The sequence below is a fragment of the Spirosoma liriopis genome (assembly GCF_023196085.1).
Lineage (GTDB): Bacteria > Bacteroidota > Bacteroidia > Cytophagales > Spirosomataceae > Spirosoma > Spirosoma oryzicola.
The window spans coordinates 1,151,386-1,612,758 of record NZ_JALPRF010000002.1; the positions used below are offsets into that span (position 1 = coordinate 1,151,386).

At 50.1% G+C, this 461,373-nt stretch carries 365 protein-coding genes, 3 tRNA genes, 1 pseudogene and 1 riboswitch (2 of these 370 cut by a window edge); of the genes and pseudogenes, 172 read left to right on the forward strand and 197 right to left on the reverse strand.

Features of this window, described 5'->3' with window-relative positions:
- From M0L20_RS13835 to M0L20_RS13845, 3 genes are all read right to left on the reverse strand, one after another.
- A protein-coding gene (locus tag M0L20_RS13835; protein ID WP_248477539.1) for a TolC family protein crosses the window boundary here: on the reverse strand, positions 1-597 show its start. It extends 612 nt beyond the left edge of the window; only the first 597 of its 1,209 coding nucleotides appear in the window; it begins with the start codon at positions 595-597; its stop codon lies beyond the left edge, outside the window.
- Positions 594-3,779, reverse strand: a complete 3,186-nt coding sequence (locus M0L20_RS13840; RefSeq protein ID WP_248477540.1) for an efflux RND transporter permease subunit — start codon at positions 3,777-3,779, stop codon at positions 594-596. Before M0L20_RS13840 ends, M0L20_RS13835 begins: the two co-directional genes overlap by 4 nt.
- Before the next feature lie 340 nt (positions 3,780-4,119).
- Entirely contained in the window at positions 4,120-5,046 is a 927-nt protein-coding gene (locus tag M0L20_RS13845) for a DUF8428 domain-containing protein (RefSeq protein WP_248477541.1), read from the reverse strand.
- A 153-nt stretch (positions 5,047-5,199) separates the two neighbouring features.
- On the opposite strand from M0L20_RS13845, the gene M0L20_RS13850 reads away from it, so the two are divergent.
- Together M0L20_RS13850 and M0L20_RS13855 are read left to right on the forward strand one after the other, a co-directional pair.
- Complete coding sequence (locus M0L20_RS13850; RefSeq protein WP_248477542.1) at positions 5,200-6,600, forward strand: chloride channel protein; 1,401 nt, start codon at positions 5,200-5,202, stop codon at positions 6,598-6,600.
- Positions 6,601-6,713: 113 nt separating this feature from the next.
- Positions 6,714-8,108 (forward strand): DUF389 domain-containing protein, encoded by a 1,395-nt coding sequence (locus M0L20_RS13855; protein ID WP_232562803.1) that lies wholly within the window; start codon positions 6,714-6,716, stop codon positions 8,106-8,108.
- A 337-nt stretch (positions 8,109-8,445) separates the two neighbouring features.
- Here M0L20_RS13855 and M0L20_RS13860 read toward each other — a convergent pair whose 3' ends face one another.
- The 3 genes from M0L20_RS13860 to M0L20_RS13870 form a co-directional block, all read right to left on the reverse strand.
- On the reverse strand, positions 8,446-9,813 hold the full coding sequence (locus tag M0L20_RS13860) for a sensor histidine kinase (RefSeq protein ID WP_248477543.1): 1,368 nt from the start codon (positions 9,811-9,813) through the stop codon (positions 8,446-8,448).
- A gap of 34 nt (positions 9,814-9,847) precedes the next feature.
- A complete protein-coding gene (locus tag M0L20_RS13865; protein WP_232561510.1) occupies positions 9,848-10,525 on the reverse strand; it encodes a response regulator transcription factor in 678 nt (225 codons plus the stop codon).
- 138 nt (positions 10,526-10,663) lie between these two features.
- Positions 10,664-12,898 (reverse strand): bifunctional alpha,alpha-trehalose-phosphate synthase (UDP-forming)/trehalose-phosphatase, encoded by a 2,235-nt coding sequence (locus M0L20_RS13870; protein ID WP_248477544.1) that lies wholly within the window; start codon positions 12,896-12,898, stop codon positions 10,664-10,666.
- A 268-nt stretch (positions 12,899-13,166) separates the two neighbouring features.
- Between M0L20_RS13870 and M0L20_RS13875 the strand changes: the two genes are divergently transcribed.
- Entirely contained in the window at positions 13,167-14,624 is a 1,458-nt protein-coding gene (locus M0L20_RS13875; RefSeq protein WP_248478086.1) for an arginine deiminase family protein, read from the forward strand.
- A gap of 102 nt (positions 14,625-14,726) precedes the next feature.
- On the forward strand, positions 14,727-15,656 hold the full coding sequence (gene ctlX, locus M0L20_RS13880; RefSeq protein ID WP_354004176.1) for a citrulline utilization hydrolase CtlX: 930 nt from the start codon (positions 14,727-14,729) through the stop codon (positions 15,654-15,656).
- Between the two features lie 69 nt (positions 15,657-15,725).
- On the opposite strand, the gene M0L20_RS13885 is transcribed toward ctlX, so the two are convergent.
- The gene (locus M0L20_RS13885) at positions 15,726-16,757 is read right to left on the reverse strand and encodes a Gfo/Idh/MocA family protein (RefSeq protein WP_248477545.1); all 1,032 of its coding nucleotides are present in this window, start codon (positions 16,755-16,757) and stop codon (positions 15,726-15,728) included.
- A 140-nt stretch (positions 16,758-16,897) separates the two neighbouring features.
- On the opposite strand from M0L20_RS13885, the gene M0L20_RS13890 reads away from it, so the two are divergent.
- The 4 genes from M0L20_RS13890 (at position 16,898) to M0L20_RS13905 (ending at position 19,547) form a co-directional block, all read left to right on the forward strand.
- On the forward strand, positions 16,898-17,359 hold the full coding sequence (locus M0L20_RS13890) for a MarR family winged helix-turn-helix transcriptional regulator (RefSeq protein ID WP_248477547.1): 462 nt from the start codon (positions 16,898-16,900) through the stop codon (positions 17,357-17,359).
- 54 nt (positions 17,360-17,413) lie between these two features.
- Positions 17,414-17,623 carry a hypothetical protein gene (locus M0L20_RS13895; RefSeq protein WP_232561515.1) on the forward strand — a complete coding sequence of 70 codons (210 nt, stop codon included), beginning with the start codon at positions 17,414-17,416 and terminating at the stop codon, positions 17,621-17,623.
- 273 nt (positions 17,624-17,896) lie between these two features.
- Positions 17,897-18,619 (forward strand): head GIN domain-containing protein, encoded by a 723-nt coding sequence (locus M0L20_RS13900; protein ID WP_232561516.1) that lies wholly within the window; start codon positions 17,897-17,899, stop codon positions 18,617-18,619.
- A gap of 79 nt (positions 18,620-18,698) precedes the next feature.
- Entirely contained in the window at positions 18,699-19,547 is an 849-nt protein-coding gene (locus tag M0L20_RS13905; RefSeq protein WP_232561517.1) for an SDR family oxidoreductase, read from the forward strand.
- A 124-nt stretch (positions 19,548-19,671) separates the two neighbouring features.
- On the opposite strand, the gene M0L20_RS13910 is transcribed toward M0L20_RS13905, so the two are convergent.
- Positions 19,672-20,523 (reverse strand): porin family protein, encoded by an 852-nt coding sequence (locus tag M0L20_RS13910; RefSeq protein ID WP_248477548.1) that lies wholly within the window; start codon positions 20,521-20,523, stop codon positions 19,672-19,674.
- 209 nt (positions 20,524-20,732) lie between these two features.
- Between M0L20_RS13910 and M0L20_RS13915 the strand changes: the two genes are divergently transcribed.
- Positions 20,733-21,446: an SDR family oxidoreductase gene (locus M0L20_RS13915; protein WP_248477549.1), complete on the forward strand. Its 714-nt coding sequence runs from the start codon at positions 20,733-20,735 to the stop codon at positions 21,444-21,446.
- Positions 21,447-21,538: 92 nt separating this feature from the next.
- Here M0L20_RS13915 and M0L20_RS13920 read toward each other — a convergent pair whose 3' ends face one another.
- The 7 genes from M0L20_RS13920 to M0L20_RS13950 form a co-directional block, all read right to left on the reverse strand.
- Positions 21,539-23,185, reverse strand: coding sequence for a S8 family peptidase (locus tag M0L20_RS13920; RefSeq protein WP_248477550.1), 1,647 nt, complete (start codon positions 23,183-23,185; stop codon positions 21,539-21,541).
- A 91-nt stretch (positions 23,186-23,276) separates the two neighbouring features.
- Positions 23,277-23,681, reverse strand: coding sequence for a MaoC family dehydratase (locus tag M0L20_RS13925; protein WP_232561521.1), 405 nt, complete (start codon positions 23,679-23,681; stop codon positions 23,277-23,279).
- A gap of 137 nt (positions 23,682-23,818) precedes the next feature.
- Complete coding sequence (locus M0L20_RS13930) at positions 23,819-25,426, reverse strand: RagB/SusD family nutrient uptake outer membrane protein (RefSeq protein WP_248477551.1); 1,608 nt, start codon at positions 25,424-25,426, stop codon at positions 23,819-23,821.
- A gap of 17 nt (positions 25,427-25,443) precedes the next feature.
- Positions 25,444-28,614, reverse strand: a complete 3,171-nt coding sequence (locus M0L20_RS13935) for a SusC/RagA family TonB-linked outer membrane protein (RefSeq protein WP_232561523.1) — start codon at positions 28,612-28,614, stop codon at positions 25,444-25,446.
- Positions 28,615-29,405: 791 nt separating this feature from the next.
- Positions 29,406-29,888, reverse strand: a complete 483-nt coding sequence (locus M0L20_RS13940; protein WP_248477552.1) for a hypothetical protein — start codon at positions 29,886-29,888, stop codon at positions 29,406-29,408.
- A gap of 53 nt (positions 29,889-29,941) precedes the next feature.
- A complete protein-coding gene (locus M0L20_RS13945; RefSeq protein ID WP_248477553.1) occupies positions 29,942-31,435 on the reverse strand; it encodes a RagB/SusD family nutrient uptake outer membrane protein in 1,494 nt (497 codons plus the stop codon).
- A 27-nt stretch (positions 31,436-31,462) separates the two neighbouring features.
- A complete protein-coding gene (locus M0L20_RS13950; RefSeq protein ID WP_248477554.1) occupies positions 31,463-34,564 on the reverse strand; it encodes a SusC/RagA family TonB-linked outer membrane protein in 3,102 nt (1,033 codons plus the stop codon).
- A gap of 178 nt (positions 34,565-34,742) precedes the next feature.
- Here M0L20_RS13950 and M0L20_RS13955 point away from each other — a divergent pair, with 178 nt between their 5' ends.
- A complete protein-coding gene (locus M0L20_RS13955; RefSeq protein ID WP_232562805.1) occupies positions 34,743-36,050 on the forward strand; it encodes an amidohydrolase in 1,308 nt (435 codons plus the stop codon).
- A 61-nt stretch (positions 36,051-36,111) separates the two neighbouring features.
- Here M0L20_RS13955 and M0L20_RS13960 read toward each other — a convergent pair whose 3' ends face one another.
- A complete protein-coding gene (locus M0L20_RS13960; RefSeq protein WP_248477555.1) occupies positions 36,112-36,909 on the reverse strand; it encodes an SDR family oxidoreductase in 798 nt (265 codons plus the stop codon).
- Between the two features lie 146 nt (positions 36,910-37,055).
- Between M0L20_RS13960 and M0L20_RS13965 the strand changes: the two genes are divergently transcribed.
- Positions 37,056-38,351 (forward strand): DUF2851 family protein, encoded by a 1,296-nt coding sequence (locus M0L20_RS13965; RefSeq protein ID WP_248477556.1) that lies wholly within the window; start codon positions 37,056-37,058, stop codon positions 38,349-38,351.
- Between the two features lie 86 nt (positions 38,352-38,437).
- Here the strand turns inward: M0L20_RS13965 and M0L20_RS13970 are convergent, their stop codons facing one another.
- From M0L20_RS13970 to M0L20_RS13995, 6 genes are all read right to left on the reverse strand, one after another.
- Complete coding sequence (locus tag M0L20_RS13970; RefSeq protein WP_232561529.1) at positions 38,438-39,763, reverse strand: Gfo/Idh/MocA family protein; 1,326 nt, start codon at positions 39,761-39,763, stop codon at positions 38,438-38,440.
- A 94-nt stretch (positions 39,764-39,857) separates the two neighbouring features.
- Positions 39,858-40,601, reverse strand: a complete 744-nt coding sequence (locus M0L20_RS13975) for a 3-keto-disaccharide hydrolase (protein WP_232561530.1) — start codon at positions 40,599-40,601, stop codon at positions 39,858-39,860.
- Positions 40,602-40,663: 62 nt separating this feature from the next.
- A complete protein-coding gene (locus M0L20_RS13980) occupies positions 40,664-41,605 on the reverse strand; it encodes a sugar phosphate isomerase/epimerase family protein (protein ID WP_232561531.1) in 942 nt (313 codons plus the stop codon).
- A 164-nt stretch (positions 41,606-41,769) separates the two neighbouring features.
- Positions 41,770-43,479, reverse strand: coding sequence for a RagB/SusD family nutrient uptake outer membrane protein (locus tag M0L20_RS13985; RefSeq protein WP_232561532.1), 1,710 nt, complete (start codon positions 43,477-43,479; stop codon positions 41,770-41,772).
- Positions 43,480-43,558: 79 nt separating this feature from the next.
- Positions 43,559-46,726 carry a SusC/RagA family TonB-linked outer membrane protein gene (locus M0L20_RS13990; protein WP_232561533.1) on the reverse strand — a complete coding sequence of 1,056 codons (3,168 nt, stop codon included), beginning with the start codon at positions 46,724-46,726 and terminating at the stop codon, positions 43,559-43,561.
- A 61-nt stretch (positions 46,727-46,787) separates the two neighbouring features.
- Positions 46,788-47,591 carry a FecR family protein gene (locus M0L20_RS13995; RefSeq protein WP_232561534.1) on the reverse strand — a complete coding sequence of 268 codons (804 nt, stop codon included), beginning with the start codon at positions 47,589-47,591 and terminating at the stop codon, positions 46,788-46,790.
- 428 nt (positions 47,592-48,019) lie between these two features.
- Between M0L20_RS13995 and M0L20_RS14000 the strand changes: the two genes are divergently transcribed.
- From M0L20_RS14000 to M0L20_RS14045, 11 genes are all read left to right on the forward strand, one after another.
- Positions 48,020-48,763: a hypothetical protein gene (locus M0L20_RS14000; RefSeq protein ID WP_232561535.1), complete on the forward strand. Its 744-nt coding sequence runs from the start codon at positions 48,020-48,022 to the stop codon at positions 48,761-48,763.
- Positions 48,764-48,875: 112 nt separating this feature from the next.
- Positions 48,876-50,081 carry an ROK family protein gene (locus tag M0L20_RS14005; protein ID WP_232561536.1) on the forward strand — a complete coding sequence of 402 codons (1,206 nt, stop codon included), beginning with the start codon at positions 48,876-48,878 and terminating at the stop codon, positions 50,079-50,081.
- A 292-nt stretch (positions 50,082-50,373) separates the two neighbouring features.
- Complete coding sequence (locus M0L20_RS14010; RefSeq protein ID WP_248477557.1) at positions 50,374-51,567, forward strand: n-acyl-d-glucosamine 2-epimerase; 1,194 nt, start codon at positions 50,374-50,376, stop codon at positions 51,565-51,567.
- A gap of 5 nt (positions 51,568-51,572) precedes the next feature.
- Positions 51,573-52,829, forward strand: coding sequence for a sugar MFS transporter (locus M0L20_RS14015; RefSeq protein WP_248477558.1), 1,257 nt, complete (start codon positions 51,573-51,575; stop codon positions 52,827-52,829).
- Positions 52,830-52,834: 5 nt separating this feature from the next.
- Positions 52,835-54,454 (forward strand): DUF4127 family protein, encoded by a 1,620-nt coding sequence (locus M0L20_RS14020; RefSeq protein ID WP_248477559.1) that lies wholly within the window; start codon positions 52,835-52,837, stop codon positions 54,452-54,454.
- Between the two features lie 164 nt (positions 54,455-54,618).
- Complete coding sequence (locus M0L20_RS14025) at positions 54,619-57,699, forward strand: SusC/RagA family TonB-linked outer membrane protein (protein ID WP_248477560.1); 3,081 nt, start codon at positions 54,619-54,621, stop codon at positions 57,697-57,699.
- A 4-nt stretch (positions 57,700-57,703) separates the two neighbouring features.
- Positions 57,704-59,398: a RagB/SusD family nutrient uptake outer membrane protein gene (locus M0L20_RS14030; protein ID WP_248477561.1), complete on the forward strand. Its 1,695-nt coding sequence runs from the start codon at positions 57,704-57,706 to the stop codon at positions 59,396-59,398.
- A 46-nt stretch (positions 59,399-59,444) separates the two neighbouring features.
- The gene (locus M0L20_RS14035) at positions 59,445-61,169 is read left to right on the forward strand and encodes an FAD-dependent oxidoreductase (RefSeq protein WP_248477562.1); all 1,725 of its coding nucleotides are present in this window, start codon (positions 59,445-59,447) and stop codon (positions 61,167-61,169) included.
- 145 nt (positions 61,170-61,314) lie between these two features.
- Entirely contained in the window at positions 61,315-63,147 is a 1,833-nt protein-coding gene (locus tag M0L20_RS14040) for a beta-N-acetylhexosaminidase (RefSeq protein WP_248477564.1), read from the forward strand.
- A gap of 7 nt (positions 63,148-63,154) precedes the next feature.
- Positions 63,155-63,277, forward strand: coding sequence for a hypothetical protein (locus M0L20_RS30130; protein WP_262923909.1), 123 nt, complete (start codon positions 63,155-63,157; stop codon positions 63,275-63,277).
- 36 nt (positions 63,278-63,313) lie between these two features.
- Positions 63,314-66,019 (forward strand): PQQ-dependent sugar dehydrogenase, encoded by a 2,706-nt coding sequence (locus M0L20_RS14045; RefSeq protein ID WP_248477566.1) that lies wholly within the window; start codon positions 63,314-63,316, stop codon positions 66,017-66,019.
- A 59-nt stretch (positions 66,020-66,078) separates the two neighbouring features.
- Here the strand turns inward: M0L20_RS14045 and M0L20_RS14050 are convergent, their stop codons facing one another.
- The 6 genes from M0L20_RS14050 to M0L20_RS14075 form a co-directional block, all read right to left on the reverse strand.
- Entirely contained in the window at positions 66,079-67,203 is a 1,125-nt protein-coding gene (locus M0L20_RS14050; RefSeq protein ID WP_248477568.1) for a glycerate kinase, read from the reverse strand.
- A gap of 224 nt (positions 67,204-67,427) precedes the next feature.
- Entirely contained in the window at positions 67,428-68,387 is a 960-nt protein-coding gene (locus M0L20_RS14055; protein ID WP_248477570.1) for a D-2-hydroxyacid dehydrogenase, read from the reverse strand.
- A gap of 59 nt (positions 68,388-68,446) precedes the next feature.
- Entirely contained in the window at positions 68,447-70,216 is a 1,770-nt protein-coding gene (locus M0L20_RS14060) for an L-lactate permease (RefSeq protein WP_248477572.1), read from the reverse strand.
- A gap of 115 nt (positions 70,217-70,331) precedes the next feature.
- Positions 70,332-72,515, reverse strand: a complete 2,184-nt coding sequence (locus M0L20_RS14065) for an alpha-amylase family protein (protein ID WP_248477574.1) — start codon at positions 72,513-72,515, stop codon at positions 70,332-70,334.
- A 396-nt stretch (positions 72,516-72,911) separates the two neighbouring features.
- A complete protein-coding gene (locus tag M0L20_RS14070) occupies positions 72,912-74,621 on the reverse strand; it encodes a GMC oxidoreductase (RefSeq protein ID WP_248477576.1) in 1,710 nt (569 codons plus the stop codon).
- Between the two features lie 57 nt (positions 74,622-74,678).
- Positions 74,679-75,263 (reverse strand): gluconate 2-dehydrogenase subunit 3 family protein, encoded by a 585-nt coding sequence (locus M0L20_RS14075; RefSeq protein ID WP_248477578.1) that lies wholly within the window; start codon positions 75,261-75,263, stop codon positions 74,679-74,681.
- A gap of 445 nt (positions 75,264-75,708) precedes the next feature.
- Between M0L20_RS14075 and M0L20_RS14080 the strand changes: the two genes are divergently transcribed.
- A complete protein-coding gene (locus M0L20_RS14080; RefSeq protein WP_248477580.1) occupies positions 75,709-76,746 on the forward strand; it encodes an NAD(P)H-binding protein in 1,038 nt (345 codons plus the stop codon).
- 23 nt (positions 76,747-76,769) lie between these two features.
- Positions 76,770-77,114 carry a DUF4260 domain-containing protein gene (locus M0L20_RS14085; RefSeq protein ID WP_248477581.1) on the forward strand — a complete coding sequence of 115 codons (345 nt, stop codon included), beginning with the start codon at positions 76,770-76,772 and terminating at the stop codon, positions 77,112-77,114.
- Positions 77,115-77,119: 5 nt separating this feature from the next.
- Here the strand turns inward: M0L20_RS14085 and M0L20_RS14090 are convergent, their stop codons facing one another.
- Entirely contained in the window at positions 77,120-78,157 is a 1,038-nt protein-coding gene (locus M0L20_RS14090; RefSeq protein ID WP_248477582.1) for an AraC family transcriptional regulator, read from the reverse strand.
- A gap of 354 nt (positions 78,158-78,511) precedes the next feature.
- Here M0L20_RS14090 and M0L20_RS14095 point away from each other — a divergent pair, with 354 nt between their 5' ends.
- The 3 genes from M0L20_RS14095 (at position 78,512) to M0L20_RS14105 (ending at position 83,319) form a co-directional block, all read left to right on the forward strand.
- Positions 78,512-79,351, forward strand: a complete 840-nt coding sequence (locus tag M0L20_RS14095) for a GLPGLI family protein (RefSeq protein WP_248477583.1) — start codon at positions 78,512-78,514, stop codon at positions 79,349-79,351.
- Positions 79,352-79,478: 127 nt separating this feature from the next.
- Complete coding sequence (locus tag M0L20_RS14100; RefSeq protein WP_248477584.1) at positions 79,479-82,457, forward strand: outer membrane beta-barrel family protein; 2,979 nt, start codon at positions 79,479-79,481, stop codon at positions 82,455-82,457.
- Positions 82,458-82,743: 286 nt separating this feature from the next.
- On the forward strand, positions 82,744-83,319 hold the full coding sequence (locus tag M0L20_RS14105; RefSeq protein ID WP_248477585.1) for a C40 family peptidase: 576 nt from the start codon (positions 82,744-82,746) through the stop codon (positions 83,317-83,319).
- Between the two features lie 70 nt (positions 83,320-83,389).
- Here M0L20_RS14105 and argB read toward each other — a convergent pair whose 3' ends face one another.
- The 9 genes from argB to M0L20_RS14150 all read right to left on the reverse strand — a co-directional run bounded on the left by argB (position 83,390) and on the right by M0L20_RS14150 (position 91,930).
- Positions 83,390-84,175: an acetylglutamate kinase gene (gene argB, locus M0L20_RS14110; RefSeq protein WP_232561557.1), complete on the reverse strand. Its 786-nt coding sequence runs from the start codon at positions 84,173-84,175 to the stop codon at positions 83,390-83,392.
- A 30-nt stretch (positions 84,176-84,205) separates the two neighbouring features.
- Positions 84,206-85,165, reverse strand: coding sequence for an N-acetylornithine carbamoyltransferase (locus M0L20_RS14115; RefSeq protein ID WP_232561558.1), 960 nt, complete (start codon positions 85,163-85,165; stop codon positions 84,206-84,208).
- Between the two features lie 132 nt (positions 85,166-85,297).
- The gene (locus M0L20_RS14120) at positions 85,298-86,440 is read right to left on the reverse strand and encodes an aspartate aminotransferase family protein (protein ID WP_232561559.1); all 1,143 of its coding nucleotides are present in this window, start codon (positions 86,438-86,440) and stop codon (positions 85,298-85,300) included.
- Positions 86,441-86,606: 166 nt separating this feature from the next.
- Positions 86,607-87,326, reverse strand: a complete 720-nt coding sequence (locus tag M0L20_RS14125; RefSeq protein WP_248477586.1) for an alpha/beta fold hydrolase — start codon at positions 87,324-87,326, stop codon at positions 86,607-86,609.
- Positions 87,327-87,343: 17 nt separating this feature from the next.
- Complete coding sequence (locus tag M0L20_RS14130) at positions 87,344-87,964, reverse strand: hypothetical protein (protein ID WP_248477588.1); 621 nt, start codon at positions 87,962-87,964, stop codon at positions 87,344-87,346.
- 195 nt (positions 87,965-88,159) lie between these two features.
- Complete coding sequence (locus M0L20_RS14135; protein WP_248477590.1) at positions 88,160-88,771, reverse strand: hypothetical protein; 612 nt, start codon at positions 88,769-88,771, stop codon at positions 88,160-88,162.
- Between the two features lie 189 nt (positions 88,772-88,960).
- Positions 88,961-89,584, reverse strand: coding sequence for a hypothetical protein (locus tag M0L20_RS14140; protein ID WP_248477592.1), 624 nt, complete (start codon positions 89,582-89,584; stop codon positions 88,961-88,963).
- Between the two features lie 169 nt (positions 89,585-89,753).
- Entirely contained in the window at positions 89,754-90,986 is a 1,233-nt protein-coding gene (gene clpX / locus M0L20_RS14145; RefSeq protein WP_232561564.1) for an ATP-dependent Clp protease ATP-binding subunit ClpX, read from the reverse strand.
- A gap of 269 nt (positions 90,987-91,255) precedes the next feature.
- Complete coding sequence (locus tag M0L20_RS14150; protein WP_232561565.1) at positions 91,256-91,930, reverse strand: ClpP family protease; 675 nt, start codon at positions 91,928-91,930, stop codon at positions 91,256-91,258.
- Between the two features lie 181 nt (positions 91,931-92,111).
- On the opposite strand from M0L20_RS14150, the gene M0L20_RS14155 reads away from it, so the two are divergent.
- Positions 92,112-92,525, forward strand: a complete 414-nt coding sequence (locus M0L20_RS14155; protein WP_232561566.1) for a helix-turn-helix transcriptional regulator — start codon at positions 92,112-92,114, stop codon at positions 92,523-92,525.
- A gap of 79 nt (positions 92,526-92,604) precedes the next feature.
- Here M0L20_RS14155 and M0L20_RS14160 read toward each other — a convergent pair whose 3' ends face one another.
- The gene (locus M0L20_RS14160) at positions 92,605-95,703 is read right to left on the reverse strand and encodes an efflux RND transporter permease subunit (protein ID WP_232561567.1); all 3,099 of its coding nucleotides are present in this window, start codon (positions 95,701-95,703) and stop codon (positions 92,605-92,607) included.
- Between the two features lie 218 nt (positions 95,704-95,921).
- Here M0L20_RS14160 and M0L20_RS14165 point away from each other — a divergent pair, with 218 nt between their 5' ends.
- The gene (locus tag M0L20_RS14165) at positions 95,922-96,749 is read left to right on the forward strand and encodes a LytTR family transcriptional regulator DNA-binding domain-containing protein (RefSeq protein WP_232561568.1); all 828 of its coding nucleotides are present in this window, start codon (positions 95,922-95,924) and stop codon (positions 96,747-96,749) included.
- 23 nt (positions 96,750-96,772) lie between these two features.
- Here M0L20_RS14165 and M0L20_RS14170 read toward each other — a convergent pair whose 3' ends face one another.
- Positions 96,773-97,258, reverse strand: coding sequence for a response regulator (locus M0L20_RS14170; RefSeq protein ID WP_232561569.1), 486 nt, complete (start codon positions 97,256-97,258; stop codon positions 96,773-96,775).
- A gap of 335 nt (positions 97,259-97,593) precedes the next feature.
- On the opposite strand from M0L20_RS14170, the gene M0L20_RS14175 reads away from it, so the two are divergent.
- Complete coding sequence (locus M0L20_RS14175) at positions 97,594-98,871, forward strand: sensor histidine kinase (protein ID WP_248477594.1); 1,278 nt, start codon at positions 97,594-97,596, stop codon at positions 98,869-98,871.
- 14 nt (positions 98,872-98,885) lie between these two features.
- On the opposite strand, the gene M0L20_RS14180 is transcribed toward M0L20_RS14175, so the two are convergent.
- Positions 98,886-100,067 (reverse strand): NAD(P)/FAD-dependent oxidoreductase, encoded by a 1,182-nt coding sequence (locus M0L20_RS14180; RefSeq protein WP_248477595.1) that lies wholly within the window; start codon positions 100,065-100,067, stop codon positions 98,886-98,888.
- 60 nt (positions 100,068-100,127) lie between these two features.
- Between M0L20_RS14180 and M0L20_RS14185 the strand changes: the two genes are divergently transcribed.
- From M0L20_RS14185 to M0L20_RS14230, 10 genes are all read left to right on the forward strand, one after another.
- Positions 100,128-102,095 (forward strand): alpha-amylase family protein, encoded by a 1,968-nt coding sequence (locus tag M0L20_RS14185; protein WP_248477596.1) that lies wholly within the window; start codon positions 100,128-100,130, stop codon positions 102,093-102,095.
- A 215-nt stretch (positions 102,096-102,310) separates the two neighbouring features.
- Positions 102,311-103,309: a hypothetical protein gene (locus tag M0L20_RS14190; protein WP_248477597.1), complete on the forward strand. Its 999-nt coding sequence runs from the start codon at positions 102,311-102,313 to the stop codon at positions 103,307-103,309.
- 103 nt (positions 103,310-103,412) lie between these two features.
- A complete protein-coding gene (locus M0L20_RS14195; RefSeq protein WP_248477598.1) occupies positions 103,413-104,450 on the forward strand; it encodes an SPASM domain-containing protein in 1,038 nt (345 codons plus the stop codon).
- Between the two features lie 169 nt (positions 104,451-104,619).
- Positions 104,620-105,402 (forward strand): ParA family protein, encoded by a 783-nt coding sequence (locus tag M0L20_RS14200; protein WP_232561575.1) that lies wholly within the window; start codon positions 104,620-104,622, stop codon positions 105,400-105,402.
- Positions 105,403-105,489: 87 nt separating this feature from the next.
- The gene (locus M0L20_RS14205; RefSeq protein WP_232561576.1) at positions 105,490-106,410 is read left to right on the forward strand and encodes a ParB/RepB/Spo0J family partition protein; all 921 of its coding nucleotides are present in this window, start codon (positions 105,490-105,492) and stop codon (positions 106,408-106,410) included.
- 182 nt (positions 106,411-106,592) lie between these two features.
- Positions 106,593-107,003, forward strand: a complete 411-nt coding sequence (locus tag M0L20_RS14210; protein WP_248477599.1) for a hypothetical protein — start codon at positions 106,593-106,595, stop codon at positions 107,001-107,003.
- A 304-nt stretch (positions 107,004-107,307) separates the two neighbouring features.
- Positions 107,308-108,099 (forward strand): DUF5683 domain-containing protein, encoded by a 792-nt coding sequence (locus tag M0L20_RS14215; protein WP_232561578.1) that lies wholly within the window; start codon positions 107,308-107,310, stop codon positions 108,097-108,099.
- A 77-nt stretch (positions 108,100-108,176) separates the two neighbouring features.
- Positions 108,177-108,923 (forward strand): 4-hydroxy-tetrahydrodipicolinate reductase, encoded by a 747-nt coding sequence (gene dapB, locus M0L20_RS14220; protein WP_248477600.1) that lies wholly within the window; start codon positions 108,177-108,179, stop codon positions 108,921-108,923.
- A gap of 112 nt (positions 108,924-109,035) precedes the next feature.
- Positions 109,036-110,208 (forward strand): signal peptidase I, encoded by a 1,173-nt coding sequence (lepB, locus tag M0L20_RS14225; protein ID WP_232561580.1) that lies wholly within the window; start codon positions 109,036-109,038, stop codon positions 110,206-110,208.
- Between the two features lie 152 nt (positions 110,209-110,360).
- Positions 110,361-111,356, forward strand: a complete 996-nt coding sequence (locus M0L20_RS14230) for an N-acetylmuramoyl-L-alanine amidase family protein (RefSeq protein ID WP_248477601.1) — start codon at positions 110,361-110,363, stop codon at positions 111,354-111,356.
- Between the two features lie 12 nt (positions 111,357-111,368).
- On the opposite strand, the gene ung is transcribed toward M0L20_RS14230, so the two are convergent.
- Positions 111,369-112,034, reverse strand: coding sequence for a uracil-DNA glycosylase (ung, locus tag M0L20_RS14235; protein WP_248477602.1), 666 nt, complete (start codon positions 112,032-112,034; stop codon positions 111,369-111,371).
- Positions 112,035-112,177: 143 nt separating this feature from the next.
- Between ung and apaG the strand changes: the two genes are divergently transcribed.
- The 3 genes from apaG to M0L20_RS14250 all read left to right on the forward strand — a co-directional run bounded on the left by apaG (position 112,178) and on the right by M0L20_RS14250 (position 114,857).
- Positions 112,178-112,564: a Co2+/Mg2+ efflux facilitator ApaG/CorD gene (gene apaG / locus M0L20_RS14240; protein WP_232561583.1), complete on the forward strand. Its 387-nt coding sequence runs from the start codon at positions 112,178-112,180 to the stop codon at positions 112,562-112,564.
- Positions 112,565-112,621: 57 nt separating this feature from the next.
- Complete coding sequence (locus M0L20_RS14245; protein ID WP_248477604.1) at positions 112,622-113,395, forward strand: O-methyltransferase; 774 nt, start codon at positions 112,622-112,624, stop codon at positions 113,393-113,395.
- Between the two features lie 100 nt (positions 113,396-113,495).
- A complete protein-coding gene (locus M0L20_RS14250) occupies positions 113,496-114,857 on the forward strand; it encodes a monooxygenase (protein WP_248477605.1) in 1,362 nt (453 codons plus the stop codon).
- Between the two features lie 61 nt (positions 114,858-114,918).
- Here M0L20_RS14250 and topA read toward each other — a convergent pair whose 3' ends face one another.
- From topA to M0L20_RS14280, 6 genes are all read right to left on the reverse strand, one after another.
- Positions 114,919-117,591: a type I DNA topoisomerase gene (gene topA, locus M0L20_RS14255; RefSeq protein ID WP_248477606.1), complete on the reverse strand. Its 2,673-nt coding sequence runs from the start codon at positions 117,589-117,591 to the stop codon at positions 114,919-114,921.
- 364 nt (positions 117,592-117,955) lie between these two features.
- The gene (locus M0L20_RS14260) at positions 117,956-120,355 is read right to left on the reverse strand and encodes a hypothetical protein (RefSeq protein ID WP_248477607.1); all 2,400 of its coding nucleotides are present in this window, start codon (positions 120,353-120,355) and stop codon (positions 117,956-117,958) included.
- A gap of 20 nt (positions 120,356-120,375) precedes the next feature.
- Entirely contained in the window at positions 120,376-121,497 is a 1,122-nt protein-coding gene (locus M0L20_RS14265; RefSeq protein WP_248477608.1) for a DUF4249 domain-containing protein, read from the reverse strand.
- Between the two features lie 37 nt (positions 121,498-121,534).
- A complete protein-coding gene (locus M0L20_RS14270; RefSeq protein WP_248477609.1) occupies positions 121,535-124,300 on the reverse strand; it encodes a TonB-dependent receptor in 2,766 nt (921 codons plus the stop codon).
- Positions 124,301-124,302: 2 nt separating this feature from the next.
- The gene (locus tag M0L20_RS14275; RefSeq protein ID WP_248477610.1) at positions 124,303-125,025 is read right to left on the reverse strand and encodes a hypothetical protein; all 723 of its coding nucleotides are present in this window, start codon (positions 125,023-125,025) and stop codon (positions 124,303-124,305) included.
- Positions 125,026-125,194: 169 nt separating this feature from the next.
- Positions 125,195-127,804: a hybrid sensor histidine kinase/response regulator gene (locus tag M0L20_RS14280; protein ID WP_248477612.1), complete on the reverse strand. Its 2,610-nt coding sequence runs from the start codon at positions 127,802-127,804 to the stop codon at positions 125,195-125,197.
- Between the two features lie 312 nt (positions 127,805-128,116).
- Here M0L20_RS14280 and M0L20_RS14285 point away from each other — a divergent pair, with 312 nt between their 5' ends.
- On the forward strand, positions 128,117-128,911 hold the full coding sequence (locus M0L20_RS14285) for a thymidylate synthase (protein WP_232561592.1): 795 nt from the start codon (positions 128,117-128,119) through the stop codon (positions 128,909-128,911).
- An 11-nt stretch (positions 128,912-128,922) separates the two neighbouring features.
- A complete protein-coding gene (locus M0L20_RS14290) occupies positions 128,923-129,489 on the forward strand; it encodes a pentapeptide repeat-containing protein (RefSeq protein WP_248477613.1) in 567 nt (188 codons plus the stop codon).
- A 75-nt stretch (positions 129,490-129,564) separates the two neighbouring features.
- Here the strand turns inward: M0L20_RS14290 and M0L20_RS14295 are convergent, their stop codons facing one another.
- Together M0L20_RS14295 and M0L20_RS14300 are read right to left on the reverse strand one after the other, a co-directional pair.
- On the reverse strand, positions 129,565-129,852 hold the full coding sequence (locus tag M0L20_RS14295; protein WP_232561594.1) for a 2TM domain-containing protein: 288 nt from the start codon (positions 129,850-129,852) through the stop codon (positions 129,565-129,567).
- Between the two features lie 99 nt (positions 129,853-129,951).
- The gene (locus tag M0L20_RS14300; protein WP_248477614.1) at positions 129,952-130,524 is read right to left on the reverse strand and encodes a DUF2306 domain-containing protein; all 573 of its coding nucleotides are present in this window, start codon (positions 130,522-130,524) and stop codon (positions 129,952-129,954) included.
- Between the two features lie 141 nt (positions 130,525-130,665).
- On the opposite strand from M0L20_RS14300, the gene M0L20_RS14305 reads away from it, so the two are divergent.
- The 4 genes from M0L20_RS14305 to M0L20_RS14320 all read left to right on the forward strand — a co-directional run bounded on the left by M0L20_RS14305 (position 130,666) and on the right by M0L20_RS14320 (position 137,064).
- Positions 130,666-132,399: a helix-hairpin-helix domain-containing protein gene (locus M0L20_RS14305; protein ID WP_248477615.1), complete on the forward strand. Its 1,734-nt coding sequence runs from the start codon at positions 130,666-130,668 to the stop codon at positions 132,397-132,399.
- 146 nt (positions 132,400-132,545) lie between these two features.
- The gene (locus tag M0L20_RS14310) at positions 132,546-134,957 is read left to right on the forward strand and encodes a TonB-dependent receptor (RefSeq protein ID WP_248477616.1); all 2,412 of its coding nucleotides are present in this window, start codon (positions 132,546-132,548) and stop codon (positions 134,955-134,957) included.
- Positions 134,957-136,015: a DUF4249 domain-containing protein gene (locus M0L20_RS14315; protein ID WP_232561598.1), complete on the forward strand. Its 1,059-nt coding sequence runs from the start codon at positions 134,957-134,959 to the stop codon at positions 136,013-136,015. Before M0L20_RS14310 ends, M0L20_RS14315 begins: the two co-directional genes overlap by 1 nt.
- 53 nt (positions 136,016-136,068) lie before the next feature.
- Positions 136,069-137,064: a glycosyltransferase family 9 protein gene (locus tag M0L20_RS14320; RefSeq protein ID WP_232561599.1), complete on the forward strand. Its 996-nt coding sequence runs from the start codon at positions 136,069-136,071 to the stop codon at positions 137,062-137,064.
- Here the strand turns inward: M0L20_RS14320 and M0L20_RS14325 are convergent, their stop codons facing one another.
- The 4 genes from M0L20_RS14325 to M0L20_RS14340 all read right to left on the reverse strand — a co-directional run bounded on the left by M0L20_RS14325 (position 137,065) and on the right by M0L20_RS14340 (position 141,122).
- Complete coding sequence (locus tag M0L20_RS14325) at positions 137,065-138,066, reverse strand: nitrilase family protein (RefSeq protein WP_248477617.1); 1,002 nt, start codon at positions 138,064-138,066, stop codon at positions 137,065-137,067.
- A 75-nt stretch (positions 138,067-138,141) separates the two neighbouring features.
- On the reverse strand, positions 138,142-138,957 hold the full coding sequence (locus M0L20_RS14330) for a helix-turn-helix transcriptional regulator (protein WP_248477618.1): 816 nt from the start codon (positions 138,955-138,957) through the stop codon (positions 138,142-138,144).
- A 28-nt stretch (positions 138,958-138,985) separates the two neighbouring features.
- Positions 138,986-139,918 carry a carbon-nitrogen hydrolase family protein gene (locus tag M0L20_RS14335; RefSeq protein WP_248477619.1) on the reverse strand — a complete coding sequence of 311 codons (933 nt, stop codon included), beginning with the start codon at positions 139,916-139,918 and terminating at the stop codon, positions 138,986-138,988.
- 13 nt (positions 139,919-139,931) lie between these two features.
- Entirely contained in the window at positions 139,932-141,122 is a 1,191-nt protein-coding gene (locus M0L20_RS14340) for a molybdopterin molybdotransferase MoeA (protein WP_248477621.1), read from the reverse strand.
- Positions 141,123-141,283: 161 nt separating this feature from the next.
- Between M0L20_RS14340 and M0L20_RS14345 the strand changes: the two genes are divergently transcribed.
- The 12 genes from M0L20_RS14345 (at position 141,284) to M0L20_RS14400 (ending at position 151,754) form a co-directional block, all read left to right on the forward strand.
- Positions 141,284-142,933 (forward strand): amidohydrolase family protein, encoded by a 1,650-nt coding sequence (locus M0L20_RS14345; RefSeq protein WP_248477623.1) that lies wholly within the window; start codon positions 141,284-141,286, stop codon positions 142,931-142,933.
- Between the two features lie 3 nt (positions 142,934-142,936).
- On the forward strand, positions 142,937-143,440 hold the full coding sequence (gene moaC, locus M0L20_RS14350) for a cyclic pyranopterin monophosphate synthase MoaC (protein WP_248477625.1): 504 nt from the start codon (positions 142,937-142,939) through the stop codon (positions 143,438-143,440).
- Complete coding sequence (locus M0L20_RS14355) at positions 143,412-144,023, forward strand: NTP transferase domain-containing protein (RefSeq protein WP_248477627.1); 612 nt, start codon at positions 143,412-143,414, stop codon at positions 144,021-144,023. Before moaC ends, M0L20_RS14355 begins: the two co-directional genes overlap by 29 nt.
- A 30-nt stretch (positions 144,024-144,053) precedes the next feature.
- Positions 144,054-144,662 (forward strand): DUF6992 family protein, encoded by a 609-nt coding sequence (locus M0L20_RS14360; RefSeq protein WP_232561607.1) that lies wholly within the window; start codon positions 144,054-144,056, stop codon positions 144,660-144,662.
- 69 nt (positions 144,663-144,731) lie between these two features.
- Positions 144,732-145,517 (forward strand): aminoglycoside 6-adenylyltransferase, encoded by a 786-nt coding sequence (locus M0L20_RS14365; RefSeq protein WP_248477629.1) that lies wholly within the window; start codon positions 144,732-144,734, stop codon positions 145,515-145,517.
- A gap of 3 nt (positions 145,518-145,520) precedes the next feature.
- Positions 145,521-146,027, forward strand: a complete 507-nt coding sequence (locus M0L20_RS14370; protein ID WP_232561609.1) for a nucleoside deaminase — start codon at positions 145,521-145,523, stop codon at positions 146,025-146,027.
- Positions 146,028-146,221: 194 nt separating this feature from the next.
- Positions 146,222-147,427, forward strand: coding sequence for a DegT/DnrJ/EryC1/StrS family aminotransferase (locus M0L20_RS14375; protein WP_248477631.1), 1,206 nt, complete (start codon positions 146,222-146,224; stop codon positions 147,425-147,427).
- Between the two features lie 25 nt (positions 147,428-147,452).
- Positions 147,453-148,556 carry an iron-containing alcohol dehydrogenase family protein gene (locus M0L20_RS14380; RefSeq protein ID WP_248477633.1) on the forward strand — a complete coding sequence of 368 codons (1,104 nt, stop codon included), beginning with the start codon at positions 147,453-147,455 and terminating at the stop codon, positions 148,554-148,556.
- Between the two features lie 23 nt (positions 148,557-148,579).
- Positions 148,580-149,431 (forward strand): 3-deoxy-8-phosphooctulonate synthase, encoded by an 852-nt coding sequence (kdsA, locus tag M0L20_RS14385; RefSeq protein ID WP_232561612.1) that lies wholly within the window; start codon positions 148,580-148,582, stop codon positions 149,429-149,431.
- Between the two features lie 89 nt (positions 149,432-149,520).
- Complete coding sequence (locus tag M0L20_RS14390; protein WP_248477635.1) at positions 149,521-150,228, forward strand: phosphatase; 708 nt, start codon at positions 149,521-149,523, stop codon at positions 150,226-150,228.
- Between the two features lie 79 nt (positions 150,229-150,307).
- Positions 150,308-151,063: a 3-deoxy-manno-octulosonate cytidylyltransferase gene (gene kdsB / locus M0L20_RS14395; RefSeq protein WP_248478087.1), complete on the forward strand. Its 756-nt coding sequence runs from the start codon at positions 150,308-150,310 to the stop codon at positions 151,061-151,063.
- A gap of 28 nt (positions 151,064-151,091) precedes the next feature.
- The gene (locus M0L20_RS14400) at positions 151,092-151,754 is read left to right on the forward strand and encodes a thiamine diphosphokinase (RefSeq protein WP_232561614.1); all 663 of its coding nucleotides are present in this window, start codon (positions 151,092-151,094) and stop codon (positions 151,752-151,754) included.
- Here M0L20_RS14400 and M0L20_RS14405 read toward each other — a convergent pair.
- Positions 151,735-152,856, reverse strand: a complete 1,122-nt coding sequence (locus M0L20_RS14405) for an acyltransferase family protein (RefSeq protein WP_248477637.1) — start codon at positions 152,854-152,856, stop codon at positions 151,735-151,737. The genes M0L20_RS14400 and M0L20_RS14405 overlap by 20 nt on opposite strands.
- Entirely contained in the window at positions 152,853-155,861 is a 3,009-nt protein-coding gene (gene porU2, locus M0L20_RS14410; protein WP_248477638.1) for a putative type IX secretion system sortase PorU2, read from the reverse strand. The genes M0L20_RS14405 and porU2 overlap by 4 nt, the downstream gene beginning before the upstream one ends.
- A gap of 278 nt (positions 155,862-156,139) precedes the next feature.
- Here porU2 and M0L20_RS14415 point away from each other — a divergent pair, with 278 nt between their 5' ends.
- The 3 genes from M0L20_RS14415 to lepB (M0L20_RS14425) all read left to right on the forward strand — a co-directional run bounded on the left by M0L20_RS14415 (position 156,140) and on the right by lepB (M0L20_RS14425) (position 160,458).
- The gene (locus tag M0L20_RS14415) at positions 156,140-156,541 is read left to right on the forward strand and encodes a PadR family transcriptional regulator (protein WP_232561617.1); all 402 of its coding nucleotides are present in this window, start codon (positions 156,140-156,142) and stop codon (positions 156,539-156,541) included.
- A gap of 16 nt (positions 156,542-156,557) precedes the next feature.
- Entirely contained in the window at positions 156,558-159,086 is a 2,529-nt protein-coding gene (locus M0L20_RS14420) for a PspC domain-containing protein (RefSeq protein ID WP_248477640.1), read from the forward strand.
- Between the two features lie 202 nt (positions 159,087-159,288).
- Entirely contained in the window at positions 159,289-160,458 is a 1,170-nt protein-coding gene (gene lepB, locus M0L20_RS14425) for a signal peptidase I (protein ID WP_248477641.1), read from the forward strand.
- 30 nt (positions 160,459-160,488) lie between these two features.
- Here the strand turns inward: lepB (M0L20_RS14425) and M0L20_RS14430 are convergent, their stop codons facing one another.
- The 6 genes from M0L20_RS14430 to M0L20_RS14455 all read right to left on the reverse strand — a co-directional run bounded on the left by M0L20_RS14430 (position 160,489) and on the right by M0L20_RS14455 (position 167,480).
- Positions 160,489-161,568, reverse strand: a complete 1,080-nt coding sequence (locus M0L20_RS14430; protein WP_232561620.1) for an AI-2E family transporter — start codon at positions 161,566-161,568, stop codon at positions 160,489-160,491.
- Positions 161,569-161,636: 68 nt separating this feature from the next.
- Positions 161,637-163,019 carry an L-serine ammonia-lyase gene (locus tag M0L20_RS14435; RefSeq protein ID WP_248477643.1) on the reverse strand — a complete coding sequence of 461 codons (1,383 nt, stop codon included), beginning with the start codon at positions 163,017-163,019 and terminating at the stop codon, positions 161,637-161,639.
- A gap of 82 nt (positions 163,020-163,101) precedes the next feature.
- The gene (locus tag M0L20_RS14440) at positions 163,102-163,914 is read right to left on the reverse strand and encodes an oxygenase MpaB family protein (protein ID WP_248477644.1); all 813 of its coding nucleotides are present in this window, start codon (positions 163,912-163,914) and stop codon (positions 163,102-163,104) included.
- A 206-nt stretch (positions 163,915-164,120) separates the two neighbouring features.
- Positions 164,121-165,926 carry an SGNH/GDSL hydrolase family protein gene (locus tag M0L20_RS14445; protein WP_248477645.1) on the reverse strand — a complete coding sequence of 602 codons (1,806 nt, stop codon included), beginning with the start codon at positions 165,924-165,926 and terminating at the stop codon, positions 164,121-164,123.
- A gap of 56 nt (positions 165,927-165,982) precedes the next feature.
- The gene (locus M0L20_RS14450; RefSeq protein WP_248477646.1) at positions 165,983-166,420 is read right to left on the reverse strand and encodes a nuclear transport factor 2 family protein; all 438 of its coding nucleotides are present in this window, start codon (positions 166,418-166,420) and stop codon (positions 165,983-165,985) included.
- Positions 166,421-166,532: 112 nt separating this feature from the next.
- Complete coding sequence (locus tag M0L20_RS14455) at positions 166,533-167,480, reverse strand: bestrophin family protein (protein WP_248477647.1); 948 nt, start codon at positions 167,478-167,480, stop codon at positions 166,533-166,535.
- Positions 167,481-167,731: 251 nt separating this feature from the next.
- Between M0L20_RS14455 and M0L20_RS14460 the strand changes: the two genes are divergently transcribed.
- A complete protein-coding gene (locus tag M0L20_RS14460) occupies positions 167,732-169,027 on the forward strand; it encodes a type IX secretion system plug protein (RefSeq protein ID WP_248477648.1) in 1,296 nt (431 codons plus the stop codon).
- A 151-nt stretch (positions 169,028-169,178) separates the two neighbouring features.
- On the opposite strand, the gene ychF is transcribed toward M0L20_RS14460, so the two are convergent.
- Together ychF and M0L20_RS14470 are read right to left on the reverse strand one after the other, a co-directional pair.
- Positions 169,179-170,279, reverse strand: coding sequence for a redox-regulated ATPase YchF (gene ychF, locus M0L20_RS14465; RefSeq protein ID WP_232561627.1), 1,101 nt, complete (start codon positions 170,277-170,279; stop codon positions 169,179-169,181).
- 246 nt (positions 170,280-170,525) lie between these two features.
- The gene (locus tag M0L20_RS14470) at positions 170,526-170,846 is read right to left on the reverse strand and encodes a DUF3276 family protein (RefSeq protein ID WP_232561628.1); all 321 of its coding nucleotides are present in this window, start codon (positions 170,844-170,846) and stop codon (positions 170,526-170,528) included.
- Between the two features lie 271 nt (positions 170,847-171,117).
- Between M0L20_RS14470 and M0L20_RS14475 the strand changes: the two genes are divergently transcribed.
- Entirely contained in the window at positions 171,118-171,558 is a 441-nt protein-coding gene (locus M0L20_RS14475; protein WP_232561629.1) for a septal ring lytic transglycosylase RlpA family protein, read from the forward strand.
- A 184-nt stretch (positions 171,559-171,742) separates the two neighbouring features.
- Positions 171,743-172,654 (forward strand): DUF58 domain-containing protein, encoded by a 912-nt coding sequence (locus M0L20_RS14480; protein WP_248477649.1) that lies wholly within the window; start codon positions 171,743-171,745, stop codon positions 172,652-172,654.
- 87 nt (positions 172,655-172,741) lie between these two features.
- Here the strand turns inward: M0L20_RS14480 and M0L20_RS14485 are convergent, their stop codons facing one another.
- Entirely contained in the window at positions 172,742-174,223 is a 1,482-nt protein-coding gene (locus M0L20_RS14485) for a DUF5106 domain-containing protein (RefSeq protein WP_248477651.1), read from the reverse strand.
- Between the two features lie 100 nt (positions 174,224-174,323).
- Here M0L20_RS14485 and M0L20_RS14490 point away from each other — a divergent pair, with 100 nt between their 5' ends.
- The gene (locus M0L20_RS14490; protein ID WP_248477653.1) at positions 174,324-175,103 is read left to right on the forward strand and encodes a YdcF family protein; all 780 of its coding nucleotides are present in this window, start codon (positions 174,324-174,326) and stop codon (positions 175,101-175,103) included.
- 45 nt (positions 175,104-175,148) lie between these two features.
- On the opposite strand, the gene pfkA is transcribed toward M0L20_RS14490, so the two are convergent.
- From pfkA to pseB, 13 genes are all read right to left on the reverse strand, one after another.
- Positions 175,149-176,123 (reverse strand): 6-phosphofructokinase, encoded by a 975-nt coding sequence (pfkA, locus tag M0L20_RS14495; RefSeq protein ID WP_232561633.1) that lies wholly within the window; start codon positions 176,121-176,123, stop codon positions 175,149-175,151.
- Between the two features lie 190 nt (positions 176,124-176,313).
- Positions 176,314-177,081 carry a glycosyltransferase family 2 protein gene (locus M0L20_RS14500; RefSeq protein ID WP_248477655.1) on the reverse strand — a complete coding sequence of 256 codons (768 nt, stop codon included), beginning with the start codon at positions 177,079-177,081 and terminating at the stop codon, positions 176,314-176,316.
- A 44-nt stretch (positions 177,082-177,125) separates the two neighbouring features.
- Positions 177,126-178,442 carry a glycosyltransferase family 4 protein gene (locus M0L20_RS14505; protein ID WP_248477657.1) on the reverse strand — a complete coding sequence of 439 codons (1,317 nt, stop codon included), beginning with the start codon at positions 178,440-178,442 and terminating at the stop codon, positions 177,126-177,128.
- Positions 178,439-179,245: an FkbM family methyltransferase gene (locus M0L20_RS14510; protein WP_248477659.1), complete on the reverse strand. Its 807-nt coding sequence runs from the start codon at positions 179,243-179,245 to the stop codon at positions 178,439-178,441. The genes M0L20_RS14505 and M0L20_RS14510 overlap by 4 nt, the downstream gene beginning before the upstream one ends.
- Before the next feature lie 6 nt (positions 179,246-179,251).
- Positions 179,252-180,097 carry a class I SAM-dependent methyltransferase gene (locus M0L20_RS14515; protein ID WP_248477661.1) on the reverse strand — a complete coding sequence of 282 codons (846 nt, stop codon included), beginning with the start codon at positions 180,095-180,097 and terminating at the stop codon, positions 179,252-179,254.
- Positions 180,098-180,133: 36 nt separating this feature from the next.
- Positions 180,134-181,375 carry a lipopolysaccharide biosynthesis protein gene (locus tag M0L20_RS14520; RefSeq protein WP_354004177.1) on the reverse strand — a complete coding sequence of 414 codons (1,242 nt, stop codon included), beginning with the start codon at positions 181,373-181,375 and terminating at the stop codon, positions 180,134-180,136.
- Positions 181,376-181,723: 348 nt separating this feature from the next.
- Positions 181,724-182,779 (reverse strand): pseudaminic acid synthase, encoded by a 1,056-nt coding sequence (pseI, locus tag M0L20_RS14525; RefSeq protein WP_232561639.1) that lies wholly within the window; start codon positions 182,777-182,779, stop codon positions 181,724-181,726.
- A gap of 138 nt (positions 182,780-182,917) precedes the next feature.
- Positions 182,918-183,856, reverse strand: coding sequence for a LamG domain-containing protein (locus M0L20_RS14530; RefSeq protein ID WP_232561640.1), 939 nt, complete (start codon positions 183,854-183,856; stop codon positions 182,918-182,920).
- A gap of 55 nt (positions 183,857-183,911) precedes the next feature.
- Complete coding sequence (gene pseH / locus M0L20_RS14535; RefSeq protein WP_248477665.1) at positions 183,912-184,454, reverse strand: UDP-4-amino-4,6-dideoxy-N-acetyl-beta-L-altrosamine N-acetyltransferase; 543 nt, start codon at positions 184,452-184,454, stop codon at positions 183,912-183,914.
- A 7-nt stretch (positions 184,455-184,461) separates the two neighbouring features.
- Complete coding sequence (pseG, locus tag M0L20_RS14540; protein WP_262923910.1) at positions 184,462-185,496, reverse strand: UDP-2,4-diacetamido-2,4,6-trideoxy-beta-L-altropyranose hydrolase; 1,035 nt, start codon at positions 185,494-185,496, stop codon at positions 184,462-184,464.
- Positions 185,489-186,190, reverse strand: a complete 702-nt coding sequence (gene pseF / locus M0L20_RS14545) for a pseudaminic acid cytidylyltransferase (protein WP_248477666.1) — start codon at positions 186,188-186,190, stop codon at positions 185,489-185,491. The genes pseG and pseF overlap by 8 nt, the downstream gene beginning before the upstream one ends.
- Positions 186,187-187,362, reverse strand: coding sequence for a UDP-4-amino-4,6-dideoxy-N-acetyl-beta-L-altrosamine transaminase (pseC, locus tag M0L20_RS14550; RefSeq protein ID WP_248477667.1), 1,176 nt, complete (start codon positions 187,360-187,362; stop codon positions 186,187-186,189). Before pseC ends, pseF begins: the two co-directional genes overlap by 4 nt.
- Before the next feature lie 59 nt (positions 187,363-187,421).
- Entirely contained in the window at positions 187,422-188,462 is a 1,041-nt protein-coding gene (gene pseB / locus M0L20_RS14555) for a UDP-N-acetylglucosamine 4,6-dehydratase (inverting) (protein WP_232561645.1), read from the reverse strand.
- 363 nt (positions 188,463-188,825) lie between these two features.
- Between pseB and M0L20_RS14560 the strand changes: the two genes are divergently transcribed.
- Positions 188,826-189,584, forward strand: a complete 759-nt coding sequence (locus tag M0L20_RS14560; protein WP_248477668.1) for a DUF8692 domain-containing protein — start codon at positions 188,826-188,828, stop codon at positions 189,582-189,584.
- A 201-nt stretch (positions 189,585-189,785) separates the two neighbouring features.
- On the opposite strand, the gene M0L20_RS14565 is transcribed toward M0L20_RS14560, so the two are convergent.
- The 3 genes from M0L20_RS14565 to M0L20_RS14575 all read right to left on the reverse strand — a co-directional run bounded on the left by M0L20_RS14565 (position 189,786) and on the right by M0L20_RS14575 (position 193,093).
- Positions 189,786-190,691 carry a hypothetical protein gene (locus M0L20_RS14565; protein WP_248477669.1) on the reverse strand — a complete coding sequence of 302 codons (906 nt, stop codon included), beginning with the start codon at positions 190,689-190,691 and terminating at the stop codon, positions 189,786-189,788.
- A 130-nt stretch (positions 190,692-190,821) separates the two neighbouring features.
- Positions 190,822-191,772, reverse strand: coding sequence for a GNAT family N-acetyltransferase (locus tag M0L20_RS14570; RefSeq protein ID WP_248477670.1), 951 nt, complete (start codon positions 191,770-191,772; stop codon positions 190,822-190,824).
- Positions 191,773-192,205: 433 nt separating this feature from the next.
- On the reverse strand, positions 192,206-193,093 hold the full coding sequence (locus tag M0L20_RS14575; RefSeq protein WP_248477671.1) for a Ppx/GppA phosphatase family protein: 888 nt from the start codon (positions 193,091-193,093) through the stop codon (positions 192,206-192,208).
- A gap of 166 nt (positions 193,094-193,259) precedes the next feature.
- Positions 193,260-193,375: riboswitch (SAM riboswitch) on the forward strand.
- Positions 193,376-193,527: 152 nt separating this feature from the next.
- Between M0L20_RS14575 and metH the strand changes: the two genes are divergently transcribed.
- The 3 genes from metH to M0L20_RS14590 all read left to right on the forward strand — a co-directional run bounded on the left by metH (position 193,528) and on the right by M0L20_RS14590 (position 200,108).
- Positions 193,528-197,259 carry a methionine synthase gene (gene metH, locus M0L20_RS14580; protein ID WP_435531835.1) on the forward strand — a complete coding sequence of 1,244 codons (3,732 nt, stop codon included), beginning with the start codon at positions 193,528-193,530 and terminating at the stop codon, positions 197,257-197,259.
- 1,385 nt (positions 197,260-198,644) lie between these two features.
- Positions 198,645-199,358, forward strand: coding sequence for a sensor histidine kinase (locus M0L20_RS14585; protein ID WP_248477673.1), 714 nt, complete (start codon positions 198,645-198,647; stop codon positions 199,356-199,358).
- 102 nt (positions 199,359-199,460) lie between these two features.
- Complete coding sequence (locus tag M0L20_RS14590; protein WP_248477675.1) at positions 199,461-200,108, forward strand: response regulator transcription factor; 648 nt, start codon at positions 199,461-199,463, stop codon at positions 200,106-200,108.
- Between the two features lie 79 nt (positions 200,109-200,187).
- On the opposite strand, the gene M0L20_RS14595 is transcribed toward M0L20_RS14590, so the two are convergent.
- Positions 200,188-200,808 (reverse strand): type II toxin-antitoxin system HicA family toxin, encoded by a 621-nt coding sequence (locus M0L20_RS14595; protein ID WP_232561654.1) that lies wholly within the window; start codon positions 200,806-200,808, stop codon positions 200,188-200,190.
- 607 nt (positions 200,809-201,415) lie between these two features.
- Positions 201,416-202,372 carry a GDP-mannose 4,6-dehydratase gene (locus tag M0L20_RS14600; protein WP_248477677.1) on the reverse strand — a complete coding sequence of 319 codons (957 nt, stop codon included), beginning with the start codon at positions 202,370-202,372 and terminating at the stop codon, positions 201,416-201,418.
- Positions 202,373-203,335: 963 nt separating this feature from the next.
- Here M0L20_RS14600 and M0L20_RS14605 point away from each other — a divergent pair.
- Positions 203,336-206,800 (forward strand): putative Ig domain-containing protein, encoded by a 3,465-nt coding sequence (locus M0L20_RS14605; protein WP_248477678.1) that lies wholly within the window; start codon positions 203,336-203,338, stop codon positions 206,798-206,800.
- Positions 206,801-206,891: 91 nt separating this feature from the next.
- Here the strand turns inward: M0L20_RS14605 and M0L20_RS14610 are convergent, their stop codons facing one another.
- Positions 206,892-207,770, reverse strand: a complete 879-nt coding sequence (locus M0L20_RS14610; RefSeq protein ID WP_232561657.1) for an HAD-IIA family hydrolase — start codon at positions 207,768-207,770, stop codon at positions 206,892-206,894.
- A 305-nt stretch (positions 207,771-208,075) separates the two neighbouring features.
- Between M0L20_RS14610 and M0L20_RS14615 the strand changes: the two genes are divergently transcribed.
- Entirely contained in the window at positions 208,076-209,635 is a 1,560-nt protein-coding gene (locus M0L20_RS14615) for a serine hydrolase domain-containing protein (RefSeq protein WP_248477679.1), read from the forward strand.
- A gap of 19 nt (positions 209,636-209,654) precedes the next feature.
- Here the strand turns inward: M0L20_RS14615 and M0L20_RS14620 are convergent, their stop codons facing one another.
- Both M0L20_RS14620 and M0L20_RS14625 read right to left on the reverse strand, forming a co-directional pair.
- Entirely contained in the window at positions 209,655-211,457 is a 1,803-nt protein-coding gene (locus M0L20_RS14620; RefSeq protein WP_248477680.1) for a cytochrome c peroxidase, read from the reverse strand.
- A 186-nt stretch (positions 211,458-211,643) separates the two neighbouring features.
- On the reverse strand, positions 211,644-212,480 hold the full coding sequence (locus M0L20_RS14625; protein WP_232561660.1) for a fumarylacetoacetate hydrolase family protein: 837 nt from the start codon (positions 212,478-212,480) through the stop codon (positions 211,644-211,646).
- A 173-nt stretch (positions 212,481-212,653) separates the two neighbouring features.
- On the opposite strand from M0L20_RS14625, the gene recO reads away from it, so the two are divergent.
- On the forward strand, positions 212,654-213,346 hold the full coding sequence (gene recO, locus M0L20_RS14630; protein ID WP_232561661.1) for a DNA repair protein RecO: 693 nt from the start codon (positions 212,654-212,656) through the stop codon (positions 213,344-213,346).
- 83 nt (positions 213,347-213,429) lie between these two features.
- Here the strand turns inward: recO and lptB are convergent, their stop codons facing one another.
- Positions 213,430-214,161 carry an LPS export ABC transporter ATP-binding protein gene (gene lptB / locus M0L20_RS14635; RefSeq protein ID WP_232561662.1) on the reverse strand — a complete coding sequence of 244 codons (732 nt, stop codon included), beginning with the start codon at positions 214,159-214,161 and terminating at the stop codon, positions 213,430-213,432.
- A 246-nt stretch (positions 214,162-214,407) separates the two neighbouring features.
- On the opposite strand from lptB, the gene M0L20_RS14640 reads away from it, so the two are divergent.
- From M0L20_RS14640 to M0L20_RS14650, 3 genes are all read left to right on the forward strand, one after another.
- Entirely contained in the window at positions 214,408-215,508 is a 1,101-nt protein-coding gene (locus tag M0L20_RS14640; RefSeq protein WP_248477681.1) for a Nif3-like dinuclear metal center hexameric protein, read from the forward strand.
- Between the two features lie 17 nt (positions 215,509-215,525).
- Complete coding sequence (locus tag M0L20_RS14645) at positions 215,526-216,281, forward strand: zinc ribbon domain-containing protein (protein ID WP_232561664.1); 756 nt, start codon at positions 215,526-215,528, stop codon at positions 216,279-216,281.
- Positions 216,282-216,348: 67 nt separating this feature from the next.
- On the forward strand, positions 216,349-217,854 hold the full coding sequence (locus M0L20_RS14650) for a tetratricopeptide repeat protein (RefSeq protein ID WP_248477682.1): 1,506 nt from the start codon (positions 216,349-216,351) through the stop codon (positions 217,852-217,854).
- A 60-nt stretch (positions 217,855-217,914) separates the two neighbouring features.
- On the opposite strand, the gene M0L20_RS14655 is transcribed toward M0L20_RS14650, so the two are convergent.
- From M0L20_RS14655 to M0L20_RS14670, 4 genes are all read right to left on the reverse strand, one after another.
- Positions 217,915-218,553 (reverse strand): hypothetical protein, encoded by a 639-nt coding sequence (locus tag M0L20_RS14655; RefSeq protein WP_248477683.1) that lies wholly within the window; start codon positions 218,551-218,553, stop codon positions 217,915-217,917.
- Between the two features lie 96 nt (positions 218,554-218,649).
- The gene (locus M0L20_RS14660; protein ID WP_248477684.1) at positions 218,650-219,837 is read right to left on the reverse strand and encodes a phosphoglycerate kinase; all 1,188 of its coding nucleotides are present in this window, start codon (positions 219,835-219,837) and stop codon (positions 218,650-218,652) included.
- Between the two features lie 70 nt (positions 219,838-219,907).
- Complete coding sequence (locus M0L20_RS14665; RefSeq protein WP_248477685.1) at positions 219,908-221,095, reverse strand: hypothetical protein; 1,188 nt, start codon at positions 221,093-221,095, stop codon at positions 219,908-219,910.
- The gene (locus tag M0L20_RS14670; RefSeq protein WP_248477686.1) at positions 221,092-222,063 is read right to left on the reverse strand and encodes a DUF2157 domain-containing protein; all 972 of its coding nucleotides are present in this window, start codon (positions 222,061-222,063) and stop codon (positions 221,092-221,094) included. The genes M0L20_RS14665 and M0L20_RS14670 overlap by 4 nt, the downstream gene beginning before the upstream one ends.
- A gap of 83 nt (positions 222,064-222,146) precedes the next feature.
- Here M0L20_RS14670 and M0L20_RS14675 point away from each other — a divergent pair, with 83 nt between their 5' ends.
- From M0L20_RS14675 to M0L20_RS14685, 3 genes are all read left to right on the forward strand, one after another.
- Positions 222,147-223,835, forward strand: coding sequence for a VRR-NUC domain-containing protein (locus M0L20_RS14675; RefSeq protein WP_248477687.1), 1,689 nt, complete (start codon positions 222,147-222,149; stop codon positions 223,833-223,835).
- 99 nt (positions 223,836-223,934) lie between these two features.
- Complete coding sequence (locus M0L20_RS14680) at positions 223,935-224,804, forward strand: sugar phosphate isomerase/epimerase family protein (protein WP_248477688.1); 870 nt, start codon at positions 223,935-223,937, stop codon at positions 224,802-224,804.
- A gap of 314 nt (positions 224,805-225,118) precedes the next feature.
- Complete coding sequence (locus M0L20_RS14685; RefSeq protein WP_248477689.1) at positions 225,119-225,919, forward strand: SDR family oxidoreductase; 801 nt, start codon at positions 225,119-225,121, stop codon at positions 225,917-225,919.
- A gap of 135 nt (positions 225,920-226,054) precedes the next feature.
- Here M0L20_RS14685 and M0L20_RS14690 read toward each other — a convergent pair whose 3' ends face one another.
- The 5 genes from M0L20_RS14690 to M0L20_RS14710 all read right to left on the reverse strand — a co-directional run bounded on the left by M0L20_RS14690 (position 226,055) and on the right by M0L20_RS14710 (position 234,001).
- Entirely contained in the window at positions 226,055-227,131 is a 1,077-nt protein-coding gene (locus tag M0L20_RS14690; protein ID WP_248477690.1) for a phytase, read from the reverse strand.
- 76 nt (positions 227,132-227,207) lie between these two features.
- Positions 227,208-228,482 (reverse strand): right-handed parallel beta-helix repeat-containing protein, encoded by a 1,275-nt coding sequence (locus M0L20_RS14695; protein ID WP_248477691.1) that lies wholly within the window; start codon positions 228,480-228,482, stop codon positions 227,208-227,210.
- A 62-nt stretch (positions 228,483-228,544) separates the two neighbouring features.
- Entirely contained in the window at positions 228,545-231,382 is a 2,838-nt protein-coding gene (locus tag M0L20_RS14700) for a TonB-dependent receptor (RefSeq protein ID WP_248477692.1), read from the reverse strand.
- Between the two features lie 264 nt (positions 231,383-231,646).
- Positions 231,647-233,323, reverse strand: a complete 1,677-nt coding sequence (locus tag M0L20_RS14705; protein WP_248477693.1) for a tetratricopeptide repeat protein — start codon at positions 233,321-233,323, stop codon at positions 231,647-231,649.
- A 198-nt stretch (positions 233,324-233,521) separates the two neighbouring features.
- Entirely contained in the window at positions 233,522-234,001 is a 480-nt protein-coding gene (locus M0L20_RS14710; protein ID WP_232561677.1) for a hypothetical protein, read from the reverse strand.
- A gap of 110 nt (positions 234,002-234,111) precedes the next feature.
- Here M0L20_RS14710 and M0L20_RS14715 point away from each other — a divergent pair, with 110 nt between their 5' ends.
- The 4 genes from M0L20_RS14715 (at position 234,112) to M0L20_RS14730 (ending at position 237,836) form a co-directional block, all read left to right on the forward strand.
- Positions 234,112-234,669 carry a DUF3575 domain-containing protein gene (locus tag M0L20_RS14715; protein WP_248477694.1) on the forward strand — a complete coding sequence of 186 codons (558 nt, stop codon included), beginning with the start codon at positions 234,112-234,114 and terminating at the stop codon, positions 234,667-234,669.
- Positions 234,670-234,720: 51 nt separating this feature from the next.
- A complete protein-coding gene (locus M0L20_RS14720; protein WP_248477695.1) occupies positions 234,721-235,581 on the forward strand; it encodes an AraC family transcriptional regulator in 861 nt (286 codons plus the stop codon).
- Positions 235,582-235,652: 71 nt separating this feature from the next.
- Entirely contained in the window at positions 235,653-236,483 is an 831-nt protein-coding gene (locus M0L20_RS14725; RefSeq protein ID WP_248477696.1) for an NAD-dependent epimerase/dehydratase family protein, read from the forward strand.
- 711 nt (positions 236,484-237,194) lie between these two features.
- Positions 237,195-237,836, forward strand: a complete 642-nt coding sequence (locus tag M0L20_RS14730) for a DNA/RNA non-specific endonuclease (protein WP_248478089.1) — start codon at positions 237,195-237,197, stop codon at positions 237,834-237,836.
- Between the two features lie 43 nt (positions 237,837-237,879).
- Here M0L20_RS14730 and M0L20_RS14735 read toward each other — a convergent pair whose 3' ends face one another.
- From M0L20_RS14735 to M0L20_RS14760, 6 genes are read right to left on the reverse strand one after another with little or no spacing between them, the layout of a single operon-like run.
- Complete coding sequence (locus tag M0L20_RS14735; protein WP_248477697.1) at positions 237,880-238,053, reverse strand: hypothetical protein; 174 nt, start codon at positions 238,051-238,053, stop codon at positions 237,880-237,882.
- A gap of 32 nt (positions 238,054-238,085) precedes the next feature.
- Entirely contained in the window at positions 238,086-238,475 is a 390-nt protein-coding gene (locus tag M0L20_RS14740) for a DUF4238 domain-containing protein (RefSeq protein WP_354004197.1), read from the reverse strand.
- 31 nt (positions 238,476-238,506) lie between these two features.
- Positions 238,507-239,730, reverse strand: coding sequence for a hypothetical protein (locus M0L20_RS14745; RefSeq protein ID WP_248477699.1), 1,224 nt, complete (start codon positions 239,728-239,730; stop codon positions 238,507-238,509).
- Positions 239,731-239,759: 29 nt separating this feature from the next.
- The gene (locus M0L20_RS14750; protein ID WP_248477700.1) at positions 239,760-240,461 is read right to left on the reverse strand and encodes a TIGR02391 family protein; all 702 of its coding nucleotides are present in this window, start codon (positions 240,459-240,461) and stop codon (positions 239,760-239,762) included.
- Between the two features lie 36 nt (positions 240,462-240,497).
- The gene (locus tag M0L20_RS14755; RefSeq protein ID WP_248477701.1) at positions 240,498-240,857 is read right to left on the reverse strand and encodes a helix-turn-helix domain-containing protein; all 360 of its coding nucleotides are present in this window, start codon (positions 240,855-240,857) and stop codon (positions 240,498-240,500) included.
- Positions 240,841-241,152, reverse strand: coding sequence for a type II toxin-antitoxin system HigB family toxin (locus M0L20_RS14760; RefSeq protein WP_248477703.1), 312 nt, complete (start codon positions 241,150-241,152; stop codon positions 240,841-240,843). The genes M0L20_RS14755 and M0L20_RS14760 overlap by 17 nt, the downstream gene beginning before the upstream one ends.
- A gap of 590 nt (positions 241,153-241,742) precedes the next feature.
- Between M0L20_RS14760 and M0L20_RS14765 the strand changes: the two genes are divergently transcribed.
- Positions 241,743-242,567 (forward strand): hypothetical protein, encoded by an 825-nt coding sequence (locus M0L20_RS14765; RefSeq protein ID WP_248477705.1) that lies wholly within the window; start codon positions 241,743-241,745, stop codon positions 242,565-242,567.
- 100 nt (positions 242,568-242,667) lie between these two features.
- Here the strand turns inward: M0L20_RS14765 and M0L20_RS14770 are convergent, their stop codons facing one another.
- Together M0L20_RS14770 and M0L20_RS14775 are read right to left on the reverse strand one after the other, a co-directional pair.
- Entirely contained in the window at positions 242,668-243,048 is a 381-nt protein-coding gene (locus M0L20_RS14770) for a hypothetical protein (protein ID WP_248477707.1), read from the reverse strand.
- A gap of 73 nt (positions 243,049-243,121) precedes the next feature.
- Entirely contained in the window at positions 243,122-243,766 is a 645-nt protein-coding gene (locus M0L20_RS14775) for a hypothetical protein (protein ID WP_248477708.1), read from the reverse strand.
- A gap of 547 nt (positions 243,767-244,313) precedes the next feature.
- Between M0L20_RS14775 and M0L20_RS14780 the strand changes: the two genes are divergently transcribed.
- The 6 genes from M0L20_RS14780 (at position 244,314) to M0L20_RS14805 (ending at position 247,818) form a co-directional block, all read left to right on the forward strand.
- Positions 244,314-244,523, forward strand: coding sequence for a helix-turn-helix domain-containing protein (locus M0L20_RS14780; RefSeq protein ID WP_248477709.1), 210 nt, complete (start codon positions 244,314-244,316; stop codon positions 244,521-244,523).
- A gap of 202 nt (positions 244,524-244,725) precedes the next feature.
- Positions 244,726-245,157: a hypothetical protein gene (locus tag M0L20_RS14785; RefSeq protein ID WP_248477710.1), complete on the forward strand. Its 432-nt coding sequence runs from the start codon at positions 244,726-244,728 to the stop codon at positions 245,155-245,157.
- Between the two features lie 2 nt (positions 245,158-245,159).
- On the forward strand, positions 245,160-245,864 hold the full coding sequence (locus M0L20_RS14790) for an antA/AntB antirepressor family protein (protein WP_248477711.1): 705 nt from the start codon (positions 245,160-245,162) through the stop codon (positions 245,862-245,864).
- Complete coding sequence (locus tag M0L20_RS14795) at positions 245,861-246,223, forward strand: LytTR family DNA-binding domain-containing protein (RefSeq protein ID WP_248477712.1); 363 nt, start codon at positions 245,861-245,863, stop codon at positions 246,221-246,223. Before M0L20_RS14790 ends, M0L20_RS14795 begins: the two co-directional genes overlap by 4 nt.
- Positions 246,224-246,293: 70 nt before the next feature.
- Positions 246,294-246,584, forward strand: a complete 291-nt coding sequence (locus tag M0L20_RS14800; RefSeq protein WP_248477713.1) for a hypothetical protein — start codon at positions 246,294-246,296, stop codon at positions 246,582-246,584.
- Positions 246,577-247,818, forward strand: coding sequence for a phage integrase SAM-like domain-containing protein (locus M0L20_RS14805; protein ID WP_248477714.1), 1,242 nt, complete (start codon positions 246,577-246,579; stop codon positions 247,816-247,818). Before M0L20_RS14800 ends, M0L20_RS14805 begins: the two co-directional genes overlap by 8 nt.
- Before the next feature lie 115 nt (positions 247,819-247,933).
- On the opposite strand, the gene M0L20_RS14810 is transcribed toward M0L20_RS14805, so the two are convergent.
- Positions 247,934-252,454 (reverse strand): DUF7619 domain-containing protein, encoded by a 4,521-nt coding sequence (locus tag M0L20_RS14810; protein ID WP_248477715.1) that lies wholly within the window; start codon positions 252,452-252,454, stop codon positions 247,934-247,936.
- A gap of 595 nt (positions 252,455-253,049) precedes the next feature.
- Here M0L20_RS14810 and M0L20_RS14815 point away from each other — a divergent pair.
- Positions 253,050-253,316, forward strand: coding sequence for a hypothetical protein (locus M0L20_RS14815; RefSeq protein WP_248477716.1), 267 nt, complete (start codon positions 253,050-253,052; stop codon positions 253,314-253,316).
- A gap of 381 nt (positions 253,317-253,697) precedes the next feature.
- Positions 253,698-254,675, forward strand: a complete 978-nt coding sequence (locus M0L20_RS14820; protein ID WP_248477718.1) for a hypothetical protein — start codon at positions 253,698-253,700, stop codon at positions 254,673-254,675.
- Positions 254,676-255,447: 772 nt separating this feature from the next.
- Here M0L20_RS14820 and M0L20_RS14825 read toward each other — a convergent pair.
- The 10 genes from M0L20_RS14825 to M0L20_RS14870 form a co-directional block, all read right to left on the reverse strand.
- Positions 255,448-255,993: a hypothetical protein gene (locus tag M0L20_RS14825; RefSeq protein ID WP_248477719.1), complete on the reverse strand. Its 546-nt coding sequence runs from the start codon at positions 255,991-255,993 to the stop codon at positions 255,448-255,450.
- 1,734 nt (positions 255,994-257,727) lie between these two features.
- Positions 257,728-257,883: a hypothetical protein gene (locus M0L20_RS14830; protein WP_248477720.1), complete on the reverse strand. Its 156-nt coding sequence runs from the start codon at positions 257,881-257,883 to the stop codon at positions 257,728-257,730.
- 30 nt (positions 257,884-257,913) lie between these two features.
- The gene (locus M0L20_RS14835) at positions 257,914-258,216 is read right to left on the reverse strand and encodes a hypothetical protein (protein ID WP_248477721.1); all 303 of its coding nucleotides are present in this window, start codon (positions 258,214-258,216) and stop codon (positions 257,914-257,916) included.
- Positions 258,217-258,252: 36 nt separating this feature from the next.
- A complete protein-coding gene (locus tag M0L20_RS14840) occupies positions 258,253-258,525 on the reverse strand; it encodes a hypothetical protein (protein WP_248477722.1) in 273 nt (90 codons plus the stop codon).
- A gap of 128 nt (positions 258,526-258,653) precedes the next feature.
- A complete protein-coding gene (locus M0L20_RS14845; protein ID WP_248477723.1) occupies positions 258,654-260,051 on the reverse strand; it encodes a replicative DNA helicase in 1,398 nt (465 codons plus the stop codon).
- Positions 260,048-260,875, reverse strand: a complete 828-nt coding sequence (locus M0L20_RS14850; RefSeq protein ID WP_248477724.1) for an LvrA C-terminal domain-related protein — start codon at positions 260,873-260,875, stop codon at positions 260,048-260,050. The genes M0L20_RS14845 and M0L20_RS14850 overlap by 4 nt, the downstream gene beginning before the upstream one ends.
- A gap of 72 nt (positions 260,876-260,947) precedes the next feature.
- The gene (locus M0L20_RS14855) at positions 260,948-261,259 is read right to left on the reverse strand and encodes a helix-turn-helix domain-containing protein (protein ID WP_248477725.1); all 312 of its coding nucleotides are present in this window, start codon (positions 261,257-261,259) and stop codon (positions 260,948-260,950) included.
- Positions 261,260-261,355: 96 nt separating this feature from the next.
- Positions 261,356-262,702: a hypothetical protein gene (locus tag M0L20_RS14860; RefSeq protein WP_248477726.1), complete on the reverse strand. Its 1,347-nt coding sequence runs from the start codon at positions 262,700-262,702 to the stop codon at positions 261,356-261,358.
- Between the two features lie 44 nt (positions 262,703-262,746).
- The gene (locus M0L20_RS14865) at positions 262,747-264,054 is read right to left on the reverse strand and encodes a site-specific integrase (RefSeq protein WP_248477728.1); all 1,308 of its coding nucleotides are present in this window, start codon (positions 264,052-264,054) and stop codon (positions 262,747-262,749) included.
- Between the two features lie 181 nt (positions 264,055-264,235).
- A tRNA-Thr gene (locus tag M0L20_RS14870) sits at positions 264,236-264,308 on the reverse strand.
- A gap of 84 nt (positions 264,309-264,392) precedes the next feature.
- Here M0L20_RS14870 and M0L20_RS14875 point away from each other — a divergent pair.
- From M0L20_RS14875 to M0L20_RS14895, 5 genes are all read left to right on the forward strand, one after another.
- Entirely contained in the window at positions 264,393-266,336 is a 1,944-nt protein-coding gene (locus M0L20_RS14875; protein WP_232561681.1) for an ABC-F family ATP-binding cassette domain-containing protein, read from the forward strand.
- Between the two features lie 422 nt (positions 266,337-266,758).
- Positions 266,759-267,241, forward strand: a complete 483-nt coding sequence (locus M0L20_RS14880; protein WP_232561682.1) for a response regulator — start codon at positions 266,759-266,761, stop codon at positions 267,239-267,241.
- Between the two features lie 1,261 nt (positions 267,242-268,502).
- The gene (locus M0L20_RS14885) at positions 268,503-269,042 is read left to right on the forward strand and encodes a hypothetical protein (RefSeq protein WP_248477730.1); all 540 of its coding nucleotides are present in this window, start codon (positions 268,503-268,505) and stop codon (positions 269,040-269,042) included.
- A gap of 1,124 nt (positions 269,043-270,166) precedes the next feature.
- Positions 270,167-270,622: a hypothetical protein gene (locus M0L20_RS14890; RefSeq protein ID WP_248477731.1), complete on the forward strand. Its 456-nt coding sequence runs from the start codon at positions 270,167-270,169 to the stop codon at positions 270,620-270,622.
- The gene (locus M0L20_RS14895) at positions 270,622-271,644 is read left to right on the forward strand and encodes a patatin-like phospholipase family protein (protein WP_248477733.1); all 1,023 of its coding nucleotides are present in this window, start codon (positions 270,622-270,624) and stop codon (positions 271,642-271,644) included. The genes M0L20_RS14890 and M0L20_RS14895 overlap by 1 nt, the downstream gene beginning before the upstream one ends.
- Positions 271,645-271,706: 62 nt before the next feature.
- Here the strand turns inward: M0L20_RS14895 and M0L20_RS14900 are convergent, their stop codons facing one another.
- Positions 271,707-272,375 (reverse strand): helix-turn-helix domain-containing protein, encoded by a 669-nt coding sequence (locus M0L20_RS14900; RefSeq protein WP_248477735.1) that lies wholly within the window; start codon positions 272,373-272,375, stop codon positions 271,707-271,709.
- Positions 272,376-272,514: 139 nt separating this feature from the next.
- On the opposite strand from M0L20_RS14900, the gene M0L20_RS14905 reads away from it, so the two are divergent.
- The 4 genes from M0L20_RS14905 to M0L20_RS14920 all read left to right on the forward strand — a co-directional run bounded on the left by M0L20_RS14905 (position 272,515) and on the right by M0L20_RS14920 (position 276,405).
- Complete coding sequence (locus tag M0L20_RS14905) at positions 272,515-272,721, forward strand: hypothetical protein (protein WP_248477737.1); 207 nt, start codon at positions 272,515-272,517, stop codon at positions 272,719-272,721.
- Between the two features lie 62 nt (positions 272,722-272,783).
- A complete protein-coding gene (locus M0L20_RS14910; protein ID WP_248477739.1) occupies positions 272,784-274,040 on the forward strand; it encodes a site-specific integrase in 1,257 nt (418 codons plus the stop codon).
- 63 nt (positions 274,041-274,103) lie between these two features.
- The gene (locus tag M0L20_RS14915; protein ID WP_248477741.1) at positions 274,104-275,297 is read left to right on the forward strand and encodes a virulence-associated E family protein; all 1,194 of its coding nucleotides are present in this window, start codon (positions 274,104-274,106) and stop codon (positions 275,295-275,297) included.
- Positions 275,298-275,532: 235 nt separating this feature from the next.
- On the forward strand, positions 275,533-276,405 hold the full coding sequence (locus M0L20_RS14920) for a DUF8464 domain-containing protein (protein ID WP_248477743.1): 873 nt from the start codon (positions 275,533-275,535) through the stop codon (positions 276,403-276,405).
- 446 nt (positions 276,406-276,851) lie between these two features.
- Here M0L20_RS14920 and M0L20_RS14925 read toward each other — a convergent pair whose 3' ends face one another.
- The 5 genes from M0L20_RS14925 to M0L20_RS14945 all read right to left on the reverse strand — a co-directional run bounded on the left by M0L20_RS14925 (position 276,852) and on the right by M0L20_RS14945 (position 282,223).
- A complete protein-coding gene (locus tag M0L20_RS14925) occupies positions 276,852-279,503 on the reverse strand; it encodes an HD domain-containing protein (protein ID WP_248477744.1) in 2,652 nt (883 codons plus the stop codon).
- Between the two features lie 81 nt (positions 279,504-279,584).
- Positions 279,585-279,658, reverse strand: a tRNA-Asn gene (locus tag M0L20_RS14930).
- A 135-nt stretch (positions 279,659-279,793) separates the two neighbouring features.
- Complete coding sequence (locus tag M0L20_RS14935) at positions 279,794-280,123, reverse strand: hypothetical protein (RefSeq protein ID WP_232561717.1); 330 nt, start codon at positions 280,121-280,123, stop codon at positions 279,794-279,796.
- Between the two features lie 65 nt (positions 280,124-280,188).
- Entirely contained in the window at positions 280,189-280,818 is a 630-nt protein-coding gene (rsmG, locus tag M0L20_RS14940) for a 16S rRNA (guanine(527)-N(7))-methyltransferase RsmG (protein ID WP_248477746.1), read from the reverse strand.
- Positions 280,819-280,888: 70 nt separating this feature from the next.
- Positions 280,889-282,223, reverse strand: coding sequence for a glycosyltransferase (locus tag M0L20_RS14945; protein WP_248477747.1), 1,335 nt, complete (start codon positions 282,221-282,223; stop codon positions 280,889-280,891).
- Between the two features lie 73 nt (positions 282,224-282,296).
- On the opposite strand from M0L20_RS14945, the gene tgt reads away from it, so the two are divergent.
- From tgt to M0L20_RS14975, 6 genes are all read left to right on the forward strand, one after another.
- The gene (gene tgt / locus M0L20_RS14950) at positions 282,297-283,427 is read left to right on the forward strand and encodes a tRNA guanosine(34) transglycosylase Tgt (RefSeq protein ID WP_248477748.1); all 1,131 of its coding nucleotides are present in this window, start codon (positions 282,297-282,299) and stop codon (positions 283,425-283,427) included.
- Between the two features lie 152 nt (positions 283,428-283,579).
- A complete protein-coding gene (locus tag M0L20_RS14955; protein ID WP_248477749.1) occupies positions 283,580-285,925 on the forward strand; it encodes an SLBB domain-containing protein in 2,346 nt (781 codons plus the stop codon).
- Between the two features lie 3 nt (positions 285,926-285,928).
- Positions 285,929-287,023, forward strand: a complete 1,095-nt coding sequence (locus M0L20_RS14960; RefSeq protein WP_232561722.1) for a GNVR domain-containing protein — start codon at positions 285,929-285,931, stop codon at positions 287,021-287,023.
- Between the two features lie 65 nt (positions 287,024-287,088).
- Complete coding sequence (locus tag M0L20_RS14965) at positions 287,089-288,393, forward strand: nucleotide sugar dehydrogenase (protein ID WP_248477750.1); 1,305 nt, start codon at positions 287,089-287,091, stop codon at positions 288,391-288,393.
- A gap of 18 nt (positions 288,394-288,411) precedes the next feature.
- Positions 288,412-289,647: a lipopolysaccharide biosynthesis protein gene (locus M0L20_RS14970; RefSeq protein WP_248477751.1), complete on the forward strand. Its 1,236-nt coding sequence runs from the start codon at positions 288,412-288,414 to the stop codon at positions 289,645-289,647.
- The gene (locus M0L20_RS14975; RefSeq protein ID WP_248477752.1) at positions 289,644-290,861 is read left to right on the forward strand and encodes a glycosyltransferase; all 1,218 of its coding nucleotides are present in this window, start codon (positions 289,644-289,646) and stop codon (positions 290,859-290,861) included. The genes M0L20_RS14970 and M0L20_RS14975 overlap by 4 nt, the downstream gene beginning before the upstream one ends.
- A 12-nt stretch (positions 290,862-290,873) precedes the next feature.
- On the opposite strand, the gene M0L20_RS14980 is transcribed toward M0L20_RS14975, so the two are convergent.
- Positions 290,874-291,752: a glycosyltransferase family 2 protein gene (locus M0L20_RS14980; RefSeq protein ID WP_248477753.1), complete on the reverse strand. Its 879-nt coding sequence runs from the start codon at positions 291,750-291,752 to the stop codon at positions 290,874-290,876.
- A 25-nt stretch (positions 291,753-291,777) separates the two neighbouring features.
- Entirely contained in the window at positions 291,778-293,244 is a 1,467-nt protein-coding gene (locus tag M0L20_RS14985; RefSeq protein WP_248477754.1) for a hypothetical protein, read from the reverse strand.
- Between the two features lie 201 nt (positions 293,245-293,445).
- Between M0L20_RS14985 and M0L20_RS14990 the strand changes: the two genes are divergently transcribed.
- The 9 genes from M0L20_RS14990 to M0L20_RS15030 are packed head-to-tail and all read left to right on the forward strand — an operon-like array spanning position 293,446 to position 304,801.
- Positions 293,446-294,474: a glycosyltransferase family 4 protein gene (locus M0L20_RS14990; RefSeq protein ID WP_248477755.1), complete on the forward strand. Its 1,029-nt coding sequence runs from the start codon at positions 293,446-293,448 to the stop codon at positions 294,472-294,474.
- Positions 294,465-295,574: a glycosyltransferase gene (locus M0L20_RS14995; protein WP_248477756.1), complete on the forward strand. Its 1,110-nt coding sequence runs from the start codon at positions 294,465-294,467 to the stop codon at positions 295,572-295,574. Before M0L20_RS14990 ends, M0L20_RS14995 begins: the two co-directional genes overlap by 10 nt.
- Positions 295,571-296,749 (forward strand): Gfo/Idh/MocA family protein, encoded by a 1,179-nt coding sequence (locus tag M0L20_RS15000; protein WP_248477757.1) that lies wholly within the window; start codon positions 295,571-295,573, stop codon positions 296,747-296,749. Before M0L20_RS14995 ends, M0L20_RS15000 begins: the two co-directional genes overlap by 4 nt.
- Before the next feature lie 2 nt (positions 296,750-296,751).
- Entirely contained in the window at positions 296,752-297,855 is a 1,104-nt protein-coding gene (gene wecB / locus M0L20_RS15005; RefSeq protein WP_248477758.1) for a non-hydrolyzing UDP-N-acetylglucosamine 2-epimerase, read from the forward strand.
- 39 nt (positions 297,856-297,894) lie between these two features.
- The gene (locus tag M0L20_RS15010; RefSeq protein WP_248477759.1) at positions 297,895-300,090 is read left to right on the forward strand and encodes a bi-domain-containing oxidoreductase; all 2,196 of its coding nucleotides are present in this window, start codon (positions 297,895-297,897) and stop codon (positions 300,088-300,090) included.
- Positions 300,083-301,690 carry an alginate lyase family protein gene (locus M0L20_RS15015; RefSeq protein WP_248477761.1) on the forward strand — a complete coding sequence of 536 codons (1,608 nt, stop codon included), beginning with the start codon at positions 300,083-300,085 and terminating at the stop codon, positions 301,688-301,690. Before M0L20_RS15010 ends, M0L20_RS15015 begins: the two co-directional genes overlap by 8 nt.
- Entirely contained in the window at positions 301,687-302,895 is a 1,209-nt protein-coding gene (locus M0L20_RS15020; protein ID WP_248477763.1) for a glycosyltransferase family 4 protein, read from the forward strand. Before M0L20_RS15015 ends, M0L20_RS15020 begins: the two co-directional genes overlap by 4 nt.
- Positions 302,892-303,806 (forward strand): NAD-dependent epimerase/dehydratase family protein, encoded by a 915-nt coding sequence (locus tag M0L20_RS15025; RefSeq protein WP_248477765.1) that lies wholly within the window; start codon positions 302,892-302,894, stop codon positions 303,804-303,806. Before M0L20_RS15020 ends, M0L20_RS15025 begins: the two co-directional genes overlap by 4 nt.
- Complete coding sequence (locus tag M0L20_RS15030) at positions 303,803-304,801, forward strand: MraY family glycosyltransferase (RefSeq protein ID WP_248477767.1); 999 nt, start codon at positions 303,803-303,805, stop codon at positions 304,799-304,801. The genes M0L20_RS15025 and M0L20_RS15030 overlap by 4 nt, the downstream gene beginning before the upstream one ends.
- Positions 304,802-304,822: 21 nt before the next feature.
- Here M0L20_RS15030 and M0L20_RS15035 read toward each other — a convergent pair whose 3' ends face one another.
- Positions 304,823-305,275: a thioredoxin family protein gene (locus tag M0L20_RS15035; protein ID WP_232561737.1), complete on the reverse strand. Its 453-nt coding sequence runs from the start codon at positions 305,273-305,275 to the stop codon at positions 304,823-304,825.
- Positions 305,276-305,453: 178 nt separating this feature from the next.
- Between M0L20_RS15035 and yihA the strand changes: the two genes are divergently transcribed.
- Both yihA and M0L20_RS15045 read left to right on the forward strand, forming a co-directional pair.
- Positions 305,454-306,056 (forward strand): ribosome biogenesis GTP-binding protein YihA/YsxC, encoded by a 603-nt coding sequence (gene yihA / locus M0L20_RS15040; RefSeq protein ID WP_232561738.1) that lies wholly within the window; start codon positions 305,454-305,456, stop codon positions 306,054-306,056.
- 126 nt (positions 306,057-306,182) lie between these two features.
- The gene (locus tag M0L20_RS15045) at positions 306,183-306,662 is read left to right on the forward strand and encodes a DUF5606 family protein (protein ID WP_232561739.1); all 480 of its coding nucleotides are present in this window, start codon (positions 306,183-306,185) and stop codon (positions 306,660-306,662) included.
- Positions 306,663-306,759: 97 nt separating this feature from the next.
- Here M0L20_RS15045 and pyk read toward each other — a convergent pair whose 3' ends face one another.
- Positions 306,760-308,196: a pyruvate kinase gene (pyk, locus tag M0L20_RS15050; protein WP_248477769.1), complete on the reverse strand. Its 1,437-nt coding sequence runs from the start codon at positions 308,194-308,196 to the stop codon at positions 306,760-306,762.
- A 349-nt stretch (positions 308,197-308,545) separates the two neighbouring features.
- On the opposite strand from pyk, the gene tkt reads away from it, so the two are divergent.
- Positions 308,546-310,597: a transketolase gene (tkt, locus tag M0L20_RS15055; RefSeq protein WP_248477771.1), complete on the forward strand. Its 2,052-nt coding sequence runs from the start codon at positions 308,546-308,548 to the stop codon at positions 310,595-310,597.
- Between the two features lie 90 nt (positions 310,598-310,687).
- Here the strand turns inward: tkt and M0L20_RS15060 are convergent, their stop codons facing one another.
- Together M0L20_RS15060 and M0L20_RS15065 are read right to left on the reverse strand one after the other, a co-directional pair.
- Positions 310,688-311,116, reverse strand: coding sequence for an RrF2 family transcriptional regulator (locus M0L20_RS15060; RefSeq protein ID WP_232561742.1), 429 nt, complete (start codon positions 311,114-311,116; stop codon positions 310,688-310,690).
- 576 nt (positions 311,117-311,692) lie between these two features.
- Complete coding sequence (locus M0L20_RS15065) at positions 311,693-312,079, reverse strand: LytTR family transcriptional regulator DNA-binding domain-containing protein (RefSeq protein ID WP_248477773.1); 387 nt, start codon at positions 312,077-312,079, stop codon at positions 311,693-311,695.
- A 560-nt stretch (positions 312,080-312,639) separates the two neighbouring features.
- Between M0L20_RS15065 and M0L20_RS15070 the strand changes: the two genes are divergently transcribed.
- On the forward strand, positions 312,640-313,455 hold the full coding sequence (locus tag M0L20_RS15070; protein ID WP_248477774.1) for an ion transporter: 816 nt from the start codon (positions 312,640-312,642) through the stop codon (positions 313,453-313,455).
- A gap of 285 nt (positions 313,456-313,740) precedes the next feature.
- Entirely contained in the window at positions 313,741-314,409 is a 669-nt protein-coding gene (locus M0L20_RS15075) for a porin family protein (RefSeq protein WP_232561745.1), read from the forward strand.
- Between the two features lie 132 nt (positions 314,410-314,541).
- Here the strand turns inward: M0L20_RS15075 and M0L20_RS15080 are convergent, their stop codons facing one another.
- Positions 314,542-315,156, reverse strand: coding sequence for an HPP family protein (locus M0L20_RS15080; protein ID WP_248477775.1), 615 nt, complete (start codon positions 315,154-315,156; stop codon positions 314,542-314,544).
- A 215-nt stretch (positions 315,157-315,371) separates the two neighbouring features.
- A tRNA-Ile gene (locus M0L20_RS15085) sits at positions 315,372-315,445 on the reverse strand.
- Positions 315,446-315,572: 127 nt separating this feature from the next.
- Here M0L20_RS15085 and M0L20_RS15090 point away from each other — a divergent pair.
- The 5 genes from M0L20_RS15090 (at position 315,573) to M0L20_RS15110 (ending at position 321,164) form a co-directional block, all read left to right on the forward strand.
- Positions 315,573-316,826: an HD domain-containing protein gene (locus M0L20_RS15090; protein WP_248477776.1), complete on the forward strand. Its 1,254-nt coding sequence runs from the start codon at positions 315,573-315,575 to the stop codon at positions 316,824-316,826.
- 188 nt (positions 316,827-317,014) lie between these two features.
- Positions 317,015-318,043: a UDP-3-O-(3-hydroxymyristoyl)glucosamine N-acyltransferase gene (lpxD, locus tag M0L20_RS15095; RefSeq protein ID WP_232561748.1), complete on the forward strand. Its 1,029-nt coding sequence runs from the start codon at positions 317,015-317,017 to the stop codon at positions 318,041-318,043.
- A gap of 71 nt (positions 318,044-318,114) precedes the next feature.
- A complete protein-coding gene (locus M0L20_RS15100; RefSeq protein WP_232561749.1) occupies positions 318,115-319,509 on the forward strand; it encodes a bifunctional UDP-3-O-[3-hydroxymyristoyl] N-acetylglucosamine deacetylase/3-hydroxyacyl-ACP dehydratase in 1,395 nt (464 codons plus the stop codon).
- 109 nt (positions 319,510-319,618) lie between these two features.
- The gene (lpxA, locus tag M0L20_RS15105; RefSeq protein WP_232561750.1) at positions 319,619-320,413 is read left to right on the forward strand and encodes an acyl-ACP--UDP-N-acetylglucosamine O-acyltransferase; all 795 of its coding nucleotides are present in this window, start codon (positions 319,619-319,621) and stop codon (positions 320,411-320,413) included.
- Positions 320,414-320,543: 130 nt separating this feature from the next.
- Positions 320,544-321,164, forward strand: coding sequence for an ABC transporter ATP-binding protein (locus tag M0L20_RS15110; protein ID WP_232561751.1), 621 nt, complete (start codon positions 320,544-320,546; stop codon positions 321,162-321,164).
- Between the two features lie 9 nt (positions 321,165-321,173).
- Here M0L20_RS15110 and M0L20_RS15115 read toward each other — a convergent pair whose 3' ends face one another.
- The 25 genes and pseudogenes from M0L20_RS15115 to M0L20_RS15235 all read right to left on the reverse strand — a co-directional run bounded on the left by M0L20_RS15115 (position 321,174) and on the right by M0L20_RS15235 (position 345,588).
- Positions 321,174-322,724, reverse strand: coding sequence for an NADH-quinone oxidoreductase subunit N (locus M0L20_RS15115; RefSeq protein WP_248477777.1), 1,551 nt, complete (start codon positions 322,722-322,724; stop codon positions 321,174-321,176).
- Between the two features lie 73 nt (positions 322,725-322,797).
- The gene (locus M0L20_RS15120) at positions 322,798-323,610 is read right to left on the reverse strand and encodes a TerC family protein (protein ID WP_232561753.1); all 813 of its coding nucleotides are present in this window, start codon (positions 323,608-323,610) and stop codon (positions 322,798-322,800) included.
- Between the two features lie 126 nt (positions 323,611-323,736).
- Positions 323,737-325,278 carry a C1 family peptidase gene (locus tag M0L20_RS15125; protein ID WP_248477778.1) on the reverse strand — a complete coding sequence of 514 codons (1,542 nt, stop codon included), beginning with the start codon at positions 325,276-325,278 and terminating at the stop codon, positions 323,737-323,739.
- An 87-nt stretch (positions 325,279-325,365) separates the two neighbouring features.
- On the reverse strand, positions 325,366-326,322 hold the full coding sequence (locus tag M0L20_RS15130; RefSeq protein ID WP_248477779.1) for a hypothetical protein: 957 nt from the start codon (positions 326,320-326,322) through the stop codon (positions 325,366-325,368).
- Positions 326,323-326,390: 68 nt separating this feature from the next.
- Positions 326,391-326,891 (reverse strand): hypothetical protein, encoded by a 501-nt coding sequence (locus tag M0L20_RS15135; RefSeq protein ID WP_248477782.1) that lies wholly within the window; start codon positions 326,889-326,891, stop codon positions 326,391-326,393.
- A 57-nt stretch (positions 326,892-326,948) separates the two neighbouring features.
- The gene (locus M0L20_RS15140) at positions 326,949-328,091 is read right to left on the reverse strand and encodes a hypothetical protein (RefSeq protein WP_248477783.1); all 1,143 of its coding nucleotides are present in this window, start codon (positions 328,089-328,091) and stop codon (positions 326,949-326,951) included.
- Between the two features lie 67 nt (positions 328,092-328,158).
- Positions 328,159-329,007 (reverse strand): TssN family type VI secretion system protein, encoded by an 849-nt coding sequence (locus M0L20_RS15145; protein ID WP_248477784.1) that lies wholly within the window; start codon positions 329,005-329,007, stop codon positions 328,159-328,161.
- A 76-nt stretch (positions 329,008-329,083) separates the two neighbouring features.
- Positions 329,084-330,016, reverse strand: coding sequence for a type VI secretion system baseplate subunit TssG (locus tag M0L20_RS15150; RefSeq protein ID WP_248477785.1), 933 nt, complete (start codon positions 330,014-330,016; stop codon positions 329,084-329,086).
- A 6-nt stretch (positions 330,017-330,022) separates the two neighbouring features.
- The gene (locus M0L20_RS15155) at positions 330,023-331,831 is read right to left on the reverse strand and encodes a hypothetical protein (protein WP_248477786.1); all 1,809 of its coding nucleotides are present in this window, start codon (positions 331,829-331,831) and stop codon (positions 330,023-330,025) included.
- A 40-nt stretch (positions 331,832-331,871) separates the two neighbouring features.
- Positions 331,872-332,348 (reverse strand): hypothetical protein, encoded by a 477-nt coding sequence (locus tag M0L20_RS15160; RefSeq protein WP_248477787.1) that lies wholly within the window; start codon positions 332,346-332,348, stop codon positions 331,872-331,874.
- A gap of 24 nt (positions 332,349-332,372) precedes the next feature.
- Positions 332,373-332,810 carry a GPW/gp25 family protein gene (locus M0L20_RS15165; RefSeq protein WP_232561762.1) on the reverse strand — a complete coding sequence of 146 codons (438 nt, stop codon included), beginning with the start codon at positions 332,808-332,810 and terminating at the stop codon, positions 332,373-332,375.
- Between the two features lie 29 nt (positions 332,811-332,839).
- Positions 332,840-333,205 (reverse strand): YrhB domain-containing protein, encoded by a 366-nt coding sequence (locus M0L20_RS15170; protein ID WP_248477788.1) that lies wholly within the window; start codon positions 333,203-333,205, stop codon positions 332,840-332,842.
- Positions 333,206-333,218: 13 nt separating this feature from the next.
- On the reverse strand, positions 333,219-333,659 hold the full coding sequence (locus M0L20_RS15175) for a toxin glutamine deamidase domain-containing protein (protein WP_232562807.1): 441 nt from the start codon (positions 333,657-333,659) through the stop codon (positions 333,219-333,221).
- A 21-nt stretch (positions 333,660-333,680) separates the two neighbouring features.
- Positions 333,681-333,977: pseudogene (locus M0L20_RS15180) on the reverse strand (PAAR domain-containing protein); the annotation flags it as partial.
- Between the two features lie 12 nt (positions 333,978-333,989).
- Positions 333,990-335,837: a type VI secretion system Vgr family protein gene (locus M0L20_RS15185; RefSeq protein WP_248477789.1), complete on the reverse strand. Its 1,848-nt coding sequence runs from the start codon at positions 335,835-335,837 to the stop codon at positions 333,990-333,992.
- Positions 335,838-335,873: 36 nt separating this feature from the next.
- Positions 335,874-336,299, reverse strand: a complete 426-nt coding sequence (locus M0L20_RS15190; protein WP_248477790.1) for a hypothetical protein — start codon at positions 336,297-336,299, stop codon at positions 335,874-335,876.
- Positions 336,300-336,379: 80 nt separating this feature from the next.
- Entirely contained in the window at positions 336,380-336,775 is a 396-nt protein-coding gene (gene tssD / locus M0L20_RS15195; protein WP_232561766.1) for a type VI secretion system tube protein TssD, read from the reverse strand.
- An 80-nt stretch (positions 336,776-336,855) separates the two neighbouring features.
- Positions 336,856-338,226 (reverse strand): DUF5458 family protein, encoded by a 1,371-nt coding sequence (locus M0L20_RS15200; RefSeq protein WP_248477791.1) that lies wholly within the window; start codon positions 338,224-338,226, stop codon positions 336,856-336,858.
- 48 nt (positions 338,227-338,274) lie between these two features.
- Complete coding sequence (locus M0L20_RS15205) at positions 338,275-338,724, reverse strand: hypothetical protein (RefSeq protein WP_248477792.1); 450 nt, start codon at positions 338,722-338,724, stop codon at positions 338,275-338,277.
- Between the two features lie 104 nt (positions 338,725-338,828).
- Entirely contained in the window at positions 338,829-339,221 is a 393-nt protein-coding gene (locus M0L20_RS15210) for a hypothetical protein (protein ID WP_248477793.1), read from the reverse strand.
- 15 nt (positions 339,222-339,236) lie between these two features.
- Entirely contained in the window at positions 339,237-341,753 is a 2,517-nt protein-coding gene (locus M0L20_RS15215) for an ATP-dependent Clp protease ATP-binding subunit (RefSeq protein ID WP_248477794.1), read from the reverse strand.
- 145 nt (positions 341,754-341,898) lie between these two features.
- On the reverse strand, positions 341,899-342,408 hold the full coding sequence (locus M0L20_RS15220; RefSeq protein ID WP_232561771.1) for a hypothetical protein: 510 nt from the start codon (positions 342,406-342,408) through the stop codon (positions 341,899-341,901).
- A gap of 17 nt (positions 342,409-342,425) precedes the next feature.
- The gene (locus M0L20_RS15225) at positions 342,426-343,580 is read right to left on the reverse strand and encodes a caspase family protein (RefSeq protein WP_248477795.1); all 1,155 of its coding nucleotides are present in this window, start codon (positions 343,578-343,580) and stop codon (positions 342,426-342,428) included.
- Between the two features lie 53 nt (positions 343,581-343,633).
- Entirely contained in the window at positions 343,634-344,428 is a 795-nt protein-coding gene (locus tag M0L20_RS15230) for a hypothetical protein (protein WP_248477796.1), read from the reverse strand.
- A gap of 11 nt (positions 344,429-344,439) precedes the next feature.
- A complete protein-coding gene (locus M0L20_RS15235) occupies positions 344,440-345,588 on the reverse strand; it encodes an outer membrane protein assembly factor BamB family protein (protein ID WP_232561774.1) in 1,149 nt (382 codons plus the stop codon).
- A 464-nt stretch (positions 345,589-346,052) separates the two neighbouring features.
- Here M0L20_RS15235 and M0L20_RS15240 point away from each other — a divergent pair, with 464 nt between their 5' ends.
- Both M0L20_RS15240 and tamL read left to right on the forward strand, forming a co-directional pair.
- The gene (locus M0L20_RS15240; RefSeq protein WP_248477797.1) at positions 346,053-351,140 is read left to right on the forward strand and encodes a translocation/assembly module TamB domain-containing protein; all 5,088 of its coding nucleotides are present in this window, start codon (positions 346,053-346,055) and stop codon (positions 351,138-351,140) included.
- 141 nt (positions 351,141-351,281) lie between these two features.
- Positions 351,282-353,624: a translocation and assembly module lipoprotein TamL gene (gene tamL, locus M0L20_RS15245; RefSeq protein WP_248477799.1), complete on the forward strand. Its 2,343-nt coding sequence runs from the start codon at positions 351,282-351,284 to the stop codon at positions 353,622-353,624.
- A 29-nt stretch (positions 353,625-353,653) separates the two neighbouring features.
- Here the strand turns inward: tamL and M0L20_RS15250 are convergent, their stop codons facing one another.
- Entirely contained in the window at positions 353,654-354,367 is a 714-nt protein-coding gene (locus M0L20_RS15250) for an arylesterase (protein ID WP_248477800.1), read from the reverse strand.
- Between the two features lie 97 nt (positions 354,368-354,464).
- Between M0L20_RS15250 and M0L20_RS15255 the strand changes: the two genes are divergently transcribed.
- Both M0L20_RS15255 and M0L20_RS15260 read left to right on the forward strand, forming a co-directional pair.
- Complete coding sequence (locus M0L20_RS15255; protein WP_232561778.1) at positions 354,465-355,166, forward strand: ABC transporter ATP-binding protein; 702 nt, start codon at positions 354,465-354,467, stop codon at positions 355,164-355,166.
- A gap of 50 nt (positions 355,167-355,216) precedes the next feature.
- On the forward strand, positions 355,217-357,718 hold the full coding sequence (locus M0L20_RS15260) for an ABC transporter permease (RefSeq protein ID WP_248478090.1): 2,502 nt from the start codon (positions 355,217-355,219) through the stop codon (positions 357,716-357,718).
- Positions 357,719-357,760: 42 nt separating this feature from the next.
- On the opposite strand, the gene M0L20_RS15265 is transcribed toward M0L20_RS15260, so the two are convergent.
- Positions 357,761-358,513: an SDR family NAD(P)-dependent oxidoreductase gene (locus M0L20_RS15265; RefSeq protein WP_248477801.1), complete on the reverse strand. Its 753-nt coding sequence runs from the start codon at positions 358,511-358,513 to the stop codon at positions 357,761-357,763.
- A gap of 255 nt (positions 358,514-358,768) precedes the next feature.
- Between M0L20_RS15265 and M0L20_RS15270 the strand changes: the two genes are divergently transcribed.
- The 3 genes from M0L20_RS15270 (at position 358,769) to M0L20_RS15280 (ending at position 361,088) form a co-directional block, all read left to right on the forward strand.
- Positions 358,769-359,455 (forward strand): class I SAM-dependent methyltransferase, encoded by a 687-nt coding sequence (locus M0L20_RS15270; RefSeq protein ID WP_232561780.1) that lies wholly within the window; start codon positions 358,769-358,771, stop codon positions 359,453-359,455.
- 172 nt (positions 359,456-359,627) lie between these two features.
- On the forward strand, positions 359,628-359,897 hold the full coding sequence (locus tag M0L20_RS15275) for an ArsR/SmtB family transcription factor (RefSeq protein WP_232561781.1): 270 nt from the start codon (positions 359,628-359,630) through the stop codon (positions 359,895-359,897).
- 96 nt (positions 359,898-359,993) lie between these two features.
- Positions 359,994-361,088, forward strand: coding sequence for an alkene reductase (locus tag M0L20_RS15280; RefSeq protein ID WP_248477802.1), 1,095 nt, complete (start codon positions 359,994-359,996; stop codon positions 361,086-361,088).
- Positions 361,089-361,164: 76 nt separating this feature from the next.
- Here the strand turns inward: M0L20_RS15280 and purQ are convergent, their stop codons facing one another.
- The 6 genes from purQ to M0L20_RS15310 all read right to left on the reverse strand — a co-directional run bounded on the left by purQ (position 361,165) and on the right by M0L20_RS15310 (position 368,375).
- Complete coding sequence (gene purQ, locus M0L20_RS15285) at positions 361,165-361,854, reverse strand: phosphoribosylformylglycinamidine synthase subunit PurQ (RefSeq protein ID WP_248477803.1); 690 nt, start codon at positions 361,852-361,854, stop codon at positions 361,165-361,167.
- An 89-nt stretch (positions 361,855-361,943) separates the two neighbouring features.
- On the reverse strand, positions 361,944-362,867 hold the full coding sequence (locus tag M0L20_RS15290; protein WP_248477804.1) for a bifunctional metallophosphatase/5'-nucleotidase: 924 nt from the start codon (positions 362,865-362,867) through the stop codon (positions 361,944-361,946).
- Entirely contained in the window at positions 362,845-363,588 is a 744-nt protein-coding gene (locus M0L20_RS15295) for a 5'-nucleotidase C-terminal domain-containing protein (RefSeq protein WP_232561785.1), read from the reverse strand. The genes M0L20_RS15290 and M0L20_RS15295 overlap by 23 nt, the downstream gene beginning before the upstream one ends.
- 90 nt (positions 363,589-363,678) lie before the next feature.
- Positions 363,679-364,824, reverse strand: a complete 1,146-nt coding sequence (locus tag M0L20_RS15300) for a hypothetical protein (protein ID WP_248477805.1) — start codon at positions 364,822-364,824, stop codon at positions 363,679-363,681.
- A 182-nt stretch (positions 364,825-365,006) separates the two neighbouring features.
- On the reverse strand, positions 365,007-366,317 hold the full coding sequence (gene ahcY / locus M0L20_RS15305) for an adenosylhomocysteinase (RefSeq protein WP_248477806.1): 1,311 nt from the start codon (positions 366,315-366,317) through the stop codon (positions 365,007-365,009).
- A gap of 192 nt (positions 366,318-366,509) precedes the next feature.
- Positions 366,510-368,375 (reverse strand): outer membrane protein assembly factor BamB family protein, encoded by a 1,866-nt coding sequence (locus M0L20_RS15310; RefSeq protein ID WP_248477807.1) that lies wholly within the window; start codon positions 368,373-368,375, stop codon positions 366,510-366,512.
- A 191-nt stretch (positions 368,376-368,566) separates the two neighbouring features.
- Here M0L20_RS15310 and M0L20_RS15315 point away from each other — a divergent pair, with 191 nt between their 5' ends.
- Positions 368,567-369,058 carry a MarR family winged helix-turn-helix transcriptional regulator gene (locus M0L20_RS15315; protein ID WP_248477808.1) on the forward strand — a complete coding sequence of 164 codons (492 nt, stop codon included), beginning with the start codon at positions 368,567-368,569 and terminating at the stop codon, positions 369,056-369,058.
- 6 nt (positions 369,059-369,064) lie between these two features.
- Positions 369,065-369,544 carry a GNAT family N-acetyltransferase gene (locus M0L20_RS15320; RefSeq protein ID WP_248477809.1) on the forward strand — a complete coding sequence of 160 codons (480 nt, stop codon included), beginning with the start codon at positions 369,065-369,067 and terminating at the stop codon, positions 369,542-369,544.
- Here M0L20_RS15320 and M0L20_RS15325 read toward each other — a convergent pair.
- Both M0L20_RS15325 and M0L20_RS15330 read right to left on the reverse strand, forming a co-directional pair.
- Positions 369,536-370,180, reverse strand: coding sequence for a GDSL-type esterase/lipase family protein (locus M0L20_RS15325; RefSeq protein ID WP_232561791.1), 645 nt, complete (start codon positions 370,178-370,180; stop codon positions 369,536-369,538). The two genes, M0L20_RS15320 and M0L20_RS15325, sit on opposite strands and share 9 nt — an antisense overlap.
- A 15-nt stretch (positions 370,181-370,195) precedes the next feature.
- The gene (locus tag M0L20_RS15330) at positions 370,196-371,515 is read right to left on the reverse strand and encodes a UDP-N-acetylmuramoyl-tripeptide--D-alanyl-D-alanine ligase (protein WP_248477810.1); all 1,320 of its coding nucleotides are present in this window, start codon (positions 371,513-371,515) and stop codon (positions 370,196-370,198) included.
- Positions 371,516-371,629: 114 nt separating this feature from the next.
- On the opposite strand from M0L20_RS15330, the gene M0L20_RS15335 reads away from it, so the two are divergent.
- The 8 genes from M0L20_RS15335 (at position 371,630) to M0L20_RS15370 (ending at position 383,475) form a co-directional block, all read left to right on the forward strand.
- Positions 371,630-373,891 (forward strand): FG-GAP-like repeat-containing protein, encoded by a 2,262-nt coding sequence (locus tag M0L20_RS15335; protein ID WP_248477811.1) that lies wholly within the window; start codon positions 371,630-371,632, stop codon positions 373,889-373,891.
- A gap of 100 nt (positions 373,892-373,991) precedes the next feature.
- On the forward strand, positions 373,992-374,354 hold the full coding sequence (locus tag M0L20_RS15340; RefSeq protein ID WP_232561794.1) for a hypothetical protein: 363 nt from the start codon (positions 373,992-373,994) through the stop codon (positions 374,352-374,354).
- 240 nt (positions 374,355-374,594) lie between these two features.
- On the forward strand, positions 374,595-374,807 hold the full coding sequence (locus M0L20_RS15345) for a heavy-metal-associated domain-containing protein (protein ID WP_232561795.1): 213 nt from the start codon (positions 374,595-374,597) through the stop codon (positions 374,805-374,807).
- A 148-nt stretch (positions 374,808-374,955) separates the two neighbouring features.
- Complete coding sequence (locus M0L20_RS15350) at positions 374,956-377,139, forward strand: heavy metal translocating P-type ATPase (RefSeq protein WP_248478091.1); 2,184 nt, start codon at positions 374,956-374,958, stop codon at positions 377,137-377,139.
- 136 nt (positions 377,140-377,275) lie between these two features.
- On the forward strand, positions 377,276-379,213 hold the full coding sequence (locus M0L20_RS15355) for a CocE/NonD family hydrolase (protein ID WP_354004179.1): 1,938 nt from the start codon (positions 377,276-377,278) through the stop codon (positions 379,211-379,213).
- Between the two features lie 287 nt (positions 379,214-379,500).
- Positions 379,501-379,845, forward strand: coding sequence for a hypothetical protein (locus M0L20_RS15360; protein ID WP_232561796.1), 345 nt, complete (start codon positions 379,501-379,503; stop codon positions 379,843-379,845).
- A 302-nt stretch (positions 379,846-380,147) separates the two neighbouring features.
- Positions 380,148-382,448: a TonB-dependent receptor gene (locus tag M0L20_RS15365; protein ID WP_248477812.1), complete on the forward strand. Its 2,301-nt coding sequence runs from the start codon at positions 380,148-380,150 to the stop codon at positions 382,446-382,448.
- 1 nt (position 382,449) lies between these two features.
- The gene (locus M0L20_RS15370) at positions 382,450-383,475 is read left to right on the forward strand and encodes a DUF4249 domain-containing protein (RefSeq protein WP_248477813.1); all 1,026 of its coding nucleotides are present in this window, start codon (positions 382,450-382,452) and stop codon (positions 383,473-383,475) included.
- On the opposite strand, the gene M0L20_RS15375 is transcribed toward M0L20_RS15370, so the two are convergent.
- From M0L20_RS15375 to recQ, 4 genes are all read right to left on the reverse strand, one after another.
- Entirely contained in the window at positions 383,476-384,693 is a 1,218-nt protein-coding gene (locus M0L20_RS15375) for a lytic transglycosylase domain-containing protein (RefSeq protein ID WP_248477814.1), read from the reverse strand.
- A 130-nt stretch (positions 384,694-384,823) separates the two neighbouring features.
- Positions 384,824-386,080, reverse strand: a complete 1,257-nt coding sequence (locus tag M0L20_RS15380) for a lytic transglycosylase domain-containing protein (protein ID WP_232561800.1) — start codon at positions 386,078-386,080, stop codon at positions 384,824-384,826.
- A 159-nt stretch (positions 386,081-386,239) separates the two neighbouring features.
- On the reverse strand, positions 386,240-387,334 hold the full coding sequence (locus tag M0L20_RS15385; RefSeq protein ID WP_232561801.1) for a lytic transglycosylase domain-containing protein: 1,095 nt from the start codon (positions 387,332-387,334) through the stop codon (positions 386,240-386,242).
- A gap of 153 nt (positions 387,335-387,487) precedes the next feature.
- On the reverse strand, positions 387,488-389,620 hold the full coding sequence (gene recQ / locus M0L20_RS15390; RefSeq protein WP_248477815.1) for a DNA helicase RecQ: 2,133 nt from the start codon (positions 389,618-389,620) through the stop codon (positions 387,488-387,490).
- A gap of 210 nt (positions 389,621-389,830) precedes the next feature.
- On the opposite strand from recQ, the gene M0L20_RS15395 reads away from it, so the two are divergent.
- A complete protein-coding gene (locus M0L20_RS15395) occupies positions 389,831-390,280 on the forward strand; it encodes a hypothetical protein (protein WP_248477816.1) in 450 nt (149 codons plus the stop codon).
- Between the two features lie 188 nt (positions 390,281-390,468).
- Complete coding sequence (locus M0L20_RS15400) at positions 390,469-391,206, forward strand: class I SAM-dependent methyltransferase (protein WP_248477817.1); 738 nt, start codon at positions 390,469-390,471, stop codon at positions 391,204-391,206.
- Between the two features lie 88 nt (positions 391,207-391,294).
- On the opposite strand, the gene M0L20_RS15405 is transcribed toward M0L20_RS15400, so the two are convergent.
- The 5 genes from M0L20_RS15405 to accC form a co-directional block, all read right to left on the reverse strand.
- Positions 391,295-392,569, reverse strand: a complete 1,275-nt coding sequence (locus M0L20_RS15405) for a hypothetical protein (protein ID WP_248477818.1) — start codon at positions 392,567-392,569, stop codon at positions 391,295-391,297.
- A 433-nt stretch (positions 392,570-393,002) separates the two neighbouring features.
- A complete protein-coding gene (locus tag M0L20_RS15410) occupies positions 393,003-396,425 on the reverse strand; it encodes a ThuA domain-containing protein (RefSeq protein ID WP_248477819.1) in 3,423 nt (1,140 codons plus the stop codon).
- A 161-nt stretch (positions 396,426-396,586) separates the two neighbouring features.
- The gene (locus M0L20_RS15415; RefSeq protein WP_248477820.1) at positions 396,587-397,363 is read right to left on the reverse strand and encodes an META domain-containing protein; all 777 of its coding nucleotides are present in this window, start codon (positions 397,361-397,363) and stop codon (positions 396,587-396,589) included.
- 217 nt (positions 397,364-397,580) lie between these two features.
- Entirely contained in the window at positions 397,581-397,910 is a 330-nt protein-coding gene (locus M0L20_RS15420) for a hypothetical protein (protein WP_248477821.1), read from the reverse strand.
- A gap of 127 nt (positions 397,911-398,037) precedes the next feature.
- Positions 398,038-399,546: an acetyl-CoA carboxylase biotin carboxylase subunit gene (accC, locus tag M0L20_RS15425; protein ID WP_248477823.1), complete on the reverse strand. Its 1,509-nt coding sequence runs from the start codon at positions 399,544-399,546 to the stop codon at positions 398,038-398,040.
- A 266-nt stretch (positions 399,547-399,812) separates the two neighbouring features.
- Here accC and M0L20_RS15430 point away from each other — a divergent pair, with 266 nt between their 5' ends.
- Complete coding sequence (locus M0L20_RS15430; RefSeq protein WP_232561810.1) at positions 399,813-401,117, forward strand: aminotransferase class I/II-fold pyridoxal phosphate-dependent enzyme; 1,305 nt, start codon at positions 399,813-399,815, stop codon at positions 401,115-401,117.
- Between the two features lie 143 nt (positions 401,118-401,260).
- Entirely contained in the window at positions 401,261-401,446 is a 186-nt protein-coding gene (locus M0L20_RS15435; protein WP_232561811.1) for a BF3379 family histone-like protein, read from the forward strand.
- Positions 401,447-401,538: 92 nt separating this feature from the next.
- On the opposite strand, the gene M0L20_RS15440 is transcribed toward M0L20_RS15435, so the two are convergent.
- Positions 401,539-401,946 carry a MaoC family dehydratase gene (locus tag M0L20_RS15440; protein ID WP_232561812.1) on the reverse strand — a complete coding sequence of 136 codons (408 nt, stop codon included), beginning with the start codon at positions 401,944-401,946 and terminating at the stop codon, positions 401,539-401,541.
- 115 nt (positions 401,947-402,061) lie between these two features.
- On the opposite strand from M0L20_RS15440, the gene M0L20_RS15445 reads away from it, so the two are divergent.
- Positions 402,062-403,303, forward strand: coding sequence for an acyltransferase family protein (locus M0L20_RS15445; protein ID WP_248477824.1), 1,242 nt, complete (start codon positions 402,062-402,064; stop codon positions 403,301-403,303).
- A gap of 16 nt (positions 403,304-403,319) precedes the next feature.
- Here M0L20_RS15445 and M0L20_RS15450 read toward each other — a convergent pair whose 3' ends face one another.
- Positions 403,320-403,751, reverse strand: a complete 432-nt coding sequence (locus M0L20_RS15450; protein ID WP_435531836.1) for a YybH family protein — start codon at positions 403,749-403,751, stop codon at positions 403,320-403,322.
- 366 nt (positions 403,752-404,117) lie between these two features.
- Between M0L20_RS15450 and M0L20_RS15455 the strand changes: the two genes are divergently transcribed.
- The 5 genes from M0L20_RS15455 to M0L20_RS15475 all read left to right on the forward strand — a co-directional run bounded on the left by M0L20_RS15455 (position 404,118) and on the right by M0L20_RS15475 (position 409,697).
- The gene (locus M0L20_RS15455) at positions 404,118-404,996 is read left to right on the forward strand and encodes a diacylglycerol/lipid kinase family protein (protein ID WP_248477828.1); all 879 of its coding nucleotides are present in this window, start codon (positions 404,118-404,120) and stop codon (positions 404,994-404,996) included.
- A gap of 232 nt (positions 404,997-405,228) precedes the next feature.
- Positions 405,229-406,443, forward strand: a complete 1,215-nt coding sequence (locus tag M0L20_RS15460) for an argininosuccinate synthase (protein ID WP_232561816.1) — start codon at positions 405,229-405,231, stop codon at positions 406,441-406,443.
- The gene (locus M0L20_RS15465) at positions 406,427-407,683 is read left to right on the forward strand and encodes a glycosyltransferase family 4 protein (RefSeq protein WP_248477829.1); all 1,257 of its coding nucleotides are present in this window, start codon (positions 406,427-406,429) and stop codon (positions 407,681-407,683) included. Before M0L20_RS15460 ends, M0L20_RS15465 begins: the two co-directional genes overlap by 17 nt.
- A 66-nt stretch (positions 407,684-407,749) precedes the next feature.
- The gene (argC, locus tag M0L20_RS15470) at positions 407,750-408,730 is read left to right on the forward strand and encodes an N-acetyl-gamma-glutamyl-phosphate reductase (protein WP_248477830.1); all 981 of its coding nucleotides are present in this window, start codon (positions 407,750-407,752) and stop codon (positions 408,728-408,730) included.
- 22 nt (positions 408,731-408,752) lie between these two features.
- Positions 408,753-409,697: a hypothetical protein gene (locus M0L20_RS15475; protein WP_248477831.1), complete on the forward strand. Its 945-nt coding sequence runs from the start codon at positions 408,753-408,755 to the stop codon at positions 409,695-409,697.
- Between the two features lie 8 nt (positions 409,698-409,705).
- Here M0L20_RS15475 and M0L20_RS15480 read toward each other — a convergent pair whose 3' ends face one another.
- The 4 genes from M0L20_RS15480 to M0L20_RS15495 all read right to left on the reverse strand — a co-directional run bounded on the left by M0L20_RS15480 (position 409,706) and on the right by M0L20_RS15495 (position 414,625).
- Positions 409,706-410,977: a replication-associated recombination protein A gene (locus tag M0L20_RS15480; RefSeq protein ID WP_248477832.1), complete on the reverse strand. Its 1,272-nt coding sequence runs from the start codon at positions 410,975-410,977 to the stop codon at positions 409,706-409,708.
- A 93-nt stretch (positions 410,978-411,070) separates the two neighbouring features.
- Positions 411,071-411,670: an RNA polymerase sigma factor gene (locus M0L20_RS15485; protein WP_232561821.1), complete on the reverse strand. Its 600-nt coding sequence runs from the start codon at positions 411,668-411,670 to the stop codon at positions 411,071-411,073.
- Between the two features lie 102 nt (positions 411,671-411,772).
- Positions 411,773-413,473 (reverse strand): adenine deaminase, encoded by a 1,701-nt coding sequence (gene ade, locus M0L20_RS15490; RefSeq protein WP_248477833.1) that lies wholly within the window; start codon positions 413,471-413,473, stop codon positions 411,773-411,775.
- 3 nt (positions 413,474-413,476) lie between these two features.
- Positions 413,477-414,625, reverse strand: coding sequence for an acyltransferase family protein (locus M0L20_RS15495; RefSeq protein ID WP_248478093.1), 1,149 nt, complete (start codon positions 414,623-414,625; stop codon positions 413,477-413,479).
- A 189-nt stretch (positions 414,626-414,814) separates the two neighbouring features.
- On the opposite strand from M0L20_RS15495, the gene M0L20_RS15500 reads away from it, so the two are divergent.
- Together M0L20_RS15500 and M0L20_RS15505 are read left to right on the forward strand one after the other, a co-directional pair.
- Positions 414,815-416,488 carry a UxaA family hydrolase gene (locus M0L20_RS15500; protein WP_248477834.1) on the forward strand — a complete coding sequence of 558 codons (1,674 nt, stop codon included), beginning with the start codon at positions 414,815-414,817 and terminating at the stop codon, positions 416,486-416,488.
- Between the two features lie 72 nt (positions 416,489-416,560).
- Complete coding sequence (locus M0L20_RS15505) at positions 416,561-417,334, forward strand: SDR family NAD(P)-dependent oxidoreductase (protein WP_248477835.1); 774 nt, start codon at positions 416,561-416,563, stop codon at positions 417,332-417,334.
- Between the two features lie 122 nt (positions 417,335-417,456).
- On the opposite strand, the gene M0L20_RS15510 is transcribed toward M0L20_RS15505, so the two are convergent.
- The 3 genes from M0L20_RS15510 to M0L20_RS15520 form a co-directional block, all read right to left on the reverse strand.
- Positions 417,457-420,093, reverse strand: coding sequence for a glycoside hydrolase family 2 protein (locus M0L20_RS15510; RefSeq protein ID WP_248477837.1), 2,637 nt, complete (start codon positions 420,091-420,093; stop codon positions 417,457-417,459).
- Positions 420,094-420,122: 29 nt separating this feature from the next.
- Complete coding sequence (locus M0L20_RS15515) at positions 420,123-422,396, reverse strand: GH92 family glycosyl hydrolase (protein ID WP_248477839.1); 2,274 nt, start codon at positions 422,394-422,396, stop codon at positions 420,123-420,125.
- Positions 422,397-422,488: 92 nt separating this feature from the next.
- Positions 422,489-425,719 carry an Ig-like domain-containing protein gene (locus tag M0L20_RS15520; RefSeq protein ID WP_248477841.1) on the reverse strand — a complete coding sequence of 1,077 codons (3,231 nt, stop codon included), beginning with the start codon at positions 425,717-425,719 and terminating at the stop codon, positions 422,489-422,491.
- A 182-nt stretch (positions 425,720-425,901) separates the two neighbouring features.
- Between M0L20_RS15520 and M0L20_RS15525 the strand changes: the two genes are divergently transcribed.
- The 5 genes from M0L20_RS15525 (at position 425,902) to M0L20_RS15545 (ending at position 430,234) form a co-directional block, all read left to right on the forward strand.
- Positions 425,902-426,756, forward strand: coding sequence for a fumarylacetoacetate hydrolase family protein (locus M0L20_RS15525; protein ID WP_248477843.1), 855 nt, complete (start codon positions 425,902-425,904; stop codon positions 426,754-426,756).
- A gap of 87 nt (positions 426,757-426,843) precedes the next feature.
- Complete coding sequence (locus tag M0L20_RS15530; protein ID WP_248477845.1) at positions 426,844-427,671, forward strand: amidohydrolase family protein; 828 nt, start codon at positions 426,844-426,846, stop codon at positions 427,669-427,671.
- Positions 427,672-427,686: 15 nt separating this feature from the next.
- Complete coding sequence (locus tag M0L20_RS15535; protein ID WP_232561830.1) at positions 427,687-428,472, forward strand: L-fucose dehydrogenase; 786 nt, start codon at positions 427,687-427,689, stop codon at positions 428,470-428,472.
- A 41-nt stretch (positions 428,473-428,513) separates the two neighbouring features.
- Positions 428,514-429,905, forward strand: coding sequence for an L-fucose:H+ symporter permease (gene fucP, locus M0L20_RS15540; RefSeq protein WP_248477846.1), 1,392 nt, complete (start codon positions 428,514-428,516; stop codon positions 429,903-429,905).
- Positions 429,906-429,907: 2 nt separating this feature from the next.
- Positions 429,908-430,234, forward strand: coding sequence for an L-rhamnose mutarotase (locus M0L20_RS15545; protein WP_248477847.1), 327 nt, complete (start codon positions 429,908-429,910; stop codon positions 430,232-430,234).
- Positions 430,235-430,357: 123 nt separating this feature from the next.
- Here M0L20_RS15545 and M0L20_RS15550 read toward each other — a convergent pair whose 3' ends face one another.
- On the reverse strand, positions 430,358-430,984 hold the full coding sequence (locus M0L20_RS15550) for a hypothetical protein (protein WP_248477848.1): 627 nt from the start codon (positions 430,982-430,984) through the stop codon (positions 430,358-430,360).
- A 75-nt stretch (positions 430,985-431,059) separates the two neighbouring features.
- On the opposite strand from M0L20_RS15550, the gene M0L20_RS15555 reads away from it, so the two are divergent.
- The 6 genes from M0L20_RS15555 (at position 431,060) to M0L20_RS15580 (ending at position 438,079) form a co-directional block, all read left to right on the forward strand.
- Positions 431,060-431,740 (forward strand): hypothetical protein, encoded by a 681-nt coding sequence (locus tag M0L20_RS15555; RefSeq protein ID WP_248477849.1) that lies wholly within the window; start codon positions 431,060-431,062, stop codon positions 431,738-431,740.
- A gap of 261 nt (positions 431,741-432,001) precedes the next feature.
- On the forward strand, positions 432,002-433,921 hold the full coding sequence (locus tag M0L20_RS15560) for a CocE/NonD family hydrolase (protein WP_248477850.1): 1,920 nt from the start codon (positions 432,002-432,004) through the stop codon (positions 433,919-433,921).
- Positions 433,922-434,109: 188 nt separating this feature from the next.
- Positions 434,110-434,391: a DUF427 domain-containing protein gene (locus tag M0L20_RS15565; protein ID WP_232561837.1), complete on the forward strand. Its 282-nt coding sequence runs from the start codon at positions 434,110-434,112 to the stop codon at positions 434,389-434,391.
- Between the two features lie 2 nt (positions 434,392-434,393).
- Positions 434,394-435,107, forward strand: a complete 714-nt coding sequence (locus M0L20_RS15570) for an ABC transporter ATP-binding protein (RefSeq protein WP_248477851.1) — start codon at positions 434,394-434,396, stop codon at positions 435,105-435,107.
- Between the two features lie 66 nt (positions 435,108-435,173).
- Positions 435,174-436,727, forward strand: a complete 1,554-nt coding sequence (locus M0L20_RS15575) for an ABC transporter permease/substrate-binding protein (RefSeq protein WP_248477852.1) — start codon at positions 435,174-435,176, stop codon at positions 436,725-436,727.
- An 83-nt stretch (positions 436,728-436,810) separates the two neighbouring features.
- Complete coding sequence (locus M0L20_RS15580; RefSeq protein ID WP_248477854.1) at positions 436,811-438,079, forward strand: hypothetical protein; 1,269 nt, start codon at positions 436,811-436,813, stop codon at positions 438,077-438,079.
- 21 nt (positions 438,080-438,100) lie between these two features.
- Here M0L20_RS15580 and M0L20_RS15585 read toward each other — a convergent pair whose 3' ends face one another.
- The 3 genes from M0L20_RS15585 to pdxA form a co-directional block, all read right to left on the reverse strand.
- Positions 438,101-438,736, reverse strand: a complete 636-nt coding sequence (locus M0L20_RS15585; RefSeq protein ID WP_248477855.1) for a DNA-3-methyladenine glycosylase — start codon at positions 438,734-438,736, stop codon at positions 438,101-438,103.
- Between the two features lie 6 nt (positions 438,737-438,742).
- Entirely contained in the window at positions 438,743-439,630 is an 888-nt protein-coding gene (locus M0L20_RS15590; protein WP_232561842.1) for a YicC/YloC family endoribonuclease, read from the reverse strand.
- Positions 439,631-439,720: 90 nt separating this feature from the next.
- On the reverse strand, positions 439,721-441,337 hold the full coding sequence (gene pdxA / locus M0L20_RS15595) for a 4-hydroxythreonine-4-phosphate dehydrogenase PdxA (RefSeq protein ID WP_232561843.1): 1,617 nt from the start codon (positions 441,335-441,337) through the stop codon (positions 439,721-439,723).
- A 134-nt stretch (positions 441,338-441,471) separates the two neighbouring features.
- On the opposite strand from pdxA, the gene M0L20_RS15600 reads away from it, so the two are divergent.
- Positions 441,472-442,410, forward strand: coding sequence for a 2-hydroxyacid dehydrogenase (locus tag M0L20_RS15600; protein ID WP_248477856.1), 939 nt, complete (start codon positions 441,472-441,474; stop codon positions 442,408-442,410).
- A 104-nt stretch (positions 442,411-442,514) separates the two neighbouring features.
- On the opposite strand, the gene M0L20_RS15605 is transcribed toward M0L20_RS15600, so the two are convergent.
- Complete coding sequence (locus tag M0L20_RS15605) at positions 442,515-444,311, reverse strand: IPT/TIG domain-containing protein (protein ID WP_248477857.1); 1,797 nt, start codon at positions 444,309-444,311, stop codon at positions 442,515-442,517.
- A 201-nt stretch (positions 444,312-444,512) separates the two neighbouring features.
- Between M0L20_RS15605 and M0L20_RS15610 the strand changes: the two genes are divergently transcribed.
- Positions 444,513-446,051 (forward strand): P-loop NTPase family protein, encoded by a 1,539-nt coding sequence (locus M0L20_RS15610; RefSeq protein WP_248477858.1) that lies wholly within the window; start codon positions 444,513-444,515, stop codon positions 446,049-446,051.
- A gap of 107 nt (positions 446,052-446,158) precedes the next feature.
- Here the strand turns inward: M0L20_RS15610 and M0L20_RS15615 are convergent, their stop codons facing one another.
- The 8 genes from M0L20_RS15615 to M0L20_RS15650 form a co-directional block, all read right to left on the reverse strand.
- Positions 446,159-448,561, reverse strand: a complete 2,403-nt coding sequence (locus M0L20_RS15615) for a T9SS type B sorting domain-containing protein (RefSeq protein ID WP_248477859.1) — start codon at positions 448,559-448,561, stop codon at positions 446,159-446,161.
- A gap of 498 nt (positions 448,562-449,059) precedes the next feature.
- Positions 449,060-449,470, reverse strand: coding sequence for a SpoIIAA family protein (locus M0L20_RS15620; RefSeq protein WP_248477860.1), 411 nt, complete (start codon positions 449,468-449,470; stop codon positions 449,060-449,062).
- A gap of 20 nt (positions 449,471-449,490) precedes the next feature.
- Positions 449,491-449,751, reverse strand: coding sequence for a hypothetical protein (locus M0L20_RS15625; RefSeq protein ID WP_232561849.1), 261 nt, complete (start codon positions 449,749-449,751; stop codon positions 449,491-449,493).
- 285 nt (positions 449,752-450,036) lie between these two features.
- Positions 450,037-452,640, reverse strand: a complete 2,604-nt coding sequence (locus tag M0L20_RS15630; RefSeq protein ID WP_248477861.1) for a TonB-dependent receptor — start codon at positions 452,638-452,640, stop codon at positions 450,037-450,039.
- A 177-nt stretch (positions 452,641-452,817) separates the two neighbouring features.
- Positions 452,818-454,164, reverse strand: a complete 1,347-nt coding sequence (locus M0L20_RS15635) for a DUF4270 family protein (RefSeq protein WP_248477863.1) — start codon at positions 454,162-454,164, stop codon at positions 452,818-452,820.
- 5 nt (positions 454,165-454,169) lie between these two features.
- A complete protein-coding gene (locus M0L20_RS15640) occupies positions 454,170-454,535 on the reverse strand; it encodes a DUF4907 domain-containing protein (RefSeq protein WP_232561851.1) in 366 nt (121 codons plus the stop codon).
- 3 nt (positions 454,536-454,538) lie between these two features.
- The gene (locus M0L20_RS15645; protein WP_248477865.1) at positions 454,539-455,630 is read right to left on the reverse strand and encodes a Kelch repeat-containing protein; all 1,092 of its coding nucleotides are present in this window, start codon (positions 455,628-455,630) and stop codon (positions 454,539-454,541) included.
- Positions 455,631-455,974: 344 nt separating this feature from the next.
- Positions 455,975-457,429 carry a S41 family peptidase gene (locus M0L20_RS15650; protein WP_248477866.1) on the reverse strand — a complete coding sequence of 485 codons (1,455 nt, stop codon included), beginning with the start codon at positions 457,427-457,429 and terminating at the stop codon, positions 455,975-455,977.
- Positions 457,430-457,702: 273 nt separating this feature from the next.
- On the opposite strand from M0L20_RS15650, the gene M0L20_RS15655 reads away from it, so the two are divergent.
- On the forward strand, positions 457,703-458,800 hold the full coding sequence (locus M0L20_RS15655; RefSeq protein WP_248477868.1) for a sensor histidine kinase: 1,098 nt from the start codon (positions 457,703-457,705) through the stop codon (positions 458,798-458,800).
- Positions 458,772-459,557: a LytR/AlgR family response regulator transcription factor gene (locus tag M0L20_RS15660; RefSeq protein ID WP_248477870.1), complete on the forward strand. Its 786-nt coding sequence runs from the start codon at positions 458,772-458,774 to the stop codon at positions 459,555-459,557. The genes M0L20_RS15655 and M0L20_RS15660 overlap by 29 nt, the downstream gene beginning before the upstream one ends.
- Positions 459,558-459,659: 102 nt before the next feature.
- Here M0L20_RS15660 and M0L20_RS15665 read toward each other — a convergent pair whose 3' ends face one another.
- Positions 459,660-461,300 carry a M1 family metallopeptidase gene (locus M0L20_RS15665; protein ID WP_248477872.1) on the reverse strand — a complete coding sequence of 547 codons (1,641 nt, stop codon included), beginning with the start codon at positions 461,298-461,300 and terminating at the stop codon, positions 459,660-459,662.
- Positions 461,301-461,310: 10 nt separating this feature from the next.
- Positions 461,311-461,373: the 3' portion of a S9 family peptidase gene (locus M0L20_RS15670; protein WP_435531831.1), read on the reverse strand. 2,157 nt of this gene lie beyond the right edge of the window; 63 of the gene's 2,220 nt are visible here — the last part of the coding sequence; its start codon lies off the right edge, out of view — the gene reads right to left on this strand; the stop codon is at positions 461,311-461,313.

Below are 461,373 nucleotides of genomic sequence, written 5' to 3' on the forward strand. Positions count from 1 at the left end.
GGGCGTCCCGATGAGCAAGCCCAACTGAATCCGGCTACTACGGACGCGGGCGCGGGTCTGATCCAGTTGATAATTCAGCTCCTGCTGCTGCGAACGCGCGTTGAGTACCTCGATGCGCGAAATCTGACCAACACGCTGGCGGGTCTCGGTTACTTTGGTGAATACCAGCAACAAACTATCCTGACGTCGGTAATTGGTGATGCTTTCGCGCAGATAAAGCAAATTGTTGTAGACGGTCCGCACGTTATAGCGCAACGTGTTCGTCGTGATGCCTTTCTCCCGCTGGCTCAGCTTGACCTGCTGCTCCTGCACGATCCGCTGATTTTTATACACCGTTGGCAGCGACACGGGCAGCAAAACACCGGGCTGGAATCGGGTCGTGGTTGGTGCTTCGAAAATCAGTTCGGGGCCCGACAGGCTCAGCGCGCCCGGAATCAGCGCTCGTTGTTTATCGATCCGAAGGTTTGCCACGTTTACCTGCGGGTTATCGCTGTTAGCGCGGGCGAGCGCTTCGGGCAGTGTAATAACATGGTACGATTGAGCCGAAGCCGATATCGCTCCGAAAGTTACACCCAGTAGTGTCAATAGGTATCTCATGCTACGTTCACCTCCTTTTCTGTTTCTTTCGGTTGTTGCGTTTTTGGTGAAAACAAGGCGTACAAAACGGGTAATACAATCAGTGTCAGTACGGTTGCGGTTAGTAGTCCGCCGATTACGACCGTTGCCAGTGGCTTCTGAACTTCGGCTCCTACGCTGGTAGACAAGGCCATCGGCATGAAACCAAGGGCTGCTACGAAGGATGTCATGAGCACGGGACGCAGGCGCTCCTGTAGTCCTCGCAACACCCGCTCGTTGGGGTCGGTGACGCCTTCATCGGCTAGCGCATTGAAGTGACTGACCAGCAGAATACCGTTCAATACGGCTACGCCGAACAAGGCAATAAAGCCGACACCCGCTGAGATACTGAAGTTCATACTTCGCAGGAGCAGGGAGAAAATGCCGCCTACTGCCGACAAAGGAACCACGGCGTAGATAAGCAGACTATCCCGGAAGTTGCCGAACGTCAGGTAAAGCAAGCCGAAGATGACCAGCAGCGATACAGGCAGTACCAGGGCCAGCCGATCTTTAGCGCGGCTGAAGTTTTCGAATTCGCCCCCGTAGGTGATCGAGTAATCATCCGGCAGTTTAACCCGCTGGCCGACGGCTTTCATCACGTCGTTGACTACTGATTCCAGATCACGCTCCCGAACGTTAAACCCGATGTTGACAACCCGTTTCATATCGACGTGTGTAATTTCGGAGGGGCCAACATTTTCGCTGATTTCGGCCAGCTCGCGCAGCGGAATCGGATTGTTATTCTGATCGTTGACGAGCAGGTTTTCGATGGCTTCGGGACGTACCCGGTCAGCACCCGCCAGGCGGAACGTCAGATCAAAGCGTTTGTCACCTTCGTACACGACACCCGCCGTGGCCCCGCCAAAGGCCATCTGAATGGCCCGGTTGATTTGCTCGACTTTGATACCGTGGACCGCCAGTCGTTGGCGGTCGTATTTGATATTGAGCTGGGGCAAACCAAACACTTTGCTCGCCTTCACATCAACGGCACCCGGAACCTGCCGAATCACCTGAATGATGGAACGCATCTTGGCAACCAGTGTATCCAGGTTGTCGCCGTAAAGCTGAGCTACTACGTCGGTACGGGCGCCGTTCATCATGTCGTTTACGCGGCTTTCAATGGGCTGCGTGATGGCGTAAATGGGTCCCGGAAACTGAGCCATGAATTTATTGACCTCAACGGCTAAGTCTTCCTGCGTAGCGGCTTTCTTCCAGGTGTGCTTGTCCGTCAGGGACAGGTAAAGCTCCTGCGATTCGAGCGGAAGTGGATCGACTTTTACTTCGGAGGTGCCGATCTTGGAAACGACGCCTTTGATTTCGTCAGGAAACGCTTTGAGCAGGGATTCCTGAAAAGTGCGGCTTAGTCGGATGGATTCGGTCAGGGGGGTACCGGTCGGTAAATCCATGTCGATCATCATATCGCCTTCCTGCAACTTGGGAATGAACTCGCCACCAATGCGGGTAAAGCCGACAATGCCCGCTACAAGAATACCGGCGGCTACGCCAACCACGACCAGCTTGGCGCGCAATCCAGCCACGAGTACCGGGCGAAGTAACCGATAAAAAAACTGGACAATTTTTTCGGAGAAACCGTGATCATGGAGCGACTTGGGCGGGCGTAACAACAGCGCGCTCATCATTGGCACATAGGTAATAGACAGGAGCAGCGCGCCCAGAATGGCGAAACCAACCGTTTTGGCCATTGGCGAAAACATCTTTCCTTCAACACCTTCCAGCGTCAGAATGGGGAAATACACGATCAGGATAATCAGTCCGCCAAAGACTACCGACCGTTTAACGTCGGAGGTAGAGGCAATGACTACCTCCTGGCGGTCTTTGTACGTCAGCCTGCTGGCTGTCCCATCCGCTCTTGTTTTTTCTTCCTGCCGACGGGCCATGGCAACCGCCAGAAACAAGACCGCCGACTCGACAACGATGATAGCCGGATCGACCAGCAGACCAAAGTCGATCGCACCCAGACTCATGATGTTGCCGACCAGATCGAACTGACGCATCCAGATAAAGGCAAACAGCATCGCCAGTGGAATGACCGATGCCGCCAGCAAACTCGCCCGCCAGTTGCCGAGTAAAACTAGGATTACAATGACGACAATAGCCGCTCCTTCGATGAGGTTATGCGCTACTGTTTCGATGGCCGCACTCACGATTTTGGAACGATCCAGGAACGGTTCGATGATTAAACCGTCGGGTAGTCCGGCCTGAATCTCGGCGAATTTGTCTTTTAGCCGTCCAATCACCTCATTGCCGTTGGCCCCTTTCATCATCAGGATGGAACCGCCCGCTACTTCACCCGTTCCATTCTGACTCAGCGCCCCGAAACGAAGTGCGTGACCCATTTCTACGTCGGCCACATCGCGGACCAGCACGGGCGCATTGCCGTTTTTACGGACCACTGTCTGAGCAATTTCGTCGAGGTTATTGACCAGCCCGATGCCGCGAATGGTGTAAGCTTTATTATCTTTTTCAATGTAGGCCCCGCCCGTGTTGCCATTTCCCTGCGAAAGAGCTGCGTACAGATCATCGACCGTCACGCCGAGCGCCCGCATCCGGTCCGGTTTGAGCTTGGCCTGGTATTCTTTGCTGTAGCCGCCGTACCCACTTACGTCCGCAACGCCCGGCATTCCCAGTAGTTTGCGCCGGATGTACCAGTCCTGTAAGGTGCGTATTTCGGTCAGCGTATACCGTGGATGATCAGGGTCTTGGGGGCGAATGACGTACTGGTAAATTTCGCCCAGACCCGTAGAAACGGGACCTAGTACGGGTGTACCTGCCCCCTCTGGGATGTCGGCTTTTACCCCTTCGAGCCGTTCGAACACCTGCTGACGAGCCCAGTAGATGTCAGTCTCGTCGGTAAAGATCAGTTTGAGAACCGACGAGCCGAATTTTGACACCGACCGGGCTTCGATCAGGCCGGGAATGTTAGCCATCGCCATTTCGAGGGGCGTAGTAATGAATTTCTCGATTTCGAGCGACGACAGGTTTGGCGAGTTCGTAATCACGTCTACCTGCTGATTCGTCACATCGGGAACGGCATCAATGGGCAGATTTTTCAGTGAATACGTACCATAACCGATCAGGCCAAGCAGTAGCAGGCCTAGTGTCCAGGGGCTCCGGACGCTGTAGGCAATCAAGCGATCAATCATGTATGTATAAGGTAGATAAGTACTGTCGAATCAGCCTCCGTTACGAGATTAATTCGTTGGCAAATTGGCGCGTAGGAATAAAGAGGAGCTTAGAAAATTCTTAGAATTCGCTTAGAAGATTTTGGGAGGAATCCGATCCGCTGAAAGCACAAAAACGCTACCGAAGATCAGGGCTTCAGTAGCGTTATCTCTCGCTAATACTATGAAAAAAGGTACTCTTGGGTAAACCAGGACGGTACGAACCGGATACCAACGGTAATCGAACAAACCAGATTTATAAACGCATTGGCAAATAGCAGGGAAAAACTGAGAGCCGCCTTAGACTCTGCTTAGAATTCGCTTAGAAAAAAAGGAAACTATCGCGGAATAGAAATTCGACGGAGCCTAAATACGCGTCTTTTGTAAACACGGACGCTCGGTATTTGCCCGGTTTGATAGGTCCGTTGGGGGTAAGGGTAAAGGAGATTCGTTGCGGATTACGGCTGAAGTTCACCGTTTGGGTAGCGTGAACGGGAATCACTTCATTGACATCGGACAGCACAACGGTGGTGCTTCGCAAAGGAGCCATCATCGCATTGTGCTGACTGTCGGTCAGGCTTAGAAACAAATCATGCGTACCCGCTATCTGGAGCTCGGCAGGTATATCAAGCGAAACCGTCAAGTCGTGGACTTTTTTGGCTTTGGCCGTTTGCTTATGGTTTGACTTGGTTGCTTCAACCAGAAAAGCATCGCCCGTAATGGTTGAGATGGGAACCTTGGTTGACAGGCTTGTGGTCAGATTTTCTACCTTTTTCTGTAAGTCTTTGTTCTGGCTGAGTAGCAACTGGTTCGAATTGCTTAACCAGCCGATTTTATCCCGCATGGCTTCAAGTTGATTTTCCAGACTGTCGCGGTTGGTGGTAAGGGTGGTAAGCTGGTCGTTGAGTTGTCGAATCGTACGGCCTTGACGACTCGACTGTTGACGGTATCGCCCAATTTCAGCCGTGCGTTTATTCACCACATGGTGTAAATCCGTTATGTGATTGTCGAGCGATGCGCTGTTGTCTGTTGCGGTTTCGAGCTGACTTTCCATACTACGAATATCGCCTTCCAGTCGAAGCTTGACCGATAAGAGCGAGTCGGCTCTCAGTTCGTTAAAATCATTCAGTTTTGTTAAGCGCCAGCTTTTTGTCCAGTAATAAGCGCCCGTAGCCAATAAGAAAAGCATCAGCGCTGTTACCAGGCTTGTGGTCAGTTTGGTTTGCTGTTCAGTAGTTTCCGTTGCCATAGCGATTTGTCTGTTTATTGATAGTACAAACCTGCTAGTTAGCTGTTACAGTGGGCTTAAAGACTGCTTAGAATTTGCTTAGAATCCAATGTACGGTCAACTAGATGACCAATTCGGGCGTTAATTGCGGAAACGATTGTAGTTCACGAACAAATGGCCGATAAACCTTCCCGATACGCGCAGGTGCTGGCCTGGCTGGATCAACACATTATTAAACGGCTGTACACCGAACGTGTCCGGCGAGTCATTTTACAAAGTTTACCTTTTTGGGTAGCATCCTTACTAACGGGCCTGGTGGCCGTAGGGTACGAAGAGTTGTTCGTTTGGGCTGAGGAAACCAGCTTTACCTGGATGCACCGGCAACCACTCCTGGTTTTTGCGGTGACGCCCATTGCCTTCGTCATTGCCTGGTTGCTTGTTGCTAAACTGGCTCCTGCGGCACGGGGCAGCGGTATTCCGCAGGTAATGGCAGGCATTGAACTGTCGAAGCCAACAGCCTACGGTCATACGGGCTATCTGCTGAGCTTACGCGTTGCCGTTGTAAAAGTCCTGAGCAGTGCCGTCCTGCTGATTGGTGGTGGAGTCATTGGCCGTGAAGGACCAACTATCCAGATTTCGGCGGCTATTTTTCGGGCCATCAATCGACTGCAACCCGCTGGCTGGCCACAGTTGTCACGGCAGATTGCACTCGTTACGGGCGGGGCCGCTGGTCTGGCCGCTGCGTTCAATACGCCACTGGGCGGTATTGTTTTCGTTGTAGAAGAACTAACGCAGACGCACATCACCCGCTTCCGAACGGCAGTTTTCACGGCGGTTATCATCGCCGGTATGACAGCGCAGGCAATTCAGGGGCCGTATTTGTACCTAGGATTTCCCCGAGTCAGCGCTTCGACGGGGTGGTTTCTGGGTATTGTGGTGTTCGTCGCTATGTTTTGCGGATTGGCGGGCGCTCTCTTTGCGAAAACGTTGCTGTGGGTGAATGGGTACCGTCGGCGGTTTAAGACGATGCCTCAGCAGGCGGCCTGGGTTGCTGGGTGCGGTCTGGTTCTGGCGGGTCTGGCTTTTTGGGTGGGTACCGATGCCATCGGAACGGGAAAGCCCATTATCAATCGGCTCTTATTTCAGAATGATCACCTGACACCGTGGTACCTTTTTCCGGTACGCTTTGCTGGTATGGCGCTGAGCTACAGTGGGGGAGCCGCAGGCGGTGTGTTTGCCACCTCGCTGAGTGCGGGAGCTATTCTGGGCGATGCCCTGTCGCGGCTGGTAAACGTAACACCCAGCGATACAAATCTGGTGATCCTGGTTAGCATGGTCAGTTTTCTGACGGGGGTGGTGCGTTCACCGTTTACGGCGGCCATTCTGGTGCTTGAAATGACAGATCGCCATTCGGCTATTTTTCAGCTCTTACTCGGTGGTCTGATGGCCCAGGGTGCTGCCTCATTGATTGACCCGGTTTCGTTCTACGAGCACCTGAAAGAAGGCTTTGTCCGGGAAGCAATGGCGCAGCCGGTTACAAAAGAAAACCGCTCAGGATCTTTAAGGACAGAGTAAACTATTATTAAAGGCTCTGTCTATCAATTGAATGCGCTGGTTAACGGGTGATTTTTATACCTTCACGGGTGCATTCGAAATACTTGATTACTATTCCGGAACCTGCTTACGATATGATTGCTGATGATAAAAAGACACCGAAAGAGAAGCGACCTGATTTGTTGTCCCAGTTTAAGGTATTCCTGAAAGAACGCTTTAGCCTGGATGAAGACAAAGATGACGAAGTCGAGGTGATTCAGTCGATTAGCCGGGGCATCGAGTTTCGGGGCATTAATTTGTGGACCTTGATCTTTGCCATCTTTATTGCCTCCATCGGTCTAAACATCAACTCACCGGCGGTCATTACGGGAGCCTTCCTGATCTCACCGCTCATGGGGCCGATTATGGGTATCGGTATGGGCGTCGGTATCAACGATCTGGCGATGATCCAGCGGGCGCTGAAAAACCTGGGGATCGCCGTGTTTATCAGTTTGTTGACGTCAACGGTGTATTTTGTGCTGAGCCCGCTTCATCTCGCTCAGTCTGAACTACTAGCGCGCACATCGCCCACCGTTTGGGATGCGCTCGTCGCCTTTTTTGGGGGGTTAGCGGGTATCGTTGCCGGGTCGCGTCGGGAAAAGGTAACGAACGTTATTCCGGGGGTTGCCATTGCTACGGCCTTGATGCCGCCCCTCTGCACAGCCGGTTATGGCATTGCTACCGGAAATTTGTATTACTTCGCCGGAGCCTTTTACCTGTTTCTGATCAATGGAATCTGTATCAGTTTAGCTACTTTCCTGATCGTACGGTTTTTACGGTATCACCAAAAAGAGTACCCGTCGCCAGCTACCGAACGGCGCGTGCGGCAAACGATCTGGCTGGCCGTTCTTATCGTAATCATTCCCAGCACGTACCTGGGCTATCAGATCGTTCGCAAGACGATTTTTGAGCAGTCAGCCAAGCGATTTGTGGCTAACGAATGCGACTTTCAGTACCGACAGGTGATCAAATACGATGCTCATTTTAATCGAAAACAAAGTCGAATTGAGCTTACGCTGGTGGGAGAACCGTTGCCCGCCGACTCGATTAATCTGCTGACGGCAAAATTACCAATGTATGGGCTGACCGATGCGGAGCTGGTTGTTCGACAGGGCACATTCAAAGACGCGCCGGTTGATGTTGACGCCATTGCCAACACGGTCACCGAGCAGGTTTTTCGTTACAATCAGGCGTCGATTGCGATCAAGGATCAAACGATTGATTCATTACGTCGCTATATCGAACTCAACCAGACCTCACACCTACCGGTTGCCGATTTACGCAATGAATTGAAAACGCTCATGCCCGACGTTCAGACGTTTACGGCTGCGCGCTCGCTGGTGTTGAATTCAAACAGTGCGAAGCCCGATACGGTGACGCTGGTCTACGCCAAATTTTCCCGTAGTCACACAGCCGCTGAGCGTCGGCGTATTGAGAGTTGGTTACGGACGCGCACAAAAAGTAAACGAATCAAGCTGCTAATCGAATAGCGACAGCTACAAAATAAGAGGGCGTAGCAGTTACCGTAGTAAGCTAGGCAAGTCGACCAGCCAAACAATTAACAGCGAAAGAAGAAATAAAATACCCATAAAAATCAGCAACCAGTCTGGTTTTCGGGGTTGATCGTCGTCGAATAGAGGCACGTTTTTGCGTTTGTTTGGAAATGATTAGGCGAAACAAATCGAAGTAGGCGAGTACCGCAAGATTCGATCATTAGTAAACGATGTCGCGAATAGCCTTACAAATACGGCTGTTACAGTAGTACCAAAAATCGGTTATGAGACTTAAGATTGCCTGAAAATTTCCTTAGAATCTGCTTAGAGATACTTACTGTCGAGTTAGTAATATGGTAAAGGCAGTAGGCTGTCCTGGAGCAGATGATACGGTTAGTTGCCCACCGTGCAGGCGCACAATCCGTTCGACTAATGACAAGCCTACGCCGTACCCGCTAACATCGGCGGTTTGACGGCTGCGGTAGAACGGCTCGAAAATATAAGGAATATCAGGGGCCGGAATAGGAGGCCCTTCGTTTAAAACCTGGATTCGGAGCTGATCGTTTCCAGCGTTGATGGCGATAACGGCCTGTCCGTCGTCGGAAAATTTACAAGCGTTTTCGGTGAGATTTTTTAAGGCGGTGCACAGCAGCGTTTTATTGCCCCGAACCGTCAACTGGTCTGGATCGTCGGGTAGTTCGCCGAGATCGATACGTACCTGATAGCGAGGATTGATAGCGTTTACTTCGGAACGGATGTCCCAGGCGGTTTCATCGATGCGTACCACATCGGTCAGCAGACTACCAGCATCGTCCATATTGATCTGCGACAGTTGCAGCAGTTCATGGGTTAGGCTAGCTAAGTTCGTGACATCGTCAAGAACAGACCGCATGGTTTGCTGGTAAGCTTCCGGGTCGCGCTGGTTCAGCAGGCTGACTTCGAGTTGCGAGCTGATCTGAGTGAGCGGATTTTTTAATTCGTGCGATACATTGGCCACGAACATGCGCTGTAGTCGAAACGATTCGGCAACCCGGTCGAGTAGTTGGTTAATGGTTGCCGATAGCCTCCCGATTTCGTCATTATCCTGGCGGATGGGTAGCCGTTCGTCCCGGTTGTTCGGAAAGATGGCATTGAGGGTCTGGTCAATCCGCTGCATGGGCCGAAGCGCATCCCCGGCAAAAAACCATCCCGAGAAGATCGTGATACCAATAGCCAGAAAAAACAAACCGACCATTGCCCAGATCAGTTGCCGCAGAAAAGCGTCACCGTATACGTTTTCGGCGCTTGCTAGCACGACATACATACCCGATGCGGTCATAAATCGAATACCAGAGACGTAGTAAAGACCTTGCCGAAAATCTTTTCTTTTTTTCTGCCGGATGGATTCGATCTGACTGGCCGAAACGTCAAGCGAAATGGCGTCGTTGGTTTCGTATATGACCGAATCGCGATTGTCGAATACTTTAATCTTTTGATTTGGAAGCTGATCTTTCCGGATGCGGCTCAGCTGGTGGATTAGTTGTGCATCCAACCGATGAAGAATAAGCATCTCGCCCAGCGTATTGGCTTTCCGGTCGAGTCGGCGGTAAAAGTCAGAAGCGATGAAGTACCAGCAAAAGGCATAGATGCTCACAAAGGCCAATAGCAAAATGGCCGATACGAGTCCCGTAAAACGAATTGCTAGGCGATTCCGAATAGTCATGAGCAGGTATCAGCCAGCCGCAATCTTTGGCTGGTTATTCTTCTTTAAAAACATAACCCATACCGAACTGGGTATGAATAAGCTTTTTAGGGAAATCCTTATCAATTTTTTTGCGCAGGTAATTGATATAAACCTCAACCACGTTAGTCCCCGTATCGAAGTTGAGATCCCAGACGTGTTCGGCAATGTCTGGCTTCGACAAAACCCGTCCCTGATTGCGCATCAGAAATTCCAGCAGCGCAAATTCGCGGGCAGTCAGGTCGATAAGCAGGCCGTCGCGTCGCACGGTTTTGGCGTCCAGGTTCATCTCAATGCCACCGTACCGCAACGTTTGGGCCGTCATCGAGACCTGCGTGCCGCGCTTTGTCAGGGAGCGGACACGGGCCAGCAGTTCGGCAAATTGAAACGGTTTGGTTAGGTATTGATCCGCCCCGGAATCGAAACCCGATATGCGATCATCGACTTCACCCAGCGCGGTCAGCAACAAAATAGGCGTCGTCAGGCCCTCGGCCCGTAGCTGACGGCACAGTTCAAAACCGTTCAGGCCAGGTAAGATAACGTCGGAGATGATGGCTGCGTAATTGTTTTTTAGGGCCAGCCGCTTGGCGATCAGCCCGTCGTAGGCGATGTCTACCTCAAACTGACTTTCCTCAAGCCCCTGCCGAATTGCTTGCAGCATTTTAGGTTCATCTTCGATCACTAAGAGTTTCATGGTGGGGTAGAGAAGTTAAACGTAAACAAGCGACTCCGCGTCAACGACTGTAGCTGATTATAGAGAATAAGTCAGAACGCGAGGTCATCGCTGGATAGGTCTAAGCAGCTATGACCTCGCTCCTGGAAATAGTTGCTGTCAGTGGTTGATGGCTACTTCGTCGAGTTGTTGCAGCAGCATCTCCACGTCACGCTGGCGGGCTAACCGGTAGCGGGCATTAGTGATTCCAGCCCCAACTTTCAGGGTGTATGCCCAGTTGGGCAACTGACGAAACATATCCTCATCGGTCGTGTCGTCGCCCATGCTGACAATGAAATCGTAGTCCGTCTGTTCAAAAAGTTTCTGGGCAATGGTGCCTTTGCTGTGCTGCGCTGTTCGCACTTCAATAACCTTGCTGCCCTGCATAACCGTTAATTTGACTGCCGACGGCGTACTGAGCAATCGTGTCGCCAGTTCAACGGCTTTTGTCTCGATGTCTTCGGCTTTGGCATTCCGGTAATGCCAGACAATGGTCGTTTCTTTTTCTTCGATAAAAGACTCCGGATAGGCGTCAACGTATTCGTTCATCGTTGCCCGAACCGGCTCGATCCAGTCGCTGGCAGGCATATCCAGTAGTTGCCAATCCTGATCCGGTTTTTTGATAAATGAACCGTGTTCGGCGACCAGCGTTACCGGAAAGCCCCGAAAAGCATTTTCCAGAAATGCCCGGTTGCGGCCGCTGATAATCGCCAGATCGTTCTGCTCGGCCAATCGGTGTAATACCGGTTGCATCGTTGGCGATAGCTGCGCTTTCGCGGGGTCGTTGACAATGGGAGCGAGCGTTCCGTCGAAATCGACCAGCAATAGCCGGTGCTGTGCTTTCTGATACGCATCGATAAAGGATTGAATCGGCAAGTTTGTTGCCAGTTCTGATTGCCAGGATTCGTCACTCATAAAGGCAGATAAAAAATTATGACTCCATCGGAAAACGTTGTGATTCTGAAGATGTTGCCGCATTTTTTGCATGCGGTCCTGTTGCTCGGCGGGTTGCATCTCCAGGGCTTCTTTTATGGCCGCCGTTACCTCCTGGGTATCTGTTGGGTTAATAATGAGGGCGTCGGGCAATTCCTGAGCAGCGCCCGCCAGCTCACTTAAGATCAACACCCCCTGATTGTCGCGACGGCTGGCGATGAACTCCTTACAGACCAGATTCATGCCGTCGCGGATTGGTGTAATGAGGGCCACGTCGCAGCAGGTGTAGAGGGCGAGCAATTCTGTAAACGTCAGCGACAGGTACGAGTACACGATAGGCCGCCAGCCAATGGTACCAAACAGGCCGTTGATACGTCCGACGGTTTCTTCGATCTCTCGTTTTATTTCCTGGTAATGACCGATTTTGTCCCGGGAGGGGACAACCGTCATAACGAACGTTACGTTGTTGTGCCAATCGGGGTTTTGGGTCAGGAAACGTTCGTAGCCTTGCAAGCGGTAGGTAATGCCCTTTGCGTAATCGAGCCGGTCAACCGAGAAAATGATTTTGTTACCGTTCAATAACTGCTGATAATGCTGCCGCATCTCTGCAACGGCTTCGAGCTGGCTACCTTCATCAAACTTGGTGAAGTCGATACTAATCGGAAAATCGCCGACGAAAACCGACCGATCGTCCAGCACGACGCGTTGCTCAATGATGGGTAATCCGACCACTTCCGACACATTGTGCATAAAATGCTTGACGTAATCGGCTGTATGAAAGCCCACTACGTCAGCGCCCAGGAGCCCGTTCATCAACGCCTGCCGCCAGGTGCGGGGCAGTAGTTTGATGATCTCGAAGGTAGGAAAAGGAATGTGGAAAAAATAACCGATTGTGGCTTCCGGAACCGCTTTTCGCAGCAGATCGGGCAGTAACATCAACTGAAAATCATGAATCCAGACCAGATCGCCGGGTTCGATGATGGAGGTCAATTCCTCCAGGAAGCGGTTATTTACCTGTTGATAAGCGTCAAAATAATTTTCCTGAAACGAAGCGAAGGTCGGGAAGTAGTGGAAAAGTGGCCAGATCAGATCGTTACAGAATCCTTCGTAAAACGCCTGATGAACATCTTCGTCCACAAAAACCGGGTGGGCGACAAAGTGCTCATCCTCAAACGCCGACTGCTGAATGTCTTTCAGACTGTTATCGCAATGACCGATCCAGTGAATTTTGGGTCCGCTGTCGCCAGCCGATTGCCCCATCTGTTCGGCCATGGAAAGGACTGCCGAAACCAGTCCGCCTGAGTTCTGGAAAAGACTAACTCCTTCTTTGGTTTGTTTGATGCTAAAAGGTAATCGATAGGCTACAATAATTAGTCGTTTGTACGTTCCATTGAGATTGCTCATGTAGTTTTTGCGCTCCATAACTAGAGCTTGGTACCAGTACAAAAAACGGTCGGTTAACTTAAAATGTTCTTAGTCAACTATTAGAAAATCCTTAGAATCTGGTCGGATTGGCTTTTAAATACGCTTTCGACAAAGTGCGTACGAGTTTGCCACTGTTGTTGGCAACGGGGCGGACCATTTCTTTTACTCGGCTAAACATGTACCTTGCGACCCCGAATCCGATACTAAACGGACCTCGGATCTGCGTATGGAAACTGGACATACTACTGCTGCTGTTGGCCTTACGATGGCAGATCATACAATTTCACCGCAACGTATTCATGTTTCTTCTGAAGTTGGTACCCTAAAACGCTTACTGATTCACAGCCCTGATCGGGGTTTAGGAAAAGTGGTGCCGTCCAAAGCGCAGGACTGGCTCTTTGAAGATATTGTGCACCTCGACATGATGCGTCGGGATGAGTACGATTACTATGTTAAGCTTCTTTTATATTTTTTAGATCCTGATAAAGTACAGGGGAGAATAAAGGAACTGGGACCCGACAGCGACCGGTCCTTTTTCAAACCCGATCATGCGGATTACTTCCAGTCGGATAAGGTAATTGATATTCAGCGGCTACTGGCCGATATCCTGGCCGACGAATCGATTCGGATTCGGTTAATTGCCGCTATCTGCGGTATCGAGCGGACATCGTTCCGAACGCAGCAACAGCTCAACGAGTACGAGCCGGCAGAATTGGCCAAGATTATGATCTCGGGTTCGCTGCCGGACCTGACGATGCTGTTTGCGCCACTGCCTAACTTTATCTTTACTCGCGATATTGGTATTGTCATCAACGATCATATTCTGCTCAATAAGCCCGCCAAGCTTGCCCGCACGCGCGAAGCGTTGTTGACCCAATACATCTTTTTTAATCATCCGCTGTTTGCCGATTATCAGGATAAGATCATCGAAATACCGGATAACGAACACGCTTTTTTGCTGCCCGATGTGGACGTAAATCGGGATGTGACGCGCTCAACGCTCGAAGGGGGTGATGTGATGATGATCGCCAAACGCCATCTGATGATTGGCGTTAGTGAACGAACAACGCTGTATGCCGCCCAGCAGGTTATGCGGCTGGTATTCGATAAAAATCTGGTCGATACGGTTACGGTTCTGAAGATTCCTAAAAAGCGGGATTACATGCACATCGATACAATTTTCACGCAGGTGAAGCGTAACGTTTGGGTACTGCTGGGAGCGCTGGCCCGCACGGGAGACGACGTAAAACAACGGGACGTCATTCATTTTTTTGCGCCTAAAGACGTATCGGAAGACCTTAAAATTCTTCAATTTATCAAAGGACTGGAGCACAAGCCCATTGAGATTGAGAACCTTGAAGATCTGTTGGCCGACATCAGCAAGAACGATCTGGGAGCCACCGAACCTGCCCGGTTTATCTACTCCGGTAACAACGAATTTCCATTTGGAGCCAGAGAGCAATGGACCGATTCCTGTAACTTGCTGGCCCTGAAAGATGGCGTTGTGATCGGGTATGACCGGAACGAAAAAACGGCGGAGGCATTCCGACAAGCCGGTTTCGATGTAGTAGGAGCCGCTGTTTTACTGGACCGTTTTGAGCGTGGAGAATCGTCGCCGGAAACGATTGAAAATACGTTTATCATGCTGCCCTCGGCGGAGCTAAGCCGCGCTCGTGGCGGTTCTCATTGCATGAGCCTGCCCCTGCTGAGAGAAGAATTATAAGAATGGCGCGTGTCCTGGCCGGATGCCTGTGGGTAGATGGTCAGGACACTTTTGCGTTGATTTATGTAACTTGCTTTCTAATTCTGACTAACCAAGTAATCCATGCAATCACAGGCTACTTCGAGAATTCTCATGATTCGTCCGGTTAATTTCGGATTCAACACCGAAACCGCCGATTCCAATGCGTTTCAGAATCGTGATCTGGCTGCGCAGGCGAAGGATGTAGCTCAGGAAGATGCACAGCGCGAATTCAACGAAATGGCGCGCCAGCTTCAGGCTATGGGCGTTGAGGTAATGATCTATGACGACACGACTGATCCGTACACACCTGACTCGATTTTTCCCAATAACTGGGTGTCGTTTCATGCCAGCGGCAAGGTAGTTCTTTATCCGATGCAGGCTGCAAACCGTCGGCTCGAACGACGTCCGGATATCATCAACGATCTGGCCGAACGGTTCGACGTGGCTAACATCATCGATCTGACCTATTTTGAGCAGGAAGGTAAATTTCTGGAAGGAACGGGTAGCCTGGTGCTGGATCGGATGAACCGGGTTGCTTTTGCTGGTCTGTCGCCCCGCACGCATCCTGATGTGCTGGCGGAGTTTGCGCGCCGGACGGGTTATCGGACGGTATCCTTTCAAGCGGCTGATGCAAACGGAAATGCCGTTTATCATACCAACGTGCTCATGTGCATTGGCGATACGTTTGCGGTCGTTTGTCTGTCAGCAATCACCGATCCCGACGAGCGACTGATGGTTCGGCAGGAACTGGAACGATTGCAAAAACGAGTGATTGATATTTCGCTGGAACAGATGGCCAATTTTGCCGGAAACATGCTGATGGTTCAGACGCAGAAAGGGCAAAAACTACTTGTGATGTCAACCCGTGCTTACCAGTCGTTGACGCCTAAGCAAATTGACCTGCTGGACGATTACGTAACGCTGTTACATTTCGACCTTTCTACAATCGAAGGCAATGGTGGTGGTTCGGCCCGATGTATGATGGCTGAGGTACACCTGCCGATAAAGTAATAGGCAATCGGTATGGCTTATGCTGGCAGACGTTGAACGACGGGCGTACCGATCACCATAAGCCATACATTACAGCGTTGTCCCCTCCGCAGACTGGTAAATGCGTTCGACGATTTCCTGCAAAATCGCGCCCTGGGCTCCCGTGCACACCGTAGAGGGCTTTCCCTGGCAGGCATCCAGAAAAGCAGCTGTATTTTTCAATTGAATATCGACTTCTTCCAGATACGGAAATTGAACATCAGCCAGCTCACCGGCCAGTTCGGTATGAAGCGTAAACGGAAATAAGTTGACTCCGCCTTTACTGCCGAAAATCTCCAGATTTCGGTTTCGGTCGGACTGGGCATTCAGCGCAAACGATGCGGACAGCATAATCGACGCTTTATTCGGAAACGAAAGGTAAGCGGTGCCCGCATCTTCAACGCCAAACTTTGCAGGGTCCCAGCTGCCCATAAGCCCTTTTCCTCCGGCCTTTCCAATGAGATCGTACGTATTGCCTAGGACCTGATCGGGGGTTGGGTAGTCCAGCGCACAGAGCGCCAAGTCGAGTACGTGTACACCAAGATCCATGAGTGCACCACCGCCCTGCATCGATTTGTCGGTAAAATGTCCCCAGCCCGGAATACCGCGCCGACGTAGGAAATTGGCTTTGATGTGATAAATATCGCCCAACAACCCATCCGCCTTGCAGCGCATCAACAACGCCCATTCGCTCGTTTGTCGGAGCTGGAGGTTGTAAGCCAGTGTCAGTCCTTTTTCTACGGCCAGATCAGCCATCTCACGGGCGTTCTGGGCGGTTATAGCGGGCGGCTTCTCACAGAAAACATGGCAGTTGTGCGCCAGTGCTTCCATCGTCTGTGGATAATGCAGGTAGTTGGGCGTACAGATCACGACCACATCGGGGGCACATTGACGGTACAGTTCCGCCGTATGGGCAAAAGCGTGCTGAATATCGTGTTTATCGGCCAGGGCGCGGGCTTTACCAAGATCGCGGCTGCAAACCGCCACAACGGCTACCTGATCGGACAACTGCTTCAGCGCAGGAATATGGTTTTTATCGGCAATGTTTCCACCACCGATGATGGCTGCTTTCAGAATCGACATGCCGTAAAGAAACGAAAGACGACTGATTTACCGACATGTTCACCAGAGGTAGGCAACGAACTTTTACTCTTTTTTTAAATTTTGTTTGCACATACAAATATTAGCTTGTACTTTTGATCCACCAATCTGAAAGAAGAGTTATGAACGTAACAAACGAAGTAGTAGAAGGGGAGAAAACCGAAACCCGGTTTAGTGCCTGTCTACTGTTTTCTGCCAATGCGCTGGCTCGGGCCATCACGGCGATTGGTGACGAGGAGTTCGGAAAGTTTGGGATGTGCTATTCACACGCGTATCTGTTGTGTGAAGTTGTCGGACAGCCGGGTATAACTCCATCGCAGCTAAGCGAAACGCTTTACCTGACGCCATCGACAATCACTCGGTTGGTGGAAAAGTTAGAGCAAAAGCAGTTGGTTCGGCGCGAATCGGAGGGCAAAAAAACCCTGATCTATCCGACCACCGAAGGAGAAGCGCTGCAACCTGCCATTTCCCAGGCTTGGGATAAAGTAGGCGAACGCTACTCAAAAGCAATTGGCGAAACAAACGTCTGCCAGTTGACGCAGCAGGTTTTTAAGGCTACCCAGGCATTGGGCGAAGGCCTGTAAGACCTATTTTTACGAAATTTGTTGTATGTGCAAACAAGATAACTACTAACCGCTATGAAAAACGATAAAGAAGCCATCGGATTGATGATTGGCGAAGGAAATACCGCCACCAAAGATATTTGCCGGTTATTAGCGAAAGAAGGTATAACGGCGCTTGTAAAACAAAAGGAGGCAAGTACTCCGGAGGTTGATGATATGCCAAAACAGTGGTCTGGACAGCCTGGAAAAGATCTTTTCTTTAACGGCTGGAAACTGCTCTTTTAAGAGCCTGACGCTGACATAGGCTTTATTCCCTGGTTCGTAATTTTGATCTAAAATATACGTCTAAGCTATTCCTGGCTTGATCAGGCGTAGGTGGGCAAATCCACCTGAATCTGATCGCTATGATTTGTTAACAGAGCCTCTAACGAGGCTCTTTTTTGTTTATGACTTGAGTGGTTGATTGTATCGCTCTGGTTACGTAGAAAATTATATTTTTGATAGGGGCAACGTTTTCATGACGGGCTGCATCTTTGATAAAAATCAACTTATTTACCGATGAAGACCCTTATCACTACTTTCTTACTGGGCAGTATTTTCTTTATCAGTCAACCGACGAACGCTCAGGACGGCGTTGTTGGGAATGGCCAGATTGTCAAGCAGCAACGAAACCTCACTGCCTTTTCTAAATTAGCGGTCCGCGTGGGAATGCGGGTACGTATCGCCACTGGAAACGCGGGTCAGGCCGAACTCGAAGGCGAAAGCAACGTACTCGAACACGTAGTCACTGATGTGAAAAATGGAGAGTTGACGATCATGTTTGATCCAGATACCCATATCAAGAACACGAAAGGTGTTACGGTTACGGTTCATGTTCCTAAACTCAGTCAGGTGCTGGTCAGTACGGGCTGCTCCGTTACGTCCGATCTACCGATTCAGTCCGATAACCTGGCCGTAACGGTAGAAACGGGTAGCCGATTGAATACGCCAGTCAACACGCAAAAACTGACGCTGACCGTTCGGGATGGATCGCAGGCTACAGTACAGGGAACGGCAGCCAGCGCCAATATCCGACTGAGCAGCGCAGGTAAACTCGATGCCGCCAAACTGACAATCGAACGTGCCGATGTAAGGCTGGATGCCGCCAGCCAGGCGACTATTCACGTTACCGAAACACTGGCGGCTTCGGCTGATGGCGTTAGTACGATTCGCTACTCGGGAAATCCAACCGTAACAGCACAGGAGGCAACAGGCTTGTCGAAAATCCGTAGGCAGGAATAAACAAATTGGCTGATTTGCGGATTAAACGAGGAGCTGCTTCTTAATGAAGTGGCTCTACCGTATTTCGTAAATTGTTCATATGGGAATCAAAACTGCCCTGATAACAGGAGCCAATGCGGGTATAGGATTGGCCACTGCCAGAGCGTTGGCACAACGTTCGTTTGATCTTGTCTTGCTCTGCCGGAACGAGCAGAAAGGAAAAGAAGCACAGGCCGAAGTTCGTAAAGCGAATCCGGCGGTGCGCGTTGATTTGCTTACGGTCGATCTGGCGAATGCAGAATCGGTACGTCAGACAGCCGAAAAGATCAAACAGGATTACAAGCGGCTCGATGTACTGATCAATAATGCCGGTTACACACCCGCTACCATTGAGTTTACGCCCGATGGTATTGAAAAGTCATTCTACGCCAGCCACATCGGCCATTTCGTTCTGACGTATCATCTGCTGGACCTGCTCAAACAAACAGCGTCCGAGACCGGCGACGTGCGCATTATTAGCCTGTCTTCCGGAGCGCATGTGATGGGTCAGAAAGCACGCTTTTTCCGGCATATCGACAATCTGTCAACCTGGAAAGCGTACGGCGACGATAAGCTGGCGAACCTGCTGTTTGCCAGAGCCGCAGCCAAACAATTGACCGGCACGGGTATCACGTCGTATTCGGTCCATCCGGGTGCCGTGCGAACCAACTTTGGCAGTGATACTTCTGGCGTTATCGGGCAGGTATTTCGACTGGCCAGACCGCTTATGCGTACGCCTGAAGAAGGTGCGCAAACGTCCGTTTTTCTAGCGTCGGCACCGCTCAAATTGATCGGAGAGCAAAACAACGGTGCATATTTTGTCGACAGCCAGCCAAAGAAACCAGCTAACCGCGACGTAAACGACCAAAACGCGGATTGGCTGTGGGAGCGTAGTCTGGCATATGTCTAGTGTAAAGTTGATATAGTGGTGTCGGTTTTGAGAAACCGACACCACTATATCAACTTTACAAAAATGGCTGCAACCAGAGGCTGTAGCCATTTCAAAAACCCACTCTATGAGAAAGTAAAGGCGATTAACGACCACCTAGCGGAATTATATAACCGACGGTGGTTTCGGTGAAAATCGTTTTATAATCGGTGTAAAAGCCTCGCGCGTTGTCCCCCAGTTGATACATACCCCGCACCTCAACCGTTACGTGACCGGGGCCCGCCTTGAGCATCGCGCCAACACCAGCAGCACCACCGTACGAAAAACGCCCGACGTTGCTGGGAATCTGCCGCTTAAGACCATTCCAACTAACGCTGGCTAGATAAGCTCCATAAGGACCAACATTGACAAAGAAACGGTTGCCGTCAAACGTTCCCGATGCGATCTTTAAAAACAACGGTACGATGACCTGATCCGACGAGGCTTTGACAATACCAAAGCCCGGATCAACCTTGGCCGTAGAGCGGCTATAATTAATCTCTGGCTGGAAAGACAGTCGGCCTCGTCCAAATTGAAATACCGCACCGCCCACGAAATCGACGGAAGGGTCTGCACCCGTTACGTTGTCCAGGAAAACAGGATACGTGACACCACCACGCACGCCAATCCGGGCGCGTGAATCCTGACTGATCGCTTGTGTTCTGGCGGGTACGCTGCCTGCTGTTTCAGTTGGTCTTGCTATTGGCTCCGATCTCGTTGGACGAACCGGCTCATTGACCGAAGGAGTTGGCGTTGATTCCGTCGCTTTTTTATTGTAACCGTGGTACTGATCGTATAACTCCTGCTGCCGGTTGGGTTTCTTTCCGGGCTGAGTCGCTGTATTGAACGTATTGGATCTAGGGACAGTAGTTGATGGGCTTTGTTGAGCCCAGGACATACCCGACGATAGTATTCCAACACTCAGCAGAATCAGCGATTTCATTAGGGGGGTAGTCATTTAAATAAGTTTGTAAGATTAGTCGGTAAGGTACTAAATCCGATAACAACAATGAGGAAACGGTAGGGAGCTTGAGTCTACGGTTGATTTTCTACAAACATTTTCCTGATTCCAGAGTAAGTGAACGTATGGTGGGTGTATAGACGTACGTCGATTGGTATCGGTCACCAGTATAACATGAATCGTCTCACCCGATTATTTGTCCGATTATGAAAACTGAACATCAGCGCACGGCTCTTATTACGGGAGCCAACAAAGGCATTGGAAAAGAGATCGCCCGCCAATTAGGGCAACGTGGTTTTGCCGTTTTTATTGGCGCCCGCGACATAACAAAAGGTCGGGAAGCTGCCGAAGAGTTATGTCAGCAAGGCTACGAAGCTACGTTTATCCAACTCGATGTAACAGACCCGGTAAGCATCAAAAATGCCTACGGAACCTTTTCTCAGAAAGCGGAACATCTGGACGTACTGATCAACAATGCCGGTATTCTGGAAGATCACGGCGAAGATATTTTAAAGCTGAATCCTGAATTGCTGGATCGTACGCTCAAGTCGAATGTCACCGGACCAATTATCGTAACGCAGGATTTTCTGCCCTTTCTGAAAAAGAGTCCTACTGGTGGACGCATCATTAACGTGTCGAGCGGGGCGGGAGCGTTAAACGACATGAGTACCTATGCCCCTGCTTACAGCATATCGAAAACGGCACTGAATGCCGTAACGCGACAATTTGCGGGCGCACTCCGAAGCGAAAATATTGCTGTTAACTGTGTCGATCCGGGTTGGGTACGTACCGACATGGGAGGATCAGGCGCATCGCGACCCGTCGAGAAGGGTGCTGAAACCATCGTGTGGCTGGCTACTGAAGCCTCGCAGTCAGAAACGGGTAAGTTCTGGCACGACAAGCAGGAATGCGCGTGGTAGTGTACATTTCTCAGGGTAGGGAATCGAACCCATCGTCAGATTTCTTATCCTGAGAAATGCCTGGAAATCTAGTAATTCAGCGTAATAGTAGTTTAGAAATTCTTCGATACGGCCATTTTTACGGCTTCGTAGGCGTTCAGCAAACCGCCCGTCTTGCTAAGACTGCCGAAGGGAACCGGACGACCTGATCGTCCCGGTTTGCGAACGTCTATGTTTGGTTTATAGCTGCTTCTCAGCATGATGTCTTTTACCTGGACAGCTGTCAGCTTCGGAAAGTAGGAGCGCAGCAGCGCAGCTACCCCGGCGACATGCGGTGCCGCCATGCTGGTTCCTGAAAAGCTGGCGTATTGATTGTTGGGAACGGTGGAAAGAATATCGGTACCGGGAGCAAACAAATCGACCGTTTGTAGACCGTAATTGGATGAGTAGGCAGCCAGTCCTTCGTTCAGCCGCCATGTGCTATTACCAACAACCAGGACATTCTGGGCGATCTGCCCGTTTTCGTACCGGGCGGATGGATAAGCCGGGACCGAATCATAATTTTCGCCGTTGTTCCCCGCAGCGTGGACAATCAGAACGTCGTGCTCCTCGGCGTATCGAATAGCCGCATCGACCTGCTCTTTGAACGGTGACAGTCGTTTCCCGAAACTCATGTTAATTACTTTAGCCCCGTTCTCGACGGCGTAGCGGATGCCGTTGGCAACATCCTTATCGCGTTCGTCACCGTTGGCCGGAACAACCGCAACGGTCATAATGCGTGCGTTGTCGGCAATCCCATCTATTCCAAGGCCATTATCGCGTTTGGCCGCGATAATACCCGCCACATGGCTCCCATGAACGGCTAATTGCTGTGACTGGCCTATCTGCAACGTCGGACCGCCATAATAACGCTCAGTAGGATCAGCCGGGTTATCGCCGACCGCCTGACGGGGGTTGTAATCAGAATTGTACGCTATATCGGCATCGCTCGCAATTATCCGCCGAAACCGTGTCCAGTTTTTACGAATGAGTTCCGTGTAGGTAGCAAACGAACCATACGTTGAACGGTAAGCACTCGCCAGCACATCGCGCACAGCAATAGACACGGAGTCCTGACCGGGATCAACGCGTCGAATCGCTTGCGGAGTCAGGGCACTGTCGGGTAGGAGGGACCCAATTTGCGTCGCTGCCTTCCAGAATTGTGTCGTGTCGGAAAACGCCAGTCGCTTAGAGCGGACTGCCTCGTAGCGTTGTAAAAACTGTTTCTTCGCCGTTTGGTAGGTGTCGTATTGTCGTTGTTCGGTAGGGGAAAGCGTGGCTCGGTTGGCTTGGTCGTACTTGTTTTTCAGAAGTACATACGTCTGCGTGATTTCGGGCTGGTCGTACTCGTAGGTCGTTCCGTCCTTGGCACCCATAAAATTCCAGCCGTTCAGATCGTCGGTGTACCCATTTTTGTCATCGTCAATGCTGTTATTAGGCGTCTCTTTCGGGTTTTGCCAGATAACATCCCGTAAATCTTCGTGTGCGATATCGACTCCTGAGTCAATCACACCAACCACCACCGGAACCGATGGCCGACCTTTCAACAGTTCGTAGGCTTTGTACAAACTGATTCCGGCTATTGAATCTGTCGTTGGATCGCGATAAGGCCAATCGTTGGGAGGCTGACGCTGAGCCCGGAGGTCAACCAGATTCAGGATTAGGGCGAAATAGCTAAAACAGGTAACTTTTATAAATAGCGGAGAGCGAAGCGTCTTCATGCATTGAGGCTAGTGGTCCTCTAAAATACGGAAAGACGACCGCTTTTCCTGCGATCAACGATGATTATGACGCGCGCATTTGCCCTGAATACTACGAAAACATGTCTTTGTGGAAAACAAGGCCGACACCGCGCAGTGTAGTTTTGTTCGTAGCCGGATCAATGACAGTACAGGTAATTTCGGCGGTGTGCCGCTTTGTGTCAATGGCTTTGCATTCGAAACGAGCTTCGTATTCAACGTCAGGATACATCGGTCTGACGAACTCAAGCATCTGTGACAAGTGAACACCCCCCGAGCCACCGAAGTCCCGACCAAAGACCTTGGCGAAAACGCTGGCACTTAACATACCGTGCATGATTGGTCGCTTAAAAGGCGTAGTAGCCGCAAACTCAGCGTCAATATGCAACGGGTTATCATCGCCGGTTAGTGTGGCAAAGACCTGAACTTGCTGTTGGGTGAACAAATACCGATGGTGATGTGTATCGCCAATTTTCATGCGGAAAGGAACTGGGTTAGATAACGCGTTTGCCAACGTATCGGTAGACTACGGACGAACTGGTAACGCTTCTCTCTTGTAACAAAAAGGCTCTCCAAACGTTTGGAGAGCCTTTTGAAAATTAGCAATCGTTGAAATTAATAACCCGGATTCTGTTGCTGAGCCAGCGTTGGGTTTGTTGAGACCTCAGAAGTCGGGATTGGCCATAGGAAACGGTAATCGTTATACGGAATAGCCGCAACAATTCCCGTAATCATGGGCCGTGTGGTCAGATCATAGCTGGTTGCTTTTACTTGCGAAACCTCAACTTTGGTAGGAATGCCATTTGTCGAGTATTTGGTATCCAGCGATAAGCGGTGAATATCACCCCAGCGACGACCTTCGCCCGTAAATTCGATGCGCCGTTCGTTCAGAATAGCCTGAACCAGATCGGCGGGTGCTGCTGTAAACCGTTCAGCTGTTGGAACCGAGCGATTACGAACGGCATTCAGCAACAGGAAGCCCTGATTCGCATTCGTACCCTGACGAGCGTATGCTTCAGCTACGTTCAATAGTACTTCGGCATACCGCAGAACAGGAGCCCAGTCGGCGCGGGTCGTGTACTGGCGGTATTTGTAGTTAAAGTAGAACGGATAGCTACCAGTTGACTGCTTGATTTGCAACAGCGTCCGGCGTGTGTCGCCCGTCACCCAGAAGGGAGCGTTGTACAGGTTTGGGCTCGTCGCTACCAGATCACGGCCACCCAACGAGGTAGGACCAAACATGCCAGGCAACGCACCATTGGTACCACCGTTCGAAAGCGCGCTGTTGGCAACCGAAAACACGGACTCTGCATTGTTGCTGTAGCTGGTGAAAGGAACATCCGGGCTTGCTTCAAGCTTGTAGCTGCCAATAGGGCTGGTAAACGTTCCGCTCGTAGCTGCTGTGCCTAACTTGGCTCCCTCGCTGATCACACCCGCCCAATCCTGCATGTGCAGTTTGATACGCGTTTTGAGCGCAATAGCCGCGCCCGACGTTGCCCGAGAAATGGACGTAGCAACAGCCGCACGCGATGCGGGCAGGTTTGTTTCAGCAAAATCAAGGTCAGCCAGGATTTTAGCGTACGTTTCTGCTACGGTACCCCGTCCCAACGCAATGCCTTGCTGCACTGATGGAATCGAGTTGATCGGATTCTCCCGGTAAGGTACACCCGGTTTCGAACCGTTACCATCCGCGTAAGGGCGGCAGAAATGAAGCAGCAGCTCGTGGTGAGACAGTGCGCGTAAGAAGCGTCCTTCTGCTTCGTACTGGAGGGCCGCCGTTGGCGTAAGCACTCCGCCGGTTCCAGCCCGCTTAACCCCGTCGATCAACACGTTCGTTTGGTTGATCAACGCGTACAGCTGTTCCCACATGTTCACGTTGTTGGCCGATGTGGTCGTGTACGTCGCCCGGTACGTGATATCGTAGAACGCTTGCAGGTTGACCATGTCTTCGCCACGCATCTCGCCCTGTTGAATGGCCGCTGAGCCAAACGGGTAACCCCGGCCTGCCGCTCCATTGTAAAGACCGACGGCAGCCGCCTGGTACACGCCGTTCGCTACCAGCTCAATACTGTTTGTTGACGTGAACGCCGTCGTTTCCGACAACGAAGCCAGCGGATTAAGCTCGGTAAAGTTTTTGCAGGAAGAAACCAGCAGCAGTGTACCCATAAGCGTACCGGCCGTTAATTTCCCCAGTTTCAAAGGTGTTGTTATGAATTTCTTCATTGATTGATAGCTGTCAATTAAAAGTTCAGATTGAGACCAACCGTGTACGTACGAGGAACCGGGTTTGTACGGTTGTCTAAGCCTGGTTGAGCGTTAGCGGCCAGGTTCGTCGTTGTAATGCCGTTCAGCTCAGGGTCGAGGCCTTTGTATTTGGTGAACACGTGGGCGTTCTGAATCTGTGCGTAAATCCGGAATGTGTTCGCTCTGATCTTGTTACGAATACCAGTTGGCAGGGTGTATCCTACGCTGATGTTTTGTACCCGAAGGAACGAGCCATCTTCCAGGAAGCGGCTGTTCAGGTTACCGGTTTGCAGAACGTTGGCATCCGAGTTGAAGTACAGACGAGGAACATCCGTAACCTGACCTTCACCAGTCCAGCGGTTCAGCAGTTCGCGACCCGCGTTAGCAAAAACCTGGTTGTTCAACTGCTCCTGCCGGGTGATGTTGTAAATTTTGTTGCCACCCGCAAACGTCAGGAACAGTGTTGCATCGAAATTCTTGTAGTTGAAGCTGTTGTTAAAGCCACCATACCACGTTGGGTTACCAACGCCCAAAATTTTCTTGTCACTCGCTGTCAGCGCATTTGCTGCGGTTGCTACGTTGCTTGGGTTTGCCGGATCGTAAGTAGCCCACAGGAAGTTGTTGGTCGCCGTAGTTGTCTTACCGATCAGGTATTGCACCTGAGAACCGTCTGCTTTTTCAAAGATTGGGTTACCGTTCGATGCGTTTACACCGCGGCTAACATAACCCCAGAACGCACCAATCGACTCGCCTTCACGCAGAATGTTGTACGGAGACGTTGGCGATGGAATGATATCGGTGCCGTTGACCAGTTGCAAAATCTTGTTTTTCACGAACGTCAGGTTGAAGTTCGTGCGCCACGAGAAATTGTTTTTCTGGAAGTTAACCGTGCTCAACGAAAACTCAACCCCCTGGTTGTACATCTTACCGATGTTCTGGGCAATCGAGTTAATGTTGGCCCCTGGTCCTGGAACACCCAGCGACGGAGCCGTTGGCGCTTGAAGAATCAGGTTATCGATGTTATTACGGAAATACTCAGCCGTAAAGCTAATCCGGTTCGAGAAGAACGAAGCGTCTACGCCAAGGTTCAGCTTGTTACTCGTTTCGAATTTCAGGTTGTTGTTACCCACCTGATTGAAGCGAATACCACTTACATCACCGTATTGGGTTGCTGCGAAGATACCGGCGTAAGGATAGTTACCGATTTCAACGTTACCAACCTGCGCATAACCACCACGCAGTTTCAATTCGCTCAGGAAGGTAGCCGATTTCAGGAAGCTTTCTTCCGACAAACGCCAGCCGACCGATACACCCGGTAGCAGGGCACCCTGGTTACCGATTGGAAGCGACGAAATCTTATCCTGACGAAGCGTAGCGGTAATCAGATACCGGTCGCCGTACGAGTAGTTGGCCCGACCGAAAACCGATTCGAAGGCGCGCTGACTCGCTGAACCATAAATCTGTTGATTTGTTAATGAGCCGGTAATGATGTTGCCATTAACACCGAAGTACTTGTCTGATATACTGTAGCCGTACGACTCAAACCACCGGAAGTTCGTCTTCTGCAATTCGAAACCGACTACGGCACCAATCTTGTGCTGGCCCATTGTACGGTTGTAGCTCAACGTATTCTGCCAGTTGTACCGGAACTGCGGCTGGTACGTTTGGTCTACTGACCCTTTGATCGAAAAGCCATCGCCATGATCGGGGTTGAGGTAAACAAAATCTTCGTTGCTCAGGTAGTTGATCCCGATTTGCGACCGGGCGTTCAGGCCTTTAACAATCTCGACATCAATGTACGCATTACCCGTCAAGTTCAGGTTCTGGTTTCTATAGATGTTGTTGTCCAGAATGAACTGCTGGTTGGTGTAGTTACCGTAAAGCGCACGGGTGTTAGCACCACGACCCAGGCTTTGACCTTCGATGTTGTAGGTACCATCTGGATACTTAACCGGAACGTTCGGGAACGCGTAAATGGCACCCGCTACGTTACCCGACAAGGCGTTTGTACCTTGGTTTAGGCCCGTGTTCGTCGTGTGCGTAGCAAAAATGTTGGTACCAAACGTGACCTTGTCGTTGAACGCTTTCTGATCAAGCCGGGCACGAGCGCTGTATTTTTTCTGATTGTTACCAACAATGTTACCTTCCAGATTGGCGTATCCGAGCGAGAAGTAGTAGTTGGTTTGATCCGTACCACCGCTAAACGACAGAGAGTGGTTTTGCTGGAAACCGCTCCGCAGAATGACATCCTGCCAATCCGTGTTGTAATTCTGGCCCGTTGCGGTGTTAGACGTTGGGAACGCATTAGCGGCCAGGCCAGCGTTCGTCAGTTTTTCGTTCGCAATCGTAACAAACTCATCGGCGTTCAGCAGATCGAACCGTTTTGCTGGCTGCGCAACGGCAAACCAACCGTCGTACGAAACCCGTGGTGCTCCTTTTTTACCCCGCTTGGTTGTAATCAGGATAACCCCGTTGGCTGCCCGCGAACCATAGATAGCCGTTGCCGATCCATCTTTCAACACTTCAACGCTTTCAATATCGTTTGGGTTGATATCGCCAAGTGGGTTATACGGGTTGCTGGTCGATGCGCCCTGGTTACCCGTGATGTACGGAACACCATCAACTACATACAAAGGATCTGCTCCGTTCGAGATCGAGTTTGTGCCGCGAATACGAACCGTAGCCGCCTGACCCAATACACCACCCGGTACAGATGCCTGAACACCCGCCACCTGACCTTGCAAGTACTTGTCAAAGCTAGGTACGGCAATGTTTTTAACACCATCACCTTTAATCGTACCGACCGACCCTGTTACGTCACGGCGTTGCTGCGTACCATACCCTGTTACGACAACTTCGCTTAATTGCTGTGAGTCGCCCGAAAGCTTTACGTTAATCGTTGAGCGGCTACCAATGGCCGTTTCCTGAGAAGTGTAACCGATGAAACTAAACACCAGGGTTCCGTTGGCAGAAGCGTTCAGGCGGTAATTACCTTGAGCATCCGTCGTTGTACCGCGTTGCGTACCTTTTAACTGTACTGTCACACCTGGTAGAGGAGAGTCATCATCTGATGAAGTGACGCGACCGCTAACCGCTACATCCTGTGCCAATACTGGCAAACAGAAAAGTAGTGAAAGCAGCCAGCTTCCCAATAAAATTTTGCGCATAAAATAGTGTGAGTTAAAAACTTATTAAATTCCCGAAAACGGGAATACAAAGTTAGTATATGGAGAACTAAGTTGGTTATCTAGAATAAATATTTTTGTAATATTCCAATAAAGCGCGCTTGAAGCTATCTTCCTACAGACTGAAACGAAAAAAATGGCTGGTAATTAGCTAGATGAGTAGAAAAACAAACCAAAGTGCATTTAACGCGATTATGCGCAGTTGCGTTACGCTGACAAGGCTTCTAACATTGTTGCCTAGAAAGCGTAGAGATAACAGCGATGAATAACGCACGTATAGTAAAGAATTAAAATTACCGCTGATAAGGTGTTATAAGTCAGTTTGTTAATTTGTAACGTGACTATCAGAAGTTATTACTTAGAAAGCCATTTGGCGATAATTAGCCAATGTCTAATCAAAAACAATATTGACCTTTGAGTATATATAGCTATGTCACATATTAAATTTCTATAAAATTTAATCAAATATTTATTTTGAATATATTGTGAAAAGCAAAATATAATATGTGTAATAACAGATAATACGTATAATATTTTAAAAGTATTTAATATGCATGCATAACAACTGTTGCTGGGTTGAATTGTATTTTTCCTATGTATGACTCTTTTGGTAAGGTATTTATAACTACTCCTTTTGCTCGTTTTTGTTTGATCGAATGAGTAGTGCAACTAAACAATATGGCGTCAAATTTATCGTGATACCATTATTCCGGAAGTAAAAAAGCAGCCTGATTGATCAGGCTGCTTTTTTACTTCCAGGACGACGAGGCTAGTTATTGTCTGAACGAGAAACCAAGCCGTTTGTAATTTTGGCTAGGCTTGAAATCGGTGCTCGTGCTGTCGATCACGAAAACAACGTTGCCTACAGGTGCCGTCGTGCTAGTCGCTCGGCCTACCGTTATTGTCAATGAACCGAAGCTGTCTCCTTTGGGGATGGTCACATTACCACCGTTAGCGATTGTGTAACTGCTTGCCGAGGCTGTTGTACCATTGGGATCGACAAACACCCGTACCGTCATATCGGCTGAACGCTGAGCGCCAACCAGGTTCAACTGTGCCACTCGGGTAGCGCCACCCGTAACGCTGTTTGGCAGGCTGATGATCGGATATGTTCTGCCGACTGCGTTTGTCGTGAGTACTGCGTCGTTGAATTCAATCAAGGTTTGACTATCAAAAACCTTGTCAAGACTATTGTCACAAGCGGCTATTCCTAACGTTAGTAGCAAAGCCGGAAAGACATATTTTAGTTTTTTCATGAATCTAGATGTTAAGTGAACCCGTACCAGTAAGCTGGTACCGGTTGTGACGACTAGTATCCGAAATTCTGCCGAATGTTTCTGTTCGTCGATACTTCATTGACCGGAATGTTGGCCAGAATACGGTAATCGTTATACGGAAGACCACCACCTTGTGCTGTCGCCTTAACAACATCCTGCCCACGACGCTTCAGATCGAACCAGCGGTGTCCTTCAAACGCGTATTCTAACCGCCGTTGACGTAGAATCTCGCTTAGGAGAGCATCTCCGGTCAAGCCCGTGCGAGCCGATAGACCCCGGTTCGTACGCATTGTGTTTAAATCCGTTAAGGCGTCGGCGGTGTTACCCAGCATGAAATTGGCTTCCGCGCGGTTCAGATAGGCTTCCGAAATTCGAAGGATAGGGACGTTGTCCAGGTTGATTGTCCCGTTTTTCCCCAAGAATTTAGTGCATTCGACGAACGCTGTGCCGCGACCGGTTGTGCCAAGTTCGTAAAGCTGCGAGCGTACATCAGCTGGCTGACCGCTGGTAGCTGTTTCAGAGCGAAGATCCGTCAGAAACGCCGTTGTTGGAACAAGGTCACCAAAGCCACCCGTTGTGCTCCGGTCGCCAGAGCGCACCAGCGTAGTATAGGTGGTCTGTAGTGATAGGTTTACCCCGATGTTTTCCGAAAGAGCAGTAAACTGCAATTCGAAGACTGACTCAGGGTTCCTGGGGGCGCGCCATCCAGCAACGTAGCTCGTTGCATCAAGCAGCTTTACGGAACCGCCAATAGCATCGGTGGCGTACTTGACCGCGTTCGCATAATCTTTGTTATACAGCGCAACACGGGACAGCAATTCCTGAGCAGCCGCTAAGTTGCCGTAAGCAGGAACGCTGGCGCTATTCGACGCATTGCGGCCAAACAGGTTGATCGCCGTTTGCAGATCGCTATAAATCTGTTTGTATACGTCGGCGATTGAGGCACGGGCCGGAAAAGCAATCTGGTCCTGGTTGTTGACACCGGTAAGAACGATGGGTACGCCACCCCGGCTTTGCTGCGCGATCTCAACGCCCGGATCATACGCGTAGATCCGCATCAAATCGTGGTACAGCAGGCCACGTAAAAAATAGCACTGGCCCATGATCGAGTTCCGACGGTTGGTGTCGGTCAGCGTCGTTACTTTGGGCGACGCTTCCAGTAACAGATTCGCCTGGTTAATGGCAAAATAAGCCGATTGCCAGGTGCCTGTCGTCTGAGCGGTTCCGAATGTGTTTTGAGCTACGTTTCTAGCCTCACTGTTCAGACGTCCTGATTTGTTTGTTGCCTGTGCGTTGTCGGCCAGTGCTTCCGCTACAGCCAGCATGTCTCTACCGTAAAGAGATACGTTCTGCATCCGGTCGTAGATGCCGTTCAGTGTAGCGTCGATACCTTCAACCGTTGTGAGTGCAGTCGATAAATCGGCATTCGACCGGGGTTCTACTTCGAGCAGACTGTTACACGACGCTAGTGCCAAAACAGCGCCAACGAACAAGCCACCAGTCAGCGTATTTATGGAAATTCGCATGGATTACTAAGTCCTTTGATTGATGAATTAAAATGTCAGATTGATACCGGCTGTGTAAGACCGCGAGTTGGGTACTACTCCGCTGCTACCAGCACCTAGATCGATGAACTCAGGATCGTAGCTGGTCCACCGGGTCCACGTGATCAGGTTCTGCGCTTGTAGATAGATACGGGCATTCGAGGTGCCGATTTTCTTGCCAAGCACCGATGGAATGTTGTAGCTGAGCGTCAACTGCTTCAAACGCAGGTAAGAAGCGTCTTCAATCGTGCGCGAGCCACTCAGACCATTGGTTCCCCGTGTTTCGACGTTGCCATTGATGGGACGTGGGACATCGGTAATATCACCCGCTTTCTGCCAGCGACGTTCGTAAACCGACCGGAGTGCGTTGAAATCGCGTCCCGCCAATTCAGCCAAGAATGACGTTTGGCCGTTAGGCGACCGCCGACCGTAGTCGTACTGGAAGAATACGTCCAACGACAACCCTTTATAAGTGAACGTATTGATAAATCCTCCGTAAAATTTAGGCAGCTGAGTTCCTAAATAGCGCTGATCGCGTGGGCTAACCGGGGTATACGTAATGTTTCCGGCGTAGTCGTAGAACATCGCCCGGCCCGTTGCTGGGTTTACACCCGCATACTCAAATGTGTACTGTGGCAGCAAGGGGCGTCCCTGGATAGCCGTGCGGGTTACACCGTAGTAATCCACGTAGTTGATCGTAATCGCACTATCCGGATTTTGTAGCGGAGTGATGCCATCGATCAGCTTCGTCACTTTGTTGTTAATGAACGTAATGTTGAACGATGTTTTCCACTTAAGGTCACCGGCTTGCAGGTTTACGGTGTTCAGTTCTATCTCAAGACCCCGGTTTTGTACAGATCCAGCGTTCCGTGAAATGCTTGAATAACCCGTTGTGTAAGGCAGGTTCACGGCCAGCAGCAGATCACGGCTGGTGCGGTTGAACACGTCGACCGATCCGTTGATCCGGTTGTTGAAGAATCCAAAGTCAACGCCAAGGTTGGTCGTCACGTTTGTTTCCCATTTCAAGCCGGGGTTGCTCAGTTGTGTTGGGGCAAAACCAGCCGATCCGTTGTAATCATACCCTGGGCTTACCAAACCCAGCGATGGGAAGTTGCTCAGGCCAAAAAGCGTTCCGATCTGGTCGTTTCCGGTTGTACCGTACGACGCACGAAGCTTTAGCTCGCTCAATACGCGGTTTCCTTTCAGGAAGGCTTCTTCAGAAACTAGCCAGGCTCCCGATACCGACGGGAAAAAGCCGTATCGGTTGTCGGCTCCAAAGCGGCTCGAACCATCGATCCGGGCGATCAGGCTAAGGTCGTATTTTTTGTTGTAGTTGTATTTGAGGTTACCAAATGCCGAGGCTTTGGTGTAACCCGTCCAGCCACCACCAATCGATTGCGGTAAAGCCGCTGCACTACCGTACCGGAAGTCGGGAGTTGGTACGTTCGTGATGTTTGAAGCGGTAAAGTCGTTTACATCCGAACGGTACTCGACGCCTAACAGGCCACTCACATCATGCGCCCCCCCAAAGGTTTTTGCGTAGTTAACCGTTAAGTTGGTCAGGAAGTTGACGTTCTGGTTGAACTGGTCCTGTAACCGTCCCCGAACGACGTAAGCATCTCCAGTACGCGGATCAGCGAAGTACCGTCCTTTGATGGCCCGGTAGTCCAGGCTGACAAAGGGACGGATGCTCAGACCGTCGAGAGGTTTGTAATTAAGCGACAAGCCCCCAACGAACTGGTTGATCACCGACCGAATGTCGTTCAGGGTAGACACCTGAATGATGTTCTGGTTCAGCGCACCGGGCGTACCACCCTGGTCTGGCGTACCGTAGAATGAACCGTCAGGGTTATAAATGGGGACACTTGGAATCATCAGCGACGAAGAGAAGGCCGACGAACCGAGGAAGGTACCACCGTTAGGCGAACCTTGCTGGCCATGCGCCGTGATCGTACTAAGTTTCAGCGACTCTTCGAGGCTTAGTTTGCTGCTGATGCTGTGCGTTAAGGTTGTATTGAGCGTGCCCCGCTTAAAATCGACGTTAAGCAAGTTGGCATTCTGCGTATAATACGAACCCGATATAAAGAATTTCGTTTTATCATTGCCTCCGTTCAGGCTCAACTCATAGTTGTTGGTGTTCCCTGTCCGGTAAGCCTCTTTCTGCCAGTCGTACGTGGGTAAAGCCGCAATCTCGGCATCCGTAAGGGTTGTCGGCTGACGAATGGTGTTCAGTACCGACGTGCGGGCTGCTTCGGCCGTCTGACCACCGTTGATGCGGGCCTGCGTCCGTAACGCGATCCACTCCTGCGTGTTGAGAACGTCGAGCCGTTTTACCGGCTCATTGATACCCGTGTAATAGTTGAGCGAGATCTGCGTTTTGCCCGATTTTCCGCGCTTGGTCGTTACCAGTACGACGCCGTTTGCCGCCTGCGACCCATAGATAGAAGCCGCAGCCGCATCTTTCAGGATTTCGATGCTCTCGATATCGTTTGGATTCAGGAACGCCAGTGGGTTCGATGAGGTAAAGCTCGCGTTGTTGGTTGCGTTCAACTGAACACCATCGACCACGTAGAGCGGATCTGAACCCGCCGAAATCGACCCTACTCCCCGGACCCGTACCTGGATGGCACCACCCGGTACACCATTGGCGGAGGTAATCTGTACACCAGCGGCACGTCCGGCCAGAGCTTTGTCAAAACTACCTACGGGCAAGTTCTGGATCGCACTCCCGTTTACCTTTGAACTGGCACCCGTAAACTCGCGCCGATTGACGGTTCCACCGTAGCCAGTTACGACCACTTCTGTCAGTTCATTCGAGCTATTTTCCAGTTGAACGTTCACCGTCGAGCGGTTGCCTATGGCTACTTCCTGGCTGGTGAAGCCAATGAAACTAAATACCAGTCGGCCATTGGCGGGTGCACTCAACCGATAGTTGCCCTTTGCGTCGGTTGTTGTGCCTCGTGAAGTTCCTTTTACCTGAACGCTTACACCGGGTAGGGCAGCGCCGTCGTCTGATGAAGTGATACGACCACTCACTGCTATATCTTGCGCCAAAACCGGCAAACAGGATAATAGCAAGAGCAGCAAACTTCCCGTTAGAAGTCCTCTCATAAAAGTTGAAAAGCTGAAATGTTTTATAAAGATTAAAACAGGGTTACAAAAATAACTGGTAAATGTTTTAGTACAATATATTCTATGGAAATAGTGTAACTTGCTTTTTAAGTATGAACAATCGTTAAAATTGTATAATTTGATGAGCAACTATAAACTGTATGGGGCTGTGCTGGTCATGGCGGGTTTGGCAACGCAATCAACATTCGGTCAGGGATCGACGCTGACCGCCCGAATGGACAAAACGGCTGAAGGACTCGAAAAAAAAGTAGTCGCCTGGCGTCGGGACTTCCACCAGCACCCTGAACTGGGCAACCGCGAATTTCAGACGGCTTCCAAAATTGCCGCTCATCTCCAATCGCTTGGCATCGAAGTAAAGACTGGCGTTGGTAAAACGGGGGTGGTTGGTTTGCTCAAAGGAGGAAAGCCCGGTCCGGTTGTTGCCCTGCGTGCTGACATGGATGGGTTACCCGTAACTGAGCGGGTAGATTTACCGTTCAAATCCGAGGCCCATACTGAGTATAATGGACAGCAAACCGGTATCATGCACGCCTGCGGACACGACACGCACGTGGCTATGCTGATGGGGGCCGCCGAGGTATTGGCGTCCGTTAAAAACGAGCTGAAGGGTACGGTCAAATTTATCTTTCAACCGGCCGAAGAAGGAGCACCAACCGGCGAAGAAGGCGGGGCTTACCTGATGGTGAAAGAAGGCGTACTCGAAAACCCAAAAGTGGATGCCATTTTTGGATTACACATTAACTCGCAAACCGAAGTTGGCACGATCAAGTACCGGCCAGGAGCGACGATGGCCGCTGTCGATTCGTACGCGATCAAGATTAAGGGTAAACAAACCCACGGCGCATCACCCTGGTCGGGCGTTGACCCAATTGTTACATCGGCGCAGGTTGTCATGGGCCTGCAAACCATCGTCAGCCGAAATTTACCGTTAACCGAAAATGCCGCTGTCGTGACGGTCGGAGCTATTCACGGCGGTATTCGTCAGAATATCATTCCGGAAGAGGTAAACATGATTGGTACGATTCGGTCGCTGGACAACGAAATGCAGAAAACGATCCATCGCCGGATCAATGAAATTGCTACTAATATTGCCGAGAGCGCTGGTGCTAAAGCCGACGTGAAGATCGACGTAATGTACCCCGTAACGTATAACGACCCCAAGCTGACCGATCAGATGGTGCCAACGCTCGAAGCCCTGGCCGGTAAAAACAACATTAAGCTGACTCCCGCTCAGACCGGGGCCGAAGATTTTTCGTTTTACCAGCAGAAGATACCCGGTTTCTTTTACTTCCTGGGCGGCATGACGAAAGGTAAAAAAGTTGAAGAAGCGGCCCCGCACCATACCCCCGATTTTCAAATTGATGAAAATTGCTTTGTACTGGGTATGAAATCACTTTGCCACCTGACCGTCGATTACATGGAACAGTCAGGCAAGGGCAAAGGCATTGCCGTTAGCGGTAAATAAAGATTCTTAGATTCAGAAGCCCAATGTACACGGAAGCGCGCACCCTGTGCATTGGGCTTTTTCAGGCACCTTCCCGCTTGCGCAGTATCCGGGAAAGCAGGTTGGGTAGAAACCGTTTCAGGTAAATGCCGTAAATCTCCGTACTGCCAATGTAAACTTCCTCTTTCGCGTTGGCAACGGCCTTCAATAAACGTTGGGCAAAGACACCGACAGCCATGCCCTGTTCCTGATTCGTATCCATCTTGTTGTGTACCTGTCCGTCGGCACCCAGCGCATGAAGTGAGATGGGGGTCCTTATATAACCCGGACAGACCAGCGTTACACGCAAACCGGCATCGTAGGTCTCGGCCCGAAGCGCATCAAAGAAGCCGTGCAAGGCGTGTTTACTGGCACAATAGCCCGAACGTTGCTTTGTGCCCAGTTTTCCTGCCACACTGCTGGTAACCACAAAATGGCCGCTTCCCTGAGCGAGCATCAGAGGCAACACCGCTTTCGTCAGCGCAACAACGCCAAAGAAGTTCACGTCCATCAGCCGCTGATAAACGGAAAAATCGGTGTCTACTACCGTGCTGCGCTGGGTAATTCCCGCATTCTGAAAAACGTAATCGATCCGGCCAAAGCGTTGACGCACCGCTTCGACATGCGTGGGCAAGCTCTTCACATCCGTCATATCCATCGGCAGCACCAGTACGTCCGTTTCAGGAAGGTTTAGCTGAGCGGCTACCCGCTGTAGTTCGTCCATGCGCCTAGCCGACAGGATTAGCTTGGGGTTCTGTTTGGCTAATTCAATAGCAACCGCTTCGCCGATGCCTGACGACGCGCCGGTAATCCAAATCACTTTCTGAGAAAATACAGCCATAGCATTACAAGGAGAGACCGGACGGGCGCAGTATTCCGGTAATTTATCAATTAGTAAACGTTATTTTGTTAAATGTTTCTTTATTTTTGGTTTCCTCCAAACCAAAGACGACACAGGCTAATGCGTACCGTCAATTTGCTTTATCGGTGTCTGAATCCCTTTTATATTTTCTCTGGCAATATCAGTATTTTACGACAAAGGACCTGATAACGACCGATGGTGAACCGGTGCAGGTAGTACACCCCGGCTTCCGTAATCTGGATTCGGGTCCTGATTTTTTCAACGCGCGGCTATTGATCAATCACGTTGAATGGGTCGGAACGGTTGAGATGCATGTCCGTACATCGGATTGGCTCGCTCATCGGCATCAGGACGACCGGGCATACGATAACGTTATTCTACACGTGGTTTGGCAGGATGATCAGATCTCAACGGGGCGTCGCGTTGACCGCGCTAACGGAACCCCGCTGCCTACGCTTGAGTTTGCCCCCCTTATCGACGCGACCTACCTTGATCGGTATAAACTGCTAACGGAATCGGTTGATGTCATCCCCTGCGCCGGGCAGTTTCGGTCCGTGCAACCGCTACGCATTACATCCATGCTGGACAAAACGATGCTGCAACGGCTGGAACGAAAAGCGGCTGGTGTTCGGGCTGTGTTCGAGCAAACGAACGGGGATTGGGAAGAAACGGCCTACCGCTTACTGACAATCAACATGGGCTTTAAAATCAACGCGGAGCCGATGGCTCAACTCAGCCGGGCCGTACCGTTGAAAGCGTTGCTGAAACACCGTGATGTGTTGGTTCAGGCCGAAGCCATGCTGTTTGGTACGGCGGGATTGCTCGACGACGCTGATACACCAGACGACTATCAAACGATGCTTCAGCGGGAATACCGTTTTCTGGCCGCCAAATACAACCTTGCTGATAAACAGGTCGCTACCCACGCCTGGAAGTGGGGACGATTGCGACCAGCTAATTTTCCTACGTTACGATTGGCGCAGCTGGCTCGTCTGGTGACGCATCACGCCAGTTTATTTTCCTTATTTGCCGGTACCAGCGATGCGTCGCTTTTGATGAAGTCGCTTCAACTTACACCGTCCGACTACTGGCATTCGCATTATCGCTTCGGGAAGGCAACGGAGAAAACCGTACCAGCAATAGGGGTGACCTCCGCCACAACGATTGTGATCAATACCGTGGTGCCGTTGCTGGCGGCTTATGCGCATCATCGTGGTCAATCGACTTTCTTGGATCGGGCCATTGACCTATTGGAGCAGTTACCGGCAGAAAAAAACCGTCTGACCGACGGCTGGGAGGAATTGGGACTTAGTATGCGCACGGCTTTTGACTCACAAGCGGCTATTGAACTGCACAATGACAGCTGTACCACCAAAAAGTGCCTCAGCTGTCAGATCGGCGCATGGCTGGTACGCGGTTAAGGTTTTTTTGACAGGATTAACAAGATTAACAGGATGATCTGTAAAGAAAATATCTTGTCAATTCTGTTAATCCTGTCAAAAAGAATCTACGTGACGATCATGTCCTGTTTGGTCGAATCCCAAGTTACGCGTTTACCCGTATGCAGCGCCGTGGTAGCCATGATGTTCGCTACTGAGTGATTGAAGCCGACGCGTGCGGGTGCATTTGGCTCTTTGCGACTCCGTACACATTCCATCCAGTTCAGCATGTGCAACGAGGTCATCGGATCGCCACCTGTATTCGCCGATGTTTCCATCTTGGCGGCATTGCCAAGTGACATTTCGGGCAGCAGATTCGCCTGCATGTTCATATCTTTGGCGTATTTGGCTTCGAGACCACCGTCCGGCGAAATCTTGTTCGTGTCGAGGTTGATCATACCACCGTTCGAGTAGTAGTACTCCTTAACACCGCCCGCTTCGTTGTTCATTCGGGATGAATAAAGCACCTGAAATCCTTTGGTTTTGTCGTTGTCTGGGCCGTAATCGAACACAGCCGTGAACGTATCGGCGTTGGTGCGGCCATCTTTCCACGAATAAATGCCACCATTGGCGACTACCGACCGGGGATGATCTAATCCGCTGAACCAGTGTACTGTATCAATCTGGTGCGACATCCACTGTCCCGGAATCCCCGACGAGTAAGGGTAGAACAAGCGGAACTCAAGGTATTTGCGCGGGTCCCAGGCCGTTTTGGGACGATTCAACTGGAAGCGGTCCCAGTCGGTGTCTTCCTTCCGGATCTCGGAGACCAGTTTAGGCCGACGCCAGCGACCCGGCTGGTTTACGTTCCAGGTCATTTCAACCATAGTTATGTCGCCAAACTTGCCGGATCTGATAAAGTCGTTGGCAGAGTGGTAGTTCGGCGCTGAACGACGCTGTGAGCCGACCTGGACAATTTTCTTCGTGCTTTCAACGGCTTTCAGCGCTTTACGCGCATCTTCCAACGATTCGGCAAAGGGCTTTTCACAATAAACGTCGCGACCTGCTTCGACGGCGGCTGCACAATGCAGAGCGTGCTGAAAATCGGCGGTTGAAATAATAACCGCATCGACATCTTTGCGGTCAAGGAGTTCGTCGTTGTTGCGGGCTTTGAAAAACGTACTATCATTTAAGCCTTTGCCTTTCAGGTATTGTTCCGCTTCGTCGCGACGGCGGTTCCAGATATCCGATACACCAACAAAGGCAAAATTCTGTTTTTGCGCGTGTTCGGCAAAGGCGGGAGCGAGCGATTGCCGAAAGCGATCGGAGAAACCGATAATACCAACCCGAACGCGGTCGTTTGAACCAAGAATACGGGCGTAACTACCCGCCGAGAAACTCATACCGAGTCCGGCCAGGGCAGATTTTTTGATGAACTCACGACGGTTTTCCATATTATGGAGGAGGTAAGGGGCTGATAAATAGACGGTAGATAACAAACAAAGACAAAAGACGGGTTTGTCTAATGGCTATTGTTGCGGGTCTTTTTTAAAGAGTCTTGATTTTAATGTTGCGGTAAGAAACCTTATTGCCGTGATCCTGCAATAGGATATGGCCTTTCGGTGCTTCACCAAACCGACCATTGGTATTGTAGTCCGGTGCTTTGTACTTACTCATCGCTACCAGTTCGCGGAATTGTTCGCTGCCGCGCTCATACTCAACAACTTTCTTGCCATTGAGCCAATGCTCCACGTGCTTGCCTTTGGCGATAACCCGTCCCGTGTTCCAGTCACCGATTGGGTTTGCCTGTTTGTCTTTGGCCGGAATCAAATCGTACAACGAACCAACCGTGCGGTTCCCATTGCGTCCGAGTTTCGCATCCGGGTGTTTGTCATCGTCGAGCACCTGAAACTCCAGGCCAAACGCCGACCCTTTCGGCTTCGGATAATTCTCGACCACGTAATACTTGACACCACTGTTGGCTCCTTCAGTTAGTTTGAAGTCGAACATTAAGTCGAAATCGCCGTACTCGCCGGTTGATACAATGTCGCCAAAGCTTTGTGATTCGGAGCCGTCGGATTGCTGAATCGTTAACAAGCCATCCGAAACGTTCCAGCCTTTTTCGGGAAACTTGTCTTTGTAAACACCACGCCAGCCGTTCGTCGTTTTACCGTCGAAAAGCAGTTTCCAGCCTTCCTTCTTTTCTTTGTCGGTCAGCGTGTTCGGCGTTTGGGGCTTCTCGGCGGCCATCAGGCTAACGAGCAGTAAAGCAGAAATAAGGAATTGTTTCATGCTGTTTTAGAATCAGTACTTTTTCGCGTCGGTTGTATAAAAAAACACTACACTTCCCGTCGTTACAACGGATAGTGTAGTGTTTTCGTGATGTACTCCTTGTTAATACTAGCGCACTGAGCGGGCGTTTTGTCAGTTTCCGGAACACCGTCCAGTTCAATGACTCCCCAGCCTTTGAAGTTAATCTCGTCCAGCGCTTTGAATACCGCCGGTACATCGACGTTACCACGGCCCAACTCAACGAATTTGTAGGCTTTCGGATCGTCGGGCTTATCGGGACGGGGCGACAGCGTGTCTTTGAGGTGCAGAGCGTGAATAATGTCTTTGTACTGTTTAACCGCTTTTTCGGGTTGTCCACCGCCTTGTTTGTAGTGGGCAATGTCGAGCAGCAGTTTACAGTATTTCGGATTCATCGCCTGCACGATCACATCGACTTCTTCGGGTGTTTCCCCGAGTTGGTGCATGTGGTTGTGGTACGTCGCCTGAACGCCCATGTCGGCGGTTTGCTTGCCAATCTCGTTCATGACAGCCGCGAGTCGCTTAAGTTCTTCCGTCGTCGGCTGGCGGTCCTTCGGGCGAAGGGTATTGGTCATCTGAAACGCAGAGCCGCCGAGTGCTTTGACAAAGCTGGCGTGAGCCACGTGCATATCAATGGTACTTTGTTCCTTGGCCGGATCGATCTCAACGTTACCGCTCGAAAACATCGCCAGCGTCAGCCGATTCTTGTCGAGCAGCGCTTTCAGTTCGGAAGGCTTGGCGCGGTACGTGCCAAAAACATTGGCCCGCAGCTGAATGCCTTTATAACCAAGCGCCGACAGATCCTGAATGGCCTGAAGCGTCTGCGCGTCGGTGTTGCCCCAGGTGATGGCGGAGTAAGCAATCTTGAGCCCTAGCTTTTCAGGATGTGCTGATTGCGCGAAAAGCCGGGTTGTACCCGTGGCAAGTGCCATTGCCGATAGGCCGGCGGTGGTGAGAAACTGCCGTCTGTTTACAGTCTCCTGCATACGTAGAAAGGATAGTCCGTATTGACCGGTGCGTGAAATTAAATCGTTTTCTGTTCCTGAATAAGGGCAGTCGCGCGTTGTTCTACTGATAAAATCAGCTAAAAGCGCGAAAAGGCGGGTGATAGAGCTGCTTTTTCGCGCTTTTAGCTGATTCGTTTTGCCGATTAATAACCAGGATTCTGTGCGAAGCCCGGACTGCCATCCGCATTCTTTTCGGTACGGTCAATCTGCGTCTGTGGAATAGGTCGCAGGTTGTGGATGTCCCGGACGTTAGGAGCTGCCTGAGGATTGTACAGTTTAACCCGCTCAACCAGATTGCCCCAGCGTTTTAGATCCATCCACCGCGTTTGCTCGCCGAGCAATTCCCGGCCTCGCTCCTGATAGATCATTTCCATGTCCATTTGCGCCGATGTTATTTCCATGGCCGTCTCTTTGCCCGGCCAGGCCGCCCGGCGACGAACCACGTTGATAGCCGTAGTAGCCTCCGTGGTTTTGCCCTGCTTCAATTGCGCTTCGGCCAGGATCAGATACGTTTCCGCGAGTCGGAACGCCAGATAATCGCGGCTGCCTTGTTCGTAGGTCCGGTCGGGGCGGAGGGGATCAAAGAATTTTTGCAGTGTTGGGAACAAGGCTTCGTTGTAAGCACTCGGTACGAGTACCTGATAAGGTTTTGCGGCCCGCTGTGCCAACGTCCATTCAACACCCGGAATGTAAATAGCCGTGTCACCGGCTTTAAACGTAACGGTCTTTTTCGAGTTGTCAAAGGCCGTGTTGTAGGTACCGGGATTGTTACTCAACCAGGTATCTCTAAACGTTTTCTTGTAGCGGGAATCATTGACCCGATCTTTGAAAACCGTCTCTAAGCAGTAAGCAGTCGGGCGCAGGCGTTTGAATGGGCGTCCGTAAAAAATATCCCGAACCATACCGGCCTGCACGTCGTACTGCATCCCGAAAAACAAGTGCAGGTTATTACCGCCGGTGTTACCTCCCGAATTGGCGACCGGAGGAGTGGAGGCATTGGTCAGCGGGTCCGACGTGTATTGAACGGCGAAGATGACCTCGTCGCTAATCTCCCCGGCACCCTGCGCAAATACGTTGGCAAAGTCAGACACTAATTTAAACCCGTAGTTATTGATCACATTGGTGGCATACGTAGCTGCTTTCGCGTAATCATCAGCTGCTTTGGCCGACGAGGTCGCTTTGGTCAGGTACACACGAGCCAGCAGGTGTTCGGCAGCTGCTTTGGTAGCACGACCGTAATCCGCCGATCTGATCTTGGGGTCTAAATCCGGGGCTGCCGATTCGAGATCAGACAGGATCGCCTTGTAAACATCGGCTTCGGTAGCCCGGCTGGTTTTTTTGGTAGGGGCCAGGGTTTCCGTTAAGCGCAGGTCAACACCACCCCACTGCTGTAAAAGAATAAAGTAGTAGTGCGCGCGCAGAAATTTTGCTTCGGCCACCCGGAGTTTCTTCACTGCGTCCGAAACGGTAGCTGTCGGAGCCCGTTCGATCACCGAATTGCAGGTATTGATACCCCGGTACAATTCCTCCCAAACGTTTTGCAGAAAATCCACGAAGCTGTTGAGCTGGGTATCGTAGAAATGAAACCCTTTGTAACCCCCGTCGGCCCCCGTAGCGTACAGATCGGTACCGTACTCGGTCATAGTCAGGCCCTGCTGCGTACCGTAAAAGCTCCGTAAAGGCGCGTAGGATGCCCTGACGGCATCTTCAAAGCCCTTCGGGGTATTCACGTAATCGTTACCAATACTGGAAATTACTTTTTCATCCAGTATATCCTTGCAGGCCTGACCACTCAGCAGGAGTGTTGCCAGCCCGAGGATACGGAATGATTTTGCGGAAAGTATCGACTTCATTATTGTAGAATCTAAAGGTTTTATGAGCCTATAAAGCGTTGTTCCGGCTGTAGACCTGAACCCGCAGTCAGGCAAGGGTTTAGAATTTAACGTTCAAACCGAAGGTGGTAATCCGGGTAGCTGGTACAACGTCGTTGTTAATGGTACCATCCGCTGTCTCGGGATCAACGCCGTTGTACTTCGACCGATAAGTCGAGAAGATAAAGGGCTGCTGGATACTGGTAAACAACCGGAGCGACTGTATACCCAGCCGTTGGGTGAACTGAGAGGAGAACGTATACCCGAAATTGATGTTACGAACTTTCACGAACGTGCCGTCGAAGTAAAACAGAGCCGAGTTATAGACGGGAAACTCCTGGTTCGACTTAGGCTGCGGAAACTCGTTGGTCGGGTTGTTGGGCGTCCAATAGTCCACTTTGATCTGCTGATAGCGACCCGCCAGCTGGTTATTGTCCCGGTGGAAACCGCTCAAGATGGTTTGTCCAAAACGGCCATAGACGAAGAACGACAAATCAAAACCTTTGTAGCTGAACCGGTTGGTTATCCCAGCGCTGAAGTTGGGGATGTCCGAACCCAGAAATACGCGGTCATCGGCTGTCGTTTTGCCGTCGTTGTTGGTATCCTGAACTTTAATCTGCCCAACGGAGCTTTGGTACGATTTAGCCGCGTCGGCTTCGCTGGTTTGCCAGATACCCGCCTTTTTGTAGTCGAAGAAAGCGGTCAACGGCTTGCCGATAAACCACTTGTTTCCCAGGTCATCAACCGCACCGTTGTACAGCGAGATAATGGCTTCGTTGTTTTTGGTGAAGACCAGATCAGATGTCCACTTAAAGCCGCTTTTCGAATTAACGTTTACGGTCGAAACACTGATTTCTACCCCCCGGTTGCGCGTTTCGCCAACGTTTTTCGTCACCGCGTTGAAACCAATAGAGGTTGGCAGCTGGTCAGAGAGCAGTAAGTCGGTGGTGTTGGTCTGGTAGAATTCAATCGAACCCGCTACCCGGCCCCGCCAGAGGCTGAAGTCCACCCCGATGTTGGATGAAGTCGATGTTTCCCACTTCAGGTCAGGGTTACCAATCGTACTGGGGCGGTAGCCATACGCGCCAACGTTACCAAAGGCGTACACGGTACGACCCAGCAAGCCCTGCGTCTGGTACGGTACAACACCCTGATTACCCACCGAACCCCGGCTAACCCGTAGCTTCAACTGATCGAGCCAGGAGACGTTTTTCAGGAAATCTTCATTATTGATATTCCAGGCCAGGGCGATACCCGGAAAGTTACCGTATTTGCTGTTTTCACCGAAACGGCTCGAGCCATCCCGCCGAAGAGTAGCGGTCACCAGGTATTTGTCCTTGTAATCGTAATTGACACGACCCATAAACGAGTTGAGCGTCCACTGGATCAGGTTACTGCCTACGCCCAACACCAAAGCGGCATTGCCCGTATTGTAAAACTCCTGCGATTCAGCCGGAACCCCTTGTACGGACTGGTTATTGTATTCAAAATTATCGCGCTGAATGGATTGGAGCGCCGTTATACCCAGATTGTGATCGCCGAACGTTTTGTTGTAGGTCAGGATGTTTTCCAGGGTGTAATTGAATCCGTACTGGCTATTATTGGCAGCCGTCGGGTCACCGCCTTTCCGGTCGTTGGTTAGCGATCCCACGAAGCGGCCCGCCCGCGAAACCGAAAAATCAGGCCCAAAGTTGACGCGGTATTTTAAGCCGTCAATGATATTGGCTTCGGCATAAACACTATTGAAAATCCGATACTTCTTCGTATTATCGATTTGGGCTCCCGGTATGATTTCATACAGTGGATTCGTCAGCAAGGCATCGTTTGTCGGGGCGAAAATCAGGTTCCCGTTATCGTCGTAGGGTCTGCCCAACGGGTTCTGCTGGAGCGTAAAGCGGTACGGGTTCAGGTTGGCTCCGTTCCGGGTACTATACATCATGTACGACGAAATGCCCACTTTGAGCACCTTGTTGATGCGGTGGTCGACATTGGCGCGCAGCGAATACCGTGAGTAATCCTGGCCCGGAACAATGCCTTTGTCCATAAAATAGCCGGCGGAGATGTAGAACTGCGTCTTTTCGGTTCCGCCCTGAATACCAATGGAATGGTTTTGCTGAACGCCCTGGCGGAGAATCAACGACTGGTAATCGGTGTTCCGGTTGGCCGCAATGCCGGCAGCTACAGCCGGATCACCTCCTAAGACGGCTACTTTCGAGTCCGCAAAAGCATCGCCCACGCCGGTCGGTACCGGTTTTCCATTCGCGTCATTGTACAGATTCGTGGCGCGGTAGGCTTCCCGTACGTACTCCGTAAATTCAGGGCCGCTAAACAAATGGACTTTATCCAGAGGATCGGTAACGCCCCCGTAGGCATCATAGCTAATGGTTGTTTTTCCGTTGCTGTTACCCCGTTTGGTCGATATGAGAACAACACCGTTTGCTCCTCTGGCCCCGTAAATGGCGGTCGATGTCGCATCTTTCAGGATTTCCATCGAGGCAACGTCGTTCGGGTCGAAATCTTCGTAACCACCCGATACAAAACCGAACGGACGGTTGGCTAACAGCTCATTCCGGTCGCCGGTGAGCGGAATCCCATCGACTACGTACAGCGGATTATTACCCGCATTGAACGAACGGCGACCCCGAATTCGGATGGTTGGTGTCGATCCGGGTCTGCTTCCCGATTGCGCCACGTCAACACCCGCTACCCGGCCCTGCATCGCCTGACCGATGTTGGTAATGGGCATTTCGGTGATTTGCTTCGCTGAGACTGATGAAATCGCGCCGGTCAACTGGCTTTTTTTCTGCGTACCATACCCTACGACAACGACCTCATTCAGAGCGCGGCTGTCACTGGTCAGCGTGATGTCCACTGATGCGCGGTTGCCAACCGTAATCTCCTGTGAGATAAAGCCTACGGACGAAAATACGAGGACTGCTTTTTCATTGGGGATACTAATCCGGTAGGTGCCCTGCGCGTCGGTCGTTGTGCCGCGCGTGGTGCCTTTTACGGCCACGTTGACACCCGGTAGCGGATTGTTGTCATCGCCCGACAGGATCCGTCCGGTGACGGTGCGCTCCTGCATGGGGTTATCCGTTGCCGGATGGGTTGGCCTGGGAGCGCTGAACGCTGGCTGGCTAATCAGGGTAATTGCTGTCAGACCGAGTAGAGGAAGCCAGACTCGCCCAGGTGAAGGCAGCCTGGACTGATTGGTAATTGTGTTACACATTAGAATAGGAATTAAGGGTTTACTAACTCAGGAATAGGAACTAGGCAAAAAAGGCAAGCAACTAAGGCAATGTCTGTATTGACCCAGCGGCAACCTCTACGGAATCGCCGGGGTTGAGCTGGATAGGTTTCTGCTGGTTGAGTAGTAAGTTGACACGCCCGGAGGTTAAGGCCACGCGTGTACATTCCGGTCCTTGCTGAACCCGAAAGGTTGTTCCGAGCGCTTCTACCGTGAGATCGGGCGTATGAACCCGGAAAAGTCGGGACGACGATGTATCGGCCCGGTGCATAACTGAAAAATCGGCTTCCCCTTCCAGCCAAACGGCTCGGGGCGTTTCTTCGGATAACTGACGCGAAAACCCCCGGCGGTCGTAGCGCAACTGACTGTTGGCATGAAGTCGCACGGTAGAACCGTCGGGTAAATCAATGATGCGGGGCGGGCCAGCCGTAGTTCGGATCGTTTTGATCGATTGGTCCGGACCGTACTGAATCCACAGCGCCCAGCCAATGAGCAACACAACCCCCAGCGTAGCGGCCGCTGTTCGTATAAAATACCACCAACCGATTACCGCACGGACATCCGGTTGGAGGGGCCGTACCTCTTCCATCGTCTGAAACGATTCGCGAATACGTCCCCATACCGACGACACTTCATCGGCACTGAGTGAGCTACTATCAGCGCGTGAAGCGGTTTGTATCAGTTCGCGCGCTACCTCAACCGTTTCGGCACAATGCGGGTTATGCGCTAACCAAACCTGCCAATAAGCCACCACCTCTTCGTCGTTGGGGTGTTGCACCCAGCGGACGAACAGATCGTCGAGAGCAAATTCCTCGGCGGTGTAGGCTGAATAAGGCTTGTGAGACACGGTTTATATGGCTGCTAAGTGCCCACTAAAGAAAATACATTAGGGGTTTCTACTTATTGTTTTCTATAGAACAGCGGGGTGTTTGGTTCGTTCCGAAAAAATAGCGTTCGGTAATTAGTTGACGATCAGTATGTTTGTCATACGTATCGTAAGCGTGCACGATGATCTGGCTACGTAAGCTGCGTTTAATGAGCGTTTTACACTTTTTATTTTTCGGCTCGGTAGATCAACTTATTCGCCAATAATCGTCGTTAGAACCTTTAAGGCGCTAGCCAGTTATGTTTTTTGATTTGTTTGCTCAATCGTACAGCCTCTGTTCTAACGAAAGATTTGAGCGAACGGGTGTTTCTACAGACATGATGAACGCTACATGCCGAAACCGGCAGATGAGTCCACGCAATTCTATATGGATAATCTGTTTGCTTTTTTTGTTAACGCATACTCCTCCGCTGGTAGTTTCCAGTGTTGCCCAAACGCGCATCGAATTCAACGATTCTACCCGCGCGAAAACCACCAAACCGAACCCGCTGACGTTCACCGCTTCGACTGATCAGCGTTTTTTCTTTTTCAGTGATACCCGAAACGACAACGGTCGGCGGGTACCCGTGAGTGTTTATGGCATACGGGCTGGCTTTCTGTTCCCGCCAAATCATGAACGACCGGCACTTCAGGGGGGAAGATCAGCCAGTTTCAAAGCGGGAGCAGGGTTTTATTTTATCAACCAGCATATCGACCGGCCTGGTCTGTTGCCGAATACCTCCGAGTCGGTCACGCGCCATCTGCGCATTGCTACCGTATATTATGAGCGTTACTGGCTTCGACGGAAAGCGTTTGAGATAAGTACGCCGATCGAATTTGGCTACGGCCATTCTCGCTACGAGCGTAATGACGAACAGGCGCAGGATTCCGAAGTAGCGCGGGGTATTTTCCTGCCGCTTGGTGTGGGCGTATCAGCCGCTTACCAGTTTCCCAACATCCGTTGGCTACGACCGTTTCACTGGTTTGGCTTGAATATACTGACGGGATATCGGTTTATCCTCAAGAAAGACATACCAGCCAGCCAGATCAATTATACTGGTTTTTACATATCCGTTGGCCCGTCCTTTTTCCTCGAAAACCTGACCGCCGATGTCAAACAGTGGCGACAACGGCGCAAGCAAAAAAAGAAGTGATTGGTCGCTATTGACTGGTTCCGGCAAGCGTCTACCGCTTACGCAAACCATAAATTAACCGTAAGCTATTCTCAGATCTTAGTAAGTTTGGGAAAAAGAAGTATTGGTTCTAATGAGTAAGTCTTCGGCTGGTTCGAGAGTCAGCAGCAAAAGCATACATTTCAAACGAGCAATCCTCAGCTATTTTGCCAACGCAGGCAACGCCATCATTCCTGAGGTAAGCAAAGCATTAACCATTAGCGTTCCGAAAGTAACGACGGTTGTTAATGAACTGATGCGCGATGGCCTGGTTCAGGACTACGGCAAGATCGAATCGACCGGTGGACGGAAGCCTAATCTGTACGGCGTTGTTCCAAACTCAGCCTTTTTTATCGGCGTAGACGTCAAGCAGAGCCACATCAACCTCGGTCTGCTGGATTTGCAGAAGAACCTGGTCAACGTAACCGAAAATTTGGCCTACCAACTCGACAATACGGAAGAGTCGCTTGAGTTGTTGTGTCAGCATATCAACCGTTTCATCACGGACTTAGCCGTTCCTCGGGAAAAGATTCTGGGAATCGGACTGAATCTGTCGGGGCGAATCAACTATGCAACCGGTTACAGTTACAGCTTTTTCTTTTTCGACGAACAACCGCTGAGCGAGATCATCGAAAAAAAGGTAGGCATCCGGGTTTTTCTGGAAAATGACACGCGGGCGATGGCTTACGGCGAGTTTTGCGCGGGTGTCGTCGCGAAGGAAAAAGACGTTCTATTCCTGAATCTTGATTACGGCATTGGCGTGGGCATTCTAATCAATGGCCAGTTGTATTACGGTAAATCGGGTTATGCCGGGGAGTTGGGGCACATTCCTATATTCGACAATGAACTCATTTGTCATTGCGGCAAAAAAGGGTGCCTCGAAACCGAAGCGTCGGGGTGGGCGCTCACGCGGATGTTCCGCGAAAAATTGCAGGAAGGGTCAACATCAGTGCTATCACTGCATGATAGGAACCCCGAAACAATAACGATGGAGGATATTATTCAGGCGGCCAAACACGATGATGTGCTGGCTATTGAATTAATTGCCAAAGTCGGCGAAAGCCTGGGCCGGGGAATTGCTTTCCTGATCAATGTATTCAACCCTGAACTGGTCATTCTGGGCGGTAGTCTTGCTTCGACCAAGGATTATATCGAACTACCGATCAAGACTGCTATCAATAAATATTCGCTAAGTCTGGTCAATAATGATACCCGGCTTACTCTGTCCCAGTTAGGTGAACATGCGGGAATCATCGGTGCCTGTCTTCTCGTTCGCGACCGATCCCTTGCTGTACTCTAAGAAGATTTCCTACTTTTTTTCGCTCCTGCGCCCTTCCGGAGAATATTTCGTCCGTTCTTCTATCCGGTTATTTTATGAGTAGTGTACGGTTCAACGGCGAAACTATATGGATGAATAAGCTTTTTTGGCTTATTCGTTAAAAAATAAGCTCATTGATTTGTTGAAATCGGATATAATGCTGTAATTCGCTCAACTTAATAATTTTAATTATTAAGTTGAGCGAACTTTAATAAAAAGTAATCAAAGCTAATAGTATAAACTAAAGAAGATTACTTTATTACTTTATATGACTATGCAGCTTGACGACTACCAGCAGCTATACAAGAATAATCTCCTGGATGATGTGATCCCGTTTTGGCTCAAGCACTCAGGCGACAACGAATTTGGCGGCTTTTTTACCTGTCTCGACCGGGAGGGTTCAGTTTATGATACCGATAAGTTCGTGTGGCTACAGGGGCGTCAGGTGTGGTGTTTTTCGATGCTCTACAACCGGGTCGAGAAAAAGCAGGAATGGCTTGATTTCGCCATCCAGGGAGCCGAGTTTTTGAAGAAGCACGGTCGGGATGCCGAGGGTAACTGGTATTTTTCGCTGACTCGCGAGGGCTTGCCGTTGACTCAGCCGTTCAATATTTTTTCGGACTGTTTTGCTGCGATGGCCTTCGGGCAATTGTACAAGGCAACGGGCAACAGCGAATACGGCGACATTGCGGTCAGTACGTTTCACGCCATTCTGCGTCGGCAGGAGAATCCGAAAGGTCCTTACAACAAAGCATATCCCGGAACGCGACCGCTCAAAAGTTTTGCGTTGCCCATGATCCTGTGCAATCTGGTGCTGGAAATGGAATCGCTGCTGCCTCCCGAACTGGTGGAACAGACCATTGCGTCGGGTATTCACGCGGTGATGGACGAGTTTTACCGACCCGATCTGGGCTTGATTCTGGAGAATATTGCGCCTGATGGTTCATTCTCCGATTCCTTCGAGGGGCGGCTTATCAATCCCGGTCATGGCCTGGAAGCGATGTGGTTTATTATGGACCTGGCCGAGCGCTCCAACGATCAGCAGCTCATCCAAAAAGCGGTCGACCGGACGCTTGCTATCCTGGAATACGGCTGGGATAATCAATACGGCGGCATTTTTTACTTCCTCGACGTAAAAGGAACGCCACCCCAACAGCTGGAATGGGACCAGAAGCTGTGGTGGGTACACATTGAAACGATTATTAGTTTGCTGAAAGGGTACCTGCATACGGGCGATGAGCGGTGCTGGACGTGGTTCGAGAAAGTACACGCCTACACCTGGGCGCATTTTGTCGATACCGAATATGGCGAATGGTTCGGCTACCTCGACCGCCGGGGCGACGTACTTTTGCCTTTAAAAGGTGGTAAATGGAAGGGGTGTTTTCACATTCCGCGTGGCTTGTACCAGTGCTGGAAAACGCTGGACGCCATTGCTCACAAAAAGGCTAACCCGCTTTTACAGGACTAGATTCTATGGCAAACATCCCCCTGCAAACCGTATCGGTTGACGAACCTGTCGGGCAAACAAAGCAATCCTATACGCCCGCGCTGCTGTCGCTGGCTGTGCTGTACTTCATGATGGGGTTCATCACGTGCCTGAACGATACGCTGGTGCCGTTTTTCAAGAAAGGGTTCAACCTGACCTATTCGCAGTCGTCGCTGGTTCAGTTCTACTTTTTTCTTACCTACGGCATCATGTCTATTCCAGCCGGAAAAATCGTGGAAAAAGTCGGCTATAAGACGGGTATGGTGCTAGGATTTGCAATTGCTGCGGTAGGGGCGCTACTATTTTTTCCGGCATCGGCACTGCATCTGTACGCCTTGTTTCTGGGAGCTTTGTTTGTTATTGCCATCGGTATTGTTTTGTTGCAGGTAGCGGCCAATCCGTACATTACGGTATTGGGACCGGCTCAAACAGCGTCGTCTCGCCTGACCCTTATTCAGGGTGTTGGGTCGATGGGGACAACCGTAGCACCTTTGTTCGGTGCTTACTTTATCCTGGCTCCTTTAGCCAATGCGTCGAGTGATGCGGTCCGGTATCCGTATCTGGGCATTGCGGGGTTGCTAGCTTGCATCGCGCTGGTGCTCTGGCGGTTGAAGCTGCCGGTGATCCGGGCCAGTGCCGACTTGAATACCCATGTTGAAGAACCGGGCAAAAGCGTGTTTGCTTTTCGGAATCTGCGGTTTGGCATCGGGGGACTGTTCTGCTATGTCGGGGCCGAAGTATCCATCGGTACATTTCTGACGAATTACATTGCCGATACCCTGCGCATCTCCGAAAACGAAGCGAACAGTTTTGTGGCGTTCTATTGGGGTAGTATGCTGGTAGGGCGGTTCGTGGGGGCGGGGCTGCTGAAAACGATCCGGCCCGCGTCGATCCTGACGGTTTGTGCCGTACTCGCCATTGCGCTGGTGCTGTTCTCGGTCAACACAACGGGTTACGTCGCCGTCTGGAGTATGATTGCCGTTGGCTTGTGCAACTCCATCATGTTCGCCATTATCTTTTCGCTGTCGGTCGATGGGCTGGGTAAATTTACCACCCAGGCATCGGGCTTGCTTTCAACGGCCATTGCCGGTGGCGCGATCGTCTCGTTTTGTCAGGGCTTGCTCATCGATCACTTTACCTGGCCGATCGCCTTTATGCTGCCTGTTGTCTGCTACGGGTACATCCTGTTTTACGGCATCAACGGCTACAAAGCCAACGCGTACACAAACCCACCACTCCACTAAAGCCAATGCCTCGTCTCCTAATTCTCACCGTACTTGTACTTTTTGCGGGCTTATGGCTACCGGCTTCGGCCGGTACCGCGCCCGCATTTCACGCCCGTATTCTGCTCATTCCGCTCGATGATCGTCCGCCCTGCCTTCAGTTTACGCAGCGTATGGGCCGCATTGGGGATGCCGAAGTTGTTACGCCACCGATGGAACTGCTCGGTCGATTTACCACACCCGGCCAATCCGAAAAAATAATAAACTGGGTACAGCAGCAGGATCTAAAGTCATTCGATGCCGCCATCATAGCGCTCGATATGCTAGCCTACGGTGGCCTGGTTGGTTCGCGGGTGCACAATGTGTCGTTTGACGAAGCCATCAAGCGGTTGACTATTATGGCTGAACTGCACAAACGCGCACCGGCTTTAAAAATTTACGCGCAAAGTGTGGTGATGCGTCTGGCTCCGACTGCCGACCAGAAAAACGGGGCTTACCGCGAAAAACTAGCTCATTGGGCCGAAATTTCGGTAGCGACCGACGCCAAATCGAAAACAGAAACGGCCACACTAGAGCGCGAGATTCCCGCCGAAGGGTTAGCCGATTACAAACGGGCCCGATCGCGTAATCTGCGCATCAACAAACAGGCGATTGACCTGGTACGTCGCGGTGTTATCGATTACTTGTTGCTGACCCAGGACGATGCCAAACCGCAGGGCGTTCACATTGCCGACCGCGAAACGCTGATTGCCGAAACGAAGCGATTAAAATTGACCGACAAAATTGCTATCCAACCCGGTGCCGACGAGGTGTCGATGCTGCTGCTGGCGCGGGCGCTGAACAAACACGCGAATTTCTCCCCAAGAGTTAAAGCGGTGTATTCGTCTGAGAAGGTAGGCAACACCGTCATGCCATTCGAAGATCGTCCGTTGCGCCAAACGGTGAGTTACCACATCAACGCAACCGGTTCGCAGGAGGTTGATCGTGAGCAGGATGCGGATGTGTTGTATTACGTGTACGCATCGCGTTTTGAAAAAGATCGGGCCGAAAGCTTTGCCGACGAAATTGCCCAAAAAATTGGGTCGGGTAAGCACGTCATTGTCGCCGATGTCGATCCGAAAGGCGATGTGCAGGGGGGCGATACAGCCTTCACGATGGCGCTCGAAAAACGTCATATACTGCCCGAACTAAGTGGTTATGCGTCCTGGAACACGGCGGGCAACACCATCGGGACCGCTTTGCCGCAGGGCGTCATCTTTACGCTGGCTCAGGCAAAACTTCTGAAACAGCCGGCGGTGGCGGAGCGCATCTGGTCGGCGCAGAACTGGTTTCTGATTCATCGGGTGCTGGACGACTATTGTTTTCATAATCTGATCCGGGCGAAAGCCAATCAGTTTGCCCGGCAGGTGGGCCGGAGTTCGACGTTGATGAGTGACGAAACAACTCGGCAGGTCGAGGAATACAGCCTGAACCTGCTGCGTCAATCGTTCGATGAACTGGCGACTAACTTCGAGCAGAAGCGCCCTGGGAGCTACCAGCAAGTGGTTCGCTGTACCAAACCGACGAATCTACGCTTCAACCTACCGTGGAACCGCACCTTTGAAGCCCTGATCGACTTCGACCTGTCTTGCTCTGTGACGCCCTGACGCATCAGTTATTGGGCTTACCGATCTAGCTGCGACGGTCTCATTCAGTGAGATCGACCACTAGGGTACGTCCTTTATCTACCGTTGATTGTGCTGTTAGTCAACCAAAAACGATTGTCGTAGTCTACTTTCTTATTTCTTTTTAACGCCTAATCGATTCCTATATGCAAAACCTATTTACGCAGAAATGGCGCTTAAGCTGGCTACTGGCTTTGCTGATCACGTTGTGCCAACAGGCTTATGTGTCTGCCCAGAGCCAGGTAATTCGGGGAAAAGTTACGGATGGTAACGGAGCCGTTTTGCCGGGGGTGACCGTGGTGGTGAAGAACACAACGATGGGTACAACGACCGATGCCGATGGGCGCTATACCCTTCGCTTGAACGAGCAGAGCGGTACGCTGGTGTTCTCGTTCATGGGTACCGTGGGCAAGGAGGTTCCGTTCAACGGAGCCGGTGAGTACGACGTTTCGCTGGCGGAGGATACCAAAACGCTGAACGAAGTAGTCGTTGTCGGGTACGGCACGCAGAAAAAAGTGAATCTGACGGGCTCGGTGGCCGTCATCGAAAGCAAATCACTGACCAATCGGCAGGTCGGCTCTACTTCGCTGGCGTTGCAGGGAGCCGCACCCGGCGTAACGATCACCCAGCAATCCGGCGCACCGGGTGGCGATGCCGGATCAATTCGGATTCGGGGTGTCGGGTCGATCAATGCCGGGCAAAACCCGTTGATTCTGGTCGATAACGTAGAGATGAGCTTGGATGCCATCGACCCAAATAACATTGCCAGTATTTCGATCCTGAAAGATGCCGCAGCCGCAGCCGTGTACGGATCTCGGGCGGCCAACGGGGTGGTGCTGGTGACGACTAAACGGGGCGCGAAAGGGGTCAACGTGAGCTACAACGCCTACGCGCTCAAACAGACGCCAACCGATCTGCCCCAGAAAGTGAACGGCCTGGAGCACATGAAATACTGGGATGTTGCCCAGGCAAATAGTGGTTTGCCCGCTGCGTTTACCCAGCAGATAGCCGCCTACGAAGCAAGCGGTCCTAATAACCTGACGCTTTTCAATACCGACTGGAAAAAGCTGGTGCTGACCAACAACGGCCTGATGCAGAACCATAACCTGAACGTGTCGGTCGGTGGGGAGCGGGTAAAACTGTTTGCATCGGGTAGTTTTCTGGATCAGAACGGCTTGACCGCCAACACGAAATACAAGCGGATGGACCTGCGCTTCAACACGGACGTAGCCATTACCAATAAGCTGTCGGCGTCGATGGATTTAGTGCTGAACAAGTCGAACCGGTTATGGCCAGGGCAGAACACTCCGCAGTATATCATCCGGGAAATGCTCGGCTTTCCGGCCATTACACCCGGTCGGTACGATACGGGGCAATGGGGCGAAGGCTGGTCCAATGCCAACCCCGCAGCGCAGGCCCAGGACGGTGGTTTCAGCCGGAACCTGACGGATTCGCAGATCATCAAAGGCACGCTGACCTATACCCCAATTCCGGGTCTGGAGTTGCTCGCCACCTACAGTTCAAATTACTACACGACCCGCAACCGGCAATTCACCGACCAGTATGACATTTATAACGCCGATGTAGCCAACAACACAATGGTGTTTGCGCGTCCCTGGCCAGCGTTGAATTCCCTGAGCGACAACTACTCGCAGAACTTCCAGAACCTGTTCCGGGCGCAGGCTACCTATAACAAAGCGTATGGCAAACACGGCTTTACGCTGCTGGGTGGTTTCAGTACGGAAGATTTTAAAACCTCGTTCGTTAACACGTTTCGCCAGAACCTGCTATCGCCCGACAGACCGTATCTGGACAGTGGCGATCAACTGGGCCAGACGCTAAGCGGTGGCGAAAGCCGGTTCTCGATGGTATCGGTCTACGGTCGATTGAATTACAACTACGATGAAAAATACCTGCTGGAAGTAAACGGTCGCTGGGACGCTTCATCGCGGTTCCGGGAAAGCAACTGGTGGCAGCTATTCCCGTCGGTGTCGGCGGGCTGGCGGCTTTCGCAGGAGAAATTCTGGTCGGGGCTCAACAACGTCGTCAACGAAGCCAAGATTCGGGCGTCGTATGGGTCGCTGGGTAACCAGAACCTCATCCGAAACAGCGTGGCTGATTATTACCCGACGTATTCGCTGTTCAATTCGGGTACGGCTTACAACTATTACTTCAACAATACCGTCAATCCCGGCTACGCGCTTACAACGGCGGCTAACCCGAATATCCGCTGGGAAACGTCGAAGATTCTGGACATTGGCGGAGACTTTAGCTTTCTGCGCAATCGCTTGAACGTGACCGCTGATTTCTTCCAGCGCGACATTGTGGATATGCTACAACTTGTGCCGGTACCTTCATACGTCGGGCTAACGGCTCCGTTCGTCAACTCGGGTTCGATGCGTAACATGGGTTGGGAATTGGGAATCGGCTGGCGCGACAAGATTAGTGATTTCAGCTATCAGGTGCAATTGAATGCGTCGGATGTGAAAAACACGCTGCTAAATAACGGCGGTAAAGCGATTATCAACGGGGCTACGATTCAGCAGGAAGGTTACGCGCTCGATTCGTACTACGGCTACATCGCGGATGGGTTGTTTCAAAGTGCCGAAGAGGTGAAAAATGCGCCGTTTCAGTACGGTAACTCGGCTGCGGGTGATATCCGTTACCGCGACATCAGCGGTCCAAACGGCGTTCCCGATAACAAAATCGACAGCTACGACCGGACGATTCTGGGCAATTATTTTCCGCGCTACGAATACAGCCTGAACCTGTCGGCGCAGTACAAAGGGTTCGATTTTACGGCGTTCTTCCAGGGGGTTGGTAAGAAAGACAACTACCTGTCGGGCACTGCGGCTCAACCGTTTTATTCGTCTAATTTCCAGGGAACTATGTTCGAGTACCAGAAAGATTACTGGTCGCCCGACAACACGGGAGCGGCTTATCCCCGGCTGACGGTCAACAGTATTCCGAACAATTACGTGGCGTCGTCTTTCTGGGTACGGTCAGCGGCTTACCTGCGCCTGAAAAATGTGGTAGTCGGTTACACGCTGCCTACCGCCCTGACCAACAAAGCGAAAATTAAGTCGGCGCGCGTGTACGTGAGCGGTCAGAACCTGCTTACGTGGACGAATTTCTTTCCCGGCTTCGATCCCGAACAACGCGATACGGGTGGCGAATTTTACCCGATCATGAAAACGTACACCGTTGGTCTGAACATCAATTTCTAAAGACATGAAAAAAAGATTCCTGTATATAGCGAGCTTATGCCTGTCGATGACCTTGTTTTCGGGCTGTAAAGAGTACCTGGAACAGGCTCCCCTCGACGCGCCGGCTACTGGTCAGTTTTTTAACAGCCAGACCGAAATGAACGCGGCCCTCAACGCGGTCTATAAATCGGCGTACTGGAACACCGGCAACACGCCCTACCAGTCGATCATGGATGGCTGGACGGACATTGCGCTGCTGCGGGCCGTAGACCTGGGCGAAGGTAATTTCGACGTCTATAACGCGCATCCGAAAAACATCTGGACGCTGGCGTACACCACCGTTCAACGGGCCAATACCATGCTGGATGGGATGACCGTCGGCAAAAGCACCGTTCCGTCGGCTACCTACAATCGACTTGAAGCCGAAGCGCGGGTCCTGCGGGCGTACGCCTATTTTTACCTGACGTTTATGTTTGGCGATGTGCCGCTGATCACGAAACCGTTGTTGCCCGCTGAGTTTTATTCGCAGACGCGCGCTCCGCAGGCAGACGTGATTAAGTTCATCTACAGCGAATTGGATGCGACTATTCCGGTACTAGCCTGGGCTCCTGCCGATCAGGGACGGATGAGCAAGGCGGTGGCGCTGGGTTTCAAAGCCCGCACGGCCCTCTACAACAAAGAGTATCAGGTAGCCGCCGATGCCGCCAAGCAAATCATCGACGGCGCTGGTTTGGGACTGAATCCGAATTTCGGCGATCTGTTCACCCGCACCGGGCAGACAACCAACGCCGGGAAAGAAATCATGTACCAGATCCTATACTCCGACGCGGATGCCAGTGCGATCAACTACGTACCGTTGGGTAGTATATCGCGGGCGGCAGGTGGGCAGTCGGGGCGGTTTCCGCAGCAACGGCTGGTCGATATGTTCGAAGCAAAAGACGGCAAACGGATCGACGAATCTGCCGTGTACAACCCAGCGACGCCGAGCAAAAACCGCGATCTTCGGTTAAAATACACCGTAGCGCTTCCCGGCGACACCATTTCGATGAACCTGAGAACGCTGGTTTATGACATCTACAAAAACACAACGTCGTTCAGAAATGCCAGCGGAGTATGGGCAACCAGCACCAACGCCGATTTCGACAACGCATTCGGACCCGCCAAAAGTGGTGTTGGCTTGCTCCACGCCAAATACACGATGACCGCCGAAGACGCGTTTACGGCGCGGGTTGGTTTTATCATGATGCGCTACGCCGAAATTCTGCTGATGTACGCCGAAGCTAAAATTGAACTAAATCAGATCGACGATTCGGTTATCAATGCGCTGAACCTGGTTCGGCGACGGGCGGGGCAACCAGTCGTAGAAACAACGATTCAGAAAGATCAGAACAAACTTCGGCAGTTGGTGCGCCGGGAGCGCGTGGCTGAGCTGGCGATGGAAGGCTTTCGCTGGTTCGATATTCGCCGGTGGGGGATTGCAGAGGTCGTGATGCCGCAGCAGGTGATGGGTATTGCCAAAGATCCAAGCAAAGTACCGGCAATCCCTTCGTTCAAAACCAGCGCGGTCCACGATCTGAACAACATTCCGGTGTATACGGGTAGTGAAAGTCTGCGGTTGGTTCGCGAGAATCGTTTCTGGTACGCAAAGCTTACCTTACTGCCGGTTCCGCAGGCCGAGCGCGACATCAATAACCTGCTGACTCAAAACCCCGGCTGGTAAGCGATGCGTTACTTAGCCGCGCTGTATTACATTGAATGAATGACGAATGAATCGACGGAATTTTATTGAACGTTTATCGGTCGGTGGTGGGGTTGCTTTGGCGGCTCCATTGCCGACTTTTGCGGCAACTGCTCAACCGCTTGCGGGGCCGACGTTTTTTCAGAACGGTCAGTCCGAGCGCAAGGCTGATCTGGTTATTGCCGGGGGCGGACTGGGGGGGTGTGCGGCTGCTTTAGCCGCTTTGCGGAACAACTTAACCGTTATCTTGACCGAAGAAACGGACTGGATTGGCGGGCAACTAACGCAGCAGGGCGTCCCCCCCGACGAACACCCCTGGATTGAAACCCACGGCGCGACCCGGCTCTACCGAGATTTTCGAACCGCCGTTCGGAGCTACTATCGCCAACATTACCCACTGACCGAAGCCGCCAAAAACCAGCCATACCTGAATCCGGGCGACGGAACGGTGTCTAAACTCTGCCACGAACCGCGCGTGGCGCTGGCCGTTCTGGAACAATTGCTGGCTCCGTACCGTAGTTCGGGGCGGTTGACGGTGCTGCTCGATCATAAAATTGCCGGGGCCGATGTACATGGCGATACGGTTCGTGCCCTGAAAGCCGTCAGCCAGCGCAGTGGGAATGAAATCATCTTATCGGCTCCGTATTTCGTCGATGCTACGGAACTGGGCGATTTGCTTCCGATGACGGGTACGGAGTTTGTAACCGGAGCCGAATCGCGCCGGGAAACACGCGAATTGCATGCACCCGAAAAAGCCGACCCAGATAACTGTCAGGCGTTTACGATGTGCTTCGCGATGGATTATGTGCCGGGTGCTAATCACGTGATCGATAAGCCAAAAGAGTACGATTTCTGGCGCAGCTATTCGCCCAAGGTCACGCCCGCCTGGTCGGGTAAACTACTCGATCTGGCGTATTCGAACCCCAAAACGCTGGAACCGAAAGCGTTGGGTTTTCATCCCGAAGGCATCAGCATGGGTGATAAGCTGAATCTGTGGAACTACCGCCGAATCATCAGCAAAGCCAACTTTAAACCAGGAACCTACGCGGGAGACATTACAAATGTTAACTGGCCTCAGAACGATTATTCGTTGGGCAACCTGATCGGTGCCAGCGACAAAGATTTCAAAAAGCACGTCGAGCGGGCGAAACAACTAAGCCTGTCGCTGCTCTACTGGCTACAAACCGAAGCACCCCGCCCCGATGGTAGGCAGGGATGGGCTGGCCTGCGACTGCGGGGCGACCTGATGGGTACCGAAGATGGGCTGGCCAAGTACCCGTACATCCGTGAATCCCGGCGGATCAAGGCCGTATTTACGGTCTTAGAAGAGCATGTCGGAGCCGAAAACCGGGCGCTGGTGACGGGTAAACAGTCGGGTAATACAGCTGCCGATTTTCACGATAGCGTCGGTGTTGGGTACTACCACATTGATTTACACCCAAGTACGGGCGGCAACAATTACATCGATTTCGGGTCGTTGCCGTTCCAGATTCCGCTGGGTGCGCTGTTGCCCAAACGAATCAACAACCTGCTTCCGGCTAACAAAAATATTGGTACCACGCATATTACTAACGGCTGTTATCGACTGCACCCGGTTGAGTGGAGCATCGGCGAAGCGGTTGGTCTGCTGGTCGCTTATTCCCTCGACAAAAAAGTGATGCCGCGTGCCGTTCGGGAGAAAGAAACGCTTCTCAGTGGCTTTCAACAACTGATCCGCTCGCAGGGAATTGAAACGCACTGGCCTAAACCGTAAGGCTCGTTTATTGTCTGAGTTTCGACAGGATTTACAGGATTGACAGGATTTATTTTTCTGTATTAGTTACGGTGGATACCCCGGAAAAAATAAATCATTTTCATCCTGTCAATCCTGTGAATCCTGTCGAAAAACGTAATTGAACATGCACAAAATCATTGCTTTGTTTTTATTGGCGTTTACGGCGGCTGCTCAGTCGTCGATTCCGGCGCTTATTCCGGCACCCCAAACGCTCGAACCCGGTACCGGTGCTTTTGCCATCACCGCCCAGACCCGACTGTCTATTCTAACGCCCGCTGCCGACGTGCGCAAAATGGTTATCGACAATCTGCCCGGCATTCCGGCCTCCGACGCGCCCAAACTGACCAAAGCCATTACGGTTCGCGTCGCTCCGGTAACTGGTGTGGGGCCAGAAGGGTACGACCTGCTCGTGACGCCGATCGGCATTACGCTTACCGCGCCGGAACCCGCCGGGATTTTTTACGGTCTGCAAACCATGCGGCAATTGTTGCCCGTCAATAAATCGTTTCGCGATCAGTCGGTTCCGGCACTGCACATCCGCGACCAGCCCCGGTTTGGCTGGCGGGGGCTGATGCTCGATGTGAGCCGCCACTTCTTCGACAAAGTGTTTGTCAAGCGGTTCATCGATCAGATGGCGCAGTATAAATTCAACATTTTTCACTGGCATCTAACCGACGACCAGGGCTGGCGAATCCAGATCAACAGCCTGCCCAAACTCACCGAGGTGGGCGCCTGGCGCGTACCCCGAACCGGTCGCTGGTGGGATATTGAAAATCCGCAGGCGGGTGAAATACCGTCGTACGGTGGCTTTTATACGCAGGACGACATTCGCGAAATTGTTCGCTATGCGCAGGAGCGGCACATCACCATCGTACCGGAAATCGACATGCCGGGGCATATCATGTCGGCCATTGCCGCGTACCCAAATCTAACCTGTGGGAAGAAACAAGTCGTCGTGCCTCCCAATGGTAAGTTTTACAAGCTGGAAGACAACACGCTGAACCCCTGCGACGACAGTACATATCTGTTTATCGACAAGGTGTTTACGGAAATCGCTCAGTTGTTTCCGGGGCCTTACATCCACGTCGGGGGTGATGAAGCGTACAAAGGATTCTGGGAGAAATGCGATGCCTGCAAAGCGACAATGGCGGCTAATAATCTAAAGAACGTCGATGAGTTGCAAAGCTATTTCATTAAACGGGTCGAGAAAATCGTACAGTCGAAAGGCAAAAAGCTGATCGGCTGGGACGAAATCCTGGAAGGCGGCTTGGCTCCTGACGCGACGGTGATGAGCTGGCGGGGTATGAAAGGCGGCATCGAAGCGGCCAGGCAGGGGCATCCGGTGATCATGACCCCGTACCAGTTTTGCTACCTCGATCTGTATCAGGGCGAAGCGTCGGCGGAACCCAGCACGTATGGCATCAGTCGGTTAAGCACAGCCTACTCCTTTGACCCCATTCCTGATAGCGCAACAGCACCCGGTATCAACGCTAAATTGATTCTGGGGGGACAGGGAAATCTCTGGGCGGAGAACGTACCGAACGTGCGTCATGCCGAGTACATGGTTTGGCCGCGCGCGTTTGCCTTGTCCGAAGTGCTGTGGTCGCCGAAAGCCCAACGAAGCTGGCCCAACTTCGTCAATCGGATGGAAGCACATTTTAAGCGGTTCGATGCGCAGGACGTGAATTATTCCCGCAGCGTTTACAACCCCATCATTACGCTGAAAAAGCACCCGATGGGGATGATGGAAATTATGCTTAGCCACGAGTTGCCCGACACGTATTTGTATTACTCGACGGACAATACCGTTCCCGATGATCATTTCCCGCTCTACACCCAGCCTTTCCTGATGCCGAAAGGTGCTGATCGGGTGAAGGTGGTGGCGTATCGAAACGGTAAACCCATCGGGCGTATGGTTGAACTGACGTTGCCCGACATGGAAAAGCGCGTTCAGTAATCCGAAAATGAGTGTTGTGGTGTCGGCGGGGCCGCCCGCGCGGTTCTCAAAACCGACCCTTGGCGTCAGCAATCTATGTCGGTTTCTCAAAACCGACATCACACGGGCGGCTCAATCACCACAACTCTAGAACTCGTCACCACATACTCCTTTGAACCTTCCTCTTATGAAACCCCTACCTATCGTTTTGCTGCTGGCTACGTTGTGGTTTTCCTTGACCTCACAACGTTCTGCACCATACCGCGCCAACCAATGGGCGGAAGCGCCGGATAGCAGTCGCTTTACGGCTATGCAGCTTGTACAGGGACTAGACGAACCGATGGGTATGGGTATTTTGCCCAACAATAACGTCTTGATCATCGAGCGGAAAGGCGCTGTCCGGCTGTACGACGCGGAGTTGAAACAGGTCAAAACGATTGCGCATATCAACGTTTTCAGTGGGATTGAAGACGGGTTGCTGGGCATTGCTGTCGATCCAGATTACAGCAAAAACAACTGGATTTACCTGTATTACGGTGTTGGTGGCGATGCCTGGGTAAGCCATCTAGCGCGTTACGAGCTGAAAGGCGATCAGCTGATTCAAGCGTCGAAGAAAGTTTTGCTGGAAATTCCGACGCAGCGAAAATACTGCTGTCATTCGGCGGGTTACCTGACGTTCTCGAACGGGCTGCTGTATCTGTCAACGGGTGATAATACGAACGCCGAAGAAATCGAAGGTCACAATCCCACCGACGAACGGCCCGGTCGTGAACTGTCCGATGATCAGGCATCGACTGCCAACAGTAGCGACTTGCGCGGAAAAATTCTGCGTATCAAACCAGAACCGAACGGAACTGGAGATGCGCCCGCTTATACCATTCCTGACGGCAACCTATTTCCCAAAGACGGTTCCAAAGGGCGTCCGGAGATCTACGTGATGGGCTGCCGCAACCCGTTTCGGATGTCGGTCGATCCCAAGAACGGGTTTGTCTACTGGGGCGATGTTGGCCCCGACACGCACGTGCCCGCCGAAGAAGGAACGTTGAGCTACGACGAGATCAATCAGGCGCGTCGGCCCGGTTTTTTTGGTTATCCGTACTTTTTAGGGAACAACGAAGCGTTTCCGAAATACGATTTTGCTACCAAGCAGGAGGGGCCTAAACAGGACCCGCAGCATCCCGTCAACAACTCGCCCCACAACACCGGTCTTCGGGAACTTCCCCCGGCCCAACCCGCTCTAATCTGGTACGGCAAACAGGCATCCAGACGTTTCCCGCTGGTCGGTAAAGGCGGGGCCAGCGCGATGGCCGGACCTGTTTATTACCGTGATCAATTTGCTGGAGCTAAGTACCGCTTGCCCGATTATTACGACGGAAAACTTTTGATCTACGATTGGATTCGGCGGTGGATGATGGCGGTTACGCTCGACAAAGAAGGCAATTACGTCAGTATGGAGCCTTTTTTAAGTCATCTGAAACCGGTAGCACCCATGGACATGCAGTTCAATCGCGATGGGTCGCTGTATATTCTGGCGTATGGGACCAACTGGTTTGCCAACAATACCGATGCCGGATTGATCCGGGTGGAGTATTCGGAAGGAAACCGCAATCCCGTTGCCGACATTCGGGTGGATAAGCGGTACGGTGCTGCACCAATGGCCGTCGCGTTATCGGCGGCTGGCTCGAAAGATTACGATCCAGGTGATCAACTCACCTATACCTGGCAAATTGGTACCAAAAAATGGACCGGTCAGACCGTGTCAACGAGCTTTGCGAAGCCGGGCGTGTATCCGGTAACGCTGACCGTCACGGATGGACACGGTGGTCAGGGAAGCGCCACCACAACGATCCACGTAGGGAATACGCCCCCGCGCGTGCAGATCAGCACAACCGCTAACCGAAGCTTTTACTGGGACAATACGAAACTTGATTACCGCATCACCATCCGCGACCCGGAAGATAAAACGATCGACCCCGCCCGGACAACGGTTTCGTTTACCTACCTACCCTACGGAAAAGACATTGCCAGCGTTCTGTCGGGCGGGCATACTACAACGGCGCATTGGCAGGGTGAAAAGCTGATTGCCGCATCCGACTGCAAATCCTGTCACGCGATTGAAAAAGCGTCCATCGGTCCCAGCTTCAGGGCTATCTCGGCGCGATATCTACGTAAACCGGAATCGGTCGAACCGCTAGCGCAGAAGATAATTAAGGGCGGGAGTGGCGTTTGGGGCAACTATGCCATGTCTGCTCACCCGGATTTGTCGGCGCAGGATGCCCAGGAAATGGTTCGCTATATCCTGGCCCTGAACGAGCAGCCGAAGCCGTTGCCCCGGCAGGGAACACTGACCCTAAAGGATCATATGGGTAAAGGAAACGAAGGCGCTTATGTACTATTGGCGAGCTACCAAGACAAAGGCGCTCAGGGTATCGAACCGCTATCATCCCGAGACTACATTGCGCTTCGTAATCCACTCATACAGCTGGAAGATAACGATCGGGGCAACGTGGGTGTCGTGATTGCTACGGCCAGTACCGGTTTTATTTCGTACATCCGTAAGATTTATAACAACAGTTTCGTGGTGTTCAACCAGCTGGATCTGGCGCAGGTTGATCAGATTCGGTTTCGGGTGCAGTCGCAGGGGGCGGGTGGTCGTATCGCGGTGCATCTGGACAGTCTACAAGGGCCGGTTGTGAGCGAAGTGGCGGTGCCCGGCGGTAAAATCAACGATCTGAAAACAGGCTGGACGGACTTGATTGCCCCGGTGAAGCCCACCGTGGGTCTGCACGATCTATATTTCGTGTTCACTAATCCTGATGCGGTTCGGAAAGAACTGTTTCACGTCGATTACCTGTATTTTGAGCCAAAAGCGAATCGTGCCCCGACCAAATAGAGCAGAAGCAGGTAGAGCCGGATCAATGATCAGTCCCGGTGTCAACGCTGAACAATCATTCACTGGGTGAGTAGGTTACCTAGTTGGTGGGCGGTGCGGATCAGATTTTGCCGGGTCTGGCTGAGGGCCGATACCAGGTCAGCAGGACCGTTGCCGATTGCCAGTAGCACGTCGAAAAACTGATCGAGCTTTTCATTTTGTTCCAGCGGAATTTTTCCCGCCAGACCGATTACGGGTAGATTCAACTGCTTTGCTCGGTAAGCGACACCGAAGGGGCCTTTGCCGTGTAAGGTTTGTTCATCGATACTACCCTCGCCGGTAATAACCAGATTGGCAGTGGCTACGGCTTCGTCGAAACGGGTGAAATGGAGGAAAAAATCAATGCCATTGACAAGTTGCGCGTTTATAAACGTGTGAAGCCCGGCGGCAACACCACCGGCGGCACCACCGTGTTTGACAGCCGACATGTCGATACCGGTTTGCTGCAATGCTACCGCTGAGAACGTAGCCAGACCCGCATCGAGTTTTTTCACGCTGTCGGGTGTTGCGCCTTTTTGCGGACCAAAAACAGCCGCTGACCCTTCTGCTCCCAGAAGCTTGTTTTCGACATCGCAGAGGACCGTGATAGCACAGGTCAGGATTCGTTGGTCGAGGGTCGAGATATCGATTCTTGTCAGTTCGGTCAGCTGTTCGGGAGCCGTTAGCTCTTCACCTTGAGCATTCAAAAAACGGACGCCCAACGCCCGTAAAATACCGGTACCACCGTCAACGGTAGCCGAACCGCCAATCGCCAGTACCAGGTTGCGGACGCCTTTGTCCAGCGCTGCTATGATCAGTTGTCCAGTGCCAAACGAAGTAGCCTGTAACGGGTTTAGCGCTGACGGTTTGACAAGGTGAATCCCCGACGCATTCGCCATTTCGATAATCGCTGTTTCTCCGTTGTTAACCAGCCCAAAGGACGATTGAATTAGGCGGCCAAACGGGTCGGCTACGTCTACCGAAACGAGCAACCCGTTGTGTTTCCTGATCATTAAATCACCTGTGCCGTCGCCACCATCGCCGACTGGAAAGCATTCGCATACACAGTCGAGCTTGCTTTGTTGTAAGCCTTCTTTGATGGCAAGGGCCGCGCCAGTGGCATTCAGACTGTGTTTAAAGGCATTGGGGGCAATGAGAACACGCATAGGTTTTCGGGGGTAATTGCGAGGTGTTGAGCAGTACACCTCGATGGATAGTTATCGCTGACCGGATGGGTTTTGCTGACGCGAATTAGACGCAATCCCTTACGTCTCTATGTGGTTTGATGCGTTTGTGAAAACAGGCTAGAATCCAGCAAAACAGCTGAACTAGGCGTTTGCCTGATGGTAGAGAGCGCCTAATTCAGCCTAATCTATAGAAGCAAGTCGGATTACTTGTTCACTACGTTGACCGGGTTGCCGTTGATAAACGCGGATAAATTATCGACCGTGATCGCCATCAGGCGGGTGCGTGCTTCTTTCGTTGCCCAGGCGATGTGGGGCGTAATCAAACAGTTTTTGGCTTTGAACAACGGGTTATCAGCGGCTGGTGGTTCTTTGGATAACACGTCGATACCCGCTCCGGCAATAATGTCGTTGTTGAGCGCATCGGCTAAATCCTGATCCACGACCAGTGGTCCCCGCGAGGTGTTCAACAGGAACGCCGTTGGTTTCATCAACGCCAAGGTATCTTTGTTCATGAGTCCCTGCGTTTCGGGCGTCAGCGGGGTGTGAATACTCACCACATCCGATTGCGCTAGTAGCTCAGGAACGTCGGCCCACCGGAAATTGGACCGGTGCGACTGGTCCGTATGATGTCGTTTCGAGCCAATGACCTTCATACCAAAGGCCGTCGCCACGTCGGCCACTTTTTCGCCGATGCTGCCAAAGCCGATGATACCTATCGTTTTGTCGGCAAGTTCAATGAGCGGGTAGTCCCAAAACGAGAAATCAGCCGAGCGCGCCCATTTGCCGTCCATGACCGAATCGCTGTGGCGTTGTACGTGCAGCGTCAGTTCGAGCAGCATCGCAAACGTCAGTTGCACGACCGACATGGTGCTGTAGCCGGGTACGTTGCTGACTATAATCCCGTTTTTCTTAGCTACGTCAGTGTTAACAATGTTGTAGCCGGTGGCTAGTATACCGATGAACTTGAGCGCGGGAAGCTGAACCAGAATGTCCTCACCCAGCGGGGTTTTGTTGGTGAAAATAATTTCGGCGTCTTTGGCCCGTTCCACAACCTGACCGGCTGGGGTGCGGTCGTACACCGTCAATTCACCCAGTTTCTCCAGTCCCTCCCAGGACAAATCGCCCGGATTCAGCGTATACCCGTCTAATACGACAATTTTCATTCCTTACGTTTCGATTGTTTGCACTAATAACACGCTGTTTGGTCAATGGGATAAAGCCGTCAATTAACGAAGTCCGGCGTTTGCGCTTTCTTTTTAGCCGTTCGCAGAATAAGCACGGCCAATGTAGCCAATAAGACTGCCAGCAGTGCAAGGTAGGTATAGCCCGTCGATACGTTCGGTAGCATTGTCGCTTTTTTTGTTCCAATCATCTCATAAGCCGGAATCAGCCACTTCAACGCATACGCCTGCGCCAACACGATAAGGCAAATCACAAAGAGCATGATAAAGCTGTGCTTTACCGTAAAGCGGAACAACTCCGATTCTTTCCCGACCAGGTTACCTGCTGCGGCAGCTACGGCGATGGATTGCGGTGAAATCATTTTGCCGACAACACCGCCTGATATATTAGCCGATACCGTTACGACCGGATCGACACCAATGGACTGCGCGGTAGCATATTGGAGCTTACTGAACAACGCATTAGCCGATGTGTCGGAGCCGGTGATAAACACGCCCAGCCAGCCCAGTACAGGCGCAAAAAACGGGAACAGAAAACCCGTGTTTGCCAGTACTTCGGCCAGTGTCAGCGTAATACCGGAATCGTTGAGAATGTACGCGAATCCCAACACGGCAGCAATCGTCAGAATCGGGAACTTGAGCTGGTCCAGCGTTGCGCCGAATACGTTGGCACCTTCACTGTATGTCAGCCCGACCAAAGGAATGGCGATGAGTGCCGCGATCAGAATTGCCGTTCCAGCTGCCGACAAGTAATTCAGCTTGAATAATTTAGGTAGTAGCGTTCCGTCTTCACCCTGAATGGCATTGTGCAGACCCGGAAATTCGAACTGCGCCATCCCCGCCGAATTAAGCGCGTCCTTGATCGGTTGAACGCCCCAGGCAATCACCATAATGGTCAGCACGATGAACGGCGACCAAGCCCGGATCAACTGCCCATTGGTGTAGTTCAGATCAGTGACGATCGTTGCCGCCGGTTCGTTGGCAAAGCGCCAGATGGTTTTTGGTTTCCAGAAGCGCAGGAAGATCATCAGGCAAATGATGGAGCCAAGTCCGGCAATAACGTCGGGTAGGGCAGGGCCTAAAAAGTTGGCCGAGAAGTACTGGAGAAAGGCAAACGAAATACCAGATACCAGAACAGCGGGCATGATTTCCTGCGCCTTTCGGAAACCCGCAATAATCGTTACCAGATAAAAAGGCAGCATGACCGACAGGATAGGCAGCGTCCGGCCAACCATCTGCGAAATGGGTAATTCGGGAATGCCCGACACCTGCGACGCGACCGTAATGGGAATGCCGATGGAGCCAAACGCAACCGGTGCGGTGTTGGCAATCAGACAGATACCCGATGCGTAGAGCGGATTGAAACCAAGTCCCACCAGCATGGCCGCCGTAATGGCCACGGGGGCACCAAATCCGGCGGTGCCTTCCAGAAACGACCCAAACGAGAAAGCAATCAGCAACGCCTGCAACCGCCGGTCGGCGGTGATCGACGCCATGAACTGTTTGATAATTTCGAACTGACCGCTTTTTACCGTGATGTTGAACAGGAAAACGGCCGTGGTGATCAGCCAGCAAATCGGGAATAAACCGTATACCGCGCCGTGAGCCGCCGACAGCAACGCCAGTTTGACAGGCATACCGTAGACAGCAGTGGCGATAATCATCGCTAAGCCGGTAGCGATCAGACTGGCCTGATAGCCTTTCATTTTTTTGATGATCAGCGCCCAGAAGATAAACAGAATGGGCACTGACGCCACCAGCACGGATAAAGCGATATTGGTAAATGGGTCAACAACTTGTTTCCAGACCATAGGTTGTATTCAGTTAGTTTCCTGATTCAGAGGTAAAAACAAAACGAGTGTCACTGCGGTATCGGCGGGATGTGGTATCGGTTTTGAGAAACCGACACCACATCCCGAAAAACGGTCAGGCTAAATCGAGCGCGACAATCTCATGGTCCAGCACTTTAGGGACCGCTACCGTTACTTTGCCGTTCTTTAGCTCAAATTTTGGTTTCTGATCGCTCATGAGCAGTTTGACACCCGTTACTTTTGCCCCCGATGGAACCTGAACGGTTACCTGCGCGTCAACCGGAATCAACTCCCGGAATGGGCCTTTCATCATCATCGGATTGGTTAGGTTAACCAGATGAACCGTCATTGATTTTTGCTGCCGCCACACGTTGACATCAATTACGCCCGGACCCGCTATCGATACAACCGGTTCTTCGTCGAGCGCCCAGTTGATTACATTGCTGAGCAATTGCCCGTGATCGATGCTGAGCATCTGCCAGAACGACCGGTCCAAGTCGCCGGGAATATAGGCCACGCGTCCCTTGCCAACCTGCCGCAGGTAAAGCTCCCGCGTATCGGTCTGGGCCACGCGCGGGTACACATCTTCCATCGGCAAATCGGGATAGGTCGGAATAAGTGTAATCGGACTGGGAAACGTGTCCGTTGGTTTGACGTTGACCTTGTAAACAGAATTTATAATGCGGGGCGTGTCGTCCAGCCCTTTCAGAATCTGCTGCGTCTGGCTGTTCTTGGCATCCTGCCGTAGTTGTAGGTAACTGTTCCGCATTGGCCCTTCAACCTTCTGATCGTACGAAACGCCGAGCAGACTGGCTAGTCCGAAGTCGGGCCGTTGTTTGCCTTCTTCGTCGTACAGCGATGTTTCAAACGTAGCCACCAAACTCCCGCCATTGTCCACGAAGGCCTGTAACTGCTTGCACTGGGCGTCGGAAAGAGCCGCAATGTTAGGCAGAATCAACAGCTTGAACCGCTTGAGGTCATCGGGTGTCAGCAAACGGTCGTTTACCATGTCGAACGGAACGCGGCTTTCAACCAGCGTGTGGTAGATTCCGTCGAGATGATCACCACTTTTCTGCTGCCAGGGTTTACCGCCGTAATTCCGATCCGTCTGTTCGGAATAGACAACGCCGACGCGGGCCAGCGATGCCGTGTTACGCAGGTACGATTCGTTCTTGTGGTAGCCTTCGTACAGGTTGGCTACGGCTTCCACCCACCGCTTATCGTAAATGTCGCCCCCAAACTTCACGAAGCAGGGCCGCATCCCGTTGGCGGTTCCTTCGGCGGCCCAAATCCGGATTTCGGCATCGCTTTGTACCGAATCTTTCCAGCGGAATTCTTCTTCGATACCAACGCTGAAAATACCGATTAAGGGTTTCAGGCCCAGCGTCGAGCGCAATTCTTTCGCCCCTTTGCCGTTGGCCCAGGGTGGCGTCAAACCCCGGCGGGCCTGCTGATCGGCAAAGAACAGATCGGCTTCTTTACCCGTCATAATTTTATCCGGGAATCCGTTCGGGATAAAGCGAGCGGTTGGTTTCTTTTTGCGAATATCCGCGTCCCAAACCGTCCACAGTTCCCGCAATCGTTTCATGCGCCATTCCGCCCATTTGCGGTAGGTCGGGTCTAGCTTCTCGGTTTTCTGGGGCAGCTCTAACCCCGAATACGTTTTGAAATTTGTTTTGCAGTGTTCGCAGTAGCAGACATCATGCCCGTGCCAGCGATTTGAGAAGATGCCTTCGGGGGAGAAGTTGTCCATGATTTCCGCATTCACCCGCGTCATAAACTCAAAGTTGTAAGGCCCCAGCGCGCAGGTTACCCATAAATCGGGATTCGCCCAGTGGCGACGTTTTTTTCCGTCGGCGGTTACCGCAATCCAGTCGGGGTGCGCGTCGTAAACGTCCTGACGAGCCGCGTGAGGGTCGGTACGGAGCATGATCTTCATACCCTGTTTTCTACAACCTTCCACCAGATAGCCCAGCGTATTCGTATTGCCCATGAAGTCGCTGCGGTGGTGCAGCGGAATTTTGGTTGGGTAGAACGCGACAATGCCACCCGCGCTCAGCAAAGCGCCATCGGCATGAATACGCTTGAAGTAAGCCAGCCAGAAATCGGGATCATAGTGGCCGGGGTCCCGTTCGACAAAGGCTAACTGTGCCCACCGCATGGGGCCGTCGAGCCAGTAGGGTTCAGGGGGGGCTACATGATTCGTCAACAAAGGCGAACCCGCCCACACGGACGCTCCCGAGAAGGCGTAGGTACCTCCCAACAGACCGGCTGTCTTTATGAAATTTCTTCTTTCCATACAGAATCGTGAGGCTGAGTCCTCACGTTAGAATTGGGGTATAGGAATCGTCTGGTTGAAAACGGTGGGGCTGGATGGGTAAAACAGATCGATATGGGAAAATATCTGAACGTCTGCTGGTTTAATAGTGTAGGGTAGGGGGAGTCAGGTAATGACAAGCAAAAGGTTTTCGCGTGGTGTCGCCCGCGCGGTTTGAGAGTCTGTAAAACGCGTGATGTCCTTCTAGGGTGGTGTCGGTTTCTTAAAACCGACCCTTGGCGTCAGCAACTCGTGTCGGTTTTAAGAAACCGACACCACCTTAGAAGGACATCAGATTAGGGCAAATCCAATAGTTCAGACAATACTGGTTCTCAAACCGCACGGGAGGCCCCGCTGACTCCATCGTCAATCGACTTTTCAGAGATTCCGCGCTTTCAACTGCTCAACGGCGTAGCTGGCGGCCCGCGCTGTCAGTGCCATGTAGGTCAGCGATGGATTGACGTTAGAAGCCGAAGCCATGGCTGATCCGTCGGTTACAAACACGTTTTTGCAGGCATGTACCTGATTGAATTTGTTCAGGACTGACGTTTTGGGGTCTTTACCCATGCGTGCCGTTCCCATTTCGTGAATGCCCAATCCCATGTGTGCAACGGGGTTATCGTAAGCAACCACGTTTTTGAAACCGGCTGCTTCAAGCATTTCGGCTCCGTCGTTCATGATGTCCTTCCGCATTGCCCGTTCGTTTTCGCCGAAATCGGCATCGAACACAACCTGCGGTAAACCCCATTTATCGGTCTGGTCGTTGCTCAGGGTAAAACGGTTGTTCGGATCAGGTAAGACTTCGCCAAAGCCGCTGAGGTTGATTTTCCAGGGACCGGGCTGCGTCATCTTTTTCTTGAAATCAGCGCCAAAGCCCGTTTCTGCTGCCCCCCGCGACCAGTCGGCTCGTGTCGCTCCGCCCTGGTAGCCAAAGCCGCGCAGGTAGCTGCGTTTGTCGGTGCCCCAGTTGCGGAAGCGCGGGATGTACAGACTACCCGGACGAGCCCCAAAAAAGTAATCGTCTTCAAAACCATCGATGTCTCCACGCGCGCCAATAGCCAGGTGGTGGTCCATCAGGTTGCGGCCTAGCTGATCGCTGTCATTACCGAGCCCGGTCGGGAAGCGGGCCGACTTGGAGTTCATCAAAATGGAGGTAGAGCCAATAGTTCCGGCATTCAGGAATAGCACTTTGGCGTAAAAGTCCCGCACTTCCATTGTGTTCTGATCGATTACCCGTACGCCTTTGGCTTTCTGAGCTTTATCGTCCAGTATAATTTCTTTGACAATCGCGTTGTGGACAATGGTTACCCGGTTGGTTCGACGAGCCGCCGGAAGCGTAGCGGCCAGCGAACTGAAATACGCGCCGAACGGACAACCCCGCGTACACCGGTTGCGGAACTGGCAGGTAGCCCGGCCCACCGCCGAATGCACCGGCTGCGGCTTGGTCAGGTGAGCGACCCGGCCAATGGTGATCGGGCGATTGAGTTTCTGGGCTACCGACTTTTTCAAATGAAGTTCGGGAGCCGTCATCGCCATCGGGGGCAGAAAATTACTGTCCGGCAACACCGCCAGCCCTTCGGCCTGCCCGCTGATGCCGACGAATTTTTCGACGTAATTGTACCAGGGAACAAGGTCCGCGTAGCGAATGGGCCAGTCGACGCCAAGGCCCTGTTTGGCGTTTGCCAGAAAATCTTCTTCATTCCAGCGGTAGGTGTGCTTACCCCACAGCAGCGATTTACCACCCGTATGGTAGGCCCGAATCCAGTTGAATGGCCGCTTCTGCACGTACGGATTTTCTTTATCGTTGGTGAAGAAGAATTGCGAACCTTCTTTGGCTGAGAAGTACATGGTCGCGTAATGTTCTTCGGCGGCTACAATGGGTATTTTGCCGCGATGTTCAAATTCCCAAGGGTCGCTGAACGCTGTTTTATAATCTTCGACGTGCTTCAGTTCGTAGCCCCGTTCGAGTACCAGCACCTTCAACCCTTTTTCAGCGAGTTCCTTAGCGGCCCAGCCGCCGGTCATGCCCGACCCGACAACAATGGCATCGTAGGTCTGGTCTTTGTCTGCTTTGAGATTCAGGTTCATAAAAATCGTACAAGAGTATGTGTTTCCCGCAGCGTGGACCAGTGGTCCACATTACTGTTAAGCTTGATTGCCGTACATGAAATCTTTCTGACCCGGTTTGATCTTGATCGCTTCGAACTTCCCCGGAATGGGTTGATAATCAAACGACGCTTTTACGCCTACTTCGGAGGTGAAATAACCGAGCAGGGTCAACTCTTTGGTGATAAGCCAGAAGGTCGGGTTCGTGCTTCTCTGGGCGTCGGCTTCGATTTGCTTTAATAATGCGGTCTGTTGGTCGGCGGGAAGCGTGACGAAATTTTTACGTTCCAGGTCGCTGACACCCGCCAGAAAAATGTCCTGCGCGGGTTTTGTGTAGCAGTCGCGGAGCATTACGTCCATGAAGTCGGGCACGCCCGCGTCGAGCGCACCAGGCGATTCCACGCGGGGCGACTCCACGCCGGGAGACACGGTTCGGGGGATGATCAATTCGGCGACTCGGCCCATAAGTTCATGTTGCGTTTCGCTCAAAAACTTGCCTGTTGGCGTACCTGCTGATGTGGTTTTTGCAGTCTGCTCCCACCGATTCATCGCCTGTAGAGTCGGGGCCGAAAAGACTCCGCCCAGCATCCAGGCTACCTGCGTTACTGCTTGCCGTCTGTTCATTCGTTATAGGCTTGTTAACTAAATATCGTTGGTTGTCTTTTAGTATTCGTTGGTGTCCGATTTCCAAACCAGTGTTGTCCGAAATCCGTAAAACGCGTGATAGGATGCTGGGTGAGTGGTGTCGGCGGGGCCGCCCGCGCGGTTCTTAAAACCGACACCACCCTAGAAGGACATCGAATTGGGGCAAATCCAACAGTTCGGGCAATATTGATTCTCAAATCAGACTCCACTGAAAGCTAAAAGGCAGATCTATCCAATTCATACCCAGAATTTTGCTTAACCTTTCTTCTTTATTGCTTACGGCCTGGCTGGCCCAACGGATACGGGGAAAGGCAGTCGAACGGTAAACATTTTCGCAATCGGTCAGTCGATTTGCGCGGTTTGTCAGCGACTACCCCCGGTGTTTGCAGGACCTTTGTGATGTACTAATTAATCGGCAAAGGCCATGAATACGACCCCTAAACAGCTACCTTCCATACTCGTCCTTGGCGCAACCGGTAGCATCGGCTACGCTGTAACCGTCAACCTGCTTGCCCGTCGGCTTCCCGTTACGATCTTGGTTCGAAACCGCGCCAAAGCGGATGCATTGTTTCCCCATCAGCCAACGCTTACCGTCATTGAAGGGGACGCTCAGGATGCCGATCTGCTGAACCGGGTGGCGCTGGACAAGGATTTTATTTTTCACGGCATCAACTACCGGTACGATCAGTGGTTTGGTAATATGGACACCGTGACCCAAAAGGTCATCGACGCGGCTGCTCAGAACCAGGCGACTATCGTGTTTCCGGGAAATGTTTACAACTTCGGGAACACGAAAACACCCATTCGGGAAGATAGTCAACCCAATCCCTGTTCGCGAAAAGGCCAGTTGCGCGTTGACATCGAAACACAACTGGAACAAGCCGCTGCTGCCGGTCGGTGTCGGGTGATCAATGTCAGACTGCCGGATTTCTGGGGACCTAATGTCCTAAACGATGGGGTCGCCCCGATCTTTAACAACGCCTTGCGCGGAAAGGCACTTCCCTGGCTGGTAAACGTTGATATTCCGCACCAATCGGTTTTTACCCCGGATGCTGCCGAAATCATTGCCCGGCTTATGCTGCGTGATTGGACGCTGGAGCGGTCATCGACGACACCTTATCAAGTCTGGAATTACGGGGGCGCAACACTGCCGTCGATTCGTGGCTGGTTCGGCCAAATCAGCGGTCTGGTCGGGAAGCCATTGGGGGTGCAGGTCTACAGTCGGTTGTTTATCCGCCTAATGGGACTATTCATGCCCGTGTTGCGGGAAGTACGCGAGATGCTGTACCTCTACGAAAATACCGTTGTGCTCGATGACCAGAACGTGCTTGCTCTCTTTCCCGATTTTCAGCCTGCCCCCATGCAACAGGCGTTGACCGAAACACTGACGTGGTTCGCCGAACACCAACAGCATCGCGCATTTACACCCGCAACCGGGAGCGTAGTCACAGTTTTAGCCTGATTAAACCTTAATCGAAAAACTTCATGAAAACGTTACTGAAGTCCGAAGAATTGATTCAGTTTTTAGGGGCTATATACCTGTTCTCCCAGCTGAATTTTGCCTGGTGGTGGTTACCCGCGCTGCTGTTAGCGCCCGATTTAAGTATGATCGGCTACGCAGTAAATCCCGCTGTGGGGGCGGTTGTGTACAACATCGTTCACCACAAAGGGCTAGGAATTAGTATTGGGCTACTGGGATTAATGCTGGGTAACCAGAACCTGATGCTCGCGGGTATTATCTTATTTGCCCATTCGAGTATGGATCGGGCACTGGGCTATGGTCTGAAGTATACCGATAGTTTCAAGCACACCAGTCTGGAGAATCTGTAGCTACCCTACGCGGCCTGAGCCAGTCGGTAAGCCCCCGGCGTCACACCCATCCATTTTTTGAACGACCGGAAGAAAACGCTTGGTTCGGCAAACCCCAGCAGATAGGCAATGTCCGTTGTGCTGAGGTTTTGCTCGCGCAGATGTTGAACGGCCAGCTCTTTCCGAACGTCGTCCAGCAGTTGTTGGTACGTTGTGCCTTCGTCTTTGAGGTGAAGCTGTAGCGTCCGAACACCCATTGCCAGTCGGTCGGCAACGGTCGTTAGCGTTGGTTCTTCTCCTTTCATTAACCGGACGATCTGGGCTTTGACCCGGCTGCTCAGCGAAGGGGCTTTAAGCTGATTAAGCAAAGCGGTTGCGTGCTGCTCAAACATCGCCGACAAGCTTGGATTTGCGTTAAGCACTGGTGTGTCGAGCAGGGACGCGTCCAAGACCATTGCCGTTACATCCGCATCAAAGACCAGGCGGGCTGGGGCAAAAATGCGTTTATGCTCGCTCGTGTCAAGCGGACGCGGGTAGGCGAACCGAATCTCGCGAGCGTTCGTAGGAAGGCCCGTCAACGCACGAATCGCCGACAGGTAGATGGATAGCTCGGAGTTCAGTGTGTGTTCGGGATAAATAATATCGGGACTGGTAATGCGCAGCGACAAAACGAACTGATCGTTCGCGTCGTCGGTATGGATCAGCGTACCGCTCGTCTGAACACCTTCACAAGCAATGTCCTGGTACTGGCAGAGTTTCTCGAACGCTTTCCCCAGCGTGGGACTGTGCATCATCACGTAGGCCAGCACACCTACGGAAACCGGATTGATCATTTCCCCTAATTTAAGCGCAATAGTCGTGTCACCGGTCACATCTATTACGGCGCGCCAGAGCGCCTGCACCTGCCGAATCTGAACGCGTCCATCCGGATTACGCAGTTCATCGGAGCTGATCCCTACGGCCTGCGCCAGCGCATGGGTATCGGCTCCGCGTTGCTGGGCGGCAAACAGGATTAAATTGATCGAGGCTACGGAGAGCGTATGATTCGTAGAGGACGTAGACACAGGCGTTTGTTGAAAAAGTCTTTCGTAGGGAACAAGCAAGTCAGCGTAAGGCACTATTCGGATCAAGCAATGACTTGTCAATAACCAGGATACTAACCTAAGCTATCTAGCGCTGCAAGTTCTTAAAATACAACACGAACCGCAACAGCCGACCCATCTTATTCGGTAACGTTATGCAATAAGTGTCTGATTTGCATAAGACCAGTCTGTGGTCCGTTTTTTGGAAGAACACGTCAGGCATTCGGTAGACAAAAATAGGAGTTTAACGCCTATTTAGCGCCTTTTAACAAATCCTAACAGGTACGTCAATAGATTTTGTGCAACTTTTATGCACTAGTTTAACTCCTTGTCGTGATGAAAACGTACTTAATCACCTTGTTAACCACTGGTTGGCTGGCTGCACTGTCTGCAACCGCTCAGACGACCCAATCGGGCAGCCCGATTTCGGGTAAAATCACCTACGAAGGCATGCGCCGGATTGATCGTTCGCAGATGCGGATGGTTGTCAACGGGCAGGAAGTTCGGCCGGGCAGCGCCGGAGCACCGGAAGCACCCGAAGGAATGCCTGAAGTCATTTCTTTTACGCAAAAACTGGTCTTCGCCGGAACGATGGCGAAAGAAGAACGGGACCGTCCGCAAAACATGATGTTCCGTCAGAACAGGGGCGGAGATAATGCTGATAATGCCGGTGGCCCTCCACGCGGAATGCGAATGTCGCCCCCCTTCGAGCAGAATACGTATCTGGACCTGGCGAACAGAAAACGAATCGATGTTATGACCGTCAAGCGCGATTCAACTAGCCAGATATACCGGTCAGAAAAGCCAATGCCAACGGCCAGCGATTGGCAGACGAGCGATAAGACCAAGAAAATAGCGGGTTTCACCTGCCACAAAGCGACGGCGACGCACCGCAAGGAAACGTACACCATTTGGTACACGACCGATTTGCCGTTCACGTATTCACCCGTTGCCGATCTGACGCCACCAGCGGGCGTTGTGCTTCAGATCGAATCGGACAATCAGTCGTTTAAAGCTACGGGTATCTCGAAAGAAGCCATAGACGCTGTGGCTGTAGAGCCTCCTGCTAGTGCCAAAGTCATCTCGGCGGAAGAAATGGAGCAGGTTCGCCGAAAATCAATGGCCGATTTTCGCCAGCGCATGATGTCGTCAATGCCGGGTATGGAACGTAACTAAAACGCAGCGGTGTAACGCGGACAAGATGTCCGCACCACTGTGCTACACCAGCACATGATACCATCAATGCCCACATAACGTGGCGATGCGGCATACCGACATCCTGCGTTACCATCACACTACAAACATGAACCATTCTTTTCGTTCGCGTCTGTTTTTCGTCTGTTTTCTGGTCGGGAGCCTATTGAGCTTGACCGCTGGTTGGGCGCAGGCGCAATCGGGTACTGTTAAAGGTGCCGTCGTGGATTCCGTCTCTCGAAAACCGTTGCTCGAAGCGTCCGTTTCGCTGTTGTTAGCCCGTGACTCGTCGCTGGTTACGTTTGCGATTACGGATGGCGAGGGACAATTTGTCTTTAAAAATATTGCGGAAGGGCAGTACCGCGTTCTGGTTACCTATGTCGGTTATCGGGGTGCTTCCCGGCGCGTTTCGGTGACGAAGGCAGAACCTGTTGGCAATGCCGGAACGCTTGAATTACTGGCGCAGTCGCAAACGTTGACGGAGGTATCAGTACAGGGCGAAAAAGCTCCGATGGCGGTCAAAGGCGACACGTTGGAGTTCAACGCGGGCTCGTTCAAAACGCAGCCGAATGCGCAGGTTGAGGATTTGCTCAAAAAACTACCGGGCATTCAGGTTGACCGCGATGGGACCATTACGGCGCAGGGACAGACGGTTAAAAAAGTGCTCGTTGATGGAAAACCGTTTTTTGGCGATGACCCAAAGATGGCGACCCGTAACCTTCCCGCCGATATTATCGATAAAGTACAGTTGATGGATCAGTTATCGGAACAGTCCGCGTTTTCGGGCGTTGATGACGGCGACCGGTCGAAGACAATCAACATTACCACGAAGAAAGACAAACGAAAAGGCACGTTTGGACAACAGTCACTGGCGGTTGGTCCCAAACCGGGCGACGATCCGCGTTATTCGGCAAAAGCAACGCTCAACCGGTTCAGCAATGGGCAGCAGATGTCGATTCTGGGCATGGCGAACAACATCAACCAGCAGGGCTTTACGGCGCAGGATTTAGGTCTCGGCAATAATTTTGGGGGGAGCGGGCAAGGATCGGGTGGTAATTCGGGCTCAGGTAGCTTTGTACGCAACGGTGGGGGCGGAGGTTCGGGCAACGGCAATGGCCAGGTCGGTAACAACGCGATTACAAAGTCATGGGCGGGCGGGATGAATTACCGGAACAGTATCGGCAAAAAGATCGATCTGGCGGGTAGCTACAACATCTCGAATACAAACACGCTGACCAATCAGAGCAGCCGTCGGGAAAACGTTTTACCCAGTCTGGGCACGTCCGGCACGACAACTCGTACCGACTCGACGTTTGTTCGCAATCAGACCAATGGTTCCGAGAACAGCAATACCAACAACCGCGTCAACCTACGGCTCGATTATCGGTTGGACTCGCTTACAACCATCCGGGTTATTCCTAATCTGTCGTGGCTAGGATCGAGCTACATGAACGAAAGCCAGGCGCGGACCGTCAACAGCGCAGGTAGAACGACCAACACTAGCAATACCAACTACAATTCGACGGGCGACGGCTTCAACGGCAACAACTCGTTGTTTCTGTTCCGTAAATTTCGCAAGGTTGGCCGGACATTTTCGGTAAACTGGAACGTGGCGATGAACAATCAGGATAATGAAGGCATCAACAAGTCATTCACACAATCCACAACACCCCTGTCTACTACAACCGGTGCATCATCGACCCCGACGACCAGCGACAGTCTGTATTCGCAAACCATTAATCAGCAGAACAACCAGCGGACACGTTCGATGACCAACACCATCAACGTGTCTTACACGGAACCGCTGTCAATGCGGCAGACCCTTGAGTTTCACTACAACCTGTCGAACAACCACAACGAGTCGAACCGAGCGGTGACGGATTTTAACGAAACGACCGGGCAGTACGACCGTGTCAATGCGTTGTTGAGCAACAATTTTATTAACACCTACATGACGAACCGGGGTGGGCTGACCTGGCAAACGAAGCGACTAAAATACACCTACGCCCTTGGTCTTGATGGCCAGCAGGCTAGCTTGCAATCGGACAACCTTAGCCGGGAGACGAATCTGAACCGCACGTTTACCAACTTGCTCCCGAACGCGCTGTTTACGTATAACTTCGCCAAAAACACGACGTTCCGGTTCAACTACCGCACGCGGGTCAATGCGCCTTCGGTAAACCAGTTGCAGCCCGTATCGATCAATACGAATCCATTGAACATTCAGTTAGGAAATGAGGCACTGCAACCAGAGTACAGTCACAACCTGTCGTTCAATTTTAACCGGTTCGACCCGACAACGTTCCGTAACTTATTTGCGTCGATCAACGCCAGCCGAACGGATAACAAAATTGTCAATTCAACTGCATTCGGTCCGTCCGGTGAGCAAACAACCCGGCCTGTCAATACCGATGGGTATTATACAGTAAGCAGTTTTCTGGTACTGGGCCGGGCACTTCGCTTCCAGGAGCAACGGGTCAATCTGAACCTGAATACCAACCTGACTTACAACCGAGGAACGAGCTTTGTGAACGAGCGACCGAACCTCGCGCAAAACTGGCTGATCGGACAGGGCCTGAGTTTGAATACGAACCTTGACGATAAGCTGGACTTGAATCTGTCGGGCAATATCAGTTTGCAGTCGGCGAAGTATTCGTTGCAGCCACAACAAAACACGACCTACCTAAACCAGACGGGTACGCTGGATTTGTATTATCAGCTTCCGCTCCGGTTCACGTTTACCACCAACGTAACATTCAATCACTACGGTGGCGCGTCGGGAAGCTACAACCAGTCGTTTACACTGTTAAATATGGCCTTGTCTCGTCAGTTATTCAAGCAGAAGCAGGGCGAGTTGCGCTTGCAGGCGTTTGACCTGCTCAACCAGAATCGGAGCGTGGTTCGTAACGTCACAGATACGTACGTTGAAGAAGTGCAAAGCCGGGTGCTGAATCGCTATTTTACGCTAAGCTTTGTGTACAACCTGCGCAACTTCGGGGCAGGTGTTACGCCACCGTCAAATAATCGCTTTATGCGTCCGGGCGGTCGCGACGGACAGGGCGATCGTGGCTTCCGGCGAAACGGCTAAATTCACGTAAGTAGTACACAAGCGCATCATCGTGAGTAGTTCGTGAAAGGCTGCTCTGATGATGCGCTTTTTAGTATTCGGTTACTCGATCGTTGTTATCACAACATTAAAATCCAGCTAACTGAATTAGTAAATCTGATTGTATCCAACTGAAAATCAGTATCGTAAAAAATCTGGTATAAAAATTTTCCATTAAAAGTGTGGAAATTGCTCCCCATTTATTTGGCATTTATTCCACAATGCCATACTTTTATATAACCGAACTTGGTTTTGACCTATATCTCTAATGAAGAAAATGCTCCTGACGGCGTTTGGCGTCGTCTCGTTTGGCATCGTTCAGGCCCAAACCGTACCGACCGTAACTAAAGATTTTCTCACCGTAGCGAATCAAGTACCCTCCGTAACTCAAGAAGTATCCACTGTAACTAGTACCAAAAAGGCATTATACGAACAGATCCCATTAGTCGGTGATCTGATTGGTTTTGCGAAAGAACATCTCTCGATCCGTTACCGCTCCGGTGGAAGCAGCAAACGAGGCTTCGATTGCTCCGGTTTCACTCGGTTTTGCTTCAATCAATTCGGCATTACGCTGCCGCATTCAAGTGCCGCTCAGGGAAATGTTGGTCGTGCCATCGATAAGGCCGACGCGCAACCCGGCGACTTGATTCTCTTTAAAGGACACAGTTCAGGCGGAAGCCGAATCGGACATGTAGGGCTAATCACCGAAGTTGTTGGCGACCAGATTAAATTCATTCACTCAGCCTGGAACGGAGGTGTCCGTTACGATTACCTCCATGCTTCGTATTATGATCGCCGGTTTGTTGGCGTTCGGCGCGTGGTTGAGCTTTTAGCGAATCAATAAAAATCTACATACAAAAGAAAGCGGGTTAACAGTCGAACTGTTAACCCGCTTTCTTTTGCTGGCGTACGTATCAATCTAGCCGCAAAGTCGTACCTGCTCCCTGTTGGACTGCTGCGGCTACTTCATCGGCGTGGCAGATAACAACCTTCGACACGCCATTGGTAAGCGCCTTAAACGCATTGTCCAGTTTCGGAATCATGCCTTTGTTGATAGTTCCGGCTGCTTTGTGTTCGGCGTAAATCGAAGGCGTCAACTCGTTGATAACGCTGTTGTCATCGTTCGGGTCGGCGAGAACGCCTTTCTTTTCGAAGCAGTAAACCAGCGTAACCGTGTTATGCTTTACCATATCCACGGCAATGGCCGAAGCCATGGTGTCGGCATTGGTATTTAATAGCTCACCAGCTTCACTGTAGGTAAGTGGGGCAAAAACGGGCGTCAGATCCTGATGCAGAAAAAACTGGATCTGTCCGGAATTTACTTCGTCAATATCGCCGACCATCCCGTAGTCAATATCGTTGACCGGACGTTTTTTTGCCAGAACGGTACCCGCGTCAGCACCAGTCAGCCCAATTGCGTTGACATCGAGTGCTTGTAGTTTGGCTACGATCTGTTTGTTCACGAGGCCGCCGTACACCATCGTCACAACGTCGAGCATTGGCTGGTCGGTTATCCGGCGACCTTCGACCATCGTGGTTTGGATACCGAGTTTGTCGGCGACCTGGGTGGCTACTTTTCCTCCTCCGTGAATAAGAACTTTAGCACTGGGCAGCCCGGCAAAGGCGGTCAGAAAACGGGTTAGTGCGGCTGGATCGTCAATTACGTTTCCGCCTATTTTGATAACTGTAAGCGTATTCATTATCCGGTTAATCGTAAATGAGCAGCAGGTCTAGCTGTTTTTGATAATTTCTTTTAACACTGCCTGTGCTGACCATTCACGATTCGCGGCTTGTTCGATAACCAGCGATTGCGGACTGTCCAGGACTTCATCTGACACCTTCAGATTCCGACGGACGGGCAGACAGTGCATGAACTTGCCGTTGTTGCTCCGGCGAATGTCATCCATCGTGACCGCCCAGGATGGGTCCTGAGTAAGCACCTGACCGTACTGCGTGTAGGACGACCAGTTTTTACCGTAAATAAAGTCGGCCCCTTCGAAGGCTTCGTCCTGGTTGTAGATAACGCGGGCGTTGCCAACAAATTCAGGAGCTAGTTCGTAGCCTTCCGGATGGGTCACCACAAAGTCGACATCACCCGAATTGGCGCGGGCGTTCATCCATTCGCAGAACGAATTAGCGACGGCCTGCGGTAAGGGTTTGAAGTGCGGAAGCCAGGTCAGCACCACTTTCGGGCGGGCGGTGGTTTTGGCTTCTTCGATGGTGATGCAGTCGGCGAGTGATTGCAGTGGGTGGCGCGTAGCCGATTCCAGATTGACAATCGGGACCTTCGCGTACTTGGCGAACTGGTGCATCACCTGCTCTTTATAATCTTTATCGCGATCTTTCAGTTCGGCAAATGCGCGAATACCGATGATGTCGCAATATCGTCCGATTACGGCGGCTGCCTCCCGAACGTGTTCGGCCTTGTCACCGTTCATCAGGACGCCTTCTTCCATCTCCAGTCCCCAGCTATCCTGCCCGACGTTCATGGTCATCACATTCAGGCCAAGGTTCTGAGCCGCTTTCTGCGTACTCAAGCGAGTGCGCAGACTGGAATTAAAGAAGATCAGGCCAATGGTTTTGTTTTTACCAAGTTGCTGGTCAGCAAATGGATTGGCTTTGGCATCACGGCCAGCTTGTATCAGAGCGTCGAGGTCAGTGACGTCGGCGAGGGAAAGAAAATTAGTCATTTAATTTTACCGTAAAAGGCAAGTGCAGCTTATAACGCTTCTTGTGTCAAGTGGTCGGAAGACTCACCGAATTGGATGCATTAAGAATATGTGGAGTCGAGTTTTCACACCCAACTCCATGAGAAAAATTGGTTAAGCCTCGGTTCTTTCCGTTTTTAAGCATGTATTCAGCGCTTCCAGGAACATATCCGCTTCATCGATACCGATGGCTAGCGAGGGAAGCAGACGAATGATGTTCTTGCCAGCTACACCCGTAAACTGCTTGTGTTCGAACAGCAAATTTTTGCGTAGCGCTTCAACCGGGAAGTCGTACTCGATACCGATCATCAATCCCCGACCGCGCAGCTCTTTGTAACCGCCGATCTGTTGAATACCCTTCGTGAAGTAATCACCCATGCGAACGGCGTTTTCGATCAAACCTTCGTCGTTCATAATGTCGAGTACGGCGATAGCGGCAGTACAGGCCAGATGGTTTCCGCCAAACGTGGTTCCGAGCAAACCGTAGCTGGCTTTGAACTTAGGCGAAATCAGAATGCCACCAATCGGGAAGCCGTTCCCCATGCCTTTCGCCATCGAGATAATATCGGCCTGAATACCGCTAAACTGGTGCGAAAAGAATTGGCCCGAACGACCGTAGCCACACTGCACACCGTCCAGAATCAGTACGGTTCCAGTTTCGTCGCAGCGTTTGCGGAGCGTTTGCAGAAAATCATCACTCGCGACGTGAATGCCGCCAACACCCTGAATGCCTTCCACGATCACGGCGCAGGTTTCGGTTGTGATGGCTTCGCGAGCGGCCTCTGCATCATTGTAGGGTAGAAAGGTAACGTGTTTGTTATAATTGACCGGAGCAACGATGGCCGAATTATCCGTAGCGGCAACGGCACCGGCAGTACGTCCGTGAAATCCTTTTTTAAACGCGATTACCTGGGTCCGATTGTTATGGAAAGAAGCCAGTTTCAGGGCGTTTTCGTTTGCTTCGGCACCCGAGTTGCACAGGAACAGCGCATAGTCGGTTTGGCCCGAAAGACTTTCCAGCTTTTCGGCTAATTCCTGCTGTTGCGGAATCCGGACCGAGTTCGAATAGAACGAAATTTTATGCAGTTGGTCGGTCAGCGCCTGCACGTACCGTGGATGCGTGTGTCCAACCGAAATGACAGCATGACCGCCATATAGATCCAGGTAGCGGGTACCGTTGTTGTCCCACAAATAGCTACCCTGCGCCCGAACAGGTTCGATGTCGTAGAGCGGGTAAACGTTAAAAAGTTCAGCCATTGCCAAACCGGATAACTTATGCATCCGGTATTTACGATGATAGTGATGACCAGGTTCGTGAAAACCAGTGCAAGTTTACGGAGAATCAGGGGGAAAACGGCGATTAAACGTAAAAAGGAAGCCCACGGGCTTCCTCGAAAACACGGCGAATGACAAGAAGCGTCGTTTAAACTTGCTTTCTAAAGTCTTCCAGGATTTGTCGTGCTGCGTCCGGCTGCTCAACCATGCTCAGATGCCCCGCGCGCTCGACCGGAGCAACGGTAATCCGCTCGGATAGATCTGCCAGTTTTTCCGTCTTCTCGAACGAAATAATCTGGTCTTCTTTTCCTAAGACGAGCAACACCGGAAACGTTGCTTCACGTAAGACGTGCGTTCGGTCCGGACGACTGGCGATAGCTTCCATACCTGCAACCAGCGCATCGGTTGGCAAACTGCGAAAACGGTCTACCAGCGTTTGAACCTGCTCAGCGGGATAGCTGGGAGCAACTGTTTTGGGCAGTTGCTTTTCAATAAACTGCGCTCCACCCTGATCCCGTATGGTTTCGATAAGCTGCTTGCGCTGGGCTTTACGGTCTTCATCGTCAGCGTAGGCCGTAGAGTGGAAAAGGACCAGTCCACGCACCTGTTCCGGGTAACGCTCGGCAAAGGCAAGAGCGATGTAGCCGCCCATCGAATGCCCGACCAGCACAACCTCGTCGATGGCTGCATCCTGCAAGCGGGCCGCTAGTTCTTCAGCGTAGGCTTCAATGGACGAATGAGACGTTAGCCGGGAAAAGTCTGGTTTCAGAACGGGGCCCGTTGATGCCAGATCGGCGTAGATGCTATCCCAGATGGATGCATCTACGCCGTGGCCATGTATCAGTACGAATGACACTGGATTTTGCATGCTTTGCGCAACTAGCTCTACGAGCGTACGAGGTCCAGAACGATCAGGATCAAACCAACTACAAGGGCTATTCCACCCAGTGTTGCACCAAATCCATTACCAATCAGCAGCAGCAGTAAACCAGCTGCGGCAACAATAATCCCAATCGTGAACATAGATTTAACCATGGTTCGCTCGGGAGACAGTTGTTTCTTGATTTTCTTGTCGATGTTTTTGAGCGTCATCCGTTCCAGGAAGCTCATCTTCTTGGTTGCTACGTTCGTATTCGTAGCCGACGCTGTTTGGGCAGGTGTAGCGTTGAGCAGTGATTTTACCCGCGCGATTCGCTTCGTTAACTTGTTGCTCGAAGCTAACTTGGAATCATTGTGCACGTAGGCTTCAATCTGATTGACGGCTTGCTTCGCCTGAGCGACCTGCTCAGTAGGAGCGGCTACGGGCGTAGCTACCTCCGTAACGGTTGCGGGCGCTTCGACAGACAGCGCTGGCGTAGCTACGGCAACGTTTGCTGCAACTTCTGTTTTTGGAGTGTGGTAATTCTCTACCGGTCCACGTTGAAAATAAGCTACCGGACGGCTGCACGACGATAGAACGGCAGCTCCGATGAATGCTGCGTAGATGTGTTTGGTCATTGTTTTCATAGAGTTGTTTTGTTTAATGACTACCTGTCGATTATCAATCCCAACAACCACGCATCTACTACTTTGTTATCCAAACTGGGCGAAGGAAAGAAATCTCTTGAAAAAATCGCGTAAATGGTCGTCTATTCCCATAAAAAATCGCCGTAAGCATCCGGACGGAGCGTTACGGCGATTTTTATTTCAGGGATGATGCGACTAGGATTCGAGAACGCCCAGTAGAATCAGTACGATACCGACAACCAGCAGAACCAGACCGATTACGCCGATTACGCCGGTGAATATAAGCGACAAGAGAAGACCGATAGCACCGATGATAATACCGTTTTTGGTATTGCGGTTTAACGCTTTCGTATCTTCGGGAGCTACGTGATTTTTGATTTTTTTGTCAATCTTCTTAAGCATAGCCCGCTCAACCAGCGACATTTTCTTGGTCGATGCAACGTTGGTCGACACAGCAGCTTTATCACTAGCCGTAGCCAGCAATTCGTTTACTTTCGCCATGCGCTTCGTCAGCTTCTTGTTCGACGCCAGTTTGCTGTCGTTGCGAACGTACGCTTCAATTTGGCTGATGGCCTGTTTCGCCTGTGCTACCTGTTCGGCAGGAGCAGAAACTACTTCCGCGGCTGGCGCAGCAATTGCTGTTGGCTCGGCGGCTGCTTCAGCCGGCGTTACAGGCGCAACAGGCGCGGTTTTAGCCGTAAAATGCTCGCGTTGAGTCGGCTGAAAATAAGCAACTGGGCGGCTGCATGAAGAAAGAATAGATGCACCAATTAAGGCAACAAAAAGGTGTTTGGAGATCGTGCTCATAGAGTACGTTTTTTTAGTGGGACGATAAAATTATCAACCTCAACAACTGAACTCCTATCGGTTTGTTACGAGATCATATTATAATCTTAGAAAAAAACTGAAAATCGAGTGAATGAACCGGCCCAAAAACAAGGTCTCCCTGGCTTACGATAAGCCAGGGAGACCTTGTTTTTGGTAGCTGTGCGTTCTTTACAATAAGCCGAACAGCAGGACAACAGCACCCAGGAGCAGGGCGATAAGACCGATGGTTGCACCGGTACCGCTCGCCAGCAGGAGTAGCAATAAACCAACGATGACCAGAACGGCACCGGTTGCCAGTGTTCCGGTGCTTACCATTGTCTTGTTGGGGTTAGAAGGAGCCAGTTGTTTGCTGATCTTTTTGTTCATTTTCTTCAGCATCAACCGTTCCATCAGGCTTGCTTTTTTGGGAGTCGCTGTTTCCGACGGTGCCAGTGATGATTTGGCAGACGTAGCGGTCGCCAGTGCGCGGATGCGGTTCAGGCGTTTCTGAACGGTTTTGTCAGATGATAGCTTGCTGTCATTACGGACCAGCGCATCTACCTGATCCAGGGCTTCGTTAACTTGAGTAGCCTGAACAGCCTGAGCCGTTGGCTGAGGAGTTGTTTCGGCTGTAGTAACCGCAACGGCGGGTTGAGCAGGTGTCGTTGCTTCGGTTACTGGTGCTGGTGTTGAAGGAGCTACCGCGAAATGTTCGCGTTGACTTGGTTGAAAATAAGCAACCGGACGGCTACAGGCAGTGAATAGTGAGGCCATCATCAAAGCGGCCATAAGACGTTGTGTACCGATTTTCATTGTGTTTAACTGATTAGTGTGTGTAAGAACATAAACTAATTATCAGGGGGTAAACTGGCTCTTCCTTTATTTGTTGAGGCCATTGTTTTATTCCGAGTTAATGGTTGATAAAAAATAAACCCCGATTCTGCGCAGAATCGGGGTTTTGTAAGGGGAGTTGCTCCGTTTATCAGGCGACTGAACGGAGCTGGTACGTGCTCGATTTGCCGAATTTTTCACGGGCGTATTCCAGACTAATCGTCAAGTCATTAACGCCGGTTTGCGATGGCATTTCAAACATGGCATCGGTAATGATGGATTCGCAGATGGAACGAAGTCCCCGTGCGCCAAGCCCGTATTGTAAGGCTTGATCCACGATGTAATGCAACGCGTTGGTATCCCAGTGAAGGGTGATGCCTTCCATCTGGAAAAGCTTGCTGTACTGTTTGGTGATCGCGTTTTTAGGCTCCGTCAGAATCTGCATCAGCGCTTCGCGGTCCAGCGGTTCGAGGTGCGTCATCACGGGAAGCCGACCGATGAGTTCCGGAATCAAGCCGAACGACTTCAGATCAAGCGCCGAGATATAACGCATTAGGTGACCTTTCTCGAAGGTTTCATTCAGGCGTCGGTCGCCCGAAAAACCGATGGGTCGGGTGTTGATCCGCTTGGCAATGTGCCGGTCAATACCGTCGAAAGCACCCCCGCATATAAACAGGATATTTTCGGTATTCAGCGCAATCAGACGCTGATCAGGGTGTTTGCGTCCCCCCTGGGGAGGAACATTCACGACTGATCCTTCGAGGAGTTTGAGAAGAGCCTGCTGAACGCCTTCTCCGCTTACGTCGCGGGTAATGCTTGGATTATCGGATTTACGGGCGATTTTATCGATCTCATCAATGTACACGATTCCCCGCTCGGCTGCGTCAACGTTGTAATCGGCGGCTTGAAGGAGACGAGTCAGGATCGTTTCTACGTCTTCGCCGACGTAGCCCGCTTCGGTGATGACCGTTGCATCGGCGATGCAGAACGGTACTTCCAGTATTTTTGCAATCGAGCGGGCGAGATAGGTTTTGCCCGTTCCCGTTTCACCAACCATGATGATGTTTGATTTTTCAATCGTCACGTCATCATCGGTCTTGGGCTGCATCAATCGTTTGTAGTGGTTATAGACAGCGACTGTAATCGCTTTTTTGGCTTCATCCTGACCAATAACGTATTGATCGAGGTGACGCTTCATATCGACCGGCTTGATGAGATTGATATTCACCTCAACCGGTTCGCTCCGCTTGGGGCGCATCTCTTCCAGTACCACCTGATGGCCTTGCTCAATGCAATGGTTGCAGATGTGGGCGTCGATTCCCGACAGCAGCAGCATTACTTCATTTTTGCGCCGTCCGCAGAACGAGCAACTGATTTGTGGCATGTACGTATAGAATGCAGTAGTTATAGAAATGGATAGCCGCTAACTAAGCCCTGATCCGAGTGAATGAGTTCCTCCTGCCGGGGGAGATCGATCAAACCGGGTAAAAAAAAGACCTGGTTTACCCAAGGTCAGTTGTTACTAACAAAGTTATCATTCGGGCCTGACAAGGACAAGCCGGAATGTAACTGATGTCGTGATTTTTTGGTGTAAAACAAGAGCGCAGATCGCCGGAAGCAATCTGCGCTCGTTCAGATCCTACGCTATATCGACTATTTCTCCCGACGTAATACTTCGTCGATCAAGCCGTATTCCTTGGCTTCGTCGGCCCGCATCCATTTGTCACGGTCCGAATCTTTTTCGATTTCTTCAACCGTTTTACCCGAATGGTGCGCCAGAATCTGGTACAACTCTTCGCGGAGTTTAACGATTTCGCGAGCCGTGATCTCAATATCAACCGACTGACCCTGCGCACCACCCGAAGGCTGGTGAATCATAACGCGGGCATGGGGAAGGGCCGACCGTTTTCCAGCGGCACCGCCAGCCAGCAGCACCGCACCCATCGATGCGGCCAGGCTCGTGCAGACCGTGGCTACGTCGGGCCGTACGTATTGCATTGTATCGTAAATACCCAGACCAGCATATACAGAACCGCCGGGGCTGTTCAGGTACATCAAAATATCTTTCTTAGGATCGGCTGATTCGAGGAACAGCAGCTGAGCCACGATAATGTTGGCGATGTTATCGTCTACGGGCAGACCCATGAAAATAATCCGGTCGGCCATCAGTCGCGAGAATACGTCCACTTCACGGAAATTCATTGGACGCTCTTCGATAACCGAGCGGGTCATGTTTTCGACAGTGTGGTTCATGTAACCATCTACAGTCAGGCCGTTAAGACCCATGTGGTGTACCGCAAACTTGCGGAATTCTTTTTCGTAATTCATAATTGGGTTTACTCCTTTAGTTAAAGAACGAATAACGGGCGTTTCCGGTTCGAGAATTTTAGAGCTTGGCCATCCGTGGGCCAGCCACTAGCGTTCATCCGAATTCTTTCTTTGCAAATTTGCGTTATCCTCCCGAAAAGTAATGTCAGTTTAGGTTTAGAATTTATCGTAGTTACTTGATATGAAGACATCCATTGAAGAAAAAATACGTCTGCACCGTCTTCAGCGGGGGTTGTCGCAGGAAAATATGGCCGATCTGCTCAGTTTATCGACAACCGCTTACGGCGATATTGAGCGCGGCAAAACCGATCTGACGCTTTCCCGCCTGAACCAGATTGCTCAGGTGCTGGATATGTCGCCACTTGCTTTACTTTCCGACGAAGCCGTTCAGGTACAGGTCGTCGAGCAAAAAAGTAATGCAGATACCGAGCACGAACTGGAGACATTGCACCTGATCGTTGAAAAGCAGCAAGTTGAAGTAGATAAATTACGTCTCGAAGTGGATCACTGGCGACGGAAATACGAAGACCGGATTGCGCTCGAATTAGCCCGGACGCTGGGCCTCCAGCAGACCCGCGAGCGGATTGGCTTTTAATTGCCAACGGCAGGATCACTGTGTGGGGTTAGGTATTCGTACCTGACCCCACACAGTGATCCTGCCGTTGTTTCGTTTTCTACAGTGACGCAAACTTATGGCGGTAGAACGCGTAGAAAATGAGCGGGAAAATAAACAGTGTCAGCAGCGTTGCCGTAATTAAGCCACCGATTACTACGATAGCCAGGGGCTTGGCCGTTTCGGAGCCGATGCCGTGCGAGATAGCCGCCGGAATCAGTCCGATGCCCGCCATCATGGCCGTCATGACAACGGGCCGGATGCGCGACACCACACCCTGATGAATCGAGTCGTTGAGCGTCATCTTGTTGTGCAGGTTCTTCTTGAAGACCGAGATCAGAATGACGCCGTTCTGAATGCAGATACCGAACAGGGCGATGAAGCCGATGCCCGCCGAAATGCTGAAGTTGACGTGCGTAATGAGCAGCGCAGCAATCCCACCGATGATCGCAAACGGGACGTTGAACAATACCAGCCCGGCATCTTTCACGTTGCCAAACAGCACAAACAGAATAAAGAAAATTCCCAGTAAGCTGATCGGTACCACCTGTTCGAGCCGAAGTGTCGCCCGTTGCTGGTTCTCGAAATCACCCGCCCATTTTACCGTATAGCCCGCTGGTAACTTCACGTTGGACGCTACTTTTTGCTGCGCTTCGGCAACGGCACTACCCATATCACGACCCCGAACGGAAAACTTCACGGCCCCGTAGCGTTGTCCGGCTTCCCGAAAGATAAGCACCGGTCCGGTTTGGGTGTATACCTTGGCAATTTCCTTGATCGGAATCATCGAGCCGTTTTCGGTAGGTACCATCAACCGGCTGATCTGCTGCTCGTTGGAGCGGAAAGGCAGGTCGTAACGAATCCGTAAGTCAAATTTTCGCTCCCCTTCGTAGATCTGCGTAGCGGCTTTCCCACCAATCGCCATTTCAATGACGGCTTCGGCATCGGCTTTGTTGACGCCGTAGACGGCCAGTTTGCGTTCGTCCAGTTCGACGCGCATCTCAGGCTGCCCCGTCGTACGGATCAGGCCGAGGTCTTCGATGCCCTGTACAGTAGCTAACTGCTTCTGAATTTCGGCGCCTTTTTCTTCCAGAATGTTTTGGTCAGGACCGTAGATTTTAACGGCAATGGAGCCCTTGACGCCCGATACCGCTTCTTCGACGTTGTCCATGATCGGTTGCGAGAAGTTGAAATTGACGCCGGGAAAGACGCGAAACCGTTCCTGCATTTTATCGACCAGTTCTTCTTTCGTCAACCCACTTTTCCACTCGTCCTGTGGATAAATGTCAACCAGAAATTCAATATTGTAAAAACCCGTCGGGTCAGTGCCGTCGTTCGGACGACCCGTCTGGGAGATAACGCCCTTTACTTCGGGGAAATCTTCGAAGATACGGCGCATCTGAACCGTTTGCTTGACCGACTCCGGCAGCGAAATACTCATCGGCATCGTTGCCCGCACATAGATCGATCCTTCGTTCAGTTCGGGTAAGAACTCGGTACCCAGCAGCGTAAAACCCGATAGACCGATGGCAACGATAACGAAGGTCACCAGCAGGCTCATTCGTTTGTGGGCGAAGGTAAAACCAAATGCTTTGGTTGAATATTTCGTTACTACGTTCACGAACGGATTGTGTTTTTCGCGGACGTTCTTCTTCAACAAAATGCTGGCCAAAACGGGCACGAGCGTTAGCGTAAAAATCAGTGCACCCAGCAAGGCAAAGCCGAGGGTCCAGGCCAGGGGCGAAAACATTTTACCTTCCACTTTCTGGAACGAGAAAATCGGAACGAGGCAGGTAATGATGATCAGCTTGGAGAAGAAAATGGCTTTTCCCATTTCGGTGCCGGTCTTACGCAGAACACCTAGTTTCGCCAGTTTATTGAATTTGGTCATGCCCCGTTCGTGCGCCAGTTCATCGAGGGTTACAAAGATGCCTTCTACCATCACAACGGCTCCGTCCACGATAATCCCGAAATCGATGGCACCCATCGAGAGCAGATTCGCCGACATACCTTTGAGCCGCAGACAAATAAAGGCAAACAGTAAGGCCAGCGGAATGACGATAGACACCGTTACGGTTGTGCGCCAGTCGGCCATGAACAGAAACACGATGACCGTTACGAATACGATGCCTTCAATGAGGTTGTGCGTAACGGTATGCGTCGAAAAATTGATCAGCGTTTCGCGGTTGTAAAACGTATTGATCTGTACGTCGGAAGGCAGGATGCTGTTGTTCAGTTCATTGATCTTGTTTTTTACCCGCTCAATGACCGCGCTGGGATTTTCGCCCTTGCGCATAACCACAATACACTCAACCACGTCGTCCTGCTTATCGCGGCCCGCCTGACCAAGCCGGGGCAAAGCTGCCTCGGATACCTGCGCCACGTTGCGAACCATGATTGGTGTTCCGTTGGCGTTTTTGATAACGATGTCCTGAATATCCTGCTGATTTTTGAGCAGGCCAATACCGCGAACAACGTACGCTTCTGAATTTTTCTCAATCACGTCGCCCCCCACGTTGACGTTGGAGTTGGCCACCGCCTGGTAGAGTTGTAAGGGCGTAATGTTGTAATCGGTCAGGCGACGCGGATCGACCGAAATCTCGTACGTCTTTACTTCGCCCCCAAAACTGACCACGTCGGCTACGCCCGGTACACTTTTCAGCTGCCGTTCGATTACCCAGTCCTGGAGGGTTTTTAACTCGCGGGCGGTGCGGGTCGATGACTGAAGTGTATAGCGAAATATTTCGCCGGTTGGACCGTACGGCGGCTGAACGTCGGGTTTGACACCTTCGGGCAGCTCGACACCGTTGAGGAGGTTGTTGACCTGCTGGCGGGCAAACGCATCGTCCACGCCGTCTTCAAAGAGGATCTTGACAACCGAGAGTCCAAAGAGCGAAGTTGACCGGATATCGGTACGTTTCTGAACCGCGTTCAGCCCAATCTCGACAGGAATTGTCACAAACTTCTCGACCTCTTCTGCCGAGCGACCCGGCCATTGAGTAATGAGCGTAATCTGAGTATTTGTTACATCCGGAAAAGCCTCGATTGGCGTGTTCTGATAGCTGATAACGCCGACAACAACGGCCAATACCGTCAGAAAAAATATAAAAAACTTGTTCTTAAGCGAGAAGGAAAGAATGCCCTTGATGAATTTATTCATGGATTGGCGGTGTACTAAGTAGCCTGTACAAAGGTGTTCGTACCAGCTTAAATTGGGCTTAAGGCGCGGTTAAAAGCTCGTTAAATCGATAAATGGTGTGATGTGTATCAAGAGTCGAATTTGATGTATATTTTTTAGTAGTAACTTTAGTAAGACCTGTCCGGTGGTGGGTCGGAATTATCTGAAAACAAAAGACTTAATCAATTCCTTGGTACCTTATGAAGCAGATAGAGGAGATCATAAGTAACATAGCGGTAATTACTCACCTTGCCGGTGCCAGCAACTACACTTGGGTGCACTTTACAGACCGGCCTCGATTACTCGTGTCAAAGCCATTAACGTATTTTGAAGGATTGCTTCCGGCCTGCATCCGAATTCATAAAACCGTTATTATAAATCCGACTTACGTCAAATACTCGACGGCACCCTTACGCGCCAAGGCTCCTGGCTCGGTAACGATGACCAACGGTGATGAGCTGCCCGTCAGCCGTCGGCGGTGGCTGGAAGTGGCAGAGATGCTACAGTGTCCCGAGCCGCTGGGTGACTCGGTGATGCTGGGAGGGCTGACGGGTCAATCGGTGAAAAAAGTAGGTAACTCTTTTGCGGGGCAGCCAACGTGGGGGGAAAGCCTGCGCGAGCGGTTTATGTTTGCTTATATGCAGGACGAGCGACGGAGCCACTTGTTTGCCGAAGTCGTGAACGAGCAGAACCCGGCTATGCAAATCAAATATTTCGATACGAGTGCCTCGCTCACCGGGCAGATGACTCAGGTGAAAAACCTTAGCTTACCGACAATGATTGTGCTGGAAGTGCGCAATGTCGGCTGGTCATTGCTCAACACACTGGAGTTTATCAAGAAAAACAACCGCTTCCGGCACATTCCAACGGTCATTTTCATTCGGGAGCCGTCGGGCAGTGACGTTGAAGTATGCTATGCTGCCGGAGCTAATTCCGTTGTTTGCCAATCGGGCTTCATGGGCTTTGGAGAGGCCGCTAAACAAATCTGCCAATACTGGCTAACATTTGCCAGCCTGCCTCTCGATTGAAAAGAAGTACGACAGAGACCTAATTAAAGTACCAGCCGGTCATTGGGAAGTGTAACCGTTTCCCACCAGTAAACACGGAGCGTCTGGATGTATTTTTCCCACTGTTTTACATCAGTCGGCTTGGTGATGTATGATGTGCTGCCGTAGAAGTAGGACTCAGTGATATCCTCCCGATTGTTCGAATAGCTTAAGATAACGACCGGTACCTGTTTGTAGGACGAACTGTCATGCTTAAGCTGTTTCAGTAAGTTCCACCCCTGTTCACGTCCGGGTAAGTACAGATCCAGCAAAATCAGTTTGGGGAGGTCTTCTCCAGTCAGGAAGCAGCTATCCAGATAGGCAATAGCCTCTTCGCTATTTGTTACCCGTACCTCTTTAACCTCCGGTAAAGATCGTCGAATTGCCAGCTGAATCAAATGCCAGTGGTCATCATTATCTTCAATGACAAGCAAACTGGCGTGCTTAAAATTAGCGTTGCTAATCGGTAAACCTTGACGAGTTATGTTCATTTTTATGTCGAAGAGAAAAGTCAAACTGGTATGCAATATAAGCAATATAGTCAAGAATATTGACGAATGACGCTGTTTAAAAAGCAGTATACTGATAGGTATATACGTCAGCTTGGCCGTTGCCTCATTTTAATGAACATTAATCGAATTCACTCTACAGGTTAGTAAGTGTTGTCTAGCTATTTAACGGATTGAAAATCCACTACTTAAGATAGTCTGTTCAAACGATAGTAGGGAGAAAAAGTAGGCTGAACATGGTTCGTGAAAACCACAAGTGTCTGTTGCAGTTACTGATTCAAACCACAATTCCAATGGTATCAAATCCCGCTAACGCTATGACAAACGAGCCATCTCCGTCGGCTCCGCTGAAACCGGACTTAGCTACCTTCTTATTTGCCCGACGTGAAGCCATCTTGAACGAGTGGCGTACCAACTGCGAACGGGACTCAAGTTTACAAACGGTTTCTGCACTCAGCCGCGAAGAATTTAATGACATGGTCCCAACCCTCCTGAATATACTGGGACAACGATTACGGGGCGAACGAATTGATTTAGATCCCGTGCAGACTGCTAATGAGCATGGGCTGCATCGCTGGCAAAAAGGCTACGCGCTCCGAGAACTTTTACAGGAAATCGGGCATCTCTTTAGCGGAATTTCTGACGAGCTAGGGGCTTATGCTAAACTGTATCCAGACGCGAATGCTCTATTGCTGATGCAGGCTCACCGCGAAGTGATGGGACTCTACGAAGACACGATTGTTGGAAGTGCAGCCCGCTACGACGAACTAGAACGGACTGCCGCAGCAAGCCGGGCCACCACACTTCAGTTGGCACTCGATCAATTAAACGAACTGGTTCGTCAGCGGTACGACATGTTGCGAACGTCCAGTCACGATTTGCGAAGTAGTGTCGGTCTTGTGCAGGGAGCAGCCTTTATGCTTGATCTGGATACGATCAGCGCCGAAGATCGTAGCCGCCTGATGGACACGCTTAACCGGAACCTGGCCAATCTGGAAAAGATGCTACAGAGTCTGATGAGTCTGGCGCGGCTGGAAGCCGGACAGGACGTTGCTGAGGTAAGCGAGTTCGACGTGGCAAAACTAGTACGGGAGCTAGCGGAGAGCACACAGCCGTTGGCCGATCAGCAGGAATTAACACTGTTAACCAGTGGACCGGAGCAACTCATTGTCGAGAGTGACTCCGGTAAAGTACACCGGATCGTCCAAAACCTGTTAGTAAATGCGTTGACCTACACCGCGTCGGGGGTAGTGTCGGTTTCCTGGGCGATAGAAGATGATCATCGGTGGATGGTCAGCGTTCAGGATACCGGTCCGGGCCTTCCCGATAATGGACTGGGAACGTTGGTCGGAGCGCTACGCCCAACGCAGGATAGTACTTCCGTGTTTGACAGCCGGGTGCCTGCCGAAGAGCCGATCAGCGGTGCGCCAGGTCCTCCGCGCAAACCCAATGCGATTCGACCGAATGGGGAAGGGGTGGGCTTGCATATTGTCAAACGGTTGTGTGAACTGTTAGAGGCAAGTATTGATATTGAGACAGGGCCTGGAAAAGGTACGCTCATTCGCATTCGTTTTCCTCGTTTTTTCCGACGCTGACAAGCGTTTGTAGTTTACACGGCAATCGGGGTTCCGTGCGTTTGCTGCATAATGCCTCGCAGAGCAGGTGTACAAACGCCCAGCGCCTGCACCGTTATTTCGGATAGCCACGCTTTACCAAAAAGTCGCTGGACGGTCCGGCCGATCCAGAGTCGGCGGGCAAACTGGGCGGACCATTCGCGCTGATACCGCTGTTCGAGTTCCAAACGGGTTAATTGGTTTTTCAGGAAACGGCTGGCCAGACCACTGGCCAGCTTGGCTCCATGAATGGCCATCGCCATACCATTGCCGCAGAACGGGGTAATGAGCCCTGCCGAATCGCCCGTCATCAAGATGTGGTTTTCGACCGCCTGCTTTGGGGAAAACGAAATTTCATTGATCACTTCGGGCTTTTCGTACAGAAACTCAGAATTCTCAAAGACGGCTTTCAACTGCGGATTCTGGCATAATACTGCTCGTTCCATCGCTGGAATCGTGCCGTACTGCCGTAGATTGGACCGGGTTGTCAGGTAACATAGGCAGTATTTGTCGTCTTCGATTGCCGACATCCCGCAGTAGCCATCCGCAAAATTATGCAGGGCAATCAGATCTGTTGGGAAGTCGGTTTTGATGTGGTATTTAACACCGATGTAAGGCGACGGTTGCCGCATGAAAGCCCGGTCGAGTGTTTTATCAAGCTTCGTTCGTTTGCCAAACGCGCCAAGTACGATCCGGCTATTTACCGTCTGAGTCTCTCCCGTTGATCGGTCGCTGGTCGAAACGATAAACAGATCTTTTGTAACCAATACGTCGTCTACCTGTTTATTAAGCAAAAACTGTACGCCAGCCGCTTTTCCCAACTGATACAGCTCATGGTCAAGTGTATACCGACTGATACCAAACCCACCCAAGTCCAGCGGAGCGTACAGCGACCGTCCGGAAGGAGCCGATACCTGAAACCGGTTGATGGTAGCCGCCCGGAGCGCCGTAGGGTCAATGCCCAAGGTCTGAAGATACGGTCTGACTTCATTCGAAACGTATTCGCCACAAACTTTATGGAAGGGGTACGTTTTTCGCTCGACAAGGGTAACGGCATGACCGGCCCTTGCCAGTTCAAGCGCGCTGATCAGCCCAGCCAGTCCGCCACCAATGATGACAACATCGGTGTTCAGCTCACTGCTTGTTGCGGTCCGTACCGCATTCGGAATACGTTGCATGATCGGATAGACAACAAACGGGGCTATTTGGTTTTATAAAAAGCATTTTACATTTGCGCTATGTCCATTCTGTCCAACGATCTGAAAGCCGATTGGCAACTCAACCATTCTGTTTACACAGAAGCGTATCAATCCGGAAATTCATCCTTTATTCCTAATCTACTGCCGCCCTATGCGCTGCAATTTTCGGTTTATCAAACGCTGGAAATACTGCACAAGCGCCTGGGTAATGAGACGCTTCGGCTGGCCTTGAATCCCTTGGAGACAATTCCTAGTCCGGTCAAAGGAAAGCCGGATGGCGAATGGTTGAAGCGCAGCAATATGGTTGGCGTGAATGTCCGCACGGTTGGTTCGTTCTGGAAGGTTGTCAATTACGCGCTGACGCTGCCTGCCAGTCACGACAGCATTCATTTGCTGCCGATTTGGGAGCCAGGTGTGGTTGGAAGCCTGTACGGTATGGTAAGCTGGCAGATCAACCCTGAGTTTTTTGATGTAGAACTGGCCCGCTACGTGCCAGCGCTGGACACTGTTGAAAAGCAATTAAAAGTAGTAATGAACCTGCTCCATGCGATGGGGCGCACCGTTGGTATGGATGTCATTCCCCATACGGACCGGTTTTCGGAGATGGTGCTGGCCTGTCCGTCGCTGTTTGAATGGGTACGGCGCGACATAGACGTAATCGCCGATCATTCGAGCATGGTGTACAAATACGCCGAAGAGGCTATCTGGCAGCATCTAAAGTACGTGGGCGCTGCCGATGGTTCACCGATAACGTACGCTAAAGACGTTTTCTTCTCGACCGACTTGTCGGTCCTGACCGATGATCAGCGGCTGCGCGTTCTGTTCGGTCACCCGAGTGATTACGCGGGACGGCTTCAACGACGAATTAGCCTGATTCGGCACCTGACTGCACAAGGAATTGAAACGGTTTCCATGACGATGGCTCCGCCTTACCGGGGCCTACACATCGATCCAACTGATTTTGTGCTGGATGAATACGGCCAGACCTGGTATCAATACGAGTTTGACGAGCCGCAACTCATGTCGCGGGTGTTCGGTCCACTCGCCCGCTACCGGTTTTATGAGTCAAAGGACAACAACCAGCGCTGGGAGCTTGACTTTGACCGGCCCAACTACCCGGCCTGGGCTTACATTTGTCAGAAAGTACAGGAGTGTCAGCAAACGTATAATTTCGACTTTATGCGGGGCGACATGGCGCACGTGCAGATGCGGCCAGAAGGTGTTCCCGAAATGGTCGGCCATTATTACGATCCCCTGCGGTCGATAAAACGGTACGTTCGGGGTAACGGAGCACCTCACTTTGCTTTTTTTGCCGAAACGTTTCTGGCTCCGCCTGATGTGATGGGCTACGGCGACGAACTGGACCATCTGGAAGCCATTGACGCCGATTCAACACTCGGTGACCTGCAATCGTTGGTAGTCGGATCGGTTGATTTTAAGCAGAAGTTCGCGACCTATTACGAGTACTTAAAGACGCGCCGGTTTGCTCCCAACTTTACGGTGATGACCGCCGATAAAGACGACCCGCGTTTCGATGAGTTTTACCGGACGGGTAATCTATTTCGCTACTTCACGGCGCTGTTTCTCACCGATATGCCTAGTTACGTTGGGTTAGGATTCGAACTGCGGAACCTTCACGGCGAACGGGCAATAAACGAAGAATACTCGAAGCTGTACGTCTTCCAGATTGGCGATGATCGTCAGCCCGACAAAGTTACGCATGGGCCTTACGTGTGGGGGCATAACGTAGAGCAGTTCAAAAGTATCCTGCGTATGCGGACGTTCGCCGAGCGCATCTGGCCAGCCATTGCCGGGCAGGAAACCCGCTGGCTAGTGCAGCCGGACAACAACAGCAACTACGTAGTCTGGACACATACCGAACCTACCGGATACGTTTTCGCGGCTTCCTATTCGGGAAATCTGCCCGAGTCGATACCCGGCGTGGATTCAGTCAATGCCGAACTGCTTTTCTCGGACAGCGGCTGCCGTATCTGGAAGATCGTTTAACCATATCTACGCTTTCGTGTACATTTTTGACCCGATAAGGGGCCGGCTGGTGCTGGCGTCTTTATCGGGTTGTTTTTTAGGTAGAAGGGTGTGTCATTGTACCTGTTGGATGCAATTTAACCGGGCGAAATAGTGATTATACGGTAGTTTTTAGTTAAGTTTACCGTATTCTATGACGTTCAGCGTGTCTTATTCTGGATCCTAACTGCGTACCAATGGCAAGACTTTTTTTGCAGAAAGTAAGTCGAGTAGTTGTCTGGCTGTTTTGTATCGGGCTGACCGCTATTTTGTTGGGGTATCAAACGGTTCTCTTAAATGATCTGACGCCGAGTGCTACCGAAAAGCTGATGATCTGGCTCACTACCCGCACGATGCTGGTGATGGCGTTAGGTTACGGCTACTACATGGCCTGGCGGTATGGGCAAGGAAACAAATGGTCGGCCTGGCAGGCCGTCTTGTCGGGTGCTGCTCTGTTTGCTGGCGGTCTGGCGGCTTTCCTGATCGCGGGCGATAGTACGCTGGTTTGGCTGGCAATAGCGGGTATACTACTTGTATTGGTACGGCACATTGGTGAACGCTGGTTACTCCTGGGGGCGCTTGTACTGCTGTTAAACATACCCGTTCAGGTTTATCGATGGTACCGGGCGAACTGCGATGTGCCGTTTCCCACCTCCGACCAGATCGTTACCTTTGAGAAAGAGCAGCACGAAATTCGTCAGCGGTGGGCAGCTAAGAACCGATACTGGATTGACCAGGATTACGAGCAGCTGGTGCGTCACCACGCTACGTACTGGCCGGGTCGAATCTGGCGCGATCTGAAAACAGGACGCTGGTCATTATTGATCGGCATGGTGTTGCTGGGCGGATTGGCCCAACGTCGGCGTACCTCTCTTCCGGCGACGGTCACTACCTCGTTAATTGCTGTCGTGGGCATCTGGTTCCTGTCGACGCTACTCGGCCTAACGTCAGTCTACACGTACGCAACGGCTGTGCGTCTGTACCTGAATAGCCTGTTATTTCCCGGATACTATGTGTTCGACGGACCTGCCGCCCTGTATTTAACCGTAGCGGAGATTTCGTGGGTTAGTGGGGCATTGCTGATCGGTACAGTCATCTGGTTTCTGGCTGGCTGGACAGCGCCAAGATGGATCGTTATCGGTCAACGGGTGTTACGGAGGAGACTTACCTTTTTAAAAATTCGATCAGCCGCTTAATTGGTGAATTTGTCCATTTCTACCGGGCAAGTTGCGCGACGACGCCGTGTAGGCTCATGCCCACGTGGTATGTTGCTACCAATTTCGGGCTTACCTTTATCGCATGAATCGCCATCAAACGGTTGGGCGTTACCGCGACGGACTCAACTTTGCTTCGAAACTGACGCCCAAGCGCGTAGCCAATGCGTTGAAGGTACTGTCCAGTTACTACCGATCTCGTCAATTAGGTCAGTCCGTTCATCGCGGTTTGCCTATGTCGGTCTCATTCGAGCCAACCACCTCCTGTAACCTGCGTTGCCCTGAATGCCCAAGTGGGTTGCGGTCCTTTACGCGGCCAACCGGCATGTTGGGTGAAGATCTGTACAAACGCACGATCGACGAACTGCACGAAACGCTGCTTTACCTGATTTTCTACTTTCAGGGAGAGCCGTATCTGCATCCGCAGTTTCTGGAACTGGTACGCTACGCTACCGACCGTAATATCTACACGGCCACGAGTACCAACGCGCATTACCTGACCGACGCCAATGCGCGAAAAACCGTTGAATCGGGCCTGGACCGGCTGATTATTTCCATCGACGGTACGACGCAGGAAGTGTACCAGCAGTACCGGGTGGGAGGTAAGCTCGAAAAAGTCCTTGAAGGAACGAAAAACATTATCCGCTGGAAAAAAGAACTGAAATCCCGGACGCCCCACGTCCTGTTTCAGTTTCTGGTTGTAAAACCCAATCAACACCAGATCAATGAAGTCAGGAAGCTGGCTCGCGAACTAGGTGTGGACGAAGTAGGACTAAAAACCGCCCAGATTTATGATTACGAACACGGTTCAGACCTGATTCCAACGCTGGACCAGTATAGTCGCTACGCGGCTCAGGCCGACGGGACTTACACCATCAAAAACGGCTTCGGTGATCACTGCTGGAAAATGTGGCATTCCTGCGTCATTACCTGGGATGGTCTGGTTGTACCCTGTTGTTTTGACAAAGACGCTCATCATCGGTTGGGCGATCTTCAGAATCAGTCATTTGCCGATCTATGGCAGGGCCCGGCTTACCAGGATTTCCGTCAAACCCTGCTACGCTCCCGCTCCGAGATTGAGATGTGCCGAAACTGTACCGAAGGAACGAAGGTATGGGCCTGAACAGATTTGTGCCTGAGCGAACGAGCAATTGAGTGAATAAAGTCTGTGCTGACTGTTCATTCGATCACCCGTTCAATTTTCACTCAATAAGTTTGTGGAACATTCCGTGGAACATTTCTTGGATTCGTGAAAACTATCCGGCATATTTGGAACTGCAACGCACAGACCGATGGGTAAAGTCATTGCTATCGCCAACCAAAAGGGGGGCGTCGGTAAAACTACAACAACAATTAATTTGGCCGCCAGCTTGGCCGCCCTCGAATTTCAGACGCTTATTGTTGATGCAGATCCGCAGGCCAACTCGACCTCAGGACTGGGTTACAATCCAAAAGAAATCGAGACTAGTATTTACGAGTGCATGGTCGAAGGAATTCGTCCTCAGGATGCCATTATTCAGACGGATTTTCCGAACCTGAATTTGCTGCCTTCGCACATTGATCTTGTCGGCGCTGAGATCGAGATGATCAATCTCCAGAACCGGGAAGACAAGATGAAGGAAGCGCTCGATAGCATTCGCGACGAGTACGATTTCGTTATCATCGATTGCTCACCGTCGCTGGGGCTGATTACGATCAATAGTCTGACAGCCGCCGATTCGGTGATCATTCCGGTCCAGTGCGAATATTTTGCGTTGGAAGGGCTGGGCAAACTGCTTAATACAATCAAGATCATTCAGTCGCGATTGAATACGCAGTTGGCTATCGAAGGTATTCTGCTGACTATGTACGACTTGCGGGTTCGGCTTTCGAACCAGGTGGTTGGCGAGGTGACGAGCCATTTCCAGCAAATGGTTTTCAACACCATCATTCCGCGAAACATCCGGCTTAGCGAATCGCCGAGCTTTGGTGTACCGGCGCTGGCGCAGGATGCCGACAGTAAAGGTGCCGTCAGCTATTTGAATCTGGCCCGCGAAATTCTGGCTAAGAATGGCCTGATGCCGCATGAAGTTTAAACCATGTATGATGCCGTACTGATGATGCACGACTGCTGAAAGCGGGTCTCTCATCATACGTTCTGCATCCTATAGCATACCTTTCGTATGGACAACGCGAACACCAAAGCACCGAATAAAAAGATGATAGGGTTGGGCCGTGGCTTAGGTGCCCTGTTGCATGACAGCGACGCGGTCAACCGGCAGACAAAACCGTCGCCGTTTGAGTCCATCAGTACGATGACTGAAATCAGTCTGGCGCAGATTGAAACAAACCCGTTTCAACCCCGGACTCGCTTCGACGAAGAAGCGCTTCAGGACCTCGCTGACTCGATTCGGGTTCAGGGCATCATTCAGCCGATCACAGTGCGGCAAATGGGCAAGGATCGGTATCAGCTGATCGCGGGTGAGCGACGCCTTCAGGCATCGAAACTAATCGGGATGACGCACATTCCGGCCTATGTCCGAACCGCGAATGACCAGCAGATGCTGGAAATGGCGCTGATCGAGAACATTCAGCGCGAAAACCTGAACTCAATTGAAATTGCCCTCAGCTACCAGCGGTTGATCACCGAGTGTAGTCTGAAGCAGGAAGAATTAGGCGAACGGGTTGGTAAGAACCGCACAACGGTCAATAACTACATCCGGCTTCTGAAACTTCCCCCCGTGATCCAGGCGGCTTTACGGGATAACAAGATCTCGATGGGCCACGCGCGGGCGATTATTAATATCGAAAATCCTGACTCTCAAATTCGGCTGTTCAACCGGACTGTTGACGAAGAATGGTCGGTTCGTAAGGTTGAAGAAGCCGTTCGGAACTTGTCGGATGATACGCTGGAGCCTGCTGCTACTCGCCGTGTAACGCTACCCAAGCAGGAAATGCGCAGTTTGCAATTCAAGCTGTCATCGATGTTCGGTACGAAAGTATCCATTAAAGCTGACGAAAAACACAAGGGCGAAATCAAGATACCCTTTACCTCGCAGGAGGAGCTAACGAAAATTCTGGAAGTACTAAACTCACAGGCATAGTTGGACTAGCGTACTTTCGCGTTAGTATGCGTTTAACGGTCAGAATAGCCTGTTTTCAAGAATAAAATTAGTGATACGATTGAATTAGCCCGGTTTCTCCGGGCTTTTTTATTGACCCTTAGTACAGTAGTTTCGGCAACTGGCTGCGTTATGCGTACTCTTACAGAATCTTTTACCTCCGTATGAAAAAACCATTACTCTATTCACTGTTCATTCTGTCGTTTTGCGGTTGCGGCAAGAAGGAGCAGGAGTTGAATCCTGATTTCACAGTCGGATTAACCGGTGATTACCCAGTCATTGCCTATAATGACGCGGCTACAGACACAAAGATCCCAGGCACAAAATACACAGCGTCGCTCGGTGTTACTAAAGTAGATATGACGCATATCCACGTCAAAATGACGAGTAATTTTTCGGGAACAACGCGAACCGATGATATCGCTGATTTTGAGCTGATGCGTGACGCATCCAATCCGAGTCTGTACGCAATCTATTACAGGAGCAGTGATATCGGCACAATCACAACCAGTGAGATTACTATTGTTGATAACACAGCGCCTAGAAATGTGACAACAATCAAAGCGAAACGATAGAAAGAAGAAAGGGCTGCAAATGGCACGCGTACGACCGCTGTGGTTTGAATCGACGCTTCTCCTGCGAACACCAGTTAGTCAGAAACGCTGCCCGTGTAGAGTGCTTCTGGAAGCGTACTCGAAACAACGTCAAGCCGCCAGTGACCATATTCACCAACTTTCTGTAACTTGCAGACTAAATAAATAATACCGTTTAGTGAAAGCGGAACGTTGCGGAGAAGGGATTTCTACGATCTATATCTTAAATTACCTTAAAAGGGTGGCAGACCGGTCGAAAAGAGGAACGGTTAGTCGTTGTTTGTTCATGAAACAACAACTATTTCTATGGATGGCCGTTCTGCTGTTTACGACGCCCTTGTTGGCTCAGCGCCCGGCCATTGCACCCGCGCAAACCCCCGCAGCGGTTGATTCTACTCGGCAGGGTGCTTCGGCAACCGATACAATTCCAGCAGCCGTTCGGCGCAATGGTATCCGGGTTGGTAACTCAGTATTGACACCTGAAAGTGACTCAGCTTCGTTGGCTACCGATACGGTTCAGGTAACCGCGAAGCAAGAGGCTCAGATTCGAAAAATTGTTCCGCGCAAAGCGACAATTCGTTCCTTGGTCCTGCCTGGCCTTGGCCAAGCGTATAATCGTCAGTATTATAAAATCCCATTCATCTACGCTGGTTTTGGCGTAATGGGTTATTTGTTCTTTAAGTATCGGGGGCTAGCTAACCAAGCCGAGGAGGGGTATCGTCTCTTGTTATATGGGCGAACTTTATATATTACACTACCTGATAATATGGTTCCGGCTTCAATTGAAAAACCAGCTGAGATTCAGGAAAAAGTAGATCAGGTCGTAATTGGTAGTCAAATTATCCAGTCAACGACAGGAGCCAAGGGCGGGTACGATTTGTACCGGCGCTACCGGGACATGAACATTCTGCTGTCAGTTGCGCTTTGGGGCCTAAACATTGTTGAAGCGAACGTCGCGGCTCACCTGAAAACCTTCGATTTGTCCGACGATATTTCTATGCGCGTCGAACCTAGGGTGTTGCCTGTTCCTGGAGCAGGCTTTGTACCGGGTGTTCGGGTCGCTTTCACGTTCAAATAAGTACGGATGCGGAAAACTCAGCCAGTCAGCGTCGATAGGTAGAGAACCACAGCCATAAACCTAAAAAATACATTCAAGTGAATATCCTTCTTCTTGGCTACGGAAAAATGGGTAAAGCCATCGAGCAGATCGCGCTCGAACGAGGCCATCAGATTGCCGCTCGTGTTGATGCGCATAATCGTGCTGACCTGGAAACGATTCCGGCGGATGCGGTTGATGTTGTCATTGAATTTAGCGCACCGGAGTCAGCCGTTGACAATATCAAGAGCTGTCTTCAACGCGGCTGGCCGGTTGTTTGTGGCACAACGGGCTGGTTGAGTCACCGGACGGAAATCGAGCAGCTTTGCCAGGAAAAAGAAGGAGCCTTTTTCTACGCGTCGAACTACAGCATTGGTGTCAACCTGTTTTTTCGCCTAAACAAAACGCTCGCGCGATTCATGCGCAATTATCCGTCGTACCATGTGTCGATGACGGAAATCCACCATACCGAAAAGAAAGACGCACCCAGCGGAACGGCGATTACGTTAGCCGAAGGCGTTCTGGAAGGCCTGCCAAATAAACAAGGTTGGGTTACGAAAGAGGCTGGTGATGATAAGGGTTCGCGCATCAATTCGACCGATGCCGTCGAGATCGAATCCTTGCGGGAAGGAACCGTACCGGGTACGCACACCGTCCGTTATGATTCTGAAGTTGACCGAATCGAAATCACGCACATTGCGCACAGTCGTCAGGGATTTGCCCTTGGCGCCGTAATAGCGGCTGAGTGGCTTATCGGTCGTCAGGGCGTTTTCGGTATGGACGATTTGTTAGGATCGATTGAATAACGATTGCACGATCAGGCGATTATAAATGACGGGCGGTTAGGGTAAAACGACTCAGTATTTGTAATTTCGCAAAAAGGCATCATTAATACCTCATATAAGTAATTGAATTAACGTGTCGATAACCAAAACACAGACCGAAACAAGGTCGGTTAAACCCCAAAAATCACCCATTCGGGAGTGGTTCGATTCTGTACTGTTCGCTGTTGTAGCCGCTACGCTTATCCGGTGGCTGTTCATGGAAGCGTTTACGATTCCAACGCCCTCGATGGAAAATAGCCTGATGGTGGGTGATTTTCTGTTTGTAAGTAAACTTCACTACGGCACGCGTACCCCACGTACCCCTTTGCAGGTACCACTGACGCACCAGAAAATATGGGGAACGGATATTCCTTCGTACAGCACGGCTATCCAATTGCCATCGTATCGGCTGCCGGGCTTCACGCACGTCAAAAATGGCGATGTGGTCGTGTTTAATGTGCCGCCTAAATACCTCAATGACAATATCGATTATCCCGTTGATTTGAAAACGAACTACATCAAGCGGTGCATCGGCATTCCGGGTGATGTGCTTGAAGTTCGGCAGCGGGCGGTATTTGTCAACGGGAAGCCTTTTCCAACGCCACCCCGTTCCGAGCAGAAGTACTTTATCAAAACCAACGAAACGCTGGACGCTACCTTTTTCCGGAAATATGACATCGTGAATGATTACCGCGATCCAAGTCAGCCAACCGAAAACTGGAAGCCGCTGGAGCAGTACAACGACTCGACCAAAACATCAGCGATGGTTGGGTACATGGTGAACACCACCGAAGACGTGATTGCTAAATTCAAAGGGTTTGACTGGGTAAAAGGAATCGAACCGATGACCGACAAGCCCGGTGAAATGTCGCCTGGCATTTACGGAACGCCGACGTTTAAATGGAATCACGACAATTTCGGTCCGATCACCATTCCGAAGAAAGGTGCTTCGACGCCGATCAATGCCCAAACGATTGCGCTTTACGGGCCAGTGATCGAGCTGTACGAAGGCAACGAGAACGTAGAAGTAACACCAACCAGCATCAAAATCGGCGGTCAGCCCATTTCGTCGTACACCTTCAAACAAGACTACTACTTTATGATGGGTGATAACCGCGATAACTCGCTCGATTCGCGGTTTTGGGGCTTTGTTCCCGAAGATCACATCGTGGGTAAAGCCGTATTTGTCTGGATGTCGCTGGACCCTAATCCGGCCAACGTCTGGAATAAAATCCGCTGGAATCGATTGTTCAGAACAATCGATTAATAAAAGAAAAACCGGGCTCAACGCGAGACCCCAAAACTGTACAGGACCGTTTTCGCCGTCGGTCCAGTGCAGTTTTGGGGTTTTTCTCTACAAACAGCCAGTCATTGATCGATACCGGTTTATCAATACCTCAAAAGACCAATCCTCAACGTATGAAGCACACGATAAAGCCAGTGAAAAGACTGAGCAATTTCGCGGTTAATTATTTTTTCGTTTCGTTTTTCATCCTTGCTTTCCTGGGTCAAGGTCTGTACCAACGCGCACAGGCTGGCGAAACGGACAGCCAGGCGGTCCGTGGTCCCGGTAAGAAACGGCGTGCCGAAGCAACACGCAAGCGGGCGAAAGCGAAAACCGTTACGCGCAAGCTGGTAAAAGGAAAAACGATGAAGCGGAGTGTTAAAACAGACGCTATTGCTTCAGTGGCGACCCTACCTGGCCTGGGCGGTACGCGCGTAGCCGCAAAAAGCCAGCGCTTGAAAGGAGCCGTGTATTATCTGGCATCCGGGCACGGCGGTCCCGATCCGGGAGCGATTGGACATTACGGCAAAGCCTTACTTCCTGAAGATGAATACGCCTACGATGTTACAATCCGACTGGCACGCGCGCTGATGGAGTACGGCGCGACGGTGTACATGATTATTCGCGACCCTAACGACGGTATACGAAACGAAAAGTTGCTGAAGCTGGATCACGACGAAGTTACCTATCCCAACCAACCCATTCCGCTGAATCAGTTAGCGCGTTTGCGCCAGTGTACGGACGCCATCAATCGATTACATCGCAAGCATAAGGGTGCTTATCAGCGGATGATCACTATTCATGTCGATAGCCGCAGCGCCGGTCAGAACATTGACGTGTTTTTCTACCACCATCAGAACAGCGCAGTGGGTAAACGACTCGCGCAAAGTATCCACCGCAGCTTTACGGCTGGCTACAAGCGCAGCCAGCCGGGTCGTAATTATTTGGGAACGGTATCGGACCGGAGCGCGTTGTATGTCGTTCGAAACAGCCAGGCGCCTACCGTATTTATTGAGTTAGGAAACATTCGGAACGAGAAAGACCAACGGCGTTTTTTGCTCGCCGACAACCGACAGGCATTGGCCAACTGGATATGCGAAGGCGTACGAGCCGACTATTCGTCCCGATGATTGCAACGTAGTCTACCAGTCGATAGGAGGGAGTCCTTTGCTTTCCAGATAAGCGTTGGCCTGGCTAAAATGCTTGTTGCCAAACCAGCCACCCCATTGAGCCGCCATCGGCGATGGGTGTTTGGACTTGAGAACCAAATGCTTTTTTGAGTCAATTACCGCTCCTTTTTTCTGTGCGTAAGCGCCCCAGAGCATAAACACGACATGCTCCTTTTCGTCGGAGATTAGTTTAATAACTGCGTCGGTAAACGTTTCCCAGCCTTTGCCCTGGTGCGATCCTGCCTGCCCTGCCCGAACGGTGAGTGTCGAGTTGAGGAGCATGACGCCCTGATGCGCCCACCGCTCGAGGTTTCCCGATTTGGGAACGGGTTTGCCCAGGTCATCCTGAATTTCCTTGAAGATATTGACTAGGGAAGGCGGTTTGGTAATACCATCGGCTACCGAGAAGGCCAGACCATTGGCTTGCCCCTCGCCGTGGTAAGGGTCCTGGCCGAGAATGACCACCCGTGCATCGTCGAAACTGCACGCGTTGAAAGCGTTGAACATAAGCCGACCGGGGGGGTACACGCGTTGAGTGCTGTATTCCTGCCGCAAAAATTCAGCTAGTTGAACAAAATAAGGCTTATCAAATTCGGGCTGTAACCGCGTTTGCCAGGATTCTGCAATTGATACATTCATGTAGGGAACTGATAAGAGTGATTCGGCATTATAGGCCTACAAACGCCAGAAACCACTCCCTAAAAATTTTTTTGAGACTGTTCTTGCGTAACAAAACTAATCAACTTAATTTTCGTTTTAAGGTTGCAAACGACACTAAATTTATGGTATCGTCAGTCACAGAAGGCGTAAAGGTAAGCGTGAAGACCGAGTATCAATCAGATTACTCAAGTCCGCTGCAAGCACACTACGTGTTTACTTACCGGATTACAATCGAGAATGCCAGCGACTACACCATACAGTTGCTCCGCCGGCATTGGACTATTTTTGATTCCAACGGGACTGTCCGGGAAGTGGAAGGAGAGGGTGTTGTTGGACTACAACCCGTGCTTGAACCGGGCGAAGTACATCAGTACGTGTCCGGCTGCAACCTGCGCTCAAGCATGGGCAAAATGGCTGGTACGTACCTTGTCGAACGAATCATTGATGGGAAACAGGTTCGCGTAGCGATTCCAGAATTCACCATGATCGTCCCTTACAAATTGAATTAATTCTCACCGTGCCGCGCTGGTCAGACTGCGCCGGAGCGGTCTTCAGTCTTCACGTTTTTGATTCGCGCTTACATTCGTTATCTCGCTCGCGCTCGCGACGAACATTCACTACACTCGCCTTTTTTATTCGCGCTTTACACCCGAATTGTTCGGGCCGATAATCGCTCAGACGCTGTTTTCAAGCCCCTCAAGGCGCTACAGAAAAAACTGCGTGCCAATCGACAGTCGATTACCGTCACGGATTTTGGGGCAGGCTCCAAAGTAAACGCATCCCGCCAACGAACGATTGGCGACATTGCCCGCAATTCGCAGAAGTCGGCCCGTTTTGGGAGGTTGCTGTTTCGGCTTATTCGTCGGTTTGAGGCTAAAAATATCCTTGACCTGGGAACATCGCTTGGCATCACAACGGCCTACATGGCGCAGGCTGCTCAAGCCGGTCGTGTGCTGACGTTTGAAGGATGTCCGCAGACAGCGGCTGTTGCCCGGCAAAACTTCGACGAGTTAGGGATTCCGAATGTCGAGATTGTTGTCGGTAATCTTGAAGAAACACTGGCTGCGCAGATAACCCAGTTTCCGTCGATCGACTTCGTGTTTTTTGATGCCAATCATCGCTACGAACCTACGATTCGGTATTTCGAAATCTGCCTGACGAAGATTTATAACGATACGGTGTTTGTGTTTGATGATATTCACTGGTCGGCTGAAATGGAACAGGCCTGGGAGTACATAAAAGCGCATCCGTCGGTAAGCGTAACGGTCGATCTGTTCTGGATTGGGCTTGTGTTTTTTCGGCAGGAGCAACCCCGGCAGGATTTTATTCTCCGCTTCTGAGACGATTACCCCGTAATTCTACTTAGCTTTTGCGCGGAACAGGTAAGAAAAGATGCTAACTTGTCGTTGTGTTTCTGCATAATTCCGAGCCTGTCTTTATATGAAATCGTTAACCTTTACCCGCTTAACTTTCGGCATTTTTGCCGGGTGGTTGTTGCTCAATGGAAGTGCTTGTACCAAGTCGGGTAACGAATCCACAGACCCAACTGTCACTGCTTCATTCGATCTCATTCAGCAAAAAATCCTTACGCCTTCCTGTGCGTCGTCCGGTTGTCACGCGTCCGAAAAAGATGCTAGTTTTGCACAGCATGGCCTGGTATTAGCCGAGGGGTTTGCTTATCAGAATCTGGTCGGTGTTGATCCCAAAAACAGTGCGGCCAAAGCGGATGGGCTGAAACGGGTAAAAGCGTTTGCTTCTCTGGAAAGTCTACTCTACCATAAGTTGACCGTTACGGCCAGCCACCACACGGGCAAACAGTACGGCAATCCGATGCCATTGGGCGGACAACTGCTTCCTGACGGGCAGATTGAATTTATCCGTCGCTGGATTGATGCTGGTGCTCCCAAAACGGGTAGCGTAGCGGATGCGGCCCTGCTGGACGATAAAACCACGGCGATAACGACGTACGAGCCGTTGTCCGTACCCGCTGCCGGAACAGGCTTTCAACTGGCGATTCCTGCGTTTGCTATTCAGTCGAACGTCGAGCGGGAATTGTTTATGCGTCGATCCGTGGGTAATACCGAGGCTATTTATGTCAACCGGTATGAAACCAAAATGCGCAGTGGCAGCCACCACTTTGTAGCTTATTCTTTTCGGGATACCAACTTCCTGCCTAACCTGAACGACGTCCGGGATTTGCACAACGCCGACAAGTCGCTTAACCTGACAACAGCGCTTGCAATGGCGAACCACGTTTATCTGGCCGGATCGCAGGCGCAATACCAGGATTACACATTTCCGGAAGGAACCGCTTTGCTGATCCCGGCTGGTACGTCGCTGGATTTAAACTCGCACTACGTTAATAAGACGAACGGGGTGATGCAAGGAGAGGCACAGATTAATCTCTACACTGTCGATAAATCGAAGGTGCAACAGGTTGTCAAGACGCTCGACCTGAACAACTCAAACCTAGCGATTCCGGCCAATAAACGAGTGACGCTGACGAAATCGTTTGTTTTCGATAAGCCACGCAAGGTGCTGACTTTAACGTCGCACATGCACAAATTGGGCGAAAAATTCGTCATCAAGATTAAAGGAGGGAGCCGGGATGGGGAGATTGTCTACACATCTACTGATTGGGAACACCCTGACATTGTAACGTTTCGATCGCCGATTCTTTTGCAGAAGGGAGAAGGACTGACTTCAGAAATAACGTACAACAATACGACCAGCAAAACCGTCAACTTTGGTTTGACCAGTGAGGACGAAATGGGGATAATCTTCGGCTATTACTACGAGTAAGAAGTAAGCAAAACCCATTAACAAGACAAATCCCGTAGCCACCTGACTACGGGATTTGCTTTTACTTTTTCGACGGTGTCTTTTTTGCCGTTGTCGTCGTCTTTTTGGCTGCTGGCTTCTTCGCTGTTGTTTCGGTCGCTTTAGCCTTGGTTCCAGCCGCTTTTTTTGCTGGTGCCTTAGCCGCTGCCGGATCGTCGCCTGCCAGTGCTAAACAATCTTCCAGCGTGAGCGTAGCGGGGTCAACATCCTTGGGAATCTTGACGTTCCGCTTCCCTACTGCCAGATACGGACCGTATTGCCCGTTGACTACTTTTATCGCCGGATTTTCGGGAAACTCTTTGATGTATTTGTTGGCTTCGGCTTGCCGCTTCGCCTGAATCAGTTCAATCGCCCGCTCCAGTGTCAAGCCCGCCAGCGACTCGTTACGTGGTAAGGAAACGTACTTATCTTCATACTTAACGTAAGGACCAAAACGACCTTTGCCGGTTGTGACGAGTTTGCCTTCAAATTCGCCCAGCGCTTCGCTGACCGATTCCGCACGTTTCGCCTGAATCAGCTCAATAGCCCGATTTTCATCAATCGAATACGGATCGTCTTCCTTCGTCAATGACACGTACTTATCGTCGTGCTTCACGTACGGGCCGAACTTGCCAATGCCAATCGTCATTGGTTTGTCCTCGAAGAAACCGACTTCGCGCGGTAAGGCAAATAAGTCAAGCGCTTCCTGCAACGTAATCGTTTCGATCAGCTGACCGTCGCGCAGATTCGCGTACTGTGGTTTTTCGTCGTCGGTCGATTCGCCGATCTGTGCGTAGGCTCCGTAGCGTCCTAAGCGGGCCGAAACTTTCTTGCCCGTTCGTGGATCGATGCCCAGTTCACGCGCTCCCGTTTTGAACGATACAACCGATGACCCCTGAATCTCTTCGATATTTTTATGAAAATCGCCGTAGAAACCTTCCAGCATTTTCTGCCAGTTCATGCGTCCGTCGGCAATCTCATCGAAATCTTTCTCCACCGTCGCCGTGAACTTGTAATCTACGATGTCAGGGAAATACTCGACCAGGAAATCATTGACCACAATCCCCGTATTCGTTGGGAACAGTTTAGCCTTTTCGGAACCGTAAGTTTCTTTGCCACTGGTTTCGCTGATCTGGTTTTTCTGAAGCGTATATTCGAGGTACTTGCGCTCCTGACCGGGTTTATCCTGCTTGATAACGTAGCCCCGGTTGATGATTGTCGAGATGGTTGGCGCGTAGGTCGATGGCCGCCCAATACCCATTTCTTCGAGCTTTTTAACCAGCGAGGCTTCTGCGTAGCGTGGTTGCGGACGCGAAAACTTCTCGGTAGCTTTCATCTGGCCGAGGTCCAGCGTCTGCCCAACCCGAAGCGGAGGAAGCATTCCTTTCGCATCTTCGTCATCCTCATCATCTTTCGATTCGAGGTAAACGCGCAAAAAGCCGTCAAACTTAATTACTTCACCCTGTGCAACGAGTTCGCTGGGGAAGGTTCGGGCTGGTGCCTTTTGCTCGGTATCGGCAAATGGACTATCATCAACGTGGGTTGTGATCGTTGTCGTTGCGCCGTTCGCAAACCGGATACTAATGGTAACCGTCGTCCGTTCGAGCTGTGCGTCAGCCATCTGGGAAGCAATCGCCCGCTTCCAGATCAGTTCATACAGACGTTTCTGGTCGCGGTCGGCACCCGCGTCACGGTCATTAAAGTTCGTCGGACGAATGGCTTCGTGGGCTTCCTGCGCCGATTCGTTTTTCGTCTTGAACTGGCGGGTTTGCACGTAGTTTTGGCCAAACTCCGTTTCGATCTCTGTTTTTGCCTTTTCGATGGCTTCCTGCGAAAGGTTGGTCGAGTCCGTCCGCATGTACGAAATCTTACCGGCTTCGTACAGATTCTGTGCAATACGCATCGTACGGTCAACCGCGTAGCCGAGCTTACGGGAAGCTTCCTGTTGCAGCGTTGACGTTGTAAACGGTGGAGCAGGGGATTTCTTGGCGGGTTTTACCTCCAGGTTTTTGATGGAGAACGTTGCGCCAAGGCAGGCTTCCAGAAAAGACCGGGCTTCTGCCGCCGTCGCAAAGTTTTTGGGCAGTTCGGCATTGAGCACTTTGCTGCCGTCCACAATAAACTGCGACGTTACTTTAAACGACGATTTCGACTGGTGTTTGTCGATTTCCCGTTCGCGCTCAACCACGAGCCGGAGAGCAACCGATTGCACCCGGCCAGCCGATAAGCCAGCGCTGCCGCCTTTGATTTTGCGCCACAATACCGGCGATAACTCGTAACCCACCAGCCGGTCGAGTACACGACGAGCCTGCTGCGCATTTACTAAGTCAACATCAATGGTGCGGGGCGATTTGATGGCATTCTGGATAGCGTTCTTCGTGATTTCGCGGAAAACAATGCGCTTGGTATTGTCGCGCAGGCCGAGTGCTTCTTTGAGGTGCCACGAAATGGCTTCTCCTTCGCGGTCATCATCTGTCGCGAGCCACACTTCTTCGGCCGATTTAGCCAGCGACTTTAATTCACTAACTAACTTCTTTTTGTCGGGCGAAATTTCGTAAGACGGTTGAAAGCCGTTTGTCACGTCCACGGCCAGCCCATCTTTAGGCAGATCCCGCACGTGACCAAAGCTAGACTTCACCGTAAAGTCCTTACCCAGATAGCCTTCTATGGTTTTCGCCTTCGCCGGCGACTCCACAATGACTAAGTTTTTCGACATAGTTGGTGTTCAGGTTGATGGTATCTCCACAATCCTTTCCTCATCGACCGCGCCAAATATAGACGCAAAAGTTCTGACTTGTGCAACCAAGCAAGTTATGTAAGCCGAAATAGGAACGGGAGATTGTATGTAGTTTATTAACAATATGTAGCAACGCAACGTTCGAATCGGGTGTTCGTAGCGCTTAAAAAATGAGCGATTGATCTGTTCTATTTTGCTTTTACTTAACGGTTTAGTTATCCAGAATTCGGTACGTTGTACGATGCGATGTGACTTGATTGCTTACTTTATTATAAAAAATAACGAGCGAGCGGAGTCTAAGCCGGACGCATTAATTTTATTTTAGTGGACAATTTACCGGCTGTTACTCCGTTTTCTTTACCTCAAAAAGTAGCCGCTGGAAGCCCGCATTACCATTGCCCGAAAGGCCATTCACCTCAATCAGGTACGAACCCGCCAGATCGGAGGTGTAAAAGTCAACCTGGCTTTTGCCTTGTTCATTGGGGCGAAGCGCTGGATTCCAGTACAGCAGCGTTCGCCCATCGGGTAAGCGACTTTCCTGTTGTTTGGGAGTTGAGTAGCGAGGGGCGTAGAATTCCCGTTGCAGTTGCAGACCGTCGTAATCGAGTTTAAGCAGGCGAGTGTCGAGGGGAAAACCCGCCAGATCGCCTTTGTAAGTCATAAAGCTGATGATGCCATGAAATGTGGCAGGACCCATAAAATAGCGGTTCGTGACGACATCCAGCTTCTGCACTTTGAGCGGGCTAAAAGCCATTACCTTATCCATGTCGAAGACCGGCACGCCATCGATTAGAACCAGTGGACTTTCTTCGAAAAACTCCCGGTAAGGGGCATTCGGAACGATCAGCCGAAAATGGCCCTGCCGCTTTCGAGGTTGGACACCCAGCACGTATTCGCGTAGAATATCTTCCATCGTCGGGAAACGGGTGTAAGCGTCCAGCAGGTACGATTCCCGACCTTCGCTATAGAAAGCGGTACTATCGACCGTTGGGTACCGATACCGCAACGACTGATCGCCCCAGAAGGTGTTCTGCACTTGCATGGCCACGCTTCGATTCTGTATGGATTCGCCCTTTTGTTCGTCGAGAAGCAGATCGGGCAGGGGGGTAGTCGATGGTTGGTCTGCGAATGGACTGTCAATCGTCAGGTGGTATAGGCTATCCGTTGGGTTCGTTTGGACGATGAGCTGCTTCTGTCCGTAAAAGTCCCGCATCTCAAAGCGAATCCGTCCGGCTGAATCACTCTTGGACACAAACAACCGAACGGGTTTGCCCGGTATTGACAGATACGTCAGTACATTAGGGACTGGTGCGTTTGAGGAAGGGTCCGTAACGCGTCCCTGAACCAATAAGCTGTTGTAGTCAGGAACGAACGGGAAGCGCACCGACTGACTCTTGGCGGCTAAAACGGTTTCCCATTTAAAGCGACGCCAGCCGTGGGTAAGCATCAGGTTATCCGCTGCCAGTCGGACATCTGCGGTTTCGGGCTGGAAGTAATAATCCGGTGATTCGACCGAGCCCTGCAAATCGGAGGAAAGCCACAGATAACTTAAAATATCCGGCGCTTTAAACGCGGCTAATGAGTCAACCCGGTAAACGGCTACGGACAAATCAGCCTGATTCTGAACATTCGCCGAAGCCTGAACCGTCGCGTCCAGCGTTACTTTGGTCCGGTAGGCATACTGACGCTGATCGGTTTTGAGGTCGATGGCCAGCGGGTGAGCGGGTCGTTTGAAATACAGCCGTTCGCACACGGGTTTGTGCGCTGCATCAAAGACAGTAAGATGCGAAATGCCTTCACCCAACGCGTTTTTGTCGAGCGTAAAAGTGGTTTCGCGCTGAAGAGAACGCATCTCGGCGGCCTTGATTTGCTGTCGGGTATGGGCGAATAAATACACCGCCGAGGCCGCAGAAACAGTGCTATAAACGGTTACGTTCAGGCGATTGCCGTCCGCTTCGGCCACCCGCATGGTATAACCCCGCTCCTGAATGGCGGGTAAGGCTTGCGTCATGAATTTACCCTTGCTGTCGCTGATCACAACGCGGTACGTGGTGGTGCCCGACGGGGTGAATGAGAAACTACCGATCCCAAATTTGTGCGTACTGAACCGGGTGATGGTATCATTCTGCGCAGTCAGGAGCCAGCCGTTGGCTGTTAGACCATGTCCAGTTGCATCGGTTACACTAAACGCCACTTTGCTGGGCAGGTCCTGCACGAGATGACCGCCTTCGGGAAACAGTTGAACGATGTGTTTAGGCGTCTCTTTAAGCGTTGGTGGTTCCAGGGGTCGGAACGGATTGATGATCGTCAGGGGTTGCTCAAAGAAATAAGCGGGGCTGAAATTGCGCATCCAGCTCGTATAAGCCCGAAGTACGTAGTTTCCTGACAGAACTGACGACGGGAGAAACAGACTACCGTTACGGGTTCCTGCTGATAAGTCAACTTTGGTTTGTAATACCGGCTTCTGGTCTTTATCCAGCAATTCGACGTAAGCGACCTTGCTGATGGCAAGTGATTTATGAAAACTGCCATCGACGTAAAAAAGCTTGAACCATACGGTCTCCCCCGTGAAGTGTACCGCCTGATCGACGTGCAGGAATAACTTTTCCTGGAGCGTCTGCTGACGGTATGTATCAAAAGATTGTGTAATGGTACTCACGCCGGCTGCCGACTGCGCTGACGCATGGAAGCCGTTGAGCAAAAGCAGCGCAGGAAGAAGCAGCCGTTTCCGAATAAAATACATCGAATGATTCGCTTAAAAGTCTATTGATCCCAGAAATCCGGTTTTTTGATGACGCCACCCCGTAACCGACAATCAACGCAGTCGAAGGAGGTTGTCAGGTAAGTGCTCGCATCAAATTCGTTGATAATCGCTGGCTGACGCTCAATGATTTTAGACGGCGTCAATGTGTCAACCAGGCAGGTATAAACGCCGGTTTGCGTCAGCCAGTAAGGAAGTTGCGTTTTGGCGATATAAATCCGGCGCGTCTGTACCGTACCAACCCGAAAGAACCCCATAACCAGCTCGCTGGTATTTGTCGTTGAGCGAATGTTACCCGTAATCTGGGAGGGTTGGGGGTCGAAAATAGAGCCGACATTCTGGGTTATACGGGCTAGCTGATCGTAGTAATTGTACGCGTCCTGCGTCAGGGCGTATTGCTTGACCTGAATACTGTACCGCAGACCAAGTTTAAGGGATGTACCCGTAATAAAGGTGAGAGGCCGCTGGCTGATAACGTCCTGGCTCAGCCGCGCCGATGACCCTAGCTGAATGGTTTTGTCAACGGAGCTACCCCAGCACCGATAGACGTCTTCGGCGCGTGAAACGATACGGTTATTTTTAAGCTCATAGGCCGAATAGTAAGGTGAGGTGTATTCCCAGGTTTCGTCAAATTCCCAGCGGTAGTAACGCGTGTTGTTCGTCGGGTCGTGGGTATTCACGTTGATCTGCACGCCTTCGTTCTCGATTCGCCAGCTCAGGCTGTCTACGGGCGGAGTGACGTTGACAGGGACAAAATCAGAGACGTATTCTTTTCCCTGTGCTGTGCGAATGCGTAGTCGATACGTTTCGTTGGCCTGCGGAACCACGCCCGACAAGGTGTACACGCCACCGCTACCTTCCTTTAGCGAATAACTGACCTTACTGCCGCTTTCGATGGTAACCTGCGCTTTGGTTTCGGCGGGTGGGGTCTTGGAATCGGTCAGGTTTTGCGTGCGCGAGAGCTGAATGGTTGTGGTTGTTCCCGGCGCACTATTAAAGAAGCCATTGACGACCAGATAGCTGTCGGGGGCCGTCACTTCGGGTGGACGGTACGGATCGACGCAGCTTCCGAGCGCTAAAAGCATCAACCAACCGAGCCGTTTAGGATAACATCTATTTTTCATACGAGTAACGTCTTGCTGTAGTCTGTCATATCTTCCGTTAGAACCGGAAGTTATACGTAACAGACGGGATGGGTTGCCCAAAGATGGATAGCTTGTACCCATTGATAAAGCCATTTTCCGACTTGAAATAAACCGAATAGACATTGCGCCGACCGGTCAAGTTATAGATGGCGATGGTCCAGAAACTATGCGCCAGTTTCTTTACCTTATGATTGCCTTCGATGTTCATGGCAAAGTCGGCGCGGTAATAATCGGGTATCCGGTACTGGTTTCGTTCAGAGTAAAGCAGCCGCTGGGCACCGTCGAGGGTGTATTTCGATACGGGCAGTGTGATCGGACGTCCGGTGCTGTAGGTAAAGTTCAGCGACAAACTGAATCGACGGTTGATTTTGTAGTTGCCAATCATCGTAAAGTCATGCGGCTTATCGTAATTGCTGGGGTAATAAGCGCCCTGATTGATGATTTCGGTGTTGTTTAATCCGTTGGTACGCAGAAGCGTCCGGGCGTAGGTGTAGCTGAGCCAGCCGTTTAATTTTCCCGTCGTTTTTTTGACCAGAAACTCAATGCCGTAGGCTTTACCCTGCGCGTTGACCACGTCTGTTTCGATGTGTTGATTAAGAAACAATACGGCACCGCTGCGGTAATCCAGCAGATTTTGCATCGTTTTGTAATACACTTCAACGGACGTTTCAATGGTATTCGTCCGGTTGTTTCGGTAAAAGCCCAGCGCGTATTGGTCGCCAATCTGCGGTTTAATGTTTGGATCGCTTAATTTCCAGATGTCGGTTGGGGCGATAACCGTCGTGTTGGACAGCATCTGAATGTACTGCCGCATCCGGTTGAAGCTCGCTTTGATCGATGCCGTACGCGACAAGGCGTAGCGCAGCGATAGCCGGTATTCAGGGCCGTGGTACGTTTGAATAGCCTGATTATTCCCGTAAGTCAGCGTATCCGTGATGGTATTTACCGTTCTGGGTAAGCCCGGCGCGTACTGAAAAACGGACTTCGCTCCCAGGTAGGTGTACGCCGAATACCGTAGCCCACCGCTAATGGACAGCTGGTCGGTAATGTCAAATTTGTCACCGATGTACACGGCATTTTCGATTCCCTGTTCGCTCGGAACCACATCCGGAAGAATCAGCGATTCGCGGCCACGCGGCTGGAAATTACCAGGCGAAAGTTTATAGTACGTTGAGCTGATGCCGAAATCAACCGCGTGCTGGTTGCTGGGAAAGTAATTGAAATCCGCTTTGACTTGGGACTGACTTAGTGCAAAATTCAACTGGTAGGCATTAACCGGATTTTTCTCGCTGGACACGCTGTATTTGTAACCACTATAGCTGCCCGTAAAAACGCTGTACAGCTTATTATTGACGATGTGTTTCCATTTCAGCGTAGCCGTCTGGTTCTGGTACTGGTAAGTCGTATCGCTGTTAAGTCGGAAGTTGTCCTTGCTGAGATAGCCGGTTAAATAAAGCGTATTTTTTTCATTGACGTCGTGCGTGACGTGCAGATTCAGGTCATAAAACGAGGCCCGGCTGTTGTTGAACGATGAGTTGGGTAGTTGCTTCAGCAACCAGTCGGAGTACGTCGAACGGCCACCGATGATGAACGACGTTTTTTCTTTGATCAGGGGACCTTCCAGCGTTAGCCGTCCCGTCAGTAGACCGATACCACCCGAACCGACCAGTTTTTTCTTGTTGCCGTCACGGGTTTGTACGTCCAGAACCGACGATAACCGGCCCCCAAACCGGGACGGAATGCCGCTTTTGTACAACTCGGCGCTTTTGATGACATCGGGGTTGAAGGCCGAAAAAAAGCCAAACAGGTGCGACGTATTGTAAATGGGTGCGTCGTTGTACAAAATAAGGTTCTGATCGGTAGCGCCCCCGCGTACGTTCAGCCCCGTTGAGCTTTCACCCACCGATTTTACGCCTGGTAGCGTCAGGATAACCCGCAGCAGATCCGCTTCGCCCAGGGCTGTCGGAACCTGACGGATGGTTTTGATGTCGACCCGTTGCTGGCCCATCTGCATCCCCGATACGTTGACGTCTTTTTCGGCTTCGATCACGACCTCTTTCAGGGCAATGACGTCGTCCTCCATTTCCACATCCAGCTTACCATCGGCGTAAAGAATCACCCGGCGTCGGGTATCTTTCATCCCGATACTACGAAGTTTTAGATCATGCCGACCGCGTGGCAGCGTGATCGAATAATAGCCAAACTGGTCGGTTACGGTTCCAACGCGGGGATTCTCGATGTAAACAGCCGCCCCAACAATCGGCTCTCCCGACGAAACGTTTCGCACTGAACCCGCAATGGTCGATCGACCGGGCCGGATTGGGTTTGTTCGCTTGCCAACCTCGTAAATCTTACTTTCGGATTCAGCGCGTTTCTTCGTGCCCAGCGTTAAGTAAGCGTTCGCTGTTGAGTCGTTATCGGAAGAACCCCCGCGAAAGTAGCCGATGGGTAACTCCGTTTGTATGGGTCGGTCAAGCGTGATGTAAACGCGCTGGTTGGGATCAATAGCGAAAAAAAGCCGACTGCCTTCGAACAGCTGACGCAGTATAACCCGTAGCGGCTGGTTCGTAACTTGCAGATTAACCGTCAGGCTATCCACATCACCAGGATTGTAGAAGAACCGGTACGGCGTGTTACTTTCGATCTGTTTGACGAATTGCTCAAAGCGATTATTCGTAAAGTTGCCGCTAAGCAGAGGCTCTGTTTTTTGCTGTCCCGACACCTTACCGGCGAAGCCAATCAGGATAAGAACGGGCAGGATGACACGGTAGAGTTGCTGCATAGTCAATGCGTTAATGTTTCGTACTGTTGGACAATCGCTGTTATTGCCTGTTCGCGTTGCTCGTTGAATTTTATCTGGTTGGCACGCAGGTATTTTTTCAGCGGAGCCGTTTGCCCTGGAAACAAAGCCAGCACAGACCGTTTCTTTTTGACTTCATGATATACGCCGTCTTTCACGATAAAATAGCGGTCTTTGACCAGGTAGTTCGCTTTGTAAAAACCACCGCTGATGTCTTCATGAACCGTCTTGATTCGCTTCGCCAGCACCTGAATCCGGCCACCGTGCAGCACCTGATAAAAGCCGGTACGAACGCCTGCGGCACTATCGCCCACAATACGGGCAAACTGGTACGGACCAAACGAAAACGTGCTGATTTGCTGGCTATGGGGACGTATCCGAAAAATGGTTTCGGGCATTTTGATGGCCAGTTCATCGCGGACGACATCATAGAGCATCAGCACATCGTGATAAGCGATTCCATTGTAGGTAATCGACCCTGACTGCAAGCTATCCGTTGCAAAGAAAGGATGAACTTTTACGCGGTAGTCATGCTGAATGTATTCGTGGCCATTGTACAAATGACTTCGGTCGATCAAGGCATTTTCGTAAGCATGAACGGCCTGATTCTGAGCCATAGCCAAAAAAGAACTATCTGAGCTGGCCGTTTGACCGAATACACTCCTGGCAAGAAATAGCAAAAGAAAAGCGATCGCTCTGTAGGGCATGGTAGCTTGGTGGTGACTTACCGACAGGTAAAATTCTGGCTAAATAAGCCATTTTTTAGATTAACCGAGCACTAGAGTTTTTATACGGAAACATAAAAAAAGTCTCTTCTTAAAAACGGGGCGCTTTTAAGAAGAGACAAATGCGGTTGTTTTATAACCCGTCTGGTCGTTATCCCTGATCTACACCCTTTTGCAAAACGTCACGGATTCCCGGCAACTCGGCTTCTACAGCCGTGATATACTGCTCTAACAACGGAGCAACCTCGGTAATATCTTTTCCGCCTTTCACCAGGGCTTCAATGCGTAAGTTTAGTTCCGTGACTTTACGGAGTCCCATCATCATGGCGGGCGCTTTCTGCGTGTGGAGCGTGCGACCAATGGCCGGAACATCCTTCTCGCTCAGACCCTGTTGTAACTGCTTGAGTTCCTCAGGCGTTTTGTCGAGATAGATTTCGAGCAGTTCCAGCGCCAGTTCCGGATCGTTGCCAACCGAATTCAGCAAGGGCTCGATTGAAAAAGACGTGGGATTAGTCGGCGGGGCTGGTGCTGGTGGCGCTGGCTGGGTAGCTCCAGCGAGCGTTGGCTGACTGCCTTCGCTGAACCCGTAATGAAGGATCATCCGTTTCAAATCCTCCATCTGGAAGGGTTTGGGCAGAAAATCGTTCATGCCAGCCTGGAGGCACTGCTCACGTTCGCTGGCTAGCGCATGGGCAGTCATTGCGATGATCGGAATGGTGCTGCGCAGGGTTGTCCGGATATGCCGGGTCGTCTGGTAGCCATCCATCACCGGCATCTGAATATCCATCAGCACCAGATCGAAAGATTTCTTTTGCAGCATATCCAGTGCCTGCTGCCCATTTTCGGCCAAATCGGCTTCGTAACCCAGGCGTTTGATTACTTGCAGAACCAACTTCTGGTTCATTGGATTGTCTTCCACCGCCAGAATCGTCAACGATTTTTTGGCGGTTTCTGCTTTTGCCAGCGATGGGTCAATGGTCTGGAGAATCGATTCCGGAGCTACTGGATAGGTAAGTTCAAGCGTAAATTCCGATCCTTTGCCGAGGGCGCTGTCTACCTTGATCCAGCCACCCTGCATCTGCGTGAGCGACTTTACAATGTTGAGGCCAAGGCCCGTACCGCCGTAGTAGCGAGTCGTAAAGTCGCTGGCTTGCCGGAAACGCTCAAAGATGTGCGGTAAGGCATCGGTGTCGATACCGATACCTGTGTCTTTCACCGTAAACTGGACACGCACCGACTGGTTGGTTTCTTCCTGTTTGGTAATGCGGGCGGTTACCGAACCTTGTTTGGTAAATTTGATCGCGTTACTGAGCAGGTTAAGCAGAATCTGCGTGAGTCGGGTCGGATCGCCTAGAACCAGCGCGGGTAGGGTCGGATCAATGTCAAATACCAGCCGTAGGTTTTTATCGCTCGCTGTTGGCTGAAGCATGGTCTGCAACGAAGCCGCTAGCGACCGAATACTAAACGGTATCGACTCCATCTGAATCATCCCCGCTTCGATCTTGGAGATATCCAGAATATCGTTGACAATCGTCAGTAAGTTCTTACCCGCCGTCTGAACAAGCTTCACAAATTCGGCCTGCTCTTCGTTCAGGGGTGTCACTTCCAGCAGGTTCGAAAAACCGATGATGGCGTTCAGCGGAGTACGAATTTCATGGCTCATGTTGGCCAGAAAATTCTCTTTGAGCCGGGCGGCCTGTTCCGCCATTTCCTTGGCTTCCTGAAGCCGGACCTGCGACTGCACCCGATCGCTGATGTCGATGCTGGACGAAACGACATACTGCAACTGGCCGTCTGCGTCGTAAACCGGACTGGATGAACTTAACAACTGGATGACTTTGTCGCCAACCTGTAGCTGCATATCATCGACCTGCGATGTTTCGCCCCGCATGGCCCGAAAGATAGGACGCTGTTCGAGAGGGTACGTATTTCCGTCCGGAAACTGACTGATGGCTACCTGACTCAGCATGTCAGAATAGGAAGTCAGTCTGGTCGCGCTTCCAAACATACTGGTAGCGGCCTGATTGGCGTAATACAGTTTGCCATCTTTGTTGACGACTGCGATGGAAACGGGTACCGCTTCGAGAAACCGTTTGAGTTGCTGCTCGCTCAGGGCGAGTTGCTGGTTGAGTTTATTCGCATTCTTGAGCGTCTTGAAAAGCAGGTAAATCGCCCACAGAATCATCGCGAGCGCGGCTACTGCACCGACGATACTGCTGTTGGTGGCGTAATCGGCGGATTGCTTACTGGCAGCCGCGCGAACATTGAGTAGCTCGTTTTCAATCGCTTCTACTTGCTTAAGCTGATTAAACAACTGATCGCTGAAGCTCATGAACGTCTGTACCGAATCCAGTCGCGCCAGCCCCTTCGCCGAGTTGGCCTGTAAAAACAACTGCTTGCCGTGAGCCAGTTTCTGATCGAGAAGCCGGGAGATCGTTTGCAGCCGCTCTTGCTGAAACCGCTGATCGGTGGTGAGGTTAGTGATTTCCTCAACCCGCTCTTTCATACGCCGAGCGTTTCGGTCATAATCGGCCCGGAAGAAAGGGTTGTTTTTGCTCAGTAAGTACCCGCGCAGGTCATTGTCCAGGCTCGTCAGATAAGCCTGAATCTGTTGGGTTTTTTGAAGGACAAGGTGCGTATGAATGAGCCAGTTATTCTGTTCAACGAGCCGTTGGGTGGTACGCTGAGCATTGATACCGATCAGGATTGGGATTAACAGGCCAACGGCCAGAATCCAGCCAATTCGCTTTGTAGACTTCATACGTTGGTAGCTGGCTGGTCGATCATACGTAGCATAAAATTGTTAGGTAGCAGTACTATCATGGTAAGTCAGTGGGTCAATAACCGAGTAGGCAACGAATGTAGAACAATTCTTAAACAAATGGTATAGAATATATGAATGTAAAATTAAGTAAATAATAAGTTAAAGTTTTACGCCAAAACAGAATAGTTGTTTTGAACAGATTCGAATAGGTAATTTTACGTTAGCTGATCAGCTGGCTTTCGTGTATTCCCGCAAAATTGCCGTTGCCTATCCGGGGTACGCCGTCCCTTTTTTTCGTTTCTTTGCTGTATGCAACAATACCACGACTTATTACGCCATATTCTGGCTACTGGTACCCGCAAAACTGACCGTACTGGTACAGGTACGATTAGTGTGTTTGGTTACCAGATGCGCTTCAATTTGCAGGATGGCTTTCCTCTGTTAACGACAAAAAAGGTTCATACAAAGTCAATTATCCACGAATTGCTTTGGTTCATTAAGGGCGATACGAATATTAAGTACCTGAAAGACAATGGCGTTTCGATCTGGGACGACTGGGCTGATGAAAATGGTGATTTAGGTCCGGTGTACGGGCGGCAATGGCGGAGCTGGGCTACCACTGATGGCCGAACGATTGACCAATTGAGCGATGTACTAAAGCAACTCAAAAATTCGCCCGATTCGCGCCGGATGATCGTGTCGGCCTGGAATCCGGCTGATGTACCGGGGATGGCGCTACCGCCCTGCCATGCTTTATTTCAGTTTTACGTAGCCGATGGTAAGTTGTCATGCCAGCTGTACCAGCGTAGCGCGGACGTATTTCTGGGCGTTCCGTTCAATATTGCTTCGTACGCCTTACTGACCATGATGATTGCGCAGGAATGTGGACTGGAGCCTCACGAATTTATCTGGACCGGTGGCGATACGCATTTGTACCTGAATCACCTGGAGCAGGTTGAAACGCAGCTATCCCGCGAGCCGCGCCCGTTGCCGACCATGCGTCTGAATCCAGCCGTTCGGTCAATTTTCGATTTTGCCTACGAGGATTTCACGCTGGAAAACTACAATCCGTACCCAGCCATCAAAGCGCCGGTCGCTGTTTAAGTAAGAGGGGAATGGAGTACTACAACCAGGTGTTTGAGCCGGCGGACGAAGCTGTCGAGCGGTGGACTGACCAGGAATTTGAACAGTGCGTATTTAAAAAACTGGATTTCTCGCGGGGTTCATTTGCCGGATCGAGCTTTGTCAACTGTCGCTTCGAACACTGCACGCTGACGGGCGTAGAGCTAAAAAATGCAAAACTTTACGACGTTCGCTTCGCCAACTGCAAGCTGACACACGTGGACTTTGGGAGTTGTAATCCGTTCGGGTTTCACGTCGATTTTAAGGACTGTCAACTCGATTACACGGTTTTCCTGAATCGGAAGCTCAAGAAAGCTCAATTTATCGAGTGTTCACTAAAGGAAGCGTATTTCCTTAAATGCGACCTGACCGGAACGGCCTTTAAGCACTGCAATCTTGAACTAACCAAGTTTGAAGACAACAACCTAAGTCAGGTCGATTTTTCCAGTTCGTACAACCTTGAAATCAATCCAGATACCAACAAGCTCAAGAAAGCCCGGTTCTCGTTGCAAAGTCTGCCCGGTCTGCTGACCAAACACGATCTCATTATCAGTCACTAAGCTAAGTTGCCCGGCAGTGCAAACATTTCGTGCTGCCGGGCAACTTAGCTTAGGGGTGTGGTATAGGCTATTTTGTTAGTAGTGACGGGCTAGTTTCTGATACTCCTCTTCAATCATATCGCGTTCGCTACCCCGGCGAAAAACGGTAAAGTAATGCGAAGCCAGACCAATGCCCCAGCCAAGCATGGGAAAGATAGGCCAGGGAAAGAAAAAGTTGGCGCGTATCGGATGAAAGGTGAACGTACTCACCGCCCAGATCAGCCAAAGACCAGCGTTAACGATTAAGTAAGAACGTAGGTGCATCCGAAAGCCGACGCGGGCTTTTGCTTGTTTCCAAAGAATAGGGTCGTGTTGCGTTTCCATGATCGGATAAGTATGTAAGGTTAAACTGAGTTGCTTCGTTGCGATTGTGTGTCAAAGGTAGATCGGCTCCTTACAGATCAGAATTACTTTCCGACGAACCTACCTGTCAGCGGTGCTAACGACCTGATTAACCCGATGAAATACCGTATCCCCGGATGAATGTTCGGCTGGTTTTATCCAGTTAGGGTAATGACGATACAGCAGTAAGCCACCCAGAATAAACACACCGTTAGCCGCTCCCATCGTAACCCACCAGAAATACGAAGGTGGAAACAGACGATAGGTGCTTTCGACAACGAAGGCTGCGTACAGACCCGTAACGGAAGCACCCATACCGAGGTAGTGCCACCGGAGCCACGATGGTAGGGTTGATCGCAGACTAATTGATCCGAGTCCAATCAGTAGTGCAACTACACTGCCAACGGCACCCCAGTGAATAACGCCGAATCGTCCGAAGAGGTAATAAATCTGAAAAGCCGTTAGCAGGAGCACAACCATACCCGTCACATAAAGCCAGCCCGCAAGCCGATGCACTGCCGTTCCTTTCGGTTTGAAAAGAATGTAGGTACCTGTGCTCATGGCTAGCAAAGCCGCAGTCAAATGAACGATACTAACAGAAGAATGCAGGACTGTATTCATCCACTCCAGCGCGATAAATAATAGTATGTACACTGTTTACTTTTTTGCCGCAGAAGTGTTGTAATAAAACAAGCCAACAGTCCGCTTAATGGCCGGTTCGGTAGATTGGCGCTAGGCGCAAGAAGACTAGATCCGGTCAAATGCCTAACTTGCAGCGTGAATTCTTTTATTACTATGACCAATTCCGAAATCGTTGATCTGCTCGAATTGACGGGCCGATTGATGGAACTTCATGATCGTGACGCTTTCCGGACGCGCGCTTTTCAAACGGCTGCGTTCAACCTGGATAAATCCACCGCCGATTTAAGTAATCTGTCCGCCGATGAACTGGTTAAGCTACCGGGTGTTGGCAAAGCGGTAGCGGGTAAAATTCGGGAAATCGCGGAAACGGGTCATTTGGCTGAGCTGGATGCTTTATTGGCTGAAACACCCTCCGGCGTGCTGGATATGTTTCGGATCAAAGGGCTAGGCGTCAAGAAAGTGCGGACCTTGTGGCAGGAGTTGGGCATCGACAATCTGCGCGACCTGCAACTGGCGGGAGAAAACGGGCAGATCGCAAAAATCAAAGGATTTGGTGCCAACACGCAGGAAAAGATTTTAGCCGCGCTGGAGTTCTTGCAGGAGCAACAAGGGAAAGTCCGCATGGACAAGGCCGCCATGATTGCCAACATGCTCCGGGACGAACTGGTCAAGCATTTTGAACGGGTGGAAATTAGCGGTCAGGTACGCCGGAAAGCGCAGGAAGTCGACGCGGTGCAGCTACTCATTCAAACCAGCGATCCCATTTCGGCCATGCAGATTCTGGCCGGTCTACCCAATCTGCAACAAAACGAACTTGTCTCATCGCCGTTCACCTGGCGGGGGCAGCTTCAGGGTTTTGATGTGCAGGTTGAGTTGTTGTTGTATCCCGCCGAACAACTAGATCGACAGTTGTTTATTCAAACAGCAGCTGATCCGCATTTACAACAGGTTGGCAATGGTGGGTTTTCGCTCTTGCAAACCGCACAAACGAATGTCAATGTTGCTGCCGAAGCCGAATTGGAATTGGAGGAGGTAGAGAAAAGCATTTACGCGCGGGCTGGATTGCCGTACATCGTTCCCGAAATGCGCGAAGATGATTTTGCCTTTCGCTGGGCCCGGAGTCATCGGAACGACGAACTGGTGACCTGGGAAGACCTGCGCGGAACGCTGCACAACCATAGTACCTGGTCGGATGGCAAGCAGTCGGTGGCTGGTATGGCCGCTTATTGCCGGGAATTGGGCCTGACGTATTTTGGTATCGCTGACCACTCCAAAACGGCCAGCTATGCCAATGGACTCGACAGCGACCGTGTTCGACAGCAGCAACAGGAAATCGACCAGCTCAATGCCAGTTTTGGGTTAGACTTCCGCATCTTCAAAGGCATCGAATCGGATATTTTAGGCGACGGCTCGCTGGACTACGACGATGCAATACTGGCTACGTTCGATTATGTGGTCGCTTCGGTACACCAGACCCTAACCATGTCGCTCGAAAAAGCAACGACACGCTTATTGAAGGCCATCGAAAACCCCTACACGACGATATTAGGTCATCCAACGGGCCGCTTGCTGCTGGCTCGCGAAGGGTATCCCATCGACCATCGGGCAATCATCGACGCTTGTGCCGAGCATCAGGTCGTCATTGAAATTAACGCGAGTCCTTACCGGCTCGATATCGATTGGCGGTGGATTGAATATGCTATGCAGCAAGGCGTACTGTTAAGCATAAATCCCGATGCGCACGACCTGGCCGGACTGCTCGATATGCACTACGGCGTAGCCGTTGGTCGAAAAGGTGGCTTAACCCGAGACATGACCTTTAACGCGCTGACATTAGCCGAAATGAGCGATTACCTACAAAAACGTCGGGAGCGCATACGTGCGTGAAAGAATTGCAGAGCGTCAGGGTATTAATAATGGATTAATGACTAGAAACAATGGGTAAATTGGGCAATTTATCTCTTTGTTTCATTGATATGTCATAGTTGTAGTGACGTGAGCCAATCCGCTCTGCGCTTCCTAAATCCGGCTCTATGCGTTTTTTACATGTACTGGTACTCTCGGTCTGTTTGATCAACGGGGCACTTGCTCAGCTACGGACGCCCCCGAAGGGACAAAACGCCACATTTTCTGCTACGGGCTACGTGCGGGACGCTAAAACCGGCAAGCCGATCCAAGGGGTCAACATTGTGGTTTTGGACGTATCCAAAGGCTACGTGACCGAAAAAGACGGTTTTTACATTGTGCCGTTGCCCCCTGGCAAATACATCTTGCGCTTTTCGCACGTGGGGTACCGAACCAAAGAGGATACCATCGTTCTCAATAAAATGCTTTTTCGCGAGATAACGATGGAGGACGATGCCAAAGATCTGGATGAGGTTATCGTAACCAGCGAAGCGCCCGACCGAAATGTGCGTAAGGTTGAAATTGGCGTCTCGCAGCTATCCATCCGCAGCATTCGGCGTATTCCACCCCTGCTGGGCGAAATCGACATTGTGCGTAGCCTGCTTTTGCTGCCCGGCGTAACCACCGTAGGCGAAGGGGCTCCCGGCTTCAATGTGCGGGGCGGTAGTGCCGATCAGAACCTGGTTTTGTTCGATGATGCCCCGATCTTCAATTCGAGCCACCTGATGGGCTTTTTTTCGGTGTTCAACCCGGATGTGGTTCGTGACGTAACCTTGAATCGGGGTGGGGTAGCCGCTGCCTACGGTGGTCGGGCTTCGTCGGTGCTGGATGTGAAAATCAAAGAGCCCAGTGGCGATAAGTGGGGAATCAATGGCGGTATCGGCGTCATTTCCAGCCGGTTGGGTGTCGAAGGGCCAATCGTTAAAAACAAACTATCGTTGCTGGCCGCCGGGCGCGTTTCGTTCAACGATTTTCTGTTTAAGCTGGCACCGCCTAATCTAAAAGATACAAAAGCCAATTTTTACGACCTGACCACAAAGCTCAAATACCAGCCCAGCGAACAACACACGCTGACGCTGACGGGGTATGTTAGCACCGATGTGTTCAAACTGGCGTCGGATTCGTTGTCGGGACAGGAGATCAACGCATCGTCAACTCAGTTTGACTACCAGACACTGACAGGCTCGCTGCGCTGGAACTACTTCATCAATAAGCAACTGAACCTGACAACATCGGCTATCTTTAGCCAGTACAAAGCGAATCTGTCGTCGCCCGATTCGTCGAATGCTTTCCAGCTCAAATCAGGTATCTGGCACCGGCAACTCAAATCGGACCTGACTTATACGCCCGACGAAAGGCACCAATGGCAGGCTGGGGTTAGCGCGATCGATTACCTGATTCAGCCGAACAGCCGGATTCCCGGTCCCATCTCGAACGTGCTCCCGATCGACCTCGCTCGCGAACGAGCGTATGAACTAGCGGCTTACATACAGGATGAATGGAAATTGAACGCCAATCTGGCCGTAGTAGCCGGGTTACGCTATTCGGCTTTGCTCAATCGAGGGCCGGAAACGGTGCGGGTGTATGAAGAAAACGGCCCCCGTCAGGACGAAACCGTCTCGTCGGAGACGACCTACGGAGCGGGTCGTATTTACCACTCGGCGGGTGGGCTGGAACCCCGGCTGGCTGTTCGCTGGTCGGTGGGTGAGGGAAAGGCCATCAAAGCGGGGTACAGTCGGCTCCGGCAATACATTCAGCAAATTACCAATACGACGGCTGCCTTGCCGACCTCACGCTGGCACCTGAGCGATAACTACACCAAGCCACAAATTGCCGATCAGTGGGCGCTGGGGTATTTTCACAATACCACCGATAATGTAATCGAAGCATCGGGAGAGGTGTATTATAAAACCTTAACCAACGCCATCGACTACCGCGACGGAGCCGAACTGCAACTGGCCCCGGCGGTCGAAACGCAGATTGTGCAGGGGAATGGCCGGGCTTACGGATTTGAAGGGTTGCTGCGCAAAAATAAAGGGCTCTGGAGTGGATTTGTCAGCTATACCTATGCCCGCACGTTGCTGACCATGAATAGCCCGTACGCTGAAGAACGGGTTAACAACGGTCAGGCTTATCCGGCCAACTACGATAAACCGCATACGCTCAACGCACTGGCTGTTTACCGGCCCTCCACCTGGTTTAGCCTTTCCCTGAATTTCACGTACAGCACGGGCCGACCCACCACGCAGCCGTCGGCGCTGGCGCGGGTGGGTGGCATTATCGTTCCTATTTATCTCGACCGAAATCAGCAGCGCGTTCCGGATTATCACCGGCTCGATTTTTCGATGACTTTTGACCAGAACCCGCTCAAGAAAAAACGCAACCAGAGCAGTTGGGTTTTCGCGATTTACAACGTGTACGCTCACAAAAATGCGTACTCTATCTTCTACAAGCTACGACCTACCTCCTTCGCCGATGCGTACAAGCTAGCCATTTTTGGAACAGCCTTTCCATCGTTGACGTATAACTTCAAGTTCTGATGAATCACTTTCGACTATTTCTATACGGGCTTGGCGTTCTGATGCTGGTTATATCCTGCGTCACCGAGTTTCAGCCTGATACAGTCAGTATACCACCCTCGTTGATTGTTGAAGGACAAATCACGGATCAGCCGGGACCGTACACGGTGAAACTGACGCGGACCGCTGACTATTCGTACAAAAGCCTGAATTTACTCGAAACAGGGGCTGTCGTAACGATTGAGGATAATCAGGGTAATCGCGAAACATTGTCTGAACAGCAACCGGGCGGAGTATATCTCACGAAAGTAAATGGAATTCGGGGTGTAGCGGGCCGAAGCTACAAACTGACGATTGCGACCCGAAACGGAAAACGCTACGAATCAGACCTAGAACTACTGCGAGCGGCTCCCCCGATCCAGAAGTTGTACTATGAGTATACCGTTGAGGGTAACTCGGTGGTGAGTGCCAAAAATCAGGGCTGGAATGTGTACCTGGATATGAAAGACCCCGAAACTACCGGTGATTACTACCGCTGGGATTGGGTTCATTACGAGCCGATTACAATTTGTCAGAAAAATCAATTTTCGGATGGTACGGTCCTGGGGGTGGCCTGTTGCTCGGAATGCTGGGATATTGTTCGTTGCTACAACTGCATCAACATAAATTCCGATGCCAACATCAACGGTAAATCGATTAGTCGGCAGTTTATCATGCGCGTTCCTTACAAGTCAGCCCTTAGTTATTACCTGGAAGTGCAGCAGCAGGCCATCAGTAAAGGAGCCTATACGTTCTGGAAACGGGTTGGGCAGTTGACCGCTAATACGGGCGGCCTGTTCGACGCGGCCCCGGCGAGCGTAGCGGGCAATATACGGTGCGTAAGCGACCCGGCTACCCTGGTTTTTGGCTACTTTGGCGCAACGGGTATTTCGGAACAATCGATTTATGTAGACCGGAAAGCGGGGCAGGGCGTACCCGACCTTGATTCGCCGATACCTGTGCCCGATCCGCTGGCCTGTGCAGCCTGTGAAAACAACCAGTTTCGAACACCGAACAAACCGCGCTGGTGGGTCTATTAAATGGTTTTGTTGCCTATTGGAAAAAGGCTATTTTTGTAGAAATATAGCGGATTATGACCCCCCCGGTAAAAATTCTCGTCTTACGCTTCTCGTCTATCGGCGACATCGTGCTGACGACACCTGTTGTGCGTTGCCTCAAATTGCAACTGCCGGGTGCCGAAGTGCATTTCTGCACGAAACGGTCCTATCAATCCATTATTGAGCATAATCCCTATATTGATAAACGCTTTTTTCTGGAGGATAGCCTGAACGACCTTGTTCGTCAGTTGCGGGCCGAGCAGTACGATTACGTCATCGATCTGCACAACAACCTGCGGACCCGAATCATTAAGCTACGGCTGGGCGTGCGTTCCTATAGCTTCGACAAGCTGAACCTGCGCAAATGGGTTTACGTTCGCTGGAAAGTGAATGCAATGCCCAACATGCACATTGTCGATCGCTACATGGCAACGGTGCAGCCGCTGGGTGTTCAAAACGACGGCATTGGCCTCGACTACTTTATTCCCTACAAAGACCAGGTCGAAAGCGATTGGCTACCTGAAACGCACCGTCATGATTATGTGGCCTATGCCATCGGTGGGCAACACGCTACGAAGAAACTGCCTGTAGCGCGGATGATTGAACTGTGCTGGAAAATCAACCATCCGATTGTGCTGCTGGGTGGTAAAGAAGACCGTGAAGCGGGTGATGAAATCGTGCAGGCAGTCGGCAGCCGGATGATTTACAACGCCTGCGGCCAATACAACCTCAACCAGTCAGCGTCGTTGCTTCAGGGCGCGCGGATTGTCTTTAGCCACGACACGGGCCTGATGCACATTGCCGCTGCGCTCAAGAAAAAAGTGTACTCGATTTGGGGCAATACCACACCCCAACTGGGCATGTATCCGTACAAGACACCCTACGTCGTGCTCGAAAAAACCGGGCTTGAGTGCCGCCCCTGCTCCAAAATCGGTTTCGAGCAATGCCCGCTCAAGCATTTTAAGTGCATGAACGAGCTTCCCTTCGAATTCGAAATTAAGGAGTTGCGCAAAAAGAAGAATTTCGAGTAGCTACTGTTGACCCGCCTTTTCTAAGCCTGCATCTCCGTCCTGATTCGCCGACGGCTCTTCATTCAACCAGACGACTTTCTGTTCGGGCGTATGCGTTTGCCCAAGAATGTCGCGGTATAGATCGGGACGTCGGGCATTGCGGTAGCGGTGACCACCGGCTTGCTGAAGCTTTTCGGGGGTACAAGTGGCCGTAACTACGTCATTGCCTAATTGCCGACACTCGGCAATGATGTCGCCGAACGGGTCCAGAATCATCGAACAGCCATTTTTCAACTGATCGTCGTCCATACCGATCGGATTCGCGAAAACGGTGTACACTCCATTGTCATAGGCGCGGGCGGGAAGCCATTTCATCAGCCAGGCCCGCCCTTTTAGCCCGTCAAACTCCATGCGAAGGGAAGTCGGGTCCGCTTCCCGGTTTTCCCACAACGCTGGGTCAACGAAGCCCGCACCGGGTCGGGGCGACGGGGTACACATGGTCACGTGGGGCATGAAAAGAATGTCGGCTCCCAACAAAGCCGTTGCCCGCACATTCTCGATGACGTTATTATCGTAACAGATCAATATACCGCATTTCCAGCCGAACAGATCGAAAACCACGTACTGATCGCCGGGCAGCAGATGCGAGTTGATGAACGGATGGAGTTTGCGGTATTTGGCAATGAGCCCATCTTTCCCGACGCACACGTACGCTTTAAACAACCGGTCCTGCTCATCCTTCTCGAACAAACCCGCCAGCACTACAATATTGTTATCGCGGGCGATGTTCGTCAATTCGCTAATGCTGTCTCCGTCAGGAATGCGTTCGGCCAGATCAAGCATCTGCTCCCTGGAGAGTTGTCGGGCGAAGGTATATCCCGTTATCGAACACTCGTGAAACGCGACGACCTGAGCGCCCTGGGCGGCTGCTTTGGCCGAGAGATCGCGGATAACGCCTAAATTGTACGCTTTGTCGCCACTTGCGTTTTCAAACTGGGCTGTTGCAATGCGAAGATTTTCCATGTTTACTGATTGTTGTTCGAGGCAAAGGTCAGTAACGGAGAAATCGGATAATTGTAAAAATCCGACAAATCATCATCAGCCCGAATATGTCGTTAACGGCATCAGATTGACTGCCAACCGTTGTGTATTCGCGCTATACTGTTTGGGTGTAATACCAACCAGGTGGGTAAACTCACGGATAAAATGAGCCTGATCGTAGTAGCCTGCGGAGTAAGCGAGTTGGGTCAGGCTAAACGCAGTGTTCGTCCGGTGCATCTTGAGGCAGCTTTGCAACCGGACTATTCGTGAAAATTGCTTTGGCTTAAGGCCCACGATCTTGTCAAACCGCCGTTCCAGACTCCGTTCGGTCATATTCAGATGCTGGGTCAAAGCCTGTACCGTGGCCGCTCCCTGTGACTGGCAAACGAATTGAATAGCGGCCTGAACGGAGGCCAGTTCGTGGGTAGCCGTTTGCCAGCGTGAGAGCAAAAATCGCTCGATTTGTCTGATGCGGTCGATGCTGTTGGTTTTCGTTCGTACCTGATCTTCCAGCTGTTTTCCTTCGTTGCCGAATACATCCGATACATCAACCAAAAAATTCGTCGTTGCTACGCCGGGCACGCCCGAAAGCGCATACAGTCCCCAGGGCTGTAACACAACGATCAGCATACCAATCTTTTTTCCTGAGATCAGATTATGGTATCGATCTATCTGGCCGTAAACAAAGCTGCTGGGTAACGTCGTATCCGGCTGATTGGTATTCGATTGCGTAAACGAATCCGCGTACGAGAAGACTAGGCCCGGATGCCCGTCGGGGAAAAAACGGTGATTACCCCCAATCGCTGCCTGATTCTCTATAACCAGATAGTGCTTGACGAGTCCACTAAGCGCAGGTGATGGCGACAGTTGCATACGAATCTCGGACGGGTTCAACGCGTTTCTAAAGCTTCACAGTCGGTGGTTGATTAACCGCGTCGAATGTAAAAACATCCGGTCGGGAATAATGCCCCACACAATCAAAATCCAGCTTGCTCTTCGCCAGCGTCGCGAAATCAAGTTCGGCGGTGAGCAGTCCTTCCCCATTCCAGAGCGGTCCCGCCAGGATTTCGCCCATCGGCGAGATAATCACGCTACCACCCCGACTCATCAGTTCCGGTTCGTCCGCTAACTCAGCCTGATACCGCTCGGGGTAATCTGATTTCTGGACAACCTGATTACTTGCCAGCACGAAGCACCGACCTTCCAGCGCAATGTGCTGCATGGTAGCCTGCCACGAGTCGCGGGCGTCAGCAGTTGGAGCCAGGTAAATGTCGACGCCTTTTTGGTACATCGCCATGCGGGCCAACGGCATGTAATTTTCCCAGCAGATCAGACCGCCGATCGTTCCTAGATCCGTGTTGAAGCTGACCAGCGAACTACCGTCGCTTTCGCCCCAGATGTATCGCTCCAGACCCGTTGGTTTCAGTTTACGATGTTTGCCCAGCAGCGAGCCATCCGGCCCAAAATACAACAACGAACAGTGAAGCGTACCGCCAATCGGGTCCCGCTCGGTTACACCGAGTGCCGTGAACAAGCCGGCTTCTCGAACGGCTTCGCTGATCCGGTGGGTATGAACAGAAGGCGCTTCAAGGCTGTTAGACCAGTAATCCAGCCACATGTCGCGGCCTTTGTCGGTTCGTCGCCCGACAATCGCGTCAAACGTCAGTCCTCGGGGATAGCAGGGAATAAACGATTCGGGAAACAAGAGCAACTGGCAGTGTTCCTGAGCGGCTCGCTCGATCCAGGAAATGGTTAATTCTACACTTTTTTCCAGATCGAACAAAGCGGGCGTAGCCTGCACCACGCCCACTTTTACAGTTTTGAAGGATGCCATCGATGGGAAAATTCTATTTAGTCCACACAGGAAAGGCTTCGCCCGCGCCAAACTCCAACTGATCGGCGGGTAACTCCATAAATGCATCGGCGTCCAGCAGATTCGCAAAATCGGCGGAACCCGAGCCGGGGAGGGGATGCGCTACGGTGCGCCCGTCGGGTTCGGAAGTAAGTCGGACCGGCAGAAAATAGGTAATGCTGGGCTTGAACGCAATCGATTTAGCCAATTGAGCATAACGCGCCGGAGATGCCGGTAACCCGAGCGACGACCGCAGGTAAGGAAGCACGTAGCGGTAACAGCACAAGACCGTTGAAACCGGATTGCCGGGTAAGCCAAAGACCGTTTTATCGGCGGTTGTGCCAAACCAAATCGGTTTTCCGGGTCGCTGCTCGATCTTATGAAATCGCTTCTGAACACCCAGGCGGGTTAGGACATCCGGAACAAAATCGGCTTTGCCCGCCGAAACGCCACCGCTCAAAATCAGTACATCGTTTTCGGCCAGCAGACGGTCTAATTGGTTTTTTAGTACCGTTTCGTCGTCAACAATATGATGCAACGTAGCGGTGATGCCCAGCGCCTGCAACGAGGCACGGAGCATGTATGTATTGGATCGCCGGATCTGGTAAGGCAGCGGTGTTTCGTCAACATCAACCAACTCGTCGCCTGTCGAAATAAGTGCTACGCGGGGCAATGCTGTAACGGATAGGGTAGCTCGCCCGACCGAAGCGGCTACGGCAATGGCCGATGGACCAAGCAACGTTCCTACCGCCAGGAGTTCGTCTCCCGCCCGGCGGTCGGTAGCGCGGGGGTGAATATGCTGCCCTTGTTCAATCGCATCAATCGTTATCGTTGCCTGATCGTCGGTAAGAGTTACGTCCTCGTAGCGAATCACGGTATCAACGCCGGCAGGAAGCATCGCACCAGTCATTATTTCAAGGCAAGCGGTGGTGTCGGTCAGTGTTTGCTGCGGTTGTCCGGCAAACTGTCGTCCTTGAACCGCAAACGTTCGCTGGCCGGATGCGTAAGCCGCAAACTGAATCCCGATGCCGTCCATAGCGACCCGGTCGAAGGGCGGAAAGTCACGGTCGGCATGAACGGCTGCCCGCAAAACGCGTCCCGTGGCTTCGGTGAGCGGAACGGTCTCTACGGGTAAGGACAGACTATGTTGTTGCGTAATGGCAAAAGCGTCGGAAACGGAAAGCATAGAAGACGATAAAATGAATCACAAGGTATAAGGAAAAATAGCGAGCTACAAACCCGATGACTGGTTACGAGCCGCCGGGGTGGCCCACGACTTGGCAATGCGTAGTCTGCTGCGTAAGTTTACCGGACGCGTCGCGATGTACGTATCAAGTTCCTTTCTCTATGCTTAGTTCTTCTGGCCGACCGTTGTGCATCATGGGTCATGTTGTGGATGATCAGGGTCGTCAGTCTGTAAAAACGATACTTGTCCAAAATGGGCGAATTATCGATGTTCGGAACGGTAAAGTACCCATTTCGCGACCGGATGCGATCCTGCTGGATTTGGCCGATCATGAGGTTGTGTTTCCGGGTCTGATCAATCTGCACGTTCATTCCGAATACAACATTTTTCCACTCTGGCAAAGCCCCGCGCTTTGGGGAAATCGCTTTCAGTGGCGAAACAATGAGCAGTACCTACGTGATATAAAACGGTTCAAGGATTTTCTGGACGCAAGCTGGCGGCAGGAGTCATTCGATTTTATTCAGCCCATTCTGCAATCGCTGGCTACCGAAAAGCATCTGGCCTTACGCAACCTCACGTGGCCCGTTGCGATGCGCGAAATTCAGAAAATGTACGGCGTCATTACCGAGTTGCAGGCTGTAGCCGGGGGAACCACGCTCATGCAGCAGACCATCCGGCTGGAAGCCGACGAAAACCTGCCGACATTTGTGATTCGTAATACAGGGCAACCCAGCCAATTAGGTATTGCCGCCACGCAGAAGGTGCTTTCCGTCGTTGATTTTGTTCGACCGGGACCTAACTTCGATGTGCCTGGTAGTCCAGCAAATGCGGCTGACGACACGTCGGACTGGCCGATGATGCAACACCCAAGTCTCGACGATTTTTTGAACTCCGTTCGGCAGGGTAATCATCGTTATTACGCCACTATCGCGCATCTGGCCGAAGGCCGGTCGGGGTATCTTCAGCGGGGTAAAGTGGACGGATTTAGTCGTCGGGAGTTCGCCGAATTACGCCGAATGCTGGCGCAGATCCCAGACAAAACGGCGCTGGCGAAAGCGAATCTGACCCTGACCCATGCGTGCGGACTGGATTACGCTGATCCTGGTACGCTTGATTTTCTGCGGGAAAACGGGATCAGTATCGTTTGGTCGCCGGTATCCAATCTGCTTTTATACGGCGATACCCTTACGATAAAAACGTTGCTTGATCAGGGCGTTAACGTTTGTCTTGGCTCGGACTGGGCTCCCAGCGGCAGTAAACACGTGTGGGATGAACTGAAGTTTGCCCGGTACTTCTGCGACACGTTATCCTTGAAGGTTGGTAATGATCAATTGTTGGCGATGGTCACTCAAAATCCGGCCAGGGCGTTGGGCGGAGTAAAATCCGGCTTGATCAAACCCGGCTATAACGCCGATTTTTTTGTATTGCGGAAGTCTTCGGCTGCTCAAACCGCACTGGACGCTTTGGTTTCACAGGATGATAGCGCCGTTCGATGCACGATTGTCAACGGACGGGTTGTGTACGGCGAGGAAGGGTTATTCGTTGATTCCCTGCCGGTTGATTACCAGCGGTTACCGGCGGGTGAAGGAAATGCAGCGGCCCGAAAGGTCGTTAGTATCAATTCGGCGCTTAACTTTAACCTGACAATGGCGTTATTACAGGTCAATGCGCTCATGATTCGGTACGCAACGGAAACGCTACAGCAACCTGCCTTTCAACGAACTCGCCTGCTGGCTGCCGACGACTTGCCTTATCAGGAACGCATCAACGCGTTAAAGACTTACGTAGCCGATCTGGCTAAACGCAACTAATTCATGGATTCATTATCTCATCTCGACGCGAACGGAAACCCTGCTATGGTAGATGTGGGGGGCAAAGCCGTCAGCCGTCGAACAGCCCGCGCTCGGAGCATCGTGGCGCTTGGCCCGGATATTATGCAGCACATAACCCAGTCTGGATTGACCCAGTCTGGATTGGCTGGCGTTGACATTCAAACGCGGAAAGGTCCGGTATTTCAAACGGCTATCATCGCCGGAACGATGGCCGCCAAACGCACTGACGACCTGATTCCGCTTTGCCACTCGTTAGGGCTCGACAATTGCCAGATCACCATTACAACCGATGGACCCGACGCTATTGTCGATTGCCTCGTATCGACCGAAGGAAAAACTGGCGTCGAAATGGAGGCTTTAGTCGGCGCATCGGTAGCTGCTCTGACCATCTACGATATGTGCAAAGCGCTGTCGCACGACATTGTGATCAGGGAAACCAAATTGATGGAGAAAACAGGTGGAAAGCGAGACTTCAAACGTACGTAATGCGGTGGTGCTTAACGGTCTGGTGCTGATCGGCGGGCGTAGTACGCGCATGGGCCGCGATAAGTCGCTTCTGACGTATCACGAAAAAAACCAGCGTGAGCACATGACCGATTTACTGAGTCCGTACTGCGACACGGTTTTCTGGTCGGTGAACAAACAGCAGGCACTTGAACTGGCTGACTCCGGGCAACCGCTGATTGTCGATGCGATTGATAATCTGGTTGGTCCGCTCAATGGGATCATGTCGGCGTTCAAGACGCAGCCCGGTGCCGCCTGGCTGGTGGTTGCCTGCGATATGCCCTTGCTGACCTCCCGAACGTTTGACGCCTTGCTGGCGGGCCGTAACTCGGCGAAACCCGCTACCGCTTTCTACGATTCAGACGGGCGGTTCCCGGAGCCCTTGCTGGCCCTTTGGGAGCCATCGGTATGGCCACTTTTGCAGGAAGCCGTGGCCGCAGGGCGTTATTCGCCAAGACAAATGTTGATGCTTACGGACGCTCATCTACTGACCCCTCCCGACGTTCAGGAACTGCTCAATATAAACGACCCGGTGGCGCAGGTGGCTCTGAAACATCAGGGTTAACAGCGGGGTTCTTCCTAAAAACAGACTAGGATGAATCCCTTTAAACACCTACTGCTGGCGGCAGGATCGATGTGGCTCGGTACGACAGCACAGGCGCAACGCGCTACGCCTTCTCCTGAACTGCGCGACTTCAGCGAGCAGCGCATCCGGCATCAGAAAACGCTTGGCCTGACCTTGGGCGGTTACGCGCTGGCGAACATTGCCGTTGGTAGTCTGGCGGCTGGGCAAGCCTCCGGCGAGGATAAATATTTTCATCGGATGAACGTCTACTGGAATCTGGTCAATCTGGGTATTGCCGGAGTGGGATTACTCGGTTCACTAAAAGCGAAAGCAGGCGACGAGACACTGGCGCAGGCTGTTCAGCGTCACGAATCCATGAAGCAGATTCTTCTGTTGAACGCTGGATTAGACGTTGCTTACGTGATTGGCGGGGCGTATTTACGCGAACGTAGTCACGCGCATCCCGACAAACGCGATCAACTGCTGGGCTACGGCAAGTCGGTTATGCTACAGGGCGGCTTTCTCCTCGCCTTTGATCTGGTCAACTATTTCGTTTTCAAAAGCCGGGGCGACAAGCAGGAAATGCGATTGATTTCAAATGGGCCGTTGGGGGTAGGGTTAGCCATACCGCTCAAGTAAGGCGAGCGTTAGCATGAACTTATCTTCATTGGCTGCGGTTCTGCGATAATTTACTAATCGCAACGCATCATGCAAGCCGTTCTACCGCCTTTTCAATTGTTTATCGATCAAGCCATCGATCGTATTCGCGAAGACCCGGACGTTACTGGACTAGCCGTGGGCGGTTCCTGGATATCGGGCAACATGGATTCCTATTCTGACCTTGATCTGGTGTTGGTTACAACCCACGCCATTGCGCCTGATCTTGAGCAGATGCGAGCCTGGGCCGCCCGGTTTGGAACGGTGTTGGGGTCGTTTCGGGGGGATCACGTCGGCGAACCGCGTTTGCTGATTGCTCTCTATGAATCGCCCCTGTTGCACGTCGATATAAAGTTTCTGACCATCGACGAGTTTTATCAGCGGGTCGAAGATCCAGTTGTTGTCTGGGAGCGAGACGGGGCATTGACGGCGGTTATTAGACAATCACAATCCCAGTATCCACCGTTTGATTTCCAGTGGACCGAAGATCGTTTCTGGATTTGGGTGCATTACGCTGCGTTGAAAATTGGCCGGGGCGAGTATTTTGAAGCCATGGATTTTCTTTCGTTCATGCGTAACGTTGTGCTTGGGCCAATGCTGCATCTGAACAAGAAAGGGTTGCCCAGAGGAGTACGGCGACTGGAAACCATCGCCGAACCGGACGATCTGGAAAAGCTACGAAAAACCGTTGCCACACCTGATCGAAGCACATTGCTTGCTAGTGTACAGGCTAGTGTTCAGTTGTATACTGAATTGCGTGATGCGTTGGCTCCAGCGACATTGCATAAAAACGATGCGGCCCGAATCGCCGTCATGAATTATTTGACTACAGTATAAGGAATGCAAAATCAGGATATACAAACCAATTCGTTGCCACAAAGTGACGACGATTTCTTGCGCGAAGCGATTCAGTTAGCGCGGGAAGGGATGCTGTCGGGGCAGGGCGGCCCGTTTGGATCGGTGATTGTGCGCAACGGCGAAATCATCGGGCGCGGCTGCAACCAGGTTACCTCGACCAATGACCCCACGGCCCATGCCGAAGTGGTGGCCATTCGTGATGCCTGCCGGAATCTGGGGACCTTTCAACTGGAAGGCTGTACGCTTTACGCGTCCTGCGAACCTTGCCCGATGTGCTTAGGCGCTATCTACTGGGCGCGACCAAGTCGTATCGTTTACGGCGCGTTTCACTACGATGCCGCGCGGGCTGGTTTTGATGATCACTTCATTTACAATGAATTAGAAAAGCCGCGCGAAGAACGCCATATTCCCATGCAGCAGGTACTCCGTGATGAAGCCAACACCGTTTTTGACGAGTGGATTGCTTTGGAAACCAGAACGTCATACTAGTGGATAGACTGCTCTTCAATGAGAGTAAGAGGATCACCAGAACAGTGATTCTCGATTTATGCGGTCCTGCTAATCCTGTAAATCCTGTCGAAAGAAAACCGTATCGCATCCCATTGAAAAGCCGTACTTTTGTAAAAAAACGGGTCGCTTACAGAACAGATTCCTAAAAGCGACCTACTAAAACGGTATTCGTTATGCCAGGAATGGAATTTTTTGGAGCGGCCGAGCGCAAGGAGATCAACGACGTGCTTGAGACCGGTATCCTTTTTCGGTACAATCACGAAGCACAGCGCAACGACATCTATAAAGCTCGCGAGTTCGAAGCTGAGGTTGCCAAATTGGTAGGAGCCAAGTATGCTCACGCCGTATCGAGTGGTTCAACGGCTGTTTTATGCGCGTTGGCGGCTGCCGGTATCGGTGCGGGCGACGAGGTTATCGTTCCGCCATTCACTTACATCGCTACGGTCGAAGCAGTCCTGATGGCAGGCGCGTTGCCTGTTTTTGCCGATATCGACGATACGCTTTGCCTCAGTGCAGAAGGTATCCGTAAGGTCGTAACAGCAAACACGAAAGCCATTTGTCTCGTGCACATGTGCGGTCAGATGGCCGACATGGATGCTATCATGGACGTTGTCAACGAACACAAACTGGTGCTGGTTGAGGATGCCGGGCAGGCAATGGGTGCGAGCTATAAAGGAACGTCAACCGGCCTGTGGGGTAAGACCGGCGCTTACTCGTTCGACTTTTTTAAGATTGCGACGGCGGGCGAGGGCGGCATCATGGTTACCAACGATGAAACGGCGTACAAGCACGCGGATTCGTATTCCGATCATGGTCACGATCACATCGGTACGAACCGGGGCATGGAGAAGCACCCCATTATGGGTTTCAATTACCGGATCAGCGAGTTGCACGCAGCCGTTGGACTGGTACAGACGCGCCGGGTACCCGAAATCATTCAGAAAAATAACGAGCACAAAACACGGCTGATGACCGCATTGGGTCAGGTGCCAGGAGTCTCGTTTGCACGCATTCCCGACGCAGATGGCGATTCGGCTACGTTCATGAATCTGCTGATGCCGGACACCGAAACCGCCGGACGCGTGGTAATTGCGCTGAACGAAGCGGGCGTCGGTGGTTTTAACTACTGGTTCACCAACATGTACCACTTCATCAACCAGTGGAATCACGTGAAAGAAATGCGTACGGCAGCGGCTCTGCCTATCGAAAAATTCGGCGCTCCGCAAGACTACAGTAACCTCGACATTCCAAACGCACAGGACGTAATCGGACGGTTGATTTCGTTCGGTATCCGGGCTGGCTGGACCGCTGACGAAGTTGATGCGTTGGCTGCGAAAATCGAAGCCGCCGTTCGGAAGGTAAGTCCCGTAGAAGCGTAAGTTTTAGAGTTAGCTTAACGACACAATGGTAGCAGCGCAAACACAAACGACGCATAAAAATTTTAAGGGCATCGAGAAAACCGTTTACGGACGGGGTAGCTTTTCTCAACTCGATGAAATTCTGGCTCCGCGTCGGGCCGATAACGAAGGCTATTTTGTCTTCATCGTCGATAATTATTTTAAAGGAAAACCGCTTGAAGGACGGGTTCCAGCCCACGACGAAGACCTGACCTATTACATCAGCGTAGAAGAACACGAACCAACTACCGATCAGATCGACCAGCTTCGCGACGAGATTCTGGCGAAAAAAGGCCTGCCATCGGGTGTAGTTGGGATCGGGGGCGGTAGCATTATGGACATCGCCAAGGCGCTGTCGCTGATGCTCACCAACGAAGGTTCTTCGACGCTTTATCAGGGTCTGAACCTGATCAAAAAACCGGGTGTCTATCACGTTGGCGTACCAACCATCTCGGGAACTGGTGCCGAGGTGTCGATGACGGCGGTATTAACCGGCCCCGTGAAAAAGTTAGGACTCAAATGCGAGTGGACGGTCTTCAACCAGGTGGTGCTCGACCCCGAACTGATTGCCAGCGTGCCCCGCAACTGGTGGTTCTACACGGGTATGGATACGTACATTCACTGCGTTGAGTCGGAGAACGGGCGCATGAACAACGCCTACTCGCACGCGTACGCCGAACAGTCCATGAAGTTGTGTCGGGATATTTATCTGGGCGAAAACTCCGGTCAGACTCCCGAAAACGACGATAAGCTCATGGTCGCTTCGCTGATGGGCGGGCTGAGTCTGACGTATTCGGAAGTGGGTGTTTGCCACGCGCTTAGCTACGGTCTGTCGAAGATTTTAGGAACCCGGCACTGCTACGCCAACTGCCTGATCATGAACCACCTCGAAGACTATTACCCCGAAGGCGTGGCAGAGTTTAAGCAGATGGTAGCCTATCACCAGATTGATTTGCCGCAGGGCCTGTCAAAAGACTGGGACGACGAAACCATCACCAAGATGGCGCACGTATCCTACAATCTGCCCCACATGTGGCTGCACGCCATCGGTGACAACTGGCAGGCGGTAATCACCATCGACTTATTGAAAGATTTATTCCGGCGGCTATAAATCCATCTTAACTACTGACTAGTATGTCTCAAAAAATTGTTCGCGTTGGCGACATCGAATGCGGGTCGGATGAGTTGTTTCTCATTTCGGGACCTTGCGTGATCGAAGACGAAAAAATCATGATGACCGTGGCTGAGCAGCTTCGGGAAATTCAGGAGCGCGTCGGTATCAAGATCATCTATAAATCATCATTTCAGAAGGACAACCGCTCCAGCCTGAACTACTACAACGGTCCGGGCCTCGAAAAAGGAATTGCGATTCTGGCGAAGGTAAAGGAGCAGTTCGGTTTTCCACTGCTCACCGACGTACATTACCCCGACCAGTGCGCACCCGTTGCCGAAGTTGTCGATGTGATTCAGATTCCGGCTTACCTGTGTATGCAGACGATGCTGGTAACGGCAGCGGCCAAAACGGGTCGGGTTGTAAACATCAAACACGGTCAGTTCCTGGCTCCGGAAAACATGAAACACCCGGTCAAGAAAGTCGAAGATTCGGGTAACGATCAGATCATCCTGACCGAGCGGGGCTACACCTTTGGCTACAATGACCTGGTAGTCGATCCGCGTAGCTTCTACCACATGGCTCGTACCAACTATCCGGTTGTGTTCGACGTAACGCACGCGATTCGCAAATACGGGATTCCGTCGGCGGATGCGAAAGGCGGAGCGCGTGAATACCTGCCGGTACTGGCGCGCGCGGGCGTGGCTGCTGGCGTTGATGGTCTGTTCGTCGAAACGCATACCTGCCCATCGGAAGCGCTTTGCGATGCGGCCAGCCAACTCGACATTCGGTACCTGGAAGAGTTTTTGAAGCCGTTGCTCGAACTGCACGCGGTCGAAGTGAAATACCGGAATACACTGCCAGAACTAGCGTAGTTAGCAAGCAAAAATCGTGGTGTCAGGTTCTTAAACCTGACACCACGATTTTTGATAGGTAGTCAGGTTCTCAACCCTGATAGCACCAAATGAATGATATAGAACAAATTTTTACCGGACTGGGTGGGCATTTTGTAACGCCAGTCGACGCGCTGACCGAGAAACTACAGGCGGTTCGGGCCATTGTCTTTGATTGGGACGGTGTTTTCAACGACGGTGTTAAGACCGGAAGCGGCAGCAGTTCCTTTAGCGAAGTCGATTCGATGGGTACCAACCTGTTGCGCTTTGGGTTCTGGCAGCATCAGAATGGTCAACTGCCCGTCGTTGCGATTATAACGGGCGTCATTAACGAACTGGCCGATGCGCTCGTGCGTCGCGAACATTTTCACGCGTGTTATTCGCAGGCGAAAAACAAAGTAGAGGTGCTCGCGCATTTGCTTGATCAGCACAACCTACAACCGCATGAAGTTGCTTTCTTCTTCGACGACGCGCTCGATTTGTCCGTTGCTGAAGTAGCGGGCGTGCGCATTATGATTCATCGCAAGTCCAACCCGTTGTTCACGCGTTACGTCGTTCAAAATGGATACGCCGACTACATCACTGGTAGCGAAAGCGGCCATTTTGCGGTACGGGAAGGCTGCGAACTAATGCTGGGCTTACTAGGACAATTCGATTCGGTCATGCTCGAGCGTCTACGTTACCGACCCGTCTACGACCGGTACTACCAGCAGCGTCAGGCTATCGAACCCAGCTACTGGCTTGTCGGACCGAACGGCCCAGAACCTAAGAATCAATAAATCGGCAAAACGATGCAGGAGGATGGTCGTTCCACGAACGGGAGCCATCGACTCGCACGAATTAGTTTACAGTTCAATTATGATAATCGGTATCATTCCCGCCCGCTACGGGTCAACACGTTTTCCGGGTAAGCCACTAGCTGACATCGGTGGAAAGACGATGATTCAGCGCGTGATGGAACAGGCTGGGCAAGCGCAGTCTCTGGATAAAATCATTGTCGCAACAGATGACGAGCGGATCGCGGAAGTTGTGTTACGACTTGGTGGCGAAGCCGTTATGACTCGAACCGATCATCCAAGCGGAACGGATCGCTGCTGGGAAGCGTACAACCGATTTGTTACGGATGGGCAAAAAGCAGCCAGTTCGACGGATTACATCATTAATATTCAGGGTGATGAGCCGTTTATTGACCCGGAGCAAATTGACGAGCTAGCCGCTATCTTGGACGGAACCGTTGAGTTAGCAACGCAGATGGCATCCGTCGATTCCGCCGAAATGCTTCATGATCCGAAAGAAGCCAAGATTGTCGTCAACACGCGGAATGAAGTAGTGTATTTCAGTCGGTCGGCTATTCCGTATCTGTGGGGGATAGACCCGGTGGTCTGGCACCAACACCACGCTTACCGTCGCCACGTAGGTTTATACGCGTACCGGGCCGATATTCTGGAACAGATTACGCGGCTGCCACCCTCACCCCTCGAACAGGCGGAGTCGCTGGAACAACTCCGTTGGCTCGAAGCTGGTTATCGCATCAAACTGGTCGAAACGCGCTATCAAACGCCAAGTATAGATAGCCCCGGCGATATTGAAAAGGCGTTGCGGGCTGTTCAGTAGTACCTAGTTTATTTGTCGTTAACTAATCATGTCGTCCCATCACGTTGTCCGCGAAAAGCAGGAACCTGCTTTGTTGATTGCCAATGGTGAAGCCTGTCAGCCTGAGTTGCTGGGGCAGTTGTTGGAATGGAGCCCGACGGTAGTTGTGCTCGACAGCGCGATCTGGCGGGTGCTTGAGCTGGGCATCAAAGTGGATGTGTTGCTCGGTGACTTCGACCGGGACCTTGATCTGGATGCCATTCGGGCGCAGCAGTACCCGCTCGACATCGTTCATACGCCCAACCAGGACAAAACCGATCTCGACAAAGGCATTGAGTATTTGATCGAACGAGGTTATCCGGCAGTCAACATTGTTTGGGCAACGGGTCGTCGGGCGGATCACAGCCTGACGAACATGACCAACATTGTTCGGTACAAGGATCAGATTCGTATCGTGATGATTGACGATCATTCCAAGATTTTTCCGTTGGTGGGTCGGTTCGAAAAATGGTACGAGGCAGGTACGCCGATTTCGTTGATACCGGTCGGTACGGTCACGGGTTTTACGTCGGAGGGGTTGAAATACAACCTTCAGGATGATACCCTAACGCTTGGTTATCGGACGAGTAGCAGCAATGAAGCCGCTGAAGATGGCTTTGTACGGATCGAAGCAAAAACCGGTGATCTGCTCATTATGGAATGCTGGGATTAGTAACAGATTCGTCTCTTGAACGAAATCGTTGCTGCAAAGGCTTCTCCACCCATCGGTACAAACTCTGCGACACCAATACCAATACTACGAATAGTGGTCCAATGCCTATTCCGGGTAGGACATGCCCAATGAACTTGCTGACAACGCCGATGTGGATCAGGTAAAACGCATAGGAACTACGGCCCAGCGTTTGGACGATGGGGTAGGCGAGTAGCCGTTGCAATCCTGATTGCTCTCGCAATAAACCGAGTAAGAGAAAGGCCAGACTGATCGGAAGAATGAAGTTGTAGCTTATGACTTCGCTCCATAGCAATAAATTCGCGTTTGTCGTCCAGCCCGATATACAAGTTTGGCTGACCACACAGAAAGCCAGCAAAAGTAAACTCTTCGCTGTAAGGTGACGAGCGTGCAGTAGCTGTCCTCCTTGCCACTGCTGCGCAGCCCACATGCCCGCTACAAATTCGAATGATCGTCCGGGAAACGTGTAAAACAGCATAAAGGGAAGATTGCCAAAAAGGCCGTGCCAGTTTAAGCTACCAATGGTCAAACAGAGCAACATGCCAGTACTCAGCAAAAGAAATGTAAGTTTCAGCGGTCCCCAGCGCCGAAGTGCCGAGAATAGGAATGGTGCTGCCAGATAAAAACATAGTTCAACCGTCAAGCTCCAGCTTTGGGCGATACCGCTGAATTTATAGTCATCAAAAAAGCCTTTGAGCAGCGTCAAATTGAGCAGCAAGTCAAGCCAATGATTTGGTCTTCCCTGAGCGATTGTAACCCCGACGGTTACGAGAAAGATTAATCCATACAGCGGTACGATCCGGGCAAAACGGTTTTGGTAATACGTTTTCCATGACCACTTTTTTGGGTTAGCATACAACTCGGCGTATCGATGGTAGATCAGAAAACCGCTCAGTGTAAAGAAAATACTGACGCCAATGTATCCCTGATCAAACAGACGGTGCCACCATCCGGTTGGCCCGGTGCTAGAAATGGGGTTGTAATGGTGCAGAAAAACCAGATAGGCCGCCCCTGCCCGCAATCCTGTTAGTGCCGGTAAATGGTAGGTTGTCGGAGTCGTTTTAGTCGGATCGGAAAGCATCATCGGACCAGGATCAATCGACCGCGTCGTTTCTTAGTGGCATCTGCGGTGGCGGGCCATTCCTGTCCGTTTTCACGGATCATCAATCGGTACAGATATAGACCGGAGGGCAGGGCGTCGCCCCCGTCAGTGCGTCCATCCCACACCCATTCGTTCTGGCCGATCGTACATGCTAGTCCTTGGCCCGATTTTAACCGACGAACTTCGCGTCCGTTTAGGTCGGTGATGGTTAGCTCAATCGTATCCGGCGCTTTCTCACCCGTCAGTTGAAAGGCAAACGTTACCTGATCGCGGAAGGAGTTCGGATACGCGGTAAAATTAGTTAGCGCAGATTCCTGAATGATCACTTCAGCCGTGGCGCTGTTATTTTCCCGGTTGCGTTCACGAATTGAACCCGTTGGGTTAAGCGTAAGTGCAAATTGATTTTGCCCGGTTGCTCCGCGAATGCTCGGTATGCTCAGCGTGAACGTATCGCGAAAAGCGACCGCACGTGGCAGCCACACATCGTAAACGCCTGATTCCTGTCCATTGACGATTCGACGGATGCGGAGGGATAGTCGCTCGTTTCGAAATTGCCCGTAGTTGTCAATTACTATCGTTACCCGTACGGAATCGCTGAACGGCGTAAGCGGCTGGTTGTCTATTCCTCGAATAAGGACTTCACTTTCTACAAAGGCGTAATCGGGCGTGTCCATTGGAAACAGACGTATCGCCGGATCACCCTGTAAGACCATCTGCTGAGCGTTCGCCAAATCCCAGCCACCGGGGTTTTGTGCTAGTGTACGACGGATCGTTTCCTGCTGAAGCTGACCAATGGATTTACCGAGTTGCGTGCTGTCGGCAAGTAGTTCGTAAAAATAGCTGCTGTATCGGTCCAGCACGTGGGTATAGCCCAAATGACTGTTTGCCAGGGCAGCAATGGCTCCCCGGTCGGGTGTCAGCACCCAATCGGAGCTAAGCGTTGGGCGACTGTAGAAGATGTTGCCGGTAGCGCAACCGTTGATCAGCATGAACGGGTATTTGCCTTTGTTTCGGTAGCCTAACGCATCGTTGGAGCAGAAGCCAATGTCCAGATCGGTTACGTCCAGACTCGAATGGCCGAAGAACGTTACGATACCAACGCCTTCGTTGACCTGCCGGGCAATGCTAACCGGCTCGGTAGCCTTATACGTTGACTTGGTCAGCGCTGTCACCTGCGCTCCTAACGAACCTGCTGACGCGGATTGGCCGTAATTTCCCAGCAAGGCCTGAAACAAGGCGATCTCATTGGGCGTGTGCCCACCACTCAAATGCAGTAGTTTCTTCCGCCAAAGCTGGATTGTTGGTACGGATTCGAACTCTTTCACTTTGTTCAAATAGTCTATTACCTGCTGGGGAGTAACGGCGTTAATGCGCCCCGTTGGCAAAGCCGGTACATCCAGTGGCTGTCCGTCCAGACCTGCCGTAAACAGCATATCCGAACCGGGAAAACCTGCTGTGGGTACCAGATCAATAACGGCCTGATTAGGATCATGCCGAACGCCGGGTGTGCTGCGGCTGCGCCCGATCAGAAGTAAATAAAGCGGTCGATCAATAATGGCCTTTCGTTGCCGAAGCATCTGGTCGGCAAACCGTCTGATCGCGAGTGGGTGCCGTTCGCCATAACTGAAATGATCGAAAAGTTGCCCGATTTCTGCCGTTAGCGTGTCGTGTTGGCCACCGGTTGGCGAAGCGCGGTAAGCGGCATAGGCTTGTACGGCATTTGGATAGCCTGCCGCTGGCTTCATCAAGTTTCCGTGGCTAATAATCAAGTAAGTTGGCTTACGCTTGGCCCAATCCGTGAACGTGACCGGTGCCATTTCTAAAACAGCTTGTGGCTGGCTCGTACTGAAAAGTGTCCGCTGGGTTTGGGTATTTCGGACGACTAGCTGTACGGAGCCGTTCGGACCAGGAACACTACCGGCTAGAAGTGGAGTCGTCGGGTCGGTGATGTCCCAGAAGCGGGTGCCTGCCGATACACTGTCAAATCGGATAAGCGACTGGCCAGCCGCATTCGGCGTAAGCTGGTAGACGCGCGACGATACGCTATTACCGGTAAATCGTTGCGGATAGCGCAGTTTGATAAACGATATAGAGTAGGCATCTAAAGCGGAGGTATTATCCCGCGAAACGGTTGAGATTAGCAAGCGCCCATCCGAGCCAACATCTGTCCAACGTAGATTCTGTTCGGTGTAGGCATTGTTGTAAAACTGAAAACGCAGGGAGTCAATCAATCGTCGGGATTCGGTAGTAGGGCCAGCGTAGCATTCGACCCGATGCGAACCATAATCACGACCAACTACCAGTAATGCTACCTGCGGGGCTGGACCCGTTCGGAAGGCGTTACGAAGCACAAAGACGTTGTCGTAAAGTTTACCTTTTTGTTGAACGGAGCCCGTGTAGCCTTCGCCCGCTTCGAAATAACTGTATTCGATTTTAGGTGGAATGCCAGCCGCCCAGCCCGGATACGTATCGGAAAACACGCGGATCTCTTCTGCCCAATGATACGCTTCGGGTGATAGATTCAAAACGTCTGCATCGGCATAAGTGACCATTCGCTTGCCGGGTTTGCCATCGAGTCGCCAGGTTAAGAAATAGGCCGTCGTGTCGTTGAAAAGACTGTAATACGTGTGCGGTTGCGCGTTGACAGGCCGGTAAAGAAGCGAGTCCTGAGCCCCGTCGTTACCACGCCCGTAGAACTCGATAAAATCATCGGTGTCGAACCGTTTGTCGGCTTCTCCCGCTACGTAAATGGCCTGTTCGACACCTCGGTGGAAAAGCTGAATCGTTGTCGGATCAATGGTGTCAAGGGGAATACCCGCCTTTTGCAACGTAGCCGTCGTGATTCTGTACAGGTTGTTTTGAGCGACTAAAATTTTAAAATAGGACTGTTTATAACAGATCCATTCGTTGCCGAGTAGCCTGTTCTGAGCCAGGGTGTAACCTTGTAAAAACAGGATAAAGGTCAGCAGGAATAAGCTACGGTGCATGTCTCCTTGTATTCACCTGAAATAATACAAATATGATGCCCCCGGCTATACAGGCGAGACGCCACTCAACCCTTTTTTTAGCCGTTAATCAGGCAAGATTAAATTTTTTAAAAAGGTACCTTGCATCGCATAGTACCTTATGCTACCTTTGATGTAAGAATTTCGGATACCGATTACCGTCGGTGGTCAACCCGCTCTACTCTAGTCACTGTAAGCCGGAATTCATAATCGCCAGGCCGGGTAGCCAGAGCTTGACAAATACTAAAAGCTATACACCGATGAATATTGAAAATGCTCAGGTGCAGATGCGAAAAGGAATTCTGGAATTCTGCATTTTGCACATTATATCGCGGGGCGAGGTTTACGCTTCCGATATGCTTGACGAACTGACCTCGGCCCGTATCATGGTCGTGGAGGGAACCTTATACCCATTGCTGACGCGGCTTAAAAACGCGGGATTACTCGATTACAAATGGGTTGAATCCACATCCGGGCCGCCACGAAAATACTATATCCTGACTGAGCTTGGCCGTAATTCGCTCGGTTCACTCAATGAAACCTGGCAGGAACTGGCCGAATCGGTAAACGCCATCATCAGTAAGACCGATCAGCACAAAAAACCTGCAAACGGTAGTACGCCTATAATCGTCGATCCAGCTAATCCTTCAACCAACGCTTAACCTACTCTCCATCGCCATGAAAAAGACCATAAGTATTAATATAAGCGGGGTCATCTTCCATATCGAAGAGGATGGCTACGACAAATTAAAAAGTTACCTGACATCGGTTCAACAGTACTTTTCGAGCTACGAAGACAGCCAGGAGATTGTTACGGACATCGAGAACCGGATTGCGGAGAAACTGCTCGCCAAGCTGAAAGTCGCCGACAAACAGGCTGTCTCGCTCGAAGATGTCAACGAACTCGTTGCGGCTATGGGTACCGTTGCCGATTTTGAGGCCGTTGAGGAAGAAGAAATACTGGTGACTAGCGGTGGGCGTAATTCGGCAACTGCTGCGGGTAGTTCACAACCCACCAGTAATCCGGTTGGTGGACAGAACACGGGAGCCTACAGTTCCGCACAACCTGCGGGTAATGCGTACGCCGAACCACGTCGGCTAGTTCGCGACATGCGCCGGAAAACACTCGGTGGCGTGGCGGCTGGTCTGGCCCATTATTTCAACATGGACGTTGTGTGGGTACGCCTGATTTTTGTCCTGCTGGTGATTGGTTTGCCGGCCCTGGGTGGCGCATCGCATGGTGACTTCTTCGGTAGTTTGAGCGGCTTTACGGTGATCGTATACATTGCCATGTGGATCGCTTTGCCGGGTGTGACGACGATCGAAGATGACAAAACCGTCAAGAAATTCTTTCGCAATCCAGAAGATAAAGTGCTGGGTGGTGTGGCCTCGGGAATTGCTGCTTACTTCGGCGTCGATCGGGGTGTTATCCGGCTGTTGTTCGTGCTGGGCATTATGTTCTTCGGTGTAGGGTTTCTGCTGTATCTGGTGTTGTGGATCATTGCCCCACAGGCCAATACATTGACGGAAAAAATGGAAATGCAGGGCCAGCCCATTACGTTGTCGAACATTGAGCACAGTATTAAACAGAACCTGAATATCAACGAATCGCCCAATAACGAAAGTACGCTGACGCGCGTATTACTCTTTCCCTTCCGGGCAATTGCGACCGTCATTGGTGGATTGGGTAGTGCGCTGGGGCCGCTTCTGGCCGGTACGCTGACAATTATTCGCGTCTTTGCCGGGTTACTCATGCTGGTCGTTGCGTTTGCGCTGATGGTTGCCTGTCTGGCCATTCTGGGTGCAGGAATTGGCATTCAAACAAGTTTTGGACCGGGTAGTGGCTTTGAGCAGATTGAATTATTTCGCAACGACATTACGCTTCCTATGATTCTGTCCGCATTCCTGGTTGGCTTTCTTCCCGCGTTCGGATTGGCCATCTTGGGGGTTATGCTCATCACTACCCGCAATGTACTGAGCAGCCGTACCGCCCTAACGATAGCAGGTGTGTGGCTCGTTAGCCTGGTTATCTTCGGTGGAACGGCAGCTCCGTTGATCAACAGCTTCCAGCGTCGGGGAACCGTAACGGAAACGCTGGTGCTGACTGTCCCGACCGCTGTCCCAACGTTTGCCATCAATGAAATAGACAACGATAACTGGCGTCCATCCGTTGAACTGCAAGGCTACGACGGTGCCGCCTGGAATCTGGTGCAGCACTTCAAAGCCCAGGGGTCAAGCCGGGCTGATGCACAGGCCAATGCCCGTCAGATCAAGTATGCGTATGTGATTAACGATTCGACGGTGACCTTTGATAACGCAATCGAACTAAAGCCGGGTGCTCGTTTCCGGGCGCAGGATCTGGATATGGAGCTGATGATTCCGTACGAGAAACCATTCCGCATGACCAAAGATTTTGCCCTTTTTGTTCGGAATGAGTTTGGCGGAAAAGAAATTGACCGGATGTCATCGAGCCTCTGGAAGTTTACAAAAAATGATGGACTCGTTTGCATAACCTATCCCCGTGAAAAAGACCGCAGCTTTGATAGCGAAGACAATGATGTGACCGACATCACCGATGATGTGCAGAACGCCGTAACTGACGAATTGGGCGACGACTTTGATAATGTTGGCGACCATACCCGTCAGTTCAACGTCAGCAATTTTTCGAAGGTCGATGTGGGTGGCGCGTTCGTCGTTCGTTTCCGCAAAGGCACTACCTACAAAGTCGTCGCCGATGGTCGGGAAGAAGACCTGGAGGATATCAACGTAAAAGTAAACGGCAACACGCTGGACGTATCCATCGAGCGTAACGGTGTATTCGATTGGAGTAACCGCAAGCGCATCGGTCTGACGATTACCGTTCCGTCAATCAATGAGCTTAAGTTGTCGGGGGCGTCGAAAGCCAGCCTGACCGGTTTCGACAAGTATAACACTCTGAGTATCGACATGAGCGGTGCCTGCCGAACGGTGTTCGATGGCGATGCCGAAAAGCTGACAATCAACCTGTCGGGGGCGTCGAATGCCGTCTTACGTGGTCGGGCAAAAGAGCTGGAAGCTGACTTAAGCGGAGCCAGCAAGATCGAGGCAACCGGCATGAATATCGACAAAGCAGCCGTTGACGCTAGTGGGGCCAGCCACGCGACGTTAGGTCAGGTCGTTTCACTGGACTCTGAAACATCGGGGGCCAGTAAGGTAACACGGCAGTAGCGTCAAGCTAACCAATCAACAGTAAAAACAGGCTCCAGTGCACTAGCGCGCTGGAGCCTGTTTTTTTATACGACTCGACATTTATCTGCTTATCGCGCCGTCGGTGTAAAAGAAAAGATTCGTTGATAGGGAATGGTTTACCTTTTGGCTATCAAGCGAAATCGCTATTTGGCGTACAGACAACCAGTAACCTCACTACAGTATGTTTTGGAACAAAACGAAAACCGTTGATCGAACAGCTAAACCTAAAAAATCAGCACTTCGGGAATGGGCTGACTCGGTTCTATTCGCTGTTATAGCCGCCACGCTGATTCGCTTCTTAACGTTTGAGGCTTTTGCGATTCCCACCCCGTCGATGGAAAATAGCCTGATGGTTGGCGATTATCTGTTTGTGAGCAAGCTGCATTACGGCGCTCGCACGCCCAAAACGCCGTTGCAAATTCCCCTCACGCACCAGAAAATATGGGGTACTAATATTCCATCCTACAGCACGGCTATCCAACTGCCTTCGTATCGGTTACCCGGTTTTTCGCGGGTCAAGAATGGGGATGTAGTCGTTTTCAACTATCCACCGCGTAAAGCGGGTGATCCCGACTATCCAACCGACCTGAAAACCAATTACATCAAGCGCTGTATCGGTATTCCGGGCGATGTTGTGACCATCCAGTCAGGCAACGTGTATGTTAATAACAAACTGTTTCCTGTTCCGGATCAGGCAGAAACCTCGTACTTCATCAAAACCACCGAGGTACTCGACGAACGGTTTTTTCGCAAATACGATATTGTCAACGATTTTAAATCGGCAGAAGGGCCCTTTATTAACTGGCAACCGCTCGAATCATACAACGATTCGACCAAGCTAGCAACCCTCGTTGGCTATCGCGTCAACGCAACGAAGGCTACTATCGACAAGTTTAAAGCATTCGACTGGGTGAAGGGTATCGAACCTGTCTTGGAGCAACCGAATCAGGCCCAGCCCGGCATTTACGCTAGTTCTGCCAATCCGTGGAATCTGGATAATTTCGGACCGTTTACCGTTCCTAAAAAGGGGATGACGATTCCCCTGAACAAGCAAACCATCGCGGTTTACGGCCCTGTCATCGAACGGTATGAAGGCAACTCGACGGTTGAAGTAACGCCAGAGCGGATCACCGTTGGCGATCAGCCGATTTCGTCGTACACCTTCAAACAGGATTATTACTTTATGGTGGGCGATAACCGACACAATTCTGAGGATTCACGCGTGTGGGGATTCGTGCCCGAAGACCATATCGTTGGCAAAGCCGTCTTTGTCTGGATGTCTATTGATCCGGTTCCAGCGGATATCTGGCACACAATCCGCTGGAATCATTTGTTCAGCTTGATCAATTAAGCTGGTTGCGAGTACTGACCGAGATTTCGGTTAGGTGTTTTTTTCGACGTGGCGTTCTGCTTCGACTTCCACCCGTTCTTTTTCTCTGGCAATCTCTTCCTCTTGCTTTTTGTTTTCCCGTTCGAATACTTGAATGAGAACAATGAAATACGAGAGGAGGAGAGGGCCAATAACCAGACCTAAAATGCCAAAGATAGGGACGCCTAGGACAATCCCTGTCAACGTGATGAGTGGATGAATATCACCCATGCGTTTGGCGAGCATGATACGAAGCAGGTTATCGATGTTGATGATCACGATAACGCCGACCAGCAGAATGCCAACCCCGTCGCCCGTGTCACCCTGTGATAACTTGATCAGTCCAGCCGGCCCCCAGACCAGAGGTGTTCCTAACAGCGGAATGAAAGCGAGAAAAAAGCCAACAACGCCCCAGAAAGGCGCATCCGGCACGTTGAAGAACCACAGCGTCAGGCCCGTCAGTATACCCTGCACCAAGGACACCAGTGCCTGACCCAAAACGTTGGCATTCACATTGTTTTTAAGGGATTCGCCCAGTTCCCGTTGGGTATCGCGTTTGAAAGGCAAGTATTTCTGCAAGCCTTTCTGAAAGGATTCCTGTTCCACATACATGAAGTACATGGTGAAGAACATCAGACCTAGAACAACGATAAAGTCCAAAGCTCCACCCGCGATAGATGGCAATAGTCGGCTCGCGTAACCGGCTCCCTGTTGGGCAATGGTACGGATATTCTGCTGGCTCGTGATTTTGTAGCCCGTCATATCCTCCGCTTTTTTCACCAGATTCAGAATGTCGTCGGTGTGTTGACTGTAGTACTGAATTCGCCCGATGAGCATGAGGCTCAGGGTCAGAAAGGGCAGAATGATAACGACCAGCGAAAAAATGATCAGCAGTGTAGCCACCAGAGGGCGGTTCCACTTGCGTTTGATGGCCAGTGCCGTAAACCAGGGGCGTAGGACAACGTAAAGAATGCCGGCACCCAGAAAAGCCGATGCGTAGCCACTGAGTCCTACGATAATAAAGCCGGCAATAATTAGCAGACTCGTTATCAGCAGAACCCGTTGTTGCTGGGAAGTGTATATGTTTGTCATGGAGATAAAGCGTGTTCAAATTCACACTGAGAGAGAAACACGTTATATCCCCTGAATTGTTTTGCTTTTCAGCATTCGGTGGCGCTGAGTGCCAGACCCGCTTCGGAAGTCTCTTTGTATTTGGTAGACATATCGCGTCCGGTTGCTTTCATTACCTTGACGACCGCGTCGAGAGAAATCTTCTGAAAAGAAGCGGCCCCGGACGTAGCCAGCAGAAAGGCGTTGTACGCTTTGACCGCTCCCATCGCGTTGCGTTCGATACACGGAATTTGAACGTAACCGCCAATCGGATCGCAGGTCATGCCCAGGTGGTGCTCGATGGCTATTTCGGCGGCTGCTTCAATGGCACCAATCGGACCGTTGGTTTGCGCACAGCGCGTCAGGAAAGCGGCACCCATCGCGGAGGCCGTTCCAATTTCGCCCATACAGCCCATCTCGGCCCCGGAAATACTGGCATTGTGTTTGACCAGAAAACCAATCGCTGCTGCTGCGAGCATTCCGGAGCGAAGTGTCGCTTTGTCGTAGTGGAAATGGTGCTTGGCCAGGAACGTTAGCCCCGGAATAACCCCCGACGCGCCCGATGTTGGGGCCGTTACGACGATACCACCAGCGGCATTTTCCTCCGAAGCTGCCAGGCAGTAGGCATTGAGGAAAATCAAAAAGCTATCCGATGAATGGCTCATGCCCTTTGCCTGCTGAAAAAGAATGGGCGCTTTGCGCGTCAGTTTGATCGAACCGGGTAGTGTACCTTTTTGGCGCAGCCCACGCCGGACGGCTTTGTGCATAAAGTCCAGAATCTGGTCAATTCGCTGATTGATCTCCGCCCGGCTGCGACCCGTTAGAGCCGATTCGTTTGTCAGCATCAGTTCATCGAGCGAAATATTATGTTTGTCCAACTGCGCTTTCAGCTCGCCCATCGTGCTATAGGGATACGGCACCGACAGCTCGTCAGCGGGAACTTCCGGTTCGCCTTTGCGGATGATAAAGCCACCCCCAACCGAATAGTATTCTTCCTGCTGCAACACCTGTTCGCCCGCTCGTAGCTGAAGCACCATCGTATTGGCATACGGCGAATCGTACCGCTTCCGCTCAAAGTGAATATGCTGTGGGCCTACCTCAATTGGTTGAGTGCCTACCGAAATGGGGTAGGAGACGCTCGGGTCACGGAGCAGACTGAGCAGCGCCGTAGGGTCAGTCGTTTCGGGTTGCCAGCCGAGTAATCCGGCGACTACAGCGCGATCGGTTCCGTGTCCTTTGCCGGTAGCGCTGAGTGAGCCGTACAAAAGAACGTGGATCGAATCGCTTTGCGTCTGGCTATCGGCTGGTAAGCTGGCTATACGCTGGCGAAAGTCGAATGCGGCCTTCATAGGACCGATGGTGTGCGAACTCGACGGTCCAGGCCCTACTTTGAACAAATCAAAAACAGATGTCGTAATTGGCGTAGTAGCCATGTTGATGCGTGTTAATAAAGCAATTTAGCGAATCATGCGCTTGAATCGCAACGGATCGCCCGTAGCTTCAATGTACTAGTGGCTACTTGTGAACGTCTAAGCTTCGGATCTGATCCAGATACTCGGTTGGTAGTAAGATTTGCTGAGTTACGGATCGTAGCCCAAACGCGTTCAGTACTTTGTACAGGCCAATGGAATAACCGAGCCACGGCTTTTGGGGCAACTTTAGTTCTGAACGTACCTGTTCGGGTACAAGAACGGCCTGCGCCTGCCGGAGCAGATCGTACCGCCATCCCCCCAACTGCTCCCGGTAACGCCGGAACAGTTTATCCGTGTATTCGCTGTAGACCAGATCGCGGCTGAGATGTGCCTCTCGGTCGATTTGCCAGTCGGCGTAGGTAGTAGGTAGATCAGGAACGTGCATGCCCGCACCCACTTCCCGGAACGTCCGAAATACTTCCTCCCGTTCGGGGTTAGTAAGGGGGCGGTGGAGCGTTTCGAAAGCCCGCATGGAGTAATCGATGAGCATGTACAGCACATCGCGGTAAGCCCAGTCGGGAATCTGATATCCTCGTTTTCGCTCGACACCGCCGTGAATAGCGCCCATGCGCGTAATGGCCTGTCGTGCTTGCTGCTCGGGCGCAAATACAATTTCCTGCGCGTAACGCACGGTCGAGAACAGCCGCGCGATAGGGTCGGCGGGAAGCTTACCCGTAAAGAACAGCCAGTCTACGGCTCGGTTGAGCGCAAACTCAGCGGCTGATCCGGCAAAGACAAGCAGGATAACGTCAGCGTCGCCCCAAATCCGGCGCACGATGGAATCGGATTGAACAAAAAAAGTACCCGACTCGTAGGGGTGTGAGTATTCGGTGGAAGGCCGGTTTCTGTGGCTCATGCCTGTAACGCTCTGAGTTGATGATGTCGCTGTAGGTAGAGTTTTTGCTTCGCAGACGAGTCGTTAAGAATTCGTAATGGGTATCAATAGAATAAGTCAATTTGCGGCCAGATGGTTCATTCCAAACACCGTGTCTATCCGTGGCCTGGCAAAGTTTGGCCGTTGTGTCGGTTGGGGGTTGAACTCGTAAGCATCCTGGGCCAGGACTACCGCTTTAGCTTGCGGCTTTGGTCAATGGGTTTCAGGTAGGGGGCCAGTTTACTGACTAGTTTCTGGTAACCGATGGCGTTGGGATGCAATCCGTCGGTGAACAACGACTCATCAATTTTGCCGTCACTAGTCAGAAAAACGGTTCCTGGGTCAGCGAAGGTTACGTTTAATTGTGCCGATGCCTGAGCAATACTTTTGTTAAGCTCCCGAATGCGCGGCTCTCCTTCACGACGGGGGAGGATACCCAGCAGCAGAATGGCTGCACTCGGTTGACGGACTTTGACGGCATTGACCAGAAACTTTAGTCCTTCGATAAGTTCGGTATCGGTGTTTAGTTGCAGATTGTTGGTGCCAATCATAAGAACAACCTGCGCGGCTGCGTACCCATCAAGCTCGTCGTGGTAAACGCGCCAGAGGACGTTTTCTATCCGGTCCCATCCATAGCCAAAATTCTGCGTACCCAGCGGTTCGAGTACGGCATTCCAGGAGTCGCTGCCCCGGCTGATGGGCGCTTGCGGCTGACCACCCCAAAAGTGCGTAATGGAGTTGCCCATGAAAACGATGCGGGGAGGCTTCACTTTGGTCAGCGCAATCATATCGCGGTGGCGGGTTTCCCAATCATAAATGGCGGCATCCCGAAATTGCGTGCAAGGCTTGGTTGTCGAATACCATCCGATGGGTTCGTTCAGAATAGGGCGAATGCTTTTTTCGTACGCATCGGCGTAGTGTTGCATACCCAGATCGGTAGGGTGAGTACCGTCTACGGTGTCGTCCATGTCCAGATGAAGAGTCGTATTAGGCAGCAGATAAATCTGATCGACGCCCTCGCTCTGCAACTGGCTGAAAGCCTGCCGCATGGTTTCATTCACATCGGTGTACAGCTTTCGTCGGGAGGGGTTGAGGCTGCCATCGGTATAACCCGCGTGTTCGACCAACAACACCGGAACGGCGGGACGTTTTTGCCGTAAGGTCTTGACGGACTCCATAATGCGGGTTTTTATTTCGTCTGGGCTAATGCCAACGGTAGCGACCAGATTAGGCAGACAATCCAGAACGTAAAGCTTGGCGTCGATGTCGGGAAGCAACTGCACGATTTCTTTTTCCAGTCGGCCATTACCCGAGAAGCCTAAGTTGATCACTGGACGGTCGAGTTTACGGCCTAGGATGGCGGGCCAGGCCATACCGGGCCGCGACGCACAAGCTCCCTGCGCAATCGATGTTCCATAAACGACAATAGGTTTTTCAACGCGGGTGGGCAAGGGCGTAAACGAAGCGCCTTTGGGAACACCAATCTCCAGCCATTTGACGGAGTTGTAGAGCGGCAAATACAATCGATATTCGCGGCCTTTCTGGTGGTAGGAATCGTTTGGCTCCAGATTGGCAAACCGGTATTCAATCGTGTCTTTAAACGCGTATTTGCCGGTGCACCAGCGCCAGTCGCCATCGCTGGTCAGCGCATACAAATCAACCCCGCTAACGCCGGTGGCGGGCATATGGGGCAGACCGTGCGTACCCGTTACCGCGTACCGGACCACTAGCTGATCGGTGCTGGCCTTGAACCGGATCAATAAACCGGCGGCATTGTGCGACAAATTCCAGACGATATTTCTAACCTTCTTTTCAGCCTGCGCTGGGAGCCGGTCGTATGGACTCTGCACGTCCTTGGGCCAGGCTTGTCCTTCAACGGTAGGGAATTGACTCTGCGCTGGATTCCACCAAGTGTAATCTGTCGTGGCTTGGGCACGTACCAGCAATTGCTGACACCAAAGCAGCAGGGAAAGAAAAAGTAGTTTTCGAGTCATGGTGCGTCTGTCGCGCAGGAGAGGGAGCACTAACCGTTCCGCAAACGGTGGGTTAACTACTGAACTTTTACGGCTTGTCGGGCCAGTAATTTCCAGTCGTTCTTTTGTTTGACCCAAACGAGCAGGACCCCTATTTTGACTTGCCCCGTATTGCCTTTATCAATGGTTTCGCCCGTCAGCTTATGCCGTACCAAAGCGGTATTGTCTACTACGGTAATGGTCTGGTCGGTAAGTTCGATGCTTTTGAAATCGGATGCACCGCTGGTCAGCGCTTCCACGAAAGCCGCTTTATCTTCAATCTTCCCGCTTGAGTGGCCGTAACTCAGCCGGTCGGACGCAATCGCTTCAAGCCCCGCTTTGTCGGGGTCGATCATCAGCTTTCGTAGTTTTTCCACGGCCTGTGCAACACCTTGATCCCCATTTTGAGCAAGGCTGTCAACGGTGGTTAGCAGGCCTAGTGCGAGGAGAAAGAAAAGTAACTTTTTAGCGATCATTGTTCTTAGTAGGAAATGTTCTAAATCCCGGTCGGCGGGTTTATCTACGCAAAGTCAATGAGGCCTTGTTGTTTACTTACGGTTGTCGCATTTCGCACCCTCCAGATCGTGCTTATTTTTCGTAGGTGAAGCCTTTTCGGGGTTTTTCGCTCGTCTCTGCCATCTGAGCCCGGAGGGTCGTATGGTCAAACGATTGGTTAACGGTTTTGTGGATGTTGGCGCAGATGGTTTCCAGCGGTAAATCGTTGTCGTCGGTTCCAAACGGGTTTTCGATTTCTTCGGCAATAATTTCCAAGCTAGCCAACACGTAAAAAACGAATACCACCAGTGGAATAACCAGGTAGTGCAGCGCGTGGACGTAGCCAAGCGGTAGGCTCAGGCAGTAGACGACGATAAACTTTTTGATAAAAGAACTGTACGAAAATGGAATCGGTGTGTTTTTGATCCGTTCACAAGCGCCACAGATATCCATCAGGGATTGAACCTCTGGATTGAGCACCAGCATGTGTTCCGCTAACAAGACACCCTGCCGTTGCAGTTCGTTGATTCGACCGAAAATAGCCAGGGCTATCTGCTGGGGTACGTGCTCGTCCAGATGGAGCTTGCTAATCGGGAAGGATGAACTTTCGGTAAACTCCTGTTCGAAGGAATTCTGGCGCAGGTGATTTTTCAGGGCGAAGGCAAAATTTGAAATCATCGCCTTGAAAAAAAGACGGTTTTCGGTCTGGTCTGTTTCCAGCAATTGATCCAGCTTGAGCGCCATGTTGCGGCAGTTGTTGACCAGGCTCCCCCATAGCTTCCGACCTTCCCACCAGCGGTCGTAAGCCGAGTTGGTTCGAAAAACCAGCAGCATCGAGATCACAAAGCTCAGCAAGGTGTGCATGAGCGAAAAATTCTTTAAATGCGCGTTCTCGCTAAAGCCAAGCTGCTCGATAAAATGAACGATGATGAACGCGTAAACGCTCACACCAACCAAAGCCGGAAACAGCTTACGGGCGGTATCGGCCCGGTTGAAGGTGAAAAGAAAACGAAACCAATCTTTTGAATTATACCGAATCATATCCGAATGGGTTGAGAAACCGAAGTTGTTTTAACTTCTATATTTAATAGAAGCTGGTCTGTTTTTGTCATCCCGACGCAGGAGGGATGACAAAAACACTCATTGTACAAAAGTTTAAATAGCTTTACCGTTATGCCTGTGTGGTTTTTACAAAGCTATCAACTTTTAAAATCAGCTAGTGGTTAATACGAGTGTGCAATCCCGGCCACGTAGTTTTGTTCGTATACCTAATTTTCTGAAAAATCGTTTACATGACTGTTTACCAAAAGCTGTTTTCTGTTTTGCTGATCGGGCTTTGTTGCACGACGGTGGTAGCGCAGCAACTCCAGACCATTGACCGGATTTACGATTCCAAGATTCAAACGGTGTTGCTGTTCCCGCAGGTGGGAACCAATCCCAACGATCCGGCTCTGACGTTGAATCCGCCCGTTATTTCGCTGGATGAGCAAGTACCGCTGCAACTCGAATTTGATGATCTAACGGCCGATTATCGGTCATTCCGCGCCCGGCTTGTTCATTGCAACGCCGATTGGCAACGCTCTGTTTTGAACGACATCGAGTTTACGTACGAATACAACGATAACCCGATTACTGACTATCAGGTATCCCTAAATACGAAAATTCCGTACTATCACTACCGCTTTACGATACCGCGCGTGAAGTTGCCGGGCAATTACGTGCTGGTTGTCTACGACGAGCGCAATCGGAACAACATCCTTTTTACCCGGCGGTTCAGCACTTACCAGAATCGCGTCACGGTAGCGGCCAGTGTTCGTTTCTCGACTGATCCGGCTCGGCAGTTTTCGGATCAGCAAATCGACCTGGCGCTCAACTACAAAGGCTACCAGGTCATTTCTCCACAGGATGATTTTAAAGTCGTTATCCGCCAGAACTACCGCGACGACCGCGAAATTCGTGGCCTTCGTCCGACCAATGTTCTCGCGTTTGATCAGGTGCTGGAATACCGGCTGATCGATTTGAGCAACACCATGCCGGGGGGAAATGAATTTCGTTTTTTTGACACGCGAACCGTACTGTCCCGCGCTAATTACATCGACCGTATCGACCGGAACGCCGACCGGAACATCGCTTACGTACAGGTCGATCAGCCACGCAGCCGGGGTGCTTATATCCAGAGCGACGATTTCAACGGCTTGTTTGTAATCGATCACCGCGAAACGGGCAACGGAGCCACGAATGCCGATTACATTGAAACAATCTTTACGCTGCGTATACCCGAAGTGCCCAATGTGGATGTGTTTGTCAATGGAGCCTTTAACTTCTGGCAGTTGAACGACCGAAATCGCATGTCGTTTGATTCGATTCTGGGCGCTTACCGGGCTTCTATCTTGCTTAAGCAAGGCGTGTACAACTACGATTACGTAGTGCAGACCACAAATCCGCCGAAGGTCGATGAAGCTTACATCGAGGGTAGTTACTCCTCGACTGAAAACGACTACGAAGTTTTCGTGTATCACCGCCCACCAGCCGCCCGCGCCGACCAACTCATTGCTTACCAGAAACTAGGCGTAAACAAACGTCGGTAATGCGGTGATGTGGCATACATACATCCTGGGTGCTGAAGACAAACAATGAGCCCAACAGCTTTGACCGTAGCTGTTGGGCTTTTCTAAAATCGATTCGTGCAAATAAAAAAGGCGGGCCAGATGGTGGTATACTGCACTACCGCCCTACTGGTTAGGCGCTGTGAAGGAACTCCATGATGTCGCCGTCCTGCACGATGTATTCTTTACCTTCGACAGATAGCTTACCCGCTTCGCGAACACCGGCTTCTGTTTTGAACTGCTCAAAGTCGGCTAGTTTCATCACCTGCGCCCGAATGAATTTTCGTTCGAAATCCGAGTGGATAACGCCTGCAGCCTGTGGCGCTTTCCAGCCACGGTGAATTGTCCAGGCGCGTACCTCTTTGACGCCCGCCGTGAAATACGTGATCAGACCGAGCAATTTATACGAAGCTTTGATCAGTTTGCTCAGACCTGATTCGGTAAGGCCGTATTCACTCAGGAACAGTTCGCGCTCTTCGGGGTCTTCCATTTCGGCAATCTGCGATTCGATACCCGCGCTGATGATGATGACTTCGGCACCCTCGTCTTTTACTGCTTCCCGAAGCGTGTCCGAGTACGCGTTGCCGTTTGGTAGCGAACCTTCATCTACGTTTGCTACGTAAATAACCGGCTTCACAGTCAGCAGTGAAATGTCGCCGATGGCCGCTTCCCGATCTTCGGGCGATACCTGTACGGTACGGGCACTTTTGCCCGCTTCGAGCGCTGCTTTGAACTGCTTCAGAATTTCCAGCTCCGCTTTCGCTTTGGCGTCACCCACGCGCGCAGCCTTGTCAATGCGCTGTATTTTTTTGTCTACCGATTCCAGGTCTTTCAACTGAAGCTCGGCATCAATGATTTCTTTGTCCGATACAGGATTCACTTTACCCTCGACGTGAACGATGTTGTCGTCTTCGAAGCAGCGAATCACGTGAACAATAGCGTCTACCTCACGGATGTTCGCCAGGAATTTGTTGCCCAGGCCCGCACCCTGACTAGCTCCTTTCACCAGTCCGGCGATGTCGACAAACTCAATGATGGTTGGCACCACTTTCTGGGGTTTCACCAGTCCTTCGAGGGTGTCTAGTCGTTCGTCGGGTACGGTTACCACCCCAACGTTGGGTTCTATTGTGCAGAATGGATAGTTAGCGGCTTCCGCCTTTCCACTCGAAATTGCGTTAAAAAGCGTCGATTTACCCACATTTGGCAAACCTACGATACCACATTGTAAGCCCATAGTAAAGGATATATGAGTGAATGGCTGAACGAGTGAATAAGCGAGTGTCCAGTAATAGCCAGTGCTCGTTTATTCATGAGTTCGTTCACTCGTCATGTTTGTGCAAAATTACAACCGCAGCAGCGGACCGCAAAAAAAGCCTTCGGCACGGAGCAAAGGCTTGATGACTTGGGAAAACCCGGTCTCAGTCAAGAATTAGCATGTATAGTTAAATCATGAACCGTAATTTATGCATTGAAAATTCAGTTAATCCCACTTTAGTTCACTGGCAAAGTCGTCCTGTTCGTCGCGTTGGGAGAATTGGGCAAAATCGACATCGGGCATAAGATCGGTTTTCACATGTTCCACCGTTTCCTGAAGGGCTTCGATAAATTTGTCGAAGTCTTCTTTGTAGAGAAATAGTTTGTGCTTCTCATACACAAACCCGTCTCCCTGCGGGTGTCGGCGGCTCTCGGTAATGGTGAGGTAATAATCGTTGGCGCGGGTTGATTTTACGTCAAAAAAATACGTTCGTTTCCCCGCCCTAACCCGTTTGGAATAGATCTTTTCCCGTTCTTTTTCGTCCACAATCAGTGAGGTTTAGTGTATTCGTAAATGCTAAAGATACAGGCAATTGGAGCAGAACAAAAATATTGGTACTAAATATATTTTGGGGTGAGATAACCCCGAAGTCTGATAGAGTTGTGGAGGCCGTTCCACAGTTTTTTCGCTAAATGCTTGGTAGATAGGTCTGTTTGTCCTATCTTTGTTTAATAGGAATTGCACTTTTTGGAGACGAAGGGAGTCGGAAGATACAACTGATTTGCCTTCGTTTATTTTTCACGTAACCAAAAGCTGTATGAGTTATATCATGTCCCTTATGTTGTTTTTTAACAGCATAAAACCGGCGGAGGCTCTCCCGAGCCTCATACAGAAAGGCAAAGCGTCTTTTTATTCCAAGAAGTTCAATGGTCGGAAGACCGCTTACGGCGAACGCGTCAGCGCGGAAGCCCTCGAAGGTGCCCATCGTTCATTACCAAAGAATACACTGGTTGAAGTAACAAACCTAGACAACAACCGCTCGGTAATTGTACGAATCAATGATAAGGGTCCATTTTCAAAAAGTCGCGTGATCGATCTGACGCACGCGGCTGCTCAGGCACTTGGCATGGTTTCTAAAGGAGTAGCCAATGTGTCTCTTCGGGTTGTTAGCAAAGGCCGTGAACTGGCGGCTGCTACCCCGGCTCCTCTTTTTGATACACCCGATGCTTTTCAGCCGTTGCTGGAGCCGGTGTTATAACCAAATACGGTTCTTTCCGTATTCGCTGTCGAACCGTTCAATGCTCATCCGTGCAATTCCTGACGCGGGCGTTGAACGGTTCCTTTTTGTTATCCGGCATATGATTTGTAGCTTGTCGGTACGCTGGCCGTTTTCCTTTCGTTAACTACACAACGATACATTATTCTTCTGTCCGGCATACACTATGAAACAAGCTCTTAACCTGGGGCAGGTGCGCTCGTTCGGCAACGTCGAGTTTCTGGCCCGTCAGTTGGTTGAAGGATTTATAACCGGTCTGCATAAATCACCTTTTCATGGTTTCTCCGTCGAATTTGCCGAACATCGGCTTTACAATACGGGTGAAACTACGCGTCACATTGACTGGAAGGTGTACGGGAAGACCGAAAAATTGTTTGTCAAACGCTACGAAGAAGAAACGAATCTACGCTGTCATCTGCTGATCGATACGTCATCGTCGATGTTTTATCCCGAGCCTGACTACGGTAAAGTGACCTTTAGCGTGATGGCAGCTGCGTGTCTGGCGTATATGTTGCAGCGGCAGAAAGATGCCGTCAGCCTGACTACTTTCGCTGATACGATTGACCTGCAAACGCCCGTAAAATCGACGCCTTCGCACGTGCATAAGCTGTTTACGCAGCTCGATCAGGTGATGCAGCAACCGAAGCCCCTGCGCAAAACATCGGCGGCTGATGTGATTCATCAGGTTGCCGAGAAAATCAACAAGCGGTCACTGGTGATTATCTTCAGTGATATGTTTGAAAACGCTGATAAGTCCGACGCGCTGTTTTCGGCCTTGCAGCACCTGCGCCACAATCTCCACGAAGTGCTGTTGTTTCACGTTACGGATAAGAAAACGGAGGAAGAGTTTGCCTTTGACGAACGCCCGTACGAATTCATTGATCTGGAAACGGGCGAGAAAGTCAAACTTCAGCCTGGACAAGTTCGGGAAACGTATCAGCAGGCGGTGAAGTCTTATTTTCAGGATCTGAAAATGCGGTGCGGCCAGTACAAAATTGATTTTATCGAGGCCGACATCGCTCAGGGATTTGATCAGATATTAACGTCGTATCTGGTGAAGAGAACGAAGATGAAATAACCTAACGTAGCAGTGCGGCCTACCAATCTCTGATGTGCCGTGTTCGTGAAAACTACGAACCAGAGATTGATAAGCCGCACCACCACGTTACTTTTTCGCGCTTGCTTTGGCATTGGCGGGAGCAACGGCTGGCTTTTGGGATGCTTGCTGCCGTTTGTGGAAAAGCACAAAATCTTCGATTTGCTCAACAGGAAGTTTGCGGGCCAAGATTTTCTTGTTCTTGTCGAGCACGTATACCGTTGGCGTTGTCCACACGTCGAACTGACGACGGAAATCGGTGCGTGATGCAAAATCGTAGCCGTTGATCGCGTTCCCTAACTTAAACTCCCGAATAAATTTCTTCCACTCTTCCGGCGTCTGGTCGATGGCGATGGCTACCACTTCTATGCCTTTGCCTTTGTAGGTATCAACGAATTTTTTGAGCTTCGGTGCGCTTTCCCGGCAATGGCCGCAATGAGGATCGTAGAAGTAAACGACGGTGTAATCCGACTTGATGTTCTGGAACGCGATCGGTCGGCGAAGCGTGTCGCTGACAGCCGGAGCCGGTAGCGTTTTACCAACCAACAAGGGCTTAAGCGTCTTGACCCGCTCGCCAATGTTCTTGATTGTCGACGAATCCGTAACGGGCATGATGCCGGTGGCGTAGTACTTCTCGAACATGTGGACAAACAACCCATCGGTTCCCATCACTTTGGGTTGTTCGTACTGGCTGGTGGTGTACCAGACGATGTACGACAGTACTTCTTTATTTTTGCCCGCCTGCGCCTTGCCAACCATGTAATCGGCGGATTTGATAAGCGAATCAGGTGTCTGAACGGTTAGTTCTTTCAGATAGCGATCAATCTTCCGTTGTAAGATCGGCGTGCGAACAAACCGTTCATCGGCAAAATCGTAATCGTCCCAGAAATGACCTTTAAAGTAATTGAACACCCATACGGAATCAGGCCGACCGTTAGCCAGCTTCGGAGCAGGCGGTACGTCAGGTTCCGCCGACGCTTTGATGAGCTTAACGGCAAACGTGCCTTTATTTTCGGTAAAGAACTGGTCGCGGTAGACCTGCGCCTTTTTTTGTAACGCATTCATCTTCTGGGACACAAGCGCTACCGATGCGGCATCAGTATGGGCCTTTTTCTCGGCTTCCAACGCTTTCGCTTCATCGTAAAAACTGCCCAAACCCTGCTGGTACGTATAGAACAGCTCGTTATCCTTCGAGCCGCTTACTTTCATGTTTTTGATGAGGTTAGCCGTATCAGTCTTGAACGAAAAGTCCTGATCGGCAGTCATCAGAAATTCGATGTAGCCGTTCTTGGGCGTTACAGCGAGGTACAAGCCTTCCGGAAGGTGATTTTTTCCTTCAAAAACAAGGTTGCCGGTGGCATCAACGCGAGCGGTATCTTTAGGAATGTACTGACCCGAGCCGAAGTAGTGAGCCAGTACGCAGGTTGTGTCTTTGACACCCTGAATTTGACCCGTGATTTTAAAGCCCTCGGATCGGGGCGTTGTCGATTGAGCCCGCAAACACGGGGTCAGCAACAAGCCAAAGAGGGTGGAGAGAAGGAGATTTTTCATACAAGCAGATGTGTATCTTCGCGGCAGAATAGAGACAAATTTACATATTTAGTCTAAGAAAATACCCTTTACAAAACGCTCATTGCGCTTCCTGTAGTCTATGTTTTATTTCTTTTCTAAGACGCTCTATTATTTGCTGACACCAGCGGGCTGGCTCTTAGGTGCCTTGTTTGTTGCCCTCTTTACCCGAAAGACCATCCTACGGCGTCGAATGATTATCGTTGCTCTCATTATCTTTTACGTTTTTGGCAACGCGTTCCTGATGAATGAGTTGGCTTTGTGGTGGGAGTATCCACCAACGAGCTTGGCCGCTGATTCAACAAAGCGGGTGGCGATTGTACTGACCGGTGGCATGATCAATGGGAGCAAGGAAACGCCGGATCATCGGTTTCTGCTAAATCGGGAAGCCGACCGGGCTGCGCAGGCACTGTATTTGTACAAGACGGGCGCCGTGCAAACAATCCTGATTAGCGGAGGATCGGGTGATCTGCCTTTTCAGGTAAAACAACTGAGTGACGAAGGCGAAATGACCGCGCGTTTTTTAACGACAGCCGGTGTCAGACCGACGGATATTGTGCTTGAGCGTAAATCACGCAACACCCACGAAAACGCGCTGTTCACGGCTAAACTTCTTCGGGCGCGTTTTCCCGCCAGTCAATACGTGCTCGTAACGTCAGCCTTTCACATGCGCCGGGCAGTGGCTTGTTTTCGAAAAGAAAACGTTTCCGTACTGCCTTATCCGGCTGCTTTCAGAAGTAGCCGTCGATCATTTGCGCCGACCGAATGGCTACTCCCCAACGAAGAATCGTTTGCCGATGCCTATTACCTCGTGAAAGAGTTGGTCGGCTACACGATGTACTCGGTGATGGGCTACAGTTAGCCATCGAGTGAGCGAATGGACTCGCTCACTCGATTAGTACGTCTATTAAACGCTCAAGATTTTTACCATCCGAAGCAGATCTTCGCTGATGGGCTTAGGCAAGCGAATCGTATCACGAAAAGGGGTGTAAACCAATTCATTGTTAACAACACCCGCCATCACGTTCTTCTCGCCGTTCATTAATCCTTCCAGAGCACCAAGGCCCAGTCGGCTGGCCAGGATACGGTCGTAAGCGGTTGGGATACCCCCGCGCTGGATGTGTCCCAGCGTGGTAACCCGCATATCGATGTCGGATGACACCTGAGCGCGTATTTTCTCCGAAATTTCGGTTGCGTTGCCTTCTTCTTCGCCTTCTGCAATAACAACAATCGACGAAGACTTCTGACGGCTCCAGCCCGACTTCAGCGTTTCGACAACCTCCGATATGGGAGTTAGTACTTCGGGAACCATCACCAGTTCAGCACCACCCGCAATACCCGACTGAATGGCAATATAGCCCGAGTCGCGACCCATTACTTCAATAAAGAAAATGCGGTCGTGCGAATCAGCGGTGTCACGAATTTTGTCGATGGCTTCCAAAGCCGTGTTTACGGCAGTATCGAAACCAATCGTATGGTCTGTTCCGTAAAGATCGTTGTCAATCGTTCCGGGCGCGCCTACGGTTGGGATTCCGTATTCATCGTAGAAAATAGTGGCTCCGGTGAAGGTACCATTTCCGCCAATAGCAACCAGACCTTCAATACCAAACTTCTGGAGTTGCTCGTACGCTTTTGCCCGACCTTCGGGCGTCATGAATTCTTTACTACGGGCCGATTTCAGGACAGTACCGCCCCGCTGAACAATATTGCTCACCGAGTGGGAGGACATCTGAAAAATATCACCATTTATCATCCCGCTGTACCCCCGGCGGATACCAAATACTTCGAGACCGTGATAGACCGCTCCCCGGACCACTGCCCGGATACAGGCGTTCATACCAGGCGCATCACCACCAGAGGTAAAAACAGCAATTCTTTTCATTGATCAAGTCTATTTTTTATCAGGAAAGGACAAGAACTTGGGGTCTTCTCGTTTTCAACCCCGCAAATTTATCCGCATTTCACAATCTAAAGGCATGATTCTGGCAATTATCCCTTCTGATTCATGCAAATTTCATAAAAAGCACGAATCAGCGTACAAAAAAACAAGAATTACGCCGTAATGCTGACGCTCAAGACGAGCCAATCGCCTTATGCACTGCCGCCCGCCCAATAATGTAACCATGATTCAGCAGGGTTGGCAACAAGCCAAAATGGGCACGTAATACTCTGAACCGGTCGATCAGTGACCGGCGATGATGCTGCACCGACAAACCACCCGTGAGGTATTTACACAAAACAAACGGCAGGAACTCAATTTTTCGGGCGGCTTTCAGACACTTAATTTCCCAGTCCAGGTCCGCGCTCAGGTTATCGGTTAAATAGTCCGGAGCTATCGAACGGCGGACGACAAAAGCCTGATGACAAACTTTCATGCCCAGTTTCATGTCCTGCCAGGTTAGGTTTTTGGGCAAGGCGTGCGGTGTCACTTCGCTTCGTAAACCAATGGCCGAGCCAGACTGCCGACTTCCATCATCGCGTACAAATAAAGCATCACTGTAGTACACATCCGCCCAACTCGTCTGAATGGCTTTCAATAGATTGGGCAACGTCTGGCTGTCGTACAGTTCGTCGCCTGCGTTCATAAACCAAACGTAATCACCCGTGGCGAGGTGCATCCCTTTGTTCATCGCATCGTACAGACCGTTGTCGGGTTCCGATAGCCAACGGGTGACGTGGCTTTCATGTTGTTTAATAATTGCCAGCGTTCCGTCCGTTGACGCTCCGTCGATTACGAGGTATTCGTAATCCGAAGCTTGCTGGGCAACAAGGCTATCCAGTGTGCGCTCCAGAAATCGCTCGGCGTTGTAGGTGATGGTGATGATGGAAACGCTAGGCATTGGCAAAAAGCAAAAGAGTTAACCGGTGAGCAAACGATCTGTTACTAGCTCCTTCGTTCGCTCATTAATTGATGGTACAAATGGATATACTGGCCGGCAACGACTTCTTCCGAGAAGCGCTTTTCGGCTGACAGCCGCGCATCATACCGAAGTTGTTGCGGCTGAGCGTGATTCAGAATAAACGCGAGCCCGTCGGCTAGTTGCTGCGTCGAACCGACGTCTGCTAAATAGCCATTCTGCCCGTGGTCGATCATTTCGGGAATGCCACCGGTTCGGAAAGCAACGACAGGTGTTCCGCAAGCCAGCGACTCGATTACCGTGTTGGGCAGGTTATCTTCCAGCGAAGGGACAACCATGGCATCGGCTGCGTTGTAGGCGGCTACAATGGCTTCTTCGGTTGTCAGGATGCCCAGGTGCCGAACCGTAAACGGCAATTCGTTGAACAAATACGAGCGACCTTTCCCGAATACCAGCACTTCTACATTCAGGTTTGGCTGTTGCTGATGGAGAAGCGTCAGGGCCTCCGCAAAATACCGAAATCCTTTACGCGAGTCAGTCACGTTGGCGCTACCGAACAGCAGCCGAACCGGGGTCGCTCCCGACGAATCTGTATCGGGAATGCCGATGTGGGTATTGGCCTCTGTACGATCTATTGGCCGAAATATAGCCTGATCGATGGCATACGGAATCACTGAAAACGGAAAAGAACGAAGTAATTTCGAACGGATTCCTTCGTCCGACAGCCAGCGGCTCGGTGGCGTAAAATGGATGTTGGCGTTTTCAAAAATCGATATCTTCTTTTCGAAAGTCCTGTACGACAAATCCTGATCGCCCGGTCTTTTGAGGTACGGGCATTGGCGACAATGCGTCAAAAAATTGTCGCAGCCGCGTGAGTAGTGGCACCCACCCGTGAAAGCCCACTGATCGTGAAGCGTCCAGACGATTGGTTTTTCCAACGCAAATAACGCCCGCAGTCCGTCGATGGACAGAAATCCGAAATTAATCCAGTGCAGGTGCAGAATATCCGCCTGCTGAATCGCTTCGTGAAAGTCTACATTCGCGCCAACTACCGCCGGTGAAAACTGAAACCGAACGGAGGAGTCGCGCTCGAAGGGTAAAAAATACAATCGTTCGGCCACGAAGCGCCCGAAGGCCGTTTGCTCCGCCAGAAAATTGTTGGCCAGATACCGCACACCCGGAGCCGGACGGTGTTTTTCCTGCCGGTTTGAGGTGCCTACCAGCAACGTGCTTTCGACCGCGCCCGTGTACTGCCCGACTTTCAGGAGAGCCTGATGCAGCCGGGTAGCCGCTACAGCCGCTCCGCCAAACAGGTGGTACGTGCTCAGGTGTGTAACTCTCACGGGCGGTAAGCGAAAATATTAAGTTGCAGATCCATCACATCGTTGCCCCGGTAGCGGTGATTTACCAGTGGGCGTACGCGGGCCTGGTTGCTGTCGATGTAATACCGAAACCCACTTTCTTCCAAAATCTGCACGACCGTACCCAGGGTTTGCGGGTGGCCAATGTAAGCGTGGTATTCGATGAATAGATTGCGAACGTGTCGCAGTGCGTCGCGGCAGTCGATCAGCACATCGGTTTCGGCTCCTTCGATGTCAATCTTCAGCATATCGACGCGAGTTTCCCGCAACAGATAATCGCGCAGACGAACCGACGGAACGTGCCGACGGTTGGTTTCCGAGAACAACGAAGCAGAGTCGGCTTCGCCACTGCCAAAATCGATACCGTCGTCGTCTATCCAAACGGCTTTGTTCACAACGTCTACGCCGTCAATCCGGTTATTGGCCAGGTTCTGTTTCAGGATAGCGCCAATGTCGGGATCAGCTTCAAAGGCAATAATCCGGGCTTTGGGGTACTGCTGCCGGAAATACGCCAGACTAGAGCCAATGTTGGCCCCGCAGTCCAGAATAACCGGTTCGTTGATGTCGGTCTGGAACCGGTACGATTCGTCAGCAAAAATCTCTTTAAACTGCCATACAAACGAAAGCGCGTCCGGCACCTGAAAGCGATACTGTAAAAACGGAATGATACCGCTCTGGTGACGTGGGCGACCGGCATAGCGAAAAAACAACCACAGCAGTCGTCGCCCGTTAGCGGTTTGAATGGCCCGGTACAGATTAGTAAAAAGATAGCGAAACAGCCACATAACAGCTTACTTATACGAAAAACCGATACCCGCTCCCGGATACCAGTGATCTTTCGGAACTTCCTGATAATACACAAATTTACGGCCTACTTCCAGCGACAGACGGGCCAATACGCCCGTTTCATGCGCATTGTCGCTCAGCAGAATACCCGTTGGGCTTAGCTTGGGCAATACCACCCGGTACTCATCATGCTCGTACTGCGACGAGTGATCACTGTCGTTGATAAAGAGATCAATCGGATCGCTGAACGCTTTCAGGCTGGTCAGCGAGTCGCCGTACAGCACCTGGCCTACTTCCCGGTAAACGCCGTCGAGCAGATAACCCGCTTTGGGCGCAATGTCAGTGCCGTAGTACCGGCCTGGCTTTCCTTCGGCCCGGTTGCGCAGGAGTGCCGAACAAAGCAGAACGGCCCCTAAGCCTTTGTCAACGCCCGTCTCGATAACAACGCTAGGTTTGCGAAGTCGTACCAGCGCGTACCAGCCCAGCCGCCGGCCAAATTCAACCCGCAAATCGGCCACGCGACGGTACGACGAGGTTTTCGTTTTCTCCAGAATGTACTGCCGGAGTGTCTCATCGGACTGTGCTTCACGGATGTAAGTCAATACTGCTTCGGGCTTGACATCGGCTACTACGGCTACCGTGTGCGCCAGATACAGTATGTTGTCTTCCGTTAGCTCGTACGTGAAATTGGTGTCCTCGCGCGAGTTGACACCCCAGCGCAGAATCTGACCATAGCGGTGGTTATAGCTTCGGCTAGCTTGCCGGAGCCGGGGCAAAAAATTGACGGCGCGCGATTTGCGGACTTTATACAGCGTATCGAGACCGAAGATTTGAATGAGCAGTTTACGCATGAGTTAGGGTAGACAAGTGGGTACGAATGAGGTGTGTTAAGACACGATTTTTTTAATACGAGACCATCCCCCGTTCAATAATTCAGTGGCATCCGGCGATAAATTGAATACATAAATACCGCCTAAAAACAAACCACCTATAGCTGCCGACCGGAGTGCAACGTCGATGCCAAGAATCCACCAGGAACCGGCATGGTGAGGTACCAGTTCGGCCACAAACCAGATCAGGGCAGCCAGCACAAGAACGGCTGCGTTACGCCAGGTAAAGGGTTGAAGACCAAATTTAAGGCCAACCAGCACCGTACGGGCAAAGTTATACAAGAATGTCGCCAGCACCGCACCGATCGCGGCCCCATTCATGCCATATAAGGGAATCAACAGTTTATTCGCCAGTATGGTCACGAAGATGAGCAACACGAAAAAGACGGAATCATAGGCGTAATACCGGGATGTGCTCAAAATAACACCGTTGACCCCCGTTGCCATGTCGATTAGTTTACTTAATCCCAGCCACAGAATGACGTAATAACCGGATTCGTAACCAGCCGGAAGAATGGCAAAAACGGTTGGTAAGTTGGCAGCCACACCGACAAAGACCAGACAGCCCGCAATCAACTGGTTGAGGCAGCTTTTGCGGTAGATGGTCATAATATTATTCATGTCGTTGGCCTTCCACGATTCGGCAATGAGCGTTCCCGAAACTTTGTACAGTGCCGTAGCAGGCAAGGCAATCACGCTGGCGAAGTAAGAAGCCGTGCTGTAGACACCCGTATCGTCCAGACCTTTGCTGGTGCTGAGCATTGCTTTGTCGATGGTCCAGATGATCTGCGTCGATAGGGCAGTAGTCAGCGTAAGCGCCGAGTAACGGAAAATATTTCGGCGCAATTCGGGACTGACGGATATAAAGCGTCGGTTGAAAAAAAGCGATTTGTCCTGCGCTACGCTGTAAACCATCAGGACCAACGGGAGCAGGAAGGCCAGCAGCCAGAGCCCTACAAATTGCGGAAATGTGACCCAGCCGAGCCAGTACACAACGCCTGTAAGCAAGATTAATATTCGCTGCACCAGTTGTTGAAGCAGCGTTCCTGTAACGGGATCATACAGTAGTCGGGCGTAAGTGTCAAAGACGGCAAAAAAGACCGTGAACACCATCAGCGGAATCAATACATAATAATAATCGACAAATAAAGCCGATTGAGCCTGATAGAGCCCAACTACCCACGGACGCGCCAGCCATAAAGCCAAGATAGACAAGCTAGAACCCGCAAGAGTAGTCATTGTTGCAATGAGCAAATAGCCATTGTGTTGGCGATCGGTATCACGAAAGAAAGGGAAGAAGCGGCCTCCAGCGCTGTTTAGACCAAGATTAGATGCTTGGGCTAAAATCAGAGAAACTGAAATTAACAACGACAGTAAACCGATTTGTTCCTTGCTGAATAGGTGAGGAAAGAAAAGACCTTGTGTAAGAAAACCAACTCCTACGCCTGCGTAAGCGTAAATAGAACTTTGAATAGTTTGCCGTTTAATTATACCCATTTGTGCGAAGGAGTGATTGAGTGAATAAATGGTTGAGTGAATAAAACGTACATAAGTAACTCACTCAATCACCCAATCACTCAATCACAATTAATTGATCAAACCCCATTCCAGGGCGGTGCCGGCGGCAATATCGGCTGCGGCAGTTTTACCAAGTATGGTGTTGTAGTAGCGGGTGTGCAGACCATACGCCGGGCGAATGCTGCGCACATTGTCAGTGGTAAACGGTTCGCCCGCTTTTACGTCACGCACGACGTAGAGCGACCGTTTAAATTGCAGACTCTTCTGCTCTTTAGCCGTCATTTCGTAGCTGACGTGACCCATAGCCAGATGCGCGCGCTCAGTTTCGATGACGAGGTTTTTGAGTTCGTCAGGTTCCAGCGAAAAAGCTGAATCAACGCCCCCGTCGGCCCGTCGTAAGGTAACGTGTTTTTCGAGGACAACGGCCCCCAATGCTACCGCAGCGACTGCCGCGCCAATGCCCATCGTATGGTCAGAAAGACCAACATGTACATTGAACAACTGCTGCATGTGCGGAATGGTAAGCAGGTTAGTCGTTTCGGGCGTGGCTGGGTAGGTACTCGTACACTTAAGCAGAATCAGGTCTTGGCATCCGTTCGCCCGGAGCACCTTCACCGACTCGTCTAAATCGGCCACCGTTGCTACGCCGGTGCTCATAATGACTGGTTTTCCCGTCTGCGCGATCTTTTTCAGAAGAATATGATCGGTATTTTCAAACGATGCAATCTTGTACAGCGGCACGTCGAGCGATTCTAAAAAATCGACGGCGGTGGTGTCGAACGGAGAACTGAAGGCGATCATGCCCCGTTTCTTGGCGTGTTCGAAAATAGGCTTGTGCCATTCCCAGGGCGTGTAGGCTTCAGCGTACAGTTTGTACAGATTTTTGTCGGCCCAAAGCGACTTGGTATCCCGAATGTAAAACTCCTCCGATGCCCCATTGAACGTGATGGTGTCGGGCGTGTAGGTTTGAAGTTTGAGTGCGTGAGCCCCCGCGTCGGCTACGGCATCAACGATTTCAAGTGCCCGGTCGAGCGACTGATTGTGATTGCCCGACATTTCAGCGATAACAAATGGCCTATGGATTGGGCTAATAACATGATGGGCAACCTGAATCGGATGATTCATTATTTGTTTACTGTTTATATTCTGTTGATTAGGCGTACATATATTTTAGTACAAAATTGGAACCTAAACGCCCTGATTTTTGCCTATTTTCATATACCCGCACCCTCAAATTTACCGCTTTTGAACGAGAATAGCCAATCAATGAGTAAGGACTAGCCGCCCACCAAGTCCGTAGGTTAATCGAGCAGCTCCATTAATATATACTCGAAATGCATTAGCTTGATAAGCTGTAGGGACTGTAATGATATGTCTTATCTGAACAGCATCAGTAGCAGTTGGAATACAACCACACGACCATACAGTTGGATCATTCCAGTTGCCATCTCGAAGAGAAACATACGGCTGAGCGGTAATAGGATTGAGCGTAAAATCAGTTTGGCAGTTCGTTGCATAATACAAAGCTCGTACCTCAGCATCAGACAATACTCCACGGTACACCCGAACATCATCGATAGCTCCATGGAATGGTTGAATAAGTGTATTCTGAGTTGGTCGGATACCTATGCAGGCTTGTAGCGGGCAGGTATACGTAAGTGGACCATTAGGGTAGATGGGTACGGTCTGAACTTTCTCCCCATTTATGTAAAAAATTAATGCGTTAGCTGCTCTGATAGCTGTTAAGTGCGTCCAAGTATCGAGACTAACCAACCGGGTTGTAATAATCGATCCCGTTGTATTGTAAGAAAAGAAATTCCATACATTTCCTCCGTAAATAGGCCGGTTTGTTAAAGTAAGACACTGGTTTGGCTCACTAAATGAGAAAATCGTGTAAGCGCCGTCCTCGACGGGAAATGAAGCGAGTTTTACCCATGCCGATAGGGTGTAAGTTGGATTAGTGAACGGTGCCGCTGGTAAATCTATATAGGCGTTACGATCAAAGAAATAAGCGCTAGAAGGGTTACCAAATCGGTCACTGGTAAGAGTAGCTCTGACGACAGTGCCGTGATTGGGACCGAAGCCGTCATCAGCGTTACCGCTGAACGAATAGCAGGCTACTAATTGGTTAGCGGCTTGTCCAAAAGCGGAACAAGAATATACAAATAATAGGAAAGTATAGAAAAGTAGTTTGTATGCCATAGAGTAAATTCGTTTACTTAAATTATATTCAATTAGTAATATTATTACGAAAATTTCAAATGCGATAAATTTTATTTTGCATTACGGTACGATAAGATTCCCATTCTGATTTTAAAATAGCTAGGCTAACAACGTCCTGCCAGATGCCGTCTTTCTTTACATGCTGACGATAATAAGCTTCGCGTCTAAAACCGAACTTTTCGTGCATACTAATCACCTTTTCATTGAAGGTCATTACTTCACAACGGAGCTTATTAAGTTTAAGCTCGCTAAAAACATAATCAAGCACGTTAAATTCGACTTTTGCGCCTAAACCTCCTTTCCGAATTGTAACGTCGCCTAGATAAAATGCCCAATAGCAGCTGCTTAGCGTGTGACTTATGCCGGTTATCGACGCTAACCCGACCTTTTGATTGTTGTACGTAATGACCCAATAACGACAGGTGGAATCGTTCTTGATACGAGCAAACCAACTCGCTTGTTGCTCGTAAGTGATCATTTCACTAGTGTACATATACTGAGATACTTCGGGCATATTGCGCCAGGTTCGTACCAGCTCAATATCTTCTTCGGTTAATGGCGTTAGTTCGATATCCATCGATTAATTAGTTTACTAGTAATTCTCGGAAAAGTTTGGTGATTCTTTCTGCTGATCGACCGTCAAAAAATCGACGTTGATTAAACAGACTGGTATTTATTCGAGAGACTGGCAATGACAGGCTATCGTTTAGTTCGGCATCAGTAAAGTCTTTCTTTAAAACGGCTAATGCAATTTGGTTATCTGCATAAAATTGACTCAGAAAAGATTGATTGTCAGCAGTTAATATGCCAATAAATGGTTTGCCAACGGTTGCTGCTTCGTAAGAGATAGTACTGCACGACAGAATGCTTACGTCACACTCTTGAATGGCCGAAACCATCTCTTGCGAGGTAAGGTTTCGCCGAACCTGTACGCGGTTTTCTTCTTCATTTTCAGCTAGATCGTAGTGCGTATTTGCCGCGCCAGCTACAACGACTATCTGATTCGCCACGGTTTCTTTGAGCAAGCTATTTACAACTCTCTTGCTTATATTTTCAGGGTCCGCGCCCCCAAGATTGACTAAAACTTTATGGGGATAAAATGTAGATAATGTTTTGAAGGAAGTTCTCATGCCAGCTTCCAGAAATGGCTTTCTGAGTAAGCTATAGTCTGTTCCAAGTAAGAATCGGGTGTACGATTCCGCTTGATAGTCTGACATACGGGCATTCCCTCCGTGATTGATCACAACGTCAGCATACTGGTGCCAGGCTATTAAATCGTCGATGGCAATCAGTGTATGGCAGTGTCGTTTAATTAGTTTCTGATAATCAGATCTGAATGAATAGCCGTCCAGTATAACAAACTCCTGGCCAGTCAGATGATTGATCAGATTATTGGCGTCAACTGCATAATCACTAGTTTCTGGTAAATCAACAATGTCAAAAGAAGATTCTGTAATCAAGCTTTTTACAGAAGCAGAGGGATTTTGAACCAAAAAGCTGATACGAAATAACGATTTAATCATATCCGCTATCGCCATACAACGTATAATATGACCTAAGCCTATTTGAGGACCTCCATCGACTCGAAAAATAAGTTTTGCTATGCAAGAGTCAGTCATAAGAATGCATGTTGTGAAGCAAGCGGTACTTAAATTCTGCTATTTGCCAATCATCTTCCGTATCAATGTCATGTGCGTGCATTTCGTCAATCACTATACCTCCAGCGGTTAAATTTGCTAGCCTCTGATGTTGGCGCAATGGGTTCACATTGAACCAATAAAACTGCCCTGTATCGTGATACATAGGTTCCAGATCCTGAGAGCGTAATAAAAATGAGTTAGGGTCAGCCCAGGTTATTATACCGGAGTTGAGTTTAAATGCTCGCTGGATGGGAAATGAGAATTGTTGGAGTGGATAAACAATGTCAACTTGCTTTTCCAAAAGCAACTCATACGAAGTTTTTAATAATTGAGAAGTGATGAATGGAGCCGTTGGGTATAGGCAGCAAAGCGACTCATACGTACGGCCTATTAATTCATACTCGTCTAATACTTCCAATAACACATCGATTGTAGAGGCATGATCCCCCGAAGTTTTACTTTGACGCAGAAATGGAACCACTGCGCCATACTGCTGGGCGATGGCGGCAATTTCTTCGTCATCCGTCGACACCATAACCTCATCGAACAGATTCGATTGCAGAGCCGCGTCAATGACGTACGCAATGATGGGTTTACCCAGAAAAGGCCGGATGTTTTTTCGCGGAATGCGTTTGCTACCACCCCGCGCGGTAATGATCGCTACCGTACTCATGCGCCCACAAATTCCTTGACCGAAGCAATGACGTAATCCTGCTCATCGTCCGTTAATGTTGGGAACATCGGCAAGCTCAGGCAACGGGCGTAGTAGTGTTCGGCATTCGGGAAATCGCCCGGTTTCCAACCAAACTGTTGATAGTACGGCATCAGATGCACCGGAATATAATGGACCTGCGCCATGATGTTTCTCGCCCGCAGAAAATCGTACAGCTCTTTGCGGTCATCTACCTGAATGATGTACAGGTGATACGCATGACTGACGCCTTTGGGCGGAACGATAATCGAAAGAGGGGAGTTTGCAAATGCCTCGTCGTATCGTTGGGCAATCGCCTGCCGACGCGCCATCATAGCGTCTACCCGCTTCAACTGGCTCGTTCCCAGAGCGGCCTGCATGTCGGTAAGGCGGTAATTGTAACCCAATTCCTGCAACTGCATGTACCAGCCACCCCGCTCGGGTTCGTTGTCGTAGGGTGCTGTAAAGTCGCCGGGTTTGTTGGTAATGCCGTGGGTGCGAAGCCGAAGCAGGTGATTATACAGCGCTTCGTCGTTGGTGGTAATCATACCCCCTTCGCCCGCAGCAATGTGCTTGACCGGATGGAAGCTGAAAATAGCTAGCTCAGCCAGCGAACCATCGCCACAGCGGTGTTCGATTCCGTTTTGATCAACAAACGACGCTCCCGGTGCGTGACAACTATCTTCAAGCAGCCAAAGTCCGAACTCGTCCGCTAATTCGCGAAAGGCTGCCATGTCAACCGGATAACCGGCAAAATCGACCGGAATGATACCCGCAAAATACCCTTTCGGATGTTGTTCTAATAAAGCACGAACGGCATTAACATCGAGCAAGGCAGTTTCGGGATCGATATCCGCGAAGAAAACCTCGCCACCGCAATACCGGACGCAGTTCGCCGATGCCGAAAACGTGATCGGTGTCGTGATAACACGGGTGCCTTCGGTAACGCCGAGAGCCAGACAACTCAGGTGTAAAGCCGCTGTACCGTTGGCGAGAGCCACGGCGTACCGACAACCGATGTACTGTGCAAAAGCCGCTTCAAAGGCAGCAATATGCGGTCCCTGGGTCAGAAAAGGGCCCCGCAGCACCTCCGCGACGGCGGCAATGTCTTCGTCCGTAATGTGCTGGCGACCGTATGGAATGGGTTGATTCATGAACAAGAAAGGCAAACGCCTGCATTTAGAAAGTTACGTTCAGCCGAATTACAGGAAAACTACACCTGAAAAGCAGGATCGACATGTTCGCGGATCTGCTCGCGAATCTGCTCGACGTTGAGCCATTCAGTGTTGGTGCCGGAATTGTATTTGAACCCCATCTCGACCTGTCGACCGTTGAACGCGTTCATGTAATCGTCCATGCTCCAGGTAGGCGTCGATGGGGTGATGACGTAATACTTGTCCGTTTCGACCGTGTTCAACGAATCCGTTTCCGTAATCATTTCCTCGTGCAGTTTCTCACCGGGACGAATGCCGACGAGCTTTTGTTCGCAGTTAGGACCGATAGCGGTCGCTACGTCGGTGATGCGATACGATGGGATTTTAGGCACAAAAATTTCACCGCCCCAGGCATGTTCGAGCGCGTACAAAACCATTTCTACCCCTTCTTCCAGTGAAATGTTGAAGCGCGTCATGTCGGGGTGGGTAATGGGTAGCATACCGTCTTTTCGCTTCTCCAGAAAGAACGGTACGACCGACCCCCGCGATCCGATCACGTTACCGTACCGAACCACCGAGAACCGAAGGTCGCGACTGCCTTTCATGTTGTTGGCGGCCACAAACAGTTTGTCGGAGCAGAGTTTCGTGGCCCCATAGAGGTTGATGGGTGCGGCTGCTTTATCCGTCGAAAGGGCTACGACGCGCTGAACGCCGTTGTCCAGGGCGGCATTGATGACATTTTCGGCCCCGAAGACATTGGTTTTGATACACTCCATCGGGTTGTATTCCGCAGCCGGTACCTGCTTGAGCGCGGCAGCGTGTACAATAATGTCAATGCCTTCGCAGGCCCGTTTCAGGCGCTCGCTGTCACGCACATCGCCGATGAAAAAGCGGATGGACTTGTACTTCGAATGCGGGTAATGCTGCGACAACTCGAACTGTTTCAGCTCGTCGCGCGAATAGACAACCAGCCGTTTGATATTCGGGTAACGCTGGTACACCATTTCAATGAATTTCTTGCCAAATGAGCCGGTGCCGCCCGTAACTAAAATCGATTTATTGGTTAGGTCAAACGGTTGACCCGTATTGATTTGATTCATACGTAATTACCTATGCTGGGCGGTTTTCTATAGACCACGGTTGCCGGGTTAAGAAGAACGCACTTCTTTAATGCTTCTACCCACAAAGGTAGGGTTATTTCTTACGGATTCCGTCACCATCTCGCCGTAAAGAACCTTCCTCGCTCCGCAGGTATGTCGCTGCTGTTTCTCCAGCTTCATCTAGCCTTGTCTCAAGCGCTCTGACGATAGGTGTATATGGACGAAGCTTCTGGCTACAGGCGTCTAGGCCGGACCGTTACCTATTTATCCAGATGGTACAGCCGTCTATTTCAAACTAAGAGGTTACCTACAGGATATATCCGTTTACTGAAGTAAGATTAAGTTTAGGTAACGACAATTTTGATGAATATCCAGAATCCTAGTAAATCCCTTTACGGTGAAAAGTTCAATTATACGCATGTGTCTCTGTCTACCCGTGCGATTGCGCTCACGTTATTTGGCATAGCCTTCCTGTTAATTATTATCAGTTTCGCTGGTATGTACGCTCGTTTATACGCGAGTGCTCAGGGATTTCAATGGCATCGTTACATCGAGCATCTGATTGACAAAACGTATGTTGATTCAGAATTAAACATTCCCACGTTCTACAACGCCTGTCTGCTTCTGCTGTCGAGCGTTCTTCTGCAACTGGTTAAATTGATTAAAGGACCCAGTCAGGTAAAGCGTCAGCATTGGTCTATATTATCAATCATTTTTCTGTTGCTGGCCATGGATGAATCAACGAGTTTTCACGAACTTCTCAATGTCAGTACCTTGCAGGGAAACGTGCCAACCAGTAAATACTTACATTGGACCTGGGTGATTCCTGGAATGTTATTCGTTGTGGCCGTATTCGTTTTTTTTATTCCTTTTTTGCTCGCGTTGCCCCGTCGTACTGCTAGTCTGATGATCTTGGCCGGAGCGACTTACGTTGGTGGAGCAATAGGGTTGGAAGTAATTGGGTCGGCTGTGATCGTCGATGAAGGGTTTTTTAACTTGCACTACAGCCTTGTGACCCACCTGGAAGAGTTGATGGAAATGACAGGTCTGGTGGTATTTATCTACTGCCTGCTGGATTACATCAGCAAAAAACCTATCCAGGCAACCGTTACGTTCAACTAGCAAAGGTATATACTACAGCACTCAACTGGAAAAAGCAGACCGGGCTAAACAACAGGAATTACAGCAACTAAAGGCGGAAGTCGGCGAGTTAAAGCAACTGGTCAAGCAGCTTCTGGAGAAGAAATAATAAAGTTTAAATAGCGCCAATAAAGAAAACGCCTGGCTACTGTGATGTAGTCGGGCGTTTGTGTATCAACTACCTTATTTACTCGGCACTGTGTTCGCTATCTGGGCTCGTTCGAAAGCGTCGATGTAGCTTTTGGCACTGGCGTTCAGGATCGTAACCCCCCGCGAATCGGCGTAATGTCGAATCACCTCATAGCCTCTAAACACCTTGTGTAAGGACAGGAACTGCGAAGCCATCGAGAAGGTGCGCTGCCGAAACTTATCGGAGTATACGGGTTCATGCTTCACGTCACTAGGCTTGTCGTAGAAATGAATCTGCTTGATCAATAACTGATTTTGGTCGTTTAGCCTGATCTGCTCATGCCAGGAGGTATCCGCACCAAACAGATAAATGGTTTCGAACTGTCGGTTGATCATCAACGTCAGGGCCGCAATGATAACCGTTTGGGCCTGAGGCATTCCATAGCCATTGGCGTACAGCCAGTATGTGAGCCGCTGAAAACCGCTGACCACGGTGTAATTGAAATAAACAGGCTTGATCTGCGGATTGCCACGTTCAATCTGACCAAGCAGATACGACCCTTTGGCAAAATGAGGCACGTACAAGGTCATAGGCCAGTTCACCTGCTCCAGAAAGACCGACAAGGTACGGCGGATGTCGTCGCGGTCGGTGGTCTGTTCGGTAAAGACAAAATAGTTTGGGTCAGAAATAACGTAGTTCTGCGGCTTGAGACGGAGAAAAATGTCGGCGTGGGCAAAGTTGTTGACGCAGACCATTTCCGTTCGACGGATAAAATCGAAGTGTTCGGTCAGGGACTCGTTTAAGGACGGACCGTTACCCAGAACCGAGCAGACAGGGAGCTGGCGGGCGGGTAGTCGGGTTCGGTGGCGACCACGGATCACCACTTTTATCAGGGAAAGAAGCGATTTGAATAACTCGCCCAGAAATTGACTTATGGAATTAAAAGCAGCTTCAAGCATGCGGTCAGTACCGGATGGGATACCCTTTTTTATACAAAATAACGAAAAAAACACCAGAACGGACTGTTATCAATGGGAAAGTGGTCTAAACGACGTAAGCGACAACGATCCAGAAGATCGTAGTTCCTGTCTACAACTTTTTCTCGAATGTGAGCTTGGGCGACGATTGTGCACCGAGGTTCTGCTTGAAACGAATAAGGCTGGGTTTGGGTTGCCGGTCAGCGTCAAGCGATACACCCAGGTCGAGTACGCGAATACCTTGTTGCTGGCAGTAAGTGAATACGCAATCCAGGAGCAGTACCATTGGGCTAAACGTTCGGTAGTCGGGGTGCGACGCGGGAAGAAAGCTGTACAAAACGTCGTGCCGCACCCGTACTGCAACCATCAAGGCAATGAGCTTTTCTCTATGCCGGATGGTAAATACCGGAAACTGGTGTGGAAAGTTCTGTAAAAGAGTGATTAAATGATCCGTACCAAGCGTAAGTCGATACCCTTGTTTGTGTCGGGTATCTTGTAAGAATGCAGCGACTTCTTTTACATCGGGAAGAGACCCCTGCGTAAACCGGAAATGGGCCTCTCGGCACTTGCGTAACCGCCGGCGTTCGGACGCCACTAGCTTTGACTCGAACGCTGTTTCGGTAACGGGAAGAAAGAAATTTTGGTGGTTTTCGAGAAGCGCAAATTCGTGCTTTGCCAGAATACGAGAAAGCTGTTCGGCCTGCGTGGGTGCGTAACAGTGCGGATAGTTAATCAGTCGTAATGCACGAGCGCCGTTGGTACGAGCCGTGTCCTGAATACAGCCTATAAACTCTTCAATTAGATCGTCCGGGAGCGTATTGCTGAATTCGACCGAACCAAACGGGGCAGCACCGGGACTCATTGCTACCTGATCACTGACAAAAAAAGCACATCGGGCTTCGGCTTGCTGAGTCTGTTGGTTGAGAACGGTGAGCAAATGAAAGGCTCCGTTTTGTTGCTGACGGAGATGCTCGATCTCATTGAAGAAAAAGCCGGGTTGACTAAACAAGGGAACGCTGGAGGCTTCGGGACTAAATTGGTGCAGAATAGTGTAGTCAATCATTGGCTTAGGCTGCCAAACGCTTCCTGATAAAGCGGGCAAAAGATCGGTTTTGAAAGCAACCGATTTATTGGGCTTAGTCAACTTTTATGCCATCGGCAAAAGCGTATGGCGAATAGTCTACAAAATGAAGTGACCACTTCCGTACTACGGAGTCGTAAGAAGGTAGTTTCTAACCAGAAAAAGAAGCGTTTTCGGTTTCGCCGTGAGCCGGATGGGTAGGAACTACTCGCAAAAGTCAAACGATAGAACCTTTTTTAGATACAGATATACGGCGCTGACCGATGGATAAAGCCGGTTTACAGCAACACAGATGCCGATCAGGACGCAAATAGACTGGTCAGCTGATAAAATTGTAAGAGAGAATATGTCAATTAGAAATCCCGATGATGTTATTTCGTCGGGATTTTTTGTTGGCTGTCTAGGGCTACCAATCTTAAGAAAGGTGTTTTTTCTTCTTCCATTGGGAGTAAACCAACTGAATGATCCCGTCTTTCAAGCCCAAGTCTGGGACTATAATTGTATTGGCCCCGGCCCATTTCATGACCGATACGTAAATGTCGGCAGCTGGGACAATGACATCGGCGCGGTCGGCGTTCAGACGGAGTTTATTGATTCGATCTTCCTGACTGAAACCTGCAATGTGGTTGCGAATCCGTTCAATTTCAACTCGGGTGGTTTCCGATTCGGATGTCTTAGACGCCAAGTTGAACAGCTTGCTGATGTTACCGCCCGTACCAACCGCCGTTATTTCTTCCGACGAATCAACGTTGTCTTCTACCCAATCTTCAATTTTCCGCCAGGCCCCTTTGGTTTCTTTGCCTTCCAGCAGCCGAACCGACCCAATTTTAAACGATTTGGAATTGATTTTCTGCCGGTTCTTGTACAGGTTTAACTCCGTACTGCCTCCGCCCACATCAATGTGCAGAAACTGCCGGTCGTCGAGGGCCTGCACGACCACGTTGTTGATCAGTTCGGCTTCTTTACTACCGTCGATAATGTGTATTTTGATGCCCGTTAAGGCTTCGATTCGCTTGGCAACTTCGTGTCCGTTCGACGATTCGCGCATGGCTGATGTGGCACAGGCCATGTAATCTTCGACTTCGTGCAGTTCCATCAGCAGTTTATAGACCTGCATGAGTTTAGCCGTCCGGGCTTCACTTTCGGGCGTCAGTTCACCAAAATTGAACACATCGTGCCCAAGGCGAAGGGGAAATCGTACGTATTCGACGCGCTTGAAGCTGATTACCTCATCGTTGTGTAATACCGTTGAGATTTGCAGACGAGCCGCATTGGAACCGATATCAATGGCTGCTAGTTTCATCAAATATAAAGCGTGAGAGACTGGTTTGTTAGAAGAGCGCCTATGCGAATCAGGGCAGAACTGCTAACCAGTCAGTTATCCCATTTACTAAATTCATCCGTCAATTGTTCGGCCAAAAATAGGTTATTTTTGGGGACTATGGCTATAACCTATATCTTTGCTTAAGTGCTTATCAAGAAAGACGGAGGGACTGGACCCTACGATGTCTTGGCAACCAGCCGCTTAGTTTAGAGTCGGAAAAGGTGCCGCATTCCACCCCGGTTTTGTGGGGACAGATAAGTTAGCATTCCTGCTCTCTTCTCCTGATAAGCCCCTTCTTGTAGCGAATTGCTTTAAGGCTGCTCTTGGCATGCCTATGACTTTATAAACTTTTGGATCACTTGGAACTGATTACAGACCTTCTGAAAAAGCGAATTCTTGTTCTCGACGGTGCGATGGGAACGATGATTCAACGTTACAATCTTACCGAGGAAGACTACCGGGGAGAGCGCTTTAAGGACTATCCGCATGATGTAAAAGGAAACAACGATTTGCTGTCGATTACGCAGCCCGGTATCATTCAGGAGATTCATAAGCAATACTTGGAAGCCGGAGCGGATATTATCGAAACCAACACGTTCAGCAGTACGACCATCGCCATGGCGGATTACCACATGGAAGAGTTGGCTTACGAACTGAACTATGAGTCGGCCCGGATTGCCAAGGAAGCCGCCGTAGAAATAACGAACCAGAACCTGGATAAACCGCGCTTTGTGGCGGGGGCGATGGGTCCCACCAACCGCACCGCTTCGCTATCACCCGATGTCAACAATCCGGGTTATCGGGCCATTACGTTCGACGAACTGGTCAGTGCGTATTACGAGCAGGTAAGTGGTCTGGTCGAAGGCGGTTCGGATTTATTGCTAATCGAAACCATCTTCGATACGCTTAACGCGAAAGCTGCGTTGTTTGCCATCGATAAATATTTCGCGCTGAATCCGCAGCAGCGGGTCCTGCCCATCATGGTGTCGGGTACGATTACCGATGCTAGTGGGCGAACCCTGTCGGGACAAACGACGGAGGCTTTCCTGTATTCGGTTTCGCACTTGCCCTTGCTGAGCGTTGGCCTGAACTGTGCCCTTGGTGCCGAGCTGATGCGGCCTTACATCCAGACGCTGGCCAAGGAAGCCCCATTTTTTACGTCGGCCTATCCGAACGCGGGACTGCCCAACGAATTTGGCGAGTATGACGAAACGCCCGATAGTATGGCCTCGCAGGTCGAAGGGTTCATCCGTGATAGCTTTGTCAATATCGTTGGTGGCTGTTGTGGATCAACCCCGGATCACATCCAGGCGATTGCCAGGGTAGCCGCTAAGTACCCGCCCCGCCCACTGCCGGAGCCCGAACCGTACCAGAAACTGAGCGGTCTGGAACCGTTAAAGATCACGGAACAAACCAACTTCCTGAATATCGGTGAGCGGACCAACGTGACGGGATCGAAAAAATTCGCCCGGCTCATCAAGGAAGGAAATTACGACGAAGCCCTGAGCATTGCCCGTGGGCAGGTTGAAGGTGGAGCGCAGGTGATCGACGTGAACATGGACGAAGGGATGCTGGATTCGGTAGAAGCCATGACCACCTTCCTGAACCTGATTGCCGCCGAACCCGACATCGCCCGCGTTCCGATCATGGTCGATTCGTCGAAGTGGGAAGTGATCGAAGCCGGTCTGAAATGCGTTCAGGGAAAAGCCATTGTCAACTCTATTTCGCTCAAGGAAGGGGAGGAAGCGTTTATCGAACGGGCCAACCTGGTTAAACGGTACGGGGCCGCAGCCGTGGTCATGGCGTTCGACGAATCCGGCCAGGCCGATTCCTACGAGCGACGGATCGAAATCTGCGAACGCGCTTACCGGATTCTGGTTGATAAAGTCAATTTCAATCCGCAGGACATTATCTTCGATCCCAACATTCTGACGGTAGCGACGGGTATCGAAGAACACAACAACTACGCCGTAGACTTTATCAACGCCACGCGCTGGATCAAGGAAAACCTGCCGCTTGCCAAAGTCAGTGGGGGCGTGTCGAATATTTCGTTTAGCTTCCGGGGCAATGACGTTGTGCGGGAGGCCATGCACTCGGCCTTTTTGTACCACGCGATCCGGGCGGGACTGGACATGGGTATCGTCAATGCCGGGCAGCTCGAAGTGTATGACAACATTCCCAAAGAGTTGCTGGAACGTTGTGAGGACGTGTTGCTAAACCGGCGCGACGATGCTACCGAGCGACTGGTCGAATTTGCCGAAACGGTAAAAGCCAAAGGCAAAGTGGTGGTGCAAGATGAAAGCTGGCGTAACGAACCGGTTCGTGAGCGACTGAAACACGCCCTCATCAAAGGCATCACCGATTACATCGACCAGGATGTTGAAGAAATCCGGCAGCAGGTCGAGCGACCTTTGCACGTGATCGAAGGACCGCTGATGGATGGTATGAACGTCGTGGGTGACTTGTTTGGCGAAGGAAAAATGTTTCTGCCGCAGGTCGTCAAATCGGCGCGGGTAATGAAAAAAGCGGTTGCTTATCTGACACCGTTCATTGAAGCTGAAAAATCGGATGGCGAGTCGGCGTCGGCTGGAAAAATTCTGCTAGCCACCGTTAAAGGCGACGTTCACGACATCGGCAAAAACATCGTTGGCGTCGTACTGGGTTGCAACAACTACGAGATCATCGACCTTGGGGTGATGGTCCCGACGCAGAAAATTCTGGAAGAAGCGCGTAAGCACAACGTAGACATTATTGGACTAAGCGGCCTGATTACGCCGTCGCTGGATGAGATGGTGGGCGTCGCTAAAGAAATGGAGCGGCAAGGATTCTCTATGCCGCTGCTGATCGGCGGAGCGACGACCTCTCGGATGCACACGGCGGTTAAGATAGATCCGCACTATTCAGGACCGGTTGTTCACGTGCTGGATGCCAGCCGGAGTGTTCCGGTGGCCGGTCGGCTCGTCAATGAACAGCAGACAACGAGAGACGCAATTTTCTCGGAAATAAAAACTGAGTACGCCAAATTACGCGACGACCACGCCCGCCGTCGGCAGGATAAAGCCACCCTGACCATTGAGAAAGCGCGTGAAAATCGGACGTCGATCGACTGGCGTGATTTTGCCCCGACAAAACCTGCTTTCTTAGGCAATCGCTATTTCGAAGATTACTCGATTGCTGAGCTGGCAAAATACATCGACTGGACGCCTTTCTTCCAGACCTGGCAGTTACACGGCAAGTATCCGGCAATTTTTGACGATGCTGTAGTGGGCAAAGAAGCGCGTCAGCTTTACGACGATGCCAACACACTCTTGCAGGAAATCATCGATAAGAAATTGCTGAAAGCCAAGGCTGTCGTTGGGTTCTTTCCGGCTAATTCGGCTGATGACGATGTGCTGCTCCACGATTTCGAAGAATACCAGCGCGACATTCCTTGTGAACGGCATGGTTCGCACCGTCACATTGAGTACAAAATCAGCCGGGCGCAGTCGCAGACGGCAGTTGGTCCGGCGGGTGAGTTGATCTATGATACCAAAACGGTGCTGCACTTCCTGCGTCAGCAAAACCAGAAAGCACCTGGTTTGCCAAACTTCTGTTTGTCAGACTTTATTGCTCCACTCGAAAGCAGCCGCGAAGATTACATCGGCGGCTTCGCGGTGACTGCCGGAATTGGGATCGAAGCCTTGCTCGATAAATACGAACGCGACCATGACGATTATAGTAGCATCATGGTCAAGGCGATTGCCGACCGTCTGGCCGAAGCGTTTGCCGAGCGGATGCATGAGCGGGTCCGCACTGAATTCTGGCCCTACGCAACGGGCGAGACGTTTACCAACGAACAGCTTATCAAAGAAGCGTATCAAGGTATTCGCCCCGCACCCGGTTATCCGGCCTGCCCTGATCATACTGAAAAAGCAACGCTGTTCAACTTACTGGACGCGAACAAAATTGGGATCGAACTGACTGAAAGTTTTGCCATGTATCCGGCTTCGTCGGTAAGCGGTTTTTACTTCTCGCATCCTGAATCAAAGTATTTCGCTGTCGGTAAAATAAACAAAGATCAGGTGCATGATTACGCCTTGCGCAAGGACATGCCCGTTGACGAAATTGAGCGCTGGTTAGCACCGGTGTTGAATTACGATGCCTGATTACGGATACGAACTAAAAAGAGAAGCCCCGGCTGTTATACGGCCGGGGCTTCTCTTTTTATAAAAGGTAAGTCTGCAAAGGCAGTGATGCGGTAAACAAAGAACCGCCGGGGAGACCCGGCGGGACGATCCTCTAAAAGAGAACTGAATGTATGGGTGGATAAGCGGATAAATCAGCCGCACAAAGTTGTCTTATAAGTCTTTGTGTATGTAGGGGAGATCTGCCCAAAATCAGTACGGGAGAAACACGGTTTCGATTATGGTAAATTCCCGTATTTTCAGCGGTTAGGCAATATACTTATATGTAAGTAGTTGATCTGTAATAGTTTAACTTTAAGGGTGTTATTACGGTAAGTCGATGTCTTTCTATTCCTGATTTCGGTGATTACTTTAGCTATAACAACCGTTCACCTGTACACTAGTATGCTGGAATTTGTGTTCAGTCGGGCCGAGATGGCTAGATTGATCGAGGAATGCGAATGCGACGATGATAGCAATGTTATTATCCGGTTGTCCTTCTCTCCTGGAAAGAATAAAGTGTTCCCCGCTCATGTTATTGCGTTTTGTGAAAATTCCCTTGGGGAAACTATTGGTGATGATGAAATCGATGGGTGTCCAAGACCTCCTGGGTGTGGTTAAACGCAAAACGTTACTGATTCGTATTCGCCGGGCATGTGGTTAGTTATTAGAAGGGCTATTGATTATTTCGATACCATTCCTCCCTTGATACTACTTATTTTAGCTGTAGCCACACTGGTTCAGCTAAAGAGGAATTACGTTATCTATTATATAGTCTGTCAGTTCGTGTTTAATGGTTATGCGAATCTATTGAATGAATTAGAGATTGATAACCTATACGTATACACGCTCAATTTTACGTGGTCATTCTTTATTCTTTCTCTTCATTTTATTGATGTCTACAAGTCGCCAGTCCTAGCCCGACTTGTTCTTACTATCGTTGTCTTGTTTCAGGTAGTCTCACTTTTCCACGTACAGGAGGCTACTACTGAAATTACGTTTAACAGTGTATCGTTCGGGATTATCAGCTTGTTAGTGACGGGGTATAGTTTGATCTATTATACTAAACAGCTATCGGGGCAACCAAAAGAAAACATTCTGGGCGTACGCGATTTCTGGTACGTAAACGGTATTTTTACCTACTACGCCAGTAATTTTTTTATCTTCCTTACGTATAATGTGCTTGTTAGTAAACACTACAGCAATATTAGTATAGTATGGAGGGTTCATAACTTTGTTTTTCTGGCGATGTGCATTTATTTTTTTATTGGATTACGATGCAAGCAGTCACCGGAGAAGTTGAAATCGTCATCATAGCAACCCTGTTTTTGCTCTTAATAACGGTAGCTCCTATTCTATTTGTGCTTATGCATCAACGTCAATACCATCGCTACTTGAGTGATAAAGAGGAGATGAAAAACCTGTATCAGCGGGAACTCCTCCAATCTCAGCTAGAAATTCAGAATCAGACTTTTCAACAAATCGGTGAGGAGCTTCATGATAACATAGGTCAGCTGCTTACGGTAGCCCTGATGCGGTTAAATGTCCTCGAAGACGTTGCTGGTCCAGATGCAAAATATTCGGTGGATCAGACGCGGGATATTATCCGGACGATTATTACCGATGTGCGGGCGCTGGCGAAGACACTTGATCAGGATACCGTTCGTCGGTTTGGTTTAGTGCCCAGTCTAACGGTAGAGCTCGAACGAATCCAGCGCTCAGGTCGGTTGAAGACACATCTGGCAACCGCCGGAGACACCTATTCGCTTGGGGAGCAAACCGAAACCGTTTTACTTCGGATGGTACAGGAGGCACTCAACAACGCGCTGAAACACGCCAACGCCCAAAAACTGACTATTCTGGCTGACTACCAGAACGCCATGTTTACGCTGTCTATTGCCGATGATGGCTGTGGTTTTCGCCAAGAAGATATAGCCCGGCGAACAATAGATGAATCGGGGGTTGGCCTGGTTAACCTGCACCGACGGGCAGGACTGCTGGGAGGAACCTGTACAATCGTTAGCCATCCCGGTGCGGGAACGAAAGTAGAGATCAAGCTGCCACGCGAACTAACCGTTTAAAATATTAATTATCGGTAAAGCATAAATACTTATATTCAGCTATTGTCTGTGATAAAGCCACTGTTTACTTTTCGGGAATAATCATTTTCGCCCATCGTAGACATGCCCACTTCTATTGCTATTGCTGATGACCATCAGCTATTGGCTGAGGCTCTCTCGGACCTCATTCAAAAATTTGATGGGTACGAGGTCCTTTACGTAGCCGCCAATGGTCGTGATCTATTAAATCGCATGAGTGATGGCCCCTTGCCGGATATTGCCTTGGTCGACTTGCATATGCCCGACATGGATGGATTTGAGACGGCTGCCCAACTTCGACAGCACTATCCAACCGTTCGGGTACTGGCTCTTTCGATGTCCGATCGGGAGGAATACATTGTTCGAATGATGCGTAATGGTGCGCGCGGTTACCTGTTGAAAGGATGCCGACCCGTCGAATTTCGCCAGGCGCTGGACGAGGTAATCAACAAAGGGTTCTACTATTCCGACTTTCTGACGTCCCAACTGATCCGTAATCTGAATACAGCTGAAACGGGAAATGAGGCCCCCGTATTCAACCTTAATAGTCGAGAGTACAATTTTCTGAAAATGGCTTGTAGCGAACTAACTTACAACGAGATTGCTGATAAGATGTGCGTTAGCCCCAGAACCGTTGATGGTTATCGTGAAGTTGTTTTTCAGAAAATGAGCGTAAAAACTCGGGTCGGCATGGTCATCGAAGCCTTCCGACACGGGTTAGTCGAGTTGTAGATCAGTAAAAATTACTCATTATAGCGTCAAACCAAATGGGCAAGAATAACCGTTCGGCTTGACGCTACTGGATAAACGTTTACCGAATCGATAGCTGCATGAGTTGGCGACCCAATTCATGGATTGAAGCCTCCAAGCGCTCTGCCTGCTCAACCGAAGGGAAGGTTGACCCTGTCATAAATCGGTTGATGGACTCTAGGTCGATGCCCGTATGTCCGGCGATGTGATTGGCTTTGAGTTGTCTAAACAGATCCCAGACGGCGGTTGTGTCATAAACAGGAACGAAATCGATCGCATTTATCACCGAACGATAGCAGGTCGTTTCGTCGCTGGCACAGCTCGTCAGGATTGCCTGTAAGGTGTTGATTACCTGTTCAACGCTGGTACCACGAGCAGCGGCCAGTATGTTTGGCGTTTCGATACGCCCCCAGATGGACTTTCCTTGTTTCTCCATCACAACCTCAAAAACCTTGGTGTGACGCAGGACCGTTGTCCAGTGGCTACCGGTTCCTGATTTGTACGCTGTCCGGAGTAAGGCGTTTAACGTACCGGTAGGGATTTTCTCCGAGTTGGTAGTCGGAATAACGAAGCAAGCGGCATTGTTTTTAATCGAATGACTAAGGAGATTATAACCTTTGTGTTTCTGAATTACTTCCCATCCTTTTTCTTGGAGAAGTTTATTAAGTACAGAAGTTTTCATAGGGAACATTCAAGCTAGTACAAAACGAGATAGACATGTAAATATACCCATTAAAGAGATACTACATATGCCGTATAGTTAATTTTTCAGATTTATTTTTTAAAGTAAGTAGAATGATGGTGACTTTTAAGAGGAAAAGGAGTCTTCGTCGTTAACAAAAGATATTTATAAAGGTTCAAGAAAATATAAATTGTAACTTATATACGATATTGTTACTGTATTTAGTAAATGATAAATAACAGATTTTCAAGTATTTATAAGAATAACACCTCTATGCCTTTTCTATAATTCATGATTGACTGTCAGCAAATAGACGCAAGACCTTTTAAAAAGCTTATTCTGTACCTTATACCAAAAAGTACGTTACAAAGAAATGGGACTAGTCACAAAATGTGTATTCTTTTAAAGAAAGATTGTTGGTAAGATAATGTTCATCTTACCATAAAAGCGAATGAGGTAGTAAAATATTCCTTTAATCTTATCCAATCGCCCATTTGTACGATCGTCAGGCTTGTAAACGTACCCATGCTGAAAGTTATGCGGGGTATAAATAGCCTACCAGTAGCAGCGCCGAACACTGTCTGGATTGGACCAGACTACTATTTTATTAGGAGCAAAGCACGGTCTGTCGATACCAACTGACGAAGCGACTGATGCCTTCTTCGATCTGAACCGATGGCAGATAACCGATACGATTATTGGCACGATGTAAGTCCGCACTAGTCAGGGTTACATCGCCTGGCTGATTTGGCTGCCAGTCTATTACGGCTTTGCGTCCTACTGCCTGCTCAATGATTCCTACCAATTCGCTTAATTTAACCGCGCCTGATCCGCCGATATTAAGCAGGTCAAACCCTTTGAGATGGTTGATGGAGCGGCTAATTCCCATTATCGTATCATATATATAGGTATAATTACGTGATGTGCTGCCATCGCCATAGATTGTAATGGGCTGTCCGCCGTACATTTTTTCTGTAAAACGGCTGATGGCCATTTCGGGACGCTGGCGAGGGCCGTAAACGGTGAAAAAACGAAGGCAGGCTACATCGAAACCATGCAGGTGATGATACGTATGAGCCAGTAACTCCGCCGACCGTTTAGACATTGCGTAAGGGGACAAAGGTAAGTTTGCATCATCATCTTCCCGGAATGGTACAGCACTAGAGTTGCCATAAACTGACGAAGAGGAAGCCATTACCAAACGTCGGACCTTGGTCAGTCTCATGGCTTCTAGCAGGGAAAGGGTACCGTTAACATTTACATCAATGCATAAAGCTGGCTCGCGCACCGAATCGCGGACCCCTGTACGGGCAGCCAGGTGTACAACTGTGTCGCAGCGATACTGGCGTAGCACATCGGTCAGGGATGCTTGGTCGCGAATGTCATTTTGGATAAACGTAAAATTGGGATGGGTCGTTAGGAAGTGAATGTTTATGTGTTTACGAACCGGGTCGTACTGATTGTCGAAATTATCGTACCCGATTACGGTGTGCCCCATCGAAAGAAGGTGTTCGGTCAGATGGGAGCCGATAAAACCTGCGGCACCGGTAAGCAAAATTTTCATAAGTAGAGGTAGTTATCAAGTTGAGCCATGAGCAGTTCAATTCAAACTGTAGCAAGCATAATCAGCATACAGCGCTGATTAGGGCGCCTGCTCATAACCAATAGCGAATTTAATAAACAAGCTGTATAATTTGCGAAGAAAAGTTTAATAAATATTTACAAATTTCTTTATAAGTAAACTAATGAAAGATTTATAGAGCTATTGATTGGTAAGCAAAAGACATTCGTTGGGCTTGATACACAGCGGTTTCCGTCGAATAACTTCATAGCAGAATTGTGTATAACGATGCAATAGCTAGTAGTATATTACGGAAAACTGTGTAGACATGCAGACATTTATGTGGACTCGATCAGTCACTAATCTCTACCTTATATATACTGCTTCTATCCTTCTGCTACCAATTAAATAGGTAGCGTTCATTACGTAGCAAGCAGGACCGTATCTAGTTGCGGACTTGACTCTTTGAGACGCGTAAGATTTCCTCACCTGGAATAGTCATTATCTGATTCGCCTAGAACGTTAATGCTATTGCGATACTGCTGATTCCTCAGGCTGTATAGTTGACTTGAGCGATACGAGAGACGGTGCGCGATCCAGGCTTACCCGTAAACAAGCTTGAATCGCTATTGTGACAGGTCATTAGCATAGACTCATCGCCTAACAAAGCTTATTGTTGAAAAACGACATTTGTAATTATTGGTGCGTTCCTATTCTTATAAGCGAATGGAAACTTATGAATTGCTTATGGGGTACATTTCTAAAAGGTGATTAAATAGGTTTTTGACAAATATTTATTTAATAAACTAGAAGCATTTGGTATTAAAGATTTTTTTATATGAATTTACGAAAGAATGTAAGCCACTACAAAGAAAGAAGCTGACGTCGATCCGTTATTTAATCGAATTACCTGTTTACTTATAAGTAGTTGGTTTGCTTTTTATTTTTTACTAACCTAATCCGTGTATGTTAAAAACACTACAAAAATGTGGTGTGGTTGCTTGTGCCGTAACAGCGCTGCTGGCCATGCCTTCGCTTAGTAAAGCGCAATCACCGGGCGATTTAAAAACCGTATCCAGAAGCGCTAAAATTACCTCTGATCTGCTAAGTGTTCAACAAAGCAACGGAGCGCCGACACCACCGCCAATTCGAGACGGGCAGATCAAGTATGAATACGTTATTAATGGCAACATGATTGCCATTGAAGCGGTGGCCAGCGATATGAACGGGGAGGCTCTGCTGGCTCAGTTGCAGGCCTTGGGTCTTACGCAGGGGGTCGCTTTCAAGAGTATGATCTTCGGATTTCTGCCCATCGACAAACTGGATGATCTGAAGAATGTGGCGTCTCTCAACTACGCGCGTCCTTACTACAAGCCGGAAAACAACGTCGGTAAAGTAACCTCGCAAGGAGACAAAGCGTTGCGGGCTGACCTGGCTCGTCAAACCTACGGCGTAACAGGGGCCGGTTCGAAAGTCGGCGTTATCTCCGACTCGTACAACGTGCTGGGAGGGGCTGCTGCGGGGGTAGCGTCTGGCGATCTACCCGCCAACGTACAGATCATTGATGATTTCAGCTCGGGTACCGATGAAGGCCGCGCTATGGCCGAAATTGTCCATGACGTAGCACCGGGAGCCGCTATTGCGTTCAACACGGCTAATAGGGGGCAGGCCGGGTTTGCCAAAGGAATCATTGACCTAGCCGCTGCGGGCTGTAATATTATCGTCGATGATATCATCTATCTGGCAGAGCCTTTCTTCCAGGATGGTATCGTTGGGCAAGCGGCTGATCAGGTCGTTGTGAACAACAATGTAACCTACTTCTCGTCGGCAGGAAACCGGGCCCGTCAGTCGTATCAGGCTAAATTTGCCAATTCAGGCATCAACATACCTGGCTACGGGGTAGCCCACGATTTTGGTGGGGGAGACATCTATCAAAAAGTCACGGTTGCTAATGGTGGGACCCTGCGCCTTGTACTCCAATGGGATCAGCCCTTCCGCTCAGTGAGTGGCGGAGTAGGTGCCAGAACGGATCTGGACATCTTGTTTTTTAGAAATGGTGTACCCCTAGCAGGAGGAGGCACTAATGATAACATCGCGTCCGGTGACCCTGTCGAAGTAACCGGTACCTACACCAACACAACAGGCGCTCCCGTCGATATTGACGTAGTGATTGTGAAATACGCCGGACCTGATCCTTCTCTTATCAAATGGGTCAATTTCGGTAGCCGTACAAGCATTGTCGAATATGATACCCGGAGTGGAGCTTCGTACGGTCATAACAGTGCTGCGCGGGCAATTTCGGTAGCGGCTACTGCTTACTTCGACACACCTGCTTATAACCCAAGTCTGTCAACGGCAGTGGTCGAAGTATTCTCGTCGGCCGGTGGTACGCCAACCTTGTTCGATGCTGCCGGGAACCGCATCAGCCAGGATGGGATTATTCGCCAAAAGCCTGAAATTACGTCGGTCGATGGCGGAAACAACACGTTCTTCTCGTCAGACTATGAACCCGACGGTTTTCCCAACTTCTTTGGTACATCGGCTGCTGCCCCGCACGCTGCGGCTGTTGCTGCACTGATGCAGGAACGGGCGAAAAATACGCTCTCGCCCAGCGATGTTCTGTCAAAAATGACGAGTACGGCACTGGATATGGACGATCCGCTGACGCCTGGGTTTGACAATGGCTTCGATTACCGCACGGGTTACGGATTCATCCAGGCTGACAAAGCAATTCAGGCATCGGGTTCGAACGAGCCAATTGGTATCACGAGCTTTACCTGTAATACGACCAACTCGATGCTGACCAGCGTTGATTTCGTCGTTGGCTATCCAAACGGTACGTTTACGCCAGCGTTGCCTCCGCTGTTCATCAACGGCGTTACGGGTTCGGGCCAACTAGGTGTGAAATACAACTATCCGTTCGACAACAATCAAAGTCTGTTACCAATTCAGGATGCGGCCACGCGTTCGACGTATTTTGTCTGGAACTTCCGCGAAGCGTGTGCGACCAACACTACACCGAATCAGCCTCCTGTATTCAATGGTGTAACGTCACTGACGGGCGTTGTTGGAACTGCGTTCCGGTATAACCTGCCACCAACGACGTTCACAGATCCGGAGAGCCAGTCGTTAACGTTTGCCACAAGTGGTTTACCGGCCGGTCTTGGTTTTGAACCGATCACCCGTGTCATTAGCGGTACGCCTACATCACCGGGCACGAGCCAAGTAACAGTGACAGCTACGGATACTGGCGGCTTAGTCGCGTCGGGTACGTTTACGATTGCGATCAGTCAAACGGCTACACAACCGCAACCCCCTGCTTCGTTGACGATTGCCAGCTACAGCTGTAACATCTCACCAACGGGATTGTCGAGCGTTAATTTCGTCGTTGGTTACACGACTGGCGGATTTACACCGGCTCTACCTCCGCTGTTGATCAACGGTGTAACGGGTCAGGGTCAGTTGGGCGTTCAGTACACGTACACGTTCGACAACAACCAATACGTATTACCGATTCAGGATGCAGCTACGGGTTCAACCTACTTCGTCTGGAACTTCCGGGCGGCTTGTGGAACCACACCCGTTGCCAACCGTCCGCCCGTTTATAACGGCGGCCTGACCGATCAGGTTGGTACTGTCGGCGTACCGTTCAGTTACACGATTCCAGCCAATGCGTTCACCGATCCAGATGGACAGGCAACATTGCGGTATTCGGCGGTAAACTTGCCTGCCGGGCTTACTATCGGTGTTACGTCGCGTGTGATCAGTGGTACACCAACAACAGTAGGTACCCGAACTGTAACGGTTCGCGTTACCGATGCTTCGAGCGCGACAGCAGTCGGAACCTTCGTGATTACTATTGGCTCTACACCACCGGCTACGTTCGCTATCGCGAGCGTGAATACTATCAGCTGCGTGGCTACAACGCCTAGCGAGCGTCAGGTGACCTTTACGCCACAATACAGCGGTACCAACGGTCAGCCGATTACATTCTCAGTTGTGAATGAAACCGTACCAACGACGGCTCCTGGTCCCTACACGCTCCGTCTTTACACAGACAACCCAACGGTTACGCTGCGTGCTCAGCAAGCGGGAACTGCCGGTGCTTCTACCTTTGCTTATAACTGGCTGGCTGCCTGTAACACGGCTGCGCGAGTGGGTATAGCTGAACGCCAGTCTGATCTCACGGTCACGCTGATGGCTAACCCGGTGCCTAGCCAGGATGCCGAAGTAGAAGTTCGTGGAGCGACGGGCCAAGCGCTGGATTTCCAGGTGTTTGACGAGCAAGGCCGTTCAATCAGCAAACGGGCTGTTAGCCAAGCCGCCGAAGTAGAGCGCCAGACGCTTCAACTCGGTCACACGAAAGGGTTGTATCTTTTGAAAGTCAACACAGCTACGCAAACGAAAACAGTGCGGATACTGAAAAACTAGCAGCTGCTCTGTTGATGAAAAAAGGCACCTCCGTTGTAATGGAGGTGCCTTTTTAGTTGATAGCGAGTATGATTGAGCCGCAACCCTGATTTTATGGAATCAGTACCGACTCACAGATGTACGTTGGGATGATACCCGTACTGCGAATTTGTACCTCAACGTCCTGTGCCTGCGTGTTGCCGCTTAATACCAGCACGGTGTCCAGCCCAAATTTGTTTCCCCCAAGAATATCGGTGCGCAACGTATCACCTACCATCAGCACATCGCGCTTGCTGACGTGCCCGTCCTCCGGGGTTTCCAGACCGCGAGGAACCACATTCTCGAGCCGTTCGTAAGCAAACATAAAGAGTTGCGCATCGGGTTTGCCGAACCGAATGAACTGTTTTCCAACGATGGTTTCGATCATTTCCGCGACGGCTCCTATGGCGATGGCAATGCGTGTTTTGGAAACGGGATAGGTTTCGTCGGTATTGGCAACAATGACCGGAATATTACGCTTGCGCAGTAAGTTGACGGTTTTGTTTAGATCCGTATTCCAGTCGAATCCTTCGTCGTCAAGTAGTACCAGCGCGTTTATGTCGGCGATATCGGCTAAATCTACCTGATTGATGGGCAGCGTTTTTAAGTCCGTCGTTTCGAGGTAGTGAGCCGAACTGGCAGTACCCAGATACGCTACTGTCCCGTGATTGACTTTTAGGTCGAGGTATTCCCGCGCCAGCATGCCCGACGAAATAATACGCTCCGGCGTAATGGCGTAAAGACCCTGTCGGTAATACGATTCGGCCAGCTCTCTTGGACTGCGTGATGCGTCGTTCGTTAATACGTAAAACTCCTTGTCGTTGTCCCGAAGCCAGTTAAACGTATTTTCAATACCGGGTAATACCCCTTCGTAGTTTTTCAGCACGCCAAAGGCATCGAAGAAAATTACTTTATAGTTGGCGGCTACGTCTCTGAAATCGGCAAGTTGCATAAGAAATGGTACGTGGCTATATAGTAATGCTTACCGCTATTTATATGAATATGGTAAGGCGGCAATAGATTATTCGTCTTTCCTTGAAAAACTCTTCGTAAAAATACGGGTATAGCGCGCTAAAATAACTTTCTTATAAAAAAAGCTGTGTCAAAAGGGACCACAGGCAGTCGCTTATTGCTCCATGACGCTTGTACGAAACGGCTGTTAAATGCTCAAAAAGCTGTTGAATACTATTAAGAAACACGTTGTAGGCCCCGATCTGACCAAAAACAGTATTTTTAGCAAATCAACCTGTACGACCTATGAACCGAATTGTTCTACTGCTGGCTTCTTTCGGAACGGCACTGGCCTTTGGGCAACCTACACCGAGCAAAATCGACGCATCAGCGCAGCAAAAAAACTACCAGCCGCCTGTTTTCACCGATTCTGACCGACTAAAAAATATCGAAACGGTTTTTCCCGTAATCGATAAAATCTACCAGGAATATGCTGCGAAGAACCATTATCCGGGCGTGGCGTATGGCTTGGTAGTCGATGGAAAGCTCGTCCATTCGGGCGGGCTGGGTTATACCGATGTGGCCAAAAAAACGGCGGCAACGCCCCAGTCCGTGTTTCGCATTGCCTCAATGACCAAGAGCATTACGGCAATGGCGGTTGTTAAACTCCGCGATGAGGGGAAGCTCCGACTCGACGATCCCGTTACGAAGTACATTCCCGAAGCGGCTAAATTCACGTACCTGACTTCCGATGCGCCAGTCATAACCGTGCGTAACCTGCTAACCCACTCGGCGGGATTTCCTGAAGATAACCCCTGGGGCGACCGTCAACTAGCCGATACGGACGAAGACTTACTAACGCTGCTCAAAGGGGATGTGTCGTTCTCCAATGTGCCCGGCGTTGCCTACGAATACAGTAATTTAGCCTTTGCCATGCTGGGCCGGATCATCGCAACCGTATCGGGAAAACCGTACCAGCAATACATCACTGAAGCTATCTTGAAGCCGCTGGGCATGACCCACACCGAATGGGAGTACACAAAAGTCTCCGCCAACCAACTCGCGCATGGCTATCGGTGGCTCAACGAGCAATGGGTCGAAGAGCCGCTGCTGCACGACGGGAGTCACGGGGCTATGGGCGGTCTGCTGACATCCATCGATGATTTTAGTAAGTATGTCGCGTTTCATCTGTCGGTCTGGCCTCCGCGTAACGGAGTCGAAACCGGACCAGTTAAGCGGAGTTCGGTGCGGGAAATGCACATGCCCCGTACGTTCCGGGATTTAAGCCCGGCTTTTCGCTTTCCTAACGGTCGGGTGACGCCGATGGTCACTCATTACGCTTACGGACTGACTTGGAGTCATGACGGCGACGGACGCGATTATGTAGCGCATAGCGGTGGATTGCCGGGCTTTGGTAGTCAGTGGCGGATGCTACCCGAGTATGGTATCGGCGTTATTGCCTACGGTAACCTGACGTATGCGAATCTGGGTGCGGTCAACTGGGCGGTGCTGGATACGCTGCTGTCAATGGCGAAACTGAAACCGCGTCAGCTGCCTGTCTCACAAATCCTGCAACAGCGAAAAGCGGAACTGGTCAGCCTGCTGCCCGACTGGACGAATGCCGAAAAAAATCCGATTTTTGCTGAGAACTTCTTCCCCGATCATTCGCTCGAAAACCGTCGCAAAGCGACTCAGGCGTTGTTTTCAAAACTGGGTAAAGTCGTGCGGGTTGGCGAGTTGATACCCGAAAACCAGCTACGCGGTCATTTCGTAATCGAAGGTGAACAAGGGGCTGCCGATGTGTTTTTCACGTTAACTCCGGAAAACCCGGCCCTAATTCAGCAATTGGACATCAAAAAACTCTAAGACCGCCCGGCGTTCCGTGTTACAGGGCTTTCATAAAGGCGACCAAAGCTTGCTTCTCGGTAGTTGTCAGATTGAGCTTGTCGAAAGGTAAGGTCTGGTTCTCTAGGGTGAATCCCAAGCCTACACCACCTCCTTTGTCGTAAAAGTCAACGACCTGTTCCAGCGTTTTATAGACGCCATTGTGCATATAGGGAGCCGTTAGTGCGACTTGCCGGACCGTCGGTGTTTTGAAAGCGTGGTGATGAATGCCGATCTGGGTTGACCGGTAGCGACCTTCGTCGGCGTCGAGCTGTTTTTCCGATGCCGTGGCGGGAGTGCCTATCACCTCGCTTTCTGTTTTGATGTAAGCCGGTGGAATGGTGCCGTTGAAGAGCGGGAAAAAGTGACAGGTAGCGCACTTTCCTTTGCCCATAAATACGTTGAAACCCGCTTTTTCCTGAGCGGTCAAAGCAACTTGTTCTCCGCGCAGGTAACGGTCGGGCCGCGCGTTTAGGTTGGTCAGCGAGCGGATGTAGGAAGCCAGAGCATTTTTTAGATTTTTCTCGGTTACACCATCCGCATACGCTTTGGAAAATTGGGCGCGATACGTAGAATCGTTTTGTAAGGTTTTTATGGCCCGATTAATGGAACCGCCCATCTCCCGCGTGTTGTGAATGACATCGGTAATCTGATCTTCCAGATAGAACGTCCTTGAATCCATAAACTGAAAGGACTGGAAAGCCGCATTTACCAGGGTTGGCGTGTTTCGATCAATTCGATTTTTGGCATCCAGCGTTAGTGACGACGTTTCACCGTCGGTAAAAGCTCGGTTCGGCTGATGGCAACTCGCGCACGAACGTTGCCCGTTGCCCGATAGCCTGGGGTCGAAGAAAAGCGTTTTCCCCAATGCTACGCGTTGGGTAGTCGGCTGGTCATAGCTGTAGGGCAGAAAAAAGGTGGGGTCGAAAGCGTTGGTATCCGAGAGGGTGCGGGCCGACGAACGGAGCATCCGTTTGTCAGTTGCCAACGGATAGCCAAGCGTCAATTGTGCATCCATCAACAAGCGACTCAACGGATAAGCATACTGCCGGATAAAACGGAGCCGATCGAACTGGTTGAACGACTGACCACGTAAGGCTTGCGTCGCTCCACGAAGCGTTTGACGAAGCTGCGCGTTGATCGGACTAGCTTGCGCCGAAAGGGGATAAGCGTCAAGCGTTTGTTCTATACTTTCGAGTGCGGCAATGCTCTCGGGAAGTGAGTGCAGCGCAACCGGCGAGTCGAACCCCGTGATACCCAGTGTAATCAGGCGAGCCACCTCCAGCCGCATGGCGTCGAACACCTGACTATTCGTTAGTTCGGTGTAGCCAGCTACCCGTCGCAGCTGACTTATCGTCGTCTGAATAGACGCTACCTGTTGAAGCAAGTCGGATCGGCGGGACGCATCCAGCGGAAAAATTAGCTCTTCCGCGACTTGTAAGCCGCTTGGCTCGATCACAATGCCTATTCCGTCATCAACCTCACCCTCCGGTAAAGGAGGGCCGTTGAGTGACTTGGCAGATCCCGAAAAGTAAAACTCTGTCAGGAACTCGACCCGCTTGTAGGCCAGCCTCGACCGGCGAAATGCGGCTTGTACGGCAGAGGCTGGCCGGTGTTTCTCAATAGCCGTGCGCAACGCCGTGACGGCGGAATCGAGCCGTGCCAGATCGGTTAGATAGGTTGCCTTAACGGTCTGATGCGGCTGTATAGCAACAAAGGCCGGAACAAAAGCCGCCACTACGACCAGCAGCGCAGCAGCTACCAGGCTATGCGGTCGTGATAAACGGTAAAGCAGTGGCTTCATAAGACGATTCCTGAACACAAGTCAGCCAACAAAAATAAGCGTTTGGGCCATTGAGTCAAAAATCGGCATACCGTTGGTAACGAAGGCACGGCGGGTATTACTAAATTGAGAAGAAACGCGGAGCTATTCAACCTCATGTTTCTACACCAACCCGAGAAATACACCAGAAACGTAAAGCTTACTTACTTAAGCAACGGTATTGGCCAAGGTCCCGATTCCGTCAATCGTGATGCGAATTTCATCACCCGATTGAAGGGTAAAACTGTCGGGTGGTACAATGCCGGTTCCCGTCATTAGAAAGCAACCGTAGGGGAATGAGCATTCACGGAAAAGAAACGACACCAATTCCGTATGCTGGCGTTTCATCTGGCTGATGGCGATGCTGTTGGTAAAGGCTGTCTGCCCATCGCGGAGAATTTCGAGTTGGATTTGAGTTTCGGGCGAAATCGGCGCTTCTGGAACGTACAGGCAAGGTCCCAGGGCCGCGCTGCCATCGTAACTTTTAGCCTGGGGCAGATACAGCGGATTTTCGCCTTCGATGCTTCGCGAACTCATGTCGTTGCCGCACGTGTAGCCCACAATTTTACCCGATGCGGTGATGAACAAGGTTAACTCGGGTTCGGGAACGTTCCAGGTTGAGTCGGCTCGGATTCGAACGTCGGCACCAGGACCGACAACTCGTTCAGCTGTCGATTTAAAGAACAATTCGGGCCGTTCGGCGTCATACACCCGGTCGTAAAAATTGTCTCCTCCCGCTTTTTTCGATTCTTCCATGCGGGCGTCGCGGCTGCGCAGGTAGGTCACGCCCGATGCCCAAACCTCCTGCCGGCCGATAGGGGCCAGTAAGCCTGTTTGTACCCATTGCTGGTGATCATCAGCGGGCGTAGCCGATTGAGTGAGTTGCCGCAATGTATCGTGCAGATTATCCTGGTTAACCAAGTCGTCCCAGCTATCGGCAGGAACGGAATAATACGAATTGTTGGATTCAAGAACGATGCCGGAACGGGTTTTGTAAAGTTTCATGGTAGGAGATTGACTATAATGGGTAAAGAAGGTTTGACGGATCTTTTACTTGACAACAGATCGTTCTTGATCGGGAATGTCTAAAGTGAAATCGAGTACTCTGGGCCAAAATTCGCCGAAAAAGTGTTATATTAGTAGGCTTACGTACCACCGGTTTGGTGGTTTTATAGAAAATGCTGCAAAAAACACGGGGCCTGGCCCTCAGTTATATCCGTTATCGCGAAACATCCATTATTGCCCGCGTCTACACCGAAGAGTTTGGCTTACAAAGCTACATTGTCAATAGCGTCCGAACGGCCAAGAGCAAAAACAACAAGATTGCGCTTTTCCAGCCGTTGACGCTGCTGGATATGGTTGTCTACAACAAACCGGATCGGGATATTCATCGACTGTCGGAAATCAAAACCAGCCATCCCTTTCAGAGCCTGCCTTTCGAAGTAAGCAAGTCAACGATTGCGATGTTCGTAACGGAAATGCTCAACAAGGTGCTGAAAGAAGAAGCGGGCAGTCCAATTCTGTTCCGCTTTCTGGTCGATTCAGTGCTGTTTCTGGAGGAAGCCCGTACGAATTACGAAAACTTCCATCTCACGTTTTTGCTTAAGTTATCGTTTTTTCTAGGCTTCGGACCGGAGAGCGCCCGCGAGTTTGAGAATCAGTTGCGCGAAAATGCCTACGCGTTTTTACCCGACGATGAAATGGAAACTGCGCTGAACAGCATGGTACGCCAACCGTTTGGAACGCCCATTCGACTGGCGCGCGCGGCCCGGAATGAACTGCTCGATGCGCTGGTGGCCTATTACCAGATTCACATTGACACCATCGGTGAAGTAAAATCGTTGCCAGTTTTGCGGGAGCTGTTGAGCTAGTGTCACGTAGCGCAAGTGTTTTTAATCAGAGTGGTGTCGGGTTTGAGAACCCGACACCACTCTGATTAAAAACAGCTACAATCTTAAATTTTACGTTTCAGCTCAAAATGCTGACCCAAGTAAAGCCGGCGAACCTGTTCGTCATTGGCTAGATCTTCGGCAGAACCTTGCTTCAAAATTTTACCTTCGAACAGCAAGTAAGCGCGGTCGGTGATGGAGAGGGTTTCGTTTACGTTGTGGTCGGTGATCAGAATGCCGATGTTGCGGTGCTTTAGTTTCGCGACAATGCTCTGAATGTCTTCGACCGCAATGGGGTCAACGCCCGCAAATGGCTCATCCAGCAAGATAAACTTAGGGTCAACGGCCAACGCACGGGCGATTTCCGTACGTCGGCGCTCTCCACCCGATAGTACCTTGCCTTTGTTTTTCCGCACGTGAGTCAAGCTAAACTCATTGAGCAGTTCCTCGACTTTCTCTTTTCGCTGATTTTTCGGTATGTCGCTCATTTCCAGAACGGCCAGTACATTTTCTTCAACCGTCAGATCGCGAAAAACAGAAGCTTCCTGCGCCAGATAGCCTAGACCCAGGCGGGCCCGTTTGTACATGGGCAGGTCGGTTACGTCTTTGTCATCAATAAAAACTTTGCCGCTGTTGGGTTTGACCAGACCAACGGCCATGTAGAATGATGTGGTTTTACCCGCACCGTTCGGACCGAGCAAGCCTACAATTTCGCCCGTCTCGACCTGGTAGGATACGTTGTTGTTGACTAGACGCGACCCGTATTTTTTTATTAAGTTTTCAGTTCTCAGAATCATGCTGATGCGTTATCAAAAAACGGTCAGTACCGCAGGTGTTAAACCGGGGTAACCGCAAAGTTCGGACGAATACCAGCCACTGCCAACTATTTTTAGGGCTGGTCCGCTGCTAAACCTGTTTATTAACAATTTTTAAAGGGGAAGTATTCGTTTCCTGACGGATTTACACTTTAAGGCCGTTTTAGGAATAAACCAATTACTGGTATAGATTCAGGGTTTAATTCGTTGACTCTTCGTCCATTTCATATGCCTCAAATTCGTCAGTTAACTGCTTATCTGGAAGCCTTTGCTCCGCTGTCTTACCAAGAATCGTACGATAACTCCGGCCTGATTGTGGGCGATCCCAACGCCGAGATTGCAGGGGTTCTGGTCACACTCGATGCTACTGAAGCCGTTATCGACGAAGCGATTGCCAAAGGATGTAACGTGGTCGTGGCCCATCACCCCATTGTGTTTAAGGGACTCAAAAAAATAAATGGCAAAACCTATGTGGAACGGGCTGTTATCAAAGCCATCAAAAACGACGTAGCGATTTACGCGGCTCATACAAACCTCGATAATGTGGCCGGTGGGGTCAATTTCAAGATTGCCGAGAAACTGAAATTACAGAACGTACGGATACTCGCTCCCAAATCGCAGGTGCTGAGCAAACTGGTTACGTTTGTGCCCATCGCTGATACGCAACCCGTACTGGATGCGCTTTACGCGGCTGGGGCGGGGCAGATCGGCGACTACAGCAACTGTAGTTTTCGGGTGAGCGGTACGGGAACGTACCAACCGGGTGAGAACGCCCAACCCGTAATCGGTCAGGTAGGGGAGTACCACGAAGAAGCCGAAAACCGGATTGAGGTTATCATGCCAACGCAGCAGCAGGGGCAACTACTAGCCGCTCTTCGGCAGGCGCACCCGTACGAAGAAGTCGCTTATTACCTAACGGCGTTGGACAATCAGAATCAGGAAGTTGGCTCCGGGGCCATTGGCGACCTACCTGAAGCGCTTGATAGTCAAACCTGGCTTCGGTATTTGAAAGAAAATATGGCCGTCAGTCTGATTCGCCACACGCCCTTTGTTGACCGCCCAATCCGGCGTATAGCGGTCTGTGGGGGCGTAGGGAGCTTTTTGCTGCCGGACGCGATCCGATCAGGAGCCGACGTTTTCGTAACTGCCGATTACAAGTATCACGAGTTTTTTGACGCCGATGGCCGAATCACGATCTGCGATATTAACCATTACGAAAGTGAAGTCTTTACAAAAGAGTTAATTAGCCAGTATTTGGCGAAAAAATTCACTACTTTTGCGGTAATTTTATCAGAAACGGACACCAATCCCGTCCGGTTCTTTATATAGCACTAACTATTTTCCGAATGGAACTGACGATTGCGCAAAAATTAGACGCTCTTCTTAAACTGCAATCCCTTGACTCTCAGCTAGACGAACTCATCAAAATTCGTGGCGGTCTGCCCGAAGAGGTGCGTGATCTGGAAGATGATATAGCCGGATTCGAAACGCGAATAGGCAAGTTTCAGGCTGAAATCAAGACGCTGGAAGAAGATATCGAGCGCAACCGGATTGCCAAAAAAGACGCTGAGAAGCTGATCACCAAATACAAGGATCAGCAGATGAACGTTCGCAATAACCGCGAGTTCGACGCGATTTCGAAAGAGATCGAGTTGCAATCGCTCGAAATCGAACTAGCCGAAAAGCGAATCAACGAAGCTCAATTCCGCGTGCGGGGTAAGGAAGAGGAGATCAAAACGACGACGGCTGCGCTCAACGAACGGAAAGAAGATCTGAAAGCGAAAAAGCAGGAGCTGGACCAGATCACGTCGGAAAGCCAAGAAGAAGAAAAAGCGATTATCGACCAACGCGACGAGCAGGCGACCACGATTGAGCCGCGCTTGTTGAACTCGTACAATAAAATTCGGGGCAACGCGCTGAACGGCCTTGCGGTCGTTATGGTGAAACGGGGCGCTTGCGGTGGTTGCTTCAACGTGGTTCCGCCACAACGCCAGGCCGACATCAAAGACAAAAAGAAAATTATCGTCTGCGAACACTGCGGACGGATCTTTGCCGATGTCGAAGGTGTTCCCGAACCCGCTCCGGTTGGCCGTGGTCGCTAGGTAATTCATGAATTGAACAAAAAAGGTCGTCTGTCAGGCGACCTTTTTTGCTATATTGATTTTTATTATGTTGTCTGTCAAAGGCTTTTGCGTATTGGTTGTTGGGTTCTTTCTTTTTCCTTTTGGCGTCTATGCACAGGATTTTGTCTGGACTCCGGGATTAGAACGGGCCTACGAGGATTTACAAAAGCTGAAAGTCCAATCGGCCCGGCAAGCGCTGGTGAAAGAAAGCAGTCGAAACGGTGTCCGTATTTTTCTGGATGATTACGCTGACATGCTCACGCTCGTTACTTCCGACGATGAACAGGTGTTTGCCGATAGGAGTGACCGGGAAGATGAGCGGATAGACGCTTTGAAGACGCTAGACGACAAGTCACCCTGGCAACGCGTATTGCAAGCTGAAGTCCGGCTTCACTGGGCGTTTGCAAAGTTGAAGTTCGGTAAAGAGGTCAGTGCTAGCTGGGACGTTATTCGGGCGTATAAGCTGTTGACTACTAACCAAAAAAAGTTTCCCGATTTTCTGCCCACTTACAAATCGCTGGGTACGCTCCACATCATGGTTGGATCGGTACCTGACAACTATAGCTGGGTCGCCAGTCTGCTAGGGCTTCGTGGTACGATTCAACAAGGTCAGCAAGAGCTTCAGCGGGCGCAGCAAGATGCACGGTTTGGACTAGAAACTCAGTTAATCGATCTGATGGTCCGGGCGTACGTGCTGAAATTCTCGGATGCTGATGGCAGGGCGTTGCAGCGGCTGGTCAAAGACAACCCCGATAATGGGTTGCTTCACTTTTTTGGCGCAACCATCGAGCAAAAAAACGGGCATAGCGAACAGGCGTTGTCGTTTTTGGCAAAGCGTCCTACGGGTCCCGCTTATCTGGCTATGCCAATCGTCGATAATATTCTGGGCGACATCTATCTGCAAAAAGGCCAGTATGGCAATGCATCCAGTCATTTTCAGCAGTTTTTGAATGCCTACAAAGGTCGTAATTTTGTGAAGGATTCGTATTACAAGCTGTTTCTATGCCATTGGTTAGGCAACGACCGGAGCGGGCAAAACGAAGATAAAGCGAAGGCGTTTTTACAGAAAGTAACAACCGTTGGCCGAACGACCGTAGAAGCGGACAAAGCAGCCCAGAAATTTGCCGAAGCCTATTCAAAACAAGGCGCATCACCGAACCAGAAAGCCCTGATGCGGGCTCGGTTAGCCTCCGATGGTGGATTTACGGACAGCGCATTGGCGTATCTACGAACCTATAACGAAGCAAAATTCGCGTCGTTGGCTGAAAAAGCAGAATATAACTACCGGATGGGGCGTATCTATCAGCGCCGAAACGATGCAGATGCGGCTGTACCGTATTTAACTCGGTCGCTGATGCTGAGCGAATCCGGCGAGGGGAGGCAGCAGTTGTCGTTTGGTGCGACGGCGGCACTTCAACTGGGTTATATCTATCAGCAAAAAAACGACCGGTCTCGTGCGCGGTCATTTTTCCAGAAAGCGCTCAGTTTCAAGCATCACGAGTATAAAAATAGCGTTGACAACAAAGCAAAAGCGGCACTGAGCCAGTTGTAGGTTGAAATACATACGCCATATCTCCAAGATATGGCGTATGTATTTCAACCTACAACTGGCTCACTCTTCAATAACTATGGAGCTGATTAATTCTAGGGCAGACGCTTGTTGATGAAATTGAATATAGGTGGCTACCCCGCCAAACCAATCAATAACGAATGATTTCATAAGCCTGGTTGGCTTAGGATCGATAATCCGTTGATACGAACTATATGGATAATCTGTATAATCGGCACAAATGCCGTGGGTCTGCGGATTCTGATGAATGTAAGCAATGAGTGTCGTAAAATACTGCTCAGAGTCAACCTGTTTGCGCCTGAAATTTTTCTCGAACAGGCTACCTGTACGTTCCTCCTGAATTTTCACGGATTTGGCATAAGAGACAAAGAACCGACGAAACTGTTCGCTAATGATGCGCTCGGGTGATGTAATCCATTCGTTACCGTGCCGCAAGGTCTGCTGCATTTGGGGCAAGTCCGAAAAGTTTTTAATGCGTACAAGTAAATGAAAATGATTCGGAAGCAGGCAAAAAGCGTATGTTTCTACGTATGGGCTTAGATACGCATCGTATTTCTGTAGAAAGTAGCGATAGTTTCTGTCCTGAAAAAATAGGTTATCGCCGTTGTTACCTCGGTTATAAATATGGTAATAGTGGTCCTCCAATAAGGGTGGATAATATTCCTGGCGATGAGTTGACATGACGGTAGGTAGCAATAGCCAGCAACATACATAGAAAAAACAAACGCCGTATCTTGGAGATACGGCGTTTGTTTTTTCTATGTATGTCGTGAAAAGCTAATCCAGCGCAGCGACACCCGGCAGGACTTTGCCTTCCATGTATTCGAGTAGCGCACCACCACCCGTCGAAACGTAGCTTACGCGGTCGCCATAGCCCGCCTGATTGACGGCAGACGCTGAATCACCACCGCCGATGAGCGAGAACGCACCATTTTCTTCGGTCGCTTTTACAACGGCTTCGGCAATGGCATTCGTACCAGTGGCGAAATTCGGGAATTCGAAGACACCCATTGGGCCGTTCCAGAGAATGGTTTTCGAGCTAAGGACCACATCCGTAAACAGTTTGATCGTTTCGGGACCAATGTCCAGACCTTCCCAGCCATCAGGAATCTGACCAGTTGCTACTGTTTGGCGGTTAGCATCGTTTGAGAAATCGTCGGCGCAGACGTTATCCACCGGCATATAAATCTTAACGCCTTTCTCTTCCGCTTTCTTCAACAGTTCGAGGGCTAAATCCTGCTTGTCCGCTTCGAGCAGCGACTTACCGATCTGACCACCCTGCGCTTTGGTGAAGGTATACGTCATACCACCGCCAATGATCAGGTTGTCAACTTTGTCGAGCAGTTTTTCGATGATCAGGATTTTATCCGAGATTTTGGCACCACCCATAATTGCGGTGAACGGACGCTCGGCGTTTTCCAGAATCTTTTTCGCATTGTCTAACTCCGCCTGCATTACATAACCAGCAACCCGGTCGTCGAAGAACTGACCCATAACGGCTGTACTGGCGTGAGCACGGTGAGCAGTTCCAAACGCATCGTTAACCCACACGTTACCCAATTTCGATAGTTTCTCGGCGAAAGCGACATCGCCTTTTTCTTCTTCTTTATAAAAACGCAGGTTTTCCAGAAGCAGAATTTCACCCGGTTGCAGGCTGGCAGCCTGGTCGATAGCTGATTGTCCGATGCAATCATCGGCGAATTTGACGGGACGGCCAAACGCTTTTTCCAGCGCTGGAATGATGTGCTTAAGCGAATATTTTTCTTCGGGACCACCCTTTGGCCGACCCAAGTGCGACATCAGGATCGCGGAACCACCGTCATTCACAATTTTTGTGACGGTAGGAATGGTCGCCTTAATGCGCGTATCGTCGGTGATGTTGTACTGCTTGTCGAGTGGAACGTTGAAGTCAACCCGAACGAGGGCTTTCTTACCTGCGAAGTTATAAGAATCTACGGTTTTCATGCGACTACGTATGGTCGTTGGTTTGCGGGGCCAAACTTAGCGGTTTTTCGGGAGATGCGGGCCGAATAAGTTAGTACTTTCCGTCGCTGCCTGCTCCGCCAAACGATCCACCGCCAAAACGAACGTCATTTTTTCCGTCATGATGTACTCCCGCTGACGCCTGAATAGCCCCCAATGCCTCGGCGTTGATAAAAAACTCATCCGGTGAATCATCGTCTGGCGCATCGGTGAAGCCATTTTTAGGTGTACGCAGATAGCGAATGTTTACCACCGCGAGCCCAATCAGCGTTAAGCCGCCAATCGTCAGGGCGACATTAAGCGGAACCAGAGTCATGTAGTAATGAAACGTCATGATGCTTGCAATCAAACCCAGTATACCCAGAATGATCAGCATTCGGTCTTTTTTGAGCAGACCCTGCCATAGATAAATTACCGGAATGGCGAATGTTAGCAACCAGAATAATACGGACAGACTCAGCTCAGGAGTATGCTCAGGTCTGGGTTTCAGCAGCAGCCAGTTGACTTCGCGCACGACAAAATAATTACTACTCGCGGCCAATACCGTCAGTGTAATCCACTGGAATAGATTCTGCGGGTCATTGTAATACGCTTCCTGAACTAGCGACTGAGACCATAGCCATTTGGGATTTCGGGACAGAATATACAGAATAGCTGATACCGCCATCATAACGAAAGGAAAAGCACTTCGGCCCCAGCTAAAGGACAGGATGCTATCGAAGACAAAGGCGTAGAACGTTGCCAGCGTGAAAAAAGCGATAAGCGTATCGCCATAATACCACAGAATGGCGATCAATAAGGGCAGTGTCAGCAGGCAGTGCGTTGAGGTCGACAAGCCCGTTGGAAGCAATTGGTTGAAGCCGAAGGACAAAAACCCCGCCAGCGTAACAACAAACGCATTGTCAACCCCATTTCGGTAAAGGAGCCGTTTGTTGATGAGCTGATGACCTACAAGGCCGACAACGACGCCGAACCCGATATTAAATAGTCCGTACGTCGTTCGGTTGTTGAGCAGTGTGGAAAAAGCGCTGGACGGCAGTAAATAGCTACCTAAAATAGCGACGGTCGTAAACAAAAACAGCCCGATTTCGATGAAGCCGTTTGTCTGACGAAAATCAACCGGGTACGTCTGCCGGATGGTGTTGATCTGTGCATCGGACAAAAAACGCTTACGGTACCAACGTTCGGCCTGGGCGACAATTGCACGATTGTAAATCCACTGTTCATTATAAGCTTTCATGCATTCGTACGTTTTGGAACCTGGCTCATCAGGTACGCTACCAAAGCAATGCCCGTTAGAATAAAGTACCAATAGTATAAAGTATCGTTCCAGTTGCGGGGCGTAACGTAATGGAAAAAGAGATACGTTACGCCAATGTAGCCGTAAACCGTACTCATCAGCAGGAACATAAACGATTGATTCCGTCTGGCGTACTGGTCGAGGGTGATGCAGGCCGCTGCAATACCCACAACAAACCCCCACCGTAATTCCCCGAAATTAAATAAACCACCTAAGAGAGCAACCATAAGCAAGTTGCCCGCAATGGCAAGGTAAGTGTAGGTGAAATGGGCTTTGATACGTTGCCGCTCCAGGCCAAAGGCCAGGGCTATTAGCACAATGGCTAGTCCGATGGCTGAGAAAACGGTATCGCGATCAAAAAAATTGGTTTTGAAATACAACTCTAAGGGGCGAACCGTAACGCCGACCCACGAAATCAGCGCGGTCAGGGCCATGCCCAGTACGCCCCGGTGGTCGAACCGGTACGCCAGCGGCAGAAATAGCAGGGCAGGAAGTAGCGTTACCAATCCGTAGCGCGTACCGAAGACGGAATACTGATATTGGGCGTACCCTTCGAGCGTCAGAAACAAAAGACAGGCCATCAGCAGCGCATAATCGCCGAAAGGGGAGCGGTTTCGGGCCTGATCGGTAGTCCACGGAGGTTGGTATCGCCAGGCAAAGACAAAGCAGGCCAGGCAGGCGATTGCCATCGCTCCTAGCAAAACACCATGGCCAATCTGATCAAAGTTATCGTAGACAAGCAGACCCAGCCCCGAACTCAACAAGAGAATACCGATGTAAAGCATCGAGCGTAATTCCCAATGCAGGGAAAATGGCTTTTTTTGCTCGTAGTCAGTGAGTTGAGCCTTCTGCTCGGCGGGCAAAATAGTTAGTTTATCTAAGGCATTCAGAACGTCGGTTGGGGACATAAACGGCGTTTTTTTTGTTTGTTAAGTATGGGTTTTACCCATACTACTCACTTAACTCGTGTGGGTTCGCACCCTTATTGCAGATGGTTGGACGCCAGAAAGTTATTCTTACGCCCCGGTACTACCTCGACAATTTCCGCTATGTGCTGGACTTTGTCAAACGGTTATACGGCAACTTGCTGAACGACTCCGAATGGGATTTTATCCGACGATTCGAAGCGCTGAGTCTTGATGCGCAATGCCTGTACGTACGATTCAGTAACCGCAAAGGACTCTTTTTTCGTATTAACAAGCTACAGTATAACGAAATTACTGACTTACCGGCGGCTGTTGGTGAATTGATAACGAACGGATTTCTCGAACGACTGTCGGTTCATCACGAGATTATGGGCGACGAAGCGCTGGGCGTCTTTACCAAATCCGAGCTGATTGACCTATTGCCACTTGAACCCGAAGAGATCAAGCCGCTGGGGAAAGAAAAAAAGGAGGGAGTCGTTCGGTACGCTCTGCAAGAGCTTGATTTTGGCGAAGTTGTCACCAGTCTGACCACCCGCGAAACAGTGGTCAAGATGAACTTCGAAGCCGAAGGAATGATGGTGAAATACCTGTTTTTTGGCAACAGAGGCAGTAACATGACCGAGTTTGTGGTGCGCGATCTGGGCATGGTCAATTTTGAACGGTACGATGAAAGTAAGCTAACGGCCCGCTTCCGTACCCGTAAAGAAGTCGAAGACAAGCTGCTTATCTCGCTGACCAACGAGGAGTTTTACGAGCTTAAAGAAGCCGAAACCCCCGCCGAAGATATTTACAACTGGTTCCTCAACTGGAACGAGACCCGCCCTGAACTGACCGAGATCGCCATTCCGGGGTATCAGAAGCTGGTGGTTCGCGTGGGCGCGTATCTCGAACGGCAGAAGTTACCGGAACAGGCGCTCGCGGTCTACGAACTGTCTGACCGTGTACCTGCGCGCGAACGGCGGGTGCGGCTACTCTTTAAAAACGGTTCGGTAGACGAAGCGCTGGCGCTCTGCGACGAAATTGCGGTGAACCCGTTGAATGCCGAAGAACGCTATTTTGCCAACGACTTCCGCGAGAAAATTCTGGGCATTGGCGAAAAGAAACGTCCCCGAAAAGCGACTACCCGCTTCTTGTCCGACGCCGAAAGTGTGAACATACCGGCGGCTTACCGGCATCACGTCGAAGCTGGGGTGATGAACTACTATCTGGAGCAGGGGTACGATGCCGCGTTTACCGAAAATTACCCGTGGCGGGGTCTGTTTGGTCTGGTTTTCTGGGATATTATTTACGACGCTAACGTACAGGCAATCCATCACCCGCTCCAACGGGCTCCATCTGATTTTTACCTGCCCGATTTTTACCACAAACGGGAAGAGCTGCTGAAAAAACGACTCGTCGAATTGGCCACGAAAGACGACTGGCGACGCCATACGGGCCGGATGTTCAACGCTAAATACGGCATTACGAACGTACTGGTCGATTGGTCGGACGAACTGTTGACGCTGGTCCAGCGAATCATCGAGTTGCTGGATGTCGAGCAATTGCGGCTGATCTTGCTGGAAATGTCGCGGAACGTGCGTGAACATACGCGGGGGTTCCCTGATCTGCTGGTCTGGAACGAGCAGGGACAGTATGATTTTGTCGAGGTTAAATCACCGACCGACCATCTTGGCCCGCAGCAGTTGCACTGGCTGGAATTTTTTCAGACGATTGGCGTCCACGGAAAAGTGGTGCGGGTCATTTGGGAATTGTAGCGCCGTGAATAGCTTTAACGATACATGAAAATATTTCTTGGTATTTTTTTATAGAAGTACCGCATCTTTGCGTTCTAAAGCCGCAAACAATCCTTTATCATGCAAAGACGGAGTTTCCTTAAACAGTCTGGCCTGCTCGCTGCCGGAGCTGTTGCCTTTTCACAAGCCGAACTGTTCGCGAATGCACCCGCCAAGGCAATTAACCCATTTGGCGTGCAGCTGTACAGCGTTCGGGATGTGCTGCCCAGTGATCCCAAAGGAATAATGACCCAACTAGCCCAGATGGGTTATAAACAATTTGAGAGTTTTGGTGGGGCAAAAGGATTTCTGTGGGGCATGGAACCCAAAGAAATTAAATCGTTCCTGGATGGCTTGGGGGTAAAAATGATCAGTACCCACTTCAATTACCGGGGCCAGGCCGATAAGCCCGATGAACTCAAGAAGAGTATTGAAATGGCGCACGATGCCGGGTTGACGTACCTGCTGTGCCCTTACATTGGCCCACAAAAATCGTTTGATGACTGGAAAAAGATTGCCGACGAATTCAATACCGTCGGGGAGCAGGTCAACAAAGCGGGTCTGAAATTTGGGTATCACAACCACGATTACTCGTTCAAACCAATCGACGGCAAGCTCCCACAGGAATACTTGCTGGAAAATACCGATCCCAAGAACGTGATGTTTGAGTTGGATCTGTGCTGGATTGATGTCGCTGGTGTCGATACGGCGGCTCACCTGAAAAAATACGGCAAACGCTACGAACTCTGTCACATCAAAGATTACAAGAAAGAAGGCGGCAAGCCGGTTCAGAATGATCTGGGCAAGGGCAGCGTTGACTTTAAAAAGACCCTGCGTGTGGCGATGGACAGCGGTATCAAGTATTTCATTGTCGAGCAGGAAGAATATCCTGAATCGCCGATGGTGAGCATGAAAAATGATGCTGAGTATATGAAGAAATTGACGGTGTAATCAGTCTCTTATCACGGTCAACAATAAGCCCCGAAATCATCACGATTTCGGGGCTTATTGTTAATAGTCTTGTTGAGTGCTGTCCGTCAGGATGACTTCCAAATGCTTAACTTCTGGTAGCTAAGGGGTAATAGGTCATCGGCCATTTGTTCCGGTTCGTTGTCTCGATTACTATCTTTGTCGCCAAGGACGATAATGCTATTCGTTCTATTGCCAGTTTTCGTAAACAGCGTCAATACGTTATTTATCCTGACTTGGCTCGTTTGTGGGCACTGAGTCAAAAATGATACGATAAGCCTTATCTATACATAAAGATGTCAAAAGTTATTTTAATTACGGGTGCCTCGACGGGGCTGGGGGAGTCAATCGCTACTTATCTGGTTCAGCGTGGACACACCGTATACGGTACGTCTCGTCAAACAGACCTGTCGGATAAACCCTTTCGTATGCTGACGATGGATGTGGACAGTGCGGACAGCATCCAAAAGGCAGTTGAGCGGATCTTGACGCAGGAAAAGCGGATCGATGTGTTGATTAACAATGCGGGCTTAGGCATTGCTTATCCCGTCGAATTGTTGTCGCTTGACGATGTACAACGGGTATTTGACACCAATGTGATGGGAATCATCCGGATGGTGCAGGCCGTACTGCCTTCCATGCGTCAACAACGGTCGGGTTTACTGATCAATATCAGTTCGATAGCGGCTGAAGCTGGTTTGCCTTACCGAGGGGCTTACAGTGCCAGCAAAGCCGCTGTTGAGCGGTTGACCGAAGCCCTGCGGTTAGAGTTGGCCCCGTTTGGCATACAGGCTTGTTCGATCCAGCCGGGGGGGACGCGCACCGACATCAACAAAAACAGGTTGCGGGCGTCTCTACCCGAAGGGAATGCCTATAAAGCAACGTTTGAGCGAACCTACGAACTAATCGACCAGAGTGTGAGCGAAGGCATTGATCCAGCCGTGTTTGGGCCTTTAGTCGAAAAGATCATTAACTCGGCCCAGGTCGCGCGGCTCTACCGGGTCGGTAAACGAATCGAAAAGCTTTCCGTTTTGTTAAAGCAGATTTTGCCAACTGCTATCTACGAACGCATGATCCGTAATCATTACGAAATGTAAACCGATTGGTATGGCTCTTTTTACGTCAACACAACGAAGCGTTAGGCAAAGCTCCAGCTTCTAGTCTACCAGCAAATGACTGTTATGCCGAAAAAGCTGCGTCCCTCTCATCGGAACGCAGCTTTTCGAAGGAGCTCATTTAAGGTCTTTTCCGGCAATGTCTTCCCAGCGGTAGAAGTGAAATGTTTTTCCTTCCGACATGGCTACAAACAAGCCGTGCGGAAATTGCTTTCCAAGGGCCACGTTGGTTACGTCGGAGCCGTCACTGATCTGAGCGGCTACCCTCACGACTTTCAGCAGTTTATACTCGTTGGGATTGCCCGGCTCGCCTTCCCGACGAAATACGTGAAACTGGTTAGAACCTTGGTCGGATACGAGGATGAAGCCCGTTTTGGGGCCGGTTTTGTAAATCGAAATGCCTTCGTGATCTTCGGAAAAACCGGTTTTGGCAAACAGTGCAAGCTCCTGATTACCTTTCTGCGGATCGGCGTAGTATTTACGAACACCAACGCCCTCGTCGGAATAATAGACGTAGCCTAGCTCGTTATCCACTGCAATCGACTCAATTTCTTTCTTGCCGCTGTATGCGCCAAACTTACGGACCAGCGTAGCCTTCACCTGCCCTGTGCCATCGTCATCAAGCCGGTATTGACCAATGTACGAACCATCGGTGGGGCCAGACTTACGACCGACCATTGCGTACAATACCCCTTTCGGATCTTTGTAAAGGGCAATACCCATCAGATCGCGAAATCCATCGCCTGTATCGCCGGTAAACATGGCAAGCCCGCCGTTGTCAATGGGCTTAAGATCGGGCAACGAAAAAATGCGCAGCTTATGCGTAAAGCGCTCGGTCGTTACAGCAATGTCGGTTGGCTTGCCGTTGAGCGACAGACCGTAGGCGACATCAACGTTATTCGGGCGCTTCAGGTCATGAATTTCCTTTACAATCTTGCCCTTCAGGTCGAAGACGTAAAGCCCACCGTCCTGATCTTTATCCGTGCCGATAATCAGGCTTTTCGACGGGTCGGCTGGGTTGATCCAGATCGCCGGATCGTCGGTGTCGTGCCGAACGGTGTCCGTAATGTAAACCGGCTGGATAACGTCTGCCTGCTTTGACGCAGGAGTACTCTGAGCTTTGTATTGTTGGCAGGAAAGTAGAAAAAGTAAACCAGCGAGAAGACTTGTAGCCGGAGAAGTTGAGCTAGTCATTGCTAATGAATCGTGCTTGTTGTCTGTCATTGAATCGCGCTGCGAAGTAACGACTCAATGACAGGAGAAGCGTGAATTAATTTGTTCCAAACGCACCAACGGTTGTCGATGGAGCGGGCGATTTGTAGACTTTACCGTTCGAGAGGGTAATGCCGTCGGCGTATAAACGCGTGAAGCTGGTTATGCCTTTGCCAACGGCGGGCGAACCATTTTGCACGCGAAAATCCCAGGCCGTATTAAACGTAGCGTTCTTCGAGTCAGTGCTAAGCGGATAGTTAACAAACTTCGGATCGTTATCGGCAACCGTTTTGCTGATCATATCATTCGTTCCCGTCAGGATTTCCGTCGATGGCTGGAAGCCCGTTACGCCGTCCTGCGTGTAGCCGTAGTACAGATTGTTGCTTACTTTGGTCCGGTTGTCTTCAGGGTTTTTCGGATCGCGTTTGATGCCGAAGCGGTCATTCGCCAGCAGATTGTTGTACAACTCGGCCCGGACGCCCACTTCTACCCAGATCGAACCGCCTTTGATGGTTGGCCGACGCCAGCCCGCGTTGACAATCGTGTTGTTGTAGGCAACAACGTACGTCTGAGGGGTACGGTCGCCCGTGTTAGACAGTTTCAGCGCGTTGGTATTAGGACTGTACACCAGGTTATACGCCACGTCGGCCTGAACGCCCGATTTGATGTTGACTGCGTCGCCACCCGATACGCCCTGCGTGTAGATCTTGTTGTTGGCAATGATCACCTTTCCACCTTCGATGTAAAAACCGTCTTCATTCTGATTGTTCAGGCGGCTATTCACGATAACAAGTTTACCGTTTATGTTCGAGTAGTTAACGGCCGGCACATGGTTCCCCGCCGACGCTTTGTACAGTCCGGCTTTTACGGATGGTGAACTTTCTGTGGTAACAGCCCCGCCGTATTCGATCACCGCGTTGTCGAGAAGTAACTCTGCGCATGTTGGAGCCGCAATGATGCCGCCCCACAGGTTGCCCCACTGATTCGCGGTAGTTTTCCAGGCGTCGGGGACCGTAAATTTCACCGGGTTCGTCGAGCTACCCATCACGTACAAATTACCCTTCACGATCACTTCCGGTTTTACGGTCGAGTCGCTGAAAACGACCGTTACGCCTTCTTCGATCACCAGCGACTGGCTGGTCGGCACCTGAATGTGACCTGTAATTTTGTGCGTGCTTCCTTTGGTCCAGGTTCCCGATACATCACCGGAAACGGCGTCTTTCACGACTGGTGTTGTGGTTGGCGTCACGTTCGGGTTGCTGTTATCGTCGCTCTTTGAGCAGCCGACTAGGAGGGATGCCGACAAGGCAGCGAGAATAAGTACTTGTTTCATGGTTGTTTATTGATTGTAAAATCGGAATGATTGGTTAAAAAATAGATAAGCGTGCCGGACGATTACAGTTTGTAGCGAATGCCTAACACGTAGGAACGTTGGTAGAAGTCGCGTCGGATCAGGGTTTTGCCGCTGATGTCCTGACTCGGTACATCGGCATTTTTACTATTGACGTTTTTGATGAAAATTTCGGTAGGCGTGTTCAGCAGGTTATTGGCTTTGGCAAACAGCAGGAATCCTCGGCCTGAATTGGCTCGGCCTGAATTGGTGCGGCCCGAGCGGTCTGCTTTCCCAATTCGTTTTTCGACAGACGCGTCCATCTGGACAAATCCTTTCTGGTATAAGTCGTTATCGACAAACTGCGATACGGTGTTGATGCGGGGGCCGGTATAGCTGGCGGCAACCTGAGCGTCCCAGCCGCGCCCGGCGTCTTTGTAGAGCAGCGACAGGTTGGCGACGTGTGCCGACTGACCGTACAGCGAACGGGTCTGATTGACCGTAATCGTTTGCAAATCGCCCTGCTCGTTACGAATACGCTTCGACTTGGGCGTTGTAATGCGCGAATGGGTGTAGGTGTAGTTGGCTTTGAGGCCCCACTGCCGAACGTATTTGATTGCGTCGATTTCGAGGCCAAAGTTGGTGGCGTTCCCGAAGTTGCCGGGTCCGTAGTACAGATCCTGCCCCCGAATAGCATCTTTCTGAAGCGTATACTCAATCGGGTCCTGAACGTGTTTGTAAAACAGCCCGACCATGAACTGTTCCAGCGGGCGTGGGAAAAACTCATACCGCAGATCTACATTGTCGGCAATGACCCGCTTCAGGTTTGGATTGCCGCGCTCCTGATACTCTTCGTTGACAATGCGATACGGTACGATTTCGAAGAAACCGGGACGGTTCAGCGACCGGAAGTAGGACAGACGCCAGTTCGTTTGTTCGTTCGAGCGATACCGCAAATGCAGACTTGGTAACACGTCGGTGTAAATCTGGCTGCCCGTTGGGTTGTCTTCACCGATTGGAAACTTCATCGCGTAGCCCTGGTCAGTATGCTCAACGCGAACCCCACCGATGACTTCCAACGGCTGATCCGTGGTGCGAAATTGCAAATACCCCGAAGCGGTTTGCTCACTGGCATCGTAATTCAGGGCCGAAGCAACCGAGCCTAGTGGATTCTGAATAGTCCAGGAAATTTGGTTGTAGTCGGTAAAATCGGCGCCGTACTGCGCGAATGGATTGGATGGGCGAAGGGTGTAGTTGTTGTAAAAATTAGTCCGCTGCTTATCCCGGTACAAACCGCCGGTCATCCATTCGACACGAACGCCCGCTACCGTCGTTTTAAGCGTCAGGTTCAGATAGCCTGCCAGATCGGTGTCTGTGTTGTGCTCCCATCGGCGTTGCCCATCCTGAACGGTGGTCCGCTGTTCCACAAAATTCTTACGGATACCCAATAGTGGGATGTAGGTCTGATCGGGTACTTCGTTCAACGCGGTTGAATAGACCGCCGACCAGTTGAGACCCAGATTCTCCGTCAGTTGGTGGGTTCCTTGCAGCGTACTGTTGTAAATCTTTTGTTTCGTCAGCCGTGAGCGCGTCTCGTAACCAAGCGACGCATTTCCTAGTATTGGATCGAAACCGCCAATGCCTAATTCCGTCGATTTTGTTTCCCGAATCTGCTCATTAGTCAGGCCAATAAGCGCGTTGAACCACTGAATTTTATGGCGTTCCGGTCCGCCGTCGCGGTTTGTCCGGAAATCCAGCTTGGCGTGAAGGCCGTAGCGCGTCTGATGCTCCGAATACATGCGCTCGCTTTGCTTGTTCAGTGTAATGCCGCGTAGTGTATCGACCACATCGCCGTTGAAAAATAAACTGTTGCTGCCCCGGAAGGTGTTCTGCAAACTACCCGCCAGCATGACGCCAAACCGCTGATTGAGAAATCGGTTGCCGATGGTAAAACTACCGATCAGGTTCGGCGGGGGACTTTGCCGGGTGTACGTCGCCGAAGCTTTGTTGAAATCAGTTGATTTCGCGCTGTACTGGTTTCCCAGTTGCTCGTAAGGTGATTTTAGGTTGATATTTTTCGCGTCGAATCCGACGAACGGGCGGTTGAAAAACAGTTCGCTATAGCCCGTTGCTACGTTGGCCAATACGGTGAAATGATCGGGTGCGTCCCGCATGACCATGTTGATGGCTCCACCAACGGCATCCCCTTCCATGCTCGGCGTTAGGGCTTTGTATACTTCTAGGCGGTCAAGCAATTCAGCCGGAAAAATGTCGAGTGGGACGTACCGATAGCGATTGTCGGGACTCGGAATTTTGACGCCATTGACCAATGTATAGTTGTAGCGTTTGTCCATACCGCGCAAAATCGCGTACTGCCCATCACCGTTGCTGTTGCGCTCAATGGATATGCCCGATACCCGTTGAATGACATTGGCAACGGTTAAGTCAGGAGATAACTCAATGGAGCGACCGGATACGATGTTGGTTACCTGCAAGGCATTTCGTTCGAGATCACGGGCGGTGCGGTCGCTGGAGCCATCTCGTTTCGCTTTGATAACGACTTCCGTAAGCTGACGGTCGTTTTCGGTTTCCAGCGATAAATCCAGCGTAACAATATGATCGGCGCTGTGGATCACAATATCGCGGCTCAGGGTCCGATAGGACACGTAGCTGATGCGGATTTTGTGGTTTCCGGCGGGCACGTTTCGGATCAGATACGAGCCGTCCAGACCCGATACGTTGTACAGTTTTGTATTTTCAATGATCAGCGTTGCGCCAATGATTGGCTGACCGGTAGCGGCATCGATGGCCCGTCCGCGAATGGTTCCCGCCGATACGTTCAGCGCTACGAACAAGCCAATTAAAAGCAAAAGTCTGGTTACCCAGTTTGTACAATAAGACATTCCTTGACGGTCACCGATAGCATTGTCGGTTGACAGCACAAAGGTGAGCGGAAGTCGGGGAGCTAGGCAAATTGACTCCGTGAACAAAAAGGCAACTTGCCTATTCTAGACGTAATCAGGGAGGCAGCAAGGTCTATAATTTCGCTTTAAGTTGTTTATTGTCAGTGGTTTGCTGTGGGGAAAAGCGCCATTAAGTTATTGTTATCAAACTGTTTCCTGAATATGAAGGGCCGAGCGTAAGCCGATAAGCGGGCTTCGGAAGGATTAATTCACCGACGATGGAAAGCGCTGAATAAAGCCGGAAAGTGATTCCCCTTCGGCCAGGCTGATTTTTTTACGAAGCCGATAGCGGGCTACTCGTAGGCTATCGGACGATATGCCGAGTAGCGTTGCTATATCCGCTGAGGTAATATTCATTTTCAGTAAGGCAATTAGCCGAAGGTCCGTGGCAGTTAGCTCCGGAAACCGCTGCGTCAGTTGACTGAAAAATTGCGGGTGGACCTGATCGAAAATAGTGCGAAAGTCATCCCAGTATTTGTCCCGATTAAAACTCAAATCGATCTTTTGGGCGAGTTGACGTAATTGCTTTTTCTGATCGCGTTTATCGTCTTTCAGAATCGCGTTCAGGTCGTCTTTCAGTTCTTCCAATACCTGATTTTTCTGAATAATTTGCAGCGTATGAGCCGTCAGTTCCTTGCTCTTTAGCGCGAGTTGCGTAGTTAAGTTTTCTTCCTGTAGCTGTTTATTTCGCAGTTCGGCCTGGACCAGCTCGTGCTGCGTTTGAAACATCTGCTGGTTCTGCTGGTTGACAGCCTGCTCATTGCGGATCTTCAGGCGTTGGCGGTTGATGATCACGGCCCCCAGAATACCAATTAAAGCCAGTACTACACTCGTCGCGACGATGATAATTACATTAGCACGTCTCTGAGCGTTTAACTGGGCGATCTCGCTGTCTTTTCGTTCGACGTTATACAGTGTCTGAAGCAAGGCAATTTGCCGGTTGCTTTCAACGGCGTAGATCTCATCCGTTAAATCGCGGCTACGCTCGATGTAGCTGTAGGCGCTGTCTGGCTGGTGCATCAGCCGGTACGTTTTCGCAATGTCACGCAGGGCCGCACTCAGTTGGTAAAGCTCTTTTTTCTGCTGTGCCATCCGCAGTGCCTGTCGCGACAAATCCAATCCTTGCCGGTAGTTGCCTGTTTTTCGGTATATATCACCTAAGTTGTTTATAATTTCAATCTGGCTAATTTCATCATGGGTGTGCTGCGCGAGCAGAAAAGCTTGCTGATAATAGTAATGAGCTGAGTCGTAGCGTGCTTCGTCCTCAAAAATGCTACCCAGATTCTCATAGATCTTGGTCAGGCTGGCCGTATCGTTGGTAGCCCGGCTATTGAGCAAAGCGAGTTTCTGGTAGCGATACGCCAGATTGGGCGCTTGGCGCTTTTCGTAGATATGACCAATATTCGCGTAGGTATGGGCTAGGCCTTCGGTATTACGATGCTGCTTATAAAAAGTTAGCGCTTCAGTAAATTGCGTAAGTGCCTGATCTACCTGCTCGTTGTAATAATAGACCGTGCCAAGTTCGTTGCGGTTACGCGCCAGCCGATTCGTTTCATTCGCTTCCAGAAAGATTTTTTGCGCCTGTAGCAGGAAATCAATGGCTTGTACATAACTGCCCTGATGGTAGAACAGCAAACCAATCTGTTGCAGGTAATCGCCTTCCGCAACCCTATTCTGCTGACTTACGGCCTTGTCTAGTTTTACTTTAATAAGTCGGTAGGCCGAATCGGGGTTCTGGCGGGATAGCCGATCTGTATCGCCGAGCGCCTGGGCATAACAACTGGTCAGGGTAACAAGCCAGTAAACCAGCACGCCCAGACAACTACGTTTTTGGATGCAGGAAAAAAGGGATGATGTTGAGCTCGAAACAGAAAAAAGCAAAGCTTAGATGAGGTTAGCCGAACTCATAAAGGTAGCTAATAACTAGGTGGAGGTATGTGAAGTTTATGTTATCAAGCGCTGGCCTACCCTTGACGAGATCGGTACAACTATTCTCTCAAAAAGGAAAACAGTGCAACAGGAGTCAGTGGCTCGCTGAAATTCGGGAGTTGTTGATCGTAAGGTGTAAAGACGAGCTGTCTAGCGAACTATCGTAAACGAATAGCCTTTTTCGGCTTTTCTCAAAGCGCGTCCATTCAGTAAGAAACCTAAACCCACGCCTACAGGAAGGATAACTGCTGCCCGCGTGATGAATCGATTCGCCCAACTACGACCTTCGTAGACGCTGCTGTTGGCATTGGGTAAAAACAGAATTGGTACCACGGCCGAATAAACGCTCAAGCGTTTTGCCGTGATACCAAATTTCGACGTTTTCTTTAAGGCCGTGACTTGATTCATCGCAACTTGTTTCGTTTGCCTGCGATCGACTATCGTAAGCGTGTCGGGTGTAAGGTCGATAAGTTGACCCGCTATGTAGACACCTGAGTAAGTTCTAAGCGCGACATAATCATAGCGGGAAGCCGTCGCAAACACACTACTATCGGGCCGAAGAATTTGAAGTTGCTGTCCAGTACAGGCGATTGCTGAAAACAAAAAAATAACAATCAGTTGAGCTTTCATAGACGAGAAAATTTCTTGCGTAAACACGGTGGCTTTGAGCAACTACGCTGTTACAAAAGCCAGTATCGACCTTACTTTTACTTTATTTTATACAACTAAAAACACCCGGTATGCGAATTACCTTTACTCTGCTTCTCGTGATGTTCAGCTACTTGGCCATTGGTCAGGTGATAGTCAAAACGAATCTGTTGTATCCAACTTTAGTGAAAGGAGCATCCATCGCTCTGGAGGTCGCAGCGTCTAAAAACTCCTCGATAAATCTGTACGGGGCCTTTGGTTCGAACGGGAACTTAGTTTTAGCGGATACCTATACGTTTCAAAACCTGATCGCTGAAAAGCGTTTCTACAAAGCTTCTCACACGGCTCCGCTACAGGGTTTCTACTGGGCGGCTTATGCCAAATACATGCATCGTCAAATCTATCGGGAAGGTATTCAGGGATCTCTCTTTACGACCAGAGGAAGGGATTCGGATGGTCATTCCTTGGGAGCAGGTACAGCGGTGGGTTTACAAGTTGCCAATCGATTGATTAAACGAACGTTTATCGACGCGTTTGTCGGAGCGGGGTACCTGGTTTATCTTAGTCAAACGGATACAAAAAATCCGGACCAAACCCGATTTGGCCATGTCGATTTGCGAACGGGTTTATCCGTTGGCTATAGGTTCTAGAACAAATTTTGCTGGTAGGCGTGTATAGTTTTTTATTGATCGAGCTAATTGATGGGCATTCGCAGTACTAATTCATTACCCAAGGGGTTCAGCCAAAATAACCAGCTGCCCATCCGGCTTGTTGCCCCGAATTTCGGCCATTTGTCGCCGGAGTCCGTAATCAACTATGGCCATACCCACCGGTTGTCTTACTATTTCTTTCTGTTTGTGCTGGACGGCGTTACCCGGCATGGCGTCGATCTGGAAAAAATCGAGGTTGGAAAGCATGAGTTACTTTTCTCGCTGCCGCACCAGATTCAGCAATTACCGATCAGCGCTCATGGCAATGATTACTATAAACTGGGCTTTGACGAAGAATGTCTTTCTCAGTTACCCCGGTACTACCCTTTCTTGCTTAATCCGCTCAACCAGCAAAAAATACGTTTCTCGTCCGCTGCCGCGAGCAGGATGCAGGCGATTTTTGAGATACTCCTGGGATTACTAACCGCTCCGAATACAAGCCCTGACCTTATCTTGGCGCATCTCAACAGTCTGCTGACGGAAATTAACACGGCTTATTTTGCCGGTGACACAAAGCCAGCCGATGACCGACTTACCAAATACATTGGCTTCAAGGTATTCGTGGAAAATAACCTGACCGATCACCCCTCCATCAAAGACATTGCGCAGGAACTGGCTCTTAGTACCGATAGCTTATACCAGATTGTTAAACAGTATTCGGGACACTCACCGAAGGAGTTTGTGACGAACCGGCTTATCCTGGAAGCCAGACGCCGGATGTATTATGGCGACCGATCTTCTGTCAAGGAGCTTGCCTTCGAACTCGGCTTTAACGATCCTGACTACTTCTCTCGCTTGTTTAAAAAGGTGACGGGTAAAACTGTCGCCGAGTTTTCTCAGGATTTGTCCTGAACGGGTCGGCTTTTGTCCAGCCTCATTGGCTGCCCTATGCTGAGCTTTGTTCACAACTTGAAAGGTAAGCTATGAACAGAGAATCAGAAAAAATACTGGTAACTGGCGTTACTGGTTTAGTAGGCGCTCGCCTTCTGCCACGTCTTATAGAAGCCGGTTTTGACTGTCGCGTGCTGGTGCGTGAGGGGAAGGACGCTCCCGCTAAAGCAATGGTTATACCGGGTGACCTGTTTGATACCGCATCCCTTGTACCAGCCGTGAAGGATGTGTCGGCGATTATCCATCTGGCAGCGGTATTCCGCTCACAGGATACCGATTTGATTTGGCGAAGTAATCTCGACGGTACGCGCAATCTCATCGCGGCAGCAAAGGCCCATGCACCCAATGCACGTTTTATCCTGGCAAGCACAGCCCACGTTTACAGCATAAACAACCCACACCCAGGCCGTGAGGACGATGCCGTAGATCCGCAACACGCTTACCCCGCCAGCAAAGTTGCGGCTGAGAAGGAACTGCGTGAGAGCGGGCTTACTTGGTCGATTTTGCGGTTTCCCTTCGTGTATGGAGACGGGGATGGGCATCTGGCGATGCTACCGGAGCATATAAAGGCGGCCAACTGGCATCCGGCCATGAAAATCAGTACAGTCCATCATCGCGACATCGCCACGGCGGTAAAGATGGCTTTGGCTGGGGCGATGGATAAGCGTGTCGTCAACATCACGGACGAAGCACCGACATCGATTTATGAGTTGGTAAAGCTTGTAGGCCAGCCGCTGAAATCATCGGCTGATCCGCTCCCAAACCCCTGGTATTTACACGCCGATAGTTCGCTCGCCCGCAGTCTTGGTTTCCAGCCAGTAGTCAGGACAGTCTATCAGGCCTTGCAGGAAAAAATACTGTAACGCAATTCTGAAAAGCAGCTTTGCGAGCATAAGATTAACTACTTCAAGTACGTAGTTAGGCTATTAGACGAGCCCATCAATAAACAAGAGCAGTAAATGATTCTATAAAATCAAGTTTTCAGTAAGGCAACGGTTTGTAAATGAGTTGGTCAATAGCATCTAAATTGCCGGTCTTCCCTAGGAAATCTGTATTTTCGAAGAAGCGGCAATGATGTGTACAAAATTACTATCGCATGGGAGCCTTGGCTAGGCTTGCGAGATGAACCGAAATAAGAGGGGCGTTCTGTTGAACAAGATTTTACAACAAAACATAAAGGCGAGTAAACAGAAAAAGGCTAATCAATTGATTAGCCTTTTTCAAAAACAGAGCCTCCTACGGGACTTGAACTAAGTAGGTTAACTATTTGATTATCAATAGTATGTTTCGCTTGATAAATTTTAGGGGACGGAATAGGGGACGGATTGATTGACAGATAAATATTTTGCCAGGGTAGGGGACGGTTGGCCGGTAATGGTTCGTACTTTTACCATTAATCAAGCAACCTACATTGGTTGACTTGGTTTGGTCAGAGTCGGATGGGTGGTTCCTCCGGCTCAGTTGGGTCGGGTGGGTGGTTCCCCCGACCTTTTTTTACGTGTACTTTTCGGTGTCTAATTCAAACGCGTACCTGATCACTCGGCCAACCTATAGCTTATACTACGTCCACTGGGATAGCCAATTGGTGTGGCTGGTATTTAAGCACTGTCTGGAAAGGATCGACTACGAGTTCCGCTGGTAACTTCATTCTCGATCAATCTCTGACCGCTGGCTGGTACGAGGTACGGCACGCTGACTATACAAACACTGGGTTTGATCGTGGTCACCTCTGCCCCTCGGATGATCGGGATAGCACCGCCGACGAAAACCGGACTACCTTCATTCTAACCAATATCGTACCCCAGGCACCTACTCACAACCGGCAAGCCTGGCGACTGCTGGAAGAATATGCCCGTACACTGGTTACTCAGGGGAATGAACTGTACATTATTGCGGGAACAGCGGGTAAGGGGGGCGAAGGAGACAACGGCAAAGCAAGCAGTATCGCCGGAGGTAAGCTAAGCGTACCGGCTGCACTCTGGAAGGTGATTGTTATCTTGCCGGTAGGTTCGGACGATGTGAGCCGGATAAGCGCTCAGACGCGGGTTATCGCCGTATGGATGCCTAACACGAATGCTGTTGGTGAACAGTCGTGGGGTAACTACCGGGTAAGCGTTGATGAAGTAGAACGACAAACGGGTTATGATTTACTGTCGAACGTGCCGGAAGGTGTGCAGCGGGTTATTGAGGCCAGAGCGGATAATAGCTTGTTATAGACCGGCAGGTTATTGAAATTGCTCTCTCTGCGAAACTAGATAGCTACTCTGGCCATGGTTCTATACCAGCGGCTATACGCAAGGCTCGTTGTACATCCTCCCAATAAAAGCCGTTATCATAGCCGGTTGTAAGCCGGTCGCAGATTTCTAAAAAGGCATTGGCGGATTCAAGCCGTTGCTGCTCAGTTGTCAGAGGGTAGCCATTGGGGGTTTCCATTCATAAGCAATTCAACTGACAAACGTAGAAAATTAATTTTTATTAGAATCGTTGTTCGATGCTGTTCTTATGGCCTCAGTCTCCTGCCAGACTTGCAAAAGAGTATTCTTGTCATTGCTTAGTCCTCGCTTATAGCTGACTGAGAAGCTGGCCCGGTTTAGTATACTTACAAGCTCTTGTTCGGCACGTCGGTAGTGTATTAGCTTATTGTCATTATTCTTCTGACTGCCCGTTTGATTGACAATCAGTAAGAAATACTCTGGAGTTAGCGGGAAGGCGAAACCCATCCATTCATTAAAATTAAGATTATAAACCCGGTCGTTCTCATCCATGCAAAAGCCAGGGTTATCAGAAGTAATAAATGGGTATCGTAGAGTCGTTTGAAACACAATCCAATCAGATTGGACTAAGCTTTCAGCAATATCGTTAACCCATGATAACTATACAAGAAACCTATTCTTTAAGAAACTCTCTCAGATCGTTATTTACAAATTGATTTGGCTTCCATTTATTAAAACGAGTTGCTATCTTATCTGTGAAGACATCAAATGCTGTACCAGTGACGAGATTTGCAGCATTTGTAACTAACTCGGAGGCCCCTGGTATTGAGAAAGGTCTTAAAGCTAAGGGAGCTGAGACAACAATAAATTTTAGTAGTTTATAGAATTTGCCATCCGTAAAAGATTCAGCTTCAATCTCATTTATATAATTTCTGATCAAGGAATGATCTTCGTTATCATGCGCATTCCTAATCCAATCCCTGAATTTATGCGATTTCTCAAAGAGGTACATATATTCATCGAATGAGCGTAAGCCAGAGTTAATTGTATCCGCTATAGAAGGACAATCTTGAATAATATGTTGATTAAATTCAGTAATAACTTTTTCATTGTTTGGTTGATATTCATCTAAGTTCAAAATTGCCTTCTGGACAATAATATTATTGGCCTCTTCGGTTGAAAGTTCTGATTGAAATTCAGATGCAACATCTATATCTTGAATTGCTGCAGCCGCTTTCATCATAAACGTAACAGTAAAATCTTGATGACCTTCAACTCTACGAGCTCGCAAATCGGCTTCAAACTGATCTAAATCAAAATTGGTGTCTGTTTCGAACGTAGCTTTCGCAACGAGCTCATTAGGTATGTCTCGCTTCTCAACTTTATGTAAGTTGAATTTCAAATCAAGTGGAATAGGATAGTCAGGAAATATCTGTTTAACAACTTCGCGAAAAGCATTGGTAGTGAATCTACTGTCGCCTAAAAACCCATCTACTAAATCGTATTCATCATCAAATTCATATAAGTAGGGCAATATCCTCTCAGCATATTTCTGGCACTTATATCCATCATTGTATACTTTTAAGAGAGTATTAACTACTCTTTTAGGCAAGGTATCACCCCTTACTGAATATACCCCGTAATTTATTCGTGAAGTTCCTGGAGTTTGACTCGACCCAAAAGAAGATAAACGAATATGCAGATTTAGTATTCCTGAAGCCATCAAAGAAATGAGTATACTAATATCACATTTGCGAAAAATCTCTTCTAGCTCGGTAGGAGAAATTACAGCGTCAACTTTCCCATAAAATAAGAGACATTCAGCTAAATGTCCTATACTAAATGGCTGATCTAGATTTGGATGCGTATGTCTATTTATAGCAATTGACTCAAGCATGAGAGCAGGTTTGATAAACAGGGTAGTGATTAAGGTGCGTTAATAACCTCGGCCTCATCAACTAGACGAAATAAAGCACTTAGAAAGGAAAGCCATTCTAAAGCGGTTTGGTCAGTGTAAGTATCAGCCAATCGATGTGCTAGTGGATTTCGTATGGCCATCATTGCACCAACAAAAAGCTGCTGAAAGCCAATACGCTCTGCTGGTACGTCTGATAGTTTTAATATAGGATTATCAGAAGCGAAGGCTCTTTGCATCAACTTAGTATTATCAATAGATAGCTCCGTTTTCTTTTCAACCGCTTCGCTCAGCGCTGTACACGTCTCACTGACAGCTGCCTTATAAAGTCCTCTAAGAAAATAAGGGCCAGCTACTTCCTGGACTCTCGGATGTAGCTGAGCAAACATGCTACCTGCATTGATCAGATTAAGTACAGCTCCATTATCTCTACCAGCTATTACAGTTTTAGCTGCCAATGCTGCAAATCCACCTTCCTTTTTAAGAAAAGGAGTACGCTCATTTTTAAATAGAACTAGATTACCCCTTCCGGCATTTTTTGCGCTAAAGTACTTTGGTGCCAAACTGTTCATATCCTCAAGTAAATCCTGAATTTGAAACTCTTCAAGATCGGGTCTAAGTCGCTTCTTAATATTCTGCGGGCTTGCCTGAAAACCTGAGTTTATGTCTAATATAAAGTCTAATATTTGATCGTATAACTCAACCTTATTCATTATAATCCGCCTTATGGGAAGGGTATAAACTCTTTGTTAATAATCAGCGATCAAGCTTTCCGCTGGTATATGCAGGGTAGTATGTAGCTTCCTGATCATATCCAGACTCAGCTTGCGCTTTCCGCTTAATATCTCAGACTGCCGGTTACGGCCACCTAATATCTTGCTCAGTTCGCTTTTGGGCATACCTAGTTGATCCAAGCGAAACGTAATGGCTTCGATTGGATGAGGGGGAGCGATCGGGTAATGCCGGGCTTCGTAGTTCTCCACAAAGAGAGCAAGGGCCTCCAGCTCGTCCAATTCCGGCGAATCCTGGGCTAGATCTATCTGCATGAGCTCATAAACACGCTCTAAGGCGTCTTCATACTCACGCTCAGTCTTAATCACTCTTAACATACTTGACAGTTTTTACGTCTATCTTATCGTATTCCGCGTGCGTGCCGATCCAGACGATAAAAACAAGTTTGAGTTTGAATTCGATGTCAGCAACGAGTCGGTAGTTGTTGCCTTTAATGTTGAACACAAACCGTTTCCCCGTGATAACGTCGGCGCTAGGATAAGCAGCGATTACGTCACTTGGTTTATCCCAATCAGCAGCTAGTACTTCGTGATAGAAAGCTTCTAAGCTTGATTTAGACGTTGAATGAACGGTGTAAAAACTCACAATGGTTTTCCGGGCAATAACTCGCATCGTATAAGATGTTTTGCTGGGTTGATTTTAGTCGTTTCATATCGCTCCAATAACATTAGTTTTCTTTCAGGTGAACGTAAGGACGTTCCCGTATTGGGAACAAATGTAAAAAGATAAAGTTCACTAACGGAGAAATCTTTGATGAAATCTATATCTTCATAAAAACAAATGATTGATGGCACTATCAGGAATTGCAGTACTAGCCGCTCGGGCTCTGTTTGAATCACCCGATCATAGTGGGGACATTGTGGCCCTTTTAAAAGATAAAAGCCCAGGCATTACCAAGGAACAGGCTCAGAGGGCAGGAAGAGAACTACGCGACGCTGGCTACTTAGAGCTATACGCAGAAACTAGAGCCTTCGCAGATGCAACCTTGAATCAGGCAGGTATGCGTTACGTAAAAGCTGCTAAGGGAGAAAAATAAAGTAAGCCGAGCAGATACCGTTGTCTCCAATGATCCAATCTATTACAAAAAGTATATACAGCCTCCTCAAATACATTCTAATTCTTGGTTTTTAGAACTGTTTTGGTACAGTTCTAAGACGTTATGATAGTCATACAAATGACGTTGAAATAATATTAGGTAAATTATGATGGACGAAGAAAGCGAACAGATAAAAGAAATATTTGCGAGATGTGGCAGAATGTTATTTACAATTCAAGCCATAGAGAAATCAATTCTTACGTTGATTGTAGTCTCGAAGAATGTTCCAAAAAACAGATACGATGAAGTATTCTTTGAAAAATCGCAGTTGACTTTTGGCCAGTTAAAAAGAGAGTTAAAAGACACTGATTACTTCAATGAGTCACAATTGCACGCTATCGATAACTTTCATGGTATGAGGGATAGCTTTGTTCATAATTATTGGTGGGACAGAACAGTTGAGTTTGCAAAACCAACCTTGAGACACAAAATCTTGGAAGAGCTGACTACTATTGAAGCCGACATTGATTTAATAAATGATTTGGTTATGTCTGTATCTTTAAGACTTGCATATGAGAAGGGATTGAATATGGATGATTTAGAGGAAGAGCTAATGCAAAGCGATATGACACCGCCAACCGAGTCATTTAGAAGATTGACGAGAAATGAAACTGTAATAGATATTAAAAAATATAAGATTAGAGATCGTCTAATTGTACCATTGTTTACACTAGAAGACGGGACAAAATGGATACTGTGTGAGAGCGGTTTAAGTCAGTATAAGGAACAAATAGATCCGCTGAACTTAAGCGACATTCCTGGGTTAGGAGACATATTTCCCATTAAACAGTTTCAGCCAAGGCCTTTAAAAACAGCTGACTGGAATTATGAATTAGACTTAAAAAAAGAAGGATTAAAAATGATAGTTTTCTTGAATGAAGAGAATGGGGTCAAAACCTTTCGATGGTCTATCGAACCTTCCAAGCGATGAAGAGCTAAACGGTTCAAACAACATCAGGATAATCTATATCGCACTCTGAATTATTACATATCCAATTTTGATAACAACATTACTAGCCTAAGCTGCAATTCTATTCAGCTTGTGGTTCAGGCGGTGTTCCGCTTGCTTGGTTGGCTTTCAGCTTCTCTAGCTCAGCCTTAGTTTCTTTATTTAGATCTACTGAATCGAGCACCTTTTTATACAAAGCTAGATACATCTGTTTGGTCTGCCAATCTGACAACCCTTCTTTTTTGATAGCTTCAATCAATAGTAGCACTTTTTCAACCTCTTCGTTTTGCTTGCTTCCTTGTGTAATGAAATAATAAATAGTGCGCACATGAATTAGTAGTATACCAAATGCTATACAAACTTTTAAATCAACTACTGACCAATCAATGTCAGATATTTGATTTAAGTATTTATGGAAGGCACGAATTATAACGTCAGTTACGAAACCAATCAAGATACCCATGCATGTCCTTTGCGGATGAGACAAGAATAGTATATTAATTGCTCGATGGAACAGGGCAGTAAACTTATTCATATTAGGCGTCCAAAGAAGGATTTAAGTAGTTGTCTAGAGCTGTATTATTGGCAAATTCCTCTTTTATACTTGCGAACACTCTTACATTTCCATTTGGATCTTTAAAATCGTCGTGTCTATCGGTATTTTTTAATATAAATTTTATCACTTCTTTAGCTTCATATTTATTTAAGCCGAAATAACCTTTCGTAATTCTATACCTAATGACAAATAAATCTGAAAATAGTAAAAAATATATTAATGCACTTATTGTGCTTATTATAATAGCATGAGCAAGATCGTTGAAATAAAACAAATCTAACGATCCTATAAAAGAAGTCCCAAAAAATATTAAGATGACAGCTTTGATTTTGGACAACATATTATTTATTAAATATACGGATACAATAGGCATGGACTTAGCATTTAAAGATGCTTTCCTCTTTTCCTTTTGATTATATTTCTGATATGCGTCGTAGCTTTTACCGAGTAATACCATATCGGCTTTATTCGAATTTGACAAATCTTTATCAGTATTCCTTTTTAGTATATTGTATATACGAAAGATCTTATCATCTTTTGGTCTAGCTAATAACATCCCTATTATTAGAAGTACAGATAGTAAAAGAGGCATAAATACCACCATGAAGATTGTTATAAATGACATCGCTTTAAGATAGTTTAAGTACTCTTATTTATACAGCTGCTATTCGAAGATAGAATCTTTTGCTGAACCTAATCTTACTTGGCCAATCTTGTTTACGCAGTAGCGTGCATATTGATCCAGTTGAGTATTACACAAATGACTTAGTCGGTTTGGTACTCTTTTGAAATCACTGAAGCCATAGGATAGACTAGTAAATTACTGGACGGCTAGTGATCTGCTTAATTAAGGACAACACCTCGTTATAGTCCGTTAGTGATTCTAACGGTTTATTCTGACTGCTGATATATAGCTTACTGTAACCATCTGCCGACCGAGTGACTATATCAATCGAATTAACATTGATCAGGCAGGATATTTGGGCTTCGGCATTGATCACTTGAATAAAAATGAGTCCAACATTACAAAAAAAATCGGTTCAGCCGCTATTCAAAGTAAATCATAATGGTACCGCTAATATGAAATAGTGACCGATGAGTAAGGGTTTTTTGACCCGCTATGTATTATTCGAAAGCTTTGAATCGGATATTTACACCATCGAATCGTAGTCATGTCAGAAGTAACAAAGAAAGTTGGTCAACTTATTAGAGAAACTAGAAAGCTAAAAGGTCTTACTCAGAAAGAATTAGGAGATAAAATGGGGGTATCCTTCCAGGCAATCAACAAATACGAGACAGGTCAGAACTTAACAGTTGAAACGCTTTCTAAAATAGCTCAAACCCTAGGGGTTACAATTACTGATCTGGTTAAAGGATTATAAAAAATTTACTTCAAAATTCAATATATATGTTGAATTTGTGTTATATTTGTAATGTCAATGAAGGACAGAAAAGGCGATATAGTACCGAGGAGGTTGCCCGCTGGACTGTACGAACTGAGTTGACTACAAATGAAAGTGCCCCAATGCTATACTTTCTCAGGGCTTAGCAAAGGGGCGATGTCAATCTAACCGATTAAATCAGATGACGGAACAAAGCTATGCATCCGGCGGGGAAACTACAACCTCCGCCCAAGGAACACCTGTTTCTCCACAGGTCAATCCCAAAATCAGTTATTCATTAGTGCTTCCCCTGGTTGTGGGTCACGGCAACCAGGAAGCGGGGGCTATGCTGGTCTACCGAGCCATCAGTCAATACCGCCAAAACACCCTGCGTAATCTACTACAGAATCACGGCGCCGACGATCATTCATCGGCAGTTGAGGATCTACGGGATTTAGAATTGCTAGAAGACTACAGCTTAGAGCTGGTAGGAGCCCTGCAAACAGCAGCTCGTGTCAACTATCAAGCTTACCAGCAGGCAGCAAACCCCGCCGAATACGAACAGTCCCGCCAGGAGTGGGAAGAGCGCGACGAAGTACGTTATAATGAGTATTTCAAAGCGTATCGTCGGTAGTCATGAAGGAGCTTATTGCGATTACTACCGATGGGCAAGGCTCACCCGTAGTGTCAGCTCGTGAGTTATACGAGTTTTTAGGTTTCGACGCGTCTCAATGGGCTAGGTGGTCGAAAAAGAACATTGTTAACAATCCATTTGGACAAAAGGGGCTTGATTGGGATGTACTCGACATTAAGTCGAGTTCAAACAACGGTTCTATGACGCGCGATTTTGCTTTGTCACTAGACTTTGCCAAGCGCCTGTCAATGTTTGCTCGTACGGCTAAAGGCGAAAAGATCCGTAAGTACTTCATCGATTGCGAGAAGCGGTTAAACAAACTAGCGCCCGCGCTGCCCAATCAACTCCTCGTCGATCACGCCCAACGCATTGCGGATCTGGAACAGCAGCTCAAGCAAATGATCGATTCTCAGCAACAAGCCGCTCGTTCGTTGCTCGACATACCCCGCAGCAGCGAAGCCTTACCCGAAGAAACGACGCGTATCAAAGTACAGCGGCTGGTCAACGCTTACTGCCGGGCTAAGAGTGTCGGTCAACAGGAAGTCTGGCGTAAGGTGTATGACCGTTTGTTCTACCTCTATAAGATCAACATTCGCGCCCACAAACGCTCGGAGCGGGAAAGCTGGTTGGATGTCGTAGACCGTAAAGGCTACATGGACAAAGTGTACGCTATTGCCAGTGCTGAGCTAACCTACGAAGAGGAATGAGGGCACTAATTTACACTCGTGAGACTGACCAAGGTGTCAGTCCTGCAACACCGGACCCATCAGCGATAGCGGCTGATCTGATCGTGCGGATCGAAGGACGCAGTAACTACGCCATCGTTCATACCAAAGACGGTAAAGCGCATCTGATCGCCAAGGGCCTGTGCGCGCTGGCCAAGCAGTTGCCTACTTTCTGGCGGGTGCACAAGTCGCACCTAATCAATCCGCACTACGTAGCCGGTTCGGTTAGCTCAGTTCGAGCTAAAGCCCTGCTTCGACTCACAACGGGCTTCAGTGTACCGGTGTCCCGTAGGCAGCGAGCCGCAATCTGTGCCAGGCTCAACCCGCTCAGTTTCCTATAAGAAAAGTCTCTCCCCAAATTTCTTCCGCTGACCAATCCGGTTCAGCTTCACTATCTAATCTATGATTTCGATGAACACCCCAGCCAATACCAACGAAACGCCCCAAAGCGCAACACCACAACTAGTTGTTAACAGTACGCTTACCCTGACTCGCGAAGACTCGTGCTTGGTCGATATGATGAATCATCTACCAATGATGAATGATACGCGGGAAGAAGTAAGAAACTGGTTTTTAGCCTACGTCGAGCGTGGCGACATCGGTACGCGGTCCTGCGATCACTACAAGTGCCTGGACGACTTCTTTAGTGCTATTATCTTGAAGCTTGTTGATGCGCAGAAAGGAGGACAGGCCAATGTATAATTCACTGTTCATTAACTTCTACCTGCGTAAGTCTACCGTAGACGCTACGCTCGGCTCGGTCAACGTTCGGGTAACGGTCAATGGTAAACGGATAACGCTCGGTACGGTTACATCTGTCGCTGATTCGAGTTTGCCTAAGTCAGTTATGATTCAGTACGATCATTGGGATAAGCGCAAATTGAAAGTAAAACCACAGTCTCCACACGCAACGCTATTAAACAAAGCCATTGCCGACTGTGAGCAGAAGCTACAAAAGGTGTACGCGCAGCACGAAAGCTTCGATCAGAAAATGACGGCCAACGGCTTGAAAGGTGTCGTCAAGCACGGTCAACGGATGCTACTCACGTTTCCGTCCTTAATCGACAAGTTTCTGGAAGAGCGAGTAGCCCTAAAAACCAAAGCGTCAACGGTAGACACTTACCGGTTTAAAACGCGCCCGTTGTTATTGTTCCTAGAGTCCGAAAACGCGTCAGATCTACCCGCTGTTGACTTTACTCCCGGAACGCTCAAACGCTACCGGACATACTTAATCACTCAGCGGGGTAACTCTGACCGCAACGCCGACAAAAGCTGTCAGGTAGTCAAAACGCTGCTCTTGTGGGCCGCTGAGAGCGAGTTGATTCACAAAAACCCGTTGATGAACATTCGGATTCGGGTTGACAAAACGCCTAACCTGGAATGTGTGACACAAGAGGAACTAACCATCTTGCGGGAAGCGGTCTTACTCCCTCAAATGCGGGAAGTAGCTGACTGTTTCGAGTTTGCTTGCTACACGGGTTTGGCCTATCAGGATATGAAAACCCTGTCCGCTAAGAACCTGCAACTAGTCGAAGGGAAGCACTGTATAGTAGGCTATCGAATAAAAACCGGAACGGAGTATTGTATACCCGTTACGGAGCGGGTTTGGGCATTGATGGATAAGTACGAGGGTATCAACCTGCCCTTGCCCAATCTTGACGACTATAACCCGTTGCTTCGGCAGATCATGTTCACCGTAGGCATTGACAAACGGATTACTTCACATACAGCGAGAAAAACCTTTGCTGACTGGTGCATCAACGAAGTGGGTTTGTCAGAAGAGGCTACCATTGTTGCGATGGGTCAGAGGAACGCAAAGGAGCTAACCCCGTACCGTAAGACCAGACCCAAACGGTTGTTGGCTGAGTTTCCAACTGATTTAATGCGCCGGGAAATCGACCGCGTGCCGTTTAAGCAGATCGTAAAGGCGTCTTGAATAAGCCAAGCCACAATAATCAATTATTTACTAGTAAAAGAGGGTGTCACGCAGATAGCACCCTCTTTTACTAATATAGGTTAATTAAACCTGTAACAAAGACAGTGATGAATTCTTACTTAGTGAGAACATTATCAGAGTCGATTACGATCCTAGTCCCATTAATCAAAATAGAACTGCCTTGCATAGAGAAATTTCCCAACAGATCCAGACTTCGACAAACGGCCTCCGGCATCGTTGAGTCAAGCTTGACTGTATGGGGCATCTGAATAACAACATCGTCCGACTCTGCCGGAATACAACCACAAGACCAGGTTGTCGGATCATTCCAGTTCCCTGAGCGTAAAGATTGGATTACGGCAGTATTAAGCCGGATCGTTGTTTCTGTGTCGAACGATAATGGAATGATCTCTTGGTTGTAAACACTATCGTAAGCGACCGAATAGAAGCGGTAGGTAGAATCAGCTTTACCAACGAATCGAAAGCTCGTATCCCTAGTAGCGGTTAGTAAAGCTTTATAGTTTCCTCCATTGACTGATACAAACACATCATAAAGATTAGGTCCAGATTCAACGTCTTTCCCATGCCAGCCAAGCGTAAGCGTTGTACTTCGGCTCGTAGTTGCCAATGGCTTCATACTACTTTCCGGCAAGCCTTTATCAATAGTGTTAGTCCAAACAGGAGTGGGAATAGGCGCATTATAATCGAAGTATATATGTGCGGTGTTACTTATTGATGTTTTATTCGGTAAGCTATCCTTAAGCCGAATACTAAATGCAAGGCCGCCTTCTCCTTTAGGTGGATTTTGATTAGGAGGTAAAAACCCCGCCAAAACATCTTCTGTTAACTCCATTGTTAGGGGGTCGAGCGCTGTATAGGTAGAGGTTAATATCCCTGTTGTGTCATTAAAACGAGCCTCCATCCGTAATACTAAGTTTTTTGCTGGCCGTAAATCCCAGTCTACCGAATATTGTTTCCGACCTGGAGGAGCGTAAAATGTAGTGTCTGCGATATTAAAAAATCCTAATTGATAAGTATTATAATCGTAAATAGCGCGGTCTAGAGTGTCTACAATTCGTATGATTTGTGCAGATGCAGTAGCACTAGCGTAGTTCTCAAAGCGGATTAAATAACTAAATGCTTCTTTCCCATTGACATATCTTTTAATCCCAGAACCTGGTAGACCAAGCTTATCGTTCGGATCACGAGAAAAAACAGGAGTTATTAAGCCGCTTGGACTGTGTTTTTTGGGGTTTGGAAAGAAATCGCTAGGTTTTTGTCCAAGATCATCATAAGCATCTTTACATGCTTGGGCCGCTTCAACCGCATCATGAACAACACCGGCTCCACCGGCAAACTCTAGTACTTTAGTCCATCTCCCTTGAGGAAGAACTTGAGCAAAATTATACAGCGCCTCACCACAGTGAAAAGCTGTTCCATATAAGCCCCTCATCAGATCACCAGCAAACTTTCTATCTTCTTTTATAAAAAGAAAAGGATCATATAAAGCCCTCATTCCTCCAACACCACAATCGTAAAGAGCTTGCGTGCCATCTCTCAAATTTTTCAAGCCAAATAATATGTCAGCCGCTACGAAAGCGGTTTTATATATGCACTCAACCAAACTCTTACGTATAGGAGAACCATATATCGGGATGCCGCCCCAACAGTGAATTTGGATGACATTATTGGTTTCAATTACTGCTCGGAATGGAAACTCAAAAACTTCGCGTGCTTTTATTTCAGGAATGAATATACAGTATAGTTTTCCGCCAAAGGGTTTCCCAAAAAGAGAATCTACTGGAAATGGCGATAGTGAGTCTAATTTACCTTCTCTATCTAAGATCGCGATTCCTGGGGTGAATTTTATTCCATTTGGGATAGCTAACCAGACAGGTATTCCATGCGCATCAATGTCGCCAGTATTGACTATTGTAATATTAAATTTTGTTGAGGCCCCAGGTCTAAAAGCAGCCGGAGCGTTCAACATTACCTGTATGTCAGCTGACTTAGATTTCTCAATAATGAAACCGTTATTTATCACATAACTTTCTCCTGACGGTGTCGTAACTTCAATATTCCATTGGCCAACTGTCTTTCCTCGAAGATCGAAAGTAACTTCAATTCGAAATGCTTCAGGGTATTTAGTTAATGAGTCTATGCCAACAATTGGTATCTGCCCGGTGCGCGTTAACTTTACTTTACTGCCTACGGCAAGACTATTCCCATAAAAATTCAATGTTACATCCCCGCCATTCCCCCCCGATTTTGGAAAATAATCCACAGTCTCAGCGAAAAAGCCTTTAGGGAAACTAACGCTCATTAATCTAGGGACAGGCAATACAGTACCGTAGTAATCATCATCAAAGTTTGATCCGTAGTAAAGTTTATTACCTACAAAAACCATATTAAATGGATTAGGAATATAATCCCGATTGTACCCATCCGAATTCTGTATGGTATATCTAGGCAGTAGCGGCCTGTTAGAAAACTTCTTGGAACCCTGGTCAAAGTAGCTTACATTATCCCTTGTATAAGGCTTGCAGTATTTCTCATTGATAAACACATACTTATCCTTGGCAATTATTTGGTCTGCTGCCTGACAAGTGGTGTAGGAGTAACTAGCCGTAACCATGCCGGTAGTCAAGCTAACCTTCCGGTACTCGCCAGGCGTGTCATAACCTCGATCTTGCCTTACGGTAAGCAGTTCACCACCTTGAATTAAGAAATCTTTAACTTCGTAATCATCTGGCGAAGTAGAAACCGTAGACTTCCAGTTTAGTAGATCCCCTGTGAATCGATTGATGATCGCCAAATTGCGACTTCCATTGGTAGCGGTAAATCGGCCACCTAGATAAATCCGATCTCCCTGCACAACCATCTTATTAACTTGACCTCCTGTATTACTTGAAAATACGGGCTCCCAAGGAAATACGCCACCCTCCTTTGTTATAGCCGCAAATCCATTAGTAACAGCGATACCGCGTATTTGTGGGAATTGGCCTTGTATATAGAGTCGATCAGCAGCTGGAATGATTTGTTTAATGATCGGGTAAAGCCCGCTTCCGGGTGAGTTCAGGTCGAATCGCTTAACCCGGAATCCAGTTCGGGCATCCAGGGCTTTCATGGTCATGTTATCCTGGTATATCCAGATCAGACTATCTCCATCTGCGGCAATCGCTCCAATTGATTGCAGATAGCCCTCCTGAAACAAATTAACGCGTGGCCTCCATCGCACAGTGTTAGTTAGAGGATTAACTGCCACCAGATTTGGTGCATAATTAAGTTTGAGCAGATTGAAGTCGCCAGCCATGCATACTCGATTACCCTGAAAACTCAACGCTTCTATGGTTCTGTAACTGCCAGTAGATTCACTCTCGCCTGACTCTCGTTCATTAAATGGCTTCCAGTTCGTAGCGTTAAACGTTGCTGTGTCAACTTGCACCACCGATCTTCGGACAGAAGTACCATCGGTTACACTACCGTACAAGTACAAGTGCTTACCTTGCAGGGATAGCCCTTTTATAGTGCCAACATATAGTTGACTCGTATCAATGGTGGACGCCTGAGCCGGATATGGATACTGCTTCATTGTTTGACCGTCAGACAGTCGTATCTTGACAATGTTGCTGTTGAACGATTCTCCTGCGAAGTAGTACCCCACCGATTGATCAATCGTCAACCCATAATTCATGTGGAAGTATCCGGTTAACTGCTTTCGCCAAATAATTGCGGACACCGTATCGGTAGCGATAAATTCTTTCCTCACCGTTGGGGAAGAGATTACTGTCATCACTAGCCTATTAGCCTTACCCTCAAGTGACGAGACTTCACAATTATTGCACTCAAGATCGGCGCTACTAAGGGGGTTCCAGTTTGTCAGTTGATGAGTATCCAGATTGTAAGCTAGTGTATAGCGAGTAGCAGGTTGCCCATTGACAACGTTCATCCGTCCAGCAACAAATAGCTGACGACCCATAACAGCCAGATAGCCTGTCACTACATCAAGTCGATGCCCACTTTGTGAATTCCACTCGACGGCTCCTGTTTGGGCATTCAAACCAAGAAGCTGACGCCGATATAAACTTCCACTCTGGTCCGCTAAGTCGCACCAGGCGTATAGACGAGATTTGTACAGCACCACTCGCTGTGTATTGATAATACGATAGGTACTTGTATTGGCATTGATCTTAAAAAGAGTATCAATCGAATTATCAGCATTCAGATGAGTAATGCAATCAAAAACGCGGGTTCGTCCAGTTGAGTCACTCCAGATTTGCTGAGGTCTTCTTGAAAAGCTACCGGTGGAGTATAGTTGCGAGTTACTAACGATATACCAACCCCCTTTTCCATCAGGTACAATTTCACGCCCTAACACATTGTTGGTTACGTTCAAGAACGGAAATCGTCCAGAAGGATTAGCTTCGATGTTGTCAACAATGGCAACATTCTTAGCAGGATAGCCTACATATCGAAAGCTACCAGCCATTATTAAGCCCAAGCTTGGACTATACTCCATTTTGGTTACAGGTCCATCCGTAACAAGTTTAGGCGCTATAAGAGTCTGAGCCGAGGCTGAGAAGCCAAGAGTAAAACACGCCAGAATAAGCCCGAAGCAGCGTAGAAGTTTTATCATGTAATGGATGTGGATAGATGATTAATCAGTTTTAAGTAATAGCAATCAGCGCTGATGCATTAGATATAAACTAGTGGTTCCTTGTGATACACAATTTGTAAATATTACCTATTTCTAAACATAATCCTTATAGCTAAATCTAGCCTAAGTACTATTAATACAGATAAAAGCGTTAACTCAACCTCGAATAAAGTAAAAACTTCAACATATGAAATATCAAGCTTCCCAACTAGCCAATATTCCCAACAGAAGCACTATTTTTTCATACCAAAGCATTCACATTCAGTATCGTGATCGTCTTGTTGCCGTAAACGGTTTGGGCAGTGTTGGTAAGTAGTGAGTAATTATGAGATTATATGAAATAGGCTAAAGCCGCGCAAAGGGGCAGGTATTCAATGCTGATATTCTCTCTTCAGTGTCGAACCGCATTGCTATACTAGCTGATCATTTCTGAACCGCTACTGTACAGCTACAAGGTAGAAAGTGGTTAGACAAAGGATGTAGCGGTATCGCTTTTTAGCGCTTTGATGCGTATTTTTAAGTCCGTTTGGTGATCATACACCATACGTACCTACCGTAACTTCTATAAACCTTCATGCTTATCTGTCAGCCTAAACAGGCTCAGCCTTGCTTTTTCTATCGGAGTAGCGCCGATCAACAGGCACTCAACACGTTTCTAGTCCACTGTGGCGGTTCACACGCTACATTCGAACCAACCGGCAAAGCGTTGTTTACCACCGATCGTAAAGGCCAGCACGTTTCTATCTTCGTGATGCCGGGTTCCTGGGTGCGCTGTTTGGACAAGGGGCAGTTTACCGCCGTTCCTGATAGGATCTTTCAGCAACAGTTCGAGTTGGTATAACCGGAGGAGTCTATGACTAGTCAAACTAATATGCAAAAATTGAAACACGGTACGGTTTGGTGTTATAATCCCAACCCAAAAGAAGGCTTAATAAAGGTCTGCTTTTACCGTATCCATGAGTCCAACTATAACCAGCTCGATTACACGCCCTGGCAACAAACTATGGTTAACAGTGACTCATGAACTCAACTAGTATTCTGAATGTGATACGTCGATTAGAGAGACGGTAATTTGTAACTTTTACTCAGACTAAACTGATTATGACGGGGTCTTGTCAACAAATGAGACGCCGAAGATGGTTTTCGGTTGAATGCAGTCTATTACTTATGCCGTTAGATGATTGACTGAAAAAATTGACGCTAGAAAAATACTGACTAATTTATGATGAACCATAACTCTTATATCAAAGACTCACTTGTCTTCTTTGAAATTGTCTCAAAAGGAATAAAGCACACCTTAAGCGACAGTGAAGTTGTTAATCTTACAATGCTTTTTGCTTTAGGACTTGAAAGAATCCTTAAAGGGATTCTGTATTCAGTTAATCCTATTTACATCTTGGTAGCTCCAGAATTCAAGAATTCTTTGCCTATCTTTTATAAATCTAAAATTATAGCAGATGCGGCCAGTATTAAGGAAATTGCAGATAACCCAAATGAAGATGTAATAACATTCAAAAATTCATTATTAAGAGCTCAAATAGTATCTAAGGTAACGTACGACAATAAGTCACTTCTCTTTACAATAGCAAATGCCAGAGATATAATTGCTCATCATGAACTTTCAAAGCTAAATTATGAAACATTAAAACTTCTCCTTCTTAGAGATTATTACCCATTAATGAAATCTTTCGCTGATGAACTAATTATAAAAAACAATTCTATTTTTCACGGTAAGCATATTCAGCTCGCAAAATATTCCAGCAAATTACAGGATACTATTGAAAAGCAGATAGAGTTAAGATTTGATGCAATTAGAGCGACATTCAAAATGCTGAAAAACAATCCTGGCTACATAAGTGATAAAGATTTCTTGACAAGAGAGTCGTTCAATAAAGGCAATAAGTTCATTACCGTTTGTCCATGTTGTGAAAATGAAGCACTAATTTACTCAAAGCCAATTTTTGAATTTAATCATTACACGAAAATAGACGTAAAAATTGGTTATGAGATTAAGAAGTTAAAGTGTTTTTATTGCAAACTCGAGATAGAAGATTATAAAGAATTAGATTATTTGGAAGTATCTATTCCGAAGCAAGATGAACAAGAACATCTGTGTGCGAGATGTGGAGAAGTAATTGACAATGATAGCGGCACTGGTTTATGCGCAGGTTGTGATGAATACTATGGAACAGAAAACTGAAAGACCTCGCGTACTCAATGCGCCCCATTGAGTACGCGAGGTCTTTCAGGCCAGATAAAGGTTGTGCAAAGGCGGTAAAAATTTTACGTCTTGCAACTATCTAATTCATCATCAATTCCTGTTGGCATAGGATACAAGTCTTAGCAATGGAAGTCAGAACTTCATCTAATTCTTAAACAATATAAAACAGAATATATATAATGAGGAGGTGCCTGAAAAAAGTTAGAAGATCAATCTTTCGACGACGCCCCACTCGAAGCACCCATTTACACGTCAGTTAAAAAACGAAGCCGATAAAATGCTTGTGCCCGACGTGCCAACGCTAACCACTTTCATACTGGGTCAAGAGTAGTTTCAATCTATGTAACCAAAATAAAGGTAGCTATCGCATATTTACGGAAGTACTACGGAAGTGATGCGGAAGTACTACGGAAGTCGTACGGAAGTGCTACGGAAGAGGTGCGGATAAATAAAACAATACAAACAATACAAACTAAGAAAACAAGTAAGCGTACTGTTGATTTTTCGTTTCCTGCTTTTGCTACCGATGATTTCAAAAACGACTTGGGCATTAATTATCAAACAGGCTTGAACTTCCGTAAATATGCGAAAGTGACACGCTCGGATTATCCCTTTGTCTTGATAAAGTCACGAATCACAGTAATAGATAGGCACAGAAGTGTAAAATTAGCCCCATCACGCGACGATCTGTAGCAAAACGCACTCCACTTCATCTTGATATGAAAAGCGTCTTAAATCGAACGTTTTACAATCAACTATACAAACGATCCGTCAGGCGTTGATAGCGTAACACCCGCTTTGTGGGCTTGCCCCGGTAATGCCGCTTCGCATAACGTCCGAAGGTCTCCTGATACAACTCAAAATCGTCCCCCCGTAATTGCCTACCCATTGTATTGTCCAGATCCCGATACCGCTTTGACCAAAGCTGCTTTTCGTAGTAGACATCGGCTAGCGCATAGCGGGAAACAAACCGACCATCGACCAAATACAACTTCCGGCAGTTCTTACCAGTGACGGGACAAACAAAGTAGAATACGGTTCCCTTGCCCAGGTTGCTGGGTGCAATCAGCAGATCAATGCGGTGCAACTTGCTTTCTCCTCGAAACGAGTAGCGCAGCATAACGCATTTTGCCTTCAGGCTGGCGGCAATGTCGATCGTGGCGACTCGTTCACCATGACGATTCCATCCAAGCTGATGCGTCTTACCGTCAATCAGACAGCCGGATTGCTTTACTGTTGCCGTACTGAGGTAAAGTAAGTCGTCGATCGTGGTGGGACATTGGCCAATGCGAGGCATAGTGAATAGAGTTTTCCGAGTGTTGAAACCTAAATTGTTAAGGAAGATGGGCAAAAACTCTTCCTTGTCAACCAACACCGCCAAATCAGTGACCGTTCAGAGCGTGCTAATTGCTCTCGACGATACTTCTTTTTATGGACTGAAAAAACTCTTCAATTGAGCAGAATCGCACGCGCACGATGTGATATCAAACAAATCATAGGCTTCTTACTACACGCCTTTTTTATGGACTCGCAAAACTCAACGTTGCTCGGATCGTGCGCAGGCGATATGATGTCAGAAAAATCATGAGCTTCTTACTACTCGCCTTTTTTATGGACACGGAAAACTCAGTGTTGTCCCGCTTCGTGCGCAGGCGATATGATGTCAGAAAAACCTTCATCGATAAGCAGTCTCCCTTTATGGGTAAGACAAGCTTACTTCATTGGTAACGGATCGGGCTTCGCGGGCGCGCGCACGAAAGGACCGTGCATTAATCATAGAAATGCTGGAAAAGGCGTTTTGGGCAGGTCTTTTTTATGGGCTGAAATAAACTTCATTTCGCTCTATTCGCCTATGCGTATTGACTGGCAGAAAACCTTCAGTTGGCTCGATTACACATATGCGTATTGATTCCCGAAAAATCATGGCGTTGTCGATACGCGTCTTTTTAGGGACTGACAAAACTCAATGTCGCTCGACTACACGTGTTCGAATTAACCCCTGACAGGTCTTCAGTTGGTTTATTCGTAGCGTTATCGTAATGCATCAGCATTGATTGGGCCCCATGCGCTTAGACTGACCCAAATAAACTTCATTTCGCTTTAAACTGGTTTTTCTTTTTTCGGCCTTGACTGGGGCCGAAAACTCTTTATTTGTCTCTAAACGCTGGTTTTGCCTGTCTTATACGCTGACTGAAAGAACTCAACGTTTGTTGGGCCCCGCCTTCGTAGACTGCTAAAAAACACATCATTTCTCAGAAAAGGTAGTTGGCTCTATACTGACACAAATAACTCAATGAATCAACATTAGGCCGAGCCTCGCACGGGCGCGCACGCGTGTAGCGGTGTGCAATAACTTAGTTTGTTGGAGTAGGCCGAACTATAGAGATCAAATAAACCTTCCGGGCATCAATGAGAACAGCGACTACCATTTCTGACAGAGAGAGCTATGATTGACACCTCTGCAATTGACCGTACACCAATCATCTAAATGGTTAATAGCGCCCTTTTTTATGGACTCCGGAAACTCAATGGTACTTTACTCGCATATCCATATTTGACCGTCGATAAATCATCAGATCGCTCTGTGTGCCTTTTTTATGGACTCGAAAAACTCAATGCAGCTACACTACACATGCGTGAATTGACTCCGAAAAAATCATGGGAAGGTTTCTGTGACAGTTATTGGCAACCTGTGACAGAAATGAAGCGGACCGGCCTAAAACTTCGATTGTTCGAGGTGCGCTGGCCTGTTAGCAAAAGTCATCGATTATGTAAGATGAAATCATTTATCCTCACTTTTTATCCTCACTTTCGACAAAAGACATAAAGTTAACTTACCTTCTTTTGTCGAAAGTGAGGATGGTAGACCAAAGCTTTGTTGTGCTATCGATCGCTCTATAATGTAGGCTTGTCTCGCGTGCGCGCGCGAAACGACCGTGCATTAATCATAGAAACAGCGCAAAAGGCGTTTTTAAGCGATTGGCCAGGTGAGCGTTTTTCACTGCATTCTCACTGCTTTCGAACTATCCTTCTAGTCAAGTAAGCGAAAAGGGAAACACTCACTTAGCTCAGGGGGCAGGTAGTCGTAAGAGGCTTTCTTTATGAACTCATCGTACAAACTCACTGAGTCAAGTACCCGAATGGCAGCAATTGATTTTCGGTACTCATCCGTCAGCAACTCGCGCATACAATAAAAGATGATACCGGTTTTATCGACTCAACCCTCACCGTCAGGCATACAGACATTCAGCTTGAACATACCGCTTACCATGCCATAGTGAGCGGGCGATAAAGACGCTTTAGACACTTCAATACAAAACGGTTCATCCTTCATTTTGTCGAGCATGTCATGTAATGCCTCCACTAACGAATCGTCGGGCAGTCTAACGTTCGAGCCTGGGCTTTCCACCGCTGCCCGTAGTTCATCAATGGTAAAGGAAATACCGCTTTCATGGGCGAAGCTCTCTTCTGACTGATTGATCATAGCGGCTAATTGATCGGAGGTTGATAGGTTAGTCATTCGCTGGGTTAGGCTTGATTGTAGGCCGGTTCTGCATCATAGTACGTGTGGTCGTTTCGTCCAAATAACAGCACCCATCCGCTTTTTATCGCGGCTCCAATAGATTTCAACCTCATTGACAACGACCGAGTGGGAGGTATCCAAAAACTTTTCTACCGCTGGACTGAAATGGACAAAGGTGTGCAGGATGATTCGGTCACCCACCCGAGGCACAAAGCCAAAATCGGAAATGCTCATCGGGTCGGGTTGATGCCACTTTAATTTTCCGTTTCTAACGTAAGGTTTCTCAATCATAATCACAATATCCATAAGCGTCTGTTTTTGGGCAGTTAGTTTACTGCCGTGAATAAATAGGATGATAAATCGTCGGGTAAAGTAATATCCCCTTCACTCGTGAATCGAGCAGGATAGAAAGGGCAAAGGGTATAATCTGGGAGCTAGAAGTGAGGCTTGTCTTCCTCTTCGCCGGAGAGAGCCGAAAAGCCGCCAAGTCGCATCGTCCCATACCGGCTAATTCGGTTGCAGGCGCCGTCGTAATCCAATAACCACGGGTCGTCTCGGTCAGTGGCCCGCGCTCCGCGAAGCTTCAAGGCGTGTAGCTCCATGGTATGTTCATCAACGATGCCGCCTTCGTATTGAAGTCCACATTTGGACGGGCGAAACAGAAACAAGACGGCGGTGGCATCTTGCTCGAGCTGACTGGTTTCTTTCAGATCCGACAGTTGAGGCCGTTTGTCAAAGTCCTTCCTCCGTTCCCAATCCCGACTCATTTGCGAAATAGCGACGATGACAATGCCGAGTTCTCGGGCCAGGTTTCTCAGGGACCGGCTGATGTTTGATACCCGTTCACGGGTATTCAAACTACGCGGGTCCTCCACCAGTTGAATGTAGTCAACGACGACCATCTTTACGTTCTGACGCCGTACCCATTCCCGAATGATGTATTGAAGTTCTAACGACTCAAGCGGCACATCATGAATATGCAAGGGCATATCGGCTAATACCTGGGTTCGGTTGTAGAGCTTGTTCAAGTCAATCGTAGTGGCTCGGTTTAGCTCCGAATTGGAGTAGTCCGATACGGCGGCAAAGAACCGGGCCATGTAGTCGGCACCACTCATTTCAATCGTCACGCAACCAACGGCGTTCTTTTCCACTAAACACTGATGACGAATCGCGTGGATCATAAAGCCCGTCTTACCCATGGCCGTACCTGCCGCCAGGATAATGTAGCTACCGGGCGGAAACCCACCCGTTCGCTCGTCGATTTCTTTTACGCCGAACGTAATCCCCTTCTTCTGGCCTGACTGCTTCTCAATGATGTCGTCATAGACTTCCTTCATGTAGTCGTTAGCCGTCTTCTTACGCATGGATGTCAGATTACCCATAATTGCGTCAGCGTCTTCGTTGAGCTTGCTGAGCAAGGCTACCGGATCGGAACCGGGATCAAGTGCGGATTTTCGTAAATCGGCACCGTACTGACTTAGGTAACGCTTAATGGAGAGCTGGAGCAATGATAAACAATGCGAGTCAATGATGTTCAGGTACCCTTTGTTGGATAGCTCCGTGAGGAAGTAATAATCAATGGCCTCATCCGCTTTTTGAGTGCGTAGGTGTCGATTGATAATCACTAAATCAATGGGCTCGCTTTGCAGATACAGGGTGGCAATGGCTTCGTAGACGAGCTGATGGAGTCGATTGTAGAATACAGCGGGCTTGCGAATGTATTTAAGCATAACACCGGCCATACTCGGTTCATTGAGCACTGAGCCCAGTACCGTGGCTTCAAGTTGCTCATCAACGTTGACGAGGTGATTAGGGATCAATTCGTATTTCATCGGACTTGGCCCGGTGCAGACGGACGTTTAGCGGTTGGCTGTTGTGATGTTGTTGTACCTGCGGACTTAGATAAATCAATCGGGTCTTTCCAGCACTCCCCGTTTAGGTAAGTGAGCGGATTCTTTCGGTACTCCGGATTCGGCGTTGACTTGACGTACAGCGGAACGTGTTCAAGGATTGCTAGTTGGTCAGCCCGACTTAGCCTATTGAACTTGGCTGCTGCTTTCTTGCGATCAAACTTTTTGCCGTACAGGTCATAGAACTGCTCAAAAAGATCGGGTTCACCAGATGCGTCAGCATCGGATATTGTTTTTTTAGTTTTATCTGTTTTATTAGTTTTAATTGTGTACAGTTGCTGTACAGTAGCTGTACAGTTGTTGTTCATTTCTGAACCGCTACTAGGGAGTTGCTGTACAGTTGCTGTACAGTGCCTGTTCAAAAATGAACCGCTAAGTTTGACCTTCGTTGAGCCAGTCCAGTTGTTCTTACCCGGCTTCATAATCTCAATGATGTCCCACTTAGCTAAATCAGCAATACAGGCCTTCAATGTCGAAGGTGAACCAATCAAGGCCATCTTCATAGTATAGTCACGAGGTAAGTCAACGACTTCCATTGACACCCGGTTACGTAGCTCACAGATCCAGGTGTACAGACTCAGGTGATGCGATTTGGCGTTGAGCTGCATCTCTTCGTTAGCAGTCAGTTCAGCATAAAACGCTTTGGTTAATTGGTATCCGCTACCGACTAACTTGGGGGAGGGCTGATTCATAGGAGCGGGAGAATGAACGTTGGTACTGAGTAGCCAGCAGTTCAGTAGAGTCATCGTAGAAGAACGGAGGTCCGTATACGAAGAACGAACCTCTACCTCTTCATCGATTGCCTACACGACTGGTTTTCATTCTGCCTTAAATCGGCGTTTTTCTTTGAGGGCGGCTAGCACTTCGGATCGGCGATAGCGAACGCGCCCATTAATCTTAAGTGGTACCAAAACAGCGGCCCGCTCGTCGGTGTCTTTGGCCCAATCGTGGAGGGTAGTCAGCGAAACTTGTAGGGCTTGGGCAGTTTGGCGACGAGTAAGCAGTTCGGGGAGTGTAGAGCCTTCGGGGACAGGTGGCGTGTAGTTTGCTAGTTCTGAGCGAACGGCACCCCTGATCAATTCATTTAGCTGATCAGGGGTCATCGAGATTTGTAAGACTGTACCGTACATGATTTGTTGGTGTTAGAGTACGGTACAAAGGTGCACCGACTGAACGGGGCAGAACTATCCAGCTACTATCCGGAGAGTAGATTTGATATGAGAAGGTTAAGTAAGCTGGTCTATATCAGGCAATTTCAATTTGGCGCGTTTATAGTCGGGTAAGGCATTACTGCCGGCAACATCTGCGTTCAACAGTTTTCTCCATCCTTCGGCACTTGGTTTGTGCTTTTTGAATTCGAACAGCTGTGAACAAATTCGACCCAACTCTGCATAGTTCAAGTCACCATTCGCTATTGGTGGATCAATGTATCCGGCTCGTATCAATTCAGAAATGATATAGCCAGCTACAGCCGGTTTGCAATTCCATACCAATTTGGCTTTAGAAGTTGCCGATGTAGATTCAACTGAACGGGCTGAAGTGATATGGGGGAATTGGGCTGGTCGCTCCTGAATGAACAACGAATTACTTACAGCACTACTTGTATCATTACATGCTCGATATAGCATTGAAACACACCCTGTAACACTCTTTATTAATCGACTAATCTCCTGATGCTGGTCGTTGTATTTCTTGTTAAAGTAGCTGCTCCACTTATCCTCATTTATCTTACTTCTAAGACTTTGAACGTCTGCAAACAAACTATCTAATTCCTTCAGGTAAGTGAATTCTGAGCCATCACGCTCAATTCGCCTAAGATTATTGACAGCCTCATTCTTTAGTAAATCTAGGTCGCTATCTTCTAGAAAATAGCTATCAAATTCCGCAGATAGAGAGGTTATGGCGCACTCAAACGATTCATCTGCATAGAATGTTTGTAAATGAAGGCTATCTAATTTTTCAGGAAGACGGTTAATATGTGCCGCAACTTCCTTATATAAATCCTGTACATCTCGTGAAAGGCCAATATTCGCTTGATAATTTACCGCTGATAATGCCGCTTCTACTTTCGCAGCGGGCTTTATATAAGCGTTCTCGTCTACATAATAGTGGGCGTATTCAGCTAATACTGACTCAAGTGTAGGATTATAATTGAAGGGATCAGCATCCCATGTTTCATGCTTAAAGAAAGACCGTATTTCTCCCAAATTATCAAATAAGGCTTCTGTATTGGCATCATCTCGTAAAGGCCAATTACCATAGAATTCTTCAAACTCAGCACCCTCTTCCCAGAACTCCCTAAAGTTGTCATTTAGCTTAATAACACATGCATTAATCCGATCTAGCTTGTCATGAGTTAAGTAAGCCTCTCTAAGCTCTGTTTTAAGGTTTTCAATCAACTCTTTGTTACGAAATAGTTGGAGTTGAGTTGATAAAGTCTGAGTCTTTTGTGTGTAATCTTCTAGTATCGATTCAAACTCCAACAGTCTAGGTTCTATGCCATGCATCACCTCCCGAATACCGTTAGTAGTGTTGACTAGCCATTGTTCTATTTCAAAAAGGGTTTTCAGCATTGGTCTGATTGGTTTGGTCAACGATAGCACTACTTCAAGAGTGGTTATTTGAAATGCTCATGTTCGAGCATCAGCAGTGCGTTTTGCTCCGATGAAATCTTGATATAGCGAAGAAACACCGCTTCCGAGCGATGGCCGGTAATCTTCATGATCGATACCGTAGGGACTTTAGCCAGAAATGCATTGGTAGCAAACGAACGGCGTGCTGTATGGGTTGTGACCATTTCGCATTTCTCAACGTATCTAGTTTCTTTCTTTCCGCCTTTGGTTCGACTGACTTCTACAGATTCAACTAGGCCCGCCAAACGACACAACTCTTTCAGATAATCATTCATTTTCTGATTAGTAATCGTTCGCGGGGGGATACCTTCATACTTGTTGAGGATAGAGAGTATTTTTGGGTTGAGAGGTATAGAAACCCGCTCCGACGTTTTAAGCGTTTTACGCGTCAAAATCCGGCCATTGTGAGTAATGTTCTCTGGCCGTAGCTCGGAAAAGTCAGAAAAGCGTAACCCCGTATAACAGCCAATCAAAAACAGGTCGCGTACTCTATCCAGGCGGGGGGTATTCGATAGATTCAGATTATATAGATTGGTTAGGTCATCATCTGTTAAATAGACGTTATCAACCTCTTCGACTAGCTTCTTAAAATCGCGATGCTGAAATATCATATTTATATGCATCCCGTCGTAATGGGACTGCTTCAGCATCACTTTCAAATCTTTTAACAACGTGCCGACATAGTTGAGCGTTAATCCTCTCCCAGTTAGCCACAATTTGAAGTTATTGTAATAATCAAGGCTAAAGGCAGTATAATCAACCGAGTTGCCTGTCTCGATCCGGTAGCGATCCAGAATACGTTTCAGCTTCATATAGCCAGCCAAGGTATAAGCGGCATAATGTACACTGCGGGCATTAAGTCGTTTCCCGGCCTGGGCTTCTTGAACAAAACGCTCTATGTAGGCCGTAAACGATTCAGCCTCTATAGCTATACTCTCTGGTGATTTAGCCTTTTTTGAGCGCCCTAATTCAGCTTCAAGATGTTGTTTGATCGTTTCATTATCAAGCGGAATTTGCGCCAATTGTAACGCGTTCAGTACTTTTTTAGTGGCGGAACGCCAGCGGTCAAGGTGAGCGTTGATTGTTTCAAAGGGTTCTCGAGCTGCCCGTCCCTTTTGGTTTGTATAGGCTCGCTGAGCTTTTGTATCCCATTGATAGGGTTCAATCGTTTGACCCGTCGAAATTTTAAACCGGGAATTGTCGAAACGAAAAACGAGATTTATCAGGGTTGGTCGTTCGGCGCGGATGTCCTTCAAAAGGAGCTTAATATCCTTATCGGATATAGTTTTCATGCTAACTTGGTTTGGTCACTACCAAGATACGAACTAGATCAATACAGGGGGACGGAATAGGGGACGGTTTTACTATACAATACTTTATTATAAAAGATAAGGTACAATAAACAGAAAAAGGCTAACCAGTTGATTTAGAGCTATTACGCTCGTAAACTGATTAGCCTTTATTCAAAAATAGAGCCTCCTACGGGATTCGAACCTGCGACCTACGCATTACGAATGCGTCGCTCTACCAGCTGAGCTAAGGAGGCTTTTTACTGCATTTGCGGGTGCAAATATAACAGAATGGAATTTAATAACGCAACTATCCGTTCTATTTTTGGTAAATTTGCGCTATGATTTCCATTACCAACCTATCGTACTACCTTGGTAGCCGGGCTCTTTATGAAAATGCCTCGCTCCACATCAAGCCTAACCAGAAAATCGGACTAATCGGTCTCAACGGCACGGGCAAATCGACTCTGCTGCGAATTATCAACGGGGAGTATCAGGCCGATGGCGGGACCATCTCCAAAGCAGGCGACGTAACGCTGGGCTTCCTCAACCAAGATTTGCTGTCGTACCAGACCGAAGACTCGATTCTGTCGGTAGCCATGCAGGCGTTTGAGCGGCAGAACAAGCTTCAAAAACAGATCGATGAAGTACTCCACGAAATGGAGACCGATTACAAAGACGAACTGGTGGATAAGCTGGGTAAGTTGCAGGAGGAGTTCGAAGCGCTCGATGGCTACTCGGTACAGTCGAGGGCAGAGGAAATTATGGAGGGGCTCGGCTTCTCGACGGAAGATCTGCAAAAGCCACTCCGGCAATTTTCGGGGGGCTGGCGGATGCGCGTGATGCTGGCGAAACTGCTGTTGCAAAAGCCGTCGCTGCTCATGCTTGACGAGCCAACCAACCACCTTGACCTACCCTCGATTCAATGGGTAGAAAAATACATTCAGACCTACGAAGGCGCTGTTATCGTTGTATCCCACGACCGTGAATTCCTCGACAACGTAATCGATGTGACGGTCGAAGTGGCCAACGCCAAGCTGAACTACTACGCGGGCAATTACTCGTTCTATCTGGAAGAGAAGGCGTTGCGTAACGAAATTCAGAAAGGTGCTTACGAGAATCAGCAGGCCAAAATCCGGCAGACCGAACGCTTTATCGAACGCTTCAAAGCGCAGGCAACAAAGGCCAAGCAGGCGCAAAGCCGGGTGAAGCAACTGGCCCGTATGGAACGAGTCGACGACGTGATTGACGAATCGGCGCGGGTAAACTTTAAATTCCAATTTTCGACCCAGCCGGGCCGCCATATCCTGCACCTGGACGATGTTACGAAAGCATATGGTCCGAAAAAGATTCTGACAAGAGCGGACATCCGGCTCGAACGGGGCGATAAGGTCGCTTTGATCGGTGCCAACGGGCGCGGTAAGTCGACACTGTTGCGCATCATTTCGGGCTCGGAGCCGGTCAACGAAGGGAATCGGCAACTAGGTCACAACGTATCATTCAGTTTCTACGCGCAGCACCAACTCGAATCACTGAGCGTGGAAGATACGTTGCTCGACGAACTGAAACACGCTAACCCGACCAAGAGCGAAGGCGAACTTCGGGGTGTCCTGGGTTGCTTTCTGTTCTCCAACGACGAAGTATTCAAGAAAATTAAAGTCCTGTCGGGGGGCGAAAAATCGCGGGTAGCGCTGGCAAAGGTACTGCTTTCACAGGCCAATTTCCTGCTGCTTGACGAGCCGACCAACCACCTGGATATGCAATCGGTAAACATCCTGATTCAGGCGTTGGAGCAGTACGAAGGCACGTATGTTGTCGTCTCGCACGACCGGTACTTCGTGTCGCAGATTGCCAACAAAATCTGGTACATCGAAGACGAACAGATTAAGGAATACCACGGTACCTACGATGAATACGAATGGTGGATGGAGGAGCGCAAAGCCGGTAAAGCCGAGGCACCACCCGCTCCGACAAAACCCGCTGCAACCAATGGTGCTGTCAACGGCAAGAAAAGTGGCTCCGACGACGAACGACGGGAGTGGCAGAAGACACTGAAAAAGCTGAATCAGCAGGCAGAAGAATCAGAAACGAAAATCGGCCAGCTGGAGGAGCGCAAGAAGCGGCTCGAAACTGAACTGGCCGATCCCGCTACCTACGGCGACGACAAGCTGATGCAGGCCAAAAACGACGAGTACAGCCGGGTGAAAGCGCAGATTAGCCAGCTTCAGGACGAGTGGGAAACCGCCATGCTCGAAGCTGAAGAGTGGGAAAAAAAGCTAGCTTAAAAACAGCCATATACTTTGCCAAAGAAGCCGGAAAAGGAAACTTTTTCGGCTTCTTTGTTTCTGTTACTGCCTAACCGGAAGATGATGAGATAAGTATCCTAACTATCTATAGAATGGCTCAAGCAGGCATTTCTTAATCGTGGCGATCCCTGCATCAGATCACTGGTTGTTACGAAGGTCATCTTGACGATTCGCAGTTTGGTAGAAGGTATACGAAGAATAACAACGGTGAATTGACTGAACGACAGCCGCAACAATCGCGCAGTGGCTATCGAGGTACATTGTGTCGTTACTACTATCTTTATATTTGCCGATTATTGGTTTAGTAAGGGCGGGCAAATCAATCCAACTTAGCATAAATAGCGTATGTATGCTGCATGGCATAAGCCAGAGCCGATCATCGATAAATTTAAAGTCTATACATGGGCAAAATTGCCACACCAATACGTCGAAAGTCAGTTCAGTTACCGATTCTGGTCGTTGAAGATAATATTGATCAGTGGACAATTATAAAGTCAGCCTTAGCACAATGTTTCCCAGAAGTTGAGCCAATCTGGCTGAGCGACGCCGATCAAACGTTGGAATACCTATCCAACACCTCCCCAAACAAATTACCGCTGCTAATCCTTCTCGAGTTGTGTCTGCCTGATCAGGAAAGCGGATTAGCATTATTGGAAGCTATCAAAGCCGACGCTATCTATCGGCAAGTCCCCGTTGTTATACTAAGTCGCTCCCAGGATCAGGATGTTGTATCCAGGTCATATGGCTTGGGCATAACGTCGTACATCGTCAAACCTACGGTTTATCAGGAATGGCTAACTCGATTTTACTCGTTTCGGCGCTACTGGTGGGAGTCAGTAACGTTGCCGCAGCGGCCTTCGAAGTTAAAACAGAACCGCTCTTAGTGATATTATCTGTAAAGCGCTCAATTAGGCGCTTTTTGCTTTTTGGAAGGTCTATCATACTCTTCTAGACAAAGTGAACAAAAAACGAGCTACTGACTAGCAACTCGTTTATACAACCTTCCTAACCCAGATTATAATTTTGTAACGGTAACATAAATAACAGAAGTAGGCATCAAATAAAAATAAGCGTAGACTATATTTACTGAAAGGGGGATATGTTATACTAAAGTTAGATCACTATCCGAATTGTCGCTATCGCTGATTTGCCACCATCTGTTTTTATCTTATAGGCTAGTCGTCATACAAAGGCTTGAATTTATAACGTAGGCGAACAGATAGCTATAGATCTGGTTCGCCAGCGCAGGATGTGCTGAAGATACTTCCTTTGCTGTAAATCCGTTGTTGTCGTTTCTGGTAACAATACACTATCATACCTGAGCGAGGTGTCCAACAAGGGCGAAAAAGCGTGATAGCAGTTTTCTTAGCCGGTTGTAAGTCTGTAAATACCTGAACGCTTCCACCTTAGTTACAGAAGCAACTAGCGTCGTGGTGTCGGTTTAAAGAATTACGTGGGAGGCTCTACCGCTACCACAGTCAATCTTTGGAAATCACGTGATAAGCAACAGAATTTATGATTTTATCACGCAAAAGGACCAATTAATTACTGTTGATCAATACGCCAAACAATTGTTAGGAAGAAATCCTCCTTCGTTAGTTGTAGTTGAATCTAATGAATTCAGTACAATGAATTAACTCTTGAACTAACCCAACCCTATTAATGACGATGGACGATCAACTAGCTAAAGAAACGCCAAAACTCGATCCCGATACGACCGCTTTGGCACTTATTGAGCGGCATCTGAATGATTGGCTTCAATTACAGGACTATCTACGGGACGCTCACGCACCTACAGACCAACTAAGGTACTGTTGCAAACAGGTTACACGATTGCAGCTAGAATTATACCAGCTACGCAACTCTTAACGTTTCGAGAGCCAGTTAGCCTATACTGACTGGCTCCATTATTCAAGAACGAAGATGGAATAAGACCCCAACCTGTATGATTTAGTTTAGTCGTTGATGCGCTTTGTATAAGGAAAGATCAAGGGGGGACGGACTAGGGTTGTATTCGCATACTTGCCCCAGCAGAACGACTGCTTTTCTACGAGTGCAGCTTGGTTTCATGCATGTGCTTTTTTTTACGCTATTTTGTGGCAAATGGCTTCATAGTACGTCTACTGGTAAATTCCGTAACGTACTATGAAAAAACTATTACTTCTTCTTGTTGCCCTCTCCGGCTGTACCACGCCTAAATCTGTCACGCTAAGCACTTCTTCGACGAATAGGATACTCGATCGACACAATACGACCGTCCGATCTTTGTCCTTCAGCCGCACCGTAACGCCATCGGACGAAGCCAACGCTCGAATGCGTCAGTGGGTCAACAGCTATTCACCTATCTTTGACCTACATCCACTGGTCCCGATTGAAAACAAGAATGATCTTTTATACGTAGGCAAATTGCCCTATAAGCGATTATACGACCAATCGGGTGAGCAGATCAACTTTCCTCCCGTCAGCTTCTATCTGACTGTTAACAACAGCCCAGACAGCACAAAAATTTGGGTTACCAATCTAGAGCTACGCGGTAAGGCAGGCTGGCTCCCTATCAATCAATACCGTACGACAACCGATGATAAGTACAAAACGATGTGGCTAGCTAATATAGATATGGCTCTAGGTGAGATGATCAATTCGATAAAACAACGGTTAGGGCAGCAAACAGCACTACGAGACTAAACAATGAGCCCCACCCAATTTTCAAGTCGAGCATTAACATGAACAAGCACAGGTAAAACCAGGCTTGGAAATCACTTATAGTTAAATGATGCATTCTGGCATTCTATCATATTTAATCTCTTTAGCTAGAGAATCAGGCTGATAGCGCAAAAGAAAAGCAAAGAGTTGTGAAGGAGAATGGGCCATTACTTGAAGAAGCACCTATGAAAACGCTCCTTCCTTCTATGTAAGAAGCCAACTTGAAGTATATATAAACAAAAAGCGCTTAACATTTCTGCTAAGCGCTTTTTGTTTGGCTCCCGAAGCTGGTATAATCTATTTCTCATAAAAACCTGATAGTCAAGCCATTAAACTTTTTTTTGTGTGAATGTCCATATCATTATATAATACATATATCGAAACTTATAAGGTTGAATAATTAACTTGTTGACAGTCAATAGTTTGTATGTATCTAAGTGAATACAGCTGTATTGAAAAATGTATCACTTTAAAACATTATATATGTTTTCTCTTGTAAAATTGCTTTTAATCAGATATATGTATTCATAGTAGATATTACGGGCCAAGCGAGTGTCTATCAGGTCGATACTCTTAGGAGAATTGTGATTATGTAAGGCTGGTGGGCCTGATGCACTATGCTTCCATAACGTCTTGCTAATCCACTTTGTATCAAATGAAGGGTCTATAATATAAGTCTCTACTTCCAATCTGTTTGATTAAACATGTTACAGCATCATAATACTGTTTCTTAACATATCGGCCGGTATATTAGTAAAAACTCGGTTTATAAGATTTACAAGCAAAACCTAGTATAACGTATATTATGATAAATTGTTTATTTATATATGTAAACATCTGAAAATCAAGATTTTACATATATTTTATTTGCGTGTAGACTACATAAAATAAAAACTAATAAATAAAACTTGCTATATAAAAAAAGTGTTATAGCTTTACGAGTCATTTTTTAGCTGTCATATAAGGAGAAAATTTAATAATTAAGTACTATGAGTGTCTTTCGTTCGTACCTAGTAAATAGAATGACAGCAGTAAGCTCGTTCGGTATTTTCAAAAGTCATGCTGAGAACAATAAGCCTCAGTTATGTGAAAAAAATGACAACGTTATGGAAGATTTTCAGGAAAAAGTCGAAAATTTAGCTGAACGCTTTGCTGAAGCTAAAAAAAGTGGAGTAAAAGGCAAATCCCCCTTGGACACATTTAGGGAAAATTATATTAAGCTTAACGAATCAGTTATTAATCCGTTAATAACTGATTTAAATAACATATTATCGACATCAGGAAGTAAACTAGATTTTGTAGTTTCAGACTTACAGAATGAAAGTTACTTATCTACGCAAATCGTTTTTCATGATGTAGACAAGAAGTGGAATCTATTATCAGATCCGTACTTATTAGTAGAGGGTTATCCAAAAAATAACCAAATAGTAATAAGTGAAGGATTATCTAAAGAGTGGGGTACGAAAATCTCAGTAGAAGAAGTAAACGAAGATATTATTGAAAGTTATAAAAAAACAATTGCTAGTAATTTAGTTAACCTAATGGAAAAGCAATTAGCGTAATGCCATTTAAAATATTAAGTATAGATGGCGGTGGATTAAGAGGAATCATTCCTCTACTTATACTGAACAAAATAGAGCAGATTACATCTAAGAGTATTGCAGATATATTTGATCTGATTGCGGGCACTTCAACTGGGGGACTAGTTGCAAGTGCTCTTGCATTAAAAAGAGAGAATAAGCCTAACGAGTCAAAATTTACTGTACAAGAAGTTATAGATTTATACAAGAATAATGCTATTAATATCTTCCCCCCTAGAACAGGCCGTTTTCTTCAATTAAAGGACTATGTTTATCCGAAATACGATAGTTCAGGGTTAGAAAAGACATTTAACGCTATTCTAGGAGAAAAAAAATTAAACGATTGTAGAAAACCAATTTTAATAACTAGTTATGATTTCAGAAGTTATCAACCGTTGTATTTCACCAGTCGATTTGTAAATCCCACTAGTAACGACTACCATATACAAAAAAACTTTTACTTAAAAGACATATGTAGAGCTACTTCTGCTGCTCCAACATACTTTCCTCCTTTCTCATTTAATTTTCTTGCTTTTGCGAATGAGCAACCATTAAGAATGGATTGCATAGATGGTGGTATTTTTTTGAACAATCCATCACTTGCTGCTTTGGTTGAAGTACTATCAAATAGTAATGACACCTTGTACAAAAATGTATCGGAGGAGGCAAATTATCCATTTAATGACGTATATGTACTTTCACTAGGTACAGGAATTGTAAACCAAATAAAGAGCGAAAGCTTTAAAGCCACGAAATGGGGAGAAGCCAAATGGGCTAAACCTTTAATTACAGCTATGATGCAAGCTAATGGTCAGGCTGTTGAATATCAAATGAAAATATTATCAAAAAGCAACCATGTAAGAATTAATCCTAATTTAGAAAAACATACGGAGTTTGATGACTCATCCGAAAGTGCCTTTAAATACTGGACTGAGGAAACGTTATCGCAAGTAATTAACAATAGCATAGTGTGGGATGAAGTTAAACGAATATTAGATGCTTAATAAATAAGAATATTCATCATGAAATATTTTACTTCATTTTGAAAAAATTTGTGTATTAAAGATTACTCTTCTTCCAAAAATTCAAAAACACTACCCACCCAGTTCTTCACTTCGCTAAAGTTGAATTGCTCTTTGTCTCTGCGCTTCATTCGCTTGTAAGCATCGATGTACCACTTCTCAGTAATAAATCCTGATGAAGCGATAAACTCGTTAAGGAAGTAATCAGTAGCATCATAACTGAATAAATAATCACCTACCTGTCTAAGCTCTTCGTCTGTAAACTTAAACTTTGCTATTAAGGCTAAATCTAGTTCGTCTTCTTCTTCAAGGTCTATTTCACGTATTTCAAGCTTTTTAGCTGTATGCAAAACGGATAAGGCAAACTGCATTATAAATTTATCCCTTGTCCATTCTATGAAGGATTTATAATACTTGATATTCTTTCTCTTCTCCTTCAATACGTCTTCGGTCATTTTTAGGCGCTCTTCTAACCTTTGTGAAGTTTCGGTTTGCTCCCCTTTCAAGTCTTCGACTTGTGGCATGCCTATGATCTCGTAGATAGACACTTCTAAGGCATCGGCTATCTCCTGTACCTGCTTTAGCGTCAAATTAACGTCTCTATTCTCTAATCTAGCGTAGTTGCTGCGCTCAGTTCCCATCCGATTCGCTACATCTACTTGTGTTAATCCCTTCCTTTCTCGTATTGAACGTATATTATTTGATACTTCCATGTGCTTGATTTTTAGAGCTATGCAAAATTATGTAAAAAATTTTGTACAATTTATGTGGTAAATATTTGGAATAATATTCCATGATAGTATAGATTTGTGACGTTAATATTTAGAATTAACGCTAAACATTTTATACATTATGGAAAAGTATCCGGTAAAAGAAGCTTTACAAGATTATGAAAGCCGCATCAGTGGTCGATTCAAACCAGATACGCGCTTCTATCAGAAGGTAGGCATTAATCAAAAGCGATTTGGTCAATTGCTTAGAGCAGAGAAACCTATTATGGGTTTTGAAGCCCGTAACCTTTCCGAATTTTTCGGCGTGTCCTTAGAAAGTCTGATTTAAACAAAAAGCCCTGTAACGCGGCCAGGCGGTACAGGGCTAAACCTTCAATCTATTGATCTATTATGACAAAGCTAAAACAAGCCGACTCATCATCAAAAGACAAACGGCTGAAACGATTGACTGTTCAACCTTACTTACGGGGTACAAACCTTTATCTCAAGCTTTTCTGCAATGGTAAAAGCATTGCTTTTTCAACCGGCTTGACCTGTCGGCCCAAGCAGTTAGACAAGAAAGCGTTTATCATTGAGGGCAATGAATCAGCTACGAATCTACTACAGGCGTTACGGGCCGACTTTCAACGGGTGTATACTGACTTCCTGTTAACAAAGCGAACGCCCGATCTAAGAGAGCTTAAGAATGTAGTGCTACAGAAAGCGAGTGCTGATCCTAGCGTGCCAACACTCATTGAGTGCATAGAAGGTTTCTTTATGAATGAGTTTGAAGCTTTGAAAGGTATCGATTATGAACAAAAGACGGTTGAGAAGAAACGATATATTGTACAACGTATAAAGCAATACGTTCTATCTCATCATAGCAACCCACACTTAAGACTGAGCGAACTAAAATTAGCAGACGCTCAAAACTTGGTTAATTTCTGCAAACGAACGTTTGGACACGGGCACAATCATGCTGTATTACACGCTGAGTTTTTGAAAAGAACGTTTAACTACGCTATTGCTAATGAGTGGCTAGAACGTAATCCATTTGCTTTCTTCAAGCCTAGACGAGAACGCAAAGACGTTGTTGCTCTAAAAGAAGCTGATATACGAACACTAGAGAATATGAGCTTCGTTGGCCGAGAGTATAATTATGTGAAAGACGTTTTCCTATTTTCTTGCTACACAGGTTTAGCCTACGTTGATGTAAGCCAATTGGATGCTTCTCATGTAGTAACGCTGGAAAACGGTAGCCAGCTTATCAAGATTAAACGGGGTAAAAACGGCAATTTATGTGTTATACCGTTAGTGCCTAAAGCTTTACAAATTCTTCACAAGTATCGTGATAATTACGATTGCGTATTTAATAACCGACTTCTACCTGTTTATGCCAATCAGGTTATGAACCGAATTCTAAAGGAGATACAAGCCATTTGTAAAATATCGGTTCGTCTAACTACCCATGTGGCTCGTAAAACATGCGCTTCTTTCTATATCGCGAACGGTGTACCATTGACAAGTGTAGCAACGATGCTAGGCCATAAGAAGACCAGTACAACCGAGCAATATTATACTGAGCGTACAGAAGAAGCGGTTATTCGGCACATTAATGAATTTCAAGCCCGTAAAAATGGTGAAGAGCCTCTAAACGAAGCAGTCTAAACAAAAAAGCACAGCCTAACTAGGCCGTGCTTTTTCAACTCAACTTTTTTCTACTACAAATTTATGGATTCTAATAATAACAGCAAGCAAAAGGCTGAAAGCAAGCCTATTATCTATAGAATTCAGCATTATCTGTTTGCTGAATACGAATACCGGATAAACATTGTCTCTAACCAGCTAGAGCGAAAGGGTAAAACGGCTACTGAGTGGGAATTAGTCAATATGGCCGACATTGAATTAGAGTTATTTGAGTACGGATTAAATAATTTTAAACAGCCTTTACAAGCTCTATTCGGTTCAAAGCACATTCCCAAGTACGATCCATTCATTACCTATTTTGATAGCCTACCTATTTGGAATAAATCACAACCTGACCATATCGACCAGTTAGCCGACTTTGTGCAAACTGACGATCAAATTTGGTGGAAGCCTATGTTTAAAAAGTGGTTGGTCCGGGCCGTTGGACAAGCGATTGGCCGAATTCCATTCAATAAGCAATGTTTGACGCTGGTAGGTAAGCAGAATGATGGTAAAACCACTTTCTTAGACTTTCTTATTCCTGACGGTTTAAAAGGCTACTCTAAAAAGGGTTTTGATTTTGGTCATAAGGACGGAAAGTTCTCGTTGATTCAAAACTTCTTTATCAATCTGGATGAGTTAGCCTCTTTCGATAAGAAGGAGTTGAATAATGAATTTAAAACCGTGCTTTCCGAAAGCACGGTTAAGTTTCGGCTACTCTTTCAGAACATCGAAACTCCTTCACCACGTCGGGCAAGCTTCGTGGCTAGTACAAACCAATTTGAGTTTTTGACCGACGAAACAGGCAACGTTCGCTGGTTACCGTTCGTCGTCAAACATATTCAACATGATGCCGGAGGGCCAGAAGGTTACGCGGCTATAGTTGATATTGATCGAGTTTGGGCACAAGGACTGGCACTGCTTAATGGTTCATGTTTTAACTGCAATATGACTCAAGACGAAGTTAATCATCAGGAGGTGCTAAACCGGCGTTTTTTACGGACTACTACCGAAATGGAAGTCATTAGAAAACACTACCTACCAAGCGAAAAAGGAGATAGTGAAGCTGTTTTCTGTACAGCCTCTGATATAGAAGAATATTTACGAACGAAAACGTCCTTGCGGCTCCATCGAGCGCAAATAGGCAGAGCCATGCAGGTAATGGGTTTTGCACAAGAGACCAATTATAACAGCAAGAAAGGCTACACAGTAAAAGGCTACTTTATCAAATTTAAGTAAAGTTACTTACTCGCTTACTCGAAGTAATACTTCTTATTAATAATCAGATACTTATGAAGATATATTTGAGTAGATAGCTGATCACTCGAAATGTCTTGTAGCTCGAAATTAATCAGAAAACCGAGTGAAGAAGTAATATTCCTTACTCGAAAATTTGAAGGCAAATGACTGATTGAGAGAAGTTTATTGATTGAGTAAGCGAGTAAGAAAGTTTTTCACCGCTAAAGAAAAAGCAATGAGAACGAAAGCGCAGATTGAGCAGTTGAAAAGGATTCCTATTACTCACTACTTGAGTGAACAGGGATTTCAGCCTGTGAAGACGCAAGGAGTAGAACTAGTTTACTATTCGCCCAAAAATGAAGAACATACTCCTTCCTTCTTTGTCAATCCGCAAAAGAACGTCTTTCACGATTACAGTGGGGTAGGGGAACAAGGCGATATCATTCGACTTGTTCAATATGTAAAGGATTGTAGCTTTATGCAAGCCGTTGAAACGTTAGAGGTAATCAAACCAGATGCAACACAATCCTTTTCTTTTAGCGGTCAAGTATCCTATCAGGAGAAGCAATCAGCCGTTAAAATCATTAGTGTCCAGCCCTTACGAAACCGGGTGTTATTGGCTTATGTAGCAAGCCGAAAAATCTCGGATCATATAGCCGTTACGTATTTGCAGGAGGTTCATTACCAAGTAGGAGAGAAACAGTATTACGCTGTTGGGTTTGGCAATGATAAAGGCGGCTATGAGCTACGTAGCCAGTACTTCAAGGGTTGTACAACTCCCAAATGGTTTACGTTGATTACAGGGCAAGAAACGAACGCTGTAAACGTCTTTGAAGGAGTATTTGATTTTCTGTCTTGCTGTGAATGGTTCAACGTCTTAAAGCTTAAAAATCCAACCATTGTTCTGAACTCCCTTTCTTTCCTCAGTAACGCCCTACCAATTACTTCAAAGTTCGTTACTATAAATGCTTTTTTTGATAATGATCATTCAGGGAAGCGGGCGTTGGAACGGCTTATCCAAGCAGGAGTCAATGTTAAAGATTGTTCTCATTATTACCCCAATAGCAAAGACTTAAATGAACACTTGCTACACCATCATATTACATAAGCAGCAGTAATAGGCTTTTATGTGGCTTTAGCGAGGCTTTTTCAAGGCTTTTGGTAATATAAGCAAGGCTTTAACCACCAATAATGCATCGGTAATACAGGCTTTACACAGATTTAACGCGTACATTGAAATGAAGACAAATAATAAAGTTAAACAAGGCAAAAACGGACTACGTAACTATCAGTTTGAAAAAGTTGAGAAAGGTAGAATCATTAATCATTACAATCCTGACTTTGGAAGATACACAGAAGAGTTCACCAATTTCTTCTATACCAAGAAGTGTCTATACTGTAGTAAGGAATTTGAAGGCAAAAGGATTGATGCTACTTTTTGCTGTCAAGGGTGTCAAAAGGCGCATTTAAGGCTAAGGAAAAAGTAAAAATAGTATTCAGCAATAGGATATTTTAAACTTACCCTATTGCTGTTGAGTTTAGACGGAGTAGTTTTTAATTGCGAAATGGCTTTATTATTTTGTGTGTATCAACCTTAATTAACTGCCCTTCTTCATCTTGTATTTCAATTGAATTTTTCTCGTTTTCGTAAAATACGCCATTTCTACCCATTAGCTCTTCTAATTTTGAAATGTTCCATACCTCTGCAATTGTTTCTAAAAATAATCCCCTTAGCCTAGAATAAAACCATTCATAGGAATTTTGCGCAGGCCAATGAATTTGCCTTGATAGATATTTATCCTTAATCACATACGAATGCATGGGTTCCATTATGTAGAATAGAGATAAATTTGGTGGAAGTTTATAATATTTATGTTCACCAAAAAGCCATCTTTCAGAGATGATAATTTCTGTAAGGTCTTTTTCAGAAATGTAATTTTTTAACTCTGTGCAGTTTAATATTTTGTCATTCACATAACAGAATGGCAGGTTTTGTATGTTGCCTCTAAGGTTATGCACATTGCCAGCTAAACTTAGCAATGTTTCTTGAGTAAATAAGTGTTTTTTCTGTTCTATAAGGTATGCTTGTTCGCTAGCCCAATTACTGAGAGTTTCTTCGTCAATGTCTGGTAAAGCTAATTCTCTTGATGCCATAATAGAATTACCTATTAAAATTCCTCCAATCCCATTAAGGCTGTTGCTTGCAATTCCTCCTACAGTTACAGCCCCTTTCAATATTCCAGTACCGAGTTGGAAAAATTCGTTTTCGTAAATGAATGCTCTACCAAGTATCTTATTGTCTTTGTTGGTAATTATTTTCATATTATCTAAATAATGAGCTAGCTTATTTTTATCTTCTTCGCTTGAATTTTTATAATCTGTTTCTTTAAATAAGCGTTGCATTAATTCTAAAGGTTCTATTTTTAGCCAATCATTTGATGATACAATTTTTTGGGGATTATCTGTGCCTATTTTGAATGATAAATTTGCGCTTATAGAAGGGAAGTTCATCTTTAATAGTACTTCTAAATATTCTTTATTTATAAAATTTGATGGTTTCAAAATCCCATCAGAATCGTTCTGGAATAATCTAAAATCAGGTAACCATATTTTAATCGAAGTGCCACCATCTTTTAGTTCTTCGGCTCTAAGAGCTTTTCTTAGCAATGGGCGTTTATTGACGTTATTTTTAAAATCTAATACTAATGTATCATTTCTGCCAGCATCATATTTTCTAGTTCTTACTATGACTCGGTTGCCAAGCATAAACACTGAATAGAAGCCTATACCATATTTTCCTACAGGGTTAAAATTTGAAGATTCTAATCCGGGCAATTCCTCATGCATTAGTGAAGAACTCCAAAACGATTCTCCAAAATTTAAGAACGATTTTGTTATAACTTGTGAAGACATACCCACCCCATTGTCTTCTATTTCAATGTAGCAACCAAATTTATCTTCATCAAACTTGATAAGTATATCTCCCCAATCTTGAGAATTGCCATCTAATAAACGCCTTGCTTGTAATGCATCTAGGCTATTCTGAACCAATTCTCGTATGGGTATAAATTTATCTTTTGAATAAAGTTGTTCACCTCCAAGCTTACCAACTAAATCTGCAACGTTGGCTACTTTTACAGAAGTATCTATTGGTGTCCAACCATCAACCCTTATTAATTTGACAAGATGATGCAGAGTACCAACGCCCTCTACTCCGAATACATTTAGTCTTGCATTTGGCCGAGTTGACGTTAATAAGGCATCAACATCATTTAGCTCTTTATCGACTACTTGTAATGTTTCATAGCAAGTCCAAAAACTATCTACATCTGATTCTCTAAATGGAGCTTTCGATGTATATCGAAGCCTACCATTACTCCGTATTGGCTGATTTAAGTTACTTTGGAAATCCCAATGTTGCCTTGAATAACCGTATGGTTTTCTTAGAATTTGCAAAAACAACGGAGCACGTCTATCATCAATTTGAGTGACGTCAGCAACACGTATTAAACAGGCTAATTTAAGAAGATCAACCGTCCAATCATTAGGGAACTTTCCCGCGACTCCACTAAAGTGGTAGAATTCAGCTTCTAACTTATCAATATCCCACCAGTGACTGTAAGCAATTTGACCTATGTAATGCCCAAATGACTGTCTTAGTTCTAGATTCTCAATTAGGTAATATTGATTACCATTGTATATAAACGGGGACTCAGCTAAACTTACTGCATGTTTAGCATGAAGTGTTCTTAACATAACGCTATCAGCTTCATTTAGGAAGGCAGTACTGATATTTTCTAATGGAGTGTTTGGTGATTGTCCATTACGTTTTAATATAGCCGCTAAGGTATCTTTCCAAGTTTGATTATCTCTTAATTGCTCTATACCATTTTGATATGCAGCTAAGCCCATTCCAAGATCATGTATCAAAAAAGCCCCCCCCAAAACAAACGCTTCCGTTGGTGTAAGTGGGTATGGGCAGTCTGTTACAAGATCTGCCATTTCCCACAAAGCATCGATATGTGTTATGTCATGAACTGTAAAGTCTGGTAGAGATCTATTTATTTCGGATGCAAGAATCTGGGCTTTATCTCTAAATAATTTGTAGGCATTTCTTAATGTTTCCCTTTCAGCATTGTGAGGATCTTCCTGTCCTTGGTAAGCTAGTGTTTTTTGCCAAAGCGATGTTCGTTCGTAGGAATCCATACTTGATATTGTTTATCTGTTACAAAATTCGATACAGCAGGAACCAAAAAAGCCCCAAATCGTAAGATTTGAGGCTTTGTGCTCCCGAAGCTGGGCTCGAACCAGCGACCCTCTGATTAACAGTCAGATGCTCTAACCGACTGAGCTATTCGGGAATCGTGGTGCAAAAGTAGGTCGGAATCGGATACCACGCAAGTCTTTTCTTAAAAAAAGTGTTATTATTTTTCTTTAAAAAGCTCATTGATCGTGCAACTTGCTGACAACCAAAAGAGAAACTTTTGAAAAAATTTCTATCTCGGAAGCGTTCCACCTTGGGTTGGACCTCCAAATGCGTCGGGGCGATGGCTGGGAACATTCTGGAGAATCAATTCCTTGATACGCCGGGCGTCGCTCTTCGTAAAGTTCTTGATGATGATCTCGGGCCGGGCGCGTGGTAGGATGCGTACTGTCGAAAAGAACAGGCCATTGTCGATCTCAACGCCCGAAATGTCGGAGTAGAATACAAAGTTGTCGGTACCACCGATCAGCTTTCTGACGCGGAATGTGACACCCTTATCGTTAAATTCAACTTCATCGCGGTTAATTGGATCTTTGAAACTGCTGCTGTGAAACTTTTCCATTTTTAGTGAGAGTCTGTGAGATTTGTTTGATACACGACGGTTAACAGCCGTATACTAATCCGTTGTCACTTTTTAGGTACGTAAATTACTTTCTTTGTTTCAAAAAAAGGCTCGTCGAAATAGTCTGAAAGGTCATAAACCCGGTAACGGTCAGTTACTTCGGCTAGTTCTTCGGTCAGATCGCCACCTTTTAGATACAAAACTCCGTTGGGTCGGTCGTTGTTGCCAGCCTTGTGGATTTTATAGCGCACCCAGCCCAGAAACGGCTTCAGACGTGTAACGGCCCGGCTAACCACAAAATCGTAAGTCGTATTCAACTGCTCCACACGCGCTTGCTCTGCTTTTATGTTTGTTAGTCCCAAGGCTACGGAAACTTCCTCGACAACTTTTATTTTCTTGCCGATGCTATCGACCAGATGAAAATCGGCCATCGGAAACAAAATGGCCAACGGGATACCCGGAAAACCTCCGCCCGTTCCAACGTCCAGAACTTCGGTGCCCGGCTTGAACTGCACAATCTTGGCAATACCCAGCGAATGGAGAATGTGTTTTTCGTAAAGCGAATCGATATCCTGCCGGGAAATAACATTGATTTTGGCGTTCCAGTCGCGATATAAGCCATCCAGAGCCGCAAACTGTTCTTTCTGCTGGGTGGTCAGGTTTGGAAAATATTTTAATAAAAGGTCGATGTTCATGCTGTAAGTAGCTTAAGTGCGCGAAACCAGATCCAGCCTTCGTGAACAGGCTTTTGGTCAATGAGCTATTTTATCGCCAGGTAATTCGTTTTTTACGCCGGCTGATTATCGTTTGTAAACCGGCGATGCCGTAATAAGTTGCCAGCAATAGATCCATAAAGGGCATAATGGACCACGGTACGGTATGCGCTAGTCGATAACTGATACGGCCAACAATTCCCCAAAAAGCGAGGATACGGAACGCAAACGTACCCGTAGCGATCAGCAAAAGTAGCCATTCGTCTGGTGTAAACGCATAGTGGGCAATCTCATGGTATAAAATCACGGCACCCACGAATAGGCCAGTAAGCCAAGTAAGGACATGAGAACCCGTAAGCAGGCCGAGCCGAAATTTATTGCCGAATGTGTAATAATTGCCGACGTTGAGATGACGGCGTTTCTGAAGCCGCCAATCCACCCATGTTTCTTTGGGTTTCGACCACATAAACGTAGCTGGGTCTAAGCAAACGGCGGTGTTCTGACCGGTAGCAACTTCATTGACGAATAAGTCATCGTCGCCCCCCACCACATTCATATGCGAATAGAATCCCCGGTTGGCGAAGAACAACTGAGTACGATAAGCCAGATTACGACCTACGCCCATGTAGGGTCGGCCAGCCAGTGCCAACGAAAAATATTGTACGGCGGTAAAAAGCGTTTCGGACCGGATCAGCAGATTCAAAAAGCCCGGTCGGTGTTCGTACGGAGAAAAGCCCAGGACAAGTTGCTTATCAGCCGTTGCCAGCTGAGAAACCATCTGTGTTATCCAATCCGCTGAAGCAGGACGGCAATCGGCGTCGGTCAGCAAGACGGTCGGGTAGAGGGCTTTTTTAAGCGCGATGGTCAGGGCGTATTTCTTGGGCGTTACGTGTTCGTGCTCTTTGTCAATTCGGATAAACCGAATGTGGTTGCGTTCAGTGGCTATGTTTTCCAAAAAAGCGGTGGTGCCATCGGTCGAGCGATCATCCATAACCAGGATTTCAAACGTCGGGTAGTGTTGCGCATCCAGCAGGGGCAGCAACTCCGTCAGGTTGTCTAGTTCGTTACGGGCACAAATGACAACGGTAACACCTTGCTGTGCCGGATGCTTATTTTCAGATAAGCTAACGGGGGGCGGAAAAACGCTAAACGCGGTACGAGAGAAGATAAAGAGGACAAAAATAAGCTGAATACTGACCATAACTAGCCAGAATATCAGCAGCGAAGTAATCACAAAGAACGGAAAGGTTTGATCGTTAAGCGAATGGTTTTCTGAACAAACGGCAAAGATACGTGAGTGGGGTGCAGGGAGCAAGGAATGACGCAAAGAGTCCAGGACAGGGATTTCGCAGAAAGGAGAAATGAGAGCCGTCAACATAATACGCATCGTGCTCCAGACTACGCTTCTTGCTTTATACCCGCACCTTGCACCCCGCTCTGTTCCCTTGTATCTTTGTTGTATGACTTTTTCAATTACTGACCATGACCCACAGTCGAAGGCCCGAACGGGCACGTTGACAACCGATCATGGACCTATTCAGACACCAATTTTTATGCCTGTCGGGACAGCTGGGACGGTGAAAGCGGTTCACCAGCGCGAACTCGAAACAGATATCAACGCCGACATTATTCTCGGAAATACGTACCATCTTTATTTGAGACCCGGTCTTGAGGTGTTGCGTCAGGCGGGGGGATTGCACGCATTTAACGGCTGGCGTCGGCCCATTCTGACCGATTCGGGTGGTTATCAGGTATATTCTTTGTCGAACACGCGAAAAATAAAAGAAGAGGGTGTAACCTTCAAATCCCATATCGACGGCTCCAGCCACCGATTTACGCCTGAAGGGGTGATGGATATTCAACGGACGATTGGCGCTGACATTATCATGGCGTTTGACGAATGTACGCCCTATCCCTGCGAATATGGCTACGCCCGGCAGTCGATGGAAATGACCCACCGCTGGCTTGACCGTTGCATCGACCGCTTTGACACGACCGAAGGCCATTACGGCTACCGGCAAACGTTGTTCCCGATTGTCCAAGGCAGCACCTATCCTGATCTAAGACGCCAGTCGGCGGAAGTGATTGCCTCGAAAGAACGGGAAGGAAACGCTATTGGCGGACTGGCGGTAGGCGAACCCGCCGAAGAAATGTATTCGATGATCGAACTGGTGAACGGTATTTTGCCCGCCGATAAACCTCGCTACCTGATGGGTGTTGGAACACCCGCGAATATCCTGGAAGCGATTGCATTAGGGGTTGATATGTTCGACTGCGTTATGCCAACCCGTAATGCCCGACATGGTATTTTATTCACGACGGAAGGTATTATCAACATCAAAAACGAAAAATGGAGCCGTGATTACAGCCCGATCGATCCCGGTCTAGGTGGCTATGCCAGCACGTTCTACTCCAAAGCGTACGTCCGCCATCTGTTTAAAGCGGAAGAACTGTTAAGCGGGCAGATCGCCAGTGTGCACAACTTGACGTTTTATCTCTGGCTGGTTCGGCAAGCTCGGACGCACATTGCTGCCGGTGACTTTGTATCCTGGAAAAATAGCGTGATTCCTCAATTGATGCAGCGGCTGTAACCGTACAGTCGTGGCTAGCGTCGTGACGATTTAAAACCCTCCGCAACGTTGACTCCGCGGAGGGTTTTAAATTTTTTGTTAGCTTGTCGATACAATGGCACATAATGTGTACAAATGTGGAAGGTATCTATCCGTAATCTGAACCGTTGATTTTGTCCGTTGTTTTGCGCTTTATTGGCTTACGTTTTGCATTGGCTCTATTTCTGATTTGCCTTGTCACGTCGCTTTGTGTGTGTGCTCAGCAACTGCAAAGCCTGAGCGACGAACAGGTACAGCGTTTGGTGCAGCAAGCTCAAGCTACCGGTATGTCCGTTGAGCAAGTAGAACAAACGGCACTTAGCCGTGGCTTCTCATCGGCTGATCTCGACAAAATACGTCAGCGGGTCAATCAGCTGAAAAGCACTGCGCCACCGTCACTATCGTCGATGACGGGTAAAAACTCCCTTGAAACCAATGTCGTGCGTGAAGCTCCGGCTATTCCAGTCTTGCCGGAACCGGTTTCGACTCAATCGACCGTTTTTGGCGCTTCTCTATTCACCAATACTAATCTCACGTTTGAGCCGAATTTGCGTATCCCAACGCCCCGCAATTACCAGCTAGGCCCCGAAGACGAGTTAATCATCGATGTGTACGGCAACGCTCAGCAAACCTACCATCCTAAAGTAAGCCCCGAAGGAAGCATTCGGATTGAAAATCTTGGTCCCATCTACGTCAACGGTTTGACCATTGAGCAGGCCGAACAACGGATTGTCAATCGCCTTCGAACGCTGTACCAGGATCTCAACTCGGCGGGGAGCGGTATCAGGGCGCAGGTTACGCTTGGCAGCATTCGAAGCATTCGGGTAACACTGATGGGGCAGGTCGTTCGGCCCGGTACGTACACGCTTTCGTCGCTGGCGTCGGTTTTCAATGCGTTATACGCAGCGGGCGGCCCTTCGCCCGAGCGGGGTACGTTTCGGGCGATTAAGGTGTACCGAGGAAACCGGCTCATCCGAACGCTCGACGCGTATGATTTTTTGCTTCGTGCCGATCAGAAAGACAATGTTCGCCTGGCTGACCAGGATATTATTTTCGTTGATCACTACACCACGCGCGTCGAACTGACAGGCGAGGTAAAACAACCCGGCACGTACGAAGTCAAACCGGACGAAACACTTCAGCAGGTGTTGACCTTTGCCGGAGGGTTTACGGACCGGGCGTATACGGCGACCATCAATCTCCGTCGAAACACGACAACGGAACAACAACTCGTCACGGTTTCGGGAAACGAAATTACCAGTTTTCTGCCCAAGCCGGGCGACCGCTACACCGTTGGCACTATTCTGGATCGGGTTGATAACAAAGTGACCATCGCGGGAGCGGTATTTCGTCCGGGAGAGTTCTCTCTGGAAAGGAATACCAGCCTGAAGCAGCTTATCAAGAGTGCCGAGGGGCTGCGCGAAGATGCATTTCTAAATCAGGCGACTATCCGGCGACTGCGGCCTAATCTGGAACCAGAACTTCGTTCGGTAGACATCGGTAAACTCATGCGGGGAGAAATTCCCGACATCCCGCTACAACGCGACGACAGGGTGCAGATCCGGGCGGTGAGCGAGCTTCAGCGGGAGCGAACGGTGTCAATTCAGGGGGCTGTCAACAAAGCGGGCTCGTTTCCGTTTGCCGATAGCATGACGGTCGCCAACCTGATCGTGCTGGCGGGCGGCTTTTCCGAAGGGGCTATTGCTTCGCGGATAGAAATCGCCCGGCGCATCACCACCGATACCGTAGGGCTACCCGAAGGACAGACGACGAGCATCCTGACGTTTGCCATCGACCATAATTTACGACTCAACCCAGCCGACGCTCGCTTCACGTTATTGCCTTTCGATCAGGTGTTTGTGCGGATGTCGCCCCGCTACGAGACTCAGAAAAGCGCTACGATAGTGGGTGAGGTACATTTTCCCGGTGTGTACGCCATTCGCACATCGGCAGATCGCATTACGGACTTGCTCGTTCGAGCCGGGATGGCGAAGCCTGACGCGTATTTGCCTGCTGCTCGAATTGTACGTAAGGGTGAGAATCTATCCGTCGATCTGCGTAAAATCCTGGTGAACCCTGCTGATCTGGGTAACCTTCTGGTGGAGGACGGTGATTCGATTGTGATTCCGCGCCGGGCCGAACTGGTACGAATTCGTGGTGAGGTGCTGAACCCCGCGATTGTTGAGTACGATCCGGCTAAATCATTTCGGGATTACATCGCCGAAGCTGGCAATTTTACGGGGAAAGCGTTTCGTCGAAAAAGCTACATAGTGGCGGCCAACGGCAAAATCAGACCGACCAAGTCAGTGCTGGGTATTCACCGGTTTCCGAAGCCGGAGCGTGGGATGGAGATTGTCGTTCCCGCCGTGCCGCCGAAGGAACAAAGCAAAACCTCGTCTGCCGAACGGGCCGCGTTGCTGGGGGTCATTGCTTCGTCGGTGGCTGTGGTATTAACCGCTTTACGCATCTTTGCAAACTGATTGATGCCAGACAGACTAGTAACAGAACCTGCCCAGAAAGAACAGGTACGACCTGATGACTGTATCAATCTGTCGTTTAGCGGCTTGGTACGCCTTGCCTGGCAGGGACGGTTGCGGTTAGCGGGTATTACGGCTTTGTGTGCGCTAGTGGGTGTTGGGGTAGCGTTGTTGACCCCCGCCGAGTTTGTCTCCAACGCCCGGATTATGCCGGAGATGAACAGTGCGACCGGCGGTATGTTTAAACAACTCGCGTCCGTTGCGCGCATTTCGGGGCTCGATTTGTCGGATGCCGAAGGTGTCGATGCGGTGCGCCCGGATCTGTACCCGAATGTACTCCAAAGTACGCCGTTCGTGCTATTTCTGCTCGATCAGGTTGTCGCGCAGACGGGTGGAAAACAAACTACCGTGGCAGAGGTGCTGACGGAAAATAATGGTTTGCTGGTACGATGGTTCGCAAGCGATAGGGAAGAGGTTCTCAAGCGGATTCGAACGCAGGCCGGTAAGCCAGTTGAACTGACGCAACAGCAGGAAGAGTTAGTGGCTGAAATCGGCAAACGGGTCGATGCCCGGCTGGATACGCGGTCGGGCGTGATTACCATCACCGCCAAAATGCCCGATGCACACGTAGCCGCGGCTGTCGCGCAACGGGCCATGGATTATCTGACGCAATACGTGACCAGCTATCGAACCGAGAAGGCCCGGCAGGATTTACGGTTCTACGCGCAACGGCTAAGCGAAGCGCAAAAACGGTACCAAACGGCACAGTATCAGGTGTTTCATTACAACGATGCGCACAAAAATTTTGTGGTTCTGGCGGCTACGATGGAAAAGCAGCGAAGGGAAGCGGAGTTGACGATTGCGCAAACGGTTTACACGGAATTGTCGCGTCAGTTTGAGCAGGCCAAGTTAAAAGTGCAGGAACGAACCCCGGTATTTAAGGTGCTCGAACCGGCTACTGTTCCGACGCTTCGTGTATCGCCAAAGCGAACCCTGATGGTGCTGGCGTATGCCGTTGCGGGCTTTTTTCTTGGTATGGCCTACCTGCTGGCCCAGCGGGCTAATTGGGCGGGACGACTGCAAGCCATCATCCAGACTTGATTAACAGAGAGTCGGTTCGACGCCAACGAACCGATTGTAGGAACGATATAAATAGCCATTTTCAATTGAATACGCCCTTGTTCAACGCACTCAAACAGAAAGAAAAGAAGCTTGCCGTGATTGGACTGGGCTACGTTGGCTTGCCCATCGCGCTCGAGTTTGCCCGGCAGTTTCGGGTGATCGGCTTCGACATCAGTGCGGAGCGTGTGGCTATGCTAAAGCAGGGCGAAGACCCCTCACGGGAGTTGCCGCCGAGTGCTTTTGACCAGGCCGACATTACGTTTACCGCTGATCCCAACGAGTTGAAACAGGCGAGTTTCTTCGTCGTTGCCGTTCCGACGCCGGTTGACGATTACAAAGTTCCGGATTTGAAACCACTTCAACGCGCGTCCGAAGCCATTGGCCGCGTGCTGAAGCCCGGCGATTACGTAGTGTACGAATCGACGGTGTACCCCGGCTGTACGGAAGACGACTGCATCCCGATCCTTGAGCAACAATCTGGTTTGCGGCTCGGCGAGGATTTTAAAGTAGGATACTCGCCCGAGCGAATCAATCCCGGCGATAAGCAACGCACCTTACCCGACATTCTTAAAATTGTGTCGGGCAGTGATGCCGAAGCGCTCCGGGAAATTACGGCTGTTTACGGATCGATCATCCGGGCCGGTGTTTACCAAGCACCAACGATTAAAGTAGCCGAAGCGGCCAAGGTAATCGAAAATGTACAGCGCGATCTGAACATTTCGTTGATGAACGAACTGGCGATTATCTTCGACAAAATGGGCGTCGATACGCAGGAGGTTTTAAAAGCTGCGGGGACCAAATGGAATTTTCTGCCGTTTACGCCCGGTCTGGTGGGTGGGCACTGCATCGGCATCGATCCGTATTACCTGCTTTACAAAGCTCGTCAGTTGGGCTACGATCCGCAGGTGATTCACTCCGGCAGGCGCATTAACGACGGAATGCCCGCTTATATCGCCACCAAATTGGTGCAGATGCTGCTTCAGCGCGGGAAAAATCCGCGTCAGACAAAGGTGTTGGTCATGGGTTTGACGTTCAAGGAAGATGTCGCCGACATCCGAAATTCGAAAGTGGCCGATCTGGTGCGCGAGCTGATGAAATTTGCCATCAACGTACACTTAGTTGATCCGCATGCATCGCCGAACGAAGTAGCGCAGGAGTACCGAATGACGCTGATGGATACACCCTCGACCCATTACGACGCGGTGATCGTGGCCGTGGGACACACCAACTACCGGACGCTGGACAGCACGTATTTCAAATCATTGATGAACGGAAGTCCAATTCTGCTGGATCTTAAAGGGTTGTATGTGGTCGAAAAAGAGAGTGGTATCGATTACTGGCGTCTGTGAGAAAGGCGGCTATAACGCATGGGTAGAGCGTTGACAAGCTGGCCGATCAACCGGTCGTTGGGATTACTTGTCGGTGCTCAGGGCGCAACGGCGTTGCTGGGCCTAGTCACGGGTAAACTCATCGCCTTGTACCTGTCGCCGGATGCTGTGGGAAACTACAATCTGGGTTACGTTAGCCTGATGCTGGCGAACACCGTACTCATCACGCCAACCCTGAAGTCGATGCGGGCGCTGCTGCCCATTGCGCCAACCGATGCCGTCCTACGCTTTCACCTGCGGGTTATGCTGCTTGTGTACGCCGGTCTGTTAACGGGTATTACGGTTTGGGGAGTGCTGACGGCCAATAGCCTGCTGGCGGCCTTAGCCGGGTTAGCCCTGGTAGGGCAGGGCTTTTATGCGCTTGGGTTGGAATACATGAACGCGCTCGCCCGTCACCGCGCCTTTAGCCGAACCCAGGTCCTGTATTCGTTTGTCAACGCGCTGTTGATCGTTTTGCTTGTCGTAAGTAATCAGCGGCAGCAGACCGGACTGTGGGTCGTGCTGGCGCTGCTGAATGGAGGCTTTGCAGTGGCAATGCTGATGGGTTTATCTCCCTTACGGGCGGCATTCAGGCGAAACGCCGACGCCGATTCAATTTCGTATTGGAACCCGTTCTGGGCCTACGTGCGCCCGTTGCTGGGGTCAGCCGTGTGCGCCTGGGTCATCAACTATGTGGATCGGTATTTTATTGAACGATACGGGTCAAGTGCCGATGTTGGTTACTTCAGCGTAGGCTATAGTCTGGGTTCAAAGATCGTGCTGCTGTCCATGCCGGTGCAGGCGTATCTGACGCCTTTGGTGATGCAGTTGAAGGGCGGTGGGCAAAAGCCCTCATCGGCAAATCCGTTATTGCTTCGCGTATTCTGGCTGTATGTGCTGGTCGTCGGCGTTATCTGTCTGTTGTTTTTTAACCTGTCTGCCGAAGTTGGAACGCTGGTGCTGTCGAAATCGTATGAACCCGCTTTTCGGATTGCCCCTGTTATTGCGTTCGCCTATCTGGGCATGACCGCCCGCTACATCCTGGAAGTAAAACTCTACGCCTTTTCCATAACGCGTCCTATTTTCAGTTGCTATCTGGTGGGCGCAATCGTCAACGTATTGCTCAACTGTGCGCTGACGCCAGCCTACGGCATCTGGGGTGCCGCTCTGGCTACGTGCCTAAGTGCTTTCTGCCAGTCTGGGCTGACGCTGTACGTCTTTCTAAAAACAGAATGAACACTAAAAAGCCCGAAATCGTCTTTGTCTGGAATTACCTCGAATGGGGCGGGGCACAGCTGGTAATGCTGGGTGTCATGCGGTTGGCACTGACTCGTGGTTATCGAGTTAGCGCTTTAATACCGGCTGGAACGACGGGAAAAATTCTAGCTTATCTGAATCAGGAAAATGTGACGGTTACTTTTTTCGACGCTCATGTTGATTTGGCGAAAGCGCGTACGGTCTGGTCTAAAATCCGCCGACGTGGCCGCGATTGGCGTTGTCATTTCGTGCTGGCCCGACACCTGACAAAGCAGCGATCCAAGGACAAAGTGGTGTTTATCGATGCGGCACCCTGGTCGAATTTTCTGCTGTTGAGCTGGCTGGCGCGGCAAATGCCTACGTTTGTGATGCTGCACATCGCTCATTCCAACAAACCAACGCTGGCTAACGGGTTGAGCCGTTTAAAGTTCCGGCTCCTGGAGCGAACGCGTTTTTACCTGTTGGCTTCCAATCGGGAAATGAAGGAGAGTTTGCGGTGGTATACAACGCCCGCTATCTGGCGAACAATTCCCGTAGCCTATACAGGTGTCAATGTCAGTGAAATCAGAAGCGTTTTAGCGCAACCGCTTGACATACAGGTCGAGCGTCGGCGTTTTTCACTGCCTGACGGAGCACTAGTCGTGATGACGCTCGCCAATGTGATTGAGCGAAAAGGCTTTCGGGTCTGGCTGGAGGCCGCTCGGTTACTACATGAGTGCGAACCGGAGTTGGTCTGGATTTGGGTTGGTACGGGTGAAGGGCATCCGGTTATGGAAGCGTTCATTCAATCGCATAAAATGGAGCGGTTTGTTCGGCTTATTCATCCCGCACAGTTGGGGAGCCAACGGTCTGATCTACTCCGGTTTTTATGGTTAGCCGATCTTTTTGTCTTGCCGAGTTATCGCGAAGGATTACCGGGCGCATTGCTCGAAGCGATGGCTTTAGGCAAAGCGGTGATTGCTTCGAACATCAATGCGATACCCGAGGCTGTTCAGCACGGCGAAAATGGATTGCTGGTTCAGCCAGGAAATGCGCGCGAACTAAGCGACGCTGTTCGGCGATTGGCCAATAATTCATTGCTGCGTCAGGCGATGGGGCGGAAGGCGCAGCAGACGGTTTTAACCCATTTTCTAGAGGAATCCTGCGCCGAAATTACTTTGGATTATATCGTTCAAATGGCTGAGCTACGCTAAGATCGACTATAGTCAAGGCCAGTTTTTGGTCACACCGATGCCGCGAAGAATCAACCGGCCGAAAAAGATACCGAACGCCACAACTGCTTGAAATTGAGTTGGAGCCGTGACCCAATAGAGCATAAACCGCCCGCGCAAATTATGATAACTGCGTAAGTCGCCCCACAGGGCCTGGTAACGTTGCGGCCAACTCATCGAGCGCAGCGTTTTAGGGAACGAATTGGGTTGATTGTATACCTTGGCCCGTGGCTCCACCCAGAGTTGCCATCCGTTTTTACGAAGGCGAGCCGTGAATGTTGAATCACCGAAGTTCGGAAACCGCACCTCATCCATAAAACCAAGTTCGGCAAAAACACTGGCCGGGAACAACAAACAGTTTCCTGCCAGCGTAGCAACCCGAAAGGCTTCCTGAGGTACCGTTTCTATAGTTAGTTGCGTTTGATGCCGCCAGCCACCGTACCAGGTGTCCCAGCGTGGATCTACCTGAAAGACGCGGTGCGGTTCGTCCCACCGTAACAGTAAACCACCAACGGCACTACGCGGATGGGTTTCGGCGCATTCGACTAGGTATCGTAAAAAATCGGTATCGAAATACGTGTCGTCGTTGATGAGCAAAATATAATCCGGCTTATGCACCAGGGCGGCTTTGAAACCCAGATTCGCCCCAGCGGTAAAATATAACGTACCATCCCCTGCAACCAGCTGAACCGCTGGGAACTCGCGTTCAATGGCCGACCGGGTTCCATCCGTTGAACCGTCGTCAACAAGGATGACGTGTACCGCTAAGCCTTCACTGTTGATAGCGGCAAGACTGCGCAGGCACTGTTGAGTAAGTGCACAGCGGTTATGCACCGGAGAAACGATCACAATGGAAGTTGGCGTGTTAGTCATGGCTTTTGGTGGGTTCTCTGTTCTCTTACAGGGAACGGCGAATCTGCCATTGGACAAGAACATTGGTGAGATAAAGGCTAAGGACGACGACAAATCCAACCCGAACCAGGGTAGGCAGGATTGTCCCGTAGAACCCTTCGTACGATACCGTCGTCAGCAGCATGTAATACGCCGTTGTTCGCCCAATGGTAAGCGACTGATTTTGAACAAGCGACGTGTATAGGGTGCGTAATAGAACGCCTAGAAGCGCCATACCAACCGGAACACCCGCTGGGCCGTAGTTGCGCAGCAGGTCGATCATAGGCGTGATGGCAAATGAGTTTTTCGCAAAGTTGAAATAAAGCAAACTATATCGGCGCGGATTCGATATTTCGGGCTTGTCTTTCCAGATAAACCGGGGAATGAAGGCCGTCCAGGTAGCGATCCAGATGTTGCCATCGATACCCAGTTTTTCTTCGTCGGGTTTGAGCCGTTCGTAGTTCGATACCCACACACCAACGGTACTCGTCATTTCAAGGCGACTCCCGAATATCGTCAGCATGGTTGGGACCAACTCTGTATTTTGTTCGTCGGTGAGCGTTCCCAGCGTAGTCGTGGCCGTAGACACATAATCGCTCAGACTCATTTTGGCTTCCGACGCTTTCAGAATCCGGAACGTCGTGCCGTAGATGATGCCTAGCAATAAGCCGACGGTGGCCAATGAGCCAAATAGCAGGCCGTGTTTACGGGTGAAACGCCGTCCCGAATAGACGAATGCCATGAGAATCAGGAACACGAAGACCAGGATGGCTCCCCGGTTTCCACCCAGCACAATACGAACGCCCATCGTCATTAACACGGATACCAGCGCAACGACAAGCCTCTGTCCCGTCGTTTTTGTCCTGAATATGTACTGCCACAACATAAAACTGGCGAGAACGGTGAGCAGCGACATAAAGAAGTAAGTTGTTCCCAATTCGTTTTCCTTGTCGGCCAGCTGAAAACCGATGTTGCCGGAGAGCCAGGCCAGTAAGTAAAACGCGAAACCCAGCGCAAGCAAAACCAGTGCCGGTAGCAATAAAGTCGAAACTGGCCAGTCACCCGACGGAAGTTTTTGGGATAGACGTTCGCCTGCTTTTCGGCCAATGGGCAACAGGAAACCAACCGTCAAACCCACGTAGCCCACCGAAACGTAGACGAGTGCCAGCGGTAAACTTGCTTTCGGATTGGCAATCTGCGTGAAAAAATACGGATTGACCAGATCAGCGGCCAATAACAAACTTCCTAAACCAAAGGCTGGTCCCAGATAAGACCAGGCCGCAAAAATAAGTGGATTGAACGGGTCAAACCGGTCTGTAGCCCATAAATAAAGGCTCGGCGTCGCTAGAATAAGTGCCGTCAGGAAAATCCAGGGAAGCAAGAAATGATTGCTTCCTGTGTAGAAACGCTCTTCATCGTAGCTGAACAAGAGCCAGAACAAAAGACTGATGAAGCCCATAACAAGACCGCTCACTGTCCAAAAAAGCCTTGATATACGAAGCGGTATAGGTGTAGATGGCATGAAAGATGCAATAACGACGGACTGGATCACCAAGGACCGTGTGGACGAAAAGATGGTCGATTAAAGACAAAAGCTACGTGAATAGATGCGCAGACTTGTCGCCATTTTTTAGAAAGACGGTACAAGAAACGGTCCATTTTCCGTAACAGCAGCATGACCGTAACGTACTTATCACGAAGCCCCGGTACCGGGCACAGCATCGAAAAGCTCTTTGGTGCAATTCGCCGGGAATTAGAAAAAGATCCCTCGATCAGTGTTGAGCATATCCGGCTTCCATTTATCAGTAGAGGACTCCGATCCGTATGGCAGAACCTACGTTTCATCGCGCGACAACGGTTCAGTGGGTTGGTCCACGTTACGGGTGATGCGCACTACGCGGTATTGGCTTTGTCCCGTTGGCGCACCCTGTTGACGGTTCACGATTGCATTACGTTGGAAAAGAATCGACATAATCCGCTGCGGTACGGGTTGTTCTGGCTATTCTGGTTTTACCTGCCCGTGCGCCATGCTGCTGTCGTCACGGTCGTGTCGGAAAAAAGTCGGCGGGATTTAGTACGGTATTTAGGCAAAGTCGCGAAGAAGGCTGTTGTTGTTTCTAATGCCTACGACCCGCGTTTTGTATATCACGCCCAATCGTTTCGAAAACAACGACCCGTGCTGTTACAGATCGGCACCGCACCCCATAAAAACGTCTCTCGACTGCTCGAATCCATTGAAGGAGTACCCTGCCTGTTAAGTATCGTTGGCCCTCTGTCAGAAGACCTTGTTCGTGCGCTTCGTGACCGGCAGATTCTGTACCAAAACTACGTTAACGTAAGTCAGGATGATATGCTGGCGCTCTATGTGGCAAGCGACATCGTCACGTTCGTGTCTACCTACGAAGGGTTTGGGATGCCTATTCTGGAAGCCAACGCAGTAGGGCGGGTTGTACTCACCGCAGACCGCTTGCCCATGCGTGACGTAGCCGGTAAAGCCGCCCATCTTGTCGATCCGGACGACAGTATTGCGATCCGTAGTGGAATCCAGCGGCTAATTGACGATGATTTGTATCGGCAACAACTTATTGAGGAGGGCCTGCGCAATGCCGCTACCTATTCCGCTCCGACTGCTGCTACTCGTTACCTGTCCATTTACCAGCAACTGGCTAACACCAGATGCGAAGCAGGAGACGTATGCGAATAATGATGTCAGCCGATTGGTTTTATCCGTCGCAGATGGGTGGGCCAAGCAATGCGATCTATTGGCAGGCAAAGGCAATGGCACGGGCGGGGCATCAGGTAACGGTGGTAGCTACGTCGCAGGATATACCATCGACTGTTCCTACTAGCCGTTGGTTGACGTTGGCGTGTGGCCGTGTAATGTACACAAAGAATCCGCACTTCTACCTACCGTTCGCGCATATCTGGTATGCTGTGGTGGCCATTCGGCAGGCGGAAGTGGTCCATATTAACAGTCTGTTTTATCCCAGCTCGGTTGTGCTGGTTATCGCTGCGCGACTGTTGCGTAAACGAATAATCTGGGCACCCCACGGCGAGCTAAGTCCAAGCGCATTGATCTACCGATCAAGGCTCAAGCAGGGGTTGCTGCGGTTGTTTCGGGTTGTGAGCAAGGACGTAATTTTTCATTCGACTTGCGCAGCCGAGACGGTACATATCCGTCAACATTTTGGTCATAACGCACTGGTACAGGAATTGGAAAATATGATGGAAATGGCACCGGCTCGTACGCGTAAACCGGAACCGTATTTGCTGTTCATCGGGCGGTTGCATCCCATCAAAGCCATTGATCGACTCCTCGAAACCCTGAGTGAATCGGCTATTTTTCGGAACGGTGCATACTCGCTAACGATTGCTGGCCCTGACACGAATAATTACCGCACTTACCTCGAAGAGCTTGTCAAAACATGGGAATTGACGGAGAAAGTAACTTTCGTAGGACCAGTTTATGGTGATCAGAAAGAACAGTTGCTTGCCAATGCTTACGTGACAATTCTGCCCTCACATTCCGAAAACTTCGGCAATGTCGTCATTGAATCGCTGGCGCAGGGAACGCCCGTTATCGCATCGACCGGGACGCCCTGGCAATTGCTCGAAACAAAACGGGCTGGGTGTTGGGTCGACAATAACCCCAGCGATTTGTGTCATGCTATCGAACAGTTTTTGCGCCTGTCTGTCGATGCGTACGCGTCGTATCGACAAGGAGCTTCCGAGTTGGCACGCCGATTCGATATTCACGCGAACGTTGCGCAGTGGGAACGATTCTACGAAGATGCACTAGGATGAACGAGCCGTTGGGTATTATATTGAAAATGCTGAAACTGGTTCGGTTTGCCCGAATCTACGGCTGGCAGAGAGCGCTTAACAAAGCAATTGCCCGCACTCGTCCGCATTGGCTGCGTAGACGAATTTCGTATCGCCGTAAGGCGACGATTTCTGTGATTGGTTGTGGACAGTTTGCGTTTAGTAGCGTTTGTTTTTTTCTGCGAAGGCATTGCCAAAACGGCTTTTTGAGCGCCTACGATGTCAATCGGCAGCAAGCGCAGTCCTTAGGCCATTATTATGGTTTTCGGGAGATCGCCGTTACTGTAGACGCCGTTCTAAACCATCCGTCGCTGGCCGTTTTGTATATTCTGTCCAACCACGCATCACACGCGGCTTATGCCATTGCAGGCTTGCAGCGTAACAAAATCGTGTACGTTGAGAAGCCGATTGCCGTTACGCGGGATCAATTCATTGAACTGAGCGTGGCTGCTCGGCAATCGTCAGGGCAGGTTTTTGCGGGCTACAACCGACCTTACTCAGAAGCGATTCAGGTGCTTAAACCGTATGTGATTACTCAGAAAACGGCAGGCAGTTTTAGCCTTAACTATGTCATTAACGGTCACGTAATTCCGCCCGATCACTGGTATAGACGCCCTGACGAAGGCACCCGTATTTGTGGAAACATAGGGCACTGGATTGACTTGACGATTCACCTGTTTGCCTGGCGGAGTTTGCCCGACTGGATTGCGGTTCAGATCGCTTACGCCAATCCTGATGAACCCGACGATAATCTGGTCATAACCTTTACAACGGATCAGCACGACCTTGTTTCCATGCTGTTCACGTCGCGAGCAGAACCCTTCGAAGGCGTTCGGGAGGTCATGCACCTACAATACAATGACCTCATTGCGCACATCGACGACTTTCGACAGTTGACCGTCCATCAGGGAGCTAAACGCCGAAACTGGCACTTTACGCCGAAAGATGTTGGGCACGAACGGGCGGTGTTACAGCCGTTTTGCGCCGATAACCGCGCTTGGCACGAAGTTGAGCTATCGACGTTACTGATGCTGTTCGTTCGGGATCAGGTACTGACCGGTCAGGCCATGTCGCGTTTTGATGTTCCGGCTGAGTTGCGCCGTCTGGAAGCCGACGTTGAGCACCTAATCGCATCTCCATCCACCGTTTCTTTCTAATTGTGAAAATTGTCAGCATCGTCGGGGCGCGTCCGAATTTTATAAAGATTGCTGCTATCCACCGCGCTTTTAAGCAGCATTCTGTCATCCAGTCAACGCTTGTTCATACAGGACAGCACTACGACGCTTGCTTGAGTACCGTGTTTTTCGATCAACTCGATTTACCATCACCCGATTATTACCTGGGCGTTGGCGCCGGAACGCAAACGCAGCAAACCGCCCAAATCTTGCGCACGTTTGAGCCGGTTCTTGAGGCTGAACAACCCGATTGGGTCTTGGTGGTTGGTGACGTTACCAGTACGCTTGCCTGTGCGTTGGTGGCTGATCAAAAAGACGTTCCGGTTGCACACGTGGAAGCGGGACTTCGCTCGGGTGATCGCCGGATGCCGGAAGAAAGAAACCGGATGCTGACTGACTCGCTGGCCAACCTGCTGTTTGTGACGGAACAGGCTGGAATAGACAACCTCAAACGGGAAGGCGTTGCGGACGAACGAATTCAATTCGTAGGTAATGTGATGATTGATTCGCTGGTGCAGTACCGTGCCCAAGCCAACAAGCTCAACACTGTTCAGAAACTGGGGTTGACACCCGATAATTATGTGCTGATGACCATGCATCGTCCGGCCAATGTAGATCGGGAAGCTGGCTTGCTTCAGATTGGTCAAATCGTTGAGAACACGGCTCGTTACAAAACGGTAGTATTTCCTGTGCATCCACGAACGCGAGCGAATCTAGCCCGAATGGGCCTACTGGGTCGGCTAACAAATATGCCAAACGTCCGGCTGCTCGAACCGCAGGGGTATCTTGAATTTCTAAATCTGCTGGAACACGCGGCTATTGTGATCACAGATTCGGGCGGAGTTCAGGAAGAGACAACCTACCTACGAGTTCCCTGCCTGACATTGCGCGACAGCACCGAACGCCCGGTTACGGTCGAATTGGGCACTAATCAATTACTGACTGAGCTAAATCCGCAAAGTGTTCAGAATCGCGTCGCGGCTATTCTGGCTGGGCGCACCAAACAGGGCTGTATCCCGCCGTTGTGGGACGGTCATGCGGCCACGCGCATTGCTAGAATCATGAGCCATCAAGCCTATAAGCGCTAAACTCCTCGATCGTTTGCCTTTCCATTTTACCCCACCTTCATGAAGCAACTTGTACAAAATCTTAAAACTGGCGAAACTTTCTTGGAAGAAGTACCTACTCCGCAGGTTGGCCGCGGACAGGTATTGATTCAAACGCGTCGGTCGCTGGTGTCTCTTGGTACCGAGCGGATGCTTGTTGAGTTTGGAAAAGCCAGCCTGATTGCTAAAGCCCGGCAACAACCCGACAAGGTGAAGCAGGTGCTGGATAAAATTCAGCGCGACGGACTCCTGCCTACTCTGGAGGCCGTATTTCGTAAACTTGATCAGCCGTTGCCACTCGGTTACTGCAATGTTGGAACGGTCGTATCGGTAGGTGAGGATGTTACAGATCTGTGCGTTGGCGACCGGGTGGCGTCCAACGGCCCGCATGCCGAACTAGTCTGTGTACCGCGTAATCTGGTGACGCCCGTACCCGATAGTGTGAGCGATGACGAAGCGGCTTTTACGGTGATTGGAGCGATTGCTTTGCAGGGCGTTCGGTTACTAACTCCTACGCTGAACGAAACCGTTGTTGTGTTTGGTCTGGGCCTCGTCGGATTGCTGACCGCCGAGTTGCTGCGGCTCAATGGCTGTCACGTGATCGGGCTGGATGTGGATGAGAACAAACTGCAACTGGCCAGAAAACGAGGTTTTACAGCGTTCAACCCGGCTGACGATACCGATCCTGTTCTGGCCGTTTTGGCGCTTACCAGGGGTATCGGAGCGGACGGTGTCGTAATAACGGCTTCGACAAAAAGCAACGAAGTCATCACGCAGACGGCTCGCATGAGTCGGAAAAAAGGTCGAATTGTGTTGGTCGGCGTGGTTGGGCTAAGCCTGGATCGAGCCGATTTTTATGAGAAAGAATTGACGTTTCGGGTGTCGTGTTCCTACGGTCCCGGTCGCTACGATGAGGAGTATGAGCAGCGAGGACACGACTATCCGCTGCCGTTTGTCCGCTGGACGGAAAACCGCAACTTTCAAACAATTGTGCAACTGCTGGAGCGTCAGCAACTGGATGTGAAGCCGTTCATTACGGAGGTTGTTTCTTTCGCTGACTATCGTACCATTTACGACTCAATTCATCAGCCGGATCGGTCGGCAATCGCGTCGTTACTGGCTTACCCCGAAACGGTTAGAGCGCTGCCTATACCGAAAATTACATCTGTCCGCTATGTCGGTGGTTCTGCGACGGTGGGTATCATCGGGGCCGGAAATTTTGCAGACGCCACGCTCATCCCTGCCCTGAAAGCGGCTGGGGCCAACCTGAACGCGATTGCTTCCGCCGGAGGACTGAATGCCGCCTTACTCGCCAGAAAATACGGTATATCGGAAAGTACGACCGATTACCGACAGCTTATCGATAACCCAGAGATCGACCTGTGTGTGATTGCAACCCGGCACAATCTTCACGCGCGGATGACGGTCGAAGCGTTGCAGGCGGGTAAACACGTATTTGTTGAAAAGCCATTAGCGATTTATGACAAAGAACTGTTACCGATCATCGAAGCGCAACAGGCAACTGGGCGGCTGGTTATGGTTGGCTTCAATCGGCGCTTTTCGCCTTACGCGCTAAAAATGAAAGCTTTGGTCGGCGGTCGTTTTTCGGCTGAGCTACCCATGAATGTAATTGCAACTATTAACGCTGGCGCTATTCCAGCTAATTCCTGGGTGCATAATAGAGCCGTAGGCGGTGGTCGCGTATTGGGGGAAGCCTGTCATTTTATTGATCTGATTACCTTTCTGACGGGTAGTCGGGTGATCAGCGTGTGCATGAATACGATGGGAAAACAGCCTTCCGAAACGAGTGATTCGGCATCGCTGCTGCTGCGTTACGAAAATGGGTCAACGGGCGTCGTCAACTATTTCGCCAATGGAAGCAAAGCCTACGCGAAAGAACGAATCGAGGTGTATTCACAGGAGCGGACGTTGGTTCTGGACAACTTTCGCAAGCTGACAGGGTATGGCTTCAAGCGCTTTTCGAGTTTGTCCGGACGGCAGGATAAAGGCCACGTGGAGCAAATGAAGCGGCTCATCCAGCAGGTTCGAATTGGTACAATAGACGCGCAGGACGATTTACTTATTCCGTTCCCGGAGATTGTCAACACGACTCAGACGACACTGGCGGCTTTGCACAGTTTTCGACAAAACGGATGGATTAACGTAAAGGGCGTGGGGACATTTCAGGAAACCGCTTTATCGGAAGAGCATGAGTAAGATCGGGCTTATCTGGCGAACGGTTCGGTACTTGCAATGTCGTCAACTAGTTTATCAGGTTATCAACCGGTTGCGTCGGCGACCTAGATTGCGCCTGCCTAAGCATCTACCAGCTATACAGTTTGTGCGTGTGCCGGAAGCCGATAAACCTGTATCATACGAGAACAGGGCGTTTACTTTTCTAAATCAGTCCGTTCAGTTCGACTCCGAAATTGACTGGAATTATGCCGAAAATGGAAAGCTATGGACCTACAACCTCACTTATTTCGATTACCTAAATCAGGGCGAAAAAGAATTAGCAGCAGGACTTTGGTTGATCCGGCAGTTTATGGCGAAAACCGATTTGGTAGCTGCTGGTCTGGAACCGTATCCAACATCGTTGCGAATTATGAACTGGGTGCAGTTTCTGAGTCGCCATCGAATGCAGGACGATTTGGTAAATACACACTTGTTTGCGCAGGTCCATCTGTTAAGCCGACGATTGGAGTATCACCTTGGCGGTAATCACCTGCTCGAAAACGGCTTTGCGCTTCTGGCGGGAGGGTTGTTTTTTCGCAACAAAAGCTGGTTCGAAAAAGGGTCCAAACTCCTGCGAGCGGAACTAGCGGAACAGATTTTGCTCGACGGTGCTCATGCGGAGCGAAGTCCTATGTATCACCAGATTCTGCTGGATCGACTGCTGGATGTGCTGATCATGTTACAGAACGACACCTGGCATGGTGATTCGGCGCTTGTCGAACTGCTAACGACGAAAGCGGTTGTGATGCTCCGCTGGCTCACAGGCATAACGTTCTCCAACGGTGACGTGCCTATGGTCAATGACGCGGCCTTTGGTATCGCTCCGACAACCGAACAAATTCAAAAAAAGGCGGAAATGGTTTTATCTACGGCTTGTTCCGAGCGATTGACACGTAGCCCGCAAAGCGAAAGTAAAGAAAGCGGTTACCGGCTGTTTCGGTATTCTGACTACGAGTTTTTTGCCGATGTGGGCGCTGTTGGTCCGGATTACCAGCCGGGTCATGCTCATGCCGATACCTTTTCGTTTGTTTTGTACGTGCACGGTCAGCCAGTGATTGTCGACAGCGGCACCTCAACGTATCAGAGCGGTCTGCGTCGGTCGTGGGAGCGGAGTACTGCCGCACATAATACAGTTGAAATTAACGGTACCGATTCATCCGAGGTTTGGGCGGGCTTTCGCGTTGGGCGACGGGCGTATGTTACGTTGCTGGTGGACGAGGAAGCGGTTTTATTGGCTCAGCACGACGGGTATTCATCGGTTGGAATTACCCATCAGCGAACGTGGCATTTTGAGCCTACCAGGATTTGTATATTGGACCAGATTACTCGCAATACGTCTGGCGGGTATGAGCCGCTAACGGCTGTGGCACGGTTGCATTTTCACCCTGACGTAGCCCTAAACTTGACCAGTGATGGCGTTGCCGCGGGACCATTAACGCTTACGTTTCAATCTGACAAACCGCCAATTGTCGCCGTGAAATCGTATGACATGGCTACCGGTTTCAATCAGTTGCGGACGGCTCATTGTTTGGAAATCACGTTTGTGAATTGCCTGAACACCATAGTAACCTTGGCTGAATGAAAATTTTGTACTTAAGCTTTTACTTCGAGCCTGATCTTTGTCCTGGTTCGTTTCGCAATACAGCACTCGTCAACGAACTGGCGAACCAGCTTTCGGCTACTGACCTTATCCACGTTGTTACCCCGCAGCCGAACCGCTATCAGTCATTTAGGCGGACGGCATCAAGTCATGAAATCAGGGAGAAAGAGAATGCCTGCCGAGTAATTATTGATCGGGTTACGGTACCAACTCACGCCAGTGGACGACTCGATCAGATGCGTTCGTTCCTGACGTATTTTCGGGCGGCACATCGGTTAACGAAAGACAGGCAATATGATTTGGTATTCGCTTCGTCTTCCCGATTGTTCACAGCTTTTCTGGGCGCACGTCTTGCCCGAAAAAGGCGCATTCCTTTAGTTCTCGACATTCGGGACCTGTTGCGCGAAACAGTCGTGGAGCTATTCAGCCGTTCATATTTACGATTCGGGCTCCATTGGGTTTTGTCCGCTGTTGAACGATACACATTTGGTTACGCTCGACACATTAACCTGGTTTCAGAAGGGTTTCGCGATTATTTTACCTCGTATCCACAAGCCACGTATAGCTACTTTACGAACGGAATCGATGAGGAGTTTTTAAATCTACCCCAGGTTAGTCGCCCAATCGCTAACGAGAAAATTATCCTTTACGCCGGTAATATCGGTGAAGGCCAGGGGCTACACAAAATTATTCCGCAAGCCGCCCGAATGCTGGGTGATCCGTATCGGTTTGTGATCATCGGGGCCGGTGGTGCACAGGTTAACCTCGAACAAATGATTCGTACCGAAAAGCTTAATAATGTCCGGATTTACGAACCTATGAGTCGGGAAAAGCTCGTGATGGCGTACCAGAACGCCGATTATCTGCTTGTGCATCTTAATGATCTGGAGGCTTTTAAGCGTGTCCTGCCTTCCAAGTTGTTTGAGTACGGAGCCACGACAAAACCCATTCTAGCCGGAGTAGCCGGTTACGCGGCTCAGTTTATCCAAACGCACATAAGTAATACCATTTTGTTTGAGCCGGGTGACGCGAAAAGCCTTGTTGCGCAACTCCGCCAGACCCCGTATCGAACGGCTCATCGTGCTGACTTTGTAGCTACCTTTCGACGAAAAACCATTATGCAGGCTATGGCTGAACACATTCTTAAAACGGTTTCATCTCTGCGAGACAAGCCTTACGCCGTATGAATATTCTTATGACGGGTGCTTCTGGTTTTCTGGGAAGCCGGATTCGTAGCGAACTTGAAGGAAATCACGCGCTCACTACACTGGGCAGGCAGACAATCAGTCAACAGCATATTCGTTGTGATCTGGTCGACGAAACGCCCCAATTGAAAGGCTACACATTCGATGTTGTCATTCATGCCGCCGGGAAAGCGCACGCTGTTCCTCGAACTTCGCAAGAGCGGGGCGACTACGAGCGCGTGAACGTACAAGGAACCGTTCGCTTGTTGACCGCGCTGGAACAACTGCCGGTGTTGCCTCAGGCAATTGTGTATATCAGTACCGTGCTGGCCTACGGACGTTCGGAGGGACAGTTGCTTGACGAAAAAACTTCGCTGAATGCTACCGATGTCTACGGGTTAAGTAAGGCGCGGGCAGAAGCACTGGTTTGCGCGTGGGGCGAACGAACGGGCGTTCGCGTTGCCATTCTGAGGCTACCACTGGTGGCTGCTCGTGAACCGACGGGCAATCTGGCTGCGATGATGAACGGACTTCGGCGCGGGTATTATGTACGGATAGGGGATGGTGCTGCCCGTCGAAGCATGGTCCGGGCTGACGATGTGGCGGCTGTTGTGCTCAAAGCCGCTGCGGTTGGCGGAACCTATAACCTTACGGACGGCTGTCATCCGAGCGTCTATCAACTTGAAGAAGCGATGGCCCGCCTGGTTGGTCGAAACCGTATACCAACGGTTCCGCTGGGCGTCGCCAAAGCCGTCGCGAACGTCGGTGATGGAATAAACGGGTTAATTGGTCGTCGCTTTCCGCTCGACTCAATGGCACTCCGAAAATTGACGAGTTCGCTAACGTTTTCGGACGAAGCCGCTCGCCAACACCTCGACTGGAATCCACGCGCTGTTCTCGATTGCTTCCGATGAATCTGATTGAGTACGTACTGATCGTTGTTTTTCTCCTGACGGGCGAGCTGCTGTATTTACGTGCCGCGCGTCATTTCGGTATTGTCGATATACCCAACGAGCGTAGTTTACACACCGACCAAACGATTGTTCGGGGTGGAGGTATTGTATTCTGGCTTGCGGCTGCGGTTTCAGTCGTCTACAGCGATTTCGAGCCGACTTGTTTTTTTGTGGGCTTATCGCTCGTTGCGCTGGTCAGTTTTCTGGATGATATACGCGGTGTAGCGTGGCAGTACCGAATCTACGCGCAGTTTGTGGCGGTAAGTCTACTGATGTACCAGACAACGAATTTGTTACCGACACTGTGGGTCATCCTGTTGCTGGTCGTTGGCGTCGGTATACTCAACGCGTTCAACTTTATGGACGGTAGCAACGGCATGACGGCTTTCTACAGCCTTATCACTATCGGAACGATTTGGTACGGTCAGTCACTGTACACTACAGCCAGCCTGTTATTTCCCCAGACATTTGCGGCTTTGCTGATTTTTAGCTGGTTCAATGCTCGTCAGCAGGCGATATGCTTTGCGGGAGATGTCGGCAGTGTGTCCATTGGTTTTATCTGCCTGTATGTACTGATTGAATTTATCAAAGCTAGTGAAAGCTGTTTGCCGGCGCTGTTTTTGGCCGTATACGGCATCGATAGTGTCCTGACGATTGGGTACCGACTTTATTTGGGGCAGAATATAGTACAGGCCCACCGACTGCATTTGTTTCAACGGATTGTTTATGAGCAGCAATGGCCTCACTTGCTGGTAGCAGCGTTATACGCATCCATACAATTGGTTGTCAACGGACTGGTTTTTTACGCTTTAGATTGGTCGCTCAGCGCTCAATCGGTGCTGGCTGTTGGTCTTTTATTGGTTTTGGCAAGTGGGTACGGGCTGGCTAGCCAACGATTAACAAAGGCACAAAAAAAGAGTCGGCTTTCGAAAGCCGACTCCGTAATGCTAAGCTAATGACGAACAACAGCGAATCAATTATTTAACGCTCTTGCCGATTGCAATCAGGTCTTCGGGCGATTGCAGACCAATTACCTTTTTCAATACTTTACCGTTGCCGTCGATAAAAAGCAACGTTGGATAAGCCTCAAGCGGGTATACCTGCGACAGAGCGGGGCCTTCGCCTTTTTCCATGTCCATCTTCACGTTGATAAACTTGGCATTATAGAAATCGCCCACTGCTTTCTTGGTGAAGACGTTCTTTTGCAACAGCTTACAGGGACCACACCAGCTTGCGTACGCGTCCAGGAAAATAACTTTCTTTTCGGTTTTGGCTTTCTGAAGAATTGCTTTCCAGGCCGCTTCCGTAAACTGAATACCCTGGCCGTCTTCTTTAGGTGCTGGTTTGCGATCACCCGCCGAAAGAGCCTGGCTGGGCGAGTAGCTGAATCCGACAAATAGAATGGCTAAGAACCAAATTACTTTTTTCATGCTCGGACCGGTACACCGGTAATTGTTTAAGTTTCGGATGAATAACGCACTGGGAAGACCTTTTCGTTTCCGTCGGCGTTTTGAATAAGCAAAATAATAGGCGCACACTCAAAAGGCAAATCATGTGCCATTTTCCTTATTCTTTCCGACCTTTGCAGCTGTTTCAGTCTTTACTGCTATGCCCGTTAAACAAGCTGAGTTCTTTGTCAGCAATTCAGATCCGGCCAAATGCCCCAAGCCCGATCGGCCCGAGTACGCGTTCATTGGCCGCTCCAATGTGGGAAAATCGTCGCTGATTAATATGCTGACGGGTCGCTCGTCGCTGGCTAAAATTTCTGGTAAACCCGGCAAAACCCAGCTTATCAATCATTTTGTGATTGATAACGAGTGGTACCTGGTCGATTTGCCTGGTTACGGTTACGCCCAGGTGAGCAAAACCGAACGTGAGAAATTTGCCGCCCTGATCGACGGCTATCTGACCGGTCGTTCTAATCTGCTTTGTATTTTTGTACTGGTCGATTCGCGCATCGAGCCCCAAAAAATTGATCTTGATTTTATGTACAATCTGGGTGAAAAGGGCTTGCCGTTTGTCATCGTGTTTACCAAAACAGAGAAATTGGGGCCCAATAAGTTGCAGGCTGCTCTCGATGCTTACCGGGCCAAGCTGCTGGAAACCTGGGAGGAAGCCCCCCAGTTTTTTATCACATCAGCAGTTACGGCTGCCGGACGCGAAGAAATTCTGTCGTTTATTCGTCCGCTGAACGCTGAATTCCGGAAGTAAGAGGGAAGATAAGTTGATGCCGCAGAAGGGGCTTGTTCAGAACAATAAACTTACCGATTAACCATTATCCTTTATTAAAAGGCAATACGTCGGCCTAAACAGGCGTTACCAGTTTACAAAGTATTTATGGAAGCTTTAAAACAAATTGCCAACATTGCCGGTCAAAGCGGCCTTTTTCGGATTCTGAAGCCGAGCCGCAATGGTGTTATCGTTGAAACGCTGGACGACAAAAAGGCGAAAACAATGATGGGCCCAACCGCACGGGTATCGGTGCTGAACGACATTTCGATCTACGTCGATACGCCTGACCAGTCGATCCCACTGGCTGATGTGCTGTTGGCTGTCAACGATAAATACGGCGAAACGCTGACGGTTGATCCGAAAGGATCAAACAGCGAATTAGCTGATTTCATGGCTGAGGTTGTCCCCGATTACGACCGTGACCGCGTTCGGCCCGCTGACATTAAGAAACTAATTGTTTGGTACGGAATTTTACGTCAATTCGCTCCCGAAGTGTTTGAAAAACCAGTCGGTGAATCAGCCGAGCCAGCTACTGAAGCCGCTCCCGCTGAAGCGTCGGACGCCGAAACCGAAGAAAAAGCATAAGCTATTAAAAACTCCATTTTCAGTGAGCACAGAAAAGCCGTCAACCATTGGTTGACGGCTTTTTAGTCGTTTAAGCGAAATTGCGTTGACTCACCAATTAATCAACGGTGCTTAATTTAACCGTGTTCGTACGACGGGCCTGAGTCAGCGGCATACTAAGTGTATTGATAAAAATATCGCCGGATTCCAGCTTGCCTTGGCCAATCAGTGTTTGCTTGATACCTTCTACGGTCTGATCAACTGTCAACTCGAGGTTGGGCTCGTAAGGCATTACCTGAACACCCCAGTACAAGCCCAATGTGTTGCGCAATTGTGGGTCGTTGGAGAAGACGAACAAATCGGCCTTGGGGCGGTGGTGCGACAACCGTACCGCTGTGTAACCCGAGTTCGTAATACCAATGATTGCTTTAGCTTTTGTATCACGGGCTAACCGGCAGGCACTCATGACCACGTTGTCATTAATAAAGTTTTCGCCGGGGTGCTCGTTAACATACGCGTGATAGCGGTAGTAAATTTTGTCTGTATTGGCTTCGACCTGCCGGATGGTATTCGCCATGCTCTCAACGGCCAGAATCGGGTATTTACCCGAAGCGGTTTCGGCGCTAAGCATCACCGCATCGGCTCCGTCCATTACAGAGTTGGCAATGTCGTTGATTTCGGCGCGGGTTGGGCGGGGCGCATCAATCATGCTTTCGAGCATCTGGGTAGCAACAATGACAGGTTTACCCGCCTTGTTACACTTCTCGACCAGCATTTTCTGGATCATTGGCACTTCTTCGGCGGGTAATTCCACGCCGAGGTCACCACGGGCAACCATCAGACCGTCCGTTGCTGCGATGATCTCGTCAATATTCACGATAGCCTCTGGCTTCTCGATCTTGGCAATGACGCGGCTTGTCTTGCCCTGGGCTTTGATGTATTCTTTGATTTCGATGATTTCGGACGCTTCACGTACAAACGAAAGCGCAATCCATTCCGCATTGTGTTCAAGACCAAATTTAAGGTCTTCCCAGTCTTTATCGGTCACGGCGGGCATCGAAACCTTGGTGTTGGGAAGGTTAACGCCTTTTTTGGACTTCATCGGACCACCGTATACTACTTCGGTGACGACATCGGTACCTTCGGCGCCAACAACCCGCACTTCGAGTTTGCCGTCATCCATCAGAATACGTTCGCCTGGGTGAACATCTTTGTACATATCCTTGTAAGGCGTACTAACACGTTCTGCGGTACCGATAATATCATCGTTGGTGAATACTAGCTTGTTGCCCGGCATGATCATAACGCCATCTTTGCTCTCGACGTTGCCAATCCGAATTTTCGGACCTTGTAAATCCTGCAATACGCACAGATTCAGGTTGTATTCTGCATTGATCTCGCGGATTCGGGTGAGCCGCATGAGATGGTCTTCGTGGGTACCGTGGGAGAAATTAAGCCGGAATACATTAACACCGGCTTTGGCTAATGCCAGCAATTGTTCTTTCGTTTCGGAAGCCGGGCCGATGGTGGCCACGATCTTGGTTTTCTTAGACATGAGGGACGGGAAAATTGGGCAATAAGGGCCAATAGCCGGTGCAAAAATAACCGGTAGGGCTTATAAACAGTTGTGTTTACCGAAATTTTACAACTTATCGCAAAACGGTTGTTTTTCACGAAGGGGCTATTCGCCGGAAAACGCTTTGGCCATTTGGTCATAGAAAGCCCGATTTGGCAGATTTTTGGTCTGAATGTCAGGATAGAATAGAATGGATCGTTCGACTGGGCGTTTATCACTAATTGCTCTTTTTTTAATCCTCTTCCTCTGTTTGCGAGTTACTTACAAAGAATGTCCGGTTTTACTGGCAAGAACAGAATACATCGTTTTAACCATTTTCTTTTTCGCTATGTCTAACAAGACGGTTGACCTCGACCAACTTAGCATCAACACGATTCGGCTGCTATCGGTAGACGCTGTTCAGAAAGCCAATTCAGGCCACCCTGGTTTACCACTAGGAGCGGCTCCGATGGCGTACGTACTTTGGTCTCGTTTTTTGCGATTCAATCCGCAGGACCCGCAATGGCCCGATCGGGATCGGTTTGTTTTGTCGGCTGGACATGGTTCAGCGCTGTTATATAGCTTGCTTCATCTGTACGGCTATGATCTGACGCTCGATGATCTGAAAAGTTTTCGTCAGCTCCACTCCAAAACACCAGGCCACCCCGAATCAAACCTGACGGCAGGGGTAGAAGTAACTACCGGACCGCTGGGGCAGGGGTTTGCCAACGGCGTAGGGATGGCTATGACCGAAGCGTTTCTGGCGGCTACGTACAATCGCGAAGGCCATACGCTGGTAGACCATTATACGTATTCGATTGTGAGTGATGGGGATCTGATGGAAGGTATTGCTTCGGAAGCAGCGTCGCTGGCCGGGCACCTCAAGCTGGGCAAGCTGATCTATCTCTACGACGATAACCTGATTTCGCTCGACGGACCAACGAATCTGGCGTTTACCGAAGATCGGATGGCCCGGTTCGATGCCTATGGCTGGCACACGCAGGAAGTTGCCGACGGAAACGATCTGGATGCGATTGAGGCTGCTATCCGGGCGGCTCAGGAAGAAACCGAACGTCCGTCGATTATTGCCGTCCGAACAATTATTGGCTTCGGTAGTCCACAGGAAGGAACCAGCAAAGTACATGGTAGCCCGCTGGGTGAAGAAAACGTGCGTAAGACAAAAGAGTTCTTTGGCTGGGACCCCGATCAGACGTTTGTTGTGCCCGACGAAGTACGACCCCATCTGCTGGAAGCCGGAAAGCGGGGCGCTGATCTGCAAGCCGACTGGCAAACGCGTTTCGATGCGTACAAAGCGCAATTTGCGGCCGAAGCAGACCTCTTTACGGTGTCGTTTGACGGCAAACTTCCCGAAGGATGGGATGCCGATATGCCGCAGTTCAAACCGGAAGACGGACCACTGGCTACCCGGCAGGCATCGGGTAAGGCCCTAACGGCACTAAAACAGCGGGTTCCTTATCTATTTGGTGGTTCGGCTGATCTGGCGTCTTCCAACGACATGCCAACCAAAGGTGATGTTAGTTTCCAGCCGGGTCATTACGATCAGTCGAATATCTGGTTTGGGGTGCGCGAACACGCGATGGGAGCTGCGCTCAACGGCATGGCTCAACACGGGGGTGTACATCCATACGGGGGAACTTTCCTGAATTTCTCCGATTACATGCGGGGAGCCATTCGGTTAACGGCCCTGGCTGAGTCGTCGGCAACGTTTGTGTTTACCCACGACAGCATCGGTTTGGGTGAAGACGGACCAACGCACCAGCCTGTCGAGCAGTTTGTTTCGCTCCGTACCATCCCGAACATCGTCGTTCTCCGCCCCGCCGATGCCAACGAAACGGCGGAAGCCTGGCGCGTAGCGATGATGCAACCCAAGACGCCGGTTGTTTTGATTCTGTCGCGGCAGAAGTTGCCCGTGTTGGATCAGAGCAAATACGGTTCGGCGCGTGGTCTGGAGCGGGGAGCGTACATTTTGAGCGAAGCTGAAGGTTCACCGCAATTGATTCTGATTGCGACCGGGTCCGAAGTTTCACTAGTTCTGGAGGCTCAGGCCGAACTAAAGAAGATGGGCATCCAGGCGCGTGTGGTGAGTATGCCGTCGTGGGAGCTTTTCGAAAAGCAGGATCGAACCTATCAGCACGAAGTGTTACCGCCTTCGATTCGGAAGCGGCTGGCCGTTGAAGTTGGCTCGCCAATCGGCTGGCACAAGTACGTTACCGACGAAGGCACCACAATCAGTATGAACCGCTTTGGTTTGTCGGGGCCTGGCGAAGAGGTAATGAGCTACTTTGGCTTTACCGTCGAGAACGTTGTGAAGAAGGCAATGTCAGTACTGCAAGGATCGCCGGAAGGTATTGAAGAAAAAGAAGTTTTATCCCACGAGTAGTTGATCGCAACAGGTCACGAACAGAACCGGCGAGTTTGTCTAATAGGCAAATAAGCCGGTTCTGCTATTAAAGCATTGGGGCAACCGTTACTACACGATCTGCGATTGATTCTGAACCAGTGAGCGTAGGGTTGTGCGTTCATATACAGATAAGTTGGCGTCACGAACACGCTCCATAATAGGTCGAATTGTGCAGGTTTCTTCATCTTCACAGTCATCGCAGCGGACGTAGAAATTCAGAGAGACGCAGGGCGTAGGCGCGATGGGGCCGTCGATAATCCGAACCACCTGCGCCAAATTGACGCGTTCCGGCTCGACCCGAAGCAGGTATCCCCCGCCTTTACCTTTCTGACTTTGCAAAATACCGTGGTTGCGTAATTCCAACAGAATCGCTTCCAGGAATTTTTTGGGTATGCCTTCCTGCGCCGAAATGTAAGAGATAAGCACTGGGCCATTACCGAACTGTTCGGTGAGCACTTTGAGTGCTTTGATGGCATATTTAGCTTTTTTTGAGATCATTTTATCAGTACATTGATAGTAGGTGAATGGGAAATTTGAAATAATGACAATAAAATACGCAACTTCTTTTGGGTATTAAAAGAAAGTTTTCGTGAAAAGGCTTCGTTGAATCACTTTTCGCCATTACTATATGGAGAAAATGTGTTTATCAGTAAATATACTTATACAAACAGGCTTCTGTGTCGTATTGTATTGGCCCTGCTCTTCTCGCTTTGACCACAAATAACGATTATTTCACTTATTATTCCTACCTATCCTGTAGATATTGTATAATTTTATCGGATGTATTCTCATGAAATCTACTTTATCCTAAGTAATTATATGTGGGTCGAGGTAACCTAGTCCCGTGTTTAACAGCTTATGCAAACTGCTACCAATAGCACTAATGACAGCAGTACGTACCGTCAGTGTAGCCGTTGTGGCATTTGGCGGAGGTAAAAAACGAAAAGATTAGGTACTAACAGATAAATTGTCCAGGGTTTAGCTCCTGAACAAAAAAAGGTGTACAACAGCCTACATCTGATTTAAGAAATCAGTTGATGCTACTAAATGCCACCAGAATCTGCGATGTATTGGCTAGCTAACCGGAAAATCTTCTTGCGGTGAGCGAATCTCATCAAGCAGTGTGCGAAACAAAGTTAGTCCCTTCACGCGGCTGCCCGGAAGATCTTGAAGCTGTCTCACAACTGAACTAACCCGACGCCGACTCACTGGAAGCCAGTTTCCATTTACTAATACGTCAGCCGACCGGTCACCTTTCCGGCGGATTTGTAAGATGTGGTTAGGGTTTACGGCCAGGCTTTTGCTCAGGCGAATAAAGCCGGGAAGTGTGCCAACGCACTTTTTTAGCGTAGTAGAATTTAATTCGGGGGAAGAGTCTACCAGAAATACACGGGTGTAATTCCCCCAACCCATCAAGTAGGTAATGCGGGAGGTGTTGTTGTTTAACTTGCTGAACTTCATGTAGAGTGTATGCTGATAAGGTAACTTGTAGTTTTATATTTTACATAAGCGTAAATATAGCGGTTTCGTTGAATAAGACAAAGCCGCTTAAGAAACCGTTGAAATTTTTTGGAAAAGGAGTAAAAATACTTACTAATAGTAAGTCTATATAGACTTAAAACAAGAACAATTATTTACAATGTATTGAGTAAAGGTTACAATCGCAGATAATTAATAGATTAACGGCGCGTCAAGCTCGGCAGATTTGCGCATGAATTAGTCAGAACTGCTTACTTCATTGTGGGCTTACTGTAATATTAAGAAAAAGGGAGATCAATCGAAAAATACTAACGGTATATTATAAACGAATTAAAGCAAAGATAGGCTGGTGCCTTCATGCAGGGAAGGTAGTATTTACAGGAAATTGGCCCCGTCGCCCTCACAGCAGCCTTTTTGGAAGATCCGATAGCGACGCTGGAACTTTCTGTAAAATTTTAGTCACCAATAACGTGACTGGATAAAACCTGGCTATTGTACTTATTTTTGGAAAACTCTCTGAATCAAGGATTACTCGGTACCCCATGCAAACACGCTGGCAACGCATCCAGAATCGGTTGCACAATATAGTTTTTGAAAACGATACATGGGCGGGACGAGCCTTCGATATAACCTTGCTGCTGCTTATCATTCTGAGTGTCATATCCGTTATTGTCGAAACTATTCCTGCTTTAGACCAGGCGTATAGACCACTCTTTCACGTTCTTGAATGGATATTCACGGGTGTATTTACGCTTGAGTTTATCATTCGATTGCTTGCCGTCGGAAGTCCAATTCGATACGTGTTCAGCTTTTTCGGTCTGGTTGATCTTCTTGGTATCCTGCCGGCTTACTTAAGCTTGTTTTTCATCGGTTCGCAGCAACTGGTTGTAATCCGTATTCTTCGGTTACTGCGGGTTTTTCGAATTTTGAAATTACAGGAATATACCTCGGCAGCCGATGTGCTGGCGGCTTCACTTCGGGAAAGTCGGGCCAAGATTACGGTATTCTTCGTTGCTATTTTTACGCTGGTCATTACGCTCGGCGCGATGACCAGCGTGGTAGAAGGGCACACGAATGGCTTCGAAAGTATTCCGGTCAGTATCTATTGGGCGATTATTACCATAACGACGGTGGGCTACGGCGATATTGTTCCCTCTACTGCTGTCGGCAAGCTGATCGCTAGTCTAATCATGATGCTGGGGTACGTGATCATTGCTGTTCCCACGGGTATTGTCGCTGTTAGTTTGACCGGTGTTGCCAATCGTCGGGAGCTCAATTCACAAGCCTGTCCCAATTGCGGTCGTCGAGAGCACGATACGGATGCGGTCCACTGCAAGTATTGCGGGGAAAAACTGTAATACGGGTTGATGAATCGCATGTTGAACGAATGGTAATCGTTGTTACCAAAAGCATACATGGATGAGTTTTCAGGATCAGAGTAATCTAAACGGAGAGGTTGTCAGTGGCTTCGCACGATTCATATTCGTGCGTTCTTTTAGTAAAGCCATTTCCAGTAAGTAGATGCATCGTAGTCACCCCCTTTTCAACGTATCTGAACACCAGGCTAGCCATTCATCATGGTATAAAATGCTGATTATGAATAGGTATCCTATTGGTCTGATTAACCTTCAACCGATCAAAACATGAAAAAGCTTTTTAAAACTACTTTGTGCCTATTCATGCTTATGAACAGTCTTTGGACGCAGGCACAAGTCCAGCTTGGTATTAAGGCGGGGGTCAATTCGTCAACGATTAACATCCCCGATATTGAGCCGGGCGTTTCGGTCAAGCCACGCATTGATTTTCAGGGAGGGGTGGTACTGGATATTCCAGTAGCCAGTTCATTCTCTATTCAGTCCGCTTTATTGGTCAGCGCGAAGGGAAGTAAAATCAAAGCCAAACTTATTGATGGCAATACCGGCTCCACGATTAGTGATATCAATACGTCGATTAAACTGGTTTATACTGAACTGCCGGTTTTAGCGCTGTTTAAAAAGAACTTAGGTCAATCGTGCCGATTCTATGGGGGGGTAGGACCGTATGTAGGACTGGGTCTGGGCGGTAAGATCGCTTCTTCGTTCCAACCCATAGCCGAGCGAGATGTTAACTTCGGGTCAGGGGAGCCCGGAACGAACAGTTACAGGCGATTTGATTACGGGGCCAGTGCAGCAGCCGGAGTAGAGATAAACCGTCTGCTGATTGGGGTAAACTATAATTATGGCCTAGTCGATTTAGGAAGCGCAATAAATAAATCGTACAATCGCACTTTGGGCATTAGTGTCGGTTTCTGGCTAAGTAAGGCTCAATTATAGCCAAGTCCTTAGTCGATTTTAGTAACCGCTTGCGTGCATCATAGGTAAGGATTCACTGCCAACGTCCCGCCATCAATCTTCACGACAAAATAATCAGCCAAAGGTTTCGTATTGGGGGCTTTGATGCCGTATTCAGGTTTTATCCGATGATAGCGAGTTCAACCCTTTTCTTCGCTTTACGGCTATCTTCAACCGCGCCAAAGACCTGACTCCGTAGGAGCGTCCGGAAGGTATGTTGTTGATGATTAGAGCAGTTACAAACAGAATGGCGACTCCGGTCATCACGGGCGTTAGGGTGTAGCCGAAACCCAGGTTTTTAATCTTTTCCGACCCAATGTTGGCAATCAGGGCGGTGGCGCCCGCCGGGGGATGCATCGTCTTTGTTATCTGCATACAAACAATCGACAGCGAGACCGCCAGGGCCGATGCTAACCATACCTGATCCGGAATCAGCTTATGAATTGCTACGCCAATCAACGAAGCCAGCAGGTGACCGCCAATCAGGTTTCGGGGCTGTGCCAAAGGACTGTTCGTTGCGCCAAACAATAGCACACAGGAGGCTCCGAAAGATCCGATTAGAAAGATGCTATCCTGCTGCGTGAAACCGGCTTGCTGCAATAAACCAATCGAAGCGATGGCGATAAACGTACCGACAAAGGTCCAAAGGTGATCGATAGGTTCTAAGATTGTCTCCCGATAAAACACGTATCGGGCAATTCGATAGTGCCTCTTTATTCGTTTTCTCATACTTACCTAACTACATAGCAAGGCATACCGGCAGTTCCTTCGCAGGAAAGGATTAACAAAAAAGTTAGTTTGGTGCTGAGCCTACATAATTCATCCACATCGATTAGCCTTAGGCAACAGCCCGATCCGTCAAATGGGGCGATGTGGGCGAGTTTATGGGCGTTAATAAAATGAAAAAAGCACTTAGTTTTGGGCTAAGTGCTTGATTTTCAATGTGGGCCAGCCTGGACTCGAACCAGGGACTTACTGATTATGAGTCAGGCACTCTAACCAACTGAGTTACAAGCCCATTGCTGTCCAATAGCTTGGTTTCAGCAGTGCAAATTTACGCTTTTTTCGACATAATTGAAGCGAACACCTAATTATGCGTAAAAAAAGATGACATTCCTTTAACCCTATGGGCCTATTTTTGTTGAATGTCAGTGGCAAATAAGAAAAAAATTCTCAACGATCCGGTATACGGATTCATTACGATTCCGAGCGATTTACTATTCGATCTGGTTGAGCACCCGTACTTTCAGCGATTACGGCGCATTAAGCAACTGGGCTTGTCAGAATACGTTTATCCGGGGGCTCTACATACGCGTTTTCATCATGCCTTGGGCGCTATGCACCTGATGGGGCAGGCGACACATACGCTTCGGGGCAAGGGACACTATCTGTCCGACGACGAGTGCGAGGCTGCGCAGATAGCCATTCTCCTTCACGATATTGGTCACGGGCCGTTTTCCCACGTTTTGGAATGCTGTTTGCTCGATAACGTTCATCACGAGAAGATTTCATTATGGCTCATGCATGAGTTGAATCGGCAGTTTGACGGCCGGCTTAGCTTGGCGATCAGTATGTTTGAAGGAACCTACGAGCGACCATTCTTTCATCAGTTGATATCAAGCCAGCTGGACATGGATCGGATGGATTACCTCAACCGCGATGGCTATTATACCGGTGTGGCCGAGGGGGCTATTGGCGCCGAACGAATCATCAAGATGCTCGACCTGGTAGACGACCAGCTGGTTGTCGAGGCTAAAGGAATTCTAAGCGTCGAAAATTTTCTGAACGCCCGGCGGTTGATGTACTGGCAGGTCTATTTGCACAAAACGTCGATCTGTTGCGAATCAATGCTGGTGCAAATTCTACGACGAGCGCGGTTTCTGATTCGGCAGGGAGAGCCGGTGTTTGCTCCGTATACGTTCATGCTGTTTTTGCGGGAAAGCGTTTCGCTGGATGCTTTTTTGGCGAATCCGATCTATCTGGACGCGTTTACCCAACTGGACGATTACGATGTCTGGGGATGTATCAAGGAATGGGCCTTGCACAACGACCCGGTCTTATCGGCGCTTTGCCGCATGCTCCTGGACCGGCGACTCTTCAAAATCATACTTTCTACGGAGCCGTTTGCCAATGAACTAGTCAACGAATTGACCGCTCAGTTACGGCAGCAGGGTTTGCCCGATGAAGAACTATCGTATTTTCTGGTAGAAGGACAGGCAACGAATGCGGCTTACTTACCTTCGGGTGATCGGATCAATATAAAACTTAAAAGCGGCAAGGTAATCGACATTGCTGATGCATCGGATTTGTCGAATGTTCGAGTGCTGACCAATATCGTACGTCGATATTATGTATGCTGGTCAAAAGGACTGCAACTAGCCAACTGGGCAAGTAAATAAGTAAGCCCAGGACAAGCCGATGGATCATTCCCGCTTCTGATCGTATTATCAATTTACGTAATCTGCCAATTACTCAACCGTGCAACACTATTTCCGGCGATTTTATCCAAAAAGTGCAATTTGTTGCCTACCTTAGCGGCCAAAATAATCGGTACAAGCGATTGTTTTGCGATGGTTGTCATACGCATATGGAGTTTACAGTCAAGCAGATTGCCACGTTACTGGGAGGTGAGGTAGCCGGAAATGAAACACTGGCGATTCGTAAATTAGCTAAAATAGAGGAAGGCCGACCGGGTGATATTTCGTTTTTGTCGAACCTTAAATATGAACCGCATCTCTACACAACACAGGCTACGGCGGTGATTGTTGATCGGTCATTTCAACCCCGGAAGCCGGTAGAAGCTGCGCTTATTTTTGTCGAAAATTCGTACACGGCCTTTACCCGCTTGCTGGAAGAATACCACAAGCTACGGAGCTATGCACGCGCTGGTGTAGAACAACCCGCTTTTCTGGGCGATGGAACGCAACTAGGCGAGCAAACCTACCGGGGCGCTTTTTCGTACATAGGCCGCAACTGTCGCATCGGGAATAACGTGAAGATTTATCCGCATGCCTACATCGGCGATAACGTCCGCATTGGCGACAACACAATAATTCACACCGGAGTCCGTATTCTGGACAATTGTATTGTTGGTCAGTCGTGTGTCATCCATCCAAATGCTGTGATTGGTAGCGAAGGATTTGGGTTTGCTCCTCAGTCCGATGGAACCTATAAAACGATCCCGCAGCTCGGCAATGTCATCCTGGAAGACTTTGTAAACGTCGGTTCAAACACTACTATCGACTGTGCTACGATGGGATCGACCGTTATTCGGCAGGGGGCTAAACTCGACAACCTGATTCAGATCGGTCATAACGTCGAGATTGGTAAAAACACGGTGATTGCCGCGCAAACGGGTATTTCGGGCTCTACTAAAATTGGCGATAATTGTACGATTGCCGGTCAGGTAGGCTTTGCCGGGCATCTCAACATCGCCAACGGCACGAAAGTCGGCGCCCAGTCCGGTGTCGGAAAGAATGTGACGGAAGAAGGTACCGCTATCAATAGTTCACCCGCTTTTGGGTTAAAAGAAAGTATGCGTTCACTGGCTGTATTCCGGCGGTTGCCGGATTTGGACCGACGATTGAACGAGTTGGAAAAGAAAACAGAAAAATAGTTTACAGTTTATGGTTTCTTGATACGTCAATGACCGAAAACCGAAACCATTCTACTGAAAACTGAGAACGAATGAATACCAAACAACAGACGATTCAGAAGGCCGTTTCGGTATCGGGTGTAGGCTTACACACGGGCGTTTCGGCTACGATGACATTCCTGCCCGCTCCAACCAATCATGGTTATAAATTTCAACGCGTTGACCTACCCGGCCAGCCGATCGTAGATGCGGATGTTGATAATGTCGTCGATCTTTCACGCGGCACAACCATTGAACAGAGTGGGGCGCGGATTCATACGGTCGAGCATACACTGGCAGCACTGGTTGGTTTACAGTTGGATAACGTGCTGATTCAGTTGGATGGTCCCGAGCCTCCGATCATGGACGGTTCGTCGATTCAGTTTATCAACGCAATTCGGGAAGCTGGTATTGAAGAACAGAACGCTACTCGTAATTATTTCGAAGTAAACGAGTACGTTCATTACCGAAATTCCGAAAAAGATATTGAACTGGCTGCGCTCCCGCTCAACGATTACCGCCTGACGGTTATGGTTGATTACAACTCGCGGGTAATCAGTAGTCAGCACGCTTATCTGAACGATATCAGCCAGTTTCCGGAGCAAATCGCCAGTTCACGGACGTTTGTTTTTCTGCATGAGCTGGAAGCGTTGTATAAGCAAAACCTGATTAAAGGGGGCGACCTAACCAATGCGATTGTTATTGTCGACCGCGACGTGAACGACGGGGAGCTAGACTATCTGGCCGATCTGTTGAACAAGCCGAAGGTAAGCGTCAACAAGAGAGAAGGGATTCTAAATAACCTGGAACTGCACCATCCCAATGAGATGGCGCGCCATAAACTGCTGGACGTTGTTGGTGATCTGGCGCTTATTGGTCGACCCATCAAAGCGCAGATTCTGGCGGCTCGTCCGGGCCACGCGGCCAACGTTGCTTTTGCTAAAAAGATAAAAAAGCTTATCCAGAAAAACGCGGCTAATCAGGTTCCTCAGTACGATCCGAAGCAGCCGCCTGTGATGGATATTAATCATATCTCGCAGTTGCTGCCGCACCGCTATCCGTTCCAGATGATCGACAAGATCATTGCGCTGGACGAAAATAGTGTGGTCGGTATCAAGAATGTGACAATGAATGAGCCGTTTTTCCCAGGCCATTTTCCCGGCAATCCGGTGATGCCCGGCGTCATGCAGCTTGAAGCGATGGCCCAAACGGGGGGTATTCTGGTACTTAGTACGGTGCCCGATCCCGAAAATTATTGGCCTTACCTGATCGGAATCGAGAATTGCCGCTTCCGGCGCAACGTTTTACCCGGTGACACCGTAATCTTTAGATGTGAGTTTACGTCACCAATGAAGCGGGGAATCGTAAAAATGCAGGGCCGTGGCTACGTCAACGACAATCTGGTTTGTGAGGCCGATATGATCGCCAGTCTGGTAAAGAAAAAATAGGTTACAGTTAAGGTTGTCTGCTCGTGCGTATCGGTTTGTATTCGGCTCAGATAGGGCGGTTAAACCTGATACGAATGGACTATGAACCAACAAGCTGAAAGCAAATAAAATGATTCAACCATTAGCCTATATTCACCCCGAAGCGAAGATTGCGCAGAACGTGGTGATTGAACCGTTTGCCATTATTCACAAGGACGTTGAAATTGCTGAAGGAACGTGGATTGGCTCACACGCAGTTATTAACGAAGGGGCTCGCATCGGTCGCAACTGTAAAATTTACCCCGGCGCTGTTATTTCGGCAACTCCGCAGGACTTAAAGTTTAATAACGAATACACCCGAACATTCATCGGCGACAACACGACCATTCGGGAGTACGCAACGATCAGCCGGGGTACGGAAGAGCATTGGAAAACCGAAATTGGCGCTAACTGCCTGGTGATGGCTTATGCCCACGTAGCGCATGACTGCCGGATCGGTAACCACTGCCTGATTATCAATAACGTACAGATGGCGGGGCATGTCCACATGGGCGATTGGGCGATTGTCGGTGGTTCAAGTTCGGTGCATCAGTGGGTAAAAATCGGCGCTCACGCTATGGTTTCGGGTGGATCGCTGGTCCGGAAAGACGTGCCGCCGTTTACGAAAGCAGCCCGTGAGCCGCTATCCTATACGGGTATCAACTCAATTGGGCTTCGTCGTCGTGGATTTGAAAATGACAAGATCAATCAGATTCAGGAGATCTACCGGTACATTTACCTGCGCGGATTAAATAATGCCGAAGCGTTGACGCAGATCGAACTTGAGCTGACTCCGTCGGATGAACGTGATGAAATTGTGAACTTTATTCGCAGTTCAGAACGGGGTATCATGAAAGGCCCATCAAGCAGCAGTGAGCGGGAGTAGTCATACATCTAGGTAGGCTTTGTCCGGTTCAAGTATCAAAAAATAATGGCCTGTGTCCCCACAGGCCATTTGGTTTTATCAGCAGGCGAATGGTCTGTGGGGACGCAGACAATGACGATTGTAATTTTCTATGCTGACAATCAAAGCCGAGCAGTTAGGGAAAAAGTACCGGAAAGAGTGGATTTTTCGCCGGGTCGATCTAACGTTAACTGCCGGGACTAGCTACACGTTCGTAGGGCCAAACGGCAGCGGTAAATCGACGTTACTGCAACTGCTGACCGGGAACCTGCCAATCTCCGAAGGAAAGATAACGTACACCTTGAATGGCACGGTTCTCGAATCGGAGCGCTGGTTTCGGCAGGTGTCTATCGCAGCTCCTTATCTCGAATTGGTTGAAGAGCTAACGCTCGACGAACTGCTCGTTTTCCACCAAACGTTCAAACCGTTTAAAGCGGGCCTTACGTCCGAGGCCGTAGCCGAGCGATTATTGCTCTCGCACGCCCGGCATAAGGAAATAAAGTTTTTTTCGTCGGGTATGAAGCAGCGCGTTAAACTTGGCCTGGCTTTTTTCTCCGATGCACCAGTTGTTATTCTTGACGAACCGACCTCAAATCTCGACCGTCAGGGGGCGGCTTGGTACCACGAGCAGGTGCGTCAGCTTACGCCAGATCAACTGCTGCTTATTGGTTCTAACCAACCGGAAGAGTACGATTTCTGCCCCAACGTGCTGGATGTGATGCAATGGAAATAGGTACCCGCATCACCAACCTGTCACCCACTGTAACAGCCACTCGGGTTTAAGAAATAAGGCAAGTACCGGTACGACCAACCCTAAGGCCAGCCAAACCGCCGGCTTTGCCAAGTTCCCTTCTGCGGTTGTAGCCGAATCGCCTGGGCGGAAGAAAAGTAGAAAAGGAATTTTCAGGTAATAGACCAGTGAAATCAGGGCGTTGAGCAACCCTAGGATAAAGAGCGCCAGCAGCCAGTTGTCGCCCGTGTGTTGGTAGGCATCGTAAAGAGCCGAAAAAGAAAGCAGTTTTGCCGTAAAACCAACGGTTGGTGGTAAGCCCGTCAGCGCAAGCATCACCACGGTTAGACCAATCGATAGCAGCGGGTATTTCGGCCCTAACCCCGCGAACTGGCTGATCGTTAAATCTGTACCGTTTGCGCGGGCGAGTAAGTCAATCAGGAAAAAAGCCGCCAGCGACATAAAAAGGTAGGTGCCCGCGTAAAAAAGAACGGCATCAAAACCGGCTTTGTTGAAAGCGACTACACCAACCAGCAGAAAACCGGCGTGAGCAATGGTCGAATAAGCTAACAACCGTTTGGCGTCGGTCTGACGCAGTGCCGACAAGTTGCCAATCAGAATACCCGCCAGCGCCAGCACAGCCAGTGGGGTTTGCAGCGACGTTGTTGTAGCCCCTGTCAGCGCATCGGTCGTTGGTGGGTCAATGGGCAAGGCCGTTACCAGCCGCATCAGCACCAGTACGGCTGCTGCTTTGGGGGCAACGGAAAAGAAAGCCGCTACAGGAACAGGTGCTGCTTCGTACGCATCGGGCGTCCAGACGTGAAATGGCACTCCGGCCAGCTTGAAAAACAGTCCAGCCAGGGTTAGTAAAACGGCGACCGAAGCAACAGCGGCATCTTGCCGGGCCAACTCGATGCCAAACGACTCGGCGGTGAGATCAAGGGTACCGGTCATGCCGTAGAGCAACGACATTCCGTAGAGCATAATGGCGGAGCTGACCGCGCCAAAAAGCAGGTATTTAATGCCGCCTTCCGACGCTTTTCGGTCCGTAGTAAGCGCAGTGAGCAGATAAGAGCAGATCGAAACCAGTTCAATGCTTAAATAAATGCTGAGCAGATTAACCGAAACGGTCATCAGAAACAACCCTAACGTCATCGCTATCAGCAACGAATACCACTCTAACGGCAACTGCGGGGACTTCACTGTGTTGTCGAACCCCTCTAGTTTCTCTCTAGAAGGGAATGCGGTAAACAAGTCATAAAGCAGCACAAGGATAGCAGCCAGGGCCGTTATCACCTGAAAATAGATCGCCTGATTGTCGACGAACAGGAGATGCATGAACAGAAATCCCCGCGTGGGGGACACAACCGACCATAAAGCAGCTATCAGCAGTGAGGCAACGCTCAGAACGGCTAGCCACTGTCGTGTTCTGAAAGGGGATGCTGACCGAATTAGGAATAATTCGGCTACTAACAGTCCGCAAAAAGCCAGAGACAACCAGGCCATCGGGCCAAAGCCGCCGAGGCTATTCAGAATGTCGGTAAGCTGTTCGGTAAGAGACAAAGTAATGCAGTTTTCGGGCGATAGCCATGCGGACACCAGCTTGACACGGATAACCGCTGGCTATCAACTCAACTTAAATCATACCATCGCGGTGCGCTTGTTCTTCGTACCCACGCAGTTGAATGGGCGTTTGTTTCTTGCGAAGACGGATGTTCAGAAACTCAACCAAAAGCGAGAACGCAATCGCGAAATAAAGATATCCCTTGGGTACAGTACCCACTTCCTGATTGAAAATAACAACTTCTGACAGGTGGGCGCCTTCGGCCACAAGCATAAAACCAATCATGATCAGGAACGCCAGTCCCAACATCTGAATCGTTGGATGTTCATTGACGAACTTACCGACTGGTCCCGCAAAAAACATCATAATCAGGATGGAAAGCACAACGGCAATCATCATAATAGCAACATTCTGTGTCAGACCGATGGCCGTAAGAATCGAATCAATTGAGAAGACAATGTTGGTGATAGCAATCTGAGTCACTACACTCGAAACGCTTGTTTTGCCTTTCGTGCTGCCGCCTTCCTGTTCGTGGTCGCCACCTTCCAGTTTATGGTGAATTTCGGAAGTGGCTTTGTAAAGCAGAAACAGACCTCCCGCGAACAAAATCAGGCTTTGACCCGTGAACGCAGCCTTAAACCATCCGGCATCGACGTGGGTAAAGGGTTTGCTGAGCGAAATAACGAATGAAATGCCGAGCAACAGAATAAGCCGGAAAGCCATTGCCAGAATCAAACCGATGTTTCGGGCTTTGGCTTGGTCCTGCTGGGCCAGTTTGTTGGCGGCTATTGAAATGAAAATGATGTTATCAATCCCTAGGACAATTTCCAGAAAAGTCAGGGTTAATAAGCTAATAATCGATTCAGCAGTGAAGAGATCGCTCATAGTTGACAAAAGTACAGCCCAAAACTACCGGCTCCAAGCCGGGTCTGCAACAACTTGTTCAAGAATGAACGCTAAAAACGGATAAAAGGTCAGGAAATTATGCTGATTGGCGACCAGGCGGGCTGTTTATTTGTATTGCAACTCAACAAGTAGCGGTACGACATTGCCCGTTGCGCCAGGCTTTACCTCGAACGCAACCTGATCGTCGCGATACCGAATCTGCTCCTGCTTTACCAGCTGATCGCCGAGCACATCGGCCAACCGTTTGTCGAGCGGCCCTTTTTTCCGGTCGAGCGTTTTGATAAATCCGTCCATGTTCAGCGGTCGCTTGGCGAACAGAATCAGCAGGTAGTCGGCTTTGTTGCCTTTGTGTTTTTCCATCACAATCGAGCTTGTCTCCGACGGATACGCAATCGTTGTGTTCGGTCCCAGCAGGGGGCTGGTCAATTCGTCCGCTGGAAATAGCTTCTCGATTTCACCATCCTTTCGGGTAGTCAGCGCGTAGACGTACGCGTTTTCGGAGTTATTGAGATAAAACTTGAACCGCGTACCCGACTCATACGCTTTGAGCATCCGGTAAGGGCGAATGTCACCGGGAGCCGACTCGTCCGAGACAACTTTCAGGTCGCGGGAAGCCTGACGGGTTACGTCCATTGCCATTCCGTTGTTTAGCTTAAGTTCTGCCGATCCGCGTCGCATTGGGTCGCCTGCACCCATTTCTGACCCCGTATTCCCTTTATTGGCGCTTGTCAGGACAACTGTTCCCGGACGATTGCCTGCTTCCCCTTCGGCTCCGTACACCTGGAAGGCGTTCAGAACGAATTTTCCAAAATACGTGTATGGGATCCAGCAGAACCCTTTTTCGCCCCAGCCGGTATTCCAGCTGTTGACGATCCGAAAAGCCCCGCCGTATTGTTTATCGTCGTAGCCAATCACACAAATGGCCTGGTTATACAGGGCGTCATTTGTTTTTTCGTTCGGCGCTGGTTCCCAAACAGCGCGGGCTTCTTCAAACGAGAGTGGAGCGCCGATACCGGCTACAACCGGATTCCCTTCCGCCAGGGCTTTCTTCACCACCAGCACTTTCTGGGCCGCATCGGTCTGATCGGTAAACAATTGCTGAAAATCGCCAATGCGAAACTGGGTAGCCTCCTTGGTTGCAGCGGGTGGTATTGCTTGATTACAAAGGGGATACGCCAGTGTCTTCAACCGAGGAACGCCGTCGGTTTTGAGTACATTGAGTGCTTCTTCGAGTGTACCACCGCCTTGACAGCTTGCGTCTTTGGGATCGCGGATTTTGTCGTAAACAAACGTTGGCGAGAAGCGTGTCTGATCGATTTGCGGCTTCTGGGTGATGTTTTTTTCTTTCCCCTCCATAATTGTGCGGAGGTAGTACGCCGTGGCGAACGCTACGGAGGTTTCCTGTTTTCCCTGATCCCCGACACTGGGGCAGTACTGCTCGTAAGACACCTGCGTGGGAAGGTTTTCGAAACTGCGCGTAGCCAGTGGTGCCTTCGTCATGACCGTCAGAGATCGACTTCGATTCAGCGTAAGGCCTCCCGCGTATTTCCGTACGGGCTTATCCTGCGCTTGAACCGATAAGATCACTGGCCCCGCCGTCAGGAATAGGGCAAGTCCGAAGCGTATGCAAACAATCGTTGGTTTCATGGTCGTAAGCGAATAAAATCCCGAGCGGCCACGTCGGGCTGATGAATACCGCATTGCCCGGACGTGGCCATCCGAACCGTTAATTGATTATTCTTTTTCTAACTCAACTTTGATTGGTTTTTTCAACTGAATGGACAGCGCACTGCCGCCCGTTGCGCCAACATCGAGGCCGGGCGTGTTGCCGTTCACCGTCAGAGTCATCAGACCATCCGCAATGGTAAACGTATCGGACGTCGTTGTTTTGTCGATGTAGTTAATCCGCCAGGGTGTGCGCTCTGGTACCGATAATCCCGCGATCTTGTAGCCCGGTGGAGCCGTGTAGATTTCTTTTCGCTCCGTTACTTTCGCCAGCGTTCCGGCATCGGCTCCTCCTGTTTCAAAGTAGACGCCCATCATCACCTGCCGGTCTCGAACGATCATAAACTGTACCGATGCGTTGATTTCAGGCTGATTTTTTCCGAACTCGCCCGTTCCCGAAATAAGCAGTGGTTTAAACGGTCCGTATACGCCCGGATTGATAACGGGTCCAGCGGGAGCTGCCGATGGGGGAGGTGAGCCCGCCTTCGGGGCAGCGGCTACTTTCGTTAATTCATTGCCCGCAGCAGCCAGGGCCGCTAGTAGGGCTGCTTTCCGCGCTTCGAGTTGAATTTTTTGCGAGTTGAGCAGTTGAATGGATTCGTCACCCGCTCGCTTGGCGTTTTCGTATTCGCCCGCCAATTGCCGGTAGCTATTGGTTGTCGCCATAAACAGCGGTTTCGGAAATTGCTGATCCAAGGCACTGGCATTGGCATAAAAAGTTCGGCTCCAGCTTTCGGTAAGCGGGGCACCCTGCTCGATGTCGATCAGCATCTTATCCGTTAGCATCAGTTGTTTTTCATACGCCATCATCTCCCGCTCACTCTGGTTCTGTTGCACATTGGTGAGCCGGGGAATCAGGGCCAGCGACAGCCACCAGCACAGAGTCGTCAGCACGAGCAGGGCCGCGTACAAGCCCAGGAAGTGGCTCCATCGTTTGTTGCGTTCGGTATAATTAAGTGGTTTCATAGAGTCAGCTTCGGTGTGATAGAGGCCATGAGCCGCGTTAGATCGTAGCCTTGCCTTGGGCACGGTAGTTACTGTTGCGAGGCTTTGATTGCCCGCATACTTTCCAGACTCGATTGTTTAAGCATCAATTGGGTTTCCAGACTTTGAATGTCTGTTTTGAGCGTGGCCACCTGATCGGTTAGCTGTTCTTTCGTTTCGGCCTTACTTTGCCGATCCGTGGCCTGAACCGATACCGTACCTAGTAGTTTGCTATAGTTGCGGCCTGTCAGTTGGGCAAGCGAGCGAAAAAGAGTGTCAGCTTTATAACCGGTTTCCATCCGACCGATGGCTTCCTCCTGCTGAAACCGTAGGGCCGAAAAATCGCTGGCCTGTTCGTTCGGGTCCGTCTTTTTGAGCTTGATGTGTAAGCTGTCCGCTTTTCGAATATCGCTCAGAAAGTGTTCTTCCTGTTCGGCTGACGTACCTTTTTCGTTGGCTGGCCCTGGGCCACTCAGCGCGTAGACCAGTGCGCCAATACCCCCGGCGAAAACAAGCGTTACAAGTAAAAATTTGATTAGGGATGCGTTCATAATCGTCACGAAGCTATGCGGGTAAATGTCGGATTAGCCTGTTCGTCGGGGCAGGACTTATCGACCCCAGAAACTGGATTTATTGCCGTTCTTGTTGGTTGTATTATCCTGCCGGTCAACGAAAAATTCGTCTTTGTCTTTCTCGACGTAATTCAGCTGACTCAGCTTGCCATAAAGCGCAATCACCACGTCACACAAATTGATAATGGCGCTTATAACCGGTTGACAGTCGGCATGAGCATACTCTTTGTCCAGTACCTCCTGCATGGCCGACTCGAACTGCACCGGGCTGATCCCGCACCAGTTTTTGAAATAATTGAACATGGCTTCTTTTTCGCGGTCGGGGGTGCTTCGAATCATGAGTGTCATAGCGCGGGCAAACCGCATACCGAATTCGGCGATGAACACCGGCGATTCGTAGGGACCACGTAGCTGAAACGAGTCGAGATTATCGGCAATCGTTCGCACGGTGGCCTCGGCCAGATAGCCAATCGTGGTAGCCAGCAGATTTGGCTGACCCGAACGGGCGTTGGTCCGCACCCGCACGAGGATAGTCGTTGCGAAGCCGGCAATCTCGCCCATCCGACTGCCAATAGTCAGGTACAATTGCTGCATCGCGGGCAGAACGCTCACCATTCGGCAAGGCGGAATGTAATCGGGGGTCAACGTGAAAAGGCCATTCGCCAGCGTCAACCGACCAATGGGCAAATGATACGCTGCGGATACTGAATTCGCCAGGGCCGAATTTGGCACTGCTCCCAATCGATAAGCGGGCGTGGTAAACGGATAACGCAAAGGCACTTCGTCCGGATTGGGTTGCCCCCAGGGTTGTGGCTCAAAGGGATTTACTTCAACTATCGCGTAGCCAGTCGATTGACCCAATCGCATCCATTCGTCGCGGGCGGCACTCAGGGCAAGTCGCAACGGCGGCTGGGACGCATCGAGTTCAATCCGTGCACCACCAGGCGTGACGGCCCGGCAATCGCTTACCACCATCTCATGACCGTCGCAGCTGAGTGCTAGTGGACTCGCTTTGCCAGGAGCGGGTGGGAGCAGGCCGTAGTTTAGCGGAGTAAGAAGCATTCCTCCCGCATCGCGAATCGCATCCTGGTAGGCGTTATCGTTACCTATCAGGTGCGACCGGGTTATTTTCATGCCATCGGCCCAGTTAACCGGCCAGTGTGAACGTTCAGGTAACATAGATTGGGTTCAGTAGAAAAAGGAAAGACGTACTTCGTGCCGTCGATAGAATCAGCGTTCAGTCACTTTATTCGGTACTCACAAAACTGCGGGCAATGATGACATCATTGGCTTTTATGCCATTGCGGGTCAAGGGTACGGCTGGGTCCAGAAACTGCTTCGATAAACCGCCCAGTGATTCCTTGTAAAAAACCCATCCCAGTAAGCTGCCTTCGTGGTTTTGTTCGTAATACAGAATGGGGGCTTCCGGGTTTTCCTCCGCGTTGTGAGAGTAGATCATGTAATGAAACAAATCATGCAGGGTTCGATCAATCGGGGCCTTGACGGTATACAGAGCCAGGTCTAATGTATCCGGACTTTTGGCTACGCGGAAAGTCAACCGGACGGTATCGTTGAGTTCGATGAGCGGTACCGCCTGATCAATCGGGTAAAACCATTTGCGATAAATTTTCGGAGGAATAGCCAACCAGGCATGATACGCATAGAGAAACAGCAGCGGAAGCAGAAACGGCAACAACCCCGATGCGAGCGCGGGCAAAAACCGGTCGGAACGTTGTAGGCTTTGAAACAGTCCCGTGAAGGCGGCTGCAATCAAAAAAAGCGTTGCGGTGGTCAACAAAAATTCAGACCAGAAACCTCCTTCGGTTAAAAACGAAAACAAGCGTCGGGATACCAACACATGAATGGTACCTACTACAAGCGCTAACCCCTCAATCCAGTAAAATACCGTTACCAGCGATTCAGAACGTGCAAGCGATGCACCTAGCGCAGCCGCAATGGCAACAGTGCCAAGGGCATACATGAGTAGTTTCTTTGTTAATAAAGCACCTGCCGAATGGCGCACGATCAAGCCAATCAGGCACCCTATCGCCATGACGGCGTAGAACGCAACGAGAATAATACTGGCTGTTTTCATAGAATATGGGTTTGTCTTACTCTTTGGCATTAGTCGTCGTTAATCCGTTACTTCGAAACATCGGTTGACTGAACGGTCAATTGCTTAGCCAGGTCGTCAACCCCAATCGTCCGGCGATATCACCGTCGGATAAACGGAAGAAGCTTGTTTGCTCGTCGGGTTCGATCTCCAATTCCCAGTCTGCGTCGGCTGGTAAAAGGTAGTCGGCCAGCAGGCGTACGTAACGGAGGCCAATACCGTCCGGTAAAAAATCCGATAATTGATCGTTGCGGAGTGGACCGATCTGAAGCCGAACCGTACCCCCTTCATCGACTAAGTAATCAGTGTTGAGTATCCAGTCCTGCCCCAGATAGGCATCACCCAGCGCTACCGATTGTGGACCTGCCAAAGCTGATTCTGTGCTACTGCCGAAGTCGCCGTATTGAATCTGAACAGGAACTTGCAGAAACTCGCTCAGGTAAAACGCCGTCCCTTCCCAATCGCCCACTATTCGATACGCGTTGGTCCAGGTGGCGAGCAAACACGCGCGCTGCCGAACGGATAACGGTATCGGTAAGTTGCCCCACAGACAGTTCTGTAGCTCATCCCAAACGGCTCCGTACGCATGGGTCAATGCTTGTGCTTCCTGCGCTTCGATCTGAACCCGTTGCCGAAACGACTCCTGTTCGAAAGGCATCCAGAACGTGCGTGCTTCGTTTTCTTCGTGCCGGAGTCGTTTGCTTTGGTCGAGCATCGCCCGTGCTTCATCCCGTCCGGCTCGCAGAGGAGGGGTTGGGAGATGATGAAGAGTTTCGGGCAACATATCATACAGTCCTTCGCGGCTCAGGTCCAGCACATGCGTAAGCGGATGCTGCGCGTCGGCTTCGTGCGTTTCCAGATTCAGCACATCCGGACTATAGGCCCGACTAAACGTACCTTTGGGCCGTACCTGCACTTCTACCGGAGTAGTAGCGTTCTGGTAGCAGTTCGCGATCCAAACCTCGGCGCGTATGTCGTACAAAAACTTCATGGGCGGTTAGCGAAGCGTTGGGTCAGTTAGTACAATGCGCAAGGGAAGTAAGCCCGTCCATTGATCGTCTAAAACAAGGCTCAACTCGTGCGAAAGCTGTTGCTGTTCTTCCGCTGTCAGTCGGACGGTTGCTCGTAGTTTAACCTGTACGTCGAGGGTGCGGAGCAAGCCCTGGCGCGGATTCGGGCTTACGGCGTAGCCTTTCTGCACGTCAACTTGTTCGATGAGTTCAGGCGCTGTTGCCCGGCAAACCGCCCGGATATCTTCGACGGTTAAGGCTCTTCCGCGCGTCAGGAGCGCCTGGCGAAAAGCGGGTAAGCTGGCCGACGGGTTGAGCCGGGCCATACCGCCTACCGTTGGTCGTAATAACGCCATTCCTTCGCGCCTAAAGGCTGGTAGCGAGGTTTCAATTCGGGCGCCAATGGGTAAGCGGTTCCCTCGTTCAGCGGCTGTTGCCCAGTAATTGACAAACAAATTCCCCCGGTCTGGTCCATTGCTGATGAGCAACAGGGGAGCCGATTCGCCAGCGGGTGATACGGGCATAGACTGCCGGATACGCAACAGACTTTTCTGAATATCCTCGATGTTGCTGCGTAACGTATCGTAGCCAATAGCAGCAAAAGATGCGCTTTCGTCGCGGAGTAAGTCCATCAGTTGCCGGACCATTTCGTCGGCGTTGCGGCTATCGAAGCGGCCTACCCCTTGTCGCCGAACGGCATAGCTGCGGGCTGCCGGGTCACTAGCGTTTACTTCGGTGTAGGCCGGATAATCGTTGCCATCGCTGTCGGTTACGTCGGTAAGTTCAATCAAAGGCAGGTCCGCCTGAATCGGAAAAACATTCATACCGTCCGTCAGACGAAAGACAGACCGCCCTAGTTGTCGGTTTAATACCGGAAAGGCATTCAGGACACACTCCGTTTTGGCTATGATCTCGGCTCTAAATACGGTCGGGAAGTCAACGCGAATCCAGGTCAGCAGAGGTAATGCCTGCAAGTAAGCGGCATCAAAAACATCGGTCACCTCAGCGGGGATGAACGATCCATTCGCGTACGGAGCTGGTGCTGGGAAGCGACCCTGTACGGTCAGAAAGTTTGACCGGTAATACCGATTGGCGTGTCCTTCCATCGTTTTCAGCGCAGGCGACAGACCGGATTCCAGAACCGTGTCCGTGCCCGGTTGGACGGTTAACGGCTGATCGTTCAACCACCACTGCGTTTGCGATAAATGCTGCGCGTAATCATAAATAGGAAGCGGTAGATTTTTCCAATCAATGAAAAAGCGTAATGACAGGTGTTCGGGTAGCCCTGGCATCAGCTCCAGGCCCAGCCAGAGTGTATAATCCGGTAACTGGCGGTGAAGTGACGCTTGGGCTACAGGAATAGAGTTACCCGTATCATCGACCCGCCACAGTTGATGACCAGTGGCTAGGCAGGCTACTCGCCCGTTTACAATTGGGTATCGGCCAGCGGGTGAGAGCGACACTTCGTCGCCCGTTTGGGGGTGGCGGGTTGTGAACGGATCAGTTCGCGTTACTTCGCTGACCAGCTCAATCGGGCGCGTTGCCATGACACTATGAGCGGGTCGGGGTGCTGTCACTACTTCGGGTAACAGCAATTCGACCAGCCGTTCGAGGATGCGCCCGCGTGATGCCTGAATTTCACCGTAAACACGTTCTGATTCGGTCGCCAGTGCGCTCACCAGCAAATCGACCAGCGGGTCGAAAGCAGTCGTGTCGATGGCGGCTTCCTGATAGCCCCACAGCCGGGCGGCCTGTTGCAGCATCCGGCTTTTGATCTGATCGCGGGTGTCAAGCATGATAAGTAGGTAGGGCTACGTTGTTTTGCCGAGTGCTCTGTTATTTCTTGATCGGTCGATACGCCCAGATCTTACCCGTGACTGCTACCGACTCCCCCCAGTTGAGGCCCGTTCCTGAGCTTAGGTAAAGCGTGTTGATTTGTACCGTCCTGTTGTTGGCGACGTTTTGTTCATAAACAGCTACTACTTTGGCACCAATAACCGGGTAAACAGCGGCTACAATGGCGGTGTGGTGCGGTCGGCTCTGCGTTTGCCATCCCGTATCGCTTGTTACTTTCGTGGTGTAATTTCGAAATTGAATGATGTCGCCCGGCTCAACGTCCATGACCTGAATGGGCGTGCCCCAGCGATAATCCGCATTCGCCGTGACGTTCTTCGAGCCCATAATGTCGTTCGATGTTTTAGCACCGGCATATTTGAGGGCTTCCTCGGCTAAGTCCCAGCATTCGCCCCGCTTGACCTGATTACCATATTGAGAATAGGCAAAACCAGCGACGCTTAGATTGGTAGCATTCATCGTTCAGTTGATTTAAGGTGGAATTTATTCACTGGCCAGCGGGCTGAAATACATGACGAACGTTTGCTCCGGCATGGTTTCACCCGTCTCCGGCAGGTTACCGGTTACCCGAATAGTTATTCGTCGGCGCACCCGGATTATTCGTCCGTCGGTGTCCTGATCGGCCGGTTCGTCGATATCGACATACACGCGTGCGTACTGAAGCCGTTTTTCGTACTGTAGGATCAGGTTCGTAATGGTTTGCTCGGCGTCACTTTTCCACTGGGTCGGATTGGTGATATTGGCGTAGTCTTCATTCCAGATGCTACAGCCCATATCGGGGTCATACCGGTACTCGCCCAGGCGGGTAGCCAGCAGCAGGTTGATATGTTCCCGAATCGCCTCAACTACCGTAATCCGGGGCTGAGTCCGTTTATGAAGCAGGTTCGAAATGGGAGCGTGGAGGGAATAAGCGTTAGCCATAGGTCATTCGGAGGACGGTAATCAATTGATCAGGGCTTCTTAAGCTGATCTTCGTAATACTTCAGATACGTTTCGATAGGAACCGATGTTGGAGCAATGTGCGCGGTTCGGTGCTGGCGGTCAACAATAATCGGTCCTACTCCCGGCACCGCGTATTTAATGTCGCCGGTTTTGTTGTGCATTTCGGTGGTAATCGGAAACACCCAGGCGTAGCTTTTTTCGATGATTTTCGAGTCTATAATGACAAAATGCTCGCCGGGCTTATCGAGATCCAGCGTTTTCATATATTCCAGAGCGATGGTTCGGGCTTCCTGCTGAGTCATCTTCGAAGTGGGGTGTTTTTTGACGGATTGACACGTGATAATCAGAAATGCGTACAGAACGGCCGTTTTCATGGGATCATTAAGGCTAAGGCGTTGCTGGAGCAGGGGCCGGAATGATGGCAACGCCAACCTCGCTACCACTACCATACCGCTGATTGGCGCGGTCGGGGCCTGTGATTACTTCCCGCCCATTATTGCCACCCCAGTCCTGACCTTCTATGATGGCCGGTTGCCCGTTATAATTCGTCATAATAACTACGTGACTGCCCCCGGAAGGATACTGGATACCCACCACCGCCGTTGTACCAGGACCGCCAGCCTGTACAGCCGCAAACGCCTGATTGAAATTCTGTCCCCAGGCAAAGGTGGTTCCAAACCGGCTTTCGATGTTCTGCCAGCTACCATCCCGCCCGGCAGGTGCCGTTGCGCCCGGATTTGTACCCTGCAACTGCGCGACTACAGCGTCGATGATGAAGCCACAGTTGATAACACTGGCTAACGGATTGACCGAATTCGCTATAGCCATCAGTGCCGCAATGTAAATGTCGCCAATGAGCACCGTAGGCAAACCAACCACAATAGACCCCCCGTGCGTTGTTAGGTCGCCCATGCGGGCGGCTGGCTTTTTGCCTATAAACACGCCGAGTGATCCTTTCAGAATAGCGTCCGGAGGGCCCGTACAGAAACACATGTCGCCCATGCGGGCGGCTGGCATACCGCCAATCAGGACCGTTGCCTGGCCGGGGGGAAGCACGGGGCCCCCGACGTGCGGTACGGGTGGCACGCCCGGAGTAACCATTGGGCAAACGTGGTTGTCACCCACGCGGGCAGCGGGTTGTCCCATAATCGTAACGGATTAATTGATCATGACGGTCATGGCTTTCAGCGATGCCTGTGCGGCACCCTCCAAATCAAGTTTCTGCCCTTTGACGGTTGTTTGCGTCCGGCCATCGACCTTAATCTGCGCGCCGTTTACATCAACGGTTGCCTCCGAACTCGCTTTTACACTTGTTTTTCCGTGTAAGGTCAAGTCCGTTGTTGCGTCAACGTCCATCGTTTCTTTCGTTTTAATTTCGCCTTTCTGCGCATCGACTTTCCACTCTTTGCGGGCTTTCATGCTGATGGTATCGGCATCCATACTAATACTGCCCGCACTAAGGTTGATTGCTCCCTGGCTTTTGATAGCAATGTGCGCACTGCCATCCAGCGACATCATGATGTGGTTCTTCCAGTCTTTGTCGTGCAGACTAATACATTCTTTTCCTGGCTCGTCGCTGATGACGATGTGATTACCGCCGTTTGTGATAATGGCTTTGTAATAATTCTCAGTTGAGTAATACCGATTCATTTTGTTCTGTTTGTTCGGCACAACACCGGCGATTAACGGTCGGGCGGGATCATCGTTTTCAAACATAACCATCACCGTTTCGTTGATTTCTGGAATAAAGTAGAAACCCTGATCTTCAATGCCATTGTAGGGGCTAATCAGCCGTACCCAGGTTGAGCTTTGGGTATCGCCCTGGGCCGACTGCCACAGAAACAGCACCCGAATCCGACCCAGGTGCTCCGGATCGTCAACGTGCGTTACCCTTGCCAGCTGGGTTGACGCTCGTGGCAAAGAAAACGAAGGGTTAGCCCGAAATTCGACACCCGCCGGAATCGCTTCGAAGTGGTTTGTGTAGCCCCCGCTTAAACTGGCTTCGTGGCTGATAGAAATGATGCGGTACTGACCCAGACTCTCGGTTCGCTGCGAACGTGCGTTGAGACTGGTGCTCTCCTTGATGTCAATGACCGAACCCACTTTTAAGCCAATTTTTGAGCTTGATCCACTAAAAATAACGGCATTGGCTACGGACGCTTTTTTCTCGTATCCAGCTTGTTGTTTAGCAGCATTGTCGGACCAGATCGGCACGGGTGGGTAGCTAAACGTACGTTCGGGGTAAAGACTTTCCGCTTTATCGATCAAAAACTGACCATACTCGCCCAGTCCGGATACGGTTACGTCTTTGGAGTGACTTTTAACCGTTTGCATCTTCGTGTAGTCGTAGTCTTCAATAAAGAATTCTCCGCCGGGCAGATCCATCCGCATATCGAACGCGCTGATGTCGTTACCGAATTTCAACTCAATGGGGGAGCCGCCGGGCACATCGCCAAATACGGTTCGGTCGCCGTCGAAGTAAAACCAGTTGCCCGTTGCAGCTGCAAAGCGGTGCAGGAAATTATAGCTGCTTTCGTCAAATTTCACCACATAATCTTCCGGCTGATTATTACGTGGGCTCACACTGGGTTTCAGCAGATTCTGATCGTACTCTTTGAGTACTTTGTCCACAATGGCCGCGTGATCTTTCTGGTAAAAGGCAGCATAGCGCGTACCCTGCTCGAGTAGAATGGACGCGCTGAATCCACGAATGACGACAGAGCTACCGGTGGTTCGCTGTTTGGACAGATACAGCTGCGTAATAAAACCACGGAATACAAACGGTGAGCCGCCACCTTGCCGGTATTTGATCGTAATCAGGATTTCTTTACTGATAAACTCTTTCGACTGATTGATTTTCATGGCGCCTGCTCCCTCGACCTGCTCGATAGGCACGTATAATTCAAACGTGTGGTGCCGGTCAATCCACTGGCTAATGCGTACCCGTGAAAACAGATCGATGCGTTTGCCGCCAATGTCAATCTGGACGCTGGAAAGATTACTCATGTAAACTAAGGCTTTAGCCGCTTAAACGGTAAACAATTAGAAACCAAGCAACAATACCATGACGGGTATATCTTTGCCGTTAACGTATGCTTTGGCTGTCCATTCTTTGTACGATTTGTTCGTCGGAATCAGTACGCCGGCGATACCACCAACCACGCCCCCCATTCCTGCCCCCAGCAACTTACTGGCGAAAGAGCGCAAGGCTCCAGTCGCCATTTTACCAAATCCGTTACGCTCAACCCACTGGATTATTGAATCAATAACGCCTGAGCCACTGATCCCCAGGGTAATTAAGAATCGTTTCTGTCCGTTATCGTTGACCAGTACGGCTGTTCCTTCGGCGTCGTCATACCACATTTTACGAGGTGGCAACGGTACCCAATAGCCATCCAGCCGAGCGTAACCAACTTCTAAACCTTCGTCAAAGCCTAAAGGCCATTCGTTGAGCTTGATGACTGCCATGATTTATTCGATATGACGGTGTTTAGCCATGCGTTAGTTGTGGTGTCGAGTTTCAGAACCCGACACCACTCAATGTTCACTTAATAAGCGGCCCACTTATTTTCGTGCGATGCGCCGTCGATTGATAACTTACGGGCTGAGATAACCACGCTCGTTGACATGGGCGTGTTGTTCCGGGCATCCATGCTTTCGGAATAGCCCGTCAGGAAAGCGTCTTCAAACTTTAATTCCTTCATGGGCGAGTCTTCATCCTGCTTGAAGAACTTGATAGCCCCACTGAATTTCTTGTTCGGGTCAATCATCATCTTGAAAGCAGTGGTATCCTTAGTCGACTCAAACTCGGCGTTGACCTGCCCACCCATTACATCGGAGGTTGGTTTTCCGGTTGTATAGTCGGTATTCTGGCCCAATGAAAAACTACAGTGTAACAAACGATACTCCGTACCGTCAAGGTCAATGGTCGCTTTGAAAGCCATGATTATAATTGGTTATTGGTTGATTGAACGATAGTTGAAGAAAAGTCAGGGTATACGAGACGAACTGTTAACCAGTCGTTTTACGCTTGTTCGACTCCGGCTTGCCAGTCGTTGGCATCGTCGCCTTTCGTGCCGTCGAGCTTTACCAGAAAATTCTTGGCCGGGAAGTAAGGCTTAATGTGAATGTCGAGGTGGATACGATCCTTCACATTCTTGTCGCGTTCGAAGCGCAGGATTTTAAAATCTTCGATGATTTTATCGGCTCCCGTAACGCTATTGAGGAACTTGACAATCTGGGCGCGAAGGTCTTTTTCGGCGTCGTAGGTCCAGTTCTCAAAGGCCCGGCGGTTCAGAAAGTCGATCAGGACTTTCATGATCCAGTCGAACACCCGCACGACGGAATACGTCTGCAAGCCCTGGTTGTCGCCGTTGAACAGGGTTTTGGCTGAATACGCCATCACCTTGTTGTATTCGTTGACCATGGGTACCAGACCCAGCTTTTCGAGGTTGGCTATTTCGCTTTTCTTCATTTCGAAACGCACCCCATCGACTTCATTGAGTGTACCGTGCTTACTACCCGCTACGGGTTGTTGTAGCATGGTTTTGTAGATTTTTCCGGCCAGGGCTGCGGAAGGGGGAATGTAGAGCGGTTCTTCTTCGCCGAGTTCGCTGAACGCTTCACGACCAACCAGGTAGTTGCAGGTCATCATGACGTTGGCTTTGTACGCATCCGCGCTGGGCATGTCTTCGTCCTGCCAAAGTTCCAGCACATCGTCGGGCGAATCTAGGTGCCGGTAATCGGTGAGCATCATCACCTTATTTTCGTGAGCCAGCTGAGCCCACTTGTCAACTACTTTTTTAGAACCCAGATAGCCCGGCAGTACCATCAGCGAGTAATTCTGGCGCAGGTCAAGTTTGTCGTAATTCTGACGCAGTTCGTTCGCTATTTCGTCGAAGAACAGCGTGTTGTCGAGGTCCTGAATCTGCTCCGGATCCGCATTGACGATGGATAGGTTCTTTATTTTTTCGGTGTCCGCGTTTTTGTAAAAAAGCGCCGTGGAGCGGTAGGCTGTTTCAAGGTCTTTCGTCTCATCGACCGCTTTCTTGAGGTTCCGGCGAAGCGTTTGGGCAGCGGTTTCTGTCTTTTGTTCGGCTTCGCCAATCATATCGGCGGTATTGTCGTGGGCTTCGAGGAGTTCGGTCCACTCCTTCAGGCGTTTCTTGAGGAGCTTCCGATCTTTTTCGGAGCCTTTCTCGGTTAGGAAAATGTTTTTACGCGCTTTCTTAGCCGGGTTCATGTTCTGCGCGCCATCGATTGTCGTTTCCACAAACTCGAAGCCGCCAAATTTGGCTAGTTGCTGACTGCTGTCGGTAAGCGTCTGGGCAGGGTTGGCAATTTTTACGCGCTCCTTTACGGCTTTGCCGTTTTCTAACTGGTCGGGTGCTTTCATGCTATTAACGAAAGAGGGGGTTGGGGACGTTTTGCTAGTACTGATTCATCATTTAGCGTCTTCGAGTTCCTGCAACATGGCTCGCAGAGCCGTTATGTAGGATTCCTTGGCGGATGGATCAGCCAGAATTTTTTGCAATACTTTGTTCGACTTTAGTTGCTTGATAAACTTTTGATAATCATCCTGCTGGCTTTGCAGGTCCTGTAAAAATGGGCTTTGTGCGGTAATGCCTTTTATGCCAAAATCACCCAGGTTGTTAAAGTGAAGCGTTTCCTCAACGCCGGTTCCTTCGGCGTCTTCAAACTCAATGTCGATTTCGGGTTTAAACCGGGCGAACACAGCATCAACCGTTTCCAGCTTCTCTTCGATTTTCGGTTTGAAGGGCGCATCGGCGGTAAGTTTCTGCACCAGCAACGTGCGGTTCTTCTGAATGTCGGCGATTGCTTCGTTGGCGTCATTCCCTTTCTTTTCCTGACCGCCGATTCCATAGTCCATCATAGAGGATATGCGTTTAGATGATTGATTATGCGTTTGATGATTTAGTCGAAATCCGTTGGTAGAGGCAAACACTGCTTGAGCGAACGGTAATCAATGGCGCGTTTTTACACTCTGGGAATATCGTCGCACTCCAGAATGGCGATGGCCGCCGGACAGCCATCGCCATTGTAATGGGCCATCAGCATGTAGCGGGTCTGGGATGGAGGAGAAAAAACGCTTAATCGTTCGCCGGGCCTCAGGTCAACCGATTTCAGTACAATCAGGTCCTCCGAAACGGCTGCGACCTCAATAGTACACGATCCTGGATTATGCAGGTTACGAACCGGGAGTCGGGCTTCGACCGGGCTGCGAAATGAGCCTATTTTCTCTCCACAGCGTCGCGTTATTCGGATACGTCCGCCAGGAATAGGCGTATAGTTGGGCTTGAAGTCCGTTAGAGGAGCGTAGTCAGGCAATGAGTACGTGTCTGAAAAATCAGTACTTAATAGGGATTTCATCGTTGTAAGCAGCGTTTATTGCCGTTGAAAATTGACCTCGCCCTCTTCGCCCATGGCTACTTTGAGCGTACTTCCTTTTCCGATCTCACCCGAAACAATCATGCGGGAGAGTGGTCGGCGCAGTCGATTGCGGATAACACCCCGTAGCGGACGCGCTCCGTATTTAGGGGTATAGCCTTCAAGCGCGAGTTGCCTTCGTACCGAATCGTCAATCGTTAACGTAATTCCTTGTTTGCTGAGCAGTGTTAACAGCGGTTTCAACTGAATAGTGAAAATGCTTACGATGGCATCCTCGGTAATCGGCTGAAACGGAATGATTTCGGTGAGTCTTCCCAGAAATTCGGGCCGGAAATAGCGGCCCATGATTTCCAGCAGATCGTTGGAGGCTGCGATTTCACCCTTCGCGGCTTTTTCCACCACGTAGTCGGAGCCGATGTTGGACGTGAACAGGATAATGGCGTTGGAAAAGTCGCCCTCGCGGCCGAGCCGGTCGTGGAGCATCCCTTCGTCCAGAATTTGCAGGAAAAGGTCGAATACCGACGGGTGGGCTTTTTCGATCTCATCGAACAGCACTACGGCAAAAGGTTGCTGTCGGATCTTCGTCACCAGGAGACCACCATTTTCGTAGCCGACGTAGCCCGGTGGAGCGCCATAAAGCAAGGCTGCCGAGTGTTCTTCCTTGAACTCCGACATATCGAATCGGATCAGCGCCCGTTCGTCGTTGAACAGAAAATCAGCCATCGATTTTGCCAGTTCGGTTTTACCCGTTCCGGTTGGACCCGAGAAGAAAAACGATCCGATTGGCTGGCCGGGCCTACTCAAGCCTGACCGGTTTTCCAGAATAGCGTCGGCAATAATTTTCACGGCATGATCCTGACCAACAACCCGCTGTTTCAGGTGTTCGTCCAACGCCAGTAGTTTGTCGCGCTCTTTTGACTGAATTTTACCAAGTGGAATGCCCGTTCGGCTAGCGACTACGGCGGCTACTTCGGTTGGCTCCACTTGGTTCCGGACCTGGTCCCCGAGCGTTTCGAGCGTTGTCAGCACATTCAGTAAATGATCGGATAAAGCGTCGGGCAGTTCAAAGGCTTCGGTGTGTAATTGTTCCTCGACCTGCCCCAGCAATACAGGGCTCAAACGATTCCTCAACTGACGTTCAAGCCAGCGAACGCTATCCATATACGTTAAAGGTTCGGCGCTGCTTTCCTGCTCCTGAATTTGGGTAAGTTCGGTGCGTAGCCGATTGATTTCGGGTCGAGTTGTTTCAGTGGCCATTTTCATCGCGGCCATCGTGCGGTCGATTAGATCAATGGCGGCATCGGGCAGTCGGCGGTCTTTCAGATAGCGTTTCGCCAACCGTACCGTTTCGGCTACGGTCGTATCGGCTACTCCGATTTGATGGTGCTTCTCAAATAGAGGCAGAACGGTCTGTACCATCCGGGTAGCGGTGATCTCGTCGGGTTCGTCAACGGCTAAAACTTCAAACCGGCGGCTGAAGGCTTCATCTTTTTCCAGGTACTTTCGGTACTCGTCGTTTGTCGTAGCACCGATGAGGGTCAGTTCGCCACGCGCCAGTTCAGGCTTCAACAGGTTAACCGTTCCGGCGGCTCCGCCATTAGGGTCAAGTAACAAATGAATTTCATCGATGAACAGGAGCGCTCGGTCAAACTGTTTCAGATCAGCGAGAATGCCTTTGAGCCGATCTTCAATTTCACCTTTGTAGGACGCTCCGGCAATCAGCGAACCCATATCCAGTTGAAACAACTGCGCATTTTTGAGATGAGGAGGCACATGGCCGGCCACAATCTGCTGCGCCAATCCTTCGACTAGTGCCGTTTTGCCAACACCGGGTTCGCCCGTGATAATCACGTTCGGTTTGAGCCGTCGCCCCAGAATCTCGATCATCTGCCGAGTTTCCCGATCCCTGCCGACGATAGGGTCAAGTTTGCCTTCACGCGCGGAAGCGGTACGGTCAACGCAGAATTTAAAAAGCGTTTTGCCCGTGTTCGCCGGGGTACTTTCATTTGGTGTGGTTCGCCCATTACTCGTTGTTGCTGCGTTGCTACCGCCGGTTTGCCCGCTGATTGCCTGCTGAAAACTAACCGCTGCAATGGCTTTTTCCAGGAGCTGATTTTCAGTAAGCGGAAAGGATTTGAGTTGATCCCTGGTAAACGCCAGGTCGGGCTTGCACAAGGCAATCAGTACGGCCACTGGCGTCAGTTCATTTTCACCGAGTTTCATTCGAACGACGTCGGCTACTTCCATCAAAGTGCGTACCTGTTTGTCGCCGGTAGGGTCTTCAACCGGGCGGGCCGACTTCGGATAGGTTTCGATTCTGATGTCGGCCCAGTCGCGTAAGTAGGGTACGTCAATATCCCATAACACCAGTTGCGAGGCAAGGCCAACATCGTTATGCAGCAAACCGGCCAGTAAGTGCCCCGGCGAGAATGTCTGGTGCTGATACTCACGGGCAATGGCCTGTGCAATACCAACCGCTCGTCTTAATTCGTCAGTGTAGGCAAGGGTTATCATAGATGAAAACTGTGAAAAGACGCCAGGAATGGACGAGATGAGTTAATGCCGTGTGGCTAGTGGATACGCGTCGAGATGCTTACTATCCTGCGTCTGTTTGGTTAGTCGTCGAAAAGGCAACCGCAGGAAACAGGCTTTCCTTTTTTCATTTATTAAAGGTCACCCACGTCAGGGTAATAGATAGGTCCGTCCCAAGTTTATCAACCCGAAATACCCCGTACCGGCCTTCGTTGGTTCGAAAAGCCAGAACGCTACCCGTTTTTATCGGCGTACTGGAGTCGGTGGCAATTGAATTGTCTGAATAGGTCAGTCGCCTTATCGTTGCATACAACGTAGCCGACGGGTTCGACAGGACAGACTGATCCAGCGTAGTGATCGCGTACTGAGCACCGTTATGCGGGTAAAGTTCTGCGTGCGAGGTTCTGCCAACCTGCTCGACATTCCAGTAAAAATCGGCCGGTGATGAGCCATCTGCCAGTGTCTCACCCCCATCCAGATCATACCCTTTCAGACCAGGAATCAATACCTGTCCTTTCGAAAAAACGGCACTGGTGCCACTGTCGGTGGTTTTGACAGTCTTTGGTTCCAGGTTCCACTGCGAACAGGCCGATAGCAGGTAGCTTAACCCGAATACGAATAGCCATACGATTCTCATAGCACGACGAGGTTAGTTTATTTCCGCTGGAAGTAGAAGTCGCCGGTCAGTGAGGTTGATTCCCACGGCACTTGCTTTCTATCCGATTGCCGGACCACTTCGGATCGTACCTGCTGAAAAAGCTGGATGATAGTCTGGTTTGGCGTTTGCAACGCTTTCAGCAAGGCGGCTGTGTATAAACCGTTTCGACCATTCCCATCCGCAGCCGTTTTTCCAGGGGCAGTGGCGTAGGCAATCACGGAACCGATGGGCGCGTCCATACTGGCCAGACCTGTGTTGTCGCCCCCCCGGCTCCAGCTCCGATCCAGCGGGTTATTCCGACAGGCATCCAGCACCACAATGTTGGTACGGGTACGGGCGTCTTCCATCTTGGTCAGAATACGATTGGCGTCAATGCATTCGTACTCAATCTCGTTCTTGCTTTCGGGTTGCGCATCCGTCGGCACCAGATAATTATTGCCGTTATTCTGAACGCCATGACCGGCGTAGTAAAACAGCCCAACCTGATAATCGCGCAGCTTCTCCCCGAAGTTATTGATGGCCTGGCGCATGCTTTTGTTGTTCAGATTGGCAAACTGAAGGACTTCGAAGCCCAGCTTTTTCAAGGCCGTCGCTACATCATTGGCGTCGTTGACGGGATTGGTCAATTTATTCGATCCAACATAGTCCGAATTGCCAATGACCAGCGCCAGCCGCTTTTCCAATACCAGCACAGGCGGTTTTTTGTAGATTACGGTCAGATTGGAGGTTACTTCCCCGCCACCGTTCAGGTAAGCAGTCAGGCGAAGTTTGTTTTCGCCTTCATTTAGCTGAACCGTCTGATTAAACACCTGCTGACAATCTTTATCGCGCTCAACTTTAAGGTCGCGGACTTGTGTCTGCACTTTGTCGTTCAACAGCAGGCTGTAGCGCAAAACCGGTTTGGCGGAAGTAATGCAGGCTTTGGCAATAAAAGTCGGTGCCGATACGGTCTGATCAGCTTCAATATCACTTGTCCAGTCAATGCGTGATACTACCGTCTGGGCCGGGGTCGCGGGAAAGAAAGAAGTCGTGTTCAGATGCGTAGCTGGACTTTGAAACGTCATCACCGATTTTGATCCCGAGGGTGTAGGCTGCGCCAATAGGAAACGAACGGACAGACAGCCACCGATAATTAATAAAAACGTTTTCATACGGAACGACTTGACTTAGGATTGAAACGCTTCAGGAATAGGAGAGGGTGAAATCAAAACGTATGGCGTACACCGACACCCGTTATTCGATTGTCTGACTGAATGAGCAGCGACGTGCGAGCTGGCTTTGGCTTAGCAACGAAGGTGTAGATAACGTTGGCAACGGCAACCGCAACAGCGGCTCCGGCAACAATCGTAAAGGTGGACTTCTTTTTGTTGACGTTGTCTCTCAGTTCGTTGAAGCGCTGAAGGTCGGCGGCATCTTCGGCGTAGGCCTTGCTGTTGTATTCGTCTACATCTTTGTTGATGCCAAGCGCCAGTACAGTTGCGTAGCCCGCTAAACCAGCCGTGGCAACCCAACCAATGATCGGCAGTGGCGATTTTCTGCGTACAACGCTCCCCGGCTCAGCAATTCGATCCGTAGTGGGTTTGGGTCGGTCTGGTTCAAGCACCGGGGTTGATTTGGCGGAGGAGGGAGCCGCAGCGGTTGAGGCCGGACTAGCTACGGTTACCAGCCGGGCTACGCGCAACAGCACTTTTACTTCCTCATCAATTCGGGCGTTGTCCCGAACCACATCCCAGGCAATGAGTTTGTTCTTACCCGCTTTGATGGATTTACCGACATCACCGTTGACGCTGATTGGGCGAATGATGCGTCCCGAAGCCGTTTCGAGTTCAACATAAATTGAATCATCGGGTGAAACCTGCGGAAGCTCGTATTCGATAACGACTTTGCGTACCGTCGGCTCGGTGCGTAAGCGGACACCGTTGATCGACGTTTGTGCCTGACCCAACTGACTTGTCAGGAACAGGGCAAGCGAAAAAAGAAGTGAATAAATGAGTTTCATGAGTTTACTGGTTAATTAATGATTCCGCTAATGGTTGGGTACTCCCCAACAACAGCGCCGTTGCTGAGAATCAGAGGAGTAGCGTATATCTGGTCGCCGGTCGCAAACTCCCATTTTTTAGCGCCCGTCGCGGCATCCAAACAGTACATCTTACCGTCGTTACTGCCGATGTAGACCAAACCGTTTGCCACGACCGGACTGGCATACACTTCGTTATTGGTGGCAAATTCCCAGCGCTTGGCTCCGTTCGTGGCGTCAAAGGCGTACACTTTGTTGTCGCCACTGCCCACATAAACCAGCCCGTTGCTGTAGGCTGGGCTCCCCCCCACGAAGTTGCCTGTTTTGGCCGTTGTCCATAAGATCGTACCGGTTGCCGTACCCACCGCGTATAGTTTGAAATCGTCGGTGCCTACGTAGACGGTACTACCGACCACCAGCGGGCAGGAATTAACTTTATCGCCCAGTGTAGCTACCCATTTCTGTTTGCCCGACGTTGCCTCGATGGCATACAGTTTTTTGTCGCTGCTACCAATGTAAACAGTGCCGCTGACCACGGTCGGACTGGACAGAATGATGCTTCCCGTCTTAAATGTCCACAGCGTTGATCCATCGGTCTTGAGCGCGTACACTCTGGTATCGCTGGAGCCAACGAAAAGAACACCGTTGCTGATGGCTGGACTGGAAATGATTTTGTCGCCTGCTGTAACCTGCCATTTTTGGGTTCCCGTAGCCGCATCAATGGCGAAAAAACGCTTATCGTCATTGCCGATGTACAGGACGCCATTGTCGATAACCGGACTACTTTCGAACCGATCCGCTGCCGCCTGTCTGGACCATTTTCTGGCTCCCGTTGCGGCATCAATAGCGTACAGATACGCGTCGAATCCGCCTACGTAAACGGTTCCGTTGTAAAAAGCCGCACTGGTATTGACGGTGCCACCGTTTGTAATAAATTCCCAGTATTTGGTGCCCGTTGCAGCATCCAGCGCGTAAACCTTTTTGTCTTTGCTACCGAAAATGACCAGTGAAGAAGGCAGTGGCGACGAAGGTTGAGTCGAGGTATCGCTTTGGATCGTTTTGGGTTCTAAATTCCACTTTGAGCACCCCGCCAGCAACAAACTGACTAAAAAAGTCGTAATGAGTATAGAGTATCGTACCATGCGAATAGATTTTGAAGCGAAATTCGGTTTGTAGCCAACGCTCGACGGCTCGTTGATTCGATGCGTGAGCAGTGGTTTTCACGGCGAATCAATACCGGTAAGCTGTATAGACCGTATTACGTCAGGGAATCGGTTGATAAGGCGTATACAGCACGTCAGTCGGCCAGTCGATGGGTTAGTCGGCATGGACGCTGTGCATGGAAACACAGATTTGTAAAATAGTGTGAAGGTCGACCGGCAAGGAAGCCACGGGTTGCGTTCGCTTTATTCGGACGGATGCGAAAACAAGGGAGATTATTTGGTTGATGTAGTATAAATGAAGAAAATATGTTGATGACGTTCAATAGCTTTCCGGTTGAATTGCCAACATATTTCGCCGTATGCTGGTTATGGAGGCATAATTTTTGTCCTAATTTGTAATAGGATCGGCTTCCTACCGGCCGAAAACTCAAGATTCACGACGAATGTCAGTGTCAAAAACGCTTGTCCGTGTTTTGATTGGGTTGCTTGCTCTTATCTTGTTGATAGCGGGGTTTGTCGTGCTTGTGGCGACTACACCCTGGGGGCAGCAATTCGTGACGAAACAGGTAAATTCTTATTTGTCCCAAAAACTACAATCGCCTTTCCGCATTGGGCGAATCGGTTATTCTATACCTGACTGGATCGAACTCGACGATGTATTCTTCAAAACCCCCCAGGGCGATACACTGCTGAATGGCGGACGCATGCGCGTTGACCTCGACATGTGGGGCTTACTCAACAATAAAGTAGCCATCAATCAAATCGAACTAGAGCGGGTTCAGGTAAACATCAGCCGGACATTACCTGATACGGTTTTCAATTTTCAGTACATCGTCAACGCCTTTACTTCGCCCGGTCCTGCCACGCCCGTTGATTCGACGGCTAAGCCAATGGACATCAACCTGACAGGGATTACGCTTAAAGATGTTCGCATCAAATACCATGACGATGTGGTGGGGGCCGATGTCAATGCCTATGTTGACAGCCTACGAGCCAATTTCGATAAGACGGACATTAATAAATCACAGTATCATCTGTCCGATGTGATGGCTGATGGGCTGAACGTTTATACTCGTTTGTACGAAGGATTGCCAACGCCCCCCAGTCCGCCTAGCGACCCTAGTGACTCGCTGGACATTGGCCTGGGAAAATGGCAGGTGAATCGGGCTAAGTGGGATGTTCGGGTGGAGACCGCCGATTTCCGTACCCAGGGTAGCATCGGCAAACTGGCGATGGAAACAAACTATTTTTACCTGAACGGATCGAAAATAGGCATCAAGTCGCTGGATCTGGCAAACGCCGATATTGCGGCTGTACTAACGAAGCCAGCTAGTAAAACGGCGGCAGCCAGCGCACCAGCATCAACAACCGCATCAACTTCGGGCGAACCGGGCTGGCAGGCAAACCTAACGAATGTTCGTTTCGCCAATAACCGCATTCGCTTCGACGACGAAACCGCGCCCCGACAAAAACAAGGCCTTGATTACGGACACCTCGATCTGCAAAATCTGGGCATCGACGGAAAATTTCTGAGCTATGCGGACTTGGGAAAGCGCGGGCAGCGTGTCAGCGGTCAGCTTCGCAACGGGCGTTTTCGGTCAACGAGCGGGTTTGTGCTGCAAAGTCTGAACGGTGACGTACTTTACAGCGATACGACAACGACGGTGAACAGGCTGTTTGTTCAGACCCCAAGCTCTGTCATTCGGGATCAGCTTGTGTTGCGTTATGATTCATTAGGACAGTTAAGCGATCCTCGTTTTGCCAAACGGGTTGGTGTTCGGATCAATTTGCGTCAGAGTCGGCTGTCGGTGGATGATGTTCTGCAACTGGCCCCGTTCCTGGCCGATACACCACCGTTTGCCGGTAACCGGGGTGGGGTTTTCCGAGCCAATGCTCAGGCGGTGGGTACATTGGCCGCGCTAAATATACCCCGTCTTGAATTCGATATGCTGTCCGGTACGCGGATCGTTGCCAGCGGTCGGCTTACAAACGTGACTGACCCCGAACGGCTGGGAGTAGACGTAACGGTCAAAGAAGCGACGACACGACTCGCCGACATCAACAAGCTGGCTCCCAAAGGGTCAATTCCGTCGTCTATCGCGTTGCCATCCGATCTTCGGCTGACGGGACAGTTGAAAGGGCAATTGAATAACCTTATTCTGGACGCCAAATTAAACACAAGCTGGGGAACGGCTGCTTTTGACGGGCAACTGGCTGGCTTCGTGACGGGCAAAAACCAGACCTACAAAGGAACGCTCAACCTGAACGATTTCGATGCCGGGAAGTGGCTTAAGCAGGAAGGAACCGTTGGCAAAATAACGGGCCGGGCTACCGTTGACGGACGAGGAATTGACGTAAACACGCTGACGACTCGCTTTGACCTGGACGTGCAATCGGCTGATCTAAACGGGTATCAGTACCAGAATCTGGACGCGTCGGGTAGCTTGGCGAATGGAACACTCGATATCAACGGTGCTCTGAAAGACCCGAACGCCAACCTGAAACTCGACGCAAGAGTTGGTTTAAAGGGTGATTTTCCGAGTATAGTCGGCGAAACCGTTATCAACGAGTTGAACTTGCAAAAACTTAAACTCTATCAGGACCCATTGTCCCTCAAAGGACGGATCGTGATGGATATGGCGTCGGTTGACCCGGCTAAACCGGTCGGTACCATTTCAGCAAACGACGCAGTGCTGACCTTGCAAGGTAAAAACTACCCTGTCGATTCGCTTTACGCCCGGCTGACGGCGAATGGCAACGATAAAGGAGTAGTTGCTCAACTGCCGGGCGCGAGGCTGACGATGAATGGTCAATTTGAGTACACCCAACTTTACGACATTATTGCCGGCGAGGTAAGCAAATATATTGCGTTGCCCGCTTTAAAATACAAAACGATTCCTCCACCTTATGCCTTCACCATCAACATGAAGGCCTACCAGAACCCGCTTTTCCAAGCCTTCGTGCCTGAGTTGACGCGGCTGGATACGGTCCGGCTGAACGCTTATCTGGACAATACCCGAGACACTACCCTGTCAGCAACCCTCCGAACGGGCGTTATTGTCTACGATACAACGACCGTGAGAGGAAGCACAATGACGCTCCGGGGCATCGACAATCAGCTAAGGGTTAACGGACGAATCGACGGTATTTTGTACGATGGGTTGAATATTCGGGAGACGGATCTGTCGGGTGTTGCTGCCAACAATCAGTTACGTTTTTCGGTCGTCAACAAGGATTCAATTAACCAGGATCTGCACGGGGTGGCGGGGACGCTCAGCATTGTGGATTCTAGTTATCGATTCAGGTTTGCGCCGAACGGTCTGCTAACCAATTACCAGCGATGGCAAACCGACACAAGTGGATTTGCGCAGTATGGCAATAATGGCGTACTGGTCAACAACCTGCACATTGAAACCGATCAGCAATCGCTCGAAATAAACAGTACGGAGCAGTACGCCAATGCGCCGATCCGGGTAACGGCGCGTGCTATAGAAATTGCGAATCTAGCAAGGTTGGCGAATCAGGATACAACCTTGGCCGCTGGACAACTCAACGGAACAGTGGTTGTACGCGATTACATGGGCGAAGACAACAACTTGTCGTTCTTGGGGTCTGTCTACGTGGATAGCTTGCAGGTTATGCAGAAACCTATCGGTGATCTGACCGCCCGTTTCCGGAATAATTCCGATGGACGAATCAGCGTAAACACGACCCTTGCCGGACCTTACAACGACGCTACCGTTACGGGTTTCTACAACCCAACGGATGCCAAGCAGGCACTGGATCTAGCCATCAACCTGAACCGGCTGGATGCCCGTACGATTGAAGCGTTTAGCTTCGGTGAGTTACGGCAAGCCCGAGGAAAATTGACCGGTAGTTTCAGCGTAGCCGGGTCTACCGATAATCCAAAGATGGATGGTAGCGTAGCATTTGATTCGGTGGCTTTTAATATCAAACAGATCAACGCTACGTATCGGATCGATCAGGAAAAGCTGGCCTTTTCCGGGCAGACCATTACGCTGAATGACTTCAATGTGCGGGACACGCTTGGGCGAACGCTGACAACGGACGGCACCGTTGTGTTGAAAAATCTGCCTGATGCGAGCTATAATCTACGTGTTCGCGCGGCTAATTTTCAGGTCTTGAATGCCGCTCGGAAAGACAACGATTATGCGTACGGGCAGGCTGCTATCAGCGCTGATCTACGAATTAAAGGCGTAGGAGCAAGTCCATCGATCAATGGCACCGTTCGTTTGGAAGACGACAGTAAAATAGCCATTGTGCTACCCGATGAGACGACCGACGTAACAGAGTCCAGTAAGATTGTCACGTTCATTAATCACAATGATTCGTTAGCCATCGCGAAGTATTTATATAAGCCAAAACCCGATACAGCAGCAACAACCCCACGTCTTCAATTTGAACAGCTTAGCAACGCGACCATATCGCTTGATCTGGAGGCCGATGAAAAGTCGGAGTTGACCATCGTTGTGGATGAGTTGAACGGTGATTACCTGCGCGCACGCGGTAACGCCCGGCTCAATGTAGGCATGAATGCCGCCGGTGAGTTAACCGTATTGGGGCGTTATGACGTGACGGAGGGAGAATATTCAATGACTTACGAAGTGCTGAAGCGGCAGTTTCAGATTCAAAAAGGGGGGTATATCCAGTTCACCGGCGATCCGCTCAAAGCTGATATCAACATTACAGCTATCTACCAGGTATCGACCTCGCCAGCTGATTTAATTGGTAACGAATCAACAACCGTCAACGCAACAACGGCTAACCGAAAATTGCCGTTTAACGTCGCGTTGACGATGAGCAATAATCTGGCGGCACCAAAGCTGGATTTCGATATCCGGTTACCGGAAGTTGAAGACGGAAACAGCGCAGCCGCTTCAAGCGAATTCGGTACTACTATCGAAAATAAGTTGAAAACGTTGCGTCAGGATCAATCGCAAATGAATAAGCAGGTATTTGCTCTGCTAATCCTGAACCGGTTTTTGCCTGAAAACACGTCCGATTTCTTTTCCGGATCGGGTAATGGTGGGCTAGATACGCAAGCAGAAGGAATCGCCCGGAGTAGTGTTAGCAAACTTATTTCGGACCAACTGGGGCGATTGGCATCTAACGTTCTGAAAGGTTTCGACGTTGACTTTAACTTACTATCACAAACGGGGAGTGCGAACACGGGCGGAACGACTAATGGAGCGCGTACTGATCTGAACATTGGTGTGTCGCGAAGCTTTCTGGAAGGACGGCTGACGGTTTCGGTTGGCCGGAACTTTGTCCTAGAAAACGCGGCTAACAGTGCCACACGCAATCCTAATGAAGTCTTTGATAACGTATCGTTGAATTACAACCTTACCCGCGATGGGCGATATGTGTTACGCGGCTATCGTCGTAACGATTATCAGGCTGTGCTCGATGGTTACATCATTGAAACAGGAGTTGGGTTTATTATTACCGTGGATTACAACGTCCTGGCTGATATCCTGCGTCGTCGGTCGCCCGGTCCGACGCTGAATTAATTTATTATGGCCTATTTATTCAACGTATTTGTTAGCTGGTTGACGTACACAAACCTTTCGGCAAAAAGAGTTGTCAGGTTTGAGCATGATAGTATCAGGCGAGAAAAAAACAAACACGTATCAACTTCGACCGAAGGTGCTTTGGCAGCTACTCGTTCGACACCCGTTGTTCTTTGCGTTGGTATCGTTATAACCTTTCTGCTTAACGCCTGTAATGTTGGCAAACACTTACCCGTCAAGGAGCGGCTTTATGCGGGAACGGATATTGTAATAAAAGCCGATTCGACCGTTTCAAAAGATGAACAGAGCGCTATTCAGGAGCAATTGGCGACACTCGCTCGTCCTAAGCCCAATAGTCAACTGTTTGGGTTTCCCTATAAAGTTGCGTTGTATTATTTATTTGGTGAACCTAAAAAACCGAAAGGTTTTCGTTCGTGGTTTCGGCGAAAGTTTGGGCAGGAGCCGGTATTAGCCAGTGCCAAAGCGATCTCGTCGAATATACCCAACTGGGAAGCTACGCTACAAAACCAGGGGTACTTTGGGTCGGAGGTAACCGGCGAGTTGAAAGAAAGTGGGTATAAAGCACGTGGCGTTTATGAGGTTGATATAAAACCCCGTTTCTACATTGACTCTGTGGCTTTTTTAGTCGATTCAACGCCCGTTCGAAAAGCGCTCAACGCAGCGTTTCGCCGGACGATTATCAAAAAAGGCGATCCATATAACTTCGACAATATCAAGCTAGAGCGTGAACGTATTAGTCAAGCCATTAAGCAGCGAGGTTTTTATTACTTTCTGCCTGACTATGTATCAATTCTGGCTGATAATGATTCTTCCATTCATCGGACAAGGCTTTATTTTGCCATCAAGCCTGACATGCCGGAGGCCGCCGGGGTACCGTACTCCATCCGAAATGTATTTATCTACCCGAACTATAACCTCTCGACAGCCCGGCAGGACACTAATGTTCGGCGTTCGTATCAGTCGGATGATCAGTTTCGCATCGTAGATTCAACGCACCGTTTTGATGATCGGCTTTTCCGCGATATTGTGGCGGTAAAACCAGGTCGTAAGTACAGTAGCCGGGTGCAAGATCTGACGCTCTCCCGGTTTATCAATCTGGGAGCATTCAAGTTTGTGCGTAACCGATTTGAGCCCGACCAACAGGGCGATTCGGCAGTGCTGGATGTTCATTATTATTTAACGCCCTATCCGACAAAATCTGTCCGGTTAGAGATAGATGGCACATCGCGTTCCAACAATTTTAACGGTACGCAGGCTATAATTAGTTGGCGAAACCGGAATTACTTTAAAAGAGCTGAGTTATTAACGATCAATGCTAACGCCGGTATTGAGTTTCAAGTAGGTGGAGGTGAGCAAAGCATAACGAACTATCGGTATGGGATTGACGCTATTCTAAGTTTCCCTCGCCTGGTTAGCCCAGTACGATTTCGGTATGACCAAAGGCAAGCGTTGCCGAAGACCAACATCACAGTAGGCTATCAGGTCATTCGTCGAGGGGGGTTGTATGCTCTTAATTCGCTGCAAACGACATTTGGGTACGCCTGGCGGCAAAACCAGCAGGTTGAACATGTGTTTCAGCCATTTAACATAGCCTATGTCCGGCCATCCAACATTACTACCGCCTTTATTGACTCAGCAATTAGTAACCCCTTTGTATTTCGCCAACTGGTATTAATCAGAAGGTCGGAACAGTTGATTCTGAGTACGCTGTATTCGTTTAACTATAATTCTTCTCCTCGTTCAAATTCGCCAACCACCTTCCGGCTGACAGCCAATGTAGAACCTTCGGGTAACCTTGCGAATTTATTTTTCAACAAGCGAGATGAAAACGGTGATAAGGTAATTTTTGGCGTTCCTTTCGCACAGTTCATTCGGGTCGACCTTGACGCTCGTCTGTACCACCGAGTAACAAAAAACGTGACTTGGGCGAATCGCATTTTTGCTGGTCTTGGTGCTACCTACGGAAATTCGAAGGACATGCCATTGCCGTTAACAAAGCAGTACTTTGTTGGTGGCCCAAACAGTATACGCGCTTTTAGAGCAAGGGCTATTGGACCCGGTTTGTTTACACGAGACACGCTCCGAGAAGTCCAATTATTTCAAGACGGTGGGGGAGACATCCGACTTGAAGCAAATACGGAGATACGAGCTAAATTCAATAAATACATTGAGGGAGCCGTTTTTGTGGACGCTGGAAACGTATGGACGTATTCAGATATAGGTACGTTCGGACCAGAAGCAAAATTCAGCCCGGATTTCTATAAGCAGATTGCTATCGGTACGGGCGTTGGTTTACGCATCGATTTGTCGTACTTCCTGATTCGCTTCGATCTGGCGACACCCCTCCGAAAACCGTATAAAACCGAAGGTAGCGAATGGGTAATCAACCAGATCAATTTTAGAGATTCAGCCTGGCGAAAGCAAAATCTGGTGTTCAACATCGCCGTGGGCTATCCGTTCTAGTGTAGTAACGCGGTAACTACATCACCCCATTATCTCAAGACAGGGCGTAAAATGTTCCAGACCGTGTTAGCGACAATTTTGTGACCAGCGGGCGTGGGATGAATGCCATCGGGCTGATTAAGTTTGGCTATACCGCCAACCCCTTCAAGCAGAAAGGGAATTAATACAAGTTTATTTTTGTCGGCCAATTCCTTGTACAACCCTCTGAATTCACGAGTGTATGCCGTACCGAGATTAGGAGGGATCTGCATGCCCGCCAGCACAATGGTCGCCTGTGGACTTTTCTGACGGACGGTGTCGATAATCGCTTGCAGGTTCTGGCGCGTAGTCTTCAGCGGAATACCACGCAGCCCATCGTTGCCGCCCAATTCGAGCACGAACACCGAAACCGGCTGACGCATTACCCAACTGATACGGCTTTTTCCTCCGGCTGTCGTCTCACCACTAAGTCCGGCGTTAACCACCTGATAAGCCAGACCCGCCGAGTCAATCTTTTGACCCACCAGGGCTGGAAATGCCTGCGACGGCTCAACGCCGTATCCTGCCGTCAGACTGTTGCCGTAAAACAGGATAATTGGCTTTTTCGTGGCTGTCGCTTTCGGCGCTTCTCGTTCGTTTTGGGTGTCCGAGGAGGCAGTTGACTCCTTTTTCTGGTCAGATGAGCCACACGCCCACGCCGTTAAGAGCAGCATCAGGCCGCTTATCACAGAATATAACGATTGGCTACTGCGGAAGAACTTCATTAGTAGAATGTCAGTTTGGTAAAATACGGGCTTACAAAAAGCAGAGCGTTTTTGACTCTGTTCATCAATCAAAGTTGCAGCAAGCGTTTTTTGTTCCATGAGCATTCTCCACGTCGAAAATCTTACCAAAACATACCAGAGCGGAGGCCGGGAGCTAACGGTTCTGCACAGCGTCAACTTCACTCTCGAACCGGGTGATACTTTTTCCATTGTTGGGCCGTCGGGTAGCGGTAAAACGACACTGCTAGGGTTATGTGCGGGCCTGGATCGGGCTTCGTCAGGCAGCGTTTACCTTAACGATATTCGGCTGGATACGTTGTCGGAAGACCAGCGGGCGGCTATTCGTAACCAGTACGTTGGCTTTATTTTTCAGAATTTCCAGCTTCTACCTACGCTTACGGCCCTTGAAAACGTCATGGTGCCGCTTGAACTGCGCGGTGAAAAAGGAGCGCAGAAAACAGCTCAAAGTCTGTTGGAACGGGTCGGTTTAGGTCAACGGGGGCATCATTACCCGACGCAGCTATCCGGCGGTGAACAGCAGCGGGTTTCACTGGCGCGTGCGTTCGCCAATCGACCAAAACTATTATTCGCCGATGAACCAACCGGCAATCTGGACGCTGATACCAGCGCAACGGTGGTTGATCTGCTTTTCGAACTCAACCGGGAAGCGGGTACGACGCTCGTTCTGGTTACCCACGATCTGGAACTGGCCGCCCGAACGCAACGGGTCATTCGCATCAAAGGCGGTACGGTGGTATCGGATTCGTTGCAGTTGGCGAATGGACGATTGAGCCAATAAGTAAAACAGGCACCTTATTTATGAAAACTCCATTTTCCTGGCTCTTTCGCATGGCCTGGCGCGATAGTCGTCGGAGTCGCCAGCGATTGCTGCTGTTTATGTCGGCTATTGTGCTGGGGATTGCCGCGCTGGTGGCTATCAATTCGTTTGGCGATAACCTGGCCCGTAGTATCGACGATCAGGCGCGTGAACTGCTGGGTGCTGACCTGACACTCTCCTGGACGCGTCCGCCCTCCGCCAAAACGCAACAACTGGCGAAGACCCTCGGCCGAGACCGTGCTTACGAAGTTTCGTTTGCGTCGCTGGTGTCGATTCCCCGGACGGGTGGGGTGCGGTTGGCGCAGGTGAAAGGGTTGCAGGGCAATTTCCCGTACTACGGAGCCTGGGAGGTAGAACCTGTTTCGGCCATTCAGTCATTTCGGAGCGCCCAGAGTCGGGTCGCGCTGGTGGACGATGGTTTGTTGGTTCAGTTAGGAGCACAACTCGGTGATTCGGTCCGGGTCGGAAATCTGTCTTTTGTGATTGCCGGACGGGTTACTAAGACACCCGGTCAGGCGGCCATTGCGGCTACCGTGGCACCGACCGTATTTATTCCCAATCAGTTTCTGGCTAGCACCGGCTTGTTGCAGCGCGGTAGCCGGATCGCTTACAAATACTACTACAGGTTTGCGCCCGGCACGGACGTTGCCGCTTCGATAAAAAAATACGAAACCCGCTTTGAAAAAGAAGGCGTCAATACCGACACCGTTGCCGACCGCCAACGCCAAACGGGGCGATCCTTTGCGGATCTGACCAAGTACATGAGTCTGGTAGCTTTCGTCGCTTTGCTGCTGGGCTGCGTCGGTGTCGCCAGTGCGGTACAATTGTACGTTAAGGAAAAAATTGCGTCAGTAGCAATCCTGAGAACGCTAGGAGCCAGCGGTCGGCAGGCGCTGTTGATCTATTTAGTGCAGACAGCCCTGATGGGTTTAATCGGCGCTACCGTTGGCGCTTTGATTGGTTCAGTCGTTCAACTGGTCTTGCCGCAGGTGTTTGGACGTTTTTTGCCAATTACGGTCGAAACAACGTTATCGGCTCCGGCTATTTTGGGCGGTATTGGAACAGGGCTGCTTATCTCCGTGCTCTTTGCGCTGCTACCCCTGCTGGCCATTCGGAACGTGGCTCCCCTGCGAACGCTTCGGACTAACTACGAAGACGATCTGAACGGGCGTGATCCGTGGCGGTGGCTTGTCTATGTGCTGGTCCTCGGTTTCATCGTGGGATTTGCTTACTGGCAGACGAAAAATCTACAACTGGCGCTTGGCTTTACCGCTGGGCTGACGTTAGCATTTGGTGTTCTGACCGCGCTGGGGCTGGGATTGATCTGGCTGGTGCGCCGGTTTTTCCCTGCGTCCTGGAGCTTCGTCTGGCGGCAGAGTCTGGCGAATCTATACCGACCCAACAACCAGACGCTTATTCTGGTGACGGCCATCGGTTTGGGCGCGTTCCTGATCGCGACGCTTTACCTGACGCAGGGGCTGCTGCTGAGTCGGGTTGAATTGTCCGGTAGCGGTAATCAGCCCAACATGGTTCTGTTCGATATTCAGAATGAACAGGTTGCGGGTGTCCGGTCGCTGGTTCAACAGCAGAAGCTACCCGTTTTGCAGGACGTGCCGGTCGTAACCATGCGGCTGAACGATGTAAACGGCAAATCGCCCGCGACTAGTCCGAAAGATACGAGCCTGAAAATGCCGAGTTGGGCTTTTACGCGTGAATACCGGGTGACCTATCGCGATACGCTGATCGCATCCGAGAAGCAGGTCGCCGGGAAAGCACCTTATCAGGCCGACGGCAACGTGTACATCTCGATGGAAAAAGCGTTTCTCGATCGTCTGCATCTAAAGCTCGGCGATACGTTAAATTTCAATGTCCAGGGTACGCTTATTCCGGCTATCGTCGGGGGAACACGAGAAATCGAATGGAACCGCGTCCAGACTAATTTTCTGGTGGTGTTTCCGTCGGGTGTGCTGGAGCAGGCCCCGCAGTTTCACGTTTTGATGACCCGCGTTCCTAATAACCAGACATCCGCTATCCTGCAACGAAATCTGGTCAGTCAGTTTCCGAACGTATCGGCGATTGATCTGGGGCTGATTCTGAAAACGGTAGACGAAATTCTCGATCAGATTTCGTTCGTGATTCAGTTTATGGCGCTTTTCAGTATTCTGACTGGCTTGCTGGTACTGGGTAGTTCGGTCATCATCAGCAAATACCAGCGGTTACGTGAGAGCGTTTTGTTGCGGACGCTGGGCGCTAGCCGGAATCAGATTTTGCGAATTACAGCGCTTGAATACGGCTTGCTGGGTCTGTTGGCGGCTTTGTCGGGGATTTTGTTATCCGTCGTTGGGACATGGGCACTGGCGCGATTCGTATTTGAAGTGCCGTACCGACCAAACGCGGTACCGCTGGCCATTGTCGCCATCGTTGTGACAGTCCTGACCGTGCTGATTGGCTTGTTTAATAGTCGCGATGTGCTGGTTCGTCCACCACTGGATGTGCTGCGGTCCGAAGCGTAAATAAACCGGTGGCAACGTTCGAACGTTGCCACCGTGTTACGATTAGTGCGCCAGATAACCGCCATCGACCGGGTAGTACGATCCCGTCACGAACGACGCTTTGTCGGACGATAACCAAATAACCAACTCCGCTACTTCTTCGGCCTTTCCGAGTCGGCCAATCGGGTGAAGGCTGATCAATTGCTGACGAGCCTCATCGGGTAAGGCCGAGAGGAGGGGCGTATCGATATAAGCCGGACCTACCGCATTAACGCGTATGCCTTGTTGAGCGTATTCAAGGGCCGCCGTTTTGGTAAGACCGACAACAGCGTGTTTAGCCGCGACGTAGCCGGGTGAGTTAGGCGTACCAACCTGACCCAGAATCGACGCCATATTGACAATGCTACCTCCGCCTTGTTTCAGCATCTGGGCTATCTGGTACTTCAGGCAGAAAAAGACGCTGTTCAGGTTTATGTTGATGATCTTTTGCCAGCCTTCCAGGCTATAATCCGCCGTCGTGCTTAGCTCACCGCCGATACCCGCGTTGTTGCAGGCAATATCTAGCTTGCCGTACCGATTCACCGTTTCATGAACGAGTCGTTCGCATTCGACTGGGTCACCGACATCGGCTAGTACAAAATGGCTTTTCACGTCCATCCCTTTGATTTGCTCGACAACGACCTGCCCTTTCTCAGCATCCAGATCGGAGACAAGAACATTTGCGCCATGCTGGGCATACAAAAGAGCAACCGCCTTTCCAATCCCCGAAGCGGCCCCGGTAACGAGTGCCGTTTTTCCTGCTAATGAATGTTCCATAACTGTAGGTATTTCTTTTAAAAACGCATCCGTCCATAAATGGTTACGGTAACATTGCCCTCCGCGAGGCAACTGCTGGCCGGACCGCGCACCGACGTATAAGAACAGACTTAATACGGCTTCGGTGATTTTCCGCTATCGACTACGGGATACTACGCATTGTGCAAAAGCCGTGAATCCGCGCTAAAAGTACGCTGGTACAGTGCCGAACTTTGTCCCATCGAAAATTCACTAAACACCGTCTCCTCTTTTATCATGGAAAAAGCATTCTGGTTCAACTCCTGGGAATTGGAAGGACATTACACCAGCTTTCACCGGAAAGATATTCACCCGTACGCCATCAAATACCTGCCTCCCTTTGCTTTGGAAGGGCAGACGGTATTCGTACCGCTTTGCGGCAAGTCACTAGACTTGCTGTATTTCAGCCGGTTTGCAACCCGCGTTATTGGCGTCGAAATCGTTGAAAAAGCGATCATTCAGTTTTTTGAAGAAAATCAGTTAGCGTATCGGCAAATCGGTAGTCGGTTCGTGTCGGGTAACATCACCATCCTTTGCCGTGATTTCTTCTCGCTCAATCGCGAAGATGTAGGTGCATTCGATATTGTCTATGACCGGGCGTCGCTGGTTGCGCTGCCACCTGCCATGCGGATGCGGTATCTGCAAACGCTGGAATGGCTGACGCCCGTAGGTACGCTAAGTCTCTTGAATACCCTCGAATATGGACCGATATTGCCAAGTCCACCATTTAGTATAGCACCTGCTGACGTAGTGGGATACTTCCCGAATTATGCCATCGATCATGTCGAGAGTCCGACCCTGCCAAACCACGGCATGGTAAAGAAATTCAATCTGTCTTATTTGAAAGAGCACGGATTTATGATGCGTAAATTGTATGACTCGCCCGTGCTGATCGATATTGACGAGGTAATGCAGATGGCGTAGGTAGGGCAGGCTCATAAGATAGTCTCCCGATATAGTTTTGAAGCCTATATCGGGAGACTACCGGCTAAAAGCGGGAAGCGCTACAGTGCCGTTTCACCGAATCGAGGCACCTAGTTCGTCTAGAATTTGTTAGCTTTGTTGAGAACGGCGCTATAAAGCGGTGCCCGAATGCATGGACAATCGGTTTGTTGAAAAAGCTACTGGTGCTATCGCCGATAAATATCGGTTAGCCATTTTAATGGAACTCTCGAACAAAGGAAGCCTTACGTCGTCCGATGTTCAGGAGTTGACCGGCTTGTCACAGCCCTGCGTATCGCATCACGTCAAACTATTGACCGACAGTGGCTTAGTCAATGCCCAGAAAGAAGGGCGTAATGTCCACCTAACCCTTAATAAAGAATCGCTGCAACAGCTATCGGGGTTCTTCGATAAGCTGGTCTAAATTTTTATTTCAATACATTCAAACTTTTAAATATTTGATTGTGTTTCTTGCCCGTACATTCACTTCAAAATCCGTTTACGGCAACGTACAGTACTCATGGCACAGAAACTTTTCTCAGAAGCCAAACTTGGTAACCTGACGCTCCAGAACCACATCGTGATGGCACCGATGACGCGCAACCGGGCCACCGCCGATCATATACCCACCGACATTATGGCGACTTACTACGCGCAACGGGCGTCAGTTGGTCTGATCATTACCGAAGGTGTTGGCCCATCGCCCAATGGTGAAGGCTACGCCCGGATTCCGGGAATCCACAATGCCGCGCAAATCGCAGGCTGGAAAAAAGTAACGGAGGCTGTTCACGCCAAAGGTGGAAAAATCTTTGCGCAGATCATGCACACCGGACGCGTTAGTCACTCGATTCATTTGTCGGAAAATGCAGAAGTCGTAGCGCCATCGGCAGTAGCCGCGGCTGGCGAAATCTATACCGATACCGAAGGCATGAAGCCTTTCCCGACACCCCGCGCTCTGACGACGGAAGAAGTAAAGCAGACCGTTCAAGAATACGTAACGGCGGCTAAAAATGCCATCGAAGCGGGTTTTGACGGCGTTGAAATACACGGAGCCAACGGTTATCTGATCGATCAGTTTATCAGTCCGAATACAAACCAGCGGACCGATGAATACGGCGGCAGCTTCGAAAACCGGAGCCGTTTCCTGCTTGAAGTTGCCGAAGCAGCCGGACAAGCCATTGGACTGGATAAAGTAGGTGTTCGGGTGTCGCCTTACGGTGTTTTCAACGACATTAAGCCCTTCGACGACGTTGATCAAACATTCACCTACATTGCGCAGAAGTTAAACGAGATTGGTGTTGTTTATCTTCACCTTGTCGATCATACGTCGATGGGAGCGCCGATTGTACCCGATACGATTGTTAACGCGATTCGTGAAGCCTACAAAGGTACGTTGATCCTGAGCGGTGGATACGATGCCGAACGCGCTGAGACAGTGCTCGAAAGCGGTTTAGCTGATCTGGTAGCGTTTGGTCGGCCTTTGATCGCCAATCCTGATTTCGTTGAGCGTCTGCAAAGCGGTAGCGAATTGAATCAACCGGATTTTTCTACGTTCTACACGCCCGGTGAGAAAGGCTTCATCGATTATCCGGTCCTGGAAGAAGTGAACCGGTAATATTGACTATAAAAAAAAGACGAGGACCTGAGCAGCGATAAGCCACTCAGGTCCTCGTTTTATTATCGATCCGTTGTTAAACGGGAATTGTTCTTAGAATCTGCTCCAGAATCAGCCGACCGTCGGTGTTGCCAAGATTGGGGTCCGCAGCGCGTTCGGGGTGAGGCATCATGCCGAAAACGTTTTTGCCTTTGTTGGTAACGCCTGCAATATTTTCCAGACTACCATTCGGGTTAGCCGATTCGGTGATCACGCCCGCTTCGTCGCAATAACGGAACAGCACCTGATCGTTATCGTTCAACGCTTTGAGCGTGTCCGCGTCGGCAAAGAAACGACCATCGCCGTGGGCCATCGGTATTTTATACGCTTTACCCGAGTCAAGTCCTGCCGTCAACAAGGCGTCGGAAGATTGCGGTTTCAGGTAAATGTTTTTGCAGATATACTGCTGATTGGAATTCTGCAACAATACCCCCGGAACCAGGCGGGCTTCGGCCAAGATCTGGAAGCCATTGCAAATACCCATGAGGTAACCGCCCCGGTTGGCATGCGCAATAACTTCATTCATGATCGGCGAGAACCGCGCTACCGCACCCGTACGGAGGTAGTCGCCGTACGAAAAGCCACCGGGCAGAATGATAAAGTCGCAACCTTGCAGGTCGTGGTCTTTGTGCCAGAGCTTAACGACTTCCTGGTCCATCAGTTCCAGCGTATCGACGGCGTCCTGATCACAGTTAGAGCCGGGGAAAACAACAACGCCAAATTTCATAGAGATAACAGCGTGAAAGAGAGTGACAGCGAAAACTAACAAACGCTGGGTCGCTATTGACTAGTTCACTGGCCACAAAGATACGGAGTTTACTTTACTTCGACAGATTTTCCGGTGCTCGAAATGGCTTTTCCTTGCTCAAACGTTAAGTCAATCCGCCCGAGGTTGATTCCTGCGAACCCTACCTGATTGATCCAGACCGGCTGACCGTCCGGATTATTGACCGCTACCGGTGCATCCAGGAATGTATGCGTGTGTCCACCGATGATCAGGTCGATGTTGCGGGTTTTGGCCGCCAGCACGTTGTCGGAAACGGTCGCGTCGTCGTATTTGAAGCCTAGGTGCGACAGGCAGATTACGTAATCGCAGTGCTGTTCCGAACGTAATCTGGCGGCTGTATCGTTACCAAGTTCAATCGGGTCAAGGTACTTGGTTTCTTTGTAGGCATCTTTTGGTATTAATCCCTCCGGTTGAATGCCTAGCCCGAAAACGCCTACGCGTATGCCTTCTTTTTCGAAAACCCGGTACGGTTTTGTGCGACCATCCATGACCGTATTTTTGAAATCGTAGTTCGCGATCAGCAGCGGCCAACTGGCTTTTCCGAACTGTGTAACCATATTGTCAATACCCCCGTCGAAGTCGTGGTTACCGATGGTTCCGGCGTCATAGCCGAGTCTGTTCATGGCCAGCACTTCGGGTTCACCTTTGTACAGGTTAAAGTAGGGAGTTCCCTGAAAGACATCACCCGCGTCGAACAGCAACACGTTTTTTTGCTCCTGCCGGATCTGTTTGATCAGCGTGGCGCGACGGGCAATACCACCCTTACCCGCGTTACGACCACCATCCATCGGGAACGGATCGAGTCGGCTGTGTACGTCGTTTGTGTGCAGAATGGTTAGCGACGTTGCTTTGGCTTGGCCAACGGCCAGCGTGTCGGGCGCAACCGTACCGATCACGGCGGCTGTACCCAGGAATTTTAAGAACTGGCGTCTATTCGACGATAATGCGTCCATCAGAAACTGGATTAATAGGTTGTCCGGTTTTACCCAGTTGGCGGAAATGATCAATCAGGGCATCACGAACCAGGTAGCCGATATTTTCGCGTTTGACCGGATTCTTTAAGAAACCAGCGTCGTCGCCCCCGTTCGCTACGTAATCGCTCATGACGACCGTGTACGTTTCGTTGGGCTGTAGGGTTCTGCCGTTGACAAAGCTAACCGAACTCACCTGGCCTTCATGAATTTTAGCCCGTAAGCCACCCATCACCAACTCATTCTTCTGGGCGAAGTGGTTCATCATTTTCTGTAGCATGTCCCCCTTGAGCGTCAGGATAACGACCTGGTTGTCAAAAGGCATCACTTCAAAGATGGAGCCGGTAGTGATGTTGCCTTCGGGCAGATTGTTTCGGATGCCACCGTAATTCAGATGCGAACAGTCGAGAGGCTTGCCGTAGCGTTGGCTAGTCTGCTGGAGCAGGGCGTCGGTAAGCAGATCGTTGAGCGGAGCGTCGGGTTTGCCTTTTTCAATCCGTCCGGTCGAGTGAGCCAGCACTTCGTTCATCGACTTGTCGAGTCCCTGCCGATACGGTTTTAGAAAGTTTGTAACGCTGCTGTCGGGCCGAGCCGTGGTTGAGTCTACGCCAATGCGGTTGGCCGTGCGATTGGTAAGGTGATACCCGCCGGGATTACAGGCCCATAGACCTAGCAAGGCTAGTACCAGTACGTATTTTTTCATAATACCTGCAAGTTCGGAAAGTCTGGCCAATCGTGCGTTAACAAATGGTTAGAAACCACTAATTCGACGGCTATTAACAGAACGTATCGCTTATAACGTACTTGCTGGTAAGGGAATGACCGTTGGTTCGGGCCGATAACTTACCTTACGGATGTGGGTAAAGCCGCCCAGGCCAATTTGCAGGTTGATCAGGCTGCCGCAAAAAGGAGAAACTGACTGAACGGGGCTGACCGACAATTTGGTGCGCACAAACCAAAAACTGTCATCTGAATCGGTAGACTTTTGAGCGTTGCCGCCTAGCTTAAAGTCAAAAATAAGACCAGCTGTTGGCGCGTGATTCAGTAAGGAATAGCCCTTGTATCGTTCGTCGTTGCGGTCACGGGGCACCAGGTCGAGCAGGCGGTAACCAATGTAAGGTATAAACCGGCTACGGGGCGAATCGTAAACAATACGGCCTAGACCGATTTCAAGCAGCGATGGCTGGACACGCATGCCTTGTTCCCACGGCTGGTTCTGATGCACAAAAGCTTGGTTCAGCTTAGCGCTGTACAGGGTAGGGTGGAGCAGGAGCATGGTTCGGCGAAACGCAATGTCGATGCCTGCCTCAATACCAACGGGCGGGCTGATTGTTTCGGCGAGCTGACCGGTTGGTAAAGCGCCACCAACACCTAGAAATAGGCCGAAGCCAACTTTTGACGAGCGTAAAGTCGTTACCAGATCGGGCGTTTCATAAAGTCGCTGCACAACCTGCTTTTGCCAGCGTTGCAAAGCTTCCAGATCATCGCCCCCGCCCGTTTCGCCCCGAAAGCGGTTTACCTCAGAACCCAGTTCAGAATTGGTCAGGTATTCGATTTGTTTGGCTTGCTGCTTAAAATGGCGGTCAACCCGTAGGGCAATCAATTTCGCTTTCATTTGCCGGGCGTGCACCTCGACCAGATCAAACAAAACCTGATTATAAGCCAGCGTGCGGTCGTTTTTGGCCGTTTCTGAGACCCATGACAAACTGCGGAACATCAGGCAATACGCGTCGATAGCGGGTTCACTCCAAAGCGACGTAGGACGAACTTCGTAGCCGAGTTGATAATGAAAATCTGAACCGCCTAAACCCGGTTGCGTAGGCGAGCGAAAGTCCGCTAGTCGTAACCGTCGGGTGGCACTCCAGTGCAGCGTGTCAATCGTCGTCTGCGCCCAGACTAGCGCAGGCGATAGCAGCAGCACAACGAGCAGACGGTTCATAAAAAGATCTTGAAAGGTAGTGCGTAAAGGTACAAATAAAGCCGTATGGTGAAATTATTCCGGGCTCCGAACAATCAATACTACCCAATTTTACGCAAAAAAAGCGCGGCTCGTTGCAGAGACCGCGCTTTTTGACGCACGTATACCAGTTCGAGTAAACGACTAGCTACGAATGAGTTATTCTAGTAACGGTACATTTCCGATTTGAACGGGCCATCGACAGCTACACCGATATAATCCGCTTGCTCCTGCTCCAGTGGTTCGAGTCTCGCGCCAACGTGGGCCAGGTGCAGAGCCGCTACTTTCTCGTCGAGTTTCTTCGGCAGCACGTACACTTTGTTCTCGTACTTGTCGGAGTTCGCCCACAGTTCCAACTGAGCCAGCGTCTGGTTCGAGAACGAGCACGACATCACGAAGCTAGGGTGACCCATCGCGCAACCTAGGTTCACCAGGCGACCTTCGGCTAATACGATGATTTCTTTACCGTCGATTTCGTACATGTCAACCTGCGGTTTGATCTGGCTCTTGGTGTGGCCATACGCTTCGTTCAACCACGCCATGTCAATTTCGTTGTCGAAGTGACCGATGTTGCAGACAACCGCTTTGTCGCGCATCAGTTTGAAGTGACGCTCTTTGATGATATTAACGTTACCGGTCGCCGTTACGAAAATGTTCGCGCGGGTAGCAGCTTCGTCCATCGGAACAACTTCGTAACCGTCCATCGCTGCCTGTAGGGCGCAGATTGGGTCGATTTCGGTCACCAATACCCGGCAACCGGCACCACGCAGCGATTCTGCCGAACCTTTACCTACGTCACCATAACCTGCTACAACAGCTACTTTACCAGCCAGCATCAGGTCAGTCGCCCGGCGGATTGCGTCCACCAGCGACTCACGGCAGCCGTATTTATTGTCAAATTTCGACTTCGTTACGGAATCGTTTACGTTGATCGCAGGCAAGTGAAGCGTACCGTTTTTCATCCGCTCGTACAAGCGGTGAACGCCCGTTGTCGTTTCCTCCGACAAGCCTTTGATGCCTTGAATCAGCTCGGGATACACGTCGAAAACCATGTTGGTCAGGTCGCCACCATCGTCCAGAATCATGTTGAGCGGCTGACGATCTTCACCGAAGAACAACGTCTGCTCGATGCACCAGTTGAACTCTTCTTCGTTCATGCCTTTCCACGCGTAAACCGGAATGCCAGCGGCTGCGATAGCGGCTGCTGCGTGATCCTGCGTCGAGAAAATGTTGCAGGACGACCAGGTTACGTCGGCTCCTAGTTCAACCAGGGTTTCGATCAGTACCGCTGTTTGAATCGTCATGTGCAGACACCCGGCAACACGGGCACCTTTGAGTGGCTTCGACGGACCGAACTCGGTGCGAAGGGCCATCAGCCCTGGCATTTCAGCTTCAGCCAGTTTGATTTCTTTACGGCCCCACTCGGCCAGTGCGATGTCCTTAACTTTGTAAGGTACGTACGTGGAAGTTTGCATATCGCTTAATAAAAACAAAAGACTTTACTAATGAATAAAAGATGATGCGTTCGCGGTTGTATTCTTAGTAAAATGCAATAATAACGACAATTTGCTAGAATCCCTATTTGAATCAGAATAGTTTAGCATCCGGCAGGGTCAATCTTAGCGAACGCGCTTTCAGGAGCAGGATGCTGACTCGTCGGGTGGGCCTTATGGTTGGCTATCAGCAAGTTGAAGACGCGCTATTTTCCCATCCATGGTTGTTACTAGCACCTCACGGTTTCTGAGCGGAAACACGCGGTTCATCATGGCATTGGATAGCTTATGCACCCCTTCTACCTGACGTGTTCGGCGATTGATCGCGTACAGGACACCGTCGTCGGTTGGGACGTAGATAATGCCATCGCGTTCGACAACAGGTGATGGACTAATCTCGTAACCGTATTTACAATTCACGAACCAGGCCGGTTGCGGACTGTCGGATTGCGTTGACAACGCCCAAAGAGTGTCGTTCATGCACTTGACGTAGATAAGCGATTGATCCGCCGATAAACCACTGGCTTCGAACCCTTTATGCTGGTTGGTCTTCCACAACTCTTTACCCGTTTTTGCGTCGATAGCGGTAACGGTGCGGTCGGGTGTTTGAAGGAAAATTCGTCCGTTGCTAAGAAGCGGTGTGCCAGCGGCTGGCGAAAAATTGCGGCTTTTGCCATTCGTCCAGGTCCAGGTAAGCTGGCCCGTTTTCTTGTCGAAGGCGTAAAGTGTGGAGCCCCAAGAACCAACATAAACGGTGTGCTTATCGGCAATGGGCACGGATTCGACAAAACCCTTAATGCCGTCAAACGACCATTTTTCTGATCCGTCTTTCAGGGATAAGGCTCTGAATTTGCCCTCCGAACTGCCGATATAGACGACCTTCTCATCAATGAGCGGGCTCGCAACGATGGGTTTCTTCGTTTCAACTTTCCAGCGAAGGGTTCCGTCATGCTTGCTGAGGCAGTAAATCGTACCGTCGCTTGACGCAACAACTAACCGGTTTTTTTGCATCATGGGCGTAGAATACACTTTTCCTCCCGTCGCGAACCGCCATTTCACCGATCCGTCGGTCAGGGATAAGGCAACGATCTGACCATTGGTGTTGGGGTAGATCGCTACTGTCTGATCAGCGATGATACCGGCTCCGATGTCGCTGCTGTCTTGCTTCTCCCAAACGGACCGCACGTTTTTGTACTGCTCATTGACTTGGTACGACGGTCTCGGATACGGCTTCGATTCTTTACCGAAGTAATGATTCTGCAAGGGAATTATTCGCCAAGCAGGGGCTGTTTGCCCTTCGATTGAACCGACCGTGGGTGTCCGGGCGGCAAAAGACAGCGTGTCGTTCTGGATCGTAACCAGGTTGTAACCACCGACCGGATCTTTTGCGCGCAGGTTGGAGCGACCCATTGTGGCTGGAATCCCTTCGGCATCCATTGCCTGATTCGCGTGGCCGTGGCCACACAACGTAGCCTGAATGTTGATTTTTTTCAGATCGTCGATGAGCAGGTACCAGTTTGCCAAACCCTCATCGAGTGGGTAGTGATTCATGAAAATGACTGGTCGATCCGAGTTTCTTAGTTTTTCGACTTCTGAGCGTAGCCACAGAACGTCTTCGCGGGCCACCAGCCCCGGCGACATGCGCATATTGGGGCCACTGCCGCAGCCAATGAACCGGTACTTGCCAAAATCGAAGGAAAATCGCTCGCTGCCGAAAATTTTCCGAAAACTATTGCATCCGTTTTCCGACCATTTTGTGTCATGATTACCCGGAAAAACGTACCACTTCTTGTTCAGCCCGTCCAGAATGCGCTTGGCGGTAGTCAGTTCCTGCTCGGTTCCAAAGTCCGTTATGTCGCCGGTTACAACGACAAAATCAAGGTCGGGTAGCGCGTTAATGTCGTTGACGGTTCGTTGCAGATCTTCGGCAGCTGTTTCGGGCGCTCCTACGTGCGTATCCGTCACGAACGCAAACCGAATGGGCTGAGCGAAGGAAAGAGTAAAAGTGAAGAAGCAAAGAAGTAGTAAGTGGGCTTTCATCGGTCAATAGAAGTTATTTTCGACTAGGTCTGCTAGTTGGGCCTGTCTAAGTAAGCCTTGATGATCAGCATTTCGCGGACAAGCAAATATCAGTAAACAATAAAATTATTAACCATAGATAGGGGACAAACTTGACTTTGTGTCTTCAAACAACTAATTATGTAAGAACTTACGTAAGTTCTTACATAATTATGGATTTTATGGCCGAAATGGCCGAACTGGCTCTAGCGAGTCGGCTTCGGCGCTTAAGTGATACTTACTGGCAAGCCGTAACGGCAACGTATCGGCAATCAGGGGTTGACTTCGATGTGCGCTGGGCAACAATTTTTGTGCTCATCGCGCGGCAGGGGCCGGTGGCTATCACCGAAATCGCTGGTCGGCTGGGTATTACGCACCCGGCTGTCATTCAGGTGACCAACGAACTGGAAAAGCGGAACCTGATCGTATCAACGAAGTCGGAGCAGGATGGCCGAAAGCGGTTCCTGTCTTTGAGCGAAGCCGGTCAGGATATGTTACCCAAATTACAACCGCTGTGGGATGCGTTCATTACGGTTAATCAACAGATGATCGCGCAACAGACGCATAACTTACTGCTATCGCTTCAGGAAATGGAAGCACAGCTGGCGGAGCGCAACTTCTTCGACCGGGTTCAAGATCAATTAACAACTAAAAAGTCCGAATAAATAGCCATGAACAACGTGTCTATCATTCCTTACTCACCAAACTATCAACCTGATTTCAAGCGGCTGAATATACAGTGGATCGAAACCTATTTCCGCGTTGAACCACACGATCTCGAACAGTTGGATCACCCCGAAACGTACATCCTTCCGAACAACGGCCAGATTTTTTTCGCCAAAGTGGATGAGCACATCATGGGTTGCGTGGCGATGATTAACACAAGCGAGCCGGAAGGAAGCGTCCTGAGTTTTGAACTGGCTAAAATGGCCGTAGCGCCTGAAGCACAAGGGAAAGGGGTAGGCCGATTACTTTGTCGGGCGGCTATTGATTTCGCTTGCCAGCTAGGCGTCAAGACAATCTGGCTTGAATCAAACCGGATACTGACGCCTGCCTTAACGATGTATGCAAGCGTCGGTTTCCGGGAAGTACCCAGCGTGCCAACGCCATATGCCCGCGCCGACATTCGGATGGAAATGAGTTTACTTTAGGTACGGTTGCAACACCGGTGCCCACCGCTGGTAGCCTGCATCGGTCATGTGTAGGCTATCTGATTTAAACAAAGCAGGGAGCGGTTGCTTGTTTGAACCCAGCATCGATGGTCGAATGTCAACGAACGTCGCGTCGGACTGTTTCGCTAAAAACTGGCTAATGAGCTTATTCGCTTCGTTTACGACCGGCCAGTATTGTCGCCGGGACGGGCTGAGCTTGATGGCGATGTAAACGAAAGGTACGTTGGGCAGTTTCTGACGCACGTACTGAAACAGATCAACGAAATTGTCGTAGGTCTGTTGGGCGCTCAGCTTGCCGGTTGCAATATCGTTTTCACCAGCGTACAGGACGATTTGTTTCGGCTTGTAGGGGAGAATAACGCGGTCGGCAAAAAAGCGTACGTCGCTTAGTTCCGAGCCGCCGAACCCCCGGTTCAAGACTACTTTGTCGGGAAAATACTGTTGCAGGTTAGGCCACAACCGAACGGATGAGCTGCCCGTAAACAGAATCGGTTGCGCGGGTGGCGGACTTTGCTTATCCTGTTTTTCAAACGCCTGAATCTCGGCCTCAAACCGGTGCGCCTGAGACCATACCAACGAAAAGAGCAATGTTGCTAACAAAGTGATTTTTAGCATGAGTTCAGAACTGATTTACAAAAAAGGTAAGACCGATTCCAAACCCATGCCGCGTGACCCTTTGACCAGAATGTGCGTATCCGTCATGGGGTGGTCCATCAGCCAGTTATGGAGCGAAAATTTATCGGGAATGTAATACGCTTTGGGAAGCCAGCCGAGGGCAAATTTCATGTCTTTGCCCGCCAGAATAACGATATCAAACTTGCCTTCCGCAACGAGTTTGCCCAATGCCGCGTGTTCGGCTTCGCTTTCCGAACCGAGTTCGTACATGTCTCCCAGAATAACCACCTTACGCTTGGCGGGCGTAGCGGCAAACTGACGAATTGCAGCCGCCATCGAACTCGGATTCGCGTTGTAGGCGTCGAGCAGAATGGTGTTCGAGCCTTTGTGAATCACCTGAGAGCGGTTGTTCGTCGGGTTATAATCCGCTACGGCATGATTAGCTTCTTCGGGCGAAATGCCAAAGTAATCGCCGATGGCCACTGCCGCCATCATATTCTCGAAGTTGTAACGGCCGGGTAGGTGCGTTGAGACTTCGTGGCCTGTTGCGTCGCGGTAAATAACGACGGGCGACTCCTGAATCAACTCGACCAACTCGCCGGGGTAGAAAATCGCTTCGGCGAAGGTGGTTTCGGAGCGTATGGCTTTCAATCGTTCGCGGTACATGGCCGTCAGCACCGTGTCGCGGGAATTGATAAAAACCGTTCGGGCATTTTGGGCCAGATAATCATACAATTCGCCTTTGCCTTTGCGTACCCCTTCGATACCTCCAAACCCTTCGAGATGAGCTTTTCCGACGTTCGTAATCAGACCGTGAGTCGGTTGCGCAATCGAACAAAGCAGCTCGATTTCTTTCTGGTGATTGGCCCCCATTTCGACAACGGCCAATTCGTACTGCTCGTTAATAGCCAGCACGGTCAGCGGAACGCCGATGTGATTATTGAGATTGCCCACCGTAGCGTAGGTCCGGTACTTTTTCGACAGGACAGCCGCAATCAGCTCTTTGGTGGTGGTTTTTCCGTTGGAGCCGGTCAGGCCAACAACCGGAATGGCGAGGGTCCGACGGTGGTGACGGGCGAGGTCCTGAAGTGCCAGCAAACCGTCGGCTACCAGCAGGCACCGAGGGTTACGACCGGCAACTGTCGGATCATCGACGAGCGCGTAACGGGCTCCCGAAGTAAGCGCCTGTTCGGCAAACTGGTTACCGTCGAAGTTGTCACCTTTGAGAGCAACAAACAAACAGTCCGCAGTAATCTTGCGCGTATCGGTCGATACACCGGTACACTCTTGAAATTTTGAATAAAGTTCTGCCGTTGACAGCATACCTATAGACATAAATGAAGTCGCAGTTCGTTCTTCTCTACGAACCGGGTTGGTCTTTTAACCAAGAGCCGTTTCGCGAATGATACGCTTACGCGTAAGGATTGACAGAGAATTGCCCAAAATTAGATGAAAAAGCTGTTTACGCTTTGTTTTTTCGTTATTCCGCTTCTCGACTACGCTCAGTCGGCGGGTAAGTTCGGTTTTCAGTATGATCAGCGACCCACCGTTAGCATCGACGGGCGGGCGTTACTCAACCCGTGGGCGGGCGGCCTGAACGCAACGCAGTACGCAACCATGCGCCTGAATACCGATAACCGCGATGATCTCGTGGTCTTTGATCGGTCAACCAATAAAATCAGCACATTCGTCGCTATTGAAAACCCCGTGGGAAGCGGAATTGCCTGGCAGCACGCTCCGGATTACGAGAAAGCGTTTCCGAGTATCAACGGCTGGCTGGCGGTTGTCGATTACGACGGTGATGGCCGTAACGATTTGTTCTTACCTGGTCCTACGGGCAATATCATGGTGTATCACAATAATTCCCAGAATGGGCAGCTATCGTTCAGTATGGCGGTTAGTTCACTGATGACCGTCGGATTTGGTGGTAAACAGAATTTGTTCGTAGCACCGACCGACTTGCCCGCCATTACCGACTTCGACGATGATGGCGACATTGACATATTGGCCTTTGATGGGACGGGCAATCTGATCACGTATCAGCAGAACATGAGCGTCGAACGGACGGGTAAAAAAGACGGTCTGGACTACAAACGGGCTGATTGCCAGGTGTGGGGTCACTTTATTAAAGAGTACTGCAATGACTTTACGTTTGGGGTCACCTGCGACGGAATGGTTGGCATGAAGAAAGTCGGTCCGTTGGTGAATGCGGCCAAACCAAGTGGCGCTAAACCGATGCACTCCGGCAATACGCTTTCGGTACTGGATGCCAATGGCGACGGCAAAAAAGACTTGCTGTTTGGCTTCGTTTCCTGCGAGAACATTGCCGTGTTACACAACGCGGGGCCCAACAATGAAAATGCCTCGTTCACGTCGTTCGATAGTTTGTTTCCAGTGCAGAATTCCATCAAGTTTCCCGCCTACGCGGCTACGTACTGGCAGGACGTTGACGGGGATGGTGTTAAGGATCTGTTAGCCTCAACGTACTCGGATTTCAACGAAAACCGAGCGTTTGACTTTCGGGCGTCGGGTTGGTTTTATAAGAACACAGGGACAAACCAGAAGCCTGATTTCAAGCTGGTTCAGAAAGATTTTCTGCAAAGCGATATGCTGGATCTGGGCGAAAATGCCGCTCCGGCCCTGGCTGATCTGGATGGTGACGGTGATGTTGATCTGCTGGTCGGCTACAGTGGGGTTCGTAGTGGAACAAACTACCGCGCCGGACTCTGGCAGTTTGAGAACAAAGGAACGACGCAGAATCCGGCCTTCTCGCTCGTCACGACGGACTACCTTGGACTAACGCAGGGATTGGGGTGGAGCGACGTGGTGCCGTCGTTCACCGACGTTGACGGAAACGGAAGCATAGATCTGGTCCTGACCGGAACAGCTGCCAGCGGCCTCGAAATTCGTGTACTTTTCAACACCGCTCCGAAAGGGGCAGCTGCTCAGTATAGCCTGGCAGGTGCCACCAAATGGGCTAACCCAGACGGACGGGTTCAGCCGGGTGAACTCATCACCGTGACGGACGTTGACCATGACGGCAAGCCCGACTTGCTGATCGGTAAAAACGAAGGAACGATCAATTACCTACGCAATACAGGAACAGCTACCAATCCAGTTTTTCAGTTACAGAATCAAACGTTCGGCGGATTTACCAACAACAATTCGTATTACGACCGGGCTCGTTCGCTCGTGGTCGCTGACCTGAACGGTGATCAGAAAAACGAAATCATTGCCGCTTCCAACAATGGTCGCGTTCGCATTTATCAATTCCCCGACAGACCTGACCAGTCCCTGACCCTGATCGATTCATTACCCACCCTGGGTTTGCCCGGCACACGGTTGATAGCGGCAGCGGCTGATCTGGACGGTGATCAGTTACCAGACCTGATGCTGGGAAGCGTGGCTGGTGGGCTGCGATACCTGAAAAATACATCGCAGAAAGTTGTTATCACGGGCGTACCGGAAGAGTCGACTGGCCCCTGGGCGTTTCCTAATCCGACGGATCGTTTCCTGACCGTGAAACCGGCGTTTTCGGGTCGGCTTGAACTGGTTTCCTTGTCAGGGCAGGGCATGCTACCGGTTCAGGACGTTCAATCGGATGCCGAAACGGTGCTCGATCTGAGCGCTTTACCCGACGGAACCTACCTGTTGCGCCTATCGGCTGACAACCGGCCCGCCCAGGTGCAGAAGGTTGTTGTGTGGAAGTAGTGAAAACTCTTTGGGAAGTTGGTGGTTACTGAAGTAAAGACGCGTGACTAGTGACCGATGGGAACAATCGGCGGCTAATCACCCTTAACGAGCATTAATCATGGAAAATAATAACAACTCCAGCCAACAGCCTGTAGATCAAAACTCGGGTGGTCCACTAGAAGGGATGTCTCCTCAGCATACCAACATGCCCGCTAATAATGATGAAGAGGATGCCATTGTCTACGCGGGTTTAGGGGTCAATAACGAACCTGACATTATGAATCCCGGCGATGAGGAAGCGTCGGATACGCTATTGTACACGGATACCATCACAGCCATGCACGCTACCGACGAAGTTCGTAACAGCGAAGATCTGGACGCGTTGCCTGACGATTTACTGGAAGATATTTCGGACGATGAACTCGACAACGAGATCAGCGAATTAGCCGAAGAAGAAGAGGAAGGCAACGAGCGTTACTAGTCTTAACTTCCAGCGTATTTAGAAGCCAGCAATGGGAATCAGATCCTGTTGCTGGCTTCTTTGCTGAGTAGCATCCTGACGCAACTCATTCGATTGGTTTCGGGTTATTTTATAAAAGTAGCCGACAATTTCGTAATACAAATCAGCTGGTTAAGAGTGACCTTTGTTAGGTCAATCGGAGCAACCATGACCGACAAAATTGTGGATACGCAAAGGCAGACAAGTCTATTAATCAATCCTATGGAAACCGTAAAATTCAAAACGAATATTAAATGTGGTGGCTGCATTGCTACCGTTACGCCTTTTCTGAACGAAGCCGTCGGCGAAGGTAACTGGCAGGTGGATGTCCAGGACCCCAACAAGATTCTAACGGCTGACACTACGTCGGCTACGGCTACGCAAATCAAGCAGGCCATCGAGAAAGCAGGCTATAAAGCAGAGCCCCTGAATTGACGCACACTTAGCCAGTCGTTTGCTGCATACCGCAGTCAGGATGGCAAACGAATACGCATAAACTCCTAATGAAGTGAATACGCTTCTCAACGAACCGAAGGAGAAACCGTCGGCTTCGGACATAAAAAAAACGTATCCGGTGCTGGAAATGACCTGCGCGGCCTGTGCCGTGAGTGTTGAATCCACGCTTAAAAACACGCCCGGTGTCAGCGATGCGAGCGTTAACTACGCGAATCAGAGTGCGTCGGTACAGTTCAATCCAAAGGTCGTAACCCCAGAAGGATTGCAGACGGCACTTCGTTCTGTCGGGTACGATATGGTTGTCGATGCCGAGGACCCGCAGCAGGTGCAGCAGGAAGCTCAGCAAAAGAGTTACGAAGCGCTGAAAAAACGGACGATCTGGGCGGCCTTGCTATCAATACCCATCGTGCTGATCGGCATGTTCTTCATGGACTTGGTGCCGTTTGGCAACTACATCATGATGGCGCTGGCGGCACCGGTGGTGTTTGGTCTGGGACGCACGTACTTCGTCAATGCCTGCAAGCAGGCTCGTCATGGTAAGGCGAACATGGATACGCTCGTCGCGCTTAGCACAGGCATTGCTTTCCTGTTTAGTGCGTTTACGACGATTTATCCGCAATTCTGGCTGAATCGTGGGCAGCATCCGCACGTCTATTTTGAAGCGGCTGCGGTGATCATCGCGTTTATCTCGCTCGGTAAATTGCTCGAAGAGCGGGCCAAATCGAATACGTCGTCGGCCATAAAGAAATTGATGGGCCTCCAGCCCGAAACCGTACGGCTGATTGATGGTGACACCGAGCGTGACATCCCCATTGCGAACGTACGTGTGGGCGATAGGCTGCTGGTGCGGCCCGGTGAGCGGATTCCCGTGGACGGAACGGTACAAAGCGGAGCTTCCTTTATCGATGAAAGCATGATCAGTGGTGAACCCATGCCGGTAGAGAAAACCGCTGACGTACCTGTCTTTGCCGGTACGATCAACCAAAAAGGTAGTTTTCAGTTTCGGGCCGATAAAGTCGGGTCGGATACGGTGTTAGCCCGGATCATTCGGACGGTGCAGGAGGCTCAGGGCAGTAAAGCCCCTGTCCAGCGGCTTGTGGACAAAATTGCGGGTATTTTCGTGCCGGTCGTCTTAGGAATTGCCTTGTTGACGTTTGCCGGCTGGCTCCTATTGGGCGGGGATAATGCGCTGACAACAGCCTTGCTAACTTCGGTGACGGTGATGATTATTGCCTGTCCCTGTGCGCTGGGTCTGGCTACGCCAACGGCCATTATGGTCGGCGTAGGAAAGGGCGCAGAAAATAACATTCTGATCAAAGACGCGGAGAGCCTGGAACTCGGCTATCGGGTCAATGCGGTTGTACTGGACAAGACAGGCACAATCACGGAAGGTAAACCCGTCGTTACGGACTTGCACTGGCTGGTATCGGAAGGGGAGCAGAATCGCCTGGCTTCGATCCTGTATGCGCTGGAAGGTCAATCGGAACACCCACTAGCTAATGCCGTAACTGAATATCTTAAACGTTCGGATGTGTCCAGCGTTGCGATCAATCGGTTTGAAAGCGTGACGGGACATGGCGTAACGGCTGAGTACGAACGCGAAACGTATGTTATTGGTAATCGGCAGTTGATTGATCGGCAAGGAGTTTCGTTGCATGAGGACGTGGAGAAACAAGTCGATGGACTCTATAAATCGGCTAAAACGGTTGTCTTTTTTGCGAACCAACGGCAACTTCTAGCTGTGATTGCCATTGCCGATCCGGTCAAAGCAACATCTCGGCAGGCAGTTGAAACCTTACAGCGCCGGGGCATTACCGTTTACATGCTGACCGGCGATAATACGCAGACCGCAGCCGCCGTCGCCAGTCAGGTAGGTATACCCCAATACCGCGCTGAGGTGTTACCAGCTGACAAAGCGGCTTTTGTTCAGGAGCTGCAAGCGCAGGGTAACGTAGTCGCCATGGTTGGCGATGGCATCAACGACTCACAGGCACTGGCACAGGCGGACGTGAGCATTGCGATGGGCAAAGGCTCCGACATTGCGATGGACGTAGCCAAGATGACGCTTATCACCTCCGATCTGACTAGCGTACCCAAAGCGCTGCAACTTTCCCGAAAGACGGTTCAAACCATCCGACAAAATTTGTTCTGGGCTTTCATTTACAACCTCATCGGCATTCCTATTGCCGCCGGTGTACTGTATCCAGCATTCGGGTTTTTGCTTAATCCGATGATCGCCGGGGCGGCAATGGCCCTAAGTTCGGTATCGGTTGTCAGTAACAGCCTCAGGCTGCGCTCGATACGGTTCTAAGACTAAGCCATGATTTTCAAGTGCTGAGTAGGCCAGGCTCTCGATGAGTCTGGCCTACTCGCGTTTTGGGGAGGTAGTTGTCTGCGTTAATTAGTATACTTGTCCAGCAATTTGTTTTTTGGCAAGAAAATCAGGTATGATGCGTATAAAAATACTCCTTGTTGCCCTGTTAGGCAGTTTTTCGCTTAGCTACGCGCAGTCAAAAAGCGCCGATTCGCTCTTTGTTCGGCAGCACTACAATAAGCTGGATCGACAGATTACCATGCGCGATGGCGTCAAACTCTACACCGTCATTTACGTTCCAAAAGAGGGCAGTTCGACTAATCGGTACCCGATTCTGATGGAGCGGACACCGTACTCGGCGGGACCATACGGTGAGACGAATTACCCAAAATCAGGCCCCGGCCCAAACAAGGCGCTATCGGAGGAAAAATACATTTTCGTCAATCAGGACGTTCGGGGACGTTACATGAGCGAAGGTAATTTCGAAGAAATGACGCCCGGTGTGGATGTGCCCGGCGAGTCCACGCCCAGTGCGGGTCAAAAGAAAGCGACGGCGACCAAGAGTCATAAAAAAAGCACGCAGCCTACAGCAACGGATGAAAGTACGGATACGTACGATACGATTGAGTGGTTACTCAAAAACGTACCGAACAACAACGGGCGGGTTGGCTTGATGGGAATATCGTACCCTGGTTTCTACGCATCAGCGGCTTTACCGAATGCCCACCCGGCTCTGAAAGCCGTGTCGCCACAGGCACCCGTCACCGACGAATTTATCGGCGATGATGCCCGACATAATGGCGCGTTTTTTCTGCTCGATAACTTCTCGTTCATGAATTACTTCGACAGTCCGCGACAAGGACCTTTGGAGAATTACGAACAATTGTTCTCGTGGCGACCCACGGATGCCTACAAGTTCTTCCTGGAATTAGGTCCCGTTAAAAACGCGAACGGTCCGAAGTATTTTAACAATCGGGCGAAAATCTGGAACGAGTATCTTCAACATGATACTTACGATGATTATTGGCAAAAGCGAAATATCCGACCCCATCTCAAAAACGTAAAACCAGCTACGATGATCGTTGGCGGCTGGTTTGATGCCGAAGATTTGTTCGGCGCATTACGCACCTATGAGGCTATCGAAAAACAATCGAGTGGCAATCGGAATACGCTCGTGATGGGACCGTGGACGCATGGCGCGTGGGCTCGTGAAGACTGGAGCCAGTTTGGGCCGTTATCGTTTGGGCAGAATACCGCCAAATACTACCGCGATAATCTGGAATCAACATTCTTCGCGTTTCATCTAAAGGACAAAGGAAAGTTCGAAGCGCCGGAAGCACTCGTTTTCGATACGGGCAAAAATGAATGGAAGTCATTCGACGCGTGGCCGCCCAAAGCGGCTGGCGCACGCCATTTTTATTTGGCTCCAGGCCAGAAGCTGACGACGGACAAATCAACCGGCAACGATTCTTTCGAAGAGTATGTCAGCGATCCGGCCAAGCCTGTGCCTTACACGAATGGCGTACAAGCTCGCCGGAATAGCCAGTATGTTATCGAGGATCAGCGCTTCGTGGCTAACCGGCCCGATGTGGTGGTTTTCGAAAGCGATGTGCTTACGGAAGATTTAACCGTGGCTGGTCCCATCAACGCAAAACTGTTTGCGTCAACGACGGGTACAGATGCCGACTTTATCGTCAAGGTAATCGATGTACTGCCCGATTCGGCCAAAGCTAATCCGCAAGGCGTTCAAATGGCGAACTACCAGCGCTTGGTGCGGGCTGAGGTACTACGTGGTAAGTTTCGCAACAGCTTTACTACCCCCGAGCCGTTTAAGCCGGGAGAAGTGACCGCCGTAACGATGCAGTTGCCCGATGTGATGCATACGTTTAAGAAAGGCCACCGGCTGATGGTGCAGGTACAGCATTCGTGGTTTCCGATTGTGGACCGCAATCCGCAAACGTTTGTTAATATCGGAACGGCAGATACGGCTGACTTTCAAAAAGCGACCATGCGGTTATATCATGATGCTAATCATCCATCCGAAATTGTACTTGGCATGACAGAAAAATAGGAATACGGGTATAATATTCTAGTTTGTTAACATTGGGGTAATATTGGATTTGGAAAAGATCACCTACAAGTGGTCTTTTTTGTTTTTATAAAGTATTGAAAATTAGCAGTTTGGCCTAATTGTGGAGGCCTGAGATAGAAGCAGTATCATTTTTTCAATATTAAGTTTTAACGCAGATGTTAACATATAGATAATATTTGAGTAATATTATCATAACATTAGTCCTGATCACTCATCTGTAGCGTCTGGGCAAGTGGGTACTGTTGATCTTTCACTAAACCGAAGTCATGAAAAAATCACTTTTTCTACTTACGCTGGTAGGCTTCCTGGCGACGCAAGCCTACGCTACGCCGACAAAAACTCGCAAGACTAAAGCGCCCAAGGCAAATCTTGAGCAACAGTTAGCCAAATATATTTCGTACCCTGATGCACTCAGGCCAACCCAACAGGCGGGTGTGGTGGTGATTCAGTTTCGCGTCAACTCGGACAGTGAGCTGTGTCAGCTAAAAGTGTTCAGTCAGAATGACCAGATCAACCATGCATTGCTTCGTGAGTTGACAGGCAAAAAACTAGTTGGTTATGAAAGTGATGCTGCTGAACTGCACACGGTTCGGCTACGGTTCCAGCCCTAGAAGGCATTGATCATAGCAGAGCCACTCTTTGAAGAGTGGCTTTTTTTGTGACATATTCTCCGTTTAATCAGCAATTGAGAGGAGGGATAGCGAACCGCGCTTTATTTGTACGTCTAGCCGATCTGCCAACTGGACGGTGATAAACCATTGCTAATTGATTGGATGGCTTCGCTAAGTAAAACAGGTACATTCCTGCCTTACTGTAACGTTAGGACTATCCACGAAGTGTCTTCTGATTCAACGGTATGAATGTGCGGCTATTGGTTTTTGTAGTACTTTGTTGCTTTCATACAATTTCCGCAGTGGCCCAGCAACGGCTTCGTTTAACGATTACCGTTCAGGATGGCGTAACCAAAAAACCGGTTTCGGGAGCCAGCGTCTTTATTGCTGAAACAAAAGCGGGCGCAAAGGCGGACAGCCTGGGCAACGCGCTTATAAACCATGCCCCTGGTGTACTGACGGTCTATGTTTCGGCGGTAGGCTACATTCGGGGCCGCGAGACGATAGTACTCGATTTCAATAAACGAATTGTCTATGCCCTACAACCCCGATCGACCGATCTGGAAGAAGTAGACGTTCGGGCCACGCGCGAAGATCAGAACATTCGAACGGTGCAGATGGGACAGATTCAGCTGAGCATGCCTGAGTTGAAGCGAATGCCGGTTGTGCTGGGTGAGCCCGACATTCTGAAAGCGCTCGCTCTGCAAGCCGGGGTCACGACGGCAGGAGAGGGGGCGGGTGGATTTAACGTTCGCGGTGGCCGATCCGACCAGAATCTGGTTCTTGTGGATGGAGCGCCTTTGTTTAATACGTCGCATTTGCTCGGCTTTTATACGAATATCAATCCGGATTTGGTGCAGGATGTCAGCCTGAGCAAAGGAGCGTTTTCGGCGCAGTACGGGGGGCGTGTTTCGTCTTTGTTGCTGATGAGTACCCGCAACGGCAATAAAGATGGTTGGCGACTATCAGGCGGTGTTAGTCCGGTAAGTGTGCGGGCGGTGGTGGATGGACCCATTACCAGGAGGCTTACCTTGTTGGCGGGCGGACGTATTGCGTTTCCCAACTATCTGCTACAGGTGTTTCCCAGTCCCAGCGTCAAGAATAGCCGCGCTTTTTTTTACGATGCGAACCTGAAACTAACGTACACGCCTGACGAGCGAAATACCATTGCCTTGTCGGCTTATCGTAGTCAGGATAACTTTCGATTTCCGGGAGACACCCTGTACGGTTGGAACTCCCAGGTGCTGACGGGCCGGTGGAGTTATTTGGTTCAACCGAATCTACAGCTAAACCTGACCGCTTTGTACAGTGGTTATCACCTGAACGTCGATGGGGTGAAGCCCGGTCTGACTTTTCGGTTTGCGTCGTATATCGAGCAGCGGGAGGGCAAGGCGGATTTGTTTTACACCCTCAGGCAGAAGTACAAAGTTCAGGTTGGCGCAAATGGTATTCTGTACCAAATCCAAACGGGTGATGTGCAGCCAACTGGCGAAAATTCCAGCATAAACCCCCAACGAACCGCACCGGAGCATGGGCGCGAACTGGGCGCTTATGTGAACACGGAGTGGGAGCTGACGCCAAAAATCTCGTTCCAGGCGGGGTTACGTTGTTCGGCCTTCGCACTGCTGGGAGCGCGCACCGTGTACGATTACGCGCCGAATGGACCACGTTCTCCCGAAACCGTTACCGATTCGGCTCGTTACGGGAGTGGACAAGCTGTACAGACCTACGGCGGACTGGAACCCCGGCTGGCTCTGCGCGTACAGGTGGCCACACATACCGCCGTTAAAGCCAGTGCCGGACGAACCCGCCAGTACGTAAACCTTATCTCGAACACCACGGCGATCACCCCGCTCGATTTCTGGAAATTAAGTGATCGCTACGTGCCACCCCAGATTGCTGATCAGGTATCGCTGGGCGTGTTTCAGAACCTGCGGGACAATGCGTTTGAAGTAAGTGTAGAAGGGTATTACAAGCGTCTTCAGAACCAGATCGAGTACCGCTACGGCGCTAACCTGATCCTAAACCCAACGCTGGAAACGGCGTTGCTCCAGGCGGCTGGCCGTGCTTACGGCGTCGAATTCGGGGTGAGTAGCAACAAAGGACGACTAACCGGGCAACTCAACTACACCTACGCCCGATCACTGGTGTCCGTACAAACGCCTTATGACGAACTGCGCATCAACAACGGTGCCTATTATCCTTCGTACATTGACCGACCGCACACGTTAAACGTACAGGCTCGTTGGGCTATGTCGCATAACTGGTCGTTCTCGGCCAATTTCGTGTATTATACCGGCGTCCCGGCTACCTATCCCGATGGGCAGTACACGTATAATGGTGAACCGGTTCAGGATTATTCACGGCGCAATGCGGATCGAATTCCCGACTATCACCGGCTGGATGTCGCGTTCTCGAAAGATACCCGGTTCAACAAAGCACAACGTCGGTACGGCATCTGGACACTGGGTGTCTACAACGTATACGCGCATAAGAATCCGTATTCGATCTATTTCACCCGATTCAACCAGCGAACCGAAGCGTATCGCTTGTCGGTGTTTGGTACGCTGATTCCGTCCATTGCCTACAACTTTTATTTCTGATATGTATCGGCTCGTCGTTATTCTTATCATTCTGACATCCCTGGCTGCCTGCATCGACCGGGTTGAGTTGCCAATTCGTACGGAAGAGGTCCGGCTTGTTGTTGAGGGTCAGATTACCAACGAGGCTCCGCCGTACACGGTCCGCTTAACTTATACCGGCAAATACAGCGAAGGAGCTATTGCCGATCAGTTCGTACAAGGAGCACAGGTGAGTTTAGGTAACGATCAGGGACGTTCAACGAAGTTTGTATCGATCGGGCCGGGGCTTTACCAAACGACAGATTTGACCTTTCGAGGAGAAGTAGGCCGGGCGTATAGCCTGACGGTGGCGCTCAGCGATGGTAAGCGCTACGTATCGAAGCCAGAGCAAATGCCGTCGGTGCCGGTAATCGATAGCGTACTAACAACGTTCAGGCGCTCGGATAACTTTGCTACTCCTTACCGCTACTTTTACTCGGTTTCCACCCGTGATCCGGCTGCGGAGAAAAATTACTACCGCTGGACCGCGTACGGAATCACCACCCGAAAATCGACAGGAGTGCCCTGTAGCCTTAACTCGCCATCCTCTATTTGTTTTGATCGCTGCTGGATTACTATCGTAAATAACGATGTGAACATATACAGCGATGAAGCCGTCAACGGGAATCGCATTCGGAGTCAGGATATACTGAGTTTACCCGTGTATGCCGTTGGGCCGCAACTGATGGAAGTTCTTCAGTATGGTATCACGCAGTCAAATTACCAGTTCTGGAAGCTGTATCAGCAACAAAATGCCCGAACCGGCAGTATTTTCGACCCCTTACCCGCACCCGTAGTCGGCAATCTGATCAACGTTAATGATCCGACTGATGTGGCGCGGGGGTATTTTGCCACGGTATCCATAACGCGCAAGCGATTTCGGAATCAGGCACCGGAGTCGACGGGTACGGCTGTGTACGGATTTATCAGCAGTCAGCTTTTACCCCAGGGCGATTGTCGGAATACGTACGGTCCGGTACCGGTTGTTGAACCCGACGGCTGGTTGTAGTTAAAATTTCCACTGCACGAGCCAGCCCGGCTTGATGGTTTTAGGTCGGGGAATACCCGCCAGGCCCGTACCCGGATTCATGGCCGTCAGGGTAAGCGGAATAACGCTTTTCGTTTGCGAGGAAATGACTTTTGTTGCGCGGAGAAATAGGTTTCCCTGCGCGTCAACATCATCGACAACGGCATAGAGCGCGTCGCCGGTTTTGAGTTCATCTTCGCCAATCTGTACATCTTCGGCTAAGGCGAATGACCAGCTTTGCCCAACTTTCAGCTGTCCCGCCCGGATCAATTTGGCCGACAGGTCGCCCACGAAAACAGGTGGTGCAGACGATTTGTTTTTCAGCAATTCGGACAGAACGCTATCCATTACGGTCGCTTCATTGCGCAGCGTGTTTCTTTGTGGGTCAGTCAGCGACTCAACCGGAACACCGACGGGTTCGGGTTCTTCATCCTGAAGCCAACCCATCCGGCGAGCCTGGGCGCGTTCCTGCTCGTAAGCGTTCCCGGAAGCGACCATCTTGCCCAAACTCATTCCGTAGACCGGGTTGGTGAAGAGTTCTTTCATCGCCAGAATCCGGTACAAGTAGTAGCCCGTCTCCGCGTTCATCGTCATGGCGTAGTAGTCGCGGTGACCAACCCGCGTTATTTTACGCTGGACCATACCTACCCCGCCGTTGTAAGCAGCCGCCACCAGCGTCCACGAGCCTAATTTTCGGTAAAGAAAGCGAAGGTAACGGCAGGCTGCTTCGGTGGATTTTCGCAGATCAGTACGCTCGTCGTTGCCCGGTGCAATTGACAGGCCCATGTCCTGGGCGGTATCATCCATAAACTGCCAGTAGCCGACAGCACCCGCTGACGAAACCGCATTCGCCTGCCAGGCGCTTTCGATCAGGGGCAGGTACTTGAAATCGTTGGGAATATTGTGCTTGCTTAGTATGGGTTCGATAACGGCAAAGTAAGGCGCAGACCGCGCTTTCAAACCACCCAGATGATTACTGTAGCCAGCGCTACCGGCGAGAGCAAAGGCAAGTTTCGTAGACACATCACCCTGCTCCGTTGGAACCATCTCGCCACAAAAATGCAGGCGAGTCAAACCACTGGTCAAACGTGGTTTGGGTATAAGGGGGCGAACTGCCGATTTTTTCTGCGCAAAAATAACCGGCTCCAGAAACAACCCAAGGCTAATCAGTACCAGATAAAAACGTACGGACGAATTCAACGTAACAGGTAATTGTTCGATCTGTAGACAACGATGGAGCCTAAAGGTTTAGTTCAGAGGATAGTTTTACCGGAATTGGTCGTTCGCCAAACGGAGCAGATGTCGTTGATCCGCTCCGTTTGCGATCCGATTACAAAGCCTTCCAGGTCAAAATCCAGCCTGACTTAACTTGATCCAGATCAGGAATTTTAATGCCAATTCTACCCGTAGACGCATCAACAGCCGCCAGGGTAAGATTGTACGTATGTTTCTCGGTCGTGGAGTACAGTTTATCCGCCCGGAGATACAGCTTTCCTGCCTTAGTATCAATGTCCTCGACCACCGCATACAGAACGTCGCCTTCATCTACGTCTTTGCCATCGGCCATGCCATCACGAGTAAGATGGAAAGTCCAGACCTGACCGCGTAGTAAGCTTGACGATTCCGAAAGGCGGGCTTTGATACCTCCCCTGAACACATCGGCTGCGTTAGGTAAAGGAATGTCTTCTGCTCGGTCGGGAGCCGCTACGGGTGGGCCAATAAACGATTCGCTGACCGCTGATTGGGTGGCTTCGTTCACGACAAGTTCGGGCAACAGCACTTCGTCTTCATCGCCGTAATCAGCCGTGGGTATCAGCGGTTTGCTCAGATAAGTCATCATCTGATTCGGGATGATACCTTCGTAACAACGGTAATTGGAGAATATTTCTTTGAAGGCTAGAATTCGGTACAGGTACTTGCCTGTTTCCGCATTCAGCCGTAAATAATAATAATCCCGCTGTTGTTGACGACGAATATTACCCAGTAATGCGCCAATACCGTTGTTGTACGCAGCCGCAGCCAGTGTCCAGGAGCCTAGCTTGTTGTGCAGGTAATTCAGGTAGCGGCAGGCTGCGTCAGTTGATTTTGTCAGGTTTCGTCGTTCGTCGTGGCCGGGTCGGATCGATAAACCTAGTTCGCGCGCGGTACCCGGCATAAATTGCCAGTACCCGACAGCTCCTTTGGGCGATACGGCAAAGCCGGTCAGTGCACTTTCCACCAACGGGAGGTACTTAAAATCCGACGGTACTCGGTGACGGGCCAAAATTGGTTCGATGATCGGGAAAAACGAAGCCGCTCGTTGACGCATTTTGTACAGTGCCTGGTTTCGACCTGTATTGGATGCGAGCGCTGACACCATGCGTCGTGCCACCGTTTCCTCATGAAGTGGTACCGATTCTCCGCAGAAATAAACGGGAGGCAGCAGGGGCCTCAACATGGGTTTAAACGAGCCAGCGGCTAGAGAACTTACTGAGGACGAAGCGACGACAAGTTGTGAGCTGGTCGGTGACGACAGGTCAGACGCATGTGATAGGCTAGCTAAGGTCACTAGGCTAGCTACCAGTGATAACGAAACTAAAATATGCATCGGTTACGGAGAGTACTAGATCTATAGGTTATACTCCTTCGACGCTATTTTTTGGCTATAGTAACAAAGCGATCCAGATTTTTTCTACATAAAAAAGCAACCCATTTACTTAGCGATAAAACTAGAAGTAAACAGGTTGCTAACGAGTGTCACAAGGTGCTACAGCCAATCCCAGAAGTGAAGTGGACGAATCCCTTCTCCTTTCTTCCGCTGTAGAATGCGGGGGCGACGGAAGCGCAGAACCATCAGACCCATCATCAGTTTCTTAATCGGCAAACCTGTGTTCTGCTTTTCCAGATCCGCATCCGGCATGGTAGCCGATTTTTTAGCCGAGGCAGCCATCGCTATCAACTGCTGTGTATCCGACGGTGCTTTTGTTAAAGTTGTGTTTGGACGGGGACCCCAGGTTGGGTAGGTATAGTCCGCATCGACCAGTTCGACAGTTGGTGCGTCTTTGATTTTCTTCGGCAGCGCCAGGGGTTTATGCCAGCTGGGCAGTGGCTTAACGAGCTGTTCGATGGTTGATGTGCGAAGCAACAGCGCGTACTGTCGGGGGTTACTCAATAGCTCTTTGTACGCCAGAATGCGGAAGAGGTAATGGCTTGTCTCGCGGTGCAGGCGTAACCGGTAGTAATTGGAATGACCCTGCTGTTCGATTCGGTGCTGAATACGGGTGATTCCCCCGTTGTAGGCAGCTGCGACGAGTGTCCAGGAACCTAGCTGACCATACAGCTCGTGAAGATACCGACAGACGGCTACGGTAGCTTTCTCGAGGTCATACCGTTCGTCAACTTTCTTGTTTACCGTCAGACCCAGTTCACGGGCTGTTTCGGGCATCAGTTGCCAATAGCCCGAAGCGCCTTTGTGCGAAACGCAATCATTGACCAGCGCACTTTCTGCCAAAGGCATGAACCGGAAGTCGCGCGGAATTTTGTACTTTCTAAGAATGGGGTCGATGATTGGAAAAAACGTCGAAGCCCGACTGCGGAGGTCAAAAAGACATTCTTCCTGAGCGCCGTACGTGCGTAGCGTTTGCAGCCAACGGCGCGATACGCGGGGTTCGTGAACCGGAACCTCTTCTCCGCAAAAATAGATTGGAAAGACCCGTTTGGAGGAGTCGACAACCAAGAGCGAGGGGTTGTCCAGGCCGTTTGATGACGGAAGTGACCGGCTCGAATCAGGCGTCCAGAGAGAAGGATCGCCAACCGGTTTCAAAGCGGCAATGAGCAGAGAAAAACTGACTTCTTTGATCAAAATAACGTTGGTTTCTGTGAGACATAAGACGAAAAAACCCGTACCGAAGTAGCGGGCTCGTCCAAGAACATCCTACGAATATAACTGATATTCTGGGATATATCTAATAAGCGCTCTGAGAATTATCCAACGGTCTACCCTAAAGTAAGCTCTTTAGCCTTCCATTAATCCTACTACGAGCGTTAGCTTGCTGTAATCGTAACGACCGCCTAAATAATCAAAAACGGGTTTTAAACGGCCTTCTTCCAGGCCAATCAGAGCAACCGCTTTTTCGATCTCCCGCCGTTCGTCAGGACTGATTAGCGACTCCAGATCAATGGCGTAACCGGCCTTTGCTAACTGGACCAAATGGCCCGCAATAGAGCCGGCGGTGAGCTTGCGTTCGGCGGCAATCTCATCAATGCTCATACCGCTGTTATAAAGGTCAAGGGTCATTAGCTGGGTTGATCCTTTGGGCTTCTCACCAGCCTGCACCCGCCCCTTAACGTAGCCGACGATTTCGCTGAGGAATCGCTTTCCGAACAGTTGCAGTTTCCGTTCGCCCACCCCGCTGACATTGCGTAAGGCGTCGGGAGTGGTTGGCCGCAGCCGGGCCATATCTTCCAACGTCGTGTCGGTAAAAATCACGTAAGGTGGAACGTTCTGCTGGTCGGCAATCTGCTTGCGCAGTGCTCGTAGCCGCTCGAAGAGTTCGTCGCGGTTGGTTTCGGTTTTTGCCTTCGTTTTTTCAACAACGGGTTTCGGTGCATCATCGGGCCGGACAAGCTCGATCTTACGTCCGCCATACAGTACCTGATCGGCCAGAATCCCCCGGCGTAAGGCGTAATGATGGTCGTAGGCAACCTCGATAACGCCGATGTTGATTAGCTGATGCAGGTAGTTGCGCCAGTCTTCAAACCGAAGATCGCGACCCGCACCGTACGTTTTAACCTGATCGTAGCCATTCTGCATAACCTGTTGACTGCGGGAGCCGCGCAAAATATCGATCAGCAGATTCATGGGTACGCGCTCACCCGTTCGAACCATCGCCGATAAGGCTTTCTGGGCCAGAATAGTACCGTCGAAGGTTACGCGCGGATCACGGCAAACGTCGCAGTTGCCGCAGGGTTCGGGCAGTTCTTCCGAAAAGTAGGAGAGCAGGATCTGACGGCGACAGGTATGGGCATCGGCGTATTGCTGCATCCGTTCCAGCTTTGCTAGTTGCAAACCAAGGTTAGCCGGGCTGTTTTCGGACAGCATGTCTTTGTAGGTGGCAACGTCGGCAAAACTGTAAAACAGCACCGTCTGAGCCGCAGCCCCGTCGCGGCCCGCCCGCCCGATTTCCTGGTAGAAACCCTCGATGTTTTTGGGCATGTTGTAATGAATCACCCACCGCACGTTCGATTTGTCGATGCCCATGCCGAACGCAATGGTCGCGCACATGATCCGTACATCGTCGCGGAGGAAAGCCTCCTGCGTACGGGAGCGCTCGGCGGGGTCCATGCCCGCGTGGTAAAAAGCCGCGTTGAAACCTTTCTCCTGCAACTTAGCCGCCAGCGACTCGGTCGATTTTCGGCTCAGGCAATAAATAATGCCCGAGGTGTTGGGCTTTTGTTGCAAAAGTTTAACGATCTGCTGAATGCGGTTCTGGCCGGGTAGAACCTGCAAACTCAGGTTTGTCCGGTTAAACGACGATACAAAGACCTCCGGATCATTCATGCTCAGTCGCTCGGCAATATCCTGCCGGGTTAGCTTATCGGCGGTGGCCGTCAGCGCAACGGTCGGTACGTGCGGGAATCGCTCTTTCAGAATTGCTAACTGGGTATATTCTGGCCGGAAATCATGGCCCCACGACGAAATGCAGTGTGCTTCGTCGATGGCGAAAAGCGAAACGTTGATGCGTTGCAGAAAGTTAAGAAACGATTCCGACAGCAGCTTTTCGGGAGAAACGTAAAGTAGTTTAAGATTGCCACTGTGCGCATCCTCTTCGATATCGCGTTGCTCACGTCCATGCTGTGTGCTGTTGATATAAGCCGCCTGGATACCGTTCATATGCAGCGCATTGACCTGATCTTTCATGAGCGCGATCAGCGGAGAAACGACGATCGTGACGCCCGGAAGCATCAGGGCCGGAATCTGAAAGCAGACGGATTTGCCGCCCCCCGTTGGCATAAGCACAACGGTGTCGCGCCCGCTTAGCACCGACTGGATAATAGCCTCCTGCATAGGCCGGAAGCTATCGTAGCCATAGTAACGTTTGAGGTAGTCAGCGGGATTCTGCGAACGAATAGGGGCTTCACTGGTCATTGATTGAATTCTATAGGTAGTACGTCGGGTAAATTGACGACAATGATTGTTACAAAGCGCTGTTAACCAATGGCTAATGGGCTTTAGTCTTTCAGTCAAATTTAAGAAAAATTTAAGACTTTTTCGGCACGGATCTGGTGATTTTATGCCCATCTTTCCGTCTAAAAGCTCCTAATACAGTGTTTTTCAATCTAATTTTTCGAACCGATCATGAAAAAAACAATCGTGTTGCTTAGCGTTGTATGCAGTTTGTTAATCAATTTTAAGGGAATCGCGCAGGAGAACAAGCCTGGGAAAAACGAAGCGAAGAAAGAGCAGAAAGAAGCGGATAAGAGCGCTAAAAAAGCGGCCAAAGCCGAAACGAAAGCTGCTAAAGATGCCATCTCAACGGCTGATGAAAAAGCCGCAAAAGAACAGGCGAAAGTAGAGAAAAAGGCCGGGAAGGTAGAAAAATCGGGTTTGAAAGATGATAAATTAAGCAAGTTAACGGTTGACAAGGCACTGAAAGAAGAAAAAGCTACCCCGGCTGACTACAAAGCACCCGTTGATAAGAATACGAAAGGACCGGACGGAGCAACCGTTTACGTTGGACCGCGTGGTGGTAAATACTACATCAATAAGAAAGGAAACAAGGCGTATCTGAACAGTCCTAAAAAATAGCAACGAACCAGGCTGCCGCCGTAGGAGTGGGCTTGTTGATTAGGGAGGTGTCGGCGTGGCCGTCCGCGCGGTTCTCAAAACCGACACTTCGTATATGTCTACCAAAGGAAATTCAATCCTCGGCTTCCCAGGGTCAATAATTCGATCTCGGAACTGGTAATGAATAGTACTTAATATCACCCAAGGGTATGGAGCCATATGACGGAAGCGACTTCTATGATGATGACCGGGTGTTCAGGCAATATATACTGCATCGGTCACGCGCGGAAAGCCCCAATGAGCTAATCGAAAAGCCAATTATTCTCGACCTGCTCAAAAGTTCACCAAGGAAAGCTGTTCTGGATTTAGGCTGTGGATATGGCGATCTGATAGACGAATTAACGGCAGGTGGCGTAACAACGTACACGGGAATCGATGCGTCGCGTAACATGATCAATCTGGCCAGATCGCGTTTTCCGGATAAGCGGATTGAGTTTATTCAGGCCGACATCACGCGCTGGCTCTATCCAGTAGCGCACTATGATACCGTTTTGGCCCGGCTGGTCTTTCATTACGTAGCCGATTTAGGTAGTGTTTTGGAAAAGCTCGGGAAGACGCTGATTACCGGTGGAGAGCTAGTTTGTTCCGTTGAACACCCCGTCATCACTTCATCCCTGGAAAGCTATGCAGCTGGTCAAAAGAAGACTTCTTGGAAAGTTGATGATTATTTTGCTCTGGGAAGGCGCTCGCAGCATTGGATGGGAAGCAACGTTATCAAATACCACCGAACTGTCGAGGAATATTGGCGATTGGTCACGCAAGCCGGATTCAGAATAACAGTTTTACGTGAAGGCTGTCCCCAGGCCGCTCTGTTCAATGACAAAGACGAGTTCGAGCGACGTAAACGCATACCACTTTTTCTGATTCTCCAGGCGACGAAGCTATAATCAGGTAACGGAGGGCTTATAAAGTTCGCGGGTGGTATTACCGATACATGATTTCGGTAATACCACCCGCGAATTTAATTTATAGTAATTAAGCTTGCAGTGCTGTTTCTACAACGTATGGTTGATGCAAAGGCGTTTCGGCCAGCCGACTCAGCAAAAGGGTGTTCATCGCATCCCGGCCCGTGTTCCAGCGACGAATGATATTGACTTCGCGAACATATTCCGGTTCTCTGGTTTGATTTGCGCCTTCGTAATATTCGGGCATCAGTGCCGTCATCTGGCTTACGATGTCCTTAATCGCACCGGTCAAAATCAAATCGGGATTCGCTTGCGCAAGTTGGACCAAAGCCCGACCGATTGACGCCGTGTAAAAAGCGCAGTCGATATCCTGGTGGCGTACAGGTACACCGTCGTGGAGACGTTGCAGTTTAACCCCGCCATCTTCCAGAATGTCAGAAACGAACGCTTCCCCTTCTGGTTGCGGGAAAATGGCATCAATCTTACGCTTAAACGAATGCCACCAGGGGGGTGTCCCGGACGGATTCAGCGTATCGCAGAAGAGAATCCGTTCAGGTTTGTTCGGCTGAGCTGGATTCATGATCAGCAGCGCAGCGCCAAGATGACGATCATCGGCAGCGTGCCGCCGTTGGATGATAAAACAATGCCGTTTCGTGGCTTCTTCTTCGCGGATGTGCTCCGTAATCCTCTTGACTACGCGTAGCGAATCCTCCATGTATCCTTCCGTGATGACATGAACGGGTAGCGACGAAGCGGGAAATGCTTCACGACGAAGTTGCCGACCCAAGAGCGTCAGGGCGACCTCGTCGGAACGACGGGTGCCGAAGTAAACACCAATGTCTTCCCGGAACTGGTCGGGCGGCAGCTGCGATAGGGCAATTGTGTCCGCGTAAGCGTTCTGCCGACTAAGCGAACTGTAGCGAAACGAAACCTGATGGTGCTCCTGTTGAGCCGCCAGATTGTAGATACGCTGCTCGAACTGAGAAAACAGCGGCTCGTAAGCATCGTTCAGAAAATGCACGTTACTAACCGGACGAAGCAGATGACGGGCTACGGCTGGCTGTTCGAGCAGTTGTTCGAGTGCATCCTCGTTGTATCTGAAGAAGCTACGCAGTGCGTTTTGTTCAATAAAGTCGTCTAGTGTAGTGTCATCGTCAATAAGGTCTGTTAACAGTAATACTGGACTTTGGTCTAACCAACTACGTAAAAAATCTTTAATTAAATTGTCGAAGGCAATGTTGTCGAAGATTGCCTGCTCTTTGGAACACCCAAGCTGACCAAAGCTAAAATTACTGTACATCATCGGATCGTTGTGGGTAAGCGTGACCCGAACGGTTTCTTTCATAGACCTAGTTAGTATGACGGTATATACCAGACAAGGCTACCCCCTTAAGATAGCCGAATTTTGTTGAAATTTTGAAATTGTTGGGTGCTCAAAAACACACGTTAATACGTGCTTACTTCTGAAGATTGGTGAAAAACAAGGCCTTTATGCTGGCTTTCTTTTTCGTGGTACAAGTTACTAACCTTGTACCTGAAAAACTAAAGAAATCTGCAATTAGTTTCATAAATATTTACAAACCGGAGTGGGCTGGCAGGAGGGCTAAACTAGGGAATAGCTATGCAATAGATTATTTGCTTCGTTATCAGATTCTTACGAATTTGCTGAGGTCAAACCGAAACTTGGTTCATAATACATTGTTAATATTGCCCAAAACAAACACAGCCCGCTTAAGCGGGCTGTGTCGTAAAACTAGATTTAAACAGGGTTTTAGGTCCTACATGCCCTGAGTCGAAAATTGTACTTTGTCAACGGCAAAAAGTGGCTTCTGTTTGGCTTCCGGGTTCACGAAAATCAGGTACAGTTTGTGTACACCCTGAACCGGCTGACGGAAAGGTATGCTTACTGGACCGGCTGTCCCCTTTTTCACCTCCGCTTCACCAATCAGGTTACCTGTAGGTGAGTCAAGCCGCGCTTCCAACTTACCACCTACCACTTGGTCGTTCGACGCAAATACCGTCGGCGTCAACCCTTGAATGTCGGTAAGGTCGATGTCGTTAAATGCAAGGAAACTACCCGATTGAGTGCCAATAGCTGCCGGACCCATTTTAGGGATGTCGTATTCGAAGATGTTTTGTTTTACATCCGCCGAAACGGCTTTCACTAAGGGCGACCGTAAAGCCAGCGAGGTAGATCCTGTAGCAGGGCCCATCGTGCCGTTGCCCCGGTCAGTATAGCTAGCAGTCAACACGTACGAGCCGTCTTTTTTCTGCGTTGCCGGTACATAGTCGCCCGCGAGTGGCTTCCGGTTGGCTGCTTTATCATCAGCCAGTGACAGAATGTAACGAACCATATCGGTTGCTTCGCTTTCTTTCAGTTGTGGGTGCGCACTCATAGCCTGTTCGCCCCAAACACCGCCACCACCGCTGATGACTTTCCGCGCCAGCTTTCCTTCAACCTGAAAACCACCTTTGTATTTTTTGGCAACGTCGATGTAAGCCGGTCCAATCGATTTTTTGTCAATCGAATGGCAGGCTTTACAATCGCTTAGTTCGATCAACCGTTTGCCCGTTGCAAAACCCGTGTTGGCCTGGTGACCCTGGGCCAGCATGGTCTTGTCAAAACCTTCGAGGTAATCGATGGTCATGGTCACGTCGTCAGGGCTGATGCCTTTCTGCAACGTACCATCTTCTTTATCCACAACCTTTACCGCGTACTTGACGGGCTTGTTCGGGAAATAAAAGGTTTTGTTACCCGCAACCGCTACTTCTACCTTTGGCTCGTCATTTCCGACTTTGATGTCCATCGTTTTGGTCGACGAATTGCCAGCCGCATCGGTAACTTTAAGGACGGTGGTATAAACGCCCGGCTTGCTAAAGGTTACGGTTGGGTTAGCCGTTGTCTGCTTCGGCATTCCGTTTCCGAACGACCATTCGTATTTAAGTGCATCGTTGTCGTAGTCCATCGATCCTTTCGAATCAAATTTTACGGTCAAGGGAGCTGCACCAATCATTTTATTGGCACTAGCCATGGCCACAGGCTTACGATTACCCGCGTTGTAGGTAATGCGCGACAGGCGGGCGTCGGCGTTGGCCGCAAACCACTGCTGACCGTATTCGAGCGTGTACAGCGAGCCGTCGTTGGCAAACTGCATATCGATCACGTGCGAGAATTTCGTGTTTGGCAAAAACGTTTCCATTTTCACGAAGTCGCCGTTCTCTTTCATCGTAACCGGGTGAATCCAGTCCCGCATCCAGTCGTACGCAAAGAACTTACCGTCGTAGTAGCGGGGAAATTTTACCGGCGAATCGGCATAATCGTCGTAATAATATACAGGACCGCCCATTGCGTTACGGCCACCTTTGCCAACAATCTCACCAAACTCCGGCGATTCGGCGTAGGGGTAATAAATAAACGCTTTCTGAGCTGGAGGCAACTCGGTCAGACCCGTATTGTGGGGTGAGTCGTTGATCGGCTTTTGCGGGTCGAACAGCGGTCCGGTGGTGCTATCGGCAAAACTACGGGAATGGTAAGGTCGGTTGTCGGCGACAAACAGCGGCCAGCCAAAATAGCCGGCTTTCCGGGCCTGGTTGATCTCGTCGTGACCGCGTGGACCGTATTTCTCACTGTTGTTACCAGCATCGGGACCTACTTCACCCCAATACAGGAAGCCTGTCCGCTGGTCAACCGAGATCCGATACGGGTTACGATTCCCCATGACGTAGATTTCGGGACGCGCCTTTGGATTACCTTTTGGAAACAGGTTGCCTTCGGGAATCGTGTAGGTGCCATCCGCTTTGGGGTGAATCCGCATGATTTTTCCCCGCAGGTCGTTGGTATTACTCGATGTCAGACGGGCATCCCAGCCGCCCCGGTTTTTCCGCTCATCAATCGGCGCAAAACCATCGGAGTTAAAGGGATTCGTATCGTCACCCGCCGACAAATACAGGTTGCCTTTACGATCCCAGGCAATCGAGCCGCCCGTGTGGCAGCAGCCGTCGCGTTTTACAGGAATGGTCAGCAACACTTTTTCCGTATTTAGCAGTAAGGTGTCCTTCACGTCATCATACACAAAACGGGAGAGATGTTGAGCGGTGTCGGCTACGGTATTTCCCGTCAGGGGCGAATAATAAGCGTACACCCATTTGTTTTGCTTGAAGTTCGGATCGATGTTTAAACCCATCAAACCGTACTCGAACTTGGTGAACACCGGAAAATTGGCGACGACCTTCACCGATTTCTTTTGTGGGTCCCAGAGTTTAAGCGCGCCTTTGCGTTCGGCAAACAGCACCTTACCGTTGTCGAGTACGACCAATTCGGTTGGTTCGTCCAGATTGGCTGTCAGCACCTGCCGCTCGAAGCGGTTTTCTTCCGGATACGGCTGCGTTTTGGCCTGACCAAATTTAAGGCTAGATGCCATCACTGATTTGATACCGCCGAGGATATGCTGTAGAAACAGGGCATCGCTGTACGACTCGTCGGTATGGCCACCGCCCGTGTAGAACGACTTACCACCGTCGAAATCGCGGTGCCAGATAAACGGGTGATTATCGCCGTTTTTGCCACCTTCGTAGGTTTTCTCGTCCAGCTTACCCAGCACTTTCAGTTCAGGAACAATGCTTTTGTAGCTATACCACTCGTCCCAGCGTTTCCAGCGATCGGGAAGCATCTTGGTAGACGGGTGGTTCTTATCTACGATCTCAATCTCGGCGTTTTGCTGTTTGGGGTGGTTGAGGAAGTACGCACCCACGAGCTGATTGTACCAGGGCCAGTCGTACTCGGTATCGGCTGCTGCATGAATACCCACGAAGCCACCGCCCGCCTGAATGTAGCGTTCGAAGGCTGCCTGCTGCGCATCATCGAGCACATTCCCGGTGGTACTAAGCCAGATAACAGCTCCGTACTGCTTTAGATTGGCTTCGGTAAACTTGCTCGCATCTTCGGTCGTGTCAACGGCGAATCCATTTTCTTTACCCAGTTTCATAATGGCTAGCTTGCCTACTGGAATCGAAGCATGGCGGAAGCCTTTTGTCTTTGCGAAAACCAGCACACGGTTCAAGGCAATAGGTGCCTGAGCCGCTGTTGCTACCGGTTTCGTGGCTGTTGTGCGCTTAGCCGTTGTCTGGGCCAATCCAGGCAAAGCCGCAGCCAGCGCGCCCGCCAGCAGCATGGCGCGGGAGGGTAGCCGAAAGTTTTTCATACAGATAGGAATTTATTCAGATTGTTGGGTACAATAGACCAAGAAGACAAGCGAAGGTTAACTTATTCAAGTATTCGATTGTCTTTTAGTAAGAAGCAAAAGTAACGAAAAACCTAATACTGTAATAGGGACTTTTGGCTGAATTAGGTGCTTAAAGGCTACTAATTTACCTTTTTGAAAGTAGCCACGGTTTTTCCGTGTTGCAGAAGGGTAAGTTTGCCATTACCAACCCGGTAGGCCAGGGGCTGGAGCAGGGCATTGAGGAGATTTGCCTCAACGGTATTGGCTTCACCAGCGCAGGCCATTTTCGTTGTAACAAGCGGTCCAAGACGGATGAGTCGGGTATCGGCCCGTACCTCACCACTTAACCGATTGCAACCCGTTGTACCCGTTACGCGACCTTCCGTAAGCGAGATTTCCAGACGGGGCGCTTCCGTCTGCCGATCGTTGGTTGTAACGGGCTGGCCCTGCAACTCGGTTAGTACCCAAATATCCTGCAATAAGGCGACTTGCCGAAGCGATGCGCCACAACCTATATACGTCTTGCCCCTGAAGTTGACTTCAACGCGGTAATCGAAGCGTTGCCGAGATAGTTTATTCACGCAACTATCAGGCGTAAATAAGGCTTTGAAACGATCCTGCCCTGCCACAATGTCGAGCCGAAAGGAGCCATCCGAATCGGGTTGCCGCTCCGGACTGGGTGCGCTGATACTATCGCCGGTCAGCGATTTGAACCGTAATGTTCCTTTCGATGGGTTGACTGTCAACGACCAGGCTGGATCATTACCTACGGCAATCAGGTCATCACCCGCTTTCAGGTTGGCGGTAAAGTCAGCAATTTCAGGCTGGTCGGCTGGTGTAAGCATGGCCGCCAATTGTTTCGAAGGTCGGCGGCAAGCCGAGAAAAGAAGTAGAACACCGAAAAGAAGAAGTCGCATGGCGCGTTCGTTGAGAGAGCGAAAAAATTTACCTACCCAGTTACTTAAGCTACCAAAGAGAAAGCTTGAAAACCGTTCGGGTATTCGAAAGCTATATAAGTCTTTATTTTGTAGTTTGGTTAAGATAACTGACTAATGCTCCAATTTAGTCCTGTAAATAAGGCATCCTCTCCAATCAGCCATTCCGATTCATTATTTTGCTTCAGAGAAACGCCGTTTAAAGCTTGATCGAGATTGGAATAAGAAACTCCTCCGCATATTTCGTTCGTATATACACCAGTGGTTTGAAATCCTCGTTTAGTTTTTTCAGGAGAAGGCCGCTGATGTATTGATCTGACAAGTCAAAAACAATGAACACTTGCTGCCCTTTCTCGATTTTACCAATTCTGTCGACCCAATACTCGATAAGCCTACTAGCTGCGAAGGATGATCCGTGGCCGTGTTCTTGAATAGTCTTTCGTAAATCCTCTTCACTTATTTCCAGAAAATCAAATAAATAATAGCTGTCTGCGATCAACACACGACTTGGCATAGCATCTATTTTCAAGAATAAATACGATGTCCACCACCAAGAGGATCAATCAGTAGGCGGAGCATGTTTGATTTTAGTTTTGCTTTTTAATGATCGGTCGTTGATTTCAAGAGCAGGTATTTACCGTACTGGGACAACAATTCTATCGCATTCGATTGGTTTTCCACTGGCTTTTCTTTGTCAGTGTCGATGGACTATTTGCTGCCGGTTGTTTCTTACTGGACTTAGCCTGTTCCAGCAGGTAAGCGGCTAGCACAGCCGCTAGTTCAGCTTCCGCCGGATCGGGCTCCGGTGTTAATTTATCCGGTGAAAAATAATTGCTCACAAAACCGGTGTCGAACTGACCGGATCGAAAGGCTTCGTGCTCCATGACGAACCGGCCAAACGGTAACGTTGTCTGAACACCCGAAATCTGGTACTCATCGATAGCCCGGATCATTTTCTGAATCGCTTCCTCCCGCGATTCGCCGTAGGTGATCAGTTTGGCAATCATCGGATCGTAATAAATCGGAATCGACATGCCCTGCTCAAAGCCATCATCAACGCGAACGCCGTTCCCCTGCGGTCGTACGTATGTATCAAGCGTACCTACGTCGGGCAGAAAGTTGTTGGCCGGATCTTCAGCGTATACCCGCACCTCCACCGCGTGACCGTTGATCTGCAAATCTTCCTGACGAATCGTTAGCGGTTTCCCCTCCGCGATGTAAATCATCTGCTTCACCAGATCAATGCCCGTAATAAGTTCGGTAACGGGATGCTCCACCTGAAGGCGCGTATTCATTTCCAGAAAATAAAAGTCGAGATTGTCATTGACAATAAACTCGACTGTTCCAGCTCCGTAATAGCCACAGGCGCGTGCCACATCGACAGCGGCTTGCCCCATTGCCTCGCGGATCTCGGGCGTCAAGATGGCCGATGGAGCCTCTTCGACTACTTTCTGGTGCCGACGCTGAACCGAGCATTCGCGTTCGAATAAATGAATGATGTTGCCGTGTTGATCGCCCAAAACCTGAATCTCAATGTGGCGGGGTGAGGTTACGTATTTCTCGATAAAAACGGAACCATCGCCAAACGCTGACAGCGCTTCACTAACGGCGCGGTCCATTTGTTCGTCGAACTCATCCTCGCTTTCGACTACGCGCATTCCTTTGCCTCCACCGCCCGCACTCGCTTTAATCAGGACCGGATAGCCAATCTGGGCGGAGATAGCCTTGGCTTCGTCCCGATCGGTGATGGCCGAGGGCGTTCCCGGAACCATCGGAATGTTGTAATCCGCTACGGCAGCTTTGGCGGCTAATTTACTACCCATGACCTCAATGCTCTCCGGCGAAGGACCGATAAAAATCAGACCAGCCTCGCGGACCATTCGGGAAAAATTAGCATTTTCGGACAGAAAACCGTAGCCGGGGTGAATGGCATCAACACCCAGTTGTCGGCAAACGTCGATGATTACGTCCGCTTTCAGGTACGATTCGACGGAAGGAGCCGGACCTACGCAAACAGCCTCGTCGGCATAGCGCACATGCAGGGCATTCCGGTCGGCTTCGGAGTAGATCGCTACCGTCTGAATGCCCATTTCGCGCGCTGTACGCATAATTCGCAGGGCAATTTCGCCCCGGTTGGCAACGAGTATTTTTCGAATTTGGGTCATGGAAGAGTCATTGAGTAGCCAAACCTGATTGCAGCTAGTACAGCTAGTTACTGGCCATTTTGTGTCATTTACTTCGTATACGTTCTTTAGTGGCAAACGACAATAAATGGCCCAAAACGACTATTAATGACCAATAATACGCTTTTGTAACAAAAGGATCATAAAACTGAATTTTCGGGGATGAACTTGTACTCCCAAAAGTTAAGCGTATTTTTGCACTTACCGCATAAAAAAGAAGGGGTTAGCCCATTAAACTATAAAAAAAAGTGGATTTATTTGAGAAACTGCGCACCAATCTAGGCCCCATCGGCTCGCCATCCCGCGAGTTCAATGGCCACCATTATTTTGCGTTCCCCAAACTTGAAGGCGAACTGGGTCCTCACATGCGCTTCCAAGGCAAGGATGTCCTCAACTGGAGCCTAAACAACTACCTGGGTCTGGCCAACCATCCTGAGGTCCGCAAGGCAGATGCCGACGCAGCCGCACAATGGGGACTGGCTTACCCGATGGGCGCTCGGATGATGTCGGGTAACAGCGACCTGCACGAACAGTTCGAAAAAGAACTGGCTCAGTTTGTCGGCAAAGAAGATTCGTTCCTGCTCAACTACGGTTACCAGGGCGTTATGTCGGCTATCGAGGCTGTGGTTGATCACCGCGACGTGATCGTTTACGACGCCGAGTGCCACGCCTGCCTCATCGACGGTATCCGGCTTCACAAGGCCAAGATGGGCGAATATTACAAATTCAACCATAACGATATGGCCAGTCTGGAGAAAAACCTCCAGCGGGCAACCAAAAAAGCGGCTGAAAAAGGCGGTAGCATCCTGGTTATTACCGAAGGTGTGTTCGGTATGTCGGGGAAAGTCGGTAGCCTGGATAAGATCGTAGCCCTCAAACAATCCTACAATTTCCGGTTGCTCGTTGACGATGCACACGGATTTGGTACAATGGGCGAAACGGGTGCCGGTGTTGGTGAAATGCTGGGCTGCCAGGATGGCATCGACCTGTACTTCTCAACGTTTGCGAAGTCGATGGCGGCTATCGGTGCGTTCATTGCCGGTGACCACGACATTATCATGTACCTCAAGTACAACATGCGGTCGCAGACTTACGCCAAGGCTTTACCAATGCCTTACGTTGTTGGTGGTCTGAAGCGCCTTGAGATGATCCGCAATTCGTCGGAGTTCCGCGAAAAACTGTGGACGAACGTACGGGCGTTGCAGGAAGGGCTGCGCGAACGCGGATTTGACATTGGTGATACGCAATCGCCGGTGACACCCGTTCTGTTGCAGAACGTGAAGGGTGGTATTCCCGAAATAACGGGCCTGATCCGGGACTTGCGCGAAAACAAAGGGATCTTCTGTTCGATCGTCGTTTATCCCGTCGTACCGAAAGAGATCGTTATGTTGCGTATTATCCCAACGGCTGCGCATACACTCGAAGACGTGCAGTATACGCTCGAAGCGTTCTCAGCAGTAGCTGAAAAGCTGGCTAACGGTAGCTACCGGCAAAATGGAGCTCCAATTGCCCCCGAAACGCTTGAAGTATCGGCCGAAGCAGCCACTGAGTAGGGTTTTTGCCTAAAAGTTGCATTTTTTTGCTATTTTTTTGGCTAACCTATTGCGCTGTATGGTAGAATGACTAAATTTCAGCCGAAAACCGCGTTTTTAGCGGAATTTGGGCATTTTTCACACTTTAACCCATACATATCGCTATGGCTCGCTTCGATGAAGTAAAGGATCTGATTCTGTCGTTGGAAGGTGATTTTGAGAAGTTCTACGAAAAGAACAATCAAGCTGCTGGTACTCGCGTTCGGAAAGGAATGCAGGATTTAAAGACACTGGCGCAAACGATTCGTTCGGAAGTTCAGGACACCAAAAACAAAGCTGAAAAAGAGTAAGCAGCTAGCTCTTTTTACTACAAAACTCCCTCATTAGACACTGGTCTGACGAGGGAGTTTTTTGTCTGTATAGACCGATCTGTGCGTTTGCGCTAAATTTTTTCCCGGTGCATCAGGGTCGCTATACCCCGGGTAGTCACTTTCTTCGTCTGCACGTCACGGATTTCGCCCAGGATCTGAGCGGTATGTTTAGCCGCATCGATCGATTGAACCGTAAACGTTGCTTCGTAATCGGTATCGACGAACATGGGACGCAGAAACTCCAGCGTCTGTCCCAGATAAACCGAGCCGTAGCCCGGAAATTCGGTGCCTAACACTTTGGTAAATACGCTGGCTCCGAGCATACCGTGAATAATCGGTCGTTTGAATGGGGTCGTAGCGGCAAATTCGGCGTCGAGATGAAGCGGGTTGTTATCGCCTGTAACGCGGGCAAAGTCAGCCACATCGGCCTGCGAAAACCGGAACCCATACTGGTGAACGGCGTTCAATCCAAATTCCATAAGTCAGTATTGTAAAATAAAGAACGTAAACTCTTACGCGGACAAAGTTCGGTACTTCCCTCTGAATCATTGTTCAGGTAGCGTAAATCATTATCCCTTACCTTCGCAGATACTTATGCTTAAAAACCTGTTTTCGCTCGATACGTCGCTCGACAAGCGCGTGTTTGGGTTAGACGTAATGCGGGCCATTGCCATCCTGGTGGTCGTTGATGCTCATGCGAGGGTAGCGCTCGGCGACTATTACAGTGGTGCATTCTGGCATCAGCTCATCCCGGATGGCGTAGAGCTTTTTTTTGTGTTGAGTGGCTTCCTGATCGGTGGTATTCTGATTCGGTCGTACGAAAAAAAAGGCCGCTTCGATGCTGACTTACTGCTTAATTTCTGGACGCGTCGCTGGTTTCGGACCCTTCCTAATTATTACCTGGTTCTGGGCGGCCTGATTGGACTTGCCTTGGTCCGCGCGTGGCGAAGTGGACTGCATCACACGCTGCCTCCGAAAGAAACGCTGGTTAAGTACTTTTTCTTCGTGCAAAACTTCGCCCGCTTTATTCCCGACTTTTTCCCGGAAACGTGGAGTCTGGCGATTGAAGAGTGGTCGTATATTACGTTACCGCTGGTGTTGTGGCTGATGCACCTGCTACTGCCCGCCAGCTGGCCGCGCCAGCGCATTGTACTGGCCGCAATTTTAACCGTCATTGTCGGTACGAACCTGTATCGCTTTCTGCTGGCCATCCATTACCCGATTGAAGACGGTGAGTTGGGTTTTCGCGGAATTGTACTGGCCCGGCTAGACGCTATATCCTACGGTGTGCTGGCTGCTTACGCCAAGCATTACTTCCCCGCTCAGTGGACCCATCCGCGACTGCGTCAGCGGTTATTCGTCGCGGGGCTGCTGTTAACTGTTTTGGTGGCCTTTTCGGCGTCTATCTACATTCTGCGTTTTTATGTCGAAGCGGGCGTTTATCCGGCCTACGTTTTCTACAAACGAACGTTCTATTTTCCGCTCATCGGACTCACTATGATGCTGGTAATGCCGTACATGGACGGCTGGCGAAACGCCACGGGTGGCTGGTCACGGTTTGGCTTCGCCCAGATAATCACGCACATCAGTCTGATTTCCTATTCGATGTATCTGCTTAATCTGACGCCCATCATGCTAATGATCATCGAGCGATTTCCGACAACGTCATTGGCTGTTGGCTGGGCAAAAGTTGCTGTTTTCTGGGTACTGGTTTTGGTGTCGTCAACGTTGCTGTTCAAATATTTTGAAAAACCCGTCACCGCACTGCGGGAACGGTTATCCAAAAAAGAACCTACGCTACTGAACGAGCAAAAGACAGGTTTACCGGTGCAGTAAATAAGGACGGTCGCGATTAGCTTGTGTGGTCACTAACGATAACCCAGCGTTTTTTGATCTTGTGCCATAGCAGTGTGAAATGCCCGCCCTTGTCGCCGACTTTAGGACGGGTCAGGTGCCAGCGGCCAATCACGTAAGCAACGTTGGGCGATGGAAAATCCATTTGCAGAATGTCGAATTTGAGTGTCCCCATCGAATCCCGATCCGGGTATCGTTTTTTATAATTCGCTAATGTCGCCGTGTAACCGTAGGTGACGCCGGTATTGCTGACAAAGGTTAACGAGTCGGAAGGCCAATAGGTGCTCATGAACCGATCGATGCGCCCGGCATTCCAGTCTTCGGTCTGTCGTTTAAGCGCTAGGAGAATTGTCCGGCGGTCGGTGGCCTGCTGGCCCAGTGCGGGCAATGCAAGCAGGAACAATAACCCAGCGCAAAAAATCGGTTTCAACAGAAACGGCTTACTTCGTACGGTTGGCGTAAAAACTAAAGAAGCGATACCGTAAATAAATCTCTTCATGACAGGCTGTAGAGTGAATGGACTAAATAGTATACCCCATCCGTTGTTTATTGTTTATGACCAAGCTGTAGGACTACGGGATAAATCGGCTATCCATACCGATCGTAGGCATCAGACCGGGCAGACGTTGTGACCTGACGGCTAATGCTTAACTTTGCCGGAACATTCAGCGCACCCACCCTTATGAATCGAATCCGGAAGTTCTACGACGAGTACAAGCCTTACATCTTTTCGGATGGCTGGTACTACGTGTTTATCGTTGTTTTTATCATTATCCTCTTTATCTTCTTTTCCTAAGTGCCCACCTTACCGTCTGTTCTGGCCATCATCAATCCACTATCGGGTACAACAACCCTAGCGCAGAAGATGGTCCTGCGCGATACGTTTCTGCGTAAGGCCGAGGAACGCCACTTTGCACCCGAAGTAGCGGTTACGGAGTACCCTGGCCACGCGACCGAACTAGCTGCCGAGGCTACCCGACGGGGGGTAAGCCGGGTGCTGGCCATTGGTGGCGATGGTACCATCAACGAAACGGCGCAGGCGTTACGTCGGTCGGCTACCGCGCTGGGTATCGTGCCCGTCGGGTCGGGTAATGGACTGGCCCGGCACCTGGGCGTTCCACTCAACCCCATAAAAGCCGTTGAGCGCGCGCTGAACGGTCAGCCGGTCGTTATCGACAGTGCCGAAATCAACGAATATCCTTTTTTTTGTACCGCTGGATTGGGGTTTGAGGCTTATGTCGCTCATGCCTTTGCGTTACAGCCCGTCCGGGGATTGCCGACGTACGTACGGACAGCGTTCCGGGCGTTTTGGGCGTACAGACCGCTTCAATTTTCGCTTGACGGACAGGAGAAAACGCTTTTTTCGCTTACATTCGCTAATGCGGGTCAATTTGGCAATAATGCCTGGATGGCTCCGAAAGCGAACATCGCCGACGGACGTTTGGAACAATGCGAAATACGACCGTTTCCGGCGCAGGCGGCTGGTATGCTGACTTGGCGGCTGTTCAATAAAACGCTTGATCAATCACCCTACTGGCACGGTCGTTCGGTTACTAAAGCGACAGTTGTAGCCGATGGTCCGTTGCTGATCCATGCCGATGGTGAGCCGTTGACATTGCCCGAAGGAAAAGCAGAGATTCGAATTTTACCGGGAAGTTTGCTGGTGTTATTATAAGCAAGGTATGGCTGCGCCTAAACAAAAACTTGTTATCTCGTTCGATGCGTATTACGCGCTGTAAGGTTGCGGAATAGAGCCGAGAAAATCACAAATCGGCTCGCGAATTAAGGACGATGTAAATTCATTGGCGCAACATAACGTTGAAAGCCCGATATTTGCCCCTCCAAAACTATACTGATGGCGGACAAACAACCCCAATAGCGGTCTAGTGTCCGGCGTCCACTGTCTAATGGCTCAAAAAAAAGTAGTTCTTGCCTTCAGCGGAGGCCTCGATACCTCCTTTTGCGTTAAATATCTGTCCGAAGACCGGGACATGGAAGTTCATTCGGTGCTGGTCGATACGGGCGGTTTTTCCGATGCCGAACTCAAAGCCATCGAAGAACGGGCTTATTCGTTAGGCGTTAAATCCCACGCGACAATTTCCAAAACCGACGATTATTATCAGCAATGCCTGAAATTCCTGGTGTTTGGTAACGTTTTGAAAAACAATACGTACCCGCTTAGCGTAAGCGCCGAACGAATTTTCCAGGCTATTGCGGCTGCTGAATACGCCCGCCAGATCGGTGCGTCGGCCATTGCGCACGGTTCGACCGGGGCCGGTAACGATCAGGTGCGCTTCGATATGGCGTTCCGCATTATCATTCCCGATGCGGAGATTATTACCCCAATCCGTGATCTGCGTCTCTCCCGCGAAGCCGAAATCGAATACCTTAAATCGAAAGGGGTGGAGCAGGAATGGCACAAGGCCGCTTATTCGATCAACAAAGGACTGTGGGGAACGTCGGTTGGCGGTAAAGAAACGCTGACCTCCGATCAGTTTCTCCCCGAATCGGCCTGGCCTACGCAGGTTACGAAAACCGAGCCTGAAACCATTACGCTGTCGTTTGAGCACGGTGAAATTAAGGGAATTTCGGGTGCTGCCTTCGGCAACGAAACCTACGCCAATCCGGTTGACGCCATCCGTAAACTGACTGAACTGGCCGGTCCGTATGGCATTGGTCGCGACATTCACGTTGGCGATACCATCATTGGCATCAAAGGCCGCGTTGGTTTCGAAGCTCCAGCCCCGTTGATTCTGATCAAAGCTCATCATGCTATTGAAAAACATGTGTTGGGTAAGTGGCAGATGTACTGGAAAGAGCAACTGGCCAACTGGTATGGTACGATGCTTCACGAAGGGCAGTTTATGGACCCGGTGATGCGGAATATCGAAACGTTCCTGAGCGACACGCAAGGCCACGTTTCGGGCAAAGTGCACGTGCAGCTGGCCCCTTACCGCTTCCAGGTACTCGGTATCGAATCTGACTACGACCTGATGTCGTCGGCTTTTGGCAGCTACGGTGAGATGAACAACGCCTGGACGGGTGACGACGTGCGTGGCTTCTCGAAAGTAGCGTCGAATCAGGTAATGATTTACGAGAAAATTCGTGAACATAATTCTTGACGCCAGCCCGCTGGGGATTGGATTTTACCATCGGCAGGCGCAAACCGGCATCAGCCGCGTTGTGGAACAGCTATTGGCTGGTCTGCAACGGGCCGATGATGTCGAGTTGCAGCTGGCGTCACCAACCCACCTGGCCGAAACGATGCGCTTTGCCCAGCTATCCTTTGGGCAAAGCGCACCACCGTTTGTCAATCCACCCGGTGAGCAGGCGCTGGCCCGGTTTGAAAACAGGCTGCTGGGTTCACTCGCGCCCGGCAAGCTACCGTCTAAACTTATCCGTGAACTGGCGTTCCGGCTGCGTCGGGCAACGGGGCGGGAGATGGCCCGGTTCGACAAGAGCGACTTGCCGACCAACGCTGTTTACCACAGTCCGTTTTTCCCAATCCCTGAAAGTCTGCGCAACCGCCGAACTTTACCACTGGTGCAAACCATCCATGACCTGATTCCGATTCGGCATCCGGAGTGGTTTACATCGGGAGAACAAACCGTAAAAAAAGTGCTGGCAACGCTATCGCCCGAAACGTGGGTAACTACGGTTTCTCAGGCGACGAAGGACGATTTCTGTGAGCACACCGGTTTCGATCCAGAGCGGGTGGTGCCTATTCGCCTGGCGGCTTCGTCGGCGTTGTTTTATCCGGTAACGGATGAAACGCGAAAACGAGCGGTACGACAAAAACTCGGCATTGGCGATGAGCCGTATCTGCTGAGTCTGGCCACGTTGGAGCCACGCAAGAATATCGCGCACCTGATTCGTTCGTTTGGCCGAATGATTGATGGCGGAGACTTACCGGCTGATGTTCGGTTGGTACTGGTCGGTACTAAAGGCTGGAAATTCAACGACATTATGGCTGAAGCCAGTAAGAATGCGGCTCTGGCATCGCGGTTGATTTTCACGGGATTCGTGCAGGACGACGATCTGGCTCCGCTGTATAGTGGTGCGTTGGCTTTTGTCTATCCATCTCTGTACGAAGGCTTTGGGCTGCCACCGCTGGAAGCGATGCAGTGCGGTGTGCCGATTGTTACGTCTGACATACCCGCCCTTGCCGAAGTGGTCGGTGAGGCTGCTATCCGGGTTCCACCGACAGATACCGACGCGCTCTGTCAAGCCATAGGTATGGTGGTAAACTCTCCGGCGGTTCGAACGGAGCTGTCGGACAGGGGTAGAAAACAGGCAACGCAGTTTTCGTGGGACAAATTTACCGCAGAACACGTTGCTCTTTATAAGCGAACTGTAGGGTAACTGAACAAGACCCATCACTTGATAAACATACGGGTTGGCTATGGCTTAGCTGGCCCTGAAAATAGTATGAAACTAAACGTTGGCATTATTGGCGGGGCGGGCTACACCGGTGGCGAACTGCTGCGCATTCTGATTAATCACCCGTTTGTTGAGGTAGCGTTTGTGCACAGCAACAGCCAGGCCGGTAAACCCGTCTGGAATACGCACACCGATCTGTTGGGGGATACGGATCTAACTTTTTCGGGCGAAGAACCGGCGGCTTTGCTGGCACAGGAAGGCTTGGATGCGGTTTTTCTTTGCTCGGGACATGGCGCATCGGCAACGTTCATGGCCGAACATGAACTGTCGGACGACATCACCGTGATTGATCTCAGCAATGATTTTCGCGATGAGCACGACGATTTCGTGTACGGTCTGCCCGAACTTCAGCGCGAACGGATTCAGGAAGCGACCCGTGTTGCCAATCCCGGTTGTTTCGCTACCAGTATCCAACTGGCTTTGCTGCCGTTGGCTAAGGCGGGCAAGCTACAGGCGGATGTTCAGATCAGTGCGATCACGGGTAGTACGGGTGCCGGTCAGGCGCTTGTGCCCACAACGGGTTTTACCTGGCGCAACAACAACATTTCCATTTACAAAGCATTTACCCATCAGCACCTGGCCGAAATTCGGCAGAGTCTGACTACACTTGATCCGGATTTCAACCACACGATCAATTTCATTCCGTACCGGGGCGACTTCACGCGGGGTATTATGGCGAATGTGTACACGCCGTTTTCGGGTACGCGGGAAGAAGCGAAGGAACTGTACAAGAGCTACTACGCCAATCATCCGTTCACGTACGTGAGCGATGCGCCGGTGGACGTAAAGCAAGTGGTGAACACAAACAAGTGCTTTTTACACCTCGAATTGCACGACGGTCAGCTGTTGATTACCAGCGTCATTGACAACCTGACCAAAGGCGCTTCGGGACAAGCGGTGCAGAACCTGAATCTGGTTTTTGGTTTGCCGGAAGATACAGGTCTTCGACTGAAGCCCGTAGCGTTTTAGCCTGAATCGGAACCCGTTAGTTATGCGTCCCTTGCTGATACGAATCGTATGGATAATCGCTCCGGTACTGTTGCTGACTGATTGTAGCACGTCCAATCGTGTTATTCAGCAAGCAACCGTAGGGAGCGATTATTGCACACCCGTGTTGTCGTACTCGTACAATCCGGCTTATGCGCCCAGACCGGATATTGACGCGGTCCTGCAATCAGATACCAGTCTTACCAAACACTACTCGCGGCATGATTTGTTAATGGCCAATGCTACCGGTGTTCTGCCTTTGTTGCAGGAGTTGAGTCGGTTACACAAAGGCCGTTCTGACGAAGAACGTTTGGAGCGTATTACCAAGCGTCTGCAAATTCAACAGCGGTTGCAGCTGGCTTCGACCGAGTTGTCTAGTTTTGCCGCCGAAATCGACTGCGAAGGCGAACGCGCTGATCAACTGGCTACGTATCTGGACGAGAAAGACACCCGGCGCGTTCGGCGGCTGACCATCTTTTCGGTCGTGATCGGGGCTGTTACAACCGTAGCGACGGCGTTGATTGAAGCAAGCAATCCAAACAAGATTATCGGAATCTCGGGTGGTCTGGTGAGCGCAACGACGGGTGGCCTGGCCGCTTTTTCGTCCAATAAATCAGTCGCGTTTAGTCATAAACGAAACCTGTTGGCTGATCTCTGGAACCAGCCCGAACAATCATCGATTTATCCGCCGTTTATCTGGTACGTACTCAACGAAAAGTCGTTTAGCAACACCGGGCAGACATCCATTGGGTACAACATTCGCCAGCGCTGGCAGGGCTACGTACTCGAAGAAGCTTCAAAAAAACAGCAGGATTTGTACTTCGGTCCGGGCGGAAACTACCTGGCCGACGACCTGCATATCCGGGCGAATATGCTCAACCAACTTCAGTCGTCGGTCCGGTCGATCAACCAGGATTTGCAGGCATTGATGCTTAGTTTACCTGATTAACGCAACGATCAGTAGCCGTACCAATCGCCCCACCATTTCTGCAAACTACGACGAATTTCGGCTTCTCGGGCGTTCTGACCCGGCTCGTATAGTTTATGCCCTTTCAAATCATCCGGAAGAAAGTTCTGCTGGGCAAAGTTACCTTCGTGGGCATGGGCGTACTGGTACTCTTTTCCGTAACCAATCTGCTTCATTAGCTTGGTGGGCGCATTGCGCAGGTGCAGCGGTACGGGTAAGTGCGCCGTCTGTTCGGCTAGGGCAATGGCATCGTCGATAGCGACGTAGCTGGCGTTGCTTTTGGGTGAGGTGGCCAGATACACCGCTACCTGCGATAAAATAATCCGTCCTTCGGGCATACCGATTGCCCGAATCGCCTGCACGGCTTCCGACGCCATAATCATAGCGGTCGGATTGGCATTCCCGATATCTTCCGATGCCAGAATCAGCATACGCCGGGCAATGAAAACCGGATCTTCACCGGCAACGATCATACGCGCCATCCAGTACAAAGCCGCATTGGGGTCCGAACCCCGCAACGACTTGATAAACGCTGAAATAATATCGTAATGCTGTTCGCCCGACTTGTCGTAGCGAGCGATGTTCTGCTGGGCTACGGTAGTTACTCCCTCATCCGTAATAATGAGTGGCTCGGTTGATACGTGGGCAGATGCCACCAGTTCCAGCAGGTTCAGCAGTTTACGCCCATCACCACCGGACAGCCGAAGTAAGGCATCGTACGACTCAACCGTGATGTGTTTCGACCGTAAAAAAGCATCCTTATCAATGGCCCGGTCCACAACCTGAATCAGTTCTTCGCGGCTTAACGCTTCCAGAATGTAAACCTGAGAGCGCGATAATAGGGCGCTGTTTACTTCAAACGACGGATTTTCGGTCGTCGCGCCAATAAGAGTGATCTGACCTTTTTCGACCGCACCGAGCAACGCATCCTGCTGACTCTTGTTAAACCGGTGAATCTCGTCGATGAAAACAACGGGGGGAAACATACCCGACGGACGACTGAGCACATCCCGGATTTCTTTCACGCCCGAATTGATGGCGCTTAAAGCGATAAATGGCCGCTTGACCGCTTCGGCCAGCAACAAAGCCAGCGTCGTTTTGCCCACACCCGGCGGGCCCCATAAAATCATGGAAGGTAGCCGTCCGGCATCCACGGCCCGACGCAGGGCCCCGCCGGGTCCAATCAGTTTACGTTGGCCAATAACATCGTCGAGGGTGCGCGGGCGAACCCGTTCAGGGAGGGGCGTTGAGTCCGTATTCATTCCGCAAAATTACACACAAAAAACGGTAGCCACTCGCGCAGCTACCGTGATCAGAAAAGGTTTAGGAATAATCAGGGGTAAGAATAGGTTGGTTTATAGGGCAACGTTTTCGGGGGTGATGTAGCGTTTCAAATTGCTCATCGCGCCAAAAATCAGATTGTAAACAGACTGTATATTTATTTGCATTAGGGTCGAAATCTCTTCATTACTCATGTTCTGGAAATAGCGCAGATGAACGGCTTCGCGCTGACGGCGAGGTAGTTTTTCCAGGGCTTGATGCAGGCAGTCGTTCATGTACGAATCTTCTTCATAAGCAATCAGCAGATTCTCGTGCGACGGATCTGCACCGGGAAGCGTATCGCCCACGCGCCGACCATTGGCTATTTCATCCTGGCTTACCAGCTTCTGTTCGGCGGTCAGGTGGCGAACCAGCTTACGCTTGATCGAGGCCATCAGATAAAACCGTACAGAGGTGGTTGGGCCGATGGTCGTGCGGTGTTTCCAGAGCTCAACAAACAAGTCATGAATGCAATCTTTGATCAACGCTCGGTCGGTAGCAAAATGGGCACAGTAGTGATAGAGCGTTTGAACGTAGTTTTGATACAGTCGGGCAAAAGCGTTTTCATCGCCACTGCGAAACTGGTTCCAAAGAGTTTCGTCATCAGGTCCGATTTGCGTACGAGAGCGAGGCATGAGGATATAGGTAAAGGTTTAGGAATGCGAAAGAAGTCTGTAAACATATTAATAATAAATTGAATTTAAAATGGTAATGCGAAATAAAATTTTTTTGTGGGCTTATTTAACAATTTGAAGAGGAACAAACGAGAACCTTTTGCCATCAAATAGTCCTTTGTCACTCAGTTTTAACGCAGGGATGACAAGTAAGGCCATGAACGACAGCGTCATAAAAGGTGCGGCCAAGGTGCTGCCCAACTCCTTTTTGGCGAATTGATCCAGCTTTGTGTATTGAGCGGCTACCTCATAGCCGTCGGTGTCGGTCATGAGCCCCGCAACGGGCAGGGGAAGCAATTGTGTTTCGGGGCGGGTCGTTAGGTGTAAAAATTCACGGCGGCTCATCACGTCCTGATCATGTTCGTGCGGTTGGGTACCTGCCACCGCCGATAGTCCGCCTTTTGCTTCAATAACCAGGTTGATCGCCTGACAGATGCTTTCGTCATCACAGCCAACCGCCGTAATGTTGTGCGAATCGTGACCAACCGACGAGGCAATAGCTCCGTGTTTCAACCCGAAATTTTTGATGAACGCAACGGACGGTGGCACATTTTCATAGCGGTTGACGACCACTAATTTGAGTATATCCCGCTCCGGATCAGACACCAGCTGGCCGTTTTCAACTTTCGGTTCAAGGAGCAGTTCGTTGGTGATGAGCTGCCCGTCCAGCGCTTCGATGACGCGAATTACCGGGGATGCCTGCGCGCGCACCGCAAAATCATCAACTGATTTAGGTTCGCAATTGAATTGATTTACGTGTTCACTCCGTAAATCAGCGATGTTTGACGTCCCGTTTTCGGCCACTGATTCGCCATTGATAACTGTCTGCTGGATCGCAAAGGTTTGTAAGTTATCGACGATGATGTAATCGGCGGGTTCGCCCTCGCGCAAAAGACCAACTGGCAACCGGTAGTGCAATACCGGGTTCAGGCAGGCGGCCCGCAGGACGTTCCACAGGGTATGGCCTTTAGCCAAAGCACGAAGAACCAGCTGGTTGATATGGCCTTCCGCCAGGGTATCCGGGTGCTTGTCGTCGGAACAAAACATGATCTGCTCCGGGAACTCGGCCAGCAGTGCGATTAAGGCGTCGAAGTTCCGGGCGGCACTCCCTTCTCGAATGAGAATATGCATACCGCGCCGGGCTTTGTCGAGTCCTTCTTCGTAGGTAAAACACTCATGGTCCGTGCTGATGCCCGCGTCGATATAGCGTTGCGCGTCGTCGCCAGTCAGCCCCGGTGCGTGACCGTCAACGGGTTTGTTGTAGGCTTTGGCTAGGGCAATTTTGGCCATAACGTCCGGATCTTCGTGCAGGACACCCGGAAAATTCATCATCTCAGCCAAGTAACCAATCTCGTCTAAACCGAGCAGGTAGCGTACGTCGTCAACACTAATGGTTGCGCCTGCCGTTTCGAAGGGAGTGGCCGGAACGCAGGAGGGCGCGCCAAACATAAACTTGAACGGTACTCGGGCGGCTTCGCGAAGCATGTATTCGACACCCGCTACGCCTAGTACGTTGCCGATTTCGTGAGGGTCCGATACGGTTGCTACGGTGCCATGAACGACCGCCAGTCGGGCAAACTGGGGCGGGGTCAGGAGCGAACTTTCAACGTGAACATGGGCATCGATAAAACCGGGGAGGATGTAGGGTTCGCCAATTCGTTCGGGACCGAGCAAGTCAATACGAGTAATACGACCCTGATCGATAGTAAGCGTACCGTAACTGATTGTCTGGTCGAACAGATTTAGAATGTTAGCCGTAGGCATAAATTAGATTCGGATAAAAAGTTTTCGGCGGTACATCCACCGGAGGATAAAGTAAAAGATGCCCAGCGTAACGGCACCCATGAGTAGCTGTTCGTAAGCAGGGCCAAAGATCTGAAATGGACCGTGCCCCAGATGCGTATACAGCGAATTAATGATGAAGCGGTCGATTAGATGAACCAGACAGTAGATCGCAATGGAGTTCATGCCAACCACCACCAGCGGAAACGCCCAGCCCCGTCGCCCGGCTACATCGATAACGTAGTAAAAGAGAGCCAGCAGCCAGAAGCACCACCCGCCACTGAACAGCACCCAGGCGGGTGTCCAGATTCGTTTGACAATGGGACAGATTCCGGCAACATGGAGCAGAACGCCCGTTGCCAGACCGATACCTCCCGCCATCAGAAAACGTTTGAGAACGTCAGAGGACGATAACCCGGAACGGAGCCAGCGCCCCGCCTGTAGCCCTAACAGCATGGTGCCGAGCGTGGGAATGAAGCTAAGCGTTGCGTAGCCGCCACCGTTGAACAGAAACGGACTTTCGCGCGGGAACAGGTTGAGAAACCATCGGTCGAATGCCCAAGCTAGATTACTGTTTTTGTTGAAATGCGCCATCAACCCCGTATACTGCTCTGGCCAGTTGACCGGAACACCAACCGCACTATAATCGAAATCTGTCATGCCCGCGGGGTAGAGTATAAAAGCAAGCCAGTAGCCAAACAGAATCAGACCAAAGGCGATCCAGGTCGTTCGGGTCGATGTTCGGCCCAGCAGAAACAGAAACGGGTAACCCAGCCCAATTTGCGTCAGCGTATCCTCGAAGGTGAAATAGGTCTGCTCCGAATGGGTCGAGCGCAGAAAAATACCGAGTAGAATCAGGATCAGCGACCGCCGGAGCGCGCGCCAGAATTGTGCGGTTGCGGGTTGACCGTGTGCATTCTGACTGGCTACTGAATACGGTAACGCGACCCCCACCAAAAACGAAAACGACGGCTGGATAAGATCGTGCAGAGAACAGCCCGCCCAGGGTACATGATCCTGCTGGTAAGCCAGAAAGGCCCAGAAGGAACTGGTCGGAAACGTTTTGTGCAAGCCGTTGAAGTTCAACAGTTCGGCGGCCATCAGGGTCATAACGAAGCCTCGGTAGGCGTCCATGGACATCAGGCGGCCCGCCGGAAAACCGGAAGCATGAGAATCGGAAGGAAGGGGCATGAAGAAGCGCGGAATCAAATACCAAAACTTGGGATTGCCATTCACATTCGCAAGAGGGGCAGGCAAAGATTTTTAAGAAAGGGTGGTATATTTCGGGCTAATGCGTCTCTTACTGTAAAAAATACTTAGCGAATGTCTGCCCGTGTGCTGAAAGTTCATCCTGCTGACAACGTCATAGTCGCGTTGCGCAATCTGTCGGCTGGTGAACGAATCGAGTTTGAAAATGACGTTTATGAGCTTCCTTACACTGTGGAAGCGAAGCATAAATTTGTGACCGAAGATCGGCAGCCCGGCGATCCGATTATCATGTATGGCGTACTGGTCGGTAAAGCGACGCAGCCCATCCGTAGGGGAGAATCCATTACAACGTTTAACCTGAAGCACGATGCCGACCACTACGGTCTGGATAAAAAACAGCCTTATTCGTGGCACGCGCCCGACGTTACCGCCTGGGAGAACCGGACGTTTATGGGCTATCACCGGGCTGATGGGAGCGTAGGAACGCGCAATTACTGGCTGGTGGTGCCGCTGGTTTTCTGCGAGAACCGCAACGTGCTGATTCTGAAAGATGCGTTCGAGCGTGAGCTTGGCTACGCGCAACCGGAAGTCTACCGCGATCAGGTGCACGAGCTACTGAGTCTCTACCGCGCGGGCGATATGAGCGTCATCAAGAAAATGCAGCCGTTCGTTGATGAATCGCAGAACAAGACCCTGCATCACACGAATCAGCAAACCGACCGACCGTTCAAAAATGTTGACGGCATCAAATTCCTCACCCACGAAATGGGATGTGGTGGTACGCGTCAGGATTCGGCGTATCTGGGCTCCCTGCTAGCCGGTTTTATCAACAATCCAAACGTCGCCGGTGCTACGGTGCTGAGTCTGGGTTGCCAGCATTTGCAGGCCGATATGATCAGCGCCGAGATCAAGCGGCAGAACCCTAGGTCCGATAAGCCGGTATTGCTGTTCGAACAGCAGGCCGGAACGGAGTATGCCTTGATGTCGCAGGCGGTCAAAGAAACCTTTCTGGGCTTGGTCGAAATAAACAAGATCGAACGGAAACCCGCTCCGCTGAGTGCGTTGACCGTTGGGTTGAAATGTGGCGGGTCGGATGGATTTTCGGGTATTTCGGCAAACCCGGCAATCGGTCATCTGTCGGATGTTATTGTCGCGCTGGGTGGTAAAACGGTACTGGCCGAATTCCCGGAACTGAACGGTGTGGAGCAGGAACTGATCAACCGTACCGACGACGAAGCCAAAGCGCAGAAGTTTATCAACCTGATGGGCGATTATTCAGCGCAGGCACAGGCCGTTGGCTCTGGCTTCGACATGAATCCTTCACCGGGAAACATTAAAGATGGATTGATTACCGATGCCATTAAGTCGGCGGGTGCGGCCAAAAAAGGGGGAACAGCTCCCGTAGCCGATGTGCTGGATTATGCCGAGCCGATCACGACGCCCGGTCTGAATTTATTGTGCACGCCCGGCAACGACGTTGAAGCCACGACAGGTATGGCCGGTTCGGGGGCAACTGTCATTCTATTTACTACTGGTTTAGGGACGCCGACAGGAAATCCGGTCTGTCCGGTTGTCAAGATATCGACCAATACCACGCTCAAAAATCGCATGCCGGATGTCATTGATTTCGATAGCGGTCCTATCGTAGATGGTGAGCAGGGTATCGAGCAAAATGCCGACGCGTTACTGGAATACATCATCCGACTGGCTTCGGGTGAGGAGATAACCCAGGCCGAACGACTCGGACAGGACGATTTTATTCCCTGGAAGCGGGGCGTGTCTTTATAATCAGCGCATCAGTGAACGCGTGGATGGGCGAAGAGCCATTCACGCGTTCATGCTTTTACTTCTTTACGTTTTATGTTTTCACTCAACAATAAAACCGCTCTGGTGACGGGTGGAGCCAGCGGGATTGGACTGGCGATTTCACAGGCATTTGCGGAAGCGGGTGCCACGGTTCATATTCTGGAAATCAACCAGGATCTGGCGAATCAGGTAGCCGATGACATCAAGGCGTCGGGCGGACGGGCCGAAGCGCATGCCATCGATGTGTCGAACCAAGCGCAGGTCGTTGACCTGATCGGTCAGATTGCCTCGCAGGGACCAATTCATATTTTGGTCAATAACGCCGGAGTAGCCCATGTTGGTAAAGCGGATACCACGGATGAAGCGGATTTTGAACGCATCTTTCGGATCAACGTCAAAGGTGTTTATAACTGCCTGTACGCAACAATTCCCCATTTTAAAGCCAACGGGGGCGGGGTGATTCTAAACATGGCATCAGTAGCGGCATCGGTCGGTATTGCGGATCGGTTCGCGTACTCGATGAGTAAAGGGGCTGTATTGACGATGACCTTGTCGGTAGCCAAAGATTATTTGAACGACAATATTCGGTGCAACTGCATTTCGCCCGCCCGCGTCCATACGCCGTTCGTAGATGGATTTCTGGCAAAAAATTATCCGGGTCAGGAAGCCGAAATGTTCGAGAAACTGTCTAAAACGCAACCCATTGGCCGGATGGCCGAGCCGAAAGAAGTTGGTGCCCTGGCGTTGTACCTCTGCTCCGACGAAGCGGGCTTCATCACCGGCACGGATTACCCGCTGGATGGTGGATTCATCCGGCTAAACAATTAAAGCGGATTAGCAGAAAAACGAGGTGTCGGCAGGGCCACCCGCGTTCAAAATGGATAGTCGGCAGTGGTGTCGGTTTTAAGAAACCGACACCACTGCCCTCCGCGTTTTTCTGCTTATGTCGATTACTTACCAATCGATACCGTCTGCTCGGGTACATTCCAGCCTTCTACCGACACAAGGGGCGAATTGGCCGTTGGGGTATAGTCTATGACCACTGTTTTCTTCTCGCCGGGAAGCACCGATACATAATTGTCGCTGTAGAAAACGGGTAGTAGCCGCTTCTTCGTCTGCGGATCAAGCAACGACAAGCGGTTGAAAAAAGCGACCGGACTGCCCGCCGGATTGGTTAGCGTTACTTCTAGTTTTTCAATTGAAACCAGTCGTGTGCTGATCTGCACCGGTGCTTTCGCCATCTGTTGCAAACCCGAATACGTACCGTTGGCATCGGGAAGCCAGTACAGGTTTTCGCTGATCGGTTTTTTGTCTAAATCGAGCAGTTTGAGCGACAGAAACGCGCCTTTGTCTCTGGCTAGGGAACGTACTGTCCGGCCAATGGGCACGTAAGGGCGAACGAGCGTGGGACCAATCTCAGAAAACACCTGCGTCAACGTGCTGTCTTTTCCGGCCATGTCGTATACCTTGATCACCATCATCATATCGCGGTGGTAGCTGAACGTGTTGTTGGCTACCATGACCATGCTGTCCACTGGATTGAACATGATGTGGAGCGGCTCGCTACCGTTGTGCAGCCCGTAGAGACAAGCATTCGGGTCAAGGTAATAATCGTACATCTGACCGCGCAGGGCTGTCCACGGATTCTGCGTTTTCCAGATAATCGTTCCCGTGTACCAGTCCCACATGTGCGCCGAAAAACCTTCCATTAGACCCCGGTATTGATCGTAATTCACGAGTTGCGCTTTTCGACCAAAGTCGCGGGCGTCGGTTGCCTCGCCGTAGGGCGCAAAGGCTCCGTCGTAACCGATGTATTTGTGATAGTCCCACACCGAATCGACTTTCGCCCGCTTGCGGTCGGCGGAGTATTGTGGAGCAACCAGATTCTCTTTGGGAAGAAACCGCTCCAGCGACTCATAATCCCCGACACCCACCGAGCCAACTTCCGAGTTGAACGGCCAGGTGCGGTATTCCCAGAACTTCCGAACGGGTTGGATGCCGTAGGGTCCATCGCCGTTGCCTCCCAGGAAGTTAAAGGACATATCATCGGAATTGGAATAGTCAATAAACCAGCGGGTGCCATCGAGTCGGGGGAGGATGGTGTCGCGGAGGGGCGTCATAATATCCTGAGGCAGCGTAATTTCGTTGCCTCCGCACCACATCGCCAGCGACGCGTGGTTACGAATCATCTTAATCTGATCGATGGCCGAGGTCAGAAAAAGGGTGTGATCGTCCGGGTATTTCCGGCGCGCCCATTGGTCGTCTTTCTTCATCGGGTCAACCCAGCGCCCGTTGCAGTCGCCTGATCCCCAGAAATCCTGCATGACCAGCAAGCCGTATTTGTCGCACGACTGGTAAAATTCGGGACGTTCCGACAAGGCACCACCCCAGATACGAAGCAGGTTAAGGTTCATGTCGCGGTGAAACCGGATTTCGGCGTCGTAGCGTTCGGGTGAGAAACGGAGCATGGCGTCGGAGATAATCCAGTTGCCGCCTTTGATAAACACTTTTTGTCCGTTCACCAGGATCTGGCGGCTCCGCGTCGTGCTGTTCCATTCCGTTTGTATTTCCCGGACGCCAACCAGCAACTTTTCTACATCCGACGTTGTACCGCTAGCCGTTTTGAACTGAATCGTCATCGGGTAAAGAGGCTGTTGTCCGTACCCGTGCGGCCACCACAGTTTAGGATTGGTCAGCGTTAAGGCTGGCAAATCAACGGTCACCGAACTGCGTGCGTTGATGTTTACCGACTTGGTTACGGTCCGTCCGTCCAGTGTGTACGTCAGCGTACCCGTTTGTTTGGTCGCTGTCGGGTTTTCCAGTTCGGCCGACACCCGAATGGTTGCCGGTTGCTGCGGCCCGTCGGGATGCCGTTTGCCCGGTACGAGCGTGACAACGTGCGGGTTCTTGAGTTGTACCGCGCCTGTTTTTTCAACGATTACCTTATCCCAGATGCCGGTGTTGCGGTCGCGAATCGGCTGAATCCAGTCCCATCCGGCTACGTACTGATGCGCTACGTTGCGGGCAATGGTACCATCTCCGCCCTGTCCGCCGTTCGGATTGCCAACCGGATCGGGTGGGTAAACGATAACAGCCAGCCGGTTCTTTCCTCCTTTTTGCAGAAAGGGGGTGATGTTGAACGTCTTTCGCAGAAACATGCCCGTATGAGGCTTATCGGTTAGTTTATGTCCGTTCAAAAATACGTCGCAGCTGTAATTGATACCCCGGAAGTTGAGCCAGACCTGTTCGCCCGCGTTTGCGTTTTCGGTAAATTCCTTGACAAACCAATACGTGTAGTAGTCGCGACCGGTCTGGTAAATGTCCGGGATGTGCTTGTTGTTCATGCCGTAAAACGGGTCGGCAATCTGCTTGTTCGCAAGCATCGTCGTCAACACCGTTCCGGGCACAACCGCCGGTTGCCAGTTCGTTAGTGAATAGGACAGATTCGAAATCGTTGTCCCGGCTTCTTTTACCTGCGCGATGGGTCGGCACTGCCAGCCAGAATTCAATTCGTAGTTGGTTTGGCCGTAAACGACGCAGCGCAAGAGGCACAGGAATGCAATCAGTCGGTACGACAGTCGGTTCATAGGCGTAGTAGGGTCGAATAGAGGATAAGCTAGTAAACGGATTTGGGACGGTCCGTCGTGGCTACACCCCAGGTTGTGCTTGGTTTATCGCTCATTTCAATGGTCAGATTACCGCCATTGACCAGCGTCTGGTGGAGCAGGTACGAGCGTGTGTACGGCTTGCCATCGAGCGTAATTCGCTTGATATACCGGTTTGCTTTGCTGTTGTTTACGACGTTGATGCGGAACGTTTTACCATTCGCCAGACGCATCGTAACCTCATCGAAAACGGGGCTGCCGAAAACATACGCGCCATTGGCCGGATTGACCGGATAAAAACCCAGTGCCGAAAAAACGTACCAGGCCGACATCTGACCAACGTCTTCGTTACCGCACAGACCGTCGGGCTTGGGCGCGTACAAGCTATCCAGGATGTAACGCACTTTGTCGGCGGTTTTCCAGGGCTGACCCACGTAAGCGTACAGGTAGGTAATGTGGTGGCTCGGTTCATTGCCGTGTGCGTACTGCCCGATCAGGCCGGTGATGTCGTTCGAGGCTTCGCCACCCATATCGCCCTGAACCACAAACAGCGAATCGAGCTTTTGGGTAAAGGCTTTTTCGCCACCCAGCAACGTCATAAGCCCTTCCACGTCGTGCGGCACGAGCCATGTGTATTGCCAGGCGTTTCCTTCGGCAAAATCGTCTTTCATGTGGCGAGCTACCAGGGGGCTGAACGGTGTCCGGCGCTCGTTGTCAGAAATGCGTCCCCGCATGAAGCGCGTTACCGGATCAAAGTAAAACTGGTACGCTTTGGCTCGTTTGCTGAAATACGCGTAGTCGTCGGTCTTGCCGAGCTTCTTGGCGACCTGAGCAATGGCCCAATCGTCAATAGCGTATTCCAGACCCTGTGCTACGCTCTCTACCAGACTATCGCCCGGAATGTAACCCTGCGCTTTCACGAACTTCAGACCGCGTTCGTCGCGCATGGCCGATGCTTTCATGGCTTCGAAGGCGAGGTTAGCGTCAAAGCCCGTGAATCCTTTCAGATACGCATCGGCAACGACTGGAATAGCGCTGTTGCCGGGCATCGTATTCGTTTCGTTACCAACCAGATGCCAGATTGGGAGTTTGCCCTGCTGCTGATAGATCGCCAGCATCGAGCTGACCATGTCGTTGACCCGTTTGGGTTGCAGCAGCGTAAACAGCGGGTTAGCCGCCCGGTACGTGTCCCACAGCGAAAAGGTCGTCAGGTTTGTGAAGGACGCATTCTGGTGCAGCTTTTTGTCCGCGCCCACGTAATCGCCGTTGTGGTCGTTGAAGATCGACGGAGCGATCATCGTATGGTACAAGGCCGTGTAAAAGGTTTTCAGCCGGTCTTTGTTGGCGGTCTTGACCACTACTTTGCCTAATTCGTTGTTCCAGGCTGCGTCGGCATTGGTGGCTACCTGATCGAAATTCCAGTGCGGCACTTCGGACCGGATGTTAGCCAGCGCATTGTCGGGACTAACGGGCGAGATGCCTACTTTGATGGCTACTTTTTCGCCCGCTTGGGTCGCAAAGCTGACAACGCCTTTGGCGTGCTTGGCCGTAACGGTATTTCCCTCCACGGGCTTCTGGTCGTCGTACAGCGCTACTTGCTGAATCGGTTTCGCAAAAACAATGGCGAAGTAAAGCCGTTGATCGCGCGCCCAACCCCGCGAATAGCGGTAACCGACGAGTGTGGTGTCGTTTTTCTTTTCGAGATGGGTTTCGGTTGGAATGTCGCCAATGCCTTCCTGCAAATCAATCACGATATGCGCGTCAGACGATTTTGGAAAGGTGTAGCGGTGAATACCGACGCGTTCCGTTGCCGTCAACTCCGCCTTGATAGAATAACGTTTGAGGTTTACCGAATAATAACCGGGCCGTGCTGTTTTTTCGGTGTGGGCAAAACGGGATGCGTAACCGCTCTGGCTGTCTTTCGACGTGCCTTTGGTAACCTTAACCGGACCCGTGGTGGGCATGATCAGTATGTCGCCGAGGTCGCCGATGCCCGTACCACTGAGGTGTGTGTGCGCAAAGCCAATGAGCAACGAATCCGAATAGTGATAGCCCGAACACCAGTCCCAGCCTTTCGACATCTGGCTGGGGCCAAGCTGCACGGCTCCGAACGGGACGTTGGCTCCCATAAACACGTGACCGTGAAAGCTGGTGCCAATAAACGGATCGACGTATTGGGTAAGTTTGGTAGAAGAGGGGGCTGACTTTCTCGATTGAGCCGATACCAGACCGGAGCCAGTCAGCAGCAGAAGGGTTACTAGAGGATAAAAGAACGTACGTTTCATTCCGAGATGAACGCAAAAAGGGCGTCCCACCAAAGATAATACCCCCGGCTGGTTCAGCGAATCAACCGGGGGTATTCCTGCAAAATATGCTATTAATTGCCCGCTTTCAGCAATTTTAGCGTGCGTTCGGCTTGCTTCTCGTAACGAATACGTAGCAGATAAATACCCGGCGAAAGCTTTTCGCCAAACATTATCGTTTGTCCAGCTTTGGCTGATCCGAGTTGCAGGTGTTCGTGTCCGGTCTGGTCAACGACGTTCATGGAATGAATATCTCGCTCGGCCACAAACGTAAAGTAATCGTGTGCCGGATTCGGAAATACAGGGTTGTCGGCTACGTCGTCGGCACCCACGCGGGCTCCCGCCGGACAGACCGTAATAGTCTTGCAAAACGATTTGTACCAGGGAGCTGCCGAATAATTAATGCCGACGCAAACCTGACCACCCGAAAACCAGGGGCCGAAATTATACGTCGCCTTGCCCGCCTGCGTTGCGGTGATGCTCTGGCTGGAACCCGTAAACCACCACGAAAACTGCGTTGCGTTGGGTAGATTACGAGCGTTGACTTCATAAATCTTTACATCGTTGGGCCGGGCGCAGTCCGCACCGATCAGATCCGCTTCGGGACTTGGCGTTGTCGCATTGTTTACCTGAATCGTTACGCTGGCGGAAGTCGTTGTAGACCCCAGGTTATCGATGGCTTTGGCGGTCAGCGTGTAGGAGCCCGCGCTTACGCTATTCCAGGCGAATTGGTAGGGAGCGCTGGTAGTTTCGCCCAACTTGGTTGAGCCGTTGTAAAACTCGACTTTGGTGATGGTTCCGTCGGCGTCGCTGGCGTTTGCCGAAAGAGCCACGGTTGCCGGAGCCGTAAAGGTTGCGCTGTTGGCCGGAGTCGTCAGCGTCACGGTTGGCGACTGGTTAGCCGGTGCTTTTACGCTGATAGTGATAGCCGCTGAGGTGGCTACAGCCCCCGCGTTATCCGTCGCTTTAGCCGTTACACTGTACGTACCAGCACCAACCGCATTCCACGTAAACTGGTACGGAGCAGACGAGCTTTCGCCTAGTTTCGTTGTGCCGTTGTAGAACTCAACCTTGGTAATGCTTCCGTCCGCGTCACTGGCCGAAGCTGTCAGAACAACGTTAGCCGGAGCCGTGAACGTGGCACTGTTGGCTGGTGACGTAAGCGATACCACCGGAGCCTGATTGGTCGGCGTAGGGTTACTAATCTGAATGTTGGTTGCTCCCGAAGTGGTCGTTGCCCCCGAATTGTCGGTCGCTTTGGCGGTCAGCGCGTAGTTGCCTGCACCAACGCTTGTCCAGGTAAAGCGGTAAGGAGCGCTGGTACTTTCACCCAATTTGGTCGAGCCGTTGTAAAACTCGACTTTGGCAACGGTTCCGTCGGTATCGCTGGCGGTAGCGGTCAGCGTAATAGATGCCGGAGCCGTGTAGGTCGTACCGTTGGTTGGCGAAGTTAGTGACACACTGGGCGATTGATTCGTTGGAGTCGTTGGCGTTCCCGGACAAACGGTTACGGTTTTGCAATACTGGCTGTACCAGGGAGCTGCCGAATAGTTGATACCGACGCAAACCTGACCGCCCGTGAAACTGGGACCGAAATCGATGCTGGCTTTGCCCGCCTGCGCTGTCGTAATACTTTTCGTCGATCCGGTACACCACCACGAAAACGTAGTCGCATTGGCCAGCTTGTTTGCATTGACCTCAAACAACTGAACGGTGTTGGGGTACACACAATTGGGTCCGATCAGATCGGCCGTTGGGTCGGGATCGTTCTGGCTGTAAACAAGCACCGTCACTGCGCCGGAAGTCGTTACGGCTCCCTGATTGTCCGTCGCTTTGGCCGTGAGTGTATAGGTTCCGGCGGTCATGCCCGTCCAGGTGAACGTGTAGGGGGCGGTGGCGTCTTCGCCTAGTTTGGTTGATCCGTTATAGAACTCAACTTTCGAAACACTACCGTCATTATCGGTGGCGTTGGCTGCAATCGAAATCGTTGCCGGGAGCGGAAAGGCCGTATTGTTGGTTGGAGACGTCAGGCTGACAATCGGTACCTGGTTGGGAGCCGGGGCCGCTGTAACCTGTACCACCGATGAAGTCAGGTTGCCGTTGCTGATCAGGGCTTTAGCCGATAATGAATACGTTCCCTGCGGAACGCTGGCAATCGTCCACGAGTAAGGTGCCGTAGCGTCCGAGCCTAGCAGCGTTGTGCCGTTGTAAAACTCCACAGCCGTTGCCGAAGCGTTATACACTGAAGCGTTGACAACCAGGTTGGAGCCGATGGTTACGGTCGCATTGTTGGCTGGGCTAGTGATTGCTACCGATGGCGTCGCCGGACCAAAATCATCGGCGGGGTTAAGGATACGATCTTTCACCCACGTACCCGACGGGCTGGTATTGTTCCACTGCTGGCTGTTACAGGCTCCCGAGTTGAGAGCCGCCGATGACTCGCCCGCATCCGAGTAGGTCCAGTTACACCAGCTTATTTTCTGATTGCCCGGATTGTTACCCGCCATCAGATCGAGCCAGGCTTGCCCGTTGTTGAAATCCAGGCTTCCGCCACCCGAATACGTGGATGTACCCCACTCACTGAAAAAGATGGGTAGTTTGTTCGTAATAGACCGAACGTCGTTCTGAAAAAAGTGCGAGGCTGCGTAAAAGTGAACCGTATACAGCAGGTTAGGATAGCTCAGTTCGTTCCCAATCACATCCTGCGGTCGCTGGTCCCAGTTGGGCGTACCGACCAGCACGATGGCGTTGGGGGCGTTTTTGCGAATAACCGGAATGACCTGCTCGGCGTAGCTTTTGATCTGCGACCAGCTAACACCGTTCGGTTCGTTACAGATTTCATAGATAACGTGTTTCTTACCCGCGTTGCGTTGCGACATGATGGTAAAAAACTCAATGGCATCGGCGGTATGAACGTTTGGGTCGCCGGGGTTCAGAATATGCCAGTCGATGATGCAATAGATGCCGCTTTGCTCGGCCCAGTCAACAATCTGGTTGACTTTGGTACGCATCGCTTCTTTACCGCTCAGGTAACCGCCTTCGTCCACGTACATGGCAATGCGCAGCACGTCGGCTCCCCAGTCCTTAGCTACGGCCTGCACCGAACTCTGGGTGTAACACTGAGGAAACCATTGCAACCCGTGCGTGCTCACCCCCCGAAGCTGAATGGCTTTTCCAGCCTCATTGGTCAGTTGAGTACCGACCACTTTAAGCTGCCCGTTGGCCGCCAAAGGCGTCGGCGACTGGGCTACGGCCAACAAACTCGAAAGTAGGAGGCCGAAAATTAGAAACGTACAAATTTTCATAAAAAGAGAATAGTTAAGAACCAGGTGAATTTTATAGGCAATATACTACAGGTGTAAATAAAATGTGGCAAGTCGTGTATTTGCTTAAAGAAAAACACGGCTAATGGATTTCAAGGATTTACGGCAGAATGGTTAAACTTGCGGCTTAGTCTGCTTTTTCTGTCAACGTATCTTATTTCTGCATGAAACTATTCCGCTTCGGCCAGCCCGATCACGAGCATCCCGGCGTTTTGTTGCTCAACGGCCAGCACATTGACGTAACTCATTTTGGCGAAGATTTCGACGAGTCGTTTTTTGCCAGCAACGGCCCCGAACGACTGGCTCACTGGCTTGAGTCACACGCGCAGAACTGTCCCGAAGTGTCGTCCGATGAGCGCTTCGGTCCCTGCATCAAACGGCCATCCAAGATTGTATGCGTGGGGCTGAACTACGCTAAACACGCTGCCGAAACGAACGCGCCGATCCCGGCTGAACCGATTTTGTTCTTTAAAGCAACGACCGCCCTATGTGGACCGAATGATAACGTAGTGATACCGAAGCGTTCCGAGAAAACAGACTGGGAAGTTGAGTTGGCTATTATTATTGGTAAAAAAGCCAGTTACGTCGAGCTGGACGAGGCTATGGATTACATAGCGGGGTATGCCCTGCACAATGACTACAGCGAACGGGCGTGGCAGCTTGAACGCGGTGGGCAATGGGTCAAAGGCAAAAGTGCCGATACCTTCGCGCCCCTGGGACCGTACCTGGTGACGAAAGACGAAGTCGAAAACCCGAACGCGTTACGGCTGTGGCTCGACCTCAACGGAGAACATCTACAGGATTCCAATACGGATGACATGATTTTCAACGTACCGACGCTCGTTAGCTACATCAGCCAGTTTATGACGCTGTTGCCCGGTGATGTGATTTCGACCGGTACCCCCGCTGGTGTTGGTTTAGGACTGAATCCACAACGGTACCTGAAACCCGGCGACGTGGTCGAACTCGGTATCGAAGGGCTGGGCGAACAGAAACAAACAGCCATTGCTTTTGCCTAACTGTACCGTAGAGGACGGGTATGCGTGTCTGATCTTGCCCCAGGCTGGATACGCATACCCGTCTTTTCATAAACCAAAAGTCTGTTTATGACGATCGATGCGCATCAACATTTCTGGCATTACGACCCGGTTCGCGATAGTTGGATAACCGACGATATGACGGCCATCCGGCGCGATTTTTTACCCGCCGATTTGGAACCCGTACTTACCGAACACGGAATCGATGGCTGCGTAGCGGTCCAGGCATCGCAGTCCGAAGAAGAGACGCTGTTTCTGGTCAACATGGCGCAGAATTACGACATCGTCAAGGCCGTGGTGGGCTGGGTCGATTTGCAGTCACCAACTTTGAACGACCGGTTGGAAGCGTTCGCCACCTACGAAGAAATCAAAGGATTTCGGCACGTTGCCCAGGCGGAACCCGACGATTTTCTGGCAACGCCTGCGGTAATCCAGGGTATCCGGCAACTGGCCGCTTTTGATTTAACCTACGACATTCTTATTTATCCTACGCAGCTTAAGGCCGCGTTGCAACTGGTTCGCGCCGTTCCCGAAGTCAATTTTGTGATCGATCACCTCGCCAAGCCGTACGTCAAGAAACAAGAGATCACGCGCTGGTCGAATTTTATGACCGAGATCGCCAAGAACCCGAACGTTTCGTGTAAGCTGTCGGGGCTGGTAACCGAAGGTGACTGGCAAAACTGGAGCAAAAAAGATTTCTTCCCGTACCTGGATTTCGCCTTCGAGGCATTTGGCCCGGATCGGCTGCTGTTTGGTTCCGACTGGCCGGTATGTCTGGTAGCGGCTAACTACACGCAGGTCAAAAACGTCATCGAAGACTATCTGCTGCCCTGGGGTACGGAGGTTCGGGCAAAGGTGATGGGGGAGAATGCGGTGAAATTTTACGGCTTAAGCTGACAACTAACGTCAACCATGAATTTACATTTGAATGATAAGATTATCCTCGTCACGGGCGGGGCAAAAGGGATCGGTGAAGGTATCTCAACGGTGCTGGCGGCTGAAGGAGCCATCCCGGTAATCATCGGTCGTAGCGAAGCCGACAATCTCAAAACCGTCGAGGCTATCCGGTCGGCGGGCGGTCAGGCGCACCAGTTTGCGGCTGAACTGACGAAGCCGGAAGACTGCCAGCGGGCGGTTGAGCAAACGTTGGCGCAGTTTGGTCGCATCGACGGACTGGTCAACAATGCCGGTGTGAACGACGGCGTGGGACTGGAAAGCGGTAACTACGAGGGATTCATTGCGTCGATCCACAAAAATCTGGTGCATTACTACCTGATGGCGCACCATGCGTTACCGGCTCTTAAAGCGTCGAAAGGGGCTATCGTGAATATTGGATCGAAGGTAGCTGAAACGGGGCAGGGAAACACTTCGGCTTACGCGGCTGCCAACGGGGGGCGGAACGCACTTACGCGCGAATGGGCCGTCGAACTGCTGCCCTACAGCATTCGCGTCAACTGCGTAATCGTAGCCGAAAGCTGGACACCCTTGTACGCGAGCTGGATACAAACGTTACCCGATCCCGAAGCGAAACTAAAGCAAATCGTTTCGAAAATCCCGCTTGAACAACGGATGACAACTACCGAAGAAATTGCCAATACCGTTGCATTCCTGTTGTCGGACAAATCCAGCCATACTACGGGCCAGCTGATCCACGTCGATGGCGGCTATACCCACCTCGACCGTTCGATCACGGATTAAGCATACCTACGTTTTAAAACCTCCTAAACCCAAAGTCAAGAATGGCTTTACCAACCCCAACGACTCCACTTAAAGTAAAAGACGGAACCAGCGGTAATTACGGCATTGCGTTTGCGCTCGTTACCAGCCTGTTCTTTCTGTGGGGCCTCGCCAACAGCCTTAACGGATCGCTGATTAAGCAGTTTCAGATCGCGCTGGACCTGAACCGTTTTCAGGCCGGCATTGTCGATTTCGCGTTTTACCTCGGTTACTTTTTTATGGCTTTGCCCGCCGGATATGTCATGCGCAAATTCGGCTACAAACGGGGTATTCTGTTCGGGCTCTTGCTGTACGGTGGAGGAGCCTTTCTATTCTACCCAGCCGCCGAAGTGCGGGTGTACGGCTTTTTCCTGCTGGCCCTGTTTACGATGGCTTGTGGTATTGCCTTTCTGGAAACGGCTGCCAATCTGTACGTTACGGTTCTCGGCGATCCGAAGAAAGCCGAATGGCGACTGAATTTTTCGCAGTCGTTCAACGGAATCAGTACGATTTTGGGGCCGGTTATTGGCGCACTGTTTATTTTTTCCAAAACTGAGTACACCCCCGACATGCTAAAGGCGATGGCACCCGCGCAGGCCGAAGCGATCCGTGTCGAAGAAGCGCTTTCAGTGCAGGGGCCGTACCTGGTCATTGGTACGATCATTGCCTTTGTGACGCTGTTATTTGCGTTCACTAAAATGCCGGAGGTTGGTGCAGACGAAGAAAAGGCAGCCGGAAAAACGTCGATTTTTGGTGTATTGCGTCATCGTCATCTGGCGCTGGGCGTTATTGCGCAGTTTGCCAACGTAGGGGCGCAGGCGACCTTGTGGGGTTATTTCGTAGATCTCAAACTCGACTTCTCGCGCGACGGACACTGGGCGCTGGCGGAAGCGTACATGAACGCCATCAATTCGCTGACGGGTTCGCCAACGGATCTGTCGGCCACGCAGATCGCCGGTTTTCACGCATCGTTTGCATTAGTCCTGTTTATGCTGGGCCGGTTTGTGGGTACGTTCCTGATGGCTCGGGTTCGTCCAAATCTGGTCCTGGCTGGTTACGCATTAGGAGCAGTGATTATGGTGATCATCGCGATGCTAGCTGGTGGGCTAACCGCCGTGATCGCCCTGAGCTTCACGTACTTCTTCCAGTCGATTCAATTCCCGACGATCTTTGCGCTGGCAACTAAAGGACTGGGTGCTGAATCGAAAATCGCGTCGTCGCTGGTTATTATGAGCATTGTGGGTGGCGCATTGATGCCCCTCGTAGCCGGCGCGTTATTCGTCAACGGAGCGGTGTACGCGTTGCTTGTACCGCTGGTGTGTTTCTCGTTCATCGTCTTTTTTGCCTTGAACGGGTACCGTCTGACCACCGACGATCTTCATAGTTCAACCATTCCCCCCGAAATTGCTCCCTAACCATGCGTTATTGTCTTGCTCTTGATCTCAAGGATGATCCAACCCTGATTGCTGAATACGAACAGTATCATCAGCGCATCTGGCCCGAAATTGAGGCCAGTATCCGAGAATCGGGTATTACTGATATGGAAATCTACCGGCTGGGCAATCGGCTGTTCATGATTATGGAAACGGATGAGACGTTCTCGTTCGAAGCCAAATCAGCCGCCGATGTCGCTAACCCGAAAGTCCAGGAATGGGAAACGCTTATGTGGAAATACCAACAGGCGCTACCTCTGGCTAAACCCGGCGAGAAATGGCTCCTGATGGACCGGATATTTGCGTTGTGAGGGTTTCAATAAAGAAGTGGTGAGCGTTCAATAAAGTCGCATAGATGGCTTTATTGAACGCTTTTTCTATTTCAAGAAAGAGCGCTAGTCGTTTGGTTCGATAAAACAGACCAGAGTTTTGCCTTATTGCTTCGTAAGCTTCACCTCCTGCAAACCCAAAGCTGATTCGCTGCTGTAGCCATACCAGCGTCTACTGCTGCTATTGTTTCCTTCTTTCTCTTCAAAGGTTGTGTGGAAGAAGCCGAGCTTTCTGAATAAAAGGGCATTTGTATCGGGAATGGGCGTATTGTAGGCACCAGCCGGATAAGACCATAGACTCATCCGTACCGGTGAGCTGTCTACGTTAGAAAGCGTATTTTTTCCATCCACGGCAGTTGAAAGAGTTAGGTAAACCGGATAGGATTTGCCCCCGTAGTCCAGCTGACATACAAGCTCAGTTTTAAAGTCGTAGATATACTGAGGGCTTAATGCATGTGTAATCTGGGTCGGCGATGAAATGGTTAAGGTCGCCAGGTTACGCAAGACCGTATCCTGGGTGATACCCAGTTCCACGAAATAAGGATTAAAGCGCTTCCAGGCAATCGATGTTTCGTCAATAAGCCATTTCCCCGTCAGTTGCCCGGCTCTTTTGGTGAGCAGGGTCTGGCCTAGCTGTACGTTGTCAACAGGGGGAGTAAGTTCAGCTTCTTTCTTGCAGGCAGATAAACCGAAGACGGTACTGACCAAAACTATGAGCAAATGCTTTTTCATGTTTGTGACAGAGAGTAAGGACAAACTAACGAATAGACACCAAATTAACTAATCTTCGTTGCATAACGAACGCTTATGGATTTTGCGGTAGCCGTACATCTTAGAGAAGTCAACTTTACCGTCGAAACAATATTGCCAACGTATTTCTCTTCACAAACCATTCGCCAGGCTCGGATTTCGATTCGTGGGTTTCTGGTAGTCATGGCGCTGCTGCTAAAATGGTGTGGTACTACAGCCGTCGCCCAAAGTAAGCCAATAGTCCTGCAACGTATCTATTTTAAAGACAAGGTACTAGCCAACAATCTAGTCGGCTTTTGTAAAGAAGTTAAAGCGAAAGCGGTACGCCTACGCGTTACCCGGTGGGACGATGGCTTTTTATATCATCTGTCAAAAATTGAATTTGCCGATTCTATTGAGGATTGGCCGGCTACCCATTGGGGACAATGGCAGGATAAAATCGTGCTGTTTTATTCAGGGGCAGACCTGGACGGAATATGCTCGATAACCGATACGGTGCCCTACAAGAATCTAGTGCAATACAGCAAAACGATCCTACCGCAAATTCCACCGCCACCTCCCCGTAAATTTGATCCTAAGCACAAGCGAGTGTGGATCAAGTATGGAGCCCTGGACGGATTAGAATGGACTTTCAAGGTTGTCAATGGTCGTGAGGTATTCTTTAGAAATAATCAGAGTTACGATTCCGAAGAAGACGTTCCTGACGTTTTGCCAAAGGTTCCGGATAATGATCTGTAGTAATCCGAAAAGTATGCCCGCTAAAGTTTTTGTCATGCTGACCGGCCCGCCGGAGCGGAAGGAAGCATCTTCGGGGCAGGTAGTCCTTGTAGATGCTTCCTTCCGCTCCGGCGGGCCGGTCAGCATGACAGAACGCCAATGTTAAACATGCCATTTAATACATGCCAAAAGGTCCGTTGCGCAACGGACCTTTTTTGTTGACCGGCGATATGGCGTAGAACTGTATCTTTACGGTGGTTTCCTACTTAACTCCATCAGCTCATGAAGAATTGGCTCTACGGCCTGCTTGCCATTGCTTCCGTTTCGTTCGTTCGGGCACAAACGACGCCCGCAGCCAGCTACGTGCGGGAGAATTACCAGAAGTTTGAATACAAAATCCCGATGCGCGACGGAACAAAGCTGCACACCAACGTTTACGTTCCTAAAGACGCTTCGCCGACCAACAAATACCCGTTCATGATGCAGCGGACGTGTTATAGCGTGGCTCCCTACGGCTCCGACACGTATCCAAATGCGGTTGGTCCGTCGGGCACGCTCATGCGTGACAAATACATCTTCGTTTACCAGGACGTGCGTGGGCGCTGGGCCTCGGAAGGGACCTGGACAAACATGACGCCGACCGTAACCGATCAACAACCAGCCACCGCCAGCAAGAAAAAAGGCAAAGCACCCGCCCGTCAGTCGGCGATGGCCGTCGATGAAAGCTCGGATACGTACGATACGGTGGAGTGGCTCCTCAAAAACGTATCGAACAACAACGGTCGTGCTGGACAGTGGGGCATTAGCTATCCCGGTTTTTATACCATTGCCGGAGCCGTTGGCGCTCACCCTGCGTTGAAAGCGTCGTCGCCCCAAGCCCCCGTATCGGACTTTTTCTTCGACGATTTTCACCACAACGGCGCCTTCATTCAGGCGTATCTGTTTACCTTCCCGGTGTTCGGTGTTCAGCATCCTCAGCCTACTACGGAAGCCTGGTACAACAATCAGCTCATTAGTACCAAAAGCAAGGACGGTTTTCAGTGGCAGTACGATCTAGGTCCGCTGAAAAATGCTGACAAGTATTACAAGGATAATTTCTTCTGGCAGGAAACGGTCGAGCATCCGAATTACGACGAGTTCTGGCAGAAACGAAGCATCATTCCGCACCTGAAAAACATCAAACACGCGCTGATGACCGTTGGCGGCTGGTTCGATGCTGAGGATCTATACGGTCCGCTCACTATTTACAAGAACGTTGAAAAAAATAATCCCGGCACTTACAACACGCTCGTCATGGGACCGTTTGGACATGGGCGCTGGTCGCGGGAAACGGGCCATACGCTCCACAGTAACGTTTATTTCGGCGATAGCATTGCGACGTTCTACCAGCGGAATATCGAAGCGAAATTCTTTAACCACTTCCTGAAAGGTCCCGGCGACGGAAAGACGGGCTTGCCTGAAGCGTATCTGTTCAACACGGGCCGGAATGAGTGGAAAACGTTCGATAAATGGCCTGCTGCCAATGCACAAACCGTGCAGTTTTCGTTGACTAGTGACGGCCAATTAACGCAACAGGCTGGAAACGGAGGTAAGTTTTCAGAATTTATCAGCGATCCGATGAAGCCCGTTCCGTACACCGAAGATAACACGACCACGCAGGGCTTTACGCCGTTCAATTACATGTCGGAAGATCAGCGGTTTGCCAGCCGTCGACCGGATGTACTGACTTTCCAAACCGATGTGTTGACCGACGATCTAACGCTGGGCGGTGAAATAATGGCTAAGTTAAAGGTGAGTACGACTGGTACCGATGCCGATTGGGTTGTAAAACTAATCGATGTGTACCCACCTGACGAGCCAAACCATTCGTACATGCCGAACAAAAATATCACACTGGGAAACTACCAGCAGATGGTTCGTTCGGAAGCCATGCGGGGACGGTTCCGTAACTCGTTCGAGAAGCCAGAGCCGTTTAAATCGGGCGAAGTAACCGACGTGAATTTCCGTTTGCAGGATGTACTGCATACCTTCAAGAAAGGCCACCGGGTTATGATCCAGGTGCAAAGTACGTGGTTCCCACTCATCGACCGGAACCCACAGAAGTACGTCGATAATATATTCAAAGCCAACGCCGAGGACTTCCAGAAAGCGACCCATCGGGTTTATGATAACTCGGTCATTGAAGTACAGGTGCTGAAATAATGGTTTTTCGACAGGATTAACAGGATTGACATGATTAACAGGCTGATAACTTGAAATCAATAATCCTGTCAATCCTGTCGAAAATCAACTATCGCTATGATGAAACAATAGTTTTTGACAGGCTGACGAATTGAAATCAATAATCCTGTCAATCGTGTTAATCCTGTCAAAAGATTAATTGTCAGACTATGAAAGCCATCTGGAACGGTGAAACCATCGCAGAAAGCAACGATACCGTCGTTGTCGAAAATAACCACTATTTTCCGAAGGACTCGGTCAAGGCCGATTACTTAGTGGACAGTCAAACGCATACGACCTGTCCTTGGAAAGGATTAGCGTCGTATTACTCGCTGTCGGTCGACGGCAAAACGAACGCGGATGCCGCCTGGTATTATCCTGATCCGAAACCAGCCGCCAGTCAGATCAAAGACCGGGTAGCGTTCTGGAAAGGCGTTCAGGTGGTCGATTAACCATGATCGAGATTCAAAACCTGACCAAACAATTTGCGTCGCATACGGCCGTCGATGACGTTTCGTTGTCGGTCGGGCGTGGCGAAACGCTGGTTCTGCTGGGCACAAGCGGCTGCGGCAAAACCACCACGTTGAAAATGATTAACCGACTGATCGAGCCTACTACGGGCTCGATTCGCGTTGATGGGGTTGATGTCCGGCAGCAGAACGGTCCTGAACTGCGCCGACGCATTGGTTACGTCATTCAGGACGGTGGGTTATTTCCGCATTATACCGTTGCAGAGGCCATTGCTACTGTTCCGAAGTTACTGACCTGGGAGACCTCCCAGATTGAGCAGCGAACCCGCGAATTACTAGAAAAACTGCAATTGCCCCAAAACCTGCTGGCGCGTTATCCGGCTGAATTAAGCGGAGGGCAGCGTCAGCGCGTTGGACTGGCGCGGGCATTGGCCGCTCGTCCGCCCGTGGTGCTCATGGACGAACCATTTGGCGCGCTGGACCCTTTTACGCGTCGTCACGTTCGCCGGGAACTGTTCGGGTTGAACGAGTTAAAAGAAACAACAGTCGTGCTGGTGACGCATGACGTAGGGGAAGCCCTCGAACTAGCGGATCGCATCGTCCTGATGGACAAAGGCCGCATTGTCCAGATCGGCCCGCCCGATGAACTAAGGCAGCAGCCCGCCAACGCGTTTGTCAAGGATTTTATGGATGTCTGATCACAGTCGAAGGAAAAATGCCGCTTCCTGTTCGGCTAACGCCATCGCCGTATTCACGCAACAACTATGCTCGAATTTATACGTCAGAACGCCGATAAATTGCTGGAACAAGTCCTGACCCACGTGGGACTAACGTTTGTTTCGCTGCTATTTGCCTTGATGATCGGTGTGCCGTTGGGCATCGGTATTGCCCGCCGTCCCCGACTGGCGAGTGGTGTTTTGGGCGTAGCGGGTGTTCTGCAAACCGTACCGAGTGTCGCGCTGCTGGGGTTTCTGATTCCGTTGATTGGTATCGGTGTCTGGCCCGCGCTGGTTGCCCTGTTCCTGTACGCGCTTTTACCCATCATCCGCAATACCTACGTGGGGATCACCGAAGTAAGTCCGTCGGTGAAGGAAGCCGCGAAGGGGGTGGGCATGACCGACCGGCAGGTGTTGACAAAAGTAGAATTTCCGTTGGCCCTGCCGGTTATCTTCGCGGGTGTCCGCACGGCGACGGTTATCAATGTTGGGGTGGCGACTCTGGCGGCTTATGTGGCGGCTGGCGGACTAGGTGAGTTTATTTTTAGCGGTATCGCGCTCAGTAACGTAAACATGATGCTGGCCGGAGCGATTCCCGCAGCCCTGCTGGCCGTTGGCTTCGATCTTGCGTTGGCACGCCTACAGCGGTTATCGGGGAAGCGCTTACGGGTCGGTGCCGTGACGTTCTTGCTGCTGGTGCCTTTTTTGTCGGCGTTTTATCTGCTGCCGGGTCGGGAAGATAAGCTCGTTGCTGGGTTTGCCCATGAATTTTACGGTCGGGCCGATGGTTATCCCGGTCTGCAAAAAACGTACGGCTTACAGCTTCGCCCTCGGCTCATCGATCAGAATTTGATGTACGAAGCCATCCGCCGGGAACAGGTGGACATCATCAGCGGCTACTCGACCGACGGGCGAATCAAAGCGTATGACCTGCTGGTACTGGCCGATAACCGTCACGCTTTCCCGCCCTATGATGCCGCGCCGATTGTCCGTCAGACAACGCTTAACCGCTATCCTGATCTTGGCCCGACGCTCAATTTACTGGCCGGAAAACTGACCGATTCGGTAATGACCGCCCTGAACTACCAGGTCGATTACGAAAAAAAAGCACCGGAAGTCGTTGCCCGTACCTTTCTGAACCAACTGGGTTTGTACAAAACGCCGACGCCGGGTGAGCGAACCGAGACGGTTGTGATGGGCTCGAAGGTGTTTACCGAACAGTACATTCTGGCCGAAGTGTACCGCCAGCTTATCGAAGGACAGACACAACTCCGTGTGGCAACGCGCACCGGCTTGGGAGGAACACAGATTTGTTTTGACGCTCTGCGTACGGACGCGATTGATTTCTATCCCGAATACACCGGAACGGGCTTACTGGTGATTCTGCAACCACCGGCTGACCAGTTAAAAACGCTTCCCATGCAGTCGGACTCGGTATACCGATTTGTCCAGCAGCAATTTCTTGACAAGTACCAGCTCAGTTGGCTAAAACCGCTGGGATTCAACAATAGCTACTGCCTGATGATGCGTCGGGAACAGGCTCGTCAACTGGGTATTCAATCAATTGACGACTTAGTGGGTGTACTTACCAAACGACGATAGGGCAAACGATTCAATCAGTATAATTGCACGAGGTGGGTACTTTTGGCAAAAGTAGCCCGTAAACTACCCACTTTTCCGACGGCATGAACGCTTTTTACCGAATTTGTAAAGCAAATAACTTCGTAGGCCATGCATTGATTATAATTCTTCTAACGGTTCTGCTGCTGGGGCTGAACGGATGCAAAACCAAAGAGATTGCGCCTGTTGAACCAGCCGAACAGCCCCTACCGCTCCCCGCTCCGAGTTGGCAACTCAACGGAGATATCACGCTTGAAAATAAATTTCTATTGGCCGCTCACGCTAATCAAAAGCGGCTGGTGGTTGCCTGTACAGAAGGGTTTTTCCAGTTGGATGCGGGCGATTCGTCTTTTGTGCGAGCGGGAGGATTTGGGCGGATGGTGCCGAGATTAGGAACTGCGGGAAGCGCGAACGTGGGTCTGTCGCTGTATCCGCCCATACTCAGTAATAACCTGTACGTGTCTGTACAAACTGATAAAAAAATAGTGGGTCTGTCGTACATTGGCAATTCATTTCAGGAATCAGACTACTATAATGATAACGGAGCCGGTATTTATCCTGACCTATTTGATTCTACGAAAAATCTGACGATTGCGGCTCAGGATTTCCGGTACAGTCAATCCTTTGGCGCGTTCAACGAACAGGTAAACACATTACTGCTACATTCTTCACAAGGGGTACTCCTGGTATCCCGCAAAGACACATCAAAAGTCTTTTCGCTGCTCAAGCCGACAGGGAGTAATTACCAGGAGATGATGAACAACAACTACCGTTTGGTACCAATAGCGCTACCGCTGACGGGAACTTACAAAACGTCCGTACGAACTTCTATCGCTGTAGGCGACCACTTTATAGCGACGCCCGGCGAAAGCCTGTTATTCAATGACGTATATCTGTACGCTATTTACCCGGATGGAACGGTTAAAAAAGTGCCTACCCCATCGATTGTCCCCAGTACGTACTTTTTCTACAAAGGCAAACTATACGGCTACCAGCAGTATGATGGCTTACTGGTTCGCTCAACAGACGGAGGGTTTACCTGGCAAAAACTGATCAAAATAAGCTTTAGCAGTAACGTCAATTTTGCGGAGATCGATGGTCGCCTGATTGCGTACGGGCAAAGTCAGGTACTCTTGCTGGACGACGGAACCGAAACGTTTTCGACTTACCACTCAGAAACAAACAAATTCGACCAACTGATCAATACCGGCCTGGCTGGCAACAAGATAACGGGTCTTGCCAGTCTTGGCAAGATGGTTTACGCCACAACATTGAGTGGTTTATATCAGATCAAACTGGCCGATTTTTTCACGAAACAGCCCGCATCGGATTAAGTCGTCCTTGTGTAGCACGGTTTACTTCTTGCTGATGTATCGGTTTCCTTTCACGTAGTACCGGTACGGTAAATCAGCCCCGTATGTGATACCAATCCGTGTGGTCGTGACCATATCAAAATCGTGCAGGACCGGACCGCGAATAAATAAACTGCTGGTTGTCAGCGAGGCAAAATTATCGTTCTGCCGGTTGATACCCATTGAAATCGTCAGTTTACCCGGACCGTTACAAAGATTGCGCTGACCGTCGGCGGTAGTCGGGTCAATGGTGTTGTTGCGGTAGCGCTCAAAGCCCGTTTTGAAGGCTTCGTTGCGTCGAACGCCCATCAGGTCGATTCCTTCCGTCGGCTCCAGCGCGCGGACCAGTACGGCTTCGCCAATACCTTCCGGTCCGGTTACGATGTTGATGCAGTTGTGGTGGTTATAGATCTGATAAACGTACAGCGTTCCGGCAGGACCGAACATAGCGGCATTGCGGGTCGTTTGCCGACGGTAGGCATGGCAGGCCGGGTCGCCGGTGATGTAGCCTTCGGTTTCGACAATGATGCCAGCAGTTGTCCCTTCCGGGCTTTCGTGAACCAGCTCGCAGCCAAGCAGCAGCTGGGCCAGTGTCAGCGTATCATGCGATTGGTAAAAATCAAGCGGAAGCTTTTGCATGGCTGCTTAGATCACGTTCATGGTCTGCTCCTTGATTTTTTCCAGCTCGTCTTTCATCTGGACCACAAACCGCTGAATAGCCGCATCATTAGCTTTAGAACCAATCGTATTGATCTCGCGACCAATTTCCTGAGAAATGAAGTTTAGCTTCTTGCCGTTGGCTTCTTCGCTCGACAAGACTTCCAGGAAATACGCCAAATGACTTTTCAAGCGAACCTTCTCTTCCGAAATGTCAAACTTTTCGACGTAGTAAACCAGCTCCTGTTCGAAACGATTCTGATCGAAGGTTTCGCTATCGAGCAGTTCCTTGACCGAGTTACGCATCCGCTCCCGAACTGCTGGAATCCGCCGAACGTCCTGCTGTTCAACATCGGCCAGCCGGTCTGTAATGGTTTGAATATATTCCTGAAATTTGCTTTCCAGAACGGCTCCGTCCTGCCGACGAAACTCGTCGCACCGGCGAATGGCTTCTTGTACCGCAGCCTGGATGGTTGCCCAATCGGATGCATCGGAGGTGGGGTCCACTGATTCGGTTTGGTACGCATTCGGTTGTTGGAGAGCAAGTTGCAAAACGTCGCTGTCCGAAACGCTCATGAGCATACCATTGGCCGTTTCTTTCAGATCAGCGACATAAGCGCCGACCAGCGGCCGATTGATCGTCACGCCGGGTTTTACGGCGTTGGTACGGGTCAGATTAATCGATAACTCAACTTTACCTCGCTCCAACTGCTGCGTGAGTAACGCCCGCAACTCGATTTCTTTGTCGGAAAACTGCCGGGGAATGCGGCAATAGATGTCCAAAAATTTAGAATTGAGCGTTTTTACTTCGGCCGTTACAGACAGGCTACCAGCCTCTACTGTTGCGTTGCCAAAGCCGGTCATGGATTTAAGCATTTGTGAATTGGTTAAAGTTTTTGGTACGTAGCCAGTCGGTCAGGAACCAGGTGTTCATATGACGAACGGCTGCGTACCAAAAACAGTGCATTATTTTTCCGTCGGTTGTTTTTTTAAGGCATTCGCTTCGAGATCCGCAAACTCTTTGCGCTGGCGAGCCACATCGACGGCTGTATAAATAGCTTGTAGCATGGAGGTTTCGTTCGCCTGATTTTTACCGGCAATGTCGTAAGCCGTCCCGTGGTCGGGTGACGTTCGGACGGCGGGCATACCGGCTGTGAAGTTCACGCCATCTTCAAACGCAATCGTTTTAAACGGAATCAGGCCCTGGTCGTGGTACATAGCCAGTACCGCATCGAACTTCCTGTAGCTTTGGGTGCCAAAGAAACCGTCGGCGGGGTAGGGGCCAAACACCAGTTGTCCTTTGTTGCGCCACTCGGTAATAAGCGGTTTAATGATTTCCTGTTCTTCATTTCCCAGCAGACCTTCTTCGCCCGCGTGTGGATTGAGGCCCAGTACCGCAATTTTGGGCTTATCAATGCCGAAATCCTGCCGTAACGACTGCATCATCATCGTAAGCTTCTGCGCAATTCGTTCGCGCGTTACGTTTTGACGAACTCGACCCAGTGGAATATGCCCCGTTACGACGCCAACCCGCAGGTGTTCGCTGACCAGAAACATCAGGTTGTCCTGAACGCCAAATTCCTCTGCCAGGTATTCGGTATGGCCCGGAAATTTAAATTCCTCCGACTGGATGTTGTACTTGTTGATCGGGGCCGTTACGAGCGCATCCAGCTTACCCGCTTTCATGTCGTCAACAGCACGTTGCAGACACGCTAGAGCGGCTTGTCCGGCTTCGGGCGTCACCTGACCGGGCTGAATGTCCTGATTCTGATCGGGCCAGCACGTGATCACGTTGGTCATCTTATGACTGATCTGCCCAATGGTCGGCGCTCCGTTCAGGTTCCAGTCTTTCAGATTCAATAGGTTCCGATACCGATTCAGCACCCGCATGGACCCATAGATGACGGGCGTGCAGATTTTCTGTAGCCGGTTGTATTGCAGGGCTTTCAGGATCACCTCAGGCCCAATACCGTTGTAATCGCCCAAGCTGATACCAATAACCAGTCGATCTTCGCGCACGACTGATCCGGCATCGCGCGGCCCCCGATCCTGGGCTCCCTGTTCCCGCTCAGAACGGCCTATTGCTTCGGCCTGCTGAGCCGCTGCCGCACTCGACTCCCGAGGATCAATGTTTCGGTCGCGATTCCCGTTGTTACGATCCCGGTCGTTCGGGCGTGTATCGTTACGGGAATTTTGCTGGCCGTTCTCATTGGCGACGCGTTCGGGCGTTCCGGTCTCACGCTGGTTACGATTAGGTGCATTGCCGTCGCGCTGACCGCGGTTGGGGGCACCCTGATCGCGGGAGCCACGGTCGGATGATCCGGCTTCCCGTTCGTTCCGTTGAGTACGTACGTTTTCATCCCTGGAACCGTTGGACCGGTTATTAGGCTGACGATTGTCCCGCTGGCTGAACTGTCGCTGATTGGGCTCCCGCTGGTTGTTGGGACGCGGGGGTGTTTCTGGCTGGTCAGCCGCTGGCGTTGCCGGGGCTGACTGAGTATCGGTTGGCCGATCATCCGGTGCAGGACCGGTGGTCGGGGGCGTACGTGTTTCGTTTGGCTCGTCGGATTGGCGTTGTTCCATCTACTTTTGTTAGTTTCGCCAACTAGTTTGAAGGAACGTCGGATGTTGAACAGCCGCTTCTGAATACGTTCAGGCGGTTGCGATTACCCAGCGTTCCATGTCTGTAATTGCCGCAAGTTACGAAAACCCTACGGATGTCCCAGAATCAGCGTTCTATTCTCATTGCCGACGAAATGCACCCGTCGCTTTTTGCCATGCTCGACGAAGCGGGCTTTGTGTACGATTATCAACCCAAAATCACCCGTGAAGGGTTGCTGGAGCGGTTAGCGTCCTTTGACGGACTCATAATCCGAAGCAAAACAACGGTAGACGAAGAAATTTTTAGTAGAGCACCAAACCTGCAATTCATTGGCCGGGCCGGGGCTGGTCTCGATTTAATTGACCTCGACGCAGCCGAACGACGGAATGTTCGGGTGTTTCATGCGGGTATGGGCAACCGCGATGCCGTCGCGGAACACATGGTTGGTATGCTGCTGGGGTTACTGGCGAATATCGTCAAAGCGGATCGAGAAGTTCGGCAGGGAATCTGGGATCGCGAAGGAAATCGAGGCTACGAACTCGGTAGCCTGACGGTTGGCTTGCTGGGGTATGGCAACAATGGCAGTGCGACGGCCCGGCGGCTCAGCGGCTTTGGGTGTCGCGTGCTGGCCTACGATAAATACCTGACCAACTACGGCGACGCGTTCGCGCAGGAAGCTTCCCTGGAGCAGATTATCGCGGAAGCCGATGTGCTGAGCCTGCATATCCCGCTGACCGACGATACACGGATGATGATCAACGATACGTTCATCGACCGTTTTGCCAAGCCGTTCTACCTCATCAATGTCGCGCGGGGCGAAATAACGTCGCTGGCTGCTTTGGTTCGCGGATTGGAAAGCGGTAAAGTGCGGGGAGCTTGTCTGGATGTTCTTGAGAACGAAAAGTTGAGCAAGCTCACTCCTGACCAACAGGCTTCGTTCGATTACCTGCGTCAGTCGAATCGGGTTATTCTTACACCACATATCGCAGGCTGGACACACGAAAGCTACGTTCGTATCAACGAGGTGTTAGTTAGTCAGTTAGTGGCGGGGTGATTGGTTTTTCAATGCGGACGAGATGTCTGCGTTACATGATAACCGTAACGCAGACATCTCGTCCGCACACAAGAGAAAGGTATTCGGGACAACCGTGGCGCAGGTTACTTGGCGGGCGTAAAATTCGCGCTGCTGCACGTGGTTCCTGCTTCGTTAGTCAGGCAGATCTGCCCGGTGACGACGCCCGCCGGGACCGTTACAATGAGCGAGCTACCCGACAGCCGGAACGTAGTCGCAGCCGACGTACCACCGTTGAATTTGACAGTGGTTACGCTGGTCAGATTGAGCCCGGTGATGGTAATTTCGTCGCCTGCCTTCGCTGTCTTGGGCGAAAAATCGCTGACACTTGGAAGGTTAATAACCGTAAAGGCATCCGTGAGCGTGGCATCATTCGTGGTATTGACCACGCGAATCGGGCCGGTTTTTGCATCATCCGGTATAATGATCCATCGTTCCGTCTCTTCGTTTTTGCCGCCGTCGGCAGCTGCGCTGGTTGAGCCGGTAAAGAAAAACTGCGCATTCTGAAGGTAATTTCCGCGTACCACAATACGGTCGCCCGCGCGGCCCTGCGCCGGAATAAGAGCGCTGACTACTGGTTTCTGAACCACGACCAGTGTTTGACTCGTAGCGGTTCCCGCCCGGTTTATGACGGTCACTGGTCCGCTGACCGCATCGGCGGGTACGCTGACGACCAATTGGGAACCCTCGACGCGGCTAGTAATAGGAACGGTAATGCCACTAATTCGGACTTCGGTAATGCGGTATAAATTCTGGCCCGTGATCGTGATGGGTTGCAGACGTACCTGACGAGTTGGGCTTACAACCAAGTTGGAAGGGGCAACGTAATAAAGGAACGGGTCCGATGCACTGGCGTTGCCGCCGACGCTGTTGACCGAAACCGTTAGCTGAGCCGATGCGCCCAGCGCCGGTACGGTTGCTTCCAGCTGGGTATCACTGATTACGCGGAAAGGAACCGACACCGTCCCAAACAGTACCGCCGAAACGTCGCGTAGATTAAGACCCGTTAAAATAATTTTGTCGCCCGATATGCCGTCGCGCGCGCTCAGGTTGGCGATGGCCGGTTGCAGAATAATCTGGAGACTATCGGCGCTCGTTGCTACCAGTTTTTCGAAGACCGTAACCGTCACTTTGCCCGATGTAGCATTCGTTGGAATGAGCGTACGAATCTCGGTGTCTTTAATGGTCGTCTGGTTGCGGTCGGTGGCTAAGCCATTGATGCGTACCACGCCATCCAGCAGGTTCTGGCCCTGGATGATCAGTTCCGAACCGGGTTTGGCCTGCTTGCCCGACAAGCTCGTAATCTTCGGGGTTCCGGCAACAATAAAGCTGGACGATACCTCTCCACCTTTGGTGGTAATGACGAGGCTGAGTGGGCCGCGTGGCATCTTGTCCGGTACGATAAGCGTGAGCTTAGACGCTGAACTGTCTTTAACAATAGCCGGCGTCTGTTCGAACCGAATCTCCTGTACCTGATTCAAATAATTTCCCGTGACGATTACTTCCGAGCCCGGCAGTCCATTGGCTGGAGCTATAGAGGCAACTGACGGTGGAGGTTGGAGAACATTAAGCGGCAGCGGGTCTGAAATGCCTTCACTGGTTTGCACGCGAACCTGCGTTATGCCGGGTGAAACAAGCGGAATCTTTACCCGAATGCTTTGCTCCGACGCGCTAACAACCTGCCCCGCTACAACCGACGCAGCCGAAGTAAACGTTACCGTGGGCTCGTTGCCAAATTGATACCCGCCGAGGGTAATTTCCTGACCGACAAAGGCTTCTTTGGGCAAAAGCGATGTCAGCTCAGGGGGGGCATTCTTAACGCGGCAGGCCGAGAGACCCAGTAGCAAAAAGAGAAAAGCAATAATGACCGAACCTGACTTCATAACTGGCAGAGGGCTGTTTTGCCCGGCGCAACCATTTGTTGCTGCGTAGTAAAAGTAGCCAATTTTACTGTCTAAAAACCATTTCTTACCAAAGCCTGTTAGCAATAGTGTACGGCAAATAGACTAGAACACGCGAAAGTACGACTCATAATTCGTTAATCTATTACCAGTTGTACAGTATCCGTTATTCATAAAACACGAATGAACTACCGCAGCCTGAAGTCATCGAATTTATTGAAAATTACAACGCTAGGCGAACTGAAAGCCGCGGGGTATATGTCCCGATCTATTAAACAGGAGTTACGCGATAACCTGATCGAACGGATACGGGATAAAGAAGTTGTTTTCCCCGGTATCTGGGGGTACGAAGATACCGTAATACCCGATGTGGAGCGGGCTATTTTGTCGATGCACCACATCAATTTGCTTGGTCTGCGCGGACAGGCCAAAACGCGCATTGCCCGCCTGATGGTCAATTTGTTGGACGAGTATATTCCCATAGTTGCCGGGTCTGAACTGAACGATGATCCGCTTCAGCCCCTGTCGCGCTTTGCCCTGGATTTGATTGCCGAAAAAGGCGATCAGACACCCATAACGTGGCTGCACCGGAACGATCGCTACACCGAGAAACTGGCTACGCCCGATGTGTCGGTAGCCGATCTGATCGGTGATGTGGACCCCATCAAGGCGGCAACGCTTAAGCTGCCGTACTCCGACGAACGGACGATCCACTTTGGGTTGATTCCACGTTCGCACCGCTGCATTTTTGTGATCAACGAGTTGCCGGATTTACAGGCCCGTATTCAGGTATCGCTGTTCAATATTTTGCAGGAAGGGGACATCCAGATTCGGGGTTTCAAACTTCGGTTACCGCTCGATATTCAGTTTGTGTTTACGGCCAACCCCGAAGATTACACAAACCGGGGCAGTATCGTAACGCCGTTGAAAGACCGGATCGATTCGCAGATTGTGACGCACTATCCGAAATCCATCGAAATCGGGAAGAAGATTACAATGCAGGAAGCGATCGTTAAGACCGAGCAAAAGGGAATGGTTAAAACCAATGACCTGATTACCGATCTGATCGAACAAATCGCACTCGAAGCGCGGGAAAGCGAATACGTCGATTCAAAAAGTGGTGTGTCGGCGCGGATGACCATTTCGGCTTACGAAAACTTGCTCTCTTCTGCCGAACGTCGGGCGTTGCTGAACAGCGAAAAAGAAACGTACGTCCGCATCGCCGATTTGTACGGCGTTGTGCCTGCTATTTGCGGGAAGGTCGAGCTGGTGTACGAAGGCGAAGTGGAGGGCCCCGTTATTGTGGCGCAGAACCTGATCGGGAAAGCGGTGCGTACGCAGTTTTTACAGTATTTCCCCAATCCGGAGAAAGCCAAAAAAGACAAGCGAGGTAATCCGTACAAGAAGATTACGGACTGGTTTGGCGATGGCAATATCATGGAGATCTTAAGCGAACTCACCAACCGCGATTACGAAGCCCGGCTACGTACGATTGATGGCCTGGACGATCTGGTTGATCAATTCCATCCACGATTGAGCAAGCCCGAAAAGCTATTTATGATGGAATTTGCCCTGCATGGTCTGGCTGAGTACTCACTGATTGGCAAAAAAGCGCTCGACACGGGTCAGCAATTTAAAGACCTGCTTGGTTCCATGTTCAATCCGGGAAAGGATTTCGGTGAAGAAGAGGAAGAAGATGATGATGACGACAGCCGGTACTAACGCTGTCTTATAAAAAGAGGGAAGGGTCGTTTCACAACCGGAGAAACGACCCTTCCCTCTTTTTGCAGTGAATGAACCGACATAGGCTAACTCGTTGAACCAGTAGGCTAATTGTGGTCTCGTAGGAGTAGTAAACGACCTTCTATAGACGGTTTGTTTGGAATTGGCCGTAGGGTGTACGGATATACGCCTGTCGGTAACGCATTACCGTTTGACGTTCCATCGAATGGTTGCTTGTAGCCATTTTTGGATAGATAAACAACTTCGCCCCACCGGTTGAAGATCGTTACAACCGCATCCGGAAAAGCTTCAATACCGGGCAAGCGCAACACATCGTTCATGCCATCGCCGTTGGGGGTAAATGCGTCAGGTACCCAAACCCGTTCAAACACGGTAATGTGAATGGTGTCCTTTGCTTCGCAGCCACTGCTGTTTTGAATAGCAATCGTATACGTTATGTCATCCAGGATGTTTGTAATTGTTGGATTAGCGGCATGATCGTTGTCCAGATAAGTAGACGATACCCATTGAAACTGATTCGGATTGCCGGTATAAACGGGGTTGAAGGTAAAGGTGTTTCCCTTATAAGTTATCAGCGAATCGGTTAGTTGAATCGTTGGCACCGGGGCTACAACCGCCCTGCGGGTGGCTACTGTGCCGGGGCACTCGGGCGCTGCTTTTACGGTATAAGTTACAACATGGTTGCCAACACCGGCAGTCTGGGCGTTGAATTCAGACTCTGCAACGCCTACTCCGGCGTATTCGCCACCGGGAGGACTACCCTGTAGGGCAACCATCGGTACGTTGGTACCGCACATATCGGCAATAGAATCCAAGGTGACTGTTACCGGAGGAATTTGTTCCAGCGCAAAGTCAGACGCAGTACCCGTACATCCGTAGGTATCTGTGGCGGTGAGGCTATAAACGCCAGCCGTTGTGGCCGTATAAGTCGGGTCCGTTATCCCTGAAAGCAGTTGTCCATCTTTTTGCCAGCTATAGCTGATCCCACCGCTTCCTGTTAGTGCCATCGTCGATTGGGGACAGAGCCGGTGCGAACCCGTTGCCGATTGAATAAGGGCCTGTACTGCCGGAGACCGATTCGCAGCAAACGTATCGGTTCGTGTTACACAACCCGTAGTCTGTTGCTTCAGGGCGACCCAGTAATTTCCCGGCTGGCTGACGGTGATCGAATCCGCTGTTTTGCCCGAAAGGGGCTGCCCGTTTTGGTACCATTGGTAGGTGGCATCCGTACTCCCGACAACCTTCATCTGAACGGAACCCGTCGTCGCGCACAAATGACCCCCTGCGAATAACTTTCCTTCAGCGCCAACAACCCTGATGGTAACGGGCTCCGAATTGCCCGTTTTACTACAGGCCACTTTTTGCGAAACGACAACGGTATACTCGCCCGCTTCACGGATCGTTAGCGACGGTTTCGTGGCATTCGCCAGATTAATTCCGTTTCGACGCCACTGGTAGTTCCAGCTTGTATTCGCCGTTGCCTGAATCACTATGGAGTCGCCCCGGCAAATGGTTGCATCACGTAAGCCCAGGGTTCGGTTCTGGAGCTGAACGGTGGGATCGGGTACGGTAGATGGGGGACAGTCGACAACCAAGAACTGAAAGTCGCGACGAACCTCGCCAATCTTAACGCCGTTGCGGTATTCCTCAACTTTTACGGCAAAAACAAACAAGCCTAGCTGGCTAGCGGTCACGGAGAGTTGACCCGTTCGTTCATTGATGGACAGAGACGGACTACCGGGTATTGCATTGGTCGCATTGAAACCCGACAACCAGGTGACATCGGGGTAGGGACCGGCTGAAACGATGCTCTGGGCATTGTTTTGCCCCGTTCTGCCAGATCCTTTCTGGTCTAGCGGGGTTACGAGCGAATAACGCAACTCATCACCATCGGGGTCGGTGGCGCTGAATGGAAAGGTAAACGGCTCGCCCAGACAAAGGTATTCGCCATTGATAGGTGCAAAGCGGGGAGAGGAGTTGTTGAATGCGGTGCCGTTTTGTTGTAAAGCCGGAAATTCAAGGTAGAATGTAAAACCAATTTGACTTGGATCGCTGATATTGTTGATGCCCGCGTTGCGGTTGCGGGTCTGGTATGACATGTAATAACCCTCCGAATCGGTGTAAGCAGAAGGCGTAAGTTGGATATCACCCTCGTAGGTGAAAACGACAAATTTTAAATTACGCATCTCTGCGCAGTACTCATTGCTGTAAATGACGCGCTGACGCGCTGCTGATTCCCGGACGGTAAAGGAAAGCATCAACGTGTTGTCCCGTTTTCTGAAAATACCCAGGTTGCCCGTGTTTGATTGCCGGGCAATACCCTGCGTACCATCTTCCAGGTAGTTTGTTACGATAACCTTAAAATGGCCAGGCACATCGCCAACCGCCTTCATTTCCAGTTGCCCACCAACCTGATGCGTTGCCCTTGACCTGAGGGGAAGTGTAAGCGTAAAAAATCCCAGTAAAACCAAAAACGTAGATGTACGCATAAGCAAGTTGAGATAATGCGATTCATTCGTTGACGTACGGTTACTTTATGCACCATGCCGACTCCCATTTTAGGAATGTCAGCATCGATTTTGAAGACTGTTGCTAGGCGTCGGTGGTTCGCCTTTGAATGACTTTGAAAATAGGTGTGCTTGCTTTACTGATAACCTGAAAATCCCTAAACTCCACTTCGTAAGAACCTGTGGCGTAGCGTGATAAACCTTAAATTAAACAGTACTGTTATACGATAGGTCTACTTCTAGTGAAGATACCACTTATCGATGAGTATACCGTCTGCTTGGGCATTAAACTGATTTTACTGTCACAATTGGTAAGTGGTTATGTAGGTAAGTCCAACGTGCAGGTAGTTACGGATGAACGCACGAGATCCGACCAGATACCGGCCTTACCACCAGCCTCTTCTGTTGCTCAGTACGTTGAAAATGAACCGTTCGTTGCGTTGTTCCGGGGAAAAAGTGGGAAGAAGCCTGATAAAATTGTCAGTAGGGAAGCATCAACCACAATCGAGCCTCCTCCGTGTCGGTGAAATAGCGGCTTGTCAGCGCATCGTTCAGCGTTGTGGACGCGCGTAGTATTAAATCTGCTCCTAACTTTCCAAACTGGTTGGCATCATTCAGGACAACGGCTATCCGAACGTTATGCTGTAGCAACACGACGGCTTTCGGTAACCAGTGCTGGATAAACCACTGGATGTCGGTGGGGTTAAACATACGTAGCTGCCGAAGGTCGATCAGCCAGCGTTTGATCTGGTGATGTCTGGCCAGCGATAGGGTAAGCTGCGAACCCTGCCGAAAGCTTTCGCCGGAGGGGATATTCACCCACTGTTGCTGTAATAAATGCACCCCACATTCGACTACGATTGTGAGGTGCTCATTCTGGTAGGATTTCATGGGGCTGCGGCAAAAGTCAGCTAACGGATCGGGGAGGCCACAAACACGACGTCTTTTTCTGAAAATGCGCGTTGCAGTTCGACTTCGGCAAACCGGTAGGCGTACATGTATTTATCGTTGTTATCGTGGATAAGCCCCATATCTTCGAGTTGCACCACATTGTTCCAGATGCGTTGCAGACTGCCGTAAAACTCGTCATCTGACTGCGAGAGGAGGGATTGCAGGGATTGCGCAGAGGGCGTATTTCGGTTGGCTTCCTGGTTGATGGATGGACGTTGCATCTTCTGGCTTATTCAGTTTGGCCGCTGTTTCTCGGTTTAAGAAGTAACGTACATCTTTCGCATCTGATATGGGTTTTTGAGAGGGCTAGGCTGCTTTTAAGGTCTTTTAACGATCCCGCAGTCGTTGAAAAAAGTGCTGCCTCGTCGCCGTAAGCTGTGGTCGTAGCGTACAGCGACGATGGCAACCGATTAACACGCTGCTTGTAAGAATGAATACGTGAATGGACGAAGGCCCGTTGCAATGATCAACGCATGTGTCGAGAAAGAGCCGAATTGTAGCGACATTTAGTTTTTGGTACCTGCCGGAGACCCACCTCCGCTGTCGCCACCGCCTTCGCCTTTTACATCGTCGTTATTGACCGACCGGCCTTTTTTACGAGGGGCTTCGAACGTCATTTTGCCAATACGATACGTAAACGTCACTTTTACGTTCCGGTTGATTAACCGCATAACGCTTACCTGCGACAGTTGTGGTGAATTAAACTCCGAACGCATCTGAACACCTTGCCCCGCAAAGTTTTCGGCGGCCAGACCAATACTGCCCCGCTTATTGTTCATGTCTTTTCGGATACCGAGCGAGTACATGTACATACTCCCCATCTGACCCTGTAGCTGCGGCATCGGCCCCCGAAAGAAACTGAATACCTGAGCGCTCCATCCTTTATTTAGTTGAAGCTGACTCATTAGTCGCCCGCCCAGGCTGAAACCCGTATTCGTGATCGTAACGGATTTACCGTCGGCGTCCTGCGCCATGCCCTGCATGTACATGTAGTAACCGTCGAAACCACCGTTTACGCTCCATTTGGGGGTGATGTTGACGTTGGCAAATACGTTGGCACCGGTTGTGCGCTGAATGCCGATGTTCTGAAAGGTCGTGATGATTGCACCGGCCAGCGTGTCCGACGGCAGACGAATCTGCGTGATGGCGTTGTTGGTCAACCGACCGAACAGGGCCACATTTAGGTAGGTCTTCCTGATATTTGTACCCATACTTAGCTCCATATTGTCGGTTAGTTCAGGACTGAGCAAGGGATTCCCGACCATGATATTCTGGGGGTTAGCTGCGTTGAAGTTGGGGTTCAACTGTTGCAGACCGGGACGTTGGATTCGCCGGTTGTAGCCCGCTTTGAGCGTCGTTCCCTTGACGGTTTTGGATACGTTGACGCTCGGTACCAGATTGCTGTAGGCCGGAATCGGTAAGGCTACATTCTCACCTGTTTTGGCCGTAATACTGGTGTGCTCGTAGCGGGTACCTACCTTAAACGAATATTTATTTCGGGTGACAAAGGTGTACGACACATAACCCGCGCCAATCATTTGCTGGTAGTTGAGCGAACCCGCCGGATTGTTCGGGTCAAGGATAAACCGGTCCGACGAGCCGGTAGCTACCTGGTATTCATAGTTGCTGTTTACCTGCCGCATAATTCCTTTTGCGCCAAATTCGAGCAGCTGACTTTTCCCGATCGGGGTTTGGTAATCGGTCTGAACCGTCGTTTCCTGATTAACGTTGCCGTTTATGTTGCGCTGCCGATTGGTTAATTCACCCGCTTGGCCAAACAAGTCGGCGTAGAAGTTATTGGTCAGGTTAGTACGGCTGTATTGCGTTGAGACCGACCATTCCTGTTGAGGCTTAAACTGCCGGACGTAATCCACGTTCATGTCTACGGTGTTCGACAGATCTTTGCGATCTACGTTGCGGTTCGTTATTCCCGTCAGGATGCCATCGGTAAACAGATTCGTCAACTGATTTTGCTCCTGTACGAAATTGCGCGTACCGTACCGAATGTTGGCCGTCAGGGATTGATTCTTCGCAATGTCGTAATCAAAGCCCAGCGTGTACTGACCAAACAAAGGCTTATCATAAGCGGAGGCTTCCTGATTGGAGCGAATCGACCGGCCATCAACAACCGTTGTCTGGTTCAGGCTCGATGTTGCCCGGTTGTACATAGCTCGCCCGAAGCCGCTTAAACTAATGCCTAACTTTCCCTGTCTGTACGAGCCGTTCAGTCCCAGGTTTGAGCCACGAATGCCCGCACCTGCATCGACGTTAAGTGTAAGACCGTGTAGCGTATTTTTCTTCGTTACGATGTTGATGATACCACCTGCTCCTTCGGCGTCGTATTTGGCGGAGGGCGATGTAATCACTTCCACCGTTTTGATCATGTCGGCGGGTAATTGCTTTAAGGCATCGGCTACGCTGCTGGCGACAATGGTACTGGGCTTGTTGTTGATGAGCACCCGAATGTTCTGACTACCCCGTAGCGATACATTGCCGTCGAGATCAACCGATAACATCGGGACTTTTTTGAGAATATCGGTTGCGTCGCCCCCTTTAGCGGTCAGGTCTTTTTCTGCGTTATAGACGAGCCGATCCACCTTTTCTTCCAATAGCGCTTTCTGACCAACAACCTCTACTTCACCAAGCGTCTTGGTGTCGGCGGGTAAGGCCACCGATCCTACGTTGAGGTCAGATCCTCGCTTTACGGATAGGAGTGCCGATTCAATCGATTTGTAGCCAATGAATGAGTATTGAAGCCGGTAGTCGCCGGGAGCCAGTTTCGTGAGCGCGAAATGTCCTTTGTCATCGCTGGTTGTCCCGTCAATGGGTTTGCCGGTTTTGGCGTTCAGCAGCGCAACGGTGGCATACTCAACGGGTTTATTGGTAACGGAGTCTAGCAGAATTCCCGAGATTTTGCCATTACCCCGTGGCTGTTGAGCATCGGTTGCATTGTCGTCGCTCCCAAACGTCTTTCGCTGGCGTTCTTCCTGATTGCCAAACCCGCCACCGGGCGGAGGACCGCCTGGCCCTGGCCCCATTTGAGCCAGACTCAGGGAAGAGATTAATAAGCCGGTACAAACCAGAAGAAGGTGAGTGTAAGTGCGCAACATGCTTGTTTTCGTTATCAACAAGACAAAAAAAGCAAGCAATCGAAGCAGCTAAAAACGAGTGCCGAGACAGACCCAAAATGTGCCGACGAAGAAGAGGTAAGAACCGGTTTTGGTAAAAACACAACGGTCAGCAACTGTAAAGCTTGCTGACCGTTGATAAGTAAAAAACCTTGGCGCTTACAAACCCGACGTCAGATACAACTGTACCTTCATCTGATCGTTTGGCCGCTGCTGGTTGCCTAACGTGACTCGCTGAATCAGGTTTTGCAGCGATAAGCCGTTTTGAGGATCAGGGGAAAACGTCAATAATAAGGGTCGGTTCGGTACTCTACCTCGAATCAACTGATTCATATAGTATGTTACGTCGAACGTATATGTATCATTCAACGTCAACTGGCTCTGGTCGTAAATGTAGTTGGCCGTGGCTGCTGCCAGTCCCGAAGCCGCTCCGGGAACGGCTGTAATAATCTCATTCTGGCTGTTTATTTCGTATAAAGCCAGTGTCGTGAACGGAGCCGTATTATCGCGCAGGCTATTGCGAACCGGACTAACAACCAGAACGGCACTATTGATGCCTGCATAGTTGGCGGGTAGCGCAAACTGGTTAATATACGGGAGTTCAATACGCGTCTGCAAACCGGCTCCCCAGGAGATAAACGAGGTGTTATCGGTTAAACGACTGCTTACCGCATCCGAGCGACTGCGCAGGGCGCTAAGTGGCGTTCCTGTACGATTATTACTCAACTGGGTGAAATAGACCGAGTTCGTCGTAAACAAAATGTTTTGACTGGCTGGAGCCGTTCCTGTGGATGTTGGTTCCGTGGAGTGGTAATAAAGCCGAATACCGGTAGCTGCGGAATTCCGGGAGTTAAGAATACCTCTGAAACAGTTCGTAGTTGACGGAGTGACAAACGCAAACCCTGGTATATAATTTGCCAAAGTTGTCTCGTCATTTATCTCGCCTGAAACTATTTTAGAATAAAACGATTGAGCCAATGCATCCGGAAAGCGAAGCCGAATGACGGGAGTACCCGTTACGGATTGCGGGCCAATCGTTGTCTGCAAAAAAGGCTTGGTTTCGTAATCGGCAGTACTGGTAGTGTAATACGTTCGTTCACTGACAAGCGGTCGGGTCAACCGATGAACATTTAATGCAAAGGTATTCGTCGTATCGCCGTAGGTAAAAGCAACACCAAGTTCCAACACCACGGAATCCAGCTGAATATTCGTTAGTGAAGCCAGCGAATTGGATACGTAGTTCAGCGAGGCAAAGCTCTTCGCTGTCATCTGCCCCGTTTGAGCGTCCGTCCACTGACCTACGACAAGCGCCCCGCTGCTAGACGTAGCAAAAGAATCCACCCTCAGTACGGTAGAGGCCTGAACCGTTATCGTATCAATAGGTTGAACCAATAATCCCTGTGGATTAATGACCGACTGCCCAACGTTAAGATCACCTGATTGGCAGGCAACAACTATAAAACCGGTCAGCAGCAGCAAACCGGCGTACCAAAGAGTACGCATCATAAAAATCAGGGAATGTTAACGCCTAACTGGCGCAATTCGTCATGAGTAAGAGTTGGCAGCTCTTTGTCTCGTTCTAACTTCTCGACGGCTCGTTCGCCAACCCGCCGAGCTTGGTCTTCGTTGGCAAAGCCAACCATACCAGGAACGCCCGGTATGGTTGGCTGATGAATGAATGCTTTGCCGTTGTTCACTATGTCATACCCCCAGCCATTCGGTGCTTTGAACACCTCAACTCGATAATGAGGCTGGCGGCTGTAAAATAGATATCCGGTTATCAAGGCCAGACCCAGTATAATCAACAGTAATCCTGTACGAATGAACCCTGAACGAGGGGTTCGTTGCTGTGATCGGCTTGGCTTCGCTGTGGACATTGATTATTCCGTGACCTGCGCTATCGTTGGATCGAACTCCCACAGATCGTCATAACGACCCGTACCAATACCACCCGTAGTTACATAGCCTTTTCCGCCGATTGCAAAGCCAACTGCGTTAACACGCGTAGCGCCTTCGAAGTTGCCCAGTGTAGTCCAGCTGTCACTTGCCGGGTTGTATTGCCAAACCGTTGTACTATTTGGATCACCCGTTGTGATGTAGCCAAGATTGTTGATTGCAAAACCCACCGCAGAACTCCGGGGAAGCGTCGATTGATCGGTCGAGAACTGCGCTTTTTCTACCCAGGCATCCTGAGCCGGATCATACGCGTACCAATCACGCTGAGCCGTATTGTTGTTGTTGCCTGTGCCGACATACGCCAGTCCGTTAAGCACGATCGCAACCGCGCCTTGCCGTTTTTCACCGCTGTAGCTGGTAACTTTCGTCCAGGTGTTCTTCGATGGATCAAACGACCAGAAATCTTTCAGGTAGTTGCCGTCAAAGCCAGTACCGATATACCCTTTGTTGCCAACGGCGAAGGCAACCGCCTGCTGACGCGCTGTTCCGCCAAAGTCAGCGGCTTTTTTCCAGGCGTTCGAGGCCTGATCGTATTCCCAGAAATCTTTCAGCCGCACACTGTTTGCGTCAATACCTGTACCAACATATCCTTTGGCACCAATAGAGAAGCCTACCGCGTACACACGACCAACGCCACCAAAGTCAGCGATTTGCGCCCAGCTGTTCTTCGTCTGGTCGTAAGCCCAGAAATCCTTCAGACGGTTGTTCGACGCATCAAAGCCGGTTCCTACGTAGCCAAAGTTACCGATAACAAAACCGGTAGCCGCCGAGCGAGCAGGTCCTTCGAGCGACGAACGTGTTCTCCAGTCACCCAATGTAGTAGCTGGATCTGAGCTGCCACAACCAACGAGCGCACCAGCCCAACCTATACAAACAAGTCCTAATGCCCAGTTGATGAGCTGCGAGCGACGGTGAGTTTTAGTATCCTGATCTGCTTGTGGAAGGGAAGTCGTTTGGGATTTAGACTTCGGCAGAAACCCAGTTGCCGAACGAAATCGGTTTGGTAAATTAATCATGAAAGATAGCGTAAACGAAAGAACTGAACCGTAAAATTATACCAATTTGAGTTAAGTACGATGCTTTTGAGCTAATGACCAAGCTAAAGCGATGAAACAGAAGATACCGACGCGTTGTCAATAAATTGTCTTCTTATGCTGCTTCGTGTGGGTTAATGACTCAATTGCGTTTTGCAAAATTACGCCAAACTAGTCTTACTTACTAACGAGTCCGATTCATAAAAATTCTTAATTATCACGGAGTAATGGAAACTTTGGCGGCAAAATCACCCTGTTAACGCATTCAAGCGCGTCCTGGTACGTCTATACAGACCTATCAGGACGCGCTTGGCGAGGGGTGTATTTTACAAACTGAAATGCTTTAGCGGGCGGATCATCTGGCTACCCCCTGCTTTACGCTGAATCGAGGAACCAAGTGCTTTAAGCGAGTTCTGGGTAGCGCCCACCCGACTGCTAGCAACTGTGCCCGTAATCTGACCAATGGCTGTGCCCAGCAGCGCATCGCGGGTGTCACCGAGCGGATACAGCGTGATCGGTTCTTCGACTTCAACCGACGGTTTAAAACCCGTTGCGTAGTCGGATTGTCCCAGGCTATTGTATGATTTAAACACAATCGGCTGCATACCCCACTTGATCTTGCCCGAATCGTCGGTGATTGTAATGGAGCCAACATTCTTGCCATAGGTCGTCGTACCAATCGTCGTAACAGTCATGTAAGGGCGAAGGCCGTTGATAATCAGTTCGCTGGCTGAAGCGGTGTGGTCGGTCGTCAGCACAAATACGCGTGAAAGGTTACCTCCGATATTTTGCGCTTTTGTGCTGAATTTTTGCAGGAAGAAATCGCTGCCGTATTCTTTCTGCAAGTAAGGCGTAAGCGTTGCATTCCACTCTTCCCGGAAATAAAGCTTGCTGGCATCGACACCTTTTCCGATGAGGCTGGCCAGGTTAGCTGACGACGACGTATAACCGCCGGGATTGTAGCGGAGATCAAGTACCAACTCGTTCACACCCTTCGATTTGAACTTGCTGAAAATGGCATCTACCTGGTTGTCATATTCCGTTCCCTGACTGCCGTTCGGAGCAGGAACAAACTGATTGTAAACCAGATAGCCAATGGTTTTGCTGCCGATGGTGTAGACCGAGTCCAGAAATACCGGATTCTCCTGATACACCGCCGTATTGACCGTTTTTGTTACATCGGTATCGACCAGCGACTGGTTGTTAAGCTGCGCCAAGCCATACGTATACGTCGATGCATCACTGAATAGTAACGACTCGTAGTTGGTCGTTGTAATCGATTGCCCGTTCACTTTGCTGATAATGTCACCGCGCTTCAAACCCGCCTGGGCCGCCGGCGAGTTAGGCAGCACGTAGAGCACCTGAGCAATGACATCCGTAGAGCCGGAAGAACGTAGGTAAAGTGTGAACTCCATACCGGTGGTTTTGGTCTGGCCGCTTAAGGAAGCTGTCAGGTCATCGGCACTTTCCTGAATCCAGGAAAACCGGTCGCCATCGGGCCGCAGCGTCTCGTCAAACTTGTAAAGAATCGAATCAAAAAAGTCGGATGGAGACAGCGTTGTGTCGGGATTCGCGGGAATTTTATCGTTCCAGTAATACACATCGCGCATGTTTTCCAGAATCCAGTTGTCTACAGTGCCGTTCTGGTTTGAGGTGGCTGCCGTTTTTGGGCTGACATCGTCTGCTTCTTTGTGACACGACGACAAGGTTAATAGGAAACCGGCCAGTAGCCACAAACCGGATTTCTGCCAAACAGGCTGATTATTAAATACGTTGATCATAACAAAAGTTATCGACTAAGTCTGTATGATAAGATGACTAGTAGCATTCTTCTGTATTCAAGTACGTTGGTACCCGCCGGTTTGTTGCAGGCTGGTGTTAAGTGTCGGCATATAGCGAATTGTGCCGACGAAACCCATCACAGTGTCAACGAGTTAAGAAATAGGTATAATGACTTTTTAATTTCGCTGAATGTCTCTATATAATGGAGTTACGTCGTCAGATGACCTGACCGTAACTCGGCTTGCTGGTGAAGTTGTGTATTTTGCTGCCGTATGAAGTTCATCGAGCGTTATCAGGTTTGGTTGCATATAATCGGCTGGGCAGTCTTTATCGGACTTCCTTTCCTGACGTTACCCGATTTTGTCTGGAATAGACAGGACCTGATCAGCATTGGCATGGCTCAGCTTTTGACCAGTGCCTTCATTATCACGTTCTTTTACATCAACCTGCGTACGCTAACGCCAAGGTTGCTTCGGGATCAGGATACCAAACCGTTTCTGGTTGTGCTGATGGGTATGCTATTGACCGTCGTTCTGGTAAAACTGGCCTGTTATTATCTGTTCCCGCCTTCTTTTGTGACGAAAGATCCGAACGCCGAAGTGCGCGCGCACGGCCCTAAGACGCCCTGGCCTTTTATGCTTAGTACAAGCATTTCGTTTAGTTTCGCTATCTTGGTTAGCTCATTGATGGCGGTTTTCCGCTATCATGCCAAAGCCCGTGAAGAACAGCAGCAGACGGTGCTGGAAAAGGTTTCGGCTGAACTGGCGATGCTTAAATTACAGGTTAGCCCGCACTTTCTGTTCAATACGCTGAACAACATCCGGTGGCTGGCGCGGCAGAAATCGGATCAGACTGAAGTGGCCGTAGTCGCTTTGGCGCAGCTTCTGCGCTACATGATTTATCAGGCCCGGCAGGACAGGGTGCCGTTACGTCAGGAGGTACAGCATCTTCAGCACTACATTGATCTGCAAAAGATGCGTTTGACGGACAATCACTCGGTTACGTTTAATTGTGAGGGGAATGTTGATGCGTACTCAATTGAGCCGTTGCTGTTCATCCCGTTTGTCGAAAATGCTTTCAAGCACGGTTTTCATGGTCAGAAAGCGGGTTACATTCAGATTGACTTACGGGTGACGGGCGACAAACTGATATTCTGCACCGAAAACCCGGCGGACGCTTCAACCGTGACCGTCGAACCACTGACGCAACCGGGCGAAGATTCAGGAATCGGTATTGTTAATATAAAACAACGCTTAGCATTGCATTATCCCGGACACCATACGCTACAGCTGGCCCATGAACAGAACGTGTTTCGGGTTGTTTTGACCTTAGATCTTCACCATGAGAAAGTTGCGTTGCATCGCTATTGACGATGAGCCGTTTGCGCTGGAAATTCTGGCCGATGACATCCGAAAAGTACCTTTCCTTGACCTGGTGGGGCAGTTCGCCAGTCCGCTCGACGCTTGGGCGGTGTTGCAGGCCGAATCGAATCAGTCCAAAGAGTCGAATCCGTCTGATGCTGGCTCCGTCGATCTGCTATTTTTAGACATTCAGATGCCGACGCTGACGGGTATTCAGTTTCTGCGCACACTCCCGCGCCCGCCAATGGTGATCTTAACAACGGCCTATGAGCAATATGCCCTGGAAGGGTACGAGTTGTCGGTTGTCGATTATTTGCTCAAACCAATTCCGTTCGAGCGGTTTCTGAAAGCGGTCAATAAAGCGTATGAACTCTTCAAACTGCGCCAGCCCGACTCGTCGGTACTGATGCCTATACCAGCAGCTAGTCCGGTGAGTGTCTCGCCCGAGCGAACGCACTTTTTTATTTTTTCCGAATACCGGGAGATCAAAATAGTCTACGATGACGTGCTTTACATCGAGGGGCTAGGGGATTACGTGAAAATCTACGTCACTTCGCAGTCCAAGCCTTACCTGAGTCGATTGACGCTTAAGGCAATCGAAGCTAAACTTCCCGTCGAGGACTTTTGTCGGGTACATAAATCATTCATCGTGCCCTTGGCAAAGATCAGTTCATTCCAGCGGACCAAGCTATTCATCGATAAGCAGGAAATTCCCGTTGGCAGCAGTTACGTCGATGAGTTCGAACGGAAATACCGGGCGGACTAAATGCATTGGTTCGTTGGCAACCAACTGGGCCGGTAGCCAGTCCGATAGTTACACCCGTCAGGCGATCAGGTGCCTTACCAGTTGGTTGCCGTGAACGTAGTTTTACAAACTGTTCACCAATTTACTTAATACATAATAGTTTGCGTCAGGGGTCAATGTTGTTGCGCCTTTAGCGGGTAGGGTTTTCCACTGCGCAGTTGGCGTCAGCTGCTTATATGGTCCTGCTTCGTCCAGACACACACGCACAGGCATGGCAAAACCCGCCACGCAATTGGTCCAGCGATACTGAAGTCCACCAGCTACCGGACGATATTCAAGCACGGGAATCCGGGTATCGCGCAGGTATTGATCGAACACCGGCTTGAGGTTGATACCCGTCTGCTGACTCATGAAATCCTCGATCTGCTTGGTCGTAACAGTCTGATGGTAAAACGTTTTGTTCATGCCTCGCAGGAGCTGCCGCCATTTGTCATCGTCATTAGCGAGCTGCCGAATGGTATGCAGCATGTTGCCACCTTTGTAGTACATATCGCCCGAGCCGCTGTGGTTGACGTTGTACGTGCCGATGATAGGCCGGTCGTTGCGAATATTGTCGCGGCAGCCGATTACATACTGAGCGCCCGCATCTTTGCCGTAATAGTATTCGGTAAACAGATTCTCGGAATAGTTCGTAAAACTCTCGTGAATCCACATGTCGGCTACGTCCTTGTAAGTAATGTTATTGGCGAACCATTCGTGACCTGATTCGTGGACGATGATAAAATCCCAGAGAAGGCCCCAACCCGTTTTAGACAAATCTCGGCCTAGATAACCATTGCGGAATTTGTTACCGTACGTCACCGAACTTTGGTGCTCCATACCCAGATAAGGCGTCTGTACCAGTTTATAGCCATCCTCGTAGAACGGGTATGGTCCGAACCAGTATTCAAACGCTTTCATCATCTTCTCGACCTGTTTGAACTGCCTGCGGGCTGAATCCACGTCGTCGCGCAGGGCGTAGAAATCAATTGAAAGCGGGCCTTTTTCGCCCGCGTACTGCTCGCCCCAGTGTTCGTATTTGCCGATGTTCAGATTGACGCCGTAGTTGTTAATTGGGTTAGTCACGTACCAGTCAAACGTCTGGGTATGATCTGTGTTCGTGGTTACTTTCCGCAGCCGTCCGTTCGAAACGTCGGTTAAGCCTTCGGGAACTGTCACGCTGATAGCCATCGAATCGGGTTCATCGTACATATGATCTTTGCAGGGCCACCAGGCGCTGGCTCCCAATCCCTGACAAGCTGTTGCAATAAACCAGTTGCCTGATTTGTCCCGCGACCACACCATGCCACCATCCCAGGGTGGGCGCTTGGCTACGCGTGGTTTTCCGGCGTAATAGACCGTTACTGATTCGGTCTGACCGGGTTGCTGTAGCTTGGTCAAGCTAACGAAATACGCATTGCCATCCTGCCGAAATTTAAGCGACTCGCCGTCCTGTTCCACTTTAACGACCCGTAAAGGCCGTTGCAAATCAACCTGCATGGATTGGCCCGCTTTCAGAACGCGGTAGCGAATGGTTGTCGAACCGCTGAGCGTGCTATCGGTTGGCTGGACGCGTACCTTGAGGTGGTAATAAGTCAGATCCCACCAGGCCCGTTCGGGCGTGATTGAGCCGCGCAACGTGTCGTCGTGCGTGAATTCGTACGTTTGCGCCGATGCGAGTAGCGGTAGCGCCATAAACAGCAAAATTAGTTTTAACCGGCTCATAGATAAGCACTCATCGAGGGCCCGGAGGGCAGTGTTGCAATAGGTAATTGGTGTACAGCGTGCGCAGATGCTG

Excerpts from the sequence above, each read along its gene's own strand:
- M0L20_RS13840 (WP_248477540.1), bottom strand. The coding sequence starts at position 3,779 with ATGATTGATCGCTTGATTGCCTACAGCGTCCGGAGCCCCTGGACACTA.
- M0L20_RS13845 (WP_248477541.1), bottom strand. The coding sequence starts at position 5,046 with ATGGCAACGGAAACTACTGAACAGCAAACCAAACTGACCACAAGCCTG.
- M0L20_RS13850 (WP_248477542.1), top strand. The coding sequence starts at position 5,200 with ATGGCCGATAAACCTTCCCGATACGCGCAGGTGCTGGCCTGGCTGGAT.
- M0L20_RS13855 (WP_232562803.1), top strand. The coding sequence starts at position 6,714 with ATGATTGCTGATGATAAAAAGACACCGAAAGAGAAGCGACCTGATTTG.
- M0L20_RS13860 (WP_248477543.1), bottom strand. The coding sequence starts at position 9,813 with ATGACTATTCGGAATCGCCTAGCAATTCGTTTTACGGGACTCGTATCG.
- M0L20_RS13865 (WP_232561510.1), bottom strand. The coding sequence starts at position 10,525 with ATGAAACTCTTAGTGATCGAAGATGAACCTAAAATGCTGCAAGCAATT.
- M0L20_RS13870 (WP_248477544.1), bottom strand. The coding sequence starts at position 12,898 with ATGGAGCGCAAAAACTACATGAGCAATCTCAATGGAACGTACAAACGA.
- M0L20_RS13875 (WP_248478086.1), top strand. The coding sequence starts at position 13,167 with ATGGCAGATCATACAATTTCACCGCAACGTATTCATGTTTCTTCTGAA.
- ctlX (WP_354004176.1), top strand. The coding sequence starts at position 14,727 with ATGCAATCACAGGCTACTTCGAGAATTCTCATGATTCGTCCGGTTAAT.
- M0L20_RS13885 (WP_248477545.1), bottom strand. The coding sequence starts at position 16,757 with ATGTCGATTCTGAAAGCAGCCATCATCGGTGGTGGAAACATTGCCGAT.
- M0L20_RS13890 (WP_248477547.1), top strand. The coding sequence starts at position 16,898 with ATGAACGTAACAAACGAAGTAGTAGAAGGGGAGAAAACCGAAACCCGG.
- M0L20_RS13895 (WP_232561515.1), top strand. The coding sequence starts at position 17,414 with ATGAAAAACGATAAAGAAGCCATCGGATTGATGATTGGCGAAGGAAAT.
- M0L20_RS13900 (WP_232561516.1), top strand. The coding sequence starts at position 17,897 with ATGAAGACCCTTATCACTACTTTCTTACTGGGCAGTATTTTCTTTATC.
- M0L20_RS13905 (WP_232561517.1), top strand. The coding sequence starts at position 18,699 with ATGGGAATCAAAACTGCCCTGATAACAGGAGCCAATGCGGGTATAGGA.
- M0L20_RS13910 (WP_248477548.1), bottom strand. The coding sequence starts at position 20,523 with ATGACTACCCCCCTAATGAAATCGCTGATTCTGCTGAGTGTTGGAATA.
- M0L20_RS13915 (WP_248477549.1), top strand. The coding sequence starts at position 20,733 with ATGAAAACTGAACATCAGCGCACGGCTCTTATTACGGGAGCCAACAAA.
- M0L20_RS13920 (WP_248477550.1), bottom strand. The coding sequence starts at position 23,185 with ATGAAGACGCTTCGCTCTCCGCTATTTATAAAAGTTACCTGTTTTAGC.
- M0L20_RS13925 (WP_232561521.1), bottom strand. The coding sequence starts at position 23,681 with ATGAAAATTGGCGATACACATCACCATCGGTATTTGTTCACCCAACAG.
- M0L20_RS13930 (WP_248477551.1), bottom strand. The coding sequence starts at position 25,426 with ATGAAGAAATTCATAACAACACCTTTGAAACTGGGGAAATTAACGGCC.
- M0L20_RS13935 (WP_232561523.1), bottom strand. The coding sequence starts at position 28,614 with ATGCGCAAAATTTTATTGGGAAGCTGGCTGCTTTCACTACTTTTCTGT.
- M0L20_RS13940 (WP_248477552.1), bottom strand. The coding sequence starts at position 29,888 with ATGAAAAAACTAAAATATGTCTTTCCGGCTTTGCTACTAACGTTAGGA.
- M0L20_RS13945 (WP_248477553.1), bottom strand. The coding sequence starts at position 31,435 with ATGCGAATTTCCATAAATACGCTGACTGGTGGCTTGTTCGTTGGCGCT.
- M0L20_RS13950 (WP_248477554.1), bottom strand. The coding sequence starts at position 34,564 with ATGAGAGGACTTCTAACGGGAAGTTTGCTGCTCTTGCTATTATCCTGT.
- M0L20_RS13955 (WP_232562805.1), top strand. The coding sequence starts at position 34,743 with ATGGCGGGTTTGGCAACGCAATCAACATTCGGTCAGGGATCGACGCTG.
- M0L20_RS13960 (WP_248477555.1), bottom strand. The coding sequence starts at position 36,909 with ATGGCTGTATTTTCTCAGAAAGTGATTTGGATTACCGGCGCGTCGTCA.
- M0L20_RS13970 (WP_232561529.1), bottom strand. The coding sequence starts at position 39,763 with ATGGAAAACCGTCGTGAGTTCATCAAAAAATCTGCCCTGGCCGGACTC.
- M0L20_RS13975 (WP_232561530.1), bottom strand. The coding sequence starts at position 40,601 with ATGAAACAATTCCTTATTTCTGCTTTACTGCTCGTTAGCCTGATGGCC.
- M0L20_RS13980 (WP_232561531.1), bottom strand. The coding sequence starts at position 41,605 with ATGCAGGAGACTGTAAACAGACGGCAGTTTCTCACCACCGCCGGCCTA.
- M0L20_RS13985 (WP_232561532.1), bottom strand. The coding sequence starts at position 43,479 with ATGAAGTCGATACTTTCCGCAAAATCATTCCGTATCCTCGGGCTGGCA.
- M0L20_RS13990 (WP_232561533.1), bottom strand. The coding sequence starts at position 46,726 with ATGTGTAACACAATTACCAATCAGTCCAGGCTGCCTTCACCTGGGCGA.
- M0L20_RS14005 (WP_232561536.1), top strand. The coding sequence starts at position 48,876 with ATGAGTAAGTCTTCGGCTGGTTCGAGAGTCAGCAGCAAAAGCATACAT.
- M0L20_RS14010 (WP_248477557.1), top strand. The coding sequence starts at position 50,374 with ATGCAGCTTGACGACTACCAGCAGCTATACAAGAATAATCTCCTGGAT.
- M0L20_RS14015 (WP_248477558.1), top strand. The coding sequence starts at position 51,573 with ATGGCAAACATCCCCCTGCAAACCGTATCGGTTGACGAACCTGTCGGG.
- M0L20_RS14020 (WP_248477559.1), top strand. The coding sequence starts at position 52,835 with ATGCCTCGTCTCCTAATTCTCACCGTACTTGTACTTTTTGCGGGCTTA.
- M0L20_RS14025 (WP_248477560.1), top strand. The coding sequence starts at position 54,619 with ATGCAAAACCTATTTACGCAGAAATGGCGCTTAAGCTGGCTACTGGCT.
- M0L20_RS14030 (WP_248477561.1), top strand. The coding sequence starts at position 57,704 with ATGAAAAAAAGATTCCTGTATATAGCGAGCTTATGCCTGTCGATGACC.
- M0L20_RS14035 (WP_248477562.1), top strand. The coding sequence starts at position 59,445 with ATGAATCGACGGAATTTTATTGAACGTTTATCGGTCGGTGGTGGGGTT.
- M0L20_RS14040 (WP_248477564.1), top strand. The coding sequence starts at position 61,315 with ATGCACAAAATCATTGCTTTGTTTTTATTGGCGTTTACGGCGGCTGCT.
- M0L20_RS30130 (WP_262923909.1), top strand. The coding sequence starts at position 63,155 with ATGAGTGTTGTGGTGTCGGCGGGGCCGCCCGCGCGGTTCTCAAAACCG.
- M0L20_RS14045 (WP_248477566.1), top strand. The coding sequence starts at position 63,314 with ATGAAACCCCTACCTATCGTTTTGCTGCTGGCTACGTTGTGGTTTTCC.
- M0L20_RS14050 (WP_248477568.1), bottom strand. The coding sequence starts at position 67,203 with ATGCGTGTTCTCATTGCCCCCAATGCCTTTAAACACAGTCTGAATGCC.
- M0L20_RS14055 (WP_248477570.1), bottom strand. The coding sequence starts at position 68,387 with ATGAAAATTGTCGTATTAGACGGGTATACGCTGAATCCGGGCGATTTG.
- M0L20_RS14060 (WP_248477572.1), bottom strand. The coding sequence starts at position 70,216 with ATGGTCTGGAAACAAGTTGTTGACCCATTTACCAATATCGCTTTATCC.
- M0L20_RS14065 (WP_248477574.1), bottom strand. The coding sequence starts at position 72,515 with ATGGAAAGAAGAAATTTCATAAAGACAGCCGGTCTGTTGGGAGGTACC.
- M0L20_RS14070 (WP_248477576.1), bottom strand. The coding sequence starts at position 74,621 with ATGAACCTGAATCTCAAAGCAGACAAAGACCAGACCTACGATGCCATT.
- M0L20_RS14075 (WP_248477578.1), bottom strand. The coding sequence starts at position 75,263 with ATGAACAGACGGCAAGCAGTAACGCAGGTAGCCTGGATGCTGGGCGGA.
- M0L20_RS14080 (WP_248477580.1), top strand. The coding sequence starts at position 75,709 with ATGAATACGACCCCTAAACAGCTACCTTCCATACTCGTCCTTGGCGCA.
- M0L20_RS14085 (WP_248477581.1), top strand. The coding sequence starts at position 76,770 with ATGAAAACGTTACTGAAGTCCGAAGAATTGATTCAGTTTTTAGGGGCT.
- M0L20_RS14095 (WP_248477583.1), top strand. The coding sequence starts at position 78,512 with ATGAAAACGTACTTAATCACCTTGTTAACCACTGGTTGGCTGGCTGCA.
- M0L20_RS14100 (WP_248477584.1), top strand. The coding sequence starts at position 79,479 with ATGAACCATTCTTTTCGTTCGCGTCTGTTTTTCGTCTGTTTTCTGGTC.
- M0L20_RS14105 (WP_248477585.1), top strand. The coding sequence starts at position 82,744 with ATGAAGAAAATGCTCCTGACGGCGTTTGGCGTCGTCTCGTTTGGCATC.
- argB (WP_232561557.1), bottom strand. The coding sequence starts at position 84,175 with ATGAATACGCTTACAGTTATCAAAATAGGCGGAAACGTAATTGACGAT.
- M0L20_RS14115 (WP_232561558.1), bottom strand. The coding sequence starts at position 85,165 with ATGACTAATTTTCTTTCCCTCGCCGACGTCACTGACCTCGACGCTCTG.
- M0L20_RS14120 (WP_232561559.1), bottom strand. The coding sequence starts at position 86,440 with ATGGCTGAACTTTTTAACGTTTACCCGCTCTACGACATCGAACCTGTT.
- M0L20_RS14125 (WP_248477586.1), bottom strand. The coding sequence starts at position 87,326 with ATGCAAAATCCAGTGTCATTCGTACTGATACATGGCCACGGCGTAGAT.
- M0L20_RS14130 (WP_248477588.1), bottom strand. The coding sequence starts at position 87,964 with ATGAAAACAATGACCAAACACATCTACGCAGCATTCATCGGAGCTGCC.
- M0L20_RS14135 (WP_248477590.1), bottom strand. The coding sequence starts at position 88,771 with ATGAGCACGATCTCCAAACACCTTTTTGTTGCCTTAATTGGTGCATCT.
- M0L20_RS14140 (WP_248477592.1), bottom strand. The coding sequence starts at position 89,584 with ATGAAAATCGGTACACAACGTCTTATGGCCGCTTTGATGATGGCCTCA.
- clpX (WP_232561564.1), bottom strand. The coding sequence starts at position 90,986 with ATGCCACAAATCAGTTGCTCGTTCTGCGGACGGCGCAAAAATGAAGTA.
- M0L20_RS14150 (WP_232561565.1), bottom strand. The coding sequence starts at position 91,930 with ATGAATTACGAAAAAGAATTCCGCAAGTTTGCGGTACACCACATGGGT.
- M0L20_RS14155 (WP_232561566.1), top strand. The coding sequence starts at position 92,112 with ATGAAGACATCCATTGAAGAAAAAATACGTCTGCACCGTCTTCAGCGG.
- M0L20_RS14160 (WP_232561567.1), bottom strand. The coding sequence starts at position 95,703 with ATGAATAAATTCATCAAGGGCATTCTTTCCTTCTCGCTTAAGAACAAG.
- M0L20_RS14165 (WP_232561568.1), top strand. The coding sequence starts at position 95,922 with ATGAAGCAGATAGAGGAGATCATAAGTAACATAGCGGTAATTACTCAC.
- M0L20_RS14170 (WP_232561569.1), bottom strand. The coding sequence starts at position 97,258 with ATGAACATAACTCGTCAAGGTTTACCGATTAGCAACGCTAATTTTAAG.
- M0L20_RS14175 (WP_248477594.1), top strand. The coding sequence starts at position 97,594 with ATGACAAACGAGCCATCTCCGTCGGCTCCGCTGAAACCGGACTTAGCT.
- M0L20_RS14180 (WP_248477595.1), bottom strand. The coding sequence starts at position 100,067 with ATGCAACGTATTCCGAATGCGGTACGGACCGCAACAAGCAGTGAGCTG.
- M0L20_RS14185 (WP_248477596.1), top strand. The coding sequence starts at position 100,128 with ATGTCCATTCTGTCCAACGATCTGAAAGCCGATTGGCAACTCAACCAT.
- M0L20_RS14190 (WP_248477597.1), top strand. The coding sequence starts at position 102,311 with ATGGCAAGACTTTTTTTGCAGAAAGTAAGTCGAGTAGTTGTCTGGCTG.
- M0L20_RS14195 (WP_248477598.1), top strand. The coding sequence starts at position 103,413 with ATGAATCGCCATCAAACGGTTGGGCGTTACCGCGACGGACTCAACTTT.
- M0L20_RS14200 (WP_232561575.1), top strand. The coding sequence starts at position 104,620 with ATGGGTAAAGTCATTGCTATCGCCAACCAAAAGGGGGGCGTCGGTAAA.
- M0L20_RS14205 (WP_232561576.1), top strand. The coding sequence starts at position 105,490 with ATGGACAACGCGAACACCAAAGCACCGAATAAAAAGATGATAGGGTTG.
- M0L20_RS14210 (WP_248477599.1), top strand. The coding sequence starts at position 106,593 with ATGAAAAAACCATTACTCTATTCACTGTTCATTCTGTCGTTTTGCGGT.
- M0L20_RS14215 (WP_232561578.1), top strand. The coding sequence starts at position 107,308 with ATGAAACAACAACTATTTCTATGGATGGCCGTTCTGCTGTTTACGACG.
- M0L20_RS14230 (WP_248477601.1), top strand. The coding sequence starts at position 110,361 with ATGAAGCACACGATAAAGCCAGTGAAAAGACTGAGCAATTTCGCGGTT.
- ung (WP_248477602.1), bottom strand. The coding sequence starts at position 112,034 with ATGAATGTATCAATTGCAGAATCCTGGCAAACGCGGTTACAGCCCGAA.
- apaG (WP_232561583.1), top strand. The coding sequence starts at position 112,178 with ATGGTATCGTCAGTCACAGAAGGCGTAAAGGTAAGCGTGAAGACCGAG.
- M0L20_RS14250 (WP_248477605.1), top strand. The coding sequence starts at position 113,496 with ATGAAATCGTTAACCTTTACCCGCTTAACTTTCGGCATTTTTGCCGGG.
- topA (WP_248477606.1), bottom strand. The coding sequence starts at position 117,591 with ATGTCGAAAAACTTAGTCATTGTGGAGTCGCCGGCGAAGGCGAAAACC.
- M0L20_RS14260 (WP_248477607.1), bottom strand. The coding sequence starts at position 120,355 with ATGTATTTTATTCGGAAACGGCTGCTTCTTCCTGCGCTGCTTTTGCTC.
- M0L20_RS14265 (WP_248477608.1), bottom strand. The coding sequence starts at position 121,497 with ATGAAAAATAGATGTTATCCTAAACGGCTCGGTTGGTTGATGCTTTTA.
- M0L20_RS14270 (WP_248477609.1), bottom strand. The coding sequence starts at position 124,300 with ATGCAGCAACTCTACCGTGTCATCCTGCCCGTTCTTATCCTGATTGGC.
- M0L20_RS14275 (WP_248477610.1), bottom strand. The coding sequence starts at position 125,025 with ATGCCCTACAGAGCGATCGCTTTTCTTTTGCTATTTCTTGCCAGGAGT.
- M0L20_RS14280 (WP_248477612.1), bottom strand. The coding sequence starts at position 127,804 with ATGAAGTCTACAAAGCGAATTGGCTGGATTCTGGCCGTTGGCCTGTTA.
- M0L20_RS14285 (WP_232561592.1), top strand. The coding sequence starts at position 128,117 with ATGCAACAATACCACGACTTATTACGCCATATTCTGGCTACTGGTACC.
- M0L20_RS14290 (WP_248477613.1), top strand. The coding sequence starts at position 128,923 with ATGGAGTACTACAACCAGGTGTTTGAGCCGGCGGACGAAGCTGTCGAG.
- M0L20_RS14295 (WP_232561594.1), bottom strand. The coding sequence starts at position 129,852 with ATGGAAACGCAACACGACCCTATTCTTTGGAAACAAGCAAAAGCCCGC.
- M0L20_RS14305 (WP_248477615.1), top strand. The coding sequence starts at position 130,666 with ATGACCAATTCCGAAATCGTTGATCTGCTCGAATTGACGGGCCGATTG.
- M0L20_RS14310 (WP_248477616.1), top strand. The coding sequence starts at position 132,546 with ATGCGTTTTTTACATGTACTGGTACTCTCGGTCTGTTTGATCAACGGG.
- M0L20_RS14315 (WP_232561598.1), top strand. The coding sequence starts at position 134,957 with ATGAATCACTTTCGACTATTTCTATACGGGCTTGGCGTTCTGATGCTG.
- M0L20_RS14320 (WP_232561599.1), top strand. The coding sequence starts at position 136,069 with ATGACCCCCCCGGTAAAAATTCTCGTCTTACGCTTCTCGTCTATCGGC.
- M0L20_RS14325 (WP_248477617.1), bottom strand. The coding sequence starts at position 138,066 with ATGGAAAATCTTCGCATTGCAACAGCCCAGTTTGAAAACGCAAGTGGC.
- M0L20_RS14330 (WP_248477618.1), bottom strand. The coding sequence starts at position 138,957 with ATGCAACTGTCGCCATCACCTGCGCTTAGTGGACTCGTCAAGCACTAT.
- M0L20_RS14335 (WP_248477619.1), bottom strand. The coding sequence starts at position 139,918 with ATGGCATCCTTCAAAACTGTAAAAGTGGGCGTGGTGCAGGCTACGCCC.
- M0L20_RS14340 (WP_248477621.1), bottom strand. The coding sequence starts at position 141,122 with ATGCTTTCCGTTTCCGACGCTTTTGCCATTACGCAACAACATAGTCTG.
- M0L20_RS14345 (WP_248477623.1), top strand. The coding sequence starts at position 141,284 with ATGCTTAGTTCTTCTGGCCGACCGTTGTGCATCATGGGTCATGTTGTG.
- moaC (WP_248477625.1), top strand. The coding sequence starts at position 142,937 with ATGGATTCATTATCTCATCTCGACGCGAACGGAAACCCTGCTATGGTA.
- M0L20_RS14360 (WP_232561607.1), top strand. The coding sequence starts at position 144,054 with ATGAATCCCTTTAAACACCTACTGCTGGCGGCAGGATCGATGTGGCTC.
- M0L20_RS14365 (WP_248477629.1), top strand. The coding sequence starts at position 144,732 with ATGCAAGCCGTTCTACCGCCTTTTCAATTGTTTATCGATCAAGCCATC.
- M0L20_RS14370 (WP_232561609.1), top strand. The coding sequence starts at position 145,521 with ATGCAAAATCAGGATATACAAACCAATTCGTTGCCACAAAGTGACGAC.
- M0L20_RS14375 (WP_248477631.1), top strand. The coding sequence starts at position 146,222 with ATGCCAGGAATGGAATTTTTTGGAGCGGCCGAGCGCAAGGAGATCAAC.
- M0L20_RS14380 (WP_248477633.1), top strand. The coding sequence starts at position 147,453 with ATGGTAGCAGCGCAAACACAAACGACGCATAAAAATTTTAAGGGCATC.
- kdsA (WP_232561612.1), top strand. The coding sequence starts at position 148,580 with ATGTCTCAAAAAATTGTTCGCGTTGGCGACATCGAATGCGGGTCGGAT.
- M0L20_RS14390 (WP_248477635.1), top strand. The coding sequence starts at position 149,521 with ATGAATGATATAGAACAAATTTTTACCGGACTGGGTGGGCATTTTGTA.
- kdsB (WP_248478087.1), top strand. The coding sequence starts at position 150,308 with ATGATAATCGGTATCATTCCCGCCCGCTACGGGTCAACACGTTTTCCG.
- M0L20_RS14400 (WP_232561614.1), top strand. The coding sequence starts at position 151,092 with ATGTCGTCCCATCACGTTGTCCGCGAAAAGCAGGAACCTGCTTTGTTG.
- M0L20_RS14405 (WP_248477637.1), bottom strand. The coding sequence starts at position 152,856 with ATGATGCTTTCCGATCCGACTAAAACGACTCCGACAACCTACCATTTA.
- porU2 (WP_248477638.1), bottom strand. The coding sequence starts at position 155,861 with ATGCACCGTAGCTTATTCCTGCTGACCTTTATCCTGTTTTTACAAGGT.
- M0L20_RS14415 (WP_232561617.1), top strand. The coding sequence starts at position 156,140 with ATGAATATTGAAAATGCTCAGGTGCAGATGCGAAAAGGAATTCTGGAA.
- M0L20_RS14420 (WP_248477640.1), top strand. The coding sequence starts at position 156,558 with ATGAAAAAGACCATAAGTATTAATATAAGCGGGGTCATCTTCCATATC.
- lepB (WP_248477641.1), top strand. The coding sequence starts at position 159,289 with ATGTTTTGGAACAAAACGAAAACCGTTGATCGAACAGCTAAACCTAAA.
- M0L20_RS14430 (WP_232561620.1), bottom strand. The coding sequence starts at position 161,568 with ATGACAAACATATACACTTCCCAGCAACAACGGGTTCTGCTGATAACG.
- M0L20_RS14435 (WP_248477643.1), bottom strand. The coding sequence starts at position 163,019 with ATGGCTACTACGCCAATTACGACATCTGTTTTTGATTTGTTCAAAGTA.
- M0L20_RS14440 (WP_248477644.1), bottom strand. The coding sequence starts at position 163,914 with ATGAGCCACAGAAACCGGCCTTCCACCGAATACTCACACCCCTACGAG.
- M0L20_RS14445 (WP_248477645.1), bottom strand. The coding sequence starts at position 165,926 with ATGACTCGAAAACTACTTTTTCTTTCCCTGCTGCTTTGGTGTCAGCAA.
- M0L20_RS14450 (WP_248477646.1), bottom strand. The coding sequence starts at position 166,420 with ATGATCGCTAAAAAGTTACTTTTCTTTCTCCTCGCACTAGGCCTGCTA.
- M0L20_RS14455 (WP_248477647.1), bottom strand. The coding sequence starts at position 167,480 with ATGATTCGGTATAATTCAAAAGATTGGTTTCGTTTTCTTTTCACCTTC.
- M0L20_RS14460 (WP_248477648.1), top strand. The coding sequence starts at position 167,732 with ATGACTGTTTACCAAAAGCTGTTTTCTGTTTTGCTGATCGGGCTTTGT.
- ychF (WP_232561627.1), bottom strand. The coding sequence starts at position 170,279 with ATGGGCTTACAATGTGGTATCGTAGGTTTGCCAAATGTGGGTAAATCG.
- M0L20_RS14475 (WP_232561629.1), top strand. The coding sequence starts at position 171,118 with ATGAGTTATATCATGTCCCTTATGTTGTTTTTTAACAGCATAAAACCG.
- M0L20_RS14480 (WP_248477649.1), top strand. The coding sequence starts at position 171,743 with ATGAAACAAGCTCTTAACCTGGGGCAGGTGCGCTCGTTCGGCAACGTC.
- M0L20_RS14485 (WP_248477651.1), bottom strand. The coding sequence starts at position 174,223 with ATGAAAAATCTCCTTCTCTCCACCCTCTTTGGCTTGTTGCTGACCCCG.
- M0L20_RS14490 (WP_248477653.1), top strand. The coding sequence starts at position 174,324 with ATGTTTTATTTCTTTTCTAAGACGCTCTATTATTTGCTGACACCAGCG.
- pfkA (WP_232561633.1), bottom strand. The coding sequence starts at position 176,123 with ATGAAAAGAATTGCTGTTTTTACCTCTGGTGGTGATGCGCCTGGTATG.
- M0L20_RS14500 (WP_248477655.1), bottom strand. The coding sequence starts at position 177,081 with ATGCCTAGCGTTTCCATCATCACCATCACCTACAACGCCGAGCGATTT.
- M0L20_RS14510 (WP_248477659.1), bottom strand. The coding sequence starts at position 179,245 with ATGTGGCTGTTTCGCTATCTTTTTACTAATCTGTACCGGGCCATTCAA.
- M0L20_RS14515 (WP_248477661.1), bottom strand. The coding sequence starts at position 180,097 with ATGCGTAAACTGCTCATTCAAATCTTCGGTCTCGATACGCTGTATAAA.
- M0L20_RS14520 (WP_354004177.1), bottom strand. The coding sequence starts at position 181,375 with ATGACTACTCTTGCGGGTTCTAGCTTGTCTATCTTGGCTTTATGGCTG.
- pseI (WP_232561639.1), bottom strand. The coding sequence starts at position 182,779 with ATGAATCATCCGATTCAGGTTGCCCATCATGTTATTAGCCCAATCCAT.
- M0L20_RS14530 (WP_232561640.1), bottom strand. The coding sequence starts at position 183,856 with ATGGCATACAAACTACTTTTCTATACTTTCCTATTATTTGTATATTCT.
- pseH (WP_248477665.1), bottom strand. The coding sequence starts at position 184,454 with ATGGATATCGAACTAACGCCATTAACCGAAGAAGATATTGAGCTGGTA.
- pseG (WP_262923910.1), bottom strand. The coding sequence starts at position 185,496 with ATGACTGACTCTTGCATAGCAAAACTTATTTTTCGAGTCGATGGAGGT.
- pseF (WP_248477666.1), bottom strand. The coding sequence starts at position 186,190 with ATGAGTACGGTAGCGATCATTACCGCGCGGGGTGGTAGCAAACGCATT.
- pseC (WP_248477667.1), bottom strand. The coding sequence starts at position 187,362 with ATGAATCAACCCATTCCATACGGTCGCCAGCACATTACGGACGAAGAC.
- pseB (WP_232561645.1), bottom strand. The coding sequence starts at position 188,462 with ATGAATCAAATCAATACGGGTCAACCGTTTGACCTAACCAATAAATCG.
- M0L20_RS14560 (WP_248477668.1), top strand. The coding sequence starts at position 188,826 with ATGAATATCCAGAATCCTAGTAAATCCCTTTACGGTGAAAAGTTCAAT.
- M0L20_RS14565 (WP_248477669.1), bottom strand. The coding sequence starts at position 190,691 with ATGCTTGAAGCTGCTTTTAATTCCATAAGTCAATTTCTGGGCGAGTTA.
- M0L20_RS14570 (WP_248477670.1), bottom strand. The coding sequence starts at position 191,772 with ATGATTGACTACACTATTCTGCACCAATTTAGTCCCGAAGCCTCCAGC.
- M0L20_RS14575 (WP_248477671.1), bottom strand. The coding sequence starts at position 193,093 with ATGAAACTAGCAGCCATTGATATCGGTTCCAATGCGGCTCGTCTGCAA.
- metH (WP_435531835.1), top strand. The coding sequence starts at position 193,528 with ATGGGAACGATGATTCAACGTTACAATCTTACCGAGGAAGACTACCGG.
- M0L20_RS14585 (WP_248477673.1), top strand. The coding sequence starts at position 198,645 with ATGCATCAACGTCAATACCATCGCTACTTGAGTGATAAAGAGGAGATG.
- M0L20_RS14590 (WP_248477675.1), top strand. The coding sequence starts at position 199,461 with ATGCCCACTTCTATTGCTATTGCTGATGACCATCAGCTATTGGCTGAG.
- M0L20_RS14595 (WP_232561654.1), bottom strand. The coding sequence starts at position 200,808 with ATGAAAACTTCTGTACTTAATAAACTTCTCCAAGAAAAAGGATGGGAA.
- M0L20_RS14600 (WP_248477677.1), bottom strand. The coding sequence starts at position 202,372 with ATGAAAATTTTGCTTACCGGTGCCGCAGGTTTTATCGGCTCCCATCTG.
- M0L20_RS14605 (WP_248477678.1), top strand. The coding sequence starts at position 203,336 with ATGTTAAAAACACTACAAAAATGTGGTGTGGTTGCTTGTGCCGTAACA.
- M0L20_RS14610 (WP_232561657.1), bottom strand. The coding sequence starts at position 207,770 with ATGCAACTTGCCGATTTCAGAGACGTAGCCGCCAACTATAAAGTAATT.
- M0L20_RS14615 (WP_248477679.1), top strand. The coding sequence starts at position 208,076 with ATGAACCGAATTGTTCTACTGCTGGCTTCTTTCGGAACGGCACTGGCC.
- M0L20_RS14620 (WP_248477680.1), bottom strand. The coding sequence starts at position 211,457 with ATGAAGCCACTGCTTTACCGTTTATCACGACCGCATAGCCTGGTAGCT.
- M0L20_RS14625 (WP_232561660.1), bottom strand. The coding sequence starts at position 212,480 with ATGAAACTTTACAAAACCCGTTCCGGCATCGTTCTTGAATCCAACAAT.
- recO (WP_232561661.1), top strand. The coding sequence starts at position 212,654 with ATGCTGCAAAAAACACGGGGCCTGGCCCTCAGTTATATCCGTTATCGC.
- lptB (WP_232561662.1), bottom strand. The coding sequence starts at position 214,161 with ATGATTCTGAGAACTGAAAACTTAATAAAAAAATACGGGTCGCGTCTA.
- M0L20_RS14640 (WP_248477681.1), top strand. The coding sequence starts at position 214,408 with ATGCCTCAAATTCGTCAGTTAACTGCTTATCTGGAAGCCTTTGCTCCG.
- M0L20_RS14645 (WP_232561664.1), top strand. The coding sequence starts at position 215,526 with ATGGAACTGACGATTGCGCAAAAATTAGACGCTCTTCTTAAACTGCAA.
- M0L20_RS14650 (WP_248477682.1), top strand. The coding sequence starts at position 216,349 with ATGTTGTCTGTCAAAGGCTTTTGCGTATTGGTTGTTGGGTTCTTTCTT.
- M0L20_RS14655 (WP_248477683.1), bottom strand. The coding sequence starts at position 218,553 with ATGTCAACTCATCGCCAGGAATATTATCCACCCTTATTGGAGGACCAC.
- M0L20_RS14660 (WP_248477684.1), bottom strand. The coding sequence starts at position 219,837 with ATGAAAACCGTAGATTCTTATAACTTCGCAGGTAAGAAAGCCCTCGTT.
- M0L20_RS14665 (WP_248477685.1), bottom strand. The coding sequence starts at position 221,095 with ATGAAAGCTTATAATGAACAGTGGATTTACAATCGTGCAATTGTCGCC.
- M0L20_RS14670 (WP_248477686.1), bottom strand. The coding sequence starts at position 222,063 with ATGTCCCCAACCGACGTTCTGAATGCCTTAGATAAACTAACTATTTTG.
- M0L20_RS14675 (WP_248477687.1), top strand. The coding sequence starts at position 222,147 with ATGGTTGGACGCCAGAAAGTTATTCTTACGCCCCGGTACTACCTCGAC.
- M0L20_RS14680 (WP_248477688.1), top strand. The coding sequence starts at position 223,935 with ATGCAAAGACGGAGTTTCCTTAAACAGTCTGGCCTGCTCGCTGCCGGA.
- M0L20_RS14685 (WP_248477689.1), top strand. The coding sequence starts at position 225,119 with ATGTCAAAAGTTATTTTAATTACGGGTGCCTCGACGGGGCTGGGGGAG.
- M0L20_RS14690 (WP_248477690.1), bottom strand. The coding sequence starts at position 227,131 with ATGACTAGCTCAACTTCTCCGGCTACAAGTCTTCTCGCTGGTTTACTT.
- M0L20_RS14695 (WP_248477691.1), bottom strand. The coding sequence starts at position 228,482 with ATGAAACAAGTACTTATTCTCGCTGCCTTGTCGGCATCCCTCCTAGTC.
- M0L20_RS14700 (WP_248477692.1), bottom strand. The coding sequence starts at position 231,382 with ATGTCTTATTGTACAAACTGGGTAACCAGACTTTTGCTTTTAATTGGC.
- M0L20_RS14710 (WP_232561677.1), bottom strand. The coding sequence starts at position 234,001 with ATGAAAGCTCAACTGATTGTTATTTTTTTGTTTTCAGCAATCGCCTGT.
- M0L20_RS14715 (WP_248477694.1), top strand. The coding sequence starts at position 234,112 with ATGCGAATTACCTTTACTCTGCTTCTCGTGATGTTCAGCTACTTGGCC.
- M0L20_RS14720 (WP_248477695.1), top strand. The coding sequence starts at position 234,721 with ATGGGCATTCGCAGTACTAATTCATTACCCAAGGGGTTCAGCCAAAAT.
- M0L20_RS14725 (WP_248477696.1), top strand. The coding sequence starts at position 235,653 with ATGAACAGAGAATCAGAAAAAATACTGGTAACTGGCGTTACTGGTTTA.
- M0L20_RS14735 (WP_248477697.1), bottom strand. The coding sequence starts at position 238,053 with ATGGAAACCCCCAATGGCTACCCTCTGACAACTGAGCAGCAACGGCTT.
- M0L20_RS14745 (WP_248477699.1), bottom strand. The coding sequence starts at position 239,730 with ATGCTTGAGTCAATTGCTATAAATAGACATACGCATCCAAATCTAGAT.
- M0L20_RS14750 (WP_248477700.1), bottom strand. The coding sequence starts at position 240,461 with ATGAATAAGGTTGAGTTATACGATCAAATATTAGACTTTATATTAGAC.
- M0L20_RS14755 (WP_248477701.1), bottom strand. The coding sequence starts at position 240,857 with ATGTTAAGAGTGATTAAGACTGAGCGTGAGTATGAAGACGCCTTAGAG.
- M0L20_RS14760 (WP_248477703.1), bottom strand. The coding sequence starts at position 241,152 with ATGCGAGTTATTGCCCGGAAAACCATTGTGAGTTTTTACACCGTTCAT.
- M0L20_RS14765 (WP_248477705.1), top strand. The coding sequence starts at position 241,743 with ATGATGGACGAAGAAAGCGAACAGATAAAAGAAATATTTGCGAGATGT.
- M0L20_RS14770 (WP_248477707.1), bottom strand. The coding sequence starts at position 243,048 with ATGGGTATCTTGATTGGTTTCGTAACTGACGTTATAATTCGTGCCTTC.
- M0L20_RS14775 (WP_248477708.1), bottom strand. The coding sequence starts at position 243,766 with ATGTCATTTATAACAATCTTCATGGTGGTATTTATGCCTCTTTTACTA.
- M0L20_RS14780 (WP_248477709.1), top strand. The coding sequence starts at position 244,314 with ATGTCAGAAGTAACAAAGAAAGTTGGTCAACTTATTAGAGAAACTAGA.
- M0L20_RS14785 (WP_248477710.1), top strand. The coding sequence starts at position 244,726 with ATGACGGAACAAAGCTATGCATCCGGCGGGGAAACTACAACCTCCGCC.
- M0L20_RS14790 (WP_248477711.1), top strand. The coding sequence starts at position 245,160 with ATGAAGGAGCTTATTGCGATTACTACCGATGGGCAAGGCTCACCCGTA.
- M0L20_RS14795 (WP_248477712.1), top strand. The coding sequence starts at position 245,861 with ATGAGGGCACTAATTTACACTCGTGAGACTGACCAAGGTGTCAGTCCT.
- M0L20_RS14800 (WP_248477713.1), top strand. The coding sequence starts at position 246,294 with ATGAACACCCCAGCCAATACCAACGAAACGCCCCAAAGCGCAACACCA.
- M0L20_RS14805 (WP_248477714.1), top strand. The coding sequence starts at position 246,577 with ATGTATAATTCACTGTTCATTAACTTCTACCTGCGTAAGTCTACCGTA.
- M0L20_RS14810 (WP_248477715.1), bottom strand. The coding sequence starts at position 252,454 with ATGATAAAACTTCTACGCTGCTTCGGGCTTATTCTGGCGTGTTTTACT.
- M0L20_RS14815 (WP_248477716.1), top strand. The coding sequence starts at position 253,050 with ATGCTTATCTGTCAGCCTAAACAGGCTCAGCCTTGCTTTTTCTATCGG.
- M0L20_RS14820 (WP_248477718.1), top strand. The coding sequence starts at position 253,698 with ATGATGAACCATAACTCTTATATCAAAGACTCACTTGTCTTCTTTGAA.
- M0L20_RS14825 (WP_248477719.1), bottom strand. The coding sequence starts at position 255,993 with ATGCCTCGCATTGGCCAATGTCCCACCACGATCGACGACTTACTTTAC.
- M0L20_RS14830 (WP_248477720.1), bottom strand. The coding sequence starts at position 257,883 with ATGCGCGAGTTGCTGACGGATGAGTACCGAAAATCAATTGCTGCCATT.
- M0L20_RS14835 (WP_248477721.1), bottom strand. The coding sequence starts at position 258,216 with ATGACTAACCTATCAACCTCCGATCAATTAGCCGCTATGATCAATCAG.
- M0L20_RS14840 (WP_248477722.1), bottom strand. The coding sequence starts at position 258,525 with ATGGATATTGTGATTATGATTGAGAAACCTTACGTTAGAAACGGAAAA.
- M0L20_RS14845 (WP_248477723.1), bottom strand. The coding sequence starts at position 260,051 with ATGAAATACGAATTGATCCCTAATCACCTCGTCAACGTTGATGAGCAA.
- M0L20_RS14850 (WP_248477724.1), bottom strand. The coding sequence starts at position 260,875 with ATGACTCTACTGAACTGCTGGCTACTCAGTACCAACGTTCATTCTCCC.
- M0L20_RS14855 (WP_248477725.1), bottom strand. The coding sequence starts at position 261,259 with ATGTACGGTACAGTCTTACAAATCTCGATGACCCCTGATCAGCTAAAT.
- M0L20_RS14860 (WP_248477726.1), bottom strand. The coding sequence starts at position 262,702 with ATGCTGAAAACCCTTTTTGAAATAGAACAATGGCTAGTCAACACTACT.
- M0L20_RS14865 (WP_248477728.1), bottom strand. The coding sequence starts at position 264,054 with ATGAAAACTATATCCGATAAGGATATTAAGCTCCTTTTGAAGGACATC.
- M0L20_RS14875 (WP_232561681.1), top strand. The coding sequence starts at position 264,393 with ATGATTTCCATTACCAACCTATCGTACTACCTTGGTAGCCGGGCTCTT.
- M0L20_RS14880 (WP_232561682.1), top strand. The coding sequence starts at position 266,759 with ATGGGCAAAATTGCCACACCAATACGTCGAAAGTCAGTTCAGTTACCG.
- M0L20_RS14885 (WP_248477730.1), top strand. The coding sequence starts at position 268,503 with ATGAAAAAACTATTACTTCTTCTTGTTGCCCTCTCCGGCTGTACCACG.
- M0L20_RS14890 (WP_248477731.1), top strand. The coding sequence starts at position 270,167 with ATGGAAGATTTTCAGGAAAAAGTCGAAAATTTAGCTGAACGCTTTGCT.
- M0L20_RS14895 (WP_248477733.1), top strand. The coding sequence starts at position 270,622 with ATGCCATTTAAAATATTAAGTATAGATGGCGGTGGATTAAGAGGAATC.
- M0L20_RS14900 (WP_248477735.1), bottom strand. The coding sequence starts at position 272,375 with ATGGAAGTATCAAATAATATACGTTCAATACGAGAAAGGAAGGGATTA.
- M0L20_RS14905 (WP_248477737.1), top strand. The coding sequence starts at position 272,515 with ATGGAAAAGTATCCGGTAAAAGAAGCTTTACAAGATTATGAAAGCCGC.
- M0L20_RS14910 (WP_248477739.1), top strand. The coding sequence starts at position 272,784 with ATGACAAAGCTAAAACAAGCCGACTCATCATCAAAAGACAAACGGCTG.
- M0L20_RS14915 (WP_248477741.1), top strand. The coding sequence starts at position 274,104 with ATGGATTCTAATAATAACAGCAAGCAAAAGGCTGAAAGCAAGCCTATT.
- M0L20_RS14920 (WP_248477743.1), top strand. The coding sequence starts at position 275,533 with ATGAGAACGAAAGCGCAGATTGAGCAGTTGAAAAGGATTCCTATTACT.
- M0L20_RS14925 (WP_248477744.1), bottom strand. The coding sequence starts at position 279,503 with ATGGATTCCTACGAACGAACATCGCTTTGGCAAAAAACACTAGCTTAC.
- M0L20_RS14935 (WP_232561717.1), bottom strand. The coding sequence starts at position 280,123 with ATGGAAAAGTTTCACAGCAGCAGTTTCAAAGATCCAATTAACCGCGAT.
- rsmG (WP_248477746.1), bottom strand. The coding sequence starts at position 280,818 with ATGAACATCGACCTTTTATTAAAATATTTTCCAAACCTGACCACCCAG.
- M0L20_RS14945 (WP_248477747.1), bottom strand. The coding sequence starts at position 282,223 with ATGCGTATTATGTTGACGGCTCTCATTTCTCCTTTCTGCGAAATCCCT.
- tgt (WP_248477748.1), top strand. The coding sequence starts at position 282,297 with ATGACTTTTTCAATTACTGACCATGACCCACAGTCGAAGGCCCGAACG.
- M0L20_RS14960 (WP_232561722.1), top strand. The coding sequence starts at position 285,929 with ATGCCAGACAGACTAGTAACAGAACCTGCCCAGAAAGAACAGGTACGA.
- M0L20_RS14970 (WP_248477751.1), top strand. The coding sequence starts at position 288,412 with ATGGGTAGAGCGTTGACAAGCTGGCCGATCAACCGGTCGTTGGGATTA.
- M0L20_RS14975 (WP_248477752.1), top strand. The coding sequence starts at position 289,644 with ATGAACACTAAAAAGCCCGAAATCGTCTTTGTCTGGAATTACCTCGAA.
- M0L20_RS14980 (WP_248477753.1), bottom strand. The coding sequence starts at position 291,752 with ATGACTAACACGCCAACTTCCATTGTGATCGTTTCTCCGGTGCATAAC.
- M0L20_RS14990 (WP_248477755.1), top strand. The coding sequence starts at position 293,446 with ATGACCGTAACGTACTTATCACGAAGCCCCGGTACCGGGCACAGCATC.
- M0L20_RS14995 (WP_248477756.1), top strand. The coding sequence starts at position 294,465 with ATGCGAATAATGATGTCAGCCGATTGGTTTTATCCGTCGCAGATGGGT.
- M0L20_RS15000 (WP_248477757.1), top strand. The coding sequence starts at position 295,571 with ATGAACGAGCCGTTGGGTATTATATTGAAAATGCTGAAACTGGTTCGG.
- M0L20_RS15010 (WP_248477759.1), top strand. The coding sequence starts at position 297,895 with ATGAAGCAACTTGTACAAAATCTTAAAACTGGCGAAACTTTCTTGGAA.
- M0L20_RS15015 (WP_248477761.1), top strand. The coding sequence starts at position 300,083 with ATGAGTAAGATCGGGCTTATCTGGCGAACGGTTCGGTACTTGCAATGT.
- M0L20_RS15020 (WP_248477763.1), top strand. The coding sequence starts at position 301,687 with ATGAAAATTTTGTACTTAAGCTTTTACTTCGAGCCTGATCTTTGTCCT.
- M0L20_RS15025 (WP_248477765.1), top strand. The coding sequence starts at position 302,892 with ATGAATATTCTTATGACGGGTGCTTCTGGTTTTCTGGGAAGCCGGATT.
- M0L20_RS15030 (WP_248477767.1), top strand. The coding sequence starts at position 303,803 with ATGAATCTGATTGAGTACGTACTGATCGTTGTTTTTCTCCTGACGGGC.
- M0L20_RS15035 (WP_232561737.1), bottom strand. The coding sequence starts at position 305,275 with ATGAAAAAAGTAATTTGGTTCTTAGCCATTCTATTTGTCGGATTCAGC.
- yihA (WP_232561738.1), top strand. The coding sequence starts at position 305,454 with ATGCCCGTTAAACAAGCTGAGTTCTTTGTCAGCAATTCAGATCCGGCC.
- M0L20_RS15045 (WP_232561739.1), top strand. The coding sequence starts at position 306,183 with ATGGAAGCTTTAAAACAAATTGCCAACATTGCCGGTCAAAGCGGCCTT.
- pyk (WP_248477769.1), bottom strand. The coding sequence starts at position 308,196 with ATGTCTAAGAAAACCAAGATCGTGGCCACCATCGGCCCGGCTTCCGAA.
- tkt (WP_248477771.1), top strand. The coding sequence starts at position 308,546 with ATGTCTAACAAGACGGTTGACCTCGACCAACTTAGCATCAACACGATT.
- M0L20_RS15060 (WP_232561742.1), bottom strand. The coding sequence starts at position 311,116 with ATGATCTCAAAAAAAGCTAAATATGCCATCAAAGCACTCAAAGTGCTC.
- M0L20_RS15065 (WP_248477773.1), bottom strand. The coding sequence starts at position 312,079 with ATGAAGTTCAGCAAGTTAAACAACAACACCTCCCGCATTACCTACTTG.
- M0L20_RS15070 (WP_248477774.1), top strand. The coding sequence starts at position 312,640 with ATGCAAACACGCTGGCAACGCATCCAGAATCGGTTGCACAATATAGTT.
- M0L20_RS15075 (WP_232561745.1), top strand. The coding sequence starts at position 313,741 with ATGAAAAAGCTTTTTAAAACTACTTTGTGCCTATTCATGCTTATGAAC.
- M0L20_RS15080 (WP_248477775.1), bottom strand. The coding sequence starts at position 315,156 with ATGAGAAAACGAATAAAGAGGCACTATCGAATTGCCCGATACGTGTTT.
- M0L20_RS15090 (WP_248477776.1), top strand. The coding sequence starts at position 315,573 with ATGTCAGTGGCAAATAAGAAAAAAATTCTCAACGATCCGGTATACGGA.
- lpxD (WP_232561748.1), top strand. The coding sequence starts at position 317,015 with ATGGAGTTTACAGTCAAGCAGATTGCCACGTTACTGGGAGGTGAGGTA.
- M0L20_RS15100 (WP_232561749.1), top strand. The coding sequence starts at position 318,115 with ATGAATACCAAACAACAGACGATTCAGAAGGCCGTTTCGGTATCGGGT.
- lpxA (WP_232561750.1), top strand. The coding sequence starts at position 319,619 with ATGATTCAACCATTAGCCTATATTCACCCCGAAGCGAAGATTGCGCAG.
- M0L20_RS15110 (WP_232561751.1), top strand. The coding sequence starts at position 320,544 with ATGCTGACAATCAAAGCCGAGCAGTTAGGGAAAAAGTACCGGAAAGAG.
- M0L20_RS15120 (WP_232561753.1), bottom strand. The coding sequence starts at position 323,610 with ATGAGCGATCTCTTCACTGCTGAATCGATTATTAGCTTATTAACCCTG.
- M0L20_RS15125 (WP_248477778.1), bottom strand. The coding sequence starts at position 325,278 with ATGAAACCAACGATTGTTTGCATACGCTTCGGACTTGCCCTATTCCTG.
- M0L20_RS15130 (WP_248477779.1), bottom strand. The coding sequence starts at position 326,322 with ATGAAACCACTTAATTATACCGAACGCAACAAACGATGGAGCCACTTC.
- M0L20_RS15135 (WP_248477782.1), bottom strand. The coding sequence starts at position 326,891 with ATGAACGCATCCCTAATCAAATTTTTACTTGTAACGCTTGTTTTCGCC.
- M0L20_RS15140 (WP_248477783.1), bottom strand. The coding sequence starts at position 328,091 with ATGTTACCTGAACGTTCACACTGGCCGGTTAACTGGGCCGATGGCATG.
- M0L20_RS15145 (WP_248477784.1), bottom strand. The coding sequence starts at position 329,007 with ATGAAAACAGCCAGTATTATTCTCGTTGCGTTCTACGCCGTCATGGCG.
- M0L20_RS15150 (WP_248477785.1), bottom strand. The coding sequence starts at position 330,016 with ATGAAGTTTTTGTACGACATACGCGCCGAGGTTTGGATCGCGAACTGC.
- M0L20_RS15155 (WP_248477786.1), bottom strand. The coding sequence starts at position 331,831 with ATGCTTGACACCCGCGATCAGATCAAAAGCCGGATGCTGCAACAGGCC.
- M0L20_RS15160 (WP_248477787.1), bottom strand. The coding sequence starts at position 332,348 with ATGAATGCTACCAATCTAAGCGTCGCTGGTTTTGCCTATTCTCAATAT.
- M0L20_RS15165 (WP_232561762.1), bottom strand. The coding sequence starts at position 332,810 with ATGGCTAACGCTTATTCCCTCCACGCTCCCATTTCGAACCTGCTTCAT.
- M0L20_RS15170 (WP_248477788.1), bottom strand. The coding sequence starts at position 333,205 with ATGAAAACGGCCGTTCTGTACGCATTTCTGATTATCACGTGTCAATCC.
- M0L20_RS15175 (WP_232562807.1), bottom strand. The coding sequence starts at position 333,659 with ATGGCTATAGCGAATTCGGTCAATCCGTTAGCCAGTGTTATCAACTGT.
- M0L20_RS15185 (WP_248477789.1), bottom strand. The coding sequence starts at position 335,837 with ATGAGTAATCTTTCCAGCGTCCAGATTGACATTGGCGGCAAACGCATC.
- M0L20_RS15190 (WP_248477790.1), bottom strand. The coding sequence starts at position 336,299 with ATGGCAGTCATCAAGCTCAACGAATGGCCTTTAGGCTTTGACGAAGGT.
- tssD (WP_232561766.1), bottom strand. The coding sequence starts at position 336,775 with ATGGCTTTCAAAGCGACCATTGACCTTGACGGTACGGAGTATCGTTTG.
- M0L20_RS15200 (WP_248477791.1), bottom strand. The coding sequence starts at position 338,226 with ATGAAAGCACCCGACCAGTTAGAAAACGGCAAAGCCGTAAAGGAGCGC.
- M0L20_RS15205 (WP_248477792.1), bottom strand. The coding sequence starts at position 338,724 with ATGATGGACTATGGAATCGGCGGTCAGGAAAAGAAAGGGAATGACGCC.
- M0L20_RS15210 (WP_248477793.1), bottom strand. The coding sequence starts at position 339,221 with ATGAAATCCCTATTAAGTACTGATTTTTCAGACACGTACTCATTGCCT.
- M0L20_RS15215 (WP_248477794.1), bottom strand. The coding sequence starts at position 341,753 with ATGATAACCCTTGCCTACACTGACGAATTAAGACGAGCGGTTGGTATT.
- M0L20_RS15220 (WP_232561771.1), bottom strand. The coding sequence starts at position 342,408 with ATGAGAATCGTATGGCTATTCGTATTCGGGTTAAGCTACCTGCTATCG.
- M0L20_RS15225 (WP_248477795.1), bottom strand. The coding sequence starts at position 343,580 with ATGAAAACGTTTTTATTAATTATCGGTGGCTGTCTGTCCGTTCGTTTC.
- M0L20_RS15230 (WP_248477796.1), bottom strand. The coding sequence starts at position 344,428 with ATGAAACTCATTTATTCACTTCTTTTTTCGCTTGCCCTGTTCCTGACA.
- M0L20_RS15235 (WP_232561774.1), bottom strand. The coding sequence starts at position 345,588 with ATGGTACGATACTCTATACTCATTACGACTTTTTTAGTCAGTTTGTTG.
- M0L20_RS15240 (WP_248477797.1), top strand. The coding sequence starts at position 346,053 with ATGTCAGTGTCAAAAACGCTTGTCCGTGTTTTGATTGGGTTGCTTGCT.
- M0L20_RS15250 (WP_248477800.1), bottom strand. The coding sequence starts at position 354,367 with ATGAAGTTCTTCCGCAGTAGCCAATCGTTATATTCTGTGATAAGCGGC.
- M0L20_RS15255 (WP_232561778.1), top strand. The coding sequence starts at position 354,465 with ATGAGCATTCTCCACGTCGAAAATCTTACCAAAACATACCAGAGCGGA.
- M0L20_RS15260 (WP_248478090.1), top strand. The coding sequence starts at position 355,217 with ATGGCCTGGCGCGATAGTCGTCGGAGTCGCCAGCGATTGCTGCTGTTT.
- M0L20_RS15265 (WP_248477801.1), bottom strand. The coding sequence starts at position 358,513 with ATGGAACATTCATTAGCAGGAAAAACGGCACTCGTTACCGGGGCCGCT.
- M0L20_RS15270 (WP_232561780.1), top strand. The coding sequence starts at position 358,769 with ATGGAAAAAGCATTCTGGTTCAACTCCTGGGAATTGGAAGGACATTAC.
- M0L20_RS15275 (WP_232561781.1), top strand. The coding sequence starts at position 359,628 with ATGGACAATCGGTTTGTTGAAAAAGCTACTGGTGCTATCGCCGATAAA.
- M0L20_RS15280 (WP_248477802.1), top strand. The coding sequence starts at position 359,994 with ATGGCACAGAAACTTTTCTCAGAAGCCAAACTTGGTAACCTGACGCTC.
- purQ (WP_248477803.1), bottom strand. The coding sequence starts at position 361,854 with ATGAAATTTGGCGTTGTTGTTTTCCCCGGCTCTAACTGTGATCAGGAC.
- M0L20_RS15290 (WP_248477804.1), bottom strand. The coding sequence starts at position 362,867 with ATGGACGCATTATCGTCGAATAGACGCCAGTTCTTAAAATTCCTGGGT.
- M0L20_RS15295 (WP_232561785.1), bottom strand. The coding sequence starts at position 363,588 with ATGAAAAAATACGTACTGGTACTAGCCTTGCTAGGTCTATGGGCCTGT.
- M0L20_RS15300 (WP_248477805.1), bottom strand. The coding sequence starts at position 364,824 with ATGAACCGTCTGCTCGTTGTGCTGCTGCTATCGCCTGCGCTAGTCTGG.
- ahcY (WP_248477806.1), bottom strand. The coding sequence starts at position 366,317 with ATGCAAACTTCCACGTACGTACCTTACAAAGTTAAGGACATCGCACTG.
- M0L20_RS15310 (WP_248477807.1), bottom strand. The coding sequence starts at position 368,375 with ATGAAAGCCCACTTACTACTTCTTTGCTTCTTCACTTTTACTCTTTCC.
- M0L20_RS15315 (WP_248477808.1), top strand. The coding sequence starts at position 368,567 with ATGGATTTTATGGCCGAAATGGCCGAACTGGCTCTAGCGAGTCGGCTT.
- M0L20_RS15320 (WP_248477809.1), top strand. The coding sequence starts at position 369,065 with ATGAACAACGTGTCTATCATTCCTTACTCACCAAACTATCAACCTGAT.
- M0L20_RS15325 (WP_232561791.1), bottom strand. The coding sequence starts at position 370,180 with ATGCTAAAAATCACTTTGTTAGCAACATTGCTCTTTTCGTTGGTATGG.
- M0L20_RS15330 (WP_248477810.1), bottom strand. The coding sequence starts at position 371,515 with ATGTCTATAGGTATGCTGTCAACGGCAGAACTTTATTCAAAATTTCAA.
- M0L20_RS15335 (WP_248477811.1), top strand. The coding sequence starts at position 371,630 with ATGAAAAAGCTGTTTACGCTTTGTTTTTTCGTTATTCCGCTTCTCGAC.
- M0L20_RS15340 (WP_232561794.1), top strand. The coding sequence starts at position 373,992 with ATGGAAAATAATAACAACTCCAGCCAACAGCCTGTAGATCAAAACTCG.
- M0L20_RS15345 (WP_232561795.1), top strand. The coding sequence starts at position 374,595 with ATGGAAACCGTAAAATTCAAAACGAATATTAAATGTGGTGGCTGCATT.
- M0L20_RS15350 (WP_248478091.1), top strand. The coding sequence starts at position 374,956 with ATGACCTGCGCGGCCTGTGCCGTGAGTGTTGAATCCACGCTTAAAAAC.
- M0L20_RS15355 (WP_354004179.1), top strand. The coding sequence starts at position 377,276 with ATGATGCGTATAAAAATACTCCTTGTTGCCCTGTTAGGCAGTTTTTCG.
- M0L20_RS15360 (WP_232561796.1), top strand. The coding sequence starts at position 379,501 with ATGAAAAAATCACTTTTTCTACTTACGCTGGTAGGCTTCCTGGCGACG.
- M0L20_RS15370 (WP_248477813.1), top strand. The coding sequence starts at position 382,450 with ATGTATCGGCTCGTCGTTATTCTTATCATTCTGACATCCCTGGCTGCC.
- M0L20_RS15380 (WP_232561800.1), bottom strand. The coding sequence starts at position 386,080 with ATGCATATTTTAGTTTCGTTATCACTGGTAGCTAGCCTAGTGACCTTA.
- recQ (WP_248477815.1), bottom strand. The coding sequence starts at position 389,620 with ATGACCAGTGAAGCCCCTATTCGTTCGCAGAATCCCGCTGACTACCTC.
- M0L20_RS15395 (WP_248477816.1), top strand. The coding sequence starts at position 389,831 with ATGAAAAAAACAATCGTGTTGCTTAGCGTTGTATGCAGTTTGTTAATC.
- M0L20_RS15400 (WP_248477817.1), top strand. The coding sequence starts at position 390,469 with ATGGAGCCATATGACGGAAGCGACTTCTATGATGATGACCGGGTGTTC.
- M0L20_RS15405 (WP_248477818.1), bottom strand. The coding sequence starts at position 392,569 with ATGAAAGAAACCGTTCGGGTCACGCTTACCCACAACGATCCGATGATG.
- M0L20_RS15410 (WP_248477819.1), bottom strand. The coding sequence starts at position 396,425 with ATGAAAAACTTTCGGCTACCCTCCCGCGCCATGCTGCTGGCGGGCGCG.
- M0L20_RS15415 (WP_248477820.1), bottom strand. The coding sequence starts at position 397,363 with ATGCGACTTCTTCTTTTCGGTGTTCTACTTCTTTTCTCGGCTTGCCGC.
- accC (WP_248477823.1), bottom strand. The coding sequence starts at position 399,546 with ATGACCCAAATTCGAAAAATACTCGTTGCCAACCGGGGCGAAATTGCC.
- M0L20_RS15435 (WP_232561811.1), top strand. The coding sequence starts at position 401,261 with ATGGCTCGCTTCGATGAAGTAAAGGATCTGATTCTGTCGTTGGAAGGT.
- M0L20_RS15440 (WP_232561812.1), bottom strand. The coding sequence starts at position 401,946 with ATGGAATTTGGATTGAACGCCGTTCACCAGTATGGGTTCCGGTTTTCG.
- M0L20_RS15445 (WP_248477824.1), top strand. The coding sequence starts at position 402,062 with ATGCTTAAAAACCTGTTTTCGCTCGATACGTCGCTCGACAAGCGCGTG.
- M0L20_RS15460 (WP_232561816.1), top strand. The coding sequence starts at position 405,229 with ATGGCTCAAAAAAAAGTAGTTCTTGCCTTCAGCGGAGGCCTCGATACC.
- argC (WP_248477830.1), top strand. The coding sequence starts at position 407,750 with ATGAAACTAAACGTTGGCATTATTGGCGGGGCGGGCTACACCGGTGGC.
- M0L20_RS15475 (WP_248477831.1), top strand. The coding sequence starts at position 408,753 with ATGCGTCCCTTGCTGATACGAATCGTATGGATAATCGCTCCGGTACTG.
- M0L20_RS15480 (WP_248477832.1), bottom strand. The coding sequence starts at position 410,977 with ATGAATACGGACTCAACGCCCCTCCCTGAACGGGTTCGCCCGCGCACC.
- M0L20_RS15485 (WP_232561821.1), bottom strand. The coding sequence starts at position 411,670 with ATGCCTCGCTCTCGTACGCAAATCGGACCTGATGACGAAACTCTTTGG.
- ade (WP_248477833.1), bottom strand. The coding sequence starts at position 413,473 with ATGCCTACGGCTAACATTCTAAATCTGTTCGACCAGACAATCAGTTAC.
- M0L20_RS15495 (WP_248478093.1), bottom strand. The coding sequence starts at position 414,625 with ATGGACGCCTACCGAGGCTTCGTTATGACCCTGATGGCCGCCGAACTG.
- M0L20_RS15500 (WP_248477834.1), top strand. The coding sequence starts at position 414,815 with ATGTCTGCCCGTGTGCTGAAAGTTCATCCTGCTGACAACGTCATAGTC.
- M0L20_RS15505 (WP_248477835.1), top strand. The coding sequence starts at position 416,561 with ATGTTTTCACTCAACAATAAAACCGCTCTGGTGACGGGTGGAGCCAGC.
- M0L20_RS15510 (WP_248477837.1), bottom strand. The coding sequence starts at position 420,093 with ATGAACCGACTGTCGTACCGACTGATTGCATTCCTGTGCCTCTTGCGC.
- M0L20_RS15515 (WP_248477839.1), bottom strand. The coding sequence starts at position 422,396 with ATGAAACGTACGTTCTTTTATCCTCTAGTAACCCTTCTGCTGCTGACT.
- M0L20_RS15520 (WP_248477841.1), bottom strand. The coding sequence starts at position 425,719 with ATGAAAATTTGTACGTTTCTAATTTTCGGCCTCCTACTTTCGAGTTTG.
- M0L20_RS15525 (WP_248477843.1), top strand. The coding sequence starts at position 425,902 with ATGAAACTATTCCGCTTCGGCCAGCCCGATCACGAGCATCCCGGCGTT.
- M0L20_RS15530 (WP_248477845.1), top strand. The coding sequence starts at position 426,844 with ATGACGATCGATGCGCATCAACATTTCTGGCATTACGACCCGGTTCGC.
- M0L20_RS15535 (WP_232561830.1), top strand. The coding sequence starts at position 427,687 with ATGAATTTACATTTGAATGATAAGATTATCCTCGTCACGGGCGGGGCA.
- fucP (WP_248477846.1), top strand. The coding sequence starts at position 428,514 with ATGGCTTTACCAACCCCAACGACTCCACTTAAAGTAAAAGACGGAACC.
- M0L20_RS15545 (WP_248477847.1), top strand. The coding sequence starts at position 429,908 with ATGCGTTATTGTCTTGCTCTTGATCTCAAGGATGATCCAACCCTGATT.
- M0L20_RS15550 (WP_248477848.1), bottom strand. The coding sequence starts at position 430,984 with ATGAAAAAGCATTTGCTCATAGTTTTGGTCAGTACCGTCTTCGGTTTA.
- M0L20_RS15555 (WP_248477849.1), top strand. The coding sequence starts at position 431,060 with ATGGATTTTGCGGTAGCCGTACATCTTAGAGAAGTCAACTTTACCGTC.
- M0L20_RS15560 (WP_248477850.1), top strand. The coding sequence starts at position 432,002 with ATGAAGAATTGGCTCTACGGCCTGCTTGCCATTGCTTCCGTTTCGTTC.
- M0L20_RS15565 (WP_232561837.1), top strand. The coding sequence starts at position 434,110 with ATGAAAGCCATCTGGAACGGTGAAACCATCGCAGAAAGCAACGATACC.
- M0L20_RS15570 (WP_248477851.1), top strand. The coding sequence starts at position 434,394 with ATGATCGAGATTCAAAACCTGACCAAACAATTTGCGTCGCATACGGCC.
- M0L20_RS15575 (WP_248477852.1), top strand. The coding sequence starts at position 435,174 with ATGCTCGAATTTATACGTCAGAACGCCGATAAATTGCTGGAACAAGTC.
- M0L20_RS15580 (WP_248477854.1), top strand. The coding sequence starts at position 436,811 with ATGAACGCTTTTTACCGAATTTGTAAAGCAAATAACTTCGTAGGCCAT.
- M0L20_RS15585 (WP_248477855.1), bottom strand. The coding sequence starts at position 438,736 with ATGCAAAAGCTTCCGCTTGATTTTTACCAATCGCATGATACGCTGACA.
- M0L20_RS15590 (WP_232561842.1), bottom strand. The coding sequence starts at position 439,630 with ATGCTTAAATCCATGACCGGCTTTGGCAACGCAACAGTAGAGGCTGGT.
- pdxA (WP_232561843.1), bottom strand. The coding sequence starts at position 441,337 with ATGGAACAACGCCAATCCGACGAGCCAAACGAAACACGTACGCCCCCG.
- M0L20_RS15600 (WP_248477856.1), top strand. The coding sequence starts at position 441,472 with ATGTCCCAGAATCAGCGTTCTATTCTCATTGCCGACGAAATGCACCCG.
- M0L20_RS15605 (WP_248477857.1), bottom strand. The coding sequence starts at position 444,311 with ATGAAGTCAGGTTCGGTCATTATTGCTTTTCTCTTTTTGCTACTGGGT.
- M0L20_RS15610 (WP_248477858.1), top strand. The coding sequence starts at position 444,513 with ATGAACTACCGCAGCCTGAAGTCATCGAATTTATTGAAAATTACAACG.
- M0L20_RS15615 (WP_248477859.1), bottom strand. The coding sequence starts at position 448,561 with ATGCGTACATCTACGTTTTTGGTTTTACTGGGATTTTTTACGCTTACA.
- M0L20_RS15620 (WP_248477860.1), bottom strand. The coding sequence starts at position 449,470 with ATGAAATCCTACCAGAATGAGCACCTCACAATCGTAGTCGAATGTGGG.
- M0L20_RS15625 (WP_232561849.1), bottom strand. The coding sequence starts at position 449,751 with ATGCAACGTCCATCCATCAACCAGGAAGCCAACCGAAATACGCCCTCT.
- M0L20_RS15630 (WP_248477861.1), bottom strand. The coding sequence starts at position 452,640 with ATGTTGCGCACTTACACTCACCTTCTTCTGGTTTGTACCGGCTTATTA.
- M0L20_RS15635 (WP_248477863.1), bottom strand. The coding sequence starts at position 454,164 with ATGATGCGTACTCTTTGGTACGCCGGTTTGCTGCTGCTGACCGGTTTT.
- M0L20_RS15640 (WP_232561851.1), bottom strand. The coding sequence starts at position 454,535 with ATGTCCACAGCGAAGCCAAGCCGATCACAGCAACGAACCCCTCGTTCA.
- M0L20_RS15645 (WP_248477865.1), bottom strand. The coding sequence starts at position 455,630 with ATGATTAATTTACCAAACCGATTTCGTTCGGCAACTGGGTTTCTGCCG.
- M0L20_RS15650 (WP_248477866.1), bottom strand. The coding sequence starts at position 457,429 with ATGATCAACGTATTTAATAATCAGCCTGTTTGGCAGAAATCCGGTTTG.
- M0L20_RS15655 (WP_248477868.1), top strand. The coding sequence starts at position 457,703 with ATGAAGTTCATCGAGCGTTATCAGGTTTGGTTGCATATAATCGGCTGG.
- M0L20_RS15660 (WP_248477870.1), top strand. The coding sequence starts at position 458,772 with ATGAGAAAGTTGCGTTGCATCGCTATTGACGATGAGCCGTTTGCGCTG.
- M0L20_RS15665 (WP_248477872.1), bottom strand. The coding sequence starts at position 461,300 with ATGAGCCGGTTAAAACTAATTTTGCTGTTTATGGCGCTACCGCTACTC.